At 59.5% G+C, this 455291-nt stretch carries 428 protein-coding genes, 13 tRNA genes, 9 rRNA genes, 3 pseudogenes and 4 riboswitches (2 of these 457 cut by a window edge); of the genes and pseudogenes, 161 read left to right on the plus strand and 292 right to left on the minus strand.

The genetic code is table 11. The annotated features are described in order from the left end of the window. Positions 1-1350: the 5' portion of a proline--tRNA ligase gene (locus ACRWA7_RS30600; protein ID WP_438394363.1), read on the minus strand. 399 nt of this gene lie to the left of the window's left edge; 1350 of the gene's 1749 nt are visible here — the first part of the coding sequence; it begins with the start codon at positions 1348-1350; its stop codon lies beyond the left edge, outside the window. A gap of 230 nt (positions 1351-1580) precedes the next feature. On the opposite strand from ACRWA7_RS30600, the gene ACRWA7_RS30605 reads away from it, so the two are divergent. Both ACRWA7_RS30605 and ACRWA7_RS30610 read left to right on the plus strand, forming a co-directional pair. Further along, positions 1581-2231 carry an RNA pyrophosphohydrolase gene (locus tag ACRWA7_RS30605; RefSeq protein WP_060858350.1) on the plus strand — a complete coding sequence of 217 codons (651 nt, stop codon included), beginning with the start codon at positions 1581-1583 and terminating at the stop codon, positions 2229-2231. 135 nt (positions 2232-2366) lie between these two features. Further along, positions 2367-2921, plus strand: coding sequence for a CNP1-like family protein (locus ACRWA7_RS30610; RefSeq protein WP_060858351.1), 555 nt, complete (start codon positions 2367-2369; stop codon positions 2919-2921). Between the two features lie 67 nt (positions 2922-2988). Here ACRWA7_RS30610 and proB read toward each other — a convergent pair whose 3' ends face one another. From proB to rplU, 4 genes are all read right to left on the minus strand, one after another. Then, entirely contained in the window at positions 2989-4107 is a 1119-nt protein-coding gene (gene proB, locus ACRWA7_RS30615; RefSeq protein ID WP_060858399.1) for a glutamate 5-kinase, read from the minus strand. Between the two features lie 71 nt (positions 4108-4178). Beyond that, positions 4179-5318 carry a GTPase ObgE gene (gene obgE, locus ACRWA7_RS30620; protein WP_438394366.1) on the minus strand — a complete coding sequence of 380 codons (1140 nt, stop codon included), beginning with the start codon at positions 5316-5318 and terminating at the stop codon, positions 4179-4181. 179 nt (positions 5319-5497) lie between these two features. Next, positions 5498-5758 (minus strand): 50S ribosomal protein L27, encoded by a 261-nt coding sequence (gene rpmA, locus ACRWA7_RS30625; protein ID WP_056354760.1) that lies wholly within the window; start codon positions 5756-5758, stop codon positions 5498-5500. Positions 5759-5798: 40 nt separating this feature from the next. Next, positions 5799-6113, minus strand: coding sequence for a 50S ribosomal protein L21 (gene rplU, locus ACRWA7_RS30630; RefSeq protein ID WP_056354755.1), 315 nt, complete (start codon positions 6111-6113; stop codon positions 5799-5801). 267 nt (positions 6114-6380) lie between these two features. Between rplU and ACRWA7_RS30635 the strand changes: the two genes are divergently transcribed. From ACRWA7_RS30635 to ACRWA7_RS30655, 5 genes are all read left to right on the plus strand, one after another. After that, positions 6381-7373, plus strand: a complete 993-nt coding sequence (locus tag ACRWA7_RS30635) for a polyprenyl synthetase family protein (RefSeq protein WP_060858353.1) — start codon at positions 6381-6383, stop codon at positions 7371-7373. A 31-nt stretch (positions 7374-7404) separates the two neighbouring features. Continuing rightward, a tRNA-Pro gene (locus ACRWA7_RS30640) sits at positions 7405-7481 on the plus strand. A 488-nt stretch (positions 7482-7969) separates the two neighbouring features. Continuing rightward, entirely contained in the window at positions 7970-9130 is a 1161-nt protein-coding gene (locus tag ACRWA7_RS30645) for a glycosyltransferase family 4 protein (RefSeq protein WP_438394370.1), read from the plus strand. Between the two features lie 240 nt (positions 9131-9370). Next, positions 9371-9772: a DoxX family protein gene (locus ACRWA7_RS30650; RefSeq protein ID WP_438394373.1), complete on the plus strand. Its 402-nt coding sequence runs from the start codon at positions 9371-9373 to the stop codon at positions 9770-9772. Between the two features lie 15 nt (positions 9773-9787). Next, positions 9788-10297 (plus strand): M48 metallopeptidase family protein, encoded by a 510-nt coding sequence (locus tag ACRWA7_RS30655; protein ID WP_438394376.1) that lies wholly within the window; start codon positions 9788-9790, stop codon positions 10295-10297. 6 nt (positions 10298-10303) lie between these two features. Here the strand turns inward: ACRWA7_RS30655 and ACRWA7_RS30660 are convergent, their stop codons facing one another. After that, the gene (locus tag ACRWA7_RS30660; RefSeq protein WP_438394378.1) at positions 10304-11845 is read right to left on the minus strand and encodes a DHA2 family efflux MFS transporter permease subunit; all 1542 of its coding nucleotides are present in this window, start codon (positions 11843-11845) and stop codon (positions 10304-10306) included. Between the two features lie 151 nt (positions 11846-11996). Between ACRWA7_RS30660 and ACRWA7_RS30665 the strand changes: the two genes are divergently transcribed. Together ACRWA7_RS30665 and cls are read left to right on the plus strand one after the other, a co-directional pair. Beyond that, on the plus strand, positions 11997-12440 hold the full coding sequence (locus ACRWA7_RS30665) for a MarR family winged helix-turn-helix transcriptional regulator (protein WP_060858357.1): 444 nt from the start codon (positions 11997-11999) through the stop codon (positions 12438-12440). 112 nt (positions 12441-12552) lie between these two features. Continuing rightward, positions 12553-13836 carry a cardiolipin synthase gene (gene cls / locus ACRWA7_RS30670; RefSeq protein ID WP_438394381.1) on the plus strand — a complete coding sequence of 428 codons (1284 nt, stop codon included), beginning with the start codon at positions 12553-12555 and terminating at the stop codon, positions 13834-13836. A gap of 9 nt (positions 13837-13845) precedes the next feature. On the opposite strand, the gene ACRWA7_RS30675 is transcribed toward cls, so the two are convergent. Then, positions 13846-15108 carry a CaiB/BaiF CoA transferase family protein gene (locus ACRWA7_RS30675; RefSeq protein ID WP_438394383.1) on the minus strand — a complete coding sequence of 421 codons (1263 nt, stop codon included), beginning with the start codon at positions 15106-15108 and terminating at the stop codon, positions 13846-13848. A 181-nt stretch (positions 15109-15289) separates the two neighbouring features. Here ACRWA7_RS30675 and ACRWA7_RS30680 point away from each other — a divergent pair, with 181 nt between their 5' ends. From ACRWA7_RS30680 to ACRWA7_RS30695, 4 genes are all read left to right on the plus strand, one after another. Further along, positions 15290-15658, plus strand: a complete 369-nt coding sequence (locus ACRWA7_RS30680) for a COG4315 family predicted lipoprotein (RefSeq protein ID WP_438394386.1) — start codon at positions 15290-15292, stop codon at positions 15656-15658. A gap of 120 nt (positions 15659-15778) precedes the next feature. Next, positions 15779-16297 (plus strand): sigma-70 family RNA polymerase sigma factor, encoded by a 519-nt coding sequence (locus ACRWA7_RS30685; RefSeq protein WP_060858360.1) that lies wholly within the window; start codon positions 15779-15781, stop codon positions 16295-16297. After that, on the plus strand, positions 16294-17088 hold the full coding sequence (locus ACRWA7_RS30690) for an anti-sigma factor family protein (RefSeq protein ID WP_060858361.1): 795 nt from the start codon (positions 16294-16296) through the stop codon (positions 17086-17088). The genes ACRWA7_RS30685 and ACRWA7_RS30690 overlap by 4 nt, the downstream gene beginning before the upstream one ends. 74 nt (positions 17089-17162) lie before the next feature. After that, positions 17163-17684 carry a YbhB/YbcL family Raf kinase inhibitor-like protein gene (locus tag ACRWA7_RS30695; RefSeq protein ID WP_438396835.1) on the plus strand — a complete coding sequence of 174 codons (522 nt, stop codon included), beginning with the start codon at positions 17163-17165 and terminating at the stop codon, positions 17682-17684. Between the two features lie 24 nt (positions 17685-17708). Here ACRWA7_RS30695 and ACRWA7_RS30700 read toward each other — a convergent pair whose 3' ends face one another. The 3 genes from ACRWA7_RS30700 to ACRWA7_RS30710 form a co-directional block, all read right to left on the minus strand. Further along, positions 17709-19211: a glycosyltransferase family 2 protein gene (locus ACRWA7_RS30700; protein ID WP_438396836.1), complete on the minus strand. Its 1503-nt coding sequence runs from the start codon at positions 19209-19211 to the stop codon at positions 17709-17711. A gap of 5 nt (positions 19212-19216) precedes the next feature. Further along, positions 19217-19819, minus strand: coding sequence for a cytochrome b (locus ACRWA7_RS30705; RefSeq protein ID WP_060858363.1), 603 nt, complete (start codon positions 19817-19819; stop codon positions 19217-19219). A 167-nt stretch (positions 19820-19986) separates the two neighbouring features. Beyond that, a complete protein-coding gene (locus ACRWA7_RS30710) occupies positions 19987-20979 on the minus strand; it encodes a LysR family transcriptional regulator (protein WP_438394389.1) in 993 nt (330 codons plus the stop codon). A 121-nt stretch (positions 20980-21100) separates the two neighbouring features. Here ACRWA7_RS30710 and ACRWA7_RS30715 point away from each other — a divergent pair, with 121 nt between their 5' ends. The 10 genes from ACRWA7_RS30715 (at position 21101) to yacG (ending at position 31965) form a co-directional block, all read left to right on the plus strand. After that, entirely contained in the window at positions 21101-22459 is a 1359-nt protein-coding gene (locus ACRWA7_RS30715; RefSeq protein ID WP_438394392.1) for an MFS transporter, read from the plus strand. Position 22460: 1 nt separating this feature from the next. Next, entirely contained in the window at positions 22461-23474 is a 1014-nt protein-coding gene (locus tag ACRWA7_RS30720) for a hypothetical protein (protein WP_438394395.1), read from the plus strand. A 46-nt stretch (positions 23475-23520) separates the two neighbouring features. After that, positions 23521-25182 carry a tannase/feruloyl esterase family alpha/beta hydrolase gene (locus ACRWA7_RS30725; protein WP_438394397.1) on the plus strand — a complete coding sequence of 554 codons (1662 nt, stop codon included), beginning with the start codon at positions 23521-23523 and terminating at the stop codon, positions 25180-25182. Positions 25183-25307: 125 nt separating this feature from the next. Then, entirely contained in the window at positions 25308-26597 is a 1290-nt protein-coding gene (locus ACRWA7_RS30730) for an HlyC/CorC family transporter (RefSeq protein WP_060858368.1), read from the plus strand. A 205-nt stretch (positions 26598-26802) separates the two neighbouring features. Beyond that, positions 26803-28017 (plus strand): GspE/PulE family protein, encoded by a 1215-nt coding sequence (locus tag ACRWA7_RS30735; protein ID WP_438394399.1) that lies wholly within the window; start codon positions 26803-26805, stop codon positions 28015-28017. Then, positions 28017-29225 (plus strand): type II secretion system F family protein, encoded by a 1209-nt coding sequence (locus ACRWA7_RS30740; protein WP_438394402.1) that lies wholly within the window; start codon positions 28017-28019, stop codon positions 29223-29225. The genes ACRWA7_RS30735 and ACRWA7_RS30740 overlap by 1 nt, the downstream gene beginning before the upstream one ends. A gap of 39 nt (positions 29226-29264) precedes the next feature. Next, positions 29265-30164, plus strand: a complete 900-nt coding sequence (locus ACRWA7_RS30745) for a prepilin peptidase (RefSeq protein ID WP_438394404.1) — start codon at positions 29265-29267, stop codon at positions 30162-30164. A gap of 16 nt (positions 30165-30180) precedes the next feature. Further along, a complete protein-coding gene (coaE, locus tag ACRWA7_RS30750) occupies positions 30181-30804 on the plus strand; it encodes a dephospho-CoA kinase (RefSeq protein WP_438394407.1) in 624 nt (207 codons plus the stop codon). Positions 30805-30960: 156 nt separating this feature from the next. After that, complete coding sequence (gene zapD, locus ACRWA7_RS30755; RefSeq protein ID WP_060858372.1) at positions 30961-31716, plus strand: cell division protein ZapD; 756 nt, start codon at positions 30961-30963, stop codon at positions 31714-31716. 57 nt (positions 31717-31773) lie between these two features. Next, positions 31774-31965, plus strand: a complete 192-nt coding sequence (gene yacG / locus ACRWA7_RS30760) for a DNA gyrase inhibitor YacG (protein WP_075643361.1) — start codon at positions 31774-31776, stop codon at positions 31963-31965. 19 nt (positions 31966-31984) lie between these two features. Here yacG and ACRWA7_RS30765 read toward each other — a convergent pair whose 3' ends face one another. The 4 genes from ACRWA7_RS30765 to secA form a co-directional block, all read right to left on the minus strand. Continuing rightward, positions 31985-32422, minus strand: coding sequence for an NUDIX domain-containing protein (locus ACRWA7_RS30765; protein ID WP_438394410.1), 438 nt, complete (start codon positions 32420-32422; stop codon positions 31985-31987). Then, a complete protein-coding gene (locus tag ACRWA7_RS30770; protein WP_438394413.1) occupies positions 32419-33282 on the minus strand; it encodes an ATP-binding protein in 864 nt (287 codons plus the stop codon). Before ACRWA7_RS30770 ends, ACRWA7_RS30765 begins: the two co-directional genes overlap by 4 nt. 15 nt (positions 33283-33297) lie before the next feature. Continuing rightward, positions 33298-34539 carry a bifunctional glutamate N-acetyltransferase/amino-acid acetyltransferase ArgJ gene (gene argJ / locus ACRWA7_RS30775; RefSeq protein ID WP_438394416.1) on the minus strand — a complete coding sequence of 414 codons (1242 nt, stop codon included), beginning with the start codon at positions 34537-34539 and terminating at the stop codon, positions 33298-33300. A 200-nt stretch (positions 34540-34739) separates the two neighbouring features. Next, positions 34740-37547, minus strand: coding sequence for a preprotein translocase subunit SecA (secA, locus tag ACRWA7_RS30780; protein WP_060858376.1), 2808 nt, complete (start codon positions 37545-37547; stop codon positions 34740-34742). 261 nt (positions 37548-37808) lie between these two features. Here secA and ACRWA7_RS30785 point away from each other — a divergent pair, with 261 nt between their 5' ends. Beyond that, the gene (locus tag ACRWA7_RS30785) at positions 37809-38300 is read left to right on the plus strand and encodes a DciA family protein (protein ID WP_438394418.1); all 492 of its coding nucleotides are present in this window, start codon (positions 37809-37811) and stop codon (positions 38298-38300) included. Positions 38301-38349: 49 nt separating this feature from the next. Here the strand turns inward: ACRWA7_RS30785 and lpxC are convergent, their stop codons facing one another. The 18 genes from lpxC to coq7 form a co-directional block, all read right to left on the minus strand. Further along, on the minus strand, positions 38350-39267 hold the full coding sequence (gene lpxC, locus ACRWA7_RS30790) for a UDP-3-O-acyl-N-acetylglucosamine deacetylase (protein ID WP_060858378.1): 918 nt from the start codon (positions 39265-39267) through the stop codon (positions 38350-38352). Between the two features lie 355 nt (positions 39268-39622). After that, positions 39623-40126: a peroxiredoxin gene (locus ACRWA7_RS30795; RefSeq protein WP_438394421.1), complete on the minus strand. Its 504-nt coding sequence runs from the start codon at positions 40124-40126 to the stop codon at positions 39623-39625. A 262-nt stretch (positions 40127-40388) separates the two neighbouring features. Further along, a complete protein-coding gene (gene ftsZ / locus ACRWA7_RS30800; RefSeq protein WP_060858380.1) occupies positions 40389-41582 on the minus strand; it encodes a cell division protein FtsZ in 1194 nt (397 codons plus the stop codon). A 96-nt stretch (positions 41583-41678) separates the two neighbouring features. After that, positions 41679-42911 (minus strand): cell division protein FtsA, encoded by a 1233-nt coding sequence (gene ftsA / locus ACRWA7_RS30805; RefSeq protein ID WP_031360698.1) that lies wholly within the window; start codon positions 42909-42911, stop codon positions 41679-41681. 26 nt (positions 42912-42937) lie between these two features. Then, entirely contained in the window at positions 42938-43690 is a 753-nt protein-coding gene (locus tag ACRWA7_RS30810) for a cell division protein FtsQ/DivIB (protein WP_438394424.1), read from the minus strand. Between the two features lie 23 nt (positions 43691-43713). Further along, on the minus strand, positions 43714-44661 hold the full coding sequence (locus ACRWA7_RS30815) for a D-alanine--D-alanine ligase (RefSeq protein WP_374728650.1): 948 nt from the start codon (positions 44659-44661) through the stop codon (positions 43714-43716). Between the two features lie 8 nt (positions 44662-44669). Further along, positions 44670-46082, minus strand: coding sequence for a UDP-N-acetylmuramate--L-alanine ligase (murC, locus tag ACRWA7_RS30820; protein ID WP_438394426.1), 1413 nt, complete (start codon positions 46080-46082; stop codon positions 44670-44672). Then, positions 46079-47224 (minus strand): undecaprenyldiphospho-muramoylpentapeptide beta-N-acetylglucosaminyltransferase, encoded by a 1146-nt coding sequence (murG, locus tag ACRWA7_RS30825; RefSeq protein WP_438394428.1) that lies wholly within the window; start codon positions 47222-47224, stop codon positions 46079-46081. The genes murC and murG overlap by 4 nt, the downstream gene beginning before the upstream one ends. Further along, positions 47221-48549 (minus strand): putative lipid II flippase FtsW, encoded by a 1329-nt coding sequence (gene ftsW / locus ACRWA7_RS30830; RefSeq protein ID WP_060858385.1) that lies wholly within the window; start codon positions 48547-48549, stop codon positions 47221-47223. The genes murG and ftsW overlap by 4 nt, the downstream gene beginning before the upstream one ends. Then, entirely contained in the window at positions 48546-50057 is a 1512-nt protein-coding gene (murD, locus tag ACRWA7_RS30835; protein ID WP_438394430.1) for a UDP-N-acetylmuramoyl-L-alanine--D-glutamate ligase, read from the minus strand. Before murD ends, ftsW begins: the two co-directional genes overlap by 4 nt. 30 nt (positions 50058-50087) lie before the next feature. Next, on the minus strand, positions 50088-51257 hold the full coding sequence (gene mraY, locus ACRWA7_RS30840; RefSeq protein ID WP_056354651.1) for a phospho-N-acetylmuramoyl-pentapeptide-transferase: 1170 nt from the start codon (positions 51255-51257) through the stop codon (positions 50088-50090). Between the two features lie 15 nt (positions 51258-51272). Continuing rightward, positions 51273-52685 (minus strand): UDP-N-acetylmuramoyl-tripeptide--D-alanyl-D-alanine ligase, encoded by a 1413-nt coding sequence (locus ACRWA7_RS30845; protein ID WP_438394433.1) that lies wholly within the window; start codon positions 52683-52685, stop codon positions 51273-51275. Next, the gene (locus ACRWA7_RS30850) at positions 52682-54220 is read right to left on the minus strand and encodes a UDP-N-acetylmuramoyl-L-alanyl-D-glutamate--2,6-diaminopimelate ligase (RefSeq protein WP_438394434.1); all 1539 of its coding nucleotides are present in this window, start codon (positions 54218-54220) and stop codon (positions 52682-52684) included. Before ACRWA7_RS30850 ends, ACRWA7_RS30845 begins: the two co-directional genes overlap by 4 nt. Continuing rightward, on the minus strand, positions 54217-56076 hold the full coding sequence (locus tag ACRWA7_RS30855; RefSeq protein ID WP_438394436.1) for a peptidoglycan D,D-transpeptidase FtsI family protein: 1860 nt from the start codon (positions 56074-56076) through the stop codon (positions 54217-54219). Before ACRWA7_RS30855 ends, ACRWA7_RS30850 begins: the two co-directional genes overlap by 4 nt. Next, complete coding sequence (ftsL, locus tag ACRWA7_RS30860) at positions 56073-56417, minus strand: cell division protein FtsL (protein ID WP_060858390.1); 345 nt, start codon at positions 56415-56417, stop codon at positions 56073-56075. The genes ACRWA7_RS30855 and ftsL overlap by 4 nt, the downstream gene beginning before the upstream one ends. Next, entirely contained in the window at positions 56414-57379 is a 966-nt protein-coding gene (gene rsmH / locus ACRWA7_RS30865; protein ID WP_438394438.1) for a 16S rRNA (cytosine(1402)-N(4))-methyltransferase RsmH, read from the minus strand. Before rsmH ends, ftsL begins: the two co-directional genes overlap by 4 nt. A gap of 16 nt (positions 57380-57395) precedes the next feature. Beyond that, positions 57396-57824, minus strand: coding sequence for a division/cell wall cluster transcriptional repressor MraZ (gene mraZ, locus ACRWA7_RS30870; RefSeq protein WP_060858392.1), 429 nt, complete (start codon positions 57822-57824; stop codon positions 57396-57398). A gap of 419 nt (positions 57825-58243) precedes the next feature. Beyond that, a complete protein-coding gene (coq7, locus tag ACRWA7_RS30875; RefSeq protein WP_060858393.1) occupies positions 58244-58903 on the minus strand; it encodes a 2-polyprenyl-3-methyl-6-methoxy-1,4-benzoquinone monooxygenase in 660 nt (219 codons plus the stop codon). A gap of 310 nt (positions 58904-59213) precedes the next feature. Here coq7 and ACRWA7_RS30880 point away from each other — a divergent pair, with 310 nt between their 5' ends. Then, the gene (locus tag ACRWA7_RS30880; RefSeq protein ID WP_060858394.1) at positions 59214-60371 is read left to right on the plus strand and encodes a porin; all 1158 of its coding nucleotides are present in this window, start codon (positions 59214-59216) and stop codon (positions 60369-60371) included. 153 nt (positions 60372-60524) lie between these two features. Here the strand turns inward: ACRWA7_RS30880 and ACRWA7_RS30885 are convergent, their stop codons facing one another. Both ACRWA7_RS30885 and ACRWA7_RS30890 read right to left on the minus strand, forming a co-directional pair. Next, positions 60525-62198: a long-chain fatty acid--CoA ligase gene (locus tag ACRWA7_RS30885; RefSeq protein WP_438394441.1), complete on the minus strand. Its 1674-nt coding sequence runs from the start codon at positions 62196-62198 to the stop codon at positions 60525-60527. A gap of 156 nt (positions 62199-62354) precedes the next feature. Then, entirely contained in the window at positions 62355-64436 is a 2082-nt protein-coding gene (locus tag ACRWA7_RS30890; protein WP_438394443.1) for a molybdopterin-containing oxidoreductase family protein, read from the minus strand. Between the two features lie 168 nt (positions 64437-64604). On the opposite strand from ACRWA7_RS30890, the gene ACRWA7_RS30895 reads away from it, so the two are divergent. After that, positions 64605-65798, plus strand: coding sequence for a M20 aminoacylase family protein (locus tag ACRWA7_RS30895; RefSeq protein ID WP_438394445.1), 1194 nt, complete (start codon positions 64605-64607; stop codon positions 65796-65798). Positions 65799-65953: 155 nt separating this feature from the next. Here ACRWA7_RS30895 and rrf (ACRWA7_RS30900) read toward each other — a convergent pair. The 6 genes from rrf (ACRWA7_RS30900) to ACRWA7_RS30925 form a co-directional block, all read right to left on the minus strand. Further along, a 5S ribosomal RNA gene (rrf, locus tag ACRWA7_RS30900) occupies positions 65954-66066 on the minus strand. A gap of 185 nt (positions 66067-66251) precedes the next feature. Continuing rightward, a 23S ribosomal RNA gene (locus ACRWA7_RS30905) occupies positions 66252-69131 on the minus strand. A 315-nt stretch (positions 69132-69446) separates the two neighbouring features. Further along, positions 69447-69522: transfer RNA gene (locus ACRWA7_RS30910), tRNA-Ala, on the minus strand. Positions 69523-69601: 79 nt separating this feature from the next. Continuing rightward, positions 69602-69678: transfer RNA gene (locus tag ACRWA7_RS30915), tRNA-Ile, on the minus strand. Positions 69679-69746: 68 nt separating this feature from the next. Then, a 16S ribosomal RNA gene (locus ACRWA7_RS30920) occupies positions 69747-71277 on the minus strand. Together the 16S, 23S and 5S rRNA genes with 2 tRNA genes alongside form the textbook arrangement of a ribosomal RNA operon. Before the next feature lie 522 nt (positions 71278-71799). Further along, the gene (locus tag ACRWA7_RS30925; RefSeq protein ID WP_438394447.1) at positions 71800-72576 is read right to left on the minus strand and encodes an enoyl-CoA hydratase; all 777 of its coding nucleotides are present in this window, start codon (positions 72574-72576) and stop codon (positions 71800-71802) included. A 130-nt stretch (positions 72577-72706) separates the two neighbouring features. On the opposite strand from ACRWA7_RS30925, the gene paaN reads away from it, so the two are divergent. The 4 genes from paaN to paaK all read left to right on the plus strand — a co-directional run bounded on the left by paaN (position 72707) and on the right by paaK (position 77195). After that, positions 72707-74416 (plus strand): phenylacetic acid degradation protein PaaN, encoded by a 1710-nt coding sequence (gene paaN, locus ACRWA7_RS30930; RefSeq protein WP_438394449.1) that lies wholly within the window; start codon positions 72707-72709, stop codon positions 74414-74416. Between the two features lie 118 nt (positions 74417-74534). After that, on the plus strand, positions 74535-75332 hold the full coding sequence (gene paaG / locus ACRWA7_RS30935) for a 2-(1,2-epoxy-1,2-dihydrophenyl)acetyl-CoA isomerase PaaG (RefSeq protein WP_438394452.1): 798 nt from the start codon (positions 74535-74537) through the stop codon (positions 75330-75332). A 34-nt stretch (positions 75333-75366) separates the two neighbouring features. Next, the gene (paaI, locus tag ACRWA7_RS30940) at positions 75367-75792 is read left to right on the plus strand and encodes a hydroxyphenylacetyl-CoA thioesterase PaaI (protein WP_438394453.1); all 426 of its coding nucleotides are present in this window, start codon (positions 75367-75369) and stop codon (positions 75790-75792) included. 98 nt (positions 75793-75890) lie between these two features. Beyond that, positions 75891-77195, plus strand: a complete 1305-nt coding sequence (gene paaK, locus ACRWA7_RS30945; RefSeq protein ID WP_438394455.1) for a phenylacetate--CoA ligase PaaK — start codon at positions 75891-75893, stop codon at positions 77193-77195. 54 nt (positions 77196-77249) lie between these two features. Here paaK and mltA read toward each other — a convergent pair whose 3' ends face one another. Next, positions 77250-78416, minus strand: coding sequence for a murein transglycosylase A (gene mltA / locus ACRWA7_RS30950; RefSeq protein WP_438394457.1), 1167 nt, complete (start codon positions 78414-78416; stop codon positions 77250-77252). Here mltA and ACRWA7_RS30955 point away from each other — a divergent pair. Next, positions 78415-78537 (plus strand): hypothetical protein, encoded by a 123-nt coding sequence (locus ACRWA7_RS30955; RefSeq protein ID WP_279616273.1) that lies wholly within the window; start codon positions 78415-78417, stop codon positions 78535-78537. The two genes, mltA and ACRWA7_RS30955, sit on opposite strands and share 2 nt — an antisense overlap. A gap of 16 nt (positions 78538-78553) precedes the next feature. Here the strand turns inward: ACRWA7_RS30955 and apaG are convergent, their stop codons facing one another. Beyond that, the gene (gene apaG, locus ACRWA7_RS30960; protein WP_060858885.1) at positions 78554-78928 is read right to left on the minus strand and encodes a Co2+/Mg2+ efflux protein ApaG; all 375 of its coding nucleotides are present in this window, start codon (positions 78926-78928) and stop codon (positions 78554-78556) included. A gap of 289 nt (positions 78929-79217) precedes the next feature. Here apaG and rpe point away from each other — a divergent pair, with 289 nt between their 5' ends. The 8 genes from rpe to ACRWA7_RS31000 all read left to right on the plus strand — a co-directional run bounded on the left by rpe (position 79218) and on the right by ACRWA7_RS31000 (position 86460). Continuing rightward, positions 79218-79913 carry a ribulose-phosphate 3-epimerase gene (gene rpe, locus ACRWA7_RS30965; protein ID WP_060858886.1) on the plus strand — a complete coding sequence of 232 codons (696 nt, stop codon included), beginning with the start codon at positions 79218-79220 and terminating at the stop codon, positions 79911-79913. Continuing rightward, positions 79910-80659, plus strand: a complete 750-nt coding sequence (locus ACRWA7_RS30970; RefSeq protein WP_060858887.1) for a phosphoglycolate phosphatase — start codon at positions 79910-79912, stop codon at positions 80657-80659. Before rpe ends, ACRWA7_RS30970 begins: the two co-directional genes overlap by 4 nt. Before the next feature lie 411 nt (positions 80660-81070). Further along, the gene (gene trpE, locus ACRWA7_RS30975; protein ID WP_438394463.1) at positions 81071-82567 is read left to right on the plus strand and encodes an anthranilate synthase component I; all 1497 of its coding nucleotides are present in this window, start codon (positions 81071-81073) and stop codon (positions 82565-82567) included. Between the two features lie 14 nt (positions 82568-82581). Further along, on the plus strand, positions 82582-83166 hold the full coding sequence (locus tag ACRWA7_RS30980) for an aminodeoxychorismate/anthranilate synthase component II (RefSeq protein ID WP_438394465.1): 585 nt from the start codon (positions 82582-82584) through the stop codon (positions 83164-83166). A 14-nt stretch (positions 83167-83180) separates the two neighbouring features. Further along, positions 83181-84212, plus strand: coding sequence for an anthranilate phosphoribosyltransferase (gene trpD / locus ACRWA7_RS30985; RefSeq protein ID WP_438396838.1), 1032 nt, complete (start codon positions 83181-83183; stop codon positions 84210-84212). A gap of 11 nt (positions 84213-84223) precedes the next feature. Next, the gene (gene trpC, locus ACRWA7_RS30990; RefSeq protein ID WP_438394467.1) at positions 84224-85009 is read left to right on the plus strand and encodes an indole-3-glycerol phosphate synthase TrpC; all 786 of its coding nucleotides are present in this window, start codon (positions 84224-84226) and stop codon (positions 85007-85009) included. A 21-nt stretch (positions 85010-85030) separates the two neighbouring features. Continuing rightward, on the plus strand, positions 85031-85687 hold the full coding sequence (locus ACRWA7_RS30995; protein ID WP_438394469.1) for a CYTH domain-containing protein: 657 nt from the start codon (positions 85031-85033) through the stop codon (positions 85685-85687). Next, a complete protein-coding gene (locus ACRWA7_RS31000) occupies positions 85684-86460 on the plus strand; it encodes a uracil-DNA glycosylase (protein WP_438394472.1) in 777 nt (258 codons plus the stop codon). The genes ACRWA7_RS30995 and ACRWA7_RS31000 overlap by 4 nt, the downstream gene beginning before the upstream one ends. Positions 86461-86542: 82 nt before the next feature. Here the strand turns inward: ACRWA7_RS31000 and ACRWA7_RS31005 are convergent, their stop codons facing one another. The 5 genes from ACRWA7_RS31005 to ACRWA7_RS31025 form a co-directional block, all read right to left on the minus strand. Then, positions 86543-87139, minus strand: a complete 597-nt coding sequence (locus tag ACRWA7_RS31005) for an FMN-dependent NADH-azoreductase (protein WP_438394475.1) — start codon at positions 87137-87139, stop codon at positions 86543-86545. 146 nt (positions 87140-87285) lie between these two features. Further along, positions 87286-89085, minus strand: a complete 1800-nt coding sequence (locus ACRWA7_RS31010) for a M61 family metallopeptidase (protein ID WP_438394478.1) — start codon at positions 89083-89085, stop codon at positions 87286-87288. Positions 89086-89200: 115 nt separating this feature from the next. Then, complete coding sequence (locus tag ACRWA7_RS31015; protein WP_060858894.1) at positions 89201-89932, minus strand: DsbC family protein; 732 nt, start codon at positions 89930-89932, stop codon at positions 89201-89203. 48 nt (positions 89933-89980) lie between these two features. Continuing rightward, a complete protein-coding gene (locus tag ACRWA7_RS31020; RefSeq protein WP_438394481.1) occupies positions 89981-91153 on the minus strand; it encodes a UbiH/UbiF family hydroxylase in 1173 nt (390 codons plus the stop codon). Next, positions 91150-91368: a hypothetical protein gene (locus ACRWA7_RS31025; RefSeq protein ID WP_060858896.1), complete on the minus strand. Its 219-nt coding sequence runs from the start codon at positions 91366-91368 to the stop codon at positions 91150-91152. Before ACRWA7_RS31025 ends, ACRWA7_RS31020 begins: the two co-directional genes overlap by 4 nt. Here ACRWA7_RS31025 and ychF point away from each other — a divergent pair. After that, on the plus strand, positions 91367-92461 hold the full coding sequence (gene ychF, locus ACRWA7_RS31030) for a redox-regulated ATPase YchF (protein WP_438394484.1): 1095 nt from the start codon (positions 91367-91369) through the stop codon (positions 92459-92461). The two genes, ACRWA7_RS31025 and ychF, sit on opposite strands and share 2 nt — an antisense overlap. A gap of 88 nt (positions 92462-92549) precedes the next feature. Here the strand turns inward: ychF and ACRWA7_RS31035 are convergent, their stop codons facing one another. Together ACRWA7_RS31035 and ACRWA7_RS31040 are read right to left on the minus strand one after the other, a co-directional pair. Further along, positions 92550-92951 carry a type II toxin-antitoxin system death-on-curing family toxin gene (locus tag ACRWA7_RS31035; protein ID WP_438394486.1) on the minus strand — a complete coding sequence of 134 codons (402 nt, stop codon included), beginning with the start codon at positions 92949-92951 and terminating at the stop codon, positions 92550-92552. Positions 92952-92954: 3 nt separating this feature from the next. Further along, positions 92955-93125 (minus strand): hypothetical protein, encoded by a 171-nt coding sequence (locus ACRWA7_RS31040; protein WP_157766726.1) that lies wholly within the window; start codon positions 93123-93125, stop codon positions 92955-92957. A gap of 216 nt (positions 93126-93341) precedes the next feature. Between ACRWA7_RS31040 and ACRWA7_RS31045 the strand changes: the two genes are divergently transcribed. From ACRWA7_RS31045 to ACRWA7_RS31055, 3 genes are all read left to right on the plus strand, one after another. Then, entirely contained in the window at positions 93342-93635 is a 294-nt protein-coding gene (locus ACRWA7_RS31045; RefSeq protein WP_438394490.1) for a DUF3761 domain-containing protein, read from the plus strand. Positions 93636-93832: 197 nt separating this feature from the next. Further along, positions 93833-95500, plus strand: coding sequence for an energy-dependent translational throttle protein EttA (ettA, locus tag ACRWA7_RS31050; RefSeq protein WP_060858901.1), 1668 nt, complete (start codon positions 93833-93835; stop codon positions 95498-95500). 72 nt (positions 95501-95572) lie between these two features. Beyond that, the gene (locus ACRWA7_RS31055) at positions 95573-96691 is read left to right on the plus strand and encodes a DUF748 domain-containing protein (protein WP_438394494.1); all 1119 of its coding nucleotides are present in this window, start codon (positions 95573-95575) and stop codon (positions 96689-96691) included. On the opposite strand, the gene ACRWA7_RS31060 is transcribed toward ACRWA7_RS31055, so the two are convergent. From ACRWA7_RS31060 to ACRWA7_RS31070, 3 genes are read right to left on the minus strand one after another with little or no spacing between them, the layout of a single operon-like run. Further along, a complete protein-coding gene (locus ACRWA7_RS31060) occupies positions 96692-97315 on the minus strand; it encodes an HAD family hydrolase (RefSeq protein WP_438394497.1) in 624 nt (207 codons plus the stop codon). 18 nt (positions 97316-97333) lie between these two features. Further along, positions 97334-99154 carry an aminopeptidase P family protein gene (locus ACRWA7_RS31065; protein ID WP_438394500.1) on the minus strand — a complete coding sequence of 607 codons (1821 nt, stop codon included), beginning with the start codon at positions 99152-99154 and terminating at the stop codon, positions 97334-97336. A gap of 40 nt (positions 99155-99194) precedes the next feature. Beyond that, complete coding sequence (locus ACRWA7_RS31070) at positions 99195-99458, minus strand: hypothetical protein (RefSeq protein ID WP_060858905.1); 264 nt, start codon at positions 99456-99458, stop codon at positions 99195-99197. A 203-nt stretch (positions 99459-99661) separates the two neighbouring features. Between ACRWA7_RS31070 and ACRWA7_RS31075 the strand changes: the two genes are divergently transcribed. The 7 genes from ACRWA7_RS31075 to ACRWA7_RS31105 all read left to right on the plus strand — a co-directional run bounded on the left by ACRWA7_RS31075 (position 99662) and on the right by ACRWA7_RS31105 (position 105760). Then, positions 99662-100423: a response regulator transcription factor gene (locus ACRWA7_RS31075; protein ID WP_060858906.1), complete on the plus strand. Its 762-nt coding sequence runs from the start codon at positions 99662-99664 to the stop codon at positions 100421-100423. A 52-nt stretch (positions 100424-100475) separates the two neighbouring features. Then, positions 100476-101780 (plus strand): glutamyl-tRNA reductase, encoded by a 1305-nt coding sequence (hemA, locus tag ACRWA7_RS31080; RefSeq protein ID WP_060858907.1) that lies wholly within the window; start codon positions 100476-100478, stop codon positions 101778-101780. A 100-nt stretch (positions 101781-101880) separates the two neighbouring features. Then, complete coding sequence (gene prfA / locus ACRWA7_RS31085) at positions 101881-102963, plus strand: peptide chain release factor 1 (RefSeq protein ID WP_060858908.1); 1083 nt, start codon at positions 101881-101883, stop codon at positions 102961-102963. Beyond that, positions 102960-103787: a peptide chain release factor N(5)-glutamine methyltransferase gene (gene prmC / locus ACRWA7_RS31090; protein ID WP_438394503.1), complete on the plus strand. Its 828-nt coding sequence runs from the start codon at positions 102960-102962 to the stop codon at positions 103785-103787. Before prfA ends, prmC begins: the two co-directional genes overlap by 4 nt. Before the next feature lie 154 nt (positions 103788-103941). Next, positions 103942-104253, plus strand: coding sequence for a Grx4 family monothiol glutaredoxin (gene grxD, locus ACRWA7_RS31095; RefSeq protein ID WP_060858910.1), 312 nt, complete (start codon positions 103942-103944; stop codon positions 104251-104253). A gap of 28 nt (positions 104254-104281) precedes the next feature. Next, the gene (locus ACRWA7_RS31100; RefSeq protein ID WP_438394507.1) at positions 104282-104878 is read left to right on the plus strand and encodes a UbiX family flavin prenyltransferase; all 597 of its coding nucleotides are present in this window, start codon (positions 104282-104284) and stop codon (positions 104876-104878) included. Positions 104879-104974: 96 nt separating this feature from the next. Next, positions 104975-105760, plus strand: a complete 786-nt coding sequence (locus ACRWA7_RS31105) for a DODA-type extradiol aromatic ring-opening family dioxygenase (RefSeq protein WP_438394509.1) — start codon at positions 104975-104977, stop codon at positions 105758-105760. Between the two features lie 90 nt (positions 105761-105850). Here the strand turns inward: ACRWA7_RS31105 and ACRWA7_RS31110 are convergent, their stop codons facing one another. Then, a complete protein-coding gene (locus tag ACRWA7_RS31110; protein ID WP_060858912.1) occupies positions 105851-107443 on the minus strand; it encodes an APC family permease in 1593 nt (530 codons plus the stop codon). A gap of 459 nt (positions 107444-107902) precedes the next feature. Here ACRWA7_RS31110 and ACRWA7_RS31115 point away from each other — a divergent pair, with 459 nt between their 5' ends. Beyond that, positions 107903-108106: a cold-shock protein gene (locus ACRWA7_RS31115; RefSeq protein WP_060858913.1), complete on the plus strand. Its 204-nt coding sequence runs from the start codon at positions 107903-107905 to the stop codon at positions 108104-108106. 137 nt (positions 108107-108243) lie between these two features. Here the strand turns inward: ACRWA7_RS31115 and ACRWA7_RS31120 are convergent, their stop codons facing one another. Next, positions 108244-109494, minus strand: coding sequence for an Hsp70 family protein (locus tag ACRWA7_RS31120; RefSeq protein WP_438394513.1), 1251 nt, complete (start codon positions 109492-109494; stop codon positions 108244-108246). Between the two features lie 196 nt (positions 109495-109690). On the opposite strand from ACRWA7_RS31120, the gene ACRWA7_RS31125 reads away from it, so the two are divergent. Continuing rightward, positions 109691-111169 (plus strand): MFS transporter, encoded by a 1479-nt coding sequence (locus tag ACRWA7_RS31125; protein WP_060858914.1) that lies wholly within the window; start codon positions 109691-109693, stop codon positions 111167-111169. A gap of 42 nt (positions 111170-111211) precedes the next feature. Here ACRWA7_RS31125 and ACRWA7_RS31130 read toward each other — a convergent pair whose 3' ends face one another. Both ACRWA7_RS31130 and ACRWA7_RS31135 read right to left on the minus strand, forming a co-directional pair. Further along, entirely contained in the window at positions 111212-111808 is a 597-nt protein-coding gene (locus ACRWA7_RS31130; RefSeq protein WP_060858915.1) for a nitroreductase family protein, read from the minus strand. Between the two features lie 127 nt (positions 111809-111935). After that, entirely contained in the window at positions 111936-113219 is a 1284-nt protein-coding gene (locus ACRWA7_RS31135) for an MFS transporter (protein ID WP_438394516.1), read from the minus strand. 138 nt (positions 113220-113357) lie between these two features. Between ACRWA7_RS31135 and ACRWA7_RS31140 the strand changes: the two genes are divergently transcribed. Both ACRWA7_RS31140 and ACRWA7_RS31145 read left to right on the plus strand, forming a co-directional pair. Continuing rightward, positions 113358-114008, plus strand: a complete 651-nt coding sequence (locus ACRWA7_RS31140) for a TetR/AcrR family transcriptional regulator (RefSeq protein WP_060858917.1) — start codon at positions 113358-113360, stop codon at positions 114006-114008. Continuing rightward, entirely contained in the window at positions 114005-114559 is a 555-nt protein-coding gene (locus tag ACRWA7_RS31145; RefSeq protein WP_438394519.1) for a DUF1415 domain-containing protein, read from the plus strand. Before ACRWA7_RS31140 ends, ACRWA7_RS31145 begins: the two co-directional genes overlap by 4 nt. On the opposite strand, the gene ACRWA7_RS31150 is transcribed toward ACRWA7_RS31145, so the two are convergent. After that, positions 114549-115454, minus strand: coding sequence for a class I SAM-dependent methyltransferase (locus ACRWA7_RS31150; protein WP_438394521.1), 906 nt, complete (start codon positions 115452-115454; stop codon positions 114549-114551). The two genes, ACRWA7_RS31145 and ACRWA7_RS31150, sit on opposite strands and share 11 nt — an antisense overlap. Before the next feature lie 459 nt (positions 115455-115913). Here ACRWA7_RS31150 and ACRWA7_RS31155 point away from each other — a divergent pair, with 459 nt between their 5' ends. After that, the gene (locus ACRWA7_RS31155; RefSeq protein ID WP_060858919.1) at positions 115914-116234 is read left to right on the plus strand and encodes a hypothetical protein; all 321 of its coding nucleotides are present in this window, start codon (positions 115914-115916) and stop codon (positions 116232-116234) included. Between the two features lie 64 nt (positions 116235-116298). Here the strand turns inward: ACRWA7_RS31155 and ACRWA7_RS31160 are convergent, their stop codons facing one another. Further along, positions 116299-117006 (minus strand): FadR/GntR family transcriptional regulator, encoded by a 708-nt coding sequence (locus ACRWA7_RS31160; RefSeq protein WP_060858920.1) that lies wholly within the window; start codon positions 117004-117006, stop codon positions 116299-116301. A 174-nt stretch (positions 117007-117180) separates the two neighbouring features. Here ACRWA7_RS31160 and ACRWA7_RS31165 point away from each other — a divergent pair, with 174 nt between their 5' ends. Both ACRWA7_RS31165 and ACRWA7_RS31170 read left to right on the plus strand, forming a co-directional pair. Further along, complete coding sequence (locus tag ACRWA7_RS31165) at positions 117181-118203, plus strand: zinc-binding alcohol dehydrogenase family protein (RefSeq protein ID WP_060858921.1); 1023 nt, start codon at positions 117181-117183, stop codon at positions 118201-118203. A gap of 8 nt (positions 118204-118211) precedes the next feature. Next, positions 118212-119330 (plus strand): mannitol dehydrogenase family protein, encoded by a 1119-nt coding sequence (locus tag ACRWA7_RS31170; protein WP_438394525.1) that lies wholly within the window; start codon positions 118212-118214, stop codon positions 119328-119330. A 12-nt stretch (positions 119331-119342) separates the two neighbouring features. Here ACRWA7_RS31170 and ACRWA7_RS31175 read toward each other — a convergent pair. The 14 genes and pseudogenes from ACRWA7_RS31175 to ACRWA7_RS31240 all read right to left on the minus strand — a co-directional run. Next, positions 119343-120947 (minus strand): annotated as a pseudogene (locus tag ACRWA7_RS31175) (NAD(P)/FAD-dependent oxidoreductase); the annotation flags it as partial. Next, positions 120943-122120, minus strand: a protein-coding gene (locus ACRWA7_RS31180; protein WP_438391945.1) for an IS3 family transposase whose coding sequence is annotated in 2 segments (ribosomal slippage) — positions 120943-121853 and positions 121853-122120 — 1179 coding nt in all. Because the reading frame shifts where the segments join, the coding sequence is not laid out codon by codon here. The gene ACRWA7_RS31180 and the pseudogene ACRWA7_RS31175, both read right to left, overlap by 5 nt. A 310-nt stretch (positions 122121-122430) precedes the next feature. After that, a 5S ribosomal RNA gene (gene rrf, locus ACRWA7_RS31185) occupies positions 122431-122543 on the minus strand. A gap of 185 nt (positions 122544-122728) precedes the next feature. Next, positions 122729-125608: ribosomal RNA gene (locus ACRWA7_RS31190) — 23S ribosomal RNA — on the minus strand. A 315-nt stretch (positions 125609-125923) separates the two neighbouring features. Beyond that, positions 125924-125999 (minus strand) — tRNA-Ala (locus ACRWA7_RS31195). A 79-nt stretch (positions 126000-126078) separates the two neighbouring features. Further along, positions 126079-126155, minus strand: a tRNA-Ile gene (locus ACRWA7_RS31200). A gap of 68 nt (positions 126156-126223) precedes the next feature. Next, positions 126224-127754: ribosomal RNA gene (locus tag ACRWA7_RS31205) — 16S ribosomal RNA — on the minus strand. Positions 127755-128435: 681 nt separating this feature from the next. Then, positions 128436-128511, minus strand: a tRNA-Thr gene (locus ACRWA7_RS31210). Positions 128512-128529: 18 nt separating this feature from the next. Continuing rightward, positions 128530-129036 (minus strand): ClpXP protease specificity-enhancing factor, encoded by a 507-nt coding sequence (locus tag ACRWA7_RS31215; protein WP_060859126.1) that lies wholly within the window; start codon positions 129034-129036, stop codon positions 128530-128532. A gap of 64 nt (positions 129037-129100) precedes the next feature. Then, positions 129101-129712 (minus strand): glutathione S-transferase N-terminal domain-containing protein, encoded by a 612-nt coding sequence (locus ACRWA7_RS31220; RefSeq protein ID WP_031362199.1) that lies wholly within the window; start codon positions 129710-129712, stop codon positions 129101-129103. A 96-nt stretch (positions 129713-129808) separates the two neighbouring features. Then, positions 129809-130564 carry a cytochrome c1 gene (locus tag ACRWA7_RS31225; RefSeq protein ID WP_438394530.1) on the minus strand — a complete coding sequence of 252 codons (756 nt, stop codon included), beginning with the start codon at positions 130562-130564 and terminating at the stop codon, positions 129809-129811. 31 nt (positions 130565-130595) lie between these two features. Beyond that, positions 130596-131978, minus strand: a complete 1383-nt coding sequence (locus ACRWA7_RS31230; protein WP_438394533.1) for a cytochrome b — start codon at positions 131976-131978, stop codon at positions 130596-130598. Then, positions 131979-132599, minus strand: a complete 621-nt coding sequence (gene petA / locus ACRWA7_RS31235; RefSeq protein ID WP_438394534.1) for a ubiquinol-cytochrome c reductase iron-sulfur subunit — start codon at positions 132597-132599, stop codon at positions 131979-131981. 205 nt (positions 132600-132804) lie between these two features. Continuing rightward, a complete protein-coding gene (locus tag ACRWA7_RS31240; RefSeq protein WP_438394537.1) occupies positions 132805-133551 on the minus strand; it encodes a Nif3-like dinuclear metal center hexameric protein in 747 nt (248 codons plus the stop codon). A gap of 20 nt (positions 133552-133571) precedes the next feature. On the opposite strand from ACRWA7_RS31240, the gene ACRWA7_RS31245 reads away from it, so the two are divergent. Continuing rightward, positions 133572-134801, plus strand: a complete 1230-nt coding sequence (locus ACRWA7_RS31245; RefSeq protein ID WP_438394539.1) for a S1C family serine protease — start codon at positions 133572-133574, stop codon at positions 134799-134801. 81 nt (positions 134802-134882) lie between these two features. On the opposite strand, the gene tatC is transcribed toward ACRWA7_RS31245, so the two are convergent. The 29 genes from tatC to ACRWA7_RS31390 all read right to left on the minus strand — a co-directional run bounded on the left by tatC (position 134883) and on the right by ACRWA7_RS31390 (position 156673). Then, positions 134883-135683 (minus strand): twin-arginine translocase subunit TatC, encoded by an 801-nt coding sequence (tatC, locus tag ACRWA7_RS31250; RefSeq protein WP_060858245.1) that lies wholly within the window; start codon positions 135681-135683, stop codon positions 134883-134885. Positions 135684-135752: 69 nt separating this feature from the next. Then, complete coding sequence (gene tatB, locus ACRWA7_RS31255; RefSeq protein ID WP_438394541.1) at positions 135753-136286, minus strand: Sec-independent protein translocase protein TatB; 534 nt, start codon at positions 136284-136286, stop codon at positions 135753-135755. Positions 136287-136351: 65 nt separating this feature from the next. Continuing rightward, complete coding sequence (gene tatA, locus ACRWA7_RS31260; RefSeq protein ID WP_056355605.1) at positions 136352-136579, minus strand: Sec-independent protein translocase subunit TatA; 228 nt, start codon at positions 136577-136579, stop codon at positions 136352-136354. Between the two features lie 201 nt (positions 136580-136780). Beyond that, a complete protein-coding gene (locus tag ACRWA7_RS31265; protein WP_438394544.1) occupies positions 136781-137143 on the minus strand; it encodes a histidine triad nucleotide-binding protein in 363 nt (120 codons plus the stop codon). Positions 137144-137191: 48 nt separating this feature from the next. Beyond that, a complete protein-coding gene (locus ACRWA7_RS31270; protein WP_438394546.1) occupies positions 137192-137584 on the minus strand; it encodes a DUF4870 family protein in 393 nt (130 codons plus the stop codon). Between the two features lie 42 nt (positions 137585-137626). Continuing rightward, positions 137627-138007 (minus strand): phosphoribosyl-ATP diphosphatase, encoded by a 381-nt coding sequence (locus ACRWA7_RS31275; RefSeq protein WP_060858241.1) that lies wholly within the window; start codon positions 138005-138007, stop codon positions 137627-137629. Next, complete coding sequence (hisI, locus tag ACRWA7_RS31280; RefSeq protein WP_438394549.1) at positions 138007-138420, minus strand: phosphoribosyl-AMP cyclohydrolase; 414 nt, start codon at positions 138418-138420, stop codon at positions 138007-138009. The genes ACRWA7_RS31275 and hisI overlap by 1 nt, the downstream gene beginning before the upstream one ends. A gap of 3 nt (positions 138421-138423) precedes the next feature. Beyond that, positions 138424-139197 carry an imidazole glycerol phosphate synthase subunit HisF gene (gene hisF, locus ACRWA7_RS31285; protein ID WP_438394551.1) on the minus strand — a complete coding sequence of 258 codons (774 nt, stop codon included), beginning with the start codon at positions 139195-139197 and terminating at the stop codon, positions 138424-138426. Between the two features lie 161 nt (positions 139198-139358). Beyond that, positions 139359-140111: a 1-(5-phosphoribosyl)-5-[(5-phosphoribosylamino)methylideneamino]imidazole-4-carboxamide isomerase gene (hisA, locus tag ACRWA7_RS31290; RefSeq protein ID WP_060858238.1), complete on the minus strand. Its 753-nt coding sequence runs from the start codon at positions 140109-140111 to the stop codon at positions 139359-139361. Between the two features lie 146 nt (positions 140112-140257). Beyond that, the gene (hisH, locus tag ACRWA7_RS31295; RefSeq protein WP_438394553.1) at positions 140258-140908 is read right to left on the minus strand and encodes an imidazole glycerol phosphate synthase subunit HisH; all 651 of its coding nucleotides are present in this window, start codon (positions 140906-140908) and stop codon (positions 140258-140260) included. A 19-nt stretch (positions 140909-140927) separates the two neighbouring features. Next, a complete protein-coding gene (locus ACRWA7_RS31300; protein ID WP_060858237.1) occupies positions 140928-141548 on the minus strand; it encodes a MarC family protein in 621 nt (206 codons plus the stop codon). Between the two features lie 49 nt (positions 141549-141597). Next, on the minus strand, positions 141598-142185 hold the full coding sequence (gene hisB / locus ACRWA7_RS31305) for an imidazoleglycerol-phosphate dehydratase HisB (protein WP_438394555.1): 588 nt from the start codon (positions 142183-142185) through the stop codon (positions 141598-141600). A gap of 33 nt (positions 142186-142218) precedes the next feature. Next, on the minus strand, positions 142219-143289 hold the full coding sequence (gene hisC / locus ACRWA7_RS31310) for a histidinol-phosphate transaminase (RefSeq protein ID WP_060858235.1): 1071 nt from the start codon (positions 143287-143289) through the stop codon (positions 142219-142221). Between the two features lie 51 nt (positions 143290-143340). Next, entirely contained in the window at positions 143341-144666 is a 1326-nt protein-coding gene (gene hisD / locus ACRWA7_RS31315) for a histidinol dehydrogenase (RefSeq protein WP_438394559.1), read from the minus strand. A 39-nt stretch (positions 144667-144705) separates the two neighbouring features. Then, a complete protein-coding gene (hisG, locus tag ACRWA7_RS31320; protein ID WP_060858233.1) occupies positions 144706-145389 on the minus strand; it encodes an ATP phosphoribosyltransferase in 684 nt (227 codons plus the stop codon). Beyond that, on the minus strand, positions 145386-146654 hold the full coding sequence (gene murA, locus ACRWA7_RS31325; protein WP_060858232.1) for a UDP-N-acetylglucosamine 1-carboxyvinyltransferase: 1269 nt from the start codon (positions 146652-146654) through the stop codon (positions 145386-145388). Before murA ends, hisG begins: the two co-directional genes overlap by 4 nt. 136 nt (positions 146655-146790) lie before the next feature. After that, a complete protein-coding gene (locus tag ACRWA7_RS31330) occupies positions 146791-147030 on the minus strand; it encodes a BolA family protein (protein ID WP_060858231.1) in 240 nt (79 codons plus the stop codon). 41 nt (positions 147031-147071) lie between these two features. Beyond that, entirely contained in the window at positions 147072-147827 is a 756-nt protein-coding gene (locus ACRWA7_RS31335; protein WP_438394564.1) for an ABC transporter permease, read from the minus strand. Beyond that, a complete protein-coding gene (locus ACRWA7_RS31340) occupies positions 147824-148750 on the minus strand; it encodes an ABC transporter ATP-binding protein (protein ID WP_438394567.1) in 927 nt (308 codons plus the stop codon). The genes ACRWA7_RS31335 and ACRWA7_RS31340 overlap by 4 nt, the downstream gene beginning before the upstream one ends. A 225-nt stretch (positions 148751-148975) precedes the next feature. Continuing rightward, entirely contained in the window at positions 148976-149245 is a 270-nt protein-coding gene (locus ACRWA7_RS31345) for an STAS domain-containing protein (protein ID WP_060858228.1), read from the minus strand. Further along, positions 149242-149871 (minus strand): MlaC/ttg2D family ABC transporter substrate-binding protein, encoded by a 630-nt coding sequence (locus ACRWA7_RS31350; protein WP_438394568.1) that lies wholly within the window; start codon positions 149869-149871, stop codon positions 149242-149244. Before ACRWA7_RS31350 ends, ACRWA7_RS31345 begins: the two co-directional genes overlap by 4 nt. A 165-nt stretch (positions 149872-150036) precedes the next feature. After that, complete coding sequence (locus tag ACRWA7_RS31355) at positions 150037-150969, minus strand: MlaA family lipoprotein (protein WP_060858226.1); 933 nt, start codon at positions 150967-150969, stop codon at positions 150037-150039. A gap of 98 nt (positions 150970-151067) precedes the next feature. Next, positions 151068-151619, minus strand: a complete 552-nt coding sequence (gene mlaD, locus ACRWA7_RS31360) for an outer membrane lipid asymmetry maintenance protein MlaD (protein WP_060858225.1) — start codon at positions 151617-151619, stop codon at positions 151068-151070. Between the two features lie 94 nt (positions 151620-151713). Further along, positions 151714-152481 carry a lipid asymmetry maintenance ABC transporter permease subunit MlaE gene (gene mlaE, locus ACRWA7_RS31365; RefSeq protein WP_060858224.1) on the minus strand — a complete coding sequence of 256 codons (768 nt, stop codon included), beginning with the start codon at positions 152479-152481 and terminating at the stop codon, positions 151714-151716. Next, a complete protein-coding gene (locus ACRWA7_RS31370) occupies positions 152478-153296 on the minus strand; it encodes an ABC transporter ATP-binding protein (RefSeq protein WP_060858223.1) in 819 nt (272 codons plus the stop codon). The genes mlaE and ACRWA7_RS31370 overlap by 4 nt, the downstream gene beginning before the upstream one ends. Positions 153297-153412: 116 nt before the next feature. Beyond that, positions 153413-154483, minus strand: coding sequence for a thiamine phosphate synthase (gene thiE, locus ACRWA7_RS31375; protein WP_438394573.1), 1071 nt, complete (start codon positions 154481-154483; stop codon positions 153413-153415). After that, positions 154480-155292: a thiazole synthase gene (locus ACRWA7_RS31380; protein ID WP_060858222.1), complete on the minus strand. Its 813-nt coding sequence runs from the start codon at positions 155290-155292 to the stop codon at positions 154480-154482. Before ACRWA7_RS31380 ends, thiE begins: the two co-directional genes overlap by 4 nt. 23 nt (positions 155293-155315) lie before the next feature. Next, positions 155316-155513, minus strand: coding sequence for a sulfur carrier protein ThiS (gene thiS, locus ACRWA7_RS31385; RefSeq protein WP_060858221.1), 198 nt, complete (start codon positions 155511-155513; stop codon positions 155316-155318). 8 nt (positions 155514-155521) lie between these two features. Beyond that, positions 155522-156673, minus strand: a complete 1152-nt coding sequence (locus tag ACRWA7_RS31390; protein ID WP_438394576.1) for an FAD-dependent oxidoreductase — start codon at positions 156671-156673, stop codon at positions 155522-155524. A 213-nt stretch (positions 156674-156886) separates the two neighbouring features. After that, positions 156887-157017, minus strand: a riboswitch (TPP riboswitch). A gap of 285 nt (positions 157018-157302) precedes the next feature. Between ACRWA7_RS31390 and ACRWA7_RS31395 the strand changes: the two genes are divergently transcribed. Further along, a complete protein-coding gene (locus ACRWA7_RS31395; RefSeq protein WP_438394578.1) occupies positions 157303-159054 on the plus strand; it encodes an ABC transporter ATP-binding protein/permease in 1752 nt (583 codons plus the stop codon). Between the two features lie 97 nt (positions 159055-159151). Here the strand turns inward: ACRWA7_RS31395 and ACRWA7_RS31400 are convergent, their stop codons facing one another. From ACRWA7_RS31400 to ACRWA7_RS31415, 4 genes are all read right to left on the minus strand, one after another. Next, on the minus strand, positions 159152-159928 hold the full coding sequence (locus ACRWA7_RS31400; RefSeq protein WP_438394581.1) for a carbonic anhydrase: 777 nt from the start codon (positions 159926-159928) through the stop codon (positions 159152-159154). A gap of 168 nt (positions 159929-160096) precedes the next feature. Continuing rightward, positions 160097-161563: a glutamate synthase subunit beta gene (locus ACRWA7_RS31405; RefSeq protein ID WP_438394583.1), complete on the minus strand. Its 1467-nt coding sequence runs from the start codon at positions 161561-161563 to the stop codon at positions 160097-160099. Positions 161564-161645: 82 nt separating this feature from the next. Further along, on the minus strand, positions 161646-166349 hold the full coding sequence (locus tag ACRWA7_RS31410; protein ID WP_060858217.1) for a glutamate synthase-related protein: 4704 nt from the start codon (positions 166347-166349) through the stop codon (positions 161646-161648). Positions 166350-166640: 291 nt separating this feature from the next. Beyond that, positions 166641-167348, minus strand: a complete 708-nt coding sequence (locus ACRWA7_RS31415; RefSeq protein WP_060858216.1) for a transposase — start codon at positions 167346-167348, stop codon at positions 166641-166643. Positions 167349-167614: 266 nt separating this feature from the next. On the opposite strand from ACRWA7_RS31415, the gene ACRWA7_RS31420 reads away from it, so the two are divergent. Beyond that, positions 167615-168340 (plus strand): OmpW/AlkL family protein, encoded by a 726-nt coding sequence (locus ACRWA7_RS31420; RefSeq protein ID WP_060858215.1) that lies wholly within the window; start codon positions 167615-167617, stop codon positions 168338-168340. Between the two features lie 326 nt (positions 168341-168666). Then, positions 168667-169044, plus strand: coding sequence for a DUF883 family protein (locus ACRWA7_RS31425; protein ID WP_060858214.1), 378 nt, complete (start codon positions 168667-168669; stop codon positions 169042-169044). 81 nt (positions 169045-169125) lie between these two features. Here ACRWA7_RS31425 and ugpQ read toward each other — a convergent pair whose 3' ends face one another. From ugpQ to pilM, 12 genes are all read right to left on the minus strand, one after another. Continuing rightward, entirely contained in the window at positions 169126-169869 is a 744-nt protein-coding gene (gene ugpQ, locus ACRWA7_RS31430; RefSeq protein ID WP_438394586.1) for a glycerophosphodiester phosphodiesterase, read from the minus strand. A gap of 15 nt (positions 169870-169884) precedes the next feature. Beyond that, positions 169885-170967, minus strand: coding sequence for a sn-glycerol-3-phosphate import ATP-binding protein UgpC (locus ACRWA7_RS31435; protein WP_438394588.1), 1083 nt, complete (start codon positions 170965-170967; stop codon positions 169885-169887). Between the two features lie 55 nt (positions 170968-171022). Then, positions 171023-171868, minus strand: a complete 846-nt coding sequence (gene ugpE, locus ACRWA7_RS31440) for a sn-glycerol-3-phosphate ABC transporter permease UgpE (RefSeq protein WP_060858211.1) — start codon at positions 171866-171868, stop codon at positions 171023-171025. Then, complete coding sequence (gene ugpA / locus ACRWA7_RS31445; RefSeq protein ID WP_438394589.1) at positions 171865-172749, minus strand: sn-glycerol-3-phosphate ABC transporter permease UgpA; 885 nt, start codon at positions 172747-172749, stop codon at positions 171865-171867. Before ugpA ends, ugpE begins: the two co-directional genes overlap by 4 nt. A gap of 7 nt (positions 172750-172756) precedes the next feature. Further along, entirely contained in the window at positions 172757-174079 is a 1323-nt protein-coding gene (gene ugpB, locus ACRWA7_RS31450; protein ID WP_438394592.1) for a sn-glycerol-3-phosphate ABC transporter substrate-binding protein UgpB, read from the minus strand. Positions 174080-174156: 77 nt separating this feature from the next. Further along, complete coding sequence (locus ACRWA7_RS31455; protein ID WP_060858208.1) at positions 174157-175383, minus strand: deoxyguanosinetriphosphate triphosphohydrolase; 1227 nt, start codon at positions 175381-175383, stop codon at positions 174157-174159. A gap of 152 nt (positions 175384-175535) precedes the next feature. Further along, positions 175536-176612 carry a 3-dehydroquinate synthase gene (aroB, locus tag ACRWA7_RS31460; RefSeq protein WP_438396839.1) on the minus strand — a complete coding sequence of 359 codons (1077 nt, stop codon included), beginning with the start codon at positions 176610-176612 and terminating at the stop codon, positions 175536-175538. Positions 176613-176620: 8 nt separating this feature from the next. After that, on the minus strand, positions 176621-177127 hold the full coding sequence (locus tag ACRWA7_RS31465) for a shikimate kinase (RefSeq protein WP_374728649.1): 507 nt from the start codon (positions 177125-177127) through the stop codon (positions 176621-176623). A 174-nt stretch (positions 177128-177301) separates the two neighbouring features. After that, on the minus strand, positions 177302-178852 hold the full coding sequence (locus ACRWA7_RS31470) for a type IV pilus secretin PilQ (RefSeq protein ID WP_438394595.1): 1551 nt from the start codon (positions 178850-178852) through the stop codon (positions 177302-177304). A gap of 50 nt (positions 178853-178902) precedes the next feature. Further along, complete coding sequence (locus tag ACRWA7_RS31475; protein WP_438394596.1) at positions 178903-179775, minus strand: type 4a pilus biogenesis protein PilO; 873 nt, start codon at positions 179773-179775, stop codon at positions 178903-178905. Further along, positions 179772-180461 (minus strand): PilN domain-containing protein, encoded by a 690-nt coding sequence (locus ACRWA7_RS31480; RefSeq protein ID WP_438394598.1) that lies wholly within the window; start codon positions 180459-180461, stop codon positions 179772-179774. The genes ACRWA7_RS31475 and ACRWA7_RS31480 overlap by 4 nt, the downstream gene beginning before the upstream one ends. After that, positions 180458-181426: a type IV pilus biogenesis protein PilM gene (gene pilM, locus ACRWA7_RS31485; protein WP_438394600.1), complete on the minus strand. Its 969-nt coding sequence runs from the start codon at positions 181424-181426 to the stop codon at positions 180458-180460. Before pilM ends, ACRWA7_RS31480 begins: the two co-directional genes overlap by 4 nt. A gap of 302 nt (positions 181427-181728) precedes the next feature. Here pilM and ACRWA7_RS31490 point away from each other — a divergent pair, with 302 nt between their 5' ends. Beyond that, entirely contained in the window at positions 181729-184146 is a 2418-nt protein-coding gene (locus tag ACRWA7_RS31490; RefSeq protein ID WP_438394602.1) for a penicillin-binding protein 1A, read from the plus strand. A gap of 71 nt (positions 184147-184217) precedes the next feature. On the opposite strand, the gene cyaY is transcribed toward ACRWA7_RS31490, so the two are convergent. Further along, positions 184218-184535 carry an iron donor protein CyaY gene (gene cyaY / locus ACRWA7_RS31495; protein WP_438394603.1) on the minus strand — a complete coding sequence of 106 codons (318 nt, stop codon included), beginning with the start codon at positions 184533-184535 and terminating at the stop codon, positions 184218-184220. Positions 184536-184570: 35 nt separating this feature from the next. On the opposite strand from cyaY, the gene lptM reads away from it, so the two are divergent. Both lptM and lysA read left to right on the plus strand, forming a co-directional pair. Beyond that, positions 184571-184885 (plus strand): LPS translocon maturation chaperone LptM, encoded by a 315-nt coding sequence (lptM, locus tag ACRWA7_RS31500; RefSeq protein WP_060858199.1) that lies wholly within the window; start codon positions 184571-184573, stop codon positions 184883-184885. Positions 184886-184948: 63 nt separating this feature from the next. Next, the gene (lysA, locus tag ACRWA7_RS31505; protein ID WP_438394605.1) at positions 184949-186211 is read left to right on the plus strand and encodes a diaminopimelate decarboxylase; all 1263 of its coding nucleotides are present in this window, start codon (positions 184949-184951) and stop codon (positions 186209-186211) included. 95 nt (positions 186212-186306) lie between these two features. On the opposite strand, the gene msrQ is transcribed toward lysA, so the two are convergent. From msrQ to ACRWA7_RS31530, 5 genes are all read right to left on the minus strand, one after another. Further along, entirely contained in the window at positions 186307-186978 is a 672-nt protein-coding gene (gene msrQ, locus ACRWA7_RS31510) for a protein-methionine-sulfoxide reductase heme-binding subunit MsrQ (RefSeq protein WP_438394607.1), read from the minus strand. Between the two features lie 10 nt (positions 186979-186988). Further along, on the minus strand, positions 186989-187978 hold the full coding sequence (gene msrP / locus ACRWA7_RS31515) for a protein-methionine-sulfoxide reductase catalytic subunit MsrP (RefSeq protein WP_438394609.1): 990 nt from the start codon (positions 187976-187978) through the stop codon (positions 186989-186991). Between the two features lie 171 nt (positions 187979-188149). Next, positions 188150-189352 carry a c-type cytochrome biogenesis protein CcsB gene (ccsB, locus tag ACRWA7_RS31520; protein ID WP_438394612.1) on the minus strand — a complete coding sequence of 401 codons (1203 nt, stop codon included), beginning with the start codon at positions 189350-189352 and terminating at the stop codon, positions 188150-188152. A 4-nt stretch (positions 189353-189356) separates the two neighbouring features. Beyond that, positions 189357-191582, minus strand: a complete 2226-nt coding sequence (locus tag ACRWA7_RS31525; RefSeq protein ID WP_438394615.1) for a cytochrome c biogenesis protein ResB — start codon at positions 191580-191582, stop codon at positions 189357-189359. A 220-nt stretch (positions 191583-191802) separates the two neighbouring features. After that, positions 191803-192489, minus strand: coding sequence for a c-type cytochrome (locus ACRWA7_RS31530; RefSeq protein WP_438394618.1), 687 nt, complete (start codon positions 192487-192489; stop codon positions 191803-191805). Between the two features lie 322 nt (positions 192490-192811). Between ACRWA7_RS31530 and yihA the strand changes: the two genes are divergently transcribed. Beyond that, on the plus strand, positions 192812-193477 hold the full coding sequence (gene yihA / locus ACRWA7_RS31535) for a ribosome biogenesis GTP-binding protein YihA/YsxC (RefSeq protein ID WP_060858192.1): 666 nt from the start codon (positions 192812-192814) through the stop codon (positions 193475-193477). A 297-nt stretch (positions 193478-193774) separates the two neighbouring features. Further along, positions 193775-194773, plus strand: a complete 999-nt coding sequence (gene hemB, locus ACRWA7_RS31540; protein ID WP_060858191.1) for a porphobilinogen synthase — start codon at positions 193775-193777, stop codon at positions 194771-194773. 80 nt (positions 194774-194853) lie between these two features. Here the strand turns inward: hemB and dsbD are convergent, their stop codons facing one another. From dsbD to rpoB, 38 genes and pseudogenes are all read right to left on the minus strand, one after another. Beyond that, on the minus strand, positions 194854-196707 hold the full coding sequence (gene dsbD / locus ACRWA7_RS31545; protein ID WP_438394621.1) for a protein-disulfide reductase DsbD: 1854 nt from the start codon (positions 196705-196707) through the stop codon (positions 194854-194856). Then, positions 196700-197032, minus strand: a complete 333-nt coding sequence (gene cutA / locus ACRWA7_RS31550) for a divalent-cation tolerance protein CutA (RefSeq protein ID WP_060858246.1) — start codon at positions 197030-197032, stop codon at positions 196700-196702. The genes dsbD and cutA overlap by 8 nt, the downstream gene beginning before the upstream one ends. A gap of 163 nt (positions 197033-197195) precedes the next feature. Next, positions 197196-197591, minus strand: coding sequence for a 50S ribosomal protein L17 (rplQ, locus tag ACRWA7_RS31555; protein WP_060858190.1), 396 nt, complete (start codon positions 197589-197591; stop codon positions 197196-197198). Between the two features lie 152 nt (positions 197592-197743). Beyond that, positions 197744-198721 carry a DNA-directed RNA polymerase subunit alpha gene (locus ACRWA7_RS31560; protein WP_047845349.1) on the minus strand — a complete coding sequence of 326 codons (978 nt, stop codon included), beginning with the start codon at positions 198719-198721 and terminating at the stop codon, positions 197744-197746. Between the two features lie 124 nt (positions 198722-198845). Further along, complete coding sequence (gene rpsD / locus ACRWA7_RS31565; RefSeq protein ID WP_060858189.1) at positions 198846-199469, minus strand: 30S ribosomal protein S4; 624 nt, start codon at positions 199467-199469, stop codon at positions 198846-198848. A gap of 158 nt (positions 199470-199627) precedes the next feature. Further along, positions 199628-200032, minus strand: a complete 405-nt coding sequence (gene rpsK / locus ACRWA7_RS31570; protein WP_006052224.1) for a 30S ribosomal protein S11 — start codon at positions 200030-200032, stop codon at positions 199628-199630. Between the two features lie 26 nt (positions 200033-200058). Next, entirely contained in the window at positions 200059-200424 is a 366-nt protein-coding gene (gene rpsM, locus ACRWA7_RS31575; RefSeq protein WP_047845347.1) for a 30S ribosomal protein S13, read from the minus strand. A gap of 41 nt (positions 200425-200465) precedes the next feature. Next, complete coding sequence (rpmJ, locus tag ACRWA7_RS31580) at positions 200466-200582, minus strand: 50S ribosomal protein L36 (protein ID WP_004199844.1); 117 nt, start codon at positions 200580-200582, stop codon at positions 200466-200468. A gap of 20 nt (positions 200583-200602) precedes the next feature. Continuing rightward, positions 200603-200677, minus strand: a pseudogene (gene infA, locus ACRWA7_RS31585) (translation initiation factor IF-1); the annotation flags it as partial. A gap of 51 nt (positions 200678-200728) precedes the next feature. Further along, complete coding sequence (secY, locus tag ACRWA7_RS31590) at positions 200729-202075, minus strand: preprotein translocase subunit SecY (RefSeq protein WP_056355435.1); 1347 nt, start codon at positions 202073-202075, stop codon at positions 200729-200731. Positions 202076-202119: 44 nt separating this feature from the next. Then, positions 202120-202554, minus strand: coding sequence for a 50S ribosomal protein L15 (rplO, locus tag ACRWA7_RS31595; RefSeq protein WP_060858188.1), 435 nt, complete (start codon positions 202552-202554; stop codon positions 202120-202122). Positions 202555-202583: 29 nt separating this feature from the next. Further along, the gene (gene rpmD / locus ACRWA7_RS31600; protein WP_056355429.1) at positions 202584-202766 is read right to left on the minus strand and encodes a 50S ribosomal protein L30; all 183 of its coding nucleotides are present in this window, start codon (positions 202764-202766) and stop codon (positions 202584-202586) included. A gap of 14 nt (positions 202767-202780) precedes the next feature. Next, positions 202781-203299 (minus strand): 30S ribosomal protein S5, encoded by a 519-nt coding sequence (rpsE, locus tag ACRWA7_RS31605; RefSeq protein ID WP_031361566.1) that lies wholly within the window; start codon positions 203297-203299, stop codon positions 202781-202783. A gap of 14 nt (positions 203300-203313) precedes the next feature. Next, a complete protein-coding gene (gene rplR, locus ACRWA7_RS31610; RefSeq protein WP_047845342.1) occupies positions 203314-203679 on the minus strand; it encodes a 50S ribosomal protein L18 in 366 nt (121 codons plus the stop codon). 12 nt (positions 203680-203691) lie between these two features. Next, positions 203692-204225, minus strand: coding sequence for a 50S ribosomal protein L6 (rplF, locus tag ACRWA7_RS31615; RefSeq protein ID WP_056355422.1), 534 nt, complete (start codon positions 204223-204225; stop codon positions 203692-203694). A 19-nt stretch (positions 204226-204244) separates the two neighbouring features. After that, on the minus strand, positions 204245-204640 hold the full coding sequence (gene rpsH, locus ACRWA7_RS31620; protein ID WP_031361569.1) for a 30S ribosomal protein S8: 396 nt from the start codon (positions 204638-204640) through the stop codon (positions 204245-204247). Between the two features lie 14 nt (positions 204641-204654). Further along, positions 204655-204960, minus strand: coding sequence for a 30S ribosomal protein S14 (gene rpsN / locus ACRWA7_RS31625; protein WP_031361570.1), 306 nt, complete (start codon positions 204958-204960; stop codon positions 204655-204657). Between the two features lie 7 nt (positions 204961-204967). Beyond that, positions 204968-205507, minus strand: coding sequence for a 50S ribosomal protein L5 (gene rplE / locus ACRWA7_RS31630; protein WP_035933066.1), 540 nt, complete (start codon positions 205505-205507; stop codon positions 204968-204970). Positions 205508-205520: 13 nt separating this feature from the next. Further along, entirely contained in the window at positions 205521-205829 is a 309-nt protein-coding gene (gene rplX, locus ACRWA7_RS31635) for a 50S ribosomal protein L24 (protein ID WP_056355419.1), read from the minus strand. Positions 205830-205838: 9 nt separating this feature from the next. After that, entirely contained in the window at positions 205839-206207 is a 369-nt protein-coding gene (gene rplN, locus ACRWA7_RS31640; protein WP_006052212.1) for a 50S ribosomal protein L14, read from the minus strand. Between the two features lie 287 nt (positions 206208-206494). Beyond that, the gene (gene rpsQ / locus ACRWA7_RS31645; RefSeq protein WP_056355415.1) at positions 206495-206767 is read right to left on the minus strand and encodes a 30S ribosomal protein S17; all 273 of its coding nucleotides are present in this window, start codon (positions 206765-206767) and stop codon (positions 206495-206497) included. Beyond that, positions 206764-206958 carry a 50S ribosomal protein L29 gene (gene rpmC / locus ACRWA7_RS31650; protein WP_047845339.1) on the minus strand — a complete coding sequence of 65 codons (195 nt, stop codon included), beginning with the start codon at positions 206956-206958 and terminating at the stop codon, positions 206764-206766. The genes rpsQ and rpmC overlap by 4 nt, the downstream gene beginning before the upstream one ends. Before the next feature lie 9 nt (positions 206959-206967). Then, positions 206968-207384, minus strand: coding sequence for a 50S ribosomal protein L16 (gene rplP / locus ACRWA7_RS31655; RefSeq protein WP_031361576.1), 417 nt, complete (start codon positions 207382-207384; stop codon positions 206968-206970). Positions 207385-207386: 2 nt separating this feature from the next. After that, a complete protein-coding gene (gene rpsC, locus ACRWA7_RS31660) occupies positions 207387-208199 on the minus strand; it encodes a 30S ribosomal protein S3 (RefSeq protein WP_047845338.1) in 813 nt (270 codons plus the stop codon). A gap of 11 nt (positions 208200-208210) precedes the next feature. After that, positions 208211-208540: a 50S ribosomal protein L22 gene (rplV, locus tag ACRWA7_RS31665; RefSeq protein ID WP_031361578.1), complete on the minus strand. Its 330-nt coding sequence runs from the start codon at positions 208538-208540 to the stop codon at positions 208211-208213. A 12-nt stretch (positions 208541-208552) separates the two neighbouring features. Then, positions 208553-208828, minus strand: coding sequence for a 30S ribosomal protein S19 (gene rpsS / locus ACRWA7_RS31670; RefSeq protein WP_031361579.1), 276 nt, complete (start codon positions 208826-208828; stop codon positions 208553-208555). Between the two features lie 10 nt (positions 208829-208838). After that, complete coding sequence (gene rplB / locus ACRWA7_RS31675) at positions 208839-209666, minus strand: 50S ribosomal protein L2 (protein ID WP_060858187.1); 828 nt, start codon at positions 209664-209666, stop codon at positions 208839-208841. A gap of 2 nt (positions 209667-209668) precedes the next feature. Continuing rightward, complete coding sequence (gene rplW, locus ACRWA7_RS31680) at positions 209669-209983, minus strand: 50S ribosomal protein L23 (RefSeq protein WP_060858186.1); 315 nt, start codon at positions 209981-209983, stop codon at positions 209669-209671. Next, positions 209980-210600: a 50S ribosomal protein L4 gene (gene rplD / locus ACRWA7_RS31685; RefSeq protein WP_056355407.1), complete on the minus strand. Its 621-nt coding sequence runs from the start codon at positions 210598-210600 to the stop codon at positions 209980-209982. Before rplD ends, rplW begins: the two co-directional genes overlap by 4 nt. Further along, positions 210600-211259 (minus strand): 50S ribosomal protein L3, encoded by a 660-nt coding sequence (gene rplC / locus ACRWA7_RS31690; RefSeq protein ID WP_438394633.1) that lies wholly within the window; start codon positions 211257-211259, stop codon positions 210600-210602. The genes rplD and rplC overlap by 1 nt, the downstream gene beginning before the upstream one ends. A 196-nt stretch (positions 211260-211455) precedes the next feature. After that, a complete protein-coding gene (gene rpsJ / locus ACRWA7_RS31695; protein WP_056355405.1) occupies positions 211456-211767 on the minus strand; it encodes a 30S ribosomal protein S10 in 312 nt (103 codons plus the stop codon). A gap of 137 nt (positions 211768-211904) precedes the next feature. Beyond that, positions 211905-213095, minus strand: coding sequence for an elongation factor Tu (gene tuf, locus ACRWA7_RS31700; RefSeq protein ID WP_060858177.1), 1191 nt, complete (start codon positions 213093-213095; stop codon positions 211905-211907). 52 nt (positions 213096-213147) lie between these two features. Continuing rightward, positions 213148-215250 (minus strand): elongation factor G, encoded by a 2103-nt coding sequence (gene fusA, locus ACRWA7_RS31705; protein ID WP_060858184.1) that lies wholly within the window; start codon positions 215248-215250, stop codon positions 213148-213150. 133 nt (positions 215251-215383) lie between these two features. Further along, positions 215384-215854 (minus strand): 30S ribosomal protein S7, encoded by a 471-nt coding sequence (gene rpsG / locus ACRWA7_RS31710; protein ID WP_031361587.1) that lies wholly within the window; start codon positions 215852-215854, stop codon positions 215384-215386. A 180-nt stretch (positions 215855-216034) separates the two neighbouring features. Continuing rightward, on the minus strand, positions 216035-216415 hold the full coding sequence (gene rpsL, locus ACRWA7_RS31715) for a 30S ribosomal protein S12 (RefSeq protein ID WP_035935550.1): 381 nt from the start codon (positions 216413-216415) through the stop codon (positions 216035-216037). 203 nt (positions 216416-216618) lie between these two features. Beyond that, on the minus strand, positions 216619-218466 hold the full coding sequence (recQ, locus tag ACRWA7_RS31720) for a DNA helicase RecQ (RefSeq protein ID WP_060858183.1): 1848 nt from the start codon (positions 218464-218466) through the stop codon (positions 216619-216621). 188 nt (positions 218467-218654) lie between these two features. Next, positions 218655-222902, minus strand: a complete 4248-nt coding sequence (rpoC, locus tag ACRWA7_RS31725; RefSeq protein ID WP_060858182.1) for a DNA-directed RNA polymerase subunit beta' — start codon at positions 222900-222902, stop codon at positions 218655-218657. A gap of 21 nt (positions 222903-222923) precedes the next feature. Then, the gene (rpoB, locus tag ACRWA7_RS31730) at positions 222924-227030 is read right to left on the minus strand and encodes a DNA-directed RNA polymerase subunit beta (RefSeq protein WP_060858181.1); all 4107 of its coding nucleotides are present in this window, start codon (positions 227028-227030) and stop codon (positions 222924-222926) included. A 122-nt stretch (positions 227031-227152) separates the two neighbouring features. On the opposite strand from rpoB, the gene ACRWA7_RS31735 reads away from it, so the two are divergent. Continuing rightward, entirely contained in the window at positions 227153-227368 is a 216-nt protein-coding gene (locus tag ACRWA7_RS31735) for a hypothetical protein (protein WP_157766698.1), read from the plus strand. 30 nt (positions 227369-227398) lie between these two features. Here the strand turns inward: ACRWA7_RS31735 and rplL are convergent, their stop codons facing one another. From rplL to ACRWA7_RS31820, 17 genes are all read right to left on the minus strand, one after another. After that, a complete protein-coding gene (rplL, locus tag ACRWA7_RS31740) occupies positions 227399-227770 on the minus strand; it encodes a 50S ribosomal protein L7/L12 (RefSeq protein ID WP_060858180.1) in 372 nt (123 codons plus the stop codon). 75 nt (positions 227771-227845) lie between these two features. Next, positions 227846-228376: a 50S ribosomal protein L10 gene (gene rplJ / locus ACRWA7_RS31745; RefSeq protein WP_060858179.1), complete on the minus strand. Its 531-nt coding sequence runs from the start codon at positions 228374-228376 to the stop codon at positions 227846-227848. Positions 228377-228675: 299 nt separating this feature from the next. Next, entirely contained in the window at positions 228676-229371 is a 696-nt protein-coding gene (rplA, locus tag ACRWA7_RS31750; protein WP_060858178.1) for a 50S ribosomal protein L1, read from the minus strand. Further along, the gene (gene rplK, locus ACRWA7_RS31755) at positions 229372-229803 is read right to left on the minus strand and encodes a 50S ribosomal protein L11 (RefSeq protein ID WP_056355388.1); all 432 of its coding nucleotides are present in this window, start codon (positions 229801-229803) and stop codon (positions 229372-229374) included. Positions 229804-229958: 155 nt separating this feature from the next. Then, positions 229959-230516, minus strand: a complete 558-nt coding sequence (gene nusG / locus ACRWA7_RS31760; protein ID WP_047845328.1) for a transcription termination/antitermination protein NusG — start codon at positions 230514-230516, stop codon at positions 229959-229961. A 1-nt stretch (position 230517) separates the two neighbouring features. After that, the gene (gene secE / locus ACRWA7_RS31765; protein ID WP_056355385.1) at positions 230518-230898 is read right to left on the minus strand and encodes a preprotein translocase subunit SecE; all 381 of its coding nucleotides are present in this window, start codon (positions 230896-230898) and stop codon (positions 230518-230520) included. A 34-nt stretch (positions 230899-230932) separates the two neighbouring features. Further along, positions 230933-231008 (minus strand) — tRNA-Trp (locus tag ACRWA7_RS31770). A gap of 74 nt (positions 231009-231082) precedes the next feature. Next, positions 231083-232273: an elongation factor Tu gene (tuf, locus tag ACRWA7_RS31775; protein ID WP_060858177.1), complete on the minus strand. Its 1191-nt coding sequence runs from the start codon at positions 232271-232273 to the stop codon at positions 231083-231085. Between the two features lie 65 nt (positions 232274-232338). Next, positions 232339-232413: transfer RNA gene (locus ACRWA7_RS31780), tRNA-Thr, on the minus strand. Positions 232414-232425: 12 nt separating this feature from the next. Next, positions 232426-232499: transfer RNA gene (locus ACRWA7_RS31785), tRNA-Gly, on the minus strand. 36 nt (positions 232500-232535) lie between these two features. Beyond that, positions 232536-232621 (minus strand) — tRNA-Tyr (locus ACRWA7_RS31790). Positions 232622-232786: 165 nt separating this feature from the next. Further along, a 5S ribosomal RNA gene (gene rrf, locus ACRWA7_RS31795) occupies positions 232787-232899 on the minus strand. 185 nt (positions 232900-233084) lie between these two features. Then, positions 233085-235964: ribosomal RNA gene (locus tag ACRWA7_RS31800) — 23S ribosomal RNA — on the minus strand. 315 nt (positions 235965-236279) lie between these two features. Next, positions 236280-236355 (minus strand) — tRNA-Ala (locus ACRWA7_RS31805). A 79-nt stretch (positions 236356-236434) separates the two neighbouring features. Next, positions 236435-236511, minus strand: a tRNA-Ile gene (locus ACRWA7_RS31810). Between the two features lie 68 nt (positions 236512-236579). Next, positions 236580-238110 (minus strand): 16S ribosomal RNA (locus tag ACRWA7_RS31815). Between the two features lie 485 nt (positions 238111-238595). Then, a complete protein-coding gene (locus tag ACRWA7_RS31820) occupies positions 238596-239885 on the minus strand; it encodes an SGNH/GDSL hydrolase family protein (RefSeq protein ID WP_438394638.1) in 1290 nt (429 codons plus the stop codon). Between the two features lie 194 nt (positions 239886-240079). Here ACRWA7_RS31820 and ACRWA7_RS31825 point away from each other — a divergent pair, with 194 nt between their 5' ends. Beyond that, complete coding sequence (locus ACRWA7_RS31825) at positions 240080-241303, plus strand: methyltransferase (RefSeq protein ID WP_438394640.1); 1224 nt, start codon at positions 240080-240082, stop codon at positions 241301-241303. 11 nt (positions 241304-241314) lie between these two features. Here the strand turns inward: ACRWA7_RS31825 and ACRWA7_RS31830 are convergent, their stop codons facing one another. Then, entirely contained in the window at positions 241315-242583 is a 1269-nt protein-coding gene (locus ACRWA7_RS31830; RefSeq protein WP_438394641.1) for a TIGR03862 family flavoprotein, read from the minus strand. A gap of 167 nt (positions 242584-242750) precedes the next feature. Between ACRWA7_RS31830 and paaA the strand changes: the two genes are divergently transcribed. From paaA to ACRWA7_RS31870, 8 genes are all read left to right on the plus strand, one after another. Further along, positions 242751-243749 (plus strand): 1,2-phenylacetyl-CoA epoxidase subunit PaaA, encoded by a 999-nt coding sequence (gene paaA / locus ACRWA7_RS31835; protein ID WP_438394642.1) that lies wholly within the window; start codon positions 242751-242753, stop codon positions 243747-243749. Between the two features lie 10 nt (positions 243750-243759). Beyond that, entirely contained in the window at positions 243760-244044 is a 285-nt protein-coding gene (gene paaB / locus ACRWA7_RS31840) for a 1,2-phenylacetyl-CoA epoxidase subunit PaaB (RefSeq protein WP_060857780.1), read from the plus strand. 16 nt (positions 244045-244060) lie between these two features. Further along, positions 244061-244861 (plus strand): 1,2-phenylacetyl-CoA epoxidase subunit PaaC, encoded by an 801-nt coding sequence (gene paaC / locus ACRWA7_RS31845; protein WP_438394644.1) that lies wholly within the window; start codon positions 244061-244063, stop codon positions 244859-244861. A 5-nt stretch (positions 244862-244866) separates the two neighbouring features. Beyond that, a complete protein-coding gene (gene paaD, locus ACRWA7_RS31850) occupies positions 244867-245397 on the plus strand; it encodes a 1,2-phenylacetyl-CoA epoxidase subunit PaaD (RefSeq protein ID WP_438394646.1) in 531 nt (176 codons plus the stop codon). 8 nt (positions 245398-245405) lie between these two features. Beyond that, positions 245406-246494 (plus strand): 1,2-phenylacetyl-CoA epoxidase subunit PaaE, encoded by a 1089-nt coding sequence (gene paaE / locus ACRWA7_RS31855; protein ID WP_438394648.1) that lies wholly within the window; start codon positions 245406-245408, stop codon positions 246492-246494. Positions 246495-246641: 147 nt separating this feature from the next. Then, positions 246642-247457, plus strand: a complete 816-nt coding sequence (locus ACRWA7_RS31860; RefSeq protein ID WP_438394650.1) for a DUF1835 domain-containing protein — start codon at positions 246642-246644, stop codon at positions 247455-247457. A gap of 76 nt (positions 247458-247533) precedes the next feature. Further along, complete coding sequence (locus ACRWA7_RS31865; protein WP_438394652.1) at positions 247534-248145, plus strand: TetR/AcrR family transcriptional regulator; 612 nt, start codon at positions 247534-247536, stop codon at positions 248143-248145. 245 nt (positions 248146-248390) lie between these two features. After that, positions 248391-249029: a GNAT family N-acetyltransferase gene (locus tag ACRWA7_RS31870; RefSeq protein ID WP_060857800.1), complete on the plus strand. Its 639-nt coding sequence runs from the start codon at positions 248391-248393 to the stop codon at positions 249027-249029. Positions 249030-249116: 87 nt separating this feature from the next. On the opposite strand, the gene ACRWA7_RS31875 is transcribed toward ACRWA7_RS31870, so the two are convergent. After that, positions 249117-249620 (minus strand): Lrp/AsnC family transcriptional regulator, encoded by a 504-nt coding sequence (locus tag ACRWA7_RS31875; protein WP_438394653.1) that lies wholly within the window; start codon positions 249618-249620, stop codon positions 249117-249119. A gap of 134 nt (positions 249621-249754) precedes the next feature. Here ACRWA7_RS31875 and hppD point away from each other — a divergent pair, with 134 nt between their 5' ends. Then, entirely contained in the window at positions 249755-250858 is a 1104-nt protein-coding gene (gene hppD / locus ACRWA7_RS31880) for a 4-hydroxyphenylpyruvate dioxygenase (protein WP_438394655.1), read from the plus strand. 70 nt (positions 250859-250928) lie between these two features. Here the strand turns inward: hppD and ACRWA7_RS31885 are convergent, their stop codons facing one another. Continuing rightward, positions 250929-251114, minus strand: a complete 186-nt coding sequence (locus ACRWA7_RS31885) for a hypothetical protein (RefSeq protein ID WP_060857772.1) — start codon at positions 251112-251114, stop codon at positions 250929-250931. Positions 251115-251407: 293 nt separating this feature from the next. Here ACRWA7_RS31885 and ACRWA7_RS31890 point away from each other — a divergent pair, with 293 nt between their 5' ends. Then, positions 251408-255004 (plus strand): indolepyruvate ferredoxin oxidoreductase family protein, encoded by a 3597-nt coding sequence (locus ACRWA7_RS31890; protein ID WP_438394656.1) that lies wholly within the window; start codon positions 251408-251410, stop codon positions 255002-255004. Positions 255005-255081: 77 nt separating this feature from the next. Here ACRWA7_RS31890 and ACRWA7_RS31895 read toward each other — a convergent pair whose 3' ends face one another. The 7 genes and pseudogenes from ACRWA7_RS31895 to ACRWA7_RS31925 all read right to left on the minus strand — a co-directional run bounded on the left by ACRWA7_RS31895 (position 255082) and on the right by ACRWA7_RS31925 (position 262426). After that, positions 255082-255420: a C40 family peptidase gene (locus ACRWA7_RS31895; protein ID WP_438394657.1), complete on the minus strand. Its 339-nt coding sequence runs from the start codon at positions 255418-255420 to the stop codon at positions 255082-255084. Positions 255421-255480: 60 nt separating this feature from the next. After that, complete coding sequence (locus tag ACRWA7_RS31900) at positions 255481-255819, minus strand: hypothetical protein (RefSeq protein WP_438394659.1); 339 nt, start codon at positions 255817-255819, stop codon at positions 255481-255483. Positions 255820-256349: 530 nt separating this feature from the next. Then, positions 256350-257453 (minus strand): YadA family autotransporter adhesin, encoded by a 1104-nt coding sequence (locus ACRWA7_RS31905; protein ID WP_438396840.1) that lies wholly within the window; start codon positions 257451-257453, stop codon positions 256350-256352. Continuing rightward, positions 257454-257558 (minus strand): annotated as a pseudogene (locus ACRWA7_RS31910) (hypothetical protein); the annotation flags it as partial. It abuts the gene before it with no gap. Positions 257559-257702: 144 nt separating this feature from the next. Beyond that, positions 257703-258440 carry an ESPR domain-containing protein gene (locus ACRWA7_RS31915; protein ID WP_438394660.1) on the minus strand — a complete coding sequence of 246 codons (738 nt, stop codon included), beginning with the start codon at positions 258438-258440 and terminating at the stop codon, positions 257703-257705. Positions 258441-258894: 454 nt separating this feature from the next. Beyond that, entirely contained in the window at positions 258895-261183 is a 2289-nt protein-coding gene (locus ACRWA7_RS31920; protein WP_060857768.1) for an NADP-dependent malic enzyme, read from the minus strand. A gap of 535 nt (positions 261184-261718) precedes the next feature. Then, positions 261719-262426 carry a response regulator gene (locus ACRWA7_RS31925; protein ID WP_060857767.1) on the minus strand — a complete coding sequence of 236 codons (708 nt, stop codon included), beginning with the start codon at positions 262424-262426 and terminating at the stop codon, positions 261719-261721. A 394-nt stretch (positions 262427-262820) separates the two neighbouring features. Here ACRWA7_RS31925 and ACRWA7_RS31930 point away from each other — a divergent pair, with 394 nt between their 5' ends. Beyond that, positions 262821-263348, plus strand: coding sequence for a YbhB/YbcL family Raf kinase inhibitor-like protein (locus ACRWA7_RS31930; RefSeq protein ID WP_082850604.1), 528 nt, complete (start codon positions 262821-262823; stop codon positions 263346-263348). 100 nt (positions 263349-263448) lie between these two features. Beyond that, positions 263449-264015 (plus strand): flavodoxin family protein, encoded by a 567-nt coding sequence (locus ACRWA7_RS31935; RefSeq protein WP_438394663.1) that lies wholly within the window; start codon positions 263449-263451, stop codon positions 264013-264015. Between the two features lie 93 nt (positions 264016-264108). Here ACRWA7_RS31935 and ACRWA7_RS31940 read toward each other — a convergent pair whose 3' ends face one another. The 7 genes from ACRWA7_RS31940 to ACRWA7_RS31970 all read right to left on the minus strand — a co-directional run bounded on the left by ACRWA7_RS31940 (position 264109) and on the right by ACRWA7_RS31970 (position 271428). Next, positions 264109-264957, minus strand: coding sequence for an OmpW/AlkL family protein (locus ACRWA7_RS31940; RefSeq protein ID WP_438394665.1), 849 nt, complete (start codon positions 264955-264957; stop codon positions 264109-264111). A gap of 100 nt (positions 264958-265057) precedes the next feature. Further along, positions 265058-266299 (minus strand): DUF2957 domain-containing protein, encoded by a 1242-nt coding sequence (locus ACRWA7_RS31945; protein WP_438394667.1) that lies wholly within the window; start codon positions 266297-266299, stop codon positions 265058-265060. Between the two features lie 68 nt (positions 266300-266367). Then, positions 266368-267819: a DUF2957 domain-containing protein gene (locus tag ACRWA7_RS31950; protein WP_438394668.1), complete on the minus strand. Its 1452-nt coding sequence runs from the start codon at positions 267817-267819 to the stop codon at positions 266368-266370. A 400-nt stretch (positions 267820-268219) separates the two neighbouring features. Continuing rightward, the gene (gene argC / locus ACRWA7_RS31955) at positions 268220-269173 is read right to left on the minus strand and encodes an N-acetyl-gamma-glutamyl-phosphate reductase (protein WP_438396842.1); all 954 of its coding nucleotides are present in this window, start codon (positions 269171-269173) and stop codon (positions 268220-268222) included. Positions 269174-269452: 279 nt separating this feature from the next. After that, a complete protein-coding gene (locus ACRWA7_RS31960) occupies positions 269453-269818 on the minus strand; it encodes a response regulator (protein ID WP_438394670.1) in 366 nt (121 codons plus the stop codon). A gap of 10 nt (positions 269819-269828) precedes the next feature. After that, positions 269829-270281, minus strand: a complete 453-nt coding sequence (locus ACRWA7_RS31965; protein WP_060857761.1) for a hypothetical protein — start codon at positions 270279-270281, stop codon at positions 269829-269831. Positions 270282-270549: 268 nt separating this feature from the next. Then, the gene (locus tag ACRWA7_RS31970) at positions 270550-271428 is read right to left on the minus strand and encodes an NAD(P)-dependent oxidoreductase (protein ID WP_438394671.1); all 879 of its coding nucleotides are present in this window, start codon (positions 271426-271428) and stop codon (positions 270550-270552) included. A 74-nt stretch (positions 271429-271502) separates the two neighbouring features. Here ACRWA7_RS31970 and ACRWA7_RS31975 point away from each other — a divergent pair, with 74 nt between their 5' ends. After that, the gene (locus ACRWA7_RS31975) at positions 271503-272282 is read left to right on the plus strand and encodes a Mut7-C RNAse domain-containing protein (RefSeq protein ID WP_060857759.1); all 780 of its coding nucleotides are present in this window, start codon (positions 271503-271505) and stop codon (positions 272280-272282) included. Between the two features lie 78 nt (positions 272283-272360). Beyond that, a complete protein-coding gene (locus ACRWA7_RS31980) occupies positions 272361-272645 on the plus strand; it encodes a hypothetical protein (RefSeq protein ID WP_060857758.1) in 285 nt (94 codons plus the stop codon). A 71-nt stretch (positions 272646-272716) separates the two neighbouring features. On the opposite strand, the gene ACRWA7_RS31985 is transcribed toward ACRWA7_RS31980, so the two are convergent. The 5 genes from ACRWA7_RS31985 to ACRWA7_RS32005 form a co-directional block, all read right to left on the minus strand. Next, the gene (locus ACRWA7_RS31985; RefSeq protein WP_438394672.1) at positions 272717-273028 is read right to left on the minus strand and encodes a cupin domain-containing protein; all 312 of its coding nucleotides are present in this window, start codon (positions 273026-273028) and stop codon (positions 272717-272719) included. A 23-nt stretch (positions 273029-273051) separates the two neighbouring features. Continuing rightward, on the minus strand, positions 273052-274362 hold the full coding sequence (locus tag ACRWA7_RS31990) for an MFS transporter (RefSeq protein ID WP_060857797.1): 1311 nt from the start codon (positions 274360-274362) through the stop codon (positions 273052-273054). A gap of 200 nt (positions 274363-274562) precedes the next feature. Continuing rightward, complete coding sequence (locus ACRWA7_RS31995) at positions 274563-274874, minus strand: high-potential iron-sulfur protein (protein ID WP_060857756.1); 312 nt, start codon at positions 274872-274874, stop codon at positions 274563-274565. Positions 274875-275028: 154 nt separating this feature from the next. Next, a complete protein-coding gene (locus ACRWA7_RS32000; protein ID WP_438394674.1) occupies positions 275029-276132 on the minus strand; it encodes an NAD(P)/FAD-dependent oxidoreductase in 1104 nt (367 codons plus the stop codon). A gap of 195 nt (positions 276133-276327) precedes the next feature. Next, on the minus strand, positions 276328-277305 hold the full coding sequence (locus ACRWA7_RS32005; RefSeq protein WP_060857754.1) for an AAA family ATPase: 978 nt from the start codon (positions 277303-277305) through the stop codon (positions 276328-276330). Between the two features lie 352 nt (positions 277306-277657). Between ACRWA7_RS32005 and ACRWA7_RS32010 the strand changes: the two genes are divergently transcribed. Together ACRWA7_RS32010 and ACRWA7_RS32015 are read left to right on the plus strand one after the other, a co-directional pair. Beyond that, positions 277658-278161 carry a hypothetical protein gene (locus ACRWA7_RS32010; RefSeq protein ID WP_060857752.1) on the plus strand — a complete coding sequence of 168 codons (504 nt, stop codon included), beginning with the start codon at positions 277658-277660 and terminating at the stop codon, positions 278159-278161. Between the two features lie 18 nt (positions 278162-278179). After that, a complete protein-coding gene (locus tag ACRWA7_RS32015; RefSeq protein ID WP_438394677.1) occupies positions 278180-278986 on the plus strand; it encodes an endonuclease/exonuclease/phosphatase family protein in 807 nt (268 codons plus the stop codon). Positions 278987-279013: 27 nt separating this feature from the next. Here ACRWA7_RS32015 and ACRWA7_RS32020 read toward each other — a convergent pair whose 3' ends face one another. The 3 genes from ACRWA7_RS32020 to ACRWA7_RS32030 form a co-directional block, all read right to left on the minus strand. Continuing rightward, positions 279014-279418, minus strand: coding sequence for a response regulator (locus ACRWA7_RS32020; RefSeq protein WP_060857750.1), 405 nt, complete (start codon positions 279416-279418; stop codon positions 279014-279016). A 95-nt stretch (positions 279419-279513) separates the two neighbouring features. Then, positions 279514-280491 carry an aldose 1-epimerase gene (locus ACRWA7_RS32025; RefSeq protein ID WP_438394679.1) on the minus strand — a complete coding sequence of 326 codons (978 nt, stop codon included), beginning with the start codon at positions 280489-280491 and terminating at the stop codon, positions 279514-279516. Then, on the minus strand, positions 280488-281288 hold the full coding sequence (locus ACRWA7_RS32030; RefSeq protein ID WP_438394681.1) for a phytanoyl-CoA dioxygenase family protein: 801 nt from the start codon (positions 281286-281288) through the stop codon (positions 280488-280490). Before ACRWA7_RS32030 ends, ACRWA7_RS32025 begins: the two co-directional genes overlap by 4 nt. A gap of 302 nt (positions 281289-281590) precedes the next feature. Here ACRWA7_RS32030 and ACRWA7_RS32035 point away from each other — a divergent pair, with 302 nt between their 5' ends. The 6 genes from ACRWA7_RS32035 (at position 281591) to ACRWA7_RS32060 (ending at position 288125) form a co-directional block, all read left to right on the plus strand. Beyond that, positions 281591-282649: a LacI family DNA-binding transcriptional regulator gene (locus ACRWA7_RS32035; protein ID WP_438396844.1), complete on the plus strand. Its 1059-nt coding sequence runs from the start codon at positions 281591-281593 to the stop codon at positions 282647-282649. Positions 282650-282770: 121 nt separating this feature from the next. After that, positions 282771-283784, plus strand: coding sequence for an ABC transporter substrate-binding protein (locus ACRWA7_RS32040; RefSeq protein ID WP_060857749.1), 1014 nt, complete (start codon positions 282771-282773; stop codon positions 283782-283784). A gap of 128 nt (positions 283785-283912) precedes the next feature. Continuing rightward, positions 283913-285484 carry a sugar ABC transporter ATP-binding protein gene (locus ACRWA7_RS32045; RefSeq protein ID WP_438394682.1) on the plus strand — a complete coding sequence of 524 codons (1572 nt, stop codon included), beginning with the start codon at positions 283913-283915 and terminating at the stop codon, positions 285482-285484. Beyond that, positions 285481-286470, plus strand: coding sequence for an ABC transporter permease (locus ACRWA7_RS32050; RefSeq protein ID WP_438394683.1), 990 nt, complete (start codon positions 285481-285483; stop codon positions 286468-286470). The genes ACRWA7_RS32045 and ACRWA7_RS32050 overlap by 4 nt, the downstream gene beginning before the upstream one ends. A 12-nt stretch (positions 286471-286482) precedes the next feature. Then, positions 286483-287439 carry an ABC transporter permease gene (locus ACRWA7_RS32055; RefSeq protein WP_438394685.1) on the plus strand — a complete coding sequence of 319 codons (957 nt, stop codon included), beginning with the start codon at positions 286483-286485 and terminating at the stop codon, positions 287437-287439. A gap of 83 nt (positions 287440-287522) precedes the next feature. Next, entirely contained in the window at positions 287523-288125 is a 603-nt protein-coding gene (locus tag ACRWA7_RS32060) for an alpha-ketoglutarate-dependent dioxygenase AlkB family protein (RefSeq protein ID WP_438394686.1), read from the plus strand. A gap of 3 nt (positions 288126-288128) precedes the next feature. Here the strand turns inward: ACRWA7_RS32060 and ACRWA7_RS32065 are convergent, their stop codons facing one another. Continuing rightward, the gene (locus tag ACRWA7_RS32065) at positions 288129-288521 is read right to left on the minus strand and encodes a RidA family protein (protein WP_060857744.1); all 393 of its coding nucleotides are present in this window, start codon (positions 288519-288521) and stop codon (positions 288129-288131) included. Positions 288522-288628: 107 nt separating this feature from the next. On the opposite strand from ACRWA7_RS32065, the gene ACRWA7_RS32070 reads away from it, so the two are divergent. Beyond that, positions 288629-289129 carry an MgtC/SapB family protein gene (locus ACRWA7_RS32070; RefSeq protein ID WP_060857743.1) on the plus strand — a complete coding sequence of 167 codons (501 nt, stop codon included), beginning with the start codon at positions 288629-288631 and terminating at the stop codon, positions 289127-289129. A gap of 75 nt (positions 289130-289204) precedes the next feature. Further along, complete coding sequence (locus ACRWA7_RS32075; RefSeq protein ID WP_060857742.1) at positions 289205-290428, plus strand: DUF2252 domain-containing protein; 1224 nt, start codon at positions 289205-289207, stop codon at positions 290426-290428. 48 nt (positions 290429-290476) lie between these two features. Here the strand turns inward: ACRWA7_RS32075 and ACRWA7_RS32080 are convergent, their stop codons facing one another. The 7 genes from ACRWA7_RS32080 to ACRWA7_RS32110 all read right to left on the minus strand — a co-directional run bounded on the left by ACRWA7_RS32080 (position 290477) and on the right by ACRWA7_RS32110 (position 298020). Continuing rightward, complete coding sequence (locus ACRWA7_RS32080; RefSeq protein ID WP_438394689.1) at positions 290477-290740, minus strand: hypothetical protein; 264 nt, start codon at positions 290738-290740, stop codon at positions 290477-290479. Positions 290741-290872: 132 nt separating this feature from the next. Further along, entirely contained in the window at positions 290873-292510 is a 1638-nt protein-coding gene (gene ggt / locus ACRWA7_RS32085; protein ID WP_060857740.1) for a gamma-glutamyltransferase, read from the minus strand. Between the two features lie 48 nt (positions 292511-292558). After that, a complete protein-coding gene (locus tag ACRWA7_RS32090) occupies positions 292559-293422 on the minus strand; it encodes an ABC transporter permease (protein ID WP_438394690.1) in 864 nt (287 codons plus the stop codon). Next, positions 293422-294366, minus strand: coding sequence for an ABC transporter permease (locus ACRWA7_RS32095; RefSeq protein WP_438394692.1), 945 nt, complete (start codon positions 294364-294366; stop codon positions 293422-293424). The genes ACRWA7_RS32090 and ACRWA7_RS32095 overlap by 1 nt, the downstream gene beginning before the upstream one ends. Before the next feature lie 7 nt (positions 294367-294373). Next, positions 294374-295876, minus strand: coding sequence for an ABC transporter substrate-binding protein (locus tag ACRWA7_RS32100; RefSeq protein WP_438394694.1), 1503 nt, complete (start codon positions 295874-295876; stop codon positions 294374-294376). Between the two features lie 15 nt (positions 295877-295891). Then, positions 295892-296989 carry an ABC transporter ATP-binding protein gene (locus ACRWA7_RS32105; protein WP_438394695.1) on the minus strand — a complete coding sequence of 366 codons (1098 nt, stop codon included), beginning with the start codon at positions 296987-296989 and terminating at the stop codon, positions 295892-295894. After that, positions 296986-298020: an ABC transporter ATP-binding protein gene (locus ACRWA7_RS32110; RefSeq protein WP_438396845.1), complete on the minus strand. Its 1035-nt coding sequence runs from the start codon at positions 298018-298020 to the stop codon at positions 296986-296988. Before ACRWA7_RS32110 ends, ACRWA7_RS32105 begins: the two co-directional genes overlap by 4 nt. A gap of 159 nt (positions 298021-298179) precedes the next feature. Between ACRWA7_RS32110 and ACRWA7_RS32115 the strand changes: the two genes are divergently transcribed. Both ACRWA7_RS32115 and ACRWA7_RS32120 read left to right on the plus strand, forming a co-directional pair. Beyond that, positions 298180-299043: a LysR family transcriptional regulator gene (locus tag ACRWA7_RS32115; RefSeq protein ID WP_438394696.1), complete on the plus strand. Its 864-nt coding sequence runs from the start codon at positions 298180-298182 to the stop codon at positions 299041-299043. A gap of 167 nt (positions 299044-299210) precedes the next feature. Further along, entirely contained in the window at positions 299211-299486 is a 276-nt protein-coding gene (locus ACRWA7_RS32120; protein WP_060857733.1) for a hypothetical protein, read from the plus strand. A 372-nt stretch (positions 299487-299858) separates the two neighbouring features. Here the strand turns inward: ACRWA7_RS32120 and ACRWA7_RS32125 are convergent, their stop codons facing one another. From ACRWA7_RS32125 to ACRWA7_RS32150, 6 genes are read right to left on the minus strand one after another with little or no spacing between them, the layout of a single operon-like run. Further along, positions 299859-300221, minus strand: coding sequence for an L-rhamnose mutarotase (locus tag ACRWA7_RS32125; RefSeq protein WP_438394697.1), 363 nt, complete (start codon positions 300219-300221; stop codon positions 299859-299861). Between the two features lie 3 nt (positions 300222-300224). Beyond that, positions 300225-301343: a mandelate racemase/muconate lactonizing enzyme family protein gene (locus ACRWA7_RS32130; RefSeq protein WP_438394698.1), complete on the minus strand. Its 1119-nt coding sequence runs from the start codon at positions 301341-301343 to the stop codon at positions 300225-300227. Positions 301344-301367: 24 nt separating this feature from the next. Next, positions 301368-302219, minus strand: a complete 852-nt coding sequence (locus tag ACRWA7_RS32135) for a carbohydrate ABC transporter permease (RefSeq protein ID WP_438396847.1) — start codon at positions 302217-302219, stop codon at positions 301368-301370. Positions 302220-302232: 13 nt separating this feature from the next. Continuing rightward, entirely contained in the window at positions 302233-303174 is a 942-nt protein-coding gene (locus tag ACRWA7_RS32140) for a carbohydrate ABC transporter permease (RefSeq protein WP_060857729.1), read from the minus strand. A gap of 34 nt (positions 303175-303208) precedes the next feature. Next, positions 303209-304540: an ABC transporter substrate-binding protein gene (locus ACRWA7_RS32145; RefSeq protein WP_438394701.1), complete on the minus strand. Its 1332-nt coding sequence runs from the start codon at positions 304538-304540 to the stop codon at positions 303209-303211. 57 nt (positions 304541-304597) lie between these two features. Then, positions 304598-305662 carry an ABC transporter ATP-binding protein gene (locus tag ACRWA7_RS32150; protein WP_438394703.1) on the minus strand — a complete coding sequence of 355 codons (1065 nt, stop codon included), beginning with the start codon at positions 305660-305662 and terminating at the stop codon, positions 304598-304600. Between the two features lie 192 nt (positions 305663-305854). Between ACRWA7_RS32150 and ACRWA7_RS32155 the strand changes: the two genes are divergently transcribed. After that, positions 305855-306646: an IclR family transcriptional regulator gene (locus ACRWA7_RS32155; protein WP_438394705.1), complete on the plus strand. Its 792-nt coding sequence runs from the start codon at positions 305855-305857 to the stop codon at positions 306644-306646. Between the two features lie 250 nt (positions 306647-306896). Here ACRWA7_RS32155 and ACRWA7_RS32160 read toward each other — a convergent pair whose 3' ends face one another. Both ACRWA7_RS32160 and ACRWA7_RS32165 read right to left on the minus strand, forming a co-directional pair. Further along, the gene (locus ACRWA7_RS32160) at positions 306897-307868 is read right to left on the minus strand and encodes a VTT domain-containing protein (RefSeq protein ID WP_438394707.1); all 972 of its coding nucleotides are present in this window, start codon (positions 307866-307868) and stop codon (positions 306897-306899) included. Between the two features lie 84 nt (positions 307869-307952). Then, the gene (locus tag ACRWA7_RS32165; protein WP_438394709.1) at positions 307953-309965 is read right to left on the minus strand and encodes a VTT domain-containing protein; all 2013 of its coding nucleotides are present in this window, start codon (positions 309963-309965) and stop codon (positions 307953-307955) included. A 337-nt stretch (positions 309966-310302) separates the two neighbouring features. Between ACRWA7_RS32165 and ACRWA7_RS32170 the strand changes: the two genes are divergently transcribed. Beyond that, on the plus strand, positions 310303-310779 hold the full coding sequence (locus ACRWA7_RS32170) for a DUF2934 domain-containing protein (protein ID WP_438394710.1): 477 nt from the start codon (positions 310303-310305) through the stop codon (positions 310777-310779). A 422-nt stretch (positions 310780-311201) separates the two neighbouring features. Beyond that, entirely contained in the window at positions 311202-311777 is a 576-nt protein-coding gene (locus tag ACRWA7_RS32175; RefSeq protein ID WP_060857725.1) for an H-NS histone family protein, read from the plus strand. Between the two features lie 68 nt (positions 311778-311845). Here the strand turns inward: ACRWA7_RS32175 and ACRWA7_RS32180 are convergent, their stop codons facing one another. The 6 genes from ACRWA7_RS32180 to ACRWA7_RS32205 form a co-directional block, all read right to left on the minus strand. Further along, positions 311846-312160, minus strand: a complete 315-nt coding sequence (locus ACRWA7_RS32180; protein ID WP_438394712.1) for a hypothetical protein — start codon at positions 312158-312160, stop codon at positions 311846-311848. Positions 312161-312311: 151 nt separating this feature from the next. Then, positions 312312-312596: a hypothetical protein gene (locus ACRWA7_RS32185; protein WP_060857723.1), complete on the minus strand. Its 285-nt coding sequence runs from the start codon at positions 312594-312596 to the stop codon at positions 312312-312314. Between the two features lie 198 nt (positions 312597-312794). Then, a complete protein-coding gene (locus ACRWA7_RS32190) occupies positions 312795-313148 on the minus strand; it encodes a copper-binding protein (protein WP_438394713.1) in 354 nt (117 codons plus the stop codon). Next, a complete protein-coding gene (locus tag ACRWA7_RS32195; RefSeq protein ID WP_438394714.1) occupies positions 313145-316321 on the minus strand; it encodes an efflux RND transporter permease subunit in 3177 nt (1058 codons plus the stop codon). Before ACRWA7_RS32195 ends, ACRWA7_RS32190 begins: the two co-directional genes overlap by 4 nt. After that, positions 316318-317814 (minus strand): efflux RND transporter periplasmic adaptor subunit, encoded by a 1497-nt coding sequence (locus ACRWA7_RS32200; RefSeq protein WP_438394716.1) that lies wholly within the window; start codon positions 317812-317814, stop codon positions 316318-316320. The genes ACRWA7_RS32195 and ACRWA7_RS32200 overlap by 4 nt, the downstream gene beginning before the upstream one ends. Positions 317815-317821: 7 nt before the next feature. Further along, positions 317822-319051: a TolC family protein gene (locus ACRWA7_RS32205; RefSeq protein WP_438396848.1), complete on the minus strand. Its 1230-nt coding sequence runs from the start codon at positions 319049-319051 to the stop codon at positions 317822-317824. A 375-nt stretch (positions 319052-319426) separates the two neighbouring features. On the opposite strand from ACRWA7_RS32205, the gene ACRWA7_RS32210 reads away from it, so the two are divergent. Then, the gene (locus tag ACRWA7_RS32210; protein ID WP_157766685.1) at positions 319427-319609 is read left to right on the plus strand and encodes a hypothetical protein; all 183 of its coding nucleotides are present in this window, start codon (positions 319427-319429) and stop codon (positions 319607-319609) included. A 36-nt stretch (positions 319610-319645) separates the two neighbouring features. Here ACRWA7_RS32210 and ACRWA7_RS32215 read toward each other — a convergent pair whose 3' ends face one another. The 6 genes from ACRWA7_RS32215 to ACRWA7_RS32240 are packed head-to-tail and all read right to left on the minus strand — an operon-like array spanning position 319646 to position 326052. Continuing rightward, entirely contained in the window at positions 319646-320992 is a 1347-nt protein-coding gene (locus ACRWA7_RS32215) for a hypothetical protein (protein ID WP_438394718.1), read from the minus strand. Continuing rightward, on the minus strand, positions 320989-322578 hold the full coding sequence (locus ACRWA7_RS32220; RefSeq protein ID WP_438394720.1) for a VWA domain-containing protein: 1590 nt from the start codon (positions 322576-322578) through the stop codon (positions 320989-320991). Before ACRWA7_RS32220 ends, ACRWA7_RS32215 begins: the two co-directional genes overlap by 4 nt. Further along, entirely contained in the window at positions 322568-323590 is a 1023-nt protein-coding gene (locus tag ACRWA7_RS32225; RefSeq protein WP_438394722.1) for a vWA domain-containing protein, read from the minus strand. The genes ACRWA7_RS32220 and ACRWA7_RS32225 overlap by 11 nt, the downstream gene beginning before the upstream one ends. Next, the gene (locus tag ACRWA7_RS32230; protein ID WP_438394724.1) at positions 323577-324104 is read right to left on the minus strand and encodes a DUF4381 domain-containing protein; all 528 of its coding nucleotides are present in this window, start codon (positions 324102-324104) and stop codon (positions 323577-323579) included. The genes ACRWA7_RS32225 and ACRWA7_RS32230 overlap by 14 nt, the downstream gene beginning before the upstream one ends. Continuing rightward, the gene (locus ACRWA7_RS32235) at positions 324101-325063 is read right to left on the minus strand and encodes a DUF58 domain-containing protein (protein WP_060857713.1); all 963 of its coding nucleotides are present in this window, start codon (positions 325061-325063) and stop codon (positions 324101-324103) included. The genes ACRWA7_RS32230 and ACRWA7_RS32235 overlap by 4 nt, the downstream gene beginning before the upstream one ends. A 29-nt stretch (positions 325064-325092) precedes the next feature. Further along, complete coding sequence (locus tag ACRWA7_RS32240; protein WP_438394725.1) at positions 325093-326052, minus strand: AAA family ATPase; 960 nt, start codon at positions 326050-326052, stop codon at positions 325093-325095. Positions 326053-326531: 479 nt separating this feature from the next. Between ACRWA7_RS32240 and ACRWA7_RS32245 the strand changes: the two genes are divergently transcribed. From ACRWA7_RS32245 to ACRWA7_RS32260, 4 genes are all read left to right on the plus strand, one after another. Beyond that, a complete protein-coding gene (locus ACRWA7_RS32245; protein WP_438394726.1) occupies positions 326532-327764 on the plus strand; it encodes a formylglycine-generating enzyme family protein in 1233 nt (410 codons plus the stop codon). Positions 327765-327855: 91 nt separating this feature from the next. Then, positions 327856-328911 (plus strand): HAD family hydrolase, encoded by a 1056-nt coding sequence (locus tag ACRWA7_RS32250; RefSeq protein WP_438394727.1) that lies wholly within the window; start codon positions 327856-327858, stop codon positions 328909-328911. A gap of 115 nt (positions 328912-329026) precedes the next feature. Next, the gene (locus ACRWA7_RS32255) at positions 329027-330718 is read left to right on the plus strand and encodes an arylsulfatase (RefSeq protein WP_438394728.1); all 1692 of its coding nucleotides are present in this window, start codon (positions 329027-329029) and stop codon (positions 330716-330718) included. A 66-nt stretch (positions 330719-330784) separates the two neighbouring features. Next, positions 330785-333373, plus strand: coding sequence for a fused MFS/spermidine synthase (locus ACRWA7_RS32260; RefSeq protein ID WP_438394729.1), 2589 nt, complete (start codon positions 330785-330787; stop codon positions 333371-333373). A 78-nt stretch (positions 333374-333451) separates the two neighbouring features. On the opposite strand, the gene ACRWA7_RS32265 is transcribed toward ACRWA7_RS32260, so the two are convergent. The 4 genes from ACRWA7_RS32265 to ACRWA7_RS32280 form a co-directional block, all read right to left on the minus strand. Further along, entirely contained in the window at positions 333452-333850 is a 399-nt protein-coding gene (locus ACRWA7_RS32265) for a hypothetical protein (protein ID WP_060857710.1), read from the minus strand. A 156-nt stretch (positions 333851-334006) separates the two neighbouring features. Beyond that, a complete protein-coding gene (locus ACRWA7_RS32270; protein WP_438394731.1) occupies positions 334007-334705 on the minus strand; it encodes a hypothetical protein in 699 nt (232 codons plus the stop codon). Then, positions 334705-335535: a DUF2092 domain-containing protein gene (locus ACRWA7_RS32275; RefSeq protein ID WP_438394733.1), complete on the minus strand. Its 831-nt coding sequence runs from the start codon at positions 335533-335535 to the stop codon at positions 334705-334707. Before ACRWA7_RS32275 ends, ACRWA7_RS32270 begins: the two co-directional genes overlap by 1 nt. A gap of 124 nt (positions 335536-335659) precedes the next feature. Continuing rightward, positions 335660-336118: a glycine zipper domain-containing protein gene (locus ACRWA7_RS32280; RefSeq protein ID WP_060857788.1), complete on the minus strand. Its 459-nt coding sequence runs from the start codon at positions 336116-336118 to the stop codon at positions 335660-335662. Between ACRWA7_RS32280 and ACRWA7_RS32285 the strand changes: the two genes are divergently transcribed. The 5 genes from ACRWA7_RS32285 (at position 336117) to aqpZ (ending at position 340718) form a co-directional block, all read left to right on the plus strand. Beyond that, positions 336117-336368 carry a hypothetical protein gene (locus tag ACRWA7_RS32285; RefSeq protein ID WP_438394735.1) on the plus strand — a complete coding sequence of 84 codons (252 nt, stop codon included), beginning with the start codon at positions 336117-336119 and terminating at the stop codon, positions 336366-336368. The genes ACRWA7_RS32280 and ACRWA7_RS32285 overlap by 2 nt on opposite strands. A 723-nt stretch (positions 336369-337091) precedes the next feature. Continuing rightward, on the plus strand, positions 337092-337583 hold the full coding sequence (locus ACRWA7_RS32290) for a helix-turn-helix domain-containing protein (protein ID WP_244164165.1): 492 nt from the start codon (positions 337092-337094) through the stop codon (positions 337581-337583). A gap of 65 nt (positions 337584-337648) precedes the next feature. Beyond that, positions 337649-338257 carry a copper-binding protein gene (locus tag ACRWA7_RS32295; protein ID WP_063493263.1) on the plus strand — a complete coding sequence of 203 codons (609 nt, stop codon included), beginning with the start codon at positions 337649-337651 and terminating at the stop codon, positions 338255-338257. Between the two features lie 57 nt (positions 338258-338314). After that, a complete protein-coding gene (locus ACRWA7_RS32300) occupies positions 338315-339727 on the plus strand; it encodes a DUF2252 domain-containing protein (RefSeq protein WP_060857707.1) in 1413 nt (470 codons plus the stop codon). Positions 339728-339974: 247 nt separating this feature from the next. Further along, a complete protein-coding gene (gene aqpZ, locus ACRWA7_RS32305) occupies positions 339975-340718 on the plus strand; it encodes an aquaporin Z (protein ID WP_438394737.1) in 744 nt (247 codons plus the stop codon). 94 nt (positions 340719-340812) lie between these two features. On the opposite strand, the gene ACRWA7_RS32310 is transcribed toward aqpZ, so the two are convergent. Further along, on the minus strand, positions 340813-341016 hold the full coding sequence (locus tag ACRWA7_RS32310) for a cold-shock protein (protein WP_056364527.1): 204 nt from the start codon (positions 341014-341016) through the stop codon (positions 340813-340815). Between the two features lie 380 nt (positions 341017-341396). Here ACRWA7_RS32310 and ACRWA7_RS32315 point away from each other — a divergent pair, with 380 nt between their 5' ends. Continuing rightward, positions 341397-341972, plus strand: a complete 576-nt coding sequence (locus tag ACRWA7_RS32315) for a hypothetical protein (protein ID WP_438394738.1) — start codon at positions 341397-341399, stop codon at positions 341970-341972. A gap of 281 nt (positions 341973-342253) precedes the next feature. On the opposite strand, the gene ACRWA7_RS32320 is transcribed toward ACRWA7_RS32315, so the two are convergent. Then, positions 342254-343369 carry an aminotransferase class I/II-fold pyridoxal phosphate-dependent enzyme gene (locus ACRWA7_RS32320; RefSeq protein WP_438394739.1) on the minus strand — a complete coding sequence of 372 codons (1116 nt, stop codon included), beginning with the start codon at positions 343367-343369 and terminating at the stop codon, positions 342254-342256. A gap of 123 nt (positions 343370-343492) precedes the next feature. On the opposite strand from ACRWA7_RS32320, the gene ACRWA7_RS32325 reads away from it, so the two are divergent. Then, complete coding sequence (locus ACRWA7_RS32325; protein WP_060857703.1) at positions 343493-344386, plus strand: LysR family transcriptional regulator ArgP; 894 nt, start codon at positions 343493-343495, stop codon at positions 344384-344386. A gap of 21 nt (positions 344387-344407) precedes the next feature. Here ACRWA7_RS32325 and ACRWA7_RS32330 read toward each other — a convergent pair whose 3' ends face one another. Continuing rightward, entirely contained in the window at positions 344408-344755 is a 348-nt protein-coding gene (locus ACRWA7_RS32330) for a hypothetical protein (protein WP_438394741.1), read from the minus strand. Positions 344756-345037: 282 nt separating this feature from the next. Here ACRWA7_RS32330 and ACRWA7_RS32335 point away from each other — a divergent pair, with 282 nt between their 5' ends. Next, a complete protein-coding gene (locus tag ACRWA7_RS32335) occupies positions 345038-345331 on the plus strand; it encodes a hypothetical protein (RefSeq protein WP_438394743.1) in 294 nt (97 codons plus the stop codon). Positions 345332-345346: 15 nt separating this feature from the next. Here ACRWA7_RS32335 and ACRWA7_RS32340 read toward each other — a convergent pair whose 3' ends face one another. Next, positions 345347-346099, minus strand: coding sequence for a hypothetical protein (locus ACRWA7_RS32340; protein WP_438394744.1), 753 nt, complete (start codon positions 346097-346099; stop codon positions 345347-345349). 34 nt (positions 346100-346133) lie between these two features. Beyond that, on the minus strand, positions 346134-347516 hold the full coding sequence (locus tag ACRWA7_RS32345) for a sigma 54-interacting transcriptional regulator (protein ID WP_438394745.1): 1383 nt from the start codon (positions 347514-347516) through the stop codon (positions 346134-346136). 328 nt (positions 347517-347844) lie between these two features. Between ACRWA7_RS32345 and ACRWA7_RS32350 the strand changes: the two genes are divergently transcribed. From ACRWA7_RS32350 to ACRWA7_RS32360, 3 genes are all read left to right on the plus strand, one after another. Further along, entirely contained in the window at positions 347845-348123 is a 279-nt protein-coding gene (locus ACRWA7_RS32350) for a GlsB/YeaQ/YmgE family stress response membrane protein (RefSeq protein WP_060857699.1), read from the plus strand. Between the two features lie 267 nt (positions 348124-348390). Next, the gene (locus ACRWA7_RS32355) at positions 348391-348630 is read left to right on the plus strand and encodes a hypothetical protein (protein ID WP_060857698.1); all 240 of its coding nucleotides are present in this window, start codon (positions 348391-348393) and stop codon (positions 348628-348630) included. Positions 348631-348657: 27 nt separating this feature from the next. Further along, the gene (locus tag ACRWA7_RS32360) at positions 348658-348906 is read left to right on the plus strand and encodes a hypothetical protein (protein ID WP_438394747.1); all 249 of its coding nucleotides are present in this window, start codon (positions 348658-348660) and stop codon (positions 348904-348906) included. 319 nt (positions 348907-349225) lie between these two features. Here ACRWA7_RS32360 and ACRWA7_RS32365 read toward each other — a convergent pair whose 3' ends face one another. Together ACRWA7_RS32365 and ACRWA7_RS32370 are read right to left on the minus strand one after the other, a co-directional pair. Further along, the gene (locus ACRWA7_RS32365; RefSeq protein ID WP_438396849.1) at positions 349226-349666 is read right to left on the minus strand and encodes a DUF488 domain-containing protein; all 441 of its coding nucleotides are present in this window, start codon (positions 349664-349666) and stop codon (positions 349226-349228) included. 98 nt (positions 349667-349764) lie between these two features. Beyond that, positions 349765-350649 carry a LysR family transcriptional regulator gene (locus ACRWA7_RS32370; RefSeq protein WP_060857695.1) on the minus strand — a complete coding sequence of 295 codons (885 nt, stop codon included), beginning with the start codon at positions 350647-350649 and terminating at the stop codon, positions 349765-349767. A 122-nt stretch (positions 350650-350771) separates the two neighbouring features. On the opposite strand from ACRWA7_RS32370, the gene ACRWA7_RS32375 reads away from it, so the two are divergent. Then, positions 350772-354308: an ABC transporter ATP-binding protein gene (locus ACRWA7_RS32375; RefSeq protein WP_438394749.1), complete on the plus strand. Its 3537-nt coding sequence runs from the start codon at positions 350772-350774 to the stop codon at positions 354306-354308. 366 nt (positions 354309-354674) lie between these two features. Continuing rightward, complete coding sequence (locus tag ACRWA7_RS32380; protein ID WP_438394751.1) at positions 354675-355511, plus strand: SDR family oxidoreductase; 837 nt, start codon at positions 354675-354677, stop codon at positions 355509-355511. Between the two features lie 218 nt (positions 355512-355729). Here the strand turns inward: ACRWA7_RS32380 and ACRWA7_RS32385 are convergent, their stop codons facing one another. Further along, the gene (locus tag ACRWA7_RS32385) at positions 355730-356647 is read right to left on the minus strand and encodes a LysR family transcriptional regulator (RefSeq protein WP_438394752.1); all 918 of its coding nucleotides are present in this window, start codon (positions 356645-356647) and stop codon (positions 355730-355732) included. Positions 356648-356761: 114 nt separating this feature from the next. Here ACRWA7_RS32385 and ACRWA7_RS32390 point away from each other — a divergent pair, with 114 nt between their 5' ends. Beyond that, positions 356762-357943, plus strand: a complete 1182-nt coding sequence (locus tag ACRWA7_RS32390; protein ID WP_438394753.1) for an alpha/beta fold hydrolase — start codon at positions 356762-356764, stop codon at positions 357941-357943. 490 nt (positions 357944-358433) lie between these two features. Beyond that, a complete protein-coding gene (locus tag ACRWA7_RS32395; protein ID WP_438394754.1) occupies positions 358434-359312 on the plus strand; it encodes a LysR family transcriptional regulator in 879 nt (292 codons plus the stop codon). 128 nt (positions 359313-359440) lie between these two features. On the opposite strand, the gene glmS is transcribed toward ACRWA7_RS32395, so the two are convergent. The 5 genes from glmS to ACRWA7_RS32420 all read right to left on the minus strand — a co-directional run bounded on the left by glmS (position 359441) and on the right by ACRWA7_RS32420 (position 365071). After that, positions 359441-361258 (minus strand): glutamine--fructose-6-phosphate transaminase (isomerizing), encoded by a 1818-nt coding sequence (gene glmS / locus ACRWA7_RS32400; RefSeq protein WP_438394756.1) that lies wholly within the window; start codon positions 361256-361258, stop codon positions 359441-359443. 90 nt (positions 361259-361348) lie between these two features. Then, positions 361349-362710, minus strand: coding sequence for a bifunctional UDP-N-acetylglucosamine diphosphorylase/glucosamine-1-phosphate N-acetyltransferase GlmU (gene glmU, locus ACRWA7_RS32405; protein ID WP_438394757.1), 1362 nt, complete (start codon positions 362708-362710; stop codon positions 361349-361351). A 139-nt stretch (positions 362711-362849) separates the two neighbouring features. Next, on the minus strand, positions 362850-363797 hold the full coding sequence (gene ttcA / locus ACRWA7_RS32410; protein ID WP_062876901.1) for a tRNA 2-thiocytidine(32) synthetase TtcA: 948 nt from the start codon (positions 363795-363797) through the stop codon (positions 362850-362852). A 5-nt stretch (positions 363798-363802) separates the two neighbouring features. Further along, positions 363803-364204 carry a dihydroneopterin aldolase gene (locus ACRWA7_RS32415; RefSeq protein ID WP_060817692.1) on the minus strand — a complete coding sequence of 134 codons (402 nt, stop codon included), beginning with the start codon at positions 364202-364204 and terminating at the stop codon, positions 363803-363805. Positions 364205-364240: 36 nt separating this feature from the next. Further along, complete coding sequence (locus ACRWA7_RS32420) at positions 364241-365071, minus strand: SDR family oxidoreductase (RefSeq protein WP_438394760.1); 831 nt, start codon at positions 365069-365071, stop codon at positions 364241-364243. Between the two features lie 13 nt (positions 365072-365084). On the opposite strand from ACRWA7_RS32420, the gene ACRWA7_RS32425 reads away from it, so the two are divergent. Together ACRWA7_RS32425 and ACRWA7_RS32430 are read left to right on the plus strand one after the other, a co-directional pair. Beyond that, a complete protein-coding gene (locus ACRWA7_RS32425) occupies positions 365085-366299 on the plus strand; it encodes a class I SAM-dependent methyltransferase (RefSeq protein WP_438394762.1) in 1215 nt (404 codons plus the stop codon). A 4-nt stretch (positions 366300-366303) separates the two neighbouring features. Continuing rightward, positions 366304-366498, plus strand: coding sequence for a DUF2905 domain-containing protein (locus ACRWA7_RS32430; RefSeq protein ID WP_060817690.1), 195 nt, complete (start codon positions 366304-366306; stop codon positions 366496-366498). Here ACRWA7_RS32430 and ACRWA7_RS32435 read toward each other — a convergent pair. From ACRWA7_RS32435 to ACRWA7_RS32450, 4 genes are all read right to left on the minus strand, one after another. Further along, positions 366495-367733, minus strand: a complete 1239-nt coding sequence (locus tag ACRWA7_RS32435) for a multifunctional CCA addition/repair protein (RefSeq protein WP_438394764.1) — start codon at positions 367731-367733, stop codon at positions 366495-366497. The two genes, ACRWA7_RS32430 and ACRWA7_RS32435, sit on opposite strands and share 4 nt — an antisense overlap. Then, positions 367730-368350, minus strand: coding sequence for a glutathione S-transferase family protein (locus ACRWA7_RS32440; RefSeq protein WP_438394765.1), 621 nt, complete (start codon positions 368348-368350; stop codon positions 367730-367732). The genes ACRWA7_RS32435 and ACRWA7_RS32440 overlap by 4 nt, the downstream gene beginning before the upstream one ends. A 43-nt stretch (positions 368351-368393) precedes the next feature. Continuing rightward, entirely contained in the window at positions 368394-369347 is a 954-nt protein-coding gene (locus tag ACRWA7_RS32445) for a complex I NDUFA9 subunit family protein (RefSeq protein ID WP_060817687.1), read from the minus strand. A gap of 132 nt (positions 369348-369479) precedes the next feature. Then, a complete protein-coding gene (locus tag ACRWA7_RS32450) occupies positions 369480-371447 on the minus strand; it encodes a transglycosylase SLT domain-containing protein (protein ID WP_438394767.1) in 1968 nt (655 codons plus the stop codon). A gap of 50 nt (positions 371448-371497) precedes the next feature. Between ACRWA7_RS32450 and ACRWA7_RS32455 the strand changes: the two genes are divergently transcribed. Next, positions 371498-372064 (plus strand): 5-formyltetrahydrofolate cyclo-ligase, encoded by a 567-nt coding sequence (locus tag ACRWA7_RS32455; RefSeq protein ID WP_438394769.1) that lies wholly within the window; start codon positions 371498-371500, stop codon positions 372062-372064. 63 nt (positions 372065-372127) lie between these two features. On the opposite strand, the gene ACRWA7_RS32460 is transcribed toward ACRWA7_RS32455, so the two are convergent. The 3 genes from ACRWA7_RS32460 to flgA form a co-directional block, all read right to left on the minus strand. Further along, entirely contained in the window at positions 372128-372571 is a 444-nt protein-coding gene (locus tag ACRWA7_RS32460; RefSeq protein WP_060817685.1) for a flagella synthesis protein FlgN, read from the minus strand. Positions 372572-372692: 121 nt separating this feature from the next. Then, positions 372693-373028, minus strand: coding sequence for a flagellar biosynthesis anti-sigma factor FlgM (gene flgM / locus ACRWA7_RS32465; protein WP_438394770.1), 336 nt, complete (start codon positions 373026-373028; stop codon positions 372693-372695). Between the two features lie 189 nt (positions 373029-373217). Continuing rightward, positions 373218-374696 (minus strand): flagellar basal body P-ring formation chaperone FlgA, encoded by a 1479-nt coding sequence (flgA, locus tag ACRWA7_RS32470; RefSeq protein WP_438394772.1) that lies wholly within the window; start codon positions 374694-374696, stop codon positions 373218-373220. Between the two features lie 234 nt (positions 374697-374930). Between flgA and flgB the strand changes: the two genes are divergently transcribed. The 12 genes from flgB to flgL all read left to right on the plus strand — a co-directional run bounded on the left by flgB (position 374931) and on the right by flgL (position 387164). Beyond that, the gene (gene flgB / locus ACRWA7_RS32475) at positions 374931-375419 is read left to right on the plus strand and encodes a flagellar basal body rod protein FlgB (RefSeq protein ID WP_438394774.1); all 489 of its coding nucleotides are present in this window, start codon (positions 374931-374933) and stop codon (positions 375417-375419) included. 10 nt (positions 375420-375429) lie between these two features. Next, positions 375430-375855 (plus strand): flagellar basal body rod protein FlgC, encoded by a 426-nt coding sequence (gene flgC, locus ACRWA7_RS32480; RefSeq protein WP_056356433.1) that lies wholly within the window; start codon positions 375430-375432, stop codon positions 375853-375855. Between the two features lie 10 nt (positions 375856-375865). Next, on the plus strand, positions 375866-376591 hold the full coding sequence (locus ACRWA7_RS32485; RefSeq protein ID WP_060817681.1) for a flagellar hook assembly protein FlgD: 726 nt from the start codon (positions 375866-375868) through the stop codon (positions 376589-376591). Positions 376592-376615: 24 nt separating this feature from the next. Next, on the plus strand, positions 376616-377848 hold the full coding sequence (gene flgE, locus ACRWA7_RS32490; protein WP_438394776.1) for a flagellar hook protein FlgE: 1233 nt from the start codon (positions 376616-376618) through the stop codon (positions 377846-377848). A gap of 48 nt (positions 377849-377896) precedes the next feature. Next, positions 377897-378652 carry a flagellar basal-body rod protein FlgF gene (gene flgF, locus ACRWA7_RS32495; protein WP_060817679.1) on the plus strand — a complete coding sequence of 252 codons (756 nt, stop codon included), beginning with the start codon at positions 377897-377899 and terminating at the stop codon, positions 378650-378652. A 73-nt stretch (positions 378653-378725) separates the two neighbouring features. After that, the gene (flgG, locus tag ACRWA7_RS32500; protein ID WP_060817678.1) at positions 378726-379514 is read left to right on the plus strand and encodes a flagellar basal-body rod protein FlgG; all 789 of its coding nucleotides are present in this window, start codon (positions 378726-378728) and stop codon (positions 379512-379514) included. 50 nt (positions 379515-379564) lie between these two features. Continuing rightward, the gene (locus tag ACRWA7_RS32505; RefSeq protein WP_438394779.1) at positions 379565-380263 is read left to right on the plus strand and encodes a flagellar basal body L-ring protein FlgH; all 699 of its coding nucleotides are present in this window, start codon (positions 379565-379567) and stop codon (positions 380261-380263) included. 2 nt (positions 380264-380265) lie between these two features. After that, a complete protein-coding gene (locus ACRWA7_RS32510) occupies positions 380266-381390 on the plus strand; it encodes a flagellar basal body P-ring protein FlgI (protein WP_060817677.1) in 1125 nt (374 codons plus the stop codon). A 13-nt stretch (positions 381391-381403) separates the two neighbouring features. Then, positions 381404-382417: a flagellar assembly peptidoglycan hydrolase FlgJ gene (flgJ, locus tag ACRWA7_RS32515; protein ID WP_438394780.1), complete on the plus strand. Its 1014-nt coding sequence runs from the start codon at positions 381404-381406 to the stop codon at positions 382415-382417. Between the two features lie 427 nt (positions 382418-382844). After that, positions 382845-383600, plus strand: coding sequence for a flagellar brake protein (locus ACRWA7_RS32520; RefSeq protein ID WP_438394782.1), 756 nt, complete (start codon positions 382845-382847; stop codon positions 383598-383600). Between the two features lie 341 nt (positions 383601-383941). Then, positions 383942-385900, plus strand: coding sequence for a flagellar hook-associated protein FlgK (gene flgK, locus ACRWA7_RS32525; RefSeq protein WP_438394783.1), 1959 nt, complete (start codon positions 383942-383944; stop codon positions 385898-385900). A 10-nt stretch (positions 385901-385910) separates the two neighbouring features. After that, complete coding sequence (gene flgL, locus ACRWA7_RS32530; protein WP_438394785.1) at positions 385911-387164, plus strand: flagellar hook-associated protein FlgL; 1254 nt, start codon at positions 385911-385913, stop codon at positions 387162-387164. 183 nt (positions 387165-387347) lie between these two features. On the opposite strand, the gene fliR is transcribed toward flgL, so the two are convergent. The 14 genes from fliR to ACRWA7_RS32600 form a co-directional block, all read right to left on the minus strand. Continuing rightward, positions 387348-388139: a flagellar biosynthetic protein FliR gene (fliR, locus tag ACRWA7_RS32535; protein ID WP_438394786.1), complete on the minus strand. Its 792-nt coding sequence runs from the start codon at positions 388137-388139 to the stop codon at positions 387348-387350. After that, the gene (gene fliQ, locus ACRWA7_RS32540; RefSeq protein WP_056356411.1) at positions 388140-388409 is read right to left on the minus strand and encodes a flagellar biosynthesis protein FliQ; all 270 of its coding nucleotides are present in this window, start codon (positions 388407-388409) and stop codon (positions 388140-388142) included. 26 nt (positions 388410-388435) lie between these two features. Then, a complete protein-coding gene (gene fliP, locus ACRWA7_RS32545; protein ID WP_060817672.1) occupies positions 388436-389212 on the minus strand; it encodes a flagellar type III secretion system pore protein FliP in 777 nt (258 codons plus the stop codon). Then, complete coding sequence (gene fliO / locus ACRWA7_RS32550) at positions 389212-389739, minus strand: flagellar biosynthetic protein FliO (protein WP_438394788.1); 528 nt, start codon at positions 389737-389739, stop codon at positions 389212-389214. Before fliO ends, fliP begins: the two co-directional genes overlap by 1 nt. Further along, on the minus strand, positions 389736-390173 hold the full coding sequence (fliN, locus tag ACRWA7_RS32555; protein WP_060817670.1) for a flagellar motor switch protein FliN: 438 nt from the start codon (positions 390171-390173) through the stop codon (positions 389736-389738). The genes fliO and fliN overlap by 4 nt, the downstream gene beginning before the upstream one ends. Then, the gene (gene fliM, locus ACRWA7_RS32560; RefSeq protein ID WP_060817669.1) at positions 390166-391164 is read right to left on the minus strand and encodes a flagellar motor switch protein FliM; all 999 of its coding nucleotides are present in this window, start codon (positions 391162-391164) and stop codon (positions 390166-390168) included. The genes fliN and fliM overlap by 8 nt, the downstream gene beginning before the upstream one ends. A gap of 58 nt (positions 391165-391222) precedes the next feature. Continuing rightward, on the minus strand, positions 391223-391714 hold the full coding sequence (gene fliL / locus ACRWA7_RS32565) for a flagellar basal body-associated protein FliL (protein ID WP_060817668.1): 492 nt from the start codon (positions 391712-391714) through the stop codon (positions 391223-391225). A 207-nt stretch (positions 391715-391921) separates the two neighbouring features. Beyond that, positions 391922-393364 (minus strand): flagellar hook-length control protein FliK, encoded by a 1443-nt coding sequence (locus ACRWA7_RS32570; protein WP_438394790.1) that lies wholly within the window; start codon positions 393362-393364, stop codon positions 391922-391924. A gap of 57 nt (positions 393365-393421) precedes the next feature. Beyond that, positions 393422-393871, minus strand: coding sequence for a flagellar export protein FliJ (fliJ, locus tag ACRWA7_RS32575; RefSeq protein WP_060817666.1), 450 nt, complete (start codon positions 393869-393871; stop codon positions 393422-393424). Positions 393872-393909: 38 nt separating this feature from the next. Beyond that, positions 393910-395457: a flagellar protein export ATPase FliI gene (gene fliI / locus ACRWA7_RS32580; RefSeq protein ID WP_438394792.1), complete on the minus strand. Its 1548-nt coding sequence runs from the start codon at positions 395455-395457 to the stop codon at positions 393910-393912. Next, complete coding sequence (gene fliH / locus ACRWA7_RS32585) at positions 395457-396131, minus strand: flagellar assembly protein FliH (protein ID WP_438394793.1); 675 nt, start codon at positions 396129-396131, stop codon at positions 395457-395459. Before fliH ends, fliI begins: the two co-directional genes overlap by 1 nt. Next, positions 396124-397119 carry a flagellar motor switch protein FliG gene (gene fliG / locus ACRWA7_RS32590; RefSeq protein WP_060817663.1) on the minus strand — a complete coding sequence of 332 codons (996 nt, stop codon included), beginning with the start codon at positions 397117-397119 and terminating at the stop codon, positions 396124-396126. The genes fliH and fliG overlap by 8 nt, the downstream gene beginning before the upstream one ends. Beyond that, positions 397109-398887, minus strand: coding sequence for a flagellar basal-body MS-ring/collar protein FliF (gene fliF, locus ACRWA7_RS32595; RefSeq protein ID WP_438394794.1), 1779 nt, complete (start codon positions 398885-398887; stop codon positions 397109-397111). The genes fliG and fliF overlap by 11 nt, the downstream gene beginning before the upstream one ends. A gap of 188 nt (positions 398888-399075) precedes the next feature. Further along, positions 399076-399207 carry a hypothetical protein gene (locus ACRWA7_RS32600; RefSeq protein WP_438394795.1) on the minus strand — a complete coding sequence of 44 codons (132 nt, stop codon included), beginning with the start codon at positions 399205-399207 and terminating at the stop codon, positions 399076-399078. A gap of 35 nt (positions 399208-399242) precedes the next feature. Between ACRWA7_RS32600 and fliE the strand changes: the two genes are divergently transcribed. The 5 genes from fliE to ACRWA7_RS32625 all read left to right on the plus strand — a co-directional run bounded on the left by fliE (position 399243) and on the right by ACRWA7_RS32625 (position 402440). Continuing rightward, positions 399243-399593, plus strand: a complete 351-nt coding sequence (gene fliE / locus ACRWA7_RS32605; RefSeq protein ID WP_060817661.1) for a flagellar hook-basal body complex protein FliE — start codon at positions 399243-399245, stop codon at positions 399591-399593. Between the two features lie 298 nt (positions 399594-399891). Beyond that, complete coding sequence (gene fliS, locus ACRWA7_RS32610) at positions 399892-400305, plus strand: flagellar export chaperone FliS (RefSeq protein WP_060817797.1); 414 nt, start codon at positions 399892-399894, stop codon at positions 400303-400305. 24 nt (positions 400306-400329) lie between these two features. Then, positions 400330-400659: a flagellar protein FliT gene (locus ACRWA7_RS32615; protein ID WP_438394796.1), complete on the plus strand. Its 330-nt coding sequence runs from the start codon at positions 400330-400332 to the stop codon at positions 400657-400659. An 84-nt stretch (positions 400660-400743) separates the two neighbouring features. After that, positions 400744-402093 (plus strand): flagellar hook-length control protein FliK, encoded by a 1350-nt coding sequence (gene fliK, locus ACRWA7_RS32620; protein ID WP_438394798.1) that lies wholly within the window; start codon positions 400744-400746, stop codon positions 402091-402093. Beyond that, entirely contained in the window at positions 402090-402440 is a 351-nt protein-coding gene (locus ACRWA7_RS32625) for an EscU/YscU/HrcU family type III secretion system export apparatus switch protein (RefSeq protein WP_438394799.1), read from the plus strand. The genes fliK and ACRWA7_RS32625 overlap by 4 nt, the downstream gene beginning before the upstream one ends. Positions 402441-402476: 36 nt before the next feature. Here the strand turns inward: ACRWA7_RS32625 and ACRWA7_RS32630 are convergent, their stop codons facing one another. Next, a complete protein-coding gene (locus tag ACRWA7_RS32630; RefSeq protein ID WP_438394801.1) occupies positions 402477-404168 on the minus strand; it encodes an isovaleryl-CoA dehydrogenase in 1692 nt (563 codons plus the stop codon). Positions 404169-404387: 219 nt separating this feature from the next. On the opposite strand from ACRWA7_RS32630, the gene ACRWA7_RS32635 reads away from it, so the two are divergent. Next, positions 404388-406043 (plus strand): OmpA family protein, encoded by a 1656-nt coding sequence (locus ACRWA7_RS32635; RefSeq protein ID WP_438394803.1) that lies wholly within the window; start codon positions 404388-404390, stop codon positions 406041-406043. A gap of 103 nt (positions 406044-406146) precedes the next feature. Here ACRWA7_RS32635 and ACRWA7_RS32640 read toward each other — a convergent pair whose 3' ends face one another. Next, complete coding sequence (locus ACRWA7_RS32640) at positions 406147-407100, minus strand: LysR substrate-binding domain-containing protein (protein WP_438394804.1); 954 nt, start codon at positions 407098-407100, stop codon at positions 406147-406149. 209 nt (positions 407101-407309) lie between these two features. Next, a riboswitch (S-adenosyl-L-homocysteine riboswitch) is annotated at positions 407310-407450 on the plus strand. Positions 407451-407483: 33 nt separating this feature from the next. On the opposite strand from ACRWA7_RS32640, the gene ahcY reads away from it, so the two are divergent. From ahcY to ACRWA7_RS32685, 9 genes are all read left to right on the plus strand, one after another. Continuing rightward, on the plus strand, positions 407484-408905 hold the full coding sequence (gene ahcY, locus ACRWA7_RS32645; RefSeq protein ID WP_060817654.1) for an adenosylhomocysteinase: 1422 nt from the start codon (positions 407484-407486) through the stop codon (positions 408903-408905). Between the two features lie 66 nt (positions 408906-408971). Then, on the plus strand, positions 408972-409325 hold the full coding sequence (locus ACRWA7_RS32650) for a phage holin family protein (RefSeq protein WP_060817653.1): 354 nt from the start codon (positions 408972-408974) through the stop codon (positions 409323-409325). A 31-nt stretch (positions 409326-409356) separates the two neighbouring features. Beyond that, positions 409357-410196, plus strand: coding sequence for a methylenetetrahydrofolate reductase [NAD(P)H] (metF, locus tag ACRWA7_RS32655; RefSeq protein ID WP_438394805.1), 840 nt, complete (start codon positions 409357-409359; stop codon positions 410194-410196). 409 nt (positions 410197-410605) lie between these two features. Further along, positions 410606-412240 (plus strand): ABC transporter substrate-binding protein, encoded by a 1635-nt coding sequence (locus ACRWA7_RS32660; protein WP_060817651.1) that lies wholly within the window; start codon positions 410606-410608, stop codon positions 412238-412240. Positions 412241-412353: 113 nt separating this feature from the next. Then, complete coding sequence (locus tag ACRWA7_RS32665; protein WP_060817650.1) at positions 412354-413364, plus strand: ABC transporter permease subunit; 1011 nt, start codon at positions 412354-412356, stop codon at positions 413362-413364. 3 nt (positions 413365-413367) lie between these two features. Then, positions 413368-414285 (plus strand): ABC transporter permease subunit, encoded by a 918-nt coding sequence (locus ACRWA7_RS32670; RefSeq protein ID WP_438394806.1) that lies wholly within the window; start codon positions 413368-413370, stop codon positions 414283-414285. A 2-nt stretch (positions 414286-414287) separates the two neighbouring features. After that, the gene (locus ACRWA7_RS32675) at positions 414288-415283 is read left to right on the plus strand and encodes an ABC transporter ATP-binding protein (protein WP_060817648.1); all 996 of its coding nucleotides are present in this window, start codon (positions 414288-414290) and stop codon (positions 415281-415283) included. Further along, positions 415280-416284 carry a peptide ABC transporter ATP-binding protein gene (locus ACRWA7_RS32680; RefSeq protein ID WP_438394808.1) on the plus strand — a complete coding sequence of 335 codons (1005 nt, stop codon included), beginning with the start codon at positions 415280-415282 and terminating at the stop codon, positions 416282-416284. The genes ACRWA7_RS32675 and ACRWA7_RS32680 overlap by 4 nt, the downstream gene beginning before the upstream one ends. Next, a complete protein-coding gene (locus tag ACRWA7_RS32685) occupies positions 416277-417362 on the plus strand; it encodes a TraB/GumN family protein (RefSeq protein WP_438394810.1) in 1086 nt (361 codons plus the stop codon). Before ACRWA7_RS32680 ends, ACRWA7_RS32685 begins: the two co-directional genes overlap by 8 nt. 49 nt (positions 417363-417411) lie before the next feature. On the opposite strand, the gene ACRWA7_RS32690 is transcribed toward ACRWA7_RS32685, so the two are convergent. From ACRWA7_RS32690 to ACRWA7_RS32720, 7 genes are all read right to left on the minus strand, one after another. Next, positions 417412-418800: an L-serine ammonia-lyase gene (locus tag ACRWA7_RS32690; protein ID WP_438394812.1), complete on the minus strand. Its 1389-nt coding sequence runs from the start codon at positions 418798-418800 to the stop codon at positions 417412-417414. A 29-nt stretch (positions 418801-418829) separates the two neighbouring features. Further along, complete coding sequence (locus tag ACRWA7_RS32695; protein ID WP_438394813.1) at positions 418830-419933, minus strand: alginate lyase family protein; 1104 nt, start codon at positions 419931-419933, stop codon at positions 418830-418832. Positions 419934-420039: 106 nt separating this feature from the next. Continuing rightward, on the minus strand, positions 420040-422967 hold the full coding sequence (gcvP, locus tag ACRWA7_RS32700; protein ID WP_438394815.1) for an aminomethyl-transferring glycine dehydrogenase: 2928 nt from the start codon (positions 422965-422967) through the stop codon (positions 420040-420042). A gap of 65 nt (positions 422968-423032) precedes the next feature. Then, complete coding sequence (gene gcvH, locus ACRWA7_RS32705) at positions 423033-423413, minus strand: glycine cleavage system protein GcvH (RefSeq protein WP_438394816.1); 381 nt, start codon at positions 423411-423413, stop codon at positions 423033-423035. Between the two features lie 65 nt (positions 423414-423478). After that, a complete protein-coding gene (gcvT, locus tag ACRWA7_RS32710) occupies positions 423479-424603 on the minus strand; it encodes a glycine cleavage system aminomethyltransferase GcvT (protein WP_060817641.1) in 1125 nt (374 codons plus the stop codon). Between the two features lie 107 nt (positions 424604-424710). Beyond that, positions 424711-424844, minus strand: a riboswitch (glycine riboswitch). A gap of 44 nt (positions 424845-424888) precedes the next feature. Beyond that, a riboswitch (glycine riboswitch) is annotated at positions 424889-425003 on the minus strand. Between the two features lie 107 nt (positions 425004-425110). Further along, positions 425111-425488 carry a hypothetical protein gene (locus tag ACRWA7_RS32715; protein WP_438394818.1) on the minus strand — a complete coding sequence of 126 codons (378 nt, stop codon included), beginning with the start codon at positions 425486-425488 and terminating at the stop codon, positions 425111-425113. Between the two features lie 145 nt (positions 425489-425633). Then, positions 425634-426680 carry an oxidoreductase gene (locus ACRWA7_RS32720; RefSeq protein ID WP_438394820.1) on the minus strand — a complete coding sequence of 349 codons (1047 nt, stop codon included), beginning with the start codon at positions 426678-426680 and terminating at the stop codon, positions 425634-425636. Positions 426681-426953: 273 nt separating this feature from the next. Here ACRWA7_RS32720 and ACRWA7_RS32725 point away from each other — a divergent pair, with 273 nt between their 5' ends. Beyond that, entirely contained in the window at positions 426954-429050 is a 2097-nt protein-coding gene (locus tag ACRWA7_RS32725) for a UvrD-helicase domain-containing protein (protein ID WP_060817796.1), read from the plus strand. Between the two features lie 75 nt (positions 429051-429125). Here the strand turns inward: ACRWA7_RS32725 and ACRWA7_RS32730 are convergent, their stop codons facing one another. Next, positions 429126-430031 carry a c-type cytochrome gene (locus ACRWA7_RS32730; RefSeq protein ID WP_438394823.1) on the minus strand — a complete coding sequence of 302 codons (906 nt, stop codon included), beginning with the start codon at positions 430029-430031 and terminating at the stop codon, positions 429126-429128. Positions 430032-430355: 324 nt separating this feature from the next. Here ACRWA7_RS32730 and ACRWA7_RS32735 point away from each other — a divergent pair. Together ACRWA7_RS32735 and ACRWA7_RS32740 are read left to right on the plus strand one after the other, a co-directional pair. After that, positions 430356-430431 (plus strand) — tRNA-Arg (locus tag ACRWA7_RS32735). Positions 430432-430503: 72 nt separating this feature from the next. Further along, entirely contained in the window at positions 430504-431484 is a 981-nt protein-coding gene (locus tag ACRWA7_RS32740; RefSeq protein ID WP_438394824.1) for a tyrosine-type recombinase/integrase, read from the plus strand. 398 nt (positions 431485-431882) lie between these two features. Here ACRWA7_RS32740 and ACRWA7_RS32745 read toward each other — a convergent pair whose 3' ends face one another. From ACRWA7_RS32745 to ACRWA7_RS32790, 10 genes are all read right to left on the minus strand, one after another. Then, complete coding sequence (locus ACRWA7_RS32745; RefSeq protein WP_438394825.1) at positions 431883-432443, minus strand: hypothetical protein; 561 nt, start codon at positions 432441-432443, stop codon at positions 431883-431885. A 926-nt stretch (positions 432444-433369) separates the two neighbouring features. Next, positions 433370-433897 (minus strand): hypothetical protein, encoded by a 528-nt coding sequence (locus ACRWA7_RS32750; protein WP_438394826.1) that lies wholly within the window; start codon positions 433895-433897, stop codon positions 433370-433372. Between the two features lie 82 nt (positions 433898-433979). Further along, the gene (locus ACRWA7_RS32755) at positions 433980-434480 is read right to left on the minus strand and encodes a hypothetical protein (protein ID WP_438394827.1); all 501 of its coding nucleotides are present in this window, start codon (positions 434478-434480) and stop codon (positions 433980-433982) included. Positions 434481-434515: 35 nt separating this feature from the next. Continuing rightward, positions 434516-434932: a hypothetical protein gene (locus ACRWA7_RS32760; protein WP_438394828.1), complete on the minus strand. Its 417-nt coding sequence runs from the start codon at positions 434930-434932 to the stop codon at positions 434516-434518. Positions 434933-434934: 2 nt separating this feature from the next. Continuing rightward, entirely contained in the window at positions 434935-435075 is a 141-nt protein-coding gene (locus ACRWA7_RS32765) for a hypothetical protein (protein ID WP_438394830.1), read from the minus strand. 253 nt (positions 435076-435328) lie between these two features. Next, on the minus strand, positions 435329-435604 hold the full coding sequence (locus ACRWA7_RS32770; protein WP_438394832.1) for a helix-turn-helix transcriptional regulator: 276 nt from the start codon (positions 435602-435604) through the stop codon (positions 435329-435331). Between the two features lie 544 nt (positions 435605-436148). After that, complete coding sequence (locus ACRWA7_RS32775) at positions 436149-436565, minus strand: hypothetical protein (protein ID WP_438394833.1); 417 nt, start codon at positions 436563-436565, stop codon at positions 436149-436151. Between the two features lie 88 nt (positions 436566-436653). Further along, positions 436654-437139: a hypothetical protein gene (locus ACRWA7_RS32780; RefSeq protein WP_438394834.1), complete on the minus strand. Its 486-nt coding sequence runs from the start codon at positions 437137-437139 to the stop codon at positions 436654-436656. A 499-nt stretch (positions 437140-437638) separates the two neighbouring features. Beyond that, positions 437639-440326 (minus strand): DNA-primase RepB domain-containing protein, encoded by a 2688-nt coding sequence (locus ACRWA7_RS32785; RefSeq protein WP_438394836.1) that lies wholly within the window; start codon positions 440324-440326, stop codon positions 437639-437641. A 101-nt stretch (positions 440327-440427) separates the two neighbouring features. Further along, a complete protein-coding gene (locus ACRWA7_RS32790; RefSeq protein WP_438394837.1) occupies positions 440428-440673 on the minus strand; it encodes a hypothetical protein in 246 nt (81 codons plus the stop codon). A 407-nt stretch (positions 440674-441080) separates the two neighbouring features. Between ACRWA7_RS32790 and ACRWA7_RS32795 the strand changes: the two genes are divergently transcribed. From ACRWA7_RS32795 to ACRWA7_RS32825, 7 genes are read left to right on the plus strand one after another with little or no spacing between them, the layout of a single operon-like run. Further along, a complete protein-coding gene (locus ACRWA7_RS32795; RefSeq protein ID WP_438394838.1) occupies positions 441081-441650 on the plus strand; it encodes a hypothetical protein in 570 nt (189 codons plus the stop codon). Positions 441651-441665: 15 nt separating this feature from the next. After that, positions 441666-442205, plus strand: a complete 540-nt coding sequence (locus ACRWA7_RS32800) for a hypothetical protein (protein ID WP_438394840.1) — start codon at positions 441666-441668, stop codon at positions 442203-442205. Further along, positions 442202-442687, plus strand: coding sequence for a phage tail fiber protein (locus tag ACRWA7_RS32805; protein WP_438394841.1), 486 nt, complete (start codon positions 442202-442204; stop codon positions 442685-442687). The genes ACRWA7_RS32800 and ACRWA7_RS32805 overlap by 4 nt, the downstream gene beginning before the upstream one ends. Before the next feature lie 31 nt (positions 442688-442718). After that, the gene (locus tag ACRWA7_RS32810) at positions 442719-443243 is read left to right on the plus strand and encodes a hypothetical protein (protein ID WP_438394842.1); all 525 of its coding nucleotides are present in this window, start codon (positions 442719-442721) and stop codon (positions 443241-443243) included. Positions 443244-443250: 7 nt separating this feature from the next. Further along, positions 443251-445611 (plus strand): lytic transglycosylase domain-containing protein, encoded by a 2361-nt coding sequence (locus ACRWA7_RS32815; RefSeq protein WP_438394843.1) that lies wholly within the window; start codon positions 443251-443253, stop codon positions 445609-445611. Between the two features lie 14 nt (positions 445612-445625). Continuing rightward, positions 445626-446165, plus strand: a complete 540-nt coding sequence (locus ACRWA7_RS32820) for a hypothetical protein (protein ID WP_438394844.1) — start codon at positions 445626-445628, stop codon at positions 446163-446165. A 16-nt stretch (positions 446166-446181) separates the two neighbouring features. Next, complete coding sequence (locus tag ACRWA7_RS32825; RefSeq protein WP_438394846.1) at positions 446182-446583, plus strand: hypothetical protein; 402 nt, start codon at positions 446182-446184, stop codon at positions 446581-446583. 535 nt (positions 446584-447118) lie between these two features. Here the strand turns inward: ACRWA7_RS32825 and ACRWA7_RS32830 are convergent. The 3 genes from ACRWA7_RS32830 to flhF are packed head-to-tail and all read right to left on the minus strand — an operon-like array spanning position 447119 to position 450540. Further along, positions 447119-447850, minus strand: coding sequence for an RNA polymerase sigma factor FliA (locus ACRWA7_RS32830; protein WP_060817637.1), 732 nt, complete (start codon positions 447848-447850; stop codon positions 447119-447121). A gap of 31 nt (positions 447851-447881) precedes the next feature. After that, on the minus strand, positions 447882-448817 hold the full coding sequence (locus tag ACRWA7_RS32835) for a flagellar biosynthesis protein FlhG (RefSeq protein ID WP_063493162.1): 936 nt from the start codon (positions 448815-448817) through the stop codon (positions 447882-447884). Beyond that, positions 448810-450540: a flagellar biosynthesis protein FlhF gene (flhF, locus tag ACRWA7_RS32840; RefSeq protein WP_060817636.1), complete on the minus strand. Its 1731-nt coding sequence runs from the start codon at positions 450538-450540 to the stop codon at positions 448810-448812. Before flhF ends, ACRWA7_RS32835 begins: the two co-directional genes overlap by 8 nt. A gap of 530 nt (positions 450541-451070) precedes the next feature. Between flhF and ACRWA7_RS32845 the strand changes: the two genes are divergently transcribed. From ACRWA7_RS32845 to ACRWA7_RS32860, 4 genes are all read left to right on the plus strand, one after another. Next, complete coding sequence (locus tag ACRWA7_RS32845; protein ID WP_060817635.1) at positions 451071-451739, plus strand: cysteine hydrolase family protein; 669 nt, start codon at positions 451071-451073, stop codon at positions 451737-451739. 29 nt (positions 451740-451768) lie between these two features. Continuing rightward, positions 451769-452656 carry a DUF2877 domain-containing protein gene (locus ACRWA7_RS32850; RefSeq protein WP_438394848.1) on the plus strand — a complete coding sequence of 296 codons (888 nt, stop codon included), beginning with the start codon at positions 451769-451771 and terminating at the stop codon, positions 452654-452656. 127 nt (positions 452657-452783) lie between these two features. Continuing rightward, positions 452784-454340 (plus strand): acyl-CoA synthetase FdrA, encoded by a 1557-nt coding sequence (fdrA, locus tag ACRWA7_RS32855; protein ID WP_438394849.1) that lies wholly within the window; start codon positions 452784-452786, stop codon positions 454338-454340. A 10-nt stretch (positions 454341-454350) separates the two neighbouring features. Next, positions 454351-455291, plus strand: the 5' portion of a protein-coding gene (locus ACRWA7_RS32860; protein WP_438394851.1) for an oxamate carbamoyltransferase subunit AllG family protein. It continues 463 nt past the right edge of the window; the window shows 941 of its 1404 coding nt (coding positions 1-941); it begins with the start codon at positions 454351-454353; its stop codon lies beyond the right edge, outside the window.

Below are 455291 nucleotides of genomic sequence, written 5' to 3' on the forward strand. Positions count from 1 at the left end.
GATACCGATGCCGTAGCAACCCATCAGCATGGGCGCGGGCTTGCCGTTTTCATCGAGGAACGTGGCGTTCATGGCGTCCGAATACTTCGTGCCAAGCTGGAACACGTGGCCCACTTCAATGCCGCGGCAAATTTCGAGCGGACCTTTGCCGTCCGGCGACGGGTCGCCTGCCAGCACGTTGCGGATGTCCGCCACGATCGGTTCCGGCAGATCGCGGCCCCAGTTCACGCCGGTGATGTGATAGTCCACCTCGTTCGCGCCGACCACGAAATCGCTCATGTTCGCGACCGTGCTGTCCGCGATCACCTTGATCGGCTTTTTCGTGTTGATCGGGCCAAGATAGCCGGGCGGCGTGCCGAAGGTATCGACAATCTCGGCTTCCGTTGCGAATCGATAACCCGACAAACCCGGCAACTTGCCCGTCTTGACGTCGTTGAGCGAATGATCGCCGCGCAGCATCAGCAACCAGATGGTCGGCTCGGCGCCTTCGTTTTCGGTCGCGAGAATGATCGACTTGATGGTCCGTTGCAGCGGAATGTTCAGCAGCTCGGCCACGGCTTCGCACTTCGCCTTGCCCGGCGTTGCCGTCTTTTTCATCTCTTCGGCCGGGGCTGCGCGCGTGGCGTTCAGCGGCAAAGCCTCGGCGGCTTCGACGTTCGCCGCGTAATCCGATGCCGGACAATACGCGATTGCATCTTCACCCGTTTCCGCGATCACGTGGAACTCATGCGAACCACTCCCGCCAATAGAACCGTTATCCGCGGCAACCGCACGGAATTCCAGGCCGATGCGCGAAAACACGCGCACGTAGGCATCGAACATCTTCTTGTACGATTCGGCCAGACCCGCCTGATCGCGGTCGAATGAATACGCGTCCTTCATGATGAATTCGCGTCCGCGCATCACGCCGAAACGCGGGCGGATTTCATCGCGGAACTTCGTCTGGACCTGATAGAAGTTCACCGGCAACTGCCTGTAGCTCTTGATCTCGCGACGCGCAATGTCCGTCACCACTTCCTCGTGCGTGGGACCCACCACGAAGTCGCGCTCGTGACGATCCTTGATGCGCAGCAATTCCGGCCCGTATTGCACCCAGCGGCCCGATTCCTGCCAGAGTTCGGCGGGTTGTACCGCCGGCATCAGCAACTCTAAGGCGCCGGCCCGGTTCATTTCTTCGCGCACGATGGTTTCCACCTTGCGGATGGAACGCAGGCCGATTGGCAGATAGCTGTAAATACCGCCCGCAACGCGGCGAATCATGCCTGCACGCACCATGAGCTGATGGCTGACGATTTCAGCGTCGGTCGGCGCTTCCTTCAGGGTGGCGATAAAGAAACGGGATGCTTTCATTCAAAAATTTTCCAAAGCGGGAGCGCGTCAGCCTGAATGGGCGTTGCCGGCCCAGTCCTGCTGAACGTGCGGAACAAGTGAACGACGGGATAGCGATGCGAGGCGCTGACAAGCACCGCCCGCCTCAACGCCCACGCGAAACGAACGCCCGAATTCGGGTTCGTGCCGGTGCGCCAGGCCCGTTATCTGTTTATAATCAAAGCAATTTTAAAGGATTCGAAGGTGGTTGTATGCTGGATCGTGAAGGCTTTCGCCCGAACGTCGGCATCATCCTCTTGAACGCGCACAACGAAGTGTTTTGGGGCAAGCGGCTGCGTGAACATTCCTGGCAGTTTCCGCAAGGGGGCATCAAGTACGGCGAAACCCCTGTGCAAGCGATGTATCGGGAGTTACACGAAGAAACCGGTTTGCTGCCGGAACACGTGAAGGTCGTGGGTCGAACCCGCGACTGGCTGCGTTATGAGGTGCCGGACAAGTTCATCAAGCGCGAGGTGCGCGGGCACTATCGTGGACAAAAACAGATCTGGTTTTTGTTACGCATGGTAGGCCGCGACTGTGACATTTGTTTGCGTGCGACTGATCATCCGGAATTCGATGCCTGGCGGTGGAACGAATACTGGGTCCCGCTCGACGCGGTGATCGAGTTCAAGCGTGATGTATATCAGCTTGCGCTCACGGAACTTTCTCGCTTCCTGAGGCGCGCCGCCGTGCGCGCCGAGCGCGCGGAACATTTGGCGCGTCACGCCAACCGGTATCCGCGCGTGATTGGGAGCATGACCATGGAGGACGCGTCCGTTTCTGCTAACGGCCAAGTCATTCAGGCAGAATGTTCGGTGACCGAAGAGCTGCATATCTACGCACAACGTCCTTTGCGGGATTAGGACGTGTGTCATTCAAAGCGGCGGTGCGGCAACGCGCGCCGCTTTTTTTCATGCGGCGTCGGAGATGGATCTCGGATACTCGCGAGATCCGATTCATTTGCAGGCGCTTCTGCATCAACCTCAGGGATTCAAGAATTGAAAGCCATTGCATTGTTCGCGGCATCCGCGGCAGCCCTTGCCGTGCTCGCCGGCTGCGGCAGTTCGAAGCCGACCAACAAGGACGACAGCGCGTTTGTCTATTTGATGGACCGCAAGCCGAACTGGACCGAAAACAAGGTCGAGACCATTCCGCCCTTGCCGCAGCAGGCCGACCTGGTGCCGTTCAACGTGTCGCAAAACACGCCGCTCAGTTTTTTCATCGATAAAAACTCGCTCAGCGTCGGCGACGACGGCGTGATCCGCTACACGGTCGTTGTGCAGAGCCCGGCCGGCGCGCGCAACGTGAACTACGAAGGGATTCGCTGCGACAACTACAACTGGCGCTTGTACGCGAGTATCAACGAGGATCAGAACGGTTGGGATCGCGCGGTGGAAAGCGACTTCGCGCGCATTGAAAACGGCGAGTTGAACGCGTATCACGCGGCGCTGTACCAGGACTACTTCTGCGCGAACAAATTGCCGACGGGGTCAGCGAAGCAAATTTTGTCGAATATCCAGATGAAACGGACGGCGGTGTCGAACTATCACTGAGTTTGACAGAATCAACGCCGTTTAAACAAAAAAGCCGCCAAATGGCGGCTTTTTTAACGACAACGGCTCAGGCAAGCACCAGATTGTCGCGGTGGATAAGTTCGGGCTCCAGCATGTATCCGAGCACCGTTTCAATTTCGGTACTTGGTTTGCGCTGAATCAAACGCGCCTCCGAACTGCTGTAATTCGTGATCCCGCGCGCCACTTCGCGTCCGTCAGGATTCATGCACGCAATGACTTCGCCACGTGCAAACGCGCCTTGGACGTCGACTACGCCGATTGGCAGCAAGCTTTTGCCGCCTGCCGTGAGTTTCTCGACCGCGCCGTTGTCAATGACAACGTGCCCGCGCACTTGCAGGTGATCGGCCATCCATTGCTTTCGCGCCGCAATACGCGCAGTCCGGGCAACAAGCTGCGTGCCGATCATTTCGCCTGAAGCAAGCCGCGTCAGGACATCCGATTCGCGTCCGCTCGCAATCACAGTGTTCGCGCCGCTATGCGCCGCACGTTTCGCTGCAAGAATCTTCGTAAGCATGCCGCCGCGCCCGAGGCTGGAACCCGCGCCGCCTGCCATGGCTTCGAGTTCCGGCGTTCCGGCGTCGGCCTGTTCCACCAGCGTGGCCATGGGATCGCGGCGAGGATCGGCGGTGAACAATCCACGCTGGTCGGTGAGAATAACCAGCGCGTCGCCTTCGATCAGATTCGCGACCAGCGCACCGAGCGTGTCGTTGTCGCCAAATTTGATTTCATCGGTGATGACCGTGTCGTTTTCATTGATGATCGGCACGCAACCGAGGCGCAGCAAGGTGAGCAGCGTTGAGCGTGCGTTCAGATAACGTTCGCGATCAGCCAGATCGGCGTGGGTCAGCAGGATCTGCGCGGTCCGTATGCCGTGCTTTCCGAAGCTGCTTTCATAGACTTGCGCCAGACCCATTTGTCCTACCGCCGCCGCGGCCTGCAGTTCGTCGATCTCGCGCGGCCGTTTCGTCCAGCCCAGCCTGTGAATTCCCTCGGCAATCGCGCCCGAACTCACCAGGATGACTTCCTTGCCCTGCCCGCGCAAAGCAGCGATCTGCGCGGCCCAGCGCTCGATGGCCGCGTGATCGAGCCCACGGCCGTCGTTTGTCACGAGGCTCGATCCCACTTTCACTACGAGTCGCTTCGAAGCAGCTATGACGGAACGCATCTGACGCATTTCTCCTGGGATTTGCTTCGAATTGGCTCGGAATTTGGCTCGACAGCCACGGGCCGAATTTCTTACGCTTCGTCTTCGTCTTGGTCGTCTGCGGCGATTTCCGGCGCGGGTTGAGGCGCGATGGCGGCGGGTTCATCGCGGAAACGCACGTCGGCGGCGAGATCTTCGGCCTCGGCGGCACGCGACGCGTCCGAATTCTTCGAGATGTAATCGAAGATGGCGTACGTCAGTCCTTCACAACCCTGGCCTGTCAGCGCCGAGATTTCGAACACCGGGCCGTCCCATTCGTAGCGTTTGATAAAGTCCGCGACGCGCGCCTTGCGCTCGTCCTCCGGCACCATGTCCAGCTTGTTCAACACGAGCCAGCGCGGTTTTTCATACAGCGCTTCGTCGTACTTGCGCAGCTCGTTGACGATTGCGCGCGCTTCCTGCACGGGATCGACGGCTTCGTCGAACGGAGCGAGATCCACGAGATGCAGCAGCACGCCGGTGCGCTGCAAATGCCGCAGGAATCGGTGACCCAATCCCGCACCTTCAGCCGCGCCTTCGATCAGACCCGGAATGTCCGCGATCACGAAGCTCTTTTCCGGCCCGACGCGCACCACCCCAAGATTCGGCGCAAGCGTGGTGAATGGATAATCGGCGATTTTCGGCCGCGCGTTCGATACCGACGAGATAAACGTCGACTTTCCGGCGTTCGGCATGCCGAGCAGGCCGACGTCGGCGAGCACTTTCAGCTCAAGCCGCAGCATGCGCCGGTCGCCAGGCTTGCCTTCCGTCTTCTGGCGCGGCGCGCGGTTCGTGCTCGACTTGAAATGCAGGTTGCCGAGACCGCCCGCGCCGCCATGCGCAATCAGTACGCTCTGGTTGTGCTCGGTCAGATCGGCGATCAGTTCGCCCGTTTCCGTATCCGCGATGATCGTGCCGACCGGCATGCGCAGGATGATGTCGTCGCCACCCTTACCGTAACAGTCGGCGCCGCGGCCGTTTTCACCATTGCGGGCCTGGTGCTTCTTGGCGTACCGGTAGTCGATCAATGTGTTGATGTTGCGATCCGCGACCGCATACACGCTGCCGCCCCGGCCGCCGTCGCCACCGTCCGGTCCGCCGAACGGGACGAACTTCTCGCGCCGCATCGACGCGCTGCCATCCCCTCCGTCGCCGGCGATGACTTCAATTCTCGCTTCGTCAATGAACTTCATGAGTTGCTCCGTCCCGTGTTTCAGCGATGTTCCGCTATTTTGCCGCGACCAGCCGATGCCAGCCACTAGACCATTCGATATATGTCACTACCTGACCGCGTAAAAAAGCAGCCAATAAAAAAAGCCCCGCGAACTTCGCGGGGCCCTTTCCGGTCCTGAAGCCCGTGCCTGAATGTTGCTCAGGCAGCCGGGACTACGTTGACCAGATGCTTCTTTGCAGCGCCCTTCGTCGTGAACGTGACGTGGCCGTCCGTCAGCGCGAACAAGGTGTGATCCTTGCCAATGCCGACGTTGTCGCCCGGGTGCATGCGCGTGCCGCGCTGGCGAACAATGATTCCGCCGGCGTTGATTGCCTGGCCGCCATAAACCTTCACGCCGAGGCGCTTTGATTCTGAGTCGCGACCATTGCGGGATGACCCGCCTGCTTTTTTGTGTGCCATTTGATAGCTCCTTGACCGTTTGGCTTATCGACTCAACGCTTTAAGCAGCGTTGATAGCGTCGATACGCAGTTCGGTATAGTTCTGGCGATGGCCAGCGTGCTTTTGGTAGTGCTTCCGGCGACGCATCTTGAAGATCGTGACCTTCTTGTGACGACCCTGGGACACGACGGTACATGTGACGGAAGCCCCACTGACCAGCGGTGCACCGAATTGAATCGATTCACCTTCGCCTACTGCGAGAACCTGGTCGAGCGTGATTTCAGCGTCAATGTCTGCCGGTATCTGTTCTACTTTCAATTTTTCGCCGACAGCAACCTTATACTGCTTGCCACCGGTTTTTATGACCGCGTACATTGAGAACCTCACTCTGAATTCATTTTTCCGCACACCGTGCGCGAAAACGCGTGATTATACAGAGAGTTAGGCTCTCCGTCAAAACCCTTCTTGATCGCAAAAAGGGCGGCGCTGCGCCCAGACGGGGCAATGCACACGCAATATTATCCTGACCAATACCGGGATCCGCCGCATGCCAGCTCTCGTGCGGGCAGTCCGGGACGTCTATTAGAGGCGTCCATCGGCCGATTCGCCTTATAATTCGCGGCACTATCCTAATTGCCGATCATGTCGTCCACTGCCACTTCCTCCCCAAACGCCGCCAACGTGCTCGAGCCTATCGCCGAGGACATGCAGCAGGTCAATCGCGTCATCCGGCAGCGCCTGGCATCCGAAGTGATGCTGATCAACCAGATTTCCGAATACATCATCGGGGCCGGCGGCAAACGGCTCCGTCCCGCGCTGCTGCTACTCGTGGCGGGCGCGCTTGGAGACACCACTGGTCACCGGCATGAGCTGGCTGCGGTGGTGGAGTTCATCCATACGGCGACCCTGCTGCACGATGACGTCGTCGACGAATCCGATCTCCGGCGCGGCCGCAAGACCGCGAACGCGCTGTTCGGCAATGCGGCGAGCGTGCTTGTCGGCGACTTTCTTTACTCGCGGTCGTTCGAAATGATGGTCGGCGTAGGCAAGATGCGCGTGATGGAGATCCTTTCGGTCGCGACCAACGTGATCTCCGAAGGCGAAGTGCTGCAGTTGCTCAACATGCACGACCCGGATGTAGATGAAGCGCGGTACATGCAGGTGATCCGCTACAAGACGGCGAAGCTTTTCGAAGCAGCGGCGCAGCTTGGCGCGGTGCTGTCCGGGTCGGACGCCAAGACGGAGGCCGCCGCGGCGGAATTCGGGCGGCGCATTGGCACGGCGTTCCAGATCATGGACGACTGGCTCGACTACACGGGCACGGCGGAATCCATGGGGAAAAACGCGGGCGACGATCTGCGCGAAGGCAAACCCACGCTTCCGCTCATCTACTTGATGGAGCACGGCACGGCGCAACAGGCGGCGCTTGCGCGCGAGGCTATCGAACAAGGCGGCACCGATAAATTCGATACTATTTTCGAAGCCATTACCACCTCGGGCGCGCTCGATCACACGCTGAAATGCGCGCGTCAGGAAGCGCAGGCGGCGGCAAACGCAATTTCTGCGTTTCCAGATTCCATTTTTAAAGAGAGCCTGCTAGAATTATGTTCTTACTCGACGGCAAGACAGTCCTGAAAAGGAAACAAACCGTCTCTGAGTGAATATTCGGGGTGTAGCTTAGCCTGGTAGAGCGCTACGTTCGGGACGTAGAGGCCGGAGGTTCGAATCCTCTCACCCCGACCAGAATTATCCTTGTTAGATCGAGGTAAAAACCGCCCAGCTTGCTGGGCGGTTTTTGTTTTTGGGGCTCCTCTTGCGGCGTCTTATAGCAAGACATCCAACCGCCTCATCACGCCAATCAGGACTGCATGCCTACACGGTCCGTCCCCAATCAAAGATAGCTCAAAATCGGGATCATCAGCGCTCTGTAGTTCCACCGCCGTAGAAGCTCGCGCGTCAGCTCCATTTCCTTTAACCAGCTGGTTGTAGCTAACAACCCACTTCTGGCTGCGCCGAGTAAGTGGATTGATCGTGGTAAGCACACGATAGTGGCAAAGGACACAGCAGAAACTCACGCGTCACGCCGGTCCGCTTTCTCATAATGCTTGTTATAAGAAACGAATCGTACGGTTGGTTTTACGTGCGCCAAGTCACATTCGATTTCAATTGTTTTAATTACAGTCCCATCTTGATCCGAGCGCATGAACGAGAGAGGCAGGGAGTGTTGTGGAATGAAGACTGAACGAGGCGAAATAAAAGCATCGCTGAAAATCATCCATCTTGCCAATCATGTTCTAGAGATCGGTAATGGCATCGTGAACGTTGTGATAGACCTTGCTTGCAGCCAGGCCGACGCCGGGCATGATGTGGTTGTTGCAAGCGCCGGCGGGGAATATGAAGCCGTTCTCGCCAAGCATGGCGTAAAACATGTCCACCTTGAGCAGAAACCCCAACTACATAAATTGCCAAGCATGTGCCGGAAGTTCGATGAGCTTGTGGTGCGTGAAAAGCCGGACGTCGTGCATGTGCACATGATGACCGGAGCGCTGATCGCCAAGATCGTTCGCCTGTGGCGTTCCTATCGCATTGTCAGCACCGTGCACAATGAATTCCAGCGCTCCGCAAGGCTTATGGGCGTGGCCGATACCGTTGTCGCAGTCAGCGCCGCCGTCGAAAAGGCAATGATAAGACGCGGCATACCCGCGGCCCGCATGCGCAACATCGAAAACGGCACAATTGACTCCCCTCGCCGCATGCAAAGCGTCGAGCGTCCAGCGGTTCCAGAGCTGGTCCATCCAAATGTCGTCACTATTGCGGGCATGTACCGCCGCAAGGGCATTGCCGTGCTGATGGATGCGTTCTCACGCATCGAACGCAGCAAAGGCGCGCATTTGTACCTGATAGGCGATGGCCCTGATCGCGCGGAGTTCGAACAGTTGATGCTCAAGTACGCCATGTGCGACCGGGTGCATTTTCTCGGTTTCCAGACGGACGCTGCGGCGTTCCTTAGACAAACCGATATCTTCGCGCTCGCTTCGTTCAATGATCCATGTCCGCTCGTCATAAGCGAGGCACGCGAAGCCGGCTGTCCTATCGTTGGCTCGAGCGTGGACGGCATTCCGCAGGCGCTGGACTTTGGCGAGGCGGGCCTCCTTGTGCCCCCCGGTGACGTTGGCGCACTTGCGGGCGCGCTGGATACGTTGCTCACGGATTCAGCAGTGCGTGCGGACTGGGCGGATCGAGCAAAGGCAAATCTTGACCGGCTCCGCGTGAGCCGAGTGAGTCAGGACTATCTCGCGATTTATGAGGAAACCATCGGACGCGAGCCGTCGCGCATAGCCACGAGCAACGGACGTTCGAAAACGGCCTTGGCGGAAACAGAAACGGTCTGAGCCGCGGTCTGAGCCGAAATCCCCGCTGCAATCCGCTCGTCTGGCGATCGGAGAAATTTTTGTCCGACCGCTTTATCTTCTGCAACGCGCACATCACAGGCGACAAAACCAAAGGCCGCCGCGCTTGTATCGCTTCGCTCGATTTGCAGGCGCAGTTCGCCAGGCCTCTCCTTGTTTTGAGACCGGCTTCTATTCATGCGAGTATCGTGTAACCCTTTTCTGCCTCTCGCAGGACATGTCATGGGTTTATCGAGACTTGCATCGCCGCCAGTGTCAAACGCGCGCCGCCTAGCGCTTGCGTTCGTGTTCCTCTGGTTTGCGATCGGCGGGATCTGCCATTTCCTGCTAACGCCTTTTTTCGTGCAGATCGTGCCGCCGTTCGTACCCGCGCCCATCGCGGCCGTGATTATCAGCGGGGTTTTCGAATTGCTCGGCGCCGCCGGAATCACGATCAGACGCACGCGGTCCATGGCGGGAATCGGGCTCGCGCTCCTGACCATCGCGGTGACGCCGGCCAATATCTTCATGCTCCAGCACGCTGAACTCTTTCCCGGCATTCCCGTATGGCTCCTCGTTGCGCGTTTGCCGCTTCAGCTCGCGCTGATCGCGTGTATCGTGTGGAGCACGCAACGCAGTCATTAAGCAAGTGGTATCGCCATGCTTCCTCTGAAATACCTGAGCGCCTATCCGCAAACGCTTCAGGACAAGGTTCGCAAACTGATCGCCGACGACAAACTCGGCATGTATCTCGCCGACCGGTATCCACATCGGCATGCCGTGCAGTCGGATCGCGCGCTCTATGAATACACGACCGACCTGAAGCAGGAGTTTCTGCGCGTGGCGCCAGCCATCGATAAAGTCATGTACGACGCCAAGCTGGACGTGGTGCGGCATGCGCTCGGCCTGCATACGGCCATATCGCGTGTGCAGGGCGGCAAGCTCAAGGCGAAAAAGGAGATCCGCGTGGCGTCGCTTTTCAAGGAAGCGCCGCCGGAATTCCTGCGCATGATCGTTGTGCACGAACTCGCGCATCTGAAGGAAAGCGATCACAACAAGGCGTTTTATCGGCTGTGCGAATTCATGCAGCCCGGATATCACCAGATCGAGTTCGATCTGCGTGTGTACCTGACGCAACGCGACCTCGTGCGCGATTCTTCCATCAAATAGTTTTTGTCAGTCCGCCGCTGCGTGCACGAGGGTTTCGCCCGGCACCGGCCGGGCTGGCCGGATCAGCAACACGAGCGGCACCACCAGCAAGGTCGCGACGAACATCAGCTTGAAGTCGTTCAGGTACGCGATCATCTGCGCCTGCTGGTTGATGGTTTGATCCATCAGCGCGAGACTCATCTGCGAACCGCCTTGCAGCATGGGTTGCATCGATGGATTGAAAACGTTCACATTCGCCGCGAGATCGGCGTGCGCGACCTGCGTGTTGCGCGTCATCATGGTTTGCACGATCGATATGCCAATGCTGCTGCCAATATTGCGCATCAGGCTATAGGTCGCGGTGCCATCGGCGCGGAGTTCGGGCGTCAAGGTTGAGAACGTCAGCGCGCTCAGGGGCACGAATACGAAACCCAGGCCGAAGCCCTGGATCACGCCGGGCCAGACAATGTCGGACACCGAGAGCACCAGCGTGTATTGCATCATCTGCCATAGCGCGAACGCCGAAATCAGGAAGCCTGCGAGCAGGAGCAGCCGCGCGTCGGTGCGTCGAAGCATGCGTCCCGCGATCAGCATGGCGAGCATGGTGCCCGCGCCACTCGGCGCGGTGACAAGGCCGGTGGTCGCGACCGGATAGTTCATCAGGTTTTGCAGCATCGGCGGCAAGAGCGCGCGCGTGGCGTACATCACGGCGCCGATCACGAAAATAAAAAATACGCCGGTCGCGAAATTCCTGTCCTTCAGCAACTCGTATTTGAAGAACGAGCGCTTGCCCGCCGTCGCGGTGTGCGCGAGGAAAAAGATAAAACTGAGCGCCGCGAGAATGGCTTCAATACGAATTTCGAGCGAACCGAACCAGTCCAGTTGTTCGCCACGATCCAGCATGGCCTGGAATGCGCCGATCGCGATGCCGAGCGTGGCGAAGCCGAATGCATCGAACTTCACGCCATGCTTTGCGGCGCGCGCTGGCAGGAAAGTAAGCACGCCAAAAAGCGCAAACGCACCGATGGGCACGTTGATGAAAAACACCCAGCGCCAGTTGTAGCTGTCCGTGAGCCACCCGCCGAGCGTTGGCCCGAGGATCGGCCCGACCATCACGCCCATGCCCCAGACGGCCATCGCCTGGCCCTGCTTTTCACGTGGATTGATGTCGAGCAGGATGGATTGCGAAAGCGGCACGAGCGATGCGCCGAAAATGCCCTGCAACAAGCGCGACGCAACGATCTGCGCAAGCGTTTCCGATAAGCCGCACAGCGCGGACGCAACCGTGAAGCCACCGATCGATATGATCAGCAAGCGTTTCGTGCTCAGGCGGTCGGAGAGCCAGCCGGTAAGCGGCGTGGCGATGGCGGCGGCCACGATGTAGGACGTCAGCACCCACGTGATCTCGTCCTGCGACGCCGACAGCGTGCCCTGCATATGCGGCAACGCGACATTGGCGATTGTGCTGTCGAGCGTCTGGATCAACGTGGCAAGCATGATCGAGATGGTCAACATGGGCCGGTTGAGCGGCGCGTCAGCGGCGCCCAATGGCGTTGATTCAGAGGACATTCAGACGCCGGATCGTGGGATCAAATAATAAGCATGCTTATTATAACGACGCTCATAATTGTGACAAGAGATCAAAAACCCGGACAAACCCGTACGCCTCAAACACGCCTTTACTAGCGGTGGACGCGAGCATCTTTCGTATAATCAAGAAATGGAAACGCATCTCGACAAGCGCTTTGGCTTTTTGATTTCGGACGTGGGGCGCTTGTGCAGCAAGCGCTTCGACGAACTCGCGAAATCGTCCCTCGATCTCACGCGGGCGCAATGCCGCGCGCTCGCGTATCTGTCGCATTTCGGCGATGTCAACCAGGCGCGCCTCGCCGACCTGCTGGAAGTCGCGCCCATATCGGCGGGTCGTTTGCTCGACCGCATGGAAGAAGGCGGCTGGATAGAACGCTTTTCCAATCCCGACGACCGTCGCGAGCGCACTGTGCGAATGACGGCGAAAGCCGAAGGTGCGCTCGGGAAAGCGCGGCGTGTAGGCGACGCGGTGGCGACCGAAGCGCTTGCAGGCCTGGACGCGCAAGAACGTGCGCAATTGATCTCATTGCTGCGCCGCGTTCGTGTAAACCTGAGCACGATCGTGGACGAGTAATAAAAAACCGCAATCCTGTGCAGGAGGTCCGGCTCTTGCTACAGGGCGTGTCGAACGTCCCGTGTCAGCTCGCGCGTGGGCACGTCCACGCCGCCCTCTTCCGGAATCCCACATGCTCCTCTTCGCCATACCGGTCACGGTTCTCGTTACGCTGATTGTCGTGGTGATCCTGGCGAACTTCGTGAGCGGCGAAAAGAAGGTCGAACACAATATCGACCGGTTGTATTCCAGTGACGATCCCCAGTTCATCCGCTCGATGAGCTTGCTGCTCGGGCCGCCGGTGACATCGGGGAATCAATATCGCGTGCTGCTCAACGGCGACGAAATCTTTCCATCGATGCTCGAAGGCATCCGCTCGGCCCGGGAAACCATCACGTTCGAGACATTCATCTACTGGTCGGGGGAGATCGGGGCGCAGTTTGCGTCGGCGTTATCGGAGAAAGCGCGCGCGGGCGTGGCCGTGCATGTGCTGCTCGACTGGATGGGCTGCAAGAAAATGGACCGCAAGTATCTGGACGAACTGCGTCAGGCCGGCGCCGAAGTCGTGCAGTACCACAAGCCGCACTGGACCGGCCTCGGGCGTATGAACAACCGGACGCATCGCAAGTTGCTGATCATCGACGGGCGCACGGGTTTCACCGGCGGCGTGGGCATCGCGGAAGAATGGACGGGCCACGCGCAAAACGAGAAACACTGGCGCGATACCCATTTTCGCGTGGAAGGTCCGGTTGTCGGGCACATGCAGGCCGTGTTCATGGACAATTGGATCAAGGCGACCGGCAACGTGCTGCACGGTCCCAAGTATTTTCCCGATGTCAAGCCATTGCCAAAAGGCGAAGCGAACGACGGCGTCGCGCACATGTTCAGCAGTTCGCCCACACACGGCGCGGACGACATGGAATTGATGTATCTGATGGCGATCACGGCGGCGTCGGCGAGTATCGACCTGGCGAGCGCGTACTTTGTCCCGGATGGCCTCGCGATCAACGCACTGGTGGAGGCCGCGCGGCGCGGCGTGAAGGTGCGCATTGTCACGCCGGGAAAGCGTATCGATACCCACACCGTGCGCGAAGCGTCGCGCGCGTGCTGGGGCGATCTGCTGGCGGCGGGCGTGGAGATCCACGAATATCAGCCGACCATGTTCCATTGCAAGCTGCTCGTGGTGGACGAGTTTCTTGTGTCGGTGGGATCGACGAACTTCGACAGCCGCTCTTTCAAGCTCAACGACGAAGCCAATCTCAATATCTACGACCGGACGTTCGCGCAGCAGCAAAGCGCGATCTTCGACGCCGATATCGAACGATCGCAACAAGTCACGTATGAGGACTGGCTGAAGCGGCCGGCTCTGGAAAAGCTGATCGAGAAAGCCGTGCCGCTGCTCGACTGGCAACTTTGATGTGCCGCTTCATGCGCCAATCACGCCGGCCTGAACCAGTTCACTGATTTTTGCATCGTCGAGACCCAGCAGCTCGCGTAATACCGCGTTCGTGTGCTCGCCGAGCATCGGCGGCGCGTGGTCGTATTGAACCGGCGTGGCCGACAGGCGCAGCGGGCTCGCCACTGTAGGCGCGACACCCGCCACGGGATGCGCAATCTCCCGCGCTGCCCCGCGATGCACAGCCTGCTCCGAACCAAACGCCTGCTCGATATCGTTGATCGGCCCGCACGGCACGCCGCACGCTTCGAGCGCCTCGACCCAGGCGTCGCGCGTGCGGGTCGCGAACACCGCCGCCAGTTGCGGCAGCAGTTCCGCGCGATTCACGCTGCGCCCGCTGTTGGTGGCGAAACGTGAATCGATGGCGAGTTCCGGCAGGTTCATGGCCGTGCAGAGCGCGCGGAACTGGCCGTCGTTCCCGCACGCGACGATCACGTGTCCGTCGCTCGCCGCGAAAGTCTGATACGGCACGATGTTCGGATGCGCATTGCCCATGCGCCGGGGCGCGACGCCAGTTGTAAGGTAGTTCATCGACTGGTTGGCGAGCATGGCGAGCTGGCAGTCGAGCAACGCAATATCCAGATGCTGTCCGAGTCCGCTCTTTTCGCGCTCCATGAGCGCCGCGAGGATGCCGGTGGTCGCGTACATGCCGGCCATCAGGTCGGTCACGGCCACGCCGACTTTTTCGGGACCGCCGCCGGCCACGCTGTCGGGCTCGCCGGTGATGCTCATCAGGCCGCCCATGCCCTGGATCAGGAAATCGTAGCCCGCGCGTTGCGATAACGGCCCGCTTTGACCAAAGCCCGTCACCGAGCAATACACGAGGCGCGGGTTAAGCGCCGAGAGACTTTCATAGTCCAAGCCATATTTCTTCAGGCCGCCGACCTTGAAGTTTTCGACGACCACGTCGCACGATTTCGCGAACTCACGGATCAGCGCGGCGCCCTCGGGCGAACTCATGTCGATGGCGACCGACTGCTTGTTGCGATTCGCGCAGAGGAAATAAGCGCTCTCCGAAGTGTCGCGGCCATCGGCGTCACGCAGGAACGGCGGGCCCCACGTGCGGGTATCGTCGCCCGTGCCGGGCCGCTCGATCTTGAACACTTCTGCGCCCAGGTCCGCGAGGTTCTGCGTGCACCAGGGTCCCGCCAGCACCCGCGATAAATCCAGTACACGAATGCCATCGAGTGGACGCTTTCTCGGCGCCGATGAGTTCTTGCTGTCCTGCACCATTTAAGCTCGCCTGTTTCGGAGTTACGGGGACGTATCGATTGTAGCGACCTGGCGATTTCGCCTTGAGGAGAAAACCTGCCCGTCTTTTCAAAAACGGACCAGAATATTTGCAGCTCGCCGGAATATTGCGCGAGCGGCGTTCGTTTATATCCGTACATCCCAAAATGGAAGAGACATGCAAATGAAAACCCAACTCCCGATGCTTGCCGCAGCACTCGCCGCCACGTTCAGCCTGAGCGCGCATGCCGCGCCGCCAATGGCCGCGAACGGCATGTACACCGACGCGAAGGGCATGACGCTCTATACCTTCGATAAAGACACTGCCTCCGGCCCAAGCGCCTGTTCGGGCGGCTGCGCGCAGGCATGGCCGGCAGCGGCGGCCGATGCATCGGATCAACCGCAGGGCGACTGGACCGTCGTGTCTACCGCCGACGGCGGCAAACAATGGGCTTACAAGGGCAAGCGGGTGTACACGTTTGCAAAGGACACCAAACCGGGCGACGCGAAAGGCGAAAACTTCAAGGACGTCTGGCACACGGTCAAGCAATAAGGGCCGCATTAAAGCTGCATAAAGCTGCACGAGACCCGCATAAGGGCGCGAACGAGACCAACAACGACGGCGGAACAAATATCCGCACACCAAACCTGAACATGTGATGAGCCAAGGGCGTTGAGCTTCGATACCGATCTCGTTGGGATTCTGCCGCAGTTGCGGCGCTACGCGCGCGCGCTGACGGGCGATCGCGCCTGGGCGGACGACCTCGTGCAGGACGTCACCGAGCGCGCGCTCGGCCGGTCTAACGCGTTTCGCGTGGGCAGCAATCTGCGCGCGTGGCTCTTCACCATCATGCGCAATCTTTACATCGATCAATTGCGTGGCAGGCGGGATATTGCCGTGGACGACGAAACCGCGCCGTGGCGCCAGATGGCCGCTCCAGTTGGCGAAGTGGACGGCCTCGTGCTGCGCGACGTGCAACGCGCGCTATATTGTCTCCCGGTCGAACAGCGCGAAGTCATGCTGCTCGTGTGCGTGGAGGACATGAGTTATCAGGAGGCGTCGGCGGTGCTGAACGTGCCGGCCGGAACGGTGATGTCGCGCCTTTCCCGCGCACGCGAGCACATGCGCGTATTGCTCGGTGAGGAACCTGGCCGCAAATCGGCATCGTTGAAAATCGTGAGTGGCACATGACTAAACCCGAACAGCCGGAACACCCGGAATCGAACGCTTCAGCCGATGAGCTGCGAGCGCTGTCGGCGTTTATCGACGATGAATCGACGGACGCCGAGCGCGCCGAGACCGCCGCGCGCATTGCCCGCGATCCAGCCAGCGCCGCGACGGTGGCGGCGTATCGCGCGCAGGACAACGCGTTGCGCGCCTTGTTCGCCGCGACTACCGATCAGGAACCGCAAGTGGTCGTCGTGCGCCCGCGCCGCCGTTATCTCATGGCGGCGAGCTGGCTGGCGGTGGGAATTGCGTGCGGATTTCTGATGCACATGCTGCTGCCGGTGATCGATCGCGACCGGCCGGCGCCGACATTCGCGCAGCGCGCGGATATTGCTTATGCGGTGTACGCGCCCGAACAGCGGCATGCGGTGGAAGTGGCTGCGTCGCAGGAAGATCACCTGGTGACGTGGCTTTCCAAGCGGCTCAACCGGACGCTGACCATTCCGTCGCTGCACGAATATGGCTTCGAACTGGTCGGCGGCCGCTTGTTGCCGGGCGAGGACGGTCCGGCCGCGCAATTCATGTATCAGAACGCCAGCGGCGAGCGCCTCACGCTTTACATGACGAGCAGCACGGGCAAGCGCCGCGAGGAATACGCCATCCGCATGCTGCGCGACGGCGCGCGGCGCACGTTCTACTGGACCACGGAACAAGCGGGTTATGCGTTATCGGGCCAGATTGGCGAGGCGAAGCTGCGGGCCATCACCTTCGATACCTGTGCCGCGTTAGGCGGCGATCCGAAAAAATGGCAGTGAGAATCAACGACCAGTAAACAATAAGCAGGGAAGACAAGATGCACAGTTTTCGACGCAGCACGCTGTTCCGTTTCATGACGATATGCGCAGGGATCGGCCTGAGTTGCGCCGCCCTCGCCGATGAACGATTCACCCTGAGCTCACCCACGCTTTCCGATAACGCCACCCTCGATTCGCGTCACGCGGCGAGCGCTCAGGATTGCGGCGGCGGGAACGTCTCGTTGCCGCTTGTGTGGCGCAACGCGCCGCAGGGCACCAAAAGCTTTGCCGTGACAATCTACGATCCCGATGGCGCCAAGGGGCTGGGCATCGTACATTGGGTCTTGTACGGCATTCCGGCGTCCGTCACCACGCTTGCAGAAGGCGGGCCGCCGCCTGCGGGGAGTATTGGCGGGATCAACCGGACGGGGAAAAATGGCTATTACGGACCCTGTCCGCCGCGTGGCGATGCACCTCATCATTATGTGGTGCAGGCCTACGCGCTCGATATTGCCGGGGACGCCATGCCAGCCGCGCTCACTCGCGACACGCTGATTGCCGCGATGAAGGATCACGTGCTGGCATCGTCGAGCATGGTGGTTCGCTACGCTCGCTGAGATGTAACCCCGGCCTCGCGGCGTTCAGGCTTCGTCCGCCGCCGCAAGTCCCGCGCGCGTCTGCACGCCCCACGCGCGCGAACGTCCGAGAAAGTCCACCCAGCCCAGCGCCGCGCCCGTGTGGCGCAGCAACTGGAACGTGAACGGCTCGACGACCGCCGACACCACCGCCATCCACAAACTCGATCCGGCGGTGTCGCCAGTCCATCGGCGATACAGGTGCACGGTCCACAGGTGGAACGCGAAATCGAGCAGGATCTTTGCTCCGATCACGCTGAAAATAGGCAGCACGACAGCGCCGCGCCGTTCCACGATAAACCCGATCAGCAACGCAAACGCCGTCAGGCCGTAGATTGGCTGCAAGGTATCGAACGCCTTGACAGGCAGCATCAGCAGGCCGAGCGTGCCGTATCGGCGATTGCCGGTCATGTCGCGGTTCCAGTATTGCGTTTGCAGGAAACCCGCGAACCAGCGGCGGCGTTGACGCATGAAACCGCTGAACGAACTCGGCGCGTCCGTGATCGCGTGCGCGTTGCCCACCACGCGCACATCCCAGTCGAGGCCGTGATCCACGGCATGACGTCGTAACCGGTGAATCAGTTCGTAATCTTCGACAAGACATTCGGCATCGAAACCGCCGACCGCGACCAGCGCATCACGCCTGAACGACGCAAACGCACCCGAAATCAGCAGCAGGCTGTCGGCACGCATCCATGCAAACCGCGAGATGAAGTTGCGGATGTATTCGTAGGTTTGAAACCACTGGAAAAAGCGCCCGCTGAGCGTCTTGCTGCACACCGGAACCAGAATACCCGCCGCCGCCACGAGGTTCGGACGCGCGGCAAACGCGCTGCGCATGGCGAGAATGGCGTCGTCGGCGAGCCGTGTATCGGCGTCGCAGGTCATTACGATTGGCGTGCTGATCTTTTCGATAGCCGCGTTCAGCGCCCGCGCTTTTCCGCCGTGCGCAACACGCAGCCAGAACAGATTTGGATGCGTAGTCGATGCCGCGCTCAACTCGCCTTCCGCCGGCTTGACCAGGCCGAAACGCTGCGTGAGAAGCTCAGCGGTGGCATCGGTTGAACCATCGTCGGCAATCACGATTTGCGCCGCGCTGTGGGTTTGCCCAAGCAACTTGGCGAGCGTGTTCGGCAACACGGCGGCTTCATTATGCGAAGCCACGATCACGCCGAGCGCGGGTAACCCGTGTTCGAGCTGCTGCCGGTCGAGCGGCTTGGGCCGCTTCACCAGCGTCCAGGACTTCGCTCCGACGAACATCAGCAATAAAGTGTCGTAGACAACGTAGGCAATCCCCGTTGACCATGCAACCACGCCGTGCAGGAAAAACGCGCGGGCGAACAGCACGAGCCAGAGCAAGATCACGCTGCCGTGAATCAGCACGCTGGCGAGCGTGACCGGGCGCGGGGCAATGCGGGGCGATGCTTTTGCAAGCGCCGCTTCGAGGGAACTTTGTGTTGATCGCGCCGCGTGTTTCGGTGCGATCGCTGGTGCGGCCTTGAGTTCCATGTCCATCACGGCACCATCCGCGAAATGACCGACTTACGGTCGATCCATTGATGCTTGAGCGCGCCGCCGACGTGCATGGCGAAAAGTGCATAAAGCGCGTAACCGAGCCACGCGTGCAATGCGCCAAAGCGATCGTGCAGCGTGTCTTTCAGCGCCGGATCGAGGTTCATCACGTAGCCAATGCGCGGCCACGGGATCAGGCCGAACAGGTGCATGGGATGCGTGGCCGCCCCGTTCCACGCCGAATCGTGCAGCCAGCCAGAGAGCGGCAACCCGATCATCAGCAGATACAGCAGGAAATGCGCAATATGCGCGGCGACGTGCTCCCACTTCGGGAACGTCCGGGGAAGCGGCGGCGGCCGATGCGACACGCGCCACAAAATGCGCAGCAGCACCAGCCCAAGCACCGTGATGCCAATGGATTTGTGCGTATCCACAATGGGCCGGATCCAGTTCTCTGGAAACGATTCCGCGGTCAGTCCGAGAACGACGTTGCAAATGATCAGCAAGGCGACCAGCCAGTGCAGGACCATTGCGGTGCGCGTGTAGCGCAGCGGCGCCTCGGTTTCGGGCAGCTTTGACGCCACGTTCGTAGCTTGCGTGGACATTGGAACTCCGTGCGGAAATGGGGTTGTTCGAGCGTTTTTTATTGGCGGTTCTGCTACACCTTTGCACTTGATTCGCGCATGCAGCGTTGCAGGACGACACCCATCAAACGCGCCATCACGACCATTTATTCCCTGGCATTTCGCCAATTCTGAGGGAAAACACGGAGTTATGCCTGCACTGGCTTTATCGGGCGCGGCGCGGAAAATTTCACGCCGTTACAGCGCGTTGATTCCGCCGATACAAACTCCAGAACCGACTGCGCAAACCGCGCCGCCGCCGGGTTTGCGGAATGACGGTGCGTGACGAGATGCAGCGGGGCGGAAAACGCCTCGTCGCCGGCAACCGCGCAATACACGACGCTTTCCTGCTGGTATCGCTGCATGGACGCCGGCACGAGCGTGATGCCCGCGCCTGCCGCGACGAGGTTGATCGCGCTCGACATGCGCGGCACTTCGCTGACCACGTCCGGCTTGAAACCCGTCGCCTCGCACGCGCGGATGAAGTCGGCATACATGCCAGGCGCACCGGGACGCCGCACGAAAATGAAAGGCTCGCCAGCGAGGGCTTTCAATGGAACCTGTGGTTGCGCGTCCTGCTTGCGTTGGCGCGGACCTTTTGGATGCGCCAGCAGCGCATGGCCGGCCGGCAGCACCAGCACCATGCGTTCCTCGTGCAGCAGGTCGAAGCGCAGTTCGGCGGGCGTTTCTATAGGCTTGCGCAAAATGCCGGCATCGATACGCCCGCTCACCATCCGTTCGATAATCCCCGCCGCATTGATCTCGTTCAAATCGATGGCGATATCCGGATGTGTCGCGCGAAACTGGCGGATCGCGGCCGTTGCAAGCGGATGGAACGCCGCCGAACTCGTCAGCGCGAGTCGCACCGATCCCAATTGCCCGTTCGCGACGCGGCGTGCGTTTATGACGCCTCGGTCGAGTGCGTCGAGCACGGCTTGTGCATCGACAACAAAGGCCGCGCCCGCCGACGTCAATTCGACACCGCGCGGCAACCGCGTGAAGAGCGCGAAACCAAGTTCCCGCTCCAGTTCCTGAATTTGCTGCGATAACGGCGGTTGCTGGATATGCAGCCGTGCCGCCGCGCGCGTGAACTGGCGTTCTTCCGCCACGGTCAGGAAATATCGCAAGTGACGCAACTCCATGGCCATCTCCACATATTCATCAAGTATGGCAATGCCATCTCATATGTATTTTACATTTGCCAACCTGTTTCGTACTCTTCGCTCAAATACAAACTAAATGCACGGAAGATTCAGGAGACGTATGGAAACGACCTTTCCTTCAGGTTCGGACTCAGCCGCGGGCGGCTTTGCGTCGGCGTCCCCGCTGAGCAAATCGCAAATTCGCCGCGCCGTGCTGGCGTCAGTGATCGGCAACGGGCTGGAGTGGTTCGATTTCCTCATCTACGGGTACTTCGCCAAGATCATCGCGCACGTGTTTTTCCCGGTCGGTAACACGGTGCTTTCAACCACGCTGACGCTTGGGACATTTGCGGTCGGCTTTATTGTGCGGCCGCTCGGCGGCATTGCGATTGGCGCCTACGCGGACCGCGTCGGCCGCCGGCGCACACTTTCCATGCTGATCCTGCTGATGGCCGCAAGCACGTTGCTGATGGGTCTGACGCCGGGATATTCGACCATTGGCATTGCCGCGCCGCTGCTCGTTTTGCTTGCGCGCGTGCTGCAAGGTTTGTCGGTTGGCGGCGAGTTCGCTACCGCCGCCGCGATGCTCACCGAGTACGCCCCGCGCGGCAAGAAAATGTTCTTCGGCAGCTTTCAGATGACGTCGCAGGGAGTGGCGCTGCTGCTGTCGTCGGCGTGCGGTTATTTGCTGACGACGAATCTCGATCGTGCATCGCTTGAATCGTGGGGCTGGCGCGTGCCGTTCCTGCTCGGCGCGCTGGTCGGGCCGGTCGGGTTCTATATCCGGCACAAGGTCGCGGAGTCGCCGGAGTTCGTGGAATTGCGCGAACGGCTCGGCCATGCGCCGCGCCAGACCATTCGCGGCTTCTTCAAACAACACGGCGATGCTTCCTTGTGCGCGATGGGCGTGATCATCGTGGGGACGGCAACGAATTATCTGTGGCACACGTTCTTGCCGCTTTACGTCGAGCGGCAGTTGCACCTGCCACTCAAGAACGCGTTGATGGGGACCGCGGTATCGGGACTGATCACCATCGTGGGGTATCCGCTTGCGGGGAAACTCGCGGATCGGATTGGCGCGTTTCGGCTGTTCTTTCCGGTGACCATTGTGTGGATCGTGATCGCGTATCCGCTGTTCGCGTGGGTGCTTGCTTCGCCCACGCCGGGACGCGTGTTCGCCGCGCAAATGGTTGCGACAGTCGTGCTCAGCCTGATGTCAGGGCCGCATCCCGGCATGCTTACCCAGCTTTTCCCCACGGCGACGCGCTCCACCGGCGTGGCGCTTTCGTACAACATCGCGGTCACCTTGTTTGGCGGCCTCGCGCCGCTGACCGTGTCCACGCTGATTACCGTGACCGGATCGAACATTGTTCCGGCGTACTACCTGATTTTTGCAGGCGTCGTGTCGCTCGCGCTGGTCGGGCTGACCCGCTCCGGGCAGCGCTTGCGCCGCGATCCCGAAGCCATCGCGGCGGAATGAAATGACCTTGTTTTTTGGCAAACCCCGTAACGAACGACCCGTCAGCGCCGTTGGCAACGCGTGGTTGCGCGTTACCACGCCGCGCGGGACCGGCACGGTGCCGTTTTACCGTTCGATGGAAGAACGTGGTGCGGCCGATATATCGCGCATCGTGATCCTGTTGCACGGCCGTCTGCGCGATGCCGACGCTTATTTGCTCTCGGCGCAAAACGCGCTGGCGGCGGCACTGACCGATCCTGCCCGCACCTTGTTGCTGGTGCCGCAATTTCTCGCCACCGCCGATATTGAAGCGCATGGCCTGCCAGCGGACGCGCTGCACTGGGAATGGACGTCATGGATGGGCGGCGACGACGCGCTTGGTCCTGCGCCGATCAGTTCCTTCGATGTCCTCGATGCGTTCATCGAACAATTCGCGGATCGCTCACGATATCCGGCGCTGCGGGATGTAGTCGTCGCGGGGCATTCGGGCGGCGCGCAGGTCGCGCACCGGTACGCAATCGTGGGCCGTGGATGCAGCGTGGCCGGCGTGCATTGCCGGTATGTGATCGCGAATCCATCGTCATATGTGTACTTCGATTCCATGCGCCCCGACGCCGAGGGCGTATTGCGTCCAGCCAATACGGATGCGTGTCCCGGCGTGGACGACTGGAAATATGGCGTGCTGCACGCGCCGCGCTATGTGCAGCCTGCACAGTTCGACACGCTCGAACAACGCTACGCCGCCGCCGATGTGATCTACCTGCTCGGCCAGGAGGATTGCGATCCGCGTCATGAAGCACTCGACCTTTCCTGCGCCGCAGCTGCTCAAGGTCCGCACAGGCTGGCAAGAGGGCGTTCGTACTTCGCATACCTCAAGTCGCGGCACGCAGCGCTCGTTCATCAGTGCTGGGAAGTGCCGGGCGTAGGCCACAACGGCGCAGCGATGCTCGGCTCGCACGAAGGCGTGCGGGCGTTGTTCGGCGTGAAAAGGTCAGCACAAGCTCCGAACGCATCCACCGCCGGCGCGACGGACTGACCCGTTTTTGCAAGGCAGCAGTTCATAAACATACGGAGACAGCATCATGAAAACCCATATGGCCGCTTGCGGCTTATCTCTTCTCGCCGCGACTTTCTATGGCTGCGGCGGTTCGTCATCTTCGGATTCGGGCAGCACGCCGCCGCCCACCGTCACCTCGTCCGCCGCGTGTTCCGCGCTGGGCGGGATGAAGATCGCGGCGGCGTCCATTGGCGCACCCAGCAACGGCGCGACGGTAGCACGTGCGACGCTGGTGGCGGCGTCTGCCACCTCCGGCGAGTACTGTCAGGTGAACGGCACGATTGCTCCTGTCGATGCAACCGCGCCGAACATCAATTTCGAAGTCAACCTTCCGACCGCATGGAATAACAAGGCGCTTCAGTATGGCGGCGGCGGCTTCGACGGCACGCTCATCACCGGACTTGCGGCGCTTGACATGGCGCCCTCGGGTTCATCCACACCGCTTGCCCGCGGCTACGTCACGTTCGGCGACGATTCGGGCCATCAGAGCAAGAGCATCACCGACGGTTCCTTTGCCGCCAACGACGAAGCGCTCGCCAACTACGGCGGCCTGACGCTCAAGAAAACACACGACGTCGCCCTGCTCCTGCTGAAGGCACGTTACAACACGACGCCCACGAAAACCTATTTCTTCGGCAGCTCGACCGGCGGCCGCGACGGCCTCACGGTAATCCAGCGCTGGCCGGCTGACTACGACGGCATTGTCGTGAATCGTCCCGCGCTCAACTACACCGGCCTGCGGCTTTCGAACGTCGTGCTCGGCCGCGCGCTCTATCTGAACGGCGGTGCCGGCTGGCTCGACGTCAAAAAGACCGTGCTGCTGCAAAACGCCGTAACCCAAGCCTGCGACACGCTCGACGGCGTGGCGGACGGCATCATTTCCAACGTTGCCGCCTGCAAGTTGCAAGCGCCTGCCGTGCTCGCCGCCTTGCACTGCGCGGCGGGAAAGGATACCGGCGATACCTGCCTCTCCGACGCGCAGATCGCAACCGTCAATACGATTGCTTCACCCATGCTGCTGCCCTACCCATTGGCAAACGGCGTCACCCGGTACGCCGGCTACAACATCCTCGCCGGATCGGTTTTTGCCGGCCCATACACCACGCGTGACTTTGGCACGTCTCCGACACCCGCCAACCCCGCCGGCAAGAACGACGCAAACCAGTGGGTCACCGGCGACCAATGGGTGAAGTACTTCATCACGCGCATTCCCACGTTCAATTCGCTCACTTTCGATCCACTCAATCCGGGCATGTATCAGGCGCAGGTTCAGCAGGTTTCCGCTGAAAGCGATGCCACCAATCTCGATCTCTCGGCGTTCATTGCCAAGGGCGGCAAGGCGATCATCACCCACGGTCTCGCCGATGAAATCGTCAGCACTGACTCGTCGGTCGACTATTACAACGCTTTGGCACAGAAGTTCGGCCAATCCTCCGTCGATAATTTCGTGCGTTTCTATCTGATGCCGGGTGTCGGCCACGGCACCGGCCCGTTCCTGCCCCAAGTCGATTCGCTCGGAGCACTGGAACAGTGGGTGGAAAACGGCACGGCTCCGGGCACGCTGACGATGTCCGATTCCACGCCCGCCACGCTCGGGCGTTCGCGACCGCTCTGCCGTTATCCGACGTGGCCGAAATACAATGGCGGCGACGTGAACTCGGCGACCAGTTTCACCTGCAGCCAGTAGCGAATCGGCAACGCAGGGGGAGGATGGGCCGCTTCGACGGCGGCCCAAAAGCCATAGCTACCTAAGAGAAGCAATCGTTTTAGGCTCTGCTATAGTCTTTCCCATCCTCCCTTCCTGAATCTCGCGTGGACCACATTCCCTTATGGGCGCAAATTTGCGCCATTTTTCTGCTGCTGTTTTTCTCCGCTTTTTTCTCGATTTCCGAAACATCGATGATGGCGCTCAATCGCCATCGCCTCAAACACCTCGCCAACCAGGGTTCGCTGCGTGCCCGCGTCACGCAGAACCTGCTTGCCAAGACCGATCAACTACTGAGCGTGATCCTGATCGGCAACAATCTGATCAACACGATCATTCCGGTACTGACCACATCCATTGCGCTGCGCACGTTCGGCCACGACAACGTGGTGCTGTCGATAGCGACCGGGATCGTGGCGTTCCTCATCATTGTGTTTGCGGAAATTGCGCCGAAGATTGTCGGCGCGACGTATCCGGAAAAAGTCGCGCTGCCGGCGAGCCTGATCCTTTCGCCGTTGATGCGCATAGCCCGGCCGCTCGTCTGGTTCGTCAACCTGTTCGCAAACGGCGTGCTGCGCGTGCTGCATATCAATACGAAAGGCGGCCGCGACCAGCGGCTTTCCACAGAAGAGTTGCGCACAGTCGTGCTGGAATCCGGCAACTTCATGCCGACCAAGCACCGCAGCATCCTGCTCAATCTCTTCGACCTCGAAAACATCACGGTTGACGACGTGATGATTCCGCGCCGCCGAATAGAAGCGCTGGATTTCGATGCCCCTTTCGACACAATCCTGCACCAGCTCGAAACCTGTTACCACAACAAGCTGGTCGTCTATCAAGGCGATATAGATCGCGTGCTCGGCGTGCTGCATGTGAGAAAGACGCTCTCGGCGCTGCACAATCAGGAGTTCGAACGCGAGACCTTGCGCGAATTGCTGGCCGAGCCGTACTTCGTTCCAGCCGGTACGCCCGTGTTTCAGCAATTGCAGTTTTTCCAGGAAAGCCGCCACCGCATTGCAGTTGTGGTGAACGAATACGGCGAGTTGCAAGGGTTGGTCACGCCGGAAGACATCATAGAAGAGTTGATTGGCGAGTTCACCACGACCATTCCGCGCGGCGCCGGTTCGCGTGGAGGCTGGGACGAAAACGGCGAGTGCATCGTGGCCGGCAGCATGCCGCTGCGGGAACTGAACCGCTGGCTCAAGCTGACACTGCCCACCGACGGCCCGAAGACGCTGAACGGGCTGATCCTCGAAGTGCTGGAAGAAATCCCCGACGGAGACGTGAGCGTGCGCATTGCAGGCGTGCACTTCGAAGTAATGCGCAGCGACGACCAGGCGATTCGCACCGTGAAAATATTCAATCCACAGGGCGTATTGCCGAAGAAAAAAAAGTAGAAGAAATGGCTGCATCATGGTTGCTACGGCATGGGGTTTCGAGTTGCACCAGCTTGCCTTGTTTTGCAGGGTTTGCGTCGCCGGCGGCCTCGCGTTGGCCATTCGGCCTGGTTTTTCGCGTGTCTGAGCGTTAGCCATTCGGCCTAGTTTTAATCGATGGCGTACGCGGTCATGATCGGGACATACCGTTCAACGAGCCACGCCCATGCCGTCCTCCCTGCCTGTCACCTTTTCCAGACCGCCGCCGCAGTTCAGCGCCCGGCCCGCCGAAGTTATCGCCGAGGCAGACAGTGCGCCCGCGGTTGCATTGCTCACCGACACCCTGCGTGAAGCTTCGGCGCGCGGCGCATCTGATATCCACATCGAACCCGGCGAGTACGAATGGCGGATTCGCCTGCGTATCGACGGTGCACTGCACACCTATCTCACGCCGCCGCGCCACCTGCGGGACGCCTTCACCACGCGCATCAAAGTGCTCGCCCGGATGGACATTGCGGAGCGGCGTGTGCCTCAGGACGGGCGCCTGCGGCTACCGCTCGCCAATGGAAACCTGGAGGATTATCGAGTCAATTCACTGCCGGTGCTGTTCGGTGAGAAGCTCGTCTTGCGCCGGCTGGATTCGCTGCCCAAGGATCTGTCTCTGGCCGCGCTAGGACTTACTAGCAACCAGCAGAAGACCATCAAGGCTGCCATCCACGCGCCACACGGTCTCGTGCTTGTCACGGGACCAACTGGTAGCGGCAAGACCTTGTCGCTGTATTGCTTCCTGCAAATGCTCAACGCCGAATCGCGCAACGTGTGCTCGGTTGAAGATCCCGCTGAAATTCAGCTCGCGGGCATCAATCAGGTCAGCGTTCGGGAGAAAGCCGGTCTTACTTTCGCCGTGGCGTTGCGAGCGTTCATGCGGCAGGATCCGGACGTGATCATGGTCGGTGAAATCCGCGACGCCGAGACTGCCGATGTCGCCGTGAAGGCGGCGCAAACCGGGCACCTGGTGCTCTCGACGCTGCATACAAACGACGCGCCCTCCGCCATCGCGCGACTGCTCGATATCGGTATTGCGCCATACAACCTCGCCTCTGCGCTCAAGCTCATCACGGCTCAGCGACTCGTGCGCCGGCTTTGTGAAGCGTGCCGCATGCAGTCCGAGTTCGAACTGGAGCCGGGCTTCCGTCCGTTCGAACCACGCGGCTGCGCTACGTGTCACGGCATTGGGTATCGCGGGCGTGTTGGCGTTCACCAACTCATGCCCGTCTCGGATGCACTGCGCGAATTGATCGTGGCTCGCGCCGCTACTCACGGCATTACGCGGCAGGCGCAAAGCGAAGGCATGCCGAGCCTGCGCGAAGCTGCTTTCGCCCGAGTGCGAGAAGGCGTCACAAGCGTGGCAGAAGCAGCCGGTGCGACGGAGGTCAACTGATGCAACCATCCCAGCCATCAGATGCGCGCTTCAGATGGCGAGGCATCGACGCCACCGGCGCGAACAAACGAGGCAAGACCATCGCCACGGACGCCACGGCGGCGCGCGCCGCCCTTAAACGCAATGGCGTAACGGCGCTGGAACTCACTAGATTGGGACCAGCACCGCCGCCCAAGGCCCGGCCCACCGATGTCACCCTTTTCACCCGGCAACTCGCCGGCTTGCTGCGCGCAGGACTGCCGCTCGCGCCATGTCTGGACCTTATTGCGCAGACACCTTCGCGCGGCGGCTTGCCGCGCATTGTTGGATCGGTCGAGCGGGACATCACGCGAGGTATTGCCTTTTCAGACGCGCTGGCGCGTCATCCGGCATGCTTCAACGCGCTGTACTGCCAACTGGTATCAGTCGGTGAAATGGCCGGCGCGCTGCCGACCGTGCTCGCGCGCCTCGCGGAAGATCGCGAGCGAGCCGGCGCCCAGCGCGCGAAGCTGCGTGCCGCGCTCACCTATCCGGTCGCCGTGCTGCTGCTCTCTCTTGCGATTACGGCGGGATTGCTGATCGGCGTGGTGCCGACCTTCAAAACTATCTTCGACGGTTTCGGTGCGAAGCTGCCGGCACCCACGCTCTTTGTGCTGGCGTTATCGGATGGCGTTGCGCGCTGGAGCGTGGCGTTCGCGCTCTTTTGCATGATCTCCGTGGCAATGTTCAAGCGGCTGTTGCAACAGGTGCCTTCAATCCGCAGCGTGTTTGACCGCGCCGTGCTGAAGTTGCCGCTTGCGGGTTCGCTGCTGCGTGCGCTCGCCGTTGCCCGATGGAGCCGCGCGCTCGGCACGTTGCTCGCGGCTGGAACGCCGTTATCCGATGCTTTTGATTCCTTGTCGAATGCCACGGGAAACCGCATCTTCGATACCGCCACCACCGAGATCGCCGGACGGCTTCGGCGTGGCGAACGCCTGGCCGCCGCCATGCGCGCGGCTGGCTGCTTTCCGCCGGATGTCGTACAGCCAATAGCAGTCGCCGAGGAGTCCGGATCACTGGACGCCATGCTGCTCGATCTGGCTACACTGGGCGACCGTCAGGTCGACGAACAGACAAGCGCTTTCGCGAGCTTGTGCGAACCAGTGGTGATCGTCGTGCTTGGCGCGCTGGTGGGCGGCCTTGTTGTGGCGATGTATCTTCCAATCGTGCAGCTCGGGAATGTGGTGTAGGTGGTGTAGGATCGCAGCCGAATTCGACCCAGGAGAGTCATGCATCCCTTGTATCAGGCGGAGTTTTCAGGCCGCTATCTCGACGCTTACGGTTCCGCTTTCGGCGCACTGCCGCTCGCGGCGCAGTATGGTTTCGCGATCGTGTTCGGGCTCGTGATCGGCAGCTTCCTGACCGTCGTCGTGCACAGGTTGCCGATCATGCTGGAACGCGCGTGGCGCGCGGAAGCCGCCATTGAAAGCGATTTAGAAGACAAGCCGGCGCAACGCTACAACCTTGCCGTGCCGCGTAGCGCCTGCCCGCATTGCGGCCATGTGCTGCGCCCCTGGGAGAACATTCCGGTCGTGAGTTATGTGCTGCTGCGTGGCCGTTGCGCCAAGTGCGGCGCGCGCGTGAGCGCACGCTATCCGCTGACGGAGCTTGCGACCGCGCTGCTCGCCGCGCTTTCGCTTTTTGCGTTCGGTCCAACATGGATCGCGCTCGCGGCGTTCGGCCTGTGCGCCACGTTGCTCGCCATGAGCCTGATCGACTTCGATACCCGCTATCTTCCCGACTCGCTCACGTTGCCGCTGCTGTGGGCAGGCCTGATCGTCAATCTCGACGACACAGCGTTCGTCCCGCTGCACGAAGCGGTGATCGGCGCGATCGCGGGTTATCTGTTTCTATGGTGCGTATATTGGCTGTTCCGGCTCGTACGCGGCGTAGAAGGAATGGGCTATGGCGATTTCAAGCTGCTCGCCGCGCTCGGCGCATGGCTAGGTTGGGAAGCGCTGCCGCAGATCGTGCTGGTATCGGCGCTTGCGGGCGCTGTCTTTGGACTCGTGGCTACCGGCATAGGCAAGATGCGTTTCGAGGAACCGCTTCCGTTCGGGCCATTTCTTGCAGCCGGTGGCGCAATCACGTTGTTCTTCGGCACGCCGTTCTACACGCTGTTCGGATAAAGAGAGGAGTCGCGAGATGTTCAGCATCGGCTTGACGGGCGGGATTGGTAGCGGCAAGACGACTGTGGCGGATATGTTCGCGGCGCACGGAGTCGCGATCATCGATTCCGACGTGATCGCGCATCGGATCACAGCACCCGGAGGCGTCGCCATGCCGCTGATCGAAAGTGCGTTCGGCCCTGAGTTTGTCGCCGCCGATGGCTCCATGGATCGCGCGAAGATGCGTGCCCGCGTATTCACCGATCCCGCCGCGAAAGCCCAGCTCGAATCCATCACGCACCCGCTGATCCGCGCAGAAAGCGAGCGGCAGCGCAGCGAAGCGCCCGGTGCGTATCACATCGTCGTGGTGCCGTTGCTGATCGAAGCGGGAGCGCGGGCCAGACAGGTCGACCGGATTCTCGTTGTCGATTGCCCTGTGGAAACTCAGATCGAACGCGTGATCCAACGTAATGGCTTCGAGCGGGAACAGGTCGAAGCCATCATCGCCCGTCAGGCAACGCGGGAAGCACGGCTCGCTGCGGCTGACGACGTCGTGGTCAACGACTGCGCTGCCACGCTGGAAAAATTGCAGCGCGAGGTCGACGTTTTGCATGGGCGCTATATCGAGATGGCGGCGCGGGCGAGCAAGCCGCGTTCCTAGCAAGTGCATGCAACGCGTTCGAATTCCTCATCATCGGCGCTGAAAACGGGCATCGGATGCGATTCAACGTGGAGATTTGCCTGGGGTTTGATGCGGCATTAGAATGTCCTCACTTTCTGCAATCGAAACTTTCGACCCACGCCGAGGCGAGCGCGCTTGATCCTTTACGAGTACCCCTTCAACGAGCGAATCAGGACGCTGCTGCGTCTCGAAGATCTTTTCGAGCGCTTCACCTTCTTTCTGACTCAAGAAGACCCGCGCGAACACCACGCTGCTTTGACCACGCTGTTCGAGATTGCTGAAGTCGCGGGCCGTACGGACCTCAAGGCCGATCTGATGAAAGAGCTGGAGCGGCAACGCCAGACGCTCGCGCCGTTCCGGGGAAACCCCGGGATCGAGCAGGAGGCGCTGGAGTCGGTGCTCGGTGAGATCGAACAAACGCTGGCGGGACTTGGCCAGATGCAGGGCAAGACAGGCCAGCATCTCGCGGACAACGAATGGCTCGCCAGCATTCGCAGCAGGACGATCATTCCCGGAGGAACGTGCCGCTTCGACCTGCCGTCGTATTTTGCATGGCAGCAATGCCCGGCCGAGCAGCGCCGCGGGGATATTGCGAAGTGGGTCACGCCCATGCTGCCTTTGCGTGACGCGGCCACCATCGTGCTGCGCCTCGCGCGCGAATCGGGGCAGGCATCGAAGGTAATGGCCATGCAGGGCAGCTATCAGCAGATGCTGTCGGGCCGGACATATCAACTGATGCAGGTCCGCGTGCCGTCGGATACGCGCCTGATTCCCGAGGCCAGCGCGAACAAATACATGCTTTGGGTACGCTTCACGGTGCAGGACGGTGACTTGAGGCCACGTGCCGTCGACGCAGACATTCCATTTCACCTGACACTGTGCAGTCTTTAAATCGGGTTAAAAACCCTCATTTACTGAACTCAACCTTTATCAGATCCGCACTGCCCAATGACTACCATCGTTAAATGCCCGACTTGCGCAAAGGACGTACGCTGGGTTCCGGAAAGCCGGTTCCGGCCGTTTTGTTCAGACCGTTGCAAGCAAATCGATCTTGGTGCGTGGGCGACCGAGAAGTACAAGATCGGCGGCGGTCAGCAGGACACGCCGCCAGACGACGATTCTTATAGCGGCCTGAACTGATACCAGCGCACGAGCCGCCTTAAACTGCTTCCGCCGCGAGCCATTCGAGCACCGGAATGGCTGCGGGCAGCAACGGCGCCACATTGGCGGGAAGATGCTGCCAGGCAAGCGCCTGACCTTCCCGGCCAGCCGGTTCACCTTTCCACGCTGTCACCTTGCAGAAGTAAAGCCGCACGTATGCGTGGGGATAGTCATGCTCCAGCGTCCGCCAGCGCTCACAAGCAGTGACATCGATACCCAATTCCTCGTGCAACTCCCGCACGAGCGCTGCCTCAACGCTTTCGCCAGTCTCCAGCTTCCCGCCCGGAAACTCCCAGTAACCTTCGTACGGTTTGCCTTCCGGACGCTGCGCCAACAGGTAACGGCCGTCCGGCTGGACAAGCACGCCGACCGCCACGTCCGTAACCTTGCGCCCGTCAGGCGCCGTGCCCGAAGAACCCGCGTCCAGGAGGGTCATGCTTTGCGGCCCGAATAGTCGCGCGCGAATTGCCATGCCACGCGGCCTGAGCGCGAACCACGTTCCAGCGCCCACACGAGCGCGTCGCCGCGCGCATTCGCGATCTCTTCTTCCTGGCAGCCAAAGTGCTTGAGCCAGTGCCCGACAATGGTCAGGTAATCGTCCTGCTTGAACGGGTAGAAGCTCACCCACAAGCCGAATCGCTCGGACAGCGAAATCTTTTCTTCAACCACTTCGCCCGGATGAATCTCGCCATCCGACGTGTGTTTGTAGGTCTCGTTGTCGCTCATGTATTCGGGCAGCAAATGGCGCCGGTTCGACGTGGCGTAGATCAGCACATTGTCCGATTGCGCCGAAATGGAGCCGTCGAGCGCCACCTTCAGCGCCTTGTAACCCGACTCGCCATCTTCGAACGAGAGGTCATCGCAGAAAACGATGAACCGCTCCGGCCGTGTGGAAATCAGGTCGACTATGTCGCCAAGATCGTGCAAATCGTCCTTATCGACTTCGATCAGACGCAAACCCTCGGACGCATATGCGTTCAGGCACGCCTTGATCAGCGACGACTTGCCCGTTCCGCGCGCGCCCGTGAGCAACACGTTGTTCGCCGGCGCCCGGCGAACAAACTGCCGCGTGTTCTGCTCGATCAACTGCTTTTGGCGTTCGATATTGCAAAGATCATCGAGCGTCAGCGCCGACAGATTCGGCACCGGCTGCAAAAAACCACGCCCCTGACGCTTGCGCCAGCGGAACGCCACGGCTTTATCCCAATCGATTTCAGGCGCGGCGGGCGGCAACATCCCTTCAACGCGCGCCAGAACAGCTTCGGCGCGCGTCAGAAATTGTTCGAGTTTATCCATGGAAAAGTTCGCGGTTCAGGAGCGATAGTCGGCATTGATACTGACGTAATCGTGCGAAAGATCGCACGTCCAGATGGTGGCGGCGGCCTGGCCGCGGCCGAGCAAGACGCGGATCGCGATCTCACTTTTTTTCATCACGCGCTGGCCGTCTTCCTCGCGATAATCAGGATTCCGGCCGCCCTTTTTCGCGACGAGGACATCGTCCAGATACAGGTCGATCTTGTTCACGTCCAGGTCCGTCACGCCCGCATAGCCAATGGCCGCGAGAATCCGGCCGAGGTTGGGGTCCGAGGCATAGAACGCGGTCTTGACCAGCGGCGAATGGCCAATAGCGTACGCGATCTGCCGGCATTCCGCTTCGTTCGTGCCGCCTTCCACGGTCACCGTCATGAACTTGGTTGCACCTTCGCCGTCGCGCACGATCAATTGCGCCAATTCCTGCGCCACCGATGTCACCGCGTCGCGCAACGCCGCGTAAGCCGCCGAATCCGTTGAATCGATCAAAGGCAGCGTTGACTTGTCCGACGCGATCACGATGAAAGAATCGTTTGTGGAGGTATCGCCGTCGATGGTGATGCAGTTGAACGAGCGATCCGCGACGTGCTTGATCAGCGTGTCGAGCACCGACTGCGAAACGGCGGCGTCGCAGGCGAGGAAACCGAGCATGGTCGCCATGTTCGGCTTGATCATGCCGGCCCCCTTGCTGATGCCCGAGAGCGTGATCGTGTGACCATCGATCTGAACCTGGCGCGATGCCGCTTTTGGCAGCGTATCGGTCGTCATGATGGTTTGCGCCGCGTCGAACCAGTGAGCCGCTTTCTGGTTGGCAAGTGCGGCAGGCAATCCAGCCTTCAACCGGTCGATGGGCAACGGCTCCAGAATCACGCCCGTAGAAAACGGCAAGATCTGCGCAGCGTCCAGACCGAGTAATGCAGCCAGCGCCGTGCAGGTCTCGCGCGTGTGCGCCATGCCCGGTTCGCCGGTTCCCGCGTTCGCGTTGCCGGTATTCACGACCAGCGCGCGAATGCCCTTGCCACCCGCGCGCACCGCGTCCAGATGCTCGCGGCATACGGTTACAGGCGCCGCGCAAAAGCGGTTCAGGGTGAACACGCCGCCCACCGTCGCGCCTTCTTCAATCTGCACAACAAGCAAATCCTTGCGATTCGGTTTTCGGATATTCGCCTCGGCCCAGCCTAGCGTGACGCCGGCGACGGGATGCAGATTGGCGGGATCGATCGAGGGAAAATTGACGGCCATGTTCGCGACTCGCTGAAAGTGGCGAGTGCCGGAGCGCAGGAAGCGCAACGACACGAAAGATGAATGAAACGACGCCTGACTGATGAAAGACGGAAAAACAGACGCCGCGAAACGTAAAACCAATTTGCCAAAGACAAACGACGCATCACTGCGTCGCCTGTCCTGGATACATCAATTTGCCAAAGCTTTTAGACCGCCGATTATGCGAGCTTGCCGTGACAGTTTTTGTACTTCTTGCCGCTGCCGCACGGGCACGGGTCGTTGCGGCCGACCTTCGGAACGTCGTCGGTGGAAACGTGGGTTGCTACCGTGGTGTCGTCACCGTAGGCCATGGCCTGATTGACCATTTGCGTGGTGGCGTCGGCGGCGACCGCTGTGGCTGCGCTGCTGCCGTCAAAGTCGGCGTGCTGGAAGGACACGTTTTCCAGATGGCTGCCCTTCTCTTCGAACTGCTCGGCCGCTTCTTCGAGCTGTTCCGGCGACTGGATCTGCACGTTCATCACCACGCGCGTAACCTCTTGCTTCACCGAATCCAGCATGGCAGCGAACAGTTCGAACGCTTCGCGCTTGTATTCCTGCTTTGGGTTTTTCTGCGCGTAACCGCGCAAATGAATGCCCTGACGCAGATGATCGAGCGCGGCGAGGTGCTCGCGCCAGCGGCTGTCAAGCGTCTGTAGCATGATCGAACGCTCGAACGCGCTAAACGATTCGCGTCCGACCAGCGCGACCTTCGCTTCATACGCTTCGTCGGCGGCGGCGACCACGGCCTCGAGAATCTCGTCGGCATCGATGGAATTCGACTCGTTGATCATCTCCTGAACCGCGAGATCGAGCGACCAGTCGTTACGCAGCGCTTCTTCGAGCTCCGGCGCGCTCCACTGCTCTTCAATGCTTCCGGCCGGCACATACGTGCGTGTCACTTCGGTGATCACGCTCTGGCGCATGGCGGTGATCGTCTCGGCAACATCGGTTGCTTCGAGCAGTTCATTGCGCTGCTGATAAATCACCTTGCGCTGATCGTTCGATACATCGTCGTATTCGAGCAATTGCTTGCGGATATCGAAGTTACGCGCTTCGACCTTGCGCTGCGCCGATTCAATTGAACGCGTCACGATGCCCGCCTCAATTGCCTCGCCTTCCGGCATCTTCAGCCGATCCATGATGGAGCGCACGCGGTCGCCGGCGAAAATGCGCAACAGTGGATCGTCCAGCGACAGATAGAAGCGCGACGAACCCGGATCGCCCTGACGCCCGGCGCGGCCGCGCAACTGGTTGTCGATACGACGCGATTCATGGCGTTCCGTACCCACAATATGCAATCCGCCCGCGGCCTTCACGCGATCATGCAGCGCTTGCCATTCGTCTTCCAGCGCCTTGATGCGGCGTTGTTTTTCGTCGTCCGACAACAATTCGTCGGCGAGAATGAACGACGACTGTTTCTCTACATTGCCACCCAGCACGATGTCCGTACCGCGGCCGGCCATGTTCGTGGCAATGGTCACGGCGCTCGGACGTCCCGCCTCGGCCACGATCGCGGCTTCGCGGGCATGCTGCTTGGCGTTCAGCACTTCGTGCTTGAGCCCGGCTTGCGTAAGCAGGCCAGAAAGCAGTTCCGATGCTTCAATGGAAGTCGTGCCGACCAGCACCGGCTGTCCGCGTTCGACGCAATCGCGGATATCGCGCGTGACGGCGTCGTAGCGTTCCTTGGCGGTCTTGTAAATCTGATCCTGCTTGTCGATACGCTTCGGCGGCCGGTTCGTCGGAATCACGACGGTTTCAAGGCCGTAGATTTCGTTGAATTCGTACGCTTCGGTATCGGCCGTTCCGGTCATGCCGGACAGCTTGGAATACATGCGGAAGAAGTTCTGGAACGTGATCGACGCAAGCGTCTGGTTCTCGTTCTGGATCTTGACGTGTTCCTTCGCTTCCACGGCCTGATGCAAGCCGTCCGACCAGCGGCGGCCGGTCATCATGCGGCCCGTAAACTCGTCGACGATCACGACTTCATTGCCCTGAACCACATAATGCTGGTCGCGGAAGAACAGCGTATGCGCGCGCAACGCGGCATACACGTGGTGCATCAGCGTGATGTTCTGCGGCGCATAAAGGCTTTCGCCTTCGCCAATAAGACCCCATTCGGCCAAAAGCCGCTCGGCTTTTTCGTGACCTTGTTCGGTCAGGAAAACCTGACGCGCTTTTTCGTCGAGCGTGTAGTCGCCCGGTTTTTCGACACCCGAGCCGTCCGCTTTCTCTTCGCCGATCTGCTGCTCGAGCAGCGGCGGCAGCGCATTCATGCGCACGTAGAGTTCAGTGTGATCTTCGGCCTGGCCGGAAATGATCAGCGGCGTACGCGCTTCGTCGATAAGAATCGAATCCACTTCGTCGACGACCGCAAAATTCAGCGGCCGCTGCACGCGCGCCTGCGGCTCGTAGACCATGTTGTCGCGCAGGTAGTCGAAGCCGAACTCGTTGTTCGTGCCGTACGTGATGTCCGCGGCATAGGCTTCCTGCTTCTGCGCGTGTTCCATCTGCGACAGGTTGATGCCCCACGACAACCCGAGGAAGTTGTAGAGCTTGCCCATCCACTCGGCGTCGCGTTGTGCGAGGTAGTCGTTCACCGTCACGACGTGCACGCCGCGCCCGGACAACGCGTTCAGATACGCGGCCAGCGTGGCGACGAGCGTCTTGCCCTCGCCCGTGCGCATTTCCGCGATCTTGCCGTAGTGCAGCACCATACCGCCGATGAGCTGGACGTCGAAGTGCCGCATTTTCAGCACGCGCTTGCTCGCCTCGCGGCATACCGCGAACGCTTCGGGCAGCAACCGGTCGAGCGACTCTCCGCTCGCCACGCGCTGACGGAATTCTTCGGTCTTGGCGCGCAGTTGCTTGTCCGTGTACTGCTCGATCGTCGGCTCGAAAGCATTGATCGCCGCAACGGTCTTTTGGTATTGCTTGACTAGGCGCTGGTTGCGACTGCCAAAAAACTTTTGGAGGAAACCGGTGGTCATCGGATCAGTGTCTGCGTCGCGGTATCGGCTTGGAGCGCGCGGAGTGCGCCCCAGTCCGGGGAACCTCGGCGGCTTCAGTCCATGGTGAAATCGAATCGGGGATTTTAGCACGCGCCCCCGCTGTAGCCTGTGCCCGCATCTTTTCTGATAAAGCAACTAGCGCTACGTTCAAAGGCTTTGAAACGCCGGGCGCGCCCTCTTGCCGCACGCGGCGCGGCGTTACAATCCTCGCATCGCCGCCAAGCCTCCGCAGACACAACAATGAGCCGTTTCCCGCCAAATTCAAGGCCGCCTCCGCGTTTCGATCCACGCAAACCACAGGCGTTGTCCGATGTCCTGGGCCGTACCAGCGAATTTCTGGCGTTGCGCGCGGGCGTTGAGCAGATAACGGCGCTCCAGCGGGATTTGATGGCGCTGTTGCCGGATTATCTAGGCGCGAATGTGGAACCGGGCTTTATAAAGGATGGCGTGCTTTCGCTATTCGCCGGACATAATGCGCTGGCCGCGCGTTTGCGGCATATCGAGCCACGTCTTTTAGTCGATTTGCAACAACGCGGATGGGCGGTCAATGCTTTAAAGATTCGCGTGCGTCCGCAAGCAATGAAAGAAGTCATTCCGCCAAAACAGGCACGCATGTCCGAAGCTGGCGCGAACGCGCTTCAAACACTGGCTGAAACCCTCGAACCATCGCCGCTTAAAGAAGCGCTCGCGAAATTGGCCGCGCGCCATCAGGCAAAAGCACAAAAAAAATGAGCGGCGCCCAAAGGCCACCGCTCATCTTCGTATTGATTCTTTAACTGCTTTATGCGAAAGCCGTTTGAGTATCGAAAGCAAAGCCGCGAGGCGCCGCCTGCTTATCTTCAAACGTCACGATCTCGTACGAGTCTTCGTGCGCCAGCAATTCACGCAGCAACATATTGTTCATTGCGTGACCGCCTTTATATGCTGCATAAGACGCCAGCAACGGATGACCAACCACATAAAGGTCACCGATTGCATCCAGCATCTTGTGCTTTACAAACTCGTCTTCATAACGCAAACCATCGTTATTCAGAATGCGATATTCGTCCAGGACAATCGCGTTATCCATGCTGCCGCCGCGCGCCAGTCCGAGTTCACGCATCATTTCGACTTCGTGCGCAAAACCAAATGTCCGCGCGCGTGCAATATCGCGCACATAGGAGGTATTGGCGAAATCGACTTCCAGCGCCTGACCGGTTTTATCGACTGCCGGGTGGCGGAAATCGATGGTGAACTTCAGTTTGAAGCCGAAATACGGATCGAGACGCGCGAATTTATCGCCGTCGCGGATTTCAACCGGCTTCGTCACCTTGATGAATTTCTTGGCCGTGTTCTGTTCTTCAATACCCGCCGATTGAATCAGAAACACGAATGAAGCAGCGCTGCCGTCCATGATCGGAATTTCTTCGGCCGTGACATCGACATACAGATTGTCGATACCCAAGCCCGCGCACGCCGACATCAAATGCTCGATGGTCGAAACACGCGCGCCGTCTTTCTGCAGAACAGAAGCCAGGCGCGTGTCGCCAATCGCCAACGCGGATGCGGGAATATCGACCGGCTCAGGCAAGTCGATACGCGCAAAAACAATCCCGGTATTCGCCGGTGCGGGACGAAGCGTCAAATCCACTTTGCGGCCGGAGTGCAGGCCGATCCCGACGGTTTTGACGATGCTTTTAATGGTTCGCTGCTTCAACATGATTTTTTTCGCTTCGATTGCGACTCTCCATTGAGAGAATCAATCGTGAATTTGTATTCGATAGCACGAAGTATACTCCAATCCCTTCGCGTCGTCCCGAGCGGGAGCACTGCAACTTGTTTCTCCCCGTTACTGCTTAAGCCCGGTACGCGAAAACCAAATTCACGCGAAAGCAAATAGGGTCGGGCCGATGCCCGGAATGGAGGCATTCCCGGGCATCGGCGCCGTGTTACGGCTTTGTTGCGACTTTGTTATGCGGGATTACGGAGGTCGCGCGATGGCGTTATTTTCTGTTGCGGCAATGCAACAAACGCCGGGCAATCAACCGCCAGCACAACATTGTTAAAACACATCATTAGCCCAGCGTCGCCAGAACGCTTTCAGCGCTGCTGACTTCAAACTTGCCGGGTGCTTCGACATTCAGCGTCTTGACCACGCTGTCTTCGACCACCATGGCATAGCGCTGGGAGCGAATTCCCATGCCACGCTCCGACAAATCCTGATCGAGGCCGAGTGCTCGAGTAAAACGCGCGCTGCCGTCGGCGATCATCTTCACCTTGCCCGAGGTTTGAAGATCGCGTCCCCACGCGTTCATGACGAACGCGTCGTTGACGGAGACACACCAGATTTCATCGATACCCGCCACGGCCAGTTTCTCCGCATTTTCGATAAAACCCGGCACGTGCCTGGCGGAACAGGTGGGCGTGAACGCGCCCGGCAATCCGAAGATCACCACGCGCTTGCCCGCCGTCCGCTCGCGCACCGCGAAACCGTTGGGTCCCACGGCGCAGCCTTCCGTCGCCACGTCGATAAATTCGTAGAGGCGTTCGTCGGGCAGCGTTTCACCTGTCTTGATCATTGATCGGCCTTTCCCTGAGTCAGTGCTGAACACGCCAGCGATTCAAACCTTGTTCATCACACGAGACGCTTGTCCTGCCACCGCCTGACGCGTCGATCTCATCCAAATATAGACGATGATGATGCACGTTATTGAAGCGGTCACGCCGCCACAGTCCAGCATCACGAAGACGCGGCCTGAAACGAACGCAGAACAACCCTTCTTCCTGAAACTTTTGCCTGCGGGCGCTTACATCGGAACAGTATGCCCAGGCTTTAAAGCATCAGTCGGCTTGCTTGCGCAGAAACGCCGGAATGTCGTACGTATCCACACCCTTTTCCTGCAGCGCCTGCACATGCGAAGCCGCGGTTTCACGCGACGAACGCCACACCGCCGGCGTATCCAGCGCGCCGTAATCCGTGCCGTTCGACTGCTGCGGCGCATAGCTGTGCTGTGCGTGTGCAATCGGTGCATTGTCCGTGCCGGTGCGCAGCAGGGTCATCGGTGCAGCCTGTTGCTTCTTCGCAGCACGGCCCAGGCCCGTTGCCACGACCGTCACGCGCAATGCATCGCCCATGGCGTCGTCGTACACCGCGCCGAAGATCACGGTCGCGTCTTCCGCTGCGTACGACTTGATCGTGTTCATCACTTCACGCGTTTCCGACAAACGCAGCGACCGGCTCGACGTGATATTCACCAGCACGCCACGCGCGCCCGACAGGTCCACGCCTTCGAGAAGCGGGCTTGCAACCGCCTGTTCCGCAGCAAGACGCGCGCGATCGACGCCGGCAACCGTCGCCGTGCCCATCATTGCCTTGCCTTGCTCGCCCATCACCGTCTTCACGTCTTCGAAGTCGACGTTGACCAGCCCGTCGACGTTGATGATTTCCGCGATACCGGCAACAGCGTTGTTCAATACGTCGTCAGCGCACTGGAAGCACTTGTCCATCTCGGCGTCGTCGCCCATCACCTCGAACAGCTTGTCGTTCAGAACGACGATCAGCGAGTCGACGTGATCCTCCAGTTGCTGCGATCCAGCTTCGGCCACGCGCATGCGGCGGCCACCTTCAAATTCGAACGGCTTGCTGACTACACCAACGGTGAGAATGCCCATTTCCTTCGCGATCTGAGCCACGACCGGCGCTGCACCCGTACCCGTGCCGCCACCCATGCCCGCAGTGATGAACACCATGTGCGCGCCGCGCAGTGCATCGGCGATACGCTCGCGCGCATCTTCCGCGGCGGCGCGGCCCATGTCCGGCTTGGCGCCAGCGCCCAGACCCGTGTTGCCCAACTGGATTACCGACGAAGCACGCGAACGCGCGAGCGCCTGCGCATCCGTATTCATGACGATGAAATCCACGCCCTGCACGCCGCGGTTGATCATGTGCTGAACTGCATTACCGCCTGCGCCACCAACACCGACGACCTTGATGATCGTTCCGTTGGTTTCCGTTTCCAGCATTTCGAAATCCATATTGCCTCCGTCAAGAATGAAAATCGGCGTTATTCGGCAAGAGATCGGGCAACCTCTTGTCGCGCGCCAGCCGCCGGCACCAGCGCGAATTCGTATTTAGAAATTCCCAAGGAACCAGTCTTTCATGCGTCCCAAAACCTGTCCCATCGATCCGGATTGCACCGCGACCTTGCGGCCGCGCATGCGTTGCGAACGGCCTTCGACGAGCAAACCCATCGCCGTGGAATAACGCGGATTGCGAACCACATCCGCGAGACCGCCCGCGTATTCCGGCACGCCGATGCGCACCGGCTTGAGGAAAATGTCTTCGCCGAGTTCGACCATGCCGGGCATCATCGACGCGCCGCCGGTCAGCACCACGCCGCTGCTGAGCAATTCTTCGTAACCCGATTCGCGCACCACTTGCTGCACGAGCGAGAAGAGCTCTTCCACGCGCGGCTCCACGACCGCGGCCAGCGCCTGGCGCGACAACGTGCGCGGACCACGCTCGCCGAGTCCCGGCACTTCGATCATTTCGTCGGGATCGGCCAGCGCCTGCTTCGCGATCCCGTAGCTCACCTTGATATCTTCTGCATCGGGCGTCGGCGTGCGCAAGGCCATGGCCACGTCGCTTGTGATCTGGTCGCCGGCGATGGGAATCACCGCCGTATGACGAATCGCGCCTTCGCTGAAAATCGCGATATCCGTGGTGCCGCCGCCGATATCGACCAGCACCACGCCGAGTTCCTTTTCGTCTTCCGTCAGCACCGCGAGCGACGAAGCCAGCGGCTGCAGGATCAGGTCGTTCACTTCGAGCCCGCAGCGGCGCACGCACTTCACAATGTTCTGCGCCGCGCTCACCGCGCCCGTCACGATATGCACCTTCACTTCCAGCCGGATGCCGCTCATGCCGATCGGCTCGCGCACATCTTCCTGACCGTCGATGATGAATTCCTGCGTGAGGATATGCAGCACTTGCTGATCGGTCGGGATGTTGATCGCCTTGGCCGTTTCGATCACGCGCGCCACATCGGTCTGCGTGACTTCCTTGTCCTTGATCGCGACCATGCCGCTCGAATTGAAGCTGCGAATGTGGCTGCCGGCAATGCCGGTAAATACATTCGTGATCTTGCAGTCGGCCATCAATTCGGCTTCCTCGAGCGCGCGCTGGATTGACTGGACCGTCGCCTCGATGTTGACGACAACGCCCTTCTTCAATCCCTTCGAGTCGCTCTGTCCGAGCCCGATCACCTCGTAGTGGCCTTCGCCCTTCAACTCGGCGACGATCGCCACCACCTTCGACGTCCCGATGTCGAGGGCGACCAGCAAGTCTTTGTAGTCTTTGCTCATAGCGTGCTCATTGCCTGTGATGTCCCTTACTTCTTCGCTTTGTCGGTGTCGCTGATGAAGCGCATGCCGGCGGCCTTGATTGCGAAGCCGTTCGGATAGCGCAAATCCGCGTACTCGATGTCATTTCCCCACCGCCCCGTCACCGACGTCCACGCAGCCACGAAGCGTTTGCTGCGATCGAACAACGTGTCCTGATTGCGCTCGCGCCCCAATTCGATCTGCGTGCCGTTGGAAAGCTTCACTGTCCACGCATATCGCGGCGACAAGATGACTTCTTCCGGATGCGCGTCGAGCGGCGCAAACCACTTCTTGAAATCGTGATACCGCGCGACCACTTCCTTCGCCGATCCATCCGGCCCTTCGAACGCGGGCAGGTCGTCGTCGAGTTCGCCCTGGTTCGCCGTGAACAGATCGCCGTCCACGCTCACCAGTTGATCGGTGCCCCACGTACCGAGCGGCTTGAATTCTTCCAGCGTCACCGCCAGCGCATTCGGCCACACGCGACGCACGCTCGCGTGACGCACCCACGGCATTTGTTCGAACGCGGCGCGCGCTGCGTCCAGATCCACGGTGAAGAAGTTGCCCTTCAAATGCCCGACCACGCTTGCCCTCACGGTCGGCGAATTGATGTGCAGCGTGTCGCCGTCGATCTGGATTTCGCGCAGACGAAACTCGGGCCGCTGGATCGCCCAGTAACCGGCGGCACCGAGCAACACGAACACGAGCAATACGTGCAGTGCGTTAGCCGTGAAGTTCATCTGGCGAGCGTTATTCCACATGTTCTGTACGTCTCGGTTCCGTCTCAATCCCGCAATGTCAGCGACAACACCTTCACCACCAGTTCCGTGTAGCTGATCCCGACCGCGCGCGCCGCTTTCGGCGGCAGCGAGTGGTCGGTCATGCCCGGCGCCGTGTTCACTTCAAGGAAATACGGATTGCCGTCGCCGTCCATCATGAAGTCGGCGCGGCCCCAATCCGTGCAGCCGAGCACATCGAAAGCGCGGCGTGAAAGCTGTTTCATGCGCGCTTCGTCGGCGGGAGTCAGGCCGCAGGGAATCGGGTACTGCGTGTCGTCGGCGATGTACTTCGCGTTGTAGTCGTAGAACTCGCCGGCCGGCACGATCTTGATGATCGGCAGGTCCAGGTCGCCCGCGATACAGCACGTGTATTCGCCGCCGCCTTCAATGCTTTTTTCGACCAGCACGATCTTGTCGAACTTCGCCGCTTCAATCAGCGCCGGCACCAGCGTTTCCGCGCTCTTCACCTTGATCACGGCAACGCTCGAACCTTCGCTCGCCGGCTTCACGAAAAGCGGCAGGCCGAGCTTCGCAATGCTTCTTTGCGCCGCGGCTTCGTAGTCGTCGCCGCGCATCACGACTTCGAACGGCGGCGTGGGCACGCCCGTTTGCTGCCACACGAGCTTGGTGCGGAATTTATCGAGGCCGAGCGCCGAGCCCAGCACGCCGCTGCCCGTGTATTTGATGCCGTAGAAATCGAGCGCGCCCTGCAACTGGCCGTTCTCGCCATAACCGCCATGCAGCGCAATAAACACACGCGCAAAACCATCCGACTTCAATTCGGCGAGCGGCCGCTCGGCTGGATCGAACGGATGTGCGTCGATGCCCGCATCGCGCAATCCCTGCAGCACGAGACGCCCCGAATTCAGCGATACCTCGCGCTCGGCCGTTTCCCCGCCAAGCAGCACGGCGACTTTGCCAAACGCCTTCGGGTCGATTGCGGTCGTGCTCACGTTACTTGTCATTTCAAAACCTTCGAATCCTGAACTTGCGCGGTCAAACGGCCGCACACGCCGCCGATAGAACCCGCGCCCATCGTTATCACTACGTCGCCGTTGCGTGCCAGCGTGGCAATCGCGTCCGGCATCTCATCCACGGTATCCACGAACACCGGTTCCACTTTTCCCGCGACGCGAATGGCGCGGGCGAGCGCGCGGCCATCGGCGGCGACGATCGGCGCTTCGCCTGCTGCGTACACTTCGGTGAGCACGAGCGCATCGACGGTCGACAACACGCGCACGAAATCCTCGAAGCAATCGCGCGTGCGCGTGAAGCGATGCGGCTGGAAGGCGAGCACGAGGCGTCGATCAGGGAACGCGCCGCGCGCGGCTGCAACCGTTGCGGCCATCTCGACCGGGTGATGACCGTAGTCATCGATCAATGTGTACGCGCCGCCTTCCGACGACTTGACCTTCACTTCGCCATAGCGCTGGAAGCGCCGGCCCACGCCTGTAAACTCCTGCAATGCCCTCTGGATATCGGCATCGGCGACTTCAAGTTCAGTCGCAATTGCAATGGCGGCCAACGCGTTCTGCACGTTGTGCGTGCCGGGCAGATTCAACACGATGTCCAAGGGCGTCGCGTCTTCGCGCAACGTCGTGAAATGCATCTTGCCGTCGCGTGCTTCAACGTTCACCGCGCGCACTTGCGCTTCGGCGCCGAGGCCATATCGAATGATCGGCTTCGAGACAAACGGCAGGATTTCGCGCACGTTCGGATCGTCCACGCACAGCACCGCGATCCCGTAGAACGGCAGCCGGTGCGTGAACTCGATAAACGCCTGCTTCAGCCGCGCGAAGTCGTGGCCGTATGTATCCATATGATCGGCATCGATATTCGTGATGACTTCGATCACCGGGAAAAGATTGAGGAACGACGCGTCCGATTCGTCGGCTTCAGCCACGATGAAATCGCCCGTACCCAGCCGCGCATTCGCGCCCGCGCTAATCAGGCGGCCACCGATCACGAAGGTCGGATCAAGGCCACCCGCCGCCAGCACGCTTGCGACCAGCGACGTGGTCGTGGTCTTGCCGTGCGTGCCTGCAATCGCAATGCCCTGCTTGAGCCGCATCAGTTCGGCGAGCATCACGGCGCGCGGCACGATCGGAATCCGGCGATGCCGCGCCGCGAGCACTTCGGGGTTATCGGAGCGAACGGCGGTCGACACGACCACGGCGTTCGCGCCATCGATATTTTCTTCACGATGCCCAATCGCCACGCGCGCGCCCAGCGTGCTCAACCGGTCGGTCACCGCATTGCTCGACAGGTCCGAGCCGCTGACCTGATAACCGAGGTTGAGCAGCACCTCGGCAATGCCGCTCATTCCCGCGCCGCCGATGCCGACGAAATGAATGTGTTTGACGATATGTTTCATGGCTGGATTTCCTTCGGCGCTTGCATCAGCGCGCTCAAGCCGGCTACATCGGCGCAGACCCGGCCAACGCGTTCGGTTGCGTCGGGCTTCGCCAGCGCGCGTGCTTTCTGCGCCATCTGGCTGAGCGTCTCGCGGGTCTGCTCGCGCAACCAGCCGGCAAGCTTTTCCGCCGACAAATCGCGCTGTTGTATCAAGTGAGCCGCGCCCTCGTTGGCGAGGAACGCGGCGTTGGTTGTCTGGTGGTCATCGACGGCGAAGGGGAACGGCACGAACAACGCCGCCACGCCAACCGCCGCGATTTCCGATACGGTCATCGCGCCCGAGCGGCAGATCACGAGATCGGCGCGGGCATACGCGCTCGCCATATCGTCGATAAACGCAACCAGTTGCACGTCTTCTTCCGAGGTCAAGCCCGCTGCCGCGTAGTTCGCCTTCAATGCATCGATATGCTTCGCGCCCGCCTGATGCACGACGTGAGGACGCGTGGCCGGATCGAGCAGCGCAAGCGCTTTTGGTACGGTTTCATTCAAAGCGGCTGCACCCAGGCTTCCCCCGACGACCAGAACATTGAGACGCGCTTTCAAATCCGAATTACGCGCGGCGTAGCGTTCTTTGGGTGACAGAGTCTCAGCAAGTTCCGCACGAATTGGATTTCCGGTCCATTCGGCGTTCGGCAGCGCGTTCGGGAACGCGACCAGCACGCGCTTGGCAATGTGCGCGAGCACCTTGTTCGCAAGTCCCGCGATGGAATTCTGTTCATGCAGCACGAGCGGCGTACCGCTCAGCTTCGACATCAAACCTGCCGGGAACGTGATGTATCCGCCCATGCCGAGCACAACGTCAGGCTTCACCGTGCGCAGCGCGCGCAGGCTCTGCGAGCAGGCGCGCAGCAGGTTCACCGGCAGCATCAACTTCGTCTGGAGACCTTTGCCGCGCACGCCGCCGAAGCGCACGTATTCCATCGCAATGCCGTGCTTTGGCACGAGCGTTGCCTCCATGCCCGCCGCGTTGCCGAGCCACACCACACGCCAGCCGCGCGCCTGCATCCAGTGAGCGACCGCAAGCCCCGGGAACACATGCCCCCCGGTGCCGCCGGCCATCACCATCAGCGTGCCTGCGCGAGTTGACGCCGGTGCCGTCATACCTTGCCTCCCCGCATCAACACGCGATTTTCGTAGTCCACGCGCATCAGTACCGCGAGCGCGATGCAGTTCAGCAGGATGCCGGAGCCGCCGTAGCTCACGAGCGGTAACGTCAGACCTTTGGTCGGCAGAAGTCCGAGATTCACGCCCATGTTGATGAACGTCTGCGCACCGAACCACAAGCCGATTCCCTTCGCCATCAAACCGGCAAACGTGCGATCGAGCGCGAGTGCCTGACGTCCAATTTCGAACGCGCGGCGCACGATCCAGTAGAACAGCAGGATTACGACGATCACGCCAACGAACCCAAGCTCTTCGCCAATCACCGCGAGGATGAAGTCGGTATGCGCTTCAGGAAGATAGTTGAGCTTCTCGACGCTGCCGCCCAAACCAACGCCAAACCATTCGCCGCGGCCGAACGCGATCAGCGAGTGCGTCAACTGATACGCCTTGCCCTGCGCATAGCGGTCGTCCCACGGATCGAGATACGCGAAGATCCGTTCACGACGCCATGGCGACGCCCACACGAGCAAAGCGAACGTGCCGACCGCAGTCGCGACCAGTCCGCCGAACAGCTTGGCGTTCACGCCGCCGAGGAACAGCACGCCCATTGCAATGCACGCGATCACCATGAACGCGCCCATGTCCGGTTCGAGCAGCAACAAGGCGCCGACGAAGCCGACCGCAACCGCCATCGGCAGGAAGCCGCGGCCGATGCTATGCATGAACTCCTGCTTGCGCACGGTGTAGTTCGCCGCGTAGATGGTCACGGCGAGCTTCATGATTTCCGATGGCTGCATGTTCGTGATGCCGAGCGGAATCCAGCGGCGCGCCCCGTTCACGCCCTTGCCAATATGCGGAATCAGCACGATCACGAGCAGGAACAACGAAGCCAGGAAAAACTTCGCCGCGTATTTGTCCCACGTCGAAACTGGAATCTTGAACGCGATGATCGACGCGACAACAGCGGTCGCTATCGATACAAGATGGCGCACCAGGAAGAAGTAATCGCGGTATTGCGCGTACTTGGGCGAATCCGGCATGGCAATGGAAGCCGAATACACCATGACAATGCCCAGCCCGAGCAACGCAATGGTCACCCACAAGAGCGAATAATCGTAGTCGAGCATGCGCGAGCGGGCCGGCTTCACGCCGTTGACCGCGCTCGAAATGCCGCTTGCGCGCTCGGCCACGCGTGCACCGATACCGCCAAGCGCGCCCACGCCCGCCACCCGCGACGTGCGCCCGCCAAGGGACGCGCTGTCGTTCGCAACCGCGTTGCGTTGTCCCGTCAGCTTCGAGCCAAAACGTTCGGACCAGCTCATAGCATCACTCCCCGATCTGCCGCAATATCAGCCACCGCTTGCCGGAAAACATCCGCGCGATGTGCGTAGTTCTTGAACATGTCGAAACTCGCGCAAGCCGGCGACAACAACACGGCGTCGCCGGGTTGGGCCAGAAGCGCTGCCGCTTGCGTCGCGGCTTCGAGTGTTTCGTGGTCGTGCAGCGGCACGTTCGTATCCGCGAGCACTTCGCGAATACGCGGCGCGTCGCGGCCAATCAGCATGACGGCACGGCACCAGCGTGCAACGGGCGCTTCGAGTGGCGAAAAGTCCTGGCCCTTGCCATCGCCGCCCGCAATCAGCACGGACTTTTGCGCCAGCCCGTCCAGCGCCGCGACGGTCGCGCCAACGTTCGTGCCTTTGCTGTCATCGACGAAATCGACGCCGTCGATCTGCCCGATCACTTCCACGCGATGCGGCTCGCCCTTGTATTCCCGCAAGCCATGCAGCAGCGACGCCAAAGGCAAATCCACCGCACGCGCCAGCGCCAGGGCAGCCAGCGCATTTGCCGCGTTGTGCAAACCGCGAACGCGCAGCGCGTCCACGGGCATCAGGCGCTTTGAATACACGTTCGGCTCGGCCGCGACTTCGCTTTTACGACGGCGCGTGGGCGCGGGTTCATCGCTGAGATCGCGGTCGTGGCCTTGCGCGAGCCACGCGATACCGTTCTCGCGCAGCAAACCGTAGTCGCCAAGGCGCGCGGGTTCGTCGAGCCCGAACGTCACGTTCGCCGCCGGATTTCCCGATACCAGCTTCATGGTTCTGGCATCGTCACGATTCAGCACGCGCACCGTCTTTTCGCCGAAGATGCGGCCCTTCGCCGCAGCGTAGGCGTCGAGCCCGCCGTGCCAGTCCAGATGGTCCTGCGTGATATTCAGCACGGCAGCAGCGTCCGGTGCGAACGAGTGTGCCGTCTCAAGCTGAAAACTCGACAGCTCCAGCACCCAGACATCGGGCAGCGCGGTGTTGTCGATTGCTTCGCTGAGCTTGTCCAGCATGGCCGGGCTGATGTTTCCCGCCACCGCCACGGTCTTGCCGGCACGCTCGCACAACAACCCGGTCATGGCGGTCGTCGTGGTCTTGCCGTTGGTGCCCGTAATGGCGATCACCTTCGGCATGTAGCCGTTCGCGCCAAGCGACTTCAACGCTTGCGCGAACAATTCCAGCTCGCCCCATACCGGGACGCCGCGTTCCCGCGCGGCGTCGAGGAGCGGCCTCAAATCATCAGCCAGAGGCGACAGTCCCGGGCTGATTGCAACAATTTCGATACCGCCATCGAGCAGCGCCGGCGTGAATTCACCGCCGACAAATTCCGCATCGATGCCATGCACGGCGAGCTCCGACAGGTTCGGCGGCGTGGCGCGGGTATCGGCCACGCGCAGACGGCACCCATGACGCGCGCACCAGCGCGTCATCGCGAGGCCGGATTCACCGAGCCCCAGCACAAGCACCATCGGACTCGGCCGATCGAAGAACTTCTCGCCAAACATCGCTTTACCTTTTCCCTGAACAACTAAAGATCAACGCAACTTGAGCGTCGACAAACCAAACAGGCACAACATCAGCGTGATGATCCAGAAGCGCACGACAACCTGCGTTTCCTTCCATCCCGACAACTCGAAATGGTGATGCAGCGGCGCCATCTTGAAGATACGCCGCCCTTCGCCGAAGCGTTTTTTCGTGTACTTGAAATAGGTCACCTGCATCATCACGGACAGCGTTTCCGCGACGAACACGCCGCCCATGATGAACAGCACCACTTCCTGCCGCACGATCACGGCGATGGTGCCAAGCGCGCCGCCCAGCGCGAGCGCGCCGACGTCGCCCATGAAGACCTGCGCGGGGTGCGTGTTGTACCAGAGAAACGCGAGTCCGGCGCCGCCCATTGCGGAACAAAAGATAAGCAGTTCGCCGGCGCCCGGAATGTGGGGAAACAGCAGGTATTTCGAATACACGGAACTGCCCATCACATAGGCGAATGCACCAAGCGACGCGCCAACCAGAACCACCGGCATGATCACGAGACCGTCGAGGCCATCGGTGAGATTCACGGCATTGCTCGACCCGACGATCACCAGATACGTCATCGCGATAAAGCCCCACGTGCCGAGCGGATAGCTGATTGATTTGAGAAACGGCAGCATCAGGTCGGCGCGCGCGGGCAAGCCCATCGACAAACCGCTTCGCACCCACGCCATGAAGAGGTCGAACACGCGCGCGTTGTTCGCTTCCGAAACACTGAACGCAAGATACACGGCGGCGAACAATCCAATCGCCGATTGCCAGAAATACTTTTCACGCGACGACATGCCGCGCGGGTCCTTGTGCACGACCTTGCGGTAATCGTCGACCCAGCCGATCACGCCGTAACCGAACGTGACGAGCATCACAATCCAGACAAAGCGATTGGCGAGATCGGCCCACAGCAACGTGGAAAACGCGATTCCCAACAGAATCAGCACGCCGCCCATGGTCGGCGTGCCGGATTTGACCAGATGCGTTTGCGGGCCGTTCGTGCGCACGGCCTGTCCCACTTTCAACTGCGTCAGTTTGCGAATCACCCACGGGCCGCAAACGAGTCCGACGAACAACGCCGTGATCGTCGCGCCGACTGCGCGAAACGTGAGGTAGGTAAACACGCGCAGAAAACTGGCGTCATTCTGAAGCCATTGCGCGAGTGCGAGTAGCATGCTGGTCCTTCTTCTTCAGTGCGCAGCAGGCGTAACGCCCGCTGCGGGTTGGTGTGGACTCGTCACGGCGTCCACCACGCGCTCCATCTGCATGAAGCGCGAGCCTTTCACGAGAAACGTGGCGCCGGGTCCGAAGCCCGCGCCGGTGAGTGCTGCAATGAGTGAGGTGATATTGGTGAAATGCGTGGCTGTGGGACCGAAGGCTTTCGCGGCGTCGATACTTGCGTCGCCGAGTGCGAAGAGCGCATCGATTCCCTGTTGCGCCGCATACGCACCCACTTCACGATGAAACGCCGGACCCTGATCGCCCACTTCGCCCATGTCGCCCATCACGAGCACACGCGGCGAAGCCTGCGAAGCAAGCACGTCGACGGCCGCGCGCATGGAGTCAGGATTCGAGTTGTAGGTGTCGTCAATAATGGTGGCGCCTTCAATCGGCTTCACCGCCGCGCGCTTCACTTGCAAACGGCCTTTCACGGGCTCGAAAGCTTCGAGTCCACGCTTGATGGCATCGAGTGAGACGTTCGCGGCGAGCGCCGCCGCTGTTGCAGCCAGCGCGTTACGTGCGTTGTGATCGCCAAGGACTTGCAAGGCGACTTCAGTTTCACCCGCAGGCGTCGTGATGTGCAGCTTCGCGCCGGCCAGCTTGCCGGTGACCGCTGCTTGCGCTTGCGAATCGTCCGTATGCAACGCGAAATCCATGATCGGATTGCCCGTCGCGGCGACGCGCCAGATGCTGGCGTATTTGTCGTCGGCGGGAAACACGGCGGTTCCGCTGGCACCAAGCGCATGAATCACCGACGCATGCTCCAGCGCAACCGCTTCGACCGTCGCCATGAATTCCTGGTGCTCGCGCTGCGCGTTGTTCACGACCGCGACCGTTGGCGCGGCAATCTTGCCGAGCGTTTCAGTTTCGCCCGGATGATTCATGCCGAGTTCGATCACAGCCAGTTTGTGGGATTCGTTCAGACGGAACAGCGTCAACGGCAGGCCGATGTCGTTGTTGAAATTTCCCGCCGTCGCGAGCCGCGCGCTTTCGCCAACCGCCGCTGCAAAGATCGACGAGATCATTTCCTTGACCGTAGTCTTGCCGTTGCTGCCGGTGACCGCAATCAGCGGAATCGTAAAGCGCTTGCGCCAGCCGTGCGCGAGCGCACCGAGCGCCACGCGCGTGTCCTTTACCTTGATGACCGGCGCAGCAAAGTTGGCGGGCAGATGTGAAGCGAGCACAGCGGTCGCGCCACGTTGCGCGACTTGCGGCAAGAAGTCGTGGGCATCGAAACGGTCACCCTTGATCGCAATGAACAGGTCGCCCGGACCCGCCGTGCGGCTGTCTGTCGAGACACGATCGAACGCGATGTTTTCATCGCCAAGAACGATTGCGCCCGGGATTTCAAGCGCTGCGTCGCGCAAGGTAAATAGTGTCATTCGCCACCTCCGCGCGCCTGCGTGGCGCGAGCGGCGAGGGCAAGGCGCGCATGATCCTGATCGGAGAAAGCGCGCTTCTTGCCCATGATTTCCTGCGTGGCTTCGTGGCCTTTTCCAGCCAGCACAACCACGTCCTCGCGCGCCGCCGTGCGGATCGCCTGAAGGATCGCGCTCGCGCGGTCTTCAATACGGCGCGCCTTGGTTGCGTCCCGAAAGCCCGCCGCGATTTGATCGATGATCGCGAGCGGATCCTCGCTGCGCGGGTTGTCGCTCGTGATCACCACATAATCCGAATTCTTCTCCGCGATCGCGCCCATCAGCGGACGCTTGGTTGCATCGCGATCGCCGCCGCAGCCGAACATGCAGATCAGTTGGCCGCCTCGTGCTTGCGCGATTGGCCGCAGCGCTTCCAGCGTTTTCTCGAGCGCGTCCGGCGTATGCGCATAGTCGATCACGACGAGCGGCTCATCGTTCTGCAAGCGCCCGCCAAGACGCTGCATGCGGCCGTTCACCGGCTCCAGCTTCGCGATCTGGGCGAGCGCGGCGTCGAGCGGAACATGCGCCGCCAGCAATGCGCCAAGCACGCCGAGCAGATTGCTCACGTTGAACTCGCCGAGCGTTGCGACTTCCACGTCGGCCGTGCCCCAATCGGAATCGAGATGGAACGCGGTGCCAGTCGTGGTTGCGCGCACGCGGCTCGCGACCAGCGATGCATCGGCTTTTACGTTCGTCACGTCCGACGCGCCTTCAATCCCATAAGCAATCGTTCGCGTGCGGCCGTGACATGCGGCGATCATCCGTTGACCGGCTGCATCGTCGCGATTGATGACAGCCGCTTTCAGCGCTGGCCACGCGAACAGCTTCGCCTTCGCGCCCTCATACGCGGCGAACGTGCCGTGGTAATCAAGGTGATCCTGCGTGAGATTCGTGAAGATGGCGATGTCGAACTTCGTGCCGTTCGCGCGCCCCTGATGCAGCGCATGCGACGACACTTCCATGGCGACGCCCTTCGCGCCCTCTGCCTTGAACTGCGCAAAGGTACGTTGCAATTGCGGCGCGTCGGGCGTTGTGAAACCGGAGTGCACGAGTTTGCCCGGCATGCCGCTGCCAAGCGTGCCGATCACGGCGGTCGGCGTACCCAGCGCGGACAGCGCCGTTGCGAGCCACTGGCTGCACGACGTCTTGCCGTTCGTCCCGGTCACGCCCACGACGAGCATGGATTCGGTCGGCTCGCCGTACCACGCCGATGCAATCGGCCCCGCCAGTTCGTTCAACGCCTTGACGGCAAGCGAACGCGATGCATCCGGCTTGCCCGAGAAGTTTTCCGGCTGGTACAGCACGGCGGCAGCGCCCTTCTCGAAAGCGGCATCAATATGCGGACGGCTGTCCGCGCCATCCACGGCGTAGGCAAAAAACACGTCACCGGGTTTGAGCGAACGCGAGTCGGCGTGCAGTTGTGCGCTGGCATCAGCGTGCGCGCGCAACCAGGCCACCGCCTTCGCTATCTGCGTCTGTTGCCTGATCAAGTCGCTCATCGAACGACTCCCAGGTGCGTCTTCGTATTCGCCGAGACCTTCAGCTTTTTCGGTGGATTCGTGTTCGTCGCGTTCGGCTTCTTGATGTCCGTTGCCGGCGTGCCCGAAGCGGGATCGTCGGAAACGACCATCTGCTTCACGGCCATGTCCGGCGGAACGTTCAGCGAACGCAATGTATCCCCGACGATTGCCGAAAACACCGGACCCGAAACCTGACCACCAAAGTGACTGCCGGCCGTGGGTTCGTCGACGGAAACCGCCACCACGATGCGCGGATTCGGCATCGGCCCCATGCCGACAAATGACGCGCGATACTTCGATTTATCGTAGCCGCGGCCCGCGTGCTTGTACGCCGTACCCGACTTCCCGCCCACGCGATAACCCGGCACGGCCGCATCCGGCGACGTGCCGCCCTTCGCCGTCACGGTTTCGAGCATGGCCCGCACTTCACGCGCGGTGGTCGGCGCGAATACTTGCGGGCCGGCTACGGCTGCATCGCCCGGCGTGCGGAAAATGGAAACGGGCAACACCTGTCCGTCATGCGCGATTGCGGTGTACGCGCGCGCCAACTGGAACAGCGAAGCCGACAAACCATAGCCATACGACATGGTCGCCTGTTCGATCCGGCGCCAGCTCTTCCACGGGCGCAGACGTCCGGACACCGCACCCGGGAATCCGACCTTCGGCGCTTGCCCAAGCCCGATGCTCGTGTACATGTTCCACATCTCTTCCGGCTTCAACTGCATCGCAATCTTGGTTGCACCGATGTTGCTCGACTTCTGGATCACGCCGCCCACAGTGAGCGTGCCGAAACCGGAGTCGTCGGTAATGCGCGCGCCGTCGAGCACGAACTGGCCATTGCCCGTTTCAACGAGCGTATTCGGCGTCACGCGATGCAGATCGAGCGCGAGCGACACGGTAAACGGCTTCATGATCGAGCCCGGCTCGAACGTGTCCGTCATGATCCGGTTGCGCAACTGCTCGCCGGTCATGCGCGAGCGGTCGTTCGGGTTGTAGGTCGGATAATTCACGAGCGCCAGCACTTCGCCCGACTGCACGTCGATCACAATGGCTGCGCCGGCCTTCGCCTTGAACTTCTCCACGGCGGCCTTCAGGTTCGTATAAGCGATGTACTGAATCTTGCTGTCGATCGACAGATCCACGTCTTCGCCGTTATGCGGCACCACTTGTTCGTCGACGTCCTCGACGATGTGTCCCATCCGGTCCTTGATCACGCGGCGCATGCCCGGCGTGCCGGCGAGAATGCCCTGGTCGCCGAGTTCCACGCCTTCCTGGCCCTTGTCTTCAATATTGGTAAAGCCGATCAGATGCGCCGTGATCTCGCCTTCTGGATAAAAGCGCTTGTATTCGCCACGCGTGTAAATGCCGGGAATGTCCAGCGCCGCGACTTTCTGCGCGACTTCCATGGGCACCTGGCGCTTCACGTAGACGAAGGTCTTGTCCATCGACAATTTCGAGCGCAGTTCCTTCGGCGACATGTCGAGCAGCGTTGAAAGCTGGCCGAGCTTGTCCGCGCCAAGATCGTCGGGAACGGCTTCGGGAATCGCCCAGATTGCCTTCACCGGCAGACTGGTCGCGAGCACAAGGCCGTTACGGTCCTTGATCTGGCCGCGCGTGGCGGGCAATTCGAGCGTGCGCTGGTAGCGGCTTTCGCCTTGCTTCTTGAAGAACGCATTGCCCGGACCCTGGATCCAGAACGCGCGCCCGGCAAGCGCGACGAACGCCATGAACAACAGGAACACGACGAGCTTCGAGCGCCACATGGGAAGGCGCACGGAGAGAATGGGGTTAGGCGTGAAGGCGACGCCCTTGTTTTTCTTTGGCGCGGGTTTCATCGTTTCACCCCGCGTGCGGGAGGAGCCGACGCCGGCAGCGCCGCGGGCAACGGCGCGTCCGTTGCCTTCGATGTCGCCGGGTCATAGTTCAGATATTGGGTGCGGCCGGTCGTGACGGGCTGCATCTTGAGAGACGTAGTAGCCAACTGCTCGATGCGCGAGGTTTTGGACAACGCGCTTTGCTGATATTGAAGCTGCGAAAAATCCTGCTGCAACTGGCGCTCTTGCGACTGCGCCCGCTGCACATTGATGAAAATCTGCCGCTGCTTGTTCGACGCGCTCACCGCCGACAATGCGCAGCCAAGCACGACAATCAGCAGGAAGATATTCAGACGGTTCATGGCGCCGTCTGCTCAGTGACACGCTCGGCAATCCGCATGACTGCGGAACGCGCACGCGGGTTTGCCGCGACTTCGGCTTCGGAAGCGAATACACGGCCAAGCAGCTTGAGCGGCGGCGCGGGAATGTCGGCGGCGCGAATGGGCAGGCGGCGATCGATCGCAGGCCCGCTTGCGTGGGCCTGCATGAAACGCTTGACGATCCGGTCCTCGAGCGAATGAAAGCTGATCACGACGAGGCGCCCCCCTTGCTCCAACAACGCCAATGCTGCGTCCAGAACTACTTGCAGCTCCGCAAGCTCTTGATTGATGTGAATCCGTATAGCCTGAAAGGTGCGGGTTGCCGGATCCTTGCCCTTCTCACGGGTTTTGACGACATGACCCACGATTTGGGCAAGCTCGCCCGTGGTGACGAGAGGCCCAAGACGATCGGACTCTGCCCGGCGAGCAACAAGCGCCTTTGCAATCTGAAAAGCAAACCGTTCTTCCCCATAATCTCTGATCACCTCCGTCAATTCCTGCACCGTTGCCCGCGCCAGCCATTGCGCGGCAGATTCGCCGCGGCTCGGGTCCATCCGCATGTCGAGCGGGCCGTCGGCCCTGAAACTGAAGCCGCGATCCGGATCGTCCACTTGCGGCGACGACACACCCAGATCCAGCAACACGCCCGACACCTTCCCAACGCCTCGCTCGGCAGCGGCATCGGCTAACGAGGCAAAACTCTCATGCACGATCGAAAACCGCGAATCCTGAATCTGTTCTGCCGTGGCGATGGCCAGCGGGTCTTTGTCGAAGGCAATCAGCCGGCCGGCTTCGCCCAGTTTCGTCAGGACGAGACGGCTATGACCGCCGCGCCCAAACGTTCCGTCTATATAAGTACCGTCCACGCGCGTAATCAGCGCATTGACCGCTTCATCCAGCAGCACCGTGCGATGCTGCAACTCGTTTTTCATCGCAGGGGCCATGTTCTTTAGCTCTGCGTCAAAACGTGAAATTCTTCAGCGCGTCGGGCATGCCTTGCGCCATTGCCGCCTTTTCCTTCTCCGCGTATGTCGCGGCGTCCCACACTTCCAGGTAATTACCCATGCCAAGCAACGTCACGTCTTTAGCCAGCGTGGCGGCTGCCCGCAATTCCGGCGATACCAGCACGCGCCCGGCGCTGTCGAGTTCGACATCCATGGCGTTGCCAAGATAGATACGGCGAACCCAGATTGCGTCCATGGGGAGCGCGGCGATTTTTGAACGGAAGATTTCCCACTCCGGGCGAGGAAAGAGCAACAGGCATCCATCCGGGCTCTTTGTGAGCGTCACCCGGCCTTCTGCCTGTCCTTGCAGCGCTTCGCGATAGCGAGACGGGACGGACATCCGTCCTTTCGCATCGAGCGACAGCGCTGAAGCCCCTTGGAACACTCGCCCTCTCCTCTTCCCGCCTAGTGGCAGTTGCGACTTTGTTGGAATATTGCCTGAAAGTGTCCGCTGACTCACACAAAAATACACTTTCTCACACCATTTCCCACTGTAGAGGAAGGCATTTCGCCGGTCAATATGAACCGGCATTTTTTGACGAAATTTGTTTGCTAGAACAATGACTTAGAGCAGACCGCTAAAGTACGTCCAATTTTCGAAAAGCGTTACGAATGAATGATGTAGTGAGGAATGTGAAGGTAGTACGTGAATAGAGGCGGGAAGGTGGGAAGAAATTTCGGCGCATTTAAGCCCAAACAGAGGAATTCGGGCCGGATTAAGTGCAGATCGGAGCGCAATAGTGAAAACGCCTCCCGCATGGTGACCGGAGGCGTCAGCGAATCTGCCAAGCGAAGCGCGACTAGTTAAATATAGTACGCCGTGCGCGTCATGACTTTCGATGTCGCGCGCATCAACGCGCGTACCGGGAACGGCAGTTCAACGCCACCCGCTTCCGTCGCCGCGACGGCATGCGCGGCTTCGTCGACTCGCATTTGCTCGACGATCGCCCGCGATGCATAGTCATTGGCCGGCAAACTCGTCATATGGCTGTTCAGGTGCCTTTCGACCTGCCGCTCGGTCTCGGCCATGAAACCGAGACTCACGCGATCACCAAACCGGCCAGCAAGAAAGCCGAGCGCGAGCGACCCCGTGTACCACAGCGGATTGAGCAAGCTCGGCCGCGAATCGAGATCGCGCAGGCGTTGCGAGGTCCATGCGAGGTGATCTTCTTCTTCACGCGCCGCTTCTTCAAAGCCTCGCTTCAAGGGCTCGGACCTGGTCGCAAGCTTTTGAGCCTGATACAGCGCCTGTGCGCAAACCTCACCCACATGATTCACGCGCATCAGCCCCGCTGAATGCGCCTTTTCTTCGGCCGTCAATGCTGTCTCCGCGGGATGCTCGATCGCATCGGTTGCATCGACATAAGCCGCTTGCGGCTCGGGTACCGGCCGCGACATCCGCGAAACACCGGCCATTGAGCGCAGTCCACGATCGAACTCGGAGATCAGTTCATCGAGTGTCATTTCAAAACTCCTATTTCGATCTCCTTACCGATTTGTATTCGTAAGGAGACGATCAACTTGCAAAAACGTACTCTGAAAAACCTGTAACTAGGGCAAATACGGGTCGCAAAACGCCGTAAGGCTTTGATTTTAGCGCATGTTGCGTAAACGTCACACGAGGGAAACGGAGCGACGGCTTTTCCTTTGTTGCCAAAAAGCTCTTTGTTACATTACGTTCAACTTCAATTTTGAAGTACCCGGCGGGGACGTCAACACACTGGCGCTAGAACAGTGACCTCGCCAAACAGTTTCAACCCTTTGGAGATCATCAATGAAAAAGTCGCTTCTCGCTCTGGCTGCGTTAGGTACGTTTGCTGGCGCCGCGCACGCTCAGAGCAGCGTGACGTTGTACGGTATTGTCGATGCTGGTTTTGTGTACAACAACAACTCGGCTGGTCAAAAGCTGTATTCCACGAGCGCCGGTAATCTGCAAGGCGACCGCTGGGGTCTGCGTGGCACGGAAGACCTGGGCGGTGGCCTGAAGGCGCTGTTCGTGTTGGAAAACGGCTTCAACGCGTTCACCGGCAAGCTGGGTCAAGGCGGCGACGAGTTCGGCCGTCAAGCGTATGTTGGCCTGTCGTCGCAATTCGGCACGGTCACCCTGGGCCGTCAATACGACTCCGTGGTTGACTACACCGGCGCGCTGGAAGTCGGTAGCCAGTGGGGCACGTTCTACGGCGCGCACCCGGGCGACCTGGACAACATGAACAACTCGAACCGCGTGAACAACGCGATCAAGTACACGAGCGCGAACTACTCCGGCATCACGTTCGGCGGTTTGTACAGCCTCGGCGGCGTGGCAGGCCAGTACAACCGCAACCAGATCTGGTCGGGCGGTATTGGTTATGCGCAAGGTCCGCTGACGTTGGGCGCGGGTTACGTCAACGTCAAGAACCCGAACTTCTCGTTCTTCGGCAACAACGCAACGTCGAGCGCAACGGGTTCGAACATGACCGGCTCGCAAGTGTATTCGGGCTATGCGTCGGCCAAGACGCAGCAGATCATCTCGGCGGGCGGCGCTTACACGTTCGGCCCGGCAACGATCGGCGCCACGTACAGCAACACGCAGTTCAAGGATCTGGGCGAAACCGGCCTGGTTGGTACAGGCGGGCAGACGCTGGCCGGCACGGCGAAGTTCCACAATGCTGAAGCCAACTTCAAGTACCAGTTGACCCCGGCGCTGTTGCTGGGCGTTGCGTACGACTACACGAAGGGCTACAGCGTCGCCAGCCAGAAGATCCATCAAGGTGTCCTGGGTGCCGACTACTTCCTGTCGAAGCGCACGGACGTCTATGTCGATGGTATCTACCAACACTCGTCGGGTACGAACTCGGCCGGCGTAACGTCCACGGCGCAGATCAATGGCCTGTCGCCGTCGTCGACGTCGAACCAGGTTGCAGCGATCGTCGGTATTCGCCACAAGTTCTAATAAGTCGTAATAAAACAGTTGTCTTGAAAGGCGCCTTCGGGCGCCTTTTTTTCGTCTCGCGCGCCTGTTTCGAGCGCGGCAATGAAAAAGCCTCCGCATCGTTCGATGTGGAGGCTTCTTCGACTTGTAGGGTCTTTCGTCCAGCCGGAAAAGTCAGGCGTTGCCGTCGCGCAACTCTCTTCGCAGGATCTTGCCCACATTGCTCTTGGGCAACTCGGTGCGAAATTCGATTGTCCGCGGTCGCTTGTAACCCGTCAGGCGCTCCTTGCAGTAAGCGATTACATCGGCCTCGGTCAGATGCGGGTCACGGCGCACCACGAACAGCTTGACCGCTTCGCCCGACGCCGGATCTTTCACGCCAACGGCCGCAACTTCGAACACGCCAGGAAGCTTGGCAACCACGTCCTCGATCTCGTTTGGATATACGTTGAAGCCCGACACAAGGATCATGTCCTTCTTCCGGTCGACGATCTTCACATATCCCTGTTCGTCCATGACACCGACATCGCCCGATTTGAAGAAGCCATCCGGCGTCATCACCTTCGCGGTTTCATCGGGCCGATTCCAGTAACCCGCCATTACCTGAGGTCCGCGGATGCAGACTTCACCCGGCTGGCCGAGCGGCACCTCGTTGTCGTCGTCGTCGCGAATAGAGATTTCCGTCGACGGAAACGGCAAGCCGATGGTTCCAGTGTAGGTCGTGGCAGTCACGGGATTGCACGTCACGCACGGCGATGTTTCGGACAACCCGTAACCTTCGATAATCGGTGCGCCCGTCGTCTCGAACCAGCGTTTCGCCACGGCTTCCTGCACCGCCATGCCGCCGCCATTTGCCGCGATCAGCTTCGAGAAATCCAGTTTCGCGAATTCCGGGTTGTTCAGCAGCGCGTTGTACAGCGTGTTCACTGCGGGAAACGTGTTGATCGCAAAGCCTTTGAGTTCCTTGATCGTGCCGGGAATGTCGCGTGGATTCGGAATCAGGACACCGAGGCCGCCCGTCCGGATCGTCAGGAACCCGCACACGGTCAGCGCGAAGATGTGATAAAGCGGCAACGCCACAACGCTCACGAACTGGTCGATATCCGGCCGGTTCCTGCGCCCGGGCTCGAGCCACACTTCCGACTGCAGGACGTTGGCGATCAAATTCCGATGCAGCAGCATTGCGCCCTTCGCCACGCCGGTCGTGCCGCCGGTGTACTGAAGGAAAGCGATGTCGTTCGGACCTTGGCTCACGGGCTTGAGCGTGTCGCCTGCGCCTTGTCGAAGTGCTGTGTTGAAGCTGACATGGCCGGGAAGATCCCACGCGGGCACGAGCTTTTTCACATGACGCACGACGAAATTGACGATCATGCCCTTCACGCCCATCAGGTCGCCCATGGTGGCGACCACAACGTGCTGAATGGCCGTATTTTTCACGACCGACTGCACCGTATGCGCGAAGTTTTCGAGCACGACGATGGCTTGCGCGCCCGAATCGCGCAACTGATGCTCGAGCTCGCGCGGCGTGTAAAGCGGATTCACATTCACCACGACATACCCTGCCCGCAGGATCGCCGCGATAGCCACGGGATATTGCAGCACGTTCGGCATCATGATCGCGATACGCGCCCCCGGCTTCAGGCCGCGTGCCTGGAACCATGCGGCAAGCCGGGTCGAAAGCGTGTCGAGTTCGCCGTACGTGATCGCCTTGCCCATGCAGACAAACGCGCGCTTGCTGCGATTCTCGCGGAAGCTCTCCAGCAGCAGGTCGGAAAGCGAGTTGTAGCGCGTTGCATCGATTTCCTCGGGCACGCCCGCCGGGTAGGACTTCAGCCAGATTTTTTCCATACGGCGTCTCCTTTGTATGATTTTAGAATGGTCGTGCGAAAATTGTCTCTAGCGCATCGTAACGGCTGGATCACTTTCCGACAACCGGGTTAGACGCCAGCATCAAAACTGAGTGGCACATACCTTTTCCCTTTACCGCGCGTCGTTTTCATCGAATTAATAAGCGGCCTCGACCTCCACGAGACAGTCATAAAATGTCGCGGAACCGCCGAGATCGGTAAGCGCCTGGCTTGTAACCTGATTCGCATTGCAACCGTCGGGCGCGAGCTTTTTCCACCAGATCGACAATCCGACCACCACGCCTTCACGTGCCCGGTCCGTCACGCGCACACGCGCTTGCATGGAACCACGGTCGTTGAAGATGCGCACCATTTCGCCATCGGCGATTTCGCGCGCGTAAGCGTCGGCGGGATGGATATCGAGGTGCGGCTCGCCTTCGGTCGAACGAAGACTGTCGACGTTGACGAAGCTGCTGTTGAGGAAGTTGCGCGCGGGCGGCGAGATCATCGCGAGCGGATAACGCGCGGCCAGCGCCGGCGCATATTCGGCCGATTCATAGGGCGGCAGATAATCGGGCACCGGTTCAAGTCCCGCGCGTTGAAGACGTTCGCTGAAAAACTCACATTTCCCCGATGGCGTGCGGAATCCACCCTCCGCAAACGGCGCTTCCGGAAGCTTGAGTTGCGCCCAGCCATTTGACTTGAGCGTCGCCCAGTTCACGCCGGCGAGAGCAGGATCGTTCCATCTGAATGCCTTCGATGCCACCTCGTCATCGCTTTCGAATAATGCGGGATGCGTCAGTCCCATGGCTTTTGCGAGGCCACGGAAGATTTCCGTGTTCGCACGCGATTCGCCCACCGGCGCGATCGCAGGCAAATTCGCCATCACGTGCGTGTGACCGTAGGACTTGTGAGCATCGAGATGTTCGAGCTGCGTGGTCGCCGGAAAAACGAGATCGGCGTAATCGACGGTGTCGGTCTGGAAATGTTCAAGCACGATCGTGAACAGATCCTCGCGCGCAAAACCCTCCGCGACTTTCGCCGAATCCGGTGCGACCGCTACGGGATTCGAGTTATAGACAATCATCGCCTCGATCTTCGGACCGAACGTGGCGTCGCCAGGATGCAGCAGTGCGTCACCGATGGCATTCATGTTCACCAAACGCGGCAATCTGGATGGCCACCCCGGCAGCAAGTCCGGCCGTTCGAGCGCGTTGACGTCAACAGGCGCCCAGTTCGAAGACGAAAGCAGCAAACCGCCCGAACGCTCGCGCCATGCGCCGGTGAGCGACGGTAAACATGCGATCGCGCGAACTGCATTGCCGCCGCCGCGCACCCGCTGCATGCCATAGTTAAGCCGTATTGACGCCTTCTTCGTCGAACCGAAAGCGCGCGCGAGATCAATCACGACCTGTGCGTCGATCCCACAAATTTCCGCGACGCGCCCAGGCGGATAGTCGCTTGCCCGGGCTTTCAGTTGATCGAAACCCAGCGTATGCGCGGCAATGTAGTCCTGATCGATCAAGCCTTCTTCAATCAGCACATTCATCATGCCGAGCGCCAGCGCGCCATCGGTCCCGGGCTTCAACGCAATATGCTGATGGCACTTTTCAGCAGTCAGTGACCTGTACGGATCGATGGCGATCAGACGCGCGCCGCGGCGCTTGGCTTCTTGCGCCCGCGTCCAGAAATGCAGGTTCGATGCAATCGGATTTGATCCCCAAATCAGGATCAATTCGCTTTCCTCGAAGTATTCGGTATGCATGCCGAGACTTCCGCCATACGTGTAGCGCAAGCCTGCGGCGCCGGCCGCGGCGCAGATCGTCCGGTCCAGCCGGGATGCTCCAAGAACATTAAAAAACCGTGCCGCGATGCTTTCGCCCTGCACGAGGCCCATCGTCCCGGCATAGCTGTAAGGCGCGATCGCTTCGGGCGAACGTGCAGCAATTTCGCCCAGCCGATCGGCGGCGAGTTTTAACGCCTCATCCCAGCCAAGCGGCTCGAACCGGCCTTCGCCCTTGCGGCCAACGCGGCGCATGGGAGTCAGAAGCCGATCCTTGTGATGCGTGCGCTCGGCGTATCGCGTCACCTTTGTGCAAAGTACGCCCTGGGTCGGCGGATGATCCGGGTCGCCCGAAATCTTGACCGCGCGGCCGTCCTTTACTGTGACGCGCATGGCGCATGTGTCAGGGCAGTCGTGCGGGCACACGGCACGGACGAATTCGGCGGGAGCGTTCATGCAGGTATCCAATGGAAACTGGCGAAATCCGCCAGAAGGACACAATTTTATTACGGTTGGCTGGCGCCCACCGTCCCGGACATCGATAAATAATCGCGGGCGTAGAATGGAACAACTAACGCGAATGACAGCGCGTGCACGTCAATTGTTCAGACAGGGGCTTGTTTTATGAATCTGATTCCAGAAATCGAAGCGTCGCACGAAGAAATCAAAGCTTTGCGACGAACGATCCATGCCAATCCGGAACTTCGTTACGAAGAAGTCGGAACAGCAAAACTCGTGGCAGAAAACCTTGAACGATGGGGTCTGGAAGTTCATCGCGGGATGGGCAAGACCGGTGTGGTCGGCGTCTTGAAGCGCGGATCCAGTTCAAGAAGCATTGGCTTGCGCGCCGACATGGACGCCTTGCCGATTGTCGAACTGAATACGTTCGATCACAAGTCACAGAACGCCGGGCGCATGCACGCGTGCGGTCACGATGGCCATACGGCCATGTTGCTCGGCGCGGCCAAACATCTGGCTGAGTATGGCAAGTTCGACGGCACTATCGTGTTTATTTTTCAGCCGGCCGAAGAAGGAGGCGCAGGCGCAAAAGCAATGATCAACGACGGCCTGTTCAAACAGTTTCCCGTCGATGCCGTGTTCGGCGTTCATAACTGGCCGGGTATGAAGGCGCGTACGTTTGGTGTGACGGAAGGCCCGTTGATGGCTTCAAGCAATGAGTTTCGCATTACCGTCAAAGGGATTGGGTCGCATGCAGCGCTGCCGCATAACGGCCACGATCCGATCTTTGCGGCCATGCAGATTGCCAACGGGCTGCAGGGAATCATTACACGTAGCAAAAAGCCGATTGATACGGCGGTTTTGTCGATTACCCAGATTCACGCCGGTGACGCAGTCAATGTTGTGCCCAACGATGCTTGGCTTGGCGGCACGGTCAGGACATTCACGGTTGAAACACTCGATTTGATCGAACGACGCATGAAGACGATTGTTGAATCGACAGCAGCGGCTTATGAATGCGAAGGCGTGCTGGAGTTTTATCGAAACTATCCGCCTACGATCAATGATCCGGAGCAGGCGCGGTTCGCAGTATCGGTGATGGAAGAAGTTGTGGGGAAACAGAACGTGGATGCGTCGGTAGAACCTACGATGGGCGCTGAGGATTTCTCGTTCATGCTGCTCGCAAAGCCCGGCTGTTATGCATTTTTAGGCAATGGCGACGGTGAGCATCGCGAGTCGGGGCACGGCATGGGCCCATGCATGCTTCACAATGCGAGCTACGATTTCAACGATGATTTGTTATCGGTCGGCTCGACCTATTTTGTAAAGCTTGCTGAGAGATTTTTATCGGCTCGATGAGCGCGTTTACCGGTGTGGAATTTCCAGATTAAGAAAGGCTTGGCTCGCGTCGATGCCAACTTCTGTTTGAAGTTATCCGGTCTATAAACGCAAAAACCCCACCGAGTTGGGTGGGGTTTTAGCGTTTATGCTGAGTGTGTTTCAGCGAATGGGGAGCCTGACGATTACCTACTTTCACACGGGAATCCGCACTATCATTGGCGTGGAGTCGTTTCACGGTCCTGTTCGGGATGGGAAGGGGTGGTACCAACTCGCTATGGTCATCAGGCATAAAGGGGTGTTGTATCGGTTTTCTGGTCGATACAACCAATCTGGGGAAGAAGTAGTCGAGTTCGCTTGTTGAGCGCCTCGTGGTTACTGATGCTGCTTGGGGTTGTGGTTGTTACTGGCACAACATGATCTCAACCCGAGCGGTTCTGGCTACGGCATTGGCAGCCGAAACACACTGGTTATAGGATCAAGCCTTACGGGCAATTAGTATCAGTTAGCTTAATGCATTACTGCACTTCCACACCTGACCTATCAACGTCCTGGTCTAGAACGACCCTTCAAGGAGCTTAAAGCTCCAGGGATATCTCATCTCAAGGCGAGTTTCCCGCTTAGATGCTTTCAGCGGTTATCTCTTCCGAACATAGCTACCCGGCGATGCCACTGGCGTGACAACCGGTACACCAGAGGTTCGTCCACTCCGGTCCTCTCGTACTAGGAGCAGCCCCCTTCAAATATCCAACGCCCACGGCAGATAGGGACCAAACTGTCTCACGACGTTTTAAACCCAGCTCACGTACCTCTTTAAATGGCGAACAGCCATACCCTTGGGACCGGCTACAGCCCCAGGATGAGATGAGCCGACATCGAGGTGCCAAACACCGCCGTCGATATGAACTCTTGGGCGGTATCAGCCTGTTATCCCCAGAGTACCTTTTATCCGTTGAGCGATGGCCCTTCCATACAGAACCACCGGATCACTATGACCTGCTTTCGCACCTGCTCGACTTGTCGGTCTCGCAGTTAAGCACGCTTATGCCATTGCACTATCAGCACGATTTCCGACCGTACCTAGCGTACCTTCGTACTCCTCCGTTACACTTTGGGAGGAGACCGCCCCAGTCAAACTGCCTACCATGCACTGTCCCCGACCCGGATCACGGGCCAAGGTTAGAACCTCAAACAAACCAGGGTGGTATTTCAAGGACGGCTCCACCGAAACTAGCGTTCCGGTTTCATAGCCTCCCACCTATCCTACACAGATCGGTTCAAAGTCCAATGCAAAGCTACAGTAAAGGTTCATGGGGTCTTTCCGTCTAGCCGCGGGGAGATTGCATCATCACAAACACTTCAACTTCGCTGAGTCTCGGGAGGAGACAGTGTGGCCATCGTTACGCCATTCGTGCAGGTCGGAACTTACCCGACAAGGAATTTCGCTACCTTAGGACCGTTATAGTTACGGCCGCCGTTTACCGGGACTTCAATCAAGAGCTTGCACCCCATCATTTAATCTTCCGGCACCGGGCAGGCGTCACACCCTATACGTCCACTTTCGTGTTTGCAGAGTGCTGTGTTTTTATTAAACAGTCGCAGCCACCAGTTTATTGCAACCCCTTCACCCTTTGCGCGCAGGCGCATCAAGCTACAGGGGCGTACCTTATCCCGAAGTTACGGTACCAATTTGCCGAGTTCCTTCTCCCGAGTTCTCTCAAGCGCCTTAGAATACTCATCTCGCCCACCTGTGTCGGTTTGCGGTACGGTCTTGTTAAACTGAAGCTTAGAGGCTTTTCTTGGAACCACTTCCGATTGCTTCTTCACCGAAGTGAATGGCCTCGCACCCTTGAATTCCGCGCCCGGATTTGCCTAAGCGCCTTCTCCAATGCAAGGACCGGGACTTCCAACACCCGGACAACCTTCCGCGATCCGTCCCCCCATCGCATTTAACAATGGTGCAGGAATATTAACCTGCTTCCCATCAGCTACGCATTTCTGCCTCGCCTTAGGGGCCGACTCACCCTACGCCGATGAACGTTGCGTAGGAAACCTTGGGCTTACGGCGAGGGGGCTTTTCACCCCCTTTATCGCTACTCATGTCAGCATTCGCACTTCCGATACCTCCAGCACACTTTTCAATGCACCTTCACAGGCTTACGGAACGCTCTCCTACCATGCATATAAATATGCATCCGCAGCTTCGGTATATTGCTTAGCCCCGTTACATCTTCCGCGCAGGACGACTCGATCAGTGAGCTATTACGCTTTCTTTAAAGGGTGGCTGCTTCTAAGCCAACCTCCTGACTGTTTTAGCCTTCCCACTTCGTTTCCCACTTAGCAATATTTGGGGACCTTAGCTGGCGGTCTGGGTTGTTTCCCTCTTGACACCGGACGTTAGCACCCGATGTCTGTCTCCCGTGATTGCACTCTTCGGTATTCGGAGTTTGCTATGGCGTAGTAATCCGCAATGGACCCCACAACCATGACAGTGCTCTACCCCCGAAGGTGATACACGAGGCACTACCTAAATAGTTTTCGGAGAGAACCAGCTATTTCCAAGTTTGTTTAGCCTTTCACCCCTATCCACAGCTCATCCCCTAATTTTTCAACATTAGTGGGTTCGGTCCTCCAGTACGTGTTACCGCACCTTCAACCTGGCCATGGATAGATCACTTGGTTTCGGGTCTACGCCCAGCAACTGAGACGCCCTATTCGGACTCGCTTTCGCTACGCCTGCCTTAATCAGTTAAGCTTGCTACTGAACGTAAGTCGCTGACCCATTATACAAAAGGTACGCCGTCACCCCTTTCAAGGCTCCGACTGTTTGTATGCATGCGGTTTCAGGATCTATTTCACTCCCCTCCCGGGGTTCTTTTCGCCTTTCCCTCACGGTACTGGTTCACTATCGGTCGATCACGAGTATTTAGCCTTGGAGGATGGTCCCCCCATCTTCAGACAGGATTTCACGTGTCCCGCCCTACTTGTCGTACCCCTAGTTCCACATCGCTGTTTTCGCCTACAGGGCTATCACCTGCTATGGCCGCACTTTCCAGAGCGTTCGGCTAACAATGATGCTAAAAGGTACAGGCTGATCCCATTTCGCTCGCCACTACTTTGGGAATCTCGGTTGATTTCTTTTCCTGCGGTTACTTAGATGTTTCAGTTCACCGCGTTCGCTTCACTGGAGCTATGTATTCACTCCAGGATGACCCATACGGGCCGGGTTTCCCCATTCGGACATCTTCGGATCAAAGCTCGTTTGCCAGCTCCCCGAAGCTTTTCGCAGGCTACCGCGTCCTTCATCGCCTGTGATCGCCAAGGCATCCACCACATGCACTTGTTCGCTTGACCCTATAACGAGTGTGTCTCTCAACACGCGCGCCATAGGTTGAGTATTCGTGTTGCGCCGTATTCCAAGCCATCTCTCGATAACTTTTCATACATTGATACAATCACAACCCTGATTCACCTACTCATACACCCATCTCTAAGTGTATTTTCGTGAATCTCTTTACTACTTCTTCCAGATTGTTAAAGAACGACAGCACGACTTTAAGCGCTATGCTTAAAACCGCTTACTGACTGGCTCAATCGCCAATGCGTATTTTTCACACGACACCGCAAGCACTTTTCTGCTCACAGGTATAAAAAATCTGCGTTGGTGATTGGTGGAGGATGACGGGATCGAACCGACGACCCCCTGCTTGCAAAGCAGGTGCTCTCCCAGCTGAGCTAATCCCCCCGTACCTTGATGCTGAAGGGTCCGTCATTCCTCTTTTATGACGCTTAACGCATTCGTTAATCATCACTCAAGCGAATCATGGTGGGTCTGGTTGGATTCGAACCAACGACCCCCGCCTTATCAAGACGGTGCTCTAACCAACTGAGCTACAGACCCTTAGCCTGTCTTCTTACAGCCGATAAGCGTGAGCACTTCAGTGCTTTGTTCAAAGCGTTGAGCTCGAGAAAGGAGGTGATCCAGCCGCACCTTCCGATACGGCTACCTTGTTACGACTTCACCCCAGTCATGAATCCTACCGTGGTGACCGTCCTCCTTGCGGTTAGACTAGCCACTTCTGGTAAAACCCACTCCCATGGTGTGACGGGCGGTGTGTACAAGACCCGGGAACGTATTCACCGCGGCATGCTGATCCGCGATTACTAGCGATTCCAGCTTCACGTAGTCGAGTTGCAGACTACGATCCGGACTACGATCGGTTTTCTGGGATTAGCTCCCCCTCACGGGTTGGCAGCCCTCTGTTCCGACCATTGTATGACGTGTGAAGCCCTACCCATAAGGGCCATGAGGACTTGACGTCATCCCCACCTTCCTCCGGTTTGTCACCGGCAGTCTCCTTAGAGTGCTCTTGCGTAGCAACTAAGGACAAGGGTTGCGCTCGTTGCGGGACTTAACCCAACATCTCACGACACGAGCTGACGACAGCCATGCAGCACCTGTGTATCGGTTCTCTTTCGAGCACCCCAGCCTTTCAGCCAGGTTCCGACCATGTCAAGGGTAGGTAAGGTTTTTCGCGTTGCATCGAATTAATCCACATCATCCACCGCTTGTGCGGGTCCCCGTCAATTCCTTTGAGTTTTAATCTTGCGACCGTACTCCCCAGGCGGTCAACTTCACGCGTTAGCTACGTTACTAAGGAAATGAATCCCCAACAACTAGTTGACATCGTTTAGGGCGTGGACTACCAGGGTATCTAATCCTGTTTGCTCCCCACGCTTTCGTGCATGAGCGTCAGTATTGGCCCAGGGGGCTGCCTTCGCCATCGGTATTCCTCCACATCTCTACGCATTTCACTGCTACACGTGGAATTCTACCCCCCTCTGCCATACTCTAGCTCGCCAGTCACAAATGCAGTTCCCAGGTTAAGCCCGGGGATTTCACATCTGTCTTAACGAACCGCCTGCGCACGCTTTACGCCCAGTAATTCCGATTAACGCTCGCACCCTACGTATTACCGCGGCTGCTGGCACGTAGTTAGCCGGTGCTTATTCTTCCGGTACCGTCATCCCCCCACTGTATTAGAGCGAAGGTTTTCTTTCCGGACAAAAGTGCTTTACAACCCGAAGGCCTTCTTCACACACGCGGCATTGCTGGATCAGGGTTGCCCCCATTGTCCAAAATTCCCCACTGCTGCCTCCCGTAGGAGTCTGGGCCGTGTCTCAGTCCCAGTGTGGCTGGTCGTCCTCTCAGACCAGCTACAGATCGTCGCCTTGGTAGGCCTTTACCCCACCAACTAGCTAATCTGCCATCGGCCGCCCCTATAGCGCGAGGCCTTTCGGTCCCCCGCTTTCTTCCGTAGATCGTATGCGGTATTAATCCGGCTTTCGCCGGGCTATCCCCCACTACAGGACACGTTCCGATGTATTACTCACCCGTTCGCCACTCGCCACCAGGGTTGCCCCCGTGCTGCCGTTCGACTTGCATGTGTAAGGCATGCCGCCAGCGTTCAATCTGAGCCAGGATCAAACTCTTCAGTTCAATGCCTGTTACTGTTTTCTATTCTTCCGAATAGGTCGCTCACTCAACGTACTGACAAGTTCCTCCCATCTTCCGGTTACCCGAAAGACGCTCAAAACCTACCTTAATACTAGTGTGAGACTTGATACTTTCGCTTCACGGCAGCATCTCCCGAAAAACCCCGGAAAACACCACCACACCCCAAAGCAAACCACCAAGCGCCCACACTTATCGGCTGTTAGTTTTTAAAGAACATCGCCAAAACACCAGCATTCCAACCCTCGGAACACCGCCGCTTTCGCGTCGCTGCGTTTGCAGCACAGAAACGAGATTATGTAGAACTCTTCGCTTTACGTCAACAGGTTTTTTACTCAACCCCTGACTTCCGATTTTGCTGCAACGCCCGTCCTGCTTGGCTCTGCGGCATCCTCTGTTACGCTGCGGCTCCTGCACTTTCTCGCTTCCCTTCGCCTCGTCGTGAAGCGAAGGAACGGAATTCTAGTGCCCGTTTCAACTCAGCGCAAGTCCTTCAGCAAAAGAATTTTAACGATGCTTAAAAGCGGGTTTCCGCTTCTCGGCAAACGCAGCCATTCCTTCCTTTTGATCTTCGGTTGCAAACAGCGAATGGAACATCCGGCGCTCAAAATGAACCCCTTCCGCCAATGTCGATTCATAAGCGCGATTGACTGATTCCTTTGCCATCATCACTGCTGGCAGAGAGAAACCCGCTATCGTCGACGCCGCCTGCATGGCTTCGTCCAACAAGGCCGCCGCGGGAACGACGCGCGACACCAATCCCGCCCGCTCGGCTTCTTCAGCGTCCATCATCCGCGCCGTCAGACACATGTCCATTGCCTTCGCCTTCGATACAGCGCGCGGCAGCCGCTGCGTGCCCCCAGCGCCCGGAATCACGCCAAGCTTGATTTCGGGTTGGCCGAACTTGGCGGTATCCGCGGCGATGATGATGTCGCACATCATTGCCAGTTCACAGCCGCCACCAAGCGCGAATCCGGCAACAGCCGCGATGATCGGCTTGCGGACAGTGCGCACAGCTTCCCAATTACGCGTGATGTAGTCACCTTTGAACGTATCCATGTAGGTGTAGTTGGCCATCATGCCGATGTCCGCGCCCGCAGCGAACGCCTTTTCGCTGCCGGTCAGCACAATGGCGCCGATGTTCTCGTCGGCATCGAATTGCTTGAGTACGGCGCCGAGTTCATCCATCAGCGCGTCATTGAGTGCATTGAGCGCTTTCGGTCGGTTCAATGTGATCAGGCCGACACGCCCGCGCACCTCGGTCAACAGATTCTCGTAAGACATTCACCTCTCCTGTTTGAAGTCGCGCGAAATCGCTTCGCGCACGCGTCTTGAAAATGCTAACATTCGCAAACCAACCGGTCGGTTAATTAATTATCCGAGCGTCCCTACCGCCACTGATCCCTTTGCCGCCATGACCCATCCGCTCTTCACGAAGCACGAAGCAACGCTTGATCAAGCGCTTGCCGCTATTGCAACGCGAGGCTATTGGAGCCCGTTTTCCGAAATGCCGAGTCCCAAAGTGTACGGTGAAACAGCGAATTCCGACGGCGAGGCGGCCTTCAAGGCGCACCTGAACCGGCCTTTCGAGCTGGATCAGCCCTTCAGTGGTGAAACGGTGGGTAACGAACGGTCTCCTTTTGGATTCGAGCTGGGGATTCGATATCCGAAAATGGACATCGACACATTGCTTGCTGCCTCCACTGCCGCGCAACGTCAATGGCGAGCCGCCGGCCCCACAGCCTGGGTTGGCGTGAGCCTCGAGATTCTGTCGCGGCTGAACAAGGCCAGTTTCGAGATCGGTTACAGCGTGATGCACACGACCGGCCAGGCATTCATGATGGCGTTCCAGGCAGGTGGACCGCACGCGCAAGACCGGGCGTTGGAAGCAGTGACCTACGCGTGGGATCAGCTTCGCCGGATTCCTGCCGATGCTCATTGGGAAAAGCCCCAGGGCAAGAATCCGCCGCTCGCAATGCATAAGCAATTTACTGTAGTACCGCGCGGCACCAGTCTCGTACTCGGATGCTGCACGTTCCCAACCTGGAACGGTTATCCCGGCATGTTCGCCGACCTGGCCACGGGAAATACTGTAATCGTCAAGCCGCATCCGGGTGCAATCTTGCCTCTCGCCATCACTGTCCGCATTGCACGCGAAGTTTTGCGTGAGGCCGGATTCGACCCCAACGTGATCACGCTTCTGGCCACGGAAGGGAACGATGGTTCCCTCGTGCAGCATCTTGCTCTGCGTCCGGAGATCAAGATCATCGACTTCACTGGCAGCACGCAAAACGGCAACTGGCTCGAATGCAACGCGCATCAGGCCCAGGTCTATACGGAAAAGGCCGGCGTGAACCAGATCGTGATTGATTCCGTCGACAACATCAAAGCCGTTGCCAGCAACATCGCCTTCTCCCTTGCGCTTTACTCCGGGCAGATGTGCACGGCGCCGCAAAACATCTACGTCCCTCGCGACGGCATTCGCACGAGCGAAGGCCAGATGAGCTTTGACGAAGTTGCGAAGGCGCTCGCGGCCGCCGTCGAAAAGCTGGTTGCGGATCCCGCCCGCGCTGTTGAATTGACCGGCGCGATACAAAACGAAGGCGTGATGAGCCGTATTGCCGAAGCCCGGCAACTGGGCGAAGTGCTTACCGATACTCAATCGCTTGCTCATCCTGTATTCCCCGATGCCCGAGTGCGCTCGCCCCTGATGCTGAAGCTCGACGTGCACGCTGATGCCAAGAACTTTACCCGCGAGTGGTTCGGTCCAATTTCGTTTGTCATTGCCACGGATTCGACAGCGCAATCGCTCGAACTGGCCGGATCCATTGCCGCCGAACATGGCGCCTTGACCTTTTCCATTTACAGCACGGACGATGCAGTCGTAGAAGCGGCCTACGCCGCTGCCATTCATGGCGGCGTTGCCTTGTCGATCAACCTGACGAGCGGCGTCTTCGTGAATCAGACGGCAGCGTATTCGGACTTCCACGGCACGGGCGCCAATCCCGCAGCGAACGCGGCACTGTCGGACGCCGCGTTTGTCGCCAATCGCTTCCGCGTCGTTCAAAGTAGAGCCCATGTTGCGCCAAAGGCAGCGGCGCCAACAGTCAGCCAAACGGTCTAGTTCCCGCGGTTCCCGGAGCCGCGTCAACTCATAGGCCATTCGGCCGAATGGAAACTGGCGCCGGGCGCGATTAGTATCGAAGGCATGGGTATTCACACAGGCAGTCAAAGGAGACTTCATGTCCGACCACAACAACTCGATTGTCATCGACATAGACGACAACACGCACGTGGCCACGTTGACGTTGAATCGTCCTGAGAAACTGAATAGCTTCACGCGGACCATGCACGAGGCATTGAGCCGGGCGCTCGATGAAATTGAAGGAAGTCACGCCCGTGCGCTCGTGATCACCGGCGCGGGCCGTGGTTTTTGCGCGGGACAGGATCTTGCCGACCTGGACTTCACGCCCGGCGCAATGACAAATCTGGGTGCGCTGATCGATCAGCATTTCAATCCGCTCGTGCGTCGTCTGCAGGCGTCCCGTCTGCCGGTCATTGCTGCAGTGAATGGAACGGCGGCGGGAGCAGGCGCCAATCTGGCGATGGCTTGCGACCTGATCGTGGCGGCACGTTCCGCGAGCTTCGTCCAGGCTTTCGTGAAGATTGGCCTGGTGCCGGATTCCGGCGGCACGTGGCTGCTGCCAAGACGCGTGGGCGAAGCGCGCGCCATGGGCCTTGCGCTGACTGGCGACAAGCTGGGCGCGGAGCAAGCACACGCATGGGGTCTGGTCTGGAAGGTTGTGGACGACGCCGATCTGCCGAGCGCCGCGCAGGCACTTGCGGCGCAGCTCGCGCAGCAACCGGCAAAGGCGATCGCAGCGATCAAACACGCAATCCGTGCCGCCGCCAACAACACGCTGGATCAGCAGCTCGACCTCGAACGCGACGTTCAGCGCGAACTCGGCGACTCGCACGATTACGCAGAGGGTGTCGCTGCATTCAAGGAAAAGCGCCCACCACGATTCGAAGGTCTTTGAAAAACCAATCGCATTGATTTTGGAGAGGACAGCCATGACGCCTCAGGAACTTGCCGATGCATCCGCGCAAGCCATGTACGAAGCGGACGCATGTAGTCGCGCGCTCGGCCTCGAACTGAAAGAAGTGCGCCCAGGCTATGCGCGCATGCAAATGAACGTGCGCGATGACTTTCTCAACGGTCACGGCATTTGTCACGGCGGACTGATTTTCACGCTGGCCGATTCAACATTTGCTTTCGCTTGCAACTCATACAACATCAACACGGTTGCAGCCGGCTGCTCAATCGAATTCTTGCGGGCTGTCAAGAGCGGCGACATGTTGACTGCTGAGGCAATCGAACAATCGCTCACGGGAAGGACGGGAATCTACGACATCCGGGTGACGAATCGTGACGAAGAAACAGTCGCCATGTTCCGGGGCAAGTCGTCCCAGATCAAGGGCAACCTCGTTGCCATATAACCTTGAGCTGCGGCACAACCGCTCAAAACAACATAGCGCCCGGGCAAGCTACATTCGGGTTGCAAATAGACGACTAAAAAACTGGAAGGAGACATTCCATGACCGCCCCGCTTCCACTGGACCCAATAGAGACAGCAAGCCGCGACGAACTTACCGCGTTGCAGCTTGAACGACTCAAATGGTCGATCGCGCACGCGTACGAGAATTCGCCGGTATATAGGCGCAAGTTCGACGACGCTGGTGTGCATCCGGATGACGTCAAGAGTCTCGCCGACATCGCGCGCTTTCCCTTCACGACAAAAAAGGATCTCCGCGATAACTATCCGTACGGCATGTTCGCCGTGCCGCATGATCAAATTTCACGGATTCACGCTTCGTCGGGAACAACGGGAAAGCCAACGGTCGTGGGCTATACGGCAAAGGACATCGACACATGGTCAGATCTTGTCGCTCGCTCCATTCGCGCAGCCGGCGCGAGACGTGGCGACAAGGTGCATGTCAGTTATGGATACGGCCTCTTTACCGGCGGCCTCGGCGCTCATTACGGCGCCGAGCGGGCCGGCCTGACCGTCATTCCGTTCGGCGGCGGCCAGACCGAGAAGCAAGTTCAGCTCATTCAGGATTTCCGCCCCGACATCATTATGGTGACGCCCAGCTACATGCTGTCCATTGCCGACGAACTCGAGCGCCAGGGCGTTCATCCGGCCGACTGTTCGCTGCGGATCGGAATTTTCGGCGCTGAACCGTGGACCAACGATATGCGCGCCGCCATAGAGAAACGCATGGGCATAGATGCAGTGGATATCTATGGATTGTCGGAAGTCATGGGACCGGGCGTAGCGTCGGAATGCGTAGAAACGAAGGATGGTCCAACGATCTGGGAAGATCACTTCTATCCGGAAATCATCGATCCGGATACGGGCGAAGTACTGCCGGACGGCGAGTTGGGCGAACTCGTATTCACGTCGCTGACAAAGGAAGCGTTACCGATCATCCGCTACCGGACGCGCGATCTCACCCGCCTTCTGCCTGGAACCGCGCGGACCATGCGGCGAATGGAAAAAATCACTGGCCGCTCGGACGACATGATGATCGTGAGAGGCGTGAATGTTTTCCCGACGCAGATCGAGGAGCTATTACTCAGGCAACACGCGCTGGCGCCGCACTATCAAATCGTGCTGACCAAGGAAGGACCGCTCGACGTGCTCACGCTGAATATCGAACCTTGTCCCGAGACAGCACCTGACGCCGTCTTGCTCAATCAAGCCAGCGCTGCGCTTGCTTGCGACATAAAAGCGTTGATTGGTGTGAGCGCAGTGATCCGGTTGCTGGATGTGAACGGGATCGAACGCTCGGTCGGAAAGGCGCGACGGGTGATCGACCGGCGCAACGCTGTAACCTGATCTTCGAATCCGCATCAGCAAGCAGCCGTTCACCAAGGAACGGCTGCGCAATTCCTAAGAATTCGGCAGCAGCAACCACATGCGGCCACCTTGCTTCATCCGGCCGGCGAGATCTCCCGCATCATCGCCCAGCCCCCAGAAATAGTCCGCGCGCACGCCGCCTTTGATCGCGCTGCCGGTGTCCTGGGCAAACACGAGCCGGTTCATCGGGGAGTTGCTCAAAGGACGCGTGGTCTGAAGGAAAACCGGCGTTCCCAACGGGATCGACGATGGATCGACTGCAATCGACCGCTCCGGCGTGAGCGGAACGCCCAATGCGCCAACTGGCCCGGTCCCCACGCCCGCGGCGAGCGTTTCCGTTCCCGGCATCTCGCGGAAAAACACGAAGCGCGGATTCACGTCGAGCAACGCATCGACGCGCGCGGGATTCGCTTTCGCCCAGGCCTTGATGCCCTGCATCGTGGCCTGCGCAGGCGTCAGTTCGCGCCGATCCAGCAGTTCGCGGCCAATCGATTTGTACGGCTGGTTGTTTGTTCCACCGAAACCGACGCGCATTGTCGTGCCATCTTCCATCACAACCTGCCCCGAGCCCTGGACCTGAAGGAAAAACGCTTCAATTGGATCATCGACCCACACCAGCTCATTGCCGTTCAACACGCCCGAACTTTCAAGCTGGGCGCGCGCCGGCAATGAAGTGCCCGCTTTGAATCGATACGGCCAACGATACAACGCGTATTGATACGGCCCATGCCGCGTGCGCGAACCCCGCAGCAACGGCTCGTAATAACCGGTCACGAGGCCATCCAGCGTGCCGTCGGTGTTGGCCAACTGGAACGGTGTGAAGTAAGCCTCGAAGAATTCCCGGGCGGCATTCATGTCGAGATCGTCGAGCCGTTGGGCCGCTGCGCACGCGCGCCGCCATGTAGGCTGTTGCGCAAGCCGGCTGCAGTTCTGACGCATCGCCGCGGTTGCGCCCAGCAGGGAATCGTCTTGCCAGCCAGGAACCTGCTGCCAGCTCACGGCGGTCAGCCGGTTGGCCGCCCGCTGCCCCGTGATGATCGGCGCGCCGGTTGGCGGGGCTTGATATCCGGATTTGATCGCGCCGCCTCCACCGCATGACGCGAGCAAAACGGCCGTGGTGATGGAGAGCGCCCAAGCCGCCAATCCGGCGGCCGAGAAGGTGAAACGCTTACAATGTTCGTTCTTGATGAGAACCGCCATGTCAGATCTATTCGACGAATATCCAATGCTTGTTTTTGCGCTCGAGTCACTCGTGGCGCTGCTTTTGCTGGTTTTTATCGTCGCGTGGACGGCGTCCGGCAAAAAGAAAAACAGGCGCTAGCAACGCGCAATGCTGTTCAATGCAGCGTGCGCGGCATGTGCAGCGCGAACTCGGCAATAGGCGCCTCGAACCGCTCGCCGTCCTCGGCCACACAAAAATACGAACCGCGCATGGTGCCGACTGGCGTCGCGATCACGGCCCAGCTTGTGTACTCGAATTTTTCGCCCGGCGGCAATAACGGCTGATTGCCCACCACGCCCAGCCCTTTCACTTCCTGAACCACGTTTTCACTATCCGTGATTATCCAGTGCCGCGAGATCAACTGCGCGGCAACCTGACCGGTATTCCGGATGGTCAGCGTGTACGCGAACGCAAACTGGTGAGCATCCGGTTCTGATTGGTCAGGAAGATATTGCGTCTGGACCGATACGCTGAATTCATACTGGCTCATCGCTTTTCCAATTCAAGATGTGCTGAGCGCGGTGCGGCCCGAAGGCCGGCGACCGCGCGGTTACGCGAATTTGCGTGAACGTCAGGTGACGCATTCTGCTTCATGCAGCCAGCGCCCGCAACAGAACGCGGCGCTTCGCAAGGGCTTTGTCATGCCTTTGAAACCCCGCCGGAGTAGTGCCGTTAGGGGAAAAGCCCAGGCGCGGGCCGCACGCGTTAGCCATTCGGTCAGCGGTCAAAAACGTCGCGTCGCGGTAAAATGCGTTTCCCGCTCGCAACCGGCCGACGTCATGACGCAATTCCGCTTGTCCCCCAGTATCTTGTCCGCCGACTTCGCCATTCTCGGTGAAGAGGTGCGCAATGTGGTCGCCGCCGGCGCGGACTGGATCCATTTCGACGTAATGGACAACCATTACGTGCCGAATCTGACAATCGGACCCATGGTCTGCAAGGCGCTGCGGCCGCACACCACCGTGCCTATCGACGTGCATTTGATGGTGCGTCCGGTGGACCGTATCGTGCCGGACTTCGCCGAAGCCGGTGCGAATGTGATCAGTTTTCACCCGCAAGGTTCGGATCATATCGACCGGACGCTTTCGCTGATCCGCGATCACGGCTGTAAAGCTGGCCTGGTTTTCAACCCGGCGACTTCGCTGAGTCATCTTGATTACGTGATGGACAAGGTCGATCTGGTGCTGATCATGTCGGTGAATCCGGGTTTCGGCGGCCAGTCCTTCATTCCCGAAGCGCTCACCAAGCTGCGCGAAGCGCGCCGGCGAATCGACGAATATCGCGAGCGGACCGGACGGGAAATTCATCTCGAAGTGGACGGCGGAGTAAAGATCGAGAACATCCGCGAAATCGCCGAAGCCGGTGCAGACACGTTCGTGGCGGGATCGGCAATCTTCGGCCACCATGACTACAGCGAAATCATCGGCAAGATGCGCGCGGAATTGGCGAAAGTGAACACCGGGGATGCACGATGAGCGAACTTACCGCCGAGCTTCCGGCATTTACCAACAAGACGTTGCGGGCGGCGATCATCGACCTGGACGGCACCATGGTCGATACCGCAGACGATTTCACCGCGGCGCTCAACGGCATGCTCGCGCGCATCGGCACGAAAGCAACTGACCGGGACGAAGTGACCGCGTATATAGGGAAGGGTTCGGAGAATCTGATCCGCAGCGTCTTGGCCGTGCGCTTTTCCGCGCTGGAAGCAAACACCAGATTCGACGACGCCCTCGCGATCTATCAGACGGAATACGCGCGCATCAACGGGCAGCGCGCGACGCTGTTTCCGGAGGTGACGGAAGGGCTGAAGGCGCTGCGAAATCTCGGCTTGCCGCTCGCGTGCGTGACCAACAAGCCGCACCGGTTCGCGGTGGAACTGCTCACCAAATTCGGCTTGGCAGAATACTTCAAGGTCGTGCTTGGTGGCGACTCGGTCCCGCAGAAGAAGCCCGATCCCGCGCCCATGCTGATTGCCTGCGAACGTCTTGACGTTCTGCCGCGGGAAGCGGTTGCCATCGGGGATTCGGAGAATGACGCGCTGGCGGGCCGTGCAGCCGGTATGGCGACGCTTACGGTGCCTTACGGATACAACCACGGCAAACCCGTGCACCTCATAAAATCCGATGGTATAGTTTCTTCCCTGCTGGCTGCCGCACAGGCAATAGCAGCAACCATGGCCGCGCCCGATGCATCCGGCGCGACAATACAGACTGAATAGTTCATTCCCTCATGTTTCTGAACAAAAAACGGAGTCTGAGCAGCATCGACCGGGGAGCCTGGCCCTGGCGTCGCTGGTCGCGCTAACCTCGCCCGAGGTCCGCTGAAGCGTGTCTTCGGCAACCGTTTTTTGTTTCGCTGCGCACTCCGCGCGCCGATCCCGCTGACTTGTTTTACCTTTTGATGCCCGGCTCAATGCGCATCACCCGCCGCACCCGATTTTTCTCTTGCCTCTCGCGCCACACGGTTTCGTGAACAGCGTTGAGACCTGATAATCGGACATGCAGCGCGTGAGGCCCCGGCCGACGCACCAATCCAAGCGGGTTTCGCGCCGCGCGGCAGAGTTTCCGCAGCGCCCCAATAAGTGCCCGATGTCGCAAAAACCAACGAGCGACACGCAAAGGATCAGAACATGACCGAACTCGAATTCCAATCGCTGGCGAATGAAGGTTTCAACCGTATTCCGATGATCGCCGAGGCGCTTGCCGATCTCGAAACGCCGCTTTCGCTTTATCTCAAGCTCGCTCAGTCCGAGCGCAATGGTGCCAACTCGTTCCTGCTGGAATCCGTGGTGGGCGGCGAGCGCTTCGGCCGCTATTCGTTCATCGGCCTGCCGGCGCGCACGATGATCCGCGTGCAGAACGGCGTGTCGGAAGTAGTGAAAGATGGGCAGGTCATCGAAACGAGCGAAGTTGATCCGCTGACGTTTATCGAAACATTCCAGAAGCGGTTCAAGATCGCCCAACGTCCGGGATTACCGCGTTTTTGCGGCGGTCTGGCAGGGTATTTCGGCTATGACGCCGTGCGTTATATCGAGAAAAAGCTGGCGCACTCGGCCCCGCGTGACGATCTCGGCTTGCCTGATATCCAGTTGCTGCTGACCGAGGAAATGGCGGTTATCGACAACCTCGCCGGCAAGCTGTATCTCATTGTCTACGCCGATCCCACCGCGCCCGAGGCCTATACCAGGGCCAAGCAGCGCCTGCGCGAGTTGCGTGCGCGTTTGCGTACGACCGTGCAGCCGCCGGTAACGTCGGCGAGCGTGCGGACGGAGACGTATCGCGAGTTTGCGAAAGACGATTATCTGAACGCCGTGAGGAAAGCGAAGGAATACATCGCGGCGGGCGAGTTGATGCAGGTTCAGGTCGGCCAGCGCCTCGTCAAGCCGTTCCGCGATAACCCGCTTTCGCTGTATCGCGCGTTGCGATCGCTGAATCCGTCGCCGTATATGTATTACTACAACTTCGGCGGCGAATTTCACGTGGTTGGAGCGTCGCCGGAAATTCTGGTGCGCCAGGAAAAGCGCGGCGAAGAACGCATTGTCACCATCCGTCCGCTCGCCGGCACGCGGCCGCGCGGCAATACGCCCGAGCGCGACGCCGAACTCGCAACCGAGTTGCTGAACGACCCCAAGGAAGTGGCCGAGCACGTCATGCTGATCGATCTGGCACGAAACGACGTCGGCCGGATTGCGCAAACCGGCTCGGTGATCGTGACGGACAAGCTGGCGATCGAAAAATATTCGCATGTTCAGCACATCGTGAGTTCGGTGGAAGGCAAGCTGAAACCCGGTACGACGAACTTCGACGTGCTGCGCGCGACCTTCCCCGCCGGCACGCTTTCGGGCGCACCGAAAGTGCGGGCAATGGAAATCATCGACGAACTGGAGCCGGTGAAACGCGGCCTGTATGGCGGCGCTTGCGGTTATCTGTCGTTCACGGGCGAAATGGATCTGGCCATCGCAATTCGCACAGGCCTGATTCACAAGGGCAATTTGTACGTGCAGGCCGCCGCCGGCGTGGTCGCGGATTCGGTGCCCGAATCCGAATGGCAGGAAACGGAGAACAAGGCGCGTGCGGTTTTGCGCGCCGCCGAGCAAGTGCAAGACGGCCTCGATAGCGACTTCTGATCCGGAGAAAGACCATGCTGCTGATGATCGACAACTACGATTCGTTCACCTATAACCTGGTCCAGTATTTCGGCGAACTGGGCCAGGACGTGCGGACGTTCCGCAACGACGAAATTACCCTCAGTGAAATCGCGAAACTGAATCCCGAGCGGATTTGCCTTTCGCCTGGACCGAGCAATCCCCAACACGCTGGCATTACGCTCGACGTGCTGCGCGAGTTTTCCGGCCAGATTCCCATTCTTGGCGTGTGCCTGGGTCATCAGGCCATTGGCGAAGCGTTCGGCGGCCGCGTGGTCCGCGCGCAAACCATCATGCACGGCAAGGTCAGCACGATCGAAACGGACTGCCGCGGCGTGTTTGCCGACTTGCCGAAACATTTCAGTGTGACGCGTTATCACTCGCTCGCGATCGAGCGCGAATCGCTGCCGGATTGCCTGGAAGTATCGGCGTGGACGCCCGACGGCGAAATCATGGGCGTGCGTCACAAGGAACTCGCGGTCGAAGGCGTCCAGTTCCATCCGGAATCGATCCTGTCCGAACATGGTCACGCGCTGCTCGAAAACTTCATCAAGCACGCGAAGCAAGGCGAACGCGCGTGAACCGGGATCAGAACATGACCATTACGGCCCAGGAAGCGCTGCAACGGACCATTGAGCATCGCGAGATTTTTCACGATGAAATGCTTCATCTGATGCGCACGATCATGCGCGGCGAGATGTCGCCGGTGATGTCCGCCGCGATCATCACGGGATTGCGCGTGAAGAAGGAAACCATCGGCGAGATTGCTGCGGCGGCGACCGTGATGCGCGAATTTGCGAATCACGTGACCGTGCCGGACAGCGAGAATCTCGTGGATATAGTGGGCACAGGCGGCGACGGATCGCACACCTTCAACATCTCGACGGCCACCATGTTCGTGACGGCAGCAGCCGGTGCGAAGGTCGCGAAGCACGGAAATCGCGGGGTATCGAGTAAATCGGGCAGCGCGGACGTGCTCGAGGCGCTCGGCGTGAATATCGATTTGCAGCCGGTGCACGTGGCGCAATCCATCGCTGAAACAGGCATGGGGTTCATGTTCGCGCCGAACCATCATCCGGCCATGAAGAACATTGCGCCGGTGCGTCGGGAACTCGGCGTTCGGACCATCTTCAACATTCTCGGGCCGCTGACCAATCCGGCGGGCGCACCGAATCAGTTGATGGGCGTGTTTCACGAGGATCTCGTCGGTATCCAGGTTCGCGTGATGCAGCGCCTCGGCGCCAAGCACGTGCTGGTCGTGTACGGCAAGGACGGCATGGACGAGGTCTCGCTGGGCGCGGCGACGGTCGTGGGCGAACTGCGCGACGGCGAAGTGCGCGAGTACGAGATTCATCCCGAGGATTTCGGCTTGCAGATGGTGTCGAACCGGACGCTTAAAGTAGCCGATGCGCAGGAATCGAAAGCCATGCTGCTTGGCGCGCTCAACAACAAGCCTTGCGTTGCGCGCGAAATCGTCACGCTGAACGCGGGCACGGCGCTTTATGCCGCGAACGTGGCGGAATCGATTGAAGATGGCATGCGGCTCGCGAAGGAAGTGATCGCGAACGGTCGGGCGCGTGAAAAAGTCGATGAACTCGTGCGATTCACACAGCAGTTCGCCAAATAACGGAACCCAACATGAGTGACATTCTCGATCGCATCATCCAGGTCAAGCGCGACGAAATCCGGATTTCGCAAGAAAGCGTTTCGGTTGAAGAGTTGCGTTTGCAGGCGAGTGCACGCGACTCGCGCGACTTTGTCGGTGCATTGCGCGCCAGGCACGCAGAGGGCAAAGCCGCGGTTATCGCCGAAGTGAAGAAAGCGAGCCCGTCAAAGGGCGTGCTGCGCGAAAACTTCGTCCCAGTCGATATCGCGAAATCATATGAACGGGGCGGCGCCGCGTGTTTGTCGGTCCTGACAGACGTGCAGTTCTTCAAGGGCAGCGTGGCGTATCTGGAAGAAGCGCGCGCCGCGTGCAGCTTGCCGGTTCTGCGCAAGGACTTCATTGTGGATCCGTATCAGATCCTCGAAGCCCGCGCGATGGGCGCCGATTGCATCTTGTTGATTGCAGCCGCCCTGCAGCCGGCGCAAATGAGCGATCTCGAAGCGTACGCCCATTCGCTGGGTCTGGCTGTGCTCGTGGAAGTCCACGATCAGGACGAGCTCATGCAGGCGCTCACGTTGAAAACACCGCTGATTGGCATAAATAACCGGAACCTCCGCACCTTTGAAACGTCGATAGAAACAACCATCGGCATGCTGGAAATGGTGCCGCAAGAGCGTATTGTAGTGACCGAATCCGGCATTTTGTCGCGCGCGGATGTCGAGCGGCTGCAATCAATGGACGTGCAGACGTTCCTGGTCGGCGAAGCGTTCATGCGCGCCGACGACCCCGGCACCGAACTGGCGCGAATGTTCTTCTGACGCTGTTGCACGGAGTTTATTTTGAGTATTGAACGCGAGATCAAGCTGGCGCTGCCAACGTCAAACCATGATGAAATTGCTAAGGATCTGACGAAACGAACCGGTCAGGAAGGTCAAAAAATCCATCTGACAAACGTTTATTTCGATACCGCCAATCGCGCGCTCGCCAAGGCGAAAAGCGCACTGCGTTTGCGAGGTGCGCCGGGTCAATGGCTGCAGACGTACAAGACGGCGGGGGAATCGGCAGATGGAATGCATAGCCGGCATGAATGGGAAATGCCCGTCGCGGGCGAAGCGCTCGAAATCGACAAGCTGCTCGAACATTGCGACGACGAGCACGCGCGCAACGCACTCCGTAATGCGGCGCCGGAATTGACGGCACTTTTCCGAACTGATTTCGACCGTGTGATCTGGAACGTCGAAATCGACGGCGCGACAATCGAAGCGGCCCTGGATCTCGGGGAAGTCATTACGGATATCAATGGCGCACGCCGCGCCGCGCCAATCAGCGAACTCGAACTCGAACTCAAGTCCGGCGAAGAAGCCGGCCTGACGAATCTCGCCGCCCAGATGCGCGGCGCATTCCTCTACCTCCAGCCCGAAAACGCGAGCAAGGCGCAACGTGGCTACGAATTGTGCGATCCGAAAGCGGAAGGTTCGAACGGTGGCGTGAAATGAATCAGGCGTCGTTGTTCGAGGCAGAAGACGCGTCGAGAAATCACCCGTTCACGTCGCTCGAAAACCAGTTCGCCGCGTTGCCGGCTGATTGGCGCAAGCATCTGAAGGCGTTTATCGACAGTCCGCATTACGCCGCGTTATGCGCGTTCGTTGACAATGAACGCGCCGCCGGCAAGACTGTGTATCCCGCCGATGTCTTTCGTGCGCTGCGCCTGACGAGTCCCGCCGACGTGAAAGTCGTGATCCTCGGACAAGATCCGTATCACGGCGAAGATCGGGGCGCGCCGCAAGCGCATGGTCTGGCGTTTTCCGTGCCGGCGCCGGTTCGGCCGCCGCCTTCGCTGCGCAATATCTTCAAGGAAATCAGCGCGAGCCTTGGCTTCGCCGCGCCCAATCACGGTTGCCTCGATGCCTGGGCGCAGCAAGGCGTGTTGCTGCTGAACACGTCGCTGACCGTGGAACGCGATAAAGCCGGCAGCCACGCCAAACGCGGCTGGGAACATTGCACCGACACGCTGATTCACGAACTCGCGATGCGCCACGAGCATCTCGTGTTCATGCTCTGGGGCGCGCATGCGCAGGCGAAGCGCGGGTTGATTGCGTCCGCAGTGGCGGCGGGAAAAGCGCATTGCGTGCTTGAGGCGCCGCATCCGTCGCCGTTATCGGCGCATCGCGGCTTTTTGGGCTGCGGGCATTTCGCTTCGGCGAATGCTTATTTGGAAGAACATGGACGGCCGGTTATTGACTGGCGTCTGCCTGATTTGCCAGACTGAAGCGTCAACGAAAAAGCCCGCTTATGTCATGAAGACACGGCGGGCTTTTAAAATTTTCAGCAACTTAGCAGCCTAAAACAACCTACAGCGCTGCGATCGAATCCCGCGCCGTAGCCAACGCAGCGCCAGCGGCGTCCGGGCCCATTGCCAGGCCTTCTGCATACACGAAGCTGACATCGGTCATGCCGAGGAAACCCAGGAACGTCTTCAGATACGGCGTTTGCGAATCGTTCGGCGTGCCGCTGTACTTGCCGCCGCGAGCCGTCACCACAATCACCTTCTTGCCCGTCACAAGGCCTTCAGCACCGTTCGCACCGTACTTGAACGTGATGCCGGCGCGTGCAATCCAATCGAAATACGTCTTCAGTTGCGACGAAATGCCGAAGTTGTACATCGGCGCGGCGATTACAACAATGTCAGCCGCCTGCAATTCGGCGATCAGTGCTTCACTCTTCGCGTGGATCGCGTTTTGTTCGGCGGTGCGTGCTTCGGCGGGCGTGAAGAACGCGCCCAGCGTGGCGTCATCCAGATGCGGCAGGTTATCTGCGAGAAGGTTGCGAACCACGAGCTTCGCGCCCGCGTGCGATTGCAGCAGCTTCGCCGATACTTCGTCGGCCAGCAATGTGGATTGAGCGCCTTGCGAGCGGGCAGCGGAATTGATTTGAAGAATGGTCGTCATGATGACTCCTGTCCCTTGTTGAGTGTGAGCGCGGACGCGCTCTGACAGGACGCATTCTTCGTTTTTAATCGATCGGGAAAAAGCTGTGCACTCAAGACGGATCGTTGCACTGGTGAAACAATCCGTTTTTTGGTGTCATCGCCGGGTCAACCTTTCAACCAGCGTTCACGCCATTGCTTCGTTTGGGCGCTGGAATCGGTGGTTGAAAGGACGTAGCGCGAAACATCCGGCGCGTCGAGTTTGACCTGCGCCACGCGCAATTCGTCGCGACGAAACGCGTGCACTTCGACCTTTGCGCCCGGCAAATACCGCGAAAGCAGCGAATCGAGATTCGATCCGGTGACGCGCAAGCCATCGATTGCGACCAGCACATCTCCCGCCGATAAACCCGCCTTCTGCGCCGCGCTGTTCTCGTGAACGGCCGTGAGCACGCAATCCGCGCCAGTGCGAACCCGCGCGCCAAGCGACGGTTTGCCTGTCGTGCCATTCGTGGCGATATCGGCGGCGAGTTTGATGCCGAACGGTTCCAGCAGTGTCTCCAGCGGCAAGTCGCGCGTGCCATGGACGCCTTCGCGGAACAGCTTTTTCAGATCGGCGCCGGTGGCTTCGGCGAACAGCGCTTCAACCTCGCTCTCTTCTATGCCGCGCGCCTTTCCATGATAAAAATCGCGGCCATAGCGTTGCCACAAAAGACGCATGACGTCGTCAAGCGACTTCCTGCCCGCGGTTTGCGCGCGAATCGACAGGTCAAAGGCAAGCGCGACAAGCGAGCCTTTCTGGTAATAACTGACGATGGCGTTCGCCGCGTTCTCATCCTGCCGATAGTATTTGACCCATGCGTCGAACGAGCTTTCCGCGACGGTTTGCTTCAATCGCCCCGAACCGCGCAACACGCCGCCGATGGTTTTACCCAGCATCGCGAAATAATCGCTCGCGCTGATCGTGCCGCTGCGCACGAGCATCAGGTCGTCGTAATACGACGTGAATCCTTCGAACAGCCACAGCAGCGACGTGTAATTTTCCTGCGACAGATCGTATGGCGCGAACACCACCGGTTTGATGCGCTTTACGTTCCACGTATGGAAATATTCGTGGCTGCACAAACCCAGATACGTCTTGTATCCCTCCGTCATCTCCGGCCGTCCGGTAACAGGAAGGTCCGAGCGATTGCAGATCAGCGCCGTCGATGCACGATGTTCCAGGCCGCCGTATCCATCGCCAACAGCAACGGTCATGAACACATAGCGATCAACGGGCGCCTTCTTCGTGCGCGGTTCGAACAGCGCGATCTGCGATTCGCAAATGCGCTTGAGATCGGTTTCGAGACGCCGCATGTCGAGCGCGGTCACGCGGCCCGAAATCACTATGTCGTGCTTCGCGCCGTGGGCACTGAACGAACCGAGCGCGAACTTGCCGAGCGTCACGGGATGATCGATCAGCGCATCGTAGTTCGGCGCTTCGTACGCACCGAAGCCAAGGCGTTTCGTACCTCGCGCTTCGGGCAGCGCCGTGGCCACGCGCCAGTTTGCATATTGCGCGCCCGAAGGCTTTTGAATATCGACAATGCACGGCGCTTCCGCCTGCCCTTCCACGGCCAGGAAAACGCTCGTGCCGTTGAAAAAGCCGATGGTGTCATCCAGATGCGCCGCCCGCACCGACAAATCCCAGCCGTAGACCTCGTAGCGCAGCGTGATCGGACCGTCGTGCGGCGCGGTTTGCCACGCATGCTTGTCGGTTTTATCGATGGCGATCTTTCGGCCGGCCGCGTTGAACGCCTGCAGCGTCACAATGTTGCGCGCGAACTCGCGGATCATGTAGCTGCCCGGAATCCATACCGGCAGCACGAAGCGCTGGCCGGACGGATCAGGCTCGCTCACGGTCAGCGTCACTTCGAACAGATGCGCGGCGGGATTTTTCGGGACGATGGTGTATCGGATGGCGTTCATGCGTCGAAGTCCTTTGTTCTTATCGCCGGCTTGGAGCCGGGCGCGGGCGGCGATGCCTGCTTGAAAGCGAAAGAGGCGCATCGCGCGCCTCCTTGGTCTGGATCGGCCGCTGATTTCAGCGAACCGCCGAGATTTCCTTTTCCAGCCGGTCGGCCGGAACAGCGCCCGGCAAACGGCGTCCATCGGCCAGGAACACCGTGGGCGTGCCGGTGACGTTCATCGACTGGCCGAGCTTCAGGTTTTTATCGATAGCCGTTGTGTCGCAACTCGCTGCGGCAGTCGGCGCGGTGTGGTCGAGCATCCAGCCTTCCCAGGCGTTGGAGCGGTCCTTCGAGCACCAGATCGACTTGGACTTCGACGCCGAATCCGGCGACAGGACCGGATACAGGAAGGTGTAGACGGTGACGTTATCGACGGACTTGAGCGTGGTTTCAAGCTGCTTGCAGTACGGGCAATTCGGGTCCGAAAACACCGCGATCTTGCGCGCGCCCGTGCCCTTCACGACCTTCACCGCGTTTTCGAACGGCAACTTGGCGAAGTCGATCTTGTTGGTTTCGGCCAGACGCGCTTCGGTGAGATTCGTGCGCGTGCGGGTATCGACGAGATCGCCCATCAGCAGATAGTTGCCGGTCGCGTCCGCGTAGACGATCTGCGAGCCGAGATTCACTTCGTACAGCCCCGCAATCGGCGATTTCTGGATGCTCTTGATATCGGCGTCGCCAATGCGCGATTGCAGCGTGGACTTGATCTTGTCAGTGGTTTGATCGGCCTGGGCAGCAATGCCGATGCCAAACACCGCTGCCAGCGTGGCAGCAGCGACCAGAGCGCGGCGAAGAGTGATTTTCATTCGGATTCCTGTGATGCTGAAAGTATGTGGGTGAGTGCGCGCGTCTTTTTAACCGAGCGCCGCCGAAACAAGCCAGCGCTTGATGTGCGGCTGCGCGCCCACGAGCGCCATGCCGGTATTGCGCACCGCACGGGCAAGCGTGCCGGGCATGGAGAAAAGTCTCTGCAGACCATCGCACGCAATGGTCAATTTCTGGATGTCCTCGCGGCGAGCGCGTTCGTATCGGCGAAGCAGGACTGGATCGCCCGCCGACCGGAAGGCTTCCTTGCCCGCGAGCGTTTCGGCAAGCGCGGCGACGTCGCGCAGGCCGAGATTCATGCCCTGACCCGCAAGCGGATGAATCAGATGCGCGGCGTCGCCGACCAGCGCCACGCGTGGCCCGATGAGCCGATCGACCGTTTGCAGCGCGAGCGGAAAACCTTGGGCCGGTGTCACACATTCCAGCGTGCCGAGCATGTTTTGCGTGGCTTTCTCGACTTCTGCCGCGAGTTGCGCCGGATCGAGTTTGAGGAGCGCGTCGGCGTGGTCGGTTTTCGCGGACCACACGAGCGACACGTAATCGCCCGGCAGCGGCAGCAACGCGATGATCTCGCCATCGCGGAACCATTGATACGCCGTTTCGGCGTGCGGCTTTTCGCACTTGAAATTCGCGACTACGCCGGTCTGCCGATATTCCTGCCGATGCATCTTCGCGCCCGTCTGCGCCCGCACCCACGAATGCGCGCCGTCCGCGCCGACCACGAGATCGGCTTCAAGCGTTTCGCCGTTGGCGAGCGTGAGATGCGCGGCGGCGTCGTGAATCACGAGACCTTGAGCACGAGACTCGATCCACGTGAGGTTCGGCTGGAAACGCAGGGCGGCATCGAGCGATCGCTCGATCAGCGACGACTCCACGATCCACGCCAGTTGCGGCACGGCGGCCTGGAATGCGGAAAAATGCAGTTCGGCGAAAGCGTCGCCGAAAACACGCATGTCCAGCACCGGTCCGAGCTTTTCGCGCTCGAGCGCCTGCCAGACGCGCAGCCGTTCAAGCAGCGCCTGCGAACTCGACGAAAGCGCGTAGATCCGTGAATCGAAGCTGCCTGCGGCGGGCGGCGGCGCAGCGGGCGATGCGAGCAATGCCGTGCGCAGGCCGGATTGCGTCAGCGCGAGCGCCGCCGTCTTGCCGACCAGGCCACCGCCAACCACGGCCGCGTGAAAATTTCGAGAGTGGAAAGTCATGCGGGCATTATAGCCGCCGGGGTATTTCGAGATTCGATGTACAACACGGTGTTTCGGCCGCAGATCCGGCGCTGCCCCGCCGCGCCCAGCGTACCGGGCCGCAGCGGTACAATATCGTTTTTTCCGGCCCGCCATGACGTGGCCGCCCGCTGCACCGCGACATGCAGCGTTGACCCACGCGGCGCACGCCGTTTCACCAGTTCGAAGGATTCCATGAGCCTCCAATGCGGCATCGTCGGCTTGCCTAACGTCGGCAAGTCCACACTGTTCAATGCACTGACCAAGGCTGGCATCGCCGCCGAAAACTATCCGTTTTGCACAATCGAGCCGAACGTCGGCGTGGTCGAAGTGCCCGATCCGCGTCTTGCGGCGCTTTCCGAAATCGTCAAGCCCGAGCGCGTGGTGCCGGCGATTGTGGAATTCGTCGATATCGCCGGCCTCGTCGCCGGCGCGAGCAAGGGCGAAGGCCTTGGCAACAAGTTCCTCGCGAACATCCGCGAAACCGATGCCATCACGCACGTCGTGCGCTGTTTCGAAGATGAAAACGTGATTCACGTCGCGAACAAGATCGACCCGCTGGCGGATATTGAAGTGATCAATACCGAACTGGCGCTCGCGGATTTGTCGACGGTTGAAAAAGCGCATCATCGTTACGCCAAATCCGCGCGCTCGGGAAACGACAAGGAAGCGGCGAAACTCGTGCCCTTGCTCGAAAAAATCCAGGCGCAACTCGATCAGGCGAAGCCGGTGCGCGGTCTCGACCTGAGCGAAGACGAACTCCTGCTGATCAAGCCACTGTGCCTGATCACCGCCAAGCCGACCATGTACGTGGCGAACGTGAAGGACGACGGTTTCGAAAACAATCCGCATCTGGACGCGGTGCGCAAGTACGCTGAAGCTGAGAAAGCGCCGGTGGTTGCGGTGTGCGCGGCGATCGAAGCGGAAATCGCGGATCTGGACGACGCCGACAAGCAGGAGTTTCTAGCCGATATCGGCATGGACGAGCCGGGGCTGGATCGCGTGATTCGCGCGGGTTACAAGCTGCTGGGATTGCAGACGTATTTCACGGCGGGCGTGAAGGAAGTGCGGGCGTGGACCATTCACATTGGCGACACTGCGCCTCAGGCTGCCGGCGCGATTCACACAGACTTCGAGCGCGGCTTTATCCGCGCGCAGACAATCGCCTTCGATGACTTCATTACATTCAAAGGCGAGCACGGCGCGAAGGAAGCCGGGAAGATGCGGGCCGAAGGGAAGGAATATGTGGTCCACGACGGCGATGTGATGAATTTCTTGTTTAACGTGTAACGCGAGCGTCAGGGCCAACCGTCTAAATCGCAAACCCCGCGCTACGCGGGGTTTTTTTTGAACATCACAATAAACGTCGCGTGGCCCGTCATTGCTTTAACGTTTCAAGGTCATTGAGGCCGAGAGCAAGGGAGGCCAGTCGATTTGCGAAAGTTGCTGCATCCGTCGCACCCTCGGCAACCGCAACCATTTCGTCTTCCAGGCTCGCGTCGCGGGGCACAGTAATATCTTGAAGCTTTAAGTAAGTTAATGCCGCAACAAGAGCCGTGCGCTTATTTCCGTCGTTAAAGATGTGCCCCCGGGCGATCGCAACCGCATACATAGATGCGATACCAAACACGTCGTTGAGATTGCCGTATGTGGACCAGTTCTCGATTCGAAGGAGTGCGCTTTCAAGGCCCGCGAATCCTGGACCGGCGAAGCCCGGCAAGCCCGGCTCCTCAATCAGGATTTCGTCGTGGATTTGAAGGACAAAGGCGGCATCCAGCATTCATCAGCGCTTTGCCAGCGCCTTGATTACATCACGATGTTCGGAGATAACCGCCCGAGCGGCAGCAACGACGATTTGTCGGTCTGATTCATTTGCCACGCGCACCGGATTTTTGGGTGCGATCATCGGCCGATCCTTTGCGCCGGGCTTGCTTCCCTTTTTGTCGGTGATCATTTCGTCGACTCCTGGAACTGCGCAGTATCTAAAGTAGGTGTATGGATTATACGCGCCTGCCGGACGTGTCAACGGACTGCTTCGGATGCCGAAAGCCCCGTTCCTCAAACGCCGTCCGGAACGATTTAATCACACGTTTAGGAACAATCGGATCGCATGAATCACGAACTGAGAGTAAAAACGGCAAACGTCAAGCGTGTGAGGCAAGCCTAAAACATGAGCAACAACGTCGTCCTTCGCCGTACCGCACCAATCCTTCTCGTTACTCTTTTCATTCTGCATTCCCCCGCCGCTCACGCCTACGCCTACTCCACCCCGAACGAATCCGACCTCGACAACCATCAGAGCTACCGCAACCACGACGGCCAAACCGTCCATTCCCCGGCGCATTCCCGCTCGGGCGCTGCCCCCGACGGCGCCACTGCGCAATGCCGCGATGGCACGTGGAGCTTCAGCCGCCACCGCAGCGGAACGTGCTCGCGTCACGGCGGCGTAGCCGCCTGGCGCTGACTTGGCGCTTCGCGCGCCGACCACGCATATTCATGGAAGTACAATGTCGGCACGTTCCTGCTGCCTTGGAAACACGCATCGTCGCGAACTGAATCGAGGTGCATCGCCGTGGCGATCTGAATGTCAGCCGCCGCCGTCAACCGAAGCGCGCCTCGACAAGCAAAACCCGAAAACCTCAAGACAACCGAAATCCGCAAATGGCCCAATACGTCTTCACCATGAACCGCGTCGGCAAGATCGTGCCGCCGAAACGCCAGATCCTTAAGGACATCTCGCTGTCCTTCTTTCCCGGCGCCAAGATCGGCCTGCTCGGCCTGAACGGCTCAGGCAAGTCGACGCTGATCCGCATCATGGCGGGCGTCGACAAGGAAATCGAAGGCGAAGCCACGCCGATGCCGAACCTGAACATAGGTTATTTGCCTCAGGAGCCGCAACTCGACCCGCAGCAAACCGTGCGCGAAGCGGTTGAAGACGGCCTCGGCGATGTCTTCACCGCGCAGAAAAAGCTCGACGAAATTTACGCCGCCTACGCGGAACCCGACGCCGACTTTGACGCGCTCGCCGCCGAGCAAGCCAAATACGAAGCCATCCTCGCGACCAGCGACGGCGGCACGCCCGAGCAACAGCTAGAAGTTGCCGCCGACGCGTTGCGCCTGCCCGCATGGGACGCAAAGATCGAGCACCTTTCGGGTGGTGAAAAACGCCGCGTCGCGCTCTGCAAGTTGCTGCTGCAAAAGCCCGACATGCTGCTGCTCGACGAACCGACCAACCACCTCGACGCCGAATCGGTGGATTGGCTCGAACAGTTCCTGACGCGCTATCCGGGCACTGTCGTGGCCGTGACGCACGATCGCTATTTCCTCGATAACGCCGCCGAATGGATTCTCGAACTCGACCGCGGCCACGGTATTCCATGGAAAGGCAACTACAGCAGTTGGCTCGACCAGAAACAGGACCGGTTGAAGCAGGAAGAATCGTCGGAATCGGCGCGTCAGAAGGCGCTGAAGAAGGAACTGGAATGGGTGCGCCAGAACCCGAAGGGACGCCAGGCGAAGTCCAAGGCGCGTATCGCGCGGTTCGAGGAACTCAATAGCCAGGAATACCAGAAGCGCAATGAAACACAGGAAATCTTCATCCCGGTCGGCGATCGTCTGGGCAACGAAGTGATCGAGTTCAAGAACGTGAGCAAGGCGTATGGCGACCGTTTGTTGATCGATAACCTCAGCATGAAGATCCCGGCGGGCGCGATTGTCGGAATAATCGGGCCAAATGGCGCAGGAAAGTCCACATTGTTCCGCATGCTGACGGGTAAGGAACAGCCGGATTCGGGCGAGATCGTGACCGGGCCGACCGTGAAGCTGGCCTACGTGGATCAAAGCCGCGACGCGCTCAATGGCAACAAGACCGTGTTCGAAGAGATTTCGGGCGGCGCGGATGTGCTGACCGTTGGCAAGTATGAAACGCCGTCGCGGGCGTATATCGGCCGGTTCAATTTCAAGGGCGGCGACCAGCAGAAGACGGTCGGCGCACTGTCGGGCGGCGAGCGCGGCCGGCTGCATCTGGCGAAAACGCTGATTGAAGGCGGCAACGTGCTGCTGCTGGACGAACCGTCGAACGATCTCGACGTCGAAACGCTGCGCGCGCTGGAAGACGCGTTGCTGGAATTCGCGGGATCCGTGCTGGTGATCTCGCACGATCGGTGGTTCCTTGACCGTATCGCGACGCACATCATCGCGTTCGAAGGGGATTCGCAAGTGACGTTCTTCGATGGCAACTACCAGGAGTACGAAGCCGACAAGCGCAATCGTCTCGGCGACGAAGCTGCAAAGCCGAAACGCCTGCGCTACAAGCCGATCGTCCGCTAACGCGCGGCGTTTATAACAACCAGCAACGCATCGGCTCGCCGCCCGCGCGCGGCTTGATTTGGAGAGATCGGCATGGCGGGTTCGAAGGCGCAGCGCCTGATGCTGTGGGCGGGCGCGGTGGTCGTGGTGCTGTTACTCGCTGCGGGCGGCGGCTGGTTGTATGTCATGCACGAGATGAAGGCCCGCGTAATCGAGGCGCTCGGGCCGCTCGGATCAGTGGAGGACGTGGATGCCGGGTACGCGCGGATCACGCTGAGCCGCGTTCGCATGCGCGGTCCGCAGGGCTGGCCCGCTGACGACGCATTGCGCGCCGAGCGCGTGACGCTCAACATCGACATGCGCTCCGTGTTGACCAGCACGCTGCATCTGCGCAACATCACGGTGGACGGTTTTTATCTCTCGGTAGCGCGTTTCGCCGATGGCCGCGTCGATTTGCTGCCGAATCTCAAGCAGTCGACGCGCGAGGCGCAAGCCAGCTCAACCGAAGCCGCCAGGCATGCACGCGAAGAGCGGCTGATCGATCATGTCACGTTCGAGCGCGGCGCCATGGAATTCTTCGATGAATCCGTGCAGAAGCCGCCCTATCGAATTCTGATTTCGAATGCGCACGCGACCGTGGACGACCTGCATCTTCCGGCGCTGACCAACCCGACCAAACTCGACATGACCGGCTCGATCAAAGGGCCGTCGCATACGGGCACGGTTGCGTTCAATGGCTGGATGAAGATCGCGAGCAAGGATTCGCAGACGCACACCACGCTGCGCAACGTCGATATCGCCACGCTCGATCCTTATCTGCTCAAGAAAGTGGGCGCGCGCAGCACCGTCACGGGCGGCACGATCGACCTGACGCTCGACGCCACCGTGCAGAACTACACAATCCACGCGCCCGGATCGGTGGTGCTGAATCACTTGCAGCTATCGGAAAATGGCAACCCGCTCGACACGTTCCTTTCCATTCCGACCAAAGTTGCGATAGCCGCGTTGAAAAACCACGATCAGATCAAGCTGGATTTCGAACTCGATGGCAACCTGCGCGATCCTAAGTTTTCGCTCAACGAAAGCCTGACGAAGAAACTTGCCGTAGGGTTCGCGAAAGCGCTTGGCGTAAACGCGGAAGGCGCCGCCAGGAACGCCAGCGGCGTGGTCAAAAGCATTGGCGACGCGCTGAAAAACCTGTTCTCAAAATAATCAGACCGGCAAGCCGAGCGCCCTCAAACGCGCTTCGGTCTGCTCTGCGTTCGTGTGATGCACGGCGTTCCAGCCGAGCGCGGTCGCGGCGGCGATGTTCCTGGCGTTATCGTCGATGAAAACAACTTCCTGCGGCGCAATGCCCGGAAAATGCCGGTCGATTTCCTTCCACATCAACGCGAAAATCGCCGGATCGGGCTTGGCAACCAGCACGCGCCCCGACACCACCACTTCGCGAAAACGCTGCAATACCGGAAAACGCTCCCACGCCCACGGGAAGGTTTCCGCCGACCAGTTGGTCAGCCCGAATAGCGGAATATCTGCGGCTTCGAGCTTGTCGACCAGCGCGACGCCGTCTTCGAGCACGCCCGCCACCATCTCCTGCCAGCGCTCGTAAAACGCGCGGATCAAGGCTTCATGCTCGGGAAATCTGGCGATCAGTTCGGCGTTGCCGTCGGCAATGGTCTGCCCCGCGTCCTGCTGCAACACCCAGTCCATATGAACCACGTTGTCCATGAACCAGCGCCGCTCGGTCGCGTCTGGAATCAGGCGGCTATAAACATACTCAGGATTCCAGTCGATCAGCACGCCGCCGAAATCGAATACCACTGCCTTGATCGCCATGCGTTTTGTGCTCCGTTTTCAGATTGGCTGCGTGCGTTTTTCGAGCCACGTTTTCGCCGCGCCCGACACATGCGGCGAGACGCGTTCGAGCACCATCGCGTGATAGTCGTTGAGCCACGCGCGTTCGTCGTCGCGCAGCAGGGCGAGGTCGATGCAGCGTGTATCGATAGGACAGAGCGTCAGCGTTTCGAACTTGAGGAAATCGCCAAATTCGGTCTTGCCGGCGGCCTCGTTCATCACCAGGTTCTCAATGCGAATGCCCCATTTGCCCGGTCGGTAAAGCCCCGGCTCAATCGACGTAATCATGCCTTCTTCCATGGCCGTGTAAGGCTCGGCGGGCGCGTAGTGCGAAATGACCTGCGGACCTTCGTGCACGTTCAGAAAGTAGCCCACGCCGTGCCCCGTTCCATGTCCGTAGTCCGCGCCCGCTTCCCAAATGGGCGCGCGGGCGATGGCGTCGAGCATCGGCGAACGGATGCCGCGCGGGAAACGCGCGCGCGATAGCGCAATCGTGCCCTTCAGCACGACCGTGAAATCGCGTTTGTGCTCGGCGGTGATCGTGCCGATTGGCACCACGCGCGTGATATCCGTCGTGCCGCTCAGGTACTGTCCGCCCGAATCGATGAGCAACAAACCGTTGCCTTCGATCACCGAATGCGAGTCGGCCGTGGCGCGGTAATGCGGCATCGCGCCGTTTGCATTGAACCCGGCGATGGTCGCAAAACTCAGCGTGACGAAACCCGGCCGGCGAGCACGCGCCGCCGTCAGTTTTTCATCGATGGTCAATTCCGTGATCGTCTCGCGCCCGAGCGCGTCCTCGAACCACGCGAAGAATTCAGCGAGCGCCGCGCCGTCCTGCTCCATGGTGGCGCGAATGTTGGCGGCATCGGCGGGCGTTTTGCGCGACTTCGCGAACGTCGACGGATTCACCGTTTCCACGATTTTTACTTTCGCCGGCACCTTTTCCAAAGAACCGAACGTGACGCGGCGCGGATCGACGAGCAGCGCGGAACCGGCGGGCAACGCGGCGAGCGCATAACCGGCTTTGACGTACGGCTCGACATATACGCCGTCTTTCAGGAGCGACGCTTTCAACTCGGCGGAGATTTTTCCATCGCCGACGAACAACGCGGCGTTCTCCAATCCGATCAACGCATGCGCGAGGAACACGGGGTTGTAGTTGACATCGGCGCCGCGCAGGTTGAAGAGCCACGCGAGGTCATCGAGCGTGGAGATGAAATGCCATTGAGCGCCTTTTTCGCGCATCACGCGGCGAACGTCGGCCAATTTGTCCATGCGCGCGACGCTCGACTGAGGCGCGACATGCTCATAAACACTATCCGATGGCAAACCCGGCCGCTCCGGCCAGACGGCGTCGAGCAGATCGAGATCCGTGCGCAGCACGATCCCGCGCGCGGTCAGCGCATCTTTCAGCGTGCGCGCCGCCGCAACGCCGAGCACCGTGCCATCTACAGCAACCGTCTCACCCGCTGCGACATTTTCGGCGAGCCAGTCCACATAAGGCGCCGATTGCTGGCCGGCCGTCATCTTCACGAGCGCGATGCCTGTCCCGGCAAGTTGCGCCTCGGCTTGCGTCCAGTAGCGGCTGTCGGCCCAGACGCCGGCGAAATCGCGCGTCGCGACCAATGTTCCCGCCGATCCTGTGAATCCCGAAAGCCACTGTCTTGCCTGCCAGCGCTCGGGCAAGTATTCCGAAATATGCGGATCCGACGATGGCACCAGCACGGCAGCCAGCGCCTCGCGCGCCATGACGCCGCGCAGCAGTTCGATTCGCTGCGCAAAGGTCTGTGCATCGGGGGAATTCAGTCGATCGTTCATGGAATTTCACCTGCAGAATGAGTTACTTGGCGGCTTGTACCTAGCGGCGCGCGGTCAGGCAGACAGCGCCGGTTACCGCCGCGAGCGCAACCAGCGTGCACGTCAGCCACTCGAGAGAATCTCCGTCGTGAAAAGCGCCGGCAAGGTTGCCCAACATTTTCGCGATGATCGCTCCGAGAACGGCTGCGGCCACGGCTAACCAGAACCGGGCGGCGCGTTTCGCGCCCGAACGTCGCAGGGGATTCAGCCACCAACCGGCCACGCCGATCACAAATCCGAGAAAAACGATGCCAGGCCAACCCATCAGCGATCGGTTCCGGCCGAATTCAGACTAAACCTATGTGTCGAATCGGATGGGTGAACTAGCATTTTCGATCCCGTACTAATAGAAGGTCTGGAAGGCGCTCGCAGCGCAGCGGTTGAGTTTAGGGGGCTGGAATGGCGATGGCAAGCGCATGCCGCGCCAGCCTCCGCACCCACTCGGCGCACGCGGCAGCGTAAGAAATCATGCGAATCGCCATCATCGACGCGGACGTCCAGCACGCCGCACTCATCCGCCGGACTCTCGTCCTGGACGGCCATTTCTGCCATTTCTTCCCGACTCCGCCGGCGCTGCTCGACCGTATGCGGCACGACACGTTCGACCTGCTGATCGCCGCCAATGAAACGCGCGACATGATCGGCGCCGAAATCATCGAGCGCGTCCGGCATCTGGCGCCTCAGCTTCCCATCGTCTTGCTGGCCGCGAGCCAGAACGAAGCCGACGTGGTCGCGTGCCTGAAAGCGGGCGCCGACGACTGCGTCTCCAAGCCCGTTCGCGTCGATGAACTCGCCGCCCGCGTGGAAGTGCTGGCACGGCGCAGCATGGTGCGCACGCCCGCAGCGGAGCATTTCGGGGACTATCGATTCAATTCGTCCGAACTCAGCGTCAGCTTTGCGGACCAGCGTGTTTTGCTCACGCCGAAGGAATTCCGCTTCGCGCGGCTGTTGTTCACCAATTTGTCGCGCGCCGTGTCGCGGGCGCACATCATGGAAGTGGTGTGGCCGCGTGGCAGCGACATGGCGTCGCGCACCCTCGATACCCACGCGTCGCGCCTGCGCTCGAAATTGCATTTGCGGCCGGAAACCGGATACCGGCTGACGCCGCTCTATGGCTACGGTTATCAACTGGACCGCATCGAGGCCAGCGAGATGCCCGGCGGCATGCCTGGCATGGGTTTCGCCGGTGGTCAGCAGGGAGGAACTGAAGGATTTCGCGAAAGGCTATAATATCGGGCTAATTCTTAGGCATTTTTAAAGGCCATCAGCTCAGGCCCACAACATGCAGCTCCTCGCGATCGGAATCAACCACCACACTGCGCCTGTCGCCCTGCGCGAACGCGTGGCGTTTCCGCTCGAACAAATCAAGCCGGCCTTGGGCGCGCTGAAGGATCTGTGGCTCGGGTCGATGGGTCGCGGCGCACCGGAAGCCGCAATCCTCTCCACGTGCAACCGCACGGAGCTTTATTGCGCAACCGGCGAAAAAGCCGCGCGGGATGCCGCCGTCCACTGGCTCTCGAAGTATCACAATCTTCCGGTCTCCGAACTCGCGCCGCACGTCTACGCGCTGCCGCAGTCCGAAGCGGTGCGGCACGCGTTCAGGGTGGCATCGGGGCTTGATTCCATGGTGCTTGGCGAGACGCAGATTGTCGGGCAAATGAAAGATGCGGTGCGTACAGCAGCCGAAGCCGGCGCAATGGGCACGTATCTCAACCAGTTGTTCCAGCGCACCTTTGCGGTCGCCAAGGAAGTCCGCACGACGACCGAAATCGGCGCGCAGTCAGTTTCCATGGCGGCCGCTGCCGTGCGTCTTGCACAGCGCATCTTCGAGAACATTTCCGGCCAGCGCGTGTTGTTCATTGGCGCAGGCGAAATGATCGAGTTGTGCGCAACGCATTTCGCCGCGCAAAAGCCGCGTGAACTCGTCGTGGCGAACCGCACGGCCGAGCGCGGCGAGAAGCTCGCGGATCGCTTCAACGGCCGGTCCATTCCCCTTTCCGAATTGCCCGCGCGCATGCACGAGTTCGACATCATTGTGTCGTGCACGGCTTCCACGCTGCCAATCATCGGGCTGGGCGCAGTCGAGCGGGCCGTGAAAGCGCGCCGCCACAGGCCAATTTTCATGGTCGATCTCGCCGTGCCGCGCGACATTGAACCGGAAGCGGGCGAGTTGCAGGACGTGTTCCTCTATACCGTCGACGACCTTGGCGCGATCGTGCGTGAAGGCAGCGCGTCGCGGCAGGCGGCGGTGGCGCAGGCGGAATCGATTATCGACACGCGGGTGCAGAACTTCATGCAATGGCTCGATGCACGCAGCATCGTGCCGGTGATCCGTCACATGCACACGCAAGCCGACGCCTTGCGCCGCGCCGAAGTCGAGCGCGCGCGCAAGATGCTCGCGCGCGGCGAAGATCCGGCGGCGGTGCTCGAAGCGCTGTCGCAGTCGCTCACCAACAAGCTGATCCATGGCCCCACGCACGCGCTCAGCCGTGCCAGCCATGAGAATCGCGACCAGCTCATCGAATTGATGGGCGGACTGTACAAGCACGGCCATCCGGCGGGATCGAACGATCCTTCGGAAAATTAGCGCCCCTCGCCGCTGCGCCCGCCGTCTCTTTTTCAGCAGCGCCGTTTTCCGGCCGCTTTCCTGATACGCAGTCTTCTCCGGAGCCTTGCTCCAGCACCCCATGAAAACGAGCATGCAAAGCAAGCTCGACCAGCTCACCACCCGGCTGGCCGAACTCAATGACCTGATGAGCCGTGAAGACGTGACCGCCGATATGGATCAGTATCGGAAGATCACGAGGGAACACGCCGAAATCGGACCCGTGGTCGAGCAATACGCGCTCTGGCGTCAGGCCGCCAACGACGAAGCCACCGCGCAGGAACTGCTCGCCGACCCCTCCATGCGCGACTTCGCCGAAGAGGAAATCGGCGAGACACGCGAGCGGATGGTAACGATCGAGCGCGACCTGCAAGCCATGTTGCTGCCGAAAGATCCGAACGATGACCGCAATATCTTCATCGAAATCCGTGCGGGCACGGGCGGCGACGAATCCGCGCTGTTCGCGGGCGACCTGCTGCGCATGTATCTCCGGTACGCCGAGCGCAATCGATGGACGGTCGAGATGATGTCGGAAAGCGTCTCGGATCTCGGCGGGTACAAGGAAGTGATCGTGCGGATCGCGGGCCTCAACGTGTATTCGAAGCTTAAGTTCGAGTCGGGCGGCCATCGCGTGCAGCGGGTTCCGGCGACCGAAACGCAAGGGCGCATTCATACGTCGGCGTGCACCGTCGCCGTGATGCCGGAAGCCGATGAAATCGGCGAAGTGGTGATCAATCCGGCGGATTTGCGTATCGACACCTTCCGGGCGTCCGGCGCGGGCGGCCAGCACATCAACAAGACCGATTCGGCTGTGCGCGTGACGCACTTGCCGACCGGCATTGTCGTGGAATGCCAGGATGACCGCTCGCAGCACAAGAACAAGGATCGCGCGCTGAAGGTGCTCGCCGCGCGGATCATGGACAAGCAGTATCACGAGCAGCACGCGAAGGAAGCCGCGACGCGCAAGAGTTTGATCGGATCGGGCGACCGGTCGGAACGGATTCGCACGTACAACTTTCCGCAAGGGCGCATGACGGATCATCGGATCAACCTGACGCTCTACAAGCTCGACGCAATCATGGACGGCGATATAGACGAACTCGTGGCCGCGCTCGTCAGCGAGCATCAGGCGGAGTTGCTGGCCGCGCTGGGCGATTCGGAATGACGACGGCCGCGGAGTTGCTGCGTTCGTCGACGTTGCCGCCGCTTGAAACGCGAATCCTGCTTGAGCACGTGCTCGGCTGGCGACGCACGGAATTGATCACGCGCGATGCCGAAGAACTGGACGCGCAAAGCGTCGGGCGCTTTGAAGCGCTTGCGCAACGGCGCATGAACGGTGAGCCGGTCGCGCAGCTTGTCGGGACACGGGAATTTTTCGGACTGCCATTCGATGTCACCCCCGACGTGCTGATCCCGCGCCCGGAAACCGAGTTGCTGGTTGAGATTGCCTTGGCGAAGATCGCCGGAATCGATGCCCCTCGCGTACTCGATCTCGGCACGGGCAGCGGCGCAATCGCCGTGGCAATCGCATGTTCCCGGCGCGATGCTCAGGTCTGGGCCGTCGATCAATCGGCGAAAGCGCTAGAGGTCGCGGCCCGAAATGCGGCGAAACTGCTCGGCGGCGACCAGCCTGTCAACTTGCTCCAGAGCAACTGGGCCGAGGCGCTGGACCCGGCGCTGCGTTTTGACGCGATTGTGAGCAATCCGCCGTATATCGCGCAACACGATCCGCATCTTTCAGAAGGCGACTTGCGTTTCGAGCCGCGCGCCGCCCTCACCGACGAAGCCGACGGACTCAGCGCAATCCGCACGATCATCCAGAGCGCGCCGTTTTTCCTCGCGACAAATGGCGTGCTCTGGCTGGAACACGGCTATGACCAGGCTGCCGAAGTGCGTGCGCTGCTGACGGCGCGCGGCTTTTCCGACGTACGCTCGGAGCGCGATCTTGCCGGAATCGAACGCGCCAGCGGCGGCGTTTTCGCCGCGTAAACCGTACGCGCATCACCGAGGGCGCGTCCAAGCTGCACCGATTGAAATCCGCTATCATTTCAGACACGTTGGCGTGCGAAATATCGCCTGTTAAAGCGTCCCGCACCGCCCAGCCCCAAATCAACCCGCATTACAACGCATCGCAGGAAAGACCATGGATACGCAAGAACGCATCAAGCAAATCGTCGACGCAGCGCCGGTCGTGCTGTTCATGAAAGGCACAGCGCAATTCCCGATGTGCGGTTTCTCCGGCCGCGCCATCCAGGTCCTCAAGGCTTGCGGCGTCACCGATATCAAGACGGTCAACGTGCTCGAAGACGAAGGCGTCCGCCAGGGCATCAAGGAATTCTCGAACTGGCCGACCATTCCGCAGCTCTACGTGAAGGGCGAGTTCATCGGCGGCTCGGACATCATGATGGAAATGTACGAATCGGGCGAATTGCAGCAACTGTTTGCCGCTGCCTGAGCCTGCCTCCATCTTGCCGGACAGCTCTTTGTCCGCCGCGCACACGCCGCGGCGGCTGATCGTCGCGATCACCGGAGCGACCGGCTCCATTTACGGCGTCCGGTTGCTCGAAACGCTGCGCCGGCTGGGCGGCGTGGAAACGCATCTGCTGGTTTCGAGCGCGGGCTGGCTGAATATCCAGCACGAAGTGGATCTCGATAAATCCGCCATCCATGCGCTTGCGGACGTCGTGCATAACGTCCGCGATGCCGGCGCGAGCATTGCATCCGGGTCGTTCGCAACGGATGGTATGGTCGTCGCGCCCTGCTCCATGAAAACGCTGGCGAGCATTGCGCTCGGGCTATCGGACAATCTGATTAGCCGTGCCGCCGACGTCGCGCTGAAAGAACGCCGCCGGCTGGTTTTGATGGTGCGCGAAACGCCGTTCAATCTTGCCCATTTGCGCAATATGACATCCGTGACCGAAATGGGCGGCGTGATCTTTCCACCGCTGCCGGCGTTTTATCATCGGCCGGCTTCTATTGATGAAATGGTCAATCAGACAGTGGATCGCATTATCGATATGTTTGCAATCGGGCCGCCGGTCGCAGTGGCGTGGCCGGGATTGCATAACGCTGGACATTAGCAACAACCGCGACACAATTCATTGCCGCTGCGGCCGTTTATCAACTGGCTGCTGGATCTTATATTGGTTGCAATGACCTTTTAGAGGCTTGTTGCCATGTCCCGCCTTCCGACTGTTTTCATTTCCCACGGCGCTCCGACGCTGCCCATCGATCCATCGATGCCGTCCGCCGAGTTTGCTTCGTTCGCAACCCGGTTTGAGCGGCCGCGTTCTATCCTCATGCTCTCCGCCCACTGGGGCACGGCTCAGCCGGTGGCGAGCATCGCCGAGCAACCCGAGACCATTCACGACTTTTATGGTTTTCCACGCGCGCTGTACGAAATCCATTACCGCGCGCCGGGTGCGCCGCAGCTTGGAAAGCAAGCCGCGTCGCTGTTGACGCAAGCGGGCATTCCGTCGGCGGTGACCGATCATGGACTGGATCACGGTGCGTGGGTTCCGCTGCTGCTCATGTATCCCGACGCTGCAATTCCCGTCGCGCAACTATCGATACAGCCGCGCCTCGACCCGGCCCACCACTATCGCGTGGGTCAAGCGCTGCGGGCATTGCGCGACGATGGCGTCATGATCGTGGGCTCGGGCCAGATCACCCATAACCTGCGCACGGCGGATTTCGGCGCGCGGCCTGAGGACGGTGACCCGCGCGTTACCGAATTCACTGACTGGTTCGAAGAGCGGATGACGCAACGGGATATCGGCGCGTTGCTCGACTATCGGCGTCAGGCGCCGCATGCCGTGCTGATGCATCCGACCGACGAACATCTGCTGCCGATCTTTGGAGCCTTGGGTGCTGCCGGCGACGATTTCGATCTGGATATTCAGTCTCTTGGCACTTTTCAGAAAACGTTGGCAATGACGAATTACGTTTTCAGCGACGCCTGATTTGCACAGGACGCGTTAGCTTGTCGCAAAAACAAAAAACCCGCCTGAAATCCAGGCGGGTTTTATTTTCAGACTTTCAGTTCGCTAATTTCAGGCGCCGACTTCGTTCCGGATATCGTCGTGACTTTCGCGCTCTTCAAGATATTGCGTCCGATAACCGGTATGTACGCCCCAGTAATAAAACAGGAGCGCCAAAATCGCCACCAGCGCCATGTCCCAGCCATACGGCAATAATCCGCGGCCGCCAAACTCCTTGCTGCCAATGAGCGACAAAACCGCCATGGACGGCAAATAGGCCACCAGCCACCACGCCGCTTTCAGGTCATTTCCCCAGGAATCGAAACCGGTTTTCGACTGGTAATAAAAATAAACCGGCAACGCGACGATCATCAACAAGATGATTTCACCCGTCAAAGGCCATTTGGCCCAATACAGCACCTCGGATGCACAGACGAACGCGAACGGCGCAATGATGCTCATGCCGGGAATCATCAACGGCCGATGCAGGTCCGTCGCCGCCCGGCGCAGCGCCATCAGGCTCACCGGGCCGGTCAGGTAGGAAATCACCGTGGCGACCGAGATCACGGCCGCCAGCGAACTCCAGCCACGGAAGAAGAACATGAAGATGAATGCAACGATCAGGTTGAAGAACATGGCTGGACGCGGAACGCCGTAAAGCGGATGTACGCTGCCCAGAATCTTCGGCAGCGTATTGTTGCGCTCCATTGCGTAGATCATGCGGGAGGTGGTCGCCATGTACGTGGTACCCGTGCCGCTGGGACTCACGAACGCATCGACGTAAAGCAGGAATGCGAGCCAGTTGAGATTGAGCGCCAATGCAAGCTCGGCAAATGGCGACGCAAAATTAAAATGGCTCCAGCCCTTCATGACATCGCCCGGGCTGACCGCGCCAATATATGCGACTTGCAGCAGCACATAAATAACCAGTGCGAGCAAGATAGAACCAATCACCGCGAACGGAATACTCTTCGACGGGTTCCTTGCCTCGCCTGCCAGATTAACCGGACTTTGAAAACCATTGAAACTGAATACAATGCCGCTGGTCGCAACCGCGGTTAAAACCGCTGACCATCCATATGGCGCAAAACTCGATGTGGTGCCGAAATTCTCCGCATGAAAGCCCGTCAGCATCAATCCCAGAATTGTCGCGCCGGGAATGATGAACTTGAAGACGGTAATCGCCGAGTTGGCGCGGGCGAATAATTTGACGCCCCAATAATTCAGAAGGAAATAAACAATCACCAGCAAAGCAGATAAACCCAGTCCTAAGGGCGTAAGAGATTCATCGACATAAAGCGCATGCGCCCAGCCATAAGGCCATGTGCTCATGTATTGAATCGATGCCTCCGCTTCAATGGGAATGACTGAGACAATCGCGATCCAGTTGGCCCATGCGCTCACAAATCCGACTAACGCGCCATGCGAATAGCGTGCATATCGGACCATTCCGCCAGATTCCGGGAACATCGCGCCAAGCTCTGCGTAAGTCAGCGCAATGGCAAGTATCACGAGCGCGCCAATAACCCACGCCACAATCGCAGCCGGTCCGGCGATCTTGGCGGCTTTCCACGCACCGAATAACCAGCCGGAGCCGATGATGGAACCAAGACCCGTCAGCAGCAACGCTACCGGTCCGATGTTCCGTTGAATAGAACTTTTCACTCCATCTCCTTGAGTCAGCTAACTTCCAGTCGTCCAGTGCAAGGGAAATTGAGCTTATGTGATCTCGTCAGTTCAATCGCATCCCCGCACCAGCGTGGCGCGTAGTTTAACGGCTGTAGAAGCAATCTGTTGTATGAGGTTTGCGATGGCATGTGAAACGTGTCGGGGTCGACAAACATGCCGATACGAAAGACTTGTAAGAAGACAATTTGATGTCGGGAAAACGGCGTTCCCCATTAGACCGACAGATGTCTCAAAAAACCCCAAATTCCGCTCGGCTATTATTTGACCTTGAGTTTGATTCGCCGTATAAACCTTCTTGCAGGATTTCAAGCGGCGAGTGAATTGGTCTTTCGTAGTTCGCCCATTACGGTACTCCGGTTGGTCCCATTGCCCCTTCCTTGATTTTCATGCACATTCTGGCTTCGGCCTTATTCAACATCTTTAGGAACAAGTAACATGGAAACCGGTACCGTCAAGTGGTTCAATGACGCAAAGGGCTTTGGCTTCATCACGCCGGACGGCGGTGGCGAAGATCTGTTCGCTCATTTCTCTGAAATTCGCACGGAAGGCTTCAAGACGCTTCAGGAAAATCAGAAGGTCACGTTTGAAGTGAAGACGGGCCCGAAGGGTAAACAAGCTGCAAATATCAAACCGGCCTGAGTTTCAGTTGGTTTGATCAGGTAATAGAAAACCCCCGCAATTGCGGGGTTTTTTCTTTCTAATCCGTGACTTTATCCTCGCTTATTGAGATTTTACTTTAAATTGTTTCAGATTTTGGATATAGAAAATAATACCGATCAACCGAATAACTTGCGCGCATAAATACCGAGTCCAGTCGCCACACTTGCCAACCGGTCGCCGAATACCGCTTCTGCTTGCGGAAATGCGCTGGAAATAGACTGCGAGAGAAAGCTCAGTCCAGTTGAGCCGCCCGTAAAGTAGACAGCGCTGACATCGGCTGGCGCAATGCCGGCACGACGCACGGTTTCCTCGGCGGCCTGCGCAATCCGTCGCGTCTCCTCCAGACCTGCGTCGACGAGTTGCTGCGCGGTAAAACCAATACGCAGCGCCTCTTCCACTTCCTCCATGCCGATCGTCGTCTCGCCACCGGCAGCCACATCGATCTTCGCGGCTTCCGCATGAGAGGCGAGCGCGTGGCCCAGACGCCGGTCAACGACGCGCATCAACCGGTCGTGGTGGCGTTGATCGCTGTAGAGATGGCGCATGAGCTGGAGTTCGCCTACGCGCTTGGGCGCGTAGACGGTGTTGATCAGATGCCACGTGGCGAGATCGAAATAGACGCGGTTCGGCACTTCGCGGCCTTCCGGCGCTATCGATTGATAGCCAAGTTCGCGCAAGACCGTCGCGAGTTCGACGCGCCGGTCGAAGTCCGTGCCGGCTACGTGGACGCCATAGTGGGCCAGCACGTCGTCTTTACGCGACAATTTTTCGGCCCGCTCCGGCCCGACGCGCACGAGCGAAAAATCGGACGTACCGCCGCCAATATCCGCGACGAGAACCAGCGCTTCTTTTGTGAGGCTGGCTTCGTAGTCGAAGGCCGCGGCGATCGGCTCGTACTGGAAGTGGATGTCCGTGAGGCCAATGGCTTCTGCCGCGGCCTGCAACTGGTCTTGCGCCAGTTGGTCGGCGCGCGGGTCGTCATCGACGAAAAACACCGGGCGCCCCAGCACGGCGCGTGTGATCGGCCCGCTCGCAACGGCCTGCGCCTTTTGCTTCAGATGCTGGAGGAACAGCGTGATGACGTCGACGTAGCGGATGGCGGAACCGTCCCCCAGGTCCGTGCTGGTCTCGGCGAGCGGCGAACCGAGAATACTTTTCATGGACCGCATCAGACGGCCGTCGAAACCGTCGATGTACGCCTCGAGCGCCGCGCGCCCGTAGGCCTGCTCGTTCTCGTCAGTGTTGAAAAAGACAGCGGTGGGCAGCGTCGTGGCGTTGCCTTCGACCGGAGCAAGCCGGATCGACGCCCCGTCGGGCAATGCGACCGCTGAGTTCGACGTGCCGAAATCGATCGCGCAATAAGTCATGAGGTGAGCCACGCCAGCGTGAACCGCGCCGGGCATCGCAAACAAAAAGTGGAGCGCGTTTTTAGCACGTAACGCGCCGCACTTCAACCAGCAATCAAAAACATCGGCGACGGTACGCTTTTTGCTCGAAAAGCCGGTAATTAGTGCTCTACCGGCTTGCATCCCGCCGGTTTTTCCCACGTTCCCGGCGAACTGCATGAACGACACCACAACGGCACCTGACATTCATCGAGACGACCAGACGGCGGGCAAGATTATCGAAACGGATCTTCCCGGGCGGCTCGACAGGCTGCCGTGGGGACGCTTTCATACGCTGATTGTGGCGGCGCTCGGCATTACTTGGCTGCTTGACGGGCTTGAAGTCACGCTCGCCGGCGCGGTGGCGAGCGCGCTCAAGTCGAGCCACGTGCTGCAGTTTTCAAATGCCGATGTCGGCATTGCCGGCAGCGCGTACATTGCCGGCGCGGTGGCCGGGGCGCTCGGGTTCGGCTGGCTGACGGACCGGCTCGGACGCCGCAAACTCTTTTTCATCACGCTGTTCTTGTACGTGGCGGCCACGGCCGCGACCGCGTTTTCGTGGGATCTCGTCAGTTTCGTGCTGTTCCGTTTCCTGACAGGTGCCGGAATCGGCGGCGAATACACCGCCATCAATTCCACGATCCAGGAATTCACGCCCGCCCGCGTGCGCGGCTGGACCGATCTGGCGATCAACGGCACGTTCTGGGTCGGCGCGGGCCTGGGCGCCGCCGGGTCGATCGTGTTGCTCGATCCGGGGCTGCTGCCGCCCGATTATGGCTGGCGCGCGTGCTTTTTGATCGGCGCGATTCTGGGGCTGATGATTCTTTTCATGCGCATGTGGGTGCCCGAAAGCCCGCGCTGGCTGATTACCCATAATCGCGTGGATGAGGCGCGGGACATCGTGGAAGGCATCGAGGGGAAATTCCGCGAGCATGGCGTGACGCTCCGCTCCGACCCCATCAAGCCGTTGCGTCTGCACGCGCGCGATCACACCAAACTTAGCGAGGTATTCCATTCGCTGTTTCATGCCCACCGGCGCCGCTCGCTGGTCGGATTGACGCTAATGACCGCGCAGGCGTTTTTCTACAACGCGATCTTCTTCACCTACGCGCTCGTGCTGACGGATTTCTATCACGTGCCCGGCGATCACATCGGCTGGTACGTATTGCCCTTCGCGGCGGGCAATTTCCTCGGGCCGCTCGTGCTCGGCCGGCTCTTCGACGTACTCGGCCGGCGCAAGATGATCGCCTTCACCTACGGCATATCCGGCGTGTTGCTGACCATCAGCGGCTATCTGTTCGAGCAAGGTTTGCTGACAAGCACCACGCAAACAATTTCATGGATGGTGATCTTCTTTTTTGCGTCATCGGCGGCGAGTTCGGCGTATCTCACCGTCAGCGAAACGTTCCCGCTCGAAATCCGGGCGCTTGCCATCGCAATTTTTTATGCGTTTGGGACGGCGCTGGGCGGCATTGTGGGGCCCGCGCTGTTCGGACGGCTCATTGATACTCATCAACGCGGCGCCGTGTTCACGGGCTATCTGATCGGTTCTGCGCTGATGGTGCTGGCGGCAGTCGTGGCGGGAGTCTGGGGTGTATCGGCCGAGCGCAAGTCGCTTGAGGACGTGGCGCGGCCGCTGTCGTCGGCGGAAGATTGATGTGTCCCCGGCCGACCAGCGCCGGGAGACACGCCGCAACGCTTATTTGAACGCCTTGCCCCAGGCGCCATCGAACGCTATTTCTCCGAGCGCCACGCGCGCCCGCGGCGCGAGTTCACGTTCGCGCAATGCGTCGTCGAGCGTGGCTGGATCGCCGGGATGGCCGACGGCGATCATCGCGATGACTTCCACGTCGTCCGGCGGCGAAAAAGTCTCGCGGAACGCGGTGGTATCGAAGCCGCTCATCTGATGGGCCACCAGACCCAGCGAATGCGCCTGCAATGTCAGCGACAACGCGCCTGCGCCCGCGTCGTAAGGCGCCGTGCGGTTCACTTCGCCCTTTGGCGTCAAGGTCTTCGCCAGCACGCAAACCAGAACCGGCACGTTGGCGTTCCAGCCTTGGTTGAACGGGACGAGCGTCGCGAACGCCTTGTCGAATGCGGCTTTGTCGTGGCTGCGATCGAACACCAGGAAGCGCCACGGTTGCATGTTGTACGAAGACGGCGCCCATCGCGCCGCTTCCAGTACGCTATGCAACTGTTCACGGCTCACGGCCTTGTTCGATATCGCCCGGGGGCTCCATCGGCCGGCCAGCAACGGGTCAATAGCAACTTCAGTAGGCGCGAGTTTCTCTGTCATACGAAATCCTGGTCGAGTTGGCGAAGATTGGGATGCGCGGCGCGTGTGCGTTGTGCCGCGAGAACCATAGGATAACCAAGCCCGCCAACCCGTGCTGCAGCACGGAATTCGCCGCCATTTCGAACCGTTACGTCGCGACCGCCTGCACACGCCGCGACGCCCTGTTGATCCGCAACACCATCACGGCCGCGACAATGCACAAGCTGCCCGAGATCATGGTGGCCACCGTGTAGGTGCCGAGACTCGCGCGCAGCATTCCGCCGCCGAGCGCCGCGAACGCCGCGCCAAGCTGATGCGCCGCTACCACCCAGCCAAACACGATAGGCGCCGATTCCTTGCCGTAGACATCGGTGGCGAGCTTGACTGTCGGCGGGACTGTGGCGACCCAGTCGAGTCCGTAGAACACGGCGAACACCGGCAAGCCGTAAAAATCGATACCGAACGCCTGCGGCAAGAACATCAGCGACAACCCGCGCAAGCCGTAGTACCAGAAAAGCAGCACGCGGGCGTTGAAGCGGTCGGATAGCCAACCGGAAAGTGTCGTGCCGAAAAGATCGAAGATGCCCATGGCCGCGAGAAGCCCCGCGCCCTGCACTTCGCTCATGCCGTGATCGGCGCACATTGCGATCAGATGCGTGCCTATATACCCATTCGTGCTCGCCCCGCAGATGAAAAAACTTCCGGCCAGCAACCAGAAGTCGCGTGTTTTGCTCGCCATGCCGAGCGTTCCGAACGCGAGTGTGATCGGATTCTTTTGTGCGACAGGAATCGGCGGCGGCGCATCGGCAGGTTCGCCGAACGGACGCAGCACGAGATCCGACGGGCGTTCTGGCAGCAGCCAAGCGACCAGCGGCAACGCGATTGCGGCAGCGGCGGCAACGACAAGCACCACCGGGCGCCAGCCAAAATGCTCGGCAATCGCCGCGAGCACCGGCAGGAACACGAGCTGGCCGGTCGCCGAACTCGCGGTGAGAATGCCCATCGCGAGGCCGCGATGGGTCGTGAACCAGCGATTGACCACCGTTGCCGCCAGCGTCATGGCCGCAACGCCCGTGGCGCCGCCAACCAGCACGCCCCAGATGAGCACCATCTGCCAGGGAGCTGTCATCAGGGACGACAATGCCACGCCTGTTGCCAGTGTTGCGAGCGCGGCCAGCACGGTCGGGCGCACGCCGAAACGCTGCATGGCGGCGGCGGCGAAAGGTCCGGTCAGCCCGTACAGCGCCAGATTGATCGATATCGCCAGCGAAATCGTGGCGCGGCTCCAGCCGAATTGCTGCTCGAGCGGCAACATCATGACGCTTGGCGTTGCGCGCGTGCCCGCGGCGGCGAGCAGCACCAAAAACACCACGCCCACCGATATCCACGCGTAATGCATGCGACCCGAAAGCCGCCGTGCTGCCCAATTCATGTTCGCTCCGATTTTTTGTGGTTTTCTGCGCAACCGACGGCGTTCACACACCCATAACGTTACCGTTCAGTCACATTGAGGTTGCGAGCTTAGTGACTGATCGGTAACATGTCAAGAATCCCTTCGGATTCAGAGGTTATGAGCGTGGTACGAGCATCGACTGGAAACACTATCGCCGATAAAAAGCCCGCGCGTCGGCACATGGACGGCGCGACCGCGCAGGAACAACTGCTCGACGCGGCGGAACGGCTGTTTTATCGCGATGGCATTCGCGCCATCAGCGTGGACGCCGTGGTGGAACGCGCCGGCGTGAACAAGATGAGCGTGTACCGGCAGTTTTCATCGAAGGACGATCTCGTGGTCGCGTACCTCACGCGCATGGACGAGCGATTCAGGGATCGAGTCGAAGGCAGCATTGCGAAGCATCCTGGAGAGCCGGCCAAAGCGCTCGTGCAAAGCATCGCGGATCTGGTCGAGCGCGCATCGCGGCCGGATTATCGCGGATGCCCCTTTGTGAACGTGGCGTGCGAATTCGCGGATCGCGAGCATCCGGCGCGGGTATCGGTTGCGCGCAACAAGGCTTATCTGATCGGGCGGCTGACGGAGTTATCGGCGGCAGCGAACGCGGCCGATCCCCAACTGCTCGCCGACTCGCTCGCGCTGCTGGTTGAGGGCATCTATGCATCGAGCCAGACTTTCGGGCCTGGTTGCGGCGCGATGCGCAGTGCGCCCTTCACGGCGGAAATGCTGGTCCGCGCTGCGTGCGCTCAAAGCAAGGCAGGACAATGAATCACGAAATTATCGATTCAACGCAGCATTGGCTCACGCGCGCGGTCATCGGGCTGAATCTGTGTCCGTTCGCGAAGTCGGTGCACGTGAAGGATCAGATCCGCTACGCAGTGAGCGAGGCGCGCACCTTCGAAGACGTGCTGGCCGATCTTGAAACCGAACTGAAATATCTCGCCGAGACCGACCCGGAAAAAACCGACACCACGTTGTTGATCGTTCCACACGCGCTGGCCGATTTTGCTGAGTACAACGACGCGCTCCATTTCGCCGATACCCTCTTGAAACAGCTCCGGCTTGAAGGTGAACTACAGATCGCGAGTTTCCATCCAGACTATCAATTCGATGACGCCGAGCCCGGCGACATCGAAAATTTCACGAACCGCGCGCCCTATCCGATCTTTCATCTGCTGCGTGAATCGAGCATAGAACGCGCAGTCGACGCCTTCCCGGACGCCGCCGATATCTATGAGCGCAACATGGCGACGCTGCGTCGTCTAGGGCACGCCGGTTGGCAGGAACACATGGCGCGCGGCGCCGGCATCAAGCCGTAAAGAAACGCTCGCGCATCTCTTCAAGACCAAGCGTTTCGAGTACATCGGACAAACGCTGCGCGGGTTTTCCTCGCGGCAAGTCCTTGAACTGCGCAATGATCAGCTCGTTTTTCATCGAGTGTTCCCAGCCGACGAGCTCCGTCACGCTGACTTGATATCCATGAGATTCCAGTTGCAGGCATCGCAGGACGTTTGTGATCTGGCTGCCGAATTCGCGCGTATGCAGCGGGTGCCGCCACATTTCCGTCAGCACATTTTTCGACAACGAATGGCCTTTGTTCTTGCGTAGAACAGCGGCTATTTCCGCCTGGCAACACGGCACGACCACGATCGTTTTCGCCTTCTTCTGCAAAGCGAAATGAATGGCGTCGTCGGTCGCGGTATTGCATGCATGCAACGCCGTCACGACGTCCACGGTTTCAGGCAAACGATCTGACGTAATTGATTCGGCCACCGACAGATTCACGAACGACATGCCTTCGAAGCCCAGCCGCGCGGCCAATTCCTCCGACTTTTCGACCAGTTCCGCACGCGTCTCAATTCCAAAGATATGTGAGCGATCGCGCAGAGCTTTGAAGTACAGATCGTAGAGAATAAAGCCAAGATAAGACTTGCCCGCGCCATGATCGACCAGCGTCACTGATCCTTGCTTTGCATGAATTTCCGCAAGCAACGGCTCGATGAATTGAAACAGGTGATAGACCTGTTTCAGCTTGCGGCGGCTGTCTTGATTCATCTTGCCGTCGCGAGTAAGGATGTGGAGTTCCTTCAAAAGCTCGATGGATTGTCCGGGGCGAATCTCGTGCTTGTCACTCGCCGGACTAGCCTGCGGTTTTTGATCGGACGAATCCGGTGATGCAATGGGCGCGTTCGGCGCCCGGGACTTCTTTGCCATCGTCTGGATACCGTAGTGATTCTGGTGGCGGCGGATTCCGCGGAAAGTTCCGTGGATGTTTTCACGCGAAGTGCGCGGAAGTGTGCGCTAACCGCTGGTTGTATTGATGCAAATGAGCAAGTTTACCCAAAAGCGCAGAGACGCTCCCGCAGAACGCAGCGTCAGGAATTGGTAAGCGTTCGACACTCCCGTTCGACCTGACGGGAGCACCGGTTTCAGATGGAACATTTCGTGCATTTAGACGGGACAATCAACGGGACGGATGGACGCAACGACGGCAAAAGCCGCGACACGTAGCCAGCAACAAACTTGTACCAAGGCGAGCGCGATTGACCGATGACAGATGACAGATGACCGGCGAGATAAACCGGATCTCGTCGCCACGCGCGGCCTGTTACGTAACACCCATGCACACAAGGCGAGTTCCCAAGGGAACACGCGAACGAAATGAGGACGGCGATGGACCCAATCCGAAACAGCAAGGCCGAACAGCAGTTTCAAGAAATGCTCGCGAAGCTCACCGCATTGCCGGAATGGAGCGAAAAGCAACAACTGGAACTGGAAATGGCCCGAGAAATTTCCGGTGAAATGCTCCGGCTTGCAGAAGCCATGCGCGACGGAACCACCGACATGGAAACGTGCCTGACAATGCTCAAGTACGCCAAGGTCATGGACTTCGTGCTCACCACGCTTGCATCGCGCCGCGAGATCGCTCCGCAAACGCTGCGCGTGATCTTCAAGCTCGCCGGGCTGAAAGTCGACGAAGCTTATCCCGGTTGATGCGCAGGCTAGGCGGTACTGTGGCCAGTTCGGTTTCTGCCTCGCCTGGCCTGAAGCAAACTTCTCAATGCTTGCGGCGCGTCATCAGCCGCTCGTAGGACGCTTTCAGGTGACGCTGCATGCAAGCCTGAGCTTGAATTGCATCGCGGGCTTCAAGCGCATCGAGTATGTCCTTGTGCTCGCTCAACGCGTCCGCCCACGTTTCTTCCCCTTCGAAGTGCCCACGCAGCGTCGATGACAGTGGGCTATGCCGCTCATCGAAAAGACTTGCCACCGTGCGCACCAGCACGTCGTTGCCTGACATTTGCGCCACGGCCAAATGAAACGCGCGGTCTGCGGCAAGCGGAATCTGACCGTTCGCGACCTGCTTTGCCATGTCTTCGTAGATGTCGCGAAGCGCCCGGAGGGCCTTCGGCTTGGCAAATGCCGCAACGCTCGCCGCAATCGCACCTTCGATCACCATGCGCGCCGTCGTGATCTCCAGTGGGCTTTCACCGAGTTCCGTATCGGCGAGCACGCCCGGACGTGAACCCGGCGCTGGCGCAGCGCAGATATAGACGCCCGATCCCATCCGGATTTCCACGCGCCCTTCCAGTTCGAGCGCCACCAGCGCTTCGCGCACCGATGGCCGCGAGACGCCGAGCATTAAGGCCAGTTCACGCTCGGACGGCAGGCGCCCGTTCGGCGCGAAACCTTTGTCGTCGATCAGCGCGCGCAGTTTATCGGCGATCTGAAGATAGAGACGGCGTGTTTCGATGGGTTTGCCAGCCACGAGGTTTCCTTGGTTTTGCAAATTTCGCCTGCCGTTTTTGCCGGCCGAACGCGTGAATTCTAAACATAGCCGACGTGAATGGTCAGGCCAAACCCGTATTGCGGACTAATTGGCTTGACCAATTCACTTTTACGAAACTAACATGCATTCTGGTAAGGCCAAAACAATTCAACCATGAAAACTGTCATCTGCGAACAACCCGGCTCGCTCGTTCTGATCGATCGGCCGACCCCGGAGCCGGGGCCCGACGACGTGCTGATTCGCATTAGACGTGTCGGCGTTTGCGGTACGGACCTGCACATTTTCACGGGCAACCAGCCGTTTCTCGCTTATCCGCGCGTGATGGGACACGAGTTGTCGGGAATCGTCGAATCGGCGCCAGTCGGCGCGCGCGTCGCAAAAGGCGATCAGGTCTACGTGATGCCTTATCTCGCGTGTGGAAAATGCATTGCGTGCAGAGCAAGAAAACCCAATTGCTGCATGAACATTCGCGTCCTCGGCGTGCACACGGATGGCGGTTTCGTCGAACAACTCGCCGTGCCGCAAGCATTCGTATTCAAAGCGGATGGCGTCACGCTCGATCAGGCCGCGATGATCGAATTCCTCGCCATCGGCGCGCACGCCGTCGCGCGTGGTGACGTTCAGTCCAAGCAGCGGGCGCTCGTGGTAGGCGCTGGTCCTATCGGCATGGCAGCAACGATTTTCGCAAAGCTGCGCGGCGCCGAGGTAACGGTGCTCGATGGCCGCGAGGATCGGCTGCGGTTCTGCGAGACGCAACTAAGTGCCGATCACATCGTGCATCTGGACGCCACAGGCAACGCGACCGACGCCAAACAGCTTGCAGAATTCACGGATCACGAATTCTTCGATATCGTCTTCGATGCCACCGGCAACGTCAAAGCCATGGAACGCGGCCTGGAATTCGTTGCGCACGGCGGCAAATACGTGTTGATATCGATTGTTCGCGACCGCATTTCATTTGCCGATCCCGAGTTCCACAAGCGTGAGACCACGCTGCTCGCGAGCCGCAACGCCACGCCCGACGACTTCGAAACCGTGCTGACCGCCATGCGCGCGGGCCTGATTCCCACCGCCGCGCTCAACACTCACACGCTGCAACTCAGCGACGTACCGCGTGATTTTCCGAAGCTGCTGGATCCATCGGCGGGTGTGATCAAGGCGCTGGTCGAGTGTTGAGTGCATTGATGGGCAATCCCATTCTGCAATTCGGCACCAGCCGTTTTCTCCAGGCGCACGTCGACTTGTTTGTCGCTGAAGCGCTTCGATGCAAACCGCCGAAGGCGCTTGGTTGCATCACCGTTGTGCAAAGTACATCGAACGTAGAGAGCCGGAATCGGATCAACGCATTGCGTGCTTCGAACGTTTATCCCGTGCGAATCCGAGGCAGGCAAGCCGATACGACCGTCGATTCAACCGTGCACTGCAACGCGATCACCGAAGCGCTAACGGCCGCCGATGACTGGGCGACGCTGCGTGACCGCATTCGGCACGACGTGAAAGTTGTCGTCTCGAACACGGGTGACATGGGCTACGTTTCCTTCAGCGAGGACGTTTCTCGTGGATTCGAAGGTTACGCTGCCCCGCGCGGTTTTCCGGCAAAGCTCGCTGTGTTACTGCATGACAGGTTTATCGCAGGCGGTGAGCCGATCACATTGTTGCCGTGTGAACTGGTCTCGCATAACGGTGATACTTTACGTGACGCGGTAATCGGCATTGCACGGCAATGGCACGCAAACGACGCGTTCATGCTCTATCTTCAGCACGATTGCGTCTGGATTAATTCGCTTGTAGATCGGATCGTGTCCGAGCCCATTTATCCGGTCGGCGCTATCGCCGAGCCTTATGCGCTGTGGGCAATCGAACGCCAGGAAAACATGATCCTGCCGTGCGAGCACAAGGACATTGTGCTCACCAACGACCTTTCGCACTACGAGCGGCTCAAGCTACTGCTGCTGAATCTTGGCCACACGGTGCTCGCTGAACTTTGGCTCGCCAATCAGTCTCCCGCCGATATGAACGTTCTGAACGCCATGCGCAACAATGCATGGCGCGAGATTTTGGAGGCGGTGTGGCAAGAAGAAGTGCTGCCTGTGTTCGCCGCCCTCGGCAAGCAAGACGCCGCACGCGCTTATCTCCTCGATGTCCGCGACCGGTTCGAGAATCCCTTCCTCGATCATCGGCTGGCGGACATCGCGCGGAATCACATCGAGAAAAAGCAACGCCGGTTTAAACCAGCGATCGATCTCGCGCGCGAACTCGGGCTGAATATCGAGCAGCGGTGGCTCGTAGCTGTGCTGGCGTGATCGCGCGGCGAATTATTTCGCCATCATGTCGAGCGCCAGCGCTTCGCCGACCTCAATCCCGTCGATAGCCGCCGAATAAATGCCGCCGGCATACCCCGCGCCTTCGCCCGCTGGGTACAACCCGTCCACATTCATGCTCTGATAATTGTCCTTGCGCCGCACGCGTATTGGCGACGACGTGCGCGTCTCCACGCCTGTCAGCACGGCGTCATGCATGGCAAAGCCGGGAATCTTTTTATCGATTTGAGGCAGCGCTTCGCGAATCGCCTCGATCACGTAATCGGGCAAAGCCGTGCTCAGGTCGGTCATGCGCACACCAGGCTTATACGACGGTTCGACAGAACCGAGCGCTGTCGATGCACGCCGCGCGATGAAATCGCCGACCAATTGCGCCGGTGCGCAGTAGTCACCGCCACCAAGCTCGAACGCCCGTTCTTCCCATTGCCGCTGAAACGCGATACCTGCAAGCGGACCACCCGGAAAATCCTCCGGCGTAATTCCAACGACAATGCCCGCATTCGCATTGCGTTCATTTCGCGAATACTGGCTCATTCCGTTCGTTACGACTCGACCGGGCTCTGAGGTTGCGGCCACCACCGTTCCGCCCGGACACATGCAAAAGCTATAAACCGCTCGACCGTTGCTGCAGTGATGAACCACCTTATAGTCCGCTGCACCCAGCAGCTTGTGCCCGGCGAACTTCCCGAATCGACTCCGATCGATCAGGCCTTGCGGATGTTCGATCCGGAACCCTAACGAAAAGGGTTTTGCTTCCATATAGACGCCACGACGATGCAGCATTTCAAAAGTATCGCGTGCGCTATGTCCAACTGATAACACCACGTGGTTGCAGGACAGGGTTTCACCATTGGAAAGTGTCAGTCCGCGGACCTTGCCGTTTTCGATCTCGATATCTTCGACTCGCGTCTCGAACCGCACTTCACCGCCGAGCTGATGAATGGTCGCGCGCATTTTCTCGACCATACCGACCAGCCTGAACGTACCAATATGCGGCCGGCTCAAATAGAGAATGTCCTCCGGCGCGCCGGCGAGCACGAATTCATCGAGTACCTTGCGGCCGTAGTGTTTAGGATCTTTAATCTGGCTATACAGCTTGCCGTCGGAAAAAGTACCGGCGCCACCCTCGCCAAACTGAACGTTCGACTCCGGGTTCAACACGTTTTTCCGCCAGAGGCCCCAAGTGTCTTTGGTCCGTTCGCGAACCGCCTTGCCTCGCTCCAGGATGATGGGACGAAAGCCCATTTGCGCGAGAATCAAGCCGGCAAACAACCCACACGGCCCCATGCCAATCACGACGGGTCTCGCCGATGTCATATGTTCTGGCGCTTTGGCCACAAACTTATACGCCATGTCGGGCGTGATGGAGCAATGCGGCTGATCGTTTAGATAGCGAAGTGCTGCAGTCTCATCCTCGACTTCCACATCGACAATATACGTGAGCTTGATGTCGGAGCGTTTCCGGGCGTCATGCGCACGACGAAACACCGTATAGCGGATGAGGCTTTCGGACGGAACATGAATAAGCGCGAGGCGTGAGCGAATAGCCGACTCGAGCTCGCTTTCCGAATGCTCAAGCGGAAGCTTGTGGTGGTCAAGTTATTTCGGACAGGTTGTTAGGTACTTTTACTGTCATTTTGGCCTCGTAGGCGCTGGGCGACAGATAGCCCAAAGTCGAGTGCAAGCGCACCGGATTGTAGAAAGCGACGATGTAGTGGTTGATGTCGCGCCGTGCCTCATCGTGGTTGGCGTACTGGCTCTGCCACACGCGTTCCATCTTCAGGTTCAGAAAGAATCTCTCCATCACAGAATTGTCCCAACAATTGCCTTTTCGACTCATGCTGCAAACCACGCGATGCTGCTTGAGCAAGGCCTGGTACTCGTCGCTTGCGTACTGGCTGCCACGGTCCGAATGGAGTATCAATCCTGGCGCTGGGCGACGTTGCTGCAAGGCTTGATCCAGTGCCGAGACGACCAATCCAGCCGGCATGGTCGGCGCCATCGCCCAGCCCACCACCTTGCGTGAATACAGGTCCAGCACCACCGCCAGGTAAAGCCAACCTTGGGCGGTGCGGATGTACGTTATGTCGGACACCCACGCCAGGTTGGGCTGTGCCACCTCAAATTGCCGGTCCAGCACATTCTCGGCCACTGGCAGCGTGTGACGACTGTCGGTGGTCGAAACGAATTTACGTTTCCAGTTCGTACGCAAGTCCATTTCGCGCATGAGCGTACGCACGCGATGACGCCCAATGCGCAGTCCCTTGGCTCGCAGCGTATGCATGACACGTCTGCTACCGTAGTTCCTGCCGCTGGCGGCGAAGGCCGCCCTGACGTGTGTTTGCTCTTGCACACGCTCGGGGCTGGGCCGCGCCTGCCGGTGTGTGTAATAGCCCGAGCGACTCACCTCCAATAGCCGGCACGCGTGACTGACCGAGACGGCCTTCTCTTGCAAGTGAGCGACCACTCGATAGCTCACTTCAGTTCCCGTGCAAAGAAGGCCGACGCTTTTTTTAGTATGGACACGTCCTCGCGCAATTGCCGGTTCTCCATTTCGAGTTGCCGGATGCGTTGTTGTTCGGCCGTCAGCGGCTTACCCTCTCCGGGGCCGCCGGCACGCTCCGCGTCGTACTGGGCCACCCAGCGACGCACGGCTGTCTCAACAAGGTCCATCGACCGGCAAACCTCGCCCACCGATAACCCTTGGTCCCTTACCATACGTACCACTTCCAGCTTGAAGCTGGCGTCAAATTGTCGGCGCCTTTTTGTCATTTACTCTTTTCCCTCATCGATTCAGCATTGTCCGCCTATCGACCTGTCCGAGGAAATTAGACCACTACAGCTTGATTTCGCTTAGACGTAACATGTGGACCTGGTTTTTTGCAGACGCCCTGGATTGCGGCAGAGACGCTATTTTAGCGTGTTGATACTGTGGAAGCTGGCACACGGATGCACGGATAGATTCCGGTGCAGCTTGTATGTTGCTTGTATGTTTGAAGTTATCCGGTCTATAAACGCAAAAACCCCACCGAGTTGGGTGGGGTTTTAGCGTTTATGCTGAGTGTGTTTCAGCGAATGGGGAGCCTGACGATTACCTACTTTCACACGGGAATCCGCACTATCATTGGCGTGGAGTCGTTTCACGGTCCTGTTCGGGATGGGAAGGGGTGGTACCAACTCGCTATGGTCATCAGGCATAAAGGGGTGTTGTATCGGTTTTCTGGTCGATACAACCAATCTGGGGAAGAAGTAGTCGAGTTCGCTTGTTGAGCGCCTCGTGGTTACTGATGCTGCTTGGGGTTGTGGTTGTTACTGGCACAACATGATCTCAACCCGAGCGGTTCTGGCTACGGCATTGGCAGCCGAAACACACTGGTTATAGGATCAAGCCTTACGGGCAATTAGTATCAGTTAGCTTAATGCATTACTGCACTTCCACACCTGACCTATCAACGTCCTGGTCTAGAACGACCCTTCAAGGAGCTTAAAGCTCCAGGGATATCTCATCTCAAGGCGAGTTTCCCGCTTAGATGCTTTCAGCGGTTATCTCTTCCGAACATAGCTACCCGGCGATGCCACTGGCGTGACAACCGGTACACCAGAGGTTCGTCCACTCCGGTCCTCTCGTACTAGGAGCAGCCCCCTTCAAATATCCAACGCCCACGGCAGATAGGGACCAAACTGTCTCACGACGTTTTAAACCCAGCTCACGTACCTCTTTAAATGGCGAACAGCCATACCCTTGGGACCGGCTACAGCCCCAGGATGAGATGAGCCGACATCGAGGTGCCAAACACCGCCGTCGATATGAACTCTTGGGCGGTATCAGCCTGTTATCCCCAGAGTACCTTTTATCCGTTGAGCGATGGCCCTTCCATACAGAACCACCGGATCACTATGACCTGCTTTCGCACCTGCTCGACTTGTCGGTCTCGCAGTTAAGCACGCTTATGCCATTGCACTATCAGCACGATTTCCGACCGTACCTAGCGTACCTTCGTACTCCTCCGTTACACTTTGGGAGGAGACCGCCCCAGTCAAACTGCCTACCATGCACTGTCCCCGACCCGGATCACGGGCCAAGGTTAGAACCTCAAACAAACCAGGGTGGTATTTCAAGGACGGCTCCACCGAAACTAGCGTTCCGGTTTCATAGCCTCCCACCTATCCTACACAGATCGGTTCAAAGTCCAATGCAAAGCTACAGTAAAGGTTCATGGGGTCTTTCCGTCTAGCCGCGGGGAGATTGCATCATCACAAACACTTCAACTTCGCTGAGTCTCGGGAGGAGACAGTGTGGCCATCGTTACGCCATTCGTGCAGGTCGGAACTTACCCGACAAGGAATTTCGCTACCTTAGGACCGTTATAGTTACGGCCGCCGTTTACCGGGACTTCAATCAAGAGCTTGCACCCCATCATTTAATCTTCCGGCACCGGGCAGGCGTCACACCCTATACGTCCACTTTCGTGTTTGCAGAGTGCTGTGTTTTTATTAAACAGTCGCAGCCACCAGTTTATTGCAACCCCTTCACCCTTTGCGCGCAGGCGCATCAAGCTACAGGGGCGTACCTTATCCCGAAGTTACGGTACCAATTTGCCGAGTTCCTTCTCCCGAGTTCTCTCAAGCGCCTTAGAATACTCATCTCGCCCACCTGTGTCGGTTTGCGGTACGGTCTTGTTAAACTGAAGCTTAGAGGCTTTTCTTGGAACCACTTCCGATTGCTTCTTCACCGAAGTGAATGGCCTCGCACCCTTGAATTCCGCGCCCGGATTTGCCTAAGCGCCTTCTCCAATGCAAGGACCGGGACTTCCAACACCCGGACAACCTTCCGCGATCCGTCCCCCCATCGCATTTAACAATGGTGCAGGAATATTAACCTGCTTCCCATCAGCTACGCATTTCTGCCTCGCCTTAGGGGCCGACTCACCCTACGCCGATGAACGTTGCGTAGGAAACCTTGGGCTTACGGCGAGGGGGCTTTTCACCCCCTTTATCGCTACTCATGTCAGCATTCGCACTTCCGATACCTCCAGCACACTTTTCAATGCACCTTCACAGGCTTACGGAACGCTCTCCTACCATGCATATAAATATGCATCCGCAGCTTCGGTATATTGCTTAGCCCCGTTACATCTTCCGCGCAGGACGACTCGATCAGTGAGCTATTACGCTTTCTTTAAAGGGTGGCTGCTTCTAAGCCAACCTCCTGACTGTTTTAGCCTTCCCACTTCGTTTCCCACTTAGCAATATTTGGGGACCTTAGCTGGCGGTCTGGGTTGTTTCCCTCTTGACACCGGACGTTAGCACCCGATGTCTGTCTCCCGTGATTGCACTCTTCGGTATTCGGAGTTTGCTATGGCGTAGTAATCCGCAATGGACCCCACAACCATGACAGTGCTCTACCCCCGAAGGTGATACACGAGGCACTACCTAAATAGTTTTCGGAGAGAACCAGCTATTTCCAAGTTTGTTTAGCCTTTCACCCCTATCCACAGCTCATCCCCTAATTTTTCAACATTAGTGGGTTCGGTCCTCCAGTACGTGTTACCGCACCTTCAACCTGGCCATGGATAGATCACTTGGTTTCGGGTCTACGCCCAGCAACTGAGACGCCCTATTCGGACTCGCTTTCGCTACGCCTGCCTTAATCAGTTAAGCTTGCTACTGAACGTAAGTCGCTGACCCATTATACAAAAGGTACGCCGTCACCCCTTTCAAGGCTCCGACTGTTTGTATGCATGCGGTTTCAGGATCTATTTCACTCCCCTCCCGGGGTTCTTTTCGCCTTTCCCTCACGGTACTGGTTCACTATCGGTCGATCACGAGTATTTAGCCTTGGAGGATGGTCCCCCCATCTTCAGACAGGATTTCACGTGTCCCGCCCTACTTGTCGTACCCCTAGTTCCACATCGCTGTTTTCGCCTACAGGGCTATCACCTGCTATGGCCGCACTTTCCAGAGCGTTCGGCTAACAATGATGCTAAAAGGTACAGGCTGATCCCATTTCGCTCGCCACTACTTTGGGAATCTCGGTTGATTTCTTTTCCTGCGGTTACTTAGATGTTTCAGTTCACCGCGTTCGCTTCACTGGAGCTATGTATTCACTCCAGGATGACCCATACGGGCCGGGTTTCCCCATTCGGACATCTTCGGATCAAAGCTCGTTTGCCAGCTCCCCGAAGCTTTTCGCAGGCTACCGCGTCCTTCATCGCCTGTGATCGCCAAGGCATCCACCACATGCACTTGTTCGCTTGACCCTATAACGAGTGTGTCTCTCAACACGCGCGCCATAGGTTGAGTATTCGTGTTGCGCCGTATTCCAAGCCATCTCTCGATAACTTTTCATACATTGATACAATCACAACCCTGATTCACCTACTCATACACCCATCTCTAAGTGTATTTTCGTGAATCTCTTTACTACTTCTTCCAGATTGTTAAAGAACGACAGCACGACTTTAAGCGCTATGCTTAAAACCGCTTACTGACTGGCTCAATCGCCAATGCGTATTTTTCACACGACACCGCAAGCACTTTTCTGCTCACAGGTATAAAAAATCTGCGTTGGTGATTGGTGGAGGATGACGGGATCGAACCGACGACCCCCTGCTTGCAAAGCAGGTGCTCTCCCAGCTGAGCTAATCCCCCCGTACCTTGATGCTGAAGGGTCCGTCATTCCTCTTTTATGACGCTTAACGCATTCGTTAATCATCACTCAAGCGAATCATGGTGGGTCTGGTTGGATTCGAACCAACGACCCCCGCCTTATCAAGACGGTGCTCTAACCAACTGAGCTACAGACCCTTAGCCTGTCTTCTTACAGCCGATAAGCGTGAGCACTTCAGTGCTTTGTTCAAAGCGTTGAGCTCGAGAAAGGAGGTGATCCAGCCGCACCTTCCGATACGGCTACCTTGTTACGACTTCACCCCAGTCATGAATCCTACCGTGGTGACCGTCCTCCTTGCGGTTAGACTAGCCACTTCTGGTAAAACCCACTCCCATGGTGTGACGGGCGGTGTGTACAAGACCCGGGAACGTATTCACCGCGGCATGCTGATCCGCGATTACTAGCGATTCCAGCTTCACGTAGTCGAGTTGCAGACTACGATCCGGACTACGATCGGTTTTCTGGGATTAGCTCCCCCTCACGGGTTGGCAGCCCTCTGTTCCGACCATTGTATGACGTGTGAAGCCCTACCCATAAGGGCCATGAGGACTTGACGTCATCCCCACCTTCCTCCGGTTTGTCACCGGCAGTCTCCTTAGAGTGCTCTTGCGTAGCAACTAAGGACAAGGGTTGCGCTCGTTGCGGGACTTAACCCAACATCTCACGACACGAGCTGACGACAGCCATGCAGCACCTGTGTATCGGTTCTCTTTCGAGCACCCCAGCCTTTCAGCCAGGTTCCGACCATGTCAAGGGTAGGTAAGGTTTTTCGCGTTGCATCGAATTAATCCACATCATCCACCGCTTGTGCGGGTCCCCGTCAATTCCTTTGAGTTTTAATCTTGCGACCGTACTCCCCAGGCGGTCAACTTCACGCGTTAGCTACGTTACTAAGGAAATGAATCCCCAACAACTAGTTGACATCGTTTAGGGCGTGGACTACCAGGGTATCTAATCCTGTTTGCTCCCCACGCTTTCGTGCATGAGCGTCAGTATTGGCCCAGGGGGCTGCCTTCGCCATCGGTATTCCTCCACATCTCTACGCATTTCACTGCTACACGTGGAATTCTACCCCCCTCTGCCATACTCTAGCTCGCCAGTCACAAATGCAGTTCCCAGGTTAAGCCCGGGGATTTCACATCTGTCTTAACGAACCGCCTGCGCACGCTTTACGCCCAGTAATTCCGATTAACGCTCGCACCCTACGTATTACCGCGGCTGCTGGCACGTAGTTAGCCGGTGCTTATTCTTCCGGTACCGTCATCCCCCCACTGTATTAGAGCGAAGGTTTTCTTTCCGGACAAAAGTGCTTTACAACCCGAAGGCCTTCTTCACACACGCGGCATTGCTGGATCAGGGTTGCCCCCATTGTCCAAAATTCCCCACTGCTGCCTCCCGTAGGAGTCTGGGCCGTGTCTCAGTCCCAGTGTGGCTGGTCGTCCTCTCAGACCAGCTACAGATCGTCGCCTTGGTAGGCCTTTACCCCACCAACTAGCTAATCTGCCATCGGCCGCCCCTATAGCGCGAGGCCTTTCGGTCCCCCGCTTTCTTCCGTAGATCGTATGCGGTATTAATCCGGCTTTCGCCGGGCTATCCCCCACTACAGGACACGTTCCGATGTATTACTCACCCGTTCGCCACTCGCCACCAGGGTTGCCCCCGTGCTGCCGTTCGACTTGCATGTGTAAGGCATGCCGCCAGCGTTCAATCTGAGCCAGGATCAAACTCTTCAGTTCAATGCCTGTTACTGTTTTCTATTCTTCCGAATAGGTCGCTCACTCAACGTACTGACAAGTTCCTCCCATCTTCCGGTTACCCGAAAGACGCTCAAAACCTACCTTAATACTAGTGTGAGACTTGATACTTTCGCTTCACGGCAGCATCTCCCGAAAAACCCCGGAAAACACCACCACACCCCAAAGCAAACCACCAAGCGCCCACACTTATCGGCTGTTAGTTTTTAAAGAACATCGCCAAAACACCAGCATTCCAACCCTCGGAACACCGCCGCTTTCGCGTCGCTGCGTTTGCAGCACAGAAACGAGATTATGTAGAACTCTTCGCTTTACGTCAACAGGTTTCTTACCGCGTCGTGACAAACTTCGAATCACAACCACCTGGACCGCGATTCCCTGCGAAGGCCGTATTACCTGGCTCTCCGGCTACTGGAATCAACTGCAAATCCCCCAATCTCCCGCTTCTCTTCGCCTCATCCAGAAGCGAAGGGCCGAATTCTAGTGCGCCCTTACCGCTTCCGCAAGAGGTTTATGAAAAGAATATTAAGCTGCGGCGTTCATTTGAAGAAAGCGCCGCGCACGAGGCGACAGGTAGCGGCCGTGGATTCAAAAGAAAAACCCTGCAGCGGTAAAACCGGCACAGGGTTCGAAGACTTCATGAAACTGCTTGAGATACTTATATGGTGCCGGCTGCAGGACTCGAACCCGCCACCTTCTGATTACAAATCAACTGCTCTACCTGATGAGCTAAGCCGGCGAAGTCAGCGATATTACTTCATTTGACGACCTTGAGGTGAGCCCGGCCAGTGGATTTTGATCCATCGTCGTCGGGAGGCAACTCGTCGTCATCTCGTGTTGACGCGACCGGCTCGCGGCGTTCTATCCGCTCCGCTCCGCTCTCGTCCGGCCCCAACTCCGATGAGCGCGGCCCATCCGAGCCCGACACATCGGGCGCGGCGCCAATTGCAGCGGGATCGACGGGAAACGCCATGCCCTGGCCGTTTTCACGTGCATAAATAGCGAGCACGTTGGCGACCTGCACTTCGATCTTGTGCGACTTGCCGGAAAATCGTGCACTGAACTCGATCCACTCATTGCCCATCTGCAACTGGCTCGTGGCCTCGAAGCTGATGTTCAGCACGATCTCGTCATTACGCACGAATTGCCGCGGCACACGCGTGCCATTGTCCACACGGACTGCTATGTGCGGTGTGAAGCCGTTATCCGTGCACCACTCGTAGAGCGCGCGCAGTAGATACGGCTTGGTGGAAATCTCTTGCATCGGCTTGTCCTCTATCGATGCGAAGCGCCGCCGGTCGAGCCAGCGCGCTCCGCAATCGGATACGTTAGCGACGCATCACTTTTTCCGAAGGCGTCAGCGCTTCGATGTAAGCCGGCCGGCTGAAAATGCGCTCGGCGTACTTCATCAACGGCGCGGCGTTCTTCGAGAGCTCGATGCCATAGTGATCCAGACGCCACAACAGCGGCGCAATGGCGACGTCGAGCATGGAAAACTCTTCGCCGAGCATGTACTTGTTCTTCAAGAAGATCGGCGCAAGCTGCGTCAGGCGGTCACGGATGGCGTTGCGCGCCTTTTCGTGATTTTTTTCCGCCGCCTTGCCCTTCTCGTTTTCCAGCGTGCCGACATGCACGAACAGCTCTTTTTCGAAGTTCAGCAAAAACAGGCGAGCGCGGGCGCGCTGGACCGGATCGGCGGGCATCAGTTGCGGATGCGGGAAACGCTCGTCGATGTATTCGTTGATGATGTTCGATTCGTACAGGATCAGGTCGCGCTCGACCAGAATCGGCACCTGGCCGTACGGGTTCATCACCGCAATGTCTTCGGGCTTGTTGAACAGGTCAACGTCGCGGATTTCGAAGTCCATGCCCTTTTCGAACAACACCAGCCGGCAGCGCTGGGAGAACGGGCAAGTAGTGCCGGAGTACAAAACCATCATGATTAAAAGTCCCTTCAGAAAACATAAGGGCCAGCGTGCGAAAAGCGCCTTCTGCGAGGCGCTTTGTCGACGCTGACCCACACCGATCGCGGCGTGTTATTTAATCTGCTTCCAGTATGCCGCGTTGAGGCGCCACGCCAAAAAGCTCAAAATTCCCAAAAACATCAGGACCCAGACGCCCAGCTGTTTTCGCGTCTGCTGGGCCGGCTCCGCCATCCACGAAAGGTACGAAACCAGATCGGCCATAGCCGAATCATAATCTACTGGCGACATCGTCCCCGGAGTCACCTGGGTATAACCCGCGAAATGTTTCACTTTTTCGCCAGTTTTCTCATCGACTTCCGTGTCGAATTTTGCCGTCCGCGTGCCCTGCAACTCCCAAAGCACATGCGGCATTGCGACGTTTTCATATACGCGATTGTTCCAGCCGGTCGGCCGGGTATCGTCGCGATAAAAACTGCGCAAATACGTGTAGATCCAGTCCTTGCCGCGCGCCCTCGCCTCAACCGACAAATCCGGCGGCGACGAGCCGAACCATGCTTTTGCGTCGTCCGGACGCATGGCGACGGTCATCGTGTTGCCGATCTTGTCCGTAGTGAACAGCAAATTCGCCTGAATTTCCTTCGGATCGATGCCAATGTCCGTCAGCCGGTTGTAACGCATCAAATTCGCGCTGTGGCAGTTCAGGCAGTAGTTTACAAACAATTTTGCGCCATGTTGAAGCGAAGCGAAATTGTCGGCGCTGTCGGGCGCGGCATCGAGCGGCACGTTTTCCTGCGCGTGCGCCGGCGCGAGGCCAAACGCCATCAACGACGCGCCGATCAGCGCAAGTTTAGAGAGCCAGTTTTTCATCGTCTTGTCTCCATTCGGTCTGTGCGCGAGGTCAATGCGGCTTGAACCGTACGCGGTCGGGCGGCTGCTTGAAGCGGCCGCGCGTCGTCCAGAAGGGCATGCCGAGGAAAAAAGCGAAATAGATCAGCGCACAGATCTGCGCGATCAACGTTCCCGCCGGCGACGGCGGTTTCGTGCCGAGATAGCCCAGCACGAGGAACGCGAACACGAAGACACCATAGAAAATCTTGTGGAACAGCGGGCGGTATCGGATGGATTTGACCGGGCTTCGGTCAAGCCACGGCAGGAAGAAGAGCGAAACGACGGCCGTGCCCATCACCACCACGCCCCAGAACTTCGATTCGGTCAGCGCCATGAACACAATGACCAACAACGCCAGCACCGGCAATCCGAACCGCCACTTTCCGCGCCCGCGCAGCAAGGCCAGCACGCCAAGTAGCGCGATGATCACCATCAGCACGATCTTGAACGGATCAGTGGTCGCGCGCAGCATGGCGTAGAAAGCGGTGAAGTACCAGACCGGGGCGATCTCGTTCGGCGTTTGCAGCGCATTCGCCGGTACGAAATTGTTGGCTTCCAGGAAGTAGCCGCCCATTTCCGGCGCGAAGAAAACGATCGCGGCGAAGATGAACAGGAACACACACACGCCCATGAAATCGTGGACCGAGTAATACGGATGGAACGGGATGCCGTCGAGCGGAATGCCCTTTTCGTCCTTCTTGGCCTTGATCTCGATGCCATCCGGGTTGTTCGACCCGACTTCGTGCAGCGCGACCAGATGTGCGACCACCAAACCGATCAGCACCAGCGGAATGGCGATCACGTGGAACGCGAAAAAGCGGTTCAGCGTCACGTCCGACACGACGTAATCACCGCGAATCCAGAGCGACAGATCCGGCCCGATAAACGGTATCGCCGAGAAAAGATTGACGATCACCTGCGCGCCCCAGAAGGACATTTGTCCCCACGGCAGCAAATATCCGAAGAACGCTTCTGCCATCAGGCACAGGAAAATAGCGCAGCCGAAGATCCAGACGAGTTCACGCGGTTTTCTGTACGACCCGTACATCAGCCCGCGAAACATGTGCAGATAGACGACGACAAAAAACATCGACGCGCCCGTGGAATGCAGGTAGCGAATGAGCCAGCCCCACGGCACCTCGCGCATGATGTATTCGACCGATGCAAACGCCAGCGTCGCGTCGGGCTTGTAGTTCATCACGAGGAAAATGCCGGTGACGATCTGGATCACGAGCACGAGCAGCGCGAGCGATCCGAAGAAGTACCAGAAGTTGAAGTTTTTCGGCGCGTAGTACTCGGAAACGTGCGCTTTCCACGTCGATGTCAGCGGAAAACGCCGATCGATCCAGCCCAGAAAACCGCTTGTCTCCACGTCTTTATCGGTCGTCGCCATTTACGCTTCTCCCTTTTCGTCCTTGCCAATCACGAGTGACGTCGCCGACGTGAACATGTACGGCGGAATGTCGAGGTTCTGCGGTGCTGGCTTGTTCTTGAAGACGCGGCCGGCCATGTCGTAGGTCGAACCGTGGCACGGGCAGAGAAAACCGCCGGGCCAGTCATCGGGGAGATTCGGTTGCGCGCCTTCCTGAAAGCGCGGCGTGGGCGTGCAGCCAAGATGCGTGCAGACGGCGACAGCAACGAACAGATTCTTGTGTTCCGGACGCGAGCGGAATTCGTTGTTGCAATATTCCGGCAACGGCATCGTAAATTCTTTCTTCGAATGCGGATCGGCGAGTTCGGGATCGGCTCTCTTTACGTCGGCGAGCATTTCGTCGGTGCGGTTGACGATCCACACCGGTTTGCCGCGCCAGGCGACGGTCATCATGTCGCCAGGCTTGAGACCAGATATATCTACCTCGACCGGCGCGCCTGCCGCCTTGGCTTTTTCCGACGGTGCAAACGAACCGACAAACGGTACGACTGTGGCAACACCACCGAGTCCGCCTGCTACGGTTGTCGCAATCAGCCAGGTTCTGCGGCCGCCGTCGACGCGTTGATCTTCGTTGTCTCGCATCACACGCCCCACTTCTGAGTTGGATTTATACCGTCAGTCCGTTCTACCGACGCTAGTGTGCGCGAATGGAGTCGTCATTTACAAGAGTTGAATAGCAAAAAACGCTCGAAGTCCTTCATTCTTAAGGGTTTCCCCGCACCTTTTGGTCACTTTCAAATGAAGGGCTTATTTACGGAGTGTGATTAATTATTGCAGCGCAAGATAATCAAACCGGATTATCGATATCGATAAAGACGTGTTCAATATCGAAATGCTCGGCCACATGGGCGCCGAGCGCCTGCACGCCATAGCGCTCGGTTGCATGATGCCCTGCCGCAACGTAAGCCACGCCGCTCTCCGCCGCGATGTGCATGGTCTGCTCCGACACTTCGCCGCTGATGTAGACGTCGGCGCCGGCCGCAATGGCGTCATCGAAAAAACCTTGCGCGCCGCCCGTGCACCAGGCCACGCGGCGTAATTCCGTATCCGGATTGCCAAAGACGAGCGGCTTGCGGCCCAGTTCGTTTTCGATTGTCGCGGTGAAATGCTCGAGGGACAGCGACATGGGTAACGAAGCAATCCAGCCGAGATCCTGATCGCCAAAACGATTGTCCGCAATCAACCCAAGCCGCGCGCCAAGCTGCGCGTTGTTGCCGAACTCGGGATGCGAATCGAGCGGCAGGTGATAGGCAAATAAATTGAGATCGTTTGCAAGCAGCGTTTTCAACCGCTGATATTTGCGCCCCGTGACTTGCGGCGCCTCGTTCTTCCAGAAGTAGCCGTGATGCACGAGCACGGCGTCCGCGCCCCACTCGACCGCGGCCTCCAGGAACGCCAGCGACGCCGTCACACCCGTCGCCAGTTTCCCGACGCGGCGCGAGCCTTCAACCTGCAATCCGTTCGGGCAATAGTCCTTGAAGCGTCCTATTTCCAGCAGATTGTTCAGATACAATTCGAGTTCGATCCGATCCATGAATTCCTCTATTCCATCAAATGCTTAGACGCTTCTGGCTGTTTTTTGCCCAAGCGGTGACCGTGCTGTTGGCGCTGATGTTCATCGTCGCGACCTTGAAACCGCAGTGGCTTCAACGCCAGGGAACGTTCGGCAAGCAGCTCGCCGAGCCAATTGTCGCGTTGCAGGAAGTGGCTCCCAGCATTGGTTCCCGGCCTGTTCAGTCGTCATATGCGGACGGCGCGCAGAAAGCCATGCCCGCCGTGGTCAACGTGTTTTCGAGCAAGGACGGGTCGCTGCCGCCCGATCCACGCGCGAAAGATCCGTTGTTCCGCTATTTCTTCGGCGATAAAAACAAGCGCAAAGGCGACGAAACGCCCGCGTCGAATCTCGGTTCAGGCGTGATCGTCAGCTCCGAAGGCTACATTCTAACGAACCAGCATGTCGTCGACGGGGCAGATCAAATTGAAGTTGCGCTCGCCGATGGCCGGACGTCATCGGCGAAGGTGATTGGCGTCGATCCCGAAACCGATCTCGCCGTGTTGAAGATCAACATGACGAATCTGCCCATCATCACGCTCGGCCGCATGGACCAGACGCGCGTGGGCGACGTGGTGCTCGCGATCGGCAACCCGTTCGGCGTCGGGCAGACGGTGACCATGGGAATTGTCAGCGCGCTCGGGCGCAATCACCTGGGCATCAATACGTTCGAGAACTTCATCCAGACCGACGCCGCGATCAATCCGGGTAATTCGGGCGGTGCGCTCGTGGATGTGAACGGCAATCTGCTCGGCATCAATACGGCGATTTATTCACGCAGTGGCGGGTCGCTGGGTATCGGCTTCGCGATTCCTGTTTCGACCGCGCGCAGCGTGCTGGAAAGCATCATTACCACAGGCACCGTGACGCGCGGCTGGATTGGCGTGGAACCGCAGGACGTGACGCCGGAAATCGCAGAATCGTTCGGGCTGGAACAGAAGTCCGGCGCGATCGTGGCGGGCGTGCTGCAAGGCGGCCCCGCCGATAAAGCCGGCATCAAGCCTGGCGACATCCTGATGAACATCAACGACGACGCCATTACGGACACCACGCGTTTGCTGAATGTGGTCGCGCAGATCAAGCCGGGAACATCGGTGAAGATTCACTTGATGCGAAAAAGCAAGGAACTGGACGTGAACGTAGTGATTGGCAAGCGGCCAATGCAGCCGAAGTCGCCGCAATCACCTGATGACGAAGGCGGCGACCAGGGTGGGGATCAGGGCGACGAATAGGCGTCAGCTTTTTCAATAAAAAGGCCGTTCCAACGTAAGTTGGAACGGCCTTTTTGCGGGCAATACCGGGCAGCGAAAGTCTTACTCCACATCCCTTTTCGCGTCTTCGGTCGCTTCCGCTTCCTGCACTTTGATCTTGTCCTTGCCCACTATAATGCGCGCCGCGATGATCCCGACCTCGTAAAGAATGATCAGCGGCACGGCCAGAATCAACTGCGAAAACACATCTGGCGGCGTTACGACAGCCGAAATCACAAACGCGCCGACAATCACATACGGCCGGATCTGCTTGAGCTTCGCAATCGTCACGAACCCCATGCGCGCCAGGATCACCACGATGATCGGCACCTCGAAGGTCACGCCGAATGCAAGAAACATGGTGAGCACGAAGCTCAGGTAATTATCGATATCCGTCGTCATTTCCGCGCCGAGCGGCGCGTTGTAATGCGCCATCACGCGAAAAATGGTCGGGAATACGACGAAATACGCGAACGCCATACCGCACAAGAACAGGAAGTAGCTGCTGCCGACCAGCGGCACGACCAGCTTCTTCTCGTGCTGATAAAGCCCGGGCGCAATGAACGCCCAGATCTGATACAGCACAATGGGCAGCGCGATCACGAGCGCGACCATCATGGTCACTTTCATCGGCACGAAGAAAGAGCCGGTGACGTCCGTGACGATCATCTTGCCGTCCTTCGGCAAGTTCTGCATGAGCGGCCGGGCAAGCAGCCTGAAAATGTCGGGCGCCCAATAAACCAGCCCGATAAACACGACAATGACCGAAGCGCCTGCGCGGATGATGCGGTCACGCAGTTCGACCAGGTGCGAGATAAACGTCTCTTCGACAGGCTCGTCTTTAATCTGTTGCGGGTCGCTCACGCCGGCCCTCTGCTGGGATTCATCGATGGAAGGGAAGTTGGTGTTCGCGATTTGGAAGCGGCAACATCGTCAGAAAAACCGCGTCGGACGGCGCAGCGTTTCGGGCGTGTGCCGCGCCACGCGCGCCGCGCCTGACTGGACGCGCGTCTTGCGCACCGACGTACGCTTATACCAGTTCGGAATGGCACTCTGCTTGACGCGCCAGTTCTTGCGTTTGCCTGACGAGGCACTGCTATCCGTGGAAGAGCGCCAGGTATCGCCGGAAACATGCGTCAGGTTCGGGTCGCCGCCGCCCGCGACGCTGTCGGACACCGACGTGCCGCGCTTCCAGGCATCGTTGAGTTCGGCTTCGTGTTGGCGCAAATTGTCGTGAATGGTGTTCTCGACGTTCGATGCCGCCGTCTCGAACTCCGTGCGCATCTTCTTCAATTCGTCGAGTTCCATCTCACGCGAGACTTCGGCCTTGACGTCGTTGATATACCGCTGCGCGCGCCCGAACAGTGCGCCGGCCGTCCGTGCCACGCCGGGCAAGCGTTCCGGCCCGAGCACCACCAGCGCGACGACGCCGATCAGCGCCATTTTGGTCAGACCGAGGTCAAGCATGGAATCGAAGATCCTGAAGGTGACGAATGAATATGGCCGGCGCTACGCCTACCGGACCCGCTCGCTTACCGGTAGTCGCTCGAACGCGTCTTGTCCTTCGCTTCCACGTCGACCGCGCCGTTGCGCGGCAATTCGCGCTGCTCGGCCGGCGTTTCGCCTTCCTTCATGCCTTCCTTGAAACCCTTCACCGCGCCGCCCAGATCGCCGCCAATGTTACGCAGCTTCTTGGTGCCGAAAACCAGTGCGACGATCAACAACACGATCAACCAATGCCAAATGCTTAACGAACCCATGACTGAAAACTCTCCTTGACCTCGCCGCATGTGCCCGCGGCGAAGAATGTGGACCCTGCGGTCCGAGCCGGAGCGCTGACGCTCCGCTGATTAAACCGACATTTTGCGCGCGCAATATTGCGGTGAAAAGACGCTTTCAATTTCATTACATCGCAATCGGCGCTTTCCTGCCCGAAAGTGGTCCGTTTCCACGCCGCCAAGCTAACCCATCCTGCGCCATGGCCGTTCCCCGGCGAGGATATGGGCATGAATGTGATAAACCTCCTGCCCGCCGCCCGGCCCCGTATTGATGACCGTGCGGAATCCCGTGTCGCCACCGGTGTATGCAACGCCCAATTCCTTGGCGAGCCGCGCTGTCAGGCTCAGCATTCTACCAAGCAGCGGCGCGTCGGCTTCGGTACAGCTCGAGAGCGTCTCAATATGTTTACGCGGAATCACGAGCACATGAACGGGAGCGGCCGGATTGATATCGTGAAAAGCGACGAATTCATCGTCTTCGTGGACTTTCTTGCTCGGAATTTCTCCCGCAGCGATCTTGCAGAAAATACAGTTCTCTTGGCTCATGTGTTTTTGCGGAGATCCCGGTTATCAATGCGCGTTGAGGGTTGGGTTTCAGACCCAGGCGCGTGGTTGCAATGACTTGTTTTCGTACAAAAACAGCCAGCCTTTTATAACCCGATATAACGTCCAGATTCCGACCACGGCCAGGATAGGAAATCCTATCAGCACCCAGATCAGCGCAACGCCAATCACATGGCCGAGCAGCGCCCACCAAAAAGTACGGATTTGCCATTGGAAATGCGCCTCGTACGGCGTGCCGGCGACGTCGTCACGTTTCAGGTAATTGATGATGATCGCGATCAGCACCGTCAATCCGCCCGTCAGCCAATAGGCCGCGTAGAGCGCGTACAGCACGTGCGTCAACGTGCGCAGGCTGCGCAGCCGCTCGGAATCGACCGGGTTCTCGTAGACGGGCGGTGGGTAAGGTTCGTACGGCTGACTCATTTCATCCTCCTGATGCCCGTCGATGCAAAGCGGCGCCCGCTCTCAGCGGCCGTTTTCGTCCTGCTCGCGATCGCGGGACTTGCGCAACGCTTTCTCTTCGATCCCCGACGTACCTTCGCGTCGTTCGAGTTCCGCGATGACTTCCGCTGGACCCAGATCGAAATGAGACAACATCACAAGACAATGGAACCACAAGTCGGCCACTTCGCCGACAAGCGCCTTGGGCGCGCCACCGTGGCGCGCATCTTTGGCGGCCAACACGACTTCGGTGGCTTCTTCGCCGATTTTTTTCAGAACGGCGTCGTCACCCTTATGAAAGAGTCGGGAAACATAGGATTGTTCCGGGTCCCCGCCCTTGCGGCTGTCGATAATTGCCGCGAGGCGCAGCAGCGTGTCTTGCGTGGAAATCGTAGGCTCGGTCATTACTTGTAGATATGTTCGGGGTCCATCAGGACGGGTTCTACGGCGACCCAATCGCCCGTTTCCACCGATCCCTCGAATTTCTGGAAAAAGCACGAGTGACGGCCGGTATGGCAGGCAATGCCCGACACCTGCTCGACCTTCAGCAAGACGACGTCTTCGTCGCAATCGAGCCGGACTTCGTGCACGTGCTGGACGTGTCCCGACTCTTCGCCCTTGAACCAGAGGCGCTTGCGTGAGCGTGAGTAGTACACAGCGCGTTTCAATTCGATGGTCTTCGCCAACGCTTCGCGGTTCATCCACGCGAACATCAGCACGTCGCCGGTGGCGGATTCCTGCGCGATTACCGGCACAAGGCCGTTGTCGTCCCACTTGATCTTGTCCAGCCAGCCCGCCTCTTCAGTTTGTACAGTCACCGCTTAAATCCTCACCGATATACCCTGGTCCGCCATGAAGCGTTTTGCTTCGCCGACCGTGTGTTCGCCATAGTGGAAGATGCTGGCGGCAAGCACCGCATCGGCGTGACCTTCAGTAATGCCGTCGGCGAGGTGTGCGAGCGACCCTACGCCGCCCGAAGCAATGACAGGAATCGAAATCGCGTCCGATACCGCGCGTGTCAGCGCAAGATCGAACCCGCTCTTGGTCCCGTCCCGATCCATGCTGGTCAGCAGGATTTCTCCCGCGCCGAGTTCGGCCATCTTGCGCGCCCATTCAATGACGTCGAGCCCGGTATTCTTGCGGCCGCCGTGCGTGAACACTTCCCAGCGAGGCGTTTCGTTCGCGGCGCTGACGCGTTTTGCATCGATGGCGACCACAATGCACTGCGACCCGTGTTTGTCCGACGCGTCGCGCACGAGTTGCGGGTTCGATACCGCCGACGAGTTCATGCTGATCTTGTCGGCGCCCGCGTTCAGCAAGCGCCGGACATCTTCCACCGCACGCACGCCACCGCCCACGGTCAGCGGAATAAAGACCTGCGACGCCACCTGTTCGATGATCGGCAAAATCAGGTCGCGCTGATCGGAGGTCGCGGTGATGTCGAGGAATGTGAGTTCGTCGGCGCCCTGATCGTCGTATCGGCGGGCGATTTCAACGGGGTCGCCCGCGTCGCGCAATTCGAGGAAATTGACGCCCTTGACCACGCGGCCGGCAGTGACGTCGAGACAAGGGATGATGCGTTTAGCGAGAGCCATAGTCTTGCGAATGCCGTTTTGCTGCGGGTAAATGACGAAAGCGCAGCGGCTTCAAACGAGAAACCGCCAGCGAACAAAGATGCTGTGTCGGCGCAATTGCGCATTCAGCGGCCGCCCAAGATATACGGAAACCCTGAACCAGCGCCGTTAGGCACGCTATTTCAAGCGTCGTCCGCTTCCCGCAGCTTGTCGGCACGGGCTTGTGCAGCGGCAAAATCCAGATCGCCGGAATAAATCGCGCGCCCACAAATCACGCCCTCAATGCCTTCGTCTTCGACTTCGCACAGGGAGTCGATGTCAGCAATGTTTGACAACCCGCCGCTCGCGATCACAGGAATCTTGACGGCTTGCGCGAGGCGTACCGTTGCTTCAATGTTGATGCCCTGCAACATGCCGTCGCGGCCAATGTCCGTGTAGATGATCGATTCGCAGCCGTAGTCTTCGAACTTGCGCCCAAGGTCTATGACTTCATGGCCGGTCAGCTTGCTCCAGCCGTCCGTTGCCACCTTGCCGTCCTTGGCGTCCAGTCCCACGATGATATGACCCGCAAAAGCGGTGCACGCATCCTGGAGAAAGCCCGGATTTTTCACCGCCGCCGTGCCAATGATCACGTACTCCAGACCGTCGTCCAGATAGCGCTCGATGGTATTCAGATCGCGGATACCGCCGCCAAGCTGCACCGGAATGTCGCTGCCGACTTCCTTGATGATCGCCCGGATGGCGTCCTCGTTTTTTGGCTTGCCGGCAAATGCGCCGTTCAGGTCGACGAGATGCAGCCGCCGCGCGCCCCGCTCGAGCCAGAGCCGGGCCATTGCCGCCGGATCTTCGGAAAAAATGGTCGCCTGGTCCATATCGCCTTGTTTGAGGCGTACGCACTGACCGTCTTTTAGATCGATGGCCGGAATGAGCAACATAAGAAATAGCGTTAAAGGAAAGGGTTGATCGAACGATTGCGAGCGGCGCCAAGCGCCTCTTTTCGCTTACCGTTTCGCTAGTGTAGTACAAGTAATGCGAGCGCCGCGGCTGCAAACGGCATAAGGCAAAACGTCAAAAAACACGCTCACGGATTCCAGTGAACGAAGTTCCGATACAGCCGCAAACCGGCGTCGGCGCTCTTCTCCGGATGGAATTGCGTAGCGAACAGATTATCGCGAGCAATGGCCGATGTGAACGGCGCGCCGTACAGGGTTTCGCCCGATGTGTGCGCCGGATTGTCCGGGACACCGTAATAACTGTGCACGAAATAGAAGAACGATTCGTCGGGCACGCCTTCCCAAACCGGATGCGGCTGCGTCTGGCGCACGCGGTTCCAGCCCATTTGCGGTACTTTGAAACGCGAACCGTCGTCCTGCAACTTCCCTTCGAGGGCGAACCGCACGACTTTGCCCGGCACGAGGCCAAGACCATTCGTGCCGCCCGCGCCGCCTTCCTCGCTCCAGTCGAAAAGCATCTGCTCGCCCACGCACACGCCCAGCATGGGCTTGTTGCGCGCGGCTTCCATTACGGCGTCCTGCAGGCCCGATGCGCTGAAATGCGCCATGCAGTCGCGCATTGCGCCCTGCCCCGGCAATACGATCCGGTCAGCGGCGCGAATGGCTTCGGGCTGCTCGACGATCGCCACGTCCGCTTCCGGCGCGGCGTGCCGCAGCGCCTGATACACGGAGCGCAGGTTGCCCATGCCGTAGTCCACGATTGCTATCGAAGTTTTCATCGAAGTCATTAAAACAACGCTATTTCAGGGAGGGAATCAACGCCTTCAATCCATTGACGATAAATTCAACCGCCAGTGCCGACAACATCAACCCCATCAGCCGCGTACCAATATTGATACCCGTACGGCCAACCCAGGTGGCGATGGGTTCGGCCAGGCTCATCGCGCCATAACACAGCACGGCCAGCACGCCGCCGATCATGACGAGACCAATGCGGTCGTACCAGTGCGCCACGCTTGCAGAATAGATGATTACCGTACTGATGGAACCCGGTCCGGTCAAAAGCGGAATGGCGAGCGGCACGACCGCAATGCTGTTCTTGATCTCCGCTTCGTGCCGTTCTTCCGGCGTCGAGCGCGCGTTGCCCGTCTGCGCGTTCAGCATGTTGATGGCCATCAGCAACATGATGATTCCGCCGCCCACTTCAAGCGAACCGACCGAAATGCCGAAGAACGCAATAATCTGCTGGCCGAGCAACGCCGTCACGGCGATCACGCAAAACACCGAAATGGACGCGACCCGGATCGTGCCCGCTTTTTCCGAACGCGACATTTCGGTCGTCAGGCTCAGAAAAAACGGAATCGCGCCGACCGGATTGATCAGCGCGAGCAGCGATATAAACGATTTGAGTAGGTTCATCGAGGGCCGCCGGGCTTCCGCGGAAGCGAGCCGTGGCGTTTATCCGGCTTTATAGACTGCCCTTGGTCGATGGAATCTGTCCCGCAGCGCGTTCGTCCAGTTCCACGGCCATGCGCAGAGCACGCCCGAACGCCTTGAACACGGTTTCCACCTGATGATGCGCATTGATGCCGCGCAAATTATCGATGTGAAGCGTCACGCCCGCATGATTCACGAAGCCGCGGAAAAATTCGATGGTGAGATCGACGTCGAACGTGCCAATGCGCGCACGCGTGAACGGCAGGTGGAATTCCAGGCCCGGACGGCCCGAAAAGTCGATGACCACGCGCGACAACGCTTCGTCGAGCGGCACGTACGAATGGCCGTATCGGCGGATGCCCTTGCGGTCGCCAATGGCCTTCGCCACCGCCTGGCCCAACGTGATCCCCGTGTCTTCGACCGTGTGATGGTCGTCGATATGAAGGTCGCCATGCGCTTCGACGTCGAGGTCGATCAAGCCGTGACGCGCGATCTGGTCAAGCATGTGGTCGAGAAACGGCACGCCGGTGGCGAGCGTTTGGCGGCCGGTGCCATCCAGGTCGAGCTTCACACGGATCTGCGTTTCGCTGGTGTTGCGAACGACTTCCGCAATGCGCATGGTATTTCCTTCGAAACTTTTAAGAGAATTATTTCAGTGCAGCGCGAGTTTCAGAGCGGCGATCATTTGCGCATTCTCATCTGCCGATCCAACCGTCAAACGCACGCAATTTGCCAGTAACGGATGCATTTTACTCACGTTTTTGATCAAAACCCGCGATGTCAGCAGGGTTTCGAAGACGGTTGCCGCATCCGGAACACGAACCAGCAGAAAGTTGCCGGCGCTGGGATAAACGGTCGCGCCGGGAAGCGCCGCGACGGCCTGTTCCAGACGTGTGCGTTCGGCGCGCAGTTCGGCAGCCTGGGCGTCCAGCACGTCGAGGTGATCGAGCATGAAATCCGCCGTAGCCTGCGTCAGCACGTTGACGTTGTAGGGCGGGCGCACCTTGTCGAATTCCGTGATCCACGACGCCTTTCCCGCGAGATAACCCAGGCGGATTCCGGCAAGGCCGAGTTTCGACATCGTGCGCATGACCACCACGTTGTCGAAATCGGAGGCCCGCGGCAGCCAGCTTTGCTGCGCGAATGGCTGATAGGCTTCATCGATTACGACCAGGCTTTTCGACGCCGCCGCGATCACGCGTTCCATGTCGGCGCTGTCGTAGAGCGTGCCCGTGGGATTGTTCGGATACGCGAGATACACCAGCGCCGGATCGTGCATTTCGATGGCGGCGATCAGCGTGTCTGCGTCGAGGGTGAAATCGGCGTTCAGCGGCACGCCAACGAATTCCAGCCCCGCGAATTTCGCCGAGATCGCGTACATCACAAAGCCAGGAACGGGCGCGATGACCTTGGCGCCCGGCTTCGCGCACGCCGTCGACATCATGCTGATGAGTTCGTCCGAACCGTTGCCGAGCAGCACTTCGCACGCAGCGGGAACCTGCATCACGCGCTTGATCTTTTCGATCAACGCCGCCGGACGCGGCTCCGGATAGCGATTCAATGCGACATCGGCGAGCCGGTTGCCGAGTTCAGCCGCGAGCGGCGCCGGCAGCCTGTACGGATTTTCCATTGCGTCGAGCTTCACCAGACCGGTGGAATCGGGCACGGGATAGCACGTCATGGCAAGGACGTCGGGGCGGAGAATGTCTTGTGGTCGTGTCATGGTCTTCGACTTCCGGGCGGCTTTCGAGCCGCCTCCTATTTGTATGTGTGGTTACTGCGCCGTGTTTTTCATCCGGTACTCAGCGCTGCGGGCATGTGCCTGCAAGCCTTCGCCGTAAGCCAGTTCCGCTGCAATTTCCCCAAGCGTCTGCGCGCCTTCCGCGCTGACTTCGATCACGCTCGAACGCTTCAGGAAATCGTACACGCCAAGTGGCGACGAAAACCGCGCCGTACGCGATGTCGGCAGCACGTGATTCGGTCCCGCGCAATAATCGCCGAGACTTTCGCTCGTGTAACGGCCGAGGAAGATCGCGCCCGCGTGACGGATCAGCGCCGCCCATTGATGCGGATCGAGCGCGGAAATCTCGAGGTGCTCCGGCGCAATGTCATTGGCGATCGCGCACGCCTCGTTCATGTCGGCTACCTTGATCAGCGCGCCGCGATCTTCCAGCGAGCGCTGAATCACGTCGCGACGCGGCAGCGTGGGCAGCAACTCATTGATCGCGTCTTCCACGCGCTGAATGAACGCCGCGTCCGGGCACAGCAGGATGGATTGCGCGAGTTCGTCATGCTCGGCTTGCGAGAAAAGGTCCATCGCGACCCAGCGCGGGTCCGTGGTTCCGTCGCAGATAATCAGGATTTCAGACGGTCCCGCAATCATGTCGATGCCAACCGTGCCGAACACCCGCCGTTTCGCCGACGCCACATACGCGTTGCCGGGGCCGCAGATCTTATCGACGGCGGGAATGGACTGCGTGCCGTACGCGAGCGCGCCAACCGCTTGCGCGCCGCCGATGGTGAACACGCGATCCACGCCGCCGAGCAACGCGGCGGCGAGTACGAGCGGATTTTTCACGCCATCGGGCGTGGGCACGACCATCACGATTTCCTTCACGCCGGCAACGCGCGCGGGAATTGCGTTCATCAACACCGACGACGGATACGCCGCCTTGCCGCCCGGCACGTAGATTCCGGCGCGGTCGAGCGGCGTGACTTTCTGGCCGAGCACGGTGCCGTCTGCCTCCGTGTATTGCCAGCTATGACTCCCGCATTCGATCTTTTGCTTCTCGTGATAACCGCGCACACGCGCCGCCGCCGCTTCCAGCGCGGCGCGGCGTTTTGGCTCAAGCCCTTCCAGCGCCGCTTCCAGCTCGGATTGCGGCAATTCCAGCGACGCCACGCTTTCCGCCTTCAGCCGGTCGAACCTGTTCGTGTAGTCGAGGACCGCTTCGTCGCCGCGCTTTTTGACATCGGCGAGAATTTGCGCGACAGAGCGCTCGATGGCTTCGTCCTCGCTCGCCTCGAACGCGAGCACCGCGTGCAGCGCCGTGTGAAAACCGTTGGCGCTGGAATCGAGTTTGCGAATCTTGATAGACATGATGCTGGTATCCGTTGGTTTGCCTTGGCTTATAAAGCCTCAGGCGCTCGCCGACGCGCGTTCGAACGCGTCGAGGTAAGGTTTCAACGCGGCGCGCTTCAGCTTCAGCGCGGCCTGGTTGACGACCAGACGCGACGATATTTCCATGATTTCCTCGACTTCGACAAGATCGTTCGCGCGCAACGTGTTACCGGAACTAACCAGATCGACAATGGCGTCGGCCAGACCGACCAGCGGCGCGAGTTCCATGGACCCGTACAGTTTGATCAAATCGACGTGGACGCCCTTCGCCGCGAAATGCTCTCGCGCCACTTCAACATATTTTGTCGCCACACGCAGCCGCGCGCCTTGTCGCACGGCGGATTCGTAGTCGAAACCGTTCTTCACCGCGACGGACATCCGGCAGCGCGCAATGTTCAGGTCGACCGGCTGATACAACCCGCCGCCGCCATGCTCGATCAGCACGTCCTTGCCCGCCACGCCGAAATCCGCCGCGCCGTATTCCACGTAGGTGGGGACATCGGTTGCACGCACGATGATCACGCGCAGATTCGGATTCGTGGTCGGCAAGATCAGCTTGCGCGACGTCTCGGGGTCCTCGGTCACTTCAACGCCAGCCGAAGCGAGCAGCGGCAGCGTTTCCTCGAAGATGCGTCCCTTCGACAAAGCCAGCGTCAAGATCGCGCCCGGCTGCACCGACGCGGAAGTCTGCAGTGAACTCATTGCTCCACCCCGCCGCCCTTGATGCGTCGCACGTTCGCGCCGACGGTCGTCAGCTTGCTCTCCATGCGGTCGTAGCCGCGATCGAGGTGATAAATCCGGTCGATGAGCGTCTCGCCTTCCGCACACATGGCCGCGATCACCAGACTCGCCGACGCCCGCAAATCCGTCGCCATGACTTTCGCGCCCGACAGTTTCTGCACGCCGGTAACGAGCGCCGTGTTTCCGTCGATGGTAATGCTCGCGCCCAGGCGATTCAGTTCCTGCACGTGCATGAACCGGTTTTCGAAGATGGTTTCGACCGCTTGCGACGTGCCGCTGGCCAGGGTGTTGAGCGCCATGAATTGCGCCTGCATGTCGGTCGGGAACGCCGGATACTCCGATGTGCGGAAGCTCACCGCATTCGGCCGCTTGTTCATGCGCACGCGAATCCAGTTCTCGCCTTCTTCAACCGACACACCCGCTTCGTGCAGCTTTTCGATCACCGCTTCGAGCAACGACGGATTCACGTTGCGCAACGTGACGTCGCCACCGGTTGCCGCAACGGCGCAAAGAAACGTGCCCGCTTCAATACGATCCGGCACGACCGAATGCCGAGCGCCGTGCAACGTGTCCACGCCCTGAATCACCAGCCGGTCCGACCCGATACCCTCGATCCTTGCGCCCATTGCGACGAGCAGGTTCGCAAGGTCGCTCACTTCCGGCTCGCGCGCCGCGTTCTCGATAACCGTTTCGCCGTCCGCCAGCACCGCCGCCATCAGCAGGTTTTCCGTGCCGGTGACGGTGATCATGTCGGTGACAATGCGCGCGCCTTTCAACCGCTTCGCCCGCGCCTCGATGAAACCATGCTCGATCGTGATCTCGGCGCCCATCGCCTGGAGACCCTTGATGTGCTGATCGACCGGACGCGCGCCGATTGCGCAGCCGCCCGGCAACGACACCTTCGCTTCGCCGAAGCGCGCGACCAGCGGCCCGAGCACAAGAATGGATGCACGCATGGTCTTGACCATTTCGTACGGCGCCACGAGGTTGTCCACCTTCGATGCATTCAGCGTGACACGTCCGTCCGCCGACTCCGAGCGCAAGCCCATCTGGTTGAGCAATTTGAGCATCGTGCGCACGTCCTGCAGATTGGGCACGTTTTCCAGATGCACGTCGTCGGCCGTCAGCAAGCTGGCGCAGAGAATCGGCAACGCCGCGTTCTTCGCACCCGATACAACGATTTCGCCCGAGAGCTTTGCGCCCCCGACAATCACGAGTTTGTCCATGCCTGGCGTTCCTTCTACTGAGCTTCCTGCAGCGGCGCCATTGTCGGCGTCGCGGTTGTCTTGAGTGAATCGCACTAATTTTCCAGCTTATCGGTTGACGGGTGATGCATCGAATGCACAAACAACGAAGGGACGCTCAGGCGGGTTTCCACTCGGCGGGCGTCAGCGTCTTCATGCTCAGCGCGTGGATTTCCGCGCGCATGCGGTCGCCAAGCGCCGCGTACACGAGTTGATGACGCGCAATGGGCCGCTTGCCTTCGAACGCATCGCTCACGATGGTCGCAAAGAAATGCTGGCCGTCGCCTTCTACTTCAACGTGCTGGCAAGCGAGGCCGCCAGCAATGTAGTCTTTCACTTGCTCGGGAGTCGGCAACATGGATCTCTCCTGGAAATTGAGCGAAATCGGTTAATCCGCGCCTAGTGGCGCAACTTGTAGCCGCTTGCCAGCAGGCGCATGGCGATGGCCGCCAGCACGATGAAAAACCCGCCGACAATACCCAGGCTCGCAAGCGGACTGACGTCGGACATGCCGAAGAAACCGTAGCGAAATCCGTCGATCATGTAGAAAAACGGATTGAGCCGCGACACTTCGCGCCAGATGGGCGGCAGCGTATGCGTGGAGTAGAACACGCCCGACAGGAACGTCAGCGGCATGATCAGGAAATTCTGGAACGCGGCGAGCTGGTCGAATTTATCCGCCCAGACACCGGCGATCAATCCGAGTGTTCCCAGGATTGCCGATCCGAGCATGGCGAAGGCAAGGATATAGAGCGGCGCGCTGAAGCTCATCGGAATAAACCACACGGTCACGATGAATACGCCAAAACCGACCGCCAGTCCGCGCACCACGGATGCCAGCACGTACGCGAAGAACATTTCCCAGTGCGAAAGCGGCGGCAGCAGGACGAACACAAGGTTGCCGGTGATCTTCGACTGGATCAGCGACGAAGAGCTATTCGCGAAGGCATTCTGCAGCACGCTCATCATGACGAGGCCGGGCACCAGGAAACTCGTATAGGCCACGCCCGGATATACCTCGACGTGACTGGTCAGCGCGTGACCGAAGATCATCAAATAGAGCAAGGCCGTGATCACCGGCGCGAGCACGGTCTGGAAGGCGACCTTGTAGAAACGCAGAATCTCTTTATAAAACAGAGTGCGAAAGCCGCTCATGACAAGCCCTCGACCACTTCCGGTCCGTTCATCACCTGCACGAACACATCCTCCAGATCCGCTTTGCGGACATCGATTTCATCGAACGTGCAACCCGCCGCGCGACATTTCGCGAGGATCGGCTCGACGTCGTCGTAGCTTGACAGGCGCAGCAGGTGGTTTGTGCCGGAGGTCGCGCGCGGGTCGATTTCCAGCGCGCGCAGCTCGACGGGAAGAAAACCTTGGGAGAACCGCAGCGAAAGCTGCATGCCGGCGAAGCGCTGCAAGAGCGTGCTGGTTCGTTCGAGCGCAACCACTTCGCCGCGCCGCAACATGGCGAGCCGATCGCACAGCGCTTCGGCTTCTTCCAGATAGTGCGTGGTCAGCACAATGGTGTGACCTTCGCGATTCAGGCGCGAGATGAACTTCCACAGCGTCTGCCGCAATTCGACATCAACGCCCGCAGTCGGCTCGTCAAGCACGATCACCAGCGGCTTGTGCACCAGCGCCTGCGCCACCAGCACGCGGCGTTTCATGCCGCCCGAAAGTGCGCGCGTGTTGACATCGGCTTTCTCGGTGAGATCGAGATTCGCCATGATTTCATCGATCCAGTCGTCGTTCTTGCGCAAGCCGAAGTAGCCGGACTGGATGCGCAGCGATTCGCGAACGGTGAAAAACGGATCGAAAACGAGTTCCTGCGGCACGACGCCGAGCGAGCGGCGGGCATCGCGGAAATCCGTGACCACGTCGTGCCCGAGCACGGAAATCGTGCCGCTATCGGCGCGCGCCAAGCCCGCGAGAATGCTGATGAGAGTGGTTTTACCTGCGCCGTTCGGGCCGAGCAGACCGAAAAACTCGCCCTCCTCGACCACCAGATTCACGCCTTTGAGTGCTTGCAGCTCTTTGTAGCGCTTTTTGACGTTGCGGATTTCTATGGCTGACATTGACAGTGCGCGCGCGTGTTGGGGGCTGCGCCTTTTAGGTGTGCGGATCGGAACCGGAACCCGCCTTTATTACGATGAAAGGCGGAAGATGGGCCGAAAAAACGGTTGATTATAGGCCATCTGCGGCCGAGGGCTGCCGCAAGCGCATCCATGACAACCCTGTCCGGTGCGTCTCGTCTGTATTGAAACAGCATCGAAACGCGCCAGTAGTTCAGTCAGACAGGGTCAATGTCGGAAGGTGAGAAGCGTATTGACGCCGTAGGCTTGCGCGAGACTGGCAAGCCCGGAAGGGAGATTTATCACGTCGAGCGCCGTACCGCGCGCGGCGGCGGCGCGCTGCCATGCGATCAAAACAGCAAGCGCCGACGAATCGAACTGCTTGAGCGGCGCGCAATCCACTTCGGTCGCGCCCGCTGCTATGCGCGACAAACCCGCCTCCAGCGCACTCCTGGCGCTGTCGTGCGTGAGGGTCGCGGCGGTTTCGAAGCGACTCACGATGCCTTGCCGTTTGCCAGTTGCTGGTTGCGCGTGGTCAGGAACTGCAGCAGGCCGGAGACGCCATGTTGCTGGATCTGCTCGTTGAATTGCTGCTGGTAAGCCTGGATCAGCCACGCGCCGAGCACGTTGATGTCGTAGACCTTCCAACCCTGCGGCGTCTTGTACAGACGATAGTCGAGCTGGATCGGCGAACCGTTGTTCACCACGACCGAGCGCACCACGACGTCGGTATCGCTCGGATCCGCGCGAAACGGCTTGTACTGGACCTGCTGGTCACGAACCTGCGCCAACGCGCCCGAGTATGTGCGAATCAGCAGCATCTTGAATTGCTCGACGATCTGCTTTTGCTGCTCCGGCGTAGCCGTATTCCAGTTGCGGCCCATCACCAGACGCGTGGTGCGCGTGAAGTCCGTGTACGGCAGGATCTTTTCGTTCACCAGTTCCGTGATACGTGTGATATTGCCCGACTGGATCTGCTTGTCCGCCTTGATCTGGTCGAGAACCTGCGTTGTCACCGTCTTTACCAGACCATCTGGCGTCGACATATCGGCGGATTGAGCGAACGCGCCGGGGCAAAAGGCCACCAACACAGCAAACAGGGGAAGCAAGAATAGTTTTTTCATTAAGGACTCTGCAAAAAAAGTGGCCAGGGTTTGAGCGTGGCGCGCTCCATGAGTTCATCGCCACGCTGTTACCAGCCGTCAAAACACTTTCTATATATTACTGGCGCTTGGCATATCGCGCTTTTTCCACGATGCAACCCGCGCCATGCACCGCCTCGCACAACCTCAGCGCAGCTTGAACGACGGGAACGACGGAATCCGCGGTGGCACCATGCGATCCGCGGGAACACCCGTTGCACCCGGCGCGCTCGCCGGCGCCGCGGCCGAAGCCGCTTGCGGCGCCGATGCCGATCCCGCCGGAGGCGACGCCAATACACCAGAAGCAGCGCCCGGGCCTGCTGCCGGCGCGTTCACATCGTCGTACTTGGGCAGCGGCTCTGCGCCGTTATCGCCGTAATCCGGCACCGCGTTGTTGTCCTGATTGCCAAGCAGATACTGCCGGCGTTGCAGGTACGCGTTACGAACGAACGAGTATTTGTCGAGCGCGGCGTCCGCCAGCACGTCGCTCGCACCCAGCAAATTCGCCCGCGTGTTGACCAGTTCTACACCGAAAAGCGTCGTGCGGAACCAGGTCGGATCCACGTAACTCGTCACATTGCCAAAATAGTCGACCACCGTACCCGCCGTGTCACGCACCGTGCTCGGCCCGAGCAATGGCAACACCACATAGGGACCCGCCGGCACGCCGTAATGGCCGAGCGTCAAGCCGAAATCCTCGGTGTGCTTCGGAAGTCCGGCGACGCTCGCGATGTCGAAAATCCCGGCCACGCCGAAGATCGAGTTCATCACCACGCGCATGATGTCCGACACGCCATCGGCAATCTTCAACTGCACGAGATTGTTCGCGGCCGTGTAGATATCGCCGATATTGCCGAAGAAGTTCGTGACGCCGTCGCGCACCGGCTGCGGCGTGATGAACACATAACCCTTCGCAATCGGCTTGAGCGCGATCTGGTCGATCTTGTCGTTGATCGTGAACATCGTCCGGTTGTAGCTCTCGAACGGGTCGCCCTTGGTCGGCGTGGTCACCGTCGCGCATCCGGCAAGCACTGCCACCGCGAGTATCACGGCCGCGTTTTTTACGCGCATTGCCTGCATTGTTCTTCTCCTTATTGTCGCTGACCCGGAGGCTGCCCTGTGCCGCGAAATGTGCCAGCCTCCGACTGCGTGAATCTTGCTGAATCAATATGTCCGGATCATTGACCTGCAGCGCTCGCGCCCATTGCGCTTGCCGCACCCGGGAACGCCGGCGCGGCCGGGGCAGCAGACGACGCCGGCTTGGATGCACCCGAATCCGCCGCCTTGTTGTACAGGAACTGGCCGATCAGGTTCTCCAGGACCACGGCCGATTGCGTCATGGAAATGGTGTCGCCGCTTTTGAGCATCTGGTCGTCGCCGCCCGGCTCCAGGCCGATGTACTGCTCGCCAAGCAAGCCCGACGTCAGGATCTTCGCCGACGAATCCTTCGGAAACTGATATTGCTTGTCGATATCGATCGTGACTTGCGCTTGATACGTATTCTGGTCAAAGCCAATGTTCGCAACGCGGCCCACTGTCACGCCCGCGCTTTTCACAGGCGCGCGCGGCTTCAATCCGCCGATGTTGTCGAACTTCAGCTTGACCGGATAGGTCGGCTGAAAAGACATGGCGTTCATATTGCCGGCCTTCAGTGCAAGAAATAATAGCGCTATGAAACCCAGCACCACGAAGAGGCCCACCCAAAAGTCGAGAGCAGCAGTCTTTTTCATCGTCTTCCCAAAGAATCTTGTAGCAGTTTTTGCGTGAGGGTCTGTGCCCTGCACAACGTCTGCAACCTGACAAACCAGGCCGCAGGCCGAACGATCAGTTGAACATCAGCGCGGTCAGCAAAAAGTCCAGTCCGAGCACCGCCAGCGAGCCGTACACCACCGTTTTCGTGGTCGCGCGCGAGACCCCTTCCGGCGTGGGCTGGGCTTCATAACCCTGGAACAGCGCGATGAACGTGACCGCGAAGCCGAACACAATGCTCTTGATCACGCCATTGCCCACGTCGCTCCAGACGTCCACGCCGCCTTGCATTTGCGACCAGAAAGCGCCCGGATCCACGCCGATCATCAGCACGCCGACCACATAGCCGCCGAAAATGCCCACCGCGCTGAAAATCGCGGCCAGCACCGGCATGGCGATAATCCCGGCCCAGAAGCGGGGCGCCACGACCACCTTGAGCGGATCGACGGCCATCATTTCCATGGCGGTGAGTTGCTCTCCCGCTTTCATGAGGCCAATTTCAGCCGTCAACGACGTACCCGCGCGGCCCGCGAACAGCAAGGCCGTCACCACCGGCCCGAGTTCCCGCACCAGCGAGAGCGCGACCAGGAGGCCGAGCGCTTGCTCGGAGCCGTATCGGTTGAGTGTGAGATAACCCTGCAAGCCGAGCACGAAGCCGACGAACAAACCCGACACGCCAATGATCAGCAGCGAATAATTGCCGACGAAGTGAATCTGTTTCGTGACAAGGCGCGGGCGGCGCAGCAACGGAAAGAATTCGACGACAAGGCGCAGGAACATGCGCGTCGCATATCCGATCGTGCCGAAGCTGCCGAGCACCGAGCGTCCGATGGCGCTGATCATGCCTTTGCTCCGATACCAAAGTCCGCCGCCAGCGGCGTCGTGCTTGGATAGTGAAATTTGAAGGGACCATCTGGCGCGCCGTCGATGAACTGACGCACCGACGGTTCCTGCGATGCCCGCAACTCCGCCGGCGTGCCTTCGGCCAGAATCCCGCCGTTCGCGATGAAATACACGTAATCGGCAATGGCGAACGATTCCGGCACGTCGTGCGTGACCAGAATGGACGTGGCGCCCAGCGCGCTATTGAGCGTGCGGATCAGGTTGGCCGTGATGCCGAGTGAAATGGGATCCAGCCCGGCGAACGGCTCGTCGTACATCATCAGTTCGGGATCGAGCGCGATTGCACGTGCAAGCGCCACGCGGCGCGCCATGCCGCCCGATATCTCCGATGGCGACAAGTCCCGCGCGCCACGCAGCCCGACCGCGTTGAGCTTCATCAGCACGAGGTCGCGCAGGAGTTCCTCGGGGAGATCGGTGTGTTCGCGCAGCGGGAACGCGACGTTGTCGAAAACGGTCTGGTCGGTGAAAAGCGCGCCGAACTGGAACAGCATGCCCATTTTGCGGCGAAGTTCGTAGAGGCCGTCGCGCGTCTGCGCGCCGACGTCCTTGCCGCCGAAAAGCACCTGGCCTTTCTGCGCCTTCACGAGGCCGCCGATCAGCCGCAGCACGGTGGTCTTGCCGCAGCCGGAGCCGCCCATGACGGCCACGACCTGACCGCGCTTGAAGCGCATGTTCAGGTTCGACAGGATGAGCCGCTCGCCGTAGCCGAAATCGACGTCGCGAAGCTCTAGCAAAGTCTCGGGAGAAGCTGACACAGGGGCTGACAATCCTTTTACGCAAGAGGCCGAATTATAGGGCCTGTGCGCTTAAAGCGACGTGACGGTCCCTTTCGACTGATAAAACATATGAAGTTTTTTCCGATTCGGCTGCATTATCGCGCGAATTCCTGTTGCAACGCAGAAACGGCGAAAGCCAGGTCTGGTGCCTCTGTAATGGCGCGCACGACTGCTGCGCTTCCCACACCGGTCGACAACACCTGCTGCAGCACGGCACCATTCACGCCGCCGATTGCAACCAGCGGAACAATCCCGTCGAGCAAGCGCACATAGCGTGCCAGACGCGACAAACCTTGCGGCGCTGTGGGCATGACCTTCGTCGTGGTCGGAAAAACTGCGCCGAGCGCAAGATAGCTCGGTTTGAAGTGCAGCGCCTTGAGCATTTCGTAGTAACCGTGCGTTGACAGGCCAAGCCGCAAACCCGCTTCCGCAATGGCGTTCAGGTCGGCCGTTTCGACGTCCTCCTGCCCGAGATGCACGCCATATGCGCCAGCCGCAATCGCCTCGCGCCAATGATCGTTGATAAAAAGCTGGGCTTGATGCTTCGCGCCGGCTGCTACCGAACGTGCGATTTCCTGCTTCAAGTCGCCTGGATCCGCCGATTTACGGCGCAATTGCACCGTTTTCACGCCTTGGTCCAGAACCCGTTCGACCCACTCCGCGCTTGGCAACACGGCGTACAAACCTAGCCGGTCCGGGCAATGAGCAAACGCCCTTGAAGGCGGCGGCAGCAAATTTGCAACCTTTGGGAATGTGTAGAAGTCGACCGGCCATGCATCGAGTTCGTCCAGATTCGACGGACGCCAGGCGAGCGCCAGAACGAGCGCATCGTGCGGCTCGAAACCGCAATCCAGGAATGCGGCCAGAGCCGCGGGCCAATCGTCCGACCACTCGCCTTCCAGCGCGTACTCCACGCCGTCGAGTTGCAAGGTTGCACGGCCGGCTTTGGCGTCGAGCAATCCCACGCCTTCTGCTTCCGGCTTGTTGGACCCGCCGCCCAGTATCAAATCCCCTTTCAGCGGTCGATCCGGCGCGCTCAAACAGATCCGCCATTGCTTCGATGCCGCCGGCCAGTCACCCAAGCGCCGCCGAATTCGCTCCGAAGCTTCGAGCAGTTCGTCGGCGGGTGGCCAGAAGATTTCCCTGTCCTGCGTCAACATGCTCATGCCGCGCTCCCATCCTGGTGCCAGAACGGCATGCCGACAACCGGCGTGCTCGCCTGCGCGCTATCGCGCTCGGCCATTGGCCCTGCCAGATAAGCCATCCGCCCCGCTTCCACACCCAGCGCAAACGCGCGGGCCATCTGCGGCGGAAACGTGGCCTGCGAGACGGCCGTGTTCAGCAACACGCCGTCGAAACCCCATTCCATGACCTGACACGCGTGGGAAGGCACGCCCAGACCGGCATCGACGATAAGCGGCACATCCGGCAACCGCTCGCGCAGCGTGCGCAATCCGTATGGGTTCGTCACGCCTTTACCCGTACCAATCGGCGCGCCCCACGGCATCAGCGCCTCGCAGCCGACGTCGAGCAGGCGGCGGCCGATCACCAGGTCTTCCGTGCAGTACGGCAGCACCTTGAAGCCTTCGCGAACAAGAATTCCAGCGGCTTCCACGAGGCCGATCGGGTCGGGCTGCAGCGTGTAGTCGTCGCCAATGAGTTCGAGCTTCAGCCACGGGGTATCGAAGAGTTCGCGCGCCATTCGCGCCGTGGTCAGCACTTCGTCCACGGTCTGGCAGCCCGCCGTGTTGGGCAGCAACGCAACGCCGTGGCGCTTGAGCACGTCGAAGAAACCGGCTTCGCCCGTGTTCGACTGGCGCCGCAACGCGACGGTGACCATGCCGGGCCGGGCGGCGTCGATGGAATCCGACAGCGATTGCAGCGACGGATAGCGCGACGTTCCCAGCAACACGCGGCTCGGAAACGGCGTGCCGTAGAGCGTGAGGGTATCGGCGGTGGTGATCGTTAAGGTCATGACCAATTCCTGTATGGAAACGCTCAGCCGCCGGCAACCGGCGAGACGATGTCGAGTTTGTCGCCGGCATTGAGCGCTTTCGACGCATGCTCGCCGCGCGCGACGAATTGCCCGTTCAGCGCCACGGCGAACGGCGGCTTCGCGCCGAAAGCGGCGAGCGCGTCGGTGACGGTGGCTGCATCGGGGACGGAAAACGGTTGCTGATTGATGTGGATGTTCATGATGAATCTCAAAGCACAGGCGCGGCTTGTTCGCAGCGCAGCAAGGCGGACCAGCGGGCGTGGTGACGCCAGTCATTGAAGGAGTCGGAATCGGTGACCGCGCCGCCGAGCAGGGCCTGGGCGAGGGTGTTAGCGGTATCGGCGACTTCGGGCGCGATCATGTAGCCGTGCCGATACAACCCGTTCACGCGCAAGGTTCGTGCACCATCCCAGACAATTGCCGGCCGATGATCGGGCAATGTCGGGCGGCATTGCGAATTCAGTTCGAGAATGCGCGCCTCGCCAAAACCCGGATGCACCGCGAACGCCGCGCTCAGCAGTTCCAGCGCGGAGCGCACGGTCACGGGCGACATGTCTTCGCCTTCGACTTCGGTTGCGCCGATCACGTACACGTCGTTTTCCTTCGGCGCGATGTAAAGCGGATAGCGCGGATGCAGCAAGCGCACCGGCCGCGTCAGGCCAATACCCGGCGCATGCACGCGCGCCACTTCGCCACGAATGCCGCGTAGCGCCGGCCACGCGGCTTTCCCGCCGAGACCGCGGCAATCGATCACGAAGCGCGCATCCGGCATCGCATCAATTGTTGTATTCCAGTGAAGATCGACGTTGCGCTCCGCCAGTCCCGCTGCGAGCGCCGCCAGGACCTGACGGTTATCGAGCTGGCCTTCATTGGGAAGCAGCCAGCCCTGCGGGAAGCGCGTACCAAGCGACGGTTCCGCCAACGCGACCTGTTCCCCGGACAGCTTGATGAAGCCGTCCTCAAACAGCGCCGAAGGCGCATTCGCCCGCAACCTGCGCTCGAACAACGGCGCCTCGGCTCGATCGCCAGCGTGCCAGACGACCAGCGTGCCGTTGCGTTGAAAAAACACGGGTTTGGGCAACTGGGCAATCAATCGAGGCCAGCGTTCCAGCGACGCCGCTCCCAGTTCAGTAATCAGCAATTCGGCGCTGGCAGCTTCGGCGAGGGGCGCGAGCATCGCCGCCGCGACCCAGGCCGCCGACTGCGTGCCGGCCGCATCGCCCCGTTCGTACAACGCCACGCGATGCCCTGCGCCCGCCAGCAGCCACGCGACCAGCCGTCCGCACAGGCCGCCGCCGACGACAGCAAAGTCGTCCCGGCCCGTCAGGACACGCGGATTGGAACGCACAACAGTATTCACGATGACGATGCCTCCTCAGCACACGCGGCAGGACCTACGAGCACGCGTTGCGCATAAAAGAAGTCGAAACCGGGAGGAATGCCGGTTTCGAGCCCTGATTGCACGCGCGGCGCACAAAACATGTTCAGGGACGAAACCACGGCGAGATTGCGGCGCCGATACGCACTTACGCGGATCGCGGCCTGCCAATACTGGAAGAGACTGGAAATCCAATTGGGTTTTCCGGAAACTTCCCTCGCCGGTATTACCCGGATCGGGTGCAAAGGGACTCTCTCAGCCTCGCCGCGCATTTTCCGGTCCATCAAAATCGGAAAACGCGCGCCGAAGCACCCCTGTTTCGTCACCAATCATTAAAACATAAAAGCGAAACGGGCCGCAAACCGGAAAAAGCCGGATATGGATGCGAGCAGTTCGCAGCATCCTCGTCTTTCGCGCGTGCTGCGCACACTCTGGCACAATGCCGCGAACGCCGGGTGCATCTCGTTTTGCGCGGATACAGCAAGGATTAAGGCGCAGTTAAGGCGCGCCCGAAACAATGCTCCGGCGCGCCGTCTTCAAGATCCCGTACGATCCGCGGCGCCCGCCAGGTTACAAATTTGCCGCCGAGCCGGCACGTCCTCAGGAAGCTCATGACCATCACACCTCCCGGCAACACGGAACAAAACGCCGACAAAGTGTCGGCGTGGAGTCTCATCAAGCCTTATTGGGTATCGGAAGAACGCGGCATTGCGTGGCTTTTGCTGATTGCGATCATCGCGATCAACATGACGGTCGTGTACATCAATGTCCGCCTGAACAAATGGAACGCGGACTTCTACAACGCGCTCCAGACCAAGAACGTCCACGACTTTCCGCATCTGCTGATGATCTTCACGGGTCTCGCATTCGCGTACATCCTGCTCGCGGTGTACGGCAGGTATTTGCGGCAGATGCTCGGCTTCCGCTGGCGTCAGTGGCTCACGCACCGCTACCTTGAACAATGGCTTGGCGATAACGCCTTCTACCGCATAGAACGCGATCGTCTCGCCGATAACCCCGACCAGCGGATCAGCGACGACCTTCAGTCGTTTGCCACGACGACGCTGGCGTTATCGCTGGATCTGTTGTCTACCCTTGTCACGCTTGCCACATTCATCACCATTCTGTGGTCGCTCGCGGGCGCATTGAGCTTCTCTGTCCTTGGCACGCCGATCACGATTCCGGGCTATATGGTGTGGGCCGCCGCGGGGTATGCCGTGCTCGGATCGCTCCTGATGCAACGGTTCGGCCATCCGCTGGTATCGATCAATTATCAGGCCCAGAAAGTGGAGGCCAACTTCCGCTTCGGCCTGATCCGCATTCGCGAAAACGCGGAACAGATTGCGTTCTACGATGGCGTCGCGACCGAGACCACGACCGCCAAGGGCATCTTTCAAACGATCCGCCAGAACTACTGGCAGATCATGAAATACACCAAGCGGCTGACGTTCGTGCTCGCGTTCTATAGCCAGGTCGCGAACATTTTCCCGATCATGGTCGCCGCGCCGCGCTACTTCGCCGGCGCGTATTCGCTCGGTGTGCTCATGCAGATCAGTTCCGCGTTCGGCACGGTCAGCGACTCGTTTTCGTGGTTCATCAATAGTTATTCGACGTTGGTCGAATGGCGCGCGACCGTGAACCGGCTGCGCGAATTCAAGCGCGTGATGCGCTCCACGCACATCAAGGAAGCCATTTCGCCCGCTACCGCGCACGGTGGGATCAACCTGCATTACGCGAGCACGGACGCACTCGTGACGAAGGGATTGAAGCTGGCGCTGCCCGATGGCAAGCCGCTCGCAAGCGTCGCCGATGTCACCGTGAAGCCCGGTTCGCGCTGGCTCGTGCAAGGGCCGTCGGGTTCAGGCAAGAGCACGTTGATGCGCGCGCTGGCCGGCTTGTGGCCCTTCGGCGATGGCACGATCGACGCTCCCGTCGATGCAAAACTGATGTTCATCCCGCAGCAAAGCTACTTGCCGATCGGCACGTTGAAAGCGGCGCTGAGCTACCCGTCGGAAGCATCCATTTTCTCCGATGAAGCCTGCCGGGAAGCACTGCGCGTCTGCAATCTGGCGGCTTATGGCACGCGGCTGGACGAGTCCGGGCACTGGGCAAAGATGATGTCGCCGGGCGAACAGCAACGGCTGGCTGCGGCGCGCGTGTTGCTGCATAAACCGGACTTCATGTTCCTCGACGAAGCCACCAGCGCCCTCGATGCCGAAAACGAGATGTTGGTCTACACGGCGATCATCAGCGCGTTGCCGAACGCCGCGATCGTCAGCGTGGCACACCGCGAGTCGGTGTCCGGGTTCCATGAAAGCCGGATCGAGATCGAGCGCGCTGCGGCGGAAAGCATTGCGGCGTAAAAGCCGTTTCGCGCGCGATTGATCGTGCGTGATTAAAGCGCCAGGAAAAGCGGGTTCTTTGACCCGCTTTTTCGCGTTTCTGGACGCTGCTCGTTTCTCAATCCACTTCAAAAATCTCGCGCCCGTTCAACGCCTGCACAGGACGCTGATTACCGCGATAAAAATGGTGCATCGCGTCAAGTTGTTGTTTCGTGATGCTGACCGGTTCCTTGAACTCGATCCATGTCACACCTTCCGTGCACGGCGGCGTTGTGAGCGATCCGCTGTACGTGTAATAGCCGGTATTCTTGGGAAGCAAGTCGAGCGGATTGACCGTCACCGCGCTGACTTTCATCTCCGCGCCTTTTTCGGCTGGAACTCGATCGAGCATGGCCTGAATGACAGGGTTCGGGTGGTCGCCGAGCTTGAACTGCACGGCCAGTACAAGGAGCTTGCCGCCCGCTGAGCTGTGCACGAGGTGGGCGTCCATCACGTTTTCCTTGCCCGCGAAACGCTCTTCGCCCGGCGAATGAAAGTGGAACTGCACGAGTTGATAGGCCTGATCGCCAAGCGAAATACTGTCCGTGCCCGGCGTTGCGTTGAACTGAACGGCATGACCCGTGTTGACGATATCGATGGGAAGCGGCGCGTAATTGATCTTCAGGCGAGGCATGTCGGCGGGCGCTTTTTTCGCGCCTTCGATATTGATCGGCGATTCAGCGCGGCCGCTTTCGCACGCGTGGAAGGCCTCGCTCATGGCGCCCCAGTGGGCCGGGCCGTGTTCGCCGGTGTAGGTCCAGCCGTGGTTGGCGGTATCGGCTGATGCCGATGCAGCAAGCGAAACGCACGCCGCAAATAAGAGTGCGCCGCTGGACAACCGAGTGTTTTTGTTCATGTTGTGCCCCGAAAAGTTAGGGCACTAGCATGCGCGGTTGCCGGGGACAGGGATATCGGAGAAGTCGTAATAGCGGATCATGGAAATGGAAACGTTGTTCTGTCACACCCAACAAAAAACCGGGCTCACCCTCAAGCCCGGTTTTTCACAGAACGACCACGCTAGACCCTACCGCGGCAATTCACTAGACCCCATCAAAAACGCATCCACCGACCGCGCGCACTGCCGCCCTTCACGAATCGCCCACACGACCAGCGACTGACCGCGGCGCATATCGCCAGCAGTGAAGACCTTCGGCACCGACGTGAAGTATGCCTTCTCGCCTTCGGTCGAAGCCTTCACGTTTCCGCGTGCGTCCTTATCTACTCCAAAAGCCTCGAGAACCGGCGACGCAGGCTGCGTAAAGCCCATTGCCAGCAGCACCAGATCGGCCTTCATTTCGAACTCCGATCCCGCCACTTCCTGCATCTTCCCGTCCTTCCATTCCACTCGCACGGCAATCAGCTTCTCGACCTTGCCGTTCTTGCCTTCGAAGCGCTTGGTCGCTACCGACCAGTCGCGCTCACAGCCCTCTTCATGCGACGAAGACGTCCGTAACTTGATCGGCCAATACGGCCACACCAGCGGCTTGTTCTCGACTTCAGGCGGCTGCGACAGCAGCTCGAACTGCGTCACGCTTTTCGCGCCGTGCCGGTTCGACGTCCCCACGCAATCCGAACCCGTATCGCCGCCGCCAATCACGACCACATGCTTGCCCTTGGCAATCAGTTGATCGACAACCGTATCGCCGGCGTTGACCTTGTTCTGCAGCGGCAGGAATTCCATTGCGTAATGGATGCCCTGCATTTCGCGCCCAGGCACCGGCAAATCACGCGGTGTTTCCGAACCGCCGGCAATCACGACAGCATCGAACTGTTCGCGCAACTCGTCCGGCGTGATGGTTTCCCGCGCCGAATTCGCGATGTGTCCCGGCAGCGGATCCTTCCCAATAAATACATTGGTGCGGAACGCCACGCCTTCGGCTTCCATCTGCCGCATGCGGCGGTCGATGAGCCACTTTTCCAGCTTGAAATCCGGGATGCCATAACGCAGCAATCCGCCGATACGATCGTTCTTCTCGAACACGGTCACGTCATGACCTGCGCGCGCGAGTTGCTGCGCAGCGGCCAATCCGGCGGGACCTGATCCAACCACGGCAACCTTCTTGCCGGTCTTGTGCTTCGGCGGCAGCGGTGCGACCCAGCCTTCGGTCCAGGCTTTATCGATGATCGCGTGTTCGATCGACTTGATGCCGACCGGATCGTCATTGATACCCAGCGTGCAAGCCGTCTCGCACGGCGCGGGACAAATGCGGCCCGTAAACTCGGGGAAATTGTTCGTGGAATGCAGCACTTCAATGGCCGACTTCCAGTCCTGGCGGAACACCAGATCGTTGAAGTCCGGAATGATGTTGTTCACCGGACAGCCGTTATTGCAGAACGGAATGCCGCAGTCCATGCAGCGCGCGCCCTGGATCTTCGCGTTCTCGTCCGACAGCGCGTGGACGAATTCCTTGTAGTGCTTGATGCGAGCGAGCGGCGCTTCGTAGGTCTCGTGCTGGCGCTCGAACTCGAGAAAACCGGTTGCCTTGCCCATGTGGTTCTCTTTTCTCTGTATTTGGGGTTGATCCACCCTTCGGCGTCTGCCGCCGAAGAGCCGTACTAAGGATTAAGAAGGCTCAGGCCGCGATCGCGTCTTTCGCTTTTTTCGCGCCCAACTCGCCGAGCGCCCGCTTGTATTCCGTCGGGAAGACCTTCACGAACTGACGGCGCGATGCATCCCAGTTCTCGAGCAACGCCTTCGCACGCGGCGAACCGGTGGTCTGGAAATGCCGCTCGATCAGCCCCTTGAGCAAGGCTTCATCGGTCTGGCCCGTATGCCACAAGGCGCGATCGACCGTGCGTTCCTGTTCGGCTTGCTGCAATACCGGATCGAGCGCGACCATTGCCTTGTTGCACTTGCTGCCGAACGCGCCATCCGGATCGTAGACAAACGCCACGCCGCCGGACATGCCCGCCGCGAAGTTGCGCCCGGTTTCGCCGAGCACGACCACCGTGCCGCCGGTCATGTATTCGCAACCGTGATCGCCCGTGCCTTCCACGACTGCCGTGGCGCCCGAGTTACGCACGGCGAAACGCTCGCCCGCGACGCCGCGGAAATAGGCTTCACCTTCAATCGCGCCGTACAAGACCGTGTTGCCGCAGATGATGTTCTCTTCCGACTTGCCGCGGAAATCGTTCGTTGGGCGAATGATGATGCGTCCGCCCGAAAGACCCTTGCCGACGTAGTCGTTGCCGTCGCCGACGAGATCCAGCGTAATGCCCTTCGCCAGGAACGCGCCGAAACTCTGACCAGCCGTGCCCTTCAACTGGATATGGATGGCGTCATCGGCGAGACCGTCATGGCCGTGCTTGCGCGCAACCAGCCCCGACAACATGGCGCCGACCGTGCGGTTCACGTTTCGCACCGGCTGAATGAACGAAACGTGCTCGCCCTTCTCGATCGCCGCCTTCGATTTCTCGATCAGCACGTGATCCAGCGCTTTCTCAAGACCATGATCCTGCGTCTCGACGTGCTTCGTCGCAATACTGCCGTCGTTCGGCACTTGATAGAACACCTTCGAGAAGTCCAGACCCTTTGCCTTCCAGTGCTCCACGCCCTTTTTCGTATCGAGCAATTCGGCGTGGCCGATCAGGTCGTCGAACTTGCGGATGCCCAGTTGCGCCATGATTTCCCGCACTTCTTCCGCGATAAAGAAGAAGAAGTTCACCACGTGCTCCGGCTGTCCCGTGAACTTGGCGCGCAGCACCGGATCTTGCGTCGCAACGCCGACCGGGCACGTGTTCAGGTGACACTTGCGCATCATGATGCAGCCCTGCACCACGAGCGGCGCGGTCGCAAAACCGAATTCATCGGCGCCGAGCAGCGCTCCGATCACCACGTCGCGGCCCGTCTTCATCTGGCCGTCGGCCTGCACGCGGATACGGCCGCGAAGACGGTTGAGCACGAGCGTCTGCTGCGTTTCGGCAAGGCCGAGTTCCCACGGCGTGCCGGCATGCTTCAACGACGACAACGGCGAAGCGCCCGTGCCTCCATCGTGGCCGGCAATCACGACGTGATCCGCCTTTGCCTTGGCGACGCCAGCGGCAACGGTCCCAACGCCCACTTCCGACACGAGTTTCACCGACACGCTCGACGACGAGTTCACGTTCTTCAGATCGTGAATAAGCTGCGCCAGGTCTTCGATGGAATAAATATCGTGGTGCGGCGGCGGCGAAATCAGGCCCACGCCTGGCACCGAATAGCGCAACTTGCCGATGTAATCGCTCACCTTGTGACCGGGCAGTTGTCCGCCTTCGCCCGGCTTCGCGCCTTGGGCCATCTTGATCTGGATCTGATCCGCCGAGGAAAGATACTCGGCCGTCACGCCAAACCGTCCGGACGCAACCTGCTTGATGCGCGAGCGCAGCGAATCGCCGTCCTTCAACGGGATATCGGTCACGACTTCGTCGCCTATCACCGAGCGCATGGTGTCGCCGTTCTTGATCGGAATGCCGCGCAGTTCATTGCGATACCGGTTCGCGTCCTCACCGCCTTCGCCCGTGTTCGACTTCCCGCCAATCCGGTTCATCGCCACGGCAAGCGTTGCGTGCGCTTCGGTGCTGATGGAGCCGAGCGACATGGCGCCCGTCGCAAAACGCTTGACGATTTCCTTCGCCGGTTCCACTTCGTCGAGCGGAATGGCTTTCGTGGGATCGACCTTAAACTCGAACAAACCACGGAACGTCATGTGACGCTTGGTCTGGTCGTTGATCAGGTGTGCGTATTCCTTGTACGTCTGGTACGAGTTGCTGCGCGCGGAATGCTGCAGCTTGGCGATCGCGTCCGGCGTCCACATGTGCTCTTCACCGCGCACGCGATACGCATATTCACCGCCGGCATCCAGCATGGTCGCGAGGATCGGATTCTCGCCAAACGCCTCACGATGCAAACGGATCGCTTCCTCGGCCACCTCGAAAATGCCGATGCCGCCCACCTTCGACGCCGTGCCCTTGAAGTACTTCTCCACCAGATCGCTCGACAAGCCGACCGCTTCGAAAATCTGCGCGCCGGTGTACGACATGTACGTGGAAATGCCCATCTTCGACATGACCTTGTACAAGCCCTTGCCCACGGCCTTCGTGTAGTTGTAGATGGCTTTGTCGGCGGAAAGATCGCCCTTCAGGCCTTCGGCCATTTGTGCGAGCGTTTCGAGCGCGAGGTACGGATGCACGGCTTCCGCGCCATACGCGGCGAGCAACGCAAAGTGATGCGTCTCGCGCGCCGATCCCGTTTCCACAACCAGACCCGTGCTCGTGCGCAAACCGTGCTGCACGAGATGCGTATGAATGGCGGACGTGGCGAGCAGCGCGGGAATGGCCAGGTTGTCGCGATCCATCTTGCGATCGGACACGATCAACATGTTGTAGCCGGACTTCACCGCGTCCACGGCTTCCGCGCAGAGCGACGCAAGGCGCGCTTCCACGCCTTCATTGCCCCACACGACCGGATAGCAGATGCTCAGCTCGTACGAACTGAACTTGCCGCCAGTGTATTTATCGATGGCGCGAATTTTCGCGATATCCTTGAAGTCGAGCACGGGCTGCGAGACTTCGAGACGCATCGTCGGGTTGATGTTGGTGGTATCGAGCAGGTTCGGCTTCGGGCCGACAAACGACACCAGCGACATCACCATGTTCTCGCGGATCGGATCGATCGGCGGGTTCGTGACTTGCGCGAAAAGCTGCTTGAAGTAGTGATACAGCGTCTTGTTCTTGTTGGACATGACGGCCAGCGGCGAGTCGTTGCCCATTGAGCCAACGGCTTCCTCGCCAAGCTGCGCCATGGGCGCCATCAGGAACTTGACGTCTTCCTGCGTATAGCCGAACGCCTGCTGACGATCCAGCAAGGCGGCCGCTTCGCGGCGTTGTGTATCGACTTCTTCCGCCTTCGGCTCGATCTCGTCGAGCTTGATGCGAACCGCGTCGATCCAGCTCTTGTACGGCTTGCCGTTCGCGAGGTTGTCCTTGAGTTCCTTGTCGTCGATGATCCGGCCTTGTTCCATGTCGATCAGGAACATCTTGCCCGGCTGCAGACGCCACTTCTTCACGATCTTCGATTCCGGCACAGGCAAAACGCCCGCCTCCGATGCGAGGATCACGAGGTCGTCGTCCGTAATGACATAGCGCGCCGGGCGCAGGCCGTTACGGTCGAGCGTGGCGCCGATCTGGCGGCCGTCCGTGAACGCGATCGCGGCGGGACCGTCCCACGGCTCCATCATGGCTGCGTGATATTCGTAGAACGCGCGGCGGTTGTCGTCCATCAAGGTGTGCTGTTCCCAGGCTTCGGGAATCATCATCATCATGGCGTGGACGAGCGGATAACCCGCCATCACGAGCAATTCGAGGCAGTTATCGAACGATGCGGTGTCCGACTGGCCCGGATAGATCAGCGGCCAGAGTTTCGGCAGGTCGTCGCCCAGCACGTAGCTGGCGATTGCGCCGGTGCGCGCGTTCAGCCAGTTCACGTTGCCCTTCACGGTGTTGATTTCACCGTTGTGCGCGATCATGCGATACGGGTGCGCGAGTTCCCACGCGGGGAACGTGTTGGTGGAGAAGCGCTGGTGCACGAGCGCAAGCGCCGACACCGTGCGTTCGTCCTGCAGGTCGCGGTAATACACGCCGACCTGGCCGGCCAGCAGCAGGCCTTTATAAACGACCGTCCGCGCCGACATGGACGGCACGAAGTATTCCTTGCCGTGCTTCAGCTTGAGCGCCTGGATGCGGTGGCTCGCCGTCTTGCGGATCACGTACAGCTTGCGCTCCAGCGCGTCCGTCACAACAATATCCTTGCCGCGCCCAATGAAGATTTGCCGGATGAGCGGCTCGCTCGCCTTCACGGTCGGCGAAATTGGCATGCTGGCGTCGACGGGAACATCGCGCCAGCCGAGCACGACCTGACCTTCGGCCTTCACCGTGCGCTCCAGTTCCTGTTCGCACGCGAGCCGCGACGCGTGTTCCTTCGGCAGGAAGATCATGCCCACGCCGTACTCGCCTTCCGGCGGCAGCGTCACGCCTTGCTTGGCCATCTCCTCACGATAAAACCCATCGGGAATCTGAATCAGGATGCCCGCGCCGTCGCCCATGAGCTTGTCGGCGCCGACCGCGCCGCGATGGTCGAGGTTTTCGAGGATCTTCAGGCCCTGCTGGATGATTTCGTGGCGCTTCTTGCCCTTGATGTGCGCAACGAAGCCCACGCCACACGAGTCATGTTCGTTCTCGGGGTCATACATGCCCTGAGCGGCGGGAGCTGAACCGAGAGTCGTCGGCAATTGATCGTTCATGGGTCACCGTGTTCTGTGGGGGCCGCGGGCGGCTGTTGAACATGTTTTTGTGCGCGGCTTCAAGCCGGTCGTGCAATTGGATGCAGTGCATCACGAACTGCCGGAAAGCGAAATATACGCGATCAATCAAGCGGTTGGCAATGAAAACGCTTCGATCTGACACCTATTATCGAGTTGGTGCATGAACACATCATTTAATTGGTTCCATATCAATGGCGATAAAAATAAAACGGCATGCGATTTTTGGCGTCATGCCGTTCGTTCATTCTTCAGTTCTTGCACAGAAGTCCGTTATTGCGTCTGTGGTGTTTCGCGAACCTTGCGAGGCCGGCCGCGCGGCAAAGGCGAGACGCGGCGGTTGGCGGCGCGGGCGGCCCACTCGCGGTAAGCGTCGCTGCCGAGCACCCATCCTTTGAGGGTTGCCTGAAGCAAACGGTTCGCTTCCCGTTCATCGAGTGGCTGCTCGCACAACTCCGTGTACGCGCGCTGACGTTCGAACGGTGTGTTGCCGAGCTTCCAGTAGAGCGCGTGGTCGGTAATCAGGCTGTCGAGCGTCAGGCCAATGTGATGCCGGTAGCTCGACCACTTGTAGTCTTGCGGCGTGGCCACGAGGCCCGCCTGGACCGGCGCCATCTCGACAACGCGGCTCGCGAGCAGGAAATAGGTTTCACCTTCGATCACCGTTGCGCGGTAGCGGCCTTCCCATAGTGTGCCGCGCCGGGCGTATCGGCGATTGAAGTGCGCGACGTAGCGCCTGCCGACCGCCTGCATGGCCTTTGGCAAGCTGGCTTCGTCGCGGGGCGTGACGAGCAGATGCACGGCGCCCGGCATCAGGGCGTAGGCGTGTATGGCTAGATGGTGGTCGCGCGAAGCGGTCCGCAGACATTCGATAAAAAGCTCGTAGTCCGGAGCGTCGATAAAAGCGGGCTGCTGATCGAGACCGCGCAAGATCACATGCTGCGGCTGTTCGGGAACGTAGAGTCGGGCAAGCCGTGCCATTCTGGATTTTCCGTTGGTCGGGCGTTGATCGGGTTCAGGGTGTGCCAGTGATCCGTTCAAACGACATTCTGGGCCACCTTGGAAATTTTCGTTGAGATGCCGCCAATGTGCATCGACGGGAAGAAATCAGGTGTCCGAGACAGTTTTCAGTCCCGCACTAACAAAATTGGAGCCGGCAATCTTCTAGGGAAAACGCTTTGCGGCGAAACATGGTTTGTTTCAAATGTTCTGTTCATAATTAACGTGCTTTCTCGGAGGAGCACTCAATGACAATAAAACGGGTCGTCACGGGGGTTGCAGCATTTACCTGCATCACGGGCGCAGCGCACGCGCAATCGGCAAATACGTTCTACTTCACAACCGGCTGGCTTCATTTCGCGCCGATCTCCAGCAGCGGCCTGCTCAAGGAAACAAGCGTAGGCGGCTCGCCGGTTGGCATCGAAGTGCCCAATACGGGCGCTAACCTCTCGAACAGCGATACTGCAGGTTTAACCGCGGGCTACTTCATCACCGATCATATTTCCGGTGAATTCGTATTTGGCATTCCGCCCAAGTTCGACCTCAAGGGTGACAGGGGATTCTCACAGTACGGCACGCTTGGAACAGCCAAGCAATGGAGTCCAACGTTTCTTCTGAAGTATTACTTCATGCAACCACAGGCCAAGTTGCGCCCTTATGTGGGCATTGGCGTGACACGCGTGTGGTTCAGCGACGCCAAGATCACCAATACCGCCTTTGAGACCAACGTGCTGCATGGTCCGACCGACGTATCCACCGATCGTTCCTGGGCTCCTGTGTTTAATGCCGGTCTCACCTATGCGTTCACGGACCACTGGTTCGCGGGCTTTTCACTCTCGTTCGTGCCGCTTCATGCAACGGCCAAGCTGACCACACAGGCGCAAACGCCAGTCGGACCTCTCACCGTGAAGTCCGAAGCCAAGCTCAAGCTGAACCCGATCGTGACGTATCTGAACGTGGGGTATCGGTTTTAGTCCCGGTTCCGATCTACGCGATCTGAACCGCCTTTACAGAGCGCAGCAAGAATCGAGCGCCGTCGCGGAAAAACCGCGGCGGCGCTTTTGTTTTCATCGGCTTGTAAAAATGATGCCAGATCGCGCCGCACGGGTCAGCTACGGCGCAGTTTCTACTTGCCCAACATCTTTTCGATTGATCAAACGCCTTGCGCAGCAAGGCGGGAGCGTGCAATGTCGTGGATGGTTGCCGAACCGGCATCCAACTTGCTCACCTTCAGCGTTTCCGCGAACTTAATAAGTACATTCGCGGCCATCCACGACTCATCCATCGACGGAGCGATCCTATGAACGCATTTCCCAATACTCGAGACGCCATCGGAGATTCATGGAACTCCACCAGCCGGCGTGCGCGCCGGATTTCCCGCCACAGCAGCGACGCGGCGCAGGATATTGGCGGCGAACTTCGCACGCTGATTTCAGAAATCGAAGAAACATTGTCAGAAGGCACGTCGGCGGATGTCGCCGCGTTGCGCGCCCAGTTGGGCAAAACCGTGGACTCGGCGCGTGCCCGGCTGAACGACACGCAAGATGCAGTACGCGCCCGCGCCAATGCCGCGCTGGCCGATGCCGACACCTACATTCATGAAAAGCCGTGGCAGACCATTGCCCTGGTTGGCGGCCTGGCGCTGGTAGCAGGCGTGTTGCTGGCTCGCGCACGTTAAAGACCGTCTGCTTGCGTGTATCGCGAAAAAGCGCGCCGGAGTTATGCCGGCGCGCTTTTTTTATGGGCAATCGCGTAGGAGTCAGTCGAGAAATCCAGCACCGATTACATCGATACGATCCGTGCAGATCGCATCCACGCCCCACTGGGCGAGTTCGCGGGCGCGGGCCGGATCGTTCACCGTGTACGCGAGAATTCGCAAGCCCGAGTCCTTGATCTCGCGAACCAGATCTTCGCTGAGCGTCGTGTGATCCGCATGCAGCGATACGCAAGACAACGCAGCCGTCTGCGCCCGCCAGTCGGACGGAATGACCTCATAGAGCATGCCGCGCGGCAAATCAGGCGCGGTCTGGGCCGCGGCCTCGAGCGCTGCGTAAGAGAACGACGACAGCAACGGCGCGGGCTCGGCATCGGCCCATAACCGCGCCGCTTCCTGAGCCACCAGCACGCCGGTTTCCACGTCGCGCCCATCACACGGTTTGATCTCGATATTCGCGGCAAGGCCATGCGAAAAACACCGCTCGGCGACCTGCACGAGCGTCGGCATGCGGGCGCCCTTGAAACGCGGATCAAACCACGTACCGGCGTCGAGCTTCTCGATTTCGTCGTAACGCATGGCTTTCGTTGGCCCCCGACCATCCGATGTCCGGTCGACCAGATCGTCGTGTAGCAAAAATACGACGTCATCAGCCGATAATTTCGCATCGAATTCGATCATTTTCAGGCCGAGCCGTGCGCCGGTATCGATTGCATCCAGCGTGTTTTCCGGCGCGATCTTGCCGCCGCCGCGATGCGCGACGATACGCGGATAGGGCCAGGTTTTCATGGTTCACGTCCCTTTCTAATTAACGCGCCGGCCGGTCTGCGGATCGAAGATATGGAGACGCTGCGCGGGCAGCGCCACTTCCAGCGCTTCGCCGCGCGCCGGCCGATGCTCATGCGGCAGACGCACCGCGACGTCGTACGCGCCCCAGCGTCCGTGCGCGAGATTGTCCGCGCCGAGGAGTTCGCAGGAATCCACAGTCAGCGTCGCGTGCGCGCCCGTCTGGTCCGGCAGCATATGTTCCGGTCGAATGCCCAGTGTCCACTCGCGGCCCTTCAGATCCTGCGTCAACGCGCGCATGCCCGCGATCGGCAAACGCGGACCGTTACCGGCGACATCGAAGGTGGAACCGTCATCCGACACGCGTCCGTCGATCAGATTCATGGCCGGCGAACCTATAAAGCTCGCCACGAAAACCGTCGCCGGACGCTCGTAGACTTCTGTTGGCGGCCCGATCTGCTCGGCATAGCCACGATTCATCACTATCACGCGCTGCGCCAGCGTCATGGCTTCGATCTGATCGTGCGTAACATACAGGCTCGTGGTTGCGAGCCGCGCGTGCAACCGCTGGATTTCCAGCCGCATTTGCACGCGCAGTTTGGCGTCGAGATTGGAGAGCGGTTCGTCGAAGAGAAACACAGCCGGCTCACGCACAATCGCGCGGCCCATTGCGACCCGCTGACGTTGACCGCCCGACAATTCGCGCGGTTTTCTTTGCAGCAGCGGCTCGAGTTCCAGGATCTTCGCCGCGTTCTGCACGCGCCGGTCGATATCCGCCCTGCTCACGCCGCCGATCTTCAGCGCGTACGCCATGTTCTGCGCGACGCTCATATGCGGATACAGCGCGTAGTTCTGGAACACCATCGCAATGTCGCGATCCTTCGGCTCGAGCTTGTTCACCACTTTCTCGCCGATGGAAATCGTCCCTTCGGACACGCTTTCGAGTCCCGCAACCATCCTCAGCAACGTGGACTTCCCACAGCCCGACGGACCGACCATCACGACGAATTCGCCGTCTGCAACTTCCACGTCAATGCCATGCAGAACGAACTGCTTGCCGTCGTAGGTTTTCCTGACGCCTTGAAGGCTTAGTGCGGCCATCGGCCCGCCTTCGTTTCAGTGCGCCCGACTTCGGAATTCATGGATTGAGTCCCCCTCATTTTTCTGAATCGACAAGACCACGCACGAACCAGCGCTGCATGGTCAGCACGACGGCGAGCGGCGGCAACATGGCGAGCAAGGTTGCGGTCATCACGAGATGCCACTCGGTGGCCGTGTCGCCCGACGCAATCATGCTCTTGATGCCGACGACCGCTGTTTGCATCGACTGGTCGCTGCTGATCAGGATGGGCCACAAATACTGGTTCCAGCCGTAGATGAACGTGATCACGAACAACGCGGCAATGTTCGTCTTGGAGAGCGGCAGCACCACGTCCCAAAGAAAACGCAACGCGCCGGCGCCGTCGATACGCGCCGCCTCCATGAGTTCGTCGGGCAGCGTCATGAAAAACTGGCGGAAAAGGAACGTCGCCGTCGCTGAAGCAATCAGCGGCAGCGTCAAACCCGCGTAGGTATTGCTCATGTGCATCGATGAAACCACTTGCACCGTCGGAAAAATCCGCACTTCCACGGGCAGCATCAGCGTGATGAAGATGAGCCAGAACGCGAGGTTCCGGAACGGAAAGCGGAAGAACACGATGGCATACGCGGACAGCATGGAGATGGCGATTTTTCCGAAGGAAATCACGAGCGCCATGATCAGGCTGTTCATCAGCATGCGGCCGAACGGGCTGGCCGCGCTGCCGCTCCCGTGCGTCCAGATGTGCGCGACGTTCTCGAACAGATGCGTGCTCGGCACGAGCGAGAGCGGCACGTTGAAGACTTCGGCTTCGCTCATGGTGGCCGCGCAGAACGCGATATACACCGGAAACACGACCAGCACCACCCCCACGATCAGCACCGCGTGGCAGAAGAGGTCGAAACCGCGACGGTTCTCGATCATGAGTACTGCACCCGGCGTTCAATAAAGCGGAATTGCACGATGGTCAGCGCCACCACGATCACCATCAGCACGACCGACTGCGCGCCGGAACTGCCAATGTCGAGGCCCTGGAAACCTTCGGCGAAAATCTTGTAGATCAGCGTCTTCGTGGATTGCGCGGGGCCGCCGCCGGTTGCGGCGTCGATGACCGGGAAGGTATCGAAGAAAGCGTAGACCACGTTCACGGTCAGCAGGAAGAAGCTGGTCGGCGACAGCAAAGGCAATGCGATCCCGAAAAAACGCCGCACGGGACCGGCGCCGTCGATGGCCGCCGCTTCGATCAGCGAGCGCGGAATGGCCTGCAGCCCGGCGTAGAAAAACAGGAAGTTGTAGCTCACCTGTTTCCAAACGGACGCCAGCACGACAAGGAACATGGCCTGGGAACCGTTCAGCGCGTGGTTCCAGACAATGCCGTACTTCGCGAGCGCGTAAGTCACCAGACCGATACTCGGATTGAACAAGAACGACCACAGCACGGCGGCAATCGCGGGCGCGACGGCGTACGGCCAGATCAACAGCGTCTGATACGTCCTCGCGCCGCGCGTCACGCGGTCGGCGCATGCGGCAAGCAGCAGCGAAATCACCAGCCCGGACACGGTGACGAGCGTGCAAAAGATCAGTGTTGTGTTGAACGAAGAGAGATACAGCGGATCAGTGAAGATCTGCTTGAAATTCGCCAACCCCACAAACTCGCTCGATGTCCCGAACGCGTCCTGCGTCTGCGTGGCCTGCCACAGCGCTTCACCGGCCGGCCACAGGAAAAAGAGCGCGGTGATCGCGAGTTGCGGCGCGACCAGCAGGTAAGGCAGCAGGCTCGTATTGAACCGCGATCGTTTTTCCATGGCGCTCTTAGCTTCCCGCCTTTTCGAATCGGCGCAGCAGATCATTGCCACGCGACACGGACGAATCCAGCGCGTCCTTCGGCGTCTTCTTTTGCGCCCAGACCTGTTCGAGCTCTTCGTCGACGATCGTACGGATTTGCGGCATGTTGCCAAGACGCAAGCCCTTCGTGAACGGTAACGGCGGCTTGTTCAGCATCTGCTTGATGGCGGTATCGGCGCCGGGATTCTTTTCATAGAAGCCCTGCTTTTGCGTGAGTTCGTATGCAGCGGTGGTGACCGGCAGATAACCCGTGTCCTGATGCCATTTCGCCGCGACCGCCGGCGAAGTCAGATAGGCGAGGAACTTGGCGACGCCCTTGTACGTTGCGGCGTCCTTGCCCGACAAGACCCACAGGCTCGCGCCGCCGATGATCGCGTTCTGCGGTGCGCCCTTCACGCTTTCGTCGTACGGCATCATGCCCGTGCCAAAACTGAACTTCGCATACTTCTTGATGTTGGCAAGCGACCCGGACGAGTTGGTCACGATGCCGCAATCGCCGCTATAGAACTTCGATACCGCTTCGTCCTTGCGGCCCACGTAAGTGAACGTGCCGTCCTTCGCCATGTTCTGCAGGAACTGGATGTGCGCGACTTGCAGGGGCTTGTTGAATTCGAGCACGGCGTCGGTGCCATCGAAACCATTGTTCTTCGACGCAAACGGCGCGCCGTGCCAGGCGCTGTAGTTCTCGAGCTGAATCCAGCTTTGCCAGCCCGACGAGTAGCCGCAGATGCCGGCCGCTTTCAGTTTCTTCGAATCGGCTTCGAGTTCGCCCCAGGTCTTCGGCGGATGCGTCGGATCAATACCGGCCTTCTTGAACGCGTCCTTGTTGTAGTACAGCACGGGCGTGGAGCTGTTGAACGGCATCGAAATCAGATGGCCCGTCTTGGCGTCGCTGTAGTAACTCGAAATGGTCGGCACAAAAGCCTTTTCGTCGAGCGGAACACCGGCTTGCTTGAAGACGTCCGAGACGGGAATCACGGCCTTCTTGGCCTGGATCATCGTGGCAGTTCCGACTTCATAGACTTGCAGGATGGCCGGCGCGTTGCCGCTGCGATACGCCGCAATCCCGGCCGCCAGCGTCTGGTCGTAGCTGCCCTTGAAGACCGGCACGATCTTGTAGTCGCTTTGCGATGCGTTGAAGTCGTTCGCGATGTCGTTCACGCGCTCGCCTAGCGCCGATTCCATTGCGTGCCAGAACTGGATTTCGGTTGCGGCCTGCGCGTGGCTTGCGCCAAATGCAAGCGCGGCGGCGAGGGAAATGGAGCTGACCAGCAGCTTGCGACTACTCATGAGTAACGTCTCCTTGAACCCGGGTGAAGTGTGCGTGGTTGCGTGCAAGCGGGGCGAAAACCCCGGAACGCGCGATTTTAGTTGTCGTCGATGACGAATAGACGTCCGTATTCCTTCAACGCGTAACGATCCGTCATGCCAGCAATGTAATGCGCGATCAGCCGCGCCTGCGTGGTGTTCCCGGCTGCGGCGGCGCTGTCGGTATCGTTCGCCGATTCTTCCGCAACCGGAGCGCGCGCCTGATAGTCCGGCGGCAGCAGACGCGGGTCGTCAATGAACGCCTTGAACAGGCCGCTCACCACGCGCCGCGCCTTGTTGGCCATGCGCATCACGCGGTAATGGCGGTACAGGTTCTTGTAGAGGAAACGCTTGAGTTCAGTGGCCTGCGCCGCCACAGCCGGGCCGTGCGCGACCAGCGCGGAGGCGTTGCGGACATCGTCGATAGACTGGGGATTGACCCGCGCCAGGTTCGCGCTTGTCGACTCGATCAGATCCACGATCAGCGCGTTGATGATCCGGCGAATAGTCTCGTGAATCAGCCTGCGACCTTCAATCTCGGGATATTCCCCGCGCGCGGCTTCGTAATGCGTTTGCCAGAGGGCGACGTCGGAAAGCTGGTCGAGCGTGATCAGGCCCGAACGCAAGCCGTCGTCGACATCGTGATTGTTGTAGGCAATTTCGTCGGCGACGTTCGCAATCTGCGCTTCTATCGACGGCTGTTTGCGGTTCAGAAAGCGTTCGCCCAGATCGCCGAGTTTCAGCGCGTTTTCACGCGAACAATGCTTGAGAATGCCTTCGCGTGTTTCGAAGCAGAGATTCAGGCCATCGAATGCGCCATAGTGTTCTTCGAGTTCGTCCACGACCACGAGGCTTTGCAGATTGTGCTCAAAGCCGCCATGCTCGCTCATGCATTCGTTCAACGCGTCCTGTCCGGCATGGCCGAACGGCGTATGGCCGAGATCGTGCGCGAGCGAAATCGCTTCAACCAGATCCTCGTTCACACGCAGATTGCGAGCGACCGAACGCGCGATCTGCGCGACTTCAAGGCTATGCGTCAACCGCGTGCGGAACAGGTCGCCTTCGTGGTTCACGAAAACCTGCGTTTTGTATTCGAGCCGGCGAAATGCCGTCGAATGAACGATGCGATCGCGGTCACGCTGGAATTCGGTGCGTGCAACGGGCGCTTTTTCTTCGAACCGCCGGCCGCGAGACTCGGCGGAATGCGCGGCATATGGCGCGAGATGCGCCTCGAGTGCGAATGACGTCGGCGTGATGCTGGAAACCTGAAATGTCTTGTCGCTCACCGGCTGCTCCGAATCATCTTCATGTAATGCGCGGCAATGGCTGCGCTTTCACGTAGCGGCAGCCATTGACCGGCCCGGCCTCTTGCCCTGTCGTTCGCTTTGCTCTCTTTTTATGCTTTGGTTTCTTTGTGAGACTTGTTCGGCGCAGCCGTTCAGATGCTGGCCGCGAGCGTCGCGCGCACGGCCTCGTCCGGAGCGCCGGTGATCTCGGTTTCGCCGAAGCGCTTGAGCAGGATGAACTTGATCTCGCCCGCTTCGGCCTTTTTGTCGACCTTCATCAAGTCGATATAGCGATCCTCGCCCAGCGCGGGCGCTTTGACCGGCAGTCTGGCGTCCGCAATCACGCGAGTCAGGCGCGCTCGCGATTTCTCGTCCAGCCTGCCGAGCCTCACAGAGAGGTCCGCGGCCATCACCATGCCCGTACCAACAGCCTCGCCATGCAGCCATTCGCCATAGCCAAGCCCCGCTTCAATGGCGTGGCCGAACGTGTGTCCGAAGTTGAGAATGGCGCGCAGGCCGCCTTCGCGTTCGTCGGCGGCAACCACCGACGCCTTCACCTCACACGAGCGCTTGACCGCGTGGGCCAGCGCGGTTGCATCGCAGTCGTTCAGCGCGGGCGTGTTCGCCTCGATCCAGTCGAAGAACTCGCTGTCGGCAATCGCGCCCGTCTTGATCACTTCCGCGATGCCCGCCGCCAGCTCACGCGGCGGCAACGTCCGCAATACGCCGATATCCGCAATCACCGCTTGCGGCTGATAAAACGCGCCGATCATGTTCTTGCCAAGCGGATGGTTGATGCCGGTCTTGCCGCCCACCGAAGAATCAACCTGCGAAAGCAAGGTGGTCGGCACCTGGATAAACGGCACGCCGCGCATATAGCTGGCGGCGGCAAACCCGGTCATGTCGCCTATCACCCCGCCGCCCAGCGCAATCAGCGTGGTCTTGCGGTCGGCGCGCTCGGTCAGCAGCGCGGTGAAGATCTGGTTGAGCGTATCGAGATTCTTGTGCGCTTCGCCGTCGGGCAAAACAACTGTCGTGACTTTCTTGCCAAGTGGCGCGAGCGCGGCGCGCAGCGCGTCGCCATAAAGCGGATCGACGGTCGTATTGGTGACGATGGCAACCGATGACCCCGCAATATGCGGTGCATAGAGTTCCGTACGGCCAATCAGTCCTGCGCCGATATGGATGGGATAGGCGCGATCGCCCAGTTCAACGTTGACGGTAATCATGGCCGACATTATGACGTAGCCGGCTTGGCGATGCCGGCCATCTCCAGTTGCATCAACACCATGTTGACGAGGTTATTCACCGTCGGCCGCCCCGTTTCCACGATGAAATGCGCGCACTCCTGATACAGCGGATCGCGCGCCTTGTAGAGCGCTTCCAGCTTGCTGCGCGGGTCGTCCGTCTGCAGCAGGGGCCGGTTCTTGTCGCGGCGCGTGCGCTGCCAGAGCTCGTGCGGCGTCGCGCGCAAGTAGATCACTAGTCCGCGAGTCTTCAGATGATTTCGATTTTCTGGCCGGAGAATCGCGCCGCCGCCCGTCGCGAGCACGATATTCTCGCGCCGCGATAACTCGTCGATCACATCCGCTTCCCGCTGCCGGAACCCTTCCTCGCCCTCGACTTCCCAGATCACGGGAATGCGGGCGCCCGTGCGCGCCTCGATTTCGTGATCGGAATCGATGAAAGAACGCTGCAAACGGCGCGCGACCGCCCGCCCCACGGTGGTTTTGCCTGCTCCCATGAGTCCGACGAAAAATACGTTCGCGTTCGCTTGCCCGGCTTCCAACTCGCTTACCTTTGCATTGATTCCGGTCCCGATCCTGGTCCCGTTCGTGCGGGAGCTTAAGGGCAAAAGGCCCGCTTTGTCGAGTCGGGGAGCCTTGCCCAAGCGCTGCCAGTGGCTTTCCAGCAGCCTTCACAAGCGCGCCGGGACAATATGCGGAGTGATGAAAATGACCAGTTCGCTGCGCGAATTACGGCGCGTCGTATGACGAAAAAGCCAGCCCAATACAGGGATTTTACCGAGCAGCGGCACGCGGGTGACATCGTCGCGCTCGTCGCTGGAATATATTCCGCCAATTGCCACCGTGCCGCCGTCCTCCACCTCCACGCGGGTCTGCACATGTTTCGTGTTGATCGCGGGGCCGGCGGCGGTCTGCTCGCCAACGCTATCCTTCGATACATCCAGGTCCAGGATCACGTGTCCATGCGGCGTGATCTGAGGCTCGACCTCCAGTTTCAGCGCCGCGCGGCGGAACTGGACGCCCGAAACGCCGTTGCCGACCTTCGCCTGGTACGGCAATTCCGTGCCCTGCTCGACAATTGCCTTCACGCGATCCGCCGTGACTACCCGCGGGCTGGAGATAATCTGGCCGCGGCCCTCCGTTTCGAGCGCGCTCAGTTCGACGTTCAGCAGCCGCGTGGCCTGAGCGGCGAACAGCGTAAGGCCGGCTGTGGCTGCGTCGAAACCACCGATAGGCCGGGCGGACAAATCGAACACTGCGCCGTCCGGCCCCGCGACCAGGCCGCGCGCGGTGCCCTCGCCCGTGGGTGTCATCGAAAGTTTTACGCCGAGATTGCGCGAAAAACCGGTGTCGCCTTCCACGATCCGCGCCTCGATCATCACTTGCGGCGTCGGCTGGTCGATCCGCGCGATCAGCTCGGCAATCTGCGCCACCCGCGCTTCCAGGTCGGTGACGAACAACAGGTTCGTGCGGGCGTCGGCCATGACGGAACCCCGCTTCGATAACACCCGCTGACTGCCCGAGCCGGTGAGAAGCTTCCTGACGTCGTCGGCGCGCGGGTAGCGCAGGACGAACGTGCGGCTGCCGAGCGGCTCGAGATCGGCGGCGCGCGCATGTGCTTCGTAGCGCAGGCGTTCGCGCGCCGCCAGTTCTGCCAGCGGGGCGACCCAGATCACGTCTCCGTGGCGCTCCATGGCAAGGCCGTGGACGTCGAGAAGCGTATCGAACGCGCGCCGCCACGGCACATCGACAAGGTTGATAGACACCTGTCCGCGAATCTTGTCGCTCGCCACGATGTTCACGCCTGAGAACTTCGCGAACGTCTGAAGCACCGCGCCGAGGTCCGCGTTTTTCAGGTTTAGCGAGATCGGCTTGCCGTCGTCGCCGGCCACGCCCGGACGGCCCGGCTCACTGCGGCTCATGCGCTCGACAGGCGGCAACGGCGTGGGCGGCCCTTCGAGCGGCGGGAGCGCATCCGTGGTTGCGGCGGGCGGGGGCGTTTTGGCCGGTGCACGCCACGCGTTATCGTCTTCGGATGATTCGGCCGTCGCCTGAGGCAAAGCCTCCTCTGAGGTATCTTCCGCGAATTGATCGGTAGGAAGTGTCAGCGGAAGGTTTGCCGGCAAGGGCGGAAAGTTCGCTGGCAAAGGCGGAAGGGGCGCAATGGCGGCGCCCGCGCCCACGGCATGCAGCAACAGGAACGATGCGATGCTCCACGCCACGGTCCGGCTGCGTATCGCTGGACCAGGTCGCGTCAATAAGCGAGGGGAACTCATGGCCGATCCTCGACAAAACCAACTGTCCGCACAACGCCATCATCGCGACGCAACTCAATGGAACGCGCGCGCACGCCGCCAAGCCGCTCGTTGCCTACTATCTGACCTGGTGAAAATCCGTCGACTCCTGTAGCGGTTTCAACCATCGCCATTGAACGACGTTGACTCAGCAACGTGCCGACAAGAAGCATTGCGCTTGCATCGCCGGTTGACGCGCCGTTTTTCACGCCGAACGGATCGATAGCGAATGCGTCCCGTCCCGACGGTTCCGGCCGTGCGACAGGCGGCAATCGCTCGAAGACGTGAAGCGTTGCGTCCATGCCGAGCGTGTTCACGCCGAGCGTGCTCACGCCCGCCTCCGCTCCCCGCTTGATCTGCACATCGGCAGGAGCGACCAGGCGCGGCAATCCCTCGAGTGCGTCCATGAAGCGCCGGATCTCGCCGAACGATCCTTCCGCGCGAAACCGCAGCGGCCGCTCGGTCTCGATTCCCTCGCCCTTTTGCAACGATGGTTCTATTGTCCCGATACGCAATCCGCTTTGAGCGGCGAGCGCGGTGATCTCATGAAGCGCGTCGGCAACGGTCCAGCGCGACGGCGGCGCGTCATGGCCCAACCGTGCACGCATTGCGGGCAACTGCGCGGCCACTGCGCGTGCGTGCTCCAGCCGCCGCCGTGCGTCGTCGAGCGCCGAACGGCTGGCTTGCACGCCGCTCAAATCGGACGAACGCCATAGCGATGCACCCGAAGCAAATGCGAGAGCGGCAACAACAACGCCCGTAACTGCAATCCGATAACTGCTCCAGACATCGAGAGGCTCGGCCAGCAGCCCGAAAAGGTTCGAGGGTTTAAGTGCGTGTGAAGGGTTCATCGCGTGGCGCTCCGGGCGGGAGTGGCCGAGGGCTTGCCCACTTTTAGCTGCTTCGCACTTTTTGCATTGCCAGCCCCCTCAACCCAGCGAACGACAGCGACAAAGTCATAACCACCAGATTTATCTTGAGCCGCGACTGAAACCGCCCGTACGCTTTTTGCGGACGTAGGCCGCAGCAAAGATACCCGCCGATGCATTTCAACAATCTCGACGGCCCGCACGCCCGGAACGTTTTCAAGCGCCTTGAGCCATGTCGCGGCCGCGTGGGAATCCGGTGCGCTTGCGGCAAGCTCCACCTCACTCGCGCGTTGTGATACGCGCTGCAAACCGATATTCCCCTCTGATGCCCCGTGCGCCAGTGCATCCAACAAACCAAGGAATTGCGCGCCTGGCTCTGCAATCGGCGCCGCTGCGCTTTGCTCGCGCCGCCGCAACGCCTGCTGCTCGACAAGCCTCGCGTGCTCGGCGACGGACGAGTTCAACCCGGCGAGAGCACGGTCGAGCGCGCCACGCTGTTCGTCGATACGAACGCGCGCCAGCGCATCCCACCCGGCCAGCACACCGGCCGCGGCACATCCTGCAACGCTCGCGCCGGCGAGCAGCGCCAACGCGCGATTTCGCGCACGACGCCGCGCACCTGGCCGATACGGCAGCAGGTTAAAAGCATGCAATCCGACCGCGCTCATGACGTCACCTCACGCAGCGCAAGTCCCAGCGCAACGGCGAACAAGGGCGAGTGCGCGAGGCGTTCATCCACGCGTTGCGCGCCGTTGCAAAACGGCGCGCATTCGAACGGCATGACCGGGCAACCGAAGGCAATCGTGAGCATTTGTGCCGACACACCCGCCCGATGCAGCAGCTCGATATCTCCAGCTATATAAATCCAGTGCATGCACGGCCCTTTGCCAATGAGATCCGTCAACGCCTCGATTGCACTCGAATATTCCGGCGATGGATAACGCAACTCGTTCTCCACGCCGTCCTCGCCGACAATCCACGCATGCAATCCCGAACTCTCGATCCAGCATGCGACGAACCGCTCATCCCGATTGATCTCGATAGCGGCCGAATAACACAACGCGCGCAACGCGGCGACCGGCTCGCCGTCAATAGCGCTCAGCACAATGTCAGCGCCAGCGGCAGCCTCCACGCGCGATTCCACATATTGCCGGCCTGTGGCCGCTATGGACACTTCGGTGGTCCCGTCATTGCGCTCGTGGATCGACCAGTCAACAGACAGCGCCCCGCGCTCGATACCCGCAATGCGCTCGGCCTCGGCCAGCACCGCCGGTTCGAGCAAGCCTCGCGGATCGCGGCCAGGCTTCTGCCTCTCGCTCGACAGCTTTTCCAGTGGCACGCGCGTGGTGAGCGTGGCCGATGCCGGCACGGCCATGGCACAACGCAGCGAGCGCAGCGCGCCACGCGCCGGCAGCCGCGAAAACGCTTCGCGCAAGGCTGCAGAAATCGCCGCGCGATCGATGAAATCACCGCAGACAACCGCGCCCTTCGGCAACAGGACCTCTTCCAGCCGTTCGACACAAACCGGGCGGTGCGCGTGCATTCGCTTGCTGACCACGGCTAATCGCACCGCCCGCTCGCTTACATCGATTCCGGCCGCGAACCGCCGGTTTACTGTCAAAACCGTACCCATGCTCTACCTCTCTTTCCTGACCGCGCGCCGAACCGTTCGGGCGCTGGCAATGGAGGAATTGTGAGCAGCGGCACGGGTTGTCACCACTCAGCCAAGTGGCTAACGTAAAGGTATCGGCGGGTTCGAAAACGGCATCAATCCAGCGCAACACACCTGCCGCAAACGTTAGACTGGGTCATTCAGTCAACGCTTATTCCAACAAAAATGAACGCTTACGAGACCTCCGCGCAACACCCGAGTAAGCCGTGCGAAAGCCGCAAAGTCGGGCGGCTATAATCGCGGGACCGTTTTTTGGTGGTGCCATGCAATCTCAGTCTCCGTCGTCCCCGCCGTCCCGTCAGTCCGAACCCGCCAAGCGCCGTCCGCTCTGGATCAGGTTCCTGCTCGGGCTGGTCATCTGCATTGTCGGATTGATCGCCAGCGCCATACTCGTGCTGGGCTATGCGCTGGTCGTCGCGCAGCCGAACCTGCCGTCGCTCGACGCGCTCACCGACTACCGCCCGAAAGTGCCGCTGCGGGTGTACACCGCAGATCACGTGCTGATCGGCGAATTTGGCGAAGAACGGCGCAGTGTCGTGCGCATCCAGGACGTACCGGACTATCTTAAAAAAGCGGTGCTCGCCATCGAGGACGCCCGGTTCTACGACCATGGCGGCGTCGACCTGACGGGCATCCTTCGCGCGGGCACGGTTGCGTTGACAAACGGCCACGCATCCCAGGGCGCCAGCACGATCACCATGCAAGTGGCGCGCAACTTCTTTCTGTCTAGCGAAAAGACCTACACCCGCAAGATTTATGAAATGCTGCTCGCATACAAGATCGAGCGCGCGTTGACCAAGGATCAGATTCTCGAGGTCTATATGAACCAGATTTACCTGGGACAACGCGCGTATGGTTTCGCGAGCGCCGCCCGGGTTTATTTCGGCAAGGACATCAAGGACATCACGCTGGCCGAAGCCGCCATGCTCGCCGGCCTGCCTAAAGCGCCGTCGGCGTACAACCCGGTCGTCAATCCCAAGCGCGCGAAGGTTCGCCAGCAATACATTCTCGAGCGCATGTACGAGTTGCACTACATCACGCGCGAGCAGTACGACGACGCAGCACGGCAACCGCTGGTCGTGAAGGGCGCGGGACGCGAGTTCAGCGTGCACGCCGAATACGTGGCTGAAATGGTTCGTCAGATGATGTACGCGCAGTATCGGGAAGAGGCTTATACGCTTGGCCTCAACGTGGTGACGACCATCGACTCAGCCGATCAGGACGCGGCCTATCGCGCCGTGCGAAAAGGCCTGATGGATTATGAGCATCGGCATGGATATCGCGGGCCGGAAGGGTATATCGACTTGCCAAGCGATCCCGACGATCGCGAACAGGCCATTGACGACGCCCTTGTCGACCATCCGGACAACGGCGAGATTGTTGCTGCGGTCGTCACGTCGGCAAATGTGAAGCAGGTAAAGGCGAGTTTTATCGATGGCAATGTGGCGACGATTCAAGGCAATGACCTTCGGTTTGTCGCGAGCGCACTGAGCACGCGGGCGCAGCCGAGCCAGCGCCTGCGCCCGGGCGCCATTGTGCGCCTGATGAAAAACGACGAAGACAATTGGGTCATCACGCAGTTGCCGCAGGTCGAAGGCGCGTTTGTTTCCATCGTGCCGCAGGACGGTGCGATCCGCGCGCTGGTCGGCGGCTTCGATTTCAACAAGAACAAGTTCAACCATGTCACGCAGGCGTGGCGCCAGCCGGGTTCGAGCTTCAAGCCGTTCATTTATTCGGCGTCGCTGGAAAAAGGTTTGTCGCCGGCGACCATCATCAACGACGCTCCGCTTTACTTCAGCGCCGGCGAAACCGGCGGCCAGGCGTGGGAACCGAAGAACTACGGCGGCGGTTTCGACGGCCCAATGCCCATGCGTACCGCGCTGATGAAGTCGAAAAACCTGGTGTCCATCCGCATCCTGAACAACATCGGCACGAAGTACGCGCAAGGCTATGTGACGAAGTTCGGATTCGACGCCGCGCGCCAGCCCGCCTATCTGCCGATGGCCCTCGGCGCCGGCCAGGTCACGCCGCTGCAAATGGCGACGGGTTATTCCGTGTTTGCGAATGGCGGGTATCGCGTGAATCCGTATTTGATCGCCGATATCACCGACCCGCGCGGCGCGGTCGTCTCGCACCCGCAACCGCTGGTCGCTGGCGAAAGCGCACCGCTCGCCATTACGCCGCGCAACGCGTACGTGATGAACAGCCTTCTGCAAAGTGTGGCGCAACGCGGCACGGGCGCGCGCACGAACCAGTTGAAGCGCACGGATCTGGCCGGAAAGACAGGGACGACCAACGACTCGCACGACGCATGGTTCGCCGGGTATCAGCATTCGCTGGTGGCGATTGCGTGGATTGGCTACGACTCGCCGCGCAGTCTCGGCGACAAGGAAACAGGCGGTGGTCTCGCGCTGCCCGTGTGGATGGACTACATGAGCCGGGCATTGCGCGACGTGCCGGAATACAAGTCGAGCATGCCGCCCGATGTGGTGTCGCTTGGCGGCGAACTGTACTTCGATGATCTCACGCCGGGACACGGGTTTGTCGCAACTATCGGCGTGAGCCAGGCTGCGCCGGAAAGCGCCAGCGGCACTTCACCCGGCGTGGCTGCCGCGCCCGCGCCTCAGGTCGGCGAGCAGGAAAAGCAGGACATCATGAATCTGTTCAAGGGCGGTAATTGAAAGCGCGAAGATGCGCCGGCCTGAGCTTCCGGTCGCGACCTGGCTCAGGCTCAAAATCGGACTGAAAAGCGTCAGGCTGAAAAGCGGATCGGCTCACCGGCCTGTTCGCTTGCGTACTGGCTGAGCGCCTCGAAGAACTCGCTGCCATCGCGCGTGTTGCGCCACGCGCCATCCACATATCTGTAGTGAAAACCACCTGATTTCGCCGCGAGCCACAACTCTTGCATCGGCGGCTGCAAATTGACGATCAGCTTGGTGCGATTTTCGAATTCCAGTGTCAAAACATTGCCGCTGCGTTCGAATTCCACGTCGGCGTCGAGGCCGTCCACATCCCGCTCGATGGCCGCCAGCGCAGCCTCGGCGAGCGTCAGGTATTCGTTGTCGGTCATGCTAAACTCCGTCGATTAATTATTCAGGGACAGTGATGCAAGTCGTTTTCAGGATGAGCGCGATTGTAGCGGCTTTGGCCATTTCAGCCGGAACGCTGCTCGCCGCGTGCGGCCAGCGCGGACCGCTTTATTTGCCCGCCACTCCGCCCATTCCGCCACGTCCCGCCAGCATGCAACCGTTGCCCGCAAGCAGTGCCGTTGCACCGGCTGCTGCGTCGTCTGTCGACACCGGCGACGTCCCGGACACTTCCGGCCAGGCGCTTTCGCTTTCGCCTGACGAGAACCTGAAACCGTCCGCGCCAGTACCGGCGTCAGCCGCCGCGCCCAAGGCCGCGTCATCCGGCTACTGAATCTCGCCTCGCCGCGTTGGGCGGCATATACCAGTCAAGCACGCCAGCCGGACCAGAAAACTCATGACTCAATCCGTGTTCTCGCGCGCCGACGGCGTGCTCCAAGTCGAAGGCGTTTCGGCGGCATCGCTGGCCGAGCAGTTCGGCACACCACTGTATGTTTATTCGCGCAGTGCGTTGACAGACGCGTATCAAGCTTACGCCAATGCCTGCAAAGGCCGGCGCGCGACCATTCACGTCGCGGTGAAAGCGAACAGCAATCTCGCCGTGTTGAACGTGTTTGCTCGATTGGGCGCGGGTTTCGACATCGTGTCGTCGGGGGAACTGGCACGCGTGCTGGCTGCAGGCGGCAAGCCGGAAAACACCGTGTTTTCGGGCGTGGGAAAGTCGGCGTCGGAGATGCGCGAGGCGCTCGACGCCGGCGTGAAGTGCTTCAACGTCGAATCGATCCCCGAATTGCACGCGCTCAACGAAGTCGCGAAGGCAGCCGGCAAAAAAGCGCCGGTTTCGCTGCGAGTGAATCCCGACGTCGACGCCAAGACGCATCCGTACATTTCCACGGGCCTGAAGTCGAACAAGTTCGGTGTCGCATTCAGCGACGCCCGCGCGACCTACGCGCAGGCCGCCGCCATGTCGAATCTGCATGTGATCGGCATCGACTGCCATATCGGTTCGCAGATCACGGAAGTGAGCCCGTATCTGGACGCCGTAGACAAGTTGCTTGAGCTTGTCGAGCAAATCGAAGCCGATGGCGCCACAATTCATCATGTCGATGTCGGCGGTGGTCTCGGCATCACGTACGACGACGAAACGCCGCCGCCTATCGGCGAATTCGTGCGCGCGGTGCTCGGGCACATCGAGCAGCGCGGACATGGTCATCGCGAAGTGTATTTCGAGCCGGGCCGCTCGCTGGTCGGGAATGCGGGATTGTTGCTCACCCGCGTGGAGTATCTGAAGCCGGGCGCGGAGAAGAACTTCGCAATCGTCGATGCCGCCATGAACGACCTCGCCCGTCCCGCGATGTATCAGGCTTTTCATCGCATTGAAGCGGTGGCAAAAAGCGGGGCGAAAGCGGCAGTCTACGACGTGGTCGGTCCCGTTTGCGAAAGCGGCGACTGGTTAGGGAAAGATCGCTCGCTTGCAATCGAGCAAGGCGATCTGCTCGCGATTTTCTCGGCCGGCGCGTATGGTTTCACGATGAGTTCGAACTACAACACGCGCCCGCGAGCCGCCGAAGTCATGGTCGATCACGAGCGTGCGCGACTCGTGCGCGAAAGGGAAGAAGTGAAGAACTTGTTTGCTGGCGAGTCGATCTTTCCGGATTGAATCGCCGGGGTCCAACCAGTCAAAAAACAAAGGGCGGCGCCATTCAAAGCGCCGCCCTTTTTGCTTCTCAAAGCATCGGCAGTGCATCTGCCATGTCAGGCAGCGCGGCCTTTCGCCATCATCGACCGCAGCCAGACAACCACGCGCCACGCCAGCAACACCACCACAATAGCGCCGTAGATCTTTGGCAAGATCAGGTCGTGCTTGCCCGCTTTCATCCACCAGAAATGCAGGATGGCGAGCGCGGCGATCGGATAAATCAGCTTATGCAGCGTCTGCCAGCGCCGGCCAAGTTTCCTGACCATGGCTTTCGGCGACGTGATCGCGAGCGGAATCAGCAGCACGAACGCCGCGAAGCCGACCATGATGAACGGCCGCTTGGCGATGTCCTTCAGGATTGCGAAGACATCGAACCATTTGTCGAACCAGATGTAGGTCGTGAAATGCAGCACGACGTAGAAGAACGCGAACAACCCGAGCATGCGCCGAAAGCGCAGCAGCGCGTTGAGTCCGGTCAACCGGCGAACCGGCGTCACGGCGAGCGTGATACACAGGAAAACGAGCGTCCAGAGACCTGTCGAGCGCGTGATGAACTCGATTGGATTCGCGCCCAGGCCGCCTGTGAATCCAAGCAGGACAATGCGCGCAAGCGGATATAAACCGCCCAGGAACACGGCTATCTTCGCCGGCCCGATCCAGTTGGTCTTTGCGGCTGGGGCGGCCACGCGTGCGGCCGGCCGGCGCTTTACATCGGAAGCCGAAGCCATCCGTTGCTCCTTAAAAGTTCGCCTTCAGATTCATGCCCTGATAAAGCGATGCAACCTGGTCGCCGTAACCGTTGAACATCAACGTCTTGCGCTTCGGCGTGAAAAATCCGTCTTCGCCAATGCGCCGCTCGGTTGCCTGGCTCCATCGCGGGTGATCTACGTTCGGATTCACGTTCGAGTAAAAGCCGTACTCGGCGGGCGCGTATTCGTTCCAGCTCGTCTTCGGTTCCTTTTCGACAAAGCGGATTTTCACCAGCGACTTCGCGCTCTTGAAACCGTACTTCCATGGCACGACGACCCGCACCGGCGCGCCATTCTGATTTGGCAGCACTTCGCCATATAAACCGACCGTCAGCAACGTCAGCGGATTCATGGCTTCGTCCATGCGCAACCCTTCCGAATATGGCCAGTCGAGAATTGGCGTGGACAAGCCCGGCATTTGCGACGGATCGGCGAGCGAGATGAATTGCACGTACTTGGCGTTGCCCGTGGGCTGCGCGCGCCTGACAATCTCGGCAAGCGGAATGCCAATCCACGGGATCACCATCGACCAGCCTTCCACGCAGCGCAGCCTGTAGATACGCTCTTCGAGGGGCGCGAGCTTCAGGATTTCATCGATGTCATACACCTTCGCGTTCTTGACCTCGCCTTCCACTGAAATCTTCCACGGCCGCGGACGCAGGGAATGCGCGTTCTGCGCCGGATCGCCCTTGTCCGTGCCGAATTCGTAGAAATTGTTGTAGCTTGTGATGTCCTTAAGCGGCGTGACCTTGTCCATGGCAACGAATTTCGTGTTCGTGGCTGCCGTGAGCCTCTGGCCCTTTGCATCGGGCGATGTCATTGTCGCGAACGCTTCGCCGCTGAGACCAGCTAATCCAGTGGCCGCGAGCGCACCTGCAGCTTTCAGCACGCGGCGACGATTCTCGAAAAACGCACGCGGCGTAATTTCGCTTCGGGGAATTTCGTCGCCGAAAAGCCGGCCTTTGTGTTTGATCAACATCTCGATGCTCCTAAACGCATGACGCCCAGCATGAGCGCGGCCGCCGTACTAGCTATATTCGTGACAAACACCAAAACGGTTTCACCTATTCCGCTCGATCAATAAAAAAACCGCCAGCAAAGTATGCATGGCGGCTTTTAAACGGTGCTTAAGCGCAATTAAAGGCAAATGTTACAGCTTGCCGTAGCTATGAAGCCCTGAAAGGAACATATTCACGCCGAGAAAAGCGAATGTGGTGACCAGCAGACCCGTCAGCGCCCACCAGGCGGCAACCGAGCCGCGCAAGCCCTTCATCAGCCGCATATGCAGCCACGCGGCGTAATTCAGCCAGACGATCAGCGCCCACGTTTCCTTCGGATCCCAGCTCCAGTAGCCGCCCCAGGCTTCAGCGGCCCACAATGCGCCCAGGATGGTCGCGATCGTAAAAAACGCGAAACCGACGGCAATCGACTTGTACATGACGTCGTCGAGCACCTCCAGCGACGGCAAGCGATCAGCCAGAATGCCGCGTTCCTTGACCAGATAAGCCACGCCGACCATTGCCGCCAGCGCAAAACTGCCATATCCGATGAAATTGGCCGGCACGTGGATCTTCATCCACCAGCTTTGCAGCGCGGGCACCAGCGGCTGGATTTGCTGCGCGTCGCGGGCAATCGAATACCACATCAGGAAACCAACGGCCGCGCTGATCACGAGCAGCACGAACGCGCCCATGGCGCGCGTGCTGTAGTGCTCTTCGTAATACAAATAGAACAGCGACGTAATCAGACAGAACAGCACGAACACTTCGTACAGGTTCGAAATGGGAATATGGCCCACGTCCGAGCCGATCAGATACGACTCGTACCAGCGCACCATCAGGCCGGTAAAGCCCATCAGCACCGAGACCCAGGTCATTTTCGAGCCGATCGCGCCGCCGGTCGCCGAGCGCGTGACCAGTCCGGTCCAGTAGAACACGGTGGCAATGACGAGCAGCGCACTCATCCACAAGATGGCCGACTGGCTGGACAGGAAATACTTGAGGAAGAAATTGGTATCGGCGCGAGCGAGATCTGAGTGATAAAGCTGCAACGACGACAACGACAGCAACGCAATGCACGCAATCAGCAGCCGCACCGGTTTCCAGCGCCATCCGAGCACCACGAACGTGGGCACGGCGGCGCAGAGCACCAGCTTGTCGTAGTAATTCATGTACGGGTAGTACCGATACAGCGCGAAACCCGCGCCGGCGACCATCGCGAGCGCGAATAGCCAATCGGTCAGACCGAGACGCTTGAGAAACGGCCGCTCGTCGAACAGGTCGGAATCGACAGGCACCTTGCCCGCGCGCTGTTGCGCCTGTTTTGACTGCGAAGAGGCTTGTGTGAGGTCCATGTTCTTACCGGGTTGAATCGTGCGAGCCGCTGGACTTGACGTCCGTAGGCGTTTCCGGCGATGACAATACCGCCGCCGGCTGCGATTTGACGCCAAGCGCCGCGCCTATTGCGTCACGCGTTTGCGCGAATTCCTTCTCGAAATCGAGTGTCCGCCGCGCGGTGGACATTGCCATCAATACGCTGGTGCCGCCCGTTGTCGAGTCTTTGAGCCAGAACCAGAGACGGCGTTCCCGTACGTAAAACATCGAGAAAATGCCGAGTACGAGCAGGAGGCTGCCAAGATACACCACTTTTTTACCCGGTGCGCGCGTCAACTGGAACACGGACGCCTGGATCTGCTTGAAGGAATCCAGTTGCAGGAAAACAGGCGCGCCATACAGAAAGCTGTCGGAAAGCGCATTGATCGATGACTGCACGAACTGCGTGTTTTTCGCATCCGCCTGCGCTTCGGGCATGCCATTTTGCGCGCGCGAAATTTGCCACAAGTCCCATGTCGCGCCTTCCAGCATGCGCAGCAACAAGCCCGCCGCCTTTTCCTGCTCGCCTTTGGGCACCGATTTATCGATGAAACCCGCGATCGCCTGGAATCCGCCGACCGTTGCGCCGGGCTGCGCCGCCGCGCCGCTTTCATCGGAGCCCGCGAACAGATTCAGCACGCGCAACGCGCTTTCTTCCAGATGCTTCTGCAAACCCGCGTTGGCTTCGGGCACGGAGCGCTGCGCGAAACGACGCGCGGCTTCCGCCCGCATGGCCGGCGTTTCCAACGCGGCGCGCAGGTTCATCCATTGTTTGATCGAGCTTTGTTCGTCGGCGGGAATGCGCAGGTAGCGGAACGGATCGTTCGGACTCAGGCGCATGCCGGCGAGGAACATCGGCTGGCCTTGAACGTCGACGGGCAGCATGTAGTTGTTGAACTCGCGCGCCTGGCCGTCGGTGCCGCGCACCTTGTATTGCACCGATGGCCCCACGTTGCGCAAGTCCGTTGGCCGCGATGTCTTCGCGCCGGAGCCGAGCCGTTCGTCGAATGCCTCGCGCAGCGTTTGCGTCTTGCCTACGCCGCGTGCGTCGATGGTGCCGTTGCCATCAGTAATGTTTTCGACGTTGATCGCGCGGAAATCGGTGAACTCGACGCTTTCGCCATTTCCGCCAATGATCTGCGGGCTCATTGGCGCCGTGCCACCAATCGCGCCTTCGAACGGCACCGTTTTCGTGCTGCCGCCGGACATGGGCCAGGCGGTCATGGAGAGTTTCGAGCCGCCGTCCTGAAAGCTCGATTGATAGATGGAAATGTTGTCGTAGGTGAACGGCTTGTTCACTTCGACGCGCGCCGGAATGCGCTTGCCGGTCGCATGATCGATCACCACGATATCGCTCGCGAACAGCTTCGGCATGCCCGTCGAGTAGTAGTCGACGATGAATTTATCGAGTTGGATCGAAAACGGCAGGTCTTGGATGAGCGAGCCGTCCTGCTGATTCAGGATCGCGGTCGCAACGTGCTGCCCTTCGGGCACCCAGGCGTAACCACGAAACGTAGGATTGGACGCCGACAACCGATGAGACACCGGAATGTCATTGATCACTTCGTTCGACGCAATCGGCGTCTTGTTGAAGAGCCACATCTGCAGCTTGATGGGCAGGTTGCTGTCGAGCAGACCACCAATACAGATCACCACGATCGCCAGATGCGCCGAGATATAACCGAGCTTGGTCAACGCGCCGCGCTTCGCCGCGATCAGCGTGGCGCCGCTTTCCGTCTCCAGCGTCCTGAACTTGTAGCCCATCTTGCCGGAAAGCCGTTGCAGCTTTGCGGCGGTCTCGGCGCGCGAATCCGGCACCGGCGGATACTCGCCCTTGTGATGGAACGCGCGCAGGCTTCCTTCGCGCACCCGATCCTTCCAGCTTTTCATGTCCGCGATCATCTTCGGGCCGTTGCGGATCACGCACAGCGACACCGATATCACCAGGAAGATCAGGATCAGCATGAACCACCACGCGCTGTACACGTTGTAGAGGCTCAGGCCGCGGAAAATATCGGCCCAGAACGGACCGAACTGATTGACGTAATTCGGGTAGGGATCTTCTTGCGTAAGCACGGTCCCGATAATGCTCGCTATCGCAAGAATCACGAGCAGCGCGATGGCAAAGCGCATCGAACTGATCGTTTCGATGGCATGACGTACGCTGCTACGGCTCGACTTCGACTGCAATCCCGACGTGGTGACGCTCATTCAAACTCCGGCTGAACAGCAAAAAAGGGTGGAGACGCACCGGCGCACGACCGGCGTCCCACCCTTTTTCTTATTTGCGCGCCGATCTCGTCGGACCGGCTTCGTGTTACTTGTTAATGCTGGGTTCGCACTATGCCAAACGGCTCGCCGATTGGCGGTGACGTACGTACGACGCTGCGCGCATCTTAATGCAGACTCGTGCCCGCTGCAGACTGCTGCTTCAATGCAAACCGGCGATGTAATCCGCGACCGCCTTCACTTCCGCTTCATTCAGGCGCAGCGCGATGGTGTGCATGGGCTCGCTGTTGTTGCGCGTGCCTTGCGCGAACGCGGTAAGCTGCGCCGCCGTGTAATCAGCCCACTGTCCCGACAACCGCGGATACTGCACGGGTACGCCCATACCCGTCGCACCATGACACGCGGCGCAAGCGGGAACGCCTCGATCCGTCACCCCGCCACGATAAATCTTCATTCCAAGCGGAACCGTGTTCTTGTCCCGCGCGTAACCAGGCTTCGCCTTCTGTGTCTCAAAATACGCAGCCACGTTGACCACGTCCTGATCGTTCAATGCGCTTGCAATTCCGGCCATGATCGCATTCTTGCGCGCCGGCTCTTTCGCGCCCGGCTGCGTCTTGTAATCCTTCAACTGCTTGACGATGTACTCGGCGTGCTGGCCAGCGAGCTTTGGAAATGCGCCACCGGCGCTGTTGCCATCTGCTCCGTGACACGCCGCGCAGACCTGGGTGGCAATCGCCTGGCCCCGCGCGACATCAGGTTTGGCCGGCGCCGCGGCGGCTGCGGGTTCCGCTGCGTTTGCCGCCTGCGCCGTGAGTGTCCAGCCTACCAACCCCGCTCCGAATGCTGCTGCTAATTCCAAGGCCATCAGAGTCTTGTACAGTCGGTTCATTCGCGTACCCTGTTATTCGTCTTGTGAGAATTGTGAGGTTCTGCAAAACGACGGTTACCGATGCACTGCAAGACACCCGACAGAGGACGCGATACGAGTTCGGCATGGGCTAAAAATTCACCCGCCGCGCGCCCCGAAATCTGCCTTTAAAACCTGTCTCACTCCTTATGCCGCTTGGGTCTTGCGTGCCCTGGCTGGTCTTCATACGACCGTCGTATTGTACAATAACTCGCTAAACGCAAAGACGCCAGTCGGGGCAAGCCCAGTATTCAGTGGCTCCTTACAGCTCGAGTTTCCACAGAATTTCACTTTCGGTCTTCCCATGTCGTCATTCCTGCTTCATCAGGCCCGTTTCTTTACGACGGTCAATCACTTACGCGATCTGCCTCCCACGCCGCAGCCGGAGATTGCGTTCGCGGGGCGCTCGAATGCCGGCAAGTCGACCGCCATCAACCTGCTGTGCAACCAGAAACGGCTCGCGTTCGCGAGCAAGACGCCGGGGCGCACCCAGCATATCAATTACTTCGCCATTGGACCGGCAGACCAGCCGAAGGCCCACGTGGTGGACTTGCCGGGCTATGGGTACGCCGAAGTGTCGGGCAACGCCAAGCTCCATTGGCAGGCATTGTTGTCCACCTATTTGCAGAGCCGGGCCCAACTGGTCGGCATGATCCTGATGATGGATTCGCGCCGGCCGCTCACCGAGCTCGACAAGATCATGCTCGAGTGGTTTGCGCCTACCGGCAAGCCTATTCATGCATTGCTGACGAAATGCGACAAATTGACGCGCCAGGAGAGCATCAACACACTGCGCGCGACCAAGAAAGCTTTCGATGAATACACGGCCGCGGGGTATCGCGGGGAACTGACCGTTCAGCTCTTTTCAGCGTTGAAGCGCGTTGGACTAGATGAAGCCCACGAGAAGATCGAAAGCTGGCTGATTCCCAAGGCGATTGAAGAAAGCGATCCGGCAGACGAGGCGCAGTGAGCCTCACAGTGAGCCTGGAACGGGTGCACATGTTCCCGGCATAAAAAAGCCCGCCGCATGACGGCGGGCCAAACAGCCTGATCGAATCCTTTACGAATCGCCACAGGCGCCCGCTCAGGGAGGAGAAGCGGGGAGTTCGGCGCCAGGCGCCTTGCTCGACCGGTATGATATACCATTGTCTCGAAATGGTTCTGAAGCCGCCTGGCTTGGGGTCTGCGACGCTTCGAGCCGTGCGCCGTATGATCTAGCCGCCGCTTCCCGACAACTTCGCGTTTCCAACATTCCCGAGCAAAACTCATGAGTTTCTATCCGCATCATCGTCCGCGCCGCATGCGCCGGGACGACTTTTCGCGCCGTCTGATGCGTGAAAACCTCTTGTCGACCAACGACCTGATCTATCCGGTGTTTATCGTCGAGGGAACGAATCTGCGTCAGGCTGTTCCGTCCATGCCCGGCGTCGAGCGAACTTCCGTCGACCTGCTGATGAAAGTCGCCGAGCAGTGCATGGAACTGGGCGTGCCGGTCATTTCGCTGTTTCCGGCTATCGAACCGTCGTTGAAAACACCGGACGGCCGTGAGGCGACAAATCCTGAAGGCCTGGTGCCGCGCGCCGTGCGCGAGCTGAAAAAGCATTTCCCCGAATTGGGCGTGCTGACCGATGTCGCGCTGGACCCTTACACCAGCCACGGGCAGGACGGCGTACTGGATGAACAGGGCTACGTCATCAACGACGAAACCAGCGAGATCCTCGTTGAACAGGCGCGTACCCAGGCTGAAGCCGGCGTGGATATCGTCGCGCCTTCGGACATGATGGACGGCCGGATCGGCGCAATTCGCGAAATGCTCGAAAGCGATGGCCACGTGCACACGCGGATCATGGCGTATGCTGCGAAGTTCGCGTCGGCGTTCTACGGTCCGTTTCGCGATGCCGTCGGCTCCGCTACGAACCTCGGCAAGAGCAACAAGATGACCTACCAGATGGACCCGGCCAACTCCGACGAAGCCCTGCGCGAAGTGCGCATGGACATTGAAGAAGGCGCGGACATGGTGATGGTCAAGCCGGGCATGCCTTATCTGGACATTGTGTATCGCGTGAAGGAAGAGTTCCGGTTTCCGACCTACGCGTACCAGGTCAGCGGCGAGTACGCAATGATCAAGGCCGCCGCGCAAAACGGCTGGCTCGATCACGACAAGACCATGATGGAATCATTGCTCGCATTCAAGCGTGCGGGCGCGGATGGCGTGCTCACCTACTTCGCTCTGGATGCAGCCCGGATTCTGCGGGCTTCGAAGTAGCGGCTATTTTGGTTTGAACGTTTGAACGCAAAAAGGCGACGCAAATGCGTCGCCTTTTTGCGTTCAGCGAGCGGAAGAGTCTAGGCGGTCGGTGAAGCGAGCTTGTCGAGGCTTCGCAAGAACTTGTCCGCCGACTCATAGCCTACGACGCGTGCGACCTCGTTACCTTGGGCATCGAAGAAGATGATGCCCGGCGGTCCGAAGAGCTTGAAACGCTTCAGCAAAGCTTGATCGTCGGCGTTGTTCGCAGTTACGTCGGCGCGCAGCAGGTTGAGTTGCGCCAAACGCGCACGCACTTGAGGATCGGTGAACGTCAGGTGCTCCATTTCCTTGCACGACACGCACCAGTCGGCGTAGAAATCGAGCATCGCCGGACGGCCTGCAGCCTTGAGTGCGAGATCCAGTTGCGCCGATGACTTGACCGGCGCGAAGGTCTCGCCGGGGGCTGAAGCCTGAGTTGCGGCTGGCGTCGCGCTGCCGGCACGTGCGGTGAAAACGGCAAGCGGCCGGAGCGGATCGGTTGACCCCGCGGCGAGGCCCACGAGCAGCGCCGCGCCCCAGATCGCAAGCAGCGCGCCGATTCCCCGGCCGAGGCGGCGCCAGATTGACCCACTCAATGCGCCCGATGAAAACAACCCAAGCGCCGCTGCCGCCATAAGCAACCACAATGCAGCCAGCGCCATCTGCACCACCGCGCCCAGCACCGGCCAGACGATCCACAACGCTGCCGCGAGCAAGATTACGCCGAAGGAAACCTTGACGCCGTCCATCCAGTTGCCTGCGCGTGGCAGCAATGTCCCGGCACCGAGCCCGATGATCAGAAGCGGAACGCCGAGTCCGACTCCCATCGAAAAGAGCGCAGCGCCGCCGAGCAGCGCGTTGCCCGTATGCGCAATGAACGCCAGCACGGCGAACAGTGGCGCGGTCATGCACGCACCGACCACGAGCGCCGACAGCGCGCCCATGACGATCACTGCAGCGACCTTCCCGCCCGAGCGCTTCTGCGACGCATTGTTGACGCTGTTTTGCCACCGCGCCGGCAATGCGATATCCACACCCGCGATCAGCGTAAGCGCGAAGACTGCGAGCAATACGCCGAAGGCGCCGAGCACCCACGGGTTTTGCAGCCACGCGCCCAGGCTTTGCCCGATCATTGCGGCGAGCACGCCGAGCGCCGTATACACAAGGGCCATGCCGAACACGTACGCAGCCGATAATCCGAACCCGCGCGACCGTGTAACCCGCGCGCCTTCGCCAATGATGATGGCCGAGAGAATCGAAATCATCGGATAGGAGCACGGCAGCAAACTCAATACGATACCCGCCACGAAGTACAACCCGACGATCGCGAAGAAACCTCCGCTTTCCAGCAGCGATTGTGCGTAGTCGGCGTTGGTCGCGCGATCGTACCAGGGGATATCGCCGGCGTTCTCAGCGGCCTGCGTGCCTGTAGCCGCCATTGCCGCTTGCAATGCGGCGCCCGTCACGTGATAAACGCGCTCGGCCGGCGGATAGCAGATGCCCTGATCGGCACATCCTTGCGACGTCACCGCAAGATCGAACGGACCCGAAGCCTGCTTCACCGGAATCCGGATCAGCAGTTCTCCGCGATACGTTTCCACGTCCTTGTTGAAGGTTTGATCGAAGTGCACCTTGCCAGCCGGCAACTTGGCTTCGCCGAGCGTCGCGCTACCGCTTTTGACAGCAAACGCAAAACGCTCCCGGTACATGTAGTAGCCTTCTGCGACCTTATACCGCACATCAATTTCGCCGGGCTTCTCGCTCGCGCTGAATTTGAACGCCACGGCCGGATCGAGGAAATCGTCGGCTGCGCGCGTGATCGAAATCGAACCGAACATCAGGACGAAGCACGACAGCAACATGAGTACTGCATCGAGCGGCCGGCGCGAGCAGAAAGCGAAGGACTTAAACATTAAGAGGACGTTGAGTTTCCGCGATGATCCACTGTCCGTAAGCCGCTGACGCATCGGCCTGCCACGAGACAATTTCAGGTGTTTCGTAAGGATGATTCGACTCGATGAAGCGGGCTAGTTCATCGCCTCGCCCAAGACTCGTCTTGAACAGAAGTTGAAGCTCGTCAGCCGCCTCGACTTTTCCCTTCCACCAATACCGCGACTTGACCAAGCCCAGCTCGGTCACGCAGGCTGCAAGCCGTGCGTCGATCACCTGCTGCGCCAGCGCCGATGCGGTGTCACTGTCGGGTAGCGTCGTGAGAACAAGGACGACGGGCGTATTCACGAAAAACTCCAAATCAATCGATATGGACGCAATCGTAGCATTCGGAGCCGACGCCTGACATTAGGCCAATCGGCCTATCAGTGTCGCGTGGCTTGGTCCGTCGCTGGACGTAAAAAAGGCCAAGCAAAGCTTGGCCTTTTTAGTCCGACACATGCTCCAAGGCTTATTCAGCTTCTTGCACGTCGTCAGCTTCAGCGAGTTCCGGACGGTCCATCAACATGACCAGCGCCATTGGCGCGTTGTCGCCTTGACGGAAGCCGAACTTCAGAATGCTGAGGTAGCCGCCCGGACGCGTTTCGTAACGCGGGCCGAGCACGTCGAACAGCTTCGCAACGGAATCACGATCGCGCAGGCGGTTGAACGCCAGACGACGATTTGCCAGCGACGGCTTCTTGCCGAGCGTGATCAGCGGCTCAACAACCTTACGGAGTTCTTTGGCTTTCGGCAGCGTTGTCTTGATGACTTCGTGCGCGATCAGCGAGTTCGACATATTACGGAGCATAGCCAGACGGTGGCTGCTCGTGCGGTTCAGTTTCCGCAAACCATGTTTATGGCGCATTTTGAATTTCCAGATTAATCGAGTTTAGATCCAGCTCTTCTATTACGTCTCTTGAGAAAACTCTTGAGCGCACGGGCCGGTCGTAGAAAAAGCAAGATGCGGATTCTAAAGGAAAATCCGCATCTTTGCCAGTCAAGCGTGCAGCTTGATCCTTACTTGTCGAGACCGGCCGGCGGCCAGTTTTCGAGCTTCATACCGAGCGTCAGGCCACGCGACGCCAAGACTTCCTTGATCTCGTTCAGCGACTTCCGGCCGAGATTAGGCGTCTTCAGCAATTCGTTTTCCGTGCGCTGGATCAAATCGCCGATGTAATAGATGTTCTCGGCCTTCAGGCAGTTCGCGGAACGAACCGTAAGTTCGAGATCATCGACCGGACGCAGCAGGATCGGATCGATCTGCGGTGCGCGCGACGGTGCTTCTGCCGCTGCTTCCGTGCCTTCCAGTGCCGCGAATACCGACAACTGATCGACCAGGATACGGGCTGACTGACGAATCGCCTCCTCAGGCGAAATCACGCCGTTGGTTTCGATGTTCATCACGAGCTTGTCGAGGTCGGTACGCTGTTCGACGCGAGCGCTTTCAACAGCATAACTCACGCGCAAAACTGGCGAAAACGACGCGTCCAGCACGATACGGCCAATGATCTTCGCCGAATCTTCACCATAGCGACGCACGTTGCCCGGCACATAGCCGCGGCCCTTTTCAATCTTGATCTGAACGTCGAGCTTGCCGCCCTTCGAAAGATGCGCGATCACATGACCGGGATTGATGACTTCGCAATCGTGCGCGAGTTCGATATCCCCAGCCGTAACAACGCCTTCGCCTTCCTTGCGCAGCGTAACCGTGACTTCGTCGCGGTTATGCAGCTTGAAAACGACGCCCTTCAAATTCAGCAGCAGGTTGACCACATCTTCTTGCACGCCGTCGAGCGTAGAATATTCATGCACGACGCCTGCAATCGTCACTTCGGTCGGCGCATAACCAATCATCGACGACAGCAGCACGCGCCGAAGCGCGTTGCCCAAGGTGTGACCATAGCCCCGTTCGAACGGCTCCATGACCACTTTCGCGTGGCTGTCGCCAAGCGATTCGACTGCAATAATCTTGGGCTTCAACAAACTGGTTTGCATAGGTTTTCCTTTTCAATACCCTCGGCTCGTTACGCCGATAAGGCTGACCGGTGACAACCCGAAAATAAACAGCCGAGGCAACCCCTTGCCTTCCGCAATCAGGGTGCCCCGGCCGCTAATCCGATTAACGCGAATACAATTCGACGATCAGGCTTTCGTTGATATCGCCAGCAATATCAGCGCGATCCGGCATGCCCTTGAACGTGCCTTCGAACTTCTTGGCATCGACCGTGACCCAGCTCGGCATTCCGCCTTGCTCAGCCAGGTTCAGTGCTTCCAGAATCCGCACTTGCTTGCGCGACTGTTCGCGAACCGCGACCACGTCGCCTGCCTTAACTTGCATCGACGGGATGTTGTTCACTACGCCGTTCACCGTGATCGACTTGTGGCCGACCAACTGACGCGCTTCAGCGCGCGTGGAGCCGAAGCCCATGCGATACACCACGTTGTCGAGACGCGACTCAAGCAATTGCAGCAGGTTTTCGCCCGTCGGGCCCTTGCGGCGATCAGCTTCAGCGAAGTAACGGCGGAACTGGCGTTCCAGCACGCCATAAATACGCTTCACTTTTTGCTTTTCACGCAATTGCGTGCCGTAGTCGGACGTACGAGCGCCCGACGTACGACCGTGCTGACCCGGCTTGCTGTCGAGTTTGCACTTGTCGGCGAGCGAACGGCGTGCGCTCTTCAGAAAAAGATCAGTACCTTCACGGCGGGACAGCTTGGCTTTAGGACCGGTATAACGTGCCACTTTGCATCCTTAATAATTGATCACGCGAAGTACGTTCGCGCTAGTTCGAACTCGGTGGATCGAACGGTGGGCTTAGTCAGTATTCTTAACGCTGATTTCATAACGCAAGCAACCCGTCGACGCGCGAGCGTCAACAGGTCAAAGCGCTACGCGACGCCTTAGATACGACGACGCTTCGGCGGACGGCAACCGTTGTGCGGAACCGGTGTCACGTCGGAGATTGCGGTGATCTTGATGCCAAGACCATGCAGCGCACGCACCGCCGATTCACGCCCAGGACCAGGGCCCTTGATCCGCACTTCGAGGTTCTTCACGCCGTATTCCATTGCCACGCGGCCAGCCGACTCGGCTGCGACCTGAGCTGCGAACGGGGTCGATTTACGCGAACCCTTGAAGCCCTGGCCACCCGACGTTGCCCAGGCGAGTGCATTGCCCTGGCGATCGGTGATCGTGATGATGGTGTTGTTGAACGACGCGTGAACGTGAACCACGCCCTCGGCGACGTTCTTCTTGACCTTCTTGCGAACGCGTTGCGCCGCGGAGTTGTTCGAAGCCTTAGCCATTACGTTTTCCTGTAACTATATTCCGCTTACTTCTTCAGCGATTGCGCTGCACGACGCGGACCCTTGCGGGTACGGGCATTCGTACGCGTGCGCTGTCCACGCATGGGCAAGCCCTTGCGATGGCGAACGCCACGGTAGCAGCCCAAGTCCATCAGGCGCTTGATATTCATCGTCACTTCGCGACGCAGGTCGCCTTCTACGATGAACTTACCCACTTCTTCTCGCAGCTTTTCGAGGTCTGCGTCAGTGAGGTCTTTGACCTTCTTCGAAAACTCCACACCAGACGCCACGCAAATGTTGCGAGCGCGCGTGCGACCTACACCGAAAATTGCCGTGAGGCCGATTTCAGTATGCTGGTGATTCGGGATGTTAACCCCTGCGATACGAGCCATTGTTTTTCCTCAAACAAAAAGCGCAAGCAAAAGCGCGGCGTTCAGCCTTGACGCTGTTTGTGGCGCGGATCAGAGCTGCAAATCACGCGCACAACGCCCTTGCGCTTGATGATCTTGCAATTGCGGCAAATGCGCTTAACCGATGCCATCACTTTCATGATATTACCCTTTTTTCAAATCACTTCGCCCGTAACACGATCCGTGTACGAGACAGATCGTAAGGGGTCAACTCAACCGTTACCTTGTCGCCGGGGTGGCCAGCAGCGGGAGAGTCACCTTCCGCCGCCTTTGGCCACCGTCCTGCCTAGCGCATCGGGACGTTGCTACCCTTGAAGTTCGCCTTCTTGAGCAGCGATTCATACTGCTGCGACATAACGTAGGACTGAACCTGCGCCATGAAATCCATCGTGACCACGACAATGATCAGCAGCGACGTTCCACCGAAGTAAAACGGCACGTTCCAACGCAACACCAGAAACTCTGGCAGCAAGCAAACAAACACGATGTAGATCGCACCGGCCAGCGTCAAACGCGTGAGAATCCGGTCGATATACCGTGCCGTCTGGTCACCCGGACGAATCCCCGGTACGAAGGCACCACTCTTCTTCAGGTTGTCGGCCGTCTCTCTGCTGTTGAACACCAGTGCGGTGTAGAAGAAGCAGAAAAAAACGATCGCCATCGCGTACAGCAACACGTACACCGGTTGACCGGGTTTGAGCGCCTCGGCAACGTTGTGCAGCGTGTTCGCGAACCAGCCGGTCCGCGTACCCGAACTGAACCAGTTCAGGATAGTTGCCGGGAAGAGGATGATCGACGACGCGAAAATCGGCGGAATCACACCCGACATGTTCAACTTCAGCGGCAAATGCGAAGACTGACCGCCGTAAATCTTGTTTCCGACCTGACGCTTGGCGTAGTTCACCAGGATCTTGCGCTGGCCGCGTTCGATGAAAACCACCAGAAACGTTACCGCCGCAATCAGCACGACAATGATGATCGCCGAAATGATGCTCATGGAACCGGTACGAACCAGTTCAAAGAGACCACCGATTGCGTTCGGGAAACCCGCCGCAATACCACCGAAAATGATGATCGAGATGCCGTTGCCCAATCCACGTTCCGTGATCTGCTCGCCCAGCCACATCAGGAACATCGTGCCGGTCACCAACGTCACTACCGTCGTCAGCCGGAACACCATGCCAGGATCGATAACGAGCCCAGCTTGATTTTCCAGCGCCACCGCAATGCCGAAGGCCTGGAACGTTGCCAGAACAACCGTGAAGTAACGCGTGTACTGCGTGATCTTCCGTTGCCCTGCCTGCCCTTCTTTCTTCAGCGCTTCCATTTGCGGCGAAACGATCGACAGCAACTGCATGATGATCGACGCCGAGATGTACGGCATGATCCCAAGCGCGAAGATCGTGAACCTGGACAGCGCACCACCCGAGAACATGTTGAACATGCCCAGGATGCCGCCTGACTGGCTCTGGAAAAGCTTCGCCAGTTGATCCGGGTCGATACCCGGCACCGGAATATGCGCACCGATACGGTAGACGATCAGCGCCAGCAGCAAGAACATTGCACGCCGACGCAGATCGCCGAACTTCGCAGCGCTTCGACCGGATTTTGCGAGACTCGGGCTATTAGCCAAGAACCTTCTCCGATGCTTTCGCTAACAACGACAACACGCGCACGTTACTCGGCGAACGAGCCGCCGGCGGCTTCGATCGCAGCACGGGCACCCTTTGTAGCGCTGAGGCCCTTAACCGTGATCTTGCGCGTCAGTTCGCCCGTCTTGATGATCTTTGCGCTCGTAATGAGTACGCCGACCAGACCAGCTTGCTTCAACGCCAACAAATCGACTTCGTCGACCGGCAGCTTTTCGAGATCCGACAGACGCACTTCACCAACGAACTCACGCGTCAGCGAGCTAAAGCCGCGCTTCGGCAGACGACGTTGCAAAGGCATCTGACCGCCTTCGAAGCCGACTTTATGAAAGCCGCCCGAACGCGATTTCTGACCCTTGTGACCGCGACCCGCGGTCTTGCCGAGGCCGGAACCGATACCGCGGCCAACGCGACGCTTTGCGTGCTTCGCGCCTTCTGCCGGCTTGAGGTTATTCAAATCCATATTCAACTCCTTGATCCCTGGTCAGCCGCTTAGCTGAGGACTTTGACAAGGTACGAAACCTTGTTGATCATCCCGCGCACTGCCGGCGTGTCCTGCAGTTCGCTGACCGAGTTGAGTCGGCGCAGGCCCAGACCACGCACCGTTGCACGATGCGTTTCACGGGTCCCAATCAGGCTCTTCACGAGCTGAACCTTGACAGTTTTTTCAGACATGGTGACCACCTGGCTTAGCCCAAAATATCTTCGACGGACTTGCCGCGCTTCGCCGCGATGTCGCCCGGCGTGGACTGCTTGCGCAGACCGTCGAGCGTTGCACGAACGAGGTTGTACGGATTCGTCGAACCGTGGCTCTTCGCCACAACGTTTTGAACGCCCATCACGTCGAACACTGCGCGCATCGGGCCGCCGGCGATAACACCCGTACCGTCCTTGGCCGGAGCCAAAAGAACAGCGGATGCACCATGCTTACCGTGCACTTCGTGTTGCAGCGTACCGTTCTTCAACGGCACCTTGAACATGTTGCGGCGTGCTTGTTCCATTGCCTTTTGAACAGCAACCGGAACTTCCTTCGCTTTGCCCTTGCCCATGCCGATGCGGCCATCGCCATCACCAACCACGGTCAGTGCGGCAAAACCGAGAATCCGGCCGCCCTTCACAACCTTGGTCACGCGATTGACCGCGATCATCTTTTCACGGAGGCCGTCGTCGCGTTCTTCAGCCTTCACATTCGCTTGCATCTTTGCCATGACGAATTCTTCCCTTAGAACTTGAGTCCGGCTTCGCGTGCCGCATCAGCCAGCGCTTTCACGCGGCCGTGGTAACGGAAACCTGAACGGTCGAAGGCGACGGATTCGACGCCGGCTGCCTTGGCTTTTTCAGCAATACGCTTACCGACAGCGATCGCAGCGTTGACGTTGCCGCCCTTACCGGTCTTGTCGGCCAGTTCGGCACGCACTTCAGCTTCGAGCGTCGACGCGCTTGCCAGCACCTTGGTGCCGCACGGCGAGAACACTTGCGCATAGATATGCGTGTTCGTGCGATGCACAGCCAGACGTGCGACCTGCAGCTCAGCGATCTTGACGCGCGTCTGTTTAGCGCGGCGCAGGCGAGATTGAGTCTTATCCATGATTGCGCACCCTTACTTCTTCTTCGTTTCTTTGAGGATGACGACTTCGCCGAAGTAGCGCACGCCCTTGCCCTTGTAGGGCTCCGGCGGACGGTAGCCACGAACTTCCGCAGCGACCTGGCCAACTTTCTGCTTGTCGATCCCCTTGATCACGATTTCGGTTTGCGTCGGGGTTTCAACTTTGACGCCTTCCGGCATCGCGTGCACCACGGGGTGCGAGAAACCCAGCGACAGATTCAGCTTGTCGCCCTGCGCCTGCGCGCGATAACCAACGCCAACCAGCGTCAGCTTGCGCTCGAAACCCTTCGTAACGCCATTCACCATGTTCGCCACAAGGGCGCGCATCGTGCCCGACATCGCATTCGCTTCACGGCTTTCATCAGCCGGGGCGAAGTTGAGCGTGCCGTTGTCGTTTGCTACCGTAACAAGCGGGTTGGCCGCTTGCGTAATCGTACCCAGCGGGCCCTTGACGGTGATCACTTCGCCGCTAAAGGCCACTTCCGCGCCTTGCGGCAGCGTAATCGGGCTTTTACCTACTCGAGACATGTTTCTTCTCCTTTTCGGCTTAAGCGACGTAGCAGAGGACTTCGCCGCCGACGCCGGTCTGGCGCGCCTTGCGGTCGGTCATCACACCCTGGGGCGTCGACACGATTGCAACGCCAAGACCGTTCATCACAACCGGAATGTCGTTACGACCGCGATACACACGCAGACCAGGCTTCGAGACGCGTTCAATGCGCTCGATAACCGGACGGCCAGCGTAGTACTTCAACGCGATATTCAATTCCGACTTCGCACCTTCAGACTTCACTGCGAAATCGTCGATATAACCTTCGTCCTTCAAAACCTGCGCAATCGCAACCTTGACTTTCGACGAGGGCATTGTCACCGACACTTTCTCAACCATCTGCGCATTGCGGATGCGAGTCAGCATATCGGCGATAGGATCACTCATGCTCATTTACGTATCTCCTATTACCAGCTCGCCTTGGTCAGGCCAGGGATTTCGCCGCGGAAAGCGATTTCGCGAATCTTGCTGCGTGCCAATCCGAATTTGCGGAACGTGCCACGCGGACGACCCGTGATCGCGCAGCGGTTACGCTTGCGAGTGGGGTTCGAGTTGCGGGGCAGTTGTTGCAGTTCGAGACGAGCGGCGTAACGCTCTTCGTCCGACTTGCTCGCGTCATCGATGACTGCCTTGAGCGCCGTACGCTTGGGAGCGTACTTTGCAGCGAGGCGAGCACGCTTCTTTTCACGTTCGATCAGTGCCAGTTTAGCCACGGTAACCTCAGTTTCTGAACGGGAACTTGAAGCTGGCGAGCAGTGCCTTCGCTTCATCGTCAGTCTTCGCGGTCGTCGTGATGCTGATGTTCAGCCCACGAAGCGCGTCGATCTTGTCGTAGTCGATCTCGGGGAAAATGATCTGCTCTTTCACACCGATGTTGTAGTTGCCGCGACCGTCGAACGCACGACCCGATACACCGCGGAAGTCGCGAACCCGGGGGAGCGCAACCGTCACGAAACGATCGAGAAATTCGTACATGGCCTGGCCGCGCAGCGTAACCATCGCGCCGATCGGGTAGCCCTGACGAATCTTGAAGCCAGCGATAGCCTTGCGTGCCTTCGTGATAACCGGCTTCTGGCCGGCAATCTTCGTCAGGTCGCCAACGGCGTTTTCGATGATCTTCTTGTCGGCGACGGCTTCGCCAAGACCCATGTTCAGGGTGATCTTGGTGATGCGCGGCACTTCCATGATGGACTTGTAGCCGAACTTCTCAACGAGGCCGGGTACAACCTTCTCTTTATAAAATTCTTGCAGACGTGCCATTTTTTACTCCGCGTCAGACGCTAAGCGTGGCACCGGTCGACTTCAAGAAGCGAACCTTCTTGTCGCCTTCGACCTTGATGCCCACACGTGACGCCTTGCCATTCGCGTCGACCAATGCGACGTTCGAAATATGCAGCGGCATCGTCTTGGCTTCCACGCCGCCCGTCGTACCCTTCATCGGGTTCGGCTTGACATGCTTCTTGACGAGATTGATACCCTCGACCGTCACACGCTCTTCACCAACAGACAGCACGACGCCGCGCTTGCCTTTATCTTTGCCAGCGGTAACGATAACTTCGTCACCTTTGCGAATCTTATTCATCGCGACTCCTTACAGCACTTCCGGCGCGAGCGAAACGATCTTCATAAATCGTTCACTACGCAATTCACGCGTAACCGGTCCGAAAATACGCGTACCGATAGGCTCGAGCTTGGCATTCAAAAGTACGGCGGCATTGCCGTCGAACTTGATCAGCGAGCCGTCCTGGCGGCGCACGCCCTTGGCCGTACGAACGACCACGGCGTTGTAGATTTCGCCCTTCTTCACGCGTCCGCGCGGCGTTGCTTCCTTGACGGTCACCTTGATGATGTCGCCAATGCTAGCGTAACGACGCTTCGAGCCGCCGAGCACCTTGATGCACATCACTTCACGTGCACCCGTGTTGTCGGCAACTTCAAGCCGAGTTTCGGTCTGAATCATGGTTTATCTTTCCCAACTTAATCCAGCTACGCCACCATGGCGCACCCGGTCAGTCTTGGTCCCGTCAGCCTGGTGGCTGCTTGGGTTAGAACAGGCAGCGAGGGCAGACGAAACCCGCCATCGCAATCCGGTGAATCTGTCAACACGAACTGGCGTTCGCGCCGGCTTCCCCCACCTACTTCGCCCGCGATGGGGCTCCCACAAAGAGGGAAGACCGAAATTATAACGCATAATTTCGGTCTTGCAAGCGAAAGTTACTGCGACACTTCTTTGTAGCAATTTACCGCTTAAATAACGCGTGCAGCTTCCAGCAATTTCGATACAACCCAGGCTTTCGTCTTGGAAATAGGACGGGTTTCCTGGATCTCGACGAGATCGCCTTCGTTATACGTGTTCGCGTCGTCGTGAGCGTGGTACTTCTTCGACCGTACGACGTACTTGCCGTAGATCGGGTGCTTTACGCGATGCTCGACCAGCACGGTGACCGTCTTTTCCATCTTGTTGCTGACGACCTTGCCGACCAGCGTCCGCTTGAGCGAGGTTTTTACGCTATCGTTCATTTCTGGTTCGCCTTCTCAGTCAGGACGGTCCGCACACGAGCGATGTCGCGACGAACCTTCTTCAATTGACTGTTATTCGTCAATTGCTGGGTCGCGAGTTGCATGCGCAGGCCGAATTGCGCCTTCAGCAGGTCCGTCAGCTCTTGATTGAGAGCGGCCTGGTCTTTCTGGTGAAGTTCGGAAGCCTTCATCATTGCTCCTTAGGCGCCGAGCTGGCGAGAAACGAAGTACGTCTTCAGCGGCAGCTTCGCTGCAGCCAGACGGAACGCTTCACGTGCCAACTCTTCAGTAACACCGTCCATTTCATACAACATCTTGCCCGGTTGAATCTCTGCGACGTAGTACTCAGGGTTACCTTTACCGTTACCCATCCGTACTTCAGCCGGCTTTTGCGAGATCGGCTTGTCCGGGAAAATGCGGATCCAGATACGGCCGCCACGTTTAATGTGACGCGTCATTGCACGACGCGCCGCTTCGATTTGGCGCGCGGTCAAACGGCCGCGACCGATAGCCTTCAGGCCATATTCACCGAACGACACTGCGTTGCCGCGCGTCGCCTTGCCGGTGTTACGACCCTTTTGCTCTTTGCGATACTTTCTGCGTTTCGGTTGCAGCATCGTTATTCTCCAGTCTTCCCGTCGCCGCCGGCACCGCCAGCACGACGGGGAGCGCCACGGCGCGCACCTGCGTTTGCCGGGCCACCACCTTCACCGTCACGACGCGGACGGCGATCGCCACCCGGACGTGCGTTGCGGCGCGGACGCTTGTCTTCGGCTACTTCTTCGACCACCGGTGCATCATTGCGGCCCAGCGTGTCGCCCTTGTAGACCCACACTTTCACGCCGATGATGCCGTAGGTCGTCTTCGCTTCCGAGGTTGCGTAGTCAATATCGGCACGCAGCGTGTGAAGCGGAACGCGACCTTCGCGATACCACTCCGTACGAGCGATTTCGATACCGTTCAGACGGCCCGCGCTCATGATCTTGATACCCTGGGCACCCAGACGCATGGCGTTTTGCATCGCACGCTTCATCGCGCGGCGGAACATGATCCGGCGCTCGAGTTGCTGCGTGATCGAATCAGCGATCAACTGTGCATCGGTTTCCGGCTTGCGGATTTCTTCGATGTTGACGTGGACCGGAACGCCCATGCGGCGTTGCAGTTCCGACTTCAACAGTTCGATATCCTCGCCCTTCTTGCCGATCACAACGCCCGGACGCGAGCTGTAAATCGTGATGCGTGCGTTCTTTGCCGGACGCTCGATGACCACCCGACCAACCGAAGCGTTTTTCAGCTTCTTCTTCAGGTACTCACGAACACCGATGTCTTCCTGCAGCATCGACGCGAAATTGGTGTTGTTCGCGTACCAACGCGACGCCCAATTTCGGCTGACAGCCAGACGGAAGCCTGTCGGATGAATTTTTTGTCCCATCGTATGGCTCCTTAATTCCCGACCGTCACAGTGATGTGACAGGATTGCTTCTCGATGCGGTTACCGCGGCCTTTTGCACGCGCGGTAAAACGCTTCAGGGAAGCGGCCTTGTCGACCATGATGCTCGTTACCTTGAGCTCGTCGATGTCGGCGCCTTCGTTGTGTTCCGCATTCGCGATCGCAGACAACACGACCTTCTTGACAATACCCGCCGCCTTCTTCGGCGAGAACGTCAGAACGTTCAGCGCCTTGTCGACCGGCAAACCACGGATCTGGTCAGCCACAAGACGCGTTTTCTGCGCCGAGATGCGGGCACCGCGATGAATAGCTTTTACTTCCATCTTGATAGCCCCTTATTTCTTGGCCTTCTTGTCGGCTGCATGACCCTTGAACGTACGGGTCAATGCGAACTCGCCAAGTTTGTGGCCGACCATGTTTTCCGAAACATAAACCGGGACGTGTTGACGGCCGTTATGCACGGCGATCGTCAGACCGATAAAGTCCGGCAGGATCGTCGAACGACGCGACCAGGTCTTGATCGGTTTCTTGTCACGCGCAGCTGCGGCAGCCTCAACCTTCTTCAGCAAATGAGCGTCGCAGAACGGACCTTTTTTAACAGAACGTGCCATTGCTTACTCCTTAGCGCTTGTGACGGCGCTGAACGATCATCGTCGTCGTGCGCTTGTTGCTGCGGGTGCGATAACCCTTGGCCGGGGTTCCCCACGGGCTGACCGGATCGCGACCTGCTGCCGTCTTACCTTCACCACCACCGTGCGGGTGATCGACCGGGTTCATTGCAACGCCACGCACCGTCGGGCGGATACCGCGCCAGCGGTTAGCACCGGCCTTACCGATTTGACGGAGGCTGTGCTCTTCGTTGCCAACTTCACCAATCGTCGCGCGGCACTCAACGTGCACACGGCGAATTTCACCCGAACGCAGGCGAACCTGAGCGTACGTGCCTTCGCGAGCCAGCAGCATTGCGGACGTGCCAGCCGAACGCGCCATTTGCGCGCCCTTGCCCGGCAGCATTTCGATGCAGTGAATCGTCGTACCGACCGGAATGTTGCGGATCGGCAGGGTATTACCCGAGCGGATCGGCGCTTCCGAACCCGACATCAACGACTGACCCACCGTCGCGCCCTTCGGAGCGATGATGTACTTGCGCTCGCCGTCTGCGTACAGAACCAGCGCAATGTTCGCGCTACGGTTCGGATCGTATTCAAGACGTTCGATCTTTGCCGGAATGCCGTCCTTGTTGCGACGGAAGTCGACCATACGGTAGTGCTGCTTATGACCGCCACCCTTGTGACGCGTCGTGATGCGACCGGAGTTGTTCCGGCCGGCGGTCACGGACTGCGAGTCGAGCAGCGCTGCGTGCGGCTTGCCCTTGTACAGATCCTTGTTGACCACCTTGACCATCGCGCGGCGACCCGGCGAAGTCGGCTTAACTTTTACGATTGCCATGATTACTTGGCCTCCGCTTCAAAGTTGATTTCCTGGCCGGGCTTCAGGCAGACATACGCCTTCTTCACGTCTTTGCGCTTGCCCATGAATCGGCCAAAGCGCTTGGCTTTACCCTTCGTGACCAGCACGTTGACGGAATTGACTTCCACCTTGAACAGCAGCTCGACAGCGGCCTTCACTTCCTGCTTCGTGGCATCGGGCGCGACTTCGAACACGACTTGCTCGTTCTTGTCGGCCACCAGCGTCGCCTTTTCGGAGACTACCGGCGCGAGCAGGACCTGCATCAAACGATGATCGTTCTTGCGAATCTCGCTCATGACAGCAACTCCTCGATCTGGGCGACCGCAGCCTTCGTAATCAGGATCTTCTTGAAGTAGATCAACGAGAGCGGGTCGGCGTAACGCGGCTCGACAACGGCCACGTGGGCCAGATTGCGCGACGCGAGGTACAGGTTTTCGTCGACCGTGTCAGTAATGACCAGGACCGATTCCAGACCCATTGCCTTGAATTTTTCGGCCAGCAGCTTCGTCTTCGGCGCTTCGAGCGTGAGCTCGTCAACTACCGAAATACGGCCTTCGCGGGCGAGCTGCGAGAAGATCGAGCAGAGACCTGCGCGATGCATCTTCTTGTTGACCTTGTGCGAAAAGTTTTCTTCCGGCGAATTCGGGAAGATACGGCCACCGCCGCGCCACAACGGGCTCGACGACATACCGGCACGAGCGCGGCCCGTACCCTTTTGGCGCCACGGCTTCTTGGTCGTGTGCTTGACTTGCTCACGATCCTTCTGCGCGCGGTTACCGCTACGTGCGTTGGCTTGATAGGCCGTGACGACCTGATGGATCAGCGCTTCGTTGTAATCGCGACCGAACACGACGTCCGATGCGTTCACACCCGTGCCTTCCTGACCATTGGCGTTCAGGAGCTTAAGTTCCATTATTTCGCTCCTTTCACAGCGCGCGCCTTGACTGCCGGCGTCACGAAGACCTTACCGCCCTTGGCGCCAGGAACAGCGCCGCGAACCAGCAACAGATTGCGGTCAGCGTCAATGCGAGCGATCACGAGATTCTGCACCGTAACCGTTTCGTCGCCCATGTGACCCGTCATGCGCTTACCCGGGAAAACACGACCCGGATCCTGCGCCATACCGATCGAACCAGGAACGTTGTGCGAACGCGAGTTACCGTGCGATGCGCGACCCGAAGCAAAGTTGTGACGTTTGATGGTACCGGCGTAGCCCTTACCGATCGACACGCCTTGCACGTCGACTTTCTGGCCCACTTCGAAGATGTCCGTACCGATCACAGTACCGCTCGACAACTCGGCAGCCTTCGTGGAATCGATCTGGAATTCTTTGAGAACTTCACCAGCTTGAACGCCGGCTTTGGCAAGGTGACCTGCCAGCGGCTTCGTCACGCGCGATGCGCGGCGAGTGCCGAATGCAACTTGAACGGCGATGTAACCATCCGTTTCTACAGACTTGATCTGCGTCACTCGGTTGTCCGACACGTCCAGTACGGTGACGGGAATCGAATCCCCTTCAGGCGTAAAGATACGGGTCATGCCAACCTTGCGACCTACGAGTCCAAGGCTCATCGTTTTCTCCATTCCCAACTGCGATTGGTCGGGGCTGATTTACAAAATGCCGGCCAATTCCTGAGAACTCATCTCGAGAAAAGCCGACTTTTTTGCGCAAATGCGCGAAAAGCCTTGGAGTATAACAAGGCTTTTCGTTTTCCGCAAGCAATCAAAGACTTAGCGCGGCTCCTCGCGAGAGCCGCACGGGTGAAACTTACTGCAACTTGATTTCGACGTCGACGCCAGCCGGCAAGTCGAGCTTCATCAACGCGTCAACGGTCTTGTCCGTCGGGTCGACGATGTCCATCAGGCGCTGGTGGGTACGGATTTCAAGCTGATCGCGCGACGCCTTGTTGACGTGCGGCGAACGCAAAATGTCAAAACGTTGGATACGGGTCGGCAGCGGCACCGGGCCACGTACGATTGCGCCAGTCCGCTTCGCGGTATCGACGATTTCGGCAGCCGATTGATCGATCAGACGATAGTCGAAAGCCTTCAGGCGAATGCGGATTTTCTGGTTTGCCATGACAATTCCTTGAAAGAGCGAGACGGTGTTGCACCGTCGATTTGGTAAAAGAGCAAGGAGCCGGGTACGCGTTGGGCACGTGCGCCCGGCTCCGGGCACGACTACAAACTACAAGCTTTTAAAACAAGCTCAGGATTTTACTCGAGAACCTTGGCCACGACACCGGCGCCGACGGTACGACCGCCTTCACGGATAGCGAAGCGCAGGCCTTCTTCCATGGCGATCGGTGCAATCAGCTTCACCGTAATCGACACGTTGTCGCCCGGCATCACCATTTCCTTGTCCTTCGGCAACTCGATCGAACCCGTCACGTCCGTGGTACGGAAGTAGAACTGCGGGCGATAGTTGTTGAAGAACGGCGTATGACGGCCGCCTTCGTCCTTGCTCAACACATACACTTCAGCCGTGAAGTGCGTGTGCGGCGTGATCGAACCCGGCTTGGCCAGCACTTGACCACGTTCCACGTCTTCACGCTTCGTGCCGCGCAACAGAATACCCACGTTGTCGCCCGCCTGACCTTGGTCCAACAGCTTGCGGAACATTTCCACGCCCGTGCACGTCGTCTTCACCGTCGGCTTGATACCGATGATTTCGATTTCTTCGCCCACCTTCACCACGCCACGCTCGATACGGCCCGTCACCACCGTGCCGCGACCCGAGATCGAGAACACGTCTTCCACCGGCATCAGGAACGTACCGTCAACTGCACGCTCCGGCGTCGGGATGTACGTGTCCAGCGCGTTGGCCAGGTTCAGAATTGCCACTTCACCCAGCTCGCCCGTGTCGCCTTCCAGCGCCAGCTTGGCCGAACCCTTGATGATCGGCGTGTCGTCGCCCGGGAAGTCGTACTTCGACAGAAGCTCGCGCACTTCCATTTCCACCAGTTCCAGCAACTCGGCGTCGTCAACCATGTCGCACTTGTTCAGGAACACGATGATGTACGGCACGCCAACCTGACGGGCCAACAGGATGTGCTCACGCGTTTGCGGCATCGGGCCGTCCGCGGCCGAACACACCAGGATTGCGCCGTCCATCTGCGCTGCACCCGTAATCATGTTCTTCACATAGTCGGCGTGACCCGGGCAGTCAACGTGCGCGTAGTGACGGTTCTGCGTTTCGTACTCGACGTGCGCTGTGTTGATCGTGATACCGCGTGCCTTTTCTTCCGGCGCCGCGTCGATCTGGTCATACGCCTTCGCTTCGCCGCCGAACTTCTTCGACAACACCGTCGCGATCGCTGCCGTCAGCGTGGTCTTGCCGTGGTCGACGTGACCAATCGTGCCTACGTTGACGTGCGGCTTGGTCCGTTCGAATTTACCTTTTGCCATGATTGCCTTCTTTCAAAAATGTTGATCGGTTAAAGACTTGTAGCTTGCCGAATTACTTGGATTTCGCGTTGATGATCGCTTCGGAGACGTTACGCGGAGCTTCCGAATAGTGCTTGAACTCCATCGTGTACGTTGCGCGACCTTGTGTCGCTGAACGCAGCGACGTCGAATAGCCGAACATTTCCGACAAGGGGACTTCAGCGCGCACGATCTTGCCGCCGCCAATCATATCTTCCATGCCCTGAACAATACCGCGACGGCTCGAAAGATCGCCCATCACGTTGCCCATGTAGTCTTCCGGCGTTTCCACTTCCACAGCCATCATCGGCTCGAGGATAACCGGGCTTGCACGGCGCATTGCCTCCTTGAACGCCATCGAGCCGGCCATGCGGAACGCATTTTCGTTCGAGTCGACATCATGGTACGAACCGAACGTCAGGTGAACCTTGACGTCGACGACCGGGAAGCCTGCCAGCACGCCAGCCTTCAGCGTTTCCTGAATACCCTTGTCCACGGCCGGGATGTACTCGCGCGGAATCACGCCGCCCTTGATCTCGTCCAGGAACTCGTAGCCCTTGCCTTGTTCATTCGGCTCGAGCGTAATGACAGCGTGTCCGTACTGACCACGACCGCCCGACTGCTTCACGAACTTGCCATCAACGTCCTCAGCCTTGCTGCGAATCGTTTCGCGATACGCAACTTGCGGCTTGCCAACCGTTGCCTCAACGCCAAATTCGCGCTTCATGCGGTCGACCAGAATTTCGAGGTGAAGCTCGCCCATGCCCGAAATGATGGTCTGGCCGGATTCTTCGTCGGTTTGAACGCGGAACGACGGATCTTCCTGAGCCAGGCGGTTGAGCGCGAGGCCCATCTTTTCCTGGTCAACCTTCGTCTTCGGTTCCACCGCCTGCGAAATCACCGGCTCCGGGAAAATCATGCGTTCCAGGACGATCGGGTGTTGCGGATCGCACAGCGTGTCGCCCGTTGTGGCTTCTTTCAGTCCAACCGCAGCAGCGATGTCGCCCGCGTGCACTTCCTTGATTTCTTCGCGCTGGTTTGCGTGCATCAGCAAAATACGACCGAGACGCTCTTTCTTGTCCTTGGTCGCGTTCAGCAACGTGTCGCCCGACTTGGTCGTACCCGAATAAACGCGGAAGAAGATCAACTGGCCGACGAACGGGTCGGTCATGATCTTGAATGCGAGTGCCGAGAACTTTTCGTCGTCAGCGGCGCGGCGTTCAGCGCGTTCGCCATCTTCCAGCTCGCCCAGAACCGGCGGAATATCGATAGGCGACGGCAGGAAGTCCAGCACAGCGTCCAGCATGCGCTGCACGCCCTTGTTCTTGAACGCGGTTCCGCACAGCATAGGCTGGATTTCACAAGCGATCGTGCGGTCACGCAGACCCTTCACGATTTCCTCTTCGGACAATTCGCCCGTTTCGAGGTACTTGTTCATCATCTCTTCGTTGGCTTCAGCAGCGGCTTCAACCATCTTTCCACGCCATTCTTCGCACGTAGCCTGCAACGCGGCCGGAATGTCTTCGTACGAGAACTTGGTGCCCTGGGACGCTTCGTCCCAAATGATCGCCTTCATCTTGATCAGGTCGACAACACCCGTGAACGTGTCTTCCGCGCCAATAGGCACGACGACCGGAACCGGGTTCGCCTTCAGACGCAGCTTGAGCTGGTCGTAGACCTTGAAGAAGTTCGCACCAGTACGGTCCATCTTGTTAATGAACGCGAGACGAGGAACCTTGTACTTGTTCGCCTGGCGCCACACGGTTTCCGACTGGGGCTGAACGCCGCCCACAGCGCAATAGACCATGCACGCACCGTCGAGCACGCGCATGGAACGTTCAACTTCAATCGTGAAGTCGACGTGTCCGGGGGTGTCGATGATGTTGATGCGGTGCTCGGGGCGGTCGCCGGCCATGCCTTTCCAGAAGGCCGTCGTTGCTGCCGACGTAATGGTGATGCCGCGCTCCTGCTCCTGCTCCATCCAGTCCATGGTTGCTGCGCCGTCGTGAACTTCACCGATCTTGTGGTTCACGCCCGTGTAAAACAGGATGCGTTCGGTCGTCGTCGTCTTGCCGGCATCGATGTGAGCGCTAATACCGATATTACGGTAGCGCTCGATAGGTGTCTTGCGAGCCACTTTGAATCCTTAATTGGGTCGACGCGACCAGCCCATGCCAGTCACGCCCTAACACAAACGGGCGAGGCGCTTGGTAAGCGCACCCGCCCGGAGGTTTTCCGTTCGTCCCAGGTCGGGAGGCCTAAAAGCAGCCTTAGAAGCGGAAGTGCGAGAACGCCTTGTTGGCTTCTGCCATCCGGTGAACCTCGTCGCGCTTCTTCATCGCGCCGCCGCGGCCTTCCGCGGCTTCCGAAAGCTCACCTGCGAGACGCAGGGCCATCGACTTCTCGCTGCGCTTTTTCGCAGCTTCGCGCAACCAACGCATCGCCAATGCCATACGACGCGACGGACGCACTTCCACTGGAACTTGATAGTTCGCACCACCAACGCGGCGGCTCTTCACTTCCACCACCGGCTTCACGTTGTTGAGCGCACCCGTGAACACTTCCAGCGGGTCCTTGCCACCCTTGGTCTGGATCTGTTCAAAAGCACCATAAACAATACGCTCGGCAACCGACTTCTTGCCCGACAGCATGATCACGTTCATGAACTTGGCTACATCTACGTTGCCGAATTTCGGATCCGGCAAAATGTCCCGCTTGGGGACTTCGCGACGACGCGGCATGTTTCTTCCTTTGATTTTTCAGTTGGAGCCATATTGGCCCCGCGGTCACCAACTAACCCGATCCATCTATTGACTAACCAGCTTGGCCGGGTGACCACTTACTCGACAGCACCGGCACTTCCGGCACCACCGCTTGAACGCCCTTTTACGGGCAACCTGTACAGCTCAACCGGCAAAAACTTACTTGCCAGCCTTGGCGCGCTTCGCACCGTACTTCGAGCGAGCTTGCTTGCGATCCTTGACGCCCTGGGTATCCAGCGAGCCGCGAACCATGTGATAGCGCACACCCGGCAAGTCTTTCACACGGCCGCCGCGAATCAGCACGACCGAGTGTTCCTGCAGGTTGTGGCCTTCACCACCGATGTACGAAATAACTTCGAAGCCGTTCGTCAAACGAACCTTGGCAACTTTACGAAGTGCCGAGTTCGGCTTCTTCGGCGTCGTCGTATACACGCGAGTGCACACGCCGCGACGCTGCGGGCAGTCCTGCAAAGCCGGCGACTTGCTCTTCACTGTTTCTGAAGCGCGGCCTTTGCGAACCAATTGATTGATGGTTGGCATTGTCTATTCCTAAATTGATCAAAATCGACGCCGCCGTTTCGGGCAAAGCAAAACGGCCTGCGCATCGAACTTTCCCTTCATGTTCGTGCTTGCAAGGAAAACCTTGTTAGCAGATCCAAGAACGAGAACCTAGCATCATAATCTGAAATTCCCAATGCAGTCAATATCTTGGATGCCCGACCGTGCCTTCGGCGCGTAAAAAGCTAGTCTGCGCCGACTACTTCCAGCAATTCGTCGCCGAAACGGTCCAGCTTGCGCGCGCCAATTCCAGGAATCTGCCGCAGGTCGTCGATGGAATCCGGCTCGTTGCGGGCGATTTCGGCCAGCGTTGCATCGTGGAAAATGACATAGGCCGGCACGCCGTCGCTTTTCGCCATGCTCGCTCGCCACGCCCGCAGCCTTTCCCAGCGGGCTTTGACGCGCGGCGACATGCCCGTGGTCGGATCGGCGCGTTCGCCCGTCCGGCTGGACGACTGACGCGTGCGCGTCGGCTTGACGTACTTGCGCAGCGTCACATTCTGCTCGCCCTTGAGCACGGCCTTGCTCGCCTCGGTGAGGATCAGTGCACCAAAGCCGTCGTGGTCGACCGCGAGGTAGCCAAACGCGACCAGTTGACGAAACACCGCGCGCCACTCCTGCTCCGACAACGCGGCGCCGAGACCGAAAGTAGAAAGCTTCTCGTGACCACGCTGAAGCAGTTTCTCGGAGCGGCTGCCGCGCAGGATATCGATCAAATGTCCCGCACCGAAATGAAAGCCGCTTGCCTTATACGCGCGATACACACAAGACAGCGCCATCTGCGCCTCGCGCGTTGCATCCCACGATTCGGGCGGATCAAGGCACGTGTCGCAATTACCGCATGGCTGGCTGGCCTCGCCGAAGTAGCCAAGCAGGCGCACGCGCCGGCAGGACGCCGCTTCGCACAGCCCGAGCAGCGCGTCGAGCTTGCCGCCCTGCACACGCTTATGGGTGTCGTCCGCATCCGATTCGTCGATCATCTTGCGCTGCTGGACGACATCGCCCAGGCCGTAAGCCATCCAGGCGTTCGCCGGCATGCCGTCGCGGCCCGCACGGCCCGTTTCCTGGTAATAGCCTTCCACGCTCTTGGGCAGATCGAGATGCGCGACAAAACGCACATCCGGCTTGTCGATACCCATGCCGAAAGCAATCGTCGCGCACATGACGATGCCCTCTTCGCGCTTGAACATTTCCTGATGCCGCTGGCGCGTTTCGTACTCCATGCCCGCGTGGTAAGGCAACGCGCGCACACCCTGGCTCTTCAGCCAGTCCGCGGTTTCTTCCACCTTGCGCCGCGACAGGCAATAGATCACGCCGGCGTCGGTAGTCTTGTCAGGGTTCGTATGCTCGGCGCGGATGAAGTCGAGCAACTGCGCACGCGCGTTGTCTTTCTCCACGATCCGATACCGGATGTTCGGCCGGTCGAAGCTCGAAACGAAAATTCGGGCGTCGTCCAGAGCGAGTCGGTGAACGATTTCATCGCGCGTAATGGCGTCTGCCGTGGCTGTCAGGGCAATTCGCGGCACCGACGGAAACCGCTCATGCAGCACCGACAACTGAATATATTCGGGCCGGAAATCGTGGCCCCATTGCGACACACAATGCGCTTCGTCGATAGCAAACAGGCCAATGCGCACATTTTCGATCAGGTCGAGAAAGCGCGGCGTCATCAAGCGTTCGGGCGCGACATACAACAAGTCGATCTCGCCGTTGCGAAGCGCACGCTCAGTGGCTGCGGCTTCGGCGCCAGTCAGCGTGGAATTCAGGCAAGCGGCGCGCACGCCAACTTCGCTAAGAGCCGCAACCTGATCCTGCATCAACGCAATCAGTGGCGAAACGACAATCCCCGCACCGAATCCCGCTTCACGTCTTAATAAGGCGGGAATCTGGTAACACAACGACTTCCCTCCGCCGGTTGGCATGAGCACGAGCGAGTCTCCGCCGGCCGCCACATGTTCGACAATATCGCCCTGCTGCCCGCGAAAAGCCGGATAGCCAAATACTTCCTTGAGAATTTCGAGCGAACGGGACATTGGGGAGACGGAATGCGTCGGAAGCGTGAGTGCTCCGATTTTACCAACGTAGAGCGTGCTTAAACGGGCATCGGCCTGACGTTAGCCAATCGGCAGAGCAAAAAAAAAACCGCCCGGTATGAACCGGGCGGTTTTGGTAACAGCAGATGGTTGCTTAAGACCGAGCCATAAAAGGCCCGAGCCCAAACTTATTCCGCCGGATGTTGCTGTTCTGCAGGTGCGACAGGCGCAGCTTCGGGCGTGCCGAAATCGAACGATTCTTCCGCTGCAATCTGGTCGAAACGTTGACGATCCGACAACTCGCGGCTCTTGCGTGCCTTGTGGAACGCGAGACCCGTGCCGGCCGGAATCAGACGGCCCACGATCACGTTTTCCTTCAGACCGCGCAAATCATCGCGCTTGCCCATGATTGCCGCTTCGGTCAACACGCGCGTCGTTTCCTGGAACGAAGCTGCCGAGATGAACGAATCGGTCGAGAGCGATGCCTTCGTGATACCCAGCAGCACGTTCTCATAGGTCGCGGGGATCTTGCCTTCCGCAGCCATCCGGTCGTTCTCGTCCAGCATGTCCGAACGCTCAACCTGTTCGCCCATGATGAAACGCGTATCGCCGTTGTCGACGATCTGCACGCGGCGCAACATCTGACGCACGATTACTTCGATGTGCTTGTCGTTGATCTTCACGCCTTGCAGACGGTACACGTCCTGCACTTCGTCCACGATGTAACGCGCCAGCGCCTCGATACCCTGCAAACGCAGGATGTCGTGCGGATCGGCCGGACCGTCAACGATCATTTCGCCCTTGTTGACGACCTGACCATCGTGCACCAGCACCTGCTTTTCCTTCGTGATCAGGAACTCATGCTGTTCCCCTTCCACGTCGGTAATGACGAGACGCTGTTTGCCCTTCGTGTCCTTACCGAACGACGTCGTTCCCGTGACTTCTGCCAGAATGCCGGCGTCCTTCGGCGAGCGCGCTTCGAACAGTTCGGCCACGCGCGGCAGACCACCGGTAATGTCACGCGTCTTCTGCGCTTCAACCGGGATACGTGCAAGCACTTCACCAACCTGCACCTGCTGACCGTCCTTCACGGTGATCAGTGCGCCAACCTGGAAGCCGATCTGCACCGAATGCTCGGTGTTCGGGATCTTGACTTCTTCGCCTTGCGCGTCGAGCAGTTTCACTTGCGGACGAACGCTCTTCGACGCTTGCGAACCACGACGCTTCACGTCGATCACGACGAGCGTGGAAAGCCCCGTCACATCGTCGATCTGCTTCGCGACCGTCACGCCTTCCTCGACGTTTTCGAACTTCACCGTACCGCCCCACTCGGTGATGATCGGACGCGTCAGCGGATCCCATTGAGCCAGTTGTGCACCAGCCTTGATCTGCACACCGTCGAGTTGCAGCAACGTTGCGCCGTACGGGATTTTGTGACGTTCACGCTCACGACCGAGGTCGTCGGCAATGATCGCCTCGCCCGAACGCGAGATGACGATCTGCTCGCCCTTCGCATTCGTGACGTAACGCATGGTTGCCGTGAAACGCACCGTGCCGTTCGACTTGGCTTCCACCGACGAAGCAATCGCCGCACGCGACGCCGCACCACCGATGTGGAACGTACGCATGGTCAACTGCGTGCCCGGCTCGCCGATAGACTGAGCCGCGATCACACCAACCGCTTCGCCCACGTTCACGCGCGAACCACGGCCCAGGTCGCGGCCATAGCACGAAGCGCACAGGCCGTAACGCGTTTCGCAAGTCAACGGCGTGCGCACGCGCACTTCGTCGATACCCAGGCGTTCGATTTCATCGACCGCATCTTCGTCAAGCAGCGAACCCGATTCAAACAGCGTTTCCTGCGTTTCCGGGTTGACGACGTCAGCTACCGCCACGCGACCCAGAATCCGGTCACGCAGAGCTTCGACAACTTCACCGCCTTCAACCAGCGCCTTCATGGCAACGCCGTTGGTCGTGCCGCAATCGTCTTCGACCACGACCAGATCCTGCGTCACGTCAACGAGACGACGCGTCAGGTAACCCGAGTTCGCGGTCTTCAACGCCGTATCGGCCAGGCCTTTACGTGCACCGTGCGTCGAGATGAAGTACTGCAACACGTTCAGACCTTCACGGAAGTTCGCCGTGATAGGCGTCTCGATAATTGAGCCGTCCGGCTTCGCCATCAGGCCACGCATACCGGCCAACTGACGAATCTGAACAGCCGATCCACGTGCGCCCGAGTCGGCCATCATGTAGATCGAGTTGAACGATTCCTGCTTCGTCTGATTACCGTCGCGGTCGACCACGGGTTCCGTAGCCAACTGCTCCATCATCGCCTTGCCGACCGACTCCGACGTTGCCGACCAGATGTCGACCACGTTGTTGTAGCGCTCTTGCGACGTGACGAGCCCCGACATGTACTGACGGTCGTATTCCTTCACCTTCTTGGCTGCGTCGCCGACGATCTGTTCTTTTTGCGGCGGCACGAGCATGTCGTCGACGCAAATCGAAATACCAGCGCGCGTTGCCAGACGGAAACCCATCTGCATCAACTGGTCGGCGAAAATCACCGTTTCGCGCAAACCGCACTTGCGGAATGCCGTGTTGATCAGGCGCGAAATTTCCTTCTTCTTCAACGGCCGGTTGAGCACCGAGAACGGCAGTCCCGGCGGCAGAATCTCCGAAAGAATCGAGCGGCCGATCGTCGTTGCGTACAGCGTGACCTTGGGCACGAACTTCGGTGCGCCTTCGCTCTGATCCGGGTTGTGGATCATTTCCGTAATCCGGACATTCACGCGCGACGCAAGCTCGACTTCCTTGTTTTCGTACGCGCGGATTGCTTCGGAAACGCCCGTGAACGTCATGCCTTCGCCCTTGCCATTCACCGCTTCACGCGATGCGTAGTAAAGACCCAGCACAATATCCTGCGACGGCACGATCGACGGATCGCCGTTGGCCGGGAACAGGACGTTGTTCGACGCCAGCATCAGCGTGCGCGCTTCCATCTGCGCTTCGAGCGACAGCGGCACGTGAACGGCCATCTGGTCACCGTCGAAGTCGGCGTTGAACGCCGCGCAAACGAGCGGATGCAGTTGAATCGCCTTGCCTTCGATCAGCACCGGCTCGAACGCCTGAATGCCAAGACGGTGAAGCGTAGGCGCGCGGTTCAGCATCACCGGATGTTCGCGGATCACTTCTTCCAGAATGTCCCACACAACGGCGGTCTGGTTCTCGACTTCCTTCTTCGCGGCCTTGATGGTGGTAGCCACACCCATCACTTCCAGCTTGTTGAAGATGAAAGGCTTGAACAGTTCGAGCGCCATCAGCTTCGGCAGGCCGCACTGATGCAGCTTGAGCGTTGGGCCAACCACGATCACCGAACGGCCCGAATAGTCAACGCGCTTACCGAGCAAGTTCTGACGGAAACGACCGCCCTTACCCTTGATCATGTCGGCGAGCGACTTCAGCGGACGCTTGTTCGCGCCGGTCATTGCCTTACCGCGGCGACCGTTGTCGAGCAGCGAATCGACGGCTTCCTGCAGCATCCGCTTTTCGTTGCGGACGATGATTTCAGGCGCCTTCAGTTCGAGCAAACGCTTCAACCGGTTGTTACGGTTGATCACGCGGCGATACAGGTCGTTCAGGTCCGACGTCGCGAAACGGCCGCCGTCGAGCGGCACGAGCGGACGCAGTTCCGGCGGCAGCACCGGCAGCACTTCCAGCACCATCCAGTCAGGCTTGATGCCCGAACGCTGGAATGCCTCGAGCACTTTCAGGCGCTTCGCGTACTTCTTGATCTTCGCTTCCGAACCCGTGTTCTTGAGTTCGGTGCGCAACAACTCGACCTGTTCGTCGATGTTGATCGCGCGAAGCAATTCACGCACGCCTTCCGCGCCCATCTCGGCACGGAATTCGTCGCCGTATTCCTCGACTTTGTTGTAGTAATCCTCTTCCGTCATGATCTGCCGCGCTTTCAGCGGCGTCATGCCCGGTTCGATCACCACGTACGCTTCGAAATACAGCACGCGTTCGATGTCGCGCAGCGTCATGTCGAGCACCATGCCCAGACGCGACGGCAGCGACTTCAAAAACCAGATGTGCGCAACCGGCGAGGCCAGTTCAATGTGGCCCATCCGTTCGCGGCGCACCTTGGCGAGCGTGACTTCAACGCCGCACTTTTCGCAGATCACGCCGCGATGCTTCAGGCGCTTGTACTTGCCGCACAGGCATTCGTAGTCCTTGATCGGGCCAAAAATCTTGGCGCAAAACAGGCCATCGCGTTCCGGCTTGAATGTCCGGTAGTTGATGGTTTCAGGCTTTTTCACTTCGCCGAAGGACCACGAACGGATCTTGTCCGGCGAGGCCAGACCGATCTTGATCGCGTCAAAAACTTCAGGTTGTTGGACTTGCTTGAATAGATCGAGCAGAGCTTTCATTGCGTCTCTCCAGTAGTCCGATTAGTTCCGGTCCAGGTCGATGTCGATACCGAGCGACCGGATTTCCTTCACCAACACATTGAACGACTCAGGCATGCCGGCGTCGATCACGTGGTCACCCTTGACCAGGTTTTCATACACCTTGGTACGACCGGCCACGTCATCCGACTTGACAGTCAGCATTTCCTGCAGCACGTACGAAGCGCCATATGCCTCGAGCGCCCACACTTCCATCTCACCGAAACGCTGGCCACCGAACTGCGCCTTACCACCCAGCGGCTGCTGTGTGACGAGCGAGTACGGTCCGGTCGAACGGGCATGCATCTTGTCGTCGACCAGGTGATGCAGTTTCAGGTAATGCATGTAGCCCACCGTGACCGTCCGTTCGAACGGTTCACCCGTGCGGCCGTCGCTCAACTGCACCTGATTCTTCGACTTCGTCATGCCAAGCTGTTTCGCGATGTCGTCCGGGAACGCCAGATCCAGCGCACGTTCCATTTCGCCTTCCGTCGCGCCGTCGAACACCGGCGTTGCAAAAGGAACGCCTTCGCGCAGGTTCTTCGCCAGTTCGACGATTTCGTCGTCGCTGAAGCTTTCCAGCTCTTCGGCACGGCCCGACTCGTTGTAGATCTTCGTCAGGAATGCACGGAGCTCTTCAACCTTCGCCTGATGCTGCAGCATCTCGCCAATGCGCCAGCCCAGACCCTTCGCGGCCCAGCCCAGATGCACTTCGAGAATCTGACCCACGTTCATCCGTGAAGGCACGCCCAGCGGATTCAACACGACGTCGGCCGGACGGCCGTCGGCCATGTACGGCATGTCTTCGATCGGCACGATCTTCGACACGACACCCTTGTTGCCGTGACGGCCGGCCATCTTGTCGCCCGGCTGCAGGCGACGCTTGACGGCCAGATACACCTTGACCATCTTCAGCACGCCCGGCGGCAGTTCGTCGCCTTGCGTCAGCTTCTTGCGCTTTTCTTCGAACGCGAGGTCGAACTGGTGACGCTTCTGTTCGATGGAATCCTTGATGGCTTCCAGTTGCGCAGCGGCTTCTTCGTCGGCCAGACGGATGTCGAACCAGTGGTAGTGATCCAGATCTTCCAGATACGGCAGATCGATCGCCGTGCCCTTCGCCAGCTTCTTCGGACCGCCGTTCGCGATCTTGCCGTTGAGCATGCGGGCAAGACGCGAGAACGCGTCGCCTTCCACAATACGCAACTGATCGTTCAAGTCCAGGCGATAACGCTTCAGTTCGTCATCGATGATCTGCTGTGCACGCTTGTCACGCGTAATGCCTTCGCGCGTGAACACCTGCACGTCGATCACCGTTCCGCTCATGCCCGAGGGCACGCGCAGCGACGTATCCTTCACGTCCGACGCCTTCTCGCCGAAAATTGCGCGCAGCAGCTTTTCTTCCGGCGTCAACTGGGTTTCGCCCTTCGGCGTGACCTTGCCGACCAGCACGTCGCCCGCTTCGACTTCAGCGCCGATGTACACAATGCCCGACTCATCGAGACGGCCGAGTTGCACTTCAGCCAGGTTCGAGATGTCGCGCGTGATTTCTTCCGGTCCGAGCTTCGTGTCGCGCGCGACCACATTCAGTTCTTCAATGTGGATCGACGTGTAGCGGTCTTCCGCCACGACCTTTTCCGAGATCAGGATCGAATCTTCGAAGTTGTAGCCGTTCCACGGCATGAACGCGACGAGCATGTTCTGGCCAAGCGCGAGCTCGCCCAGATCGGTCGATGCACCGTCAGCCACCACGTCGCCACGGCCAACCTTGTCGCCGACCTTCACGATAGGACGCTGGTTGATGTTCGTGTTCTGGTTCGAACGCGTGTACTTGATCAGGTTGTAGATGTCCACACCGACTTCGCCGGCGACCGCTTCGTCGTCGTTCACCCGAATCACGATACGGCCGGCATCGACGTAATCCACGATACCGCCGCGGAACGCCTGAACCGTCGTACCCGAGTCGACCGCCACCGTACGTTCAATGCCCGTACCGACCACAGCCTTTTCCGGACGCAGGCAAGGCACTGCCTGACGCTGCATGTTCGAGCCCATCAATGCGCGGTTCGCGTCATCGTGTTCAAGGAACGGAATCAGCGAAGCAGCCACGGACACGATCTGCGACGGCGCCACGTCCATGTACTGAATGCGGTCAGGCGTCACCATCAGCGTTTCGCCTGCTTCACGCGACGAAACCAGTTCGTCGGTCAGCGTGCCGCCTTCGCCCAGCGACGCGTTCGCCTGAGCGATCACGTAACGGCCCTCTTCAATCGCCGACAAGTAATCGATTTGATCGGTTACCTTGCCGTCCACCACTTTCCGATACGGCGTCTCGAGGAAACCGTATTCGTTCAAGTGCGCGTACAGCGCGAGCGAGTTGATCAGCCCGATGTTCGGACCTTCCGGCGTTTCAATCGGGCACACGCGGCCGTAGTGAGTCGGGTGCACGTCGCGGACTTCAAAGCCAGCGCGTTCACGCGTCAAACCGCCCGGTCCAAGAGCCGAAACACGGCGCTTGTGCGTGATTTCCGACAGCGGATTCGTCTGGTCCATAAACTGCGACAACTGCGACGAACCAAAGAACTCGCGGATGGCAGACGAAATCGGCTTCGAATTGATCAGGTCGTGCGGCATCAGGTTTTCGCTTTCAGCCTGACCCAGACGTTCCTTCACAGCCCGTTCCACGCGCACTAGGCCAGCACGGAACTGGTTCTCAGCCAATTCACCGACGCAACGCACGCGGCGATTGCCCAAGTGATCGATGTCATCGACTTCGCCCTTGCCGTTACGCAGCTCGACCAGAATCTTGATGGTCGCGAGAATGTCCTCGTCCTGCAGCGTCATCGGACCGACGATTTCGTCACGGCCCACCCGGCGATTGAACTTCATACGACCCACCTTCGACAGGTCGTACGCGTCTTCGCTATAGAACAGGCGGTTGAAGAGCGCCTCGACGGCTTCTTCCGTCGGCGGTTCGCCCGGACGCATCATGCGGTAAATCGCGATACGTGCGGCCATGCGGTCAGCCGTTTCGTCGATACGCAGCGTCGACGAGATGTACGGACCTTGATCCAGATCGTTCGTGTAGAGCGTCTGGATGTCCTTGACCTTCGACTCGCGCAGCTTTTCGAGCACGGTTTCGGTGATTTCGTCGTTGGCGTTCGCGATCACTTCGCCCGTCTCGCCGTCCACGACGTTCTTTGCCAGCACGCGGCCAAGCAAATAGTCTTCGGGAACCGAGATGAACTTCGTCTTCGCGGCTTCGAGGTCGCGAATGTGCTTTGCGTTGATCCGCTTGTCCTTCTGGACGATGACGTTGCCTTCGCGATCCTGGATGTCGAAGCGCGCAACTTCACCGCGCAGACGCTCCGGCACGAATTCCATTTGCGCGCCTTCGGCCATCAGCGCGAAGTTATCGAATACGAAGAAGTTCGCGAGGATCTGTTCCGGCGTCAGGCCGATGGCCTTCAGCAGGATTGTCACCGGCATTTTCCGGCGACGGTCGACGCGGAAATACAGCACGTCCTTCGGATCGAATTCGAAGTCGAGCCACGAACCGCGGTAAGGAATGATACGAGCCGAGAAAAGCAGCTTGCCCGAGCTGTGCGTCTTGCCCTTGTCGTGCTCGAAAAACACGCCAGGCGAACGATGCAACTGGGACACGATCACGCGTTCCGTGCCGTTGATGACGAACGAACCGGTCGGCGTCATGAGCGGCATTTCGCCCATGTAGACTTCCTGCTCCTTCACTTCCTTGACGACCGGCTTGCTCGGCGATTCCTTGTCGAGCAGCACCAGGCGCACCTTCGCGCGCAAGGCGGAGCAGTACGTCAAACCGCGCTGCTGACATTCCTTGATGTTGAATGCCGGCGGCGAGAGCATGTAGCTTACGAACTCGAGACGCGCGAACCCGTTGTGCGAAACGATCGGAAACACCGACGAAAACGCTGCTTGCAACCCTTCCGCTTTACGCTGTGTTGCGCTGGTGGTCTCTTGCAGAAAGGTGCTGAATGATTCAAGCTGGGTGGCCAGCAGAAAGGGAACCTGGTGAACGATGGGGCGTTTCGCGAAACTCTTGCGAATACGCTTCTTCTCGGTGAAGGAATATTGCATACGATCTCCGAATCACGGCGGGCGTTGCCGAGGCGGGATACCTCGATGACACGACCCGGTGTTCACCGACTGAGACTCGTCATACGTCCGGGGAGGGACGAACGAGCCTAGAAGCTTGGTGGTTGGCCGCTACCAACCGCTGGCTGACGGCAGCGGATGCCTATGTTTCCCGCTACCCGACCAAACTTGCCTTCTGCAGTCGCTTCAGAAGACAAAGAAAAGAATCGGCAAAATCACTCCAGCCGATATTTTTCTTTGGCTTCTATGTGGTCATTGTTGCCGAAACCAACGACTCAAAACATAGTCCCCACAAAGCAGAAAAAGGCCGGCGGTCATAGACCGCCAGCCTTAGCAAAGCGCAGCCGAACTTACTTGATTTCAGCCTTCGCGCCTGCTTCTTCCAGCTTCTTCTTCGCTTCTTCAGCAGCAGCTTTCGGTACCGATTCCTTAACAGCCTTCGGTGCGCCGTCAACCAGGTCCTTCGCTTCCTTCAGGCCGAGACCCGTCAGTTCACGAACTGCCTTAATGACCGATACCTTGTTCGCGCCCACTTCAACCAGGTTCACGGTGAACTCGGTTTGCTCTTCAGCAGCAGCGGCGCCAGCACCAGCGGGGCCAGCAACAGCGACAGCAGCAGCCGACACGCCAAACTTTTCTTCAAACGCCTTGACCAGCTCGTTCAATTCCAGAACCGACATCGAGCTTACAGCTTCGAGGATGTCATCTTTTGCGATTGCCATTTGAAATACTCCTAAATTGAATTCGGATACAGCCAGCGATCTTGTAAGCCTAACCAGGCAACCAAGCGCGATACGTTAAGCAGCAACTTCCGGTTGCGCTTCAGCCGGAGCTTCTGCGCCGCCGCCCTTCTTCTCGGCAAGCGCGGCCAAGGCGCGCGCGAAGCCTGAAACAGGAGCTTGCATGACGTACAACAACTTGGAGAGCAGTTCTTCGCGGCTCGGGATGTTGGCGAGTGCTTGCACAGCCGCCTTGTCCATCACATTGCCTTCGTAGGAACCGGCCTTGATGATCAACTTGTCATTGGTTTTGCCGAAGTCGTTTACAACCTTGGCAGCAGCAATTGCATCTTCAGAGATGCCGTAGATCAGAGGACCAGTCATCTGCTCGGCCAGCGGAGCGAACGGCGTACCTTCCACAGCGCGACGCGCCAACGTGTTTTTCAACACGCGGAGATACACTTGTTGCTCGCGAGCCTTTGCGCGCAGCTTGGTCAGATCGCCAACCGCAATTCCACGATACTCAGCGAGCACCATCGTCTGGGCCTTCGCGACCTGCGCGGCGACTTCAGCGACAACTGCCTGCTTGTCTTCTTTGTTCAGTGGCACGGTTAAACCTCCAGATTCGACACGCCAACTTAGCGCATCGCGTTCAACAACGGCGTCCGACCTGTCAGGAGTATTTCGATCAGCCAGTGCGCATCTCACAACACGCGACAACCGATTTCAACCACACCAAAACTGTTACGGGTTCGCCATCTGCGTTGGCTTGCATTAAGGTCACGCCCAATTGCTGCGCTTCCGCCAACGGTCTTTGACAACCGGTTGCGCGCTCAACTGCAGCTTGCAACCGCCCAAAGCCCTTAACATGGGTTCACACTTTAATGCGTGAACCCATGCATGATTCTTTACTGCGAGAGCGTTGCGTGATCGACACGCACGCCAACACCCATGGTGCTCGACAATGCGATCTTGCGCAGATAAACGCCCTTGCTGGTCGCCGGCTTGGCCTTTTGCAAGGCTTCCACCAGTGCCGACAAATTCTGACGCAACGACGCCGGCTCAAACGATGCACGGCCGATGGTTGCGTGGATGATCCCGCCTTTGTCGACGCGGAACTGAACTTGACCAGCCTTTGCGTTGCGCACTGCTTGAGCAACGTCGGCGGTCACAGTACCGACTTTCGGATTCGGCATCAGGCCGCGTGGGCCGAGAATCTGGCCGAGCGTACCGACAACGCGCATCGTGTCCGGCGAAGCGATCACAACGTCGAAATTCAGATTACCAGCCTTGACTTGTTCAGCCAGGTCTTCCATACCCACCACTTCTGCACCCGCTGCACGAGCTTGCTCAGCCTTTTCGCCTTGCGCAAACACAGCAACGCGAACCGACTTGCCGGTACCAGCAGGCAACACGACCGAACCGCGAACCACTTGATCCGACTTTTTCGCGTCGATGCCGAGTTGCACAGCCACGTCGATGGATTCATCGAACTTGGCGCTTGCGCATTCCTTCACGATCGACAGAGCGTCATCGATCGGATACAGCTTCATCCGGTCTACCTTGGTAGCGAGCGCTTGCAGGCGCTTAGAAAGCTTAGCCATTTACACGCCCTCCACGGTGATGCCCATTGAACGGGCGCTGCCTGCGATCGTACGGACCGCTGCATCCAGATCCGCTGCCGTAAGGTCAGGCATCTTGGTCTTTGCGATTTCTTCAGCTTGCGCGCGCGTGATATTGCCGACCTTGTCGACGTGCGGCTTCGGCGAACCCTTCTGGATGGCCGCAGCCTTCTTGATCAGAACGGTAGCCGGCGGCGTCTTCATGATGAACGTGAAGCTCTTGTCCGCGAATGCCGTAATAACCACCGGCACGGGCAGACCCGGCTCCATCGCTTGAGTCTGCGCGTTAAACGCCTTGCAGAACTCCATGATGTTCAGGCCGCGCTGGCCCAGTGCCGGACCAACCGGCGGTGACGGATTGGCTTTACCTGCAGGAATCTGCAGTTTGATAAAGCCGATGATTTTCTTTGCCATGTTGAAAACCTCTGCAGAACGCGTTAGCGTTCGGTGAGTGATAACGCGCGCTCGCCAAAATAGCTACTGACGCTCCTCAACAGTCATATGCGGACTGTAAGCGCGAACCGCGCTACGAAGTTCACACTTCGAGCGCGGCGAACTACGAATACTTGTTAAACCTTTTCTACCTGACCGAATTCAAGCTCTACGGGAGTAGAACGTCCGAAAATCGTTACGGATACACGAACCCGCGATTTTTCGTAGTTCACTTCTTCGACGTTGCCGTTGAAGTCCGTGAACGGGCCTTCCTTGACCCGCACCATCTCGCCTACTTCGAACAGGGTCTTCGGGCGCGGCTTTTCCACGCCTTCTTGCATCTGCGACATGATCTTTTCCACTTCACGCGGAGAGATCGGACTCGGACGATTACGCGCCCCGCCGACAAAACCCGTCACTTTAGCCGTATTTTTTACCAAGTGCCAGGTTTCGTCCGTCATTTCCATTTCCACGAGCACATAGCCCGGAAAAAAACGACGCTCAGTCACAGATTTATGACCACCTTTCACTTCTACAACTTCTTCGGTCGGAACGAGAATTTGACCAAATTGATCCTGCATGCCGGCGCGGTCGATGCGCTCTTGAAGCGCGCGTTGCACGCTTTTCTCCATGCCGGAGTAGGCGTGCACGACGTACCAACGTTTTCCGCTAGGTGATGCCGGTGCTTCGCTCATATCATCTCCAACCCAGAATTACCGAGAATATCACCCACTCGATCGACTTATCGCTAAGCCACAAGAAGATTGCCATGACGAGTACAAACGCAAAGACCACCAATGTGGTTTGCGTGGCTTCCTTGCGCGTCGGCCACACCACCTTGCGGACTTCTTTGTACGAATCTTTGGCAAAGGCGATAAAACCTTTTCCCGGTGCGGAGAGAAGACCGACCGCGACACCCGCGATCAAGCCGACAGCAAGCGCGGCGCCGCGAACGTACCACTCCTGGCCACTGAGCCAGAAGAAACCTACGAACCCGGCCAAGACCAACAATACGCCCGCGGTCAACATCAACTTGTCGCCGGAAGTATTTACAGTTTCGACGGAAGGATTCGCCATAACACCTTAAGCAGCGCCCGGAGACGCAAGATTGTGGCAGGGGCAGAGGGAATCGAACCCCCAACCTTCGGTTTTGGAGACCGACGCTCTGCCAGTTGAGCTATACCCCTAAACCAGTTGGGGTCAGCAATTTCGCTAACCCCGAAAACTACAGACTATCGAGCAATTTCTGGCGTTGCCCGACTTACTCGAGAACCTTGGCCACGACACCGGCGCCGACGGTACGACCGCCTTCACGGATAGCGAAGCGCAGGCCTTCTTCCATGGCGATCGGTGCAATCAGCTTCACCGTAATCGACACGTTGTCGCCCGGCATCACCATTTCCTTGTCCTTCGGCAACTCGATCGAACCCGTCACGTCCGTGGTACGGAAGTAGAACTGCGGGCGATAGTTGTTGAAGAACGGCGTATGACGGCCGCCTTCGTCCTTGCTCAACACATACACTTCAGCCGTGAAGTGCGTGTGCGGCGTGATCGAACCCGGCTTGGCCAGCACTTGACCACGTTCCACGTCTTCACGCTTCGTGCCGCGCAACAGAATACCCACGTTGTCGCCCGCCTGACCTTGGTCCAACAGCTTGCGGAACATTTCCACGCCCGTGCACGTCGTCTTCACCGTCGGCTTGATACCGATGATTTCGATTTCTTCGCCCACCTTCACCACGCCACGCTCGATACGGCCCGTCACCACCGTGCCGCGACCCGAGATCGAGAACACGTCTTCCACCGGCATCAGGAACGTACCGTCAACTGCACGCTCCGGCGTCGGGATGTACGTGTCCAGCGCGTTGGCCAGGTTCAGAATTGCCACTTCACCCAGCTCGCCCGTGTCGCCTTCCAGCGCCAGCTTGGCCGAACCCTTGATGATCGGCGTGTCGTCGCCCGGGAAGTCGTACTTCGACAGAAGCTCGCGCACTTCCATTTCCACCAGTTCCAGCAACTCGGCGTCGTCAACCATGTCGCACTTGTTCAGGAACACGATGATGTACGGCACGCCAACCTGACGGGCCAACAGGATGTGCTCACGCGTTTGCGGCATCGGGCCGTCCGCGGCCGAACACACCAGGATTGCGCCGTCCATCTGCGCTGCACCCGTAATCATGTTCTTCACATAGTCGGCGTGACCCGGGCAGTCAACGTGCGCGTAGTGACGGTTCTGCGTTTCGTACTCGACGTGCGCTGTGTTGATCGTGATACCGCGTGCCTTTTCTTCCGGCGCCGCGTCGATCTGGTCATACGCCTTCGCTTCGCCGCCGAACTTCTTCGACAACACCGTCGCGATCGCTGCCGTCAGCGTGGTCTTGCCGTGGTCGACGTGACCAATCGTGCCTACGTTGACGTGCGGCTTGGTCCGTTCGAATTTACCTTTTGCCATTTTCGACTCCTAACAGGAATTTTTCCGTACCTTGCGCCGCGCGCAAACAGTGTGGACGATGTTACTGGTGCCCATGAGCAGGATCGAACTGCTGACCTCTCCCTTACCAAGGGAGTGCTCTACCACTGAGCCACATGGGCGGACCTTGATGCTGGAGCGGGTGAAGGGAATCGAACCCTCGTCATAAGCTTGGAAGGCTTCTGCTCTACCATTGAGCTACACCCGCTTGGGTCTAACGATTCCCGACGCTTGCTACTTGTTCTGGTGGAGGAGGTTGGATTCGAACCAACGTAGGCGTAAGCCAACAGATTTACAGTCTGCCCCCTTTAGCCACTCGGGCACCCCTCCGCAGAGAACTGACGATTGTGAGGCAAGCCGTGTGCTTTGTCAAGCTTACAACAGATGCCGCATTTCGACCTCTCTCACTTATACAGGCGAACCGTAAACGCAAAAACCCCACCGAGTTGGGTGGGGTTTTAGCGTTTATGCTGAGTGTGTTTCAGCGAATGGGGAGCCTGACGATTACCTACTTTCACACGGGAATCCGCACTATCATTGGCGTGGAGTCGTTTCACGGTCCTGTTCGGGATGGGAAGGGGTGGTACCAACTCGCTATGGTCATCAGGCATAAAGGGGTGTTGTATCGGTTTTCTGGTCGATACAACCAATCTGGGGAAGAAGTAGTCGAGTTCGCTTGTTGAGCGCCTCGTGGTTACTGATGCTGCTTGGGGTTGTGGTTGTTACTGGCACAACATGATCTCAACCCGAGCGGTTCTGGCTACGGCATTGGCAGCCGAAACACACTGGTTATAGGATCAAGCCTTACGGGCAATTAGTATCAGTTAGCTTAATGCATTACTGCACTTCCACACCTGACCTATCAACGTCCTGGTCTAGAACGACCCTTCAAGGAGCTTAAAGCTCCAGGGATATCTCATCTCAAGGCGAGTTTCCCGCTTAGATGCTTTCAGCGGTTATCTCTTCCGAACATAGCTACCCGGCGATGCCACTGGCGTGACAACCGGTACACCAGAGGTTCGTCCACTCCGGTCCTCTCGTACTAGGAGCAGCCCCCTTCAAATATCCAACGCCCACGGCAGATAGGGACCAAACTGTCTCACGACGTTTTAAACCCAGCTCACGTACCTCTTTAAATGGCGAACAGCCATACCCTTGGGACCGGCTACAGCCCCAGGATGAGATGAGCCGACATCGAGGTGCCAAACACCGCCGTCGATATGAACTCTTGGGCGGTATCAGCCTGTTATCCCCAGAGTACCTTTTATCCGTTGAGCGATGGCCCTTCCATACAGAACCACCGGATCACTATGACCTGCTTTCGCACCTGCTCGACTTGTCGGTCTCGCAGTTAAGCACGCTTATGCCATTGCACTATCAGCACGATTTCCGACCGTACCTAGCGTACCTTCGTACTCCTCCGTTACACTTTGGGAGGAGACCGCCCCAGTCAAACTGCCTACCATGCACTGTCCCCGACCCGGATCACGGGCCAAGGTTAGAACCTCAAACAAACCAGGGTGGTATTTCAAGGACGGCTCCACCGAAACTAGCGTTCCGGTTTCATAGCCTCCCACCTATCCTACACAGATCGGTTCAAAGTCCAATGCAAAGCTACAGTAAAGGTTCATGGGGTCTTTCCGTCTAGCCGCGGGGAGATTGCATCATCACAAACACTTCAACTTCGCTGAGTCTCGGGAGGAGACAGTGTGGCCATCGTTACGCCATTCGTGCAGGTCGGAACTTACCCGACAAGGAATTTCGCTACCTTAGGACCGTTATAGTTACGGCCGCCGTTTACCGGGACTTCAATCAAGAGCTTGCACCCCATCATTTAATCTTCCGGCACCGGGCAGGCGTCACACCCTATACGTCCACTTTCGTGTTTGCAGAGTGCTGTGTTTTTATTAAACAGTCGCAGCCACCAGTTTATTGCAACCCCTTCACCCTTTGCGCGCAGGCGCATCAAGCTACAGGGGCGTACCTTATCCCGAAGTTACGGTACCAATTTGCCGAGTTCCTTCTCCCGAGTTCTCTCAAGCGCCTTAGAATACTCATCTCGCCCACCTGTGTCGGTTTGCGGTACGGTCTTGTTAAACTGAAGCTTAGAGGCTTTTCTTGGAACCACTTCCGATTGCTTCTTCACCGAAGTGAATGGCCTCGCACCCTTGAATTCCGCGCCCGGATTTGCCTAAGCGCCTTCTCCAATGCAAGGACCGGGACTTCCAACACCCGGACAACCTTCCGCGATCCGTCCCCCCATCGCATTTAACAATGGTGCAGGAATATTAACCTGCTTCCCATCAGCTACGCATTTCTGCCTCGCCTTAGGGGCCGACTCACCCTACGCCGATGAACGTTGCGTAGGAAACCTTGGGCTTACGGCGAGGGGGCTTTTCACCCCCTTTATCGCTACTCATGTCAGCATTCGCACTTCCGATACCTCCAGCACACTTTTCAATGCACCTTCACAGGCTTACGGAACGCTCTCCTACCATGCATATAAATATGCATCCGCAGCTTCGGTATATTGCTTAGCCCCGTTACATCTTCCGCGCAGGACGACTCGATCAGTGAGCTATTACGCTTTCTTTAAAGGGTGGCTGCTTCTAAGCCAACCTCCTGACTGTTTTAGCCTTCCCACTTCGTTTCCCACTTAGCAATATTTGGGGACCTTAGCTGGCGGTCTGGGTTGTTTCCCTCTTGACACCGGACGTTAGCACCCGATGTCTGTCTCCCGTGATTGCACTCTTCGGTATTCGGAGTTTGCTATGGCGTAGTAATCCGCAATGGACCCCACAACCATGACAGTGCTCTACCCCCGAAGGTGATACACGAGGCACTACCTAAATAGTTTTCGGAGAGAACCAGCTATTTCCAAGTTTGTTTAGCCTTTCACCCCTATCCACAGCTCATCCCCTAATTTTTCAACATTAGTGGGTTCGGTCCTCCAGTACGTGTTACCGCACCTTCAACCTGGCCATGGATAGATCACTTGGTTTCGGGTCTACGCCCAGCAACTGAGACGCCCTATTCGGACTCGCTTTCGCTACGCCTGCCTTAATCAGTTAAGCTTGCTACTGAACGTAAGTCGCTGACCCATTATACAAAAGGTACGCCGTCACCCCTTTCAAGGCTCCGACTGTTTGTATGCATGCGGTTTCAGGATCTATTTCACTCCCCTCCCGGGGTTCTTTTCGCCTTTCCCTCACGGTACTGGTTCACTATCGGTCGATCACGAGTATTTAGCCTTGGAGGATGGTCCCCCCATCTTCAGACAGGATTTCACGTGTCCCGCCCTACTTGTCGTACCCCTAGTTCCACATCGCTGTTTTCGCCTACAGGGCTATCACCTGCTATGGCCGCACTTTCCAGAGCGTTCGGCTAACAATGATGCTAAAAGGTACAGGCTGATCCCATTTCGCTCGCCACTACTTTGGGAATCTCGGTTGATTTCTTTTCCTGCGGTTACTTAGATGTTTCAGTTCACCGCGTTCGCTTCACTGGAGCTATGTATTCACTCCAGGATGACCCATACGGGCCGGGTTTCCCCATTCGGACATCTTCGGATCAAAGCTCGTTTGCCAGCTCCCCGAAGCTTTTCGCAGGCTACCGCGTCCTTCATCGCCTGTGATCGCCAAGGCATCCACCACATGCACTTGTTCGCTTGACCCTATAACGAGTGTGTCTCTCAACACGCGCGCCATAGGTTGAGTATTCGTGTTGCGCCGTATTCCAAGCCATCTCTCGATAACTTTTCATACATTGATACAATCACAACCCTGATTCACCTACTCATACACCCATCTCTAAGTGTATTTTCGTGAATCTCTTTACTACTTCTTCCAGATTGTTAAAGAACGACAGCACGACTTTAAGCGCTATGCTTAAAACCGCTTACTGACTGGCTCAATCGCCAATGCGTATTTTTCACACGACACCGCAAGCACTTTTCTGCTCACAGGTATAAAAAATCTGCGTTGGTGATTGGTGGAGGATGACGGGATCGAACCGACGACCCCCTGCTTGCAAAGCAGGTGCTCTCCCAGCTGAGCTAATCCCCCCGTACCTTGATGCTGAAGGGTCCGTCATTCCTCTTTTATGACGCTTAACGCATTCGTTAATCATCACTCAAGCGAATCATGGTGGGTCTGGTTGGATTCGAACCAACGACCCCCGCCTTATCAAGACGGTGCTCTAACCAACTGAGCTACAGACCCTTAGCCTGTCTTCTTACAGCCGATAAGCGTGAGCACTTCAGTGCTTTGTTCAAAGCGTTGAGCTCGAGAAAGGAGGTGATCCAGCCGCACCTTCCGATACGGCTACCTTGTTACGACTTCACCCCAGTCATGAATCCTACCGTGGTGACCGTCCTCCTTGCGGTTAGACTAGCCACTTCTGGTAAAACCCACTCCCATGGTGTGACGGGCGGTGTGTACAAGACCCGGGAACGTATTCACCGCGGCATGCTGATCCGCGATTACTAGCGATTCCAGCTTCACGTAGTCGAGTTGCAGACTACGATCCGGACTACGATCGGTTTTCTGGGATTAGCTCCCCCTCACGGGTTGGCAGCCCTCTGTTCCGACCATTGTATGACGTGTGAAGCCCTACCCATAAGGGCCATGAGGACTTGACGTCATCCCCACCTTCCTCCGGTTTGTCACCGGCAGTCTCCTTAGAGTGCTCTTGCGTAGCAACTAAGGACAAGGGTTGCGCTCGTTGCGGGACTTAACCCAACATCTCACGACACGAGCTGACGACAGCCATGCAGCACCTGTGTATCGGTTCTCTTTCGAGCACCCCAGCCTTTCAGCCAGGTTCCGACCATGTCAAGGGTAGGTAAGGTTTTTCGCGTTGCATCGAATTAATCCACATCATCCACCGCTTGTGCGGGTCCCCGTCAATTCCTTTGAGTTTTAATCTTGCGACCGTACTCCCCAGGCGGTCAACTTCACGCGTTAGCTACGTTACTAAGGAAATGAATCCCCAACAACTAGTTGACATCGTTTAGGGCGTGGACTACCAGGGTATCTAATCCTGTTTGCTCCCCACGCTTTCGTGCATGAGCGTCAGTATTGGCCCAGGGGGCTGCCTTCGCCATCGGTATTCCTCCACATCTCTACGCATTTCACTGCTACACGTGGAATTCTACCCCCCTCTGCCATACTCTAGCTCGCCAGTCACAAATGCAGTTCCCAGGTTAAGCCCGGGGATTTCACATCTGTCTTAACGAACCGCCTGCGCACGCTTTACGCCCAGTAATTCCGATTAACGCTCGCACCCTACGTATTACCGCGGCTGCTGGCACGTAGTTAGCCGGTGCTTATTCTTCCGGTACCGTCATCCCCCCACTGTATTAGAGCGAAGGTTTTCTTTCCGGACAAAAGTGCTTTACAACCCGAAGGCCTTCTTCACACACGCGGCATTGCTGGATCAGGGTTGCCCCCATTGTCCAAAATTCCCCACTGCTGCCTCCCGTAGGAGTCTGGGCCGTGTCTCAGTCCCAGTGTGGCTGGTCGTCCTCTCAGACCAGCTACAGATCGTCGCCTTGGTAGGCCTTTACCCCACCAACTAGCTAATCTGCCATCGGCCGCCCCTATAGCGCGAGGCCTTTCGGTCCCCCGCTTTCTTCCGTAGATCGTATGCGGTATTAATCCGGCTTTCGCCGGGCTATCCCCCACTACAGGACACGTTCCGATGTATTACTCACCCGTTCGCCACTCGCCACCAGGGTTGCCCCCGTGCTGCCGTTCGACTTGCATGTGTAAGGCATGCCGCCAGCGTTCAATCTGAGCCAGGATCAAACTCTTCAGTTCAATGCCTGTTACTGTTTTCTATTCTTCCGAATAGGTCGCTCACTCAACGTACTGACAAGTTCCTCCCATCTTCCGGTTACCCGAAAGACGCTCAAAACCTACCTTAATACTAGTGTGAGACTTGATACTTTCGCTTCACGGCAGCATCTCCCGAAAAACCCCGGAAAACACCACCACACCCCAAAGCAAACCACCAAGCGCCCACACTTATCGGCTGTTAGTTTTTAAAGAACATCGCCAAAACACCAGCATTCCAACCTTCAGAACACCGCCGCTTTCGCGTCGCTGCGTTTGCAGCACAGAAACGAGATTATGTAGTATCTTTTTCTCCCTGTCAACTAGTTTGTGAGCAATTTGCTTTCAAACTTACCGACTTTGGAGCCCGCCTGTTTCTCTGGCGGCCCTCGTTGCGAAACGAGGAGGCGAATAATAGGTGAAACCAAGAAGCATGGCAAGGATATCTTCAAATTATCCTTGGGAAAGTTCTATTTGCTCCCGGCAGGAGCCCTCGCCAAACCCATTTCCTCGATCGGAACCGCCTCCGCCATCGCGGCATACCCCGCATCGCTCGGGTGGATATGGTCGCCACTGTCGTAGCGGCGTTGCAATTTGTCAGGATGGTCCGGGTCGCGCAGCGCGCGATCGAAGTCGATAACACCATCGAACGCGTGGCTGGATCGGATGGAATTATTGACGGCGGTACGAATCGCCTCGCGTTCAGCCGGCAAGGCCGCGGGTGTCAGCGTTGCGCCGTATATCCTGATTCCGCGCTGATGCGCCTGGGCAACGAGCCGCTGGTATCCGCGCAGCAGTATGTCGGCGGTGACGGCCGTATGGGGATCGTCGCAATCGAGGCCGGCGCGCGGCGGCATGGAAGGGAAGTTGATGTCGTTGATGCCGATCAGCACGATCACCGACCGAACGCCCGGCTGACGCAACGCGTCTCGGTCGAAACGATTAAGTACTGCGTCGCCGTAGCAAGGTGACGGGCTCAGCAACCGGTTGCCGCTGATTCCAGCGTTCACCACCGACGTTCCTTCGATTCCCTTTTGCGTCAGCCGGCGCGCGAGCGCGTCGGTCCATCGGCGATTGGCATTGGGCGTCGAGCGCATTCCGTCGGTAATGGAATCGCCGATGGCCACCAGTGTCTGCGCAGAGGCGGTATCGACGGCAACGCTTGTCAGCCACACGAATTGCGTGAAGCGCGTGCGGAAGGCGGCTGCGTCCGTATCGGCGGAATGGTTGCCGGGCATCGAGATGTAGTTGACCTGACTCGCCACGCGGTGCCAGGCGGCCAGTTTCTGCCCGGCGGCCATATAGGTGCTTACGGCCAGCGGCTGGTGCGCGGCGACATTGAACGTGACAGGATCGCTGTCGACCTGGCCGCCCGGCGCGATGGTCACATCCGGCCTTCCGCCGAAGGTCACGGGACGGCTTGTCCCTGCGCGTATCGCGGCGGCGTTGCCCGAAACCGCACGCGCGATCTGCGCGCCGTCAATGACCAGCGGCGCCGTGCCATAGACATTGCTGAATCGCAGGCGAAGCTGTTTTCCATCGATAGCCGGATAGACGATCTGCCTGACAGTGCGCCCGCCAACTTCAGGCGCGCGATACAGCGCCGGCAATTCGGCGCGTTGCGGAATCTGCTGCAGCGCCGTGCTCCAGGCGCTGACCCAATGCCCGGCTGGCGCGTCGTCGGCGAAAGCCAGCGTGGGCGGAAACAGGAAGGCGGAAAACGCCGTGGCGGCAACGGCGGAAAGGACGCGAAGGTTCATCGGGGAACGGAATATTTTCGGAAAAACCGATTGTGCCTTACCCGGCAAACCGCACGCTTACAGCGGTCACGATGCAGGCGAGCAGTCAATTCCATTAGGCCCGGAATCATCGAAAATCGGATCATTTTTCGAAAAGCCCTCAGAATGTCGGCATTCCGCTTCGCGGTTCTTACTTTGTCCGGTACTTATTCAGCATGCATTCCAAAACCTCTTCCAGCACCAGCGCCGCGCCCGCCCTCATTGAATGGGAGGAACAAGGCGAGAGCCATTCGGCGCTCTGGCGCTCGGAAAGCGGAATCGCGCCGCCAAAACGCGTGGTGATAGGCGACGACCAGATGACGGCTGACTCGGCGTATCGGCTGGCTTGCGAAGGAACGGCCATCTTGTGGCGCGGCGATTTCCAGAACGCGCGGCAATTGTTGCAGGCTGTCGCAAGGCGCATAGAAACGAGGCCGAAGAAGTCCGCGAAGGCGAAAGCGAAGCAACGAAGCGCCAAGGTCGACTCATCCACCGACTCACCCGCCGACACGCCGGCCGCGCCGCCTGCTCCCGCGGAAGCGTTCAATTTGCATCGGCTTGCGCAGTCTCAGCGGGCGCGCACGCTCGGCATGTTCCTGCTGCCGCTCGACGCCGAGTACGCCATCACGCTGCGGCGCGCGCCAGTGGTGAAAGAGGCATGCGAGGAAGCGTACGGGCCGGCGGCGGGGGAGTCGGTCGTGTCGTTGCGTGAAGTACTTGGGCTGGTCGGCGCGCACGAGTGGCGCAAGAAGGGCGTGGACGTGGAAGCGCTTGGCGCGCGGATTCATCCTTATTACGGCGTGTTTTCGCCCGTGCGCGGCGAGTATGTGAAGCTGGTGGCGGATCAGCCGTTGCCTTCGAAGGAATTGGCATTCGATATCGGCACGGGCACGGGCGTACTGGCGGCGCTGCTGGCGCAGCGCGGCGTGAAGCGTGTGATAGCAACGGAGATCGATCCGCGCGCGCTTGCTTGTGCGCGCGAAAATATCGATTTACTTGGATATTCGCAGCAAGTGAAGGTGCTTGAGGCCGACCTGTTTCCGGAAGGCCGCGCCCCGTTGATCGTATGCAATCCGCCGTGGCTGCCAGCGCGGCCGAGTTCGGCGATCGAACATGCAATCTATGACCCCGAAAGCCGGATGTTGCGCGGTTTCCTGGATGGCCTCGCCGCACATTTGACGCCTGGCGGCGAAGGCTGGTTGATTTTGTCGGATCTGGCCGAGCATTTGGGATTGCGTACGCGCGCGCAATTCCAGGAATGGGTCGATCGCGCCGGCCTGAAAACGGACGGCAGGATGGACGTGCGCCCGCATCATCCCCGCGCCGCCGATAAAACCGATCCGCTGCACGCGGCGAGATCGGCCGAAGTTACTTCTTTGTGGCGGCTTGTGCCAGCTTGAGGACGGGCTTTTCAGAGCGGGGCATCGTCCGGCTTCCGGTTCACATACGCCAGCGCCGCCTCGCCCGCGACCCGTCCGCTCGCAAAACACGCCGTCAGCAAGTAGCCGCCAGTCGGCGCTTCCCAATCCAGCATCTCGCCCGCGCAGAAAACGCCGGGCAATGCGGCGAGCATCAACTGCGAATTCATCGATTCGAATCTCACGCCGCCTGCGCTGCTGATTGCCTCGGCGATGGGCCTTGGCTGCGTCACCGTCAACGGCAGCGCCTTGATGCGTTGCGCGAGACGAGTGGTGTCGGAGAAATCTTCGCGGCTTAGGCACTCACGCAGCAGGCCTGCTTTCGCGCCCGTCAGGTTCAAACGGCTTTGCAAATGGCTCGACATGGAACGTGCGCCGCGCGGATGCGTGACTTCGTCGTGCACGCGCTCGGGCGTCAAGGCGGGCAAGAGATCCAGCAGGAACGTGGCGTGTCCATCTGCCAGACGATCCCGAATACGCGCGGACAACGCGTAGACCAAACTGCCTTCAATACCCGTCGATGTCAACAAGCATTCGCCCGTGCGCCAATCCATGCCGCCATCTTGGCGCGGCATGCCGATTGAAACCGACTTCAGCGGCTCGCCGGCGAAGCGGCTGCTGAAATGCTCGCTCCAGGCGATATCGAATCCGCAATTCGACGGCTTGAACGGTGCGAGCGCAACATCGTGCGTTTCCAGGTGCTCGATCCACGCAGCGTCCGACCCGAGACGCGGCCAGCTCGCGCCGCCCAAGGCGAGCACGACGGCATCGGCATCGATCTGGCGATCCCCTTCCGGGGTCGCGAATCGCAGCGCGTGCGGCGTAGCCTCGTCCCATCCGATCCATTTGTGCCGCATGTGAAAGCGCACACCCGCCCCGCGCAGCCGATGCAACCACGCGCGCAGCATGGGCGCGGCTTTCATGTCGGCGGGAAAAACACGGCCCGAACTGCCAATGAACGTTTCGACGCCCAGTTCGTGGGTCCACGCGCGCAAGGCGGCGGCATCGAAACGACCCAGCAGCGGTTCTATCTGAGCCCGACGTTCGCCGTAACGCGACAGGAAAGCCTCGGCCGGCTCGGAATGAGTGAGATTCATGCCGCCTTTGCCGGCCATCAAGAACTTGCGGCCCACCGATGGCATTGCGTCATACAAATCCACTTCGACACCGCCCGCCGCCAGCGCTTCCGCCGCCATCAAGCCCGCAGGGCCGCCGCCGATAACGGCCACGCGTGGAATAGGAGTTTCGGACGATGACGGCATGCAGAGCAAAGTAGTGAGAGTCGGACGGTATTGTCGCATTGCCGTGGAGGCGGCCTGACCAGGGAAATTGTGCCCGTCTGAAACGGTTATCCTAAAAAAATCCATAAACCGACCGTCCGGTCGGTTTATAATTGCGCCACGGTAACTTCCCAAAGCGAGCGATCGTCATGTACACGCAATCCCTCGATATCCCCGGCAACGTTCAGTCCATCGATCCAGCAACAACGTCGCCGGAACTTGCCCGTTTCGACGCCGTCATGGCCGCCGACGGCAAGATCGAACCTCAGGACTGGATGCCCGACGCGTACCGCAAGACGCTGATTCGCCAGATCTCGCAGCACGCGCATTCGGAGATCATTGGAATGCTGCCCGAGGGCAACTGGATTTCGCGCGCGCCGAGTCTGAAGCGCAAGGCGATCCTGCTCGCGAAGGTGCAGGACGAGGGCGGCCACGGCCTCTATTTGTATAGCGCGGCGGAGACCATGGGGGTATCGCGCGATCAACTCGTCGATGCCCTGCACGCGGGCCGGGCCAAGTATTCGAGCATCTTCAATTACCCGACGCCCACTTGGGCGGACGTCGGTGTGATTGGCTGGCTGGTTGACGGCGCGGCGATCATGAACCAGATCCCGCTTTGCCGCTGCACCTACGGCCCATACGCGCGCGCCATGATCCGCATCTGCAAGGAAGAGTCGTTCCATCAGCGTCAGGGGTTCGACGCGCTTCTCTCCATGATGAAGGGCACGCAGGCGCAAAAGGACATGGTCCAGCAGGCGGTCGATCGCTGGTGGTGGCCTGTGCTGATGATGTTCGGACCGAGCGACAAGGATTCCATTCACAGCGGGCAATCGTTCAAGTGGGGCATCAAGCGGATTTCGAATGATGATCTGCGGCAGAAATTCGTCGATGCCACCGTCGAGCAGGCAAGGATTCTCGGTGTCACGCTGCCCGATCCCAATCTGAAATGGAACGAGGAACGGCAAGCGCATGACTATGGCGCGATCGATTGGGATGAATTCTGGCGCGTCGTGAATGGCGATGGCCCGTGCAACAAGGAACGGCTCGCCACGCGCGTGAAAGCGCATGAAGACGGCGCCTGGGTTCGCGAAGCCGCCCTCGTCTATTCCGCGAAACAGGCCGCACGCGCGCAAAAACAAGCGGCATAAGGAGCGAAAGATGAACAACGAATGGCCGATCTGGGAAGTGTTCGTACGCAGCAAGCAGGGCCTCGACCACAAGCATTGCGGCAGCCTGCATGCGCCGGACGCGCCCGCGGCGCTGCGCATGGCGCGCGACGTCTACACGCGGCGCCAGGAAGGCGTGAGCATCTGGGTGGTGCCATCGGCGGCAATTACGGCCTCCAATCCCGCCGACAAAGCCGAGTTTTTCGAACCCGCCGGCGACAAGATTTATCGTCACCCGACGTTCTTCGTGCTGCCCGACGAAATCAACCACATGTGATCGAAGGGTCAAGCCCATGACGACGCCCCAACATCTTTCCTACGTGCTGCGCCTCGCCGACAACGCGCTGATCCTCGGCCAGCGTAACGGGGAATGGTGCGGACACGGTCCGGTGCTCGAGGAAGACATCGCGCTCGCCAACATCAGTCTGGATTTGATTGGTCAGGCGCGCTTGCTGTACTCGCACGCAGCCACGCGCGATGCCGCGCTTAACGGCACGAGTAAAACCGAAGACGACTACGCGTATTTCCGCAACGAACGTGATTTCCGCAATTACACGCTGACCGAGTTGCCCCATGCGGGGCCGTTGTCGGGCACGGCGAGATCGGATCGCGATTACGCGGTGACGGTCGTGCGCAATTTCCTGTATTCAACGCTGATGGCGCATCTCTGGACAGCGCTCACGCAATCGGGCGACGCGCAGCTTGCCGCGATCGCGTCCAAGTCGATCAAGGAGACGCGCTATCACCTGAATCACGCGAGCGACTGGCTGCTGCGTTTCGGCGATGGCACCGAGGAATCGCATCGCCGGGCTCAGGCGGCGGTTGATTACCTGATGCCGTACACGCGCGAGTTTTTCAGCGTGGATGACGTGGAGACAAGCATTGCTGATGCGGGTATTGGTCCACTCACAGCCAGTCTCGAACCGGCATGGCGTGAAGATGTAGAGGCGACTCTGGCCGAAGCCACGCTGCAAAAACCAGCCGATGCCAAACACGTTTCCACCGGCAAGCTTGGCGAGCATTCCGAGCACATGGGTTATTTGCTCGCGGAATTGCAGAGCATCGCGCGGCAGCATCCGGGCGCAACGTGGTGAGCGCAATGACCGCTTTAGATGACATCACGCTGCAGCACGTGTGGGAAGTACTCGAAGCCGTGCCGGACCCGGAAATCCCTGTTGTGTCCATACGCGAACTCGGCATTTTGCGCGACGTCCGCCGCGGCACGAATGAAACGCTTGAAATCGTCGTCACGCCAACGTATTCCGGCTGCCCGGCGATGTACCAGATTGCAGAAGATATTGGCGCGGCGCTCAATGCGGCGGGTTTCACGAAGTATCGGATAGAGACGGTTCTCGCGCCCGCGTGGACCACCGACTGGATGACCAAAGCCGCCCGCGAAAAGCTCAAGCAATACGGTATCGCGCCGCCAATGGGCAATTGCGGCTCGAACGAACACGCGCCGCAAGAACGGCCGTTGCGATTTGTCCCCCGCATTGTCGATACACCCGCGTGCCCGCGCTGCGGCTCGCTGCATACCGAACGCCTCGCGCAATTCGGTTCAACGGCGTGCAAGGCGCTGTATCGATGCATGGATTGCCGCGAGCCGTTCGACTACTTCAAACCGTACTGAAACCGACCATGGCGACTCCGCAATTCCATTCGCTGCGCATCCGCGACGTTCGTCCCGAAACTGCGGACGCCGTCACCGTTTCCTTCGACGTCCCCGAAAAACTGCGCGACGCGTTCCGCTTCACGCAAGGCCAGTTCGTCACGTTGAAGACGCACATAGACGGTGAAGAAACGCGCCGGTCGTACTCTATTTGCGTAGGCGTGACGGACTACGATCGCGACGGCGAATTGCGTATCGGCATCAAGCGCGTGCGCGGCGGGCGCTTCTCGAATTTCGCTTTCGACACGCTCAAGCCCGATCATGAAATCGAAGTCATGACGCCCGATGGACGCTTCTTCACGCATCTGAACGCGGATCACGTGAAGCACTACGTGGCGTTTTCCGGCGGCTCGGGCATCACGCCGGTGCTCGCGATCATCAAGACAACATTGGAAACCGAGCCGACCAGCCGTTTCACGCTGATCTACGGGAACCGCAGCGTCGACGCGATCATGTTCGCCGAGGAACTGGAAGACCTGAAGAACCGTTTCATGAGCCGGTTCTCGCTGTATCACGTTTTATCGGACGATTTGCAGGACGTCGAACTATTCAACGGCGTGCTGAATCAGGACAAATGCGCAGCTTTCCTGGAAGCGCTCGTTCCCGCAAATGAAATCGATGAAGCCTTCATTTGCGGCCCCGCCCCGATGATGGACGCCGCCGAAGCCGCCCTGAAAAGCGCGGGCGTGCCGCCAAACCAGGTTCACGTTGAGCGCTTTGGAACGCCTTTGCCGCAAGCCGGCGTGCCGCAGATCGAGATTACGGAAGACACGCCGGCGGCGGATCTGGAACTGGTCATCGATGGAAAGAAGCGCAAGCTGCGTCTGCCCTACCAAGGCGTGAGCGTGCTCGACGTCGGATTGAAGGCGGGTCTTGCGCTACCCTACGCGTGCAAAGGCGGCGTCTGCTGCACCTGCCGCGCGAAAGTGCTGGAAGGCGAAGTGCGCATGGAGAAGAATTTCACACTCGAGCAACATGAAATCGATGCCGGTTTCGTGCTGACGTGCCAGTGCCATCCCGTTTCGGATCGCGTAGTTGTGAGCTATGACGAACGTTGAGCAAGCGGTTGGCGGATTGCACTGATTCAATTCGCTTACACTAGGGGTCGTCTGTTGTTAAGTTATCGCCACGTTGATTACGTAATCACGTCGCTCGCGTCGATCACACAACAGCCGGCCTTCTTACGTTTGCGGTCACCGCTACTGATGAGCACCCTTCACGTTACCAACGGCGATCACGCCGCCGAGATACTGCGCGAAGCGCTGAATGCGGCCTCACGCAATGAGCGCGTCATTCCTTTGAAGGACGATCTTGCGGTCGGCCAGTTGAGGGGGATCGACGACAATCCGGAAACACGCGCTCTCTTCTGGCAGCAAGTGCTTGACGAGCATAAAGTCGATTTCATTTCAAAGCTCAGGGAACAGGACGCGCTTTTGCGCGAACTGGCTCAAGGCACGGGCCAAGTCGTGGTCTGGCACGGCCAAAGCGCGAGCGACCAATTGATGTTGCGGCGTGTTGCCTACACCTTGCGCAACGTGCCGCAGCGCCTGAACGAAGCGAAACTTTCCGCCGACGATCTGCCGTTGATCACCGCCGACGACGGCACGCAACGCCGGCGCGGCCGCGCTGACGGCGCGACGGCTGTCGGCATGTTCACGGCGGCGGAACTCGGCGCAAAACTGCCGACGGCCGCGCCCATCTCCGTGTTGCGCATCAGCCGGCTTGCACTGGAATGGCAGGAAGTGAAGCAGATCAATAGCGAGACGCGACGTTGGCGCGACAACACGTTTATCTCCGGCAGCTATTCCGATATCGACGAAACCATCCTCCAGATTGCGAGCGCTGGCTGGATCGGATCGCGCCAACTTGCGGGCGACGTGATGGGCCGAAGTTTCGGCTTTCTGGTCAGCGATTCCATCGCGCTCTGGCGATGCCGCGAGCTTGTAGCCGCCGGCAAGCTGGAAATCCGCGGCGATCCAACAAAAATTGCGGACGCGAAACTGCGCCGCGCCGTGCGTTAGCCGTAGGACCGGCTAGCCGGAAAGGGTCGCTCAAGCATTAGAATTCCATTCGACCCCAGCACTTCTCCGAGACTCAATGGCCCGTACCCGAGCGCCCGACCACGACACACAACGCGAGCAGATCCTCGAACTCGCCGCCGCCAAATTCGCGCAGACGAGCTACCCGAGCACATCGATGGCCGATCTCGCCGCTGCCAGCGGCACGTCCAAAGCGCGCCTTTACCACTATTACGCGAGCAAGGAAGCCATTCTCTTCGATCTGCTCGATCGCTATACCAAGCGGCTGATGTTGATCATCGCGGAAGTGGAAGGGGCCAGCCAGCGGCGGGGGTTGACCGAGCGCGAGGCGTTTGCCGAACTCATTCGCGCGTTTCTCGCCGAATACGAAACATCGCACAGCCGGCACGTTGCGCTGCTCAACGACGTGAAATATCTCGAAGATACGCAGCGTGAAATCGTGCTGGAGCGGCAGCGCGGGATTGTCGCCGCATTTGCACGCCAGCTTGCGCGCGCTTATCCGAAACGTGCGACCAAGGAAAACCAGACCGCGCTCACCATGATGGTATTCGGCATGATCAACTGGACTTTCACGTGGCTGAAGCCAGATGGCAAGCTGGGTTATCCGGAATTTGCGGAACAGGTCGTGGATGTCATCGAACACGGAATGAATGGCGACAATATGAAATGATGCGCTGCACCACCATTGTTCCCGCACGTCCGTCCGATTTTTACAACACACTATAAGCTATTGTTTTTAAAAAGCTTATCGCGAACGGCCACATGTTTTAGACGCTATACTCCACAGTGAATTACGGGTTTTCCCTAGTATATAAACGATGGTTCAGCTAAAATTCGATTTGCGACGCAGCATGTCGCTTGACGATTCAAGGAGCCATCATCGTGAACATATCTTTCGACCGCCCCGCCGCCTCGATCTTTGCATCAGCCGATCGCTCGCGCACGGTTGCCGGTCGTACGCCTGTTCTCGTTCGTGAGCTGTCCTCCGCTGATCGCGAGCGCCTGCTCACCCACTTCCTGGCACTTGACGAAGACGACCGTCTGCTGCGCTTTGGTCAGATCGTGCCGGACCGCGTGATCGAAAACTACGTGGCGAACATCGACTTTTCGCGCGATACGGTATTCGGCGTGTTCGACGAAACGCTGAGCCTCGTTGGCGTAGGTCATCTGGCTTATCTGCCAGCCGAAGGCGACAAGCGCACCGCCGAATTCGGCGTGTCGGTGCTGGAAAGCGCACGCGGTCGAGGTGTGGGCAGCCGCTTGTTCGAACGCGCCGCCATTCGCAGCCGCAACACGCACGTTTCAATGCTCTACATGCATTGTTTGTCACGTAACTCGACCATGATGCACATAGCGAAGAAGTCGGGCATGAAGATTGAATACGCGTACGGCGAAGCCGATGCTTATTTGTCGCTCACGCCCGCTGACCAAAGCAGCATCATCGCGGAGATGATGCAGGAGCAGGCGGCAGTCTTCGATTACGCGATCAAGCGCCAAGCGCGCCGGGCATCGCAAATGTTTCAGGCGTTCATGCCTACTGCCGACGCGGCCTAAGTTTCGGTTCTCATCAGCAAGCATGCGCAAAAGCACGAAAGGCGGCGAAAGCCGCCTTTTTTGCGTCTTGAGCATCCGTTAATGTGTTTATCGGATGGGCAAGGCTGTCGTCTCCTTAATGCGCTCGAGCGAGAAGCTGCTCTTTACATCGATAACCGATGGATGGTGCAGCAGTTGGTCCTGCACAAAGCGCGAAAAATGCTCCATGTCCTCCACCTGGACACGCAATAGATAGTCTGTATCGCCGGTCATGGCGTCGCACGCAACAACTTCTGGCCACGTTAACAACGCTTCGCGGAACCGGTCTGCGTGCGTAGGGGGATTTTTCATTCCCGCCGATGCGACCGTTCCGCCGCGCTTTTCCAGCCGCACATTGACGTAAGCAAGCAGCCCGAGCCCAAGCAGCCGCGGCTCCAGCAACGCGACATAACCGCGTATCACGCCCGCCTCTTCCAGTCGCCGAATGCGCCGAAGGCATGGACTCGGCGACAAACTCACCTGATCCGCGATGTCCTGATTCGAGAGCCGGCCGTTGACCTGAAGAATCGCGAGAATCTTCCGGTCGATCGCATCGAGTTCTATTCGAGCCATTTTCTGCCTCTAAGGCATTATTTAACGCTATAAACGTGCGTAATCGTAGCCACGCGCGATTTGATTCGCAAGTATCCGCCAGACGGCTCTCGTTAAACTTTGTCCCAATAATCATCGGTTCAGGGAGACAAAGCATGCAGGCAGCAACTTGGGAAAATCCCGTTGGCACGGATGGTTTCGAATTCATCGAGTACACGGCGCCGGATCCGGTCGCGCTCGGCAAACTGTTCGAGCAGATGGGATTCACCGCCATTGCGCGGCATCGGCACAAGGACGTGACTTTGTACCGGCAAGGCGAAATCAACTTCCTGGTGAACGCCGAACCGGACTCCTTCGCGCAGCGCTTTGCGCGTTTGCATGGACCATCGATTTGCGCCATTGCGTTTCGCGTCGCCGATGCTGCCAAAGCCTACAAACGCGCGCTCGACCTGGGCGCCTGGGGCTTCGACAACAAAACCGGCCCGATGGAACTCAACATTCCCGCGATCAAGGGAATCGGCGATTCGCTGATCTACTTCGTGGACCGCTGGCGCGGCAAGAACGGTGCGCAGCCGGGAAGCATCGGCGACATCAGCATTTACGACGTCGATTTCGAACCGATTCCCGGCGCCGATCAAAATCCTGCCGGCCACGGTTTGACGTACATCGACCATTTGACGCACAACGTGCATCGCGGGCGAATGATCGAGTGGGCCGAATTCTACGAGCGCCTCTTCAATTTCCGCGAAGCGCGTTATTTCGATATAGAAGGCAAGGTCACGGCCGTGAAGTCGAAGGCGATGAGTTCGCCGTGCGGCAAGATTCGTATTCCAATCAACGAGGAAGGGTCCGACACATCCGGACAGATTCAGGAATATCTCGATGCGTATCGCGGTGAAGGGATTCAGCACATCGCGCTCGGGACCGACAATATCTACGCGACAGTGGACGCCTTGCGCGGCGCGCGGATCTCGCTTCTGGATACCATCGATACATACTACGAACTTGTCGACCGGCGTGTGCCGAATCATGGCGAATCGGTGGCGGAATTGAAAAAACGCAAGATTCTGATCGACGGTATTCGCGACGAAATCCTGCTGCAGATCTTCACGGAGAATCAGATTGGCCCGATCTTTTTCGAGATCATCCAGCGCAAGGGCAATCAGGGATTCGGCGAAGGCAATTTCAAGGCGTTGTTCGAATCAATTGAACTCGATCAGATTCGACGCGGCGTGGTGAAGGACTCCACGGTCAACTGAAAGAAGCGAATCGAAAAAAAATGCCGGCGATCACTGTGATCGCCGGCATTTTTGGTTCAGCGCGGAGATTTCAGGTCTCGTCTTTCTTTTCCACGTTCTGATTATCGGAAACCTGCTCTACCCGAACCTGGGCCACGCGCGCCGCCCCGGTTTTCAAGCCTTCGGACCCAGCCGGCGCGCCCACGCGAACGGGCGCATTGATCGCGAAAAATGCGGCTGAGACCATCAGGAAATTCTGGATGTATCGTTGTTTCACTGCTTCCTCCTTCAACTGCGTGCATCAATGTGTCTTTCGACCGTTGCCCGCCTGAACGCGCATCGGTCGCGGGATTTGAATACTCAGGCCACGAGCGGTTCCCCAATGAAATAAAACTCGGGCGTTTTTACACCTCGTAACACGCGAACGATCGTAAAGTTTCTTTTCAGCGGGTTATTACCAGTGCTGTCAAAAATGCAAAACAGGCACACTCAAAATCCCGGCTGACGCGTTCACAAGACGCTAAAGCCCAAGAGTTTTGGCGATCCCAAACGTTGGCGGAGAGACCTGCAATGAATGCCCCACTAGACGCGGAACAACAAGCCAAGCTTGAGGCCGCGCTCACCACCGTCACCCTCGACGACAAATACACCCTCGAACGCGGCCGCGCTTACATGAGCGGAATCCAGGCGCTCGTCCGGTTGCCCATGCTGCAACAACAGCGCGATCACGCCGCCGGCCTGAACACCGCCGGGTTTATTTCCGGCTATCGCGGTTCCCCGCTCGGCGCGCTCGACCAGCATTTGTGGAAAGCGAAAAAGCACCTCGCGTCGCACGAGATCGTGTTCCAGCCGGGCGTGAACGAAGACCTTGCGGCGACCGCCGTCTGGGGTTCGCAGCAGGTGAATCTGTATCCCAGCGCCAAATACGATGGCGTGTTCTCGATGTGGTACGGCAAGGGGCCTGGCGTCGACAGAACCGGCGACGTGTTCAAGCACGGAAACTCGGCGGGTTCATCGGCGAAAGGCGGCGTTCTTGTGCTCGCCGGCGACGACCACGCCGCCAAATCGTCCACGCTCGCGCATCAGTCCGAACACATTTTCAAGGCGTGCGGATTGCCGGTGCTGTTTCCATCGAATGTGCAGGAATACCTGGACTTCGGGCTGCACGGCTGGGCAATGAGCCGATACTCCGGCCTCTGGGTCGCGATGAAATGCGTGACCGACGTGGTGGAATCGTCGGCTTCCGTGGATATCGATCCGAATCGCGTGGAGATCGTGTTGCCGACCGATTTCGCGATGCCCGATGGCGGCCTCAATATCCGCTGGCCCGATCCGCCACTGGTTCAGGAGGCGCGGCTCCTCGACTACAAGTGGTACGCGGCGCTCGCCTACGTGCGCGCGAACAAACTGGACCGTATCGAAATCGAATCGCCGAACGCTCGCTTCGGGATCATGACAGCGGGCAAGGCGTATCTGGATGTCCGTCAGGCTTTATCGGACCTCGGTCTCGACGATGAAACCTGCGCGCGCATCGGCGTGCGTTTGTACAAGGTGGGCTGCGTGTGGCCGCTCGAAGCACAAGGCGCGCACGCGTTCGCCCACGGGCTGGAAGAAATTCTGGTCGTCGAAGAAAAGCGCCAGATCCTCGAATACGCGATCAAGGAAGAACTCTACAACTGGCCCGACGCACAACGCCCGCGCGTCTTCGGGAAATTCGATGAGAAAGACGGCGCCGGCGGCGAATGGTCCGTGCCGATGGGCAACTGGCTATTGCCGGCGCATTACGAGTTGTCGCCGGCGATTATCGCGAAGGCGATTGCCACGCGGCTCGACAAGTTCGACCTGCCGCCCGAAGTGCGCGCGCGCATCGCGACGCGGATTGCGGTGATCGAAGCGAAGGAGCGCGCGCTGGCGCGGCCGCGCGTCGAGGCCGAGCGCAAGCCGTGGTTCTGCTCGGGCTGTCCGCACAATACATCGACCAACGTGCCTGAAGGATCGCGCGCGCTGGCGGGTATCGGTTGCCATTACATGACCGTCTGGATGGACCGCAGCACGAGCACGTTCAGCCAGATGGGCGGAGAAGGCGTGGCGTGGATCGGGCAAGCGCCGTTCACCAACGACCAGCACGTATTCGCCAATCTCGGCGATGGCACGTACTTCCACTCCGGGCTTCTGGCGATCCGCGCGGCGATCGCGTCGAAGACCAACATCACGTACAAGCTGCTTTACAACGATGCCGTCGCAATGACCGGCGGCCAGCCCGTGGATGGCGTGCTGACCGTGCCGCAAATCACGCATCAACTCGCGGCAGAAGGCGCGAAGAAAATCGTGATCGTCACCGATGAACCCGAAAAGTACGACGCGAACGTCGGCCTCGCGCCGGGCATCCAGGTTTATCACCGCGAAAAACTCGACGATGTTCAACGCGAACTGAGGGAAATCGCGGGCACCACAATCCTTATCTACGACCAGACGTGCGCGACGGAAAAGCGTCGCCGCAGGAAACGCGGCGCTTATCCCGATCCGGCGAAGCGCGTGGTCATCAATGAAGCCGTGTGCGAAGGCTGCGGCGATTGTTCGGTGAAGTCGAACTGCCTGTCGGTCGAGCCGCTCGATACCGAATACGGCACCAAGCGCCAGATCAACCAGTCGACCTGCAACAAGGACTACTCATGCGTGAACGGATTCTGCCCGAGCTTTGTCACGGTTGAAGGCGGCCAACTGAAGAAGCCGAAGGTATCGAGCATTTCCGGCGACGCCATGCCGCCCGTTCCCACGCCTGCGCTTCCTGACATTGATCGCCCTTACGGCGTGCTGGTCACGGGCGTCGGCGGAACGGGCGTTGTGACCATTGGCGCGCTGCTTGGCATGGCGGCGCATCTGGAGCAAAAAGGCGTGACCGTGCTCGACGTCACCGGCCTCGCGCAAAAAGGCGGCGCCGTGATGAGCCACGTGCAGATCGCAAACCTGCCGGGCGATATCCACGCCACGCGCATCGCAATGGGCGAAGCCGACTTGGTGATCGGTTGCGATCCGATCGTCACTGCCAGCGATGAATGTGGTTCGCGCATGCAACCGGGTCATACGCGCGTGGTCGTGAACAGCGCCGAAACGCCGACAGCCGAGTTCATCAAGAACCCGAACTGGCGTTTCCCGGGCGCAAGCGCGGAAGCCGATATCCGCACGGCTGCGGGCGAACACGTCGCACTCGTCGATGCAAACCGTTTCGCCGTAGCACTTCTCGGCGACGCCATTTACACGAACCCCTTTGTGCTTGGCTTCGCATGGCAGCGCGGATGGGTTCCTTTGCGCCACGAATCGCTGGTTCGTGCAATTGAACTCAACGCGGTGCAAGTCGAGAAGAATCTGGCGGCGTTCGAATGGGGACGTCACGCGGCGCATGACCTTGATGGTCTTGAACGCCTGGTGAAGGGACAGAATCGCGGGGCTTCATCGAGTGCGCAAGGCAGCAGCAAGATCATCGCGCTGCATACGCCGAAGGCGCTGGACGCGTTGATCGAAAAGCGCATCGCTTATCTCGCCGATTATCAAAACGAGGCGTACGCCTCGCGTTATGGCCGGCTGGTGGCCGAAGTTCGCGTGGCGGAAGCGTCGCTCGGCGTGCTCGATGGCCAATATGCGCTGACCGAAGCCGTCGCGAAAAACCTGCACAAGCTGATGGCGTACAAGGACGAGTATGAAGTCGCACGCCTTTATGCCGATCCTGCGTTTGTGGAACGGTTGAAGAGCAGCTTCGAAGGCGACTGGAAGATCAACTTCCATCTTGCGCCGCCAATGTTCTCGAAGAAAGACGCGCACGGCCATCTCATCAAGAAGCAATATGGCCCGTGGGTTTTATCCGCAATGAAGGTTCTGGCGAAGATGAAGTTCTTGCGGGGTACATCGCTGGATATTTTCGGCAAGACCGAGGAACGGAAAATGGAGCGGGGGTTGATCGCGGATTACGAAGCACTGGTGAAAGAACTGATCAGCGGGTTGACACTCGATAAGTTGCCACTGGCGATTGAACTCGCAAGTCTTCCGGATTCCATGCGCGGTTACGGTCATGTGAAAGACAACAACGTGAACGCAGCGCGTGTTAAGTGGAACGCTTTGCTGTCACGTTGGCGTTCGACGACAGGCGATGAAACCCGACAAGTGGCTTAAGCGGTTTTCTGCGGTACACGGCAAAACGCCCAGTGAAGTTTCACTGGGCGTTTTTATTGAGGCAATACGTTCAACCGCTACGCAACTCGGCGCGCCCCGTAATATCGCCGGGTCCAATAGGCGCTTTTCATCGATTCAATTCGAACGAATGCACCCTTTTTCGGCGCATGAATGAATTGATTTTCGCCGACATAAATGCCCACGTGTGTTGCCGTGCCGCGAGTCGTGTTGAAAAACACGAGATCGCCCGGATGCAAATCCGTCTGCGAGACCGCTACACCTTGACGGCTGATCTGCGACGATACACGCGGCAACAATATACCCGTGGCCTTTTGATACACGTAGCGCACAAAACCGCTGCAATCGAGTCCCTGCTCCGGTGTATTGCCGCCCCATGAATAGGGAACCCCAATCATGGTTTCGGCTTTTTGAAGAATGTCCGAGAGCCGCGAACCAGGCGCACCTTCAACTATATTCTACTGCGAAGACCACTTCTGTTTTTGAGTGGGGTCATAAAGCAACGCGTCGCCGTTGAGTGAAACTGGCTTGCCAACCTGAATGATGCCGTTGACTGTGTGCTTACCCTCCACCCCGTTAAGCGCCATGTCGAGCGCCTTTTCCGGCGTGAGGAAACTCGCTGACCCTACAGTCGTTGCTGAAGCAGCGCCCGAGCCTGTAGCCAGAATCAAACCGCTGAGCGCTGTTGCCAATAATTGAGCAGACAGTGCTTTTCGTTGCGGCATGCCAGTGCGTGATTCAGCGAAACTCCGCTGCGCAACATAAGACCGGTGATTATTCATTTCAGCCTGCCTCATGATAACGACCAGAATCGCAAAGCGGTTGTGCGCGAAGTCTTTACGGGTGCAGCGAGAGGAATGCTGCGTTTGCTCTCAAACAACTTGAAACCGACACTTGTCTTTTCACCAACTGCGTCAGATTTGACCGTCGTCTGATTTAATAACGATTTAAATTGCCTTTTCATGATTGATACGTATTCCTAATATATTTATCAGACTTTGTGAATTTCAGCGGATTCAACATATTTTGGAAACCGCACCTAATTTGGCTATCGCGCATATCCGCACAGAATGGGAATGCCGATCCAGCAAGAATGGATAGCCAACATCTGACCGATAGCGGAGCAGCAAGACTATGCACAACGCATGTGCGTCTCGCTTTGTCACAATCTTGCTTCAAAACCTATTCTATTCGGACTTAACGGGAATATTGATAGGTCTACTCTTAAAGCCAAGTCCCGTATGACATACAGATTTGAAGTGCTGTCAGAAAAAAGGGGTAATTCCCAAGTCGGAATTACCCCGTTCACTTCATGCAACAGCGCACTTTAGAATTCGTAGCCTACTTGCGCCCGTACGCCGGTGTCACCGCCCTGCGTGACCGATACCGCGCCATTCATCAACCAGCGGTTGTTTTCGGTTCTATACGTGGCGCCGGCAGCAATCGCGTTATAGCCCTTGTAGTTGGCTACACCTGCGCCGACTACCGTTTTGCCCGGCGAACTGGGCATCAGGTTCGGCATCGCCATGGCTGCCGCGACGCCACCAAACGCAGCGCGTTGCAACGACGTCATGCTCGAATTCACATCATTACGCAACGCATTCAACTGGTTCACGTTAGTCGCGTCCGTACCGTTCACGCCCGGCGCAACGTTTGTCACGCGGCGTTCGTTGCCAGCCGATCCGACCGACACGGTATTGGCTTCATCGGCAACCGAGTTCGCTCCCAGCGCCACCCAGTTATCGGCCGTCGCACTGCTGTTGCCGCCAAGCGCCGCGGAGCCATTGCCCGACGCCTGCGAGTTGCCGCCAATCGCGATGGCATTGATTCCAGAGGCTGCTGCATTGCCGCCAAACGCTGCGGACCCGTCGCCCGAGGCCCTCGAATGTGCGCCGGCTGCCGTGGCATTGTTGCCGGAAGCCGTGGCGTAAGCACCCGTTGCAGTGGAATCGTCACCCGAGGCATTGGAATTCGCTCCGGCTGCTGTCGAGTTGGCGCCTGAAGCGTTTGAGTTCGTACCCATGGCGGCCGAGCCGTCCCCTGTTCCCGCCAATCCTGTCACGCCCGCCGCTTCGAAGTTGGCAATCGCCGATTCCGTTGCCGCAACGCGTGCATTCGTCGCTCCAAGCTGGCTGCCGTTGACGGCGTCAGTGCTCGTCGCCGAAAGGTCGCCTGCAGCCACGTTGGTCATCTGGACGGCGGCGCTTGCGTCCGTTCCACCAAGCGTGACCTTGTTGTGGTCGGCTGAATCGTAGGCCACAGCATTCGCGGCGGTCTTCGATACATCGGCGAGGCCGCCTTTCACGCTCGCTATGTCCGCGCTGTTTTGCGTGACACGGTCATCGAGGTTGCTGACGGCGGAGCCGACGTCGCTGACCTGTTTGCCGCCCACTGTGTACGAAGGGGCCGTTACGCCGCCGTAGGCATCCACACTGGCGCCTCCGCCGAGGGCTGCCGCGGTTCTTGCTGATGCGTGGAACAATTGCGAGCCGTTGATCGCTTCCGAACTGGCGCTGTTGACCGCGCCGTTTGCCACGCCACTGAGGACGCGTGCGCCGTCAAGACCCGCAAAGCTGCCTTCACGTTCGTCAGCACAACGGGAGTTCCCGAAGTGCCAAGCGTGATCTTGTCGTGGCTGCTCGAATCGTAGCGGACCGAGTCCGCGAGAGCGGCGCTTTGATCACTGATACTTTGCTGCACGGCGAACAATTGCGAACCGTTCAAGCGTGATCGTGTCGTGTGCTGTGCCGTCGTATTTCACCGCGTCGGCGATTTGCGTGTTCAGCGTGCTGATATTGCTCGTGTTCGTGGCAATGTCGCTTGTGTTCTGCGCGATATCGCTTGTGTTAGTGGCTATACCCGCAGCCACGTTCGAAAGCTTGGTACCTGCAGTTCCCGTGAACGTAATGCTGTTGTTCGTTGAGTCATCGTATAAAACCGATACGCCAGTTGGCGTTGCGCCAAGGAGTTGTGAGCCCAGCATTGACGAACCTAGAAGCTTCGTGCCTGGTTGAACGCCAGCCGGGACCGAAGCGCCTTCATCTGTCTGTACGGTTGCCGCATCTTCGGAATTCAAGTACGAGCCACTCGCGTCGTCTGAAATAGTCGTCAGATATTCATTCGCTGGCACGCTCTCATCCGCCACCGCATGCCCCGACGACAACATTGCAACCGATGCGCTCAAAGCCAGCGAAGCCGACGCCACCTTCATGGCGAGCTTGCTCTTAGCCGGTTTCCCACTGGACTTGACGTTTTCACTCGCAGCCACATAAGTACCCGTAGAGCGGTTCAAAACTGGTTTAAATGACTTGTTCATAATAAATTTCGGATTCCAAAGTTTATGCTGTGCCTGCACACGAGCGATCGATTCGTGGCATCGCCCGTATCGGGGTTCAATACAGTGAGGTTTCACCGGCACCGAGTTATCCTGTTTCGGGGATTTTTAATCGGCTTTAGGTGGGCGGGTAATGAATCGATGAATCGGATCAGGCAGGCCTGTTCATCACTCGCTTCAGAATCCAGTTTATTGGGACAAGTCGATGATTCTTATAGGCGCGCTCTTAATACACGTTTCGAATTTTGAAACGATGCGTTGTTGCCAAGTCTTATATGCGAACTTGAAAGCGCTTGCCAGTTGTCAATGCCAAAAATGACGAGGACAGAAGAGGCGGGAGACACAAACTTTTCAGTGTTCCTTAACAAAAAATCGGTCACGCTTCGTGCAACGCTTACCTCGTCCCATTACAAAAGCGAAAAAGGCGATCCGAACATCCGGATCGCCTTTTCGCTTCTTCATGAACACTCAAAATTCAGAGCTCATAGCCTACATGTACACATGGGCGCTTATGGCCATAAGGTGTCACCAGCAACGCTTACCCCTCGTTGCCACCCGCCGTCACCCGCGCATTGGCCGACGCCACCGCCGTCATATTGATGATCCGCCGCACGGTCGCGGCCGGCGTGAGAATGTGCACCGGCTTGTCCGCGCCAAGCAGGAACGGCCCGACGGTCACGCCTTCGCCGCTCACCATCTTGAGCAGGTTGTACGTGATGTTCGCGGCTTCCACGTTTGGCATGATCAGCAGATTCGCCTCGCCGGTCAGCGTCGAAGCCGGCATTGCCGCTTTACGCACCACTTCCGACAACGCAGCATCGCCGTGCATTTCACCATCCACTTCCAGGTCCGGCGCACGCTCGACAATCAACCGGCGAGCCTCGGCCATGCGCTTCGATGAAGCCGTCGGCACGCTGCCAAAGTTCGAGTTCGACAACAGCGCAACCTTCGGCACAATCCCGAACTTCTCGATTTCGCGCGCCGCCAGAATGGTCATATCGGCGAGTTGCTCGGGAGTCGGAATCTCGTTGACGTAGGTATCGCTGATAAAGAGGTTGCGCTTTTGCAGCATCAGCAAATTCATCGCGGCGAAGTTTTGCACGCCGTCTGCCTTGCCCAGCACTTGCTCGATAAATTTAAGATGGTCGTGATACGTGTCGATCATGCCGCAGATCATGCCGTCGGCGTCGCCGAGACGCACCAGGATTGCGCCAATCAACGTATTGAACTTGCGCAGCGCGGCCTTTGCACTGTCCGGCGTCACGCCTTCGCGCGCGGCAATGTTGTGATATTCCTGCCAGCACTTCTGGTAGCGCGGATCGTCCTCCGGATTCACGATCTCGAAGTCCGTGCCAGGCTTCAACTTCGAACCCATCTTCTGCAGCCGCATTTCCACTACTGCAGGCCGCCCGATAATAATCGGCTTCGCAATCTTCTCGAGCAGCACGAATTGCGCGGCGCGCAGCACGCGCTCGTCCTCGCCTTCGGCAAACACAATGCGCGCCGGCGCAGCTTTTGCGGCGGCGAACACTGGCCGCATCACCATGCCCGTTCTATAAACCGTCGTGCCCAGTTCTTCCCGATACGCGTCCATATCTTGAATGGGACGCGTGGCCACGCCCGAGTCCATCGCGGCTTGCGCCACGGCCGGCGCGATCTTGATGATCAGACGCGGGTCGAACGGCTTCGGGATCAAATAATCCGGACCGAATTCGAGCGAATGGCCTTCGTACGCCTTGGCGACTTCGTCGCCTTGATCTGTCTCTTCGGCCAGTTCCGCAATCGCGCGCACGCACGCGAGCTTCATCTCCTCGGTGATGGTGGTCGCGCCAACATCCAACGCGCCACGGAAGATGAACGGAAAGCACAACACGTTGTTGACCTGATTCGGATAGTCCGAACGGCCAGTCGCGATGATCGCGTCCGGGCGCACCTTCTTCGCTTCTTCCGGGCGGATTTCCGGTTCCGGATTGGCGAGCGCGAGAATCAGCGGCTGGGTGCCCATGACCTTAACCATTTCCGGCTTCAGGACGCCTGCGCTCGAGCAGCCGAGGAACACGTCGGCTTGGTCGATGGCGTCCGCAAGCGTGCGGTTCGTCGTGTTGGCAGCGTAGCGTTCCTTCGATGGATCAAGGTTGCCGCGTCCTTCGTAGATCACGCCTTTCGAGTCGCAAACGAGGATGTTCGACTTTTTGAGTCCGAGGTGAACGAGCAGATCGAGACAGGCGATCGCCGCCGCACCCGCGCCCGAACACACGAGCTTCACTTCGTCGAGCTTCTTGCCGACCACCTTGAGGCCGTTGAGAATCGCCGCCGATGCAATGATGGCCGTGCCGTGCTGGTCGTCATGGAAGACCGGAATCTTCATGCGCTCGCGCAGCTTCTTCTCAATGTAGAAGCATTCCGGCGCCTTGATGTCTTCCAGGTTGATGCCGCCGAGCGTGGGTTCGAGCATCGCGATCGCATCGACGAGTTTGTCCGGATCGGTTTCAGCCAGTTCGATATCGAACACGTCGATACCCGCGAACTTCTTGAACAGGCAGCCCTTGCCTTCCATCACGGGCTTGGCGGCAAGCGGCCCGATGTTGCCGAGACCGAGCACCGCGGTGCCGTTGGTCACCACGCCGACCAGGTTGCCGCGCGAGGTGTACTTCTGGGCGTCCAGCGGTTCGTCGAAAATGGCCATGCACGCCGCAGCCACGCCTGGCGAGTAAGCCAGCGACAAATCGAGCTGGTTCGACAGCGGTTTGGTCGGCGTGACCGAGATCTTGCCGGGCTTCGGATACTGGTGATACGCGAGGGCGCTGAGCTTCAGTTGTTCGTCCATGATTGGCCTGAGACGTTTGGGAAAGTTGAAAAAAGGATGAATGTGTTCTGTACGCGAGCCGTGGCGCCGGCTTCGAACGCCTTGTAGCGGCTCATTGAATCTCGCGTGGTTGGCAACAGGATTTGTTGGAATTGGCGCGAGCTCCGATGCGCCCGGTGAAGCACCTTACGCATGGAAAGCGCCGTAGCATTTCTGGGGGATAAATAGTGTACACCGCGAGATAATTTTGACGCGGAGCACCATTTTCGACAAAACACGCGCATAAGCCGCTAAACGCATCGCATGGATTGCGCGCTGACGGCGGGAAAGCGGTCTGCGCCCATCCGTCGCGACCTCGCCTCGAAGCATGGCGGTTAATTTCAAAATAGAAATGCTTGGCCGAGCGCCTTTTCTTGCGATCGCCCGCAGTGCTTTACGGCGCAGCGCGGCGCGACAGCATCGCCGAAATAATCAATGATTTTTTAATTACCAGCGAAATAAAAAATCCGCCTGTTTTGTCAACAAGCGGATTCATTTTTTTAATTAAATTTACTTCTTATTCACTATCTACCGGGAAGGCGTCATCCAGATTTCCGTCGCCTACGTATGCTGACAGATTGAGTAATCCATTGCTTTGAGCATATTGAAACAATTCAGAGTCCCTTTCAATACCAAGTTTTCGCATGGCGGTATTTTTCTGCGTACTGATTGTTTTAATGCTTCGCTTCAATTGGGCGGCTATTTCGGTAATTGTCATGCCGGATACAAATAAGCGCACAACTTCCAGTTCGCGTTTGGATAACACCACGTCGCGTTGCTGGCCGCTTGCGGACAAGCCCATGCTGTCAAGTGCGATCCGAACCGACGGCCCGATGTATTCCTGGCCACGCATCACATGCACGATTGCAAGACCGATGTGACTCAGGTCATCAGACTTGTTGATCACTGCTGTCACGCCCACTTCGCGCAAGCGTTTGAGCAGCGCCGGGTTTTCAAGCATGGTCAATACGACAATGCGTACATTCGGAAACTGCCGTCCAACATAACCCAGGAGCGGCATGCCGTCACCGTACTGCCCGCCCGGCATGGCGAGATCCGACACCACCACATCGCATGGCGACTTTTGCAGAAGCTGAATCAGTTCCGTGGATTGACGTGCCTGTCCAATCACCTCGATTTCGGGAAATTTCAGCAATGCCTGCGCAGCGCCAAACAGAATAACAGGATGGTCATCGGCGATAATGACTTTTATCCGTTGACCCATTATTTACCCCTCGCTCGTAAATGGATAAACCCCTTGCGCATTATAGGCATGTGCTCTCGCTTATTACAGAATCCCTTCAGACTTGAGATCAGAATCCCAGTCAAACCCGAGTCTACTGGATGCCCGTTGCAGAGTAGTGTGCCTAACATTTGAAAAATTTTGTCCTTTCGCGCAATGTTAAACTTGAATCCAGCATTAAGCCTATTTCTGAGACAAAATACATCGTTACAGTGGGTGAAACGCCAGTTCTGGCTGCGCCCGAGACAGGAGAACTCGCACCATGCGCTTGGGGACCGGGCTTGTGGTTTGTGCTGTGTACCGTGTTGTTGGCTGCCGCGTTTTTCGCTTCCGAATCTCCCGCCGCTCGTTGCTGGTTCCATTTTTCTGCGCCGCGATGGTATCAAATGCGCCGGGCGCAGTCGCCGAAGTTGTTGCATCCGTTCCATTTACGTTGACAAGCACCGACGTCGTTGCAGATCAGCGTGCGCCGCTTTCCCTTGTTTTCAATCAAAACGATTGCAAGGGCGGCAATCGCTCCCCTCAACTTTCGTGGCACAACGCGCCCGCCAACACGCAAAGCTTCGCGGTGACAATCTTCGATCCGGACGCGCCCGGCCGCGGCTGGTGGCACTGGGCGGTCGCTGGAATCCCGGCGAGCGTGGCAAAGCTGCCGTCCAACGCGAGCGCCTCGGGCTTCTTGCGCAAGATGGGCGCAGTCGAGTCGCGCAATGACTTCGACATCGACGGCTATGCGGGCCCATGCCCACCGCAGGGCAAGCCCCACAGGTACATCATCACGGTCTACGCGCTCAACAGCAGCGACTTGCGTCTGCGCCAAAGCAACCCGGCACTGATGTTCGAGCACGAAATCCGCGCGACCACCCTCAGCAGCGCGCAACTCGTCGTCACGTATGGACGTTGATCGAAAACGCCGGCAACGGCGCGCTCAGTGTGAAATTTGGCTTTGCTAGACTGGGTCTTTCCGCTCAACCCGCGACACTGCGTCGCAGAGAAGGAACGACATGCCTAAGATCGTCATCGTTTATCACAGTGGCTACGGTCATACGAAAAAAGTCGCCGAAGCGGTTCTGACGGGCGTCACCGACGCGGGCGCAGAGGCTAGCCTTCTGACCGCCTCGGATCTGGACGACGCGGGCTGGGCCGAACTCGACGCGGCCGACGGCATCATCTTCGGCGCGCCCACGTACATGGGCGGTCCCTCCGCCGACTTCAAGAAATTCGCCGACGCCAGTTCCAAGCCGTGGTTCGCGCAATCGTGGAAGGACAAGGTCGCGGCCGGCTTCACCAACTCGGCGACCATGAACGGCGACAAGCATTCGACTATCGCGTATCTCATGACGCTCGCCATGCAGCACGGCATGATCTGGGCGGGCACCGGCATGATGCCGTCGAACACCAAGGCGGCAACGCGCAGCGACCTGAACTACATTGGCGGGTTTTCGGGCTTGCTTACTCAATCTCCCGCCGATGCATCTCCCGACGAAGCGCCGCCGCCCGGCGACCTTGAAACGGCGAAAGCGTTCGGCGCGCGAATCGCGGCCGTCACGGCCCGCTGGACCGGGAAGTAGGTCCGAACCTGCCGGGCCGCCGCCGCAACGGAAAATCGTCCCGCCGAATCGCGTCTAAATGGCATCGGACGATTCGCGGGACGCCGCATCCGTTCAAAACCGGTACGACACCGCCAGGAACGTGATCAGCGGATCGGCGTTCAGCTTGCCTTTGGTTGTGGCAAGCTCGGTGCCGTCGGCCGCCTTGATGATCAGCGACGACGTCGTCTTCAACGGGATATACGTGAGCGACGCAATCAGTCCCCAGTGTTTATCGAAGTTATAGGTGGCGCCGATGTTGAACACCGGTTGCCACGACGACGACGCCTTCGCGTCCACCGTCGTCTGCCCCGGCTTGCCAGCGGCCGCCGCCAGCACCGAGCCGAGATTGTTCTGCGTCGAGTTGATGAAACCGTTGGTGAGCTTGATGTTCGTGAAGAAGTTGTACGACACGCCAATACCGGCAAATGGCCGGAACGCGGCGGTCGGCGCGTTGAAGTAGTACTGGAATATCAGCGCCGGGCTCCACTGGCGCACGCTTTTCACAATCGGATTGGTCTGGTCCAGGTTCTGATTTCCCAGCGCGCCCGCAGGTCCCGGCGGCCGGATGGTGCCGTGACCGTCGAGTTCGAACTCGGGCGGCACGCCGCCAACAAACGTAGTCGCGATGTGATCGGTGAAAAAGTGTGTAAAGACGAGGCCGAAGGCATCGGCGCTTTTCGTCGAAAGGCTGGTTCCTGGCGACGTGAATTGCGACGGCAGGCGCAGCGGCGTGTTGATCGGAACGGGCGCCACGTGCGTGGTGAGCTCGCTGCTCGAATCCTGTGGCATCACGTGGAACCAGCCGAGGCCCACAACGTTGTCGCCGGCGCTTTGCGCGTGCGCCGTCAGTGAAGCGCAAGCCAGAGCGCACCCCAATACCGCTGCCGCCAGCGGTTTTCCAGCAGCCAAAAACTTTCTCATTTCGTCTCTCTTCGGTTACAGGCCGTCGCGCTTCACGCCGCTCTTGACTGGCAAGGGGTGAGGTGAAACGCGCAGCCCTTCTTGATGGGCTGCCGGACGGTCATTCCACGAATGAGCCGATGGTGAAATACGGCGTCGTTGGATCGCTTTGATCGAGATAGCCGAACACGCCGCCGGAGAAAATGAACTTGCCGGTAGGCGTCGCGCCCGTGGACGCGTTGACGACCGCGGAGGTCACGAGCCCCTGAACGGTCTGCGTATAGTCGAGATTCAACGCCCGCGACAACGCGACCTGCGAAGGCTGGAACGGATCGATGAGCGTGGCCTGCGCGCCGGCCAGCGCCGTTGTGCGGTAGTTGAACTGGTTATCCACGCCAACGTATTCGCCGTTCACCGATCCCAGCGCCACGTTCGTTTGCGGCGAGAGCATGGAGATGCCGGATTCATCATCGGCGAAAGGGGGAATGCCGCCGGTGATCGTGGCGTTCGCCGTGCCTGTTCGGACCAGAATGGGCACGTTCGCGCCGCGCAGCTTGCCGACGATCATGTAGCCCTTGCCGAGCGGACCCGCTGCGAGCGTCGGCTTGCCTTGTCCAAGGAAGTTATTGGTGACGAACGCGCCGCTTCCATCGGGCGATGGCGTGAAGTTCGACCCCGCCTGCTGGCATTTGCCCGCATTCACGCCCGCGTTGTCGCACTCTTGCCAGGTTCCGTCGGCGTTGATGGTGATCTTCGAGTCGACGGCAATGCGCGCATAACTCTGCGACGGAACCTCGTGGTATCCAAGCTGGTTATACGATCCCGCCACATTGGCGAGATTTGTCTCCAGCGTCGAGAAGCCGATGAACGGGTAGTACGGGAACGTGCGGTCCGGCACGACGCCCTGCCCCAGGATGCCGTTGAACTGAAGCCGCTTGCCGGGGATCGCGCCGCCCGCCACGCCTTCGCCAACGAAGATGCGTGCAGGACGCGTCGGGTCGAGCGTCGCGCCGTTCAGCTGATACGCACATTGGTTGAGCTTTTGCGTGGGCAAGCCCGTTTCCATCGTCAGCGTGCCGCTTTGCGTGGTGCCCGCGCGCGTCGGGGAGACGGTGCCGGTCGCGGCGGGAATCGGCGACTCGACGTAGGTCACTTGCCACGTGAGCTTGGTGGTATCGAGTTGCAGCTTGACGAGTTCGCCGTCGCCGCCGCCGCCGGTGAAGCTCGTCGTGTAATCAAGCGATGCCGGACACAAGCGGACGACCGGAGCCTCGGGCGCGTCGCTGCCGCCGCCACACGCGCTCATCAGAAACGGCGTCGCGCCCGCTACCAATACAACCGCGCCAAGAGTTTTCCATTTCATGCTGCTGTCTCCATCCACATGTGTTCGTTCGTTGGCGGCCGACGCGCGCCGGCCGCCGTGTTTTCCACTTATTTGCTCAGCAACGCGCCGATGCCGAAATACGGGCTCGCGGGTGTATCGGCGTTCACGGATGTCGACGTCGGGCCGCCGTTCACCGTGCTTGCGCCAATGAATATCCCGTAAAGGCCCCCAGCCGATATCAGCGCGCCCTTGCCGCCGTTCTGGTCCTGAACGCCGATCAAACCGGGCAGTTGCTGCGCGTAGCTCATGCCGAAGCCGGTCTCGGTGCTTTGCGTCGATGGATTGATGAACGAGCCAACCGGCCCTTGCAGCAGCGCGGCCGTGTACTTGAAGTTCGAATCCGCGCCAACGTATCCGCCATCGAATGCGCCCGATTGCAGCGCGGTAGTCGGTGCGAGCATGGCGATGCCGGATTCGTCGTCGACTTGCGCGGCCTTCGTGTTCAACGGCGTCAGCGGCGACGGCACGAAGACCTGGCCCGTACGCACCACAACCGGAACAATCGCGCCGTTGATCTTGCCGATCACCATGTTCGCGTTCGCCACCGCCGGGAACGTGAGCGCGCCGACGAGCGGCAGCGCGGGCGTCGAGCGCTTGCCTTGCACTTGCGGCGCAACCGCGCTGGTGAAGTACGCGCCGCTTGCGTTCGCCGTCCATGCGCCGCCGGTCGTCTGGCATGACGTGTTCGATGCGGGTACGGGCACGGTGCAATTGCCGGCTGTATCGAAGGATTCCTGTGCCTGCGTGGTCGTGGTCGAGTAGTTATTCGACGGAACCAGGTGGTAAAGCAGTGCGTTATACGTGCCCTTCAGGTCCGCGACGTTTGTGCTCACGGACGCAAAGCCAATAAACGGATAGAAGTCGAAGTGCCGGTTCGGCACCGGGAACAACTGCGGGAAACCGGGAATGGCATGGACGCCATCGGCGGTGAGCGTCGCGCCGCTGTACTGCACGGTCGCACCAGGAATGCCGCCGCCCGCCACGCCTTGACCCACGAAGATGGTCGGCGGATTCGCCTGGTTGAATGCGGCGGCGGTCGTGTAGGTCGAACCGTCCGACGCCTTGCCGCCGCCCGGCGTCAGCACGAATGCACAGCGCGTTTGCTCGGCTGTCGGCAACGTCCCCGCTGGCGGATGAACCACAGCGCCCATAATGGTCGTGCCCTTGCGCGTCGGATTGACGGTGCCGGTGACGAGCGGTATGGGCGACTCGAGCCACTTCAGCGTGTACTTCATATTCACAGCGTCGATATTCAGGCTCACGATCTCGCCGCTGCCCGCGCCGCCCAGATACGTGTTCGCGACTATGTCCGCGTTGGCCGGACACAGTGGCGCGGCGCCTGCACCAACGGCTGGCGCGCCCTGTGTGCCACAACTCGCGCCGGAGCATTGCGGCGTGTTGATCGGACCCGGATCGTCGGCCTTGCCTCCGCCGCACGCAATAAACAACGGAGCGGCCGCAAGTGCGAGCGCGAGTCCTTTCGAAATGGCATACGGCATACCGCTGTCTCCCTGTCTGGTTTTGCGCTGTAATTTCGCGATGAGCTTTTCGTATGTCAATTGACTGAATCGTCTAAAAAGGCGATTCAAACAGCCGCTTTTCTTGAACGCCTTGACCAGCAAGGCGTGCGCGGCCCGTTGAAACAAAAATTCATGAACATGCTTATCAAGAGAATTTCTGTTTAGCCAATCGACGAAACGAAGAGCTTTAAACGCGAAAGCGCCCAATCATCTACGAACGAACGTTCGTTTATAAGTTAGGAGATTCCCTATGGAGATTGCGATGAATCGAGGGAATGGATTTGAAATTGAAACGCGTGGACGCAAAAAAGCCGGTTTCGCCTCGCAGCGGAAACCGGCTTTTTATCGATGAACGCGCGGAGCGTTCAGCGTTATTCGATCAAGCGATAAGGCCCGCGCCTTCGTCAGCGCCGATCGCGAGATTCATGCATTGGATCGCCGCGCCCGACGCGCCCTTGCCCAGATTGTCCAGACGGGCGACCGTGACGAAACGCTCTTCATTGCCAAAGACAAACAGGTCGACACGATTGGTGTCGTTATTGGCCTGGACGTCGAAGAAACCGTCGTCAAGATTGCTGTCCGCGTTGAACGGCAGCACGCGCACGAACGGTTCGTTTGCGTAGTATTCGGCGAAAAGCGACTGCACGTCTTGCGGCTTCGCGGCGCGGTTCAGTTGCTCCGGCGAGAAGTAAGTCGTGACCGCAAGACCCTTCAGGAAGTTGCCCACGATAGGCGTGAAAACCGGCGCACGCTTCAAGCCGGAGCGCACGGCCATTTCCGGCAGATGCTTATGCGCTAGGCCTAGCGCGTAAGGCCGCGGGCTCATGAGCTTCGGATTTCCGCCTGCTTCGAATTCCGCGATCATCTTCTTGCCGCCGCCGCTGTAGCCTGTGATGGAATAAGCGTGCGCGGCGAAATCGGCAGAAACCGTACCGCTTGCGACCAGCGGTTTCATGGCCAGCAGGAAGGCCGACGCGTGACATCCCGGCACGGCAATGCGCTTGGCCGTGCGCAGGCGTTCGCGCTGCTCGGGCATCAGTTCAGGCAGGCCATACGCCCAGTCGTCGTGCGTGCGAAACGCCGTGCTGGCGTCGATCATGACCGTGCGACGGTTATCCGGATCGACCAGCGACACCGATTCGCGCGACGCCACATCCGGCAAGCACAGGAACGTCACGTCCGACGCGTTGATCAGCCGGCGGCGCTCTTCAACGTCCTTGCGGCGCGCATCGTCGATACGCAGGATCTCGACGTCACGACGCGCCGACAGATATTCGAAAATCTTCAGGCCGGTGGTGCCTTCCTGTCCGTCGACAAATACTTTCGTGGTCATCTCGATCTCGCTGGTTCGGTCGCGCTGCTGGCGTTGAAACTCGTACTCGCCATTACGCGGTAAAAACGTCATTTTAATGCGCTTGCGCGTCAGCACGATGGCATTGCGGCACAGCGCGTTAAAAACCTGGGCAAAAAAAAGCCCGCGCAAGATTGGCGGGCTGAATCCATATCAGTGGAGACATGGAGGAGACAGATTCACTTTACCAAAACCATTGGTGCAATGCAACATCTCCTTCCTTCTCTTGCAACCTGCTGTCTCATCGATACAACACAGCGTTCAAGGTTGCGTCATGGACAAGATAAAACCCAACTGATCGATAGAAACCGGCTTGACCAGGTGGATATCGAAGCCCGCTTCCTGCGTCATCTCATGATGTTGCGGCTGGCCCCAGCCGGTGAGCGCGACCAGCATCATGAAATGGCCGCCGGGCAATGCTCGCAGTGCGCGGGCGGCTGCGAGGCCATCCGTTGGCGTCATGCCCAGATCCAGAATCACCACTTCCGGTCCGAATTGGCGCGCCACGTCGAGCGCCTGCATGCCGGAACACGCCTGCGCGACCTGATGACCGAGAGCCGTCAGCAGATTGGCGAGACAGTTCAGGGCGTCATCGTCGTCATCGGCTATGAGAACACGCTTGCTCATGACAGCCCCCTCACTTGCTCGATACCGCGAGCATCAACTTGCCGGCGCCAGCGGTCGTCGCCGTCACCTGCGTGCGCTCACCGCGCGCGCCAATATAGAAATGCTGGCGCGCCGCCGAATTCTGGTCGTGCGTGGCGTCCGGCAGACACGAGGCGATATCCGCGGCGACGGCTTGCAGCGCATCGGCCGTCGAGCCTGAATCCGCCGTACGGGTCCACGTGCAAGTCAGCGTGCCGGCTTTCGCCGCGCATTGCGCGTCCTGTCCATATGGTTGGGCGACGGCCTTCGCGTCATCGGGCTGGATTGAAGAAAAACCGCCCGGCGCGGCCGCGACAATGCGCTTGAGTGCGCTACAGGGCGCGGGGGTATCGTCGGCAAGCGCCAGTGTTGGCGCGTTCAGGCAAAGCACGCCAATGCCCGCCGATGCCACCATGAACATGAGACCCCGAAGAGTGCTTTTCATATGGTCACTGTCCTGTCTCCGCATCATCTTTTTATAAGCCGGGCGAGAACGGGCATTCGAGCCAGTTCGCACACCGGTTTCCCGCCGCTCATGCCCTGTCAAAGCCTGCTTGCGGCGTGTCCGCGTGTCTGTGCGCCACCGAATGCAACGCGCTTCAAACAAGTTGAAACACGATCCAAACGGCGCGCCAAGTATACGGAACGTAGCCGCCTGTTGTCGTTATTTATTGTCGATACAGCGCCGTCTTGCTTTTACAAGTGAGCAAAAATCAAACCTTCCTTCCTGCCCGGCGCGCCGCGACTTTTCCGAGCGCTGCAAAGTCCTTGTCGCCGTCGCCGTGGGCAAGCACTTCGATCAGGTTGTCGCGAACGAGGCTTCCAACCGGCAGCGCCACGTTGACGGCGTCGCCGGCCGCGAGCGCCAGACTGACATCCTTCAAGCCAAGCCGCGCCTTGAACAGCGCGGGTTCATAGCGGTTATCGGCGATCATGCGGCCGTAGCCTTGATAGACCGGTCCGGGGAACAGCGTGTTGCTGATCACGTCGAGGAACGCGTGCGGATCGATGCCATAACCCGTCATCAGCGAAGCGGCTTCCGATGTCGTTTCGATCGCCGACGCCAGCATGAAGTTCGCCGCGAGCTTGAACACGTTCGCGTGCTGCGGCGTGGCGCCGACGCGCCAGGTCTTTTGTCCGATGACATCGAACACCGGCTGCAGGCGATCGATGGCGTCGTCAGCGCCGGCCGCGACAATGTTCAGCTTGCCGGCCACCGCCACGTCCGTGCGTCCGAGAACCGGCGCCGCGACATAAGCCACGCCGTGGTGCGCGTGCAGGCTCGCGAGTTCCTCGCACAGCGGCACCGAGATTGTCGCCATGTTCGCGTGCACGAGGCCTTTGGGCGCGCGCTTGAGCAAGCCGCTGTCGATAAACACCGCGCGCAACGCGGCGTCGTCGGCGAGCATGGAGAACACGGCGTCGCCAGCAAACGCTTCATCCGGCGAGTCGACCACGGTCGCGCCTTCATCGGCGAGCGCCTTGGCTGCGCCGGGCGAACGGTTCCAGACCCGCACCGAGTGACCGGCCTTCAATGCATTCAGCGCCATTGCGCTGCCCATGCCGCCAAGTCCAATAAAGCCGATATCCATGTCCTGCTCCCATAGGTTGTGTGTGAAGCGCGCTTGCGAAGCAAACGCGTCGAACCGATGCGATACTCGAAGCCATGACGACTGCCACGTTCCGTTTTCATCGGGAGTTGAATGAGTTCCTGGCGCGATCGCAGCGCGACCGGGCGTTTGCGTGCGGGTGTCCCGCGGCCTCGACCACGAAGCACATGATCGAAGCACTCGGCGTGCCGCACACGGAGGTCGGACTGATTCTACGGAATGGCGCGCCAGTGCGCTTCGACGAGGCGATTCAGGAAGGCGATTTCATCGACGTCTATCCGGCTGGCGCCGTGTCGCGTTCGCCCGATACCGCGCATTTGCTGCGCGCGCCGCTGCGCCTCGAGACGCTGCGTTTTATCGCCGATGCGCATCTTGGCGCGCTCGCGCAGCGGCTGCGGCTGGCCGGTTTCGATACTCGCTACGACAACCATTTCCCCGACGATGAAATCGAGCAGCTCGCGCTCGCCGAGCATCGCGTGGTGCTGACGCGCGATCGCGAATTGCTCAAGCGCCGCACGCTGGTCCACGGCTGTTATGTGCGCGCGCTGCAACCCGACGCGCAATGGCGCGAAGTCGCCGCGCGCCTAGGCCTTGCGCAGCATGTGCGCCCTTTTCGGCTGTGCCTGATGTGCAACGCGCCATTGCGCCGCGCGAACGCCGAGGAAGTCAGCGACCGCGTGCCTGACGGCGTGCTCGAACGCCACACGCGCTTTGTCACTTGCGATGTCTGCCGTCGTGTTTTCTGGGAAGGTTCGCACTGGAAGCGCATGCGGGCGCGAATAGAAGACCTGCTAGACGATCAGGCCGGGACGCCGCCGGTTCCGGCATCGGGCTAAGGGCTAGCGGGGCGAGCGCGCGACCTGCGTACAATATGCGCCTCGGCCTTTGTGTCTCCATTGCTTCAGGAAAAACGCGTGAAAAAATTCGACCTCGAAAAAAACAAGGCGCTCAAGCTCGCCAACGAATTGAAGCAAGGCAATGCGGGCCGCTTCGGCGCGAATCCGGCCGAGCCGAAACTCGACAAGCGCGAACAACGCCGCCTGGATCAGGAAAAAGGGCTCGTGCCGTTTGCCTGCAAGCTCGACAGCCATCTCGTCAAGCAATTGCAGGAACGTGCAACGCAGCACGAAGGCGGCATGAGCGAGGCGCTCGCGGATCTGCTGGTTAAGGCCGGACTTGAACGCAAATCCGCAAGTTGAAAAAGTTCGTTTGATCTGAGGATTGATCCAGAAGCCGTTCCAATGTATCCAGGAACGGCTTTTTCACGCGATCAAACGCTTCCTTCCTTTTCGATCACCAGAATCCGCGCGATGCCAACGGGCTCGGCAATGTGTTCATCGCCGGATTGAGCGTGGAAAATATCGCCGGCGTTCAGCAGGAACGCCTCTTCCACGCCATCGCGCCGCACGCGCATGCGCACCTGTCCCTGCATGACCGCGAACACTTCCTCGCCGTCGTTCACGTGCCACTTGTATGGCGCATCGGTCCAGTGCAGGCGGCACGTCACGCCGTTCATGGCCGCGATATCGAGCGCGCCCCACGCACGCTCTGCCGTGAATTCTCCGCTTCTTACGACTTGCATGAGCTTTCCATTGAAATTGGAAATCAGGAGAGGGCGCGGGCTTCGTCGACATCGGCGTGACGCGCGGACGGAATGAAGGCAATCGCAACTAGCGACAGCACAATGCCCGCCATCACATAGAACGTGGGTGCAAGCGGCGACCCCGTGACCTTGATCAGCCACGTCACCACGAACTGCCCAAAGCCGCCGAACAGCATCACCGCAATGTTGTACGCAATCGATAACCCCGTGGAACGAATATGCGCCGGGAACAGCTCGGCAAGCAGCGCGCCAAACGGCCCGTAATATCCCGCGAGCGTGATCGAAAGGATGGCCTGCACAATGATCAGGCGCGTGACGCTGGGCTCGGCGGAAAGCCACAGAAACAACGGATAGATGATGACGAGCGTGACGATCAGCGACCACATCGACAGACCCTTGCGGCCAATCTTGTCGGACCATGCGCCCGCCACCGGCGACAGCACGGTCAGCAGCAGATTCCCCACGATCAACGCCGTGAACGACTGCCCATACGGCAGCTTCAACTGCTTAACCGCGAACGTCGGCAAATAACCTATCAGCACATAAACCGTCACCGTCAGCGCAATCACGGCGCCAAGTCCGCACAGCACTTCGCGGCCATGTTCGCGGAACACTTCGCCGAGCGTCGCGCGCCGCGCCATCTTGCTTGCGTGGATGAACGCTTCCGTTTCCAGCATGTTCCGGCGCAGATAAAATCCCACGGGCCCGATAATCAATCCAAAGATGAACGGCACGCGCCAACCCCACGACATCAGCGCCTCGGGCGACATGCTGCGCGTGACGATCGACCCGGCGATAGCGCCCAGCAGCAGCGACGCCGCCTGACTCGCCATCTGGAAACTGCCATAGAAACCGCGCCGCGAGAAAGGCGCCGCTTCGATCAGCAACGCCGTTGCGCTGCCAAACTCGCCGCCGGCCGAAAAGCCTTGCAACAGCCGCGCGAACACAATGATCAACGGTGCGCCCAGCCCGATCGCGGCGTACGGTGGCGCAATGGCGAGCAGCAGAATGCCAAGTGTCATCAACGCGATCACCAGACTCAGCGCGGCTTTGCGCCCGGCGCGGTCGGCATACAGCCCGAGCACGATTCCGCCGATGGGACGCATCGCGAACGCCACGCCGAAAGTCGCGGTGGTCAGGAGAATGGAGGAATAGTCGCTTCCGGTCGGGAAAAACAGCTTGGAGATCACCACCGTCATGAAGCTGAAGACCACGAAGTCATACCACTCGAGCGCGTTGCCGATCACGGCGGCGACGACTGCGCGTGTGTTCGGTGTCTTGCGGATGATGCTTTCTGTTCTCACCGATGCCATGTCACCTCCGCCCGCGAGGGCGTGTTGTATCGCTTGGTTGCGCTGGTGGGAATTGCGAGCATCGACGATGCGGCTCGCCACGCCACGGATCAAATGCCTTGCGAGTGTAAAGACCGGTGAGAACGTTTTCAAGCGCCCATAAAAAACGCGCCCGGCCGGCATGGCGGGGCGCGCTCTACGCTTGCTGATTTTCTACCGGTTCACGCTTTCTTGTTATAGGCGTTGCACCAGCCTTTCGATGCGACTTGCTTGCCCGCGAACATCGGGCATGCGGCGTATGGCTCGGTCGCCTTGGCCTGATAGAACGAGCAGTTGCCGCAGTCCTGGCCGGCGGCGTAGCGCGGGAATTTGGCTTTATCGACGGTGGCGGCGTCTTGTTTGTAGCCGAGGCTTTGCGCCATGGGATCGGATTCCGGGAGCTTTACCGGTTCGGCGAATGCCGTGCGCGACACCGCCAGCGCCGATGCCATGCCAATGCTCGAGATCAGGAAAGTACGTCGTGAGGAGTTCATGGAGATGTGCTCTGTCTTTGATGTATTGGGGGAATGCCGTTCTTGGCGACGGCGATGTCCAAGAGCATATCAACGCAGCGTATTACGGACTGACTCAAATGGCGGAGATAAGAAATTCCCGAGGGCTCACCCAATAGGGATACATGCAGGCAGCTTACCCGCCGAGCATCCTGGCAACTTTCTCGGCAATCGCGAGCGACGCCGTAAGCCCCGGCGATTCGATACCAAACAGATTCACCAGCCCTGCGACGCCATGCGCGGCGCGTCCCTGAATCAAAAAGTCCGCCGCTGGCTGCCCCGGTCCCGACAGCTTTGGCCGGATTCCCGCATAAGCCGGCTGTAGCGCGTCGTCGGGAAGTTCCGGCCAGTACGCGCGGATCGCTGCATAAAAACCGCTGGCGCGATGGGCATCGACTGAATAGTCGATCTTCTGGATCCACTCGACGTCCGGCCCGAACTTGGCCTGGCCGCCCATATCGATGGTGAGATGAACGCCCAGTCCAGCCTCGTTGGGCATGGGATAGATCAGGCGGTCAAACGGCGTGCGCCCACTCAGGCTGAAGTAATTGCCCTTCGCAAAGTAGAGCGGCGGCACATGGCGCGGATCGAGTCCGCGAATGCGCCGCGCAATCTCGTTTGCATACAGCCCGGCGCTGTTGATCACGCAATCGGCCTGGAAGCGCAAAGGCGCTTCGCCACCTGTCTCCACGATAAAACATCCGTCCCGCGCGTCGATCTGCGTGACCGGCGTATGAAACGCGACGGTCGCGCCATCGCGTTCGGCGTCGCCCTGAAGCGCGAGCATCAACTGATGACTATCGATAATCCCTGTTTGCGGCGAAAACATCGCCTCCACGCATTGAAGGCGCGGCTCGAGCGCCGCCGCTTCCGCGCCGCTCAGACGGATCAGATCCGTAACGCCGTTTTCCATGCCTTTGTGCTGGATCGCGGCGAGTTGCGGCAACTGGTTGCGCGCGGTCGCCACCACCAGTTTGCCGCAGCGGTTGTACGGCACGCCGTGCGCGTCGCAATACTCGTAAAGCATCACGCGGCCGCGCACGCACAACTCGGCTTTCAGCGATCCGCGCGCGTAGTACAGCCCGGCGTGGATCACTTCGCTATTGCGTGAACTTGTGCCAGTGCCGACCGCTTCGCCCGCTTCGAGCACGATCACTTCGCGTCCGCGCGCCGCCATCGCCCGCGCGACAGCAAGCCCGATCACGCCTGCGCCAATCACTACACATTCGATCCTGTCCATCTCTTCATTCTAGGTGAGCCTGCTGCCAACGCGTTTGTTGCGTGAAACACGATCACAAACCCGAAACTCGCAGAAACTCGCATTACTTTCCGAAATAATCAAGGCCAAATCGGAAAATATGGCGTTTTTGCCAGGAAAAAGTCAGTTTCAGGCCATATTTCGACTACTTTTCGCAGATTTCGATAAAACCGCCGCTCAAAAACCGATCGCTTTCCTGCGGTTGCCGTTTCCCAATTCGATGTCCTTCGACTGCACTTCGTGCCGGTTATCGATGCGCGCATTGCCAAAAGCGTTCAGCATTGCGCGCCGCATTTCCCGCGGCGAAGCTTTCGTCAGCACGTCGAGCGGTGCGTCGCCGAGCGTTTCCGGAAAGCGCGCGCCCCACGCGTGCGCGCTGCGGATCTCGTGATAGATCGACTGGGCAATCCTGCGGGCGCCATCGCGATCCGGCGGCGCGATCTCGTACACGTTCATGCGGTTGAGCAGCGGTTCGGGAATCGTGTGGGCCTGATTCGCGGTCGCGATCCACACCACATTGCCCGCGTTGATCGGCACCTCGGCGAATTCATCGATAAAACTCTTCGCCGTGTCGTGTTCCAGCAGCGCGTACAACGCGCCGAGCGGATCATATTGAGCGTCGCCGGTGGCTTTGTCGATTTCATCCACCGTCATGACCGGATTCGCGTAGCTGCCATTCACGAGCGCGTCGAACACCTTGCCCGGCTTGGCGTTGCGCCATTGCGACGACGCTCCCGACAGGATCCAGCCAGCGGTCAGCGAACTCATTGCGAGGTAATGACACGACGTGCCGAGCAGCCGTGCAAGCTGCTTCGCAAAATGCGTCTTGCCGATACCCGGATCGCCGAGCAGCAGCATTGGCATCAATTCCAGCCGATCCTCGGTTTCGAGACAGAGCGCGATCTGCTTGCGGATGTCGTTGAGCGGTTCGGCGAAATTCGGCAGGTCGGCCACCAGATCGTCGATGGACGGCATCCGGTTCGGCTTCACGCAAAAGCGCAAATTGCCGGCTTTGAGCATCTTTTCGTAGGTGGCGCGCAGCGCTTCGCTGCTGCCGTCGCTCAAGTCGTTCAATGCAGTTTCGACTTCGTCCAGGTCATAGACCTTGCTGAACGACGCCACGGCGAGTTCTTGTCTGACTACGGCGGTGCTCATTGCTTTTCCCCGTTTTTGATGATCGGCAAATCCAGTTTATCGGCCATTAATGCGCACGCAAGCGAGCAGTCGCGCGCGTGTGCTGCTAATCGGGATAAATTCGATCGCATCAAGCAGGCGAGCCGTTCCGCTTGTATGATCGTTGGGCTGAGCGGGTTCGAAACGTGCGTCTGCGAGTACAGTGAACGGCCGCAGCATGGCGGCGTGTCGTTGCATTTTGTAATTTTCGCGAGTGACCGCAACTTGCTTGCAGGCTGAACCCCCGAGCGGTACGGATGTCAGAAAACAGCTACCCGGATCGACGAACGGGCGAGACGCCCGGACACAGAAAGGGATCAGGAGAAAAGCTCATATGTTGAAACACCACACGGCCGCGTTGTTTTTTTGCGCTTCGCTTGCAGTTCCGTTCAGCGCTTATGCGCAAAGCGCGCCGCCGCAATCGGTGAAATGGGAATTGCAGGTCTTGCAGGACGGTCAGCAGATTGACAGCTTCACCGGCACAACGGCCGTCGGGCAGGCCCGCACCGACACCCATCATCACGTGGTCAAGAACAATGTAGGCTGCGCGGACAAACCCGCGGGCGATATAGACTTGCAGCGCACCTTGACCCTCTCGCCTGTGCACGCCAACGCCGACGACATCACGCTGCAAATCGACGCGCAGGAAACCTTGCAGGACAGCACGGCGCCGGTCACGGTCGCCGGGTGCAAGCTCCCGCCTCAACCGCGGCAAGTCAATGCCGCACATCCTGGACTGGTACTGAAGCCGGGCGAATGGTCGACATGGCAGATCGTCGATAAAAACCCGGTTCTCATCTACAAGGTCCGCGCGACGCTCGCAACGGCTGCGCAGTAAGGGCAACCCATCTAACGCATGCGAAACCCAGAACATTTCAACACCGGCATTTCCTCCGCTCGCGAAATTCCCGATTTCGTGGCCGTGAGCTGGAACTTGCACAAGGGCCGGTCGCCGCTCGGTCTTCAAGCCTGGAACGCGATGCAGCGCTGGGTGCAATCCACCAAAGCCGACGCGTATTTTCTGCAGGAAGCCATGGCGCGCCGGATGCCGCAACCCGTGCTGGCAGCAAGTTTCGGTAATCCGCTCGATGCCCCCAGTGACGACATCTGGCATTGTCAGGCAACCGAAATCGCGACGTCGCTGGATCTGCAGATCGCGCTGGGGCAGAACGTGTTCAAGCCGTCGTGGCGACACGGCAACGCGATTCTTTCGCCGCATCCGCTGGATCTGGGCGGCCGCTGGGATATCTCTGCGCACCGGTTTGAGCGGCGGGGTTTGCTGGTTGCGCGCGCCACGTTCGCCGGCCGTTCGGTCACGCTGCTGTGCGCGCATCTGGCGCTGACGCGCGCCGCGCGCTTGCGGCAGATGAACTGGATCGCGTTGTGGATACAGAAGGAGGCGCCTGAAGGCCCGCTCGTTCTGGCCGGCGATTTCAACGACTGGCGCAACGATTCCGTGCCGCTGTTCGCCGAACTCGGCATGAGCGAAGTCGCAACCATGCTCGGAGAGTCCGGGCGGACTTATCCGGCGTTTTCACCGGCGCTCGCGCTCGACAAGATGTTCGTGCGCGGCATGAAACCCGTGGAATGGATCACGCCGACGCAGGACACCGCGTGGCTGTCCGATCATCTGCCGTATATGGCGAAACTGCGGGTGGAATGATGGCGCTTCAGCGCTTTCTCTTTCTATTTAGCGCGCGAAGGTATCGGCGATTACGGTTTCTATTGCCGTGAACGACACGGGTTTCACCAGATGATGGTCGAACCCTGCGTCATGTGCTTTCTGGCGGTCACTGTCGGCGCCATAACCCGTTAGCGCAATCAGCAAGGCCGACTTCGTCTGGGCGCGCGTTCTGAGTTCGCGGGCAATGTCAAAACCATTCATGCCCGGCAAGCCGATATCCAGGATCACCACCTCGGGCGCGAATTCATCGACCATCGCGAGCGCGCTCGGGCCGTCGTGCTTGACGCGTACATCGTGGCCGAGCGTTTCTAGCAACATGGACATGGCTTCGGCTGCGTCGACGCTATCGTCAACGAGCAATACCCGCCTGGGAAGTCCAGGGCCGCCCGGGGCCCCTTCGGTCGTGTTCATGATGCCTTTCCCTCAATTCTGAGATTCTTGAATGTTCTCGCGCGCTGATTGAATCAAGCGCGCGGATAATTTCGAGATGATACCGGGAAAGTTGGTCAGCGCTCGTTTGCGGGACCACGAGGCTGCCATTTGAAGCGCGCCTGAATGCGCTCGCCGGGCAGTAAAACGCCACCGCCGACGTCATCTTGCGGTGCATCGAGATTCAGGAAATCCACCGTGTTCGATACCGGCTCCACGCACAGCAAGTCGGGATGCGCTGCGGGCGCGTAAAGCACCATGTGGTTGAAAGGTGCGTCAGCGGTAAGGGTCACGCTGCGGTTCTCATCCGGCCATTCGATCGTCGCCGATCCTGACCAGCCGGCGAAGTTGTTATCGAGATCGAAGGCGTCGGCGGACATGCCTTCCTTCGACGCCAGCATGGCCACACTGTCATGCGCGCTCAGGACCGTGGGCAGAAGGTCCGGCGTTGCGTGCCACATCGCGCGGACCTGGGTGTGGATGCGCGTTGATGGCGTGCGCGGATAGTACGGATGATGGCCCATGCCGAAGGGCATGGGTTCGCCGGACAGATTGCGGATGGATAACGTGACCTGCAAATCGCCGGCGTCGGTCAGTTCGACGCGCTGCATAGCCTCATACCGATACGGCCAGTGATGCGCGGGTTCATCACCCGGCTCGTGGCTCAAGCTCAGTTCCACTGCATTCGTGCGAGACCCGACCACCCGCCACGGACGTCGCCATGCGTGACCGTGCAGCGCGTGATCGAACGCGTTGCCATCGCGGGACAAATCCACCGCTTCGCCGTTGAACACGAAGCGCGCGTCGCGCAGGCGGTTGCAATACGGAAGCAGCGGAAAGCTCGCCATGCCGAGCGGATTGCAGGCCGCAAGCGCTTCGGCCGACGCGGGACGCAGCCAGTGAAGCGGCTCGTGCCGGCTCGTCAGGTCGTAGAACGCCGCAATCGCCCCGCCAATATGCGGCGCGATCAACGCGCGCCGATTCCCCGCGCGGAGTGCGATCAGCGCCGGATCGTTCAGCGCGATGCGAAACGCGTCGTCATCCGCGGCGTTCAATATGCAAACCGCTGGTAGCTTTCGTCGAAGCTGCGCGGCGTCCGGTCGACTTGCGGGTTGTATCGAAGCAGCCGTTTGGCGCGCGGCGGCAACGCCTCGAAGGTAGAACGCGGCACCTGAACCTGAACCTCCGGCCGGAAATACCACGACCGGCTGTAGCCAATAACGACCATTGGCCGGGGGGCATCGGTGAGATTGGGGGTTCCACGATGCAAACCGCGAACGTCGCGGATCATCACGTCGCCCAGTTTCATGGGCACGCGCTCCGCCGGATACGTGCCGTCGGCCAAGCCGGCCAGTGCGTCTTCCCGCGATATCCGATGTGTCCCGCGCGTGGTTTCCAGCGAGCCGTTCTGTTCATCTACATCGACGAGCGGAAAATTCACGGCCAACTGAAACGACGGCGTTTCCGCGAAGTTATCGAACAGAGGCGGCGTGTCGCGATGCCAGTCCTGAAAATCGGAGCCGTGCACGGGGGTATCGGTGGCGAGCTGGCACATGACCGGGTCCGGCCCGGCGATCAACTCGACAATGCCAAGCACGTCGTCATCGCAAAAAATGGCGGGATCGGCGAATTCGCCTTCGAACGGCAGCGTCACGTAATACCGGCCCGGCCCGCGATTGCCGCTGCCGCCCTTTTCGCGCGCCTGAATCACGTGCGGCGCGAACAGCGGCTCGAACGCCGCGCGCCATGCGCCGAGCGTCGCGCGCGGAAAATGATCCGGCAACAGCACGAAACCGTCGCGCTCGAAATCTTCTGCAAGCGCCTTGCGGGCGCGCTCGTCATAGCGGGCCATCTTTGTCTCCTGGAATTGCGCCACGTCATACGGCGCGCATGTGTTTATGCCTTTCGTGTGGCCCCAGCCATGCGCCCCCCCGAGAATCGCATGACCAGCGCCGGCTAGTCAATATTATTAGTAATAACACTTAGACGCGATTAAATCCGCGCTAAACCTTTCCCGTCAATCGTTTCCGAGCGTTGCTTGCAGGAAATATTAGTGCTACCGTCTGCAGCATCTAAAGACATGTTTGACTGCATTGATCACGCCGCTTTTGCGCGGCCCAGAAAATGAAAAAATCCACGCAACGCCGCCCGACGATGACGGACATCGCGAAGCTGACCGGAGTCTCGCAATCGACCGTTTCGCTCGTGCTGAACAACGCGACCAGCGCGAAGTTTTCCGACGCAACCCGCAACAAGGTGCTGAAAGCCGCGCAGGATCTCGGCTACCGGATGACGACGCGCGAACCGCTGGACGCAACGATCACGGCGGAAGAAAAGAACCTGATCGTGTATCTCGCCGATGAAATCTCGACGAGCCCGCATCCGGTCGTGAACATCGACGGCGCGCGCGATACGGCGTTCGCAAACGGCCGGATGCTGGCGGTCTACTCCACGCACGGCAACGCCGAAATCGAGCAGCAGGTTCTCGACGCCACGCTCACGAATCCGAACGTGCTCGGCGTGATCTACGCGACGGTGTACACGCGAAAAGTGAGCTTGCCGGCGGCGCTGTCAAAGGTCCCGACCGTGCTCCTGAACTGCTACACAAGCGATACAGAGCTCTCGTCGGTGGTTCCGGCGGAAGTCGCGGGTGGCCACGTCGCCACCGATTACTTGCTCAACGCGGGACACCGGAGAATCGGTTATGTGAACGGCGAACCGTGGCAAGACGCGTCGCGCGACCGGCTGAAGGGATACCGGATGGCGCTCTCCACGGCGGACTTGCCATTCGCGCCGGAACTGGTGCGCGAAGGCGACTGGAGTTCCGGCTCGGGCTTCGAACAGACGCTTTCGCTGATGCACGAGCCGAATCCGCCCACGGCCATTTTCTGTGCGAACGACCTGATGGCGCTCGGCGCCATCGAAGCGCTCAAACAACTCGGTTTGCGCGTCCCGGAAGACGTTTCCGTGCTCGGCTACGACGATCAGGAAATCGCGCGGCACACGCATCCGCCGCTGTCGACAGTTGTGTTGCCCAACTACGAACTCGGCCGATGGGCGGTCGAAACGTTGCTTCAGGAAGAGCACAACCGCGCCGCCGGCGCACCGGTCCGGCGGCGTGTCGTGAAGCTCGATGGACCGCTGGTGGAGCGTGCATCCGTAAGGGTATTCACCGAAGCAAAACAGCCCGCAATTAATAATATTAGCGATTGACCAATAATAAAACGCGGTGGAATAATCGTCGCACTTCGACTTTTTGAGACGGAGCAAGAGGACACGACGCAGCAAGGCCGAAGCATTTAAAAAAGCAAGACCATCCATACCGGAGGAAGACATGCTGTCGCTTGAAAACCTGAAAACATGCAAGACCCCGTTCCGCGTGCTTGCCACATCTGTGCTCGCGCTTTCCATGGCGGCGGCATTCGGCGTCGCGCACGCCGATGAATCCGGCTTGCCAAAGCTCGCAAACAAGAAACCGCTGCGTGTGGGTTTTGCGCAGACCGAAAGCAACAACCCGTGGCGTCTCGCGGAAACCAAGAGCTTCAAGGACGTGGCGGCGAAGTGCGGCTGGCAGATGGTCATGACCGACGCGAACAGTTCGGCATCGAAACAGGTCGCCGATATCCAGAGCATGATCGCGCAGCACGTCGACTTGATCGTGTTCCCGCCGCGTGAGGAAAAACCGCTTGCGCCCATCGTGCTGCAAGCAAAGAAAGCCGGCATTCCGGTGATCCTGGTGGACCGCAACGTCGACCAGTCGGTGGCGAAAGCCGGCCAGGACTACATCACGTTCATTGGTTCCGACTTTATCGATCAGGGGCAGCGCGCGGCGAACTGGCTCGTGAAGACCACGGGCGGCAAGGGCAAGATCATCGAACTGGAAGGTTCGACCGGTGCGTCGGCGGCCAACGACCGCAAGAAAGGTTTCGACGACGTGATCGCGAAGAATCCGGGTCTGCAGATCATTGCTTCGCAGAGCGGCGATTTTGCTCGCGACAAAGGCCGGCAAGTCATGGAAACGCTGCTTCAGGCGCATCCCGACGTGACCGCCGTCTACGCGCACAACGACGAAATGGCGCTCGGCGCGATCGCGGCCATCAAGGCGGCGGGCAAGCAGCCGGGCAAGGACATCACCATTGTGACCATCGACGGAACGAAGGGCGGCATGGACGCCATCGCGGCCGGCGAACTCGGCGCGAGCGTGCAGTCGAGCCCGTTCTTCGGGCCGCTTGCGTGCGACGTGGCGCAGAAGTTCGCGAAGGGTGAAACCATTCCGCCGTGGGTGAAAGTTTCCGACCGCTTCTACGACAAGAGCAACGTGGCGCAAAGCATGCAGTACGGCTACTAAGGCGACCGAGGCCGTTTAGCGACGCATCACTGGGTAACAAAGGTGTTTTGAAGCGGCGCGCCCGGTCTTTCGCCGGCCGTCGCTTCTTTTGTATCCGGCGGACCATCACGCCCAAGGAGACGGATTCGATGAACACGCCCACTCAACCGCCGCTGCTCGACATGCAGGACATCGACATCAGCTTTGGCGGCGTGGCCGCGCTGCGGCACGCGCGACTTTCGGTCTCGGCGGGAGAAGTGCACGCGCTGATCGGTCAGAACGGCGCGGGAAAATCCACGCTCATCAAGATCCTGACCGGCGCATACCGGCGCACGGCGGGCACGATTCGTTTCGATGGCCGCGAAGCCGATTTCCGCACGCCGAAAGAGGCGCGCGAAGCCGGCATCAGCACGATTTATCAGGAGATCAATCTCGTCCCGTTCCGCTCGATTGCCGAGAACATTTTTCTTGGCCGCGAGCCGCGGCGGTTTGGCCTGATCGACTGGCAGACGATTCACCGGCGTGCGCAGGAACTGCTCGATTCGTTCGGCTTGCAGATCGACGTCAGCAAACCCGTACGCGAGTTTTCCACTGCAATACAGCAGATGGTGGCGCTTGCGCGGGCGGTATCGTCGGAAGCGAAGATGGTCATCATGGACGAATCCACCTCTTCACTCGATGAACGCGAAGTCGAATTGCTTTTCAGCGTCGTGCGGCGTCTGCGCGACGATGGCCGCGCGGTGATCTTCGTGTCGCATCGGCTGGACGAGTTGTATGCGTTGTGCGACCGCGTGACCGTCATGCGCGACGGGCAAACGGTCGCCGAAAGCCCGATGGCCGCGCTCGACAAGCTGCAACTGGTGACCACCATGCTCGGGCGCACGCTCGCGGCGGTCGTGCAGGAAGACAGCGCGGTGAAGGAAGCGAATCTGGCGAAGCGCGGCGCGACCGCGATCAGCGCGAAGAATATCGGCGCGGGCGCGAAAGTGACGGACGTCTCGCTCGACGTCCACGCAGGCGAAGCCGTGGGTCTCGCCGGCTTGCTGGGCTCGGGGCGCACGGAAACCATGCGGCTGATGTTCGGCGCGGACGCGGCCGAGCGCGGGGCGCTTTCCATCGATGGGAAACCGGTCAGTTTCAAGTCGCCGCAAGACGCGATTGCGCGCGGTATTGCGTATCTGACGGAGGATCGCAAGGGCGACGGGATCGTGCCCGAGCTGTCCGTGCGCGACAACCTCACGCTCGTTTGTCTGCGCACGCTCACGCGGCATGGTGTTGTCGATGTCGCGAAGCAACGCGCGATTGTAGACAGGTTTATTGAATCGCTCGGGATCAAGCTGCGTTCGCCGGATCAGCCGATTCGCGAGTTGTCGGGCGGCAATCAGCAGAAGGTTCTGCTCGCGCGGTGGCTGGCGACAAACCCATCCCTGCTGCTGCTCGACGAACCCACGCGCGGCATTGACGTCGGCGCGAAAGCCGACGTTGCGAAGATCATCCGCGAGTTGCGCGACTCGGGGCTGGCGGTACTGTTGTCGGCATCGGAACTGGAAGAACTGACGGCGGTCGCCGATCGCGCGGTCGTGATCCGCGATGGCAAGACCGTTGCCGAACTCGACGGCGCGCGCATGAGCGAGGCGTCGATCATGGACGCGATCGCATATGGATCGGGCGAAGAATCGGTGCTGGCGGAAGCCGTCGACGCCAAAGAAGGTCAGCCATGAATCAGAAAACTCAACCGGCCGCCGCCGTGGCGCCTGTCGGGCAAACCGTGCAGAAGAAGAAATACCGCATCACGATCCAGCGCGAGATTGCCGTGCTGCTCGCCATGGTCGTCTTCAATCTGCTTTTCACGCAGCACTTCTGGTCGCTGCAGACGTTCAACGTCAACCTCACGCAAGTGGTGACGATCGTGATCGTCGGCATTGGGATGACGCTGGTCGTGGCGACGGGCGGTATCGATTTATCCGTCGGTGCTTCAATGGCAATAGCCGGTTCGCTCGCGCCGATGATCTTCATGAACGTCGCCGGGCCGTTCGGGATTGCACTGGCGTTTGTGTTGCCGGTTCTGGCCGCGGCGCTTTGCGGCGTATTCAACGGCTTCCTGGTGACACGGCTTTCCGTACAGCCGATTGTCGCCACGCTGGTGCTGTTTATCGCGGGGCGCGGCATTGCGCAGGTTTTCACGGATGGCAGCCTGCAAGCCTTCAACAATCCCGCGTTCCAGTGGATTGCATTGGGCCGCGTCGCGGGCGTGCCGGCGCAAGTGTTCCTGATGCTCGCGCTTGTCGCGATATTCGCGTGGATCGTGCGCAAGACCTTGTTCGGGCAGTATTTGCTCGTGACTGGCGGCAACGAACAGGCCGCGTATTTGAGCGGCATTCCGACCACGCGCGTGAAAATGATCGCCTACACGTTGTGCGCCGCGCTGGCGGGACTGGCCGGCTTGATTTCGATCTCCGTGAATTCATCGTCGGATGCGAACGTGATCGGCCTCGGTTCCGAACTCGATGCGATCGCAGCCGTCGCCGTAGGCGGCACGGCGCTGACGGGCGGCAAGGCGTACATAGTCGGGACGCTGATTGGCGCGCTGATCATCCAGTTGCTCAGGTACACCCTGCTCGCCCACGGGATTCCCGACGCAGCCGCGCTCGTTGTGAAGGCGGGCATCATCATTGCCGCCGTTTATGTGCAGCGGCGCCAGCGCTAGGGAGACATCGACATGAAAAAGAACCTTCCCATCCTGTTGGCGCTCGTGGCGCTGCTCGTATTCGGCGTGATCCGATACGACCATTTTGCATCGGCCTACAACATCACCTCCTTCTGGCGATACAACTCGATGTTCGCGTTGATCTCCGTGGGCATGGCGTTTGTGATCATCACGGGCGGCATTGATCTGTCGGTGGGCGCGGTGGCCGCGCTGGCGAGCGTGGTGGCGGCGCTGGCGAGCCCGCATGGAGGCGTGGCGGGTGTGTTGGCGGGCGCGGGTGCAGGATTGGCGGTCGGCGTGTTGAACGGGCTCGTGATCACGCATATGCGAATCCTGCCGTTTATCGTGACGCTCGCGACTAGCCTTGGCGCGCACGGCATGGCGCTGTTGCTCGGCCATAACGACGCGGTTTCCATCGCGCCTGATTCCAGCTTTGGCAACTTTGGCCAGGGCGATTTGCTCGGCTTGCCAATACCGGGAATCGTCGCAGCCGTGGCTGCGGTTCTAGGCTGGCTCGCGCTCAGAAGCACACGGTTTGGCCGCCACGCATTGGCGATTGGCGGCAGTGAAGAAGCATCGCGGCTGATGGGCTTGAACGTCGACCGGACGCTGGTCCTGGTCTACGCGCTGAGCGGCCTGCTTGCTGGTTTGGCTGGCGCAATCCTCGCCGCACAGTTCGGCGCCGGACAGCCGAACGAAGGCATCGGCTGGGAGTTGTTCGCCATATCGGCGGTCGTGCTGGGCGGCACATTGCTTACCGGCGGACAAGGATCGATAGCCATGACCATTGCAGGCGTCGCATTGCTCGGGCTCGTGTTCAACCTGCTGAACTTCGAGAATGGACTGGGCTTTATCAGCTTGTCGGCGTACTGGCAGTCGGTGATTCGCGGCGTGTTCCTGCTGCTGGTGATCGTGCTGCAGGCGCGGGTGCTGAGAAAACGCGTGACGGTGACGAAAGTGGCGCATTGAACGGGTACGGCAAATCAGTGCGCAAACTCCGGGATAAACAATCTGCTAACTTACGATGACCAACCCAAACCCGACGCATCGCCATGTTCGACCTTTTCGACGATATCCCCAAGCCGGACATCGACTGGCTTCCTAAGTGGCTGGACGCGGCGACGGCCTCGGACACCATGGCCGCGTTGATCGATGAAGTCGTGTGGCAGCAGGACATCATGAATACGCCTGCCGGAAAAGTGCCGTTTCCGCGGCTCACCGCGTGGCAGGGCGATCCGGGCGCGGTCTATGTGTATTCGGGCATTCGCAACGTTCCCAAACCGTGGTCGCCGACGGTTTTACTGCTGAAAACGAAAGCCGAAACCGCCGCGAAAACCGCGTTCAACAGCGTGTTGATCAACCGCTACAGGACCGGCATGGACAGCATGGGCTGGCATGCCGATAAAGAACGCGAACTCGGGCCGGAACCGGTCATTGCATCGGTGAGTCTTGGCACCACGCGAACCTTCGAGTTCCGCCATACAAAGACACGCCAGGTGCATGCGCTGAAACTGAACCACGGCAGTTTGCTCATCATGCGCGGACGCACGCAACTGGAGTGGGCGCATCGTGTACCGAAAGAACCCGAGGCGCGCGGCGAGCGCATCAATCTCACCTTTCGCTACGTGGATGCAACGGCAAGCCCGCGCAGATAACCTTCACCGCTTCGCGACGAAATCAATCTCCACGAGCGCATCGCGCGCCAGCCCCGTCACGCCGATGCACGTGCGCGCCGGCAACGGTTTGGGTTCGAAGTAGCTTTTGTAGACATCGTTCATGGCTGCGTAATCACGTTTGAATTCGGTCAGGAAAATCCGCACGCTGACTACGTTATCCAGCGACAATCCCACGCCCTCCAGCACGAGGATCAGGTTATCCATCACCCGGCGCGTCTGCGCCTGAACGCCTTCGGGCAAGGGCTTTGAATCGTCGTCGGGGTCCGTGGGCATCTGGCCGGTGAGGAACACCCAGCCATCGGCTTCGGCCGCGTGGGAGAAAGGCGCGACGGGCGTGGGAGCGGCGGCGACCATCGTGAAGGTGGGTAAAGTCATATGTGTTTCCTTGAAAAGGCACGGCCCGTTACCGTACCGGATCAAAATTACGGCCGCTTCGTAAAACGCGTCAAAATAGGGGCGTAACCATTTACACGAAGGCCCTGATGCTCCCTCTTCCCGTTCTCACCGATGTCGTCATCCGCATGTTCTGGGCACTTGCAATTGGCTGCGTTATCGGCGTGGATCGCGATCTGCACGGCAAGCCCACCGGCATGAAGACGCTCGGGCTCGTATCTCTCGGCGCGTGCCTGACGACCATGGCCGCGATGGGCTTCACCACTCAAAGCACGACCCTGAGCACGGATGTTTCCCGTGCCATTCAGGGCATTGTGACGGGCATCGGCTTTCTCGGTGCGGGCGTGATCGTGCAGACGCCAGGACAGCACCGGATTCGCGGACTGACCACGGCGGCGTCGATCTGGGTCACGGCGGCAGTGGGCATTGTTTGCGGACTGGGCGTGTGGAGCGTCGCCGTCATCGCGACACTGATGTTGATCGCGCTATTGATAATCGGCCGGAAAGTCGAGAAGGCGCTGCACAGGCAATGGATCGCGAAACCGGCTGCGGAGCGCGAAGCGAACACCGATCTTGAAGACCTCGGATGATCGCAAGACCCTACAAAATCATTACAAATCAACGGCATGCGTCTTGCTCAATGGGAGCACCAACAGGACGATCCCATGCCCAAGAAAAAATCTTCCGCCCTTCCGGGCCCCAATGATCGTCAGGCGCGGCTCACTGCACGCCGCAACATGAAAATGGCCGAATCCGCGCACGCGTACGTGCGCGGCAACACGAGCAAATTCTATGAATGGCTCGACGGCATAGAAGGTCACACCTTGCCCGAAGGCCCGGCCATCTGGATTTGCGGAGATTGCCACACCGGCAATCTCGGCCCGGTCGCCAACACGGATGGAGACGTCGAGATCCAGATTCGCGATCTCGACCAGACGGTGATCGGCAATCCGGCGCATGACATCGTGCGGCTGGGTTTATCGCTGGCAACGGCGGCGCGCGGGTCCGACCTGCCGGGCGTCACGACTGCGCGCATGATCGAAGCGTTATCGGAAGGCTATGAACATGCGTTCGACGCCACCGCCAAGGATCGCCCGATCAAGAACGCGAAGCCTGAAGCGGTGCGCGTGATGATGAAGGAAGCCGTGCGGCGCACCTGGCAGCAACTGGCTATAGAGCGCATAGAGGACGTCGAGCCAAGCATTCCGCTCGGCAAGCGTTTCTGGCCGCTCGATAAAGAAGAACGCAGCGAGATAGAAGCCTTGTTCGAGCGTCGCGAGATTGCCGACATTGCCGTCGCGTTACGCAAGAACGCCGACGAGGAAAATGTCTCGGTCATCGACGCCGCGTATTGGGTCAAAGGCTGCAGTTCGCTGGGGCGTCTGCGTTATGCGGTGCTTCTCGACGTGGATGGTGGCGCGGTGGAAGGCGACGACCTGTGTCTTATCGATATCAAGGAAGGGCTGAAGGCTGCCGCACCGCGTTATCCCGGCCAGGACATGCCGCGCGATAACGGCGAGCGCATTGTGGAAGGCGCGCGGCATTTGACACCGGCGCTCGGCGAACGCATGCGCTCGGCGCGGCTGAACGATCGCTCCGTGGTGATTCGCGAACTCCTGCCGCAGGACATGAAACTGACGGTCGAGCAACTGACGCAAGAAGAAGCGATGAAAGCCGCGCGTTTCCTCGCAATGGTAGTTGGCAAAGCGCACGCGCGGCAAATGGACAAGGCAGGGCGACGCGCGTGGTTATCGGAATTGCGGCGGGCGCGCAGCAAATCGCTCGATGCGCCTTCGTGGCTCTGGAAAAGCATCGTGGCGCTGGTGAGCAGTCATGAGGCGGGTTATCTGGAACATTGCCGGCGGTATGCGCTGACGCCAGCTTTATGACGCAGTAACAAAAAAGGCCGCTCGGTTCTGCGAGCGGCCTTCGGCAAATCAATATCCGTGGCGATCATGCCAGCGATGCTCACGCCATTCATGATGCCGCCATTCACGGCGGCGCCATGCGCGTTCACGCCAGCCATCGTCACGATACCCACCGTATCCGACGACCACGGGCGGCGGCGCATAGACGGGAGCCTGCTGTGCGTAATATCCCGGTACGCCAATCCCCACGTCCACGTTGACATGCGCGGAAGCTGCCGCCGATGCCATCAGGACGCCCAGCCCCAGTACCGCACCCAGTATCTTCTTGTTCATCTAGTCTCTCCGCGCACTTGTTTGTGCTCTTGGCTTTTGCTTGTTTACGCAACCAAGTGTAGGAGCGGCATTCAGATACAGGTGCTACGGGAATGCGATAAAAGTAACCGGGCGTATCTTGAAAAGTCCGAATCAGAAGCCAGCCGCCAATCCATCTCTCCGGCTATCGCTCGCAGCAACATACCCGCGCTCGGGATCGTTACGATCCAGCTTCCAGATGTACTGCCCGGAACCAAAGTCCATATAAGGATCGTCGACGGATTTGATCGTGTGGCCGTATTCCTGCAGCGCCTTCACCGTTGCCGTATCCAGCGTCGCTTCAACGTCCACTGTGAAATCGCGATTGACCTTCCAGCGCGGTGCATCGCAGGCGGCTTGTGGTTGCTGGCCGTAATCGAGCATGCGCACGATGGATTGCAGATGCCCTTGCGGCTGCATATCGCCGCCCATCACGCCGAAACTCATCACGGCCTCCTGCGCGCCATTCACCTTTTGCGTGAGGAACGCCGGAATGATGGTATGGAACGGACGCTTGCCGCCTTCGACCACGTTCGCGGACTTCGGGTCCATCGAGAAACCGAAGCCGCGATTTTGCATCGCAATGCCCGTGTCCGGCACGACCACGCCCGAACCGAAACCCATGTAGTTCGACTGGATGAAACTCACCATCATGCCGCGCTCGTCCGCCACCGACATATAGATGGTCCCGCCCGCCGGCGGCATGCCGAAGTCGAAGTGCTTGGCCTTGTTCGGATCGATGAGTTTTGCGCGCTCGCTGAGATACGCGTCGTCGAGCATCTGCTCGGGCGTGACATCCATTGAACGCGGATCGGCGACGTACTGGTAGACATCGGCGAAAGCGAGCTTCATGGCTTCGATCTGCAAATGCTGCGACTCGATCTTGTCCACGGTCAGCGCCTTCACGTCGAACTTGTCCAGAATGCCAAGCGCGATCAACGCGGCGATGCCCTGCCCGTTCGGCGGAATCTCATGCACGGTGTAGCCGCGATAATCCTTCGATATCGGCTCGACCCAATCCGCCTTGTAGTTGCGCAGATCGCTGGCTGTCATCGCGCCGCCGTGCTGCTTCGCGAACGCCGCGATCTTCTCGGCGATCTCGCCTTCGTAGAACGCGCGCGGACCTTTCTCCGCGATGGTGCGCAGCGTCTTCGCGTGTCCCGGATAACGCATCAGTTCGCTGATTTCCGGCGCACGGCCGCGCGGCATGAAGGTCTCGGCGAAACCGGGGTAATCCTTCAGTTCGGGAATTGCCGCCGCCCATTTATACGCAACAATGCTCGCGACCGCATGACCACGCTCGGCAATTTCTATGGCCGGTTCCATCAGGTCGGCGAACGGCAACGTGCCGAATTTTGCGTGCAGCGCTTCCCATCCCGCGATCACGCCCGGCACCGTTGCTGCATCCCAACCGCGCTTCGGATTGTTCGCAATGCCGTTCTGCTCGCCGTATTTGTTCTTGAAGTAATCGACATTCCACGCCGCCGGCGATACACCCGACGCGTTCAGTCCGTGCAGTTTCTTGCCGTCCCAAACGAGCGCAAACGCGTCCCCGCCAAGACCGCACGATACCGGCTCGACCAGCGTGATGGCAGCGGCGGCGGCAATGGCGGCATCGACCGCATTGCCGCCTTTCCACAACATTCGCAAGCCCGCCTGCGCTGCAAGCGGATGCGAAGTCGACACGATATTGCGCGCGAACACCGGCAAGCGCGGCGTGGGATAAGGGTTCTGCCAGTTAAAGCGGGTCATGGGAAATTCGTCCCTTTGAGTAGTGAAAGTGTTTCAGTCAGGCGTTGTTCAAAGCTCACGCGGATCGAGCGCGTCGCGCAGTCCATCGCCTAGAAGATTGAAGCCGAGGACCGCAAGGAAGATCGCGATACCGGGGAATATCGACATCCAGGGCGCCTGGCTCACGAAGTCCTTGGCGGTGTTCAACATCGATCCCCAAGACGGCGCGGGCGGCAATTGCCCCAGTCCGAGGAACGACAGGCTGGCTTCCGCGATGATCGCCATGGCAATGGTCAGACTCGCCTGCACGATGATCGGCGGCAGCACGTTGGGCAGGATGTACCGGACGATGATGCGAAAATGGCCGAGCCCAATTGCGCGTGCGCCTTCCACGTAATCCTCCGCCTTGACGCTGATTGCCTGGCCGCGCGTGAGGCGCACGAAGCGCGGCATGGCCGAGACGCCGATGGCGATCATTGCGTTGGTGAGGCTCGGGCCAAGGAACGCGGCGAGCGCAATCGCGAGGATCAGGAACGGGATGGAAAGCAAGGCGTCGGTGAAACGGGAAACGACGCCATCGACGAACCGGCCGAAATAGCCTGCAAGCAAACCCAGCGGCACGCCGATCACGACCGCGATTCCCACCGACACGACGCCCGCCAGCAGCGAAGCCCGCGCCCCCCAGAGCAGACGCGTGAGGACGTCGCGGCCGAGTTCATCGGTTCCGAACCAGTGACTCGCCGAGGGCGCCTGCCGCACGGTCATGAAGCTCGCCTGAACGGGATCGTAGGGCGAAAGCCACGGCGCGAATACCGCAACGAGGATCACCAGCAGCACGATCACCGCGCCCGCAACCGCCGCGCGATTGCGCATGAAGCGGCCCAGCGCGCGGTTGCGCTTACGCGGCAACACGGTTTCCACAATGGTCGCCATCAGCTTCTCCTCAAGCGCGGATTGAGGAGGATGTACAGCACGTCCGCGAACAGATTCACCACGATAAACCCGACCGCCGTCACCAGCACCACGCCTTGAACGACAGCGTAATCACGATTGAAAACCGCATCGACAACCAGTTTGCCGAAGCCTGGAATAGTGAACACCTGCTCGGTCAGCACCGCGCCCGCGAGCAGCTCGCCGAACAGCAAGGCCAGGACCGTGACAATGGGAATCAGCGCATTGCGAAAGCCGTGCTTCACAACAACCGTGCCCTTCAACAAGCCCTTCGCGCGCGCCGTCCGGATGTAGTCGCTGCGCAGAACGCTCAGCATTGCGCTGCGCGTATGGCGCATCAATTGCGCGCCGAGCGCCGCGCCAAGCACGAACGCGGGCATCAGCATGGTCTTGATGCTCAGCCAGAAATCTTCCGCCGGAGAAACATAGCCCGATGACGGCAACAACTGCCACTTCACCGAAACAACAAAGATCAAGATGATCCCGAGCCAGAAATTGGGTATCGACATGCCGGTGAGCGCGAGAATATTCGCGCCGTAGTCGAGCGCGCGCCCCTTGTTCGCCGCCGATAAAACCCCGAGCGGAATGCCAATGCCAACGGCAATGATCATCGCCATCACGGCGAGTTGCAGCGTCACCGGCAGCTTCTGCGCAATGAGCTTCGTCACCGGCACATCGGTTCGCAGCGACGCGCCCAGGTCGCCATGGAAAATATCCCGTACCCATAAAGCGTATTGCACGGGCACGGGTTCATCGAGGTGATATTTCAGCCGCAACGTTGCGATGACTTGCGGATTCTGGTCTTCGCCTGCCATCGCCAGAACCGGATCGCCGGGCAGCATTTTTTGCAGGCCGAAGATCATCATCGACACCAGGATCAGTGTCGGGATTGCAACGAGCGCGCGGTTGGCGATGATTCGCAACATGAGCGCGTTATCCCTTGATGCTCACGCCGCGCAGACGAATCAAGCCGTCAGGATAAGGCGTGAAACCCTGCACTTTCTTCGACATTGCGTACGGCCACGGCTGTGCGTAGAGATAGATGATCGGGTCTTCGTCGGCGAGGATCTTTTGCGCGGCGTCGTAGGCCGTCTTGCGATCGGCGACCGTGGACTTCACGCGGGCGTTGTCCAGCAGTTTGTCGACATCGGGATTGCAATAACGCCCGTAGTTCAGGTTGCCCTTGCACGTTACGAACTGATGCAGATTGCCATCCGGGTCCGTGCGGCCAGACCAGCCGAGATACAGCAATTCGAAGTCGCCTTTGGTCGATGCGTTGAGCGCGGCCGCGTAATCGGTCGGGCGCAGCTTCAGGTTGATGCCGGCTTCCGACAACATGGCTTGCAGCATCTGCGCCATCTGGTTCGACACCGTGTTATTGCCGAACGTCAGTTCAATGTCGAGTTTCTCGAAACCCGCGGCCTTCAGCAACGCCTTCGCCTTCGGAATATTGCGTTTGGTGGTTTGCAGCGATGCATCGAAGTACGGGCTGTTCTTCGGAATCGCCTGGTTGATCGGCGCGAAGATGCCGCCGCCAATCACCTGATTGATCGCGTCGCGGTCGATCGACAACTCGAACGCCTCGCGCACGCGCTTGTCCTTGAATGCTTTCGGCGCGCGCGTTCCGTTCGATACGTTAAACGTGAGATCGTAGAAACCTAAACCGCTCATCGATATGAAGTTTAGGTTCTTGTCGCTTTTCACCGATGCCACGTCGGAAGGCGCAAGACGTTCCAGCATGTCGAGCGACCCCGAGCGCAAGTTCGCGAGACGCACGGTGCTGTCCGGAATCGGCTGGAAGACGACCTTCTGGATCGGGTATTTGCCGGCGTCCCAATAGCCCGCGAATTTCTCCAGCACAACGCGATCGTTCTGCACGCGCTGCACGAATTTGTATGGGCCCGAGCACACCGGATGCGTGGCAACGCCTGCGTCATCGGTCAGCGTCTTGGGCGCGAGCATCATGCCGGCGCGATCCGTGAGCGTGGCGAGCAACGCGGCGTCGGGCGCTTTCAAAACAATCGCGACGGTGCCTGGATCGACCACGTCCACATGATCGATCGACGCCAGTTCGCTCTTGCGATTGCTCGCGGGCATGGAACGCGAACGGTCGAGGTTGGCTTTGACGGCGGCGGCGTCGAACGGTTCGTCGTCGTGAAATTTCACGCCCTGGCGCAGCTTGAACGTGAGCGTCTTGTTGTCGGCGCTCATGCTCCACGAGGTCGCGAGCATGGGCACGATCTTCAGGTCCGGCCCAATGTCCACCAGCGAATTGCACAGCGAACTGAACACAATCCGGTCGACCACCTGGCTGCTTCGCGCCGGGTCGAGCGTGCCGATATCGTCCTGCAAGCCGATACGGATGGTCGAGTTCGACTGTGCCATGACGGCGCTGGTGCTGGCGGCGAGCGCCGCGGCCAAGAGAATCTTTCGCATCTGAATTTCCCCGTTTTATCGTGTATTCGAATGTTCTTTGAGCGCGCCATCAATGACGCCCTGACGCTGCCGATACACCGCGAGCCGCTCGGTCAGCTTCGGACTCACAATGGAAACAAGCGGCGCACCGCCGCCCGCATTCTGGATTTCGCGCCAGAAATGACAGGCTACGCGATGCCCGTTCGGCAAGGTTTCGTTGACCGGCTGTTCGTCGGCGCAACGCGCTTTTGCGTGCGGGCATCGTGGATGAAAGCGGCATCCCGAAGGCGGCGAAGTCGGGCTCGGCAAGTCGCCCGCAAGCGCCGCCTTGCTGCGGCGCTGACGCGGACTGCTTGCCGGAATTGCCTGAAGCAGCGCTTGCGTGTAAGGATGCAAAGGTTGATCGAAGAGATCGTCGACGTCCGCCATCTCCACGATTTCGCCCAGATACATCACCGCGACGCGATCGCTCATATGGCGGATCACCGCGAGATCGTGCGCGATCATGATCAGCGTGAGACCAAGTTCCTGCTTCAGCGATTCAAGCAGGTTGATCACTTGCGCCTGCACGGACACGTCGAGCGCGGACACGGGTTCGTCGCCGACAATCAGTTTCGGCTCGCCCGCCAGCGCGCGCGCAATGCCGATCCGCTGCCGCTGGCCGCCCGAAAATTCATGCGGATATCGTTCGGCATAGCCCGGTTGCAATCCCACCGTGCGCAGCAAATCGGCGACGCGCGTCTGAAGCGCCGCGCCTGTCGCGAGACCATGCAATGCAATCGGCTCGCCGATGATCTGTCCCACCGTCATCCCCGGATTCAGCGACGCAAACGGGTCCTGGAAAATGATCTGCATCTCGCGGCGCAAACGCCGCATGGGTTCGGTGCCCAGATGCGTGATGTCCTTGCCCTGATAGATCACGCGTCCTTCGGTGCTGTCTATCAGGCGCAGCAACAGGCGTCCAAGCGTCGACTTCCCGCAGCCCGATTCCCCGACAATGGCAAACGTCTCGCCCTGCTGCACGGAGAACGACACGCCGTTGACGGCATAGACGGTCGGCGCACGCATGAACAGGCTGCGCGTGCCGCCAAAGTGCTTGGTCAGTTCCTGCGCTTCGATGATGGGCGGGTTCATGCAGCCGCCTCGTTATACAAAGCCACGGACTCGACCGGCGCGACCCAGCATGCAACACGATGCGAGCCATCGATCATCTTGTCGGGCGGCACTTGTTCGATACACCGCTGCTCCACGAACGGACAGCGCGGCGCGAACCGGCAGCCCTTCGGCATTTGTTCCGGCGACGGCACCGATCCGCGAATCGTCGCCAACGCGCCTTCGCGTTTTCCCACCGATGGAATCGCGCCCATCAGACCAATGGTGTACGGATGCTGCGGGTCATCGAAGATTTCATCCACCGAACCGTATTCCACGATCCGCCCCGCGTACATCACGGCGACGTGATCCGCGACTTCCGCGACTACGCCCAGGTCGTGCGTGATCAGGACCATCGCCGTGCCGGTCTCGGCCTGCAGGTTGCGCACGAGCAATAAAACCTGCGCCTGGATGGTGACGTCGAGCGCGGTCGTGGGTTCGTCGGCAATCAGCAGTTGCGGGCGGTTGGCGAGCGCCATTGCAATCATCACGCGCTGGCGCATGCCGCCCGAGAGTTCGTGCGGGTAAGCATCGAGGCGTTTTTCCGGCGCGGGAATGCGCACGAGGCGCAGCATTTCCAGCGCTTCCTTGCGCGCCGCCGCGCCCTTCAATCCACGATGCCGCTGCACGCACTCCGCAATCTGATGCCCGATGGTGAACGCCGGATTGAGCGACGTCATGGGCTCCTGGAAGATCATGGACATGCGGTTGCCGCGGATATCGGCGAGTTCGCGTTCGCTGAGCCTGAAGAGATCGCGCCCGTCGAACATCGCCTTTCCCGCGACGATATTTGCTGGCGGGCTTGGCAACAAACCCATCATCGCGAGCGACGTGACGCTTTTCCCGCAGCCCGATTCCCCGACAATGCACAAGGTCTCGCCCGCGTTCACGGCAAACGAGACGTCTTCAACCAGGTTGGGCACGTTCGCGGCGCGCGAGAATTTCAGCGAGAAACCGCTGACTTCGAGTACTGGAGTTTTCGTGGGCTGATTGGAAAGCGGCTTATTCAACATCGACAAATTTCAACACTCCGCGGCGTGGCAAGACAAGCGGCGAGCTGCGCCATAGCTTAAGCGTAGTCGCCCAACATTCATGTTCATTATGTCCGGCGCAAAGCATCAGGAAATATTAAACTTTCTTTTCGACACTTAATGTTTCCTTGAATAACGCCGATGCCGACCATCCGGATGTTGAAGACTTTTCGCGCGGTCGTAAGGACGGGTTCCTTCGCCGCTGCCGCCGACAAGGTTGCGCTCACGCAAGCCGCCGTCAGCTTGCAGATGCGCGGCCTGGAACAAGCGCTCGGCCGGCAGCTTTTCGATCGCAGCGCGAGGCAGATTGTGCTGAGCCGCCAAGGGCACGAGATTCGTTCGAAGGTGGAACAGATCCTTGATCTGCTCGATGAACTCGAGGCCACGCCCGCCGATTCCATGCAGGGACCGGTCGTGATCGGCGCGGTGGTATCGGTGATTGGCGCGTTGTCGCTCGGCGTAGCGAAGTTGAAGACGGCGCATCCGGGGCTCGACGTGCGCTTGTTGTCAGCGCGCTCGGACGAACTCGCCGTGATGGTGGAACAAGGCGAAGTGGATATCGCCGCGATCGTCGCGCGGCCCGATCAGACGCTGCCCAACACGCTGAAATGGACGCCGCTCTATACGGAACCGCTGATGCTGGTCGTGAGCCGCGATATCGCCGATACCGATCCGCGTCGCATTCTGGCATCGAATGGATTCTTGAGGTTTGACCGGCGGGTGCGCACTGGCGTGGTCGTGGACCATGCGCTGACGGCGCTCGGGCTGGAGGTGAAGGAATATCTGGAGCTGAATTCAATTGAAACAATAGTCGCGCTCGTCAGGAAAAACGTGGGCGTGACGGTATTGCCGGAACTGCATCGGGCGGGATGGCAGGCTGATCCTTCGCTGCGGCTGATTTCGATTGCGCAGCCGCCCATTTTGCGGACGGTCGGAATGATCGAGCGGGCTTCCTATGGGCGAAGCAGCATTACCGCGGCGATTATCGAGACGCTTCACGGCTGATTTCTCGCATTTTGTCCGGGCATCTCATTATTCGCATATCCCGAAAACAGATTTGCGACTATCAAACACAATAAACCGATAGTAAGGGTATACACTGCATTTCATCGACGCAGTGAGCAGAACAAACCAGCCACTGCGCCCCTTATCACTGAATATCGGAGCGCATCATGAAAAAGAATCTTATTGCCACGTTGTTGATCGCCACTTCCGCTGCCTTGGCTGCGCCTGCATTCGCCAGCAGCGGTTACGGCCCGGCGCCGTCGTATAACCCGACGGTCGGCGCACCCGCTTCGCAACGCGGCCAAAGCGCACAAACCGTCGCCGCTGAAAACGCACAAGCCAACGCCGAAGCAAAGTCCTACGGCGGCGTGCAAGATACGCAATCTCAATCGGGCAGCCGCGTCCGTGCGAACACAACGCAATCGCTGTACTCGCATAACTAAGTTTGATGAATTTGCTCAAAGCCGCGATCGTCAGACTGACCCACATCCGCGACTCACGCAAAACGTAGGAAGCGGTAATGCCAATGCCGGATGAACCACACGTTCATCCGGCATTGGTTTTTGCGTGGAGCGAAAAGATTCGGTAAGACATCGGCTCGCGCGACTGCCGCAGCTTAATGTTGCCTTAAGGATCCAGCGCTATCTTGAAGCCTTGATCCCCCTGTAGTACCCCCTCTTAGGCCGCCCAGCGGCCTTCTTTTTTGGCCCTGCAATGAAGATGCTTTGGCGATTGTGTGTGGTTGCAGCATGTCTCATTGGCGGCGTTGCCTTTGCGGTGGCGATTTTCTCCGCGATTCTGCACATTGCCTGAATTCAAGCGCCCCTCTTCAATTTCGCCTGCATGTTGAACGCAAGTCTCATAGGTTGCCATTCGGCGCTCGTTGCATTCGGCAACGGCTGCTGAAAACTTGCCATCAACGCATTCCATTCCGTGACGCGCGGATGCGCATCGGCGCCGGCGACGAGTTTATCCAGGCTAAAATCGGGTTCGGTTTCGATCAGCATGACAAGCCGCGTTCCGCGCCGCCAGATCGTCATATCGATAATGCCCGACGCCTTCAGCGCTTCCAGCACTTCTGGCCAGACAGCTTCGTGATATTCATCGTATTGCGCGATCACCGCAGGGTCGTCGCGCAAGTCGAGCGCCAGGCAATGGCGGCTAACGATTGCACTCATGATTTATGCCGCCGCGCGGCCATCCACGCGAACATGCGTGCGCTGTGTTCCATGAATCGCGTCCCAATCCCAGTCGATCCCAATACCCGGTTCCATTGGCGCGACCGCATAGCCTTGCTCGATCTGGACCTGCTTGCCCGTCAACGCGTCGAGTTGCGGAATGTATTCAAGCCACGTTGCGTTAGGCACGGCGGCGCACAGACTCACATGCAACTCCATCAGGAAGTGCGGGCAGATCGACACGTTCATGGTTTCCGCGAGATGCGCAACCTTGAGCCACGGCGTGATCCCGCCAATGCGCGCCACGTCCGCCTGCACGATCGAGCATGCGTCCGCTTTCAGGTAATCAGCGAACTGCGCCGGGTGATACATCGATTCGCCGACGGCAACGGGCGTTGAGCTTGCCGCGTTTAAACGCCGATGCGCGGCGATGTTTTCAGCGGGCATAGGCTCTTCGAGCCATGCGAGACGCAGCGGTTCGAATGCGTTTGCACGCCGGATGGCTTCCGACAACGTGAAGCCCTGGTTTGCATCGACCATGATCTCGAAGTCATCGCCCATGGCTTCGCGAACCGCTGTGAGCCGCCGCATGTCTTCCGCCAGATGCGCGCGGCCAACCTTGATCTTCGCGCCATGAAAGCCAGCGTCGCGCGCCTGCACGGTTTGATCGACGAGTTCCTTATCCGGCAAATGCAGCCACCCGCCCTCGGTGGAATACGTGCGCGTGCGCGGCTTTGCGCCGCCCGCCGCAATCCACAAGGGGAGGTTTGCCACCCGCGTATTGCGGTCCCACAAGGCGGTATCGATAGCCGCGAGCGCCAGGCTCGTGATCGCGCCGACCGCCGTGGCGTGCGTATGAAAAAACAGGTCGCGCCAGATTGCTTCGTACTCCGCTGGATTTCGGCCAATCAGACGTGGTGCGAGATGATCGTGCAATAGCGCAACGATTGACGACCCACCCGTGCCAATGGTGTACGTATAACCCGTGCCTGTGCTGCCGTCGCTGCAATGGATCGTGACGAGCACCGTTTCCTGGACCACGAACGACTGGATTGCGTCCGTGCGTTTTACCTTGGGTTGCAGGTCGACCTGACGAATGTCGATGGTATCGATAGTTGTCATTCTTCTATTTCCTCTCAGCTTGATTCAACCTTTGACGCCGCCGAGCGTCAGGCCCGCGATCAAGTGTTTCTGCACAATGAACGTCAGCACGATTGCCGGAATGATGATGATCACGGCCATTGCACACATGCCGGCCCAGTCGACGGAGAACTGCGCGGTAAAGTCCATGAGCCCAACGGGCAATGTCTTGGTGTCGGGGCTTCGGCACAATTGCGTGGCGAGCGCGAACTCGTTCCAGCTCGTGAGAAAAGCGAAGATGCCCGCCGACGCAATGCCGCTTTTTGCAAGCGGCAACTCGATGCGCCAGAATGCTTGCCAGCGATTGCATCCATCAATTTGCGCGGCTTGCGACAACTCGACCGGAACCTCGCGAAAGAAGCCGTCAATGAGCCATACGGTGAACGGCACGTTCATGGCGAGATAGACCAGAATCACGCCAATGCGTGTATCGAGCAGACCCGTCCACGCCCAAAGCATGAAGATAGGCAACGACAACGCAATGCCCGGAATGGCGCGCGTGAGCATCAGCGTGACGAACATGACCTTCTTGTGCTTGAAGTCGAAGCGCGCGAATGCGTAACCGCCAAGTATGCCCACGGCAAGCGCGGCAACCGTGCTCACGCACGAGATGATCACGGAATTAATAAAATACTGGCTGATGGGAAGCGACGCCATCTGCCCATAGCCAAACATGCTTTTGAAGTTATCCAGCGTGTAACTCGATCCGACCAGCGGCGATTGATTCGAGAGGATCGCCACGTTGGATCTGAATGCGTTGAGCACCACCCAAAGCCCCGGCAGACAGATGATCGCCATGACGATAAACACGCCGAACCACATTGCCGACTTGCGCATGAATGCGCCTTTGATTGCCATATCGCTCATGATGTCAGGCTGGCCCCATGTGTTTGCGCGCACCGCTTAGCTTGCGGAAAAAATACAGCGTGAAGAGAATCGACACGAGCACCGAAACGTACGCAATCGCATTCGCATAACCCATGCGCGAATCGTCGTAGGCAATGCGGCCGACCATTGTCCAGAGCAACTCCGTGCGTCCGCCCGGACCGCCGTTCGTCATGATGCGCACGATGTCGTAGGCGCGGCCGACATCGAGTGAGCGAATCGTCATCGATATATAAACGAATGGCATCAGGTACGGCAGCGTCACGTATCGGAAGGTTTGCCACGACGTGCAGCCATCGACCTTCGACGCTTCTATGGGGTCCTTCGGCAACGCCATCAAACCGGCGAGCAGGATCACCGCGAAGATTGGCGTGGAGTTCCAGACCTCCGCCGCGATCAACGACGCAAGTGCCGAGTTCGCATCGACTAGAAACGGAAACGCCGACTTGGCGCCGAACAACGTCTGCATCAGGTTGTTCACAATGCCCGTGCTGTCGTTGAGCATGAACTTGAACTGGAAGCCGACGAGGACCGGCGAAAACATCATGGGAAACATCATCACCGTGCGCAGTGCGCGCTGTCCCCTGGTCACCTGATTGAGCAGCAGCGCAACGCCAAGGCCAAGCAGGAGTTCCAGATTCAGGGCGACGGTCAGGAACAGGATCGTGCGTCCGAACGCGGCCCAGAAGTCCGCGTTCGCAAACGCACGCCCGTAATTGCGCCAGCCGATCCAGTGCGAAAGCGTGTCGGGATCGGTGAGACGATAGGCCGTGAAGCTCGTATAAAACGAGAACAACAGCGGCAGCACCACCACTAACCCGACTGCAAAAAACGCGGGCAAAAGCAGTTTGACCGGCAGCGGAATACGCCAGCGCGGCGTTGCCAGAGCGGGCTCGCCGCCGATCGAATAAGGCGTGTTGGATTGCATCGGAAGCCTGGAGTCGTTTCGGTTGTATCAAGCGTTACTGGTCCGCCGCGTCCTGCATGATGTCCGCGACTTTCTTCGCGGCTTTGTCGAGCGCTTGCTGCGAGGTTTCATCGCCAATGATCGCCTTCTGCAACTCCGGCCATAACGCATTGGAAATTTCGTTCCATTGCGCAATGCGCGGCGGCGTGAACGAGTCTTCCTTTGCGGCCTGGCTAAACGTGGCAATTGCATCCGCCATGAAGTGATCATCCTTCGTCTTGAACTCCTGGACGATGGCTTGCTGCGCGTCCACGCGCGAAGGAATGGAGCCAAGCCGTGCTTCCACCAGCTGCGAATCCTTGCTTGTAAGGAACTGGATAAAGCTCGCCGCCACTTCCGGCCGCGCGCAGACTTTGGTAATGGAGAAGCTATGCGAACCGGACCAGCCCGGCCGCTTGTTCGCGGCGCCCAGCGGCGCGCGGACCACGCCTACATTGCCGGCGAGCTTCGACGTCTTGGGGTCGTTATAGAACGACGCAAATCCCGGCCAGTCGAGATCAAGCGCGACCTTGCCCGATGCAAAGTTATTGCCCAGATCGTCCCAGACATAGCTTGGAACGCCCTTGGGCACCACGCCGGCTTTATAGAGATTCACGAACCAGTCAAGCGTCTTTACGCCGGCCGGTGAATTGAAGACCGGCTTCATCTTGCCATCGAGTAACTGGCCGCCGTTTGCGACCAGCAGCGAATAGAACGTGCCTGTCAGCGCCTCGTCCTTGCCGGGGAATTGCGTTCCATAGAAATTCGGCGCCTTGGTAAAGAACGTGGCTTGCTGCGTGAACTCGGCAAAGTTCTTTGGCGGCGCGAGATCCTGACCAAACTTCTGCTTGTAGGCACCGCGATTCGCGGGATCGGCGTAGGCAGTCTTGTTGTAGTAGAGCGCTTCAATGTCCGTCGACCTCGGAATCTGCACGAGTTGCCCCTTCACCTCGGACTGCTTCAATAGCGCCGGCGCGAACGCCGCGAGATAGTTCGCGGGGAACAAGCCTTTGAGATCACGGAAGATCGGGTATTGCGCGGAAAAGTTCGTGTGATTCGACGACACGCAATAGTCGATATGCTGAGACGCAATGTCCTGCTTCAACTCGCGATCAAGCTCGAAGTGACTCTTGCGCGAGATGATCTCGACCTTCGCGCCAGTTTCCTTTTCCCAGAGCGGAATACGCGTGTAAAGCGCTTCGTATTGCACGCCGCCAATCAGCTTCACGCGCAGCGTATAACCTTTGTATTCGTTCTCGGCGCGTGCAGCGGTTGTTGCGGCCAGGCTTGCTAGAGCCAGCACGGATACGGCGATCTTCACCGCGGTTTTTATCGAATCTTTACGCATGGTGCATCTCCTTTGTTATATGCCGTGACGTCTCGCGCCAAAGCTTTCGTGTGTTTTCTAGCGCAGCCTGCGGCCGGTTCCGGTATCGAAGAGCAGTGTGTTGTCCGGCTCCGCGGCGAGCCGAACGCTTTGTGCAGGCTGCAAAGCCAGGCGTCCATTCACGATCACGCAGCAGCGCTGTCCCGCGACCGTGCCGAACAATTCGGTCGATGCGCCTGTAGGTTCCACGACATCCACGTTGAACTGAAGACCGCCGCTGCCCGCAACCAGAAGATGCTCGGGACGCACGCCGACCGTCACTTCTTGCCCTTCGCGAGCGTTGACTAGCGGAACCGGCAATGAGAAGTCGCCAATGCGCACGCGCGCGCCATCGCTCTGCAATTCATAGCGGCCGTTGAAAAAATTCATGGACGGCGAACCGATAAAACTCGCGACGAACACATTGTCCGGATCGTCGTAGAGGTCGAGCGGCGCGCCGATCTGTTCGATCACGCCGCCATTCAGCACGACTATGCGGTCGGCCATCGTCATGGCTTCGATCTGGTCGTGAGTGACGTAGACCGTCGTTGCACGCAGGCGCTGATGCAACGCCTTGATCTCCGCGCGCATCTGCACACGCAGCTTGGCGTCCAGATTGGAAAGCGGTTCGTCGAAGAGAAATACCTTGGGATCACGCACGATGGCGCGCCCCATGGCGACGCGTTGCCGCTGACCACCCGACAAATGCCGCGGATAACGCCCAAGCAGTTCTTGCAGCCCGAGAATGGCCGCCGCCTGGTTGGCGCGCGTCGCGATTTCATCGGGCTTCAGATCACGCAGTTTCAGCGCGAACGTGAGGTTCTCCAGCACACTCATATGCGGATAGAGCGCGTAGTTCTGGAACACCATCGCGATGTCACGGTCCTTTGGAGGCAGGTCGTTGACCACGCGCCCGTCGATCATGATCCGGCCTTGCGTCACGCCTTCAAGTCCGGCAAGCGCGCGCAACAACGTGGACTTGCCGCAGCCGCTCGGTCCCACAAGCACGAGGAATTCGCCGTCCTTGACGGTCAGGTCGATCTGCGTCAACACCTGCACGGCGCCGAACGATTTCTGCACCTGTTTGAATGCCACTTCAGCCATCAGCGCCCCTTGTTTGTCGCACCCTTCACCGATGCAAATCATTTTAGAGATAAAACGCTCTTTCATATATGAATTTACGTCGGTGTTTTCCCGAAGGACGAAGACGCGCTTTTTCTATCGAAGGAGGCGCGTTGGCGGGTCTACAATCACGCCACACAAGCAGGCGAACATTCTGTAAATGACGGAGGGACTTTGGACACCACGCGATATTCGGCGCCGGCGCTCGAGAAGGGGCTGGACATCATCGAATTGCTGGCGAGCCATCCGGAGGGCTTGTCGCTGGCCGACCTTGGCAAGACGCTCGGGCGCACCACCGCGGAAATTTTCCGCATGGTCGTCACGCTCGAGACGCGCGGATACCTGCTCGCCATGGGTGATCGATACGTGTTGTCGCTATTGCTATTTCAGCTTGCGCACAGGCATCAACCGGTTCGGTCGCTCGTGACCACCGCCTTGCCGCTGATGACGCAACTCGCCAACGACGTGCGGCAATCGTTCCATTTGTGCGTGTATCAGGACGGCCGCGTGTTGATTGTCGCGGGCGTGGAAAGCCCGGAACGCTGGGGGTTTTCGTTGAAGGTCGGCACGCTGATCGGCATGACCGATACCGCTTCGGGTCAGGTCTTGATGGCGTTCCAGGAAGAACTCGAACGCAAGTGCATGTTGAAGCTTCACGTCCCGGTAGATGGCGAACTGCCTGTCGATGCAAAACAGCTTGCCGCCGATCTCGCGCGAATCCGCGAGCGCGGACATGCGCGAATGCCTAGCCGGCAAGTCAAGGGCGTGAAGAATCTCGCGTACCCCGTATTTGGACGCACCGGACATGCAATTGCCACGCTGACGACGCCATTTATAGAACGCATCGATAACGCGCCCGTGCCCGCAATGAACGAAGTCGGCGAACGCATGAAAGCGGCGGCGCAGACGCTGACTGAATTGATGGGTTTGAACGTGTATTGGGAACCTGGCGCAAGCGGCGGTTGAACGCGGCGTTTTCGTTTTCAAGTCAGGTTTCGATACTACGCAGCGCCGCCGACGACCGGACGTCTCGCCTCGTCCAGTCGCCGGCACGCCACCTCTCCCCTCGAACGCGCCGCTTTTCCCCGATATCCGATGCTGAACTGATCGATGTCAGCTTGTCCCCGTGCATCGTTGGGAGTATTTAGCCATGCGCCCGCGCGCAGCGCATCCCCACAAACGCATGGATACACACGGGTGGTAGTTGAAGCTGCAATCAGGATCGCGCCATGGATGCGCCCATTGCATCGAAATCAGGCGGCAGCGGTTCGACCGCGTAACCGAGCCGAACCCATTCGTCCAGTCCACCGTACAACGTCCGCACATTCACGAATCCTTTTGCGCGTAGCCGGCGGCTTACCCGGCGTGCGGCGACATCGCTCGAAGAGGAATAGACCACGATCGTGGCGGCACGAAGCGCGATATCGATACTTTCCAAGAGGTCCGGATCAAGCAAACGCGCGCCGGGAATCCGGACGCCCTGTTCGTCGCGATCAGCGCACTTGCGTGCCTCGACAACCACTGGCGGCGAGTTCGACCGCATCAGTTCACTGAGCTTGCGCGGCGTGATGACCCTGCGGCGCAGCCAGCGCCTGACGCGCCAGCGCAAGACGTATCGATAAATCAGGTAGAACAGCGCGGAAGCCGCGAGCACGTCCAGAATAGACGCGCCGTATGGCCTCAACACTATTAACAGCATCGCCAACTGCTGCTCGAACAGCGCCCCGCCCAACAGCCAGAACGAGGCCCACGCAAGCGTACCAGCCGCGTCCCACGCAACGAACTTCAGCGGCGAAATCATCGTCGTGCCCATCAATGGCGGCGTGATGAGCGCGAGTCCCGGGACGAATTTCGCCACGGCAACAATCGCAATACCGAAGCGCTCGAACAGATTGCGCGTGGTCCGGATGCTGGCATCGACGGAAAGCGAGCGGCGCGAGAAAAAATCCGTGAGGCGCGCGCCATAGATCCGTCCCGCGGAGAACCACGCGAAGTCGCCGATCAATGCCGCCAGCACTGCGGCGAGCAAGACGTGCGAGAAGACCAGAAGGCCGGCTGCGATCGCCGAGCCCGCAAATAGAAGCACGGGGATGATCGGCAATGGCACGCCAAGCCGCGTCACCAGCACGTTGACGAAAACGACTGCGCTGCCCCAACTGGTTATCGCCGACGGTGGAATCTGGATCAAGTGGCCGCCTCCCCAAACCTTCATTACGCGGTATGCCCGCAATGTTGCATCATGCGTTGGCGCTGATGCGTTCCATAGTCGGCGTTATCGTTCGTCCGAGGCCACGAGCGTGACAGGAATGCCACCGCAACCGGCGCTTCTCGCGACCTCCAGTTCATGCCACGGCGAGCCGTCGCCGTGTGTTGCGATCATCGATGCAACGCCTTTGTCGGGCCGCAAGACGTTGAACGGCCACGCCGGACGCACCAGCCGCTCGTGAACCAATGCGCCGAGCCAGATCGGCGTGGGCGCCTGTCCTCCCCGATGCTCGACCACATATGTCGTGGGCCAGAAACGCAGGACATCGCGTTCGTCGGCGCTCAAGTGTTCGCGCGTGAAAACAAGCGCCGAGGGTTCACCATTGTTCAGTCGCGGCAACACAGGCAACTCGGTCGCCGTTGCGTTCGGTGAAACAAGCGACAAGATACTGCGCGCCGATAAACGCGTTCCCTTCGTCCAGCCCCGCTCCTTCAATTGCGCACTGATCTGCGCGGCGGTTGCGCTCCATTGAATAGTGATCGGCTCACGCCGGTCGCCGTCCATGCTGGATCGGTAGCAAGAAAAGGTCCGCCACACGGTATCCGTCCATTGCAGCGCCGTCACCTTGATTTGCGCGGGTGCAGGTTCCTGCGCCGTTGCCCGAATGCTCGCTTCCGATTGCAGCACGACGCTCGCGCCAACCAGCGCCAGAACAATGGCGGGCATCATCGGGCGGGCGGGCGGCTTCGCGGGGTATCGCCACACGGCGGTCAGCGCAATCAGGAAGACCCAGGCCGCCGCCAACGCCGCGCCGCCGACGGCATCGGAGAACGTGAAGTGGCCGAAATATACGCCGGCGAATGCAACGGAAAACAGGATGGCGAGCGTGATCATTGCGGTCAGGATTCTGGATGCCATGCCCACACGGCGCGCGATCAGGAAGGCCAGAAATCCATAGATGACCACGCTCGCCGCAACGTGATTGCTTGGAAACGCGCGCAACCCGGACGCAACTTCGCCGGGCAGCGGATGCACCGTCGTGATCTGGATTGCGAGGATCAGTAACTGCGAGAATGCGACGGCGGTCAGCCAGTAAGCCATGGTGCGCCAGCGGCGCTCGATCGCCATCCATACGACCACCAGGATGACGAGTGCACCGAGCGTCGGGACGCTGCCGAGCGTCGAGAATACGGCCAGAACGGCGTCGCCCCATGATGACCGGAAAGCCTGCAGGAACCGATAAACCGATACGTCGATCTGAACCAGCGGATCGCCGTGCGACACGTCGTGCAAGATGGAGAAGAACACCGAAGCCGATACCAGCAGCAACACGGAGATGACGGCAATAAGCGCTGCGGCCTGATGCTTCGGATCGAGCACGCCAAGCACCACGCGCCCCGCGAAACCGCGGTCATGGCGGCGCGCCCAGGCAAGCACCCGGCGGCGCGACGCGTCCGTCCAGGCGCGTGCGTGGGATACCAGCAGCGCGGTCAGCTTGAAGGTGAACCACGTCACCGCGACCGCGATCGCCAGCAAGACCACGAGCCTGAACGATACCGCGCCCGCGAGTTCTATCGATGCTCCGAATACCACGCCCGGAAGAATATGCAAGGGCGCCCAGATCAGCGCGGACACAATGTTGATTGCAAGGAAGCGCGACGAGCGCATGCCGAGCATGCCGGCGACCACGGGCACGACTGCACGCAGCGGCGCGATAAACCTTGCAAAGACCACGCTCTTCGCGCCATGCGCTTCGAAGTAGCGTTGACCCGCACCCAGCATGCCGGGATGCGTTCGAAACGGCCGCGACTGCGCGATGCTGTCCTTGTAGCGGCATCCGAACCAGTAGCTCGCGGCGTCGCCCGCAACCGCGCCGGCAATCGCGCATGCGAAAACCCAGCCAAGGTTGAGCACCCCAGTGCCGACCAGCGCGCCGGCCACGAACATCGCCGTGCTGCCAGGTACGAAGGTTCCAACGAATGCTATCGACTCCAGGAACGAAGCGAGCACTACGACCGCCAGCGCCCAACCCGGGTGCCCTGCCAGGACGTGCAGCAGTTTGAAATAAGCATGCTCCATCTGCGTCTCCGGGGCTCTGCTCTTTTGTCGGATTTTAAGACCATCCAAGGTCGGCGGGAGAGGACGGCCGCTTGACCGCTTTCCATAAATGCTGCGGTGATTGTGAAGTATCTTGGTCTAGCGCGTTCGTTTGTTTGAGTAAGGGCGACAACGCCGTTGGTCTGCGTTAAACCTTCACCGGTAAGACTGACATTACAGAGATGCATGCAATTATGGAACCAGCAAAAATGTCTTTGCACCGTTCACTTGCAAGCACTGTCGTTCACTAGAAACATCACGCACGCAAAATGCTGCTCCTGTAACATAAACGCACGAATAATCCGAACCGGTTAACTGAATGCAAAACAAATCCCTTGAAGAACGGCTTCGTCTGCAGGCTTACCATTTGTGGGAAGCGGACGGTCGCCCGCATGGACGCTCTGAAGAATACTGGCAAAAAGCGCGCGCACTTCTGGAAAGCGAGAATGCATCAGCAAGTGCCGATCAACCCTCAAGCGGCGCAGCTGTCAAAAAGACCACTCGGTCTAAAGCAAAAGCAAAAGCAACAGCAACAGCTCTAGATACAGATGGTAAGAACGCGCCAAAGGCCAAGTCCAAGGCAGCAAGCAAGCCCGCTGCCAAGAAAAGCGCCAAGACGAAGACCGAGGACGCGGTTGAGAAAAAGCCGAAGGCTTTGGCTGAAACGCCTGACAAACCTGCAAAGAAAACCACGGCTAAAAGCAAGGCAGCCGCGGACGCAAAACCTTCTGTAAAGACGGCGTCGAAACCGGCCTCCAAGCCATCGAAAGCCGTTACGAAAGCTCCGAAGAAATAATCAAGGTTGTAATCGAGGATACGCAGCGCACTTTGCGCTGCGTTTATGGCGCAATCATGCGTAGGGTTTTTGGCCGCGGGATTTTTGATTGCGGCGGCAGGTGCGGGGCCGCGCCACGAATGCCGGCGTGCTTGTGGCGCGCTTTCACCTGTCTAGGATCGTCCGCAGCTTTAAGCCGTTCGCGCGGACTCGCCGGCTTTTATATTTCGATCGAATGGCAGTCAAAGGGACAACATCAATAATGCAATCCTTTCTGACCGCCGGCGAGCCTTCAATAGGCTTATATAAAGCATCATCGATCTGCAAAGAATTGAAACAAATTCGGGGATACAACGGCAATTAATATCAAGACGGTTCGGAGTACTTCCGCAACGAGTTAGTGCATGGCATAGTGCGGACAACTACTTTTCAAGGAACCCAAAATGCCGACGCTCGAACAGATTCAAGCCAAGCTACGAAAGCTCAAGTCGCAAGAAGAAACGCTCATTGCAAAGCGCAATCAATCGGTCCTCGACAATATCCGCAAGCTCATGGAAGCACACGGTCTGACGACCGCTGACATAGATGCGCACCTTTCAACGCCCAGGAAACGTAGAGGCCGCCCTGCCGGATCGGCAGTAAAGCTGGCGAAAGCACAAAAATCAGCCAAGGCGAAGTCATCAGGCACGGCAACGGGCAACGGCAAGCTGCCGGCGAAATATCGTGATCCGAAAACAGGTGCCACGTGGAGCGGATGGGCCCGGCCACCGCTCTGGATCAAGGACGTCAAGGACCGCTCGAAGTTCTTGATCAGCGGCAGTACGGAAATTGATCCGGCCAGGAAACCGGCGGCCAAGAAAGTAACCCGCAAAAACGCTGCCGCGAAAACTGCTGGCGCAAAGAAGCTGACAACGAAACGCGCATTCGCGGCTAAGGCCGGGCGAAAATCGGCCAAGGCAAATATCGTCAATCAGGAATCCGCGGATGCATCGGGGTTATACGCCACGCCCGCCGTTTGATCGATATTTGTAGTAGAAAAGAGCGGCAATCCCGAGCCATTGAAAGCCGCTCTGGCTGACCCACGCGTCTAGCGATGTCCGCCGCCGCCGTGGCCGCCGCCATGGCCGCCGCCAGACCATTGGCCTCCGTGTCCGCCGCCATGCCCGTATCCACCGCCATAACCATGTCCGTTGCCATTCCAGTAACCGCCGTGACCGTGGTCGTAGTAGTGTCCGCCGCCCCAGCCTCCGCCGATATAAACGCTGCTATACGCAGGCGGATATCCGTAGTAATACGGCGCGGCATAGCCCGCGTCGTAAGGTTGGGCATAACCGTAGCCCGGTGCTACTGCGCAGCCGCCGAGCAAAACCAGACACAGCGCTAATGCAACTGACTTAAGCATTTGATCGTCTCCCGTGCTTCTTAAGTAGGAACCGAATACCGGTGCTTAGTTCAAGCGCAATTGTGTCCTTGGATTACGACGCCCAAGCGCGGCGCATAAAAAACAACAAGTGGAATCGCCGGCTTGCTAGCCGACGATTCATCGCTCTCCATTACTGGACACTCTTGGGCGAATTCATCGTGCTGTCAGGCGCCATGGCGTCCGTGCCCATGCTTTTGTCCATGCCCGGACCGCGCACGGTGCCTGACGTGGCGCTATTCGAACTTGATACCGGATCGCCCCAATGCGTCATTCCCGACGTGGCCGCGCCATGCGCATTTCCGCCGCCAGTACCGCCCTGCCCGTTACCGCCGCCTTGCGCGAAACTCGACCACGAAATACACAGCGAAGCAGCCGAAACGCCCGCCACCACAACCCTTAGCATGACTTTTTTCATGGATATTCTCCGTCGGGCGCGAGTGCGAAATTGCGTCGCGTCACAGCTATATACGTGGCTGAAAGAACGCCGGATGCAGCGCGGTAATTCCGGGCCTTTCTTAATTCCGGATTGGCTCGACAAGCGTTGAAAGCGCGCATTTGGAGACGCAATAGATCGCGTCGCATGCCGCGATCTATTCCCAACGAAAGCTGAGCGTTATTGCTTCTGCATTGTCACGATTGTCATCGTGCCGCCCACGTCTTCCACGCGCACCTTCACCTTGTCGCCCTCATGCGCCTGCTTGAGCATTGCCGCATCTTTCGCCTTGAACGCCATGGTCATGGCCGGCATGCCGACATTCTTCAGTGCGCCATGCTTGAGCGTGACCATGCCCGACGCGGGATCGACTTTCCGGATTTCGGCATCGGTCAGCGTGGATTGGGACGATGCCGCGGGACTCATCGATCCTGCGCTCATCTTCATCCCGGCCATGTCGTCGTCGGCAAGGACGGATTGAGAAATAGCGGACGCAGCACCGAACGCCAGTGCGATACAAACAAGCTTCTTCATTTGATTTCTCCAGAATAAATAGAAGGCACCTGAGTGCCGGGGGGACGCCGCAACTGCCGGCGCTTCACGAGCAACCATGCAGCGGGAATGACGAACATGGACAGCACCGGCGCAGTGACCATGCCGCCGACCATGGGTGCAGCAATGCGTTGCATCACTTCCGAGCCCGCGCCGTGGCCGAGCATGATGGGGATCAGCCCCGCGAGCACCACGGCAACGGTCATCGCCTTGGGACGCACGCGCAGCACCGCGCCTTCGCGAATGGCATCGAGCAGAAGCGCCTCGGTGATCGCGCGGCCGTCCTGAAGCCGGTGTTCGAGCGCGCGCTTGAGATACAGCAGCATCACCACGCCGAATTCGGCGGCGACGCCGGCAAGAGCGATAAAGCCCACCGCGGTCGCGACCGACACCGCATGACCCAAAGCCCATATCAACCAGAATCCGCCAACGAGCGCAAACGGCACGGTCGACATCAGCAGCAATGCATCGGCGGCCGAATTGAAGGTCAGGAACAACAGCACGAAAATGATCACGAGCGTGACGGGAATCACGGTACGAAGCTTCTCCGACGCACGCTCCAGGTATTCGAACTGCCCCGACCACGCGATCGAATAACCCGGCGGCAAGACCACCTTTTCGGCTACCGCGCGCTGCATCGCCGTGACGGCCGACTGCAGGTCGGTATCGCGGATATCCACGTACACGTAGCCTGCAAGCCGCGCGTTCTCGCTGCGGATCATGGGCGGCCCGTCTGCAATCCTGAGCGTCGCGACATCGCCGAGCGTGATCTGTGCGCCGCGCTCGGTGACAATGGGCAAGCGCCGCAGGTTTTCCAGCGAGTCGCGGACTTCGCGCGGATATCGGATGTTGATGGGAAAGCGTTGGCGTCCGTCGATCACCTCGCCCACGTTCTCCCCGCCTACCGCCGACGAAACCACCGACTGGACGTCGGCTATCGCGAGTCCGTATCGCGCAGCCTTGAGCCGGTCGATATCGACATCGATATAACGGCCGCCGTTCAAGCGTTCCGCGAGCGCGGACGATACACCGGGCACCGACTTCACCGTTGCCTCGACTTGCGTCGCGATCGTGTCGATCACGCCAAGGTCGCCGCCCGATATCTTCACGCCGACCGGCGTCTTGATTCCTGTGGACAGCATGTCCAGCCGGTTGCGAATAGGCGGAACCCATACGTTCGATAGCCCGGGCACTTTCACCGTCCGATCAAGTTCATCGACCAGCTTTTCCGGCGTCATTCCCGCACGCCACTGATCACGCGGCTTGAACTGGATCGTAGTTTCGAACATTTCCAGCGGCGCCGGATCGGTGGCGGTATCGGCGCGTCCCGATTTGCCGAACACCGTTGCGACTTCGGGCACGGTCTTGATCAGCCGGTCCGTTTGCTGCAATAACTCCGACGCCTTTTCCGCCGATATCCCCGGCAGCGCCGTCGGCATGTAGAGCAAATCGCCCTCGTCGAGCGGCGGCAAGAATTCGCCGCCCAGCCGCGACAACGGAATCGCGGTGAGCGCGAGCGCAATGACGGCAAGCGCGATCGCAGCCCAGGGGCGGCGCAATGTTGCTTCGAGCAAGGGCCGATACACGCGGACCAGCACGCGATTGACGGGATTCGCGTTCTCGTGCGGAATGCGCCCTCGCACCAGATAACCCATCAGCACGGGCACGAGCGTGACCGACAACAAGGCCGCCGCCGCGATGGTGTAGGTCTTCGTGAACGCCAACGGCGAAAACAGCTTCCCTTCCTGACCCTCCAGCGAGAACACGGGAATGAACGACATCGTGATGATGAGCAGCGAAAAGAACAACGCGGGTCCGACCTCCGCCGCCGATGCCGCTATCAATTCCCATCGCTGCATGGGCGTGATTGGCTGATCCGGATGCGCGTGTTCATGCGCTTCGAGATGCTTGTGCGCGTTCTCAATCATCACTATGGCCGCGTCGATCATTGCACCAATCGCAATCGCAATGCCGCCGAGCGACATCAGGTTCGCATTGACGCCCTGATAACGCATCACGATAAACGCCGCGAGCACGCCAAGCGGCAAAGAAAGAATCGCGACGAAGGCGCTGCGCAAATGAAACAGGAAAAGCGCGCAGACCAGCCCGACGATCACAAATTCTTCGATCAGCTTGTCGCGCAGGTTGTCGACGGCACGTTCTATCAGCTTCGACCTGTCGTAGGTCGTGACCACTTCAACGCCTGCAGGCAAGGACTTCCTGAGCGTATCGAGTTTTGCCTTCACCGCTTCGATCGTGGTCAGTGCATTCTTGCCGGAACGCATCACGATCACGCCGCCCGCCACCTCGCCCTCGCCATTCAGTTCCGCAATGCCGCGACGCATTTCGGGTCCGATCTGAATGCGCGCCACGTCGCCAAGCAACACGGGTGTTCCGGAATCGTTGGCGCGAAGAACGACATGGCGGAAGTCATCGAGCGAATGCAGATAGCCCGACGAACGCACCATGTAGTCAGACTCCGCCAACTCGATCACGGAGCCGCCCGACTCCTGATTGGCTTTCTTCAACGCAGTGGCAACGGTCTCTTGCGTGATGCCATAAGCGCGGAGTTTGTCGGGATCGAGCACGACCTGGTACTGACGCACCATTGCGCCAACGGACGCCACTTCCGACACATCGGGCAAGGCCTTGAGTTCGAACTTGAGAAACCAGTCGTTGAGCGCGCGAAGCTGACCGAGATCGTGCTTGCCGGTTCTGTCGACGAGTGCATATTCGTAGACCCAGCCCACGCCTGTGGCATCGGGACCCAACGACACCGTCGCACCTTGCGGAAGCCGGCTTTGCACCTGATTCAGATATTCCAGCACGCGCGAGCGCGCCCAATACTGATCGGTCTTGTCGTCGAAGAGGACATAGACGAAGGCATCGCCGAACGACGAATACGCGCGAATCGTCTTCGCCCCCGGCACGCCGAGAAGTGTCGTGGTCAGCGGATACGTCACCTGATCTTCGATCACCTGCGGCGCCTTGCCCGGATACGACGCCTTGATGATCACCTGCGTATCGGACAGGTCGGGCAGCGCGTCGAGCGGCGTCAGCATGACTGAATACACGCCCCAGCCTGTGATCAAAAGCGTTGCCAGCAGCACCAGGAAACGGTTTTGAATCGACCATCGGATCAGTCGCTCGATCATTTGGCGGCCTCCATGCGTTCGACCTTCGTCAGTTCGTAGCCATCGTCCGATTGCATGAAGTGGAAGTGCACGGTGTCGCCGGTTTTGACATCGGAGAACGCGGTTGCAGACGGTTTGCCAAAGGACATCGTCATCGCGCCCCATCCCAATGCCGCTACGGGTTGATGCGACAGCGTGATGTCGTGGCCGGTGACGGCTTCGACCTTGCCGGTGGTTTCATAGACCTGCGCGGCGACGTCCGATGCGGGTGCTGATTTAAGCCTTGGAAGCACCGACTTCAAGCTCGCTTCCGAATCGATCAGGAATTGTCCTGACGCCACGACCTGTTCGCCTTCGGTCAAGCCGCTGAGTACTTCGGTGTCGCTCCCTGTGTCGCTGCCTGTCGTGACCGCCACAGGTTGCAGCCGGCCATCGGCCTGCTTGACGATCACAACGGAACGCTTGCCGGTCGCGATCACCGACTCGGACGGCACGACGAGCCGCGATGCGGTAGTCGCACCGCCAATGCGCGCGCGCATCAGCATGCCGGGCGTGAGTTGCTGATCCTGGTTATCGATGGAAAGCCGCGCTTGCAACGTGCGGCTGCTCGCGGTGATGCCGGGCAGGATCTCGCGGATATGGCCACTGAAATGCCGGGTGGCATCGCCCGCGAACACCGCGTCCACGCTCATGCCGGTCCTGACTTGCAACGCCATGGTCTCGGGGATTTCGACCACGAGCCAAAGCGGATTCAAACCCGCGATCCTGGCAAGCGTCTGACCGGGCGCGACCATTGCGCCGTCGCGCACGTTCAGTTCGCTGACAACGCCGCTTGATGGCGCCGTGAGCGTGACATGCGTCTGCACCTTGCCGGTGTGATCGAGACTTGCGACAAGACCATCGGGAATCGACAACGCGCGCATCCGGGCACGCGACGCCGTGAGCATGGAGTCGTCCATGCCGCTGCGTTTCAACGCGAGATATTCCTCTTGCGGCGCAAGCCAATCCGGCACGAACAGCGACGCAATCGGCGCACCTTTGCTCACGCGCTGCATGGGCGCGTTCGCATACAACCGGTCGATATAGCCCGTCACGCGCGACTGAACCACGTCGGTCAGCGATTCATCGAACTGGGTCGCGCCCACGGCTTCGAAGCTTGTCGCCACGTTGACGCGGCGAGCGGTGGCGTATCGAATGCCAAGGTTCTGTTGAAGCCCCGCGTCTATTTTGATGCCGGTCGATCCCCCTCCTTCGTCCGCGAAAACGGGCTCGAGCTGCATGTCCATGAAGGGCGACTTGCCGGGTTTGTCGAAGTGCTGGTTGGGCGACATCGGGTCGTGCCAATAGAGCACTTTGCGCCCCGTCTTCGGGTCCACTTTGCCGCCGCCGGACGCAACCGCTAGCGCGGGAGCATCAGGATTCGCACGACGCGTCCCGGCCACGTATCCCGCACCCAGCAACGCGGCTGCCGCGAACATCAAAAGGACCGCGCGAGTGATTTGCAGTGTGTTCATCGTTATCTCACTGTCCGTAGGTCATGGAAGGCGGCACGACCTGATACTCGAGCTGCGCCCACGTGAGCGAGACATCGCGTTGAAGATCGAGCACTTGAAGCCGCGCATCGAGCATCGCGCGCCTGGCGGCGAAGGTATCGGCGAGCGATCCTGTTCCCGCGCGGTAAGCTGCGGTCGATAACTGCAGGCGCTGGTTCGCAGCCGGCAAAAGCGCCGTGCTCAGGTTGTCGACCCGCTCGCGCCCGCTTGCGAGCGTGGCGGCGAGATTACGGATATCGGCATTGACTTGTCGTTGCGCGTCTTCGTACATGAGACGCGCCTTGGTGCCGAGCTCGGCTTTTTCGGCGGTATCGCGGTCCTGGCGATCGCGCCGGTTCAACGGGATCGGAATGCTGACGCCCACCGACACCATGTTCGAGAACTGACCGCCGCGCTGCTGATACGCCACTTCCCATGTCCAGTTCGGATTGCGATTGCTTTGCGCCACGGCTGTGTCCGCGTCGGCCACGGCTATTTCCGAGGACGCGCTGATCAGCGCCGGCTCGACCCGCTGCAACTCCTCGGGCGGCAGCGACGCCACCACGGACTGCGGCGTGGGCGGCTCGCCGGATATATCGGTGACGGGCGCGGCGGTCCATCGCGACAAGCCAATGAGCGCCGTCTGCAGCACTTGCTGCGCCTTCAGCAATTGATCACGCGTTTGCGCGAGCATGACCTGCGCTTGGGTGACATCGGCGGCGCTGGCTTTGGCGCCCCGGTACGACGCCTGAGTGGCAGACAACTCGTGCACCATGTGATCGACGAGTTCCTGCTGCAGCGACAGCGCTTTCTTGGCATACGCCGCGTTGAGCCACGCGGTCGCGGTTTGCTCGCGCACATTCACCCATTGCGCAAGATAACCGGAGCGTTCGCGATCGACCTCCTGATTCGCGAGCGCGCTACGCAAGCGCCTTTTCTCCGACGACACCCATTCCTGTTCAATGCCGACACGCCGCATCGTCATGAAGTCTTGCCCTATGGTGAATCCTTGCGGACCATTCACAGGCAAATTGTCGATACCAGCCTTGAGTGTCGGATCGGGCAACTGGCCAGCCCTGACCACGCCTTGCGCACTCGCACGAATCGATGACTGCGCCGCCTGCATGGAGGCGGATCGATCGGTTGCCGATTGCAGCGCGGCATCCAGTGTCAAAGGGGATTCCTGAGCGCTGGCCTTAAGGGTCGCGCCGCCCCACATGAATAAGACAAGAGCGACCGCGCGCACTTGTCCATGCCGCAATATGGGCACAATAAAAGATGAACACATTTCTCAACCCCGACGGTCGAATCCCATAGGGAATCACGTCCTGGATGCAGGACGACCTCGCCGCGCAAGCAGCGAACATTTAGCAAAGGGAATTAGAGCGGGCGAGGAGGTTTCCACAAGCCGTCAGGCTCGCGGACAAAGAGCGACTGCGTGGCGTGGAAAAACACGGGACGATAAGCGCGCAAGCTCCGCGCAATGCTTGGCGCAGAGGCCGGAATAGTCATGCAGCCCATTTGGCATTGCACGTCCATCTTGCACAGAGGACTTTTGGATTTGCTGTCATGTCCCGACATGGAATCCGATGCCATGGAATCACAACCCGGCATGGACTGCGACATGGCGCTTGCGGTGTCCATTGTCATGGTCTGCATGGGACAAGGTCCGGCCGAGCCGCTGGCTGCCAGCCCGGTTAAGGGCAGCACCGCGCAAAGCCACAAGACGAACAATGTACGCAGGATTTTCACGACGGGAAGTATAGCTCAGCGATAATTTCCGTGGTTTGACACGCCCGCTTTTTCTTAGGGCTTAGTATTTGTTGAGCGGCGGAAGCGGCGATTGCATCGCGCGTTTCTTACGCGTTCGTTTAACGGCGCTACCAAGCGCATGTTGCGATTTGCGCCAATCGGACCTGCTGACCGGCTGATTGGAATAATGCGCATGAACTGCGCTAACCAGCGCGTCAAGCTGCGGTCCGCCTAGCGCATTTAATTCATCCACTTGCGCCGGATGCTTGAGATCGGAACTTCGATCCATCCATCGATACAACAAGGGAATGGTGGACTTCAAGGCCCCTTTGCGCGCCGCAACCTGCAATGCCCGCCATGCTGGCGCAGCGCTGTCTGCATGGCGTTTTCGCGCATCCAGCAACGCTTGCCTGACATGCCTGAAGCGTGCAGCCAGCCGCGGGTAAGCCCAGACCAAAGCCAGCGCGAACACCAGAAGTCCAGCCGCCAAAATCGCTTGCCATCGGTCAATAATCAGAATTCGATGCACGCCGCCTTTGGACAGCGCGTCGGCGGGGATATCGAAAAGAGGTCTTTCATTGGCCGATGACGCAGAGAAGCTCACGGCCGGCAAGACAATCGATTCCTTTCTTTTCGCCGCCGTATTCCACCATTCGATAGTCACAGGCGGCAGTTTGAACTTGCCACTGCGATCGATTACATACGTCGCGGAATCCGTGCGCTCGCCGGCGACCAGCCCCGCGCGATCCTGAATGACATTCCGGGTCGCTGACGGCTTGGGGTAACGCTTGAGCCCGTCGACCTCGCTGAACTCGACTGGCGGAATCAGCATCGACTCGGTTCCAGCGGCGACCTGCGTGACGCTGCGCGTGAGCGATCCACCCGCCTTGAGATCGTGCAACGACGGCGTGAGTGTCTGGGTAGCGCTCAGCTTCTGCGTCGGAAAAAGGATGCGCATGCCCTCGGCCCCTTCAGGAACCGTGGCGACGAATTTCAATGCGGGCGTGGTCAACGTTGCTGGCACATTCGCGCCGCCCGGACCAGGATGCACCGTGATCGCAAACGCCGGAATGCTGAGCGCGCCGGCTGCTTGCGGCACGATCCGGTACGCTCGGCTTACGCCGTACCAAGCGACGCCGTCGATGGTCTCGTGCAGGTTCTCCGCTTGTTCGTCCGGAAGAGCGACCAGCGCGCCGGGCACGTTGAACAACGGCCAGTCAGGCGCCTCAGTGAAAAACGTCGTCGTCAGGCACTCCACAACCAGCTTGACTTCCGAACCCGCCACCACTGTGCCCGATGGTTCGAGATGCGCGCGGACCTTGAGTTGAGGCACGCCTTGCGCAAAGATCGACGCCGACGCCAGCAGCGCCGCGATCATCCATATCCGCGTGATCCATCGGGCTGTCATGGCGCGCTCGCGGAGTTGGCGTCGGATTCCTGCTCGAACCGCCGATGCAAAAACGCAGCCGGCGACGTATTCAGATTGCGCATCCATACGTCCTCTGCCGGAACGGCAATGAGCGTGCTCTGCTCAATCTTGCCCTTCTTCTTTTCGATTTTTATGTCGTCCGATTCTTCATCCTCTTCGTCTTGTTGCGGGTCTTGCTTGGGCTTCGCTAAAAGCTTCTTGAGCAGGTCGCGGTTGAATGCCGCCTCGCGCATGTCGGGCTTGAGCGTCAGCGCTTTGTCGTAGGCCTTGATTGCGGACGGATAGTCTTCCAGATGCGCCAGCGTGTTGCCTATGTAGAAATACGACTGCGCAGTCTTCAGCCTGGAAAAGGCCTCGAGCGCGCCGCTGAAATCGCCCGCCAGATACAGCGCGCGACCCTTCCACAAAGGATCATCGAAGTGTTGAGCGGCCGCCTTGAAATCCGCGTGTTCGAAATACCAGCGGCCTTGTTGATCGTGCGTGGCGAATAAGTCCACCCAGTTCCACGATGCCGCTTGCGCATCGCGAGGCGCAGCGCTGAAGGTGAATGCAACCAACACGGCCGGCAGCCATTTGACTGTCCAACCCCGGCGAAAACCTAAAGCCCCGAGTACGAGCAATGGCATGACAAGCCAATAGCCCGTCTCTTTCCAGCGCGGCGTTCGTTTCGATTCGTCGGCTTCAGCGAGCCATGTCTGCGCGCGGCGCTGGACCCACGCAACGTCATCGCTGTCTGCGCGCACGCTCGCGAGCGGAATGCCTGCGTCGTGCGCCACTTTGCGGATGCCTTCGGCATCGAATGTACCCATGATGGGCAGACCGTCGGAGCCCAGTGTAAGCGCGCCGTTCGCGCCGCGAATCGCGCCGCCATCCTCCGTTCCAACTGCGAGCCAGAGAAGCTGATGATGCGACTGCGTGGCCTTCGCAACGAATGCATCGGCATGATTTGGATCGAAACCATCGCTGATAAAAACGATCGTTCCCGCCACCGGATCCCTCGCGAGGAGTTGCTCCGCGATCTCGAGGCCCGCATTTGCATTCTTGCCATCGCGTGGCATGACGGCGGGCGTGAGCGCTGGCAAGTACAACTCGAGCATGGCTGGATCTTCGGTTGGCGGCACGACGAGATGCGCCGTGGACGCGAACACCACGAGCCCCGTGCGCGCGCCCTTGCGCGCATTCGCAAGGTCGAGCACCTTTTGCTTGGCGCGCTCCAGCCGCGTTGGCGCCACGTCCGTTGCATCCATGGAATGGGCAAGCTCCAGCACGATCACAAGGGGCGCCTTGTCCTGATTGAACGGCGGGCGCTCCTGCTGCCACGTCGGGCCGGCCACCGCCACGGCCGCCACGCCGATAAACACAGCAAGCGCATGAACTGGCTTGATCCGTCGGCGCGCTGCGTCGCCAACAATCAGATGTTCAAGCAGCGCGGGCGAAATGATGGCGTGCCAACGCGCGCGCACGCTATTTCGCCGATGCCAGCAGACCGGCAGCAGCACAGCCGGAACGAGCAGCCACAACCAATAAGGCCGCAGGAAATGGAAAGCGGTGAGGTCAATTTCCATGCGCCGCACCTTTGACCTGTTCGTGGCGCGGCGCACGAAGTACGGCAAGCAGCAACGCCAGGCAGTGGTATAGCGTGAGCAGCAATAGCGCGACTGCAAGCGGTATCCAGAAGAAATCGCGCTGCGGACGATACGTCTCGCGCTTCACTTTTTCGGGCGTCATCCTGTCGAGCGTCGTGTACACGTCCGCGAGTTCCTGCGGATTGCCCAGCGCGTGAAACGACTGGCCACCGGTGATATCCGCGATGCGCTTCAATGCATCGAGATCGACTTTGTCTTCGCCCGTCGCGCTCGGGTCGCCTATGCCTATGGTGTGGATCACCAGCTTGTGATTCTTCGCAATATCCGCTGCGCGTTCGGGCGGAATGGCGCTGCTGGTGTCGTTGCCATCGGTCAGCAGGATCAGCACCTTCTCCTGGGCTTGTGACTTGTCCATCAGCTTCACTGTCAAGCCGATAGCATCGCCAATGGCCGTACGGGGACCCGCCATGCCGATCTGCATCTGGTTGAGCAGCAGAAGAACGCTGTCGTGATCGAGCGTCAGCGGCGCTTGCGGATAGGCCGCCTCGCCGAATACCACCACGCCAATGCGATCCCCTTTGCGCTTTGCCACAAAATCTCTCACCACACTTTTTACCGCCGTCAGCCGGTCCATGCGTTCACCGGTTACTGCGCTCACGAAGTCGCGCGTGCTCATGGATTCGGACAGATCGATTGCGAGCATCAGGTCTCGCGCGGGTTCGTCGTGAGTAACGGGCGGTTCGACAAACACCGGCTTCGCCGCAGCCGTGACAAGCAGCACCCAGAGCAGCGGCATGGTCAGGCGCTGCAGGATGTTGCGTCTCAAACGCACGCCGCCGGGCGCGGGCTCCTCGCCCGCCGCTTGCGCCATCTCGTGGAAAAATGGCATGCGGATCGCCGATGTGGTCGTGCGCCACGCGGGCACGGACCACCATACGATCAGCGGTACGGGCAGCAACAGGAACATCCACGGGAAGTCAAATTTCCACATGATGGCGCTGGATCCAGTCGCGCGTGGCGCTTAGCAGCGTATCGATTTCGTTCTTCGAAAGCGCCGCGATTTCTTCAGCGGGTGCGTAGCTCATCACGGTCAGGAGCGCACCGCTGCGTTCATCGAAACGCCCGTTCGTCCGCTTGAGAAACGCGAGCCATTCGTTGCCGCTCAAAGCAGCAACGTGCGCTTTCGGCATGGCCGCGAGCGAGGTCCGTTTGATGAGCGCGGGAATCGCCGCAAGCGCAACGGCGTGGCGCGACTCATCGTCCAGAGCCGCTTCAATCTGCTTGAGTTCCTCCAACGCTGCCCGCCGATACCGCTCCCTCCTGTGCCGACGCCATCCTGCCCACGCAACCCAAAGCGCAAGCAGAATCAGTACGATGCCAACCGCCAGCCACCCGGGCGTTTGAGGCGCCCAGGAAGCCGGTTGCGGCAGTGGCAATTCCTGCAGCGTACTGAGCGCGACGGGTGTGTCCGCAGGCTTGAGCGACGCGTTTTGCGGGCCGTTCATAAGCCGCTCGCAAGCGCCGGATGCGCACGTTCGCCGAACAGGCGCCGGACCTGTTCAACGGCAGGTTCATCGGTCGATAACGCCATCAACGGCACGCCACTCGATCGCAATAACGCCGCGACTTCGTCAGTACGATCCTTGAACAACCCGGCAAGCGGCGTCCTCACCTTCTCCTGCTCGATGCGCAATTCGACCTGCAACTGCCCTTCACTGATCACCAGGGCGCGATGCTCCGGCATGCGCTGCCAAAGCGGGTCGTAGACCATCGCCGCGATAACGTCGTTGTGCCTGGATAGCTGCCGCAAAAGCTTGCGGGTGCGCTCGGTCGCGCCCGCAAAATCGCTCGCGATGCAAATCAGGTAGTCGTGTCCCGCAAGTTGCAGCACGCCTTGAAGCGCGGCGTCGAGCTGAGCGTAATTCGTCCTTGTGGCGCTATCGGCATGCAGCGCCTGGTTCATCCTGGCTAGGACGCCAAACAGCACCTTGATGCGGCTGCGGCTGCGCAATGGGCGGATGCGGACAACGTTGTTGTCGTCGAAGATCACGCCGCCCACGCGGTCGCCCGATGCAAACCCCATCCATACGGCGAGCGCCGCAACCTCTGCCGCGACCACCGACTTGAACGCGCGGCTCGAACCAAAGAACATGCTCATGCGCTGGTCGACAACAACCAGCAGCGGCCGGTCGCGCTCTTCCGTATAAGCGCGAATTTGCGCCTTGCCCAGACGCAACGACACCTTCCAGTCGATGTGACGAATATCGTCGCCGGGAAGATAACTGCGAATCTCCTCGAAGTTGAGGCCGCGTCCGCGCAACCGGGACGCATGACTTCCCGACAGGATGCTCGATACCGGCGCGGGTGCAACGAAACTCAAGCCATGCGCACGAAACTCGAGACGCGCGAGATGCGCAGCGTCTACATACACGCGGCCAATGTCGGATTCGGATGTCACGGCCATGATATTGCTCCCGCGTCTAAAGCTGGTCTTTACGCTGGTACGGCAACACGTTCGATGAGACGCTCGATCACGCGGTCAGCGCCGATGTTGTCAGCGTTGGCATCGTAGGAAAGAATCAGCCGGTGACGCAGCACAGGATGGATAACGGCGCGGACATCGTCGGGCGTGACGTAGGTACGACCCTGCAGCCACGCGTGCACGCGGCTCGCGCGGTCAAGGCCAATCGCGCCGCGCGGACTTGCGCCAACCTCGATCCACTTGCCGAGATCCGGATCGATCTCTCCGCCATGCCGCGTTGCGTTGATAAGCGACACGATGTATTCGTCAATAGCAGGCGAAACTGTGATTTGCCGAACGGCACGGCGCACCGCGAAGATGACATCCTGCGAGAGCGTCTCTGTGATCCGGGGCACGTCGTTGCTTTCGCGCCTGAGCATCCGCAACATCTCGCGCTCGCTCTCCGGCGACGGATACGTGATCAGCACCTTGAAGAGAAAACGGTCCATCTGCGCTTCAGGCAGCGGATACGTTCCTTCCTGTTCTATTGGATTTTGCGTTGCCATGACCAGGAACAGTTCAGGCATCCTGTGCGTTTTTCCCGCAACCGATATCTGCCGCTCTTCCATTGCTTCCAGCAACGCCGACTGGACCTTGGCGGGCGCGCGATTGATTTCATCGGCCAGAATCAGGTTGCCGAATAAGGGTCCGGGCTGGAAGCTCAGCGTTCTTTCCGAGCCGGATTGCAACAGGGTCTCGGCGCCAGTGATGTCTGATGGAAGCAAGTCAGGCGTGAACTGGATGCGGCTCATGCTCGCCGCCAGCCGAGTTGCGATCGCCTTGACCGTGCGCGTCTTCGCGAGACCGGGCAAGCTTTCGAGCAGCACGTGACCGTCGGCAAGAAGCGCTATCAGGATCTGGCGAACCACGGCTTCCTGGCCGACTATTGCCTCGCAAACACTGGCCTCGAAGCGCAGGATCGTTTCACGCATGGTTTTTAATCCCCTGATCGTTTCACTTCCGGTGCTCAGGCTGTTACCGCTTGTCCTTATGGACGTTAATGCACGCGGCGCGCTTCGTCAAAGATTCAGCGGCTCCTGAAAAATCCACCAAATGTCGCGGAAAAGTTGTTGCTTGCGCTTGGCAAATATGAGATTGGTGACTACTGATGACGGCGACGTCAGAACAGCAAAATGGAATGGGCATCGCTTAAAGCGCCTCTTTAAGCGGGCGCGATGGAGCGTGCGCCGAAATCTTCCGCTTCTTTTTTCTCCTCGAAAGAAACCTCGGGGCGAGAGATTGCCGCCACGAATAAAGCCGGCATTTTCAATGGTTAAATTCAAATTATTAGAAATGCTAATTTAATTTTCGTAATGGAAATCTGTAATTTCATCCGCCGAATATTCAAAAACCTGCGGAACGTTTGACGTTGGTCGACACAAGACGTCGAACCCGTGCGAGAGAACAAGCCATGAGCGTACGCAAGCCCGTTTCGGCCAAATCAATCACTGCAAACACCGGTCAGCGACCATCGCGCATTGCCAGGTCTTATCGGAAGCTGGTTGTTTGGGGTGCGTTGCTAGTTTTCGCGCCGGCAGTCGTGGGCGCGGCCGTCAGTCTGGCCGTGAAGTCGCACGAGACGCCCCACCCGCAGATTGTTTTCGGCGACGGTTCCCGCGGTCCGCTCGAAATGGCGTGGGTTCCGGGCGGTCAGTTCGAGATGGGAAGCGACTCAAAGCAGGCGCAGGCCAACGAACGTCCGGCGCATAAGGTACGCGTGCATGGCTTCTGGATGGATCGTCATCATGTCACCAATGCCCAGTTCGCCGCGTTTGTGAAAGCAACCGGCTACGTCACGACTGCGGAGAAAAAGCCCGATTGGGACACGTTGAAAGTTCAACTTCCGCCGGGCACGCCGCGACCGCCTGACAGCGCGTTGGTAGTGGGCGCGATGGTTTTTGTCGGCACGGGTGAGCCTGTGCCGCTGGAAGATTATTCGCGCTGGTGGCGCTATGTGCCCGGCGCGGACTGGCGCCATCCGACAGGTCCGGACAGCAGCATCGCGGGAAAAGACGATCACCCGGTCGTGCAGGTTTCGTATGAAGACGCGCAGGCCTATGCGAAGTGGGCTGGCAAGCGCCTGCCTACCGAGGCGGAGTGGGAATTCGCCGCACGAGGCGGTCTTGAGCAGGCCACCTATGCATGGGGCAACCAGTTCGCGCCCGGTGGCAAGCAGATGGCCAATGTTTGGCAAGGCCAGCAGCCGCAGTCCTTCCCGGTCGTCAATCCCAAGGCGGGCGGTGCGGTGGGAACGAGTCCTGTCGGAACGTTCCCGGCCAATGGCTACGGCCTCTCCGACATGACCGGCAACGCGTGGCAATGGGTTGCGGACTGGTACCGGGCGGATCAGTTCAGGCGCGAGGCGACGAGTGCGGGCGTGATCGAGAACCCTGTGGGGCCCAGGGATTCGTGGGATCCGGCCGATGCCGGGGTGCCGGTGGCCGCACCCAAGCGGGTCACGCGCGGCGGTTCTTTTCTGTGCAACGAAGACTATTGCCTGAGTTACCGGCCAAGCGCGCGGCGCGGCACCGATCCTTATAACAGCATGTCGCATCTCGGTTTCAGGCTCGTCATGGACGAGAGCACCTGGGCGGATCTGCATAAACGCCAGCAGTTGGCACGCGCCGATATCCCTGGCGGCTGAACATACCCATGCAGCGAGCCACGCCATAGCGCGATCCAAAACGCTGTTTTCTCCGGTCAGGGAACCGCATTACCTCGGATGGACACGCTTGATGCATCTTCTTACCCGACGCCAATGGCTGACCCGCATCTCCGGATGCGCTGGCGCAGCACTTGTCGCGCTCTGCCTCGCGGGCTGCGCGGGCCAAGACCAGGCAAGCGGCACGGCGCCAGTGGCGGCATCCGGCGCGCTCCCGTCATGGAGGGACGGCCCTGCCAAGCAGAGCATCACTAGGTTCGTGGCGGACGTCACGCGCGAAGGCTCGCCGGATTTCGTACCGGCGGCCGACCGTATTGCCGTATTCGATAACGATGGCACGTTGTGGAGCGAACAGCCGTTGTACTTCCAGTTCGTCTTCTTGCTGGATCAGGTCAAGGCAGCGGCGCCGAGCCATCCGGAATGGAAAAACAACCCGGCGTTCAAGGCGCTGGCAGACAAGGATTACGGCGCGCTCGCGAGTCATCAAAAAGAGTTGCTGCAACTGGTCGCGATCGCGAACAGCGGTATGAGCGTGGATGACTACGACAAGACCATCCGCGAATGGCTTGCAACAGCGCGGCATCCGAAATTCGATCGTCCTTACACGGAGCTCGTGTACCAGCCGCAGCTCGAACTGCTCCGCTATTTGCGGGCGAACGGATTCAAGACCTTTATTGTTTCGGGCGGAACGATCGAATTCATGCGTCCGTGGGCGGAGAAAGTTTATGGCATACCGCCCGAGCAAGTCATTGGATCGAGTCAGGTTGTGAAGTACGAGCTGGTCAATGGCAAGCCCACGCTCACGCGCATGCCGAAGCTCGATTTCGTCGATGACGGTCCGGGCAAGCCCGTCGGCATCTACCGGAACATCGGGCGCAAACCGATCCTCGCGTTCGGCAATTCAGATGGAGACCTTCAGATGCTGCAGTACACGGCGGCAGGAACGGGTCCGCATCTCGCGCTGCTGGTGCATCACGACGATGCCGCCCGCGAGTTCGCGTATGACCGCCAATCGAAGATCGGCAAGCTCGATAAAGCCTGGGACGAAGCCGTGGCAAACGGCTGGACCGTAGTAAGCATGAAGGACGACTGGCAGACCATCTATCCGCCTGCGAAACATCAGCAATAAGTAGTGGTAAGCAGCAGCAAAAACGATCGGCAAGCGACACGCGATCGATCAGGTCATGCGGCATCGTTTTATGAACGAGAAGCAGTGACTGGCAACAACGTCATGGAGCAACACGATGAGACCGTTCTTTCGAAAAGGGCGCTATGCCCTGGGGGTGTCGCTTGTCGCCCTCGCCGCAATTGTTGCACTGGTGATGCCGCCCACCAGATTGACCGCGCAGACGCAGGGCGCGGTCAAACCTGCCGCACCCGCTGCAACGAGCACGGCCAAACCTGCCAGCCAAAGTTCGTCCAAGCCGAACATTCTGGTGATCTTCGGCGACGATGTCGGCCAGACGAATATCAGCGCCTATTCGCACGGCGTGGTGGGCTACAAGACGCCGAACATCGACCGGATCGCGGCGGAAGGCATGATGTTCACGGACTACTATGCGGAGAACAGTTGCACGGCCGGGCGCTCGTCGTTCATTACAGGCCAGAGTCCGCTGCGTACCGGGTTGTCGAAAGTCGGCGCACCGGGCGCACCTGTTGGCCTGCAAAAAGGCGACATTACGATTGCGCAGGCGCTCAAGCCGCTGGGTTACGCGACCGGCCAGTTCGGCAAGAATCATCTTGGCGACAAGAACGAGTACCTTCCGACCAACCATGGTTTCGACGAGTTCTACGGCAACCTGTATCACCTGAATGCGGAAGAAGAACCCGACCGCGACTACTGGCCAACCGACAAGAACGACCCTTACGTCAAGAACTTTTCTCCGCGTGGCGTGATTCACAGCACCGCTGACGGCAAGGTCGAAGACACGGGTCCGCTCAACGAAAAACGGATGGAAACCATCGACGATGAAACCGGCCAGAAAGCCGCCGACTTCATCACGAAGCAGGCCAAGGCGGGTACGCCGTTCTTCGTGTGGATGAACTTCACGCGCATGCACGTCTTCACTCATGTGCGTCCGGAGTTCAAGGGTAAGAGCGGCATGCGCGGAAACGAGTACGCCGACGGCATGTGGGAGCACGATCAGGACGTTGGCAAGCTGCTCAAGCTGCTGGATGACTTGAATATCGCGAAGAACACCATCGTTATCTACACGACGGACAACGGACCCAACCAGTTCTCCTGGCCGGACGCCGCTACCACGCCATTTCGCAGCGAGAAAGACTCGAACTGGGAAGGCGCGTTCCGAGTCCCTGCAATGGTTCGATGGCCAGGCGTCATCAAGCCGGGTGCGGTGGCGAACGATATGTTCTCCGGGCTCGACTGGTTCCCGACCTTGCTCGCCGCGGCTGGCGATGGTGGCGTGAAGGATCGGCTACTGAAAGGGTGGTCGCCGAAAACTGGCGGGGCCAGTTTCAAGAACCATCTCGATGGCTTCAACCAGTTGCCGTATATCACTGGCAAGTCGCCCAAGGGCGCACGCACGGAGTTCTATTACTTCGATGACGACGGCCAGCTTGTCGCCATGCGCTGGGATTCGGAGGGCATGGCGTGGAAGGCCGTATTCTGCGAGCAGCGGGCAAAGGGTAATTTGAACATCTGGCAGGACCCGCTTGTCTGCTTGCGCTTGCCGAAGATCTTCAACTTGCGCATGGATCCCTACGAGCGCGCGGACATCACGTCGGATCAATACAACGATTGGGTCGTGAAGAACGCATACCTGACGGGAATCGCTACGTTGAAGGCCTCGGCGTTCCTGCAGACCTTCGTGGCATACCCGCCAAGCCAGCGGCCGGCGAGCTTCAGCGTAGACGGCGTGCGCAGGCAGGTCGATAAGAAGATCGACGAGTCGTTCAAGAAGCGCGGTCTGGAGTAGACGCTTCCATCCGCCGCGTCCGCCGGTTTCAAAGCCGACGCACGCGGCTCATTTGCCGAGCCGCACATGACCCAGACGCTTGCCACGCGTGCCAAGGCGCAACATCGCAATAAACGCGAACACGCGCCGCGTCGAACTGAATCGCTTTCTGTGAGCCACCCCGGCGAGCGCGGCGGTTCTTCGTTGCACATTGGCTGGGCTGCGCTGTTGTTGTTTGTATCGGGCGCGGCATCGCTGATTTATCAGGTGCTCTGGATCAAGCAACTCGCGCTTGTGGTCGGCGCGGAAGTGCAGGCGGTGACAGCGGGTGTCAGCGCGTTTTTTGCAGGCCTTGCGTTAGGCGGCTGGTTGTTCGGACGTCTTGCCGATCAACAAAAACAACCGCTGCGCGTGTACGCGTATCTTGAGTTGTCCGCAATGATACTGGCGGTCGGCGCCACGTTCGCACTCGCTCGCGCTGGGTGGCCGTTCGCTGCGATGCAGGATCACATCGGCATGCTGGCGTGGGTGCTTCCCTTCGCGCTCGTCGGCGTTCCCGCCATTCTGATGGGCGGAACCCTTCCCGTCCTGATGCGCGCCCTCGCACCCCGGGCCGGTCATGTTGGGAGAGCGGGAGGGCGCTTGTATGCGGTGAACACTGCAGGCGCGATTGCGGGAACGCTTGCGGCTCCGTTCATTCTCATTCCGTCATTTGGCGTGCAAGGCAGCGCCATTGTTGCTGCCGCGCTCAATGCCGCGGCGGCGATGCTTTCCTTCCTCCTCAGCCAACGGATATCGGATCGCGGACCTGTTGAAACACGAAAGGCGGAACCTTTCGAAGGTATCGGACGCGCACGTCTCGCACTCGTGCTGTACGCGGTCGCAGGCGGCATTGCTTTGGGATACGAAGTAGTCTGGTCGCAGGCTATCGTCCAGTTCATCAGCACACGAAGCTTCGCGTTTTCCATCGTTCTGGCTACCTATCTTTTCGGTCTCGTGCTCGGCAGCGCGCTCGTATCTCGTCACGCTGACCGCGCCCGCGATCCGTGGAGTGCATTTGCGTTTCTGATCGTCGCGGCGGGACTTGTTGCGTTGCTCGAAATCGCGTTGCTCGGCGAATGGTTGCTGCGCGGGCAGGCGCAGGTATCAAGCATGGTGTTCAGCGCGACCGGCAGCATGCTCGCCGCAATGTGCGCGCGCTTCGCGCTGGCGGGCTTTTGCATGGTGTTCGTTCCCACCTTGCTGCTGGGCGCGGCGTTTCCGTTCGCGCTGCGTCTGAGCGTCGATGCCCGCAAGGTCGGGCGCGGAGTCGGCATGATCGTCGCGGTGAATACGGCGGGCGGCATAGCGGGGACCTTGATTGCGGGTTTTGTCCTCGTGCCGCTGCTCGGGCTCGTTCATACGCTCGCCGCGCTCGCACTCGCGGCGAGCATGGTTGGCGTGATCGCGGTGACATGCGCGGCGGGCAAGCGCTCGAACCTTCGATGGAGCGTGTTCGCACTCGCCGTCGCCGCGCTCGGCGCCGCGCTGCTGGCGCCTCCCGACCGGCTCGCGTCCATGCTCGCCAAAGCACGCGGCGGCGAACTCTCTTTCTATGCGGAAAGCGAAGGCGGGACAGTTGCGGTCGTCACACAGAACGCTGGCGATAACCACTTCAAGCGCCTCTACATACAAGGTGTTTCCAACTCCGGCGACGCAATGACGTCACTGCGCTACATGCGCCTGCAAGCAATGTTGCCGCTGCTGATTCATCGCGGTGAGCCCCGTTCGGCGCTGGTGATCGGATTGGGTACGGGGATCACTGCCGGTGCACTGCTGCCCTACCCCGGACTCGAGCAACGCGTCGTGGCCGAACTGCTGCCGGCGGTCGTTGCGGCTGCGCCGCAGTTCAAGGGCAATTACGGCATGAGCACGGACCCGCGCATCGAAATCCGTCTTCACGATGGCCGTCGCGAACTGCTGCGCAACCCGCAGCGCTACGACCTGATTACGCTGGAACCGCCGCCGCCGTCCGCAGCGGGCGTGGTCAATCTGTACTCTTCGGATTTCTACAGGCTTACCGCGTCGCGCTTGCGGGACAGCGGTCTCGTCGCGCAATGGCTGCCCTTGCCGACGCAAAATGAAGACGACACGCGCGCGTTGATCAAGAGCTTCGTCGATGTATTTCCGTATGCCACGCTCTGGACCACCGAGTTACACGAAATGATGCTGATAGGATCGATGCAGCCCATCGAACTCGACATCCCACGCATTACTTCACGCTTTGAGCGACCCTCGGTTGCAGCAGCGTTGCGTGAGGTTGGCATTGCTTCGCCAGCGGCGCTCCTCGCCACCTGGATCACGGATCGCGCGGGACTTGCATATTACGCCGCTGACGCCCCGCCCGTCACCGACGATCGTCCGGCGATCGAATACGCCGCATGGGTGCGCTCGAAGGAGTTTCCGAATGTGCTGACACATTTGCTGGCATTGCGCGCGCAGCCGCCGCTCAAAGGCGCGGACGAAGTCTTCACCAACGCCATGCAAGCGGAATATCGGACATTGCACACTTTCTATGATGCCGGGATCAATGCGTATCGTGGTGATCGGGGTGCGTGGCAAGCGAATATCCGCAACGTCATGCGCGACGATGCGGACAATCCGTATTATCGGTGGTTCGTAGGGAATGGCGGTTAGCGGGAATGCGGCCGGGCTCGACGCCGGCCGCGAACATCGCACACCCCGGAACCGCTGAAACCGTCTTACACGACGTGCTCACGCACACTGCTGCTCCCGCTCCTGATGACGCGCGCGCATTGCATGCAGATGCACCCTCTGGCGTTCGGCCGCCACCAGTTCGCGCTTGCCCTTGAGCGTCGCGCTCTTGAATCGCGGGTCACCCATCGCGGCAACATACGTGTCCCATCTGTGCTTTTGATATCGGCGGAAAAACTCCGGACCGGGCAAGCCGTTGTCGCACGCGAGCAGCACACCATAATCGATGTCGGGCGCATCATTGAGCGATCGCAGCGCGGCGTCGAGCACTTCATAGCGGCGCGTTAGCGGAACCGTACGCGGAAACAGCACGTGAAAGCGTTTGTACGGCAGCACCGTACTTTGTAATGCGGCCCGTTCTAGAGCCCGGATGACAAGAGCCAGCGGATTCGAGTCCATACCTATCTCCGGTTGATCAAGATTCATCGTCAGGATGCGCGTCAATTCATGCCAATCACGTTTCAGAAAAACGATAAGCACTCCGCACCGTGACGCCAAGGAAACCCAGCCGGTATCGATATCGATTGGCGAAGACCGGCTGGGCGTTGAAGCAACTTACCTGGGAGCGGTTACCACGATGTACTGCACTTGTGTCCCGTAGTACTGCGGCTGATACCAGTTCGGACCGCAATGCTGGTAAGCAATGCCGTTGACAATCACGCTCGAACAGCTTGGCGGCAATGTAGCCACCGTCGCGCCGACGACAACCGCCGTGGTCACGCCCACCGCTACACCAACCGCGACCGGGTCGACGTACCAGCCGTCGTGGTAGTGATCATCATCGTGATGATGATCGTCGTCATGATGGTGGTCGTCGTCATGGTGATCGTCGTCGTGGTGGTGGTCATCGTCGTGGTGGTGGTCATCGTGGTCGTCGTGGTGACTGTTGTTGCCGCCGCCATTGTTGTGGCCGCCACCGCCGCTGCTACCACCGTTGTTGTGATCACCGCCGCCGCTGTTATGACTGCCGCCCCCGCCGCCGCTGTTGTGACTGCTTCCGCCGCCGTGACTGTCGCCAACGTTGCCGCCATGCGCCGCGCCGCCGCCCGCATGGCCGCCTTGCATCCCGCCTTGCATCCCGCTTCGAGGAGCGCCGCCGTGAAAGCCTCCTCCGCCGCCATTAAAACCGCCACCGGGTGGCGCGTGGATACTCGTGCGCGCGCCGCCGCGAAAACCGAATGCGTGCACGCTTATGGATGTCGCGAGGAAAACGCCGGCAATGCCGGCAACCGCAAGTTGTCTGGTGCGAAACATCATTCACTCCCCTCAAACGGCGTGCGCGAAGCAGGCTTGAGTTCAATAGCCTTCGCGTTCGCCGCCGGCCGGAAAGTAAAGGTCGATGCCGGGAATTCCGGATTGATCTTCCAGTGATAAGTCGCGACATGCCGAGGACGCGCACTCTGCGATGTATCGACAATCGCCATGCGGCATGGCAGCGGCCTCGATCCGCTCTGGATCCATATCTCCCAGTCGGCCCCGCTCTGCTGGTACGCATAATGGTTGCACCAGCGAGTATCCACGCGCTCCAGTCCAAGAAACAAAGCAGAAGTCAGCGTGACGTCGTCCACCTTGCCGTTGCCCCAATAGAACAGGTCGGCAAGCGGAGTATCGATGTTGTAGGTCGTCGATAATTCACGCACGAGCAAATCGTTCGACGGGGGCGCGGGGTTCGTCGAGTAATAGCCTTCCGCCGTATTGAAGATCGTGAAATGCCGGCCATCGTAGATCAGGCCTTTTGGCGCACGGCTGCCCGTGACGTCCGCCCTCATGCGATTGGGGCGCTCCACCTTGAGATCGGTCTCGTGAAGGAAGGCAAGGGTCTGGCCGCTATCGAGCACGGCATCGGTTGACGTGGACGCGGTGACATCGAACCGATTCAGCGAGCGCAGGTACTGCGACATGGCGCCCAGTGCATCGAGTGCCTTTTGCTGGCGCTCGGGCTGTGCGGTCGCGGCGGTGCTGCTCGCGGGGGTTGGGCTTGACTGCGCGATCGCGTTCGTCACGCTGACGCCGTATGCGACGCACGCAGCGGCACACGCAACGGCAAGCGCAGCACGCGCGGTTTGAGGCTTACGGCTTGGCACATCGTCCTCCTTACTGGAAAGTGGCACCGACCGAGAGCTCGACGGCATTCCCCTTCGGCCGGTTGAGCACATCAAATTCGTCAACCATCTTTGTGCTCGTTTTTTCTAGCGCCTCACCTGTCACCTATTGGACGGTATAACCACGTCCCTGCATGCAGGCGCCATATGAGCGCCAGTAGGTATTCATTTCGGACTGCGTATTAGCCTGTGCGTTCTGCGCTTGCGCCGCGTGCTGACGGCGGCTGCGCACCCCGCCCGCCACGGCGCCCGCCGTCGCCCCGACCGCTGCGCCGTGTCCGGGATCGTTATGGTTGACATCGCCGATGAGTGCGCCCGCCGCAGCGCCCCGCGCAGCGCCGCCTACTCGCGCACCTGTGGGCCCTTGCGGCGGAGGCGGCGTGCCCGCGACCACCGCGGGATCAATGCCCGTGTTCTGTTTTGCCCATGCGTAGCACGCGCCATCGTCCTGTGACTGTTTGCTGGCGCTTTGCCCATGCGCGGGATAAACCGCCGGCTTCTGGGCAAGCGCCGCGTGTGTGGCGACGGTAAGCGTGGCAGCTATTGCCAGATAGGATGTTTTCATGACGACCTCGAAAAACAATTGGTGCGATGGAGCTTCCCGCTCGCCGGATGCAATAACGCCGCTTTGTTTTGTAGTCTCGTTTGCGCGCGCAATATTTGCGGTACGCGGATTGAACCGTTTGATCCCAGAGCAGGATTGGGCGCGGAAGAAAAATCTTTTGTGCGGGCATTCGCGCCAAAGACGCTTGCCGCATGGTGATTTTGAGCATTTAATGACGCAGCAAGAATCGGCGCATTATTGCTTTTATTAAGATTGTGCGCGCTGCTTTTCCCGAGCGCGGACCTCGACAATATTGCGACAATCGAACTGTTACAGAACGATCGGACAATTTTCGACGGATGAACACGCATGGTTTTTCCGATTTAAAAACCGAAGCGCATAGTTAGCCCAAAAGCGTTAATCAAACGACGCTTTCATTTCAACTATGCGAATTGATCCCTCCAACTCAGGAGAGGGATTGAAGTGATTCCATAAAATCAGTCTCCGCTAATCAACGCGGTGATGCGGCTCAGGCTATACGCCTGAGCGAGTAAAGGCCATGCATAAATCCTCTCAGGGCGAAGGCAGGTGTGGACGGGTCCGACGGATTCCGGCCTCGCGCAGCACTTTTTGGCTTACGTTTGTAGCGGATGCTAGCAAACGTTTTCTGGTTTGCCAAACTTATTTTGTAACGGTACCCGGTCTTAATTCAAATGATCAAAGTGTTTCAGAAAACGTTAGCAAACATTCGACACGGTTTTAAACTTCATCTCTCGATAGGCAAATTCGGACGGAATATCAAGCAAAAAAATTTCTCCGAGATCGCCCCAAATCGCGTGAAACGAGATATTGGTGAAAACATTGAACCCATTAGAACCATAACGCCAATGAGTAGAGCAAATAGTTATTAATTATCTAGTAAATTATTAAATTTCCAATTGTCTTCTCGTATTGATTCTCTCTGAATCAAAACGAATCGCTGGACTGTTTCAGTATGAGATCCAGAAACTGCGACGAAGCGGAGATAGAAACAAGCGGCGACGACCACCGTGCATTCCTGAAGACAAGGACATTCGCACAGATGCTTTCTCAGCCCGAAAACCTGCCTAGCGTTGTGCGCCGGATGACAGCGGGCCAAATGCTGCTTGACGGAGCCTCAGTGGAGAACGTGGCCGAAGAGCTTCACTTGTCCCTGGCAACGGTCAGGCGCTACAAGGCGCTTATCGACGCGGGCGGCCTCGATGCATTGCGGCAGCTGGGCGTTGGCGGCCGATCCTCAGCGCTTGATCAACACGCGCTCGAATGGATATCGGCGGCGTTGCAGGGCCCGGCGAAAGTCCACGGCTTCGACAGCGACGCCTGGACAAACGCGCGCCTGCGCTCGCTCATCGAAACGCGATATGGCGTGCGCTACTCGCGCGTCTATATCTGGCAAATCGCAACCAATCTGGGCCTTGGTCACCTTTTGTCGAAGTCTCGCAGGTAAGCAATACAGCGAGCAACGCTGCGCCACTCATCACTCATCCGTCACACTCTGCATAGGAACTACATATGAAAAGTCATTACCGCACGCCCTCGTTCAGCATGCACGTTGCACGAACTGCTCTAATCGTCTGCGCTCTGTTCGCGGCGCCCGCAATGGCGCAAACGGCGGCATCGAGCGTCGGGCCCGACGGCATTGGCGCGGCCGCGACCGCCGAGACACAGGCGCAGGTCGTCGGTATCGATACCGCGTCGAACAGCGTCGCCCTGCGAGGCAAGAGCGGAAAAATCGTGAACGTCGCGGTCAACCCGGACATAGCGGATGTCGGCAAGCTGCAACTCGGCGACACCGTCGATATCCGCTATGAAAATGCCCTGCTCGTGCGTGCGACCAAGGTGAAGTCCGACGGCATACGCGAGCGGATTGTCGAGACTGCGGCCGTTCCTGAATCCGGCGGATCGACCGCCACGGCGCGCCGCGTACAGGTTGTCGCGACCGTCCAGAAGGTCGATCAGGCGCATCGGACCATTACGCTTCGCGGTCCATACAAAACGGACACGTTGCGCGTCGGTCCGGACGTGCCGCTTAAAGACATCAAAGTGGGCGATAGCGTGCGGGCGGAGTTTGTGGAGGCAACCGCCGTTCTCGTGACCCGCAATGGCGCTCCAGTCAAATGAGCGGCCATCGAGACGAAGGCCCGGACGTCGATCACAAGCCCGGCAAGAGAGGCGTTAATGGCGGGTGAAAGCAAGCTGGCGTCGCGCATCGCAATGGGCAAGGCGTATCGGGAAAACATGGGCCGGTCCGCGCACGCGAAGCTCGGCAAGATCGACCGCGATCCAGTGGAATTGCTCGAACAGAGCAGCCTCGGGCGCGTGAACCGGCTGGTCCCACTCCGATACGGACGGATGATGGCATCGCCATTTTCGTTCTTCAGGGGTAGCGCAATCCTGCAGGCAAATGATCTCGGCAAGAGCCCAAGCACGGGGCTCGTCTTGCCCATCTGCGGCGATGCGCATCTGATGAACTTTGGCGGATTCGCGACGCCCGAGCGCCAGCTCATCTTCGATCTCAACGATTTCGATGAGGTCGCTCTCGGCCCGTGGGAATGGGACCTGAAACGGTTGACGGCAAGCTTCATGGTGGCGGCGCGCCACATGCGCCTGAGCCGGCTGGCTGCGGAGAAACTGGTCGAGACCGTGGTCGCGCAATACCAGACCCGGATGCGTGAATACGCGGATTTCAGCGCGCTCGAACTCTGGTATGAGCGCATCACGTTCGAACGGATGCTGGATACGGCTGTCACTCCTGAACGCAGGCGTCTCCTGCGCAAGGGAATGGAAAAAGCCGCGAGCCGCACGCACGAAAGCATGCTCGAAAAGGTCGCCGAGTTCGACGGCGAGAATTGGACCCTGCGCGACATGCCTCCAGGCATGTTCCATATTCACGGCGCCAACACCCTGTTCGATTCAGACGATGACTGGTTCAAGCTCGGCAACTGGGAAGCAGTGATCAAGCGCATGTTCGCGCAATACGTGAAGACGCTCGCGCACGACCGCCGCGCGCTGCTGCGCCATTTCACCGCGCAGGATCTGGCCTTCAAGGTAGTGGGTGTAGGCAGTGTTGGAACCCGATGCCTCGTGCTGCTCATGATGGACGAACTCGGCAAACCCATGTTCCTGCAGATCAAGGAGGCGCGCCTGTCGGTAATCGAGCAGCACTTCGAGGCAGAGAAGCTCGCCCATGCCGGAGAACGCGTGGTTCGCGGTCAACGCGTGATGCAGGCCGCCAGCGATATCTTCCTTGGCTGGGGTACGGGTCCTTCCGGGCGTCATTTTTATTTCCGTCAACTGCGTGACATGAAGCTGTCGGCGAATATCGAATTGTTCGATGTCGATGTACTCGAAGGCTACGCACGCCTATGCGGCTGGATCCTTGCGCGTGCGCATGCAAAGGCGAGCGGCAAGGCGATCGAGATCAGCGCGTATTGCGGACAAGGCAGCCAGATGACAGAAGCACTCGTCTCTTATTCGACGGCCTACGCGGATCAGGTCGAGCGAGACTTCGATCTTTTCACCCAGGCCTGCAGAAGCGGCCGGCTACTCGCACGCACCGACGAAGACATGGCGGCGGACTTTCACGTCTGAGAGCCAGCACAGCAGTCGTGAACATTGGAAAAGACATGTTGATGTGGTCGATTTTTAAAATCCCTGACCTACACTAATTGCGTAACCGGGAGCTCCTATTCACTAACCCCGAGTCAGCAGACAAATAGTCAGTACGACTAGCTACAAGGCCGATCATCGAAGGAAAATAGTGTCGGCCAACAGAAAGTCAGTTGAAGCAGTCTGCCGGCTTATATCGCAAACCGTTAAAACTAATGGAAGGCACATCATGCGATTACACCAACGTCTCACTGCGGAATTATTTGGCACGTTTTGGCTAGTAATTGGCGGATGCGGGAGTGCGGTGCTTGCCGCAAAATTCCCGGGTATTGGAATTGGTTTTGTGGGGGTATCGCTGGCATTCGGATTAACCGTGCTGACCATGGCTTATGCACTCGGCCATATTTCGGGCGCCCATCTGAATCCGGCAGTCAGCATTGGCCTTTCGGTCGCAGGCCGCTTTCCGCCCAGGGAACTCCTGCCGTACATTGTTGCGCAGGTGATTGGCGCAATGCTCGGCGCATTCGTGCTGTATCTGATTGCATCGGGCGTACCGGGATTCGACGCCGCCGCCAGCGGCTTCGCCACCAATGGTTACGGCGCGCGCTCGCCCGGCGGCTACTCGATGACCGCCGCCTTGATCTGCGAAGTCGTGATGACGTTCTTTTTCGTACTTGTCATTCTGGGTACAACCGATGGCCGCGCAATTTCCGGATTCGCGCCGCTCGCAATTGGCCTGTGCCTGACGCTGATTCACCTGATATCCATTCCGGTCACGAATACGTCGGTCAACCCGGCGCGCTCGACCGGACCTGCGCTCTTCGCGGGCGGCGCGGCGCTGGGACAACTCTGGCTATTCTGGGTGGCGCCGATTATTGGCGCGTTTATCGCGGGGGCGTTGTATCCGCGGCTCTTCCCGGAAAAAGTCACGGCGGTCGCGCCGGCGCCGCTTGCTATCGATGCTGCACCCTGACTCGGGTAGAACTGGGACCCGCACCATAAAAACCATAAAAAATGGCCCGCCGAAGCGGGCCATTCAGTCATGCAATCAAGCTAGCTGTAGCGAATTACAGCGGCTGGATGTTCGATGCTTGCAGACCCTTCGGGCCTTGCTTCGCTTCGTAGCTCACTTTCTGGTTTTCCTGCAGGGTTTTGAAGCCTTCCGTGCGGATTTCCGAGAAGTGCGCGAACAGGTCGTCACCACCGCCGTCCGGCGTGATGAAGCCAAAACCCTTCGCATCATTAAACCACTTCACAATACCTGTTGCCATTTGCTGATTTTCCTAGAAGAGACGTAATTCCGTTTGGTAGCGCCACCCGCCGTCAAACGGCAAAGCGTTGCTGCCTCCTTTTACCACGCGAAAATGACACTCGGCAATTGGATTCTCCCCGAAGTTTTGGGAATTTACGTCCAAATGCCCGTGTACATCGTGCGGAGACGCTTGCCGTTCATCCGAGCGGACATGCGAATAATAATTAAAACATTTGGTAAGGCAAAGAAATAAGTCGATTTTTATCGATCATTGATCGTCCCTAGACGCCGAGACAATGAGAAAAGCCGTCGATACCGGCGTTTGCGGTGCCGTTGTTTTTCGCGAGCGATCTCAGGAACGGTGAAGGTTGCGTGTAGTTCGTCCTCACCGTCAACCGTATGAAAGTTGTTTGTAACAGGCGGGGCCTGGGGTCATCAGCGGGACTGATAGCGGCAGCCGGCGGGACCGCGGTATTTGCGCGGGACGCTTGCGATCAGTGCCGACAATCCGCTGCGTGCCTCGGCAGATACACGGCTAATGCGCAGCCGGCGTTTGCATCGGCTGGAACCGGCGCATTGAACGTACGCGGACGGCTTACGAACAAGGAGTGGGCGCAAATCGCTGGTGCTTGTCGTGCCTCGAAATTACGTCGGACGAACACCAGCAGTGCGCTCAACACGGCATTCGGGCCGCATGAGTCGTCACTTGGCCGACTGCGCGTCAGAGGCGGTAAGGCAAGCGGTTCCAGCACGTTGCTGATTAACAACGTCGGCGGCACGGGCGCTGCGACCGCTGCTAATGGCATACCGCTTCGTCGCGCAGTCCGTGACCGCGAGCTATCCCGCCAATCCCGGCGGCTCGCATCAACCGACGATTGGCGGCAATGCCGCAGTCTGATGGGAATGGTAGAACCCGCGCCTTTATTGGCCGCGTTTCGGCGCGCTGCAATCGGGCGCGCCGTTGGCTTTGAGTAGCGGTGTGATTCCCTGTCCTTCGGCAATGAGGTATCGGCAGCCCGTTTCGTGATCCGTTTCCAGCTGAAGGTTGATGTCCTCGGTCGTCTCGCGCGTGAATCTGTTAAATCCTGCGCTGGAGGCAGATCGCGGTTCGGTGTTCTGGGCATGCGCCGCGAATGACGCACTTGCCGTGAGCAATACAAGCAACCACTTCATAGGTGTCCCTCGTGACATTTTTTGCGCAAGACTTTGCGCAAACAAGCAATTCCGTTCGATGGAATCCTTCGCCCGAGGTTCAACTAACCGCACTGCTCGCGCAAATAGTTATCGAAGATGCCGAGGACATCGGGCAGATTGCGCCGTCCCACGCCAATGCGAATGTGCGTGTCGCCGTGATCCAGCAGCGCCCCGGGAAGCAGAAGCACGCCGGTACGCTCAAGCACTTGCGAGCAGAATCGCGCCGCTCCGCCGTGCTTCAGACGCGGGAAAGCGACCGTGCCCGCTGTAGGCCGCTGCCACTCCAGAATCTCGTGATGACGCGCAAAGAACGGATCGAGTGCGGCCAGATTGCTCCGGACGATGGCCGTATTTCGTTGCGTCAACGCATCGGTATGACGCACGGCGATGGTCGCAAGATATTCGCTCGGCGCGCTGTTGCAAATGGTCAGGTAATCCTTGAATGTATTCATGGCGGCGAGCACATCGCGATCGCGCGTCGCGACCCATCCCACGCGCAAGCCCGCAAGTCCATGCGACTTCGATAACGCCCCGAGCGAGATCGCTTTCTCGTAGACATCGCATGCGGCAGGAAGCCGGTGCGCGGGATCGTGTTCGAGTCCCCGATAGACTTCATCGCTGAAAAGCCATAGCCCGCGTCTGCGCGCAAAGCGCACGATTGCATCGAACCGTTCGCGATCCGGAAGATAACCCGTTGGATTGTGCGGCGCGCAGATGAGCAAGGCCTTCGTCTCAGGGCGCACCAACTTCTCCAGTTCGTCCGGATCGAGCGCCCAGCCCTCGGACTCCCGCGCCATCCATGGCGACACGGAAACACCCAGCGCCCGCGCCACCGAGTAATGCGACTGATAGCCAGGCATGTGCACGATCATGTGATCGCCGGCCCTGAGCGTGGTGTTGACGAACGAGAAGATCGCTTCCTGCGCGCCGGTGTGCACGATCAGATCATCGATACCAATCGATTCATACAACGTGGCAAGTTCGCGCCGAAGCGCTGGCGAGCCGGGGTATTCCGTATAGCCGAGCCACGTGTGGCTGAAGTTATCGGCGCAACCGGGTTCGAGCGCAAGAAGATCCGCAATCGACATGGATTCCGGGTCGGAACTGCACATCAGATAACGGGCGGTGAATTCGTGAACGGCGAAGTATCGTTCAAGCTGAAACGGCGCTGGATTCATGTCGGGTCCAAGGAGAAAAGTCGTGGCGTCCCGCTTCTGGACGCGCACGACAGAGAGGCGTAGTCTGCGCGTCGTCTGCGCTTAAAAAAAGCTAACTCTCCTAATGCCACTTAAGAAACGCTAATGCTCGATTACGCCCTCCTCGATGCGCTCGGCGCAGTTGTGCGCCACGGTTCGTTCGATCGTGCCGCGCGCGAGCTCAACGTCACGCCATCAGCCGTATCGCAACGCGTGAAACTGCTGGAAGAACGTGTTGGAAGCGTGCTCGTGAAGCGCGGCCAGCCGTGCATGGCGACGCCGCCGGGCGCGCTGCTGTGTCGTCACATAGAACGCGTGCGGCGGCTCGAAACCGAGCTTGGCAGCCAGATGCCGGCGCTCCCCGGCATGCTTGCAGAGGCGTGGCCGACCTTTCGCGTGGCGGTCAACGACGACAGTGTGGGCACGTGGTTTATCGACGCGGTATCGGATTTTTGCGTCGAGCGTGCAATGCTGCTGGATCTCGTGATAGACGACCAGGACCACACCGCACAACAACTGCGCGATGGCAGCGTGCAAGGCGCGGTGACCACGCAAGCCGAAGCTGTCCAGGGATGCCGCTCGACCAGGCTCGGGCGCATGCGATACCTGCCCGTATGTTCTCCCGTGTTTTTTGATCGGCACTTCGCCGCAGGTTTGACACGCGACGCCTTACGCCATGCCCCGCGCGTCGAGTTCAACTCGAAGGACCAGATGCAACGGCGCTTTATTCGCCGCATCACGCGCGCGGATCTGGACCCGCCGCGACATCTGATTCCGCACGTGGCGGGTTTCGTGCGTGGCTGCGCGTCCGGAATGGGTTGGGGCATGTGTCCCGAGCGCATGATCCGGCCGTTGCTCGAAACAGGTGAACTCGTTCGGGTCGTGCCGGGCGCGCATATGGATGTCGATCTTTATTGGCAAAGCTGGCGGTTGTCCATCGGCTGGCTCGACGACTTCAGGACCATGCTGCAGAAAAGCGCGAAGGCGTTCCTTGACTAGCACTGGTTCCGTAGTTGTTGCTCATCCGCCGCTCATTTGCCGATGTCCCGGCGATGCAACGCACGTCTGCAGCGCGTTTATTGCCACGCTCGCCAGATTGAGCGTTTCCTCGCAAGCCGCCACGTCGCTCAGCACGCGGCATCCGCCGCCGCGATTCACTTTCGTCACCGCTGCCCGCGCTCTGTCGAGCGCCGCTTCCGGCGATCCATTGTCTTTTATGAAGGCAGACATATTGAAGACGCTGCCTGCTCGCGACTCGACCAGTTGAGGACATGAATCAGTCGCTAAGACATCTGTCGCGAACAGCGTCGCAGAGAAAATCACGGCGAGTATCATGCGGCCATGCTTGATACGGAACGGGGCTTTCATCGGCAGCACCTCGTTACGGCGTGAAGTTCGGCGATGGCCGGATCGCGCCCGCAAAAGGAATCGAAGAGAATAGAAAGCCCATGCTCCAAGCCAGGCGCTGGCGCAGCGCGGCGACCTTGCCACGTTATCTGCTTGCAGCACGAAAGGTGCGGGCTTCAAACCGTAAACTACTCGTTCAAAATTACGATCAACAGGAAATTTCGAGCTTGTGCGTGGCTCTGTCTATCTCTGGCACGCCGTTTGCTGCGTGTTCCAGTTCACTTAAGAGCATTGGGGCAGCACATGACGTCGACAGTTTCCGTACCTGCCAAATATCGATCGGTACTCGCCGAGCGAGAGATCGATCATCTGGAAAAGATGTTGCGCTTATCCAAAGCGCACGGACCCGTTCCACATTTGAATGGCGCTTATTGGACGGCTCGGCTTACATTCGTGCAGGAACATTTCGATCTGGTCGCCGAGCAGGCAAAGCGCGTCAAGGCGCTGCTTTGTGTATCGGAAAAATCCGACGCTCCGGAGGCAAAGGGCAAGGGAACCAGTGGACTTAACGGCGGCATGCGTTCGTGGGCAGCCTAGGCGCATTGCGCCCGTTCATCGATTACGGCCTGCTTGAGCGGCCTGCGAAACAAGTCGTCGTGCGGACACGCTCGACGCATCCACAGCCGACGCTTGCGCAGCGTTATCCGAGACACATTGCCAGTCGCCAACCGCACGGCAATGCCATGCGCGATGCAAGAGACTGTCGCGTTGCTGTTCGCGGCTAGCGAGTTCAGCCTGCATCTGTTGCAACTGACCGGCTGCGCTAGCCCTCTCCAACATATCCGCCAGGCGTCGATGCGCAACCGTCAGATTCCGGTTTTCGAGCGCGCGATAAAACTCGCCGACGCGCCCATCCGCAGCGTTCGTCGCGGGTTGCGTTAATGGCGGATTACTCGCCGCCGCTCTTGCAGGCTGAGCCGGCATCACAACGCCGGTGACGAACGCATTGGGCGCAGCCGCTTGCGGTTCCAGATCCATGCCTGAAAAACGCGGTCCGCTAAAAGCCCAGACACCAACTGCACCGGCAGCGAGCACACCGGCCCACCAGATTCGCGTCGAGCGTTTCCTGCGCGCCCGATAAAACTTCAGCGCGCCCTCGGCAAGTCCGGGATAAGCGCCTCGTGAACGCTTGGGACGCGAAATACTTTTCCCGCCCAAAGCGGCGCTCGCGAAACTCGTCACGCGACGCAAGAAGTTCGGTGCATGACCGCAACGCCCGCATCTGTAAGTGCCTGCGGGAAAGTCATTGCCACACTCTTCGCATGTCGTCCACGCTGTGTGGCCGATAGACTCCAGCATGCGCATAAAAGTCTCCATGGTTAAGTGGGTATCGATGAAATCACAGAGCTTGGGCCGGATTGCCGGCCTCGTGCATTTCCTCGCTCGAGGTCCGTGTGGGCATTCCCAGATCCTGCATGAGCCGGTGCAAATGAACGCGGGAAATACCAAGACCGCGAGCCGCGTCCACGACCCGGCCCTTGTGTAAAAACAGCGCCATTTCGATGGCACGCCTGTCCGCCGCCGCGCGCGCCTCCCGCAGCGAATCCGGTGCATTCGCCACGTGCCCGGTTAGTTCGAGATCCTCAGCAGTGATGTATTTTCCCTCGGATAAAATTATTGCGCGACGTACGCGATTAATAAGTTCGCGGACGTTGCCCGGCCAGCCATAGTTATGCAATGCGGCTATCGCATCTGGCGCAAATCCATGTATTCGGCGTGCACGTTCGTCCCGGAATCGCTCGAGCGCATACAAAGCCAGTTCGGTGATATCTTTCCCGCGAACGCGAAGCGGCGGCTCTCTTATTTCCAGCACGCAGAGACGAAAGAAAAGATCGGCTCGGAAGCGGCCTTCGTCCACCGCTGCATGCATATCCACATGAGTAGCGGTGATCACGCGTACGTCCACATCTATGCTTTCGATGCCACCCAGTCTTTCGATTTTCCGCTCCTGAATAAAGCGCAGCAACGCGGCCTGACTTTCCGGCGGAAGGTCGCCAATTTCATCGAGGAACAAAGTGCCGCCGTGAGCCTGCTCGACGCGGCCGATCTTCCTTTGCGTGGCGCCCGTAAACGCTCCGCGCTCGTAGCCAAACAATTCCGAATGCAGCAGTTCGTGTGGAATCGCCCCACAATTCACAGCAATGAAAGGCATATCGCGCCGCGCCGATCGCGCGTGAATCATCTGCGCCGTCAATTCCTTTCCCGTGCCCGATTCACCTGATATGAACACCGTTGCATCAGTAGCAGCAACTTTTCCGATCGCTCGATGAAGCGCACGCATGACTTCGGATGATCCAATCATGCCGCTCGTCAATGCGCGGTTCGCCAGCGCCGCATCGTCCTGGAATCGCAGCGCTTCCATGCCAACCGCTTGCGACACTACATTCAGAATGCGCTCGTGCGAGGTAGGCATCGTGACAAAGTCGAAGCAATACTTGGCAATGGCATCGCGCACTGCCTGCAAGTCCCGCGATTGCCGCGATACCAGCGCAACCCACGCCACCGGCGCAAAACGGGAAAGCTGGTCAACCCTGTCAATGTGAACGTTGGACACTCCCTTGGTCAGATCGAGGAGGCCCGGCATCGGCGTTTCGGGTAGCTCTCCAAGCATGTTCGCGCTGGTTGCGTGCATCACTTTCCACGCGCCATTACTGAGGCTTTTCAAAAGCGTTTCGTCCGGTTTTTCGCCTATATACAGAAGCGTACGATGCACGCGGTCCATGGTTGCGAGAGATTCTCTGGTAAGCCATCTTTACACTTGAATGGGATCAGCTTCGGGCAAGGGCAGAAGACGCATTTGACCGGGTGACCCATCCTATCGATGCACATTCGTGACAGGTGAAACGAAAAGTTAGTTTGCGTTTCCATCGATGAAAAAGCTCGCTATATGTAACTGCATGCTTCATCGGGACTGGGCACGTTGTTTGCACCAACCAGACCGCCGCGTCAACTTGCGGCTTGCCAGCAACAACGTGCGCGCGAAATCGGCGATACCGCCATTAACGCGCCCGGATAGTCCACAATGCGCAACCCACCTTACGGAGTACGCTATGGAACCTGTTTCGCATGGAATTATTTTCTGGCTCATCATCGGCGCAATCGCGGGTGCGCTCGCTGGGCGAATTGTCGACGGAGGTGGCTTTGGCATCGTCGTGGACATCATTGTGGGGATCGTCGGCGCTTTCATCGGCGGATGGCTTGGAGGCGCGCTCGGGTTGCATCTGGGCAGTGGCGTGATCGGTTCGCTGATTACCGCCGTGATTGGGGCGGTGATCTTGCTGATCATCGTGCGGCTCTTCAGTCGTGGGCGCGCCGGACCAACGGTATAGCGCTGTGGATGACGAAAACCCCGTGCCTGGCACGGGGTTTTTTGTTGCGCGTCACTTATGGAATCAAGGCAGCACAACTGCTTACAAATCCCGCATAGAGCAAAGTGCTGAAGCTTTCGATGCGTCATGCACAGCTTTCATCAATGTGCACGCGGTAACTACACGTTACCAATCTCGCAAAGACGTTTCACTTGCGCGAGACGACTGCACATAGACTTTCATCGCCGGGAAGACATCGATGTCACCGGATGCTTCCAGGGATCAGGAATGAATAAACAGATTGTGATTGCCGCTCTATCGTCGATGCTGATCGCGGCAGCCGGCTCGGCCAACGCTGCGGGATGCCTCAAAGGTGCGCTTGTGGGTGGAGTCGCGGGCCATGTTGCCGGGCATCACGCGGTCGTCGGCGCGGTGGGAGGCTGCATTGTGGGACACCACATGGCAAAGGAAAAAGCTAAAGAACGGGCTATGGAAGCAAGTCAGCATTCCACCGTGAGACCTTCCTGAGCGCAGGACTGGAATGGAGAGAAACTCATGCTGCGACCCCGGAGCCTTCGAGTAATTGCACAGACAGAGGGCGCGCAAATGGCCGCCGACTACTGCGAGGAAACCGGCCGCCTTCGCATTCTGCGGGACGAAGTGCCCTTGCGCGAATGGTTTCCACCCAACTCCTGGATGGCCATTGCATCCGTGGCAGGCGCACGCAACTGGGGAACACGCCCGGACCTGAACGAGCTTCGCGCACTGCTCGCGAGCCAGATGATGCTGATGAACATCGGCTGATTGCTGGCACGGGTTGTTCGCCATTGCCTTTGGATAACTCCTGCATAACAACACGGATTGGTGTGCGCCGATTCTTGATAACCACGGCCGTTAGCGGATGCCGCTGAAGTTATCCAGCGACACATCGCGTTGTCCAATAAGCACGCCCGATGTTATGGATTCTGTAGAGCGTTGATCCAGCGAGAGATTCAATGCTTGTCCACAGAAACAAGCGATGCTTGTTAACTATTACTACGTATACATATCAATCAAGATAAAACATTAATGCGCGACGAGTAGTCGTGGTCGATAGCGCTTATAAAGTGAGCACGCTTTCACGTCACAGCAAATGTTCGATGTTCAGCTTGCCAGACCACTGCGAATTCAGATATTCGACTGCAAGTCTTCTATGGCATCTATCAGGCGTGTGCTCGCTGCAAAGCAAACACGCGCCGTCGAACATGACGGCGTCGAGATTGCTCTCGACTCGCCGCTTCGCAAGCAATTCCATGTAGGCCGCTGCGTATGCTTCCCATGTCAGTTCGCCGGATTGGTATCGCTTGAGATGGTCTCCCTCGGGCGCCAGTTCGCGAAGGTCGATGTACTGGACATCGAGTAGACCGGAAAGGAAGAACTCAAGGTCCGGTTTCTTCGAGAAGCCAGCCAGTTGCGATGTATTGTTCAGGCGCACATCGAGCAGCGTCCGGACTTCGGCATCTTTCAACAGCGTGAAGAACCGCTCCGCAGACTTTTGAGTGAAGCCGATGGTGGTGACTTTCATGGCGAGGGACTTGGTGGGCAAGCCGTTCAATCATCAACGCACTACGTTCCTGACTGGTCAACGATCGAGCGCTCACACGATTGCGTACTGCTTCAGATCTATTCCTTGGTGCCGCTTTCGTCCCGGAGGAATTCAATCAGAGTATCGAGCATTCGATGCCGACGCGTCGGCGCGCGGCGCACTACAAAACGCCAGGATGCAGGACGCGAGAGAACAGGAAACAGACGCACCAGACGTCCGCTGCGCAGTTCCGGATCAATCAGCGGTGAACGGCCGAGCGCGAGTCCCGCGCCGCCCACCGCTGCGCCAATGACCTGACTGAAGCTGCTGTATCGGACGATCTTTGTTTCGAAGTCCTCTGGAAGTCCGAAATCGTCCGACCAGTTGCGCCAGTCGATTTCAGGAGAATTTTCGTGCGCTTCCTGCAGCAGACGGCAACGGCAAACAGCCGTCGACGCAAACGGTTGCAACTCCGGGCTGCATACAGGAAACACTTCTTCCTGCAGAAGGACGATGTCGTCGGAGCGCAGCGCATGCTCCGCCACGTGCACGATAGCCAGATCGATGTCGTACCGCGAAAAGTCCGGCTCGCCTTCCTGAATGATGGCGTTCAACGGCGTCTCGGGATAACGGGCAGAAAACTCGGCAAGGCGGCGTGCGAGCCACATCGAGGAAAAGGGTGCGTTGGCCGAGACGGTCAGTTGCCGGGCCACGCCCTTGATTTGCGAACACGCCTCTTCCAGCAGCGACAGCGCGCCACTCGCCGCGGGCAGGAGGCTGGACCCTGCAGGCGTCAGCCGAATCCCGCCAATGCCAGTGCTGCGCTCGAGAAGCCGCGCGCCCAGCGACTCTTCCAGGCTGCGTATCTGATGGCTCACGGCGCTGGTCGAAACGCTCAGCTCGGCGGCCGCGCGGGCGAAGCCGCCAAGCCGCACCGCTGCTTCGAAGGCGCGAAGCGCCGACAGGGGAGGAATATTGGACATCGGGGTATTGTAGGATATTCAACACCCCATGAAAAACCATCTTTTGCCTGTGCCCTGCAACCGACGGTAAGGTCCATGGTCTTGCAGTGAAAAAGTAAAAAGCGGACCAACCGGAGGCAGGAATGTATTTCGATGGCAAGTTGTGGACGATGATGAAAGGCCTTCGGCTGCGCGTTGCCGCAGCAGTGGCCCTTGGTCTGATCGCCATGGTATTTGGGGTGCTGCGCTTCGTTTTCCTCGGCCGCGTTCTCGCGCTCGCTTATGAAGGGGCGCCATCGCGTCAGATTGCCCTTGCTGCAGCCGGCACGGTGGCCTGCATGATGCTGCGGGCCTGGCTCGATCATCGCCGGATCGTGCTGGCGCAGGGCACCGCCGGTCAGGTCCAGTCGGTGCTGCGCGCGCGGCTGTTCGACCGGATTGCCGAGCTTGGACCCGCGTGGTTCGGGGCGGAGAGAACCGGGGGCGTGATGCTCGCTGTCATCGACGGCGTGGAGCAATTGCAGACCTTCTTCGGCGCCTACGTGCCGCAACTGATCATCGCCGCCTGCGCGCCTGTGGTGATCTTCGCCGTGCTGGCGTGGTGGGACATGCCGACCGCGGCCGTGCTGCTGATCGCCGCGCTCGCGACACTGGCGCTGCCCATGCTGGTCCACAATGCCGACAAACACGCGGCAATCGCCCGAGCGGCGGCGTTCAAGTCCTTCGGCGAAGAGTTTCTCGATGCAGTGCAGGGCCTGCCGACACTCAAGGCGTTTGGCCAGGGCGAAGCCTTCGCGCAAAAACTTGCCGCACGCGCAAGAGCGCTCTCCGACAGCACCTTCTGGGTGCTCGCGCTCGGCTTGCTTACCCGATTTTTCACCGATCTTGGCACGGGTCTAGGCGCGGCCGCCGCCATCGCACTCGGCGCATGGCGCGTAAGCCACGGCGCCATGAGCCTGGAAGCGCTGCTGATTGTGCTCATGGCGGGAACCGAGATCTTCCGTCCGCTGCGCGATCTGCGTTCCGTGCTGCACCAGGGCATGATCGGCCAGTCGGCGGCGAGTGCCATCCATGCGCTGCTGGAAGCACGCAGCGATGCTCCGGCTACGGGCGCGCCGCGGATTCCGGCGCTTGCCGCGAGCATCGCGTTCGAGAATGTCGGTTTCTCCTATCCGGGTCGTCGCGCGGGTGCGCATGCTGCGCTGAGCTTCGAGATTGCGGCTGGCGAAACGATCGGGATCGTCGGGCCGAGCGGCGCGGGGAAGTCGACCATCCTGCGCCTGCTGCTGCGCCAGCACGACGCGCAGGCGGGCGTGATCAGCATCGGCGGCCACGACATTCGCGCGCTCGACCCGGAACAGGTACGCGGCATGATTGCGATCGTCGCGCAGGACACCACGCTGTTCGACGGCACCATCGCCGATAACCTGCGCCTCGGACGATTCGATGCCAGCGACGCCGACATGATCGCCGCCGCCACCGCGGCCAACATCCACGACTTCATTGCGGCCCTGCCCGATGGCTATGCAACGCGCATTGGCGAACGCGGCGCGACGCTCTCCGGCGGTCAACGCCAGCGCATTGCCATTGCTCGCGCGCTGTTGCGCGATGCGCCCATCCTGGTGCTGGACGAAGCCCTTTCCGCCGTCGATGCCGAGAACGAAGCGCTCATCCAGCAGGCGCTCGACCGCCTGATGCGCGGGCGCACGACCTTGATTCTGGCGCATCGCTTGTCGAGTGTTATCGGCGCCGACCGGATTCTGGTGCTGGATCATGGCCGCGTGGTCGAGAGCGGCACGCATGCGGAACTGATTGCGCGTCCGGGGGCGTATCGCCGTCTGATGGGTCCGCAAGTCGCCGCGACCGGCGACCGTCCGGACGTGGCAGAACGTGCGAGCACCGCGCCGGCTTCCTCGGGACCGCAAACGCGTGCGCTCGCCGAAGACGCCGCCGAAATCGGCTGGAGCGACACCTTGCGCACCCTGCTGCGCTTCGTGCGGCCATGGCGAGTGAAGTTGGCGCTGACCGTGGTGTGCGGCGTTGGGCGGGTGTTGAGCTTTATCGGCGTTGGTGCGCTCGGCGCGCTCGTTGTTGCGGGCGTTGCCTCGGGGCGGCCGGTGCTGGGGTTGACCATCGGGCTGCTGTTCGCCGCTCCGGTTGCAGCCACGCTCCACTGGCTGGAATCATGGCTCTCGCATGACATGGCTTATCGCCTGCTGGCGGAAATGCGCATTGCGCTGTTCGCCAAACTGGAGCGCCTGGCTCCCGCCGATCTGCTGCGCCGACGCTCCGGCGATCTGGTTGCGCTTGCGACGCAAGACGTGGAAACGGTCGAGTACTTTTATGCCCACACGGTCGCACCGGCGTTTGTCGCGGTGCTGATTCCGGCCAGCGTGCTGGTCGTGCTGTCAGTTGTCGCATGGCCGCTCGCCCTGGTGTTGCTGCCGTTTCTGGCCTGGGCCAGCCTCGCTCCGGTTTTCGCTCGCAGCAAGATCGACCGGCTCGGCGGTCAGGCGCGCGCGGCGCTGGGACAGCTTGGCGCGCATCTCACGGAGACAATTCAGGGCTTGGCCGAACTCGCTGCGTTTCAGGCAACGGATCGTCGTCGCGCTGTTTTTCTCAGCGATACCGCGGCTTATCAGGAAGATCGGTCAGCCCTGCTCGACGATCTGTCCCGTCAGAGCGCCCTCCTCGAAATCGCAACCGGCCTGGGCGGGCTCGCCGTGGCGTTGCTGGGCGCGTTGCTCGCCTCGCGGGGCTGGTTTGCGCACGAATGGCTCCCAATGCTGGTGCTGATTTCCGTTGCAGCCTTCATGCCGGTCGCGGAAATTGGACAGGTAGCGCGCCAGATGGCGGACACGATTGCCTCCACGCGGCGGCTGCATGTCGTCGAAGCCGAGGATGAACCGATTATGGATGGAGACATGTCCGTTCCACCTAACCCGCAAGTGCAACTTCATGCGGTGAGCTTCGCGTATCCGGGTCGCAGCGCGCCCGCGCTCGATCACGTTAGTCTGGCCGTGCGGCCGGGCAGCACTGTCGCGCTCGTCGGCGCTTCGGGCGCGGGCAAGTCAACGATAGCCAATCTCCTGCTGCGCTTTTGGGATCCGCAGGAAGGGACCGTCACGCTGGGCGGCATCGACTTGCGCCGCTTGCGGCTCGATGAGTTGCGCAGTCATATCGCGCTGGTCGCGCAGGATACCTATTTGTTCAACGACACGCTGGAGGCGAACATCCGTCTCGCGGGCCGCGATGTATCCGACGCCGATGTGCGCCGTGCGCTGGATCGCGCTGCGTTGAGCGAGTTTGTCGACCGTTTGCCTGAGGGCCTTGCAACGCGCGTAGGCGAGCGCGGCGTGCAACTCTCGGGGGGCCAGCGTCAGCGGGTTGCAATTGCTCGCGCGTTCCTCAAGGATTCACCGATCCTGATCATGGATGAAGCGACCTCGCACCTGGACACCATCAGCGAGCAGCAGATCCGCGCGGCGCTCGAAGAATTGATGGCACATCGCACGTCGATCATCATCGCGCATCGTTTGTCGACCATTCAGAACGCGGACACGATTGTGGTCATGGACGCCGGACGAATTGTTGAAGCTGGCAGCCATGCCGAACTACTGGCCGCTCGTGGCGCGTATGCACGGCTTGTGGCGCATCAGTCCGGCGTGCTTGCCGCGTAGGGGTATCGGGGATTGCAGCGGACCGCTGGCTTGGTGTGCGCGCGGTTAGTCGGTCTGATAACCGGACGACGGTTCCAGTGCGCCGTTGATGCTGCGAGGCCTGGTTCTGTTGATTCCATGCTGCGCGTGGTCCGCTGGAAACGCGTGACGCCAAACATCCAGGAGCTTCGCCAAGCGCGTAAAACTGAGGTGCCCGGCTATAGCCAGAAACGGTAGCAAGCGGTCCGGTTGATCCTTGTCCATAGTGGATTGTGAAGCTGTGGTTCATACCGCATCCAACTTTATACCGTTCAACTATGCAAACCGGTGACGTAGTCTTGTTGGCGAAGCGCGGCATTGGCCGCCGCATACCTACAGGAACGGAAAATGTCAGTACGTACATGGTTCATCACCGGCATCAGCAGCGGCCTCGGCCGCTTGATGACCGAGCAGCTTCTTGAACGCGGCGAGCGTGTTGCCGGAACGGCGCGCAAGCCGGAATCGGTGGCCGATCTGCAAGCCCGTCATGGCGAGCAATTGTGGGTGGCATCGCTTGATGTGACCAATACGCCCGCGATTCGCAATGTCGTCAATGCGGCGTTCGCGCGTTTTGGACGTATCGATGTTGTGGTGAACAACGCCGGTTACGGCCTTGTCGGCGCGGCCGAGGAACTGACCGATGAGCAGATCGTCCAGCAGTTGAATACCAATGTCATCGGCTCCATTCAGGTGGTACGCGCCGCGCTGCCGCATCTGCGCGCGCAAGGCGGCGGCAGGATCATGCAGATATCGAGCATGGGCGGACAGTGGGCGATGCCGGGGCTGTCGCTATATCACGCGTCGAAATGGGCGGTGGAAGGGTTCCTGGAGTCGACGATGCTCGATATTGCTCCGTTCAACATCGAGGTGACGATCGTGGAGCCGGGAAGCGCGCGTACGGAATTCGCGGCTAACAGCGCGGCAATTTCTCCCGCGATGGACGTTTATGCGGAAACGCCGGCTGGCGCGGTACGGCGATTGATTGAACCCGGCTACAGGACTCAGCCGGGGGATCCGGCCAAGATGGTTCGCGCGATGATTGAATCGGTGGATCTGAGTCCGGCACCGAAACGCCTTGCTTTGGGCAGCGATGCATATAGGAATATTAAAAGCGCGCTGTCGGAGCGGCTGGCAGAACTGGAAGGTCAGAGGGAGATTGCGGTGTCGACGGATTTTTTAGGGTGAATTGGAGTGGATGGGATGGTAGGGGGTTGATTGAAGCGGTAGTCGTTAGTTACCGCGTTTTTGCAGCAGGCGATATTTCATCGTTGAGAACGGACGGTTGTTAACGACCTTGAGATGCGCGAGGACGGTTCGTTATTGACGGGTCTTGCCGGCCGCAACCGGCGGCAATCGGACCCTGAGCGGCTGCTTTTACTTGACCCTTCTCAACGGCGGCTCTTCTAAGGCATCTCCCTGCGATCCCAAGGCGGTTCATCGCCGAACGCCTCGGCAAGGTAATCGACGAACCGCCGCACTTTGAGCGGTATGCGCCGCACGCTCGGATAAACCGCCTGAATCGTCAGGTCGGCGGCGCGATAGGCCGGCAGTAGCTCCACGAGTTCGCCGCGCCGGATGTGCGCACCGAACACAAAAGTCGGGCCGTACACAATGCCCGCTCCGGCAATCGCGGCGGCTAGCAGCATTTGGGTATTGTTGGCCGTCATCCGGCAAGGCCCATCGATGATGTACGCGCGGTTCTTGCGGTCGCGCAACGTCCAGTCTTCGGCCGACACGGCCTCGCTGAACGCCAGTCGTTGCGCGCTCAGCAAGTCGTCCGGCTTGCGCGGCGTTCCGTGGCGCTCAAGGTAGGCGGGAGAAGCACACATGACCATGCGGCAAGGCGCGAGCCTGCGCGTCACAAGTCCCGGGTCCTCCAGCCGTCCAATCCGGATTGCGACGTCAACGCCCGCATCGACGAGATCGACATAGCGGTCTCCGAGCTGCACTTCCACGTTGACGTGCGGATGATCCTCCATGTAGCGCGCCACAACCTCGCCCAGGTGCATCGCGCCGAACGTAACAGGCGCGGCGATGCGCAACACGCCGCGCGCCGTGCCTTGCGAATCGCTCGCTTCCCGCTTCGCTTCGTCGAAGGCTTCGAGAATCCGCTTGCAGCGTTCGTAGTAAGTCTGGCCGGTATCGGTCAGATTCAAGCGCCGCGTGGTGCGGTGGAGTAGCTGTGCATTCAGTTCGGCCTCGATTGCACTCACGTGCTTGCCGGCCATCGCTGCCGACAGCCCGAAGCGGCGCGCCGCTGCCGCGAGGCTGCCTTCTTCGACAGCGGCGACGAATACGCCGAGGCTCGTAAGTCTATCCATATTGCCCCCTTGATTCGATAACGGAATTATCGACTGAATACACTGCTCAGGTAATTATCAAATAAGGGAATCGAATCTACTATTCGGGCATCAGCTACGGACAAGGGCACAAAAATGGTAATCCAGTCGAACGGTACGCGGATTCATGTGACGCAGCGGGGCAACGGCGAAGTGGCGCTGGTGTTCCTGCACTACTACGGCGGCTCGGCTCGCACGTGGGACGCGGTAGCAGACGGACTGGCCGACCGGTATCTGATCGTAGCCACCGATCACCGCGGCTGGGGCGACTCCGAGGCGCCTGCCGACGGCTACCGTATTGCAGATCTCGCCGCCGACGCCGAAGGCGTTATCGAAGCACTGGGGCTGCGGCGCTACGTTTTGATCGGTCATTCGATGGGCGGGAAGGTCGCTCAACTCATCGCATCGCGCCGGCCGGACGGCCTCGAAGGCCTTGTGCTCGTCGCGCCGTCGCCGCCGTCGCCGATGCTCCTTTCCGACGAGCAACGCGCGACGTTGACCGGCGCCTATCAAACGCGCGAATCGGTGCAATTCGTCATCGATCACGTGTTGACCGCGAAACCACTCGACGCCGCTCACCGCGAGCAGGTCATTGAGGACAGTCTGAGGGGAGCACCGCAGGCCAAGGCGGGCTGGCCAAACGTGGCCATGCGCGAAGACATTACCGCGGCGACGGCGTCGATCGAGGTGCCGACGATCGTCATCTCCGGCGAACTCGACCAGGTGGATCGCATCGCAACGTTGCAGGCGGAACTGCTGCCTCGCATCCCGCACGCGACGATGCACGTCCTGCCGGGAACGGGACATTTGTCGCCTCTGGAGGCGCCGGCCGAGGTGGCGCGGCTCATCGCGCGATTCGTCTCTGCGATCGAGAGCAAATCAGTCGTGTGCCACTCGCCCGAGCAGGTCCCGGTCGCTTTCGATGCCGCGCTGAACGCCGGCGATCTCGATGCCGTGCTTGGTATGTTCAGTAACCAAGCCACGATGCGCATGACGAGTGGCGAGGTGGTGCAGGAAAGCCCCGCCGGTTTGCGCGTCAGCCTGGCTCAGTTGCTGGCATTGCGCCCGCATATCCGCAACGAAGTGCGCCGTGTGCTGACGAGCGGCGACATAGCCCTCGTCCTGCTCGACTGGACCCTGAACGTGACGCTACCGGACGGTCGCGCTCAAGAAGAGCGCGGCACCGCTACGCAGGTTATGGAAAAGGGTCGGGACGGTGGGTGGAGGCTGCGAATCTCAAATCCGGCTGGATTGAACTCAACGGCGCCGGAGGTGTAACGCCCTCGCATATCCGAAGGCGCGCAACGAGCGACTTTTCGAATACAGCGGGAATTCGCTCGCCGAACGGCTGTTCCTGGCCGAAAACCGACTTCCAGACTAGATGTCGCCAAAGGCCACTAACACCGCACGAGTTGAGGCAACAATAACGCCTGCACTATCAAGTGGCCGTCCGCTCGCAATAATGGCATATCAGCCAAGCGTGCCCTCTCAACGCCCACGCCGAGCCGACGCAAAGGTGACCGCAATTGCGCCGCTACGCTGAGGCGGCACAGCGAGCGCTTCAAACATTGATCCGTTCAAAGCATCAGGGCCACTCCTTTCTACGGATCCACGCCGCACCACCGCCACCGATATCGCAGCATCGCTTCGAACCAGTCTTATCTTCGGATAACACACAGTCATATTCGTCCCCTTGCGAAGACCCATTGGACCGCTACAGCATCAATCCGTAAAATGAATGTTTTGACCGATACGATTACTCCAAGGAATGGAACTCAAACTCCTCCGAGCGTTCTTGACCGTAACTGAACTGCGCCATTTCGGTCGCGCGGCCGACGCACTGCACCTTAGCCAACCGGCTCTCAGCAAGCAGATCGCTGCATTGGAAACGCTGCTCGGCGGCCGCCTGTTCGAGCGTGGCCGTCATGGGGCGGACCTGACAGCATTTGGAGAAGCCTTCCGGCCAGGCGCGTTGTCGCTGATCGGCGAGGCGGATGACCTGCTTATTCGCGCGCGCGAAGCCAGTAGCGGTCAGCGGGGACACTTACGGGTTGGATTGGGGTTATCGGTTCTAAAGGTCGCGCCGCAATGGCTCGCAAGCTTCCGGTCGATGAATCCGGGCGTCGGTGCAACGGTGAAAGACATGTCTTCGTTCGATCAGACCCGTGCACTGCTTTCCGGGCAACTCGATGTCGGATTCCTGCGGCTCCCGGCTGATCCCGGCTTAGCGACTATCGCCGTGCTGGATGAGTCGCTGATCCTCGCCGTCCCGGATCACGCAAAGTGGAAGCGTTTGCCGGCAGACCTGAACAAGCTCAATGCGCTGGGCATCGTTGCCCTTTCGCGCAGTGTTGGCCCCGGACTAGCCGCGCAAATCGATCAATGGTGTGCGGATCGCAAGTTCGTTCCGCGAGTAATCCAGCGAGCCAATGACATCCAGTCCGTCCTGGCGGCAGTCGCAGCAGGCGTGGGCGCTGCGTTCTTGCCTTCTGGCGCGCAGTATCTACTGCGCGATGCAACCATCATTCCTCTACATGACGATCTGACCAGATGGCAAATTGGTCTCGCGTGGAACATCACGCGCAGCGACCCGGTCGTAGACAAGTTCGTCGCCCATGTGCGGGCGTCAATCAAGAACCCGTTGTAGGCGCGCTGGCTTAACACAAGTCTGCGGCTCTTCGGAATTGAGATTGCCTGAAACCGCGCCGCACTTAAGCCGCATGCTTTTGCCGTGTATCGGTTTGCATCGTTACAATCACGAACGAACCGTCCCCTTCATTCCACCGTCACGCTCTTCGCCAGATTCCGCGGCTTATCCACGTCCGTCCCTCGCGCACAAGCCGTGTGATACGCCAGCAACTGCAACGGTACCGTATGCAGAATCGGAGACAGCAACCCATAGTGCTCCGGCATCCGGATCACATGAATGCCGTCCTCGCTGACAATACGCGTATCCGCATCGGCGAAAACATATAGCTCGCCGCCGCGTGCCCTCACCTCCTGCATATTCGACTTGAGCTTTTCCAGCAGCGTGTCATTGGGCGCCACCGTCACGACCGGCATCGCTTCCGTGACGAGCGCCAGCGGCCCGTGCTTCAGTTCACCAGCCGGATAAGCCTCAGCGTGAATGTACGAGATTTCCTTCAGCTTCAATGCGCCCTCAAGCGCGATCGGATAATGCAAGCCGCGGCCGAGAAACAGCGCGTTTTCCTTGCGCGAAAAATCTTCCGACCACGCAATGATCTGCGGCTCTAGCGCCAGCACGCTATTGAGCGCCGCCGGCAAATGCCGCAACTGCGTGAGATACATCGTTTCCTGCTTGGCGCTCACATGCCCGCGCAACGCCCCGAGCGTCACGGCCAGCACGAACATGCCGACAAGTTGTGTAGTGAAAGCCTTCGTGGAAGCCACGCCAATCTCGGTGCCCGCGTGCGTGAGGAACGTCAGTTCGGTCAGTCGAACCATCGCGCTCGAACCCACATTGCACACGGCCAGCGTGTGCTTGTGTCCAAGCGACTGCGCGTGCTTCAACGCGGCGAGTGTATCGGCGGTTTCTCCCGATTGCGATATCACCACGACCAGCGCCTTTGGATTCGGCACGGATTCGCGATACCGGTACTCACTCGCAATCTCAACTTGCGTAGGACTCCTGGCGATAGACTCAAGCCAGTACTTCGCCGTCATTCCCGCATACGAACTCGTGCCGCACGCGAGAATGAGAACGCTGTCGATATCGGCGAAAACTTCTGCGGCGTTCGCGCCGAACAGGTCAGCGGTGAAACGCTCGGCCTGCGGAATGGTGTCGGTGATCGCGCGCGGCTGCTCGAAAATTTCCTTCTGCATGAAATGCCGATACGGCCCGAGTTCAACCGCGCCGCCGTATGCCGCGACCACGCGCACTTCGCGCTGGACCGGCATGCCGTCGCGATCGACAATCTTCACGCCATCGAGCGTGATCTCGACCACGTCGCCTTCATCCAGATACGCAAAGCGGTCGGTGCTGCCCGCAAGCGCCAGCGCGTCCGACGCAAGAAAGTTTTCGCCATCGCCCACGCCGACCACGAGCGGCGAGCCGGCACGCGCGCCGACCACCGTGTGCGGCTGATCCTTGTGGATCACGGCGATCGCGTATGCGCCATGCAACAGCTTCACGGCTTCGCGCACGGTCTGGAACAAGTCGCCGCGATACATGCTGTGAATCAGATGCGCGATCACTTCGGTATCGGTCTGCGAGACGAACTCATAGCCCTTTTCGCGCAACATGGTCCGCAGGCTTTCGTAATTCTCGATGATGCCGTTATGCACCAGCGCCAGCTCGTTACGCGAGAAGATGGGATGCGCATTGTCCGTGACGGGCGCGCCGTGCGTGGCCCAGCGCGTGTGCGAGATTCCTGTCACGCCGTTCAGATGACCTTCGCGGATTTGATCGGCGAGATCGGCAACGCGCGCCACGCTGCGCGCGCGCTTCGTTTCGCCATTGGCTATGACGGCAACGCCGCAGGAATCGTAGCCGCGGTACTCGAGCCGCCGCAAGCCTTCGACCAGCACCGACACGATGTTACGTTGCGCGACCGCGCCCACAATTCCGCACATGATCTATCCTTCAAGTTGTTTTCGAATGACTCGAAACACGCTGCGTTCGCCGCATAGGCGCTCGCCCGGCGCGCGAGCTGTGGCGCTTCTTCACGCCTTCTTCTTCACCGGCCGCATGTAGCCGCTTTTGCTGATCTGCGTTTTCTCGTTCATCACAAGCTGGTTTTCCTCGACGATGTCTTTCCAGACCGTCGTCCCCGCTGCGATGGTCGTACCACGCGCCACGCGCACGGGCGCGACGAGTTGGGTATCGGAGCCGACGAACACATCGTCTTCGATCACCGTACGCAGTTTATTCGCGCCATCGTAGTTACACGTGATCGTTCCCGCACCAATGTTCACGCGCGCCCCGACATCCGAGTCGCCTATATAGCTCAGATGATTCGCCTTCGAACCGCGTCCGAGCACTGCGTTCTTCACTTCCACGAAGTTGCCGACATGGGCTTCGTCGCCAAGCACGGCGCCAGGCCGCAAACGCGCATACGGTCCCAGCACGACATTCGCGCCGGTCATCCCGCCCTCGATATGCGTGAACGCGTCAACGCGCGTACCAGCGCCAATGGAGGCATCGCGGATCACGCAATTCGGCCCGATAGTCACGTTATCCGCCAGCGTCACGGCGCCTTCGAAAACACAATTTACGTCGATGGAAACATCGCGTCCACATGTGAGCGCGCCGCGCACGTCGATGCGCGCCGGGTCCAGCAGCGTCACGCCCGCGACCAGCAACGCTTCGGCAACATTGCCCTGATGAATGCGCTCCAGTTCGGCGAGTTGCTGCTTGCTGTTCACGCCGAGCGTTTCCCACTCTTCGTCCGGTTGCGACGTCACCACGTCAACGCCCGCTTCGAGCGCACGCTCGACCACGTCGGTGAGATAGAACTCGCCCTGCACGTTGTCGTTTTTCAGCGATGCCAGCCATTCGCGAAGCTGCGACGTCGGCGTAATCACGATACCCGTATTGATCTCGGTGATCTTCCGCTGATCCGCGTTGGCGTCCTTTTGCTCGACAATGCGCTGCACGCGGCCCATCGCGTCACGCACGATCCGGCCGTAGCCCGTGGGATCGTCAAGCGTGACGGTGAGGACGCCGTAGCGCTGGCCGGCGGTATCGGCGAGGCGTTTCAGCGTGCTCGCCCGCGTGAGCGGCACGTCGCCGTAGAGGATCAGCGTGGAGACGGTGGGATCGAGCAGCGGCAGCGCCTGCAGGACCGCGTGGCCGGTGCCGAGTTGCTGCTCCTGGACCGCGAACTGGACGTCCGGCGCGCCAACGGCTTTCTGGACCTGATCGGCGCCATGCCCGACTACCACAACGAGCCGCGTGGGATCAAGCGTGCGCGCGACGTCGAGCACGTGGGACAAGAGTGGCCGGCCAGCCAGGGGATGAAGGACTTTCGGCAAGGCGGAACGCATGCGCTTGCCGGTGCCTGCCGCCAAAATCACAATGTTCATGGCGTCAGCTTTTTTGGAAGTGTTGGAGGCGTCAATATAGCACGCGGGCAAGTACCGGAAATGCAGGCGCTGCCTTGCTGAGTAACGATTTGCGGGGGTTTTCGCACCATCCGGACATTACTTTTTCCGCGTGCCGGCCTTATACATCATCGAACTGAACTATCGAAATGGTTTGCGACGGGGACTCCGTCGAGCACGGATCTTCGTCGAACGCGATATCCCCTGCTGGATCGGCCACGCCCGTTGCGCGCAAGCCGCCGAACGGGAACAGCTTGTGATCCATCAAATGCGACGGCACCACATTCGACAGCGCATTGAACATGTTCTCCACGCGGCCGGGAAAGCGCTTTTCCCAATCGCGGATCAGCGCCTTCATTTCGGCCCGCTTCAGGTTCGGCTGGCTGCCGCACAGGTTGCACGGAATGATCGGAAATTCGCGCAGCTCCGCAAACTTCTCCAGATCCTTTTCCTTGATGTAGGCAAGCGGCCGGATGACGACGTTCTTGCCGTCGTCGGATTGCAGTTTCGGCGGCATGCCTTTTAACTTGCCGCCGTAGAACATATTCAGGAACAAGGTCTGCAGAATGTCGTCGCGATGATGACCGAGCGCAATCTTCGTCGCGCCCAGTTCACCCGCCACCCGATACAAGATCCCGCGACGCAATCTGGAACACAGCGAACAGGTGGTCTTGCCTTCCGGCACGAGCCGCTTGACGATGCTGTACGTATCCTGATTTTCGATATGAAACGGAATGTCGAGTTTGCTCAGATACTCCGGCAGCACGTGGTCGGGAAAGCCGGGCTGCTTCTGGTCGAGATTCACCGCCACGATGTCGAAATTGATCGGCGCGCGTTCGCGCAGCCGCATCAAAAGTTCGAGCATGGCGTACGAATCCTTGCCGCCCGAGAGGCACACCATGACCTTGTCGCCGTCCTCGATCATCTTGTAATCGACCACGGCCTCGCCGACCTGGCGCGCGAGGCGCTTGAACAGCTTGTTGTTCTCGTACGCCTGCTTTTGCTCGTGGCGCGTCATTGGCTCGCGCATTTTGGGAACCGGTTGCGGGACCGCCGGCGTCTCGATCATCGAACTCATGCCGCCACCTCTTTGATGCGAAAGACTTCGACACCCACGGCGTCGCAGTCGGGATAAACGTCGGGCTTTTCCGTCGATACCACCACCGCCCGCACATTCGGATGTTCGAGCAGCGCGGCGGCGACGTCGTCGCACAGTGTTTCCTGCAAGTGGATATGCCCTTTGCCCACGCGCCTGGCGATGGTCGCGCGCATGAAATCGTAATCGACGACTTCGCGCAGCTTGTCCTCGACCGGCGTAGATAAAGCCAGCGGCACGAACAATTCCACGTTGATCACCACGCGCTGTTCGCCCTGCTTTTCGAAATCGTGCACGCCAATGTTGATGCGCACTTCGTAATTGCGCAGAAAAAGCCGCCGGCAATCGGCGAGCCGGGGATGCGAAAGTGCGGCGAGCATGGTCGTGTCCTGGAAACTGATTAACTTACTGAGAGCCTAACCGGCCGTGCGGTTTTGCATCAAGAACATGATGTCGCGCGGCGACGGCACGAGATGCTGGCCGCCATCGACCACCAGCGTCGTGCCCGTTATGCCGGATGCATCGGCGAGATAACAGGCTGCGGCGGCAACATCCTCGACTCGCGAAGCGCGGCCAAGCGGCGTCACGCGATGCGCCGCCTCGAATTCGGCGTCCGTCATATCGGCGGACGGCAACGTCAGGCCGGGCGCGAGTCCGACCACGCGCAGCTTCGGCGCGAGCGCCTGAGCCAGCGCGATGGTCGCATTGTCCAGCGCGGCCTTGCTGAGCGTGTACGACAGGTAATCCGGATTCATGTTGTACAGCTTCTGGTCCAGCACGTTGATGACGCACGTGCGCAGGCTTTCGTCGTGAATCGCGGCGTCGGGCGTGGCCTCGTGCAGCGCGCGCGTCAGCGCGAGCGGCGCGCCGACATTGACCGCTATCATCTCAAGCAAGCGCGGATAGCCGAAATCCCGCGCGGTATCTTCGACAAATCGCGACGCGTTGTTCACCACGCAATGCAAACCACCCAACGCTTCCATGCACGCCGGCACCAGCTTCGCCACCTCGTCTTCCACGCCAAGATCCGCGCCGAGCGCAATAGACTTGCGTCCGAGCGCGCGGATTGACTGGACAACTTCCTGCGCGTCGGCTTCCGAGCCGCCGAAATGCACTGCGACGTCCCAGCCGCGCGCCGCGAATCCGAGCGCGATGCCGCGGCCAATGCGCTTCGCCGCGCCCGTGACCAGCACGACGCGGGTTTTGGGGCCGGAAGAATCAGGAGAAGTGGACGAAGAAACGCTCATTTACAATGCCGGAATGAATCCAAAAGCTCACGAATCCGACAGTTTACCTGCTCCCGGCCCCGATGCGCTCGCGCAGTCCGAGCGGCTGACGGCGCGCATCCGCGAGGAAATCGCGTCGGCCGGCGGCTGGATGCCGTTCAGCCGATACATGGAACTCGCGCTTTACGCGCCCGGCCTCGGTTATTACAGCGGTGGCGCGATGAAATTCGGCAAACGCGGCGACGACGGCAGTGATTTCGTGACCGCACCGGAAATGTCGCCGCTGTTCGCTGCAACGCTCGCACGGCCCGTCGCGCAAGCGTTGCGTGACAGCGGCACGCGCAACCTGATGGAATTCGGCGCCGGCACGGGCAAGCTCGCAGCGGGCTTGCTGAACGCGCTCAAGGCGCTCGATGTCCCGTTCGATAACTACGCAATCGTCGATTTATCGGGAGAACTGCAGCAACGGCAGCGCGCGACGATTGAAGCCGAAGCCCCGGAACTGGCGTCGAAAGTCCAGTGGTTAAGCGCGCTGCCGGAGCAATTCGAAGGCGTGGTGATCGGCAACGAGGTGCTCGACGCCATGCCCGTGCGCCTGGTCGTGCGCAAGTTAGGCGAGTGGCAGGAGCGCGGCGTCGTCTGGTCCCAGGATCATTTCGCCTTCGACGACAAACCCCTTCTCGCCGCGCTCGATGACCCCTTGCTCGCCGAAATCGACACGACTATCGACGAAGTCAACGACGAGCCGTTCATGGAATACGTGAGCGAGACGCACGAAGCCGCGCTGACGTTCACGCGCACCATTTGCACGATGCTCACGCGCGGCGCGGCGTTTTTTATCGATTACGGGTTTCCGCGGCGCGAGTTCTATCACGCTCAGCGCGCGCAGGGCACGCTGATGTGCCATTACCGGCACCGGGCGCATGGCGATCCGTTCTTGTATCCGGGCTTGCAGGACATCACGGCGCACGTGGAGTTTTCGGGGATCGCGGAAGCTGGAACCGACGCGGGCGCGGATCTGCTCGGTTTTACATCGCAGGCGCGATTCCTGATGAACGCGGGAATCACCGACACGCTTTCCGACATCGATCCAACCGATGTCCGCCGTTTTTTGCCGGCGGCCAACGCGGTGCAGAAGTTGTTATCCGAGGCGGAAATGGGCGAGTTGTTCAAGGTGATCGCGTTTTCGCGCGGTATCGATGAAGCCATCGCCGCGTTCTCGTCCGGCGATCGCTCGCACACGCTATGACGCCATGATCCGCTGGGTTCTCACCACATTTATTGCGTTGACCATTCTTTCGGCTTCCCTGCCGTGGATGAAGAAACTCGGTATTGGCAGGTTGCCCGGCGATTTCACGCTGCGTGTGTTCGGACGCGAGTATTCGTTTCCGTTCATGTCGACCATTCTGCTTTCGATCATCCTTTCGCTGATCGCCCGGGCGCTTTAGGCTTTCTGAAGCGTCGCTTCCACGGCCGCCACGCGCGCCGCATGAACCGCGTCCTTGATCTTCCCCGGCTCGCTCGCGTATTGCTGCGCGACCGCGCCGGCATTAACCGCGCGCGCCGCCACCAGCGCTTCGCGCAAACGCTCGGCTTGCGGATACGGTTGCTGGCTCAAACCAAGACGGCCGCGGGCATCGGAAACACAGGCTTGCAGCGCTTCGGCGAATCGCGCGGGCTTGCGCAACGCGTCGCATCGTTCGAACAGACGCACCAGCGCGGCCGCGCCAAACTCCATCACACGATGGATATTTCCGTGCTCACGCGCCACCAGCAGCGCGAGATCGCGGCAATCGTTCGGCACACGCAAACGCTCGCACAAAGGCTTCAGCAGATCGACGCTGCGACCTTCATGGCCAATGTGACGCGGCAGGATATCTTCGGGCGTAGTCGCCTTGCCCAGGTCGTGGGTGAGCGCGGCGAACCGGACCGGTAAAGCGAAACCATGAGCCGCCGCGTAGTCGACCACCATCATCACGTGCACGCCCGTATCGACTTCCGGATGATAGTCGGCGCGTTGCGCGACGCCCCATAGCGAATCCACTTCCGGCAAGATCCGCACGAGCGCGCCGCATGCGCGCAGCACCTCGAACATGCGCGACGGCTTGTTCTCCATCAAGCCGCGCGATACCTCCTGCCAGACACGCTCGGGCACGAGCGCATCGACTTCGCCGTCGGCGACCATGCGCTTCATGAGCGCGAGGGTTTCATCGGCGATGGTGAAATCCACAAAGCGCGCGGCAAATCGCGCGATCCGTAAAATCCGTACCGGATCTTCAATGAACGCATCGCCCACATGCCGGAACACGCGCGCTTCAAGATCGGCGCGGCCACCGAACGGATCGATCAGCGGCCCGGTCAGTTCACCATCTGGCCGCACTTCGCGCGCCATGGCGTTGACCGTCAAGTCACGCCGCGCAAGATCCTCTTCGAGCGTGACATTGGGTGCGTAGAAAAACTGGAAGCCGTGATATCCCGCCGACGTCTTGCGCTCGGTGCGCGCCAGCGCGTATTCCTCGTGCGTCTGCGGATGCAGGAACACCGGAAAATCCTTGCCGACCGGCTTGAAACCCTGCGCCGTCATTTGCTCCGGCGTCGCGCCCACCACAACGTAATCGCGGTCCTGCACGGGCAGACCAAGCATTTCATCGCGGATCGCACCGCCCACGACAAAGATGTTCATTGCTCTTTCCGCGCGCCTTCTATCCATTCGGCGACTTCCGGCATGGCCGTAATGGTTTGGCAATAGGCGCGCGCGGCGTCGCTGATCTTCGGCGCGTAGGAATTGAAGCGCATGACGACCGGCGCGAACATGGCGTCGGCTATACCGAATTCCTTGCCGAACAAGAACGGGCCGCCCTGCGCGGTAAGGCAGTTGCGCCAGATCAGATCGATTCGTTTCACGTTCGCCAATGCGCCCGCCGTCAGCGCCTGCCCGAATGCCTGGCGCTGGATGTTCATCGACATTTGCTCGCGCAGGTCGTTAAAACCCGCGTGCATTTCCGCGCTGATGCTGCGGGCGTGCGCGCGCAAGGCGGTGTCGCGCGGCCACATGGCGTGCTGCGGGAACAGTTCGGCCAGCGTTTCCATGATCGCGACCGATTCCCAGACCGCATCGCCCGCGTCCGTCACGAGACACGGCACCTTGCCCGATGGCGAATGCGCCAGGATGTTCGCGCTGGAATCCGGCTGGCCGAGGCGGATCATCACCTCTTCAAACGGAATGCCGAAGTGCTTGAGCACGAGCCATGGCCGCATGGACCACGAAGATGTGTTTTTGTCACCGATAACGAGTTTCATCGCGAATATTCAAGGTTGAAGCACAGCAAATGGAACACGGCTGTCAACGTCCCGCCGACGCCCGGAATGTGTTGAAACGCGAACGGGCCGATGATCCGGTGAGATACATCGGCGCAATGGCCTCGATACTCGCCGGATCGATACCCAACTCCGGCGCCATGGGACCGCTCGCGACGTTCGGCGCTTTCATGGAATCCAGATTATCGCGCGACATCATGGGTTCGCCGGGCGCGAGTTCCAGCGACATTGCCTGAAGGCGGCCAAGGCTTTCGGGCAAGCGGATGATGCGTGCGTTCTTGCCGATCGCCGCGCCGCTGAAGCGCACGAGTTCTTCGAGCGTGTAGACCTTCGGACCCGCGAGTTCATAGGCGCGGCCGCTGGCTGCATCGAGATCGAGCGCGTTGACGAACGCCTTGGCGACATCGCCGACAAAGACCGGCTGGAACCGGGCCTGCGAGCACGCGAGGGGAATCACGGGAAAGATCCGTTCAAGGAACGCGAACTGATTCAGGAAATTGTCTTCGGGACCGAACACCACGGACGGACGAAAAATGGTTGCAGCCAGATTCGCTTCGCGCACGGCTTTTTCGCCGTCGCCTTTCGAGCGCAGATACATGCTCGGACCGTTCGAATCCGCGCCGAGCGCGCTCATGTGAAGCAGCCGCCGCACGCCTTTCGCCTGACACGCGGCCACGATCTTGTTCGGCAACTCGACGTGCGCCTTTGCGAACTGCGGGCCGTAAGGCACGCCGCGTTTGCCCTGCAAGATGCCGACGAGATTGATGACCGCATCGGCTTGCGACACGAAAGCGGCGAGTTGAACGGGATCGTAGACGTTGGTTTCGATCACATCCACGGGCAGCAGCGTGAGATGCGCTGCGTTCTCGCGCCGCCGGGTGGCAATGCGCACGTTCTTGCCGACTTCCACAAGCGCATTGACCAGATGACTGCCAATAAACCCCGATCCGCCGATCAACGCAATGGTTTGATGTCGCATATTCGCCCCTGTGAGTGACGGCGGCGGCGCGCGAAAGTGCAAGGCGGCGCGCCGCGCTTGAGCTTCCGACGCGCCGGTTGCCGGATAAGCGAAACGCGCGGCGGGCCTTGGTCGACCCTTGATGCAATCCGCTTATGGCGCGATGTAGCCGAGCCGCGCCTTCAGCGATTGCGGACGCCCCTCGAACAAGGCCGCGTAATACACGGTGTTCGACAGCACGTTCTTGACGTAATCGCGGGTTTCGGTGAACGGAATGGTTTCAGCAAAAATCGCGCCCTCTACCGGCGCGTTGAGCGTGGAGCGCCATTGTTTCGGCCGCCCCGGCCCGGCGTTGTAGCCGGCCGTGGCCAGCACAGCGGAGTCGTCGAACTGGTTGTAGACCATGGCCAGATAGTTCGTGCCGAGCAGGATGTTTGTATCGATGTCATTCATCTGCTCACGCGAGACCGGTCCCATGCCAATCTTCTTCGCGACCAGTTGCGCGGTGCCCGGCATCAGTTGCATCAGGCCGCCCGCGCCCACTTCGGACTTTGCATTGATGATGAAGCGCGATTCCTGGCGGATCAGGCCGTAGGCCCATTCAATGTCGAGCCCGGTATTCTTCGACTCACGGTCGACCACGTCCTTGTAGGGCGAGAGGTAGCGCAGCGAAAAATCGTGCTCGGTTTTGGTTTTGTCGGCGGTATTCACGGTGCGGTCGAACAACTCGATACGCCGCGCGTATTGCGCCGCCGCCAGCAACTGGCGATCCGTCATGGTCCGCAGCGGCCAGTTCCATTCGCGATTTCCCTCGAGCCGCAGGTTCATGTCATAGAACTTCTGCGACAACGCGAAGCCCGGAATAGTCTGGGCTTGGGCAATTTCGGCATCGGTCACGGTTGTGCGCGGCGGCACGGTGATCTTCTGTCCCATTTCTTCCGATGCAAGCTGGCCGTAGAAATTGAACTGATCCGCGATGCTCGTGAATTCCTGGGCGGCCGCGGCGGTATCGCCGGCTTGTTTCAAGGCGCGCGCGTGCCAGTAGATCCATGCTGGCTGATTGCGCAGCGTGGGCGGCATTTGTTCCACCGACCAGCGCACCATGGTCCAGTCGCCGGCGAGCAAGGCGCTGCGCGTGCGCCATTCGTAAGCCGGATTCGACAACGGCGCGTTCACCGACAGCCTGTACCAGTCCACCGCGCTCGGCATGCGCTTTGACGCAGCCTGATAGGCAATCGTCCCCCAGCCAGTTGCGCGCTCGGTCGGCGTCAACGCTGGCGCCACTGAACTAAACGACGCCGCCGCCATGGCCGGGTCGTTGCGCGCCATGCGCGTGATGGCCACCAACGCAAGTTGATGCGAAGTCGTGTCGCGGCCAATGCCGCGCGCGAGATACAGCGGCGGCGTGTTCGCGGCGCTATCGAACGAGGTCTGACTTGGGCGTTGCTGCCCGAGCGCGTCCGCGATCTTGCTGCCCGTGTTGGTGTAGTTTTGTTCGTACGCGAGGCGGATTTGTTGCCAGACGTCGTCGGAAGTGAATTGCTGCGATACCGCCAGCGCGGAGATCAGGTCCACACAGCCGTCGCCGTACCATTTGGGATCCGCGAGCAATGCGCGGGCGGCGTCCGACACGTTTTCTCCGCGTGAAGCCCGCGCTTCGAGCGCGTAGCATTTCACCTGGGTATCGTCGTTCAGGACGAAGCGAGAATATTGATCGAGAAAATTGCGCCAGTCGTGGCGCGCGCCGAGCACGACGAGATAGTCATTGCGCATGCGGTCGGCGATTGCCTGGCCGTCATAGCGTTGCAGGAACGAAAGCACCGGCTCGTCTGGCGCGTCCACGCGTGCATGGCCTTGCGAGTCGAACAACTGCGGTTTAAGCGTGAAATATTCGACATAACCGGGCGCCGGATAATTCGGAATTTGCGCGGCGAGCTGCATGGCGCGGCCGGCGTCATTCGAGCGCGCGGCTTCGCGCAATTGAACGAAAGTGCGATCGTCTTGCGACAGCGAATAATCGGCTGATGGGCGAACTGCCGACGCGGTGCCGCACCCGATCAGCGTGATCGTGGCGAGCGCTGTGGCGGCTGCGAGATATACTCGTTTGAGACGTTTTGACATCGTTTTTTGTGGAGCGCGAAGTGATCCAGAGCATAGCATGCAACCCTCTTATGGAAGCCAAAAGCGCGCTGCGTGCGAGCTTGCTTGCAGCCCGCGAAGCGCAAGGCGGCGCGGCTGGTCAGGAGGCGCGAGACGAGGCGCTTGCGCGGCGTTTGATGGAGGTCGTCGCGGGGTATCCGGATGCATCGTGCATTGGGTTTTATTGGCCCGTTGCCGGTGAGTTCGATGCACGCAATGCAATGGCGGTTTGGCTGGCGTTGAAAGCGTCGAGGACAGCGGCGTTGCCGGTGGTTGTTGCACCGAGGCAACCGCTCGTGTTTCATGCCTGGCGGGCTGATTCCGCTATGAAGAAGGGGCGGTTTGGGATTGCCGTGCCGGAGGAGGAGCGCGTGGTTGTCCCGGATTTGCTGCTTGTTCCCTGCGTGGGGTTTGATGCCGAGCGGTATCGGTTGGGTTATGGCGGCGGGTATTACGATCGGACGCTGGCGGTTTGGCCTGGCGAGCGGAAGCCGATGACGATCGGCGTGGCGTTTGAATCTGCCAAGTGCGATGCGCTACCGCGGGGGGAGTTTGATTTGCCTTTGGGCGTTATTGTCACCGAATGTGGTGTTTATTGACGCTGGCGGTTGGGGGCAGTTGGGAGTTGCCAGGGTCCCCCCGAGCGCCAGCGTCCAACCCCTCTAAAGACCCAAAACCCCCGGCACTCGCCCATCCGGCCCATAAAACGCCGACTTCACCGGCGCGATGGTCAGCGCCGCCAGCGCCGTCCGGTTGTATTCCATGCGCGTGCGGATCAACACACCATTATTGTTATTGCTGCGCTTGGCCCGCCGCGCCAGATCCTGCAATTCCTGCCATCGGGCATGCAACGCTTCATCGCCAATAACGGCCTGTTCCATGCCCGCAAAACCTTCAGGCAAACCAAGCGCGCCAAGCCGCTCATCCCGCGCACGCTCCAGCGCGGCGATCTGCCCGGTCAATGCAAGTTTTTGTTCGATGATCGAAGGCAACGTCTCAAGCGGCGAAGCAGCCGTGAGCGCTTTCTCTTCGTAGGCAAGCAGCGATTCGAACGCCTCCACAGCGGCGATCTCTTCAATGACAGTGTCAAGCAAAGCGTCTTTCATGGGCGACTCGCTAAAAACTCCGGCCCGCGCTCAATGGCGGTGCCAAGGTCGAAAAAAGCCGCCCGGCGCTGCATCGCCGCCACTAAAACGACGATGCTTGATCTGAACCTCGAACGCGGGCTCAGCCGCCGGCCGGCGGGGTTTGCGTCTTCAACAACTCACTCGCGCTCGACAAAATGCCGTCGGCGACCTTGCCCGAATCGACCTTGTAGCTGCCGTCCGCAATCGATGCCTTGATCGCCGCGACTTTCGCCGTGTCAATATCGGCGCTGCTCGACGTCCGCAAATCCGTCGATAAAGCCGACAGGCTCACCGTCGAATTCGAGCCGCCAGTCGTGGCGGCCGGCGCGGCTGCGCCCGTCGTGGAGGGCGTTTGCGAATCGGCTTGCGCCGCACGTTGTTGCGCAGCTTCCTGCAATGCTGCGATCTGGCTGGTGTTGCTGGAATCGATTTTCACGATGGTCTTCCCTGACGATGTGATCCTTTTATCGGCGAGCAGGTGTAAAAACTTTACCCCTCCCGCCCACGGAACCACCCGCCGTCAGGTTACATCGGCCCGAAAGCCTTATTGCAAAAGGCTTCTGGCTAATTGAAACAAAGTGCAACAACTGAGGGTTATCCCACATAAGCCGCTCAAGCCCGGCTTTTACAACTGGACTTCAACGGTCGAACTGTCCTTTACGATGCCCGTAATGATCTGTCCCCCAGCCGTTTTTACGCGGACCTGCTGGCCGGGCGCGGCGTTGTTCATGGCGCTGCCTTCCGCCGATATTGAAAAGCCTGCGCCGCTGGTCACCACGTGCACCGACGATCCGATCACGACTGAACTGGCGCCGCGCAGCATGTCGGTGCGCAGCGGCAACCCGGCGACAATCCGCGATAACGTCGTCGCGCCAACCGCTTGCGACGGATCGGTGACGATGGCTTGCGGCATCGACGTGATGTCGCCATCGCGCGCGCTCAGGTCGGCTGCGGTCAGCACTTCGCCGGGCGCCATGGCGCGGGCGGCGAGGTAATACGTTGCCTGCAGCGAGACGCGCGCCTGCAGGTAAAGCGTCCACGGCCGGTCGCCCGTGCAGCGCACGCCAACGGTGGTGCGGCCCCAGAGGCGCGCGCCCGGCGGCATGAATGGCTCGAGCGTCGCGCATGGGGCGAGGCCGCGCGGGAAAACAGGCGTCACGGTGATATCGGCCTTGCCGGGCAATCCGGCCGCTTCCTGCGTCAGAAACGCAAGCGCGGCGGCGCGGATGGAATCGCCGTCCTGCGAAGGCTGCGCGCCTTGCGGCGCTTGCACAGTAGCAGCGCCCGGCGTGAGGGGCGCGCGGATCGGCGCGGCAGGCCGCATCGATACAGCCATCATGCCGCCTGCAACCGGCACGGCGGGGGCGGCGGCAATCGGCCGCGCCTGAAACCCGCGCGCCGCCATGCGGTTCGGCACGACCGCGTCCTGTTTGGCGGGATCGTCAGCTTGAACGATAACCGGCGTCACATCTCTCGCCGATACCGCCACGCGCTGCAGCGGCCGGACGGCGGCCGTGGAAGGCTCGCCATTGCCGGGAATCTCGATCATGCCGCCCGCGGGTGCGCTTTGAGGCGTGCTCGGGGGCGTGCTTGGGGCCGTGCTTTGGCTTGGCGTCATCGCCAGTCTGGGTTGCGGCGCGGGTTTGGCTTCGCCGTTGCCCGGGATCACGATCATGCCGCTGCTATCGGCGGAAGAGGAGGAAGCGTCGGCGGCGTCGGCGCGGGCATCGAGCGCAAGCGCCGCGGCGCGCATGGCGGCATTGGCGCCATTCACGGCACGCGCATAACCGCGCGGACTGGGCGTTCCTATCGGTTGCGCACTGCCTGGCGGCTGCATCATCGGCTGGGCCATCGGCGCGGCATTCACATTCATGCCGGCATTCTTCGCCATCGCCACGACAGCTGCCGGATTGGTCTCGCCCGGCCCCGAAATCATGATGGCGCCGCCGTTTTCCTGCGCCTGGACGGGCATCGCGGCACATCCCCAAACCAGCGCCAGCGCCCACGGGAACGCACGCAAACGCGACGCGATATCGCGCGTTGAGCCGTCCGTCTCCGGGCGGCGCGTGGCCGTCTGGCGGACAGGCGCAGCGACGCTGTGCATTACGTTTCTCCCAGGCAAAAACTCATCGTTCGTCAACCTACGAGACGAATTCTAGATATTGACGGCCAAAGGCAACCGTCGAATAGAGGCCGCCTTTCCCTGTTATTCGTCTGATTGCATCTTGCGTCCCGCTTCTAAGATTCGTCTCATGCCAAAAAGTCTTCCTTCGACGCCATCAAGCGCCGTGACCGAAGACCCAGGACGCAGGACACAGGAAGCCGAAGGAGAACCGTGATGCTGGACAAGCTCGACCAGGAATTTGCGTTTGGCCGCGAGGCGCTCGATGTGCGGGCGTATCGGCAGGAACTGCTGTCGTCGAATATTGCGAACGCCGATACCCCCGGCTACAAGGCGCGCGACGTCGATTTCTCGAGCGCCCTGGCCGGCGCGCTGAAAAAGACCGGCGCGGCGGCGGGCACCGCCGCGAGCACAGGCACGCTGCAAATGGCGCAGCCCGTGAGCGTCTCGACCAGCGCGGGGTTGGCGGTGACGTCGCCGGGACATATGGCGGGGGCATCGAAGCTCACGGCAAGCGGCGGCAGCACCGACGACTACGGCAAGCTCGCGTACCGGATTCCGAGCCAGCCGTCGCTGGATGGCAATACGGTCGACATGGACTCGGAGCGCGTGCAATTCGCCGATAACGCCTTGCACTTCGAAGCCGGCATGACGGTGATCTCGTCGCAGATCAAGGGAATGCTCTCGGCCATTACGTCGAACTGAGGAACAGGCCATGCCATCTTTAATGAACATTTTCAACGTGGCCGGTTCGGCGATGTCCGCCCAGGCGCAGCGCCTGAACGTGACGGCGTCGAACCTGGCGAACGCGGACAGCACGACCGGTCCCGATGGCCAGCCGTACAAGGCGAAGCAGGTGGTGTTCGCCGTCGATCCGCTCGGCGGCGCGCGCACGGCCTCGGGCCAGCAAGTGGGCGGCGTGCAGGTGACGGGCGTGATAGACGACCCCACGCCCATGAAAACCAGCTACGACCCGACCAATCCAGCAGCCAACCCGGACGGCTACGTCACCATGCCGAACGTGGATCCGGTGCAGGAAATGGTCAACATGATTTCGGCGTCGCGTTCCTATCAGGCGAACGTCGAGACGCTCAATACCGCCAAGCAGCTCATGCTTAAAACCCTGACGATCGGAACCTGAGGACAATCCCGTGACAACCAACACCACGATCGGCAACAACGGGACAACCGTATCCCAGACGCTGCTGGACACCATGAACGGCACGTCGAGTTCTTCGTCGTCGAGTTCCGCGTCCAGCGCGACCGGTGCCCAGTCGCCGTCCGACCTGCAGAACACCTTCCTTACGCTGCTCGTCACGCAGTTGAAGAACCAGGATCCGACGAACCCGACCGACAGCTCGCAGATGACCTCGCAACTCGCGCAGATCAGCACGGTGTCGGGCATCGGCCAGTTGAATACGTCGCTGACCTCGCTCGCGGGGCAGTTGTCGGCGGGACAGTCGGCGCAGGCAGCGTTGCTGATCGGCTCGACCGTGCTCGCGCCGGGCAACAGCGTGACGGTGGCAAGCGGCAAGTCGACCAGCTTCGGCGTGCAGACCGCGAACGCGCTGGACGACCTCACGATCAACGTCAAGAACTCGGCCGGCCAGATTGTGAACACGCTCGACCTCGGCGCTCAGCCGGCGGGCGTCGTGCCGCTCTCGGGCTGGACGCCGGTAGACAAAAACGGCGCAACGCTGCCCGACGGCACGTACACCATTTCGGCGGCTGGCACGATCAGCGGCAAGGCGGCAACGGCCACGGTGCTGTCGGCGTCGCAGGTTCAAAGCGTGGTGCAGCAAGCCGACGGAACCGCCGGTCTGCGCCTCGCAAACGGCACGACGGTCGGACTGACCAGCGTCGCCTCGATTCTCTAACCACATTCAAAAGCGGAGACCGTCATGGGTTACCAACAAGGTTTATCGGGTTTGTCGGGTGCATCGAGCGACCTGGATGTGATCGGCAACAACATCGCCAACGCGAACACGGTTGGCTTCAAGGAAAGCCAGGCGCAATTCGCCGATATGTACGCGAACTCGGTTGCGAGCGCGGTGAACAACCAGGTGGGCATTGGCACGAAGCTCGCCGAAGTGCAGCAGCAGTTTGGCCAGGGCACGATCACGTCCACGAATCAGGCGCTCGATGTCGCCATCAACGGCAACGGCTTTTTCCAGCTCTCGGACAACGGCGCGTCGGTGTATTCGCGCAACGGCGTTTTCCATCTGAACGCGGATGGCACGATCGGCAATTCCGCGGGCCAGTTGCTGATGGGTTATGCGGCGAACAACTCGGGGATCGTCAACAGCGCGGCAACCGTGCCGCTGACGGTATCGACGGCCAATCTCCCGCCGGTCGCAACCAAGAACGTGAAGTTCGCGTTCAACCTGAATTCGCAATCGGCCGATATTCCGAGCACGACCGCTTTCGATCCCACGGACTCGAGCACCTATAGCGCGACCAGCTCGATCAACGTCAACGATTCGCTTGGCGGCACGCATCAGGTGGCTGTCTATTTCGTCAAGAATTCCACCGGTTCGTGGACCGCGTACGGCACGACTGGCACGCCTCCGACACTGGTTGGCTCGGCGGCGGGCGGCGGCGTGCTGGGCAATGTGAGCTTCGACGCATCGGGCAACCTGACGGGCTCGAGCAAGTTCAATTTCACGATTCCCGACGGCGCGGTAAGCGGCGGCACGCAAGCTTTATCGATGGACTTTGCCGGCACGACGCAGTTCGGCGCTACGAGCGGCGTCCAGAGCAGTTCCCAGGACGGCGCGGCATCGGCCAGCCTGACGGGTTTCTCGGTAGGCACGGACGGCACGCTCACGGGCAATTACTCGAACGGCAATACGCAGGCGCTCGGCCAGATCGCGCTCGCCAACTTCGCCAACCAGAACGGCCTGCAGGATCTTGGCGGCAACGTGTACGCGCAAACCGGCGCGTCCGGCGCGGCGCAAATCTCGGTGCCGGGTGCGACCAACCACGGCACGCTGCAAGGCGGCGCGGTGGAAAACTCGAACGTGGACCTGACAAGCGAACTCGTGAACCTGATCACGGCCCAGCGTAACTACCAGGCGAACGCGCAGACCATCAAGACGCAGCAGACGGTCGACCAGACGTTGATCAACCTGTAAGCGCGGCCTTGCGCAACATAAGCAACATATAAGCGAGAGAGAGCCAGCATGGATCGTCTGATCTACACCGCGATGACCGGCGCCACCCAGTCGCTCGAGCAGCAGAGCACGGTGGCGAACAACCTCGCCAACGCATCGACGACGGGCTTCAAGGCGCAGCTCTCCGCGTTCCGCCAGGTGCCAATGAACTTCGAAGGCAACGCGAACGGCGATCCGGGTTCGCGCACTTTCGTGCTGGCGTCCACGCCGACGGCCGACTACACGCCGGGACCGATCCAGCAGACCGGCAATCCGCTCGATGTCGCCATCCAGGGTCCGGGCTGGCTTTCCGTCCAGGCCGCCGACGGCACGGAAGCGTACACCCGCGCCGGCAACCTGCATGTGGACGCGAACGGGCAGATCGTGACGGCGAACAACTTGCCGGTGATCGGCACGGGCGGTCCGATTTCAGTGCCCCCGGGCGCGGAAATCACCATCGGCAAGGATGGCACGGTGAACGCCATCGGTCCGGGCGACCGGGCGACGGCAATTGCCGCTGTCGATCAGTTGAAGCTCGTCAATCCGGACCCGGCAACCCTCGCGCGCGGTGACGACGGACTCTTTCGCACCGCGGATGGCCAGCCGGCCGACGCCGATCCGGCAGTAACGGTCGCGCCGGCATCGCTTGAGGGCAGCAACGTGAATGCGGTTTCCGCGATGGTGGACATGATCACCAACGCCCGCCAGTTCCAGATGCAAACCAAGATGCTCGATTCCGCGAACCAGATGGACCAGTCGGCCAACAAGCTGCTCGATTTCAGCTAAGCCGCCGCCCGCGTATCTCGCTTAACCCGCTTTTCATAGTGCTTAGCTTGTTTAGCCCAAAGGCCAATAAAACATGAACCGCTCTCTTTACATCGCCGCAACCGGCATGAATGCGCAGCAGTCGCAGATGGACGTGATCTCGAACAACCTCGCCAACGTCAGCACGAACGGCTTCAAGGGTTCGCGCGCGGTGTTCGAGGACTTGCTGTACCAGACCGTCCGCCAGCCGGGCGCGAACTCCACGCAGACGACCGAACTTGCATCGGGCAGCCAGTTGGGTACGGGCGTGCAGCAGGTCGCAACGGAGCGCCTCTACACGCAGGGCAACCTGTCGCAGACCGGCAACTCGAAAGACGTGGCCATCAACGGCAACGGCTTTTTCCAGGTGACCATGCCCGACGGCACAACGGCCTACACGCGCGATGGCTCGTTCCAGGCGAGCCCGACAGGACAACTGGTGACATCGAGCGGATATCCGGTCACGCCGGCAATCACGCTGCCGGCGAACTACACGAGCCTGACCATTGGCTCGGACGGCACGGTCACGGTCACGCAACCGGGCAGCACGGCGAATACCACGATCGGGCAAATGCAGATCGCGACCTTCGCGAACCCGGCTGGACTCGATGCAAAAGGCGAAAACCTGTTCGCTGAAACCAACGGTTCCGGCGTGCCGAACGTCACGACGCCCGGATTGAACGGCGGCGGCACGTTGCAGCAGGGTTACGTGGAAGCATCGAATGTAAACGTGGTGCAGGAACTGGTGAACATGATCCAGACGCAGCGCGCGTACGAAATCAACAGCAAGGCCGTGACCACGTCCGACCAGATGTTGCAGACGCTTAGCCAGATGCAGGTTTAATGGGTTCAGCCGGCTCGACGCCCGCTGCGTATTTCCGAAGGATCATCACGATGCCGCTCATTTCTTTCTCGTTTCGCCGCCTTATGGCTGTCGTGCTGGCGGGTGTTCTCGCCGCTTCGCTCGGCGCATGCGGCCTCGTGCCGAAAGAACCGATCATCCAGCAGCCGATGACTGCCCGTCCGCCCCTGCCGTCCACGACCGCGCAATCGCCGGGCGCGATCTACAACGCGGGTTACGCGGGACGGCCGTTGTTCGAAGACCAGCGGCCGCGCAATACGGGCGACATCGTGACAATCGTGATCGCGGAAAACGTCAACGCGACGAAGTCATCGGCAGCGAATGCAGCGCGCGGCAGCGCGGCAGCCTTCGCTGTCCCGACCACGCCGGGAATTTTTGGCGGTCTTTTCAACAACACCAATCTGTCGGCGAGCGGTTCGCAGAAATTCAACGGCTCGGGCGGCGCGAGCGCGGCCAACACCTTCAACGGCACGCTGACCGTGACCGTCACCGGCGTGCTGCCGAACGGCAACCTGGTCGTGAGCGGTGAAAAGCAGATGCTCATCAACCAGGGCAACGAGTTCGTGCGCTTCTCCGGCGTGGTCAATCCCACGACCATCTCCGCCGCCAACACCGTCTTTTCGACGCAAGTCGCCGACGCGAAGATCGAGTATTCGGCGAAGGGTTATATCGATGAAGCGCAGAACATGGGCTGGCTGCAGCGCTTCTTCCTCAACGTGGCGCCCTTCTGATCATGAAACTCGCTCTCCGTTTTTGTCTTGGCGCGCTCGCTCTGGCTTTGGCCGCCGTGCTGCCGCAAGCGGCGCAAGCCGAACGCCTGAAAGACCTGGTTTCGTTCCAGGGCGTGCGTGACAACCAGTTGATCGGTTATGGCCTTGTCGTGGGCCTCGATGGCACCGGCGACCAGACATCGCAGACGCCGTTCACCACGCAAAGCCTGACCAACATGCTGGGCAATCTCGGCATCACGCTGAACGCCGCGACCACGCAGAACATGCAGTTGAAGAACGTCGCGGCCGTGATGGTCACGGCGGTTCTCCCGCCGTTCGCGCGGCCGGGCGAGGCAATCGATGTCACGGTTTCGTCGCTGGGCAATGCGAAAAGCCTGCGCGGCGGTACGTTGCTCATGGCGCCGCTCAAGGGCGCGGACGGCCAGGTCTACGCCATGGCGCAGGGCAACGTGGTGATCGGTGGCGCCGGGGCGAGCGCGAACGGCAGCAAGGTCCAGGTCAACTCGCTTGGCGCGGGGCGGATCTCGGGCGGCGCGCTGGTCGAGCGCGCGGTGCCGAGCGCCTTCACGCAGCCCGGCGGCACCATGCAGATGGAATTGCGCGACATGGATTTCGATAACGCGCAAAAGATCGTGGCGGCCGTGAACAACCAGTTCGGCATGGGCACGGCTGTGGCGCTCGACGGCCGCACCATCCAGCTTCGCGCGCCGACCGATCCGACGAGCCAGGTGTCGTTCATGGCGCAGCTCGAGAATATCGATGTCCGTCCGTCGCAAGCCGCCGCCAAGGTGATCCTGAACGCGCGCACGGGTTCAATCGTGATGAACCAGATGGTCACGCTGCAGAACTGCGCCGTCGCGCACGGCAATCTTTCCGTGGTGATCAATACGCAAACAGCGGTCAGCCAGCCGGGACCGTTCTCGAACGGCCAGACCGTCGCCGCGCGGCAATCGAATATCCAGTTGAAGCAGGACACGGGCGCGCTCAAGACGGTTGCGGCGAGCGCGACGCTTGCCGACGTGGTGAAAGCGTTGAACGCACTGGGCGCGACGCCGGCTGATCTGATCTCGATCCTCCAGTCGATGAAAGCAGCAGGCGCCTTGCGCGCCGACCTGGAAATCATATAAGGACTAAGCGCACATGAACGCGAACGGGACGGCAAACAGCACGCTGGCATCACTGAACGGCTCGGACACGAGCGGCGGCCTGAATTCTTTATCGAACCGGTTCGCGCTCGACGTGCAAGGTTTCGACGCCATGCGCGCCCAGGCCAACGCCGCGCCGCAGGCAGGTTTGAAGGCGGCGGCCAAGCAGTTCGACGCCGTCTTCACGCAGATGATGCTCAAGAGCATGCGCGACGCCACGCCCTCGGACAGCCCGTTCGATTCCCACGACACCGCCACCTTCACGTCCATGCTCGACCAGCAGATGGCGCAGAACATGGGTTCGAAGGGCATTGGCGTGGCCGACATGATGCTCAAGCAACTGATGCGCAACGCGGGCGCGGGCACGCAAGCGGGCCTGAATGGCGGCGAAGCGGGGGGCGACAGCAGCGCGAACGCCGGTAACATCGCCGCCATGAACGCCATGGCGAAGGCTTACGCAAACACGGCGGCTTCGGGCGGGTCGAAGGACGCGCTGCAGGGCAAGGGCTACAGTGCCAACAGCGCGCTGGAACCGCCGGCACACGGCGTGGGGTCGGACAAAGTGGCGGGGTTCGTAGACCGGTTGTCCGCGCCTGCTCAGACCGCTGCCGCCGCGACGGGCATTCCCGCGCGTTTCATCATTGGACAGGCGGCGCTGGAGTCGGGCTGGGGCAAGCGCGAGATCAAGAACGCCAACGGCAGCACCAGCCACAACGTCTTCGGCATCAAGGCGACAAGCGACTGGACGGGCAAGACCACCAACGCCGTGACCACGGAATACGTGAACGGCAAGCCGCAAAAAGTCGTGGAGAAGTTCCGGTCGTACGACTCGTACGAAGACGCGCTCACCGACTACGCCAGCGTGCTCAAGAGCAATCCGCGCTACGCGCCGGTGGTCGAGGCGTCGCGCGATGCCGTCGGTTTCGCTCACGGCATGCAGAAGGCCGGCTACGCCACGGACCCGCAATACGCGAAGAAACTGATTTCGATCATGCGTCACATTGCGTGACGAAGCGTGCACTGGCGCGCGTTTTGCTGCAATTTGTCGGGTGAGCGAAAAGTAATACGAGTAATGTGTCATAAGCGACGGGGCCAAAGTCGCAATAGAAGACGAAGCCGGCCGGCGCCCGGTTCCCGCATTCAGAGTCGCGTGGGACCGGTCGCCGGCCGAGCCGCATAGAAATGGGGCTGAGAGCGGGTTTGTTTCTTTTCGTGCGCTTTGAATGTCTTCGTTTGCGAAATCGGGGTTAATCGGCTCCAAGCGGGCTTAGGCGGGTCTCAAGCGGGTTTTTGGGTAATTTTTCTCGGTCAACCCTAAATAATCCGGCCCTGTTGCCGCTAAATGGAACATCGAAGTGCCGGATCCACAGGGTCCGGCTGGACGCGCATAAGCCTCGGCAGTCGAGGTGCCGCGAGCAAACGAACACGGCAAGCCCATGAACATGAATGAGTCGAACGGTTCCGACATCGCTGACGACGAGTCCGACCATCCCGATTTCGGCAGGCGCAATCCGCTGGAAATTGGTGTTTCTCTGCGCAATCTCGTCAATCGAGGCGATTTCCTGACCGTCGATCACGGTAAGGGCCAGATCGTGACGCGCCTGCTCGACGTAAATCCTCTTGCCCGGACGTTCGTTTTCGACTGGGGCGCGGTTGCCGACCAGAACCTGGCCGTTCTCGCGACCGAGAACCTGATGTTCAGCGCGAGCCCGGATGGCGTTCGCGTGGAGTTCGCGACAGGTTCGCCGCGTGAAATCGTTTTCGAAGGACATCCGGCGTTCGAAGCCGACTTTCCCCCGGTTCTGTTCTACATGCAGCGGCGCGAATATTTCCGCGTGGAAGCGCCCGTGCTCGATCCGTATATCTGCAGCGGTACATTGCCGAGCGGCGAGCGCTTTCGCTTCGAAGTCAACGACCTGTCGCTTGGCGGTGTCGCGCTTCGGACCATGGACGAACGCGTGGCGGCGCTGGAAATCGGCGTGATCCTGAAAGACGTCGAACTGCATTTCAGCAATCCCGGCAAGGTCGTGCTCGACGTTCAACTGATGTCGAACCGGCAAGTGGTGAATGCCAAGGGCGACCGGCGCTATACGCTTGGCTTCAAGTTCATGAGCCTGCCCGGGTCGGCCGAGAACACCTTGCAGCGCCTGATTACCCAACTGGAAATGAAGCGCCGGTCGCTTGCGCGCTAAGCGGTTTCGAGTTTTCCGGATGCTTTTGGAATGACGCCCGCGTTTTGATCGCGGGCTTTTTTTCGTCTCATGCGTTCAACGGCGCATGACGCCTTCACGTCCCTCGCTCCATCTGGCGAATTAGCCCCCAATTTCCCCGCTGCTTCACGAATTGCCTCGTGCCCCGCCGATGAATAATCCGGACAAAGGCGCAGTTCGCGTGCGGCATGTTTTCTGTGCGTCGTGCATCGGCGGATGGACGGAAATGCCGCGCGGCCACTCAACTTTTTTCCATATCGGCCGATATACATCAGTGTCGCCATTTGGCGGGCCGGGCGTCATGCCTTTACCAGGATCCTTGCATGTCCAGCAACCTATTCGATATTGGCGTGAGCGGTCTCAATGCAGCCCAGTGGGGACTGACGACGACCGGCCAGAACATCAGCAATGCCGCAACGCCCGGCTATACGCTCGAAAGCCCCGTGTACCAGGAATCGTCCGGGCAATACACGACCTCCGGTTTCGCCGGGCAAGGCGTGACAACCGCGACGGTCGCGCGCTCCTACAGCGATTTCCTCACGAAGCAGCTCAACAGTTCGCAGTCGAACAGCAGCTCGTTGAACACGTATTACTCGATGCTCTCGCAGTTGAACAACCTCGTCGGCGATCCGACGACGGGTATCGGCGCCGGCATCACCAGTTATTTCACCGGCCTGCAATCGATCGCGAACAGCCCGGGAACCACGGCCACGCGGCAAACGCTGATGAGCAGCGCGCAAACGCTTTCCGATCAGATGAACGCCGCCGCCACCACGTACAACCAGTTGCGCGACGGCGTCAACCAGTCGCTTTCGAGCGCGGTGTCGCAGGTCAACAGCTACGCCAAGCAGATCGCCGATCTCAACGTGCAGATCGCAAGCGCAAGCTCGGCCGGTCAACCGCCCAACCAGTTGCTCGACCAGCGCGATCTCGCGGTGTCGAACCTGAGCCAGTTGGTGAGCGTGCAGGTCACCACCAGCAACGGCGGCTACAACGTGTCGTTCGGCAACGGCCAGCCACTCGTTGCCGGCAGCAGTTCGTATGCGTTGACCACGGCGCCCTCGCCATCGGATCCAAGCGAATTGTCGATTGCGTACGCGTCGCCCGACGGCTCCACGCAAACGGCGAAACAAACCCAGTACCTGCCGGATTCCATGTTCAGCGGCGGCGGCACGATTGGCGGCCTGCTCGACTTTCGCAGCCAGTCGCTCGATCCCGCGCAAGCCAAGCTCGGCGCAATCGCCACCAGCTTTGCAACCCAGCTCAACAACCAGAACGAACTGGGCATCGACCTGAACGGCAACCCCGGCGGCGCGCTGTTCTCGACCGGCAGCCCGACCGTCTACGCGAACGCCCGCAACAGCGGCAATGCAACGCTGAACGTGTCCATTGCCGATGGCACGCAGCCGCCCACCGGCGACTATTCGCTCGGTTTCGACGGCACCAACTACACGCTCACCGACCGCTCGTCGGGCGCGGTGGTCGGCCAGTTGACCGCTTCGTCCACGGGCGCGGTGAGCGGCACCATCGGGGGCATGAACATATCGATTGCAAGCGGTTCGATGTCGAAAGGCGATTCGTTCACGATCCTGCCCACGCGCGGTTCACTCGATAATTTCTCGCTTTCCAGCACGAATCCATCGGCGATCGCGGCGGCTTCGCCGGCGGTGGCATCGGCGGCAACAGGGAACACGGGCATGGGCAAGATCTCGGCGGCGACCGTGACGGCGGGGTACTCGATGCCGAAAGACATCAATCTGAAGTACGACGCCACCACCGGTACGATGACGGCGGACCAGCCGGTCACGCTGCCGGACAACACCGTGGTCCCGGCCGGCACGCCGTTCGCGTACGATTCAAACAAGGGCCTCACCATTTCCAACGGCACCGGCGTGAGCGCGACCATCAGCGGTACGCCTTCGACGGGAGACAGCTTCACGATTGCCGTGAACAAAGGCGGCACGAGCGATGGCAGCAACGCACTCGCCATGGCCAACCTCGGCACCGCCAAGTCGATGAACGGCGGCACCGACACCCTGACCAGTTCCTACGCGAACTTCGTCAACCAGATCGGCAACCAGACGAACGCGCTGAAGGCATCGAGCACGTCGGCCACGGCTGTGCTCAACCAGGCGACGTCGGCGCAGCAGGCAGTTTCCGGCGTCAACCTGAACGAGGAAGCCGCCAACCTGATCCAGTACCAGCAGCTTTACCAGGCGAACAGCAAGGTCATCCAGACGGCTTCTTCGCTGTTCCAGACGCTGCTCGGCATCTTCAACTGAGGTTTTCACGATGCGTATTTCCAGCTCGCAGTACTTCACGCTGAACGTCCAGACAATGAGCGACCAGCAGGCCTCGCTCGCGGCCCAGTACGCGCAGATTTCGTCGGGCAAGCGAATCCAGACCGCGTCCGACGATCCGCTTGGCGCAGCGCAAGCCGTGCAGTTGAGCACCCAGTCCGCCACGCTGTCGCAATACGCCACCAACCAGTCGGCCGCGCTGACTTCGCTGCAGCAGGAAGATTCGACGCTGACGAGCATCGGCAATGTGATGCAGAGCATTCAGACGCTCGTCAACCGCGCGGGCAATGCTTCGTTCAACGATACCGACCGCGCGTCGATGGCGACCCAGTTGCAGGGTTACCGCGACAACCTGATGACGCTCAGCAATTCCACCGACGCCAACGGCAACTACATTTTCTCGGGATTCAAAGGCACCACGCAGCCGTTCACGAACAACGCATCGGGCGTGGGCGCGACCTATGCGGGCGACAACGGGCAGCGTCAGGTGCAGATCGCAGATGGCCGCTCGATCAACGTCGCCGATAACGGCGCCACGGTGTTCCAGAGCGTGTCGCCGAACGAGAGCTTGCCGGTTTCATCGTCGGCGGCGAGCAATAAGGGTTCGGGCACCATTGGCCCGGTCAACGTCAGCGACCGTGGTAATCCGGGCAATGCATCGACCTATACCATTTCGTTCGCGACCACCGGTACGGGCGCCACGGCCACCACGACCTACACGGTCAAGGATCAGAACGGCGCCACGATCACGCCCGCGACGCCGTACGTGGCGCAGCAGGACATTGAACTGGGCGGCGGCGAGAAAGTGGCGATTGATGGAGCGCCGGGTGACGGCGATTCGTTCACGGTCGCGCCGGCCAATACCGGCAATCCCTCCGATACCGACATTTTCTCGACGCTCGACTCGCTGATCAGCGCGTTGCAGCAGCCGACCACGAGCAATCCGGCCGCGCAGGCGACGCTCCAGAACGCGCTGACCACGGGCGGCACGAAGATCAACAACATGTACAACAACGTGCTGACGACGCAAGCATCGGTTGGCGGCCGCGAGCAGGAAGTCACGGCGACGCAGACGGCGATGCAGACGACATCGACGCAAACCGCGAGTTCGCTGCAGGACCTGACCAGCATCAATCTGGTCAGTTCGATCAGCCAGTACGAGTTGACACAGAACGCGCTGCAAGGCGCGCAGCAGGCGTTTGCCCAGATCCAGAAGATGTCGCTGTTTCAGTACATCGGTAATTGATCGAGCGGATGGATTCAGAGAATGATGTGGGTTGTAGGAAGTTGTTTGGGCCACCTGTTCAGGTGGCCTTTTTTATTGGGGTAAGGAATGCAGACAAGGAATGCGGTGATTACGACCGGTATTCTCCGCAAGATTTGCGGTGAATAGCTTCGTTTTGTCAGGAAACGAGTCTGGATCAGGCTGCTAGAGCGCCGCCGCTACCCGCCCCATCTGATCGATGCCGTTTTCAAATATGCGTTGAAAGAACGGGATCAGGTTAGGGATCATCAACTGAATCAGCAAGAACCCAACGAGCATGGTGACCGGAAAACCAACCTGGAAAATCCCGATCTGCGGCGCGGCGCGGTTCAGAATGCCGAGCGCAAGATTCGCGATCAACAACGCGGCCACGACCGGCAATGACAACAGCAGGCCCGTCGAAAACACGCTCACGCCGTAGGTCGCAACCGTCTGCCATCCGCGCGCGTGCACCATTGCGCCGAGCACGTTGGCGCTCACCGGCACGCTCTGGAACGTCTGCACGAGGGCGCTGATCATTTGCAAGTGACCATCGAAGACGAGAAAAGCAAGGAACGCGATGGTATTCAGATACCGCGATATCACCACCGCGTTGCCGCCCTGGCGCGGGTCGTAGAGCATCGCGAAACCAAGGCCCATTTGCTGGCCGATGAATTCGCCGGCGGCATCGATCGTGGCGAAGGCAATCTGCATGGTCATGCCGAGCGCCGCGCCGACCAAGAACTGGTTGATGAGGATCAGCACGCCATCGGCGGAAAACACGGTGACTTGCGGCACGGCGCCAATGGTCGGCGCAACGATCAACGAGATGAACGCCGCGAGCCCGACCTTGACGCGCACCGGAACCGCGAGATGGCTAAGCAGCGGCGCGGTCGCGATCAACGCCAGAATGCGCGTGAACGGCCAGAGAAAAGACGTCAGCCAGACATTGAGCTGGGCATACGTGACGGAAAACATCTAGCCGGTGATGGCGGGCGTGATGGTGAACACGTGGCGCATGTAGTCGAGCAGCGTTTCCATCATCCACGGGCCGGCGATCACGAGCGTGACGGCGACCGCAAGCAGTTTCGGAATGAACGAGAGCGTGCTTTCGTTGATCTGCGTGGCGGCCTGGAACAGGCTCACCACCAGGCCGACAACCAGCGCGACCAGCAACAACGGAGCCGCGAGCAACAGCGCCACGTACATGGCCTGATGCGCGATCGACATGACGGATTCGGGTGTCATCGTGTGTATCTCTATGCTTTGAAGGCTTACGAAACGAAGCTCTGCGCGAGCGAACCAATCAGCAACTGCCAGCCATCCACGAGCACGAACAGCATCAGCTTGAACGGCAGCGAGATGGTCGACGGCGACACCATCATCATCCCCATGGACATCAGCACGCTCGCCACCACCATGTCGATGATCAGGAACGGAATGAAGATGGTGAAGCCGATCTGGAAGCCGGTCTTGAGTTCGCTCGTCACGAACGACGGCACCAGGAGCGAGAGCGGCACGTCTTCGGGACCGTTCATTGGCGCAGCCTTGGAAATCTTGGCGAAGAGCGCGAGATCTGCTTCGCGTGTCTGGCGCAGCATGAACTGCTTGAAGGGCGCAACGCCCCGCGTGACCGCCTGATCCATGGTGATCGTGCCATCGGAGAAAGGCTTGTAGGCGTCGTTGTAAGCGCGGTCGAGAACCGGCGACATCACGAACAGCGATAAGAACAGCGCCAGTCCGACCAGTACCTGATTTGGCGGCGTGCTGGTCGTACCGAGCGCCTGACGCAGCAGCGACAACACAATGATGATGCGCGTGAAGCTCGTCATCATCAGCACCATTGCCGGCAGGAACGACAGCATGGTGAGCAGCAGCATCGTCTGGACGCTGAGCGAATACGTCGTGCCGCCGTTGGGACCGGGGCTGGTGTTGAAAGCCGGCAAACCCGCCGTGCTTTGTGCGAAGGCCATGTAGGGAAGAGCCGTGAGTGCGACCGGCGCCAGCAGCTTCACCCACCGTGCAATAAACCGAACCTGCGATACCCGCATTACTTGCTCCCGCCCGCGAACTTGTGCAGACGTTTGGTCGCTTCACCGGCGAGGGCATCGCGAAAACGTTGACCGAAACTGCCTTGCAGCGGTTGTCCTTCCGACCGTGGACCCGCTTCAACGCCATCGAGTTCCACCGATCCCGCCGGCATGCTGTGCAAGAGCCGCACATTGCCGGGAGCCGCGCCCAGCACGAGCCATGTATCGCCGATTTCCACCACCGACACGCGCTCCTTGTTTCCAAGCGACGCACCGCCAATCACCTTCACGAGGCCCGTGCGCTTCGTACCCGCCACGCCGAACTTCCGTGCGAGCCACGCGCAGCCGAACACGAACGCAATGACGATCGCCAGCCCGAGCAAGGTCTGCAGCACAGCGCCGAAGCCAAGCGACGGCACGGCGGTCCCCGCGCCCACGCCCGAAGCGATCTGCGCCGCGTGATTGACTGCGTTCATGTCCGCGGCATGGGCCGTCAAAGCCGAACATGCCGGGGCGAGCGCCGGGAAAGCGACGGCGAAGCGTTTCATCGATTCAACTTCCTGATGCGTTCGGATGGCGTAATGATGTCCGTCAAGCGGATGCCGAACTTGTCGTTCACGACCACCACTTCGCCTTGCGCGATCAGGCAGCCGTTGACCAGCACGTCCATGGGTTCGCCGGCGAGCCCGTCGAGTTCCACCACCGACCCTTGCGCCAGTTGCAGCAAGTTGCGGATCGCGATCTTCGTGCGCCCGAGTTCCACCGTCATCTGCACGGGGATATCGAGAATCATGTCGATGTCATTGCGCGTTGCAGGCGCCGCGACTTTCGACAAAGGCTGGAACACGCCCGCCGATGCTGTCGCCGCCGGCGTCTCGTTGCCGTTCTGTTCGGCCAGCGCGCTTGCCCAGTCGTCCATGCCGAAGTCCTCGCTTTTCAGCGGGTCGGACGGCAGCGTGCCCGGTTCGGTTACGTCACTCATATCCACCTTCCTTCATCGTGTCGGTTGCGCTGATCATCTTCTGGACGCGCAACGCGTATTGACCATTGAAAATTCCGTAGCCGCATTCCATCACCGGCACGCCGTCCACTTTTGCCGTGACCTGTTCGGGCACGTTGATCGGCAGGACATCGCCGGCGCGCATGTTCAGGATCTGCTCGAAGGTCGTGTTGATCTGCGCGAGATCGACGGTGACTTCGACTTCCGCGGCCTGCACTTGCTGCGACAACACGCGGATCCAGCGGCGGTCGACTTCGAGCGCCTCGCCTTGTATGGGTGACGAAAGCACGTCGCGGATCGGTTCGATCATCGAATACGGCATGCAGATGTGAAGCGTGCCGCCGGTCGACCCGAACTCGATGGAAAACTGCGTCACGATCACAATCTCGTTGGGCGTCGCGACGTTTGCGAACTGCGTGTGCATTTCCGAGCGCACGAATTCGAAGTTGAGCGAGCGCACGCTTTTCCACGACGCCGCGTACTGCTCGAAAACGAGGTTCAGCAGCTTGCTGATGATGCGATGTTCGGTCTGCGTGAATTCGCGTCCTTCCACGCGCGTGTGAAAACGGCCGTCGCCGCCGAAGAGGTTATCGACGACGAAAAAAACGAGGTTCGGATCGAACACGAACAGCGACGTGCCGCGCAGCGGCTTGACGTGGACGAGGTTGAGGTTCGTCGGGATGGGCAGGTTGCGGGTGAATTCGCTGTACTTCTGCACCTTCACCGGGCCGACGGAAATCTCCGCCGAACGCCGCATGAAGTTGAAGATGCCTACGCGCAACAGACGCGCGAAGCGGTCGTTGATGATTTCCAGGCCCGGCATCCGGCCCCGGACAATACGTTCCTGCGTCGCGAGGTTATAGGGGCGCACGCCTTGAAAACGCGTGTCGTCGGCGACAACGTCGACTTCCCCGGTGACGCCCTTGAGCAGGGCATCGACCTCCTCCTGCGACATGAACTCTTCGTGGCCCATGAGTCTTCCTTGGTTCCTGTCTTGCGCTTGTCCGGTCGGCTTTGCTGGCGACGGCGCGTTACTGGACGACGATTTCCGTGAACAGCACTTCCTGCACGTTCGCGGGTTCTTCCGGCGAGCCGCCGAACGTGTTGACCGTGCTCAGCAGTTCCTTGGCGAGCGCGCGTTTTCCTTCGATACCGGCCAGGTCGTCGGGATGTTTCGCCGAGAGCAGCATCAGGATGTGGCTTCGCACTTCCGGCATGCGTTCGGCGAGCGCGGCTTGCGCCTTTTGGTCCGGGAGTTTCAGCGTGAGGCCAATGCGCAGGTAATGCATGCCGTCGTCCGACTGGAGATTGACGGTCATGGAGTCGAGCGGATAGAACACCGGCGGTGCGGCGGGCGCGGGTTTCGCCGGCTCGTGTGTCGCGGTTTTATGAAGCCAGAAGTACACGCCTGCGCCGCCCGCGCCCAGCAGGACGATGGTGCCCGCGACGATCAGGAGGATGCGTTTGAGCTTGCCGGTTTTAGCCGGGGCGATGGGTTGTTGCGCTGTTGCTGTGCTTGCCATGGTTGCGGACCTCTTTCTGTAGCCTGAATTGTTGGCGAAAGCAGGGCCGCGCGATGGGTCGAACAGAAGGGGTTATTAGGGCTTACTCGGGAGTTTGCGCAAAGAGCGTGTTTTACGTTTGCGATGCGCGCGGGATGGCGGACATGAAAAAACCGCGCGGCGTTGAGGCTCGCGCGGCTTTTTGCAGCGGTGACGCTTGGGTGGGCTTTACGCGAACGTATCGACCAATCCAACCTGACGACGCAGCGGCATACTCGTGGTGCTTGCCGCATCGGAGATCGCGCCCACGCCACCGCCGTTCCCCGATCCGCTCCACGCCCCACGGCCGCCACCATCCTGCTGACCCGAACTCGCCTGTTTGCCGGCAAATCCATCGCTGACGCTCGCGCTGCCCAAACCAATGCCATTTGCCTGCATCGCTTCGCGCAGGGTTGGCAACGCAGCTTCCACGGCCGCGCGGACCTGCGCATGATCCGATACAAACAGCGCATGCGCATGATTCCCCGCGACCTGCAGCACCACTTGCAATGGTCCGAGATCCTTCGGATTCAACGTCAATTCAGCGCTCTGCTGATGCGCATTCGACAGGAACACTACCTTCTGGCTGAAGGCGTCGTCCCAGCCGCTCGATCCAACGTGCGGTGCAATCGCCGCGCTGTCGGCTGCGGTCGCTGCGCCCTGCAATGTCGCGCCGCTGGTCGCCGCCGATGCTGCCTGCTGCACGCCAGCGTGTGCAGTCGCATCGGCGGTGGCCTTGTAGGCGGCGCTGCCATCGTCGGGTTGGGTCAGAGTGGCGAGCGCGGTTGCATCGGCTTGTTGCGTGGCCGCTGCGCCGCCTTGTTGGGCCACCGCCGCGCCGCCCTGGCTTTTGCCATTGGCCGAAAGGCTTGTCAGCGGCGTGTCGCGGCTTGTCTTCGTGCCTGTGGCGCCCGCAGTTCCTGAAGGCGCGCCGTTGTTCATCGTGCCCGCGTGCGCCGCGCCCATCGCGGCTACGGCCGCTACATTGAGCGGCGTGGCCGGAGTTTGTGCATTCGCCGCCGTCAGAGAGGCTTGCAGCGCGTCGGCTGCGGCCTTGGCGTCGGCGGATTTGGTGGGCGACGGGGTATCGGTTGCCGTTGTGTCGGTGGCATCGGTCGATGTCGCGTCCGTGCTGGCTGCTGCCGCGTCGGCCAGATCCGCAGGCGTTTTGCCGGCGATGGCAGCACGCGCCTTCAATAGCGCGGCCTTTTCCGCTGCGGCTGCGGCAATCGCCTCCGGCGTACCCGGCGCGGCCTTGGTCGCGTTTGAGGTTTTATCGGCGGAAGCGGACTTGTCGATTGCCGATGAAGCCGTTTGATCCGCAGCCGCGACCTGGTCCGCGCCGTCCGCCGTTTTATCCTGATCGGTTGAATCCGCGGCGTCGACTTTGGATGCATCGTGCACGCTGCCTCGTGCCGCGGCGGCCTTCGCGGCGGCTTTATCGGCTTGCGCGCGTTCCTGGGCTTTGGCTTGCGCCGCCTCCCGCTCATTAGCCTTCACGGTAATGTTGTGCAGCGTCGACCCGAACGATGCCGCCGCTTCATCGCGCGCGGACGCCGCCGCGGCACTGCGCGAAATAGCCGATACGCTCGATGAATCCAGCAACGCACCAGCGGAATTAACTGACGACATGAATGGCCTCTTGTATCTTGTGCGAGATAAAACCCGCGTTAAAACCTTATCCCAACTTCAAGCCCGTTCAGCGCGCATCCGCAAGATCTTCGCGGAGTGCTCGTCTGAATCTCGCTGCTCGATCCGGGCATCCTGTTTGGCCTGCGTGGCGTCGGCGCGCGCGGCAAGCACCTGATATGAACCCAGCTTCTGCTTTCTTTGCTGCCATTCCGGCTTCGCGGCTTCCAGCCGCGCGTTTGCGGCCACCAGCAGCGCGCGTTGCTGGTTGATCGCGGAATCGAGCGTGTCCACGAACGCCTGGAAATTGCGCAAGGTCTGCGCCGTCGTGCCTTCCTGCGCCGACGCCGTGAACCGCGCGTGATATTCGTCGCGGTAGGTCACGAGCGAATTCAACTGCGTCTCCACTTCGTTGCGTTCCTGCTGCAGCTTGCCGAGCTTTTTCGTCGCGGCTTCGAGTTCTTCTTCTGCGAGGTTGATCAGCGTGTTGATCGGCAGATGCTTTGACATGGAGGTTCGATTCCTTCCTGATTATCTTTATCGGGTCTTTAAGCGAACAGCTCGTCGAGTTTGGCCAAACTCGGTTCGAACATTGCCTGCTCGCGAAATCCTTGCTGCAAAAACGCTTCTATACGCGGATACAACGCAATCGCCCGATCCAGCAGCGCATCGCGCCCGCTCGAATACGCGCCCACGTTGATCAAGTCCCGGTTGCGCTGATAACGCGACAACATCTGCTTGAACAAGCGCACGCGATCCAGATGTTTATCGTCGATAAGCGCCGTCATTGCGCGGCTGATCGACGCTTCAATATCGATGGCCGGATAATGCCCCGCTTCGGCCAGCGAACGTGACAGCACAATATGTCCGTCCAGAATCGCGCGCGCGGAATCGGCGATAGGATCCTGCTGATCGTCGCCTTCCGTCAAGACAGTATAAAACGCCGTAATCGATCCGCCGCCTTCCGGCCCGTTCCCGGTGCGCTCCACGAGCGCCGGCAACTTGGCGAACACAGACGGCGGATAGCCTTTGGTGGCGGGCGGTTCGCCAATTGCGAGCGCAATCTCGCGCTGCGCCATGGCGTAACGCGTGAGCGAATCCATCAGCAAGAGCACGTGTTTGCCCTGATCGCGGAAATACTCGGCAAGCGACGTTGCATACGTTGCACCCTGCATGCGCAGAATCGGCGAAACGTCGGCGGGCGCGGCGACCACGACCGAGCGCGCGAGTCCGTCCTCACCCAGAATCTGCTCGATAAACTCCTTCACCTCGCGGCCACGTTCGCCAATCAGGCCGATCACGATCACTTCGGCGCTGGTGTAGCGCGCCATGGTGCCGAGCAGCACGGATTTGCCCACACCCGAACCCGCGAACAAGCCCATGCGCTGGCCGCGTCCCACGGTGAGCAACGCGTTGATCGCGCGCACGCCGACGTCGAGGACCTTGTGGATCGGCTCGCGATTCAACGGATTGATGGTCGGCGCGGAGAGCGGCGCATCGCGCTTGGCGCCGAGCGGTCCGAGTCCATCGAGCGGACGGCCGGAGGCATCGACCACGCGGCCAAGCATTTCCCAGCCGACCGGCAGCCGCTTGGCGCCGGCCATCGGATCATTGATGGGCGCGCTTTCCAGCGGATAAACCCGCGCGCCGGGCAGCAGGCCGGAGACTTCGGTGGTCGGCATGAGGAACAGCTTGTCGCCGGAGAAACCGACGACTTCGGCTTCGGCCATCGGAATGGAACTGCCCGCAGGCAACTCGATCATGCATTCCGATCCCACGCCGAGTTTCAGTCCAACGGCTTCGAGCACGAGTCCCGCCGCGCGGGTCAGGCGGCCGCACGCGCGCAAGGGCTTCGATATCTGGCTGCGCGCTTTGCTGGCTTCCAACTGCGCGCGCCAGCCATCGAGATGCGGATTGTTGACCATGCCCGCAAGCTCGACAATGGTCTGCGCCGCCATGTCTTCCAGCGTCGGCTCGTGCGTGGCATCGGGATCGGCAAGCGGTCCGAAAGACGCCCGCGCGAGTTCCTGCTCGAGCTCGCTCAAGCCTTCCTGCGTCACGCGCCGCGCCGCGCTCGCGGCGTTATGAGCCTGCATTACCACGGTTGCGACCTCCCGAGCGCCGCCGCCACGCGCTCCCAGCGGGTGGCATTGGTTGCGTCGATTTCACCGCTTGCCGCGTGCGCCTTGCAGCCGCCGCGTTCTATGTCCGGGTCGGTGCGGAACGTCCATCCGGCCGCCTGCAATTCTTCCAGCAAATAAGCTTCCACAATCGGCAGATCCGCTGGATTCACGATCAGATACGGCGCGCCGGAAAGCGCCGGTTCGGCCGCGATCACCGAACGCGCGACCGCGAGCACGGCGGTGGGGTCGAGCGTCAAATGCTGGGACACCACTTGCTGCGCAATGTCCAGCGCCAGCGAGGTCAGCGCTTCGGCAACCACGGCGTCGGCGGCTTGCAGCGCGGTCTTGAAGGCATCGGCCATCGAAGCGAGCCGCGCCGCTTCCGCGCGTGCGTCGCGGCGGCCTTCTTCTTCGCCCTTGGCATAACCCTGGTCGTAACCGGCCTGATAACCCATCGCCTGGCCGGCGACGTGGCCCTGCGCCAGACCTTGTGCATGCGCTTCGTCGCGCACGCGGCGCAAATGCTTTTCGAGCGCAGCCTGGTCGGCGGCGGTGCGATCAACGGGAACCGGATCGAACGACGCCATTTCCCAGCGCTGATACGCGGACATGCGCGCCTTCTTTTCGGTTTCTGCCGCGTCAGACATATGCGTCCTCTGCCTTTCCGCCTAACTGGATCTGGCCGCTTTCGGCGAGATTGCGCACGACCTGCAGGACCTTGCGCTGCTGCGTTTCCACTTCCGACAAACGCACCGGACCGCGCGAATCGAGGTCTTCGGCAAGCAGTTCGGCGGCGCGCTGCGACATGTTCGCAAGGAACTTCTGGCGCAGCGGCGGTTGCGCGCCTTTCAGCGACACAATCAGCGTCTCCGATTCCACTTCCTTGAGCAGCATCTGAATGGCGCGGTCGTCGAGATCGATCAAATTCTCGAACACGAACATCTGATCGATGATCTTCTGCGCCAGTTCTGCGTCGTATTCCTTGACGTTTTCGATCACCGATTCTTCGTGCGCCGTCGACATGAAGTTGAGAATTTCCGCCGCCGTGCGAATGCCGCCCATCGGCGCGCGCTTGAGGTTGTCGCTGCCGGAAAGCAGCGTGGTGAGCACGTCGTCGAGTTCGCGCAGCGCGGCCGGCTGAATCCCGTCGAGCGTCGCGATGCGCAGCAGCACGTCGTTGCGCAGGCGTTCCGTCAGGAGCGCCACGATTTCCGACGCCTGATCGCGATCCAGATGCACGAGAATCGTCGCGATGATCTGCGGATGCTCGTTCTTGATCAGCTCGGCGACCGCGGCGGAATCCATCCACTTCAAGCCTTCTATGCCGCTTGTGTCGCTGCCCTGCAAAATCCGGTCGATCAGCGCGCCCGCCTTGGATTCGCCCAGCGCCTTCGTCAACACCGTGCGGATGTATTCGCTCGAATCCAGCGAAAGCGCGGTGTGCTGCTCGGCTTCCTGCACGAACTCGGTCATCACGTGATCGAGCTGCTCGCGCGTGACGTTCTTCAGTTGCGCCATGGTCGCGCCGATCTTCTGGACTTCGCGCGGCCCGAGGAACTTGAAGACTTCCGCTGCTTCCGTTTCGCCAATCGACATCAGCAGGAGCGCGGCTTTATTGAGGCCTTCAGCGTTCATCGGACACCCAGTTCTTGACGACCGTCGCGACGATTCTCGGGTCCTGGCGCGCGATCATCCGCGCGTAGTCGAGATTGCGTTCGAACTTGGCCTTGTTGCTTTCGTTGCCGAGCAAGCTGACTTCGGCATCCTTGTCTTCATCGATTGCGGGTTTCGGCATGGACGGACCGTCGAGCAGCGACAGGTCATCCGGCGCGCCGAGCGCGGGCGGCGGAGGCGGCGGAAACGCGCGGCGCAGCGCCGGCTTCACCATCGCGAAATAGAGGAACATCGCCACGAGGCCGATACCCGCGTACTTCGCCAACTGAATCCCGCGCGCGATCATGTCCGGCGTGCGCCACCACGGCACATCGGGAATTACGTTCGTATCGACCAGGAAGGTGCTGTTCACCACGTTGACCGAGTCGCCGCGCTTTTCGTCGTAACCCATCGCGTCTTTTACAAGCTGCTGCACTTGCGCGAGCTTGTCGGCGGGCAGCGGCTGCATTGTCACAATGCCCTTGGCGTCCACCTGCTTCTGGTAATTCACGACCACGGCGACCGAGAGCCGCTTGATGCCGCCCATCGGCTGTTCGTAGTGGCGTACCGTGCGGTCGACTTCGTAGTTCGTCGTGGTGTCCTTGTGCAGGTTGACCGGCGCGGCTTTCGCGGCATCGGCGCCGCTCGCGGCTGCATCAACAGGCGCCGACGCTGCCGCCGGCGGCTGGTTCGACAGCGCGCCCGGCACGCCGCCCACGCCTGGCGCGCCCTCTTCCTTCGATTCACTCGATTGCTGGCTGCGGATCGCCGTGTTTTGCGGGTTTGCATTCGGGCCGTAACTTTCGGCGGTCTGCTCAAGCTTCGAAAAATCGATATCCGCGCTCACCTGCGAATGGGCGTTGCCCGCGCCGAACAGCGGCGCCAGGATTGCATCGATACGCGATTGCGTATTGCGCTCGATCTGCTGCACATACTTGAGCTGCGATGCGTCTAGACCGTTCGGCCCACTGCCTTGCTGCGTGAGCAGGTTGCCGTCCTGATCGACTATGGTCACGTTCTTCACCGGCATGTCCGCCACGCCGGAACTGACCATGTGCTGGATGGCAAGCGTTTGCGCTTCGTCGAGCGCGCGGCCGGGGTAGAGATTGAGCATGACGGACGCGGTCGGCAATTCCTTTTCACGCACGAACACGGTCGGCTTCGGAATGGCGAGATGCACGCGGGCTTCGCGCACTGAAGAGATGGACGCGATGGTCTTTTCTAGCTCGCCTTCCAGCGCGCGCTGATAGTTGACCTGTTCGGCAAACTGGCTGATGCCGAACTTCTGGTTGTCCATCAATTCGAAGCCGACGGAACCGTTCTTGGGCAATCCCTGCGACGCCAGCCGCAAACGCGTTTCGTGCACGGTTTCGCTCGGAACCAGGATCGCGCCACCCGATTCGGCGATCTTGTAGGGAATGTTTCCTTGCTGCAGCGCCGCCACTATCGCCCCGCCATCGCGATCCGAGAGATTGCTGAAAAGCACCCGGTAATCCGGCTGGCGCGACCACATCACGAGTCCCGCGATGATTACCGCGAGCACCGCCACGGCGATGATCAGCGGCATGCGCGGGTTATTGCGAAACTGGTTGAGCATCGGCATGCGGCCGCCGAAATTGCCGCCGAAGTCCGAGCCGCCGGTAAAACCAGCGCCGCCCGCACCTGCCGCGATCGACCCGGCCGCGATCGCCGGCGCGCCTGTGAGACCCATGCGGGCGTCCGGGTTGATCAGGTTGTTGGTGGAATCCATGCGTGGAAGCTCTCCGAATCTTGCGTTTTCCGCGAGGCGTCCGGGCAAAACCGGGCGCAATCGCAGACTCTTTCATGAGAGGAATTATCCGTAAGCGCGCGTAAGTCGATTGGGCGAACAGAAGCCGCTTTTGGCGCTCTTTCCCGGCTTTGCGAAACAACGCCGCTGCTAGACTTTTTCGTAATCGGTCAGGCCGCATGGCGAACCGCCCAGGCTCCGGTGCAGACACCCGCCTTCAGGCCCGGGACAGGCCCCGGTTCGAGATGTCCCAGCAGCGCCGCCCACCATGCGATGCCGCCGGTTACAGCAATTTTGGACACGTTTGATTACCGCTTTTGATCCTTCTGGAGACACCATGAATGCTTCCATCAGCCCGCTGAATTCGGCGCTCCAGCAACTTCAGTCCATGGCGACGCAGGCAGCCGGCGGCGCGGGCAATGTCGCGGGCGGCAGTGTCGTGCCCGAATCGGGAGCGGCGAGCGCGGGCAGTTTCGCGGATGCGCTTAAATCGTCCATCGATAACATCAGCGGCGCCCAGAAAAGCGCGATGAGCGAAGCGCACGCGTTCGAAATCGGTGCGCCAAACGTTTCGCTCAACGACGTCATGGTCGACATGCAAAAGGCCAACGTGGGGCTTCAGTTCGGGCTGCAGGTGCGCAACAAGCTGGTGTCCGCCTACAACGACATCATGAACATCTCCGTCTGAGCCGCCCGATGAAGACCCGAACCACAGGCATCTGAACGCCGGCTCGCGAACATTGCTCTTTCCGGAACCCGTTGTGACGCAAAAGCCTTCCTAAAGCTTTCGCTGCTTTCTCCGATAACCCAGATAACAGCACGGCAAACGGTCAGACAAATAAACGAGTTTGGATCGGAATGCCTGCATCGGTTCATCACGTTTTTCCGCAATCAAGCGCCATGCGGAAAGACGCCAGCAACTTGTTGCATGGGGCCGGAGCGAGGCGCGAGAAGCGCTGACTCCGGCTGACAAAGGAGAAGGTCGGATGTTTTCCCAGGGACACGCGGGAGCCAACGCATACGCACGCGTCGGCGTGCAAACCGGAGTAATGGGCGCCAGTCCGCACAGACTCGTCGTCATGCTGTATCAGGGAGCGCGCCAGGCTATCGCCCAGGCGCGGATGCACCTGCAGCAGGGCAACATCGCGGCGCGCGGAGAAGCGATCACGAAGGCGATCGGCATTGTAGAAAGCGGTTTGCAGCAGGCTCTGAACAAGGATGCCGGCGGTGAAATCGCGGCGCGGCTGGATGCGCTCTATACGTATATGTCGCATCGCCTCCTGCAGGCGAACGTGCAGCAAAGCGAGCAGATGCTGGTGGAAGTCGATGGCTTGTTGGCGACTCTCGAAGACGCCTGGATTGCAATTGCGCCCGACGCAGCAAAAATGGCGGCGGCGTGACGTTGCGAAATATGTCTGCACATAATGAAAACAACACAAGAATATTTTTCTCACTACGAAGCAATAGCTGAACTTTCTGCGCGCATGCTGGCCGCGGCGCGCGGCGGAGACTGGAGTGACTTGAAGATCATGCAGGGCGCGTATCGCGAGTTGATCGACGGACTGAGAGAAGTCGATGCAGGTTCCCAACTGGACGACAGCGCGCGTGCCCGCAAGTTTGAGCTGGTGCGCCGGATTCTCGCCGACGACGCCGCCATTCGCGACTTGAGCGCACCCAGCCTCGCGCGTTTGTCGGCGCTGTTCGCGGTGAACAGGCCGGCGCGAGTTTTGAAAAAAATGATCGGGCTGCGTTAAGCACGTTTTTATCGTTCGTGTTTGCAGCCCGCCGAAAACCGGCGACGGGCTGCTCGTCCAGACCGGTGACCCGAGGAAACCGGCATGCCTGGTCTGGACTCCGCCATTGCTGCGCTGCTTGCGAGCCGCGCCGACATGCTGCTTTCGGCGCTGCGCCCTCAGGGTGGATCGACCTCGGGCGCGGCGGCGCAAGCCGGCACGTCGCAACTTCTCGTCGATACCCCCGCGTTCGCCGTTCCGACGCCCGCCAGCGCGCCGAATACACTGCCGCCCGCTTCCGCGCAGACCGCGCTTAGCAACGTCGCGCGCACGCTCGACGCCATTTCCCGGTTCGGCGGCCAGGAGACGCCGCCCATGTCGGGCGATACTCCGTTGTGGCCCACCGCACCGCGCCCGGCGCTCGCCGCGAGCGCGTTTGCCACGTTATCCGGGTCATTGTTTTCCACGCCGGAGACTTCGGCTTATATCAACGCGCCTTCGACCGCCCAGACCACCGCTGTCAATGCGCCGCCGCCCGTTTTGCCTGCTGCTGCGCTGGCGTCGGTGCTGGCTAAAACCGTGAGCGAAAGCGGCCTTTTCTACGAAAGTCACATCGCGCAATGGCTTGCGGGACAACGTTCGCTGGCGTCGCTGAACAACGAACCGCAAGCGCACGCCGACAAGCTGACAGCGGGTCTGCCGTTTGATGCTCCGCAATCGCAACCGCAGCCCGACGCGCCCACTGACGTGTGGATCGATGAAACCCTGTTGCCACCCACCTTTTCCGCCGATACACCCGGCGCAGTGAACACCGTGCGCCTGGTTCCGATGCCGCTCACGCCCGGGCAGGCCGCGGCGCTGGCGGCGTCCGTGCGCGCTGTGCCACCGCACGTGTTTTCCCCACGAGGATCGGCCTCCGCTGCCGGATCCGCATCTGACGCGTCCGATACAGATCTACACGATGCGGCCGTGCAGGCATCGATCAATGCGGGCATTCATCCGTCGACGATTGCGCTGGTGCGCCAGCAGCTTGATCTGCTCGCGACCGGCCAGTTCCGCTGGTCCGGAGAAGCATGGCCTGGCGCGAAGGTCGATTGGGAAATCCAGCCGCGAGAGCGCGGTGCGCATGGCCGCGATGCCATTCACGACAATGCGGCGAGCCTGCCTTCAGGCGGCGAACGCGGCTGGTACACGCGCGTCACGCTGACATTGCCGACGCTCGGCAGCGTGGACGCGAATCTCATGCTCACCGGGCAGCATCTGGTCGTGCGGCTCGATGCAAGCGCGGACGGCGCGCTGCTGCTTGCCCGCGATGGCGCACATTTCCAGCAGCAGCTCGAAGCCGCCGGGTTGCAACTTGCCAGCCTCACCGTCCGCGCAATGGACTCGCTCGCCGAATCAGTTGCCGAGTCAGTCGTCAATTCGCCGGAGATCGGCGCGGAGAGTTCGACTTGACCCCGCAAAACGATGCGCGCAAGCAAGCCACCGCGCTCACTTACGACACGAACAAACCCGACGCCGCGCCGCGCGTTGTGGCGAAAGGCTACGGACTCGTCGCCGAGATGATCGTGCAGCGCGCGAAGGACGCGGGTTTGTATGTGCACGAATCGCCGGACATGGTGTCGCTCTTGATGCAGGTCGATCTCGATGCCCGCATCCCGCCCGCGTTGTATCAGGCGGTCGCGGAATTGCTCGCGTGGTTCTACCGGCTAGAAAACGGTATCGATGAAGGACCGGCGCCGGAGGTCGCCCCGGTCGCCGGGATGCCGGGGAGCCGCAAGGGCAGTTCGCCAGCGGCGTAGAAACCGTTCGGCTTCATGGCCCGGATCAGCCACACATCACCCCGCGAACGCCCGCTCGATAATCGCCGCAAAATCGAACCTTGCCGGCAGTGTGCCGTAGACGCGATTGGTCGCGCTGCGTGCATCGCCCAGACGCGTTTCCATAAAAGCCGCCGATATTTCGGCCGGCGCGTGCTGCGCCAGCAACACGCCCTGCGCCGTCAGCACGAGCTGCTGCGCAATCCGCCTCGCCGATGCCTCGCGCGAAGAAGCTTCTCCCTGAAGCATGGAAAGCAGCGTTTTCAACGCCTCGTCCAACGCCGGATGCCGATGCGCCACCGCGTGCCACGAATCGAGCAATGCGCGCGCGGCGTCGGGCTCGCGCTCGATTGCCCGCAGCACGTCAAGGCACATCACGTTCCCCGAGCCTTCCCAAATCGAATTCACCGGCGCCTCACGATAAAACCGCGCCATCGGCCCCGTCTCGACGTAGCCATTGCCGCCCCAGACCTCCATGGCTTCGCCGGTAAATTCGAGCGCGCGCTTGCAGACCCAGAATTTGGCGGCAGGCGTCACGATGCGCCGCCACGCGCGCTCCTCAGGCGCCGATGAATGTTCAAACGCGCCCGCGAGCCGCATGAACAGCACGGTTGCCGCTTCCGACTCCAGCGCAAGATCGGCGAGAACGTTGCGCATCAGCGGCTGATCGATCAGCCGGGCCCCGAACGCGCTTCTATGCCGCGCGTGGTGAACAGCGTGGATCAGCGCGGCGCGCATCAACGCGGCGCTGCCAATCACGCAATCGAGGCGCGTGAAGTTCGCCATTTCGATGATCGTCGGCACGCCGCGCCCTTCCTCGCCGATCATCACGCCGTAGGCATCGAGGAATTCCACTTCGCTGCTGACGTTCGAACGGTTGCCGAGCTTGTCCTTCAACTGCTGAACCTGAACCGCGTTTTTCGATCCATCAGGCGCGAAGCGAGGCACGTAAAAGCAGGAGATCGGCCCTTTCTCGTCCGCGCTTTCGCCCGTGCGCGCGAGCACGAGATGCGCGTCGCATTGTGGCGCGGAGAAAAACCATTTGTGCCCGATCAACCGATACTCGGCGCCGCGTCCTTCCGCGCCCAGCGCCACCGCGCGCGTCCGGTTGCTGCGCACGTCCGAGCCGCCCTGCTTCTCGGTCATGCCCATGCCGACCATCATGGATTGCTTGCCGGCGTCGAGCGGGATATCGCGTGGATCGTGCTTGCGGGAAAGCAATTGCGCCTGAAGGCGAGCGTAAAGTGCGGGCTCCTGCTGCAACACCGGAATGCTGGCGAAGGTCATGGTCAGTGGACACAACGATCCGCTTTCCAGTTGCGCATGGAGAAAATAACCCGCGGCGCGCGCGACCATGGCGCCGGGCTTTGGAGCAACGGATTCGAACGGCAATGCGTGCAGCCCATGCTCGCGCAACATTGAAAGCAGCGCATGCCACGCGGGATGAAACTCGATCGCGTCGATCCGCTCCCCGCGCGCACTGAACGGATGATGTTCGGGCGTATGCCGGTTGGCGAGATCGGCTAGAGCGAGGACCTCCGGCTGCGTCAGCGCGAGGCCATCCCGAATGAGCGCATCGAGATGCCAGCTTGCGCCTTCGCGATCGAGCGCCGCGACGAGGACCGCGTCCGCGGTCATCGCGTTATAGCGCTCGAGCGGCGGCGCCTGGTTGATGATTTCGTGCGTCTGGCCGTAGGTGGATGGGTTCATCGATTACCTCCGTCGAAGCAAACATTTTGCTCTCAAAAATGCGTGCGTTGGGATTGCGCCGATTAAAACAAGATGTCTTGAGAATCCCCTTAGATCATCTGTTTTGAGGTAATTCCGATTTTTAGTCGGAAGTCCTTATCTCTTTAAACGCGAACCTATAATTCCGAATCCCATTTTGGGCGTTTGGCGACATCACGCAAGTAAGGAAAGGCAAATCAAATGAGCATCAACATTATTCAGCTAGTACAAGGCGCTTTGACCGAAAGCGTGTTGCAGCAACTCGCCACTAAACTCGGCGTTGCGCCGGAAGCGGCAAAACGTGTGGTCGGCATGATCGCTCCGGCTATGGTCGGCTCGCTCATGAACAAGGCGTCGTCGCCTGAAGGCGCGCGCGGTCTGTTCGCATCCATCATGTCGCCGGATTCGAACGCGAACATCGTTGAGATGCTGCCGCAGCTCGTGCACGGCGACGGCCTGCAATCATTGCTCGCTTCGGGAACGCGGCTCGCAACGGGCGTTGCGTCCGAAGATCGCATCAATGCAATGAGCAACGCCGTTGCGGCGAAGACGGGCGTATCGGTAGGTGCAACGCACGCTCTGGGCGGCATTGTCACGACCGCATTGTTCGGCGTGCTGAAACACTACTTCACACGGTCCAGCGGCAACGTCGGCCAGTTGCCCACGCTGCTTGGCCATCAGTTGCCCATGGTCAAGGCAAGCATGTCGGAAGACATCTCCAGCGCGCTGGGTCTTGGCGGCGCGGGTACTTTCCTGTCCGGCGTGGCAGCACAGTTGAAAGCGGTGTCGTCGCATCTGGAACATCCTTCGACTTCCAGTGGCACGTCGTCGGCTACGAACCCGTCGCTCGACAAGATTGTGGTGGAAGAGAAAGCAAGATCGAAGAAATGGTGGTGGCTGGCAGTTGCCGCCGCACTCGCATTGCTGGCATTGCTGTTCGGACGTAGCTGCACGAACCAGCAATCGCTGACGACCGCGCCCGCCGAAGCACCTGTAGTCACGTCCACACCGGCAGTCGCCGAGCCGGCCTCGGCACCTGCTTCCGCTCCTGCGGCTGTTGCAGCACCCGCACCGACCAAGGACGCGCTGCTGACGTTCACCGTCGACAAACTTGGCGCACCGACCATTCATGCCACGGTCGGCAGCGAAGAAGAGAAGGCCAAGTTGCTCGCCGCATTGACGGCGAAGTTTGGCGCGGATCATCTGAACGCAACGATCACGGTCGATCCGGACACCAAGCCCGCAAGCTGGCTCGACAAGCTCGACGGCCTGTTGCCGCTGATGCAATTGCCGGGCGCGGAAGCGAAGTTGTCGGGTGAAAAGATCGAATTGAGCGGTTCGGCAGCGGACGCGCGCAACGGCTGGATGGACAAGCTGAAGTCGCTGTTTGGCGCCGGTTTCACCGTTGGTACTTTCGACGTCAAGCAAGCAGTTGAAAGCGCGAAGGAATCCTTCATGAGCGCGTTCTCTTCGTTGAATAGCGATTGCGCTCCGGCCGATGTCGCCAAGGTGCTGAACCTGCAAGTCATCAACTTCCGCACCGGCTCGGACGTGCCGCCGCAAGACGCACAACTGGCGCTGGCAAAGTCGGCTCAGATGCTGAAGTCGTGCCAGGACGCAGGCAAGGCGGTCAAGCTGAACATTGGTGGTTACTCGGACAACGTTGGCCTGGCGAGCTCGAACCTGGCGTTGTCGAAGAAGCGTGCTGAAGCTGTGCGTGCCTTCCTGGTCAAGCACGGTGTTTCCGCTGACTCTCTGATGGCGCAAGGTTACGGCGACCAGCATCCGATCGCCGATAACTCGACGGCAAGCGGCCGTTTCGCTAACCGCCGTATCGACTTCGCGGTTCAGGAGTAATTGCGTGACCGGACGTAGTTGAGTCCGGGCAGTAAAGCAACAAGAAACACCCGGTCGCGCGAGAAGCGCGGCCGGGTGTTTTGTTTTGTGCGGGGTTCAAACGCTACCTTGACGAAGCGTCGCGAACCCGCGCTGGAAACCGGGCTGCCGGGCCTTGCAGGAAGTCATCGCCGAGATTCGCCGGTAATGCCTGGCGCGCGACTTCCAGCCAAGCACGAGCGGCGTTCGACAAATACCCGTTGCGTCGCCACCCTACTGCCATATTCCAGTGAATCTCCGGATCGACCACGGGCCGGCAGGTGAACGCGCTGACATCCAGTCGACGGCAGTACGGCGCCGGCAGCAACGCAATGCCAACACCGGCCTGCACCAGCGCCGCCATGAAATCCCAATGTCCGCTGCGGCTGACAATGGTGGGCGAGAACCCGGCTTCGCGGCACGCGTTTAGCACCAGATCGGATAATGCGAGGCTTTCGCCGTAAAAAACGAACGATTCCAGCGCGAGATCGGCAAGCGGCACGTCATTCATGGCGTCCCAGCGCGATCCCTTCTGCGCAACGAGCCACAGCAATTGCCGGCTGACGGGCAACACGTCGAAAGTGGCAAGATCGACGGGTTCCAGCACGCCGCCGAGTTCCAGCTCCCCATCGATCAAAGCAGCCTCGATCGCCTTGGATCCGCGCTCGAACAGTTTCAGCTCCACCTTGGGAAAACGCTTTTTGAAGGTGGCAATGGCCGGCGTGAACAGCGAGCCGCCCATGGGCGGGATGCCGATGGTCAGCGTGCCGCGCCCGAGTTTGCCGAGATCGTTGAGTTCGGCTTCGAGTTGCGCGTGCGCCGCCAGCACTTCGAGTCCGCGCTGATAGACGATTTGGCCGGCATCGGTGAGCACCATCTGGCGGCTTTCGCGCAGGAGCAGCGGCGAGCCAATCTCATCTTCGAGCGACTTCACCATCTTGCTGATGGTCGGCTGCGTGACGAACATTTTTTCCGCCGCAGCGGTGAAGCTCTTTTGCTTCACGACCTCGACGAAATACCGCAACGATCGCAATTCCATACCCGTCCCTTTGATTCCACGTTGGAATGCAATCGATAAGTCTAAGTCATCTTAATTATGTTGAAAGCAATGCCAAGCTCGATGACGGGTTAACCCTTATTAGCGGTCGCTCTCGGCCTCTTGTTTGACGCGACCGCGCACGGCATTCATATGGCGAAGCCTCCCAAACCCTCGCGTGCGAACCGGGAACCTTTGCTACAATCGCAGTTCGCTTCGAGGAGCGTTGCGACGGTTTCCATTCCCACCCCGGAATCCGCCAGGCTCGAAGCATTCAATCGGACGGAGCGACCAGCGCGGGGCAATATCTCAAGCGCTTGTTGAACCACCGCATCGAACGGCGCTCACGTCAAATTTCTATGTTTCCATTTAGAAAGGAGGGCGTGATGAACGCCGTAGTTCTCGATTCAAAGAACAACCAGGATTTCCTCGTCGCCGATATGTCTCTTGCTGCCTGGGGCCGCAAGGAACTGAACATTGCAGAAACGGAAATGCCCGGCCTCATGCAAACGCGTGAGGAATACAAGACGCAACAGCCGCTGAAGGGCGCACGCATTGCCGGGTCGCTGCACATGACGATCCAGACCGGCGTGCTCATTGAAACGCTGACGGCTCTTGGCGCTGACGTGCGCTGGGCCTCGTGCAATATCTTCTCGACGCAGGATCACGCTGCGGCCGCCATCGCTCAAGGCGGCGTGCCGGTGTTCGCGTTCAAGGGCGAATCGCTCGACGAATACTGGGAATTTTCACATCGCATCTTCGAATGGCCGAACGGCGAATTCGCCAACATGATCCTCGACGACGGCGGCGACGCCACGTTGCTGCTGATTCTCGGCTCGAAGGCTGAAAAGGACCGTTCGGTTATCGCCAAGCCGGAAAACGAAGAGGAAGTCGCGCTGTACAAGTCGATTGCCGCTCACCTCGACGTCGATCCGACGTGGTATTCCAAGCGCCTCGTGCACATTCAGGGCGTGACGGAAGAAACGACGACGGGCGTGCATCGTCTGTATCAGATGGAAAAGGAAGGCCGCCTGCCGTTCCCGGCCATCAACGTGAACGATTCGGTCACGAAGTCGAAATTCGACAACCTGTATGGCTGCCGTGAGTCGCTGGTCGACGGCATCAAGCGCGCAACCGACGTGATGATCGCCGGCAAGATCGCGGTCGTGGCCGGTTACGGCGACGTGGGCAAGGGCTGCGCGCAATCGCTGCGGGGTCTGGGCGCAACGGTGTGGGTCACGGAAATCGATCCGATCTGCGCGTTGCAGGCAGCAATGGAAGGGTATCGCGTGGTCACCATGGAATATGCCGCCGACAAGGCCGACATTTTCGTGACGGCTACCGGCAATTTCCACGTGATCGGCCACGACCACATGAAGGCGATGCGCAACAACGCGATCGTCTGCAATATTGGTCACTTCGACTCGGAAATCGACGTTGCCTCCACGCGCCAGTACACGTGGGAAAACATCAAGCCGCAAGTCGATCACATCATTTTCCCCGATGGCAAGCGTGTCATCCTGCTGGCCGAGGGGCGTCTCGTGAACCTGGGTTGTGCAACCGGCCATCCGTCGTTCGTGATGTCGGCATCGTTCACGAATCAGACGATCGCGCAGATCGAACTGTTCGTGCATGGCGACAAGTACGAAAACAAGGTCTACGTGTTGCCGAAGCACCTTGATGAAAAGGTCGCGCGTCTGCATCTGGGTCGTATTGGCGCAGAACTGACCGTGCTGTCGGACTTCCAGGCGAAGTACATCAGCGTGGACAAGATGGGGCCGTTCAAGCCGAATCACTACCGCTACTAATCGTGAGCCCGCGCATGGGTTTTATTGACCCATGCGCATCTGATTTCAAGTTCCAGGAGACCATCGATGTCCGTGTTGCTGACCTGGCTGATCAACGCGCTCGCGCTGTTGATCATCACTTACCTCGTGCCATCGATTCACATTCGCAGTTTTGGCACGGCGCTGATCGTGGCGATCGTGCTCGGGCTGATCAATACGTTCCTGCGTCCGATCCTGGTCCTGCTCACGTTGCCGGTGACCATTCTCACGCTCGGGCTTTTTATCCTGGTCGTGAATGCGCTGTGCTTCTGGCTGTGTGCGTCCTTGCTGAAGGGCTTCGAGGTATCGGGTTTCTGGTCGGCGTTCTTCGGCTCGATTCTTTACAGCATCGTGTCCTGGCTGCTGTCGGCGCTGATTCTTGGTCAGCGCAGTTTCGGGTAAGCGGCTGCCGCGCGCCCGTTTAAATTCCATCATGAAACCGATCGAACTCTCATTCGAGTTCTTCCCGCCGAAAACGCCGGAAGGAATCGAGAAATTGCGCGCTACCGGCGCGCAGCTCAAGACGCTCCATCCGAAGTTCGTCTCCGTGACGTTCGGCGCGGGCGGTTCCACCCAGCAAGGCACGCTCGACACGGTCCTCGAGATGATGAAGCAAGGTCTCGAGGCGGCGCCGCATTTGTCGTGCATCGGGTCGTCGAAGGATAGCTTGCGCGGAATTCTCGGTGCGTATCGCGAGCATGGAATCCGGCATATTGTTGCGTTGCGCGGCGACTTGCCTTCGGGCATGGGCGAAGTCGGCGAATTGCGGTATGCGTCGGAACTGGTGAGCTTCATTCGCGCCGAACATGGCGACTGGTTCAACATCGAAGTCGCCGCGTACCCGGAATACCATCCGCAGGCGCGCTCGCCGAAATCCGATCTGGACAACTTCGTGCGCAAGGTGCAAGCGGGCGCGAATTCGGCGATCACACAGTACTTCTTCAACGCGGACGCGTATTTCCGTTTCGTCGATGACGCACGGAAGCTTGGCGTGGATGTTCCTATCGTGCCGGGCATCATGCCGATCACGAATTTCTCGCAGTTGATGCGTTTCTCCGAGATGTGCGGCGCGGAAGTGCCTAAGTGGATTGCGCGTCGGCTGGAAAGTTATGGCGACGACAAAGAAACGATCCGCGCGTTCGGGCTGGATGTAGTGACGGGCTTGTGTGAACGGCTGGTGAAGGAAGGCGCGCCCGGACTGCATTTTTATACGCTGAACGGCGCGGCGGCGAGCAAGACGATTTGCGAGCGGTTGAAGTTGCAGGGAAAGTAAAAATTCAGATATACCCGCGCGGCGTTCGCCGCGTGGTTCTTGGTTTTCAATCACATCGAAACATTGTGCATAACGAAACTTGATGCACGCCTGCTTTCTCCGCGACGCCGCATAAAATTGTTAACTTAACCTGACGCGTTCTTCGTGCTACGGTAGCGCCCGAATTCGCCGTGGCGCCTGATTCCGCCGATGTTGCGCATTCCAATAAAAACGCGCCAGATCGTAAGAAATCTCTCCGATAACGCGTCGGAATCACGCAAAACACGGCCTTTTCAGGCATTAAATCGACACACCGGAAACGAGCGAAAAAGTGAATTCCCTTAAGGAATTTCGTCGCCTTGTTCACCCTGGCAAAGCTCAGTAAGATCGCGCTACGCTGGTTTTAGCCGGCACAGATCCTGGAGGAAACATGAAAAAAATTGGCCTGTTGCGAGCTGCCCATCTGTCGATGGCCGTCAGCGCCGCCATCGCGGCATCGCTCGTAACTGCGAGCGTCGCCCACGCAGCACCCATTCCCAACAAAACGCTCGTCTACTGCTCGGAAGGCAGTCCGGCCGGTTTCGATCCCGCCCAGTACACCACGGGCACCGATTTCACCGCCAACACGTTCACGGTTTTCAACCGCCTCGTGGAATTCGAGCGCGGCGGCACGAAAGTGGAACCGGGCCTGGCTGAAAAGTGGGAAGTGTCGTCCGATGGACTCACTTACACGTTCCATTTGCGCCACGGCGTGAAGTTCCAGACCACGTCTTTCTTCAAGCCGACGCGCGAATTCAACGCGGATGACGTGCTCTTCACGTTCAACCGCATGCTCGATCCGAATCAGCCGTTCCGGAAGGCCTATCCGGCGTCGTTCCCGTATTTCACGGACATGGGTCTCGACAAGCTGATTACGAAGATCGAAAAGGTCGATCCGTATACGGTCAAGTTCACGCTGAAAGAAGTGAATGCGCCGTTTATCCAGAACATGGCGATGGAATATGCATCGATTCAGTCGGACGAATATGCGCAGCAACTGCTGAAAGCCGGCAAGGCGTCGGATATCAATCAGCAGCCGGTCGGCACAGGCCCGTTTATTTTCCGCAGCTATACGAAAGACGCGACCATCCGTTTCGACGGCAATCCTGATTACTGGAAAGCGGGCGCCGTCAAAATCTCGAAGCTGATTTTCTCGATCACCCCGGACGCCGCCGTTCGCGTGCAGAAGTTGAAAAGCAACGAATGCCAGGTGATGAGCTATCCGCGCCCGGCTGACATTGCGCCGCTGAAAGCGGATGCCAATCTCGATACCCCTTCGCAGCCGGGTTTCAACGAAGGCTACGTGGCGTACAACGTGACGAAGAAAAACGTCGATAACGTCGATGTTCGCCGCGCGCTCGACATGGCGATCAACAAGAAGGCGATCATCGAATCGGTGTATCAGGGCGCGGGACAGGCGGCAGTCGCGCCCATCCCGCCGACGCAGTGGTCCTACGACAAGAACCTGAAAGCGCAACCGTACGACACCGCCAAGGCGAAGGCGCTGCTCGCGAAGGCGGGTTTCCCGAATGGTTTCGAGATGACGCTGTGGGCCATGCCGGTCCAGCGCCCGTATAACCCGAACGCACGCTTGATGGCCGAGATGATCCAGGCCGACTGGGCGAAGATCGGCGTGAAGGCGAATATTGTGTCCTACGAGTGGGGCGAGTACATCAAGCGCGCTCACGCTGGCGAGCACGACGCCATGCTGATTGGCTGGACGGGCGACAATGGCGATCCGGATAACTGGCTCGGCACGTTGCTCGGCTGTGACGCAGTCAACGGCAGCAACTTCTCGCACTGGTGCTACAAGCCGTTCAACGACCTGGTGATCAAGGGCCGCAACACGTCGGATCAGGCGCAGCGCACGCAGGCATACACGCAGGCGCAGCAGATCTTCGCGGACCAGTTGCCGTTCTCGCCGATCGCTCACTCGACGGTCTATCAGCCGACCAGCAAGAAGGTGACGGGCATGAAGATCGAGGCGCTGGGCTACTTGCGTTTCGATGGCGTCGGCGTGCAGTAATCTTTTAGCGGTACGCTTCTTGCACGAAAACTATAACTAGTCGAAAAGGTCCGGCGACAAGGGTCACAAGCCCGCGTCGCCGGTCGCATTTTTTCTCCCCAAAGAGACGAACCATGTTCCGATTCGTTTTGCGACGCATAGGCATGGTGATTCCGACGTTCATCGGCATCACGATCCTGGCTTTCGCATTGATCCACCTGATCCCGGGCGATCCCATTGAAGTGATGATGGGCGAGCGCGGCGTGGACCCGGCCATGCACGCCGAAGCCATGAAGCGGCTCGGGCTCGACCTGCCGCTGCCTGTTCAATATTTCCACTATGTCGGACACGCGCTGCAAGGCGACCTCGGCATGTCGATCATTACCAATACCAGCGTGATGGGCGAGTTCCTCGGCCGCTTTCCGGCAACGCTGGAACTCGCGATCTGCGCGATGATCTTCGCGCTGGTCGTGGGCCTGCCCGCTGGCGTGGCCGCGGCGCTCAAGCGCGGCACGGTCGTCGATCACGGCGTGATGGGCACGGCGCTCACCGGTTATTCCATGCCTATTTTCTGGTGGGGTTTGATCCTCATCATGTTCTTTTCCGCAAAGCTCGGCTGGACCCCGGTTTCCGGGCGCATTGCAGTGGAATACGACATTCCGCATCGCACCGGCTTCATGTTGTGGGACGCACTTTTCTCCGACGACGAAGGCGCGTTCAAGTCCGCCGTCAGCCATCTGATCCTGCCGACTATCGTGCTGGGCACCATTCCGCTCGCGGTGATCGCGCGCATGACACGTTCTTCGATGCTCGAGGTTTTGCGCGAGGACTACATTCGCACGGCGCGCGCCAAGGGTCTTGCGCCGGGACGCGTGGTGGTCGTGCATGCGTTGCGTAACGCGCTGATTCCCGTGGTCACCGTGATCGGCCTGCAAGTCGGCACGCTGCTCGCGGGCGCCGTGCTGACCGAGACGTTGTTCTCGTGGCCGGGCGTGGGCAAATGGCTGATCGACGCCATCAGCCGGCGCGATTATCCCGTTGTGCAGGGCGGTATCCTGATGATTGCGACGCTTGTCATTCTCGTGAATCTGGTCGTCGACTTGTTGTACGGCGTGCTCAATCCGCGCATTCGACACACGAGGTAAGCAATGGCCGATATCCAAGACAATCCCGGCGCATTGACGCCCGTCCCCACCGGCCGCTTTCTGGCGGGCCGCGAATTCTGGGCCAACTTTTCGCGCAATCGCGGCGCGGTCGTGGCCGGCGCTATTGTGTTGATCCTGATCTTCATCGCGATCTTCGCGCCGTTGATCGCGCCACATAGTCCTATCGAGCAATATCGCGATAACGTCAAGATCCCGCCCGCGTGGCTCGAAGGCGGAAACTGGCACTTTGTTCTAGGCACCGACGAAGCCGGCCGCGACATCCTCTCGCGCCTGATGTACGGCGCGCGGCTGTCGTTCTGGATCGGTTTCGTGTCGGTCGTGCTGGCGCTGATTCCGGGCATCGTGCTCGGGTTGATCGCCGCGTTCTTCCAGAAATGGGCCGATACACCCATCATGCGCGTCATGGACGTGCTGCTCGCGTTGCCTTCGCTGTTGCTGGCGGTTGCGGTGGTCGCGATCATCGGACCTGGGCTGGTCAATACCATGCTCGCCATCGCGATCGTTGCGTTGCCGGGTTATGTGCGTCTGACGCGCGCCGCCGCGCTTGGCGAATTGCAGCGCGAGTACGTGACGGCGTCGCGCGTGGCGGGAGCCGGCACCGTGCGGCTGATGTTCTCGCAAGTGCTGCCGAACTGCGCCGCGCCGTTGATCGTGCAGGCGACGCTTGGCTTTTCATCCGCGATTCTCGATGCCGCCGCGCTCGGCTTTCTCGGCCTGGGCGTTCAGCCGCCCGCGGCCGAGTGGGGCGCCATGCTGGCGTCGGCGCGAGACTACATTGAAAGCGCGTGGTGGATCGTGACCATGCCAGGCTTGTCCATCCTGATTTCGGTGCTGGTGATCAATCTGCTCGGCGATGGTTTGCGCGACGCGCTCGACCCCAAACTCAAGCGGATGGCGTGACCATGGAAGACCTTCTCACTATCCGCAATCTCGCCGTCAGCTTTAATGGCTTGCCTGCTGTCGATCGTATCGATATCTCCGTGAAACCCGGCGAAGTGGTTGGTGTCGTCGGTGAATCGGGTTCGGGCAAAAGCGTCACGATGATGGCGCTGATGGGCCTGATCGACGCGCCCGGAATCGTCACCGCCGATCAGATCACGTTCAATGGCACCGACTTGTTGAAGGCGTCGGCGCGGCAGCGCAGGAGGATCATCGGCAAAGACATCGCGATGGTTTTCCAGGACGCGCTTTCCAGCCTGAATCCGAGCTATACGGTCGGTTATCAGATCAAGGAAGTTTTAAGGCTTCACGAAGGTTTGCGCGGATCGAAGCTGCATCAACGTGCGCTGGAATTGCTCGATCAAGTCGGGATTCCCGATGCAAAAAGCCGTATCGATGCGTTCCCGCATCAGATGTCCGGCGGCATGAACCAGCGCGTGATGATCGCGATGGCCGTTGCGTGCAACCCGAAGCTCCTGATCGCCGACGAACCCACGACCGCGCTCGACGTCACCATCCAGGCGCAGATCATGGAGCTGCTGGTGAAGCTGCAAAAGGAACGCGGCATGGCGCTCGTGCTGATTTCGCACGATCTCGCGGTTGTGTCGGAAGTCGCGCAGCGCGTGGCCGTCATGTACGCGGGCGAAATCATCGAAACGAATCACGTGCCGACGATCTTCAGCGAGCCGCATCATCCGTACACGGAAGCGTTGCTTGCGGCGATTCCGGAGCACAGCCGCGGGGCGGAGCGTCTTGCCGCGCTGCCGGGCATGGTGCCAGGCCGCGATGATCGTCCGACCGGATGCCTGTTCGCGCCGCGCTGCAAATACGCCGTCGATGATTGCCGCCGCGCGCGTCCCGCGCTCTTTCAACTCGCTCCGAACGATCCGGCAGTGCGCGCACGATGCATCAAGCCGCTGAACATGGAACTCGTGGCAGAACACGGAGGCGCGCAATGAACGCAGTTCCTCAGGCAATGGCTCAAGATACGGTTCTCGTCGCCGATAAACTCGCAAAGCACTACAACGTCAAGCGCAGCATGTTCGCGCACGGCACGGTGAAAGCGCTCAACGGCGTGTCGTTCTCGCTCCAGCGGGGCAAGACGCTTGCCGTGGTGGGCGAATCCGGCTGCGGCAAATCGACGCTGGCGCGCCAGTTGACGATGATCGAGGCGCCCACGTCGGGACGATTGTTGATCGATGGCGAGGATGTGGCGGACGCGAATCGCGCGAAAGTCGCCGATTTGCGGCAACGCGTGCAAATGGTGTTTCAGAATCCGTTTGCGTCGCTGAATCCGCGCAAGACCGTGGAACAGACGCTCGGCGAGCCGCTTGCGATCAACACGAAGTTGTCGGCGTCCGAACGCGCCGAGCGGATCGCGCACATGATGCGCACAGTCGGGCTTCGGCCCGAACATGCGGCGCGGTATCCGCACATGTTCTCGGGCGGCCAGCGGCAACGGGTGGCGATTGCGCGCGCGATGATTCTCGACCCGCAGATTCTTGTTGCCGACGAACCTGTGTCGGCGCTGGATGTATCGATTCAGGCGCAGATCCTGAACCTGTTCATGGATCTGCAACAGCAGTTCGGGACGAGTTATGTGTTCATCTCGCACAACTTGTCGGTGGTGGAACATATCGCCGACGACGTCATGGTGATGTATTTTGGCGGTGTGGCCGAACTTGGCGACAAGGCAACGATCTACGCACGGCCGCGTCATCCGTACACGCGCTCGTTGATGTCGGCGACGCCTGCCTTGTTCGAAGAAGATCGGCGCATCAAGATCCGGCTGCAGGGCGAAATGCCGTCGCCGCTGAACCCTCCATCAGGTTGCACATTTCACCAGCGCTGCCCGTATGCAATCGATAAATGCCGCGTGGAAGAACCGGCGCTGCGTTTCGTCGATGGGCGGCACGTGTCGTGTCACCGCGCCGAGGAGGTTGGGGAAGTCGATGCCTGACGCAACGGCGGCGCGGCAGGTTGCGCGCCGCGGTGTTGTGCTTGCTGTTGTTGCGGTGGTTGCGGCTTCGTGTTTTCTGGCGCGTGCCGCCTTTGCGCTGACGGGCGTGGCGGCGCCGCCCACGCCATCGGCGGCGCCTTCTGCCTCATTGCCCGGTTTGCGCGTGCCGACGCCGCGTGCAACCGCGCCCGATATCACCGACCGTTCCGAAGGCACCACCGCGAGCGGCCCGGTTCGGGCGCAACCGGCGCACATGCCGTTCTACGTGGCCACGCGCGGCCAGGCCACCATCTATTTGCTTGGCACGCTGCATGTGGGGTATCCGGACGATTATCCGGCCAGCATGCCGTTTCGGAAGCCTATTCTTGGCGCGCTCGATGCATCGCCGACTTTGGCGCTCGAAATCTCGCCCGATGATTTGCTGGTATCGCAAGATGAGGTCAGCAAGTACGGGACGTGCCGCGTGCCTTGCTTGCAGCGCGCGTTGCCCGATGCGTTGTGGAAGCGTCTGGAAGCGCGCTTGCGCGGCAACCCGGCCATGCTCGCCGATATCAGCCGGTCACGGCCCTGGCTTGCGTCGATGCTGGTTGAAACCGTCGATACACTGAAGGCGGGTTTTCAGACCGAGTACGGTTCCGAGACGCAGTTGCAGAATGTGTATTTGCGGCCGCGCGGGCGGGTGGTTGGGCTTGAGACCATTAGCGAGCAGATATCGGCGTTCACGCGACTGACGCAGGCGCAGCAGCGCGAAATGCTTGCGCAGGATCTGGTGCAGACTCCTGCGGAGAATATTGCTGATGTGAAGGAGTTGCATCGGTTGTGGCGCATTGGCGATGCGGACGCGTTGAAGGCCTGGGACGATGCGAAGACGGAGAAGATCGCACGGTCAAAGGTGCTGGCGGCGCAAATCGATAACCGCCTGGTTTATGACCGGAATTATCGGTTTGTGGCGAGGGCGGTTTTGCTGGCAGCGCCGAATAAGCCGATTTTTGTGGCTATCGGGGCATTGCACTTAGGCGGGAAGCGAGGCGTGCTGGCGTTGTTGAGGAAGCGCGGGTTTGTGGTCGAAGGGGCCTAAGGCGGGGCATTGGCATTTGGGGAGGGTCGGGAACCCCAAAGCGCAGCAATCAACACTCGACTATATTGACCGCCAACCCACCGCGCGAGGTCTCCTTATACTTCGTCTTCATATCCGCGCCGGTCTGCATCATGGTCTTGATAACGGAATCAAGCGAAACATAATGACTGCCATCCCCGCGCATTGCCATGCGCGCCGCATTGACGGCTTTCATCGATCCCATTGCGTTGCGTTCAATGCACGGAATCTGCACCATCCCGCCAACCGGATCGCAGGTCAGCCCAAGGTTGTGTTCCATGCCGATTTCAGCCGCGTTCTCAACCTGCGTCGGCGTTCCGCCCATTACCGCCGCCAAACCCGCCGCAGCCATAGAACAGGCAACACCCACTTCACCCTGACACCCAACTTCTGCGCCGGATATCGACGCGTTCATCTTGTACAGAATGCCAATGGCCGCCGCCGTCAGCAAAAAGTCGATCACGCCCTGCTGGCTCGACCCCGGCATGAACCTGTCGTAGTAATGCAGCACGGACGGAATGATGCCCGCCGCGCCATTGGTCGGCGCCGTCACCACCCGCCCGCCCACAGCGTTTTCCTCATTCACGGCAATCGCGTAAAGATTGATCCAGTCGATCATGGAAAGCGGATCGCGCAACGCCTGCTCAGGCTTCCCAACCAGCGCGCGATACAAAACCGGCGCCCGCCGCTTGACCTGAAACGGCCCAGGAAGGCAACCGTCCGCATCGGGATTATCGATACCGCAACCGCGCTTCACGCATGACTGCATCACGTCCCAAATGCGCAGCAAACCCGACCGGATCTCGTCTTCGCTGCGCCAGACACGCTCGTTGTCCCACATCAATTGCGCTACGGACTTGCCGGTATCGCGGCAGAGCGCGAGCAGTTCGTCGCCGGACTGAAACGCATACGGCAATTGTTCGATAGCAGTCAGCACCTTCGCATTCAATGCCCCCGCCGTCACCACAAACCCGCCGCCAACAGAAAGATACGTGGCGTCGCGCAACGACGCGCCAGCGGCATCGAAGGCATGGAGTTTCATGCCGTTCGGATGCTCTGCAAGCGCCTGCCGCAAAAACGCAATGTGATCCTTCTGCACGAACGGAATCTCGTGCCGGCCGAGCAACGCAAGCTTTTTGGTCGTGCGCACGCTTTCGAGCCGTGGGCTGATCGTGCTGGCGTCGACGGTGTCGGGCGCGTCGCCCATCAAGCCGAGCATCACGCCGCGATCCGTGCCATGGCCTTTTCCCGTTGCTCCAAGCGACCCATACAACTCGCACTTCACGGAAGCCGTTGCGTCGAGCAATCCATCGCGTTCGAGCCCTTGTACGAACATCAGGGCCGCTCGCATAGGCCCGACCGTATGCGAACTGGACGGACCGATGCCGATTTTGAAAAGGTCGAAAACGCTGACTGCCATGACTGCTCCTGCAAAGTGCCGCTAAGAAATCATCGCGCCGGCAGCGGCAGGCAAACCGCCAGCCACGCGGGCGGCGTGGGCGCGAGGCGCAGCGCAATAGGCGTATAGCGCCCGTCGAGCCGCGCCGACAGATGAAACAATTCGGCCGCGTTCTTGGGATCCCATTGACCGGAAAAACCGGGCAGGCCGGCTTCACGGCGGCTGGCGTCGAAGGGCACTTTGGAATTCACGAATTCGTCATGCGTGCGCGTGCCCAGCGCATACGGCGTCAGCCAGTTCAACGCGCCAGCAAGCGTTGCACCGGATTGCGCGCGTTCCCCCAGCCAATTCCGGTTGTGGCGGCGCGCAGCGAGCGCCGCCGTCACCAGCGGCTGCAGATCGTAGGTGACGTAATGCAGCGCATCGCGCTCGGCGAAATCGACGGTCGAGCCATCGGGCGCAATGTTGTCGCCAATATGTTCCACATAGAGACGCTGCGCCGCGTTGATGAGCTTGCGGTCGTCGGTCGTGAACGCACCCATCGCGATCAGCTTGATCCTGTGACTCTGCCAGTTGTTCCGGTATGTGCCCGTGAGCGGCCGCTTTTGTTTATCGATATCCGCAATGTAGCCCGTCACCATTTTCGTGATAAACGCATTCGCGGCGTTGCGCGTCTTCACGGGCAGCGCGCTCGCGGTCAGGTCGTAGGCCAGAATCAGCGACTCGAAATTCGTTTCATCGATAGGATTGAAACTCGGCTGATAAATCGTCGCCCACGCAAACAGAAACCGGTCGACAAGACGCAAGTACGCTTCGTTTCCTGTCGCGCGCCAGGCAAGCGCGGCATCGCGCATCAACGAGAGATCCTTTTCCGCCTGCTCGCTTTCGTCGCGAATGCCCTGATGCGGCAACGTGCCTTCCGTGTGCAACGTTGCCCGCGCCTTCGGCTGCTCGTTCAAATGCGCCTGCACCATCTTTACCAACGCTTTCACGCCCGGATCGGCGTTCGTGCGCTCGCTGTTCTGCATCGCGGGCGCGGCGCAAAAATTCATTGCAGCGCTCGCGCTCTGCGCGCTCAACGCCGTCGCTGCGAGGGCCGCGATAATCGCCGGAACACGCCACGTCTTGTTCACCATCCGCACCTGTCGCGCCATGCAAAACTCCCTGATTGGCTTCGTTCGGGTGAGATGGTATCTGGTGTTGCGTGAATCCGGCAAAACCGTGCAGCTTCGGCCAAGCCACACGGTTGAAGCAAGTGCTTTATTCGCCGTACTCCGACAGCGGAATGCACGAGCAGAACAGGTTCCGGTCGCCGTAAGCGTTGTCCGCACGGCCCACCGGTGGCCAGTACTTGCGCGCCACCAGGGATTCCACCGGATACGCCGCCGTCTCACGCGAATAGGCGTGCGTCCATGCGTCCGCGACAACGACCGCCGCCGTGTGAGGCGCGTGCTTCAGCGGATTGTCTTCGCGATCCGACCTGCCTTCCTCGACCGCACGGATTTCGTCGCGAATGGCGATCATTGCATCGATAAACCGATCCAGTTCCTCCTTCGATTCCGACTCGGTTGGCTCGACCATCAGCGTGCCCGGAACCGGGAAGCTCATGGTCGGCGCGTGGAAACCGTAGTCGATCAGGCGCTTCGCGACGTCCTCGACGGAAATGCCGCTCGTCTCTTTCAGCGGACGCAGATCGAGAATGCATTCGTGCGCAACCAGACCGCCCGCGCCGCTGTACAGCACGGGGTAATGCGGCGCGAGGCGCTTGGCCACATAGTTCGCGGCGAGGATTGCGCTTTCGGTCGCGGCCGTCAGACCTTGCGCGCCCATCATGGCGATATACATCCATGAGATCGGCAGGATTGCGGCCGATCCATAAGGCGCCGACGATACCGCGCCAATCCCGGCTGCGTCGCGTTGATAACCGGTGGAATGCTGGTTCGGCAGGAACTTCGCCAGATGCGCGCCGACAGCAACCGGACCCACGCCCGGTCCGCCGCCGCCGTGCGGAATGCAGAATGTCTTGTGCAGATTCAGGTGCGACACGTCGCCACCGAACTGGCCCGGCGCGGTCAGGCCGACCATCGCGTTCATGTTCGCGCCGTCCACATAAACCTGGCCGCCGTGCGCATGCACGATCTCGCAGATTTCGCGCACGTTCGCTTCGAACACGCCATGCGTGGACGGATACGTGATCATGATCGCCGCGAGATTTGCAGCGTGCTTTTCGGCTTTGGCTTTCAGGTCGGCTATATCGATGTTGCCTTGTTCATCGCACGCAACGACCACGACCTGCATGCCCGCCATTTGCGCAGACGCTGGATTCGTCCCGTGCGCCGACGACGGAATCAAGCAGATGTTCCTGTGCCCTTCGCCGCGCGACGCGTGATATGCGTGGATGATCAGCAAGCCGGCGTATTCGCCTTGCGAGCCGGCATTCGGTTGCAGCGATACCGCCGCGTAGCCGGTACACGCGACCAGCATCTGTTCGAGCTGATCGATCATGGTCCTGTAACCGACGGTCTGCTCAGCCGGCGCGAACGGATGAATCTGCGCGAATTCCGGCCACGTCACGGGCAGCATTTCCGACGTTGCATTCAGTTTCATCGTGCAGGAACCGAGCGGGATCATGGTGCGATCGAGCGCCAGATCCTTGTCCGCGAGACTGCGCAGATAGCGCAGCATTTCGTGCTCGGAATGATGGCGGTTGAACACCGGATGCGTGAGATATTCGCTCGTGCGTTCCAGCGTTTTCGGCAACGAGGATTGGGCGTCGGAATCCAGCGCGTCGATATCGAACGTTTCCGTCTTGCCCGCCACTTCCGCGAACAACGCGAAGAGCTTGAGCAAGTCGTCGCGCGATGTGGTTTCGTCGACGGAAACGCCTACGTGCGTTGCATCGACATGGCGCAGATTCACATGCACCGCCGACGCCGCCTGATGCAACGCCGTGGTGTTCGCGCCGCTGACGATGGTGACGGTATCGAAAAAGGTTTCGTTCGCGAGCGTATAACCGAGCTTCTGCACGCCGGCTGCGAAGATGGACGCCACGCGATTTACGCGCAACGCAATGGTCTTCAGGCCCTGCGGCCCGTGATACACGGCGTACATGCTGGCCATGATCGCGAGCAGCGCCTGCGCCGTACATACATTCGATGTCGCCTTTTCACGGCGAATATGCTGTTCACGCGTTTGCAGCGCGAGACGCAGCGCGTGCTTGCCCTGGGCGTCGACGGTCACGCCGACCAGACGGCCCGGCATCTGGCGCTTGAAGTCATCGCGAACGGCCATGTACGCCGCGTGCGGACCGCCGAAACCGACCGGCACGCCAAAGCGCTGCGTATTGCCGATAGCCACGTCCGCACCCCATTCGCCCGGCGGCGTGAGCAGCGTGAGCGCGAGCAAATCCGCCGCCGCGATCACGAAGCCGCCAGCCGCGTGCACCGCTTCCGTCAACGCGCGGTAATCGTGCACGTCGCCATTCGCGCCGGGATATTGCAGCAAGACGCCGAATGCATTGGCCGCGGCGGCGTTGGCGGCGGGCCCCACTTTCACTTCGATACCTGCGGGTTTCGCACGCGTCTGCACGACTTCAATGGTCTGCGGCAACACATCGTCGGCAATATAGAACACGTTCGATTTCGGCTTGCCCACGCGCTGAAGCAGCGTCATGGCTTCGGCGGCGGCGGTGGCTTCATCGAGCAAGGAAGCGTTCGACATGGCGAGGCCCGTCAGGTCGATCACCATTTGCTGGAAGTTCAGCAACGCTTCCAGCCGGCCTTGCGAAATCTCCGGCTGATACGGCGTGTAAGCCGTGTACCACGCCGGGTTTTCAAGCACGTTGCGCAGGATCACCGCAGGCGTGTGCGTGCCGTAATAACCCTGGCCAATATAGTTTCTGAACACCAGGTTCTGATCCGCCAGCTTCCTCAGCGAAGCCAGCGCTTCCGCCTCGCTTTTCGGCTGCGTGAACGCGCCGAGCGGCAGCGTTTCATGACGCCGGATAGCTTCGGGAATTACCGCGTCGATGAACGCCGCGCGCGACGCAAAACCAAGCGCCTCGAGCATGGCATGCTGGTCGGCCGCATCCGGGCCAATGTGCCGCCGGGCGAAGGCGTCGTGGCATTCGAGCGCGGCGAGGGACAAGGATGAGCGGTTCATCAGGCGATCCGGGTGTTCGAGCTTCATGAGAATTCCTGCTGGTGCGGCGTGTTTTTCATGGGCAAACACGCCGCACGGTCGAAAGAGAAGTTTTACTCGCCGATCGACGTGCCGTAAGCACCGGCGTCGATCAACCGATCCGTGTTGGCGTCGGCGGCGGGCTTGATCCTGAAGAGCCAGCTTTCATACGGCGAACCGTTGATCTGGTCCGGCGTGCCTGTCAACGCGTCATTCGCGCCGACGATTTCACCCGAGACGGGCGCATAGATATCGGAGGCGGCTTTCACCGATTCGATGACCGCAATGGCATCGCCTGCGGCAACGGTCTTGCCGATCGGCGGCAATTCGACGAACACCACGTCGCCCAATGCTTCCTGCGCGTGATCCGTGATGCCGACGGTCAAGGTGCCGTCGGATTCGGTGCGCACCCATTCGTGCGATTCGGTGTATTTGAGGTCGGCCGGGATGCTCATTGGGATGCTCCAGTTTGTCTTTGAGGGTGGACGTGCGTGGCTTTTTCGCGAGCGTTCGGAAGCGCTTAAAGCGCCGTCAGAACCTTGCCGTTGCGCACGAACGGCAGTTTTACCACGCTTGCCGGCAGTTGTTTGTCGCGGATGACGACGTGCACTTGATCGCCCGGTTTCACGCTCGCCGGCACCCGGGCGAACGCGATGGATTCCTGCATCGAGGGCGAGAAAGTCCCGCTCGTGATTTCGCCTTCGCCGTCAGCCGTGACGACTTTCTGATGCGCACGAAGCACACCGCCGGCGCGGCCGTTTTCCTTCTGCAGGATCAAGCCGACAAAGCGCGCCTTCGATCCATTCGCTTCCAGCGCCGCACGTCCGACGAAAGCACGGTTTTTATCGTTCAGATCGACGGTCCACGAAAGTCCCGCGTCGAGCGGCGAGACCGTGTCGTCCATGTCTTGGCCGTAGAGATTCATGCCGGCTTCCAGACGCAGCGTGTCGCGTGCGCCGAGGCCCGCCGGTTTCACGCCAAGCGCCACCAGCGCGTTCCAGAATTTCTCCACTTGCGTGGCCGGGACAACGACTTCGAAGCCGTCCTCGCCCGTGTAGCCGGTGCGCGCGATCATCACGCCGCCTAATGACGATTCCGGGAACTGCACGGCGTTGAAGGGTTTGAGTTCGGCGGTTGCGTCGCGCGTTTCCGGCAGCACTTGCCAGACCTTTTCGCGTGCGTTCGGACCTTGCACGGCGACGATCGCGAAATCGCGGCGCGGCGTGATCGTGAGGCCGAAACCGCCTTCAGCGTTCAAATGGCCGAACCATGCAATGTCTTTCTCGGCGGTGCCGGCGTTCACAACGACGCGGAAGTTGTCATCGGCGAAGTAATAGACAATCAAGTCGTCGATCACGCCGCCTTCCGGGTTCAGCAGGCAGGAGTAGAGCGCCTTGCCGGGAACGGTCAGCTTGTCGACGTTGTTTGCGATTGCGTACTTGAAGAATTCGCGCGCCTTGTCGCCGGTGAAATCGACCACGCGCATGTGCGACACGTCGAACATGCCGGCATCGGTACGCACCGCATGGTGTTCGTCGATCTGCGAACCGTAGTTGACGGGCATGTCCCAGCCGCCGAAATCGACCATGCGCGCGTTGAGCGCGATGTGCGTGGCGTGCAAGGGCGTGTGTTGAAGATCAGACATGGAGCGGGGCCTCGGGCGTTCGCGAAAACAAAAAAAGGCCATGCAGCAATCCCGCTCGGAGTTTGGCGTTTGCAAGCGCAAAGCCCAAACCGCGTAGCGATCCTGTACATGACCCCTCTGTCCTCGGTACCTGAGAGATTGCACGCCATCAAGCCGATGCTTCGGCTTACAACGCGCGCCCCTTCGGTGGGCAACTGGCCGGTATTTCTTTCAGCCGATGCCGCTCTCCAGAGTGCGAATTTCCGTTTTTGCGCCTGACTAAAGGCTTCGCACATAAACGGAACTTCGACGCAGCCGGTCCTTTTGCCTGAGAGTTTGTGGGTGTGCCCCTTCGGCGGCGCTGCTTCGTTTGCTGTGTCAATCGACAAACAGAATCAGCGCGCTCTCCCGACGCGTGCGGCGAATTTACGCGACCGATATACGAATGTCAAACGAGGTTTGCTGATAGCGGCATGAGAAAGCCTGATGGCGGGCGCTCGCTGGCGACGCCCGCCGAGCCGATCGAACTTACTGGATTGCGTGCTGCACGCCGTCGAGTTCGCCATTCAGCGTGCGCTGTTCTTCGCCCGACAAACCGCCGCCGTGTTGCGAAGCCATATCGCGTGATTCCTGGCGAATCACATCCAGCCGATGATGGAATGCATCGCCCTGTGGCGGCGGATAAAAGCCCTGGTTCACGCGCTGATCGACATGGCGCCACATCGAATTGATCCGCCCGTTGACCTGATCCATTCTGTGCACCGCTTCGGCATGCGGATCGGGGCGTGCGGGCGTTTCCCGGACGACATCGACTTGCCGCGTCGGCTCGACAACACACGCCGCAAGCGACCCCGCGAGCGCAGCGCCAATCAGCGCGCGTGCGCAACTTTGCTTGAATGTCAGCATGAAAGTTCTCCCCTTGTGATTTTTAAGATAAGAGCGGACGACCGGAGAAGAACGGTTCGCAGACCACCCTGGCTGACGCGAGAGCGGCCTGCGAATGTAACGCTGTGTGTTTGAAAGACAGGCGTGAGGCGGTTGTCAGCGCCGCCTATTGCAGCTGCTTGAAATCGATGCGGCGTCCTTCGGCGTTGCTGCGGATGGCGATATCGATGATCGTCATGACGTCGACGGCATCCTGCGCCGTGATTGGAAACTCCTTGCCATCGAGCACTGACGCCGCCAGCGACCGATAAAGCTCCGCATAAGCACCATCGCGCGTGGCGAATTCCTGGCGCAGATCGTGGTCGCCGTCGACTTCGCGCAAGAGGCCGGGCGGATTCTTGCCGAATTCCGCGTTGCCGGGGCGCAAACCGGCTTTGAGCTGGTCTTCCTGGACATCGAGCCCCGTCTTTACATAACTGCCGCGCGTGCCGTGAATGGCGAAGCGCGGCGGCTCCAGCGCGGCAAGCGCGCTCGCATGCAGCACGATTTCCTTGTCCGGATAGCCGAGCAGCAAATGGACGTAATCCGGCGCGCTCGCGTGGTCGCGCTGTGCCTTGACGGTCGCGAACACGGTCTGCGGCGCGCCGAAAAGGGCCAAGGCCTGATCGATCAGATGCGGTCCCAGATCGAACAACAACCCGCCTCCGCGCGATGCTTCCTCGCGCCAGCGCTGCGGCACTTTGGGCCGGAACCGGTCGAAATGCGATTCGTAATGCGTGACACGCCCAAGCCGCCCGCTTTCAATCAGGGCGCGCGCGGTCATGAAATCGCCATCCCATCGGCGATTGTGGAACGGCGCGAACAGCAAACCGCGGGCTCTGGCAAGATCGGCGAGCGTCTTGGCGTCCGCGCCAGAAAGCGTGATGGGTTTGTCGACGACCACGTTCTTGCCCGCTTCAAGGGCCTTTTTCGCCATGTCGAAGTGTGTGTCGTTGGGCGTCGCGATCACGATGCATTCAAGGTCGCCGAGCGCGAGCAACGCGTCGAAATCGGCGACGATCGTGGCGTTCGGATAATCGGCCAGCGCCCGCTCGGGCTTGCCCGTGGCAATGGCGGCGAGTGTCGCGCGACCGCAATGTTCGATCACCGGCGCGTGGAAGGTCTCGCCGGCAAAGCCATAGCCCATCAGGCCGACTTTTAGAAGTGCTGTCATGCAGGCATCCTGTTTGTGTTGGCGACGCCGGTATTGTGGCACGGGCAAGTTTCAGCCCGGAGCACCGCGCAACGCCTGTTCTTCATGGCGAAAGGGTCAGAACCAATGCCTTCGGCCGACAGTTTCTTCCGTGTTAACATCGCGCTCTCGAAATCGCGGCCGCTTCTGGATTTGATCTTCAAGCGCGTGATTCCGCCCGCTTTCCCGCTCACAACGCGTAATTCCAGCGGCCCCAGGCGTCGCGTGATTTGCGCATCTCAAAGTGTCCGAACGATGTCCGCAGCAGGTATGAACGCCGCGCAATCCGAAGCGGTGCGCTATCTCGATGGTCCATGTCTCGTGCTCGCCGGCGCCGGCAGCGGCAAGACGCGCGTGATCACGCAAAAAATCGCGCATTTGATCGAGCGAAAGGGCTTCGAGCCGAAGCACATTGCCGCGCTGACCTTCACGAACAAGGCCGCGCTCGAAATGCGCGAACGCACGGCAAAACTGCTCGAAGGGAAGACGCTCACGGCGCCCGGCAAGGAAGGCCGCCGTGTACCGGTGAACCAGCTGACCATCTCGACGTTCCATTCGCTTGGCGTCCAGATCATGCGGCAGGAAGCCGAGCACGTCGGGCTGAAGCCGCAATTCTCGATCATGGATTCCAGCGATTGCTTCGGCATGGTCCAGGAGCAGCTCGGAACCACCGACAAGGGCCTGATCCGCAAGGTCCAGTCGATCATTTCGCTGTGGAAAAACGGCATGGTGTCGCCGGATCAGGCGTCGGCGATGGCGTCGAACGAAGACGAGATGCAGGCTGCCATTGTGTTCCGCAGCTATGTGGCGACGCTGCACGCGTACCAGGCGCTCGACTTCGACGACCTGATCCTCAAGCCCGCGCAGCTTTTCGCGGAGAACGAGCAGGTTCGCGAAAAGTGGCAGAACCGCCTGCGCTACCTGCTGATCGATGAATATCAGGACACGAACGCCTGCCAGTACGAATTGCTGAAACTGCTGGCTGGTCCGCGCGCCGCGTTCACGGCGGTGGGTGACGACGATCAGGCCATCTACGGCTGGCGCGGGGCGACGCTCGAAAACCTCGCGCAATTGGGCAAGGATTTCCCGAAGCTGCATGTGGTGAAGCTGGAGCAGAACTACCGGTCGACGGTTCGCATCCTGACCGCGGCGAACAACGTGATTGCGAACAACCCAAAGCTCTTCGAAAAGAAGCTTTGGTCCGAGCACGGCATGGGTGACTCAATTACCGTGACCGCGTGCAACGACGAAGAGCACGAGGCCGAATCGGTCGTGTTCCGCTTGTCGGCGCATAAATTCGAGCGGCGCTCGGCGTTTCGGGATTATGCGATTTTGTATCGCGGGAATTTTCAGGCGCGGATATTCGAGCAGGTTTTGCGGCGCGAGCGGATTCCGTATGTGCTGTCCGGCGGACAGTCCTTCTTCGATAAAGCCGAGATCAAGGACATCGTCGCGTATTTGCGGCTGATCGCGAACCCCGACGACGACCCCGCGTTCATCCGCGCGATCACCACGCCACGGCGCGGCGTGGGCAACACGACGCTCGAGGCGCTCGGTGCGTTCGCGGGGCAGGCGAAGGTTTCGCTGTTCGAAGCGGTGTTCATGGGTGGGATCGAGGCGCGGTTGTCGGCGCGCCAGGTCGAGCCGTTGCGCGCATTTTGCGACTGGATGCAGCGTCTGTCTGACCGCGCGGGGCGCGATCCGGCAACCGAAGTGCTCAACGACATGATGGAAGCCATTCACTACGAGGCGTATCTCTACGATGCCCACGACGAACGGCAGGCTCAGTCGAAATGGCAGAACGTGCTTGAATTCTGCGAGTGGCTGAAGAAAAAGGGCACGAAGCCGGAAGTGGCGGATGCGGAGGCGACCGGCTACGACAATGCCGATGGTTTCGGCGACGAAGGCAAGAACTTGCTCGGCCTGATCCAGACGGTCGCGCTGATGTCGATGCTCGAAGGCAAGGACGAGAATCCCGATGCCGTGCGGTTGTCCACGGTGCATGCATCGAAGGGACTGGAATATCCGCATGTGTTTCTGGTCGGCGTGGAAGAGGGAATCATGCCGCACCGGGGTAATCCGGACGCCGATGCGGATGCGCCGGTGGATACGGGCCGGATCGAGGAAGAGCGGCGGCTGATGTACGTCGCGATCACGCGGGCGCAGCGCAGCTTGCATCTGAACTGGTGCAAGAAACGCAAGCGGGCGCGGGAAACGGTGGTGTGCGAGGCGTCGCGGTTTATCCCGGAAATGCTTCTGGACGATGCCCCGCCGCCAACGGAAGAGGAAGCGCCGATGTCGCCGAAGGATCGGATGGCACGGCTGAAGGAGTTGTTGCAGAAGCCGGCTTGAGGATTGAGCGGTATGAAAACGAAACCCCTGCGTTTTTGCGCAGGGGTTTGTGTTTGGCTGGTCTGCTGAAACCGTCTACTTCGACGCGGCAACCATGTAATCGACGGCGGCTTTCACGTCGGCATCGGATGCATTCGATCCACCTTTCGGCGGCATTGCGCCCTTTCCATGCAGCGCGTAGCCATAGACGGTGTCCATCGGTTCTTTCAGGCGCGGGGCCCAGGCATCCTTATCGCCGAATTTTGGCGCGCCGAGCACGCCTGCCGCGTGGCACGCCTGACAAACCTGCGTGTACAACGCCTTTCCAGCTTGCGATGCATCCGCGCTTTGCGCGCCTGCCGCCGGTGCGGAGCTTGCCTGCGGCACGTTTGCCAAGGCGGCGACTGCGGCTGCGGCCTGGGCGTTATCAGTTGAAGAAGCGGCTGCTGCGCCGCTCGCCGGGGCGGCAGCCGCCGATGCACCCGCTGCCGCGCCAGGCGCCGGTTGCGCGGGTTCGGCGAATTTTGCGCCGCCATCGTTGGCCATGTAGACGACTGCCCGGGCAATTTCGAAGTCGCTATAGTCGTCGGGACTGGTGCCGCCGCGAGCGGGCATGCCGCCTTTGCCATTGAGCGCGTTGTGGAGCAGCGTGTCATAGCCTTCCGCAATTCGCGGTGCCCAGTCGCCCGCATTGCCGAACTTCGGCGCGCCGGCTACGCCAGCGGTGTGGCAGGTCGTGCAGACGGCTTTGAAAACCTGTTCGCCGGTTTTGTAGACGCGGGGGGCGTTGGCGTCGCGGATATCGACTTGCGCGACTGGGGCAATGCGCTGCGCGACGGCGGCATCCGAGAGGGAATCGGTGCCGGCGCCGGTGCGTGTCGTATTGTTGACGTAGACGGCCAGCAGGACGATCACGACGATTGGAATGGCGAACCCGGCGACGATTGCCGCGATGAGTTGGCCGGGCGTTTTGATCGGGACTCCGTGGGGTGCTTCACTCATGCTCGTCTCGTCTCCCTTTTTATATGTGAGTCGGTACAGCGACAGCGTGACAGCAACGGCGATTCTCTCGAATGGTTTTAAACGTTTTCGCCAGCACGGTCGATTATAGACGGAACGTTTACGTGGCGGCATGCCTGCAAAGGCTTGTCGCAGCGCGTGTTAACCCGGATTTTTGGAGGTTTTGCAGAGGCTTTGGAAGATGCAGGCGTTAGACGTTTAAGCCCTTGCGATGGACGAATCGTCCGAAAACAGGTATTGTTTCGGACTCGCAGCAGTCCTGCCTCCATGATTTTGTATATGGAACGCGGTACTCCTCGCTCATATGCGCCCGTAGCTCAATGGATAGAGTACTGCCCTCCGAAGGCAGGGGTTGCTGGTTCGATCCCAGCCGGGCGCACCAAGTAAAATCAGATACTTAGCGCACATCCCAAAGGTCACCCTCGCGTCCATAGGACTTTTACGGGACGCAACGATGGCATCATTTTCTAAGCGCACAAATTCGACCGGTGAAGTCACGCACCAAGCGAAGTGCCGGCGCAACGGATTCCCTACCCTCTCCAAGACATTCCGAAACCTCGCAGACGCTAAAAAATGGGCGCGGCAGGTGGAGCGCGGTTGGGACAATGGAGAGGTTCCAGCCGCGCCAGCGACCGAAGGCGGGCACGGTACGCTCGCCGATGTCCTAAAGCGATACCGGGACGAGGTTGCACCGAACCACAAAGGCGGCTGGATCGAGTCGTTGACCATTAACGCTTGGATCCGAGACGAGCCGGGCCTAGTCGGGACCCAGATTCACGAGATTTCGCCGACTGTGATTGCCGCGTGGCGCGACAGGAGGCTGAAGGTTATTAAGCCTTCGAGTGTGGCGCGGCAAATGAATATCTTAAATAGCGCAATTTCCAAGGCAAGACTGGAGTGGGGAATGCCTATACCGGATTGCAAAGTGGCACGTCCGAAAAGTCCACCACATCGCGAACGCGTTTTGGCTGATAAAGAGGAGGCCGCGCTGCTGCTGGCGGCTGGCGACTTTAAGCCGGTAATCGAGTTCGCAATCGCCACTGCCATGCGCCAAGGCGAAATCGCGGCGTTACGTTGGCCGGATATCGATTGGGAGCGAAAGATTGCCCGGCTGCACACTTCTAAAAACGGTTTGCCGCGCGATGTGCCGTTATCTAAAAGAGCGTTGACCGCGCTGGAATGCATGCCGCGTGGAACTGGGCCGGTATTCGGTTTATCTGCTGAGGCGATTAAACGCAAGTTCATCCGCCTGACTCGTCGCCTGAAAATCGTTGGTCTGCGATTCCACGATCTAAGGCATACGGCCATCACTCATTACGCTCAAAGCGGCTTGAATCCGCTTCAACTAGCCGTCATAAGTGGTCACCGCGATATCCGGATGCTGAGCCGCTATACCCACTTAAAAGCGGACGACATTGCGTTAATGATGGGCTGACTCGGTACGGGGGTGCGGCTTGTGTACAGTCTTGGCTTCACTTCCTGCCGAGTCTAGGCTGTCGCGCCGCATCTCGGTCGTGGGTTTCTCGCTGCGTGCGCGGAAACGGGACGGAGGCGGGACGTTGAGCTCTGGATTGGGCAGTAATAGCTACGCCAATCGCGGCAACCATATGCGAAAACATCGTTGCCGCTAATCATCTGACTAGACAATTGTGTCTAGCGTTAAGTAGGCTTAACCCTCTATAATCGAAGCAGGCCGAAGCGAAAGCTCCGGCCTCCCGTCAACTCGTGACGGTTATGAGACTAATAAGGTCCCGTATTGCCTAGTCACGATTCTCCTCCTTTCCACGCTCACCATAGCGCGGTTTGGTGTCCCCTCGGCAGAGGACGGGTGAGTTACAGAAGGTCATCGGCATCGCCAGTGTCATCACCACTGGCGATGCCATCCTTCCTCTTGTAAAGATTCTTTTCGCGAATCAAAAAGCCTTCCCTTACCAGCTTCGACAAGGTAGTTGCAACCGTGCCAGCGTTAGCGTCCACCTTGCGCTTCTTAACTGCCACTGCTACGTCAAATCGGCTTAGCGACTCGCCCGACATAAATAAACTTTTGATCAAATGCTTCGTACTTGGCGGCATCAATGCCAAATCCGTTTCGCTCGAACGTATGCTTGTAACAAACGGCACCTTGAAGTTTTCGGCATTCAAATCACTCGAACCAGCCGCAGACAGGGTAAGGTGGCTAGAATAATTCTTCAGCGCGTCTCGTTCCTTTCCAAACTCGTCTTCTGTCGGTGTACTACCTTCCGACGCCTCAAGCTGTTGCATAACTCCTAGCGCAATTGCAAGTCTCTGGGCCTCTGCGTCCAGATCCAGAATACTCTGCCTATGCCGGTCGATCTGCTGCCGGATAATTTCGAGTTTTGCCGTAAGGCTGGCAATGGCGTCCAAGGTCTTCATGCGAAAGAGTCTATCACGTCATCAAGCAGACGTGAAACATAATTACCCGAAGGTAATTCTCTACCGCTTGCCAGCAATGCTATGCACTAATATTGTGCTTACCACTTTATCGGAAATGAAACAAAACCTGCACATGTTGAAGCGACAATGTTAACGAGGCGTTTCACGACTGGCCCGCAGCTACGCCGCGCTGACAACACAACATATAGTCCAATTTGCATTTCCTAGCCCCAAGTATAGTGACATTCCGCACACTCGCAAAAACTTTTATTTGGTGAGGATTTCACTAACCGGGGTTGACTTTTCGAATACCAACGTCGGACATGGGAAAGCGGCACTATATGTAGTTAGACCTGCCGCAGTGCAGATAGATAATCGTGGCTGTCAAGCCCTAGATAAGCCCGAAAGCGCCTACCAGCAAGGGATTAGATTAATAGACGTTGTTTGTTTCGCGAGAGCCGCAAGGTTATCTTGCGGAATGACTTTGAGTTACTTCGAATGACTTTGCGTTACTTTGCTTTATGTTTTCGGCAATCTTCGGGTAGCGTTTAAACGGTTTGAAAACCGGAATTGATTCAAAGTTGAACTCAGGCGAACCCGCTGATTGTTGTAAACGACTGGTCCGAATCGACCGCTTTCGCATTTCGTTTGAATGAACGGGGAGTTGGTGAAACATCACACCATTGGACTTCAGTTGAACGCTGGTGATGAAAGCAAATCGTAATACTTTTAGCGCGGCGAGTTTTCGCTTGCTCGGGCTTAGGGAACCGAGGCGAGTACCGGGGTGGGAAGGAGGCCGCGACTGTGGTACGAGGCCACGTGCCCTGCCTGTGCTAGGCAGTAGCGGCTCAATACAGGATTGGGTTTTGCGGCTAGACATAGAGCAGCGGGACGCGAGTGGGACGCTGGCCGCGATATGCTTCGAGTTATTTGCGCGAGAGCGCGCTCAACTCAAATTCATATTCTTTGCCGAGCGCGCGGAAAGTGGCGCGTCCTCGCTTGACCTTCTTGCGAAACCGAATCACTTTGCAGCCGAATTGCCCGAAGAGTCCCAAGTCTATGAAGGCTTGCTTTGTGCTCTTGTGAGTGGTCGTCTCACCGTCCACGGTCACCTTGACGCCGTCTCTCTTGAGGCGAGTCGCTGCAATGTTCTCGTCTAGCCACGACTCTGAAGTTGCAGCCGCAATGAGCTTCTTTGTTTCGGCGCGTTGCACATTTGCGTCCAGGCCCGGATCGTGTCTGGGTTCGTCTCGCGGCAAATGCTGCTCGCGCGTCCGATGTTCAGTCCAACGAAACTTAGCGCCTTCCAAGCTGACACGTGTGTTCGCGTTGGACATCTTCGCGCCGAATTCGGTGTTAGCCTTCCAAATAGACCAAACATTGCAATCGTCAAAGGACAGCAGCGCAGATATCGTATGCGACCATGCTCGATCACTGCAAAGATCGTCAATCATATTCGACTCCTAATCACTTAAAGCTACATAACAAAAGCGCCGTGCCTGTTAGACACCGGCGCTTCTATTGCAGTGCATCCGATTACTTCTGCAAGTCTCTGATATCGTCATACGGGTCGTGCGGAAGCGATGCTCGATGTTCTCGCGCGGCATTTTCCATGCGCTGATCGAATGCGGAACGCTGCATAACCGCCGCAACTGCCTTCGCATCAGCCGCGCCCTGACGTTCGAATTTGGCGCGCAAAGTCCGTTCATCATTCGCGCTCATCGCTCGCGAGTCGCCTAACGTCGCGGCAACTGCGCTGGGAGACGCCAGTTCTTTCTCCCGCGATAATCCCATTCCATCGGCAACATCTCGCAGCGCGTCCACGAGGCTGCGCAACGCTTGTACCGCACGCGTCTTGCGGATGCCTTGCACGCCGGTCACGCTCGGCTTCACGCTTTGTATGCCGTCGATGGGCTTGGTGGCCTCGTAAGCATCGGACTTATCTGCGATGCGCCGCGAGGCATGCCCACGTACGTTCGCCTTAAGGCTCACGTTCGGTGCGCCAGTGTCGCGATTGATTGTTACGGTTCGTGTCATGTTGCTGCTCCTTAATGTGGGCGGGTTTATATTGCTTAGTGCTTCACGTGCTGATCGGTGAGATCGGCCAGCAGTGATTTTGCTTCTCGATTGATACTCGGCTTACGCGATTGTGCGAGTTCCGTCGCGCACTCGATCATGGCCTCCACTGCAACTTGCCTTACATGAATCCAAGACATTGAGGCCACGGCCTTTCGCACATCACCATCGCGACACTGCTCGTCCAAATGCCGCCCGCCCCATGCAGCTTCGTATGGCGTGAACCGAAGCACATCGGCATATGCCTGATCGAACGCCTCATTGCTCGGCACCCCCTCCGCACGCATACGAACGAACGCGTCATACTGCTCTGGAAGCACGCTCTTAAGGTGTGCATTCCCAAAATCGGACGGCTTCAGGGCGCAATCGGACGGCTTCAGGGCGCAATCGTCATGGGTCGTTTTCCAGAACATTTTTAACGCTCCTGATTGAGTCGCAGTGCGGCCTTCGCTTTCGCCTTCACGCTGGATCGAACCGCGCGCCACGCTTGCTCAGGGAGCCAGATCATGACGATTGCCGCTGTGCCCACGATCACGCGCAACGTATCGATTAGCATTGGCTAGGCTCCTGCGCCGAATCGCACTCAGACATATCGCACAGTTGCTTTCTGGCCTGAATAGCGGCGCGTCGCAACACCCGATAAAGCGTTCGCTCGTCCACATGTCTAAGATCACCACGCCTAATCGCGCCGACTTTTCGGACATGCAGGCATGCATTCTTTGCTACGCGTCTGCGACCACGAGCGTCAATGAAATCGAGTATCAACGCGGCACATTCGCACGCGCGCTGGTATCGGTCGCCAGTACGGGTCATGCTGCCTCCTCGTTCGCGCGCGCTCGCGCTAAGTCGAATGTCACCTGTGCTTTCATCCATTGCTCCGCGCTCGGCCCGCTGTTCGATAACCACGCTTCTAGCGCGCGTGCGGTGCGCGGCGTGACGCGTGCGCGCTCATTCAATATTTCGTACAGCCGGGTTCTCGCTATGCCGATGGCACGAGCGGCATCAACCTTCTTGATTCGGTTATCTCTCAGCCAGCCTTTCAATGATGCACCCGGACTTTCCCGGTCTGTGAGTTTGAGTTCCATTCGTTATCCTTATGAATGACAGGAAACGTACTGGTTTTCGGTACGTTTTACACAATCTTATGGGTGGCCGCGACTGCCGACAAGCTGCAAAAACGTACACCAGCTTTCGAATACAGATCGAGTGCGCATTCGCGGGTTTGCGTCCTGCTCGCGTCCCTCAGTTGTCCGTTTTAACGCGGATCGCATGCCCGTATTGGGATGCTTGCTGCCTGCTGTAGGCAGGGTGCGTCCGACCGAGCCGCGCGAAATTGTGTTTGTGAGGCCACGGCGCGCGATAAGTGTGTTGGACGTGTTCTAGGGAAAGGTGTTCTGACGGTCGTCGCTTCGCCGCGAGGCCGTATGGATCGAACTAGCTGCGCTCGCCCAAGGACAACACAAACCTCGTGGTCTCAGCGAGCAACGCCGCGCCGAGAACGGGCGCAATCAACATCTTTATCACGAGGTATGTGGACGCAACACGGCAAGCCACTATCAGGAGTCTCGCCGCCCAAATTGTGATGGACCGTAGGAGTGTTCGCTTGTTTGATTCGTTCTTGCTCATCGATTACTGCTCGCTGGAGCGCGGTTTAACGCTGTCTAAGATCGCTTTAAAGTCAGCTTGCATATTTTCGATTATTTGCATGCAGATATCTTCACTGGCATAAAAGACACCCAATTCGTCAAAATCGGCAGTAGGACCCGTTATGCCGAAGGTTTTGACGAGGCCGGTCTTGCAGCGCTCATGTTCGGGCAACAATGCCTCGTCACCCCACAAGTCTTGATTGAGTTCTTCTATATCTCGCGTGTCCGCAGCGGGCCAAATGTCGTGAAACTCTGCGTCACTAATTCCGCTGGCTTTCCTGTGTGCAGCCTTCAGTTCGAAATACGCCCAGCGGTTTGCGACTCGCCGCCCATGAACTTGGAGGATTGCATCGTAATCGGCTTGGGCCTTCGACTTAGTCGCGTCGCTAGTAGTGTCCATCTTGGCTATCCAGTGTTCTATCGGCTTCGTGCTAGCTGGTTGGTCCGTTTGTAGGTTCCGAGGTCGCGCGTGGCTTCCTGGGGCGTTTTTAGTGTTGCGTGATAGCTGCGCGCGCCGAGTTCAACACGTCAAGGAGTGCATTCGCTCGCTCCTCCGCTTGCGGCGCACGCTTCGAGTTGCCTTGCTGGTCGATAGTTGTGATACCCGCGAGGACATTTAGCTCTTTGATTGCGTTCAGGCGTGTGGATTCCCTTACGCGCGGGTCCTCGATGAGCTTGAGGAGATTGTGCATGGACTTCTTTCCGTCCCATAGTTCGCTTGCCATCTTCTCCGACAGAACCTTGTCGAATCTGATCTTTACGTATGGGTTGCTGTCTGCCGCGAAACCGAGTTGGTCAACGTTATACAGACTCACTCTCAGACGTATGAGCTCGAATGCATCGATAACGGCGAGATCGCGCGGGGTGCCGCGCACGCGGAGTTCGATATACGCATCAAACAGCATGTAATATTTTTGCGCATACGCAGGGTCTGCGAATTCAAATGGGTCGTATTCAGTTTGAATATCGTTCATGTTATGTAGTCCTGTGTACCTTCGCGCGAAGTATAGCTTGGGCATCCACTGGCGGGACGTACACTGATGATCAGTCGTGTTCTGGACATGCGGTTGACCCAAGATCATCGCCGCGTGCGTGTGTGTTTCTGTTTGGTCGGATGTTGGTCGGAAGAGGTTTTGTTTTCCGACTTAGTGAGAACTGTGCGGCTATTGGGTTTGGTACCTGTTTGGTCGGAAGTCGGAAAAGTCGGAAAAGATATATGTAGCTAGATAGATAGGGCGTACACTAATTAGGCAGTAGTAGAGAAGTAGCGTAGTAGCGTAGTAGAAAAGTAGATTAAACAAACTTATTCGATTTCCGACTTCCGACTAAGTTCCAGCAGATCCAAGCCCCGTAAGGCTTTGTGCGGGTCGGAAATAAAAGGTCGGATATCCGACCGATCCTCCCGCTTAAAGAAAAGGGCCAGCAGTCCCTGGACGCCAGCCCTTAAACAGAGATACAAACTAGTTGATTATTTTAGAAAGATTGCCCAGCGAAACGAGGCACATGCTCTTTTTCGTTATCGACTGTTTTCGTCTTGTCCAGCATGTCCCTCAAACGCGCATTCGCCATCGACTTGCCTTGATCGTCCTTTCCGATAGCGAACGACCTCTCTTCCCTCACATAAACAGTATGCGTTTTCCCTTCCCACTTCAAATCCCATGGAACTTTTACAAATCCCAAATCGAGCATCATCGTGGCGATTTGTCGCGTAATCAGCCGTTTCTCTCCAGTGTCGCGCGCAATGTGATCGTTGAGCATTGAGGTCGAAACAATCTCGCTGCTCACGCCGAGCGCGCCATCTTCAAGATATGACTTGATCTTGTCCAGTCCGGAATCCGAATTCTCGATGCCGATCATGAGGCGCTTCGACTCCGTTTCAGGCGCACGAACGCCCCACTTTATGCCCTGCTTCAGCTCATATTCCATGAAGAATTTGCGAAGCTGCGGACCATCCTCTCGAATAGCCAGAAAGATGCGGTTGAAGTACGGAGCCAGAGATTCTTGCGGCGGCAGTCCCGGCACTCCTTCTTCCGCAGCGAATTGGCCGATGTTGTTCCACTGCGTGAACTCGACCATCCAGCGGCGATCACCGTCCTTGATCGGCAGCGCATTGGCGAAGTTCGTCATACCCACATAGTTGGTCGCGTTCATAGTTTCGTGAAGCTTTACGTGCTTATCAACAACATCGACTTTCTTGTTGGTGATGTAAGGCTTCATCTTGTTTGTGGCGTGATGTCGACTATCGGTCGGCGCGGCCTTGATCTCTTCGATTACCCTCACCGCCTTTCCCTTTGCCCACCCGGTGTAATCATTTTTGAGTTGATCGCCGCTCATCTGCCCCACATTCGCATCACCAATAAGCGCTGCCATAAGCTCCTGAAAGATGATTGTTTTGCCGTCGCCTTCAATGCCCTTAATAAGCGGCGCGAATCCAATCAACTCACCCGGCTTCTGAACGTTCATAGCGATCCACGACTCAATGCGCTCAGCGGAAGCATCGTTGCCGAATAGTTTTCGCAGATGGTATTGAATGGTCAACTGTGCGGCCAAGCCGACATGATCGGTCTCCTTCGCTGTTTGCGGAACCGAACGCTCATCGAAAAGGTTCACGTACACCTTGCCGTCAAACTCAAAGGTTGGTCCTTTGCCCATCACGTACGCCGTGGCCGCTACAGGGTTGAAACCGACTGTGTTCTGAACATACTGCCACGCCGTTTTCGTACCAAGTTTCTCTTCAGAGGCGATTGAGAAATGATACTTGCCGAACAAAGCATTGAACGTGGTCTGATCGTACATATACGGATTTCCCGGGCGGCAGGCTTTCCCTTCCTGTATAGAAAAGTGCCAGCCTCTGTGCCAGTTCGCCGATCCAACCCCCAGGTCGGTACGAGCCTTATTTTCCAGCCGCGCGCGCTCATCAGACGAAGACCTCATTGCATTGGCATGGGCGGCCTTGTCCGGTGGATCCTCAGCAGCCGCCGCCACGAATAAATAACTCATCCACACATCATCATTCGCAGCCGCCTCAGCGTTGACGCGCGCCAACTCATCATAAATTACAGATTCGATCTGATCGCCCACCCCAATCTCGCGCACAAACGCTGTCCAACCGCGCTTCGCTTCCTTGCAGGTGGAGTGGGAGCACGAGAACAAATACGGGTTATCCATTCCAGCTTCTGGCCCGGCGATAAACGCGTCCAGCCCGTTCCCCGAAGAGTGTTCAGCACCCCACGGACACTTGATGCGATACTTACCGGGCGTGGAGCGGTCCTCGGCGATAGCGTCAGCAGCCCGGTACGCTTTAACCGCCGCCGCGAGAACAGCGTCATCGAATGAATTCCCTAAAGTCTTCACTTCACGCTTCTCGTATTTGGGCGATTGCCGAATTTCAACATTAAATGCGGCGGCAATCTGATCGACCGAATAGCGTAGGTCATAATTTGAAGACTTCAGCCGCACAAACCAAGGTTTATCGTTGCAGTCCGGATACTTCAACGCCCCTTCATTCGTCCGCTTAGTGTTCACACCGAACGGTACACGTGCAATCCGGACAGGATCGTCCAGCTTATCGCCGCCATCCTTCAACACGTCACCAACGAATGACACAATTAGGTTTTTGAACTTCGTGACGTCCGTTTCAGGCTTGTCAAAGAAGTACCACACCTGAAAGTTATCTGGAGAAGTCTCCACAACCGCAGTGGGCATTAGTCGTTCTGCCAGCATATCGACCGTTAGAGCACCTTTCGAGCCTTTCCCTGTACCTACGTCATCCACCATCAACGCAAGCCCCGCCGCGATGTGCTCCTTGCGCCGCGCCCACGTCTTTCTTCCGCTGTCTTTGTATTCAGACGGGTTGATACCTGCAATGCAAGCATAGATGTTCTTGTCCGCTTGCAAAACTGTGGCATTGTTGAATGGCTTGGTCGGAAATCCGCCATCCACCTCGTCCTTCTGCGCAATTACTACACGTTGTTGGTCTTTGAGACCTGCTCCCAGTTCCTTTAAGAATTGCTCCGCGATGGCGCGGCGCTCTGATGTTGAGTTGTCGATATCGCTAACTTTATCGACCACCAACCCTACCACCCCAGTGTCCCCATCGTGACCGTTTACTGCTTGTTGATTCTCTTGCATAATAAGTACTCCTGAGTTGTTGATTTTCATTTCGTTGCGGCCGGACAGACCTGTGAAGTCTTTCCGGCCTCTTTTTGTCTATCGCATGTGGTGCTTGTTACTTGGCTCTATCGAGCCGGCAATCTATCTGCTCAGGCTTTCTCTTCGATGTTCAATCCGGTGAGCCGCAAAGTGTGCGCGGCACCTTCGAACTGAAACGGAATCTTTCCGGTTTCGCACACGTACTTAATCGAAAGCCGGATGAAGTCAGCCATGCTGAGGCGAGCGTCACTCAGCACAGCCTCAGCCGCGCACTTATCCTCCGGTGTGATTTTTGCATGTATGCGCAAGCAACCCGATACAAATGCTGGACGGCCACATGTACCTTTCCTTTCCATGATCGGCTCCTTTGCTGTCGGAACATTTAAGGTCCCTATTATTCCCGTTCAGCCGAGCGCACGATACGTTCACTAATGTTCACTCCGCGCTGACCGTTGCGCGGCTGCAACGCGCCTCCTAAACGCACACATTTAAACACCCGGTCGAGCCGCGCTCAGTAGCTATACAGCTAACCGCCCAGCCGCGCTTTTGCACGCCCACCGTACACCTTCGCGCGGTCCTGTCCGAGGACACCTAGTGAACGTATTAATGCGCTGAAAAAGACCCTAAGATTTAACAAAGGTCGCGGCTTTACCGGCCTTCCACCGCGAAAAATCAGTCCGTCCGGTAGCACCGGTTTAATCGAGCGGAACACGACCTAATGAACCGCTGCTGGCGACCGCACAACCCAAAGGAGCAAACGAAAATGGATCTTTTGAACGCAGTCTTTATTAACGATGAGGCATTCCCCGGAATGCGCGGCACGCCTTTCGTTCCTTCCGACTTTGAATCAGGCGCGCTCGTTACGGCGGTTGCCGCGACCCAAGAACGGCTGTATGCCGAGTTGCGTGTGCGTGGGTTCGGGCGCGCAGACTCGTTCGGCGCGGCCTTCGGTGGATCGTTCGTTGGAACGCTGGATGCGATTGAGGCAGCAGCCGCTGCTTACGAGCTAAGCGCGTTCTACCGGTTGCATGCGCAAGATGCTTTCGAGCGAATCGGACTGGAGAAGCTGCAAACCGAGTGGTCCTCGCGGCTCGCGGAGATGTCGAGCTTCACGAAGGATTACGCGATTGCGCGGCGCGTGGAAATCGCTCGCGAGGAAGACAGCAGCGATGTGAACGAATTTTCATTGAAGCGCGCTCGCCGCGAACTGATCGAGGTTGCGGCGGAACGTGATCGCGAACATGAGAAGCACGAGATAGAGCGTGCGCTCCGGAACCAGCGGCAACAACCCGAACATAAACCGGACCCGTTCGCTGAAAGTGCAGTCCGATAAAAAGGAGCATCGAAAATGGATTTAGGAAGTGCGAACAAGCTTCAGCGGTTGCGCATGAACCTCTCTAAGCTTATCAGCGCTGCCGACAGGCGGGTGCAACACGTGGCCGATTCGGACGTGGCCGGTGCGATGCGAGCGCGCACAGTGATCACGGCCAGCGCCATTCGGGACGCGGCTAAGAGGCTGGGCATTAAAGACGACTTCACCACGCAAGAACTCACTCAGGTGATGGCGCATAACGGCTGTCCCCAGTTGCCGTCCCGTGGCATGACGACATACGAGTTGTCGCGGCAATTCGATTCGATCACGGCGCGCGCACCTCACGCGGATGCGAGCGGCGAGGAAAGTAGAAATCCCGAATCCGTGATGGAGATGATCATTCGCGCATACGAGCGTTTGCCGCTGGGCCACGCGCTTCGATCCGAAATCGATAGCTTGTGCGATGCATTGGAAGGCGAGGTCGGCACGCGCGACACGGCGGAGAACGGCGTTATAGAGCACGACCACCCGGAATTTCTGGGCGGGTATATGGAAGTAAAGGGTCTGCAAAAATGAACGACTTCCATGTCCATCACCTTTCTGGCGGCAATCTAAGCGCATCTCTCCGATCCAGCCTGACATTTCCGGACGTGCTGCGGCTGAGACACTTTTCGGATGACTGCGACGCGTTGGCTGAAGACATCGGCCCTCACACCGTTAATGTCCAAGGCATTCTCATCGGTGAATTCGTCCAGTTCACTCGCCGCAAATCGCTCGGCGTGTTCGTGGCGGTTCATGTTCCTCCGGGCAGCGAGGAGCAAAAGAACCTTCAGGTGCTGGCGCAGGTGAACCGCGCGGCGCCACTAAGCAACGATGCACCACGGTTGATCGTTCGTGCCGCGAACAAGGACTTAATAGAGTTGCACGCGCGGTACGGCCGAGGGCAAGAAGTCGCTTTCAGCGAAGGCGCATTGATTCAGGCCGGATGCAGCCGCGTCGATTGTGCCTATCTGTTCCACTTCGCATCCGTTTCGCTGCTGGGTTGCTTGAAGCAATAAATTTTTCACTATTTTACTTAGGATAACGAACATGAGTGAATTGAAAGACGACTCGAACAAATGGGATCTGTCCGCGACCGAGGATGATGCGCCGGAAAAGGAGATTGAGATTGCATTGCGTAATGGCAAGAAGTGTTCGGTGTTGATCGCGGAGTTCAACGCTATCGAAGGATGGGAGATAGGCAAGCACCTGATTCTGTTTAACCAATCGGGCGCATCCACGGATGACGTTAAGTTCCGTCATGCATTCCTCGTTCGTGTCCTCTCGTTCGCCAGCGTGAAAGTCGGTGGAGCCACGGTGCCGCTTTCGAGCGCCGCGCTGATTGACGAGAAGTTGGAGCGCTGGACAAACGTCGAAAAAGTGTTCAACGCCGTTCTGAGCGCGAACGGGCTAGATGTGGATAGTGCAGCGTTGCAAAGTGAGGTCTGGGAGCGAGCAGGGGAAAAGATCGCGGCCTCGTTCATAAGCGCGGCGACCAGCTTAATGGGTCCGCTGTTGGATCTAAAGGCGCGTGTCGAGCCCGAGCAAGTGCAGAACGCGCAGCAACCGGAGTGATACTGATATGGCAGATGATATCGACAAATTCGTTTTGGAGTACAAAGTAGAAACGAAGGATGCTGAAGCCGGTTTGAATCGTCTTCAAGACAAGGTGGAGAAGGTCGGCAAGGCTTCCGGTAAAAGTATGAAAGACTTCGCGGCTGGCGCGGTCCCGGAATTCGGAAAAATGGCTGGTGCAGTGGACACGGTGAAGGCGGGTATCGGCGCGATATCCGGTGCCAGTCTCGCGGCGACAGCCGGGATCGGCGCAATGGCCGCTGCTGTGGGAGTTTTGGTGGTCGCACTGAAGATCGCACGTTCCCAGATGGATGACCTCAACCGCAAGTTCGAGATGTCTACTCGACTCGGGGTAGGTCAAGTGACCATCGAGAACATGCAGCGAAATCTCGTTAAAGCACGTGGCTCCCGCGTTAGCAGCGAGGAGGCGTTGACCGGCATGAACAAGCTGTCCGATCTGGTCAACTCAGCGGCTTCGAACCCGAATAAGATGAGTCGCGAGAACGTCTTGCTTAGTCAGGCTGGCGTCTCGGCCACGGACGTTACAGGGCGCGCGGCTGATCTGGCTTCGGTAATGAACCAGTTGTCCGAGTCGTTTGCGAGAATGCCCAAGGAGAAGGCCGAGGGCATCGCTATCGCGATGGGTCTTACGGCGCAGTATGCCGACTCGTTGCGTGAGCTTAATGGGCAAACGTCTGCTCAGTTACACATGACGGATGACGAAATTATTGCGGCCGGCAAAGCAGCAGAAGCCGCGAAGAATCTTCAGTCGTCTGAAAATAAGCTGGGTGAAGATTGGCGCGAACTTAAGAATGTAATTGGAGTGGAGCTTATTCCGGTCCTCGATTCTGCTGTTCAAAAAGTCACCGAATGGGCCAAAGCGCTGAAGGACATTCCGCATCCTGAGAAAGGCGCGAACGAAGTGATGGGGAAGGCCCTTGCCGGTTCGGAGAACAGTCTAGGCGGTCTGCTTATGGGTTTCATTCAAGGCAGGGTTCCTTGGTCAGCAATATCGAACGCCTTGAACAAGGATTTAAATAAACCGGACGAGCAACCGGCACAATCTCCATCGGAAAAGCACGATGCAGCGAAGAAGGTAATCGAAGATCAAAACGCATCCGCGAAGACAACGCAAGAATCGACCATCGCCTTCAACCAAAGCGTCAACCTGTTCGCACAGGCGGCTGCATCGTTCGCGAGCGTGGTGGACGACCGGCAAGCATGGGCAGCGTGGGCCGGTGAAGTAGGCCGCGCCAGTGGACTAGCGCCGATGAGAGGTTCGAAGGATTCGGGCGACTACACGGACCCGCGCACCGGAGCCGGATCGGGCGCTATCGGAATCGACTTTTCCACCCAGGCGCGGCAAATGGGCATGTCACCGATGGCCGCTGCTGCTGATAAGGGCCAGTACGATTCACTTATCGAGGCAGCAGCGAAAAAATATGGAGTGGACCCGACACTTGCTAAAAAGATCATTTCGCAGGAAAGCAAGTTCAATCCGCACGCCACGAGTTCGGAAGGCGCGCAAGGGTTAATGCAGGTCATGCCCTCCAACTTTAAGGCGCTCGGAATCACTGACGGGTATGACGCCACTCAAAACATCTTCGGGGGAATGAGGATACTGGCGGAAAGCCTAAAGCGTGCGAAGGGTGACGTTAATCTCGCACTGCGCTATTACAACGGCGGATTAGATCAGTCCAAGTGGGGACCGGTAAATGCCGCTTATCCGGGGAATGTCTTGTCGCAAAATGTTCGTCCTATCGGTTCGGGTTCGAGCGCCGCGAATGGCTACGGTTATGGAGGCGACATGACCAACGCGCCCGCAGCACTTAAAACGTCCATGGACCCGAATGCCCAACCGGTCGTGACTTTCGGAGCAGGGCGCAAGGTCAACTACACAGGCGGCGAATCGATGGACACGATGCGTCGCAAGGCGGTAGCGGATATGGTGGCTGGCGCACTTGGAATTCCCGTTGGACAACTCATGCTCGGTGACGTTACGAAGGGTGACGTTCGTTTCGCAGAGAGCAACGTGGGCGCGAGTTTGCTCAATAAGCACGCCCAGTTAGAACAGCAACTTAGCGTTCCAGGCATTCTCCCAATGCAGCGCGCCAGCATGATAAAGGACCTTCAAACGGTCGCATCGCAAATCCAGATGATGCAGCAGTATGGAAATGGCCTTGTTGAATCTGCGCAAAATGGTGGCCGCGCATTAACAATCGGGGAAATGCCGGTAACGGTCAACGTGCAAGGCTCTGGCTTATCCACCGCGCAAATTGCGCGCGAAGCGGCTGGAATCTTCGAAGACAGCCTTCGGACCCATTTGCACGAACTCGCCAACGACTCAGCAGACGGTATCAGATACTAAAGGACATAACCACAATGTCTCGTCAATCCAAAGAGTTTTATGAAACTTTCCGAAAGTATCGAACCACGCAATTCTCCGCTGCCGATGCATTTCGGCTATTCGTGGACCGCGAACCGGACGCGGCTGACCCGGAGCCTTGGGAAGTGTTATCCAAGACGCAAGCCTTAAGTGAGGACGGATGGATTCAACTCGATAACCGGGGATCTATTGCGGCGCACGTAACAGACCCGACACACGGTGCACACCCCTTTAAGGTTTTACGGGCCGTGATGGGTATTGTTGTTGATTACAACATTTCCAAAATGCGTGATTGGAAGCCGCACACAGTTCCGGATCGATTCGCGGCTGGGGGAAAGAGCCTTCCCATTCGCGGCGTCAATCCGATTATCTCCACCTTAATCGATAGCGGAAAGGCCACGCTGCGAGAGTTGCAAGAATATTACGCCCTGGACGATGCGGTGCAAATGTACGATGTGCATTTCACCAGTTTATTAAATCGCGCGTTTGCGGACGAAGCCGCTATGAAGAAAGCAAAGTCTCAACAGTCCCAATAAATCGAGATTACCTAATATGCTCAAATTCACGAATACATATGGAGTTGAACGCAGTGCGAACATGCGGCTACTCGGTGCGATGGAAGGCTGCGAGTTTCGCCGCGAGTTTTCGACATTTCTCGCGTCTGGCGATCCGGTAAGCCGCAGGAAATTTGTCGATAAAGTGTTCGCCAATATATCCATTGTGATGGGGAACGGTAGTGAATTTGCGCTGCGCACGAATGCCCTGATTGTTAACCATGTTGGCGAAGGTTCGGATGCGGTGCCGCTGCTGCGCGATTTGTTTGATGCATTTATGCGCGAGAACGAATTCGAGCCGCAGGCGTGCGCCTCGCGGGTAGGCTTTTGGTCCGAAGTCGGAAGCCGCGCGGCAGAGACGTTTTTAGTGGAGGGGATCGGCGCACTGCTAGACGCCTGAAAACGCCTGTCCGGTACACATTGCTCGGCGAGGCTAACGGGATAGCGGTCCAGCCGCGCGTCTCGTATGGCTCTCGTTGTGTCCGAACGAGCGCATAACGGTCCACCGCACGAGGGCGACCTTTCTTGCACGAGCAAACCGAAACGAGTACTGCCGTATGGCCGGAAAAGGTAGAATTATCTGCCGGAGCAATTCCGCTTCGGGCAACTTTCCGAAGGTTGCGAGGGACTTTTGAGGGACGCAGCGCGGCAAATTTGGTGCAAAAGCCAATTTCTAAGTATTTGATATTTAAGGCTTTTGGATCATTTTACCTCCCTCCGAAGGCAGGGGTTGCTGGTTCGATCCCAGCCGGGCGCACCAAGAACAGCTTAAAGCTCAGACGCACAGAAGGTCGAGAGCGCAACGGCGCTGCTTTCAATGTCGCGCTTGCTGACGGCATCGTTAATCCCGATGTACTGGACCGGAACCAACGCCAAGCGAAGTCGAAGCGCAAAAGCCGGCGCCCCGAAACTTCGCCAACCGCAAACCCAATCCCTCAAGCCTCAACCCCCGACCAGGCCTGTTCCCGCAACTTGGCCCGCAACCTCGCAACCGCCTGGCTATGCAATTGGCACACGCGCGATTCGCTGACTTCCATCACGGCGCCGATCTCGCGCAGGTTCAACCCCTTTTCGTAATAAAGGCTCATCAGCAGCTTTTCGCGTTCCGGCAATTTATCGATGGCTTCCACCAGCGCCGAGCGCAAGCTGCCATCCAGCAACGCAGACAGCGGATCGGCTTTATCGACACAATAACGGTCGAGAAACGGTTCGTCGTCCGATGACCGGTCGAAGTCTTCGTAATAGATCAGTTGGCTGCCGTGCAGATCCTGCAGCATGGTCTGGTATTCGCCGAGCGGCATGTTGAGATGCTCGGCGACTTCCTGCTCGCTCGCCGAACGGCCAAGGTTCTGCTCGACCTTGTGCACCGCCGACTCCACTTCGCGCGACGTCTTGCGCATGCTGCGCGGCAGCCAGTCGTTCGCCCGCAATTCGTCGAGCATCGCGCCGCGAATCCGCTGGCTGGCGTAGGTCTCGAACTGCGCGCCCTGATCTTCCTTATAGCGGCTCGCGGCGTCTAGCAAACCGATCATGCCGGCCTGAATCAGATCGTCGAGATCCACGCTGGCCGGCATTTTTGCGACCAGTTGCAGACCCAGACGGCGCACGAGCGGCGCGTAGCGGGTCAGGACCTCGGCTTGTGACAGTTTTCCCTGGGCGTTATACATCGCGTTCACCTTTGTTCCTTCTTTTGCTTCGTCACACCGACGCCGGGCTGCGCATCGCAAGCTCCGCCAACGGCGATTCGGTGCGGCGCAAACCAGCCCCGGGGTTGATCGAACGCTCGATGTTGCGCGGCGTTTCCATGGAAGCGGCTTGCGCCGGCCATTCGAAGTGCGAACTTTCTGGCATCGGCCAATACTGCAAATCGGCCGCGATATGACGATAGTCGCGAGCGGCGGCGGTGGTCGGGAAAGCTTCCACGGCGCAGCGCGACAGTTCATGCGCCTTCGCCACGCGCGCGTCTTCAGCCACGCAGCCGGCGGGCATCAACTTCACGGCGAGATAGCGGCTTGCGACGCCGGCGAGGTTGTCGAAGGCGATTTGCGCATCGGCGGCGTTCTTCACGTGATTCACCACGATCCGGAAGCGCGAAATGGCGTGCGCGTAATGCAGGCGCTTGATGCAGGCATACGCCTCGGTGATCGCGGCCGGCGCGACGCGGGTCACGATCACGAAGTCGTGCGCCTGCGCAGCAAGCGTGGACAGCGCGCCGCTGCGATCCGGCTGTGTATCGATGAGAACGATATCAGCGGGACCATCGAGCAAGACGCGGCAATGGGCGGCGTCGTGGCTGATGCGTTCGTCGCGAGGCGCGGCGATCATCGAGAAGCCGAACGGCGTGCGCGTCACCGCGTCCTGCAGGAAGCGCTTGCCGGACAACACCGCGCCCAGCGCGCCCGTGGACGGCACCTTCGCGAGGCGGCTCGCCGACAACGCGTTCTGCCGTTCATCGATAACCAGCACGTCCTTGCCCTGCGCCGCAAGCGCGGCCGCGAGATTGACGACCGTTGACGTATTGCCGGTTCCGCCCATTCCGCCCGCCGGTGCGCCGCACACCGTGACCACTCGCGAGCGGTTGCGCGTCAGGAGACGCCGCAAGCCTTCAGCCTGATCGGACGCGAACTTATCCAAAGTGAACCTCATGCAGTTCGGTGGAAGCGCGCGCCGAAAGCGCGGACAGGAGCGGCGGCACGTCGTCGTCTTGCGGCACGAATGGCGAGCCGTCGCGGGGAATGCAGAACGCGCTTTTAATCAGAAATCGCTTGGTCGCGACGTACAGGTTTTCCGGAACCTTCTGTCCCGTCGATACGTAATGCACGGGCAGTTTGTATCGGATCACGGTGTCGATAACGCCGCCCAGGTTCGTGGCTTCGTCGAGCTTGGTCAGGATGCAGCCCGCGAGCGGCGGCTGGTCCGGCGTGCTTTGGTAGGCCTGCACGACTTCGTTGAGCGTGTCGCCGTGGCTGGTGGCGTTGAGCAGCAGCAGGCGCTGCACCGGGTGCCCGGCGCCACAAAGCATGGAGATGTGATCGGACACCGTGCGGTCGCGCTGGCTCATGCCAATGGTATCGATCAGCACGATGTGCTTGTTGCGCAGTTCGGAAAGCGCGAGTTGCAGGTCGGCCGCGTCCTTCACCGCATGCACCGATACCCCCAGAATCTTGCCGAAAATGCGCAGTTGCTCGTGCGCGCCGATCCGGTAGCTGTCGGTCGTCAGCAGCGCGACCTTGCTTGCGCCGAAGCGCATCACGCAGCGCGCGGCGAGCTTGGCGGTAGTCGTCGTCTTGCCGACGCCTGTCGGGCCCATCAGCGCGAAGACGCCGCCGCGGCTCATCATCGACTCTTCGCTGTCCATTACGGGCAGATTGTTCTCGAGGACTTGCTGAACCCATTGCATCGAGCTTTCCGCGTGTTCGATCTCCGGCATGTTGTCGATCAGCATGCGCACGAGCTGCGCCGAGAATCCGGCGGCGAACAGGCGCTTGGTCAGCGCTGCGTGGTTCGGACTGCGGCGCTGGCGGTCGCCCCACAGCAAGCCGGCGAAGTGCTCTTCCATCATGCCGCGCATGGACGACAGTTCGTGCATGACGGTGTCGTTGACGACCTGCTCCATGCGCACGCGAATGGCTTCCGTAACGGCCGCCGCCGCCGATGCCGGCAGTCCTGCGAACGCCCCTTCCTGCGTCATGCTGGCGGCTGGCGACTGGACCGGCGACGCGGCGGCCTGTGCCTGCGCGAGCTTCTGCTCGGCGCGGCGAGCGGCGAGTTGAGCCGCTTCGCGCGTCCATTCGGGCGCGTCCGGCGCGTCGGTCTGCTGCGGCGTGACGGTAACGGGGCTGCCAAGTCCCTTTGCAATCGCCGCCGATGCACTCAGCGAACGCTGCGGCATGCCTTCGGTGACTGACTGCGCCACGCGGCGCGCGTGTTCGATCAACCAGGGATTCGATTCGGCCATCGTGCGGGAGGATTCTTCCGGCGTTGCGCGCGGGCGGCGCGATAACGGCAACGGATCGGCCTGAGCTTCAGGTTCGAGGTCTTCGAGCGGTTCGGGATTTGCGCCGAACACGGATGAAAAGACGTCTCCGCTGGCGTACGGGTTGTGATTGGGAGTGTTTTGGGAAGCCGCGGGCGCCGCGCTCGGGCCGGCCGGCGACGCCTTGAGTTTCAGTTCGCGTTGCTGCGCCGCGGCTTTCGGGGAGATCTTTGCCAGGTCGCCATCGGCCACGGCCACGATCTCGATGCTGCCGTCTTCCGTCACCCGATTCGACAGGACCACCGCATCAGGACCCAATGCCTCGCGCACGAGCCGGAACGCATCCCGACTTGAAGCACCGATGAATTTGCGGATGTTCATTTGACCCCCGTTGAGCTTGCGCCCACGCTGTTTTATTGCGGTTGAACGGTCGCGGTTGACTTGTCTTACGCTCAAGCGACGCGCCGTTATCCAGTGAGTGAATTATTGCTTGGGCGGCCAATGCGCCATTGGCTGATAAGAGCCGGGAAAGCGGGGTAATTCGAGGGTTCGGCGCGGGGCTCGCCGATGCGGAAACCAAGCCCTCAAACATCAGATGATTGAGGCCGCCCCGCAGTGCCCAAATACGGATTTCGGCGTTCGATCTCGATTATTTATTCGTGGCGCGCCATTATGCCGCTGAGCAATTTATCGTCGCGCAATAACATTCATATTCGTTCGTGATAAAGGCTTTATTAATTTTTGGAAACGAATGGAATTAACCTTGCCAATTAATGAATAATCTTGAAATTCATCAAATATCAGTCGTCCGCTGGAAAGAACCTCCATATAATAAATCGACCGGTTATTCACATGAATCGCGATATCTGACTCAACATTTCGTCCCCTGACATTCTTCAAGGAAATTTGAAATGCCACAAAAACTGTTTCAGGCTGAGCCATTTCCATTACCGTTCAATGCAGAAACAACAGCATTGGTCATGATCGACATGCAGCGTGATTTCGTTGAGCCGGGCGGATTCGGCGAGGCGCTGGGAAATGACGTATCACTGGTACGCAGCGCCATTGAGCCTTGCAGGAAATTGCTGAAGGCCGCCCGGGACGCCAAGCTGCTCGTCGTTCATACGCGGGAAGGCCATCGCGCGGATCTGGCCGATTGTCCTCCGGCAAAACTCACGCGCGGCGGCAAGCGTTTCATTGGCACAGACGGCCCCATGGGCCGCATCTTGGTGCGCGGCGAAGCGGGCCACGACATCATTCCCGAGCTTTATCCGGCGCTCGGCGAACCTATCATCGACAAACCCGGCAAGGGCGCGTTCTATGAAACCGACTTGCAGCTCATCCTGCAAAACCACGGCATCAAGACGCTTATTGTGTGCGGCGTCACCACCGAAGTCTGCGTCACCACCACCGTTCGCGAAGCCAACGATCGCGGCTATGAATGCATCATCCCGGCGGATTGCGTAGGTTCCTACTTCCCCGAATTCCAGAAATCGGCGCTGGAGATGATCAAGGCGCAGGGCGCGATTTTTGGCTGGGTGAGCAACGCAACAGCGGTTATCGACGGACTGCGCGGCTAACTTCAAGCTGATTTCCGGGACATCCGGCCATGGCGCTCATCTCGTTCGAAGTGTCCTCGATTGGCTATCTCGCCGAGCACGGCCCGCGCGAGGCGCTGCGGTTCTGGGTGCACAGTCACTTCCAGCATGCGTTGAACCTGTCATCGGCAAACGGGGAATTGCTGACCTTGCTCAGCCCGCGTTTTCAGAACCTACCGACTGCCATCAGGATTGTCACGCCGCCGGGTTGGGACTGGCGCCACCAGTCCCGGCCTCGCGAACCCGTCGTGCTCGAAGGAAACGTGCTGCACGCCGCACGCTGGCGCGCCGATCTCAGCCGCGCGCCATGCTGGCGGCCGAAGGCGGAAAAAGCGTGGGACACCTGCTCGCTCGACGCCTTCGTCGGCGTCTATCCAGCGCTTGCCAGCCAACTGGTTGCTTACTGCCGGCAGCGCGAGGTGCGAAGCAGCCTTCAGTTGCTGCCGGGCTGGCCTGCGAATGGACGCGCGCCACGGCTGAATGTAAGCGACGATGCATCGGCGCTCAACGGGAGCGTATCCGAGTTGATCGGCTTCGGAACGGGGCTAACGCCGGATGGCGACGATTATCTGCTGGGTTATCTCGCGGCGTTGCAGTCCTGGCAGCATATTGACGTCATCGCGGCGCATTTGAAATTATTGGAGTCCACAATCAAAAGTCAGCTTCACCGGACCACGAGTATCAGCCGGCATTATCTGACTCTTGCGCTTCAAGGACATTATTCGGAACCTGTCGATTATTTGATCAGTATTTTGATTCGAAAATGCCCGGCGGCGGATATTGCGCTTTCCGCGAATAAGGTGATGGAATTTGGTGCGTCTTCTGGCGTGGATTGTCTGGGAGGTTTTCTGCATGGAATCAGGTCGCTCGAAACGGTAGCGCAAGAAGAAATTCGCTGATCGGATAAAGATCAAGCAAATATCTGTTCATCGGTTCGATGGCATTCGGCGTATGCAACGCCGGATTCGCCAGGCCCGCATTCGGCCGCTTTTGAAGCATCGGGTGTAACGATCACCGGAATTGGAAATGAGCATAAGAACGAAAGTTTTCAAAAACATGTATCAGGACTCCGTCTCCCTGATGCAAATCTCGGCCCGGATCAGCGCGTTGCCGGATATCGAGCAGGCGTCGGTCGCCATGGGCACCGAGACGAACCTCGCCCAGTTACGCGATGCCAATCTCGACGACGGCGTGAAGGCCGGTCCGAACGATCTGGTCATCGCCGTGCGCGGCGGGGATGCGGCTTGCGACGCCGCGCTCGCGCTGGCAGAAGAGGCCCTCACCGCGAAGCCGCAGGAATCGGGCGGCGATGGCATCCGCCCGCCGCCGCTCGTCAGCCTCGAAATGGCGGCGGAGCAGGAAAACGCCTCGAATCTCGCACTGATTTCCGTGCCGGGCGACTACGCCGCGGCCGAGGCGACCAAGGCGCTGCATCTGGGCATGTCGGTGATGCTCTTCAGCGACAACGTCAGCCTCGAGCACGAACGCGCGATCAAAACCCTCGCCCGGGATAAAAACCTGCTGGTGATGGGACCGGATTGCGGCACCGCCATTATCAACGGCATGCCGCTCGGGTTCGCGAACGTGGTCCGGCGCGGAGCGATCGGCGTGGTGGCCGCCTCGGGAACGGGGCTGCAGGAAGTGACGAGCCGTATCGATCAATTGGGCGCGGGGATTTCCCAAGCGCTCGGAACCGGCGGACACGACCTGCACGAGGAGATCGGCGGCATTTCCATGCTTTACGGTCTCGACGCGCTCGCGCAGGATCCGGACACAAAGGTAATCGTGCTGATCTCCAAGCCGCCCGCGCCGGCGGTTGCGGAGAAAATCCTGGCGCGCGCACGGGCGGCTGGCAAACCCGTTGTCGTGAACTTTCTCGGCGCGCGCGCCAGCGACATGAACGTGCCGGGCATTACGCCCGCGCATACGCTGGCGGACGCCGCCGGTTTCGCCGTCGCATTGCTGTCAGGCGCGGCGTTGCCGGAATCGGTTGCCGTGGTGGGAGCGCCGGATGCCGCGCGTCTCGACGAATACAGCCGCACGCTGCCGTCTATCCGCCGCTTCGTTCGCGGCGTGTTCGCAGGCGGCACGTTCTGCTACGAGAGCCAGTTGCTGCTGCGCGAACGCGGATTTCCGGCGTCGTCGAATACGCCGGTGGCATCGAATATGAAACTCGAGGATATCTGGCACAGCTTCGGCCACACACTCGTCGACATGGGCGACGACGACTTCACGCGCGGCCGCCCGCATCCAATGATCGATCCGACATTGCGTAACCAGCGCGTTCTCGCCGAATTGAATGACGCGCAGACCGCCGTCGTGCTGTTCGACCTGGTACTCGGCTACGGCGCGTCGATGGACCCCGCGACCGAGTTGCTCGCACTGATAGAACAAGCGCGGCTGCAGGCGGCCGGTCGCGATTTGCCGGTCCTGATCTCGCATGTTTGCGGCACGCAAGCCGATCCGCAAGTCCGAAGCCGCCAGGTCGACATTCTGCGCGAAGCCCGCGTGCTGGTCGCGGGTTGCAACGCGCAGGCAGCGCTCTGGGCGTGCCACGTCGCTCAAGCCCAGGCGCAAAAATAACGGAACCATGATGAATACGCTATTTCAACAGCCACTCCATGTGGTCAATGCGGGTCTGAGCAGTTTTGCCGATAACCTTGCGCTCGCCGGGGGCGACGTGATCAACCTGACGTGGCAGCCGCCCGCGCTCGGCAACGTCGATGCGGGACTCGCGCTGGCGTCGCTGATACGCCATCCGCTGGTCGAGCAGGCCAACCAGCAGGCGTTCCAGCATTACCTCGCGGCACAGCCGGTTCTGGTCGACGTGATGATCGCGTCGAGTGCGATCAGCGCGATGTCGCAGAGAAAGCTGATCCTGCACGCGGGTCCGCCTATCGACTGGCCGAACATGTGCGGGCCGGTGAAGGGCGCGATTGTCGGCGCGATCCTGTTCGAAGGCTGGGCAAGCACGCATGAAGCCGCCGAGAAAATGGCCCAGGACGGCGCGATCCGCTTCGAGCCTTGCCATCATTTTGGCGCGGTGGGTCCCATGGCCGGGATCATCAGCCCGTCCATGCCGCTGTGGGTGATCGAAAACAAGACCAACGGCCGGCGCACGTTCAGCAACTTCAACGAAGGGCTCGGCAAAGTGCTGCGCTTTGGCGCGAACAACGCCGAAGTGCTGGACCGCCTCCACTGGATGAAGGACGAACTCGCGCCCGCATTGAAGACCGCGCTGAAGGTGCTCGGCGAAGTGGAACTCAAGCCGATGATGGCGCAGGCGCTGCACATGGGCGACGAAGTCCATAACCGCAATGCCGCCGCCACGGGATTGCTCGTGAAGCGCCTGATTCCCGCGTTGCTGTCCAGCGGCTTGCCGATCGACACCATCCAGCGCGTGACGGCGTTCATCGTGGGAAATGATCACTTCTTCCTGAACCTGTCCATGGCGGCGTGCAAGGCGATGATGGACGCCGCCCACAACGTTCCCTTCAGTTCCATGATCACCGTGATGGCGCGCAACGGCGTGAA

The sequence above is a fragment of the Caballeronia sp. DA-9 genome (genome assembly GCF_051615025.1).
Lineage (GTDB): Bacteria > Pseudomonadota > Gammaproteobacteria > Burkholderiales > Burkholderiaceae > Caballeronia > Caballeronia sordidicola.

Bases quoted from the DNA above. Each gene is read 5' to 3' on its own strand.
- flgF (WP_060817679.1), top strand. From the start codon at position 377,897: ATGGATCGTCTGATCTACACCGCGATGACCGGCGCCACCCAGTCGCTC.
- ACRWA7_RS32225 (WP_438394722.1), bottom strand. From the start codon at position 323,590: ATGTGGAAATTTGACTTCCCGTGGATGTTCCTGTTGCTGCCCGTACCG.
- ACRWA7_RS32430 (WP_060817690.1), top strand. From the start codon at position 366,304: ATGATCCGCTGGGTTCTCACCACATTTATTGCGTTGACCATTCTTTCG.
- murD (WP_438394430.1), bottom strand. From the start codon at position 50,057: ATGTTTGGCGAGAAGTTCTTCGATCGGCCGAGTCCGATGGTGCTTGTG.
- ACRWA7_RS31065 (WP_438394500.1), bottom strand. From the start codon at position 99,154: ATGAACGATCGACTGAATTCCCCCGATGCACAGACCTTTGCGCAGCGA.
- rpsS (WP_031361579.1), bottom strand. From the start codon at position 208,828: ATGGCACGTTCTGTTAAAAAAGGTCCGTTCTGCGACGCTCATTTGCTG.
- rplW (WP_060858186.1), bottom strand. From the start codon at position 209,983: ATGAGCGAGATTCGCAAGAACGATCATCGTTTGATGCAGGTCCTGCTC.
- ACRWA7_RS31355 (WP_060858226.1), bottom strand. From the start codon at position 150,969: ATGCAGGCAATGCGCGTAAAAAACGCGGCCGTGATACTCGCGGTGGCA.
- fliH (WP_438394793.1), bottom strand. From the start codon at position 396,131: ATGTCTGACGCGGCAGAAACCGAAAAGAAGGCGCGCATGTCCGCGTAT.
- ACRWA7_RS32230 (WP_438394724.1), bottom strand. From the start codon at position 324,104: ATGAACGGCCCGCAAAACGCGTCGCTCAAGCCTGCGGACACACCCGTC.
- ACRWA7_RS31275 (WP_060858241.1), bottom strand. From the start codon at position 138,007: ATGACCGAGCCTACGATTTCCACGCAAGACACGCTGCTGCGCCTCGCG.
- ACRWA7_RS31985 (WP_438394672.1), bottom strand. From the start codon at position 273,028: ATGCAAGTCGTAAGAAGCGGAGAATTCACGGCAGAGCGTGCGTGGGGC.
- ACRWA7_RS32005 (WP_060857754.1), bottom strand. From the start codon at position 277,305: ATGAGCACCGCCGTAGTCAGACAAGAACTCGCCGTGGCGTCGTTCAGC.
- ACRWA7_RS32300 (WP_060857707.1), top strand. From the start codon at position 338,315: ATGGCGGGTGAAAGCAAGCTGGCGTCGCGCATCGCAATGGGCAAGGCG.
- ACRWA7_RS32670 (WP_438394806.1), top strand. From the start codon at position 413,368: ATGGCCGATATCCAAGACAATCCCGGCGCATTGACGCCCGTCCCCACC.
- ACRWA7_RS32035 (WP_438396844.1), top strand. From the start codon at position 281,591: ATGACGGACATCGCGAAGCTGACCGGAGTCTCGCAATCGACCGTTTCG.
- tuf (WP_060858177.1), bottom strand. From the start codon at position 232,273: ATGGCAAAAGGTAAATTCGAACGGACCAAGCCGCACGTCAACGTAGGC.
- ACRWA7_RS32135 (WP_438396847.1), bottom strand. From the start codon at position 302,219: ATGGCAATCAAAGGCGCATTCATGCGCAAGTCGGCAATGTGGTTCGGC.
- rplR (WP_047845342.1), bottom strand. From the start codon at position 203,679: ATGGATAAGACTCAATCTCGCCTGCGCCGCGCTAAACAGACGCGCGTC.
- ACRWA7_RS31135 (WP_438394516.1), bottom strand. From the start codon at position 113,219: ATGAATTGGGCAGCACGGCGGCTTTCGGGTCGCATGCATTACGCGTGG.
- ACRWA7_RS32665 (WP_060817650.1), top strand. From the start codon at position 412,354: ATGTTCCGATTCGTTTTGCGACGCATAGGCATGGTGATTCCGACGTTC.
- ACRWA7_RS31230 (WP_438394533.1), bottom strand. From the start codon at position 131,978: ATGGCGACGACCGATAAAGACGTGGAGACAAGCGGTTTTCTGGGCTGG.
- rpmA (WP_056354760.1), bottom strand. From the start codon at position 5,758: ATGGCACACAAAAAAGCAGGCGGGTCATCCCGCAATGGTCGCGACTCA.
- ACRWA7_RS32765 (WP_438394830.1), bottom strand. From the start codon at position 435,075: ATGCTAATCGATACGTTGCGCGTGATCGTGGGCACAGCGGCAATCGTC.
- ACRWA7_RS31335 (WP_438394564.1), bottom strand. From the start codon at position 147,827: ATGAGCGGCTTTCGCACTCTGTTTTATAAAGAGATTCTGCGTTTCTAC.
- ACRWA7_RS32635 (WP_438394803.1), top strand. From the start codon at position 404,388: ATGAGCATCAACATTATTCAGCTAGTACAAGGCGCTTTGACCGAAAGC.
- ACRWA7_RS32150 (WP_438394703.1), bottom strand. From the start codon at position 305,662: ATGGCTGAAGTGGCATTCAAACAGGTGCAGAAATCGTTCGGCGCCGTG.
- ACRWA7_RS31415 (WP_060858216.1), bottom strand. From the start codon at position 167,348: ATGGCACGGCTTGCCCGACTCTACGTTCCCGAACAGCCGCAGCATGTG.
- ACRWA7_RS31990 (WP_060857797.1), bottom strand. From the start codon at position 274,362: ATGGCATCGGTGAGAACAGAAAGCATCATCCGCAAGACACCGAACACA.
- murG (WP_438394428.1), bottom strand. From the start codon at position 47,224: ATGACGGCACCGGCGTCAACTCGCGCAGGCACGCTGATGGTGATGGCC.
- ACRWA7_RS31115 (WP_060858913.1), top strand. From the start codon at position 107,903: ATGGAAACCGGTACCGTCAAGTGGTTCAATGACGCAAAGGGCTTTGGC.
- ACRWA7_RS32335 (WP_438394743.1), top strand. From the start codon at position 345,038: ATGACGTCGACAGTTTCCGTACCTGCCAAATATCGATCGGTACTCGCC.
- grxD (WP_060858910.1), top strand. From the start codon at position 103,942: ATGGATACGCAAGAACGCATCAAGCAAATCGTCGACGCAGCGCCGGTC.
- apaG (WP_060858885.1), bottom strand. From the start codon at position 78,928: ATGAGCCAGTATGAATTCAGCGTATCGGTCCAGACGCAATATCTTCCT.
- ACRWA7_RS31435 (WP_438394588.1), bottom strand. From the start codon at position 170,967: ATGGCCGCACTAAGCCTTCAAGGCGTCAGGAAAACCTACGACGGCAAG.
- ychF (WP_438394484.1), top strand. From the start codon at position 91,367: ATGAGCCTCCAATGCGGCATCGTCGGCTTGCCTAACGTCGGCAAGTCC.
- rplQ (WP_060858190.1), bottom strand. From the start codon at position 197,591: ATGCGCCATAAACATGGTTTGCGGAAACTGAACCGCACGAGCAGCCAC.
- ACRWA7_RS31015 (WP_060858894.1), bottom strand. From the start codon at position 89,932: ATGAAAATCACTCTTCGCCGCGCTCTGGTCGCTGCTGCCACGCTGGCA.
- ACRWA7_RS30675 (WP_438394383.1), bottom strand. From the start codon at position 15,108: ATGGTGCAGGACAGCAAGAACTCATCGGCGCCGAGAAAGCGTCCACTC.
- ACRWA7_RS31105 (WP_438394509.1), top strand. From the start codon at position 104,975: ATGTCCCGCCTTCCGACTGTTTTCATTTCCCACGGCGCTCCGACGCTG.
- ftsA (WP_031360698.1), bottom strand. From the start codon at position 42,911: ATGAGCAAAGACTACAAAGACTTGCTGGTCGCCCTCGACATCGGGACG.
- ACRWA7_RS32630 (WP_438394801.1), bottom strand. From the start codon at position 404,168: ATGAACCCATCCACCTACGGCCAGACGCACGAAATCATCAACCAGGCG.
- rsmH (WP_438394438.1), bottom strand. From the start codon at position 57,379: ATGGCCCCTGCGATGAAAAACGAGTTGCAGCATCGCACGGTGCTGCTG.
- ACRWA7_RS32310 (WP_056364527.1), bottom strand. From the start codon at position 341,016: ATGGCAACAGGTATTGTGAAGTGGTTTAATGATGCGAAGGGTTTTGGC.
- ACRWA7_RS31920 (WP_060857768.1), bottom strand. From the start codon at position 261,183: ATGGACGAACAACTGAAGCTCAGCGCCCTCGCGTATCACCAGTATCCG.
- ACRWA7_RS30635 (WP_060858353.1), top strand. From the start codon at position 6,381: ATGTCGTCCACTGCCACTTCCTCCCCAAACGCCGCCAACGTGCTCGAG.
- ACRWA7_RS31930 (WP_082850604.1), top strand. From the start codon at position 262,821: ATGGTATCAAATGCGCCGGGCGCAGTCGCCGAAGTTGTTGCATCCGTT.
- ACRWA7_RS31220 (WP_031362199.1), bottom strand. From the start codon at position 129,712: ATGATGGTTTTGTACTCCGGCACTACTTGCCCGTTCTCCCAGCGCTGC.
- ACRWA7_RS32220 (WP_438394720.1), bottom strand. From the start codon at position 322,578: ATGGAAATTGACCTCACCGCTTTCCATTTCCTGCGGCCTTATTGGTTG.
- ACRWA7_RS32445 (WP_060817687.1), bottom strand. From the start codon at position 369,347: ATGCGACATCAAACCATTGCGTTGATCGGCGGATCGGGGTTTATTGGC.
- ACRWA7_RS32060 (WP_438394686.1), top strand. From the start codon at position 287,523: ATGTTCGACCTTTTCGACGATATCCCCAAGCCGGACATCGACTGGCTT.
- flgC (WP_056356433.1), top strand. From the start codon at position 375,430: ATGCCATCTTTAATGAACATTTTCAACGTGGCCGGTTCGGCGATGTCC.
- ACRWA7_RS31055 (WP_438394494.1), top strand. From the start codon at position 95,573: ATGGCGGGTTCGAAGGCGCAGCGCCTGATGCTGTGGGCGGGCGCGGTG.
- ACRWA7_RS31130 (WP_060858915.1), bottom strand. From the start codon at position 111,808: ATGACAGAGAAACTCGCGCCTACTGAAGTTGCTATTGACCCGTTGCTG.
- ACRWA7_RS30690 (WP_060858361.1), top strand. From the start codon at position 16,294: ATGACTAAACCCGAACAGCCGGAACACCCGGAATCGAACGCTTCAGCC.
- flgL (WP_438394785.1), top strand. From the start codon at position 385,911: ATGCGTATTTCCAGCTCGCAGTACTTCACGCTGAACGTCCAGACAATG.
- ACRWA7_RS32140 (WP_060857729.1), bottom strand. From the start codon at position 303,174: ATGCAATCCAACACGCCTTATTCGATCGGCGGCGAGCCCGCTCTGGCA.
- ACRWA7_RS30660 (WP_438394378.1), bottom strand. From the start codon at position 11,845: ATGTCCTCTGAATCAACGCCATTGGGCGCCGCTGACGCGCCGCTCAAC.
- ACRWA7_RS32690 (WP_438394812.1), bottom strand. From the start codon at position 418,800: ATGGCAGTCAGCGTTTTCGACCTTTTCAAAATCGGCATCGGTCCGTCC.
- rplV (WP_031361578.1), bottom strand. From the start codon at position 208,540: ATGGAAGTAAAAGCTATTCATCGCGGTGCCCGCATCTCGGCGCAGAAA.
- rpsQ (WP_056355415.1), bottom strand. From the start codon at position 206,767: ATGAACGATAGCGTAAAAACCTCGCTCAAGCGGACGCTGGTCGGCAAG.
- obgE (WP_438394366.1), bottom strand. From the start codon at position 5,318: ATGAAGTTCATTGACGAAGCGAGAATTGAAGTCATCGCCGGCGACGGA.
- mraY (WP_056354651.1), bottom strand. From the start codon at position 51,257: ATGCTACTCGCACTCGCGCAATGGCTTCAGAATGACGCCAGTTTTCTG.
- ACRWA7_RS32750 (WP_438394826.1), bottom strand. From the start codon at position 433,897: ATGATTGACGATCTTTGCAGTGATCGAGCATGGTCGCATACGATATCT.
- ACRWA7_RS32375 (WP_438394749.1), top strand. From the start codon at position 350,772: ATGTATTTCGATGGCAAGTTGTGGACGATGATGAAAGGCCTTCGGCTG.
- rplF (WP_056355422.1), bottom strand. From the start codon at position 204,225: ATGTCTCGAGTAGGTAAAAGCCCGATTACGCTGCCGCAAGGCGCGGAA.
- ACRWA7_RS32325 (WP_060857703.1), top strand. From the start codon at position 343,493: ATGCTCGATTACGCCCTCCTCGATGCGCTCGGCGCAGTTGTGCGCCAC.
- ACRWA7_RS31045 (WP_438394490.1), top strand. From the start codon at position 93,342: ATGAGCAACAACGTCGTCCTTCGCCGTACCGCACCAATCCTTCTCGTT.
- flgJ (WP_438394780.1), top strand. From the start codon at position 381,404: ATGAACGCGAACGGGACGGCAAACAGCACGCTGGCATCACTGAACGGC.
- ugpQ (WP_438394586.1), bottom strand. From the start codon at position 169,869: ATGAAAACCTGGCCCTATCCGCGTATCGTCGCGCATCGCGGCGGCGGC.
- coaE (WP_438394407.1), top strand. From the start codon at position 30,181: ATGTTCAGCATCGGCTTGACGGGCGGGATTGGTAGCGGCAAGACGACT.
- ACRWA7_RS30785 (WP_438394418.1), top strand. From the start codon at position 37,809: ATGAGCCGTTTCCCGCCAAATTCAAGGCCGCCTCCGCGTTTCGATCCA.
- ACRWA7_RS30855 (WP_438394436.1), bottom strand. From the start codon at position 56,076: ATGAAACCCGCGCCAAAGAAAAACAAGGGCGTCGCCTTCACGCCTAAC.
- rplN (WP_006052212.1), bottom strand. From the start codon at position 206,207: ATGATTCAGACCGAAACTCGGCTTGAAGTTGCCGACAACACGGGTGCA.
- ugpB (WP_438394592.1), bottom strand. From the start codon at position 174,079: ATGAGTAGTCGCAAGCTGCTGGTCAGCTCCATTTCCCTCGCCGCCGCG.
- ACRWA7_RS31215 (WP_060859126.1), bottom strand. From the start codon at position 129,036: ATGCAAGAGATTTCCACCAAGCCGTATCTACTGCGCGCGCTCTACGAG.
- ACRWA7_RS31265 (WP_438394544.1), bottom strand. From the start codon at position 137,143: ATGAGCCAAGAGAACTGTATTTTCTGCAAGATCGCTGCGGGAGAAATT.
- metF (WP_438394805.1), top strand. From the start codon at position 409,357: ATGAAACCGATCGAACTCTCATTCGAGTTCTTCCCGCCGAAAACGCCG.
- rplK (WP_056355388.1), bottom strand. From the start codon at position 229,803: ATGGCAAAGAAAATCATCGGCTTTATCAAACTGCAGATTCCTGCAGGT.
- ACRWA7_RS30720 (WP_438394395.1), top strand. From the start codon at position 22,461: ATGACCTTGTTTTTTGGCAAACCCCGTAACGAACGACCCGTCAGCGCC.
- cyaY (WP_438394603.1), bottom strand. From the start codon at position 184,535: ATGACCGACAACGAATACCTGACGCTCGCCGAGGCTGCGCTGGCGGCC.
- ACRWA7_RS30715 (WP_438394392.1), top strand. From the start codon at position 21,101: ATGGAAACGACCTTTCCTTCAGGTTCGGACTCAGCCGCGGGCGGCTTT.
- ACRWA7_RS30655 (WP_438394376.1), top strand. From the start codon at position 9,788: ATGCTTCCTCTGAAATACCTGAGCGCCTATCCGCAAACGCTTCAGGAC.
- ACRWA7_RS30605 (WP_060858350.1), top strand. From the start codon at position 1,581: ATGCTGGATCGTGAAGGCTTTCGCCCGAACGTCGGCATCATCCTCTTG.
- ACRWA7_RS31300 (WP_060858237.1), bottom strand. From the start codon at position 141,548: ATGAACCTACTCAAATCGTTTATATCGCTGCTCGCGCTGATCAATCCG.
- ACRWA7_RS32455 (WP_438394769.1), top strand. From the start codon at position 371,498: ATGGAAGCCAAAAGCGCGCTGCGTGCGAGCTTGCTTGCAGCCCGCGAA.
- paaD (WP_438394646.1), top strand. From the start codon at position 244,867: ATGACCGCTTTAGATGACATCACGCTGCAGCACGTGTGGGAAGTACTC.
- ACRWA7_RS32345 (WP_438394745.1), bottom strand. From the start codon at position 347,516: ATGGACCGCGTGCATCGTACGCTTCTGTATATAGGCGAAAAACCGGAC.
- ACRWA7_RS31400 (WP_438394581.1), bottom strand. From the start codon at position 159,928: ATGAACAAAAACACTCGGTTGTCCAGCGGCGCACTCTTATTTGCGGCG.
- ACRWA7_RS32185 (WP_060857723.1), bottom strand. From the start codon at position 312,596: ATGAAAAAAGTCATGCTAAGGGTTGTGGTGGCGGGCGTTTCGGCTGCT.
- nusG (WP_047845328.1), bottom strand. From the start codon at position 230,516: ATGAGCGAAGCACCGGCATCACCTAGCGGAAAACGTTGGTACGTCGTG.
- ACRWA7_RS32675 (WP_060817648.1), top strand. From the start codon at position 414,288: ATGGAAGACCTTCTCACTATCCGCAATCTCGCCGTCAGCTTTAATGGC.
- dsbD (WP_438394621.1), bottom strand. From the start codon at position 196,707: ATGTTTAAGTCCTTCGCTTTCTGCTCGCGCCGGCCGCTCGATGCAGTA.
- ACRWA7_RS32790 (WP_438394837.1), bottom strand. From the start codon at position 440,673: ATGGAAAGGAAAGGTACATGTGGCCGTCCAGCATTTGTATCGGGTTGC.
- ACRWA7_RS30850 (WP_438394434.1), bottom strand. From the start codon at position 54,220: ATGAGCGACTTGATCAGGCAACAGACGCAGATAGCGAAGGCGGTGGCC.
- ACRWA7_RS31225 (WP_438394530.1), bottom strand. From the start codon at position 130,564: ATGAAAAACTGGCTCTCTAAACTTGCGCTGATCGGCGCGTCGTTGATG.
- rpsJ (WP_056355405.1), bottom strand. From the start codon at position 211,767: ATGGCAAACCAGAAAATCCGCATTCGCCTGAAGGCTTTCGACTATCGT.
- prfA (WP_060858908.1), top strand. From the start codon at position 101,881: ATGAAAACGAGCATGCAAAGCAAGCTCGACCAGCTCACCACCCGGCTG.
- argJ (WP_438394416.1), bottom strand. From the start codon at position 34,539: ATGGCCGTCAATTTTCCCTCGATCGATCCCGCCAATCTGCATCCCGTC.
- ACRWA7_RS32640 (WP_438394804.1), bottom strand. From the start codon at position 407,100: ATGGAATTGCGATCGTTGCGGTATTTCGTCGAGGTCGTGAAGCAAAAG.
- ACRWA7_RS31420 (WP_060858215.1), top strand. From the start codon at position 167,615: ATGACAATAAAACGGGTCGTCACGGGGGTTGCAGCATTTACCTGCATC.
- ACRWA7_RS32795 (WP_438394838.1), top strand. From the start codon at position 441,081: ATGGATCTTTTGAACGCAGTCTTTATTAACGATGAGGCATTCCCCGGA.
- ACRWA7_RS32105 (WP_438394695.1), bottom strand. From the start codon at position 296,989: ATGAACCCGCCCATCATCGAAGCGCAGGAACTGACCAAGCACTTTGGC.
- ACRWA7_RS31140 (WP_060858917.1), top strand. From the start codon at position 113,358: ATGAGCGTGGTACGAGCATCGACTGGAAACACTATCGCCGATAAAAAG.
- glmS (WP_438394756.1), bottom strand. From the start codon at position 361,258: ATGTGCGGAATTGTGGGCGCGGTCGCGCAACGTAACATCGTGTCGGTG.
- ACRWA7_RS30700 (WP_438396836.1), bottom strand. From the start codon at position 19,211: ATGGAACTCAAGGCCGCACCAGCGATCGCACCGAAACACGCGGCGCGA.
- ACRWA7_RS32195 (WP_438394714.1), bottom strand. From the start codon at position 316,321: ATGATCGAGCGACTGATCCGATGGTCGATTCAAAACCGTTTCCTGGTG.
- ACRWA7_RS32245 (WP_438394726.1), top strand. From the start codon at position 326,532: ATGAGCGTACGCAAGCCCGTTTCGGCCAAATCAATCACTGCAAACACC.
- ugpE (WP_060858211.1), bottom strand. From the start codon at position 171,868: ATGATCGAGAACCGTCGCGGTTTCGACCTCTTCTGCCACGCGGTGCTG.
- ACRWA7_RS32320 (WP_438394739.1), bottom strand. From the start codon at position 343,369: ATGAATCCAGCGCCGTTTCAGCTTGAACGATACTTCGCCGTTCACGAA.
- rplL (WP_060858180.1), bottom strand. From the start codon at position 227,770: ATGGCAATCGCAAAAGATGACATCCTCGAAGCTGTAAGCTCGATGTCG.
- ACRWA7_RS31075 (WP_060858906.1), top strand. From the start codon at position 99,662: ATGCGAATCGCCATCATCGACGCGGACGTCCAGCACGCCGCACTCATC.
- ACRWA7_RS32725 (WP_060817796.1), top strand. From the start codon at position 426,954: ATGTCCGCAGCAGGTATGAACGCCGCGCAATCCGAAGCGGTGCGCTAT.
- ttcA (WP_062876901.1), bottom strand. From the start codon at position 363,797: ATGATCGAGACGCCGGCGGTCCCGCAACCGGTTCCCAAAATGCGCGAG.
- ACRWA7_RS30895 (WP_438394445.1), top strand. From the start codon at position 64,605: ATGAATCTGATTCCAGAAATCGAAGCGTCGCACGAAGAAATCAAAGCT.
- ACRWA7_RS32080 (WP_438394689.1), bottom strand. From the start codon at position 290,740: ATGAACAAGAAGATACTGGGTGCGGTACTGGGGCTGGGCGTCCTGATG.
- rplX (WP_056355419.1), bottom strand. From the start codon at position 205,829: ATGAATAAGATTCGCAAAGGTGACGAAGTTATCGTTACCGCTGGCAAA.
- gcvP (WP_438394815.1), bottom strand. From the start codon at position 422,967: ATGAAGCTCGAACACCCGGATCGCCTGATGAACCGCTCATCCTTGTCC.
- ACRWA7_RS32040 (WP_060857749.1), top strand. From the start codon at position 282,771: ATGCTGTCGCTTGAAAACCTGAAAACATGCAAGACCCCGTTCCGCGTG.
- ACRWA7_RS32740 (WP_438394824.1), top strand. From the start codon at position 430,504: ATGGCATCATTTTCTAAGCGCACAAATTCGACCGGTGAAGTCACGCAC.
- ACRWA7_RS30980 (WP_438394465.1), top strand. From the start codon at position 82,582: ATGCTGCTGATGATCGACAACTACGATTCGTTCACCTATAACCTGGTC.
- ACRWA7_RS32030 (WP_438394681.1), bottom strand. From the start codon at position 281,288: ATGGCCCGCTATGACGAGCGCGCCCGCAAGGCGCTTGCAGAAGATTTC.
- ACRWA7_RS32770 (WP_438394832.1), bottom strand. From the start codon at position 435,604: ATGGAACTCAAACTCACAGACCGGGAAAGTCCGGGTGCATCATTGAAA.
- rpsM (WP_047845347.1), bottom strand. From the start codon at position 200,424: ATGGCTCGTATCGCAGGGGTTAACATCCCGAATCACCAGCATACTGAA.
- ACRWA7_RS32215 (WP_438394718.1), bottom strand. From the start codon at position 320,992: ATGACAGCCCGATGGATCACGCGGATATGGATGATCGCGGCGCTGCTG.
- ACRWA7_RS32020 (WP_060857750.1), bottom strand. From the start codon at position 279,418: ATGAACACGACCGAAGGGGCCCCGGGCGGCCCTGGACTTCCCAGGCGG.
- ACRWA7_RS31935 (WP_438394663.1), top strand. From the start codon at position 263,449: ATGCCTAAGATCGTCATCGTTTATCACAGTGGCTACGGTCATACGAAA.
- ACRWA7_RS32265 (WP_060857710.1), bottom strand. From the start codon at position 333,850: ATGGACTCGAATCCGCTGGCTCTTGTCATCCGGGCTCTAGAACGGGCC.
- flgB (WP_438394774.1), top strand. From the start codon at position 374,931: ATGCTGGACAAGCTCGACCAGGAATTTGCGTTTGGCCGCGAGGCGCTC.
- ACRWA7_RS31820 (WP_438394638.1), bottom strand. From the start codon at position 239,885: ATGAACCTTCGCGTCCTTTCCGCCGTTGCCGCCACGGCGTTTTCCGCC.
- ACRWA7_RS31825 (WP_438394640.1), top strand. From the start codon at position 240,080: ATGCATTCCAAAACCTCTTCCAGCACCAGCGCCGCGCCCGCCCTCATT.
- ftsW (WP_060858385.1), bottom strand. From the start codon at position 48,549: ATGAGCTGGTCCGAACGTTTTGGCTCGAAGCTGACGGGACAACGCAAC.
- yacG (WP_075643361.1), top strand. From the start codon at position 31,774: ATGACTACCATCGTTAAATGCCCGACTTGCGCAAAGGACGTACGCTGG.
- ACRWA7_RS31035 (WP_438394486.1), bottom strand. From the start codon at position 92,951: ATGCTGGATGCCGCCTTTGTCCTTCAAATCCACGACGAAATCCTGATT.
- fliN (WP_060817670.1), bottom strand. From the start codon at position 390,173: ATGAGTGACGTAACCGAACCGGGCACGCTGCCGTCCGACCCGCTGAAA.
- rpsC (WP_047845338.1), bottom strand. From the start codon at position 208,199: ATGGGACAAAAAATTCATCCGACAGGCTTCCGTCTGGCTGTCAGCCGA.
- ACRWA7_RS32315 (WP_438394738.1), top strand. From the start codon at position 341,397: ATGAAAGTTGTTTGTAACAGGCGGGGCCTGGGGTCATCAGCGGGACTG.
- ACRWA7_RS32010 (WP_060857752.1), top strand. From the start codon at position 277,658: ATGTTGAAACACCACACGGCCGCGTTGTTTTTTTGCGCTTCGCTTGCA.
- ACRWA7_RS32170 (WP_438394710.1), top strand. From the start codon at position 310,303: ATGCAAAACAAATCCCTTGAAGAACGGCTTCGTCTGCAGGCTTACCAT.
- ACRWA7_RS31925 (WP_060857767.1), bottom strand. From the start codon at position 262,426: ATGGGTCAACGGATAAAAGTCATTATCGCCGATGACCATCCTGTTATT.
- rpsH (WP_031361569.1), bottom strand. From the start codon at position 204,640: ATGAGCATGAGTGATCCTATCGCCGATATGCTGACTCGCATCCGCAAT.
- ACRWA7_RS32000 (WP_438394674.1), bottom strand. From the start codon at position 276,132: ATGGACAGGATCGAATGTGTAGTGATTGGCGCAGGCGTGATCGGGCTT.
- ACRWA7_RS32810 (WP_438394842.1), top strand. From the start codon at position 442,719: ATGAGTGAATTGAAAGACGACTCGAACAAATGGGATCTGTCCGCGACC.
- ACRWA7_RS31060 (WP_438394497.1), bottom strand. From the start codon at position 97,315: ATGGCGATCAAGGCAGTGGTATTCGATTTCGGCGGCGTGCTGATCGAC.
- ACRWA7_RS32200 (WP_438394716.1), bottom strand. From the start codon at position 317,814: ATGAACACACTGCAAATCACTCGCGCGGTCCTTTTGATGTTCGCGGCA.
- ACRWA7_RS31165 (WP_060858921.1), top strand. From the start codon at position 117,181: ATGAAAACTGTCATCTGCGAACAACCCGGCTCGCTCGTTCTGATCGAT.
- ACRWA7_RS30810 (WP_438394424.1), bottom strand. From the start codon at position 43,690: ATGTGGAATAACGCTCGCCAGATGAACTTCACGGCTAACGCACTGCAC.
- ACRWA7_RS31950 (WP_438394668.1), bottom strand. From the start codon at position 267,819: ATGCCGTATGCCATTTCGAAAGGACTCGCGCTCGCACTTGCGGCCGCT.
- ACRWA7_RS32520 (WP_438394782.1), top strand. From the start codon at position 382,845: ATGAACATGAATGAGTCGAACGGTTCCGACATCGCTGACGACGAGTCC.
- ACRWA7_RS31245 (WP_438394539.1), top strand. From the start codon at position 133,572: ATGCTTAGACGCTTCTGGCTGTTTTTTGCCCAAGCGGTGACCGTGCTG.
- ACRWA7_RS32125 (WP_438394697.1), bottom strand. From the start codon at position 300,221: ATGAGTGCAATCGTTAGCCGCCATTGCCTGGCGCTCGACTTGCGCGAC.
- ACRWA7_RS32370 (WP_060857695.1), bottom strand. From the start codon at position 350,649: ATGTCCAATATTCCTCCCCTGTCGGCGCTTCGCGCCTTCGAAGCAGCG.
- ACRWA7_RS31975 (WP_060857759.1), top strand. From the start codon at position 271,503: ATGACGACTGCCACGTTCCGTTTTCATCGGGAGTTGAATGAGTTCCTG.
- ACRWA7_RS32180 (WP_438394712.1), bottom strand. From the start codon at position 312,160: ATGCTTAAGTCAGTTGCATTAGCGCTGTGTCTGGTTTTGCTCGGCGGC.
- ACRWA7_RS31860 (WP_438394650.1), top strand. From the start codon at position 246,642: ATGAGCACCCTTCACGTTACCAACGGCGATCACGCCGCCGAGATACTG.
- ACRWA7_RS32660 (WP_060817651.1), top strand. From the start codon at position 410,606: ATGAAAAAAATTGGCCTGTTGCGAGCTGCCCATCTGTCGATGGCCGTC.
- fliO (WP_438394788.1), bottom strand. From the start codon at position 389,739: ATGAAACGCTTCGCCGTCGCTTTCCCGGCGCTCGCCCCGGCATGTTCG.
- rplE (WP_035933066.1), bottom strand. From the start codon at position 205,507: ATGGCACGTCTGCAAGAATTTTATAAAGAGAAGGTTGTACCCGGCCTC.
- ACRWA7_RS31940 (WP_438394665.1), bottom strand. From the start codon at position 264,957: ATGAGAAAGTTTTTGGCTGCTGGAAAACCGCTGGCGGCAGCGGTATTG.
- gcvT (WP_060817641.1), bottom strand. From the start codon at position 424,603: ATGTCTGATCTTCAACACACGCCCTTGCACGCCACGCACATCGCGCTC.
- ACRWA7_RS31380 (WP_060858222.1), bottom strand. From the start codon at position 155,292: ATGACCTTAACGATCACCACCGCCGATACCCTCACGCTCTACGGCACG.
- ACRWA7_RS32425 (WP_438394762.1), top strand. From the start codon at position 365,085: ATGAATCCAAAAGCTCACGAATCCGACAGTTTACCTGCTCCCGGCCCC.
- ACRWA7_RS32110 (WP_438396845.1), bottom strand. From the start codon at position 298,020: ATGTTGAATAAGCCGCTTTCCAATCAGCCCACGAAAACTCCAGTACTC.
- ACRWA7_RS31395 (WP_438394578.1), top strand. From the start codon at position 157,303: ATGACCATCACACCTCCCGGCAACACGGAACAAAACGCCGACAAAGTG.
- ACRWA7_RS31900 (WP_438394659.1), bottom strand. From the start codon at position 255,819: ATGAGGCAGGCTGAAATGAATAATCACCGGTCTTATGTTGCGCAGCGG.
- ACRWA7_RS30925 (WP_438394447.1), bottom strand. From the start codon at position 72,576: ATGTCTTACGAGAATCTGTTGACCGAGGTGCGCGGGCGTGTCGGCCTG.
- ugpA (WP_438394589.1), bottom strand. From the start codon at position 172,749: ATGGAAAAACGATCGCGGTTCAATACGAGCCTGCTGCCTTACCTGCTG.
- msrP (WP_438394609.1), bottom strand. From the start codon at position 187,978: ATGTTGATCAAACACAAAGGCCGGCTTTTCGGCGACGAAATTCCCCGA.
- rpsL (WP_035935550.1), bottom strand. From the start codon at position 216,415: ATGCCAACCATCAATCAATTGGTTCGCAAAGGCCGCGCTTCAGAAACA.
- ACRWA7_RS32805 (WP_438394841.1), top strand. From the start codon at position 442,202: ATGAACGACTTCCATGTCCATCACCTTTCTGGCGGCAATCTAAGCGCA.
- ACRWA7_RS30955 (WP_279616273.1), top strand. From the start codon at position 78,415: ATGTCAGATCTATTCGACGAATATCCAATGCTTGTTTTTGCGCTCGAG.
- ACRWA7_RS32650 (WP_060817653.1), top strand. From the start codon at position 408,972: ATGTCCGTGTTGCTGACCTGGCTGATCAACGCGCTCGCGCTGTTGATC.
- ACRWA7_RS32615 (WP_438394796.1), top strand. From the start codon at position 400,330: ATGAAAACAACACAAGAATATTTTTCTCACTACGAAGCAATAGCTGAA.
- ACRWA7_RS31875 (WP_438394653.1), bottom strand. From the start codon at position 249,620: ATGGCTCGAATAGAACTCGATGCGATCGACCGGAAGATTCTCGCGATT.
- coq7 (WP_060858393.1), bottom strand. From the start codon at position 58,903: ATGACACTCGATGAACTGATCTCCGAGTTCGATCGTGGACTGCGCTCA.
- ACRWA7_RS30695 (WP_438396835.1), top strand. From the start codon at position 17,163: ATGACGATATGCGCAGGGATCGGCCTGAGTTGCGCCGCCCTCGCCGAT.
- ACRWA7_RS32145 (WP_438394701.1), bottom strand. From the start codon at position 304,540: ATGCGTAAAGATTCGATAAAAACCGCGGTGAAGATCGCCGTATCCGTG.
- rplO (WP_060858188.1), bottom strand. From the start codon at position 202,554: ATGGATTTGAATAACCTCAAGCCGGCAGAAGGCGCGAAGCACGCAAAG.
- prmC (WP_438394503.1), top strand. From the start codon at position 102,960: ATGACGACGGCCGCGGAGTTGCTGCGTTCGTCGACGTTGCCGCCGCTT.
- ACRWA7_RS32460 (WP_060817685.1), bottom strand. From the start codon at position 372,571: ATGAAAGACGCTTTGCTTGACACTGTCATTGAAGAGATCGCCGCTGTG.
- ACRWA7_RS32015 (WP_438394677.1), top strand. From the start codon at position 278,180: ATGCGAAACCCAGAACATTTCAACACCGGCATTTCCTCCGCTCGCGAA.
- ACRWA7_RS31405 (WP_438394583.1), bottom strand. From the start codon at position 161,563: ATGGGCAAGGCAACCGGTTTTCTCGAGTTCGAGCGCCAGCACGAGACC.
- gcvH (WP_438394816.1), bottom strand. From the start codon at position 423,413: ATGAGCATCCCGGCCGACCTCAAATACACCGAATCGCACGAATGGGTG.
- ACRWA7_RS30765 (WP_438394410.1), bottom strand. From the start codon at position 32,422: ATGACCCTCCTGGACGCGGGTTCTTCGGGCACGGCGCCTGACGGGCGC.
- ACRWA7_RS31970 (WP_438394671.1), bottom strand. From the start codon at position 271,428: ATGGATATCGGCTTTATTGGACTTGGCGGCATGGGCAGCGCAATGGCG.
- mlaD (WP_060858225.1), bottom strand. From the start codon at position 151,619: ATGAAAAAGACTGCTGCTCTCGACTTTTGGGTGGGCCTCTTCGTGGTG.
- ACRWA7_RS32825 (WP_438394846.1), top strand. From the start codon at position 446,182: ATGCTCAAATTCACGAATACATATGGAGTTGAACGCAGTGCGAACATG.
- ACRWA7_RS32505 (WP_438394779.1), top strand. From the start codon at position 379,565: ATGCCGCTCATTTCTTTCTCGTTTCGCCGCCTTATGGCTGTCGTGCTG.
- lptM (WP_060858199.1), top strand. From the start codon at position 184,571: ATGCAAGTCGTTTTCAGGATGAGCGCGATTGTAGCGGCTTTGGCCATT.
- fliP (WP_060817672.1), bottom strand. From the start codon at position 389,212: ATGCGGGTATCGCAGGTTCGGTTTATTGCACGGTGGGTGAAGCTGCTG.
- cls (WP_438394381.1), top strand. From the start codon at position 12,553: ATGCTCCTCTTCGCCATACCGGTCACGGTTCTCGTTACGCTGATTGTC.
- ACRWA7_RS32760 (WP_438394828.1), bottom strand. From the start codon at position 434,932: ATGTTCTGGAAAACGACCCATGACGATTGCGCCCTGAAGCCGTCCGAT.
- ACRWA7_RS30665 (WP_060858357.1), top strand. From the start codon at position 11,997: ATGGAAACGCATCTCGACAAGCGCTTTGGCTTTTTGATTTCGGACGTG.
- ACRWA7_RS31340 (WP_438394567.1), bottom strand. From the start codon at position 148,750: ATGTCAGCCATAGAAATCCGCAACGTCAAAAAGCGCTACAAAGAGCTG.
- secA (WP_060858376.1), bottom strand. From the start codon at position 37,547: ATGACCACCGGTTTCCTCCAAAAGTTTTTTGGCAGTCGCAACCAGCGC.
- ACRWA7_RS32205 (WP_438396848.1), bottom strand. From the start codon at position 319,051: ATGTGGGGCGGCGCGACCCTTAAGGCCAGCGCTCAGGAATCCCCTTTG.
- hppD (WP_438394655.1), top strand. From the start codon at position 249,755: ATGCAGGCAGCAACTTGGGAAAATCCCGTTGGCACGGATGGTTTCGAA.
- ACRWA7_RS32240 (WP_438394725.1), bottom strand. From the start codon at position 326,052: ATGCGTGAAACGATCCTGCGCTTCGAGGCCAGTGTTTGCGAGGCAATA.
- ACRWA7_RS32095 (WP_438394692.1), bottom strand. From the start codon at position 294,366: ATGTTGCGAATCATCGCCAACCGCGCGCTCGTTGCAATCCCGACACTG.
- ACRWA7_RS32165 (WP_438394709.1), bottom strand. From the start codon at position 309,965: ATGGAGCATGCTTATTTCAAACTGCTGCACGTCCTGGCAGGGCACCCG.
- paaB (WP_060857780.1), top strand. From the start codon at position 243,760: ATGAACAACGAATGGCCGATCTGGGAAGTGTTCGTACGCAGCAAGCAG.
- rplD (WP_056355407.1), bottom strand. From the start codon at position 210,600: ATGGAACTTAAGCTCCTGAACGCCAATGGTCAGGAAGGCACGGGTGTG.
- ACRWA7_RS32350 (WP_060857699.1), top strand. From the start codon at position 347,845: ATGGAACCTGTTTCGCATGGAATTATTTTCTGGCTCATCATCGGCGCA.
- tatB (WP_438394541.1), bottom strand. From the start codon at position 136,286: ATGCTTGACCTCGGTCTGACCAAAATGGCGCTGATCGGCGTCGTCGCG.
- ACRWA7_RS31330 (WP_060858231.1), bottom strand. From the start codon at position 147,030: ATGTTGCCGACTCCCGAGCAAGTGAAAGACTACATTGCTGGCGGCCTC.
- ACRWA7_RS32340 (WP_438394744.1), bottom strand. From the start codon at position 346,099: ATGCGCATGCTGGAGTCTATCGGCCACACAGCGTGGACGACATGCGAA.
- ACRWA7_RS32845 (WP_060817635.1), top strand. From the start codon at position 451,071: ATGCCACAAAAACTGTTTCAGGCTGAGCCATTTCCATTACCGTTCAAT.
- ACRWA7_RS32045 (WP_438394682.1), top strand. From the start codon at position 283,913: ATGAACACGCCCACTCAACCGCCGCTGCTCGACATGCAGGACATCGAC.
- ACRWA7_RS32380 (WP_438394751.1), top strand. From the start codon at position 354,675: ATGTCAGTACGTACATGGTTCATCACCGGCATCAGCAGCGGCCTCGGC.
- hisD (WP_438394559.1), bottom strand. From the start codon at position 144,666: ATGTCTATCAAGATTCGCAAACTCGATTCCAGCGCCAACGGTTTTCAC.
- rpmJ (WP_004199844.1), bottom strand. From the start codon at position 200,582: ATGAAAGTGATGGCATCGGTTAAGCGCATTTGCCGCAATTGCAAGATC.
- ACRWA7_RS32175 (WP_060857725.1), top strand. From the start codon at position 311,202: ATGCCGACGCTCGAACAGATTCAAGCCAAGCTACGAAAGCTCAAGTCG.
- rpsK (WP_006052224.1), bottom strand. From the start codon at position 200,032: ATGGCTAAGGCTTCGAACAACTCCGCGGCGCAACGCGTTCGCAAGAAG.
- hisH (WP_438394553.1), bottom strand. From the start codon at position 140,908: ATGAAAACTTCGATAGCAATCGTGGACTACGGCATGGGCAACCTGCGC.
- rplC (WP_438394633.1), bottom strand. From the start codon at position 211,259: ATGAGCCTTGGACTCGTAGGTCGCAAGGTTGGCATGACCCGTATCTTT.
- ACRWA7_RS31490 (WP_438394602.1), top strand. From the start codon at position 181,729: ATGCAATCTCAGTCTCCGTCGTCCCCGCCGTCCCGTCAGTCCGAACCC.
- ACRWA7_RS31020 (WP_438394481.1), bottom strand. From the start codon at position 91,153: ATGACTTTCCACTCTCGAAATTTTCACGCGGCCGTGGTTGGCGGTGGC.
- ACRWA7_RS31960 (WP_438394670.1), bottom strand. From the start codon at position 269,818: ATGAGCAAGCGTGTTCTCATAGCCGATGACGACGATGACGCCCTGAAC.
- ACRWA7_RS30745 (WP_438394404.1), top strand. From the start codon at position 29,265: ATGCATCCCTTGTATCAGGCGGAGTTTTCAGGCCGCTATCTCGACGCT.
- ACRWA7_RS32365 (WP_438396849.1), bottom strand. From the start codon at position 349,666: ATGAAAGTCACCACCATCGGCTTCACTCAAAAGTCTGCGGAGCGGTTC.
- ACRWA7_RS30705 (WP_060858363.1), bottom strand. From the start codon at position 19,819: ATGTCCACGCAAGCTACGAACGTGGCGTCAAAGCTGCCCGAAACCGAG.
- yihA (WP_060858192.1), top strand. From the start codon at position 192,812: ATGTCGTCATTCCTGCTTCATCAGGCCCGTTTCTTTACGACGGTCAAT.
- ACRWA7_RS32720 (WP_438394820.1), bottom strand. From the start codon at position 426,680: ATGACAGCACTTCTAAAAGTCGGCCTGATGGGCTATGGCTTTGCCGGC.
- hisB (WP_438394555.1), bottom strand. From the start codon at position 142,185: ATGCGCATTGCGGAAGTCGTTCGCAACACCAGCGAAACGCAGATCCGT.
- ACRWA7_RS31425 (WP_060858214.1), top strand. From the start codon at position 168,667: ATGAACGCATTTCCCAATACTCGAGACGCCATCGGAGATTCATGGAAC.
- ACRWA7_RS31465 (WP_374728649.1), bottom strand. From the start codon at position 177,127: ATGGGAGCAGGCAAAACCACCGTGGGGCGGGCGGTCGCGCGCCGTTTG.
- fliG (WP_060817663.1), bottom strand. From the start codon at position 397,119: ATGAACGCTGAAGGCCTCAATAAAGCCGCGCTCCTGCTGATGTCGATT.
- ACRWA7_RS32440 (WP_438394765.1), bottom strand. From the start codon at position 368,350: ATGAAACTCGTTATCGGTGACAAAAACACATCTTCGTGGTCCATGCGG.
- murC (WP_438394426.1), bottom strand. From the start codon at position 46,082: ATGAAACATATCGTCAAACACATTCATTTCGTCGGCATCGGCGGCGCG.
- ACRWA7_RS32435 (WP_438394764.1), bottom strand. From the start codon at position 367,733: ATGAACATCTTTGTCGTGGGCGGTGCGATCCGCGATGAAATGCTTGGT.
- hemA (WP_060858907.1), top strand. From the start codon at position 100,476: ATGCAGCTCCTCGCGATCGGAATCAACCACCACACTGCGCCTGTCGCC.
- petA (WP_438394534.1), bottom strand. From the start codon at position 132,599: ATGCGAGACAACGAAGATCAACGCGTCGACGGCGGCCGCAGAACCTGG.
- aqpZ (WP_438394737.1), top strand. From the start codon at position 339,975: ATGCGATTACACCAACGTCTCACTGCGGAATTATTTGGCACGTTTTGG.
- ACRWA7_RS32420 (WP_438394760.1), bottom strand. From the start codon at position 365,071: ATGAGCGTTTCTTCGTCCACTTCTCCTGATTCTTCCGGCCCCAAAACC.
- ACRWA7_RS31410 (WP_060858217.1), bottom strand. From the start codon at position 166,349: ATGAACGATCAATTGCCGACGACTCTCGGTTCAGCTCCCGCCGCTCAG.
- paaE (WP_438394648.1), top strand. From the start codon at position 245,406: ATGGCGACTCCGCAATTCCATTCGCTGCGCATCCGCGACGTTCGTCCC.
- recQ (WP_060858183.1), bottom strand. From the start codon at position 218,466: ATGTCCCGTTCGCTCGAAATTCTCAAGGAAGTATTTGGCTATCCGGCT.
- ACRWA7_RS31890 (WP_438394656.1), top strand. From the start codon at position 251,408: ATGAATGCCCCACTAGACGCGGAACAACAAGCCAAGCTTGAGGCCGCG.
- trpD (WP_438396838.1), top strand. From the start codon at position 83,181: ATGACCATTACGGCCCAGGAAGCGCTGCAACGGACCATTGAGCATCGC.
- glmU (WP_438394757.1), bottom strand. From the start codon at position 362,710: ATGAACATTGTGATTTTGGCGGCAGGCACCGGCAAGCGCATGCGTTCC.
- ACRWA7_RS32260 (WP_438394729.1), top strand. From the start codon at position 330,785: ATGACCCAGACGCTTGCCACGCGTGCCAAGGCGCAACATCGCAATAAA.
- paaA (WP_438394642.1), top strand. From the start codon at position 242,751: ATGTACACGCAATCCCTCGATATCCCCGGCAACGTTCAGTCCATCGAT.
- ACRWA7_RS32120 (WP_060857733.1), top strand. From the start codon at position 299,211: ATGAAAAAGAATCTTATTGCCACGTTGTTGATCGCCACTTCCGCTGCC.
- ACRWA7_RS30970 (WP_060858887.1), top strand. From the start codon at position 79,910: ATGAGCGAACTTACCGCCGAGCTTCCGGCATTTACCAACAAGACGTTG.
- ACRWA7_RS32360 (WP_438394747.1), top strand. From the start codon at position 348,658: ATGCTGCGACCCCGGAGCCTTCGAGTAATTGCACAGACAGAGGGCGCG.
- ACRWA7_RS32730 (WP_438394823.1), bottom strand. From the start codon at position 430,031: ATGAGTGAAGCACCCCACGGAGTCCCGATCAAAACGCCCGGCCAACTC.
- ACRWA7_RS32295 (WP_063493263.1), top strand. From the start codon at position 337,649: ATGAAAAGTCATTACCGCACGCCCTCGTTCAGCATGCACGTTGCACGA.
- rpsE (WP_031361566.1), bottom strand. From the start codon at position 203,299: ATGGCAAAGATGCAAGCGAATGTGAAGGCTGAAGAACGCGACGACGGC.
- fliF (WP_438394794.1), bottom strand. From the start codon at position 398,887: ATGGATTCCACCAACAACCTGATCAACCCGGACGCCCGCATGGGTCTC.
- ACRWA7_RS32250 (WP_438394727.1), top strand. From the start codon at position 327,856: ATGCATCTTCTTACCCGACGCCAATGGCTGACCCGCATCTCCGGATGC.
- ACRWA7_RS32450 (WP_438394767.1), bottom strand. From the start codon at position 371,447: ATGTCAAAACGTCTCAAACGAGTATATCTCGCAGCCGCCACAGCGCTC.
- ACRWA7_RS30740 (WP_438394402.1), top strand. From the start codon at position 28,017: ATGCAACCATCCCAGCCATCAGATGCGCGCTTCAGATGGCGAGGCATC.
- murA (WP_060858232.1), bottom strand. From the start codon at position 146,654: ATGGACAAACTCGTGATTGTCGGGGGCGCAAAGCTCTCGGGCGAAATC.
- ACRWA7_RS32235 (WP_060857713.1), bottom strand. From the start codon at position 325,063: ATGGCCGTGACATCCGAATCCGACATTGGCCGCGTGTATGTAGACGCT.
- ACRWA7_RS32695 (WP_438394813.1), bottom strand. From the start codon at position 419,933: ATGGCGCGACAGGTGCGGATGGTGAACAAGACGTGGCGTGTTCCGGCG.
- fliL (WP_060817668.1), bottom strand. From the start codon at position 391,714: ATGGCAAGCACAGCAACAGCGCAACAACCCATCGCCCCGGCTAAAACC.
- ACRWA7_RS31865 (WP_438394652.1), top strand. From the start codon at position 247,534: ATGGCCCGTACCCGAGCGCCCGACCACGACACACAACGCGAGCAGATC.
- ACRWA7_RS32685 (WP_438394810.1), top strand. From the start codon at position 416,277: ATGCCTGACGCAACGGCGGCGCGGCAGGTTGCGCGCCGCGGTGTTGTG.
- ACRWA7_RS32680 (WP_438394808.1), top strand. From the start codon at position 415,280: ATGAACGCAGTTCCTCAGGCAATGGCTCAAGATACGGTTCTCGTCGCC.
- trpE (WP_438394463.1), top strand. From the start codon at position 81,071: ATGACCGAACTCGAATTCCAATCGCTGGCGAATGAAGGTTTCAACCGT.
- paaC (WP_438394644.1), top strand. From the start codon at position 244,061: ATGACGACGCCCCAACATCTTTCCTACGTGCTGCGCCTCGCCGACAAC.
- fliR (WP_438394786.1), bottom strand. From the start codon at position 388,139: ATGTTTTCCGTCACGTATGCCCAGCTCAATGTCTGGCTGACGTCTTTT.
- ACRWA7_RS32065 (WP_060857744.1), bottom strand. From the start codon at position 288,521: ATGACTTTACCCACCTTCACGATGGTCGCCGCCGCTCCCACGCCCGTC.
- ACRWA7_RS31530 (WP_438394618.1), bottom strand. From the start codon at position 192,489: ATGAACCGACTGTACAAGACTCTGATGGCCTTGGAATTAGCAGCAGCA.
- pilM (WP_438394600.1), bottom strand. From the start codon at position 181,426: ATGGGTACGGTTTTGACAGTAAACCGGCGGTTCGCGGCCGGAATCGAT.
- paaN (WP_438394449.1), top strand. From the start codon at position 72,707: ATGACCCATCCGCTCTTCACGAAGCACGAAGCAACGCTTGATCAAGCG.
- ACRWA7_RS31000 (WP_438394472.1), top strand. From the start codon at position 85,684: ATGAATCAGGCGTCGTTGTTCGAGGCAGAAGACGCGTCGAGAAATCAC.
- ACRWA7_RS32355 (WP_060857698.1), top strand. From the start codon at position 348,391: ATGAATAAACAGATTGTGATTGCCGCTCTATCGTCGATGCTGATCGCG.
- ACRWA7_RS30890 (WP_438394443.1), bottom strand. From the start codon at position 64,436: ATGAACGCTCCCGCCGAATTCGTCCGTGCCGTGTGCCCGCACGACTGC.
- ACRWA7_RS31995 (WP_060857756.1), bottom strand. From the start codon at position 274,874: ATGAACTCCTCACGACGTACTTTCCTGATCTCGAGCATTGGCATGGCA.
- ACRWA7_RS32270 (WP_438394731.1), bottom strand. From the start codon at position 334,705: ATGTTTCGCACCAGACAACTTGCGGTTGCCGGCATTGCCGGCGTTTTC.
- aroB (WP_438396839.1), bottom strand. From the start codon at position 176,612: ATGATTACCGTCAACGTTGAACTGGGCGATCGCGCCTATCCCATCCAT.
- fliQ (WP_056356411.1), bottom strand. From the start codon at position 388,409: ATGACACCCGAATCCGTCATGTCGATCGCGCATCAGGCCATGTACGTG.
- ACRWA7_RS31965 (WP_060857761.1), bottom strand. From the start codon at position 270,281: ATGAAAAGCACTCTTCGGGGTCTCATGTTCATGGTGGCATCGGCGGGC.
- ACRWA7_RS31945 (WP_438394667.1), bottom strand. From the start codon at position 266,299: ATGAAATGGAAAACTCTTGGCGCGGTTGTATTGGTAGCGGGCGCGACG.
- paaI (WP_438394453.1), top strand. From the start codon at position 75,367: ATGACGCCTCAGGAACTTGCCGATGCATCCGCGCAAGCCATGTACGAA.
- ACRWA7_RS30645 (WP_438394370.1), top strand. From the start codon at position 7,970: ATGAAGACTGAACGAGGCGAAATAAAAGCATCGCTGAAAATCATCCAT.
- ACRWA7_RS32785 (WP_438394836.1), bottom strand. From the start codon at position 440,326: ATGAAAATCAACAACTCAGGAGTACTTATTATGCAAGAGAATCAACAA.
- ACRWA7_RS32415 (WP_060817692.1), bottom strand. From the start codon at position 364,204: ATGCTCGCCGCACTTTCGCATCCCCGGCTCGCCGATTGCCGGCGGCTT.
- thiS (WP_060858221.1), bottom strand. From the start codon at position 155,513: ATGAACATCCACATCAATCAGCAACCGTTTTCCGTCCCCGATGCAGCC.
- tatA (WP_056355605.1), bottom strand. From the start codon at position 136,579: ATGGGTTCGTTAAGCATTTGGCATTGGTTGATCGTGTTGTTGATCGTC.
- ACRWA7_RS32090 (WP_438394690.1), bottom strand. From the start codon at position 293,422: ATGGCGACCATTGTGGAAACCGTGTTGCCGCGTAAGCGCAACCGCGCG.
- ACRWA7_RS32100 (WP_438394694.1), bottom strand. From the start codon at position 295,876: ATGCGAAAGATTCTCTTGGCCGCGGCGCTCGCCGCCAGCACCAGCGCC.
- hisF (WP_438394551.1), bottom strand. From the start codon at position 139,197: ATGGCTCTCGCTAAACGCATCATCCCTTGTCTCGACGTCACTGCCGGC.
- rpe (WP_060858886.1), top strand. From the start codon at position 79,218: ATGACGCAATTCCGCTTGTCCCCCAGTATCTTGTCCGCCGACTTCGCC.
- ACRWA7_RS31125 (WP_060858914.1), top strand. From the start codon at position 109,691: ATGAACGACACCACAACGGCACCTGACATTCATCGAGACGACCAGACG.
- ACRWA7_RS32850 (WP_438394848.1), top strand. From the start codon at position 451,769: ATGGCGCTCATCTCGTTCGAAGTGTCCTCGATTGGCTATCTCGCCGAG.
- rplP (WP_031361576.1), bottom strand. From the start codon at position 207,384: ATGCTGCAACCGAAACGCAGAAAGTATCGCAAAGAGCAAAAGGGTCGT.
- flhF (WP_060817636.1), bottom strand. From the start codon at position 450,540: ATGAACATCCGCAAATTCATCGGTGCTTCAAGTCGGGATGCGTTCCGG.
- ACRWA7_RS32190 (WP_438394713.1), bottom strand. From the start codon at position 313,148: ATGAAGAAGCTTGTTTGTATCGCACTGGCGTTCGGTGCTGCGTCCGCT.
- ACRWA7_RS32075 (WP_060857742.1), top strand. From the start codon at position 289,205: ATGCCCAAGAAAAAATCTTCCGCCCTTCCGGGCCCCAATGATCGTCAG.
- thiE (WP_438394573.1), bottom strand. From the start codon at position 154,483: ATGAGCATGTTGACGCAGGACAGGGAAATCTTCTGGCCACCCGCCGAC.
- ACRWA7_RS32330 (WP_438394741.1), bottom strand. From the start codon at position 344,755: ATGAAAGCCCCGTTCCGTATCAAGCATGGCCGCATGATACTCGCCGTG.
- hisC (WP_060858235.1), bottom strand. From the start codon at position 143,289: ATGACACGACCACAAGACATTCTCCGCCCCGACGTCCTTGCCATGACG.
- ACRWA7_RS32830 (WP_060817637.1), bottom strand. From the start codon at position 447,850: ATGTATAACGCCCAGGGAAAACTGTCACAAGCCGAGGTCCTGACCCGC.
- ACRWA7_RS30795 (WP_438394421.1), bottom strand. From the start codon at position 40,126: ATGATCAAGACAGGTGAAACGCTGCCCGACGAACGCCTCTACGAATTT.
- ACRWA7_RS31480 (WP_438394598.1), bottom strand. From the start codon at position 180,461: ATGAGCGCGGTCGGATTGCATGCTTTTAACCTGCTGCCGTATCGGCCA.
- tuf (WP_060858177.1), bottom strand. From the start codon at position 213,095: ATGGCAAAAGGTAAATTCGAACGGACCAAGCCGCACGTCAACGTAGGC.
- ACRWA7_RS32055 (WP_438394685.1), top strand. From the start codon at position 286,483: ATGAAAAAGAACCTTCCCATCCTGTTGGCGCTCGTGGCGCTGCTCGTA.
- ACRWA7_RS32385 (WP_438394752.1), bottom strand. From the start codon at position 356,647: ATGGATAGACTTACGAGCCTCGGCGTATTCGTCGCCGCTGTCGAAGAA.
- fdrA (WP_438394849.1), top strand. From the start codon at position 452,784: ATGAGCATAAGAACGAAAGTTTTCAAAAACATGTATCAGGACTCCGTC.
- ACRWA7_RS32755 (WP_438394827.1), bottom strand. From the start codon at position 434,480: ATGACACGAACCGTAACAATCAATCGCGACACTGGCGCACCGAACGTG.
- rplA (WP_060858178.1), bottom strand. From the start codon at position 229,371: ATGGCTAAGCTTTCTAAGCGCCTGCAAGCGCTCGCTACCAAGGTAGAC.
- paaK (WP_438394455.1), top strand. From the start codon at position 75,891: ATGACCGCCCCGCTTCCACTGGACCCAATAGAGACAGCAAGCCGCGAC.
- ACRWA7_RS31070 (WP_060858905.1), bottom strand. From the start codon at position 99,458: ATGGGTTGGCCTGGCATCGTTTTTCTCGGATTTGTGATCGGCGTGGCC.
- rpmC (WP_047845339.1), bottom strand. From the start codon at position 206,958: ATGAAGGCTTCCGAACTTCACCAGAAAGACCAGGCCGCTCTCAATCAA.
- ACRWA7_RS30725 (WP_438394397.1), top strand. From the start codon at position 23,521: ATGAAAACCCATATGGCCGCTTGCGGCTTATCTCTTCTCGCCGCGACT.
- ggt (WP_060857740.1), bottom strand. From the start codon at position 292,510: ATGACCCGCTTTAACTGGCAGAACCCTTATCCCACGCCGCGCTTGCCG.
- ACRWA7_RS31025 (WP_060858896.1), bottom strand. From the start codon at position 91,368: ATGGAATCCTTCGAACTGGTGAAACGGCGTGCGCCGCGTGGGTCAACG.
- ACRWA7_RS32570 (WP_438394790.1), bottom strand. From the start codon at position 393,364: ATGTCGTCAGTTAATTCCGCTGGTGCGTTGCTGGATTCATCGAGCGTA.
- argC (WP_438396842.1), bottom strand. From the start codon at position 269,173: ATGACCACGAAAGTATTTGTCGACGGACAGGAAGGCACCACCGGCCTG.
- flgE (WP_438394776.1), top strand. From the start codon at position 376,616: ATGGGTTACCAACAAGGTTTATCGGGTTTGTCGGGTGCATCGAGCGAC.
- flgK (WP_438394783.1), top strand. From the start codon at position 383,942: ATGTCCAGCAACCTATTCGATATTGGCGTGAGCGGTCTCAATGCAGCC.
- ACRWA7_RS31475 (WP_438394596.1), bottom strand. From the start codon at position 179,775: ATGAACCCTTCACACGCACTTAAACCCTCGAACCTTTTCGGGCTGCTG.
- ACRWA7_RS30735 (WP_438394399.1), top strand. From the start codon at position 26,803: ATGCCGTCCTCCCTGCCTGTCACCTTTTCCAGACCGCCGCCGCAGTTC.
- ACRWA7_RS31150 (WP_438394521.1), bottom strand. From the start codon at position 115,454: ATGGCAAAGAAGTCCCGGGCGCCGAACGCGCCCATTGCATCACCGGAT.
- hisG (WP_060858233.1), bottom strand. From the start codon at position 145,389: ATGAGTTCACTGCAGACTTCCGCGTCGGTGCAGCCGGGCGCGATCTTG.
- ACRWA7_RS32800 (WP_438394840.1), top strand. From the start codon at position 441,666: ATGGATTTAGGAAGTGCGAACAAGCTTCAGCGGTTGCGCATGAACCTC.
- ACRWA7_RS31830 (WP_438394641.1), bottom strand. From the start codon at position 242,583: ATGCCGTCATCGTCCGAAACTCCTATTCCACGCGTGGCCGTTATCGGC.
- lysA (WP_438394605.1), top strand. From the start codon at position 184,949: ATGACTCAATCCGTGTTCTCGCGCGCCGACGGCGTGCTCCAAGTCGAA.
- ACRWA7_RS31155 (WP_060858919.1), top strand. From the start codon at position 115,914: ATGGACCCAATCCGAAACAGCAAGGCCGAACAGCAGTTTCAAGAAATG.
- rpoC (WP_060858182.1), bottom strand. From the start codon at position 222,902: ATGAAAGCTCTGCTCGATCTATTCAAGCAAGTCCAACAACCTGAAGTT.
- ACRWA7_RS30770 (WP_438394413.1), bottom strand. From the start codon at position 33,282: ATGGATAAACTCGAACAATTTCTGACGCGCGCCGAAGCTGTTCTGGCG.
- ACRWA7_RS32280 (WP_060857788.1), bottom strand. From the start codon at position 336,118: ATGAAAACATCCTATCTGGCAATAGCTGCCACGCTTACCGTCGCCACA.
- mltA (WP_438394457.1), bottom strand. From the start codon at position 78,416: ATGGCGGTTCTCATCAAGAACGAACATTGTAAGCGTTTCACCTTCTCG.
- ACRWA7_RS30650 (WP_438394373.1), top strand. From the start codon at position 9,371: ATGGGTTTATCGAGACTTGCATCGCCGCCAGTGTCAAACGCGCGCCGC.
- ACRWA7_RS32395 (WP_438394754.1), top strand. From the start codon at position 358,434: ATGGAACTCAAACTCCTCCGAGCGTTCTTGACCGTAACTGAACTGCGC.
- flgA (WP_438394772.1), bottom strand. From the start codon at position 374,696: ATGCACAGCGTCGCTGCGCCTGTCCGCCAGACGGCCACGCGCCGCCCG.
- ACRWA7_RS32210 (WP_157766685.1), top strand. From the start codon at position 319,427: ATGGAATCACAACCCGGCATGGACTGCGACATGGCGCTTGCGGTGTCC.
- ACRWA7_RS32130 (WP_438394698.1), bottom strand. From the start codon at position 301,343: ATGACAACTATCGATACCATCGACATTCGTCAGGTCGACCTGCAACCC.
- ACRWA7_RS32255 (WP_438394728.1), top strand. From the start codon at position 329,027: ATGAGACCGTTCTTTCGAAAAGGGCGCTATGCCCTGGGGGTGTCGCTT.
- ACRWA7_RS31895 (WP_438394657.1), bottom strand. From the start codon at position 255,420: ATGATTGGGGTTCCCTATTCATGGGGCGGCAATACACCGGAGCAGGGA.
- ACRWA7_RS31145 (WP_438394519.1), top strand. From the start codon at position 114,005: ATGAATCACGAAATTATCGATTCAACGCAGCATTGGCTCACGCGCGCG.
- ftsZ (WP_060858380.1), bottom strand. From the start codon at position 41,582: ATGGATTTCGAAATGCTGGAAACGGAAACCAACGGAACGATCATCAAG.
- ACRWA7_RS30680 (WP_438394386.1), top strand. From the start codon at position 15,290: ATGAAAACCCAACTCCCGATGCTTGCCGCAGCACTCGCCGCCACGTTC.
- fliI (WP_438394792.1), bottom strand. From the start codon at position 395,457: ATGCAGGCTCATAACGCCGCGAGCGCGGCGCGGCGCGTGACGCAGGAA.
- ACRWA7_RS31270 (WP_438394546.1), bottom strand. From the start codon at position 137,584: ATGAGTCAGCCGTACGAACCTTACCCACCGCCCGTCTACGAGAACCCG.
- secE (WP_056355385.1), bottom strand. From the start codon at position 230,898: ATGGCGAATCCTTCCGTCGAAACTGTAAATACTTCCGGCGACAAGTTG.
- ACRWA7_RS31240 (WP_438394537.1), bottom strand. From the start codon at position 133,551: ATGGATCGGATCGAACTCGAATTGTATCTGAACAATCTGCTGGAAATA.
- rplU (WP_056354755.1), bottom strand. From the start codon at position 6,113: ATGTACGCGGTCATAAAAACCGGTGGCAAGCAGTATAAGGTTGCTGTC.
- rpoB (WP_060858181.1), bottom strand. From the start codon at position 227,030: ATGCAATATTCCTTCACCGAGAAGAAGCGTATTCGCAAGAGTTTCGCG.
- ACRWA7_RS31010 (WP_438394478.1), bottom strand. From the start codon at position 89,085: ATGAACGCCATCCGATACACCATCGTCCCGAAAAATCCCGCCGCGCAT.
- rplB (WP_060858187.1), bottom strand. From the start codon at position 209,666: ATGGCAATCGTAAAAGTTAAGCCGACTTCGCCGGGTCGCCGCGCGATG.
- mlaE (WP_060858224.1), bottom strand. From the start codon at position 152,481: ATGATCAGCGCCATCGGACGCTCGGTGCTCGGCAGCTTCGGCACGATC.
- fliJ (WP_060817666.1), bottom strand. From the start codon at position 393,871: ATGTCAAAGCATCTGCCGATCAACACGCTGATCAACCTCGCAGAAGAA.
- fliM (WP_060817669.1), bottom strand. From the start codon at position 391,164: ATGGGCCACGAAGAGTTCATGTCGCAGGAGGAGGTCGATGCCCTGCTC.
- msrQ (WP_438394607.1), bottom strand. From the start codon at position 186,978: ATGGCTTCGGCTTCCGATGTAAAGCGCCGGCCGGCCGCACGCGTGGCC.
- ACRWA7_RS31005 (WP_438394475.1), bottom strand. From the start codon at position 87,139: ATGACGACCATTCTTCAAATCAATTCCGCTGCCCGCTCGCAAGGCGCT.
- trpC (WP_438394467.1), top strand. From the start codon at position 84,224: ATGAGTGACATTCTCGATCGCATCATCCAGGTCAAGCGCGACGAAATC.
- ACRWA7_RS32715 (WP_438394818.1), bottom strand. From the start codon at position 425,488: ATGCTGACATTCAAGCAAAGTTGCGCACGCGCGCTGATTGGCGCTGCG.
- ACRWA7_RS32070 (WP_060857743.1), top strand. From the start codon at position 288,629: ATGCTCCCTCTTCCCGTTCTCACCGATGTCGTCATCCGCATGTTCTGG.
- lpxC (WP_060858378.1), bottom strand. From the start codon at position 39,267: ATGTTGAAGCAGCGAACCATTAAAAGCATCGTCAAAACCGTCGGGATC.
- ACRWA7_RS32285 (WP_438394735.1), top strand. From the start codon at position 336,117: ATGACGACCTCGAAAAACAATTGGTGCGATGGAGCTTCCCGCTCGCCG.
- ACRWA7_RS32820 (WP_438394844.1), top strand. From the start codon at position 445,626: ATGTCTCGTCAATCCAAAGAGTTTTATGAAACTTTCCGAAAGTATCGA.
- ACRWA7_RS30845 (WP_438394433.1), bottom strand. From the start codon at position 52,685: ATGACACTATTTACCTTGCGCGACGCAGCGCTTGAAATCCCGGGCGCA.
- ACRWA7_RS32115 (WP_438394696.1), top strand. From the start codon at position 298,180: ATGCCGACCATCCGGATGTTGAAGACTTTTCGCGCGGTCGTAAGGACG.
- ettA (WP_060858901.1), top strand. From the start codon at position 93,833: ATGGCCCAATACGTCTTCACCATGAACCGCGTCGGCAAGATCGTGCCG.
- ACRWA7_RS30885 (WP_438394441.1), bottom strand. From the start codon at position 62,198: ATGGAAAAAATCTGGCTGAAGTCCTACCCGGCGGGCGTGCCCGAGGAA.
- ACRWA7_RS31560 (WP_047845349.1), bottom strand. From the start codon at position 198,721: ATGCAAACCAGTTTGTTGAAGCCCAAGATTATTGCAGTCGAATCGCTT.
- ccsB (WP_438394612.1), bottom strand. From the start codon at position 189,352: ATGGACCTCACACAAGCCTCTTCGCAGTCAAAACAGGCGCAACAGCGC.
- ACRWA7_RS32390 (WP_438394753.1), top strand. From the start codon at position 356,762: ATGGTAATCCAGTCGAACGGTACGCGGATTCATGTGACGCAGCGGGGC.
- fliS (WP_060817797.1), top strand. From the start codon at position 399,892: ATGTTTTCCCAGGGACACGCGGGAGCCAACGCATACGCACGCGTCGGC.
- ACRWA7_RS32780 (WP_438394834.1), bottom strand. From the start codon at position 437,139: ATGAACGATATTCAAACTGAATACGACCCATTTGAATTCGCAGACCCT.
- rpsG (WP_031361587.1), bottom strand. From the start codon at position 215,854: ATGCCGCGTCGTCGCGAAGTCCCCAAGCGGGACATTTTGCCGGATCCG.
- ftsL (WP_060858390.1), bottom strand. From the start codon at position 56,417: ATGAACCGTCTGAATATCTTCCTGCTGATTGTCGTGCTTGGCTGCGCA.
- ACRWA7_RS32290 (WP_244164165.1), top strand. From the start codon at position 337,092: ATGAGATCCAGAAACTGCGACGAAGCGGAGATAGAAACAAGCGGCGAC.
- ACRWA7_RS31525 (WP_438394615.1), bottom strand. From the start codon at position 191,582: ATGAGCGTCACCACGTCGGGATTGCAGTCGAAGTCGAGCCGTAGCAGC.
- ACRWA7_RS30880 (WP_060858394.1), top strand. From the start codon at position 59,214: ATGAAAAAGTCGCTTCTCGCTCTGGCTGCGTTAGGTACGTTTGCTGGC.
- rpmD (WP_056355429.1), bottom strand. From the start codon at position 202,766: ATGTCTGAAAAAACTGTCAAGGTTCAGCTCGTGAAGAGCCTGATTGGG.
- fliE (WP_060817661.1), top strand. From the start codon at position 399,243: ATGAATGCTTCCATCAGCCCGCTGAATTCGGCGCTCCAGCAACTTCAG.
- ACRWA7_RS32050 (WP_438394683.1), top strand. From the start codon at position 285,481: ATGAATCAGAAAACTCAACCGGCCGCCGCCGTGGCGCCTGTCGGGCAA.
- hisA (WP_060858238.1), bottom strand. From the start codon at position 140,111: ATGTTGCTCATTCCGGCCATCGATCTAAAAGACGGTCAGTGCGTACGC.
- ACRWA7_RS32775 (WP_438394833.1), bottom strand. From the start codon at position 436,565: ATGGACACTACTAGCGACGCGACTAAGTCGAAGGCCCAAGCCGATTAC.
- flgG (WP_060817678.1), top strand. From the start codon at position 378,726: ATGAACCGCTCTCTTTACATCGCCGCAACCGGCATGAATGCGCAGCAG.
- ACRWA7_RS31170 (WP_438394525.1), top strand. From the start codon at position 118,212: ATGGGCAATCCCATTCTGCAATTCGGCACCAGCCGTTTTCTCCAGGCG.
- ACRWA7_RS32745 (WP_438394825.1), bottom strand. From the start codon at position 432,443: ATGAAGACCTTGGACGCCATTGCCAGCCTTACGGCAAAACTCGAAATT.
- fliK (WP_438394798.1), top strand. From the start codon at position 400,744: ATGCCTGGTCTGGACTCCGCCATTGCTGCGCTGCTTGCGAGCCGCGCC.
- hemB (WP_060858191.1), top strand. From the start codon at position 193,775: ATGAGTTTCTATCCGCATCATCGTCCGCGCCGCATGCGCCGGGACGAC.
- ahcY (WP_060817654.1), top strand. From the start codon at position 407,484: ATGAACGCCGTAGTTCTCGATTCAAAGAACAACCAGGATTTCCTCGTC.
- ACRWA7_RS31350 (WP_438394568.1), bottom strand. From the start codon at position 149,871: ATGAAAAAACTATTCTTGCTTCCCCTGTTTGCTGTGTTGGTGGCCTTT.
- ACRWA7_RS31120 (WP_438394513.1), bottom strand. From the start codon at position 109,494: ATGACTTATTGCGCGATCGATTTCGGCACGTCGAACTCAGCGGTCGCA.
- ACRWA7_RS30710 (WP_438394389.1), bottom strand. From the start codon at position 20,979: ATGGAGTTGCGTCACTTGCGATATTTCCTGACCGTGGCGGAAGAACGC.
- ACRWA7_RS32815 (WP_438394843.1), top strand. From the start codon at position 443,251: ATGGCAGATGATATCGACAAATTCGTTTTGGAGTACAAAGTAGAAACG.
- paaG (WP_438394452.1), top strand. From the start codon at position 74,535: ATGTCCGACCACAACAACTCGATTGTCATCGACATAGACGACAACACG.
- ACRWA7_RS31040 (WP_157766726.1), bottom strand. From the start codon at position 93,125: ATGATCACCGACAAAAAGGGAAGCAAGCCCGGCGCAAAGGATCGGCCG.
- ACRWA7_RS32510 (WP_060817677.1), top strand. From the start codon at position 380,266: ATGAAACTCGCTCTCCGTTTTTGTCTTGGCGCGCTCGCTCTGGCTTTG.
- proB (WP_060858399.1), bottom strand. From the start codon at position 4,107: ATGCGTTCCGTCATAGCTGCTTCGAAGCGACTCGTAGTGAAAGTGGGA.